General features: G+C 41.2%; 394 protein-coding genes, 14 tRNA genes and 2 pseudogenes (2 of these 410 running past the window's edge). 236 read left to right on the top strand and 174 right to left on the bottom strand.

The annotated features are described in order from the left end of the window. Positions 1 to 671, bottom strand: the 5' portion of a protein-coding gene (locus BI198_RS10695; protein ID WP_083256601.1) for a polysaccharide deacetylase family protein. 259 nt of this gene lie to the left of the window's left edge; 671 of the gene's 930 nt are visible here — the first part of the coding sequence; its start codon is at positions 669 to 671; its stop codon lies beyond the left edge, outside the window. 464 nt (positions 672 to 1,135) lie between these two features. On the opposite strand from BI198_RS10695, the gene BI198_RS10690 reads away from it, so the two are divergent. From BI198_RS10690 to BI198_RS10680, 3 genes are all read left to right on the top strand, one after another. Beyond that, positions 1,136 to 1,636 (top strand): tetratricopeptide repeat protein, encoded by a 501-nt coding sequence (locus BI198_RS10690; protein ID WP_070049551.1) that lies wholly within the window; start codon positions 1,136 to 1,138, stop codon positions 1,634 to 1,636. A gap of 254 nt (positions 1,637 to 1,890) precedes the next feature. Then, complete coding sequence (locus BI198_RS10685; RefSeq protein WP_235605308.1) at positions 1,891 to 2,919, top strand: 3-deoxy-D-manno-octulosonic acid transferase; 1,029 nt, start codon at positions 1,891 to 1,893, stop codon at positions 2,917 to 2,919. A gap of 64 nt (positions 2,920 to 2,983) precedes the next feature. After that, positions 2,984 to 4,000 carry a polysaccharide pyruvyl transferase family protein gene (locus BI198_RS10680; protein ID WP_070049549.1) on the top strand — a complete coding sequence of 339 codons (1,017 nt, stop codon included), beginning with the start codon at positions 2,984 to 2,986 and terminating at the stop codon, positions 3,998 to 4,000. Between the two features lie 191 nt (positions 4,001 to 4,191). On the opposite strand, the gene BI198_RS10675 is transcribed toward BI198_RS10680, so the two are convergent. From BI198_RS10675 to BI198_RS10600, 17 genes are all read right to left on the bottom strand, one after another. Next, entirely contained in the window at positions 4,192 to 5,949 is a 1,758-nt protein-coding gene (locus tag BI198_RS10675; protein ID WP_070049548.1) for an asparagine synthetase B family protein, read from the bottom strand. Beyond that, on the bottom strand, positions 5,937 to 6,956 hold the full coding sequence (locus BI198_RS10670; RefSeq protein WP_070049547.1) for a glycosyltransferase family 2 protein: 1,020 nt from the start codon (positions 6,954 to 6,956) through the stop codon (positions 5,937 to 5,939). Before BI198_RS10670 ends, BI198_RS10675 begins: the two co-directional genes overlap by 13 nt. After that, positions 6,937 to 7,845, bottom strand: a complete 909-nt coding sequence (locus tag BI198_RS10665; RefSeq protein ID WP_070049546.1) for a polysaccharide pyruvyl transferase family protein — start codon at positions 7,843 to 7,845, stop codon at positions 6,937 to 6,939. The genes BI198_RS10670 and BI198_RS10665 overlap by 20 nt, the downstream gene beginning before the upstream one ends. 13 nt (positions 7,846 to 7,858) lie before the next feature. Beyond that, on the bottom strand, positions 7,859 to 8,449 hold the full coding sequence (locus BI198_RS16095) for an MATE family efflux transporter (protein ID WP_070049545.1): 591 nt from the start codon (positions 8,447 to 8,449) through the stop codon (positions 7,859 to 7,861). Continuing rightward, complete coding sequence (locus BI198_RS16485) at positions 8,406 to 8,525, bottom strand: hypothetical protein (protein WP_394331519.1); 120 nt, start codon at positions 8,523 to 8,525, stop codon at positions 8,406 to 8,408. The genes BI198_RS16095 and BI198_RS16485 overlap by 44 nt, the downstream gene beginning before the upstream one ends. Before the next feature lie 53 nt (positions 8,526 to 8,578). Beyond that, positions 8,579 to 9,289, bottom strand: coding sequence for an oligosaccharide flippase family protein (locus BI198_RS16085; protein WP_070049544.1), 711 nt, complete (start codon positions 9,287 to 9,289; stop codon positions 8,579 to 8,581). Between the two features lies 1 nt (position 9,290). After that, on the bottom strand, positions 9,291 to 10,631 hold the full coding sequence (locus BI198_RS10650) for a putative O-glycosylation ligase, exosortase A system-associated (protein WP_070049543.1): 1,341 nt from the start codon (positions 10,629 to 10,631) through the stop codon (positions 9,291 to 9,293). Positions 10,632 to 10,710: 79 nt separating this feature from the next. Then, on the bottom strand, positions 10,711 to 12,066 hold the full coding sequence (locus tag BI198_RS10645) for a phenylacetate--CoA ligase family protein (protein WP_070049542.1): 1,356 nt from the start codon (positions 12,064 to 12,066) through the stop codon (positions 10,711 to 10,713). Beyond that, positions 12,063 to 13,166 (bottom strand): glycosyltransferase family 4 protein, encoded by a 1,104-nt coding sequence (locus tag BI198_RS10640; RefSeq protein WP_070049541.1) that lies wholly within the window; start codon positions 13,164 to 13,166, stop codon positions 12,063 to 12,065. The genes BI198_RS10645 and BI198_RS10640 overlap by 4 nt, the downstream gene beginning before the upstream one ends. Next, positions 13,156 to 14,364 carry a TIGR04063 family PEP-CTERM/XrtA system glycosyltransferase gene (locus tag BI198_RS10635; protein ID WP_070049540.1) on the bottom strand — a complete coding sequence of 403 codons (1,209 nt, stop codon included), beginning with the start codon at positions 14,362 to 14,364 and terminating at the stop codon, positions 13,156 to 13,158. The genes BI198_RS10640 and BI198_RS10635 overlap by 11 nt, the downstream gene beginning before the upstream one ends. A gap of 3 nt (positions 14,365 to 14,367) precedes the next feature. Then, positions 14,368 to 16,260, bottom strand: a complete 1,893-nt coding sequence (locus tag BI198_RS10630) for an XrtA/PEP-CTERM system amidotransferase (protein ID WP_070049539.1) — start codon at positions 16,258 to 16,260, stop codon at positions 14,368 to 14,370. Between the two features lie 3 nt (positions 16,261 to 16,263). Beyond that, positions 16,264 to 17,436 (bottom strand): TIGR03088 family PEP-CTERM/XrtA system glycosyltransferase, encoded by a 1,173-nt coding sequence (locus BI198_RS10625; protein ID WP_070049538.1) that lies wholly within the window; start codon positions 17,434 to 17,436, stop codon positions 16,264 to 16,266. Beyond that, positions 17,433 to 18,890, bottom strand: a complete 1,458-nt coding sequence (gene xrtA, locus BI198_RS10620; protein ID WP_070049537.1) for an exosortase A — start codon at positions 18,888 to 18,890, stop codon at positions 17,433 to 17,435. Before xrtA ends, BI198_RS10625 begins: the two co-directional genes overlap by 4 nt. After that, entirely contained in the window at positions 18,887 to 20,098 is a 1,212-nt protein-coding gene (locus BI198_RS10615; RefSeq protein ID WP_070049536.1) for a TIGR03087 family PEP-CTERM/XrtA system glycosyltransferase, read from the bottom strand. Before BI198_RS10615 ends, xrtA begins: the two co-directional genes overlap by 4 nt. A 2-nt stretch (positions 20,099 to 20,100) precedes the next feature. After that, positions 20,101 to 21,129 carry a FemAB family XrtA/PEP-CTERM system-associated protein gene (locus BI198_RS10610; RefSeq protein WP_070049535.1) on the bottom strand — a complete coding sequence of 343 codons (1,029 nt, stop codon included), beginning with the start codon at positions 21,127 to 21,129 and terminating at the stop codon, positions 20,101 to 20,103. Positions 21,130 to 21,152: 23 nt separating this feature from the next. Beyond that, positions 21,153 to 21,992, bottom strand: a complete 840-nt coding sequence (locus tag BI198_RS10605; RefSeq protein WP_070049534.1) for an XrtA system polysaccharide deacetylase — start codon at positions 21,990 to 21,992, stop codon at positions 21,153 to 21,155. Between the two features lie 5 nt (positions 21,993 to 21,997). Next, positions 21,998 to 23,416, bottom strand: a complete 1,419-nt coding sequence (locus BI198_RS10600) for a TIGR03013 family XrtA/PEP-CTERM system glycosyltransferase (protein ID WP_070049533.1) — start codon at positions 23,414 to 23,416, stop codon at positions 21,998 to 22,000. Between the two features lie 190 nt (positions 23,417 to 23,606). Between BI198_RS10600 and BI198_RS10595 the strand changes: the two genes are divergently transcribed. From BI198_RS10595 to BI198_RS10580, 4 genes are read left to right on the top strand one after another with little or no spacing between them, the layout of a single operon-like run. After that, positions 23,607 to 24,242 (top strand): XrtA/PEP-CTERM system exopolysaccharide export protein, encoded by a 636-nt coding sequence (locus BI198_RS10595; RefSeq protein ID WP_070049532.1) that lies wholly within the window; start codon positions 23,607 to 23,609, stop codon positions 24,240 to 24,242. Positions 24,243 to 24,281: 39 nt separating this feature from the next. Further along, entirely contained in the window at positions 24,282 to 25,877 is a 1,596-nt protein-coding gene (locus BI198_RS10590; RefSeq protein WP_070049531.1) for an XrtA system polysaccharide chain length determinant, read from the top strand. Further along, positions 25,874 to 26,797, top strand: a complete 924-nt coding sequence (locus BI198_RS10585; RefSeq protein WP_070049530.1) for an XrtA-associated tyrosine autokinase — start codon at positions 25,874 to 25,876, stop codon at positions 26,795 to 26,797. The genes BI198_RS10590 and BI198_RS10585 overlap by 4 nt, the downstream gene beginning before the upstream one ends. Next, entirely contained in the window at positions 26,766 to 28,415 is a 1,650-nt protein-coding gene (locus BI198_RS10580) for an outer membrane beta-barrel protein (protein ID WP_070049529.1), read from the top strand. The genes BI198_RS10585 and BI198_RS10580 overlap by 32 nt, the downstream gene beginning before the upstream one ends. A gap of 41 nt (positions 28,416 to 28,456) precedes the next feature. Here BI198_RS10580 and BI198_RS10575 read toward each other — a convergent pair whose 3' ends face one another. Then, positions 28,457 to 29,473: an ExeA family protein gene (locus tag BI198_RS10575; RefSeq protein ID WP_070049528.1), complete on the bottom strand. Its 1,017-nt coding sequence runs from the start codon at positions 29,471 to 29,473 to the stop codon at positions 28,457 to 28,459. Between the two features lie 356 nt (positions 29,474 to 29,829). On the opposite strand from BI198_RS10575, the gene BI198_RS10570 reads away from it, so the two are divergent. The 4 genes from BI198_RS10570 (at position 29,830) to BI198_RS10555 (ending at position 30,237) form a co-directional block, all read left to right on the top strand. Continuing rightward, positions 29,830 to 29,905, top strand: a tRNA-Ala gene (locus tag BI198_RS10570). A 15-nt stretch (positions 29,906 to 29,920) separates the two neighbouring features. Next, positions 29,921 to 29,996 (top strand) — tRNA-Glu (locus BI198_RS10565). 39 nt (positions 29,997 to 30,035) lie between these two features. Further along, positions 30,036 to 30,111, top strand: a tRNA-Glu gene (locus tag BI198_RS10560). 50 nt (positions 30,112 to 30,161) lie between these two features. After that, positions 30,162 to 30,237: transfer RNA gene (locus BI198_RS10555), tRNA-Glu, on the top strand. A 109-nt stretch (positions 30,238 to 30,346) separates the two neighbouring features. Here BI198_RS10555 and BI198_RS10550 read toward each other — a convergent pair. Further along, on the bottom strand, positions 30,347 to 30,925 hold the full coding sequence (locus BI198_RS10550) for an arylesterase (protein WP_070049527.1): 579 nt from the start codon (positions 30,923 to 30,925) through the stop codon (positions 30,347 to 30,349). Between BI198_RS10550 and BI198_RS10545 the strand changes: the two genes are divergently transcribed. Both BI198_RS10545 and BI198_RS10540 read left to right on the top strand, forming a co-directional pair. Beyond that, positions 30,918 to 31,631 (top strand): ABC transporter ATP-binding protein, encoded by a 714-nt coding sequence (locus BI198_RS10545; protein ID WP_070049526.1) that lies wholly within the window; start codon positions 30,918 to 30,920, stop codon positions 31,629 to 31,631. The genes BI198_RS10550 and BI198_RS10545 overlap by 8 nt on opposite strands. Next, positions 31,621 to 34,110 carry an ABC transporter permease gene (locus tag BI198_RS10540; protein WP_070049525.1) on the top strand — a complete coding sequence of 830 codons (2,490 nt, stop codon included), beginning with the start codon at positions 31,621 to 31,623 and terminating at the stop codon, positions 34,108 to 34,110. Before BI198_RS10545 ends, BI198_RS10540 begins: the two co-directional genes overlap by 11 nt. Here BI198_RS10540 and BI198_RS10535 read toward each other — a convergent pair. From BI198_RS10535 to BI198_RS10515, 5 genes are all read right to left on the bottom strand, one after another. Continuing rightward, positions 34,099 to 34,995: a TIGR01777 family oxidoreductase gene (locus BI198_RS10535; RefSeq protein ID WP_070049524.1), complete on the bottom strand. Its 897-nt coding sequence runs from the start codon at positions 34,993 to 34,995 to the stop codon at positions 34,099 to 34,101. The genes BI198_RS10540 and BI198_RS10535 overlap by 12 nt on opposite strands. A 117-nt stretch (positions 34,996 to 35,112) precedes the next feature. Then, entirely contained in the window at positions 35,113 to 35,478 is a 366-nt protein-coding gene (gene folX / locus BI198_RS10530) for a dihydroneopterin triphosphate 2'-epimerase (RefSeq protein WP_070049523.1), read from the bottom strand. Positions 35,479 to 35,539: 61 nt separating this feature from the next. Next, entirely contained in the window at positions 35,540 to 36,850 is a 1,311-nt protein-coding gene (locus tag BI198_RS10525) for an ATP-binding protein (protein ID WP_070049522.1), read from the bottom strand. Position 36,851: 1 nt separating this feature from the next. After that, positions 36,852 to 37,529 (bottom strand): response regulator transcription factor, encoded by a 678-nt coding sequence (locus BI198_RS10520; RefSeq protein WP_070049521.1) that lies wholly within the window; start codon positions 37,527 to 37,529, stop codon positions 36,852 to 36,854. After that, the gene (locus BI198_RS10515; protein WP_070049520.1) at positions 37,529 to 37,786 is read right to left on the bottom strand and encodes a PepSY domain-containing protein; all 258 of its coding nucleotides are present in this window, start codon (positions 37,784 to 37,786) and stop codon (positions 37,529 to 37,531) included. Before BI198_RS10515 ends, BI198_RS10520 begins: the two co-directional genes overlap by 1 nt. Before the next feature lie 342 nt (positions 37,787 to 38,128). Between BI198_RS10515 and BI198_RS10510 the strand changes: the two genes are divergently transcribed. Beyond that, complete coding sequence (locus tag BI198_RS10510) at positions 38,129 to 38,443, top strand: ComEA family DNA-binding protein (RefSeq protein WP_070049519.1); 315 nt, start codon at positions 38,129 to 38,131, stop codon at positions 38,441 to 38,443. Between the two features lie 14 nt (positions 38,444 to 38,457). Here the strand turns inward: BI198_RS10510 and BI198_RS10505 are convergent, their stop codons facing one another. The 8 genes from BI198_RS10505 to BI198_RS10470 all read right to left on the bottom strand — a co-directional run bounded on the left by BI198_RS10505 (position 38,458) and on the right by BI198_RS10470 (position 48,578). Next, complete coding sequence (locus BI198_RS10505; RefSeq protein ID WP_070049518.1) at positions 38,458 to 39,678, bottom strand: EAL and HDOD domain-containing protein; 1,221 nt, start codon at positions 39,676 to 39,678, stop codon at positions 38,458 to 38,460. 101 nt (positions 39,679 to 39,779) lie between these two features. Further along, entirely contained in the window at positions 39,780 to 41,246 is a 1,467-nt protein-coding gene (putP, locus tag BI198_RS10500; RefSeq protein ID WP_394331525.1) for a sodium/proline symporter PutP, read from the bottom strand. A 221-nt stretch (positions 41,247 to 41,467) separates the two neighbouring features. After that, positions 41,468 to 43,222: a BatD family protein gene (locus BI198_RS10495; RefSeq protein WP_070049516.1), complete on the bottom strand. Its 1,755-nt coding sequence runs from the start codon at positions 43,220 to 43,222 to the stop codon at positions 41,468 to 41,470. Continuing rightward, positions 43,216 to 45,081, bottom strand: coding sequence for a VWA domain-containing protein (locus tag BI198_RS10490; RefSeq protein WP_070049515.1), 1,866 nt, complete (start codon positions 45,079 to 45,081; stop codon positions 43,216 to 43,218). Before BI198_RS10490 ends, BI198_RS10495 begins: the two co-directional genes overlap by 7 nt. After that, entirely contained in the window at positions 45,071 to 46,063 is a 993-nt protein-coding gene (locus BI198_RS10485; RefSeq protein WP_070049514.1) for a vWA domain-containing protein, read from the bottom strand. Before BI198_RS10485 ends, BI198_RS10490 begins: the two co-directional genes overlap by 11 nt. Beyond that, the gene (locus BI198_RS10480) at positions 46,056 to 46,613 is read right to left on the bottom strand and encodes a DUF4381 domain-containing protein (protein WP_070049513.1); all 558 of its coding nucleotides are present in this window, start codon (positions 46,611 to 46,613) and stop codon (positions 46,056 to 46,058) included. The genes BI198_RS10485 and BI198_RS10480 overlap by 8 nt, the downstream gene beginning before the upstream one ends. Beyond that, positions 46,600 to 47,625 carry a DUF58 domain-containing protein gene (locus BI198_RS10475; RefSeq protein WP_070049512.1) on the bottom strand — a complete coding sequence of 342 codons (1,026 nt, stop codon included), beginning with the start codon at positions 47,623 to 47,625 and terminating at the stop codon, positions 46,600 to 46,602. Before BI198_RS10475 ends, BI198_RS10480 begins: the two co-directional genes overlap by 14 nt. After that, positions 47,625 to 48,578 (bottom strand): AAA family ATPase, encoded by a 954-nt coding sequence (locus BI198_RS10470; RefSeq protein WP_070049511.1) that lies wholly within the window; start codon positions 48,576 to 48,578, stop codon positions 47,625 to 47,627. Before BI198_RS10470 ends, BI198_RS10475 begins: the two co-directional genes overlap by 1 nt. 208 nt (positions 48,579 to 48,786) lie before the next feature. Between BI198_RS10470 and fadI the strand changes: the two genes are divergently transcribed. The 3 genes from fadI (at position 48,787) to BI198_RS10455 (ending at position 52,566) form a co-directional block, all read left to right on the top strand. Beyond that, positions 48,787 to 50,097, top strand: a complete 1,311-nt coding sequence (fadI, locus tag BI198_RS10465) for an acetyl-CoA C-acyltransferase FadI (protein WP_070049510.1) — start codon at positions 48,787 to 48,789, stop codon at positions 50,095 to 50,097. Next, entirely contained in the window at positions 50,097 to 52,229 is a 2,133-nt protein-coding gene (gene fadJ, locus BI198_RS10460) for a fatty acid oxidation complex subunit alpha FadJ (protein WP_070049509.1), read from the top strand. Before fadI ends, fadJ begins: the two co-directional genes overlap by 1 nt. Positions 52,230 to 52,368: 139 nt before the next feature. Then, entirely contained in the window at positions 52,369 to 52,566 is a 198-nt protein-coding gene (locus BI198_RS10455; RefSeq protein WP_070049508.1) for a hypothetical protein, read from the top strand. 9 nt (positions 52,567 to 52,575) lie between these two features. Here BI198_RS10455 and hdfR read toward each other — a convergent pair whose 3' ends face one another. Then, a complete protein-coding gene (hdfR, locus tag BI198_RS10450; protein ID WP_070049507.1) occupies positions 52,576 to 53,424 on the bottom strand; it encodes an HTH-type transcriptional regulator HdfR in 849 nt (282 codons plus the stop codon). Between the two features lie 130 nt (positions 53,425 to 53,554). Here hdfR and maoP point away from each other — a divergent pair, with 130 nt between their 5' ends. Then, positions 53,555 to 53,902, top strand: coding sequence for a DUF413 domain-containing protein (gene maoP, locus BI198_RS10445; RefSeq protein ID WP_070049506.1), 348 nt, complete (start codon positions 53,555 to 53,557; stop codon positions 53,900 to 53,902). 55 nt (positions 53,903 to 53,957) lie between these two features. Here the strand turns inward: maoP and BI198_RS10440 are convergent, their stop codons facing one another. Further along, positions 53,958 to 56,117 carry a putative bifunctional diguanylate cyclase/phosphodiesterase gene (locus BI198_RS10440; protein WP_070049505.1) on the bottom strand — a complete coding sequence of 720 codons (2,160 nt, stop codon included), beginning with the start codon at positions 56,115 to 56,117 and terminating at the stop codon, positions 53,958 to 53,960. A 118-nt stretch (positions 56,118 to 56,235) separates the two neighbouring features. Beyond that, on the bottom strand, positions 56,236 to 59,031 hold the full coding sequence (locus BI198_RS10435) for an insulinase family protein (RefSeq protein ID WP_070049504.1): 2,796 nt from the start codon (positions 59,029 to 59,031) through the stop codon (positions 56,236 to 56,238). A gap of 243 nt (positions 59,032 to 59,274) precedes the next feature. Here BI198_RS10435 and sixA point away from each other — a divergent pair, with 243 nt between their 5' ends. Then, positions 59,275 to 59,769: a phosphohistidine phosphatase SixA gene (gene sixA / locus BI198_RS10430; RefSeq protein ID WP_235605307.1), complete on the top strand. Its 495-nt coding sequence runs from the start codon at positions 59,275 to 59,277 to the stop codon at positions 59,767 to 59,769. A gap of 91 nt (positions 59,770 to 59,860) precedes the next feature. Here the strand turns inward: sixA and smrB are convergent, their stop codons facing one another. Next, positions 59,861 to 60,490: an endonuclease SmrB gene (smrB, locus tag BI198_RS10425; protein WP_083256600.1), complete on the bottom strand. Its 630-nt coding sequence runs from the start codon at positions 60,488 to 60,490 to the stop codon at positions 59,861 to 59,863. A gap of 68 nt (positions 60,491 to 60,558) precedes the next feature. Here smrB and prmB point away from each other — a divergent pair, with 68 nt between their 5' ends. The 3 genes from prmB to BI198_RS10410 all read left to right on the top strand — a co-directional run bounded on the left by prmB (position 60,559) and on the right by BI198_RS10410 (position 63,948). Then, positions 60,559 to 61,509, top strand: coding sequence for a 50S ribosomal protein L3 N(5)-glutamine methyltransferase (prmB, locus tag BI198_RS10420; RefSeq protein ID WP_070049503.1), 951 nt, complete (start codon positions 60,559 to 60,561; stop codon positions 61,507 to 61,509). 34 nt (positions 61,510 to 61,543) lie between these two features. Further along, entirely contained in the window at positions 61,544 to 62,638 is a 1,095-nt protein-coding gene (gene aroC, locus BI198_RS10415) for a chorismate synthase (protein WP_070049502.1), read from the top strand. 143 nt (positions 62,639 to 62,781) lie between these two features. Continuing rightward, positions 62,782 to 63,948 carry an MFS transporter gene (locus BI198_RS10410; protein WP_070049501.1) on the top strand — a complete coding sequence of 389 codons (1,167 nt, stop codon included), beginning with the start codon at positions 62,782 to 62,784 and terminating at the stop codon, positions 63,946 to 63,948. Here the strand turns inward: BI198_RS10410 and BI198_RS10405 are convergent. After that, positions 63,929 to 65,317, bottom strand: a complete 1,389-nt coding sequence (locus tag BI198_RS10405; protein WP_070049500.1) for a coniferyl aldehyde dehydrogenase — start codon at positions 65,315 to 65,317, stop codon at positions 63,929 to 63,931. The genes BI198_RS10410 and BI198_RS10405 overlap by 20 nt on opposite strands. A 199-nt stretch (positions 65,318 to 65,516) precedes the next feature. Here BI198_RS10405 and BI198_RS10400 point away from each other — a divergent pair, with 199 nt between their 5' ends. The 3 genes from BI198_RS10400 (at position 65,517) to BI198_RS10390 (ending at position 67,677) form a co-directional block, all read left to right on the top strand. Then, positions 65,517 to 66,647 (top strand): ATP-NAD kinase family protein, encoded by a 1,131-nt coding sequence (locus tag BI198_RS10400; protein ID WP_070049499.1) that lies wholly within the window; start codon positions 65,517 to 65,519, stop codon positions 66,645 to 66,647. Between the two features lies 1 nt (position 66,648). Next, positions 66,649 to 66,957: a YfcL family protein gene (locus BI198_RS10395; RefSeq protein WP_235605306.1), complete on the top strand. Its 309-nt coding sequence runs from the start codon at positions 66,649 to 66,651 to the stop codon at positions 66,955 to 66,957. A gap of 96 nt (positions 66,958 to 67,053) precedes the next feature. Continuing rightward, positions 67,054 to 67,677 carry an FKBP-type peptidyl-prolyl cis-trans isomerase gene (locus BI198_RS10390; protein WP_070049498.1) on the top strand — a complete coding sequence of 208 codons (624 nt, stop codon included), beginning with the start codon at positions 67,054 to 67,056 and terminating at the stop codon, positions 67,675 to 67,677. A gap of 132 nt (positions 67,678 to 67,809) precedes the next feature. Here BI198_RS10390 and dsbB read toward each other — a convergent pair whose 3' ends face one another. After that, positions 67,810 to 68,346: a disulfide bond formation protein DsbB gene (gene dsbB / locus BI198_RS10385; RefSeq protein ID WP_070049497.1), complete on the bottom strand. Its 537-nt coding sequence runs from the start codon at positions 68,344 to 68,346 to the stop codon at positions 67,810 to 67,812. A 171-nt stretch (positions 68,347 to 68,517) separates the two neighbouring features. On the opposite strand from dsbB, the gene fadR reads away from it, so the two are divergent. Together fadR and BI198_RS10375 are read left to right on the top strand one after the other, a co-directional pair. Then, a complete protein-coding gene (fadR, locus tag BI198_RS10380; protein ID WP_070049496.1) occupies positions 68,518 to 69,234 on the top strand; it encodes a fatty acid metabolism transcriptional regulator FadR in 717 nt (238 codons plus the stop codon). A gap of 184 nt (positions 69,235 to 69,418) precedes the next feature. Next, entirely contained in the window at positions 69,419 to 71,671 is a 2,253-nt protein-coding gene (locus BI198_RS10375; protein WP_070049495.1) for an aminotransferase class V-fold PLP-dependent enzyme, read from the top strand. A 113-nt stretch (positions 71,672 to 71,784) separates the two neighbouring features. Here BI198_RS10375 and BI198_RS10370 read toward each other — a convergent pair whose 3' ends face one another. Together BI198_RS10370 and BI198_RS10365 are read right to left on the bottom strand one after the other, a co-directional pair. Beyond that, positions 71,785 to 72,474 carry a ChrR family anti-sigma-E factor gene (locus BI198_RS10370; RefSeq protein ID WP_070049494.1) on the bottom strand — a complete coding sequence of 230 codons (690 nt, stop codon included), beginning with the start codon at positions 72,472 to 72,474 and terminating at the stop codon, positions 71,785 to 71,787. Continuing rightward, the gene (locus tag BI198_RS10365; RefSeq protein WP_083256599.1) at positions 72,458 to 73,099 is read right to left on the bottom strand and encodes a sigma-70 family RNA polymerase sigma factor; all 642 of its coding nucleotides are present in this window, start codon (positions 73,097 to 73,099) and stop codon (positions 72,458 to 72,460) included. The genes BI198_RS10370 and BI198_RS10365 overlap by 17 nt, the downstream gene beginning before the upstream one ends. 236 nt (positions 73,100 to 73,335) lie before the next feature. On the opposite strand from BI198_RS10365, the gene BI198_RS10360 reads away from it, so the two are divergent. Then, entirely contained in the window at positions 73,336 to 75,828 is a 2,493-nt protein-coding gene (locus BI198_RS10360; protein WP_070049493.1) for a S9 family peptidase, read from the top strand. A 231-nt stretch (positions 75,829 to 76,059) separates the two neighbouring features. Here the strand turns inward: BI198_RS10360 and mscL are convergent, their stop codons facing one another. Together mscL and BI198_RS10350 are read right to left on the bottom strand one after the other, a co-directional pair. After that, the gene (gene mscL, locus BI198_RS10355) at positions 76,060 to 76,458 is read right to left on the bottom strand and encodes a large-conductance mechanosensitive channel protein MscL (RefSeq protein ID WP_070049492.1); all 399 of its coding nucleotides are present in this window, start codon (positions 76,456 to 76,458) and stop codon (positions 76,060 to 76,062) included. A gap of 144 nt (positions 76,459 to 76,602) precedes the next feature. Next, positions 76,603 to 77,301, bottom strand: a complete 699-nt coding sequence (locus tag BI198_RS10350) for an RluA family pseudouridine synthase (protein ID WP_070049491.1) — start codon at positions 77,299 to 77,301, stop codon at positions 76,603 to 76,605. A 179-nt stretch (positions 77,302 to 77,480) separates the two neighbouring features. Here BI198_RS10350 and BI198_RS10345 point away from each other — a divergent pair, with 179 nt between their 5' ends. Next, the gene (locus tag BI198_RS10345; protein WP_070050823.1) at positions 77,481 to 78,155 is read left to right on the top strand and encodes an RluA family pseudouridine synthase; all 675 of its coding nucleotides are present in this window, start codon (positions 77,481 to 77,483) and stop codon (positions 78,153 to 78,155) included. Here BI198_RS10345 and rrtA read toward each other — a convergent pair. After that, positions 78,133 to 78,774 carry a rhombosortase gene (gene rrtA / locus BI198_RS10340; protein ID WP_070049490.1) on the bottom strand — a complete coding sequence of 214 codons (642 nt, stop codon included), beginning with the start codon at positions 78,772 to 78,774 and terminating at the stop codon, positions 78,133 to 78,135. The genes BI198_RS10345 and rrtA overlap by 23 nt on opposite strands. A 195-nt stretch (positions 78,775 to 78,969) precedes the next feature. On the opposite strand from rrtA, the gene ggt reads away from it, so the two are divergent. After that, on the top strand, positions 78,970 to 80,724 hold the full coding sequence (gene ggt / locus BI198_RS10335; RefSeq protein ID WP_070049489.1) for a gamma-glutamyltransferase: 1,755 nt from the start codon (positions 78,970 to 78,972) through the stop codon (positions 80,722 to 80,724). A 32-nt stretch (positions 80,725 to 80,756) separates the two neighbouring features. Further along, positions 80,757 to 81,497, top strand: a complete 741-nt coding sequence (locus BI198_RS10330) for an enoyl-CoA hydratase-related protein (RefSeq protein ID WP_070049488.1) — start codon at positions 80,757 to 80,759, stop codon at positions 81,495 to 81,497. 83 nt (positions 81,498 to 81,580) lie between these two features. On the opposite strand, the gene BI198_RS10325 is transcribed toward BI198_RS10330, so the two are convergent. Both BI198_RS10325 and cysK read right to left on the bottom strand, forming a co-directional pair. Further along, the gene (locus BI198_RS10325) at positions 81,581 to 82,039 is read right to left on the bottom strand and encodes a hypothetical protein (RefSeq protein ID WP_070049487.1); all 459 of its coding nucleotides are present in this window, start codon (positions 82,037 to 82,039) and stop codon (positions 81,581 to 81,583) included. Positions 82,040 to 82,161: 122 nt separating this feature from the next. Then, entirely contained in the window at positions 82,162 to 83,148 is a 987-nt protein-coding gene (cysK, locus tag BI198_RS10320) for a cysteine synthase A (protein WP_070049486.1), read from the bottom strand. Between the two features lie 121 nt (positions 83,149 to 83,269). Here cysK and BI198_RS10315 point away from each other — a divergent pair, with 121 nt between their 5' ends. Both BI198_RS10315 and BI198_RS10310 read left to right on the top strand, forming a co-directional pair. Next, complete coding sequence (locus BI198_RS10315; protein WP_070049485.1) at positions 83,270 to 84,115, top strand: AAA family ATPase; 846 nt, start codon at positions 83,270 to 83,272, stop codon at positions 84,113 to 84,115. A gap of 4 nt (positions 84,116 to 84,119) precedes the next feature. Then, a complete protein-coding gene (locus BI198_RS10310) occupies positions 84,120 to 85,292 on the top strand; it encodes a vWA domain-containing protein (protein WP_070049484.1) in 1,173 nt (390 codons plus the stop codon). A gap of 107 nt (positions 85,293 to 85,399) precedes the next feature. On the opposite strand, the gene BI198_RS10305 is transcribed toward BI198_RS10310, so the two are convergent. Next, complete coding sequence (locus tag BI198_RS10305) at positions 85,400 to 86,812, bottom strand: sensor histidine kinase (protein ID WP_070049483.1); 1,413 nt, start codon at positions 86,810 to 86,812, stop codon at positions 85,400 to 85,402. Positions 86,813 to 86,817: 5 nt separating this feature from the next. Further along, a complete protein-coding gene (locus BI198_RS10300) occupies positions 86,818 to 87,495 on the bottom strand; it encodes a response regulator transcription factor (RefSeq protein ID WP_070049482.1) in 678 nt (225 codons plus the stop codon). A gap of 171 nt (positions 87,496 to 87,666) precedes the next feature. Between BI198_RS10300 and BI198_RS10295 the strand changes: the two genes are divergently transcribed. The 3 genes from BI198_RS10295 to BI198_RS10285 all read left to right on the top strand — a co-directional run bounded on the left by BI198_RS10295 (position 87,667) and on the right by BI198_RS10285 (position 92,042). After that, positions 87,667 to 89,790, top strand: a complete 2,124-nt coding sequence (locus BI198_RS10295; RefSeq protein WP_070049481.1) for an LTA synthase family protein — start codon at positions 87,667 to 87,669, stop codon at positions 89,788 to 89,790. Between the two features lie 100 nt (positions 89,791 to 89,890). Further along, positions 89,891 to 91,591 (top strand): phosphoethanolamine transferase, encoded by a 1,701-nt coding sequence (locus BI198_RS10290; protein WP_201243474.1) that lies wholly within the window; start codon positions 89,891 to 89,893, stop codon positions 91,589 to 91,591. A gap of 73 nt (positions 91,592 to 91,664) precedes the next feature. Next, a complete protein-coding gene (locus tag BI198_RS10285) occupies positions 91,665 to 92,042 on the top strand; it encodes a diacylglycerol kinase (RefSeq protein WP_070049479.1) in 378 nt (125 codons plus the stop codon). Between the two features lie 84 nt (positions 92,043 to 92,126). Here BI198_RS10285 and BI198_RS10280 read toward each other — a convergent pair whose 3' ends face one another. Next, the gene (locus tag BI198_RS10280) at positions 92,127 to 95,375 is read right to left on the bottom strand and encodes a S41 family peptidase (protein WP_070049478.1); all 3,249 of its coding nucleotides are present in this window, start codon (positions 95,373 to 95,375) and stop codon (positions 92,127 to 92,129) included. A gap of 217 nt (positions 95,376 to 95,592) precedes the next feature. Here BI198_RS10280 and BI198_RS10275 point away from each other — a divergent pair, with 217 nt between their 5' ends. Then, on the top strand, positions 95,593 to 96,852 hold the full coding sequence (locus BI198_RS10275; protein ID WP_070049477.1) for an Nramp family divalent metal transporter: 1,260 nt from the start codon (positions 95,593 to 95,595) through the stop codon (positions 96,850 to 96,852). Positions 96,853 to 96,981: 129 nt separating this feature from the next. Further along, positions 96,982 to 98,295, top strand: coding sequence for a hemolysin family protein (locus BI198_RS10270; RefSeq protein ID WP_070049476.1), 1,314 nt, complete (start codon positions 96,982 to 96,984; stop codon positions 98,293 to 98,295). Positions 98,296 to 98,381: 86 nt separating this feature from the next. On the opposite strand, the gene dinF is transcribed toward BI198_RS10270, so the two are convergent. Beyond that, a complete protein-coding gene (gene dinF / locus BI198_RS10265) occupies positions 98,382 to 99,737 on the bottom strand; it encodes an MATE family efflux transporter DinF (protein WP_070049475.1) in 1,356 nt (451 codons plus the stop codon). A 134-nt stretch (positions 99,738 to 99,871) separates the two neighbouring features. Then, entirely contained in the window at positions 99,872 to 100,603 is a 732-nt protein-coding gene (locus tag BI198_RS10260; protein ID WP_235605305.1) for a pseudouridine synthase, read from the bottom strand. Positions 100,604 to 101,085: 482 nt separating this feature from the next. Here BI198_RS10260 and BI198_RS10255 point away from each other — a divergent pair, with 482 nt between their 5' ends. Beyond that, positions 101,086 to 101,499, top strand: coding sequence for a GNAT family N-acetyltransferase (locus tag BI198_RS10255; protein WP_083256681.1), 414 nt, complete (start codon positions 101,086 to 101,088; stop codon positions 101,497 to 101,499). Here BI198_RS10255 and BI198_RS10250 read toward each other — a convergent pair. Continuing rightward, a complete protein-coding gene (locus BI198_RS10250) occupies positions 101,496 to 102,716 on the bottom strand; it encodes an alkaline phosphatase family protein (protein WP_070049472.1) in 1,221 nt (406 codons plus the stop codon). The two genes, BI198_RS10255 and BI198_RS10250, sit on opposite strands and share 4 nt — an antisense overlap. Before the next feature lie 250 nt (positions 102,717 to 102,966). Here BI198_RS10250 and BI198_RS10245 point away from each other — a divergent pair, with 250 nt between their 5' ends. Beyond that, positions 102,967 to 104,292: a DUF4397 domain-containing protein gene (locus BI198_RS10245; RefSeq protein ID WP_235605304.1), complete on the top strand. Its 1,326-nt coding sequence runs from the start codon at positions 102,967 to 102,969 to the stop codon at positions 104,290 to 104,292. Between the two features lie 112 nt (positions 104,293 to 104,404). Here the strand turns inward: BI198_RS10245 and BI198_RS10240 are convergent, their stop codons facing one another. Further along, positions 104,405 to 105,874 (bottom strand): OmpP1/FadL family transporter, encoded by a 1,470-nt coding sequence (locus BI198_RS10240; RefSeq protein ID WP_070049471.1) that lies wholly within the window; start codon positions 105,872 to 105,874, stop codon positions 104,405 to 104,407. A gap of 294 nt (positions 105,875 to 106,168) precedes the next feature. Between BI198_RS10240 and BI198_RS10235 the strand changes: the two genes are divergently transcribed. From BI198_RS10235 to BI198_RS10220, 4 genes are all read left to right on the top strand, one after another. Further along, positions 106,169 to 107,224, top strand: coding sequence for an efflux RND transporter periplasmic adaptor subunit (locus tag BI198_RS10235; protein ID WP_070049470.1), 1,056 nt, complete (start codon positions 106,169 to 106,171; stop codon positions 107,222 to 107,224). 28 nt (positions 107,225 to 107,252) lie between these two features. Then, positions 107,253 to 110,561, top strand: coding sequence for an efflux RND transporter permease subunit (locus BI198_RS10230; protein WP_070049469.1), 3,309 nt, complete (start codon positions 107,253 to 107,255; stop codon positions 110,559 to 110,561). Beyond that, positions 110,558 to 113,611, top strand: a complete 3,054-nt coding sequence (locus BI198_RS10225) for an efflux RND transporter permease subunit (RefSeq protein WP_070049468.1) — start codon at positions 110,558 to 110,560, stop codon at positions 113,609 to 113,611. The genes BI198_RS10230 and BI198_RS10225 overlap by 4 nt, the downstream gene beginning before the upstream one ends. A 168-nt stretch (positions 113,612 to 113,779) precedes the next feature. After that, positions 113,780 to 115,492, top strand: coding sequence for a dipeptidyl-peptidase 3 family protein (locus BI198_RS10220; RefSeq protein ID WP_070049467.1), 1,713 nt, complete (start codon positions 113,780 to 113,782; stop codon positions 115,490 to 115,492). A gap of 48 nt (positions 115,493 to 115,540) precedes the next feature. On the opposite strand, the gene BI198_RS10215 is transcribed toward BI198_RS10220, so the two are convergent. Next, complete coding sequence (locus BI198_RS10215) at positions 115,541 to 116,188, bottom strand: energy-coupling factor ABC transporter permease (RefSeq protein ID WP_070049466.1); 648 nt, start codon at positions 116,186 to 116,188, stop codon at positions 115,541 to 115,543. A 213-nt stretch (positions 116,189 to 116,401) separates the two neighbouring features. On the opposite strand from BI198_RS10215, the gene BI198_RS10210 reads away from it, so the two are divergent. The 4 genes from BI198_RS10210 (at position 116,402) to BI198_RS10195 (ending at position 126,099) form a co-directional block, all read left to right on the top strand. Further along, complete coding sequence (locus BI198_RS10210; RefSeq protein WP_070049465.1) at positions 116,402 to 116,863, top strand: methyltransferase family protein; 462 nt, start codon at positions 116,402 to 116,404, stop codon at positions 116,861 to 116,863. Positions 116,864 to 116,955: 92 nt separating this feature from the next. Next, entirely contained in the window at positions 116,956 to 122,883 is a 5,928-nt protein-coding gene (locus BI198_RS10205; RefSeq protein ID WP_070049464.1) for an alpha-2-macroglobulin, read from the top strand. Continuing rightward, complete coding sequence (pbpC, locus tag BI198_RS10200) at positions 122,883 to 125,387, top strand: penicillin-binding protein 1C (RefSeq protein WP_070049463.1); 2,505 nt, start codon at positions 122,883 to 122,885, stop codon at positions 125,385 to 125,387. The genes BI198_RS10205 and pbpC overlap by 1 nt, the downstream gene beginning before the upstream one ends. A 166-nt stretch (positions 125,388 to 125,553) precedes the next feature. Continuing rightward, positions 125,554 to 126,099 (top strand): hydrolase, encoded by a 546-nt coding sequence (locus BI198_RS10195; protein ID WP_070049462.1) that lies wholly within the window; start codon positions 125,554 to 125,556, stop codon positions 126,097 to 126,099. A gap of 25 nt (positions 126,100 to 126,124) precedes the next feature. Here the strand turns inward: BI198_RS10195 and BI198_RS10190 are convergent, their stop codons facing one another. Both BI198_RS10190 and BI198_RS10185 read right to left on the bottom strand, forming a co-directional pair. Then, positions 126,125 to 126,904: a S1/P1 nuclease gene (locus tag BI198_RS10190; RefSeq protein ID WP_070049461.1), complete on the bottom strand. Its 780-nt coding sequence runs from the start codon at positions 126,902 to 126,904 to the stop codon at positions 126,125 to 126,127. Positions 126,905 to 126,973: 69 nt separating this feature from the next. Then, positions 126,974 to 127,810, bottom strand: coding sequence for a 23S rRNA (adenine(2030)-N(6))-methyltransferase RlmJ (locus BI198_RS10185; RefSeq protein ID WP_070049460.1), 837 nt, complete (start codon positions 127,808 to 127,810; stop codon positions 126,974 to 126,976). Between the two features lie 146 nt (positions 127,811 to 127,956). Here BI198_RS10185 and BI198_RS10180 point away from each other — a divergent pair, with 146 nt between their 5' ends. Continuing rightward, on the top strand, positions 127,957 to 128,856 hold the full coding sequence (locus BI198_RS10180) for a tRNA/rRNA methyltransferase (RefSeq protein ID WP_070049459.1): 900 nt from the start codon (positions 127,957 to 127,959) through the stop codon (positions 128,854 to 128,856). Between the two features lie 335 nt (positions 128,857 to 129,191). Here the strand turns inward: BI198_RS10180 and BI198_RS10175 are convergent, their stop codons facing one another. From BI198_RS10175 to metK, 7 genes are all read right to left on the bottom strand, one after another. Further along, a complete protein-coding gene (locus BI198_RS10175) occupies positions 129,192 to 129,428 on the bottom strand; it encodes a DUF1653 domain-containing protein (RefSeq protein WP_070049458.1) in 237 nt (78 codons plus the stop codon). After that, complete coding sequence (gene ruvX, locus BI198_RS10170; protein ID WP_070049457.1) at positions 129,406 to 129,831, bottom strand: Holliday junction resolvase RuvX; 426 nt, start codon at positions 129,829 to 129,831, stop codon at positions 129,406 to 129,408. Before ruvX ends, BI198_RS10175 begins: the two co-directional genes overlap by 23 nt. Next, positions 129,831 to 130,388, bottom strand: a complete 558-nt coding sequence (locus BI198_RS10165) for a YqgE/AlgH family protein (RefSeq protein WP_070049456.1) — start codon at positions 130,386 to 130,388, stop codon at positions 129,831 to 129,833. The genes ruvX and BI198_RS10165 overlap by 1 nt, the downstream gene beginning before the upstream one ends. A gap of 68 nt (positions 130,389 to 130,456) precedes the next feature. Continuing rightward, complete coding sequence (gene gshB, locus BI198_RS10160) at positions 130,457 to 131,410, bottom strand: glutathione synthase (RefSeq protein ID WP_070049455.1); 954 nt, start codon at positions 131,408 to 131,410, stop codon at positions 130,457 to 130,459. A gap of 11 nt (positions 131,411 to 131,421) precedes the next feature. After that, positions 131,422 to 132,150 carry a 16S rRNA (uracil(1498)-N(3))-methyltransferase gene (rsmE, locus tag BI198_RS10155; RefSeq protein WP_070050820.1) on the bottom strand — a complete coding sequence of 243 codons (729 nt, stop codon included), beginning with the start codon at positions 132,148 to 132,150 and terminating at the stop codon, positions 131,422 to 131,424. 141 nt (positions 132,151 to 132,291) lie between these two features. Then, the gene (locus tag BI198_RS10150; protein ID WP_070049454.1) at positions 132,292 to 133,866 is read right to left on the bottom strand and encodes an AbgT family transporter; all 1,575 of its coding nucleotides are present in this window, start codon (positions 133,864 to 133,866) and stop codon (positions 132,292 to 132,294) included. Positions 133,867 to 134,095: 229 nt separating this feature from the next. Next, positions 134,096 to 135,244 (bottom strand): methionine adenosyltransferase, encoded by a 1,149-nt coding sequence (gene metK, locus BI198_RS10145; RefSeq protein ID WP_070049453.1) that lies wholly within the window; start codon positions 135,242 to 135,244, stop codon positions 134,096 to 134,098. A 342-nt stretch (positions 135,245 to 135,586) separates the two neighbouring features. Between metK and tkt the strand changes: the two genes are divergently transcribed. The 10 genes from tkt (at position 135,587) to BI198_RS10090 (ending at position 146,250) form a co-directional block, all read left to right on the top strand. After that, entirely contained in the window at positions 135,587 to 137,584 is a 1,998-nt protein-coding gene (gene tkt / locus BI198_RS10135) for a transketolase (protein ID WP_070049451.1), read from the top strand. A 110-nt stretch (positions 137,585 to 137,694) separates the two neighbouring features. Further along, positions 137,695 to 138,708, top strand: a complete 1,014-nt coding sequence (epd, locus tag BI198_RS10130; RefSeq protein ID WP_070049450.1) for an erythrose-4-phosphate dehydrogenase — start codon at positions 137,695 to 137,697, stop codon at positions 138,706 to 138,708. A gap of 15 nt (positions 138,709 to 138,723) precedes the next feature. Beyond that, positions 138,724 to 139,908: a phosphoglycerate kinase gene (locus tag BI198_RS10125; RefSeq protein ID WP_070049449.1), complete on the top strand. Its 1,185-nt coding sequence runs from the start codon at positions 138,724 to 138,726 to the stop codon at positions 139,906 to 139,908. Between the two features lie 61 nt (positions 139,909 to 139,969). Beyond that, on the top strand, positions 139,970 to 141,034 hold the full coding sequence (gene fba / locus BI198_RS10120) for a class II fructose-bisphosphate aldolase (protein ID WP_070049448.1): 1,065 nt from the start codon (positions 139,970 to 139,972) through the stop codon (positions 141,032 to 141,034). Positions 141,035 to 141,280: 246 nt separating this feature from the next. Beyond that, complete coding sequence (locus BI198_RS10115; RefSeq protein WP_070049447.1) at positions 141,281 to 142,051, top strand: DUF3450 domain-containing protein; 771 nt, start codon at positions 141,281 to 141,283, stop codon at positions 142,049 to 142,051. A gap of 6 nt (positions 142,052 to 142,057) precedes the next feature. Further along, on the top strand, positions 142,058 to 143,425 hold the full coding sequence (locus BI198_RS10110; protein WP_070049446.1) for a MotA/TolQ/ExbB proton channel family protein: 1,368 nt from the start codon (positions 142,058 to 142,060) through the stop codon (positions 143,423 to 143,425). Next, entirely contained in the window at positions 143,425 to 143,952 is a 528-nt protein-coding gene (locus tag BI198_RS10105; RefSeq protein WP_235605303.1) for a MotA/TolQ/ExbB proton channel family protein, read from the top strand. Before BI198_RS10110 ends, BI198_RS10105 begins: the two co-directional genes overlap by 1 nt. A gap of 12 nt (positions 143,953 to 143,964) precedes the next feature. After that, complete coding sequence (locus BI198_RS10100) at positions 143,965 to 144,369, top strand: ExbD/TolR family protein (protein WP_070049445.1); 405 nt, start codon at positions 143,965 to 143,967, stop codon at positions 144,367 to 144,369. Positions 144,370 to 144,371: 2 nt separating this feature from the next. Continuing rightward, positions 144,372 to 144,989 (top strand): energy transducer TonB, encoded by a 618-nt coding sequence (locus tag BI198_RS10095; RefSeq protein WP_070049444.1) that lies wholly within the window; start codon positions 144,372 to 144,374, stop codon positions 144,987 to 144,989. Position 144,990: 1 nt separating this feature from the next. Continuing rightward, on the top strand, positions 144,991 to 146,250 hold the full coding sequence (locus BI198_RS10090) for a tetratricopeptide repeat protein (RefSeq protein ID WP_070049443.1): 1,260 nt from the start codon (positions 144,991 to 144,993) through the stop codon (positions 146,248 to 146,250). An 83-nt stretch (positions 146,251 to 146,333) separates the two neighbouring features. On the opposite strand, the gene queC is transcribed toward BI198_RS10090, so the two are convergent. After that, a complete protein-coding gene (gene queC, locus BI198_RS10085) occupies positions 146,334 to 146,993 on the bottom strand; it encodes a 7-cyano-7-deazaguanine synthase QueC (protein ID WP_070049442.1) in 660 nt (219 codons plus the stop codon). 113 nt (positions 146,994 to 147,106) lie between these two features. Here queC and queE point away from each other — a divergent pair, with 113 nt between their 5' ends. After that, the gene (gene queE, locus BI198_RS10080) at positions 147,107 to 147,772 is read left to right on the top strand and encodes a 7-carboxy-7-deazaguanine synthase QueE (RefSeq protein WP_070049441.1); all 666 of its coding nucleotides are present in this window, start codon (positions 147,107 to 147,109) and stop codon (positions 147,770 to 147,772) included. 76 nt (positions 147,773 to 147,848) lie between these two features. On the opposite strand, the gene BI198_RS10075 is transcribed toward queE, so the two are convergent. The 4 genes from BI198_RS10075 to bepA form a co-directional block, all read right to left on the bottom strand. After that, positions 147,849 to 148,268 (bottom strand): DUF2069 domain-containing protein, encoded by a 420-nt coding sequence (locus BI198_RS10075; protein ID WP_070049440.1) that lies wholly within the window; start codon positions 148,266 to 148,268, stop codon positions 147,849 to 147,851. 27 nt (positions 148,269 to 148,295) lie between these two features. Further along, positions 148,296 to 148,868, bottom strand: coding sequence for an NAD(P)H:quinone oxidoreductase (gene wrbA / locus BI198_RS10070; RefSeq protein WP_070049439.1), 573 nt, complete (start codon positions 148,866 to 148,868; stop codon positions 148,296 to 148,298). Continuing rightward, positions 148,865 to 149,212: an arsenate reductase (glutaredoxin) gene (arsC, locus tag BI198_RS10065; RefSeq protein WP_070049438.1), complete on the bottom strand. Its 348-nt coding sequence runs from the start codon at positions 149,210 to 149,212 to the stop codon at positions 148,865 to 148,867. Before arsC ends, wrbA begins: the two co-directional genes overlap by 4 nt. 71 nt (positions 149,213 to 149,283) lie before the next feature. Then, complete coding sequence (gene bepA / locus BI198_RS10060; protein WP_070049437.1) at positions 149,284 to 150,732, bottom strand: beta-barrel assembly-enhancing protease; 1,449 nt, start codon at positions 150,730 to 150,732, stop codon at positions 149,284 to 149,286. Between the two features lie 213 nt (positions 150,733 to 150,945). Here bepA and BI198_RS10055 point away from each other — a divergent pair, with 213 nt between their 5' ends. Continuing rightward, entirely contained in the window at positions 150,946 to 152,025 is a 1,080-nt protein-coding gene (locus BI198_RS10055) for an AI-2E family transporter (protein WP_070049436.1), read from the top strand. A gap of 67 nt (positions 152,026 to 152,092) precedes the next feature. Here BI198_RS10055 and bcp read toward each other — a convergent pair whose 3' ends face one another. Both bcp and BI198_RS10045 read right to left on the bottom strand, forming a co-directional pair. After that, positions 152,093 to 152,560, bottom strand: a complete 468-nt coding sequence (gene bcp / locus BI198_RS10050; protein ID WP_070049435.1) for a thioredoxin-dependent thiol peroxidase — start codon at positions 152,558 to 152,560, stop codon at positions 152,093 to 152,095. 11 nt (positions 152,561 to 152,571) lie between these two features. Next, positions 152,572 to 153,099 carry a glycine cleavage system protein R gene (locus BI198_RS10045; RefSeq protein WP_070049434.1) on the bottom strand — a complete coding sequence of 176 codons (528 nt, stop codon included), beginning with the start codon at positions 153,097 to 153,099 and terminating at the stop codon, positions 152,572 to 152,574. Positions 153,100 to 153,282: 183 nt separating this feature from the next. Between BI198_RS10045 and dapA the strand changes: the two genes are divergently transcribed. The 15 genes from dapA (at position 153,283) to BI198_RS09970 (ending at position 168,791) form a co-directional block, all read left to right on the top strand. After that, positions 153,283 to 154,164 (top strand): 4-hydroxy-tetrahydrodipicolinate synthase, encoded by an 882-nt coding sequence (gene dapA, locus BI198_RS10040; RefSeq protein ID WP_070049433.1) that lies wholly within the window; start codon positions 153,283 to 153,285, stop codon positions 154,162 to 154,164. 28 nt (positions 154,165 to 154,192) lie between these two features. Continuing rightward, positions 154,193 to 155,248: an outer membrane protein assembly factor BamC gene (bamC, locus tag BI198_RS10035; RefSeq protein WP_083256598.1), complete on the top strand. Its 1,056-nt coding sequence runs from the start codon at positions 154,193 to 154,195 to the stop codon at positions 155,246 to 155,248. A 90-nt stretch (positions 155,249 to 155,338) separates the two neighbouring features. Next, positions 155,339 to 156,055: a phosphoribosylaminoimidazolesuccinocarboxamide synthase gene (purC, locus tag BI198_RS10030; protein ID WP_070049432.1), complete on the top strand. Its 717-nt coding sequence runs from the start codon at positions 155,339 to 155,341 to the stop codon at positions 156,053 to 156,055. Between the two features lie 125 nt (positions 156,056 to 156,180). Next, a complete protein-coding gene (locus BI198_RS10025) occupies positions 156,181 to 156,813 on the top strand; it encodes a YchE family NAAT transporter (protein ID WP_070049431.1) in 633 nt (210 codons plus the stop codon). 24 nt (positions 156,814 to 156,837) lie between these two features. Next, positions 156,838 to 157,911: a DUF2066 domain-containing protein gene (locus BI198_RS10020; RefSeq protein WP_070049430.1), complete on the top strand. Its 1,074-nt coding sequence runs from the start codon at positions 156,838 to 156,840 to the stop codon at positions 157,909 to 157,911. Continuing rightward, the gene (gene hda, locus BI198_RS10015) at positions 157,911 to 158,606 is read left to right on the top strand and encodes a DnaA regulatory inactivator Hda (RefSeq protein ID WP_070049429.1); all 696 of its coding nucleotides are present in this window, start codon (positions 157,911 to 157,913) and stop codon (positions 158,604 to 158,606) included. Before BI198_RS10020 ends, hda begins: the two co-directional genes overlap by 1 nt. A gap of 110 nt (positions 158,607 to 158,716) precedes the next feature. Beyond that, positions 158,717 to 159,697, top strand: coding sequence for a phenylalanine--tRNA ligase subunit alpha (gene pheS, locus BI198_RS10010; RefSeq protein ID WP_070049428.1), 981 nt, complete (start codon positions 158,717 to 158,719; stop codon positions 159,695 to 159,697). Positions 159,698 to 159,712: 15 nt separating this feature from the next. Next, a complete protein-coding gene (gene pheT / locus BI198_RS10005) occupies positions 159,713 to 162,100 on the top strand; it encodes a phenylalanine--tRNA ligase subunit beta (protein WP_070049427.1) in 2,388 nt (795 codons plus the stop codon). A 2-nt stretch (positions 162,101 to 162,102) separates the two neighbouring features. After that, entirely contained in the window at positions 162,103 to 162,399 is a 297-nt protein-coding gene (gene ihfA / locus BI198_RS10000) for an integration host factor subunit alpha (protein WP_070049426.1), read from the top strand. 221 nt (positions 162,400 to 162,620) lie between these two features. Next, positions 162,621 to 163,562: a YbgA family protein gene (locus BI198_RS09995; RefSeq protein WP_070049425.1), complete on the top strand. Its 942-nt coding sequence runs from the start codon at positions 162,621 to 162,623 to the stop codon at positions 163,560 to 163,562. Between the two features lies 1 nt (position 163,563). Continuing rightward, positions 163,564 to 165,048, top strand: a complete 1,485-nt coding sequence (gene phrB, locus BI198_RS09990) for a deoxyribodipyrimidine photo-lyase (RefSeq protein WP_083256597.1) — start codon at positions 163,564 to 163,566, stop codon at positions 165,046 to 165,048. Beyond that, positions 165,026 to 165,463, top strand: coding sequence for a nuclear transport factor 2 family protein (locus BI198_RS09985; RefSeq protein WP_070049424.1), 438 nt, complete (start codon positions 165,026 to 165,028; stop codon positions 165,461 to 165,463). Before phrB ends, BI198_RS09985 begins: the two co-directional genes overlap by 23 nt. 36 nt (positions 165,464 to 165,499) lie before the next feature. After that, on the top strand, positions 165,500 to 166,756 hold the full coding sequence (locus tag BI198_RS09980; protein WP_070049423.1) for an NAD(P)/FAD-dependent oxidoreductase: 1,257 nt from the start codon (positions 165,500 to 165,502) through the stop codon (positions 166,754 to 166,756). Further along, positions 166,756 to 167,553: a DUF1365 domain-containing protein gene (locus BI198_RS09975; protein ID WP_070049422.1), complete on the top strand. Its 798-nt coding sequence runs from the start codon at positions 166,756 to 166,758 to the stop codon at positions 167,551 to 167,553. Before BI198_RS09980 ends, BI198_RS09975 begins: the two co-directional genes overlap by 1 nt. Further along, positions 167,550 to 168,791 (top strand): SAM-dependent methyltransferase, encoded by a 1,242-nt coding sequence (locus BI198_RS09970; RefSeq protein ID WP_070049421.1) that lies wholly within the window; start codon positions 167,550 to 167,552, stop codon positions 168,789 to 168,791. Before BI198_RS09975 ends, BI198_RS09970 begins: the two co-directional genes overlap by 4 nt. A gap of 55 nt (positions 168,792 to 168,846) precedes the next feature. On the opposite strand, the gene BI198_RS09965 is transcribed toward BI198_RS09970, so the two are convergent. From BI198_RS09965 to BI198_RS09955, 3 genes are all read right to left on the bottom strand, one after another. Then, complete coding sequence (locus BI198_RS09965; protein ID WP_070049420.1) at positions 168,847 to 169,695, bottom strand: CvfB family protein; 849 nt, start codon at positions 169,693 to 169,695, stop codon at positions 168,847 to 168,849. Positions 169,696 to 169,769: 74 nt separating this feature from the next. Then, positions 169,770 to 171,287: a DUF3413 domain-containing protein gene (locus BI198_RS09960; protein ID WP_070049419.1), complete on the bottom strand. Its 1,518-nt coding sequence runs from the start codon at positions 171,285 to 171,287 to the stop codon at positions 169,770 to 169,772. Positions 171,288 to 171,293: 6 nt separating this feature from the next. Continuing rightward, positions 171,294 to 171,518, bottom strand: a complete 225-nt coding sequence (locus tag BI198_RS09955) for a YejL family protein (RefSeq protein ID WP_070049418.1) — start codon at positions 171,516 to 171,518, stop codon at positions 171,294 to 171,296. A gap of 69 nt (positions 171,519 to 171,587) precedes the next feature. Here BI198_RS09955 and yejK point away from each other — a divergent pair, with 69 nt between their 5' ends. Next, positions 171,588 to 172,631, top strand: a complete 1,044-nt coding sequence (yejK, locus tag BI198_RS09950) for a nucleoid-associated protein YejK (RefSeq protein WP_070049417.1) — start codon at positions 171,588 to 171,590, stop codon at positions 172,629 to 172,631. Between the two features lie 3 nt (positions 172,632 to 172,634). Here yejK and BI198_RS09945 read toward each other — a convergent pair whose 3' ends face one another. Genes BI198_RS09945 through BI198_RS09935 form a run of 3 tightly spaced genes read right to left on the bottom strand, consistent with a single transcriptional unit; the run spans position 172,635 to position 174,188 of the window. Continuing rightward, positions 172,635 to 173,327, bottom strand: coding sequence for a M15 family metallopeptidase (locus tag BI198_RS09945; RefSeq protein WP_070049416.1), 693 nt, complete (start codon positions 173,325 to 173,327; stop codon positions 172,635 to 172,637). A gap of 1 nt (position 173,328) precedes the next feature. Further along, positions 173,329 to 173,676: an ArsC family reductase gene (locus BI198_RS09940; protein WP_070049415.1), complete on the bottom strand. Its 348-nt coding sequence runs from the start codon at positions 173,674 to 173,676 to the stop codon at positions 173,329 to 173,331. Positions 173,677 to 173,687: 11 nt separating this feature from the next. Further along, positions 173,688 to 174,188 (bottom strand): PTS glucose transporter subunit IIA, encoded by a 501-nt coding sequence (locus tag BI198_RS09935; RefSeq protein WP_070049414.1) that lies wholly within the window; start codon positions 174,186 to 174,188, stop codon positions 173,688 to 173,690. Positions 174,189 to 174,774: 586 nt separating this feature from the next. On the opposite strand from BI198_RS09935, the gene yfbV reads away from it, so the two are divergent. Then, positions 174,775 to 175,221, top strand: coding sequence for a terminus macrodomain insulation protein YfbV (yfbV, locus tag BI198_RS09930; RefSeq protein WP_070049413.1), 447 nt, complete (start codon positions 174,775 to 174,777; stop codon positions 175,219 to 175,221). Positions 175,222 to 175,271: 50 nt separating this feature from the next. Here yfbV and xthA read toward each other — a convergent pair whose 3' ends face one another. Then, a complete protein-coding gene (xthA, locus tag BI198_RS09925) occupies positions 175,272 to 176,078 on the bottom strand; it encodes an exodeoxyribonuclease III (RefSeq protein WP_070049412.1) in 807 nt (268 codons plus the stop codon). A gap of 120 nt (positions 176,079 to 176,198) precedes the next feature. Here xthA and BI198_RS09920 point away from each other — a divergent pair, with 120 nt between their 5' ends. Then, complete coding sequence (locus tag BI198_RS09920) at positions 176,199 to 176,900, top strand: M48 family metallopeptidase (RefSeq protein WP_070049411.1); 702 nt, start codon at positions 176,199 to 176,201, stop codon at positions 176,898 to 176,900. Between the two features lie 263 nt (positions 176,901 to 177,163). Next, entirely contained in the window at positions 177,164 to 177,892 is a 729-nt protein-coding gene (deoC, locus tag BI198_RS09915; protein ID WP_070049410.1) for a deoxyribose-phosphate aldolase, read from the top strand. Between the two features lie 265 nt (positions 177,893 to 178,157). On the opposite strand, the gene BI198_RS09910 is transcribed toward deoC, so the two are convergent. Beyond that, positions 178,158 to 178,242: transfer RNA gene (locus BI198_RS09910), tRNA-Tyr, on the bottom strand. A gap of 107 nt (positions 178,243 to 178,349) precedes the next feature. On the opposite strand from BI198_RS09910, the gene BI198_RS09905 reads away from it, so the two are divergent. Next, the gene (locus BI198_RS09905) at positions 178,350 to 178,832 is read left to right on the top strand and encodes a VC2046/SO_2500 family protein (protein WP_070049409.1); all 483 of its coding nucleotides are present in this window, start codon (positions 178,350 to 178,352) and stop codon (positions 178,830 to 178,832) included. A 53-nt stretch (positions 178,833 to 178,885) separates the two neighbouring features. On the opposite strand, the gene BI198_RS09900 is transcribed toward BI198_RS09905, so the two are convergent. After that, the gene (locus tag BI198_RS09900; protein ID WP_070049408.1) at positions 178,886 to 179,365 is read right to left on the bottom strand and encodes a YchJ family protein; all 480 of its coding nucleotides are present in this window, start codon (positions 179,363 to 179,365) and stop codon (positions 178,886 to 178,888) included. Between the two features lie 72 nt (positions 179,366 to 179,437). Then, complete coding sequence (locus BI198_RS09895; protein WP_070049407.1) at positions 179,438 to 179,884, bottom strand: SulA-like leucine-rich domain-containing protein; 447 nt, start codon at positions 179,882 to 179,884, stop codon at positions 179,438 to 179,440. Between the two features lie 254 nt (positions 179,885 to 180,138). Between BI198_RS09895 and BI198_RS09890 the strand changes: the two genes are divergently transcribed. Further along, positions 180,139 to 180,837: a DUF3581 family protein gene (locus BI198_RS09890; protein ID WP_070049406.1), complete on the top strand. Its 699-nt coding sequence runs from the start codon at positions 180,139 to 180,141 to the stop codon at positions 180,835 to 180,837. A gap of 452 nt (positions 180,838 to 181,289) precedes the next feature. Here the strand turns inward: BI198_RS09890 and sbcB are convergent, their stop codons facing one another. Beyond that, positions 181,290 to 182,723 (bottom strand): exodeoxyribonuclease I, encoded by a 1,434-nt coding sequence (gene sbcB, locus BI198_RS09885; RefSeq protein WP_070049405.1) that lies wholly within the window; start codon positions 182,721 to 182,723, stop codon positions 181,290 to 181,292. A gap of 92 nt (positions 182,724 to 182,815) precedes the next feature. After that, a complete protein-coding gene (locus tag BI198_RS09880) occupies positions 182,816 to 183,694 on the bottom strand; it encodes a LysR family transcriptional regulator (RefSeq protein WP_070049404.1) in 879 nt (292 codons plus the stop codon). Positions 183,695 to 183,803: 109 nt separating this feature from the next. On the opposite strand from BI198_RS09880, the gene BI198_RS09875 reads away from it, so the two are divergent. The 3 genes from BI198_RS09875 (at position 183,804) to BI198_RS09865 (ending at position 188,344) form a co-directional block, all read left to right on the top strand. Then, positions 183,804 to 184,982 carry an acyl-CoA dehydrogenase gene (locus tag BI198_RS09875; RefSeq protein WP_070049403.1) on the top strand — a complete coding sequence of 393 codons (1,179 nt, stop codon included), beginning with the start codon at positions 183,804 to 183,806 and terminating at the stop codon, positions 184,980 to 184,982. Between the two features lie 75 nt (positions 184,983 to 185,057). Further along, positions 185,058 to 187,322 (top strand): thiamine pyrophosphate-dependent enzyme, encoded by a 2,265-nt coding sequence (locus BI198_RS09870; RefSeq protein ID WP_083256596.1) that lies wholly within the window; start codon positions 185,058 to 185,060, stop codon positions 187,320 to 187,322. Beyond that, the gene (locus tag BI198_RS09865; RefSeq protein ID WP_070049402.1) at positions 187,319 to 188,344 is read left to right on the top strand and encodes a malonyl CoA-ACP transacylase; all 1,026 of its coding nucleotides are present in this window, start codon (positions 187,319 to 187,321) and stop codon (positions 188,342 to 188,344) included. Before BI198_RS09870 ends, BI198_RS09865 begins: the two co-directional genes overlap by 4 nt. A 92-nt stretch (positions 188,345 to 188,436) precedes the next feature. Here BI198_RS09865 and BI198_RS09860 read toward each other — a convergent pair whose 3' ends face one another. Both BI198_RS09860 and BI198_RS09855 read right to left on the bottom strand, forming a co-directional pair. Further along, positions 188,437 to 189,642 carry a tetratricopeptide repeat protein gene (locus tag BI198_RS09860; RefSeq protein WP_141728867.1) on the bottom strand — a complete coding sequence of 402 codons (1,206 nt, stop codon included), beginning with the start codon at positions 189,640 to 189,642 and terminating at the stop codon, positions 188,437 to 188,439. A 280-nt stretch (positions 189,643 to 189,922) separates the two neighbouring features. Beyond that, positions 189,923 to 191,128, bottom strand: a complete 1,206-nt coding sequence (locus BI198_RS09855; protein WP_070049400.1) for a tetratricopeptide repeat protein — start codon at positions 191,126 to 191,128, stop codon at positions 189,923 to 189,925. Between the two features lie 184 nt (positions 191,129 to 191,312). Here BI198_RS09855 and BI198_RS09850 point away from each other — a divergent pair, with 184 nt between their 5' ends. The 3 genes from BI198_RS09850 to hrpA all read left to right on the top strand — a co-directional run bounded on the left by BI198_RS09850 (position 191,313) and on the right by hrpA (position 196,938). Beyond that, positions 191,313 to 192,350 carry an isoaspartyl peptidase/L-asparaginase family protein gene (locus BI198_RS09850; protein ID WP_201243472.1) on the top strand — a complete coding sequence of 346 codons (1,038 nt, stop codon included), beginning with the start codon at positions 191,313 to 191,315 and terminating at the stop codon, positions 192,348 to 192,350. A gap of 133 nt (positions 192,351 to 192,483) precedes the next feature. After that, a complete protein-coding gene (locus BI198_RS09845) occupies positions 192,484 to 192,903 on the top strand; it encodes a CBS domain-containing protein (RefSeq protein ID WP_070049398.1) in 420 nt (139 codons plus the stop codon). A gap of 69 nt (positions 192,904 to 192,972) precedes the next feature. Next, positions 192,973 to 196,938 carry an ATP-dependent RNA helicase HrpA gene (gene hrpA / locus BI198_RS09840; protein WP_235605301.1) on the top strand — a complete coding sequence of 1,322 codons (3,966 nt, stop codon included), beginning with the start codon at positions 192,973 to 192,975 and terminating at the stop codon, positions 196,936 to 196,938. 143 nt (positions 196,939 to 197,081) lie between these two features. Here hrpA and BI198_RS09835 read toward each other — a convergent pair whose 3' ends face one another. After that, positions 197,082 to 197,876, bottom strand: coding sequence for a putative porin (locus tag BI198_RS09835; RefSeq protein WP_070049397.1), 795 nt, complete (start codon positions 197,874 to 197,876; stop codon positions 197,082 to 197,084). Between the two features lie 338 nt (positions 197,877 to 198,214). Here BI198_RS09835 and BI198_RS09830 point away from each other — a divergent pair, with 338 nt between their 5' ends. The 3 genes from BI198_RS09830 to BI198_RS09820 all read left to right on the top strand — a co-directional run bounded on the left by BI198_RS09830 (position 198,215) and on the right by BI198_RS09820 (position 200,004). Beyond that, on the top strand, positions 198,215 to 198,754 hold the full coding sequence (locus BI198_RS09830) for a manganese efflux pump MntP (protein ID WP_070049396.1): 540 nt from the start codon (positions 198,215 to 198,217) through the stop codon (positions 198,752 to 198,754). A gap of 69 nt (positions 198,755 to 198,823) precedes the next feature. Beyond that, a complete protein-coding gene (locus BI198_RS09825) occupies positions 198,824 to 199,363 on the top strand; it encodes a GNAT family N-acetyltransferase (protein ID WP_070049395.1) in 540 nt (179 codons plus the stop codon). A gap of 95 nt (positions 199,364 to 199,458) precedes the next feature. Beyond that, positions 199,459 to 200,004, top strand: coding sequence for a DUF7010 family protein (locus tag BI198_RS09820; protein ID WP_070049394.1), 546 nt, complete (start codon positions 199,459 to 199,461; stop codon positions 200,002 to 200,004). Positions 200,005 to 200,058: 54 nt separating this feature from the next. On the opposite strand, the gene BI198_RS09815 is transcribed toward BI198_RS09820, so the two are convergent. Further along, complete coding sequence (locus BI198_RS09815) at positions 200,059 to 202,263, bottom strand: exonuclease domain-containing protein (RefSeq protein WP_070049393.1); 2,205 nt, start codon at positions 202,261 to 202,263, stop codon at positions 200,059 to 200,061. A 251-nt stretch (positions 202,264 to 202,514) separates the two neighbouring features. Between BI198_RS09815 and BI198_RS09810 the strand changes: the two genes are divergently transcribed. Beyond that, entirely contained in the window at positions 202,515 to 204,011 is a 1,497-nt protein-coding gene (locus tag BI198_RS09810; protein WP_070050811.1) for a BCCT family transporter, read from the top strand. 159 nt (positions 204,012 to 204,170) lie between these two features. Here BI198_RS09810 and BI198_RS09805 read toward each other — a convergent pair. Continuing rightward, positions 204,171 to 204,247: transfer RNA gene (locus tag BI198_RS09805), tRNA-Pro, on the bottom strand. A 153-nt stretch (positions 204,248 to 204,400) separates the two neighbouring features. Between BI198_RS09805 and BI198_RS09800 the strand changes: the two genes are divergently transcribed. The 5 genes from BI198_RS09800 to BI198_RS09780 all read left to right on the top strand — a co-directional run bounded on the left by BI198_RS09800 (position 204,401) and on the right by BI198_RS09780 (position 208,652). Beyond that, positions 204,401 to 205,366: a DUF4382 domain-containing protein gene (locus tag BI198_RS09800; RefSeq protein WP_070049392.1), complete on the top strand. Its 966-nt coding sequence runs from the start codon at positions 204,401 to 204,403 to the stop codon at positions 205,364 to 205,366. A gap of 103 nt (positions 205,367 to 205,469) precedes the next feature. Continuing rightward, a complete protein-coding gene (locus BI198_RS09795) occupies positions 205,470 to 206,342 on the top strand; it encodes a DMT family transporter (RefSeq protein WP_070049391.1) in 873 nt (290 codons plus the stop codon). A gap of 75 nt (positions 206,343 to 206,417) precedes the next feature. Further along, a complete protein-coding gene (locus tag BI198_RS09790; protein WP_235605300.1) occupies positions 206,418 to 207,539 on the top strand; it encodes a 1-acyl-sn-glycerol-3-phosphate acyltransferase in 1,122 nt (373 codons plus the stop codon). Positions 207,540 to 207,550: 11 nt separating this feature from the next. Continuing rightward, positions 207,551 to 208,420, top strand: coding sequence for an EamA family transporter (locus BI198_RS09785; protein WP_070049389.1), 870 nt, complete (start codon positions 207,551 to 207,553; stop codon positions 208,418 to 208,420). Next, the gene (locus BI198_RS09780) at positions 208,404 to 208,652 is read left to right on the top strand and encodes a DUF2960 domain-containing protein (RefSeq protein ID WP_070049388.1); all 249 of its coding nucleotides are present in this window, start codon (positions 208,404 to 208,406) and stop codon (positions 208,650 to 208,652) included. The genes BI198_RS09785 and BI198_RS09780 overlap by 17 nt, the downstream gene beginning before the upstream one ends. 213 nt (positions 208,653 to 208,865) lie before the next feature. Here the strand turns inward: BI198_RS09780 and cspE are convergent, their stop codons facing one another. After that, on the bottom strand, positions 208,866 to 209,075 hold the full coding sequence (cspE, locus tag BI198_RS09775) for a transcription antiterminator/RNA stability regulator CspE (RefSeq protein ID WP_027670166.1): 210 nt from the start codon (positions 209,073 to 209,075) through the stop codon (positions 208,866 to 208,868). Between the two features lie 305 nt (positions 209,076 to 209,380). Then, positions 209,381 to 210,499 (bottom strand): alanine dehydrogenase, encoded by a 1,119-nt coding sequence (ald, locus tag BI198_RS09770; RefSeq protein WP_070049387.1) that lies wholly within the window; start codon positions 210,497 to 210,499, stop codon positions 209,381 to 209,383. 308 nt (positions 210,500 to 210,807) lie between these two features. Here ald and BI198_RS09765 point away from each other — a divergent pair, with 308 nt between their 5' ends. The 5 genes from BI198_RS09765 to serS are packed head-to-tail and all read left to right on the top strand — an operon-like array spanning position 210,808 to position 216,994. Then, on the top strand, positions 210,808 to 213,288 hold the full coding sequence (locus tag BI198_RS09765) for a DNA translocase FtsK (RefSeq protein WP_070049386.1): 2,481 nt from the start codon (positions 210,808 to 210,810) through the stop codon (positions 213,286 to 213,288). Then, positions 213,289 to 213,945, top strand: coding sequence for an outer membrane lipoprotein chaperone LolA (lolA, locus tag BI198_RS09760; protein ID WP_083256594.1), 657 nt, complete (start codon positions 213,289 to 213,291; stop codon positions 213,943 to 213,945). It begins immediately after the preceding gene. Next, on the top strand, positions 213,946 to 215,310 hold the full coding sequence (locus BI198_RS09755; protein WP_070049385.1) for a replication-associated recombination protein A: 1,365 nt from the start codon (positions 213,946 to 213,948) through the stop codon (positions 215,308 to 215,310). Positions 215,311 to 215,323: 13 nt separating this feature from the next. Beyond that, positions 215,324 to 215,698 (top strand): fluoride efflux transporter CrcB, encoded by a 375-nt coding sequence (gene crcB / locus BI198_RS09750; protein ID WP_070049384.1) that lies wholly within the window; start codon positions 215,324 to 215,326, stop codon positions 215,696 to 215,698. A gap of 6 nt (positions 215,699 to 215,704) precedes the next feature. Continuing rightward, a complete protein-coding gene (gene serS, locus BI198_RS09745) occupies positions 215,705 to 216,994 on the top strand; it encodes a serine--tRNA ligase (RefSeq protein ID WP_070049383.1) in 1,290 nt (429 codons plus the stop codon). Positions 216,995 to 217,036: 42 nt separating this feature from the next. Here the strand turns inward: serS and BI198_RS09740 are convergent, their stop codons facing one another. The 5 genes from BI198_RS09740 to BI198_RS09720 form a co-directional block, all read right to left on the bottom strand. After that, positions 217,037 to 217,372: a TusE/DsrC/DsvC family sulfur relay protein gene (locus BI198_RS09740; protein WP_070049382.1), complete on the bottom strand. Its 336-nt coding sequence runs from the start codon at positions 217,370 to 217,372 to the stop codon at positions 217,037 to 217,039. 45 nt (positions 217,373 to 217,417) lie between these two features. Beyond that, positions 217,418 to 217,708 (bottom strand): DsrH/TusB family sulfur metabolism protein, encoded by a 291-nt coding sequence (locus tag BI198_RS09735; protein WP_070049381.1) that lies wholly within the window; start codon positions 217,706 to 217,708, stop codon positions 217,418 to 217,420. Further along, positions 217,708 to 218,064: a sulfurtransferase complex subunit TusC gene (gene tusC / locus BI198_RS09730; protein WP_070049380.1), complete on the bottom strand. Its 357-nt coding sequence runs from the start codon at positions 218,062 to 218,064 to the stop codon at positions 217,708 to 217,710. Before tusC ends, BI198_RS09735 begins: the two co-directional genes overlap by 1 nt. A 24-nt stretch (positions 218,065 to 218,088) precedes the next feature. Next, a complete protein-coding gene (gene tusD / locus BI198_RS09725) occupies positions 218,089 to 218,451 on the bottom strand; it encodes a sulfurtransferase complex subunit TusD (RefSeq protein ID WP_070049379.1) in 363 nt (120 codons plus the stop codon). Positions 218,452 to 218,610: 159 nt separating this feature from the next. After that, positions 218,611 to 219,279: a Bax inhibitor-1/YccA family protein gene (locus tag BI198_RS09720; protein WP_070049378.1), complete on the bottom strand. Its 669-nt coding sequence runs from the start codon at positions 219,277 to 219,279 to the stop codon at positions 218,611 to 218,613. 193 nt (positions 219,280 to 219,472) lie between these two features. On the opposite strand from BI198_RS09720, the gene BI198_RS09715 reads away from it, so the two are divergent. The 10 genes from BI198_RS09715 (at position 219,473) to BI198_RS09670 (ending at position 224,323) form a co-directional block, all read left to right on the top strand. Beyond that, a tRNA-Ser gene (locus tag BI198_RS09715) sits at positions 219,473 to 219,563 on the top strand. Between the two features lie 260 nt (positions 219,564 to 219,823). Continuing rightward, positions 219,824 to 219,914 (top strand) — tRNA-Ser (locus BI198_RS09710). Positions 219,915 to 220,141: 227 nt separating this feature from the next. Further along, positions 220,142 to 220,777, top strand: coding sequence for a UvrY/SirA/GacA family response regulator transcription factor (gene uvrY / locus BI198_RS09705; protein ID WP_449421114.1), 636 nt, complete (start codon positions 220,142 to 220,144; stop codon positions 220,775 to 220,777). Next, complete coding sequence (gene uvrC, locus BI198_RS09700) at positions 220,777 to 222,594, top strand: excinuclease ABC subunit UvrC (RefSeq protein WP_070049376.1); 1,818 nt, start codon at positions 220,777 to 220,779, stop codon at positions 222,592 to 222,594. Before uvrY ends, uvrC begins: the two co-directional genes overlap by 1 nt. A gap of 33 nt (positions 222,595 to 222,627) precedes the next feature. Continuing rightward, on the top strand, positions 222,628 to 223,182 hold the full coding sequence (gene pgsA, locus BI198_RS09695) for a CDP-diacylglycerol--glycerol-3-phosphate 3-phosphatidyltransferase (protein WP_070049375.1): 555 nt from the start codon (positions 222,628 to 222,630) through the stop codon (positions 223,180 to 223,182). Between the two features lie 135 nt (positions 223,183 to 223,317). Then, a tRNA-Gly gene (locus BI198_RS09690) sits at positions 223,318 to 223,393 on the top strand. 30 nt (positions 223,394 to 223,423) lie between these two features. Continuing rightward, positions 223,424 to 223,497: transfer RNA gene (locus BI198_RS09685), tRNA-Cys, on the top strand. A gap of 115 nt (positions 223,498 to 223,612) precedes the next feature. Further along, positions 223,613 to 223,699, top strand: a tRNA-Leu gene (locus tag BI198_RS09680). 27 nt (positions 223,700 to 223,726) lie between these two features. Continuing rightward, positions 223,727 to 223,802, top strand: a tRNA-Gly gene (locus BI198_RS09675). 248 nt (positions 223,803 to 224,050) lie between these two features. Continuing rightward, positions 224,051 to 224,323, top strand: a complete 273-nt coding sequence (locus tag BI198_RS09670) for a CBU_0592 family membrane protein (protein WP_070049374.1) — start codon at positions 224,051 to 224,053, stop codon at positions 224,321 to 224,323. 149 nt (positions 224,324 to 224,472) lie between these two features. Here the strand turns inward: BI198_RS09670 and rluF are convergent, their stop codons facing one another. Beyond that, positions 224,473 to 225,231, bottom strand: a complete 759-nt coding sequence (gene rluF, locus BI198_RS09665) for a 23S rRNA pseudouridine(2604) synthase RluF (protein WP_070049373.1) — start codon at positions 225,229 to 225,231, stop codon at positions 224,473 to 224,475. 162 nt (positions 225,232 to 225,393) lie between these two features. After that, positions 225,394 to 227,031 (bottom strand): electron transfer flavoprotein-ubiquinone oxidoreductase, encoded by a 1,638-nt coding sequence (locus BI198_RS09660; RefSeq protein WP_201243620.1) that lies wholly within the window; start codon positions 227,029 to 227,031, stop codon positions 225,394 to 225,396. Positions 227,032 to 227,239: 208 nt separating this feature from the next. Here BI198_RS09660 and BI198_RS09655 point away from each other — a divergent pair, with 208 nt between their 5' ends. Together BI198_RS09655 and BI198_RS09650 are read left to right on the top strand one after the other, a co-directional pair. Continuing rightward, on the top strand, positions 227,240 to 227,989 hold the full coding sequence (locus BI198_RS09655; RefSeq protein WP_070049371.1) for an electron transfer flavoprotein subunit beta/FixA family protein: 750 nt from the start codon (positions 227,240 to 227,242) through the stop codon (positions 227,987 to 227,989). Continuing rightward, a complete protein-coding gene (locus BI198_RS09650) occupies positions 227,989 to 228,915 on the top strand; it encodes an electron transfer flavoprotein subunit alpha/FixB family protein (protein WP_070049370.1) in 927 nt (308 codons plus the stop codon). Before BI198_RS09655 ends, BI198_RS09650 begins: the two co-directional genes overlap by 1 nt. Before the next feature lie 136 nt (positions 228,916 to 229,051). Here BI198_RS09650 and fur read toward each other — a convergent pair whose 3' ends face one another. Then, positions 229,052 to 229,498, bottom strand: coding sequence for a ferric iron uptake transcriptional regulator (fur, locus tag BI198_RS09645; protein WP_070049369.1), 447 nt, complete (start codon positions 229,496 to 229,498; stop codon positions 229,052 to 229,054). 151 nt (positions 229,499 to 229,649) lie between these two features. Between fur and BI198_RS09640 the strand changes: the two genes are divergently transcribed. Next, positions 229,650 to 230,120, top strand: coding sequence for a DUF4442 domain-containing protein (locus BI198_RS09640; RefSeq protein WP_070049368.1), 471 nt, complete (start codon positions 229,650 to 229,652; stop codon positions 230,118 to 230,120). A gap of 78 nt (positions 230,121 to 230,198) precedes the next feature. On the opposite strand, the gene fldA is transcribed toward BI198_RS09640, so the two are convergent. The 4 genes from fldA to BI198_RS09620 all read right to left on the bottom strand — a co-directional run bounded on the left by fldA (position 230,199) and on the right by BI198_RS09620 (position 232,052). Then, positions 230,199 to 230,729, bottom strand: a complete 531-nt coding sequence (gene fldA, locus BI198_RS09635) for a flavodoxin FldA (RefSeq protein ID WP_070049367.1) — start codon at positions 230,727 to 230,729, stop codon at positions 230,199 to 230,201. Between the two features lie 12 nt (positions 230,730 to 230,741). Then, entirely contained in the window at positions 230,742 to 231,014 is a 273-nt protein-coding gene (gene ybfE / locus BI198_RS09630; RefSeq protein WP_070049366.1) for a LexA regulated protein, read from the bottom strand. A gap of 14 nt (positions 231,015 to 231,028) precedes the next feature. After that, positions 231,029 to 231,226, bottom strand: a complete 198-nt coding sequence (locus tag BI198_RS09625; RefSeq protein WP_070049365.1) for a DUF2788 domain-containing protein — start codon at positions 231,224 to 231,226, stop codon at positions 231,029 to 231,031. 64 nt (positions 231,227 to 231,290) lie between these two features. Then, on the bottom strand, positions 231,291 to 232,052 hold the full coding sequence (locus BI198_RS09620) for an alpha/beta fold hydrolase (RefSeq protein WP_070049364.1): 762 nt from the start codon (positions 232,050 to 232,052) through the stop codon (positions 231,291 to 231,293). A gap of 108 nt (positions 232,053 to 232,160) precedes the next feature. Between BI198_RS09620 and seqA the strand changes: the two genes are divergently transcribed. The 28 genes from seqA to BI198_RS09485 all read left to right on the top strand — a co-directional run bounded on the left by seqA (position 232,161) and on the right by BI198_RS09485 (position 270,000). Continuing rightward, positions 232,161 to 232,700 (top strand): replication initiation negative regulator SeqA, encoded by a 540-nt coding sequence (seqA, locus tag BI198_RS09615; protein WP_070049363.1) that lies wholly within the window; start codon positions 232,161 to 232,163, stop codon positions 232,698 to 232,700. Between the two features lie 9 nt (positions 232,701 to 232,709). Continuing rightward, positions 232,710 to 234,362: a phosphoglucomutase (alpha-D-glucose-1,6-bisphosphate-dependent) gene (pgm, locus tag BI198_RS09610; protein WP_070049362.1), complete on the top strand. Its 1,653-nt coding sequence runs from the start codon at positions 232,710 to 232,712 to the stop codon at positions 234,360 to 234,362. 100 nt (positions 234,363 to 234,462) lie between these two features. Next, a complete protein-coding gene (locus BI198_RS09605) occupies positions 234,463 to 235,278 on the top strand; it encodes an SAM-dependent methyltransferase (RefSeq protein WP_235605299.1) in 816 nt (271 codons plus the stop codon). Next, positions 235,259 to 235,807, top strand: a complete 549-nt coding sequence (locus tag BI198_RS09600) for a GNAT family N-acetyltransferase (RefSeq protein ID WP_070049361.1) — start codon at positions 235,259 to 235,261, stop codon at positions 235,805 to 235,807. Before BI198_RS09605 ends, BI198_RS09600 begins: the two co-directional genes overlap by 20 nt. Positions 235,808 to 235,810: 3 nt before the next feature. Then, on the top strand, positions 235,811 to 236,125 hold the full coding sequence (locus BI198_RS09595; RefSeq protein ID WP_070049360.1) for a hypothetical protein: 315 nt from the start codon (positions 235,811 to 235,813) through the stop codon (positions 236,123 to 236,125). A gap of 65 nt (positions 236,126 to 236,190) precedes the next feature. Next, positions 236,191 to 237,906 (top strand): GGDEF domain-containing protein, encoded by a 1,716-nt coding sequence (locus BI198_RS09590; RefSeq protein WP_141728865.1) that lies wholly within the window; start codon positions 236,191 to 236,193, stop codon positions 237,904 to 237,906. Positions 237,907 to 237,986: 80 nt separating this feature from the next. Next, on the top strand, positions 237,987 to 239,033 hold the full coding sequence (gene astE / locus BI198_RS09585) for a succinylglutamate desuccinylase (RefSeq protein ID WP_070049358.1): 1,047 nt from the start codon (positions 237,987 to 237,989) through the stop codon (positions 239,031 to 239,033). Between the two features lie 273 nt (positions 239,034 to 239,306). After that, positions 239,307 to 240,491: a thiamine pyrophosphate-dependent dehydrogenase E1 component subunit alpha gene (locus BI198_RS09580; protein ID WP_070049357.1), complete on the top strand. Its 1,185-nt coding sequence runs from the start codon at positions 239,307 to 239,309 to the stop codon at positions 240,489 to 240,491. Then, positions 240,491 to 241,468, top strand: a complete 978-nt coding sequence (locus BI198_RS09575) for an alpha-ketoacid dehydrogenase subunit beta (protein WP_070049356.1) — start codon at positions 240,491 to 240,493, stop codon at positions 241,466 to 241,468. The genes BI198_RS09580 and BI198_RS09575 overlap by 1 nt, the downstream gene beginning before the upstream one ends. 10 nt (positions 241,469 to 241,478) lie before the next feature. Continuing rightward, the gene (locus BI198_RS09570; RefSeq protein ID WP_070049355.1) at positions 241,479 to 243,101 is read left to right on the top strand and encodes a dihydrolipoyllysine-residue acetyltransferase; all 1,623 of its coding nucleotides are present in this window, start codon (positions 241,479 to 241,481) and stop codon (positions 243,099 to 243,101) included. Positions 243,102 to 243,210: 109 nt separating this feature from the next. Further along, positions 243,211 to 245,073, top strand: a complete 1,863-nt coding sequence (locus tag BI198_RS09565; protein ID WP_235605298.1) for a protein kinase domain-containing protein — start codon at positions 243,211 to 243,213, stop codon at positions 245,071 to 245,073. Between the two features lie 153 nt (positions 245,074 to 245,226). Beyond that, positions 245,227 to 245,700, top strand: a complete 474-nt coding sequence (locus BI198_RS09560) for a GAF domain-containing protein (protein WP_070049354.1) — start codon at positions 245,227 to 245,229, stop codon at positions 245,698 to 245,700. Next, on the top strand, positions 245,697 to 246,005 hold the full coding sequence (locus BI198_RS09555; RefSeq protein ID WP_070049353.1) for a hypothetical protein: 309 nt from the start codon (positions 245,697 to 245,699) through the stop codon (positions 246,003 to 246,005). Before BI198_RS09560 ends, BI198_RS09555 begins: the two co-directional genes overlap by 4 nt. Positions 246,006 to 246,012: 7 nt before the next feature. Beyond that, positions 246,013 to 246,711, top strand: coding sequence for an RNA chaperone ProQ (gene proQ, locus BI198_RS09550; protein ID WP_070049352.1), 699 nt, complete (start codon positions 246,013 to 246,015; stop codon positions 246,709 to 246,711). Between the two features lie 17 nt (positions 246,712 to 246,728). Next, positions 246,729 to 248,753, top strand: a complete 2,025-nt coding sequence (gene prc / locus BI198_RS09545; protein WP_070049351.1) for a carboxy terminal-processing peptidase — start codon at positions 246,729 to 246,731, stop codon at positions 248,751 to 248,753. An 86-nt stretch (positions 248,754 to 248,839) separates the two neighbouring features. Beyond that, entirely contained in the window at positions 248,840 to 250,258 is a 1,419-nt protein-coding gene (locus BI198_RS09540) for a sodium-dependent transporter (protein WP_070050806.1), read from the top strand. Further along, a complete protein-coding gene (locus BI198_RS16350) occupies positions 250,255 to 251,112 on the top strand; it encodes a Na+/H+ antiporter NhaC family protein (protein WP_268793901.1) in 858 nt (285 codons plus the stop codon). The genes BI198_RS09540 and BI198_RS16350 overlap by 4 nt, the downstream gene beginning before the upstream one ends. A gap of 52 nt (positions 251,113 to 251,164) precedes the next feature. Next, positions 251,165 to 251,731, top strand: a complete 567-nt coding sequence (locus tag BI198_RS16345) for a Na+/H+ antiporter NhaC family protein (protein WP_268793900.1) — start codon at positions 251,165 to 251,167, stop codon at positions 251,729 to 251,731. Between the two features lie 71 nt (positions 251,732 to 251,802). Next, positions 251,803 to 254,391 (top strand): aminopeptidase N, encoded by a 2,589-nt coding sequence (gene pepN / locus BI198_RS09530; RefSeq protein WP_070049350.1) that lies wholly within the window; start codon positions 251,803 to 251,805, stop codon positions 254,389 to 254,391. Beyond that, a complete protein-coding gene (locus BI198_RS09525) occupies positions 254,391 to 254,612 on the top strand; it encodes a DUF2835 family protein (protein WP_141728864.1) in 222 nt (73 codons plus the stop codon). The genes pepN and BI198_RS09525 overlap by 1 nt, the downstream gene beginning before the upstream one ends. Positions 254,613 to 254,934: 322 nt before the next feature. Then, positions 254,935 to 257,088 carry a DUF1302 domain-containing protein gene (locus BI198_RS09520; RefSeq protein WP_070049348.1) on the top strand — a complete coding sequence of 718 codons (2,154 nt, stop codon included), beginning with the start codon at positions 254,935 to 254,937 and terminating at the stop codon, positions 257,086 to 257,088. Between the two features lie 13 nt (positions 257,089 to 257,101). Further along, a complete protein-coding gene (locus BI198_RS09515; RefSeq protein ID WP_070049347.1) occupies positions 257,102 to 258,466 on the top strand; it encodes a DUF1329 domain-containing protein in 1,365 nt (454 codons plus the stop codon). A 121-nt stretch (positions 258,467 to 258,587) separates the two neighbouring features. Next, the gene (locus BI198_RS09510) at positions 258,588 to 259,580 is read left to right on the top strand and encodes a WD40/YVTN/BNR-like repeat-containing protein (protein WP_235605297.1); all 993 of its coding nucleotides are present in this window, start codon (positions 258,588 to 258,590) and stop codon (positions 259,578 to 259,580) included. Between the two features lies 1 nt (position 259,581). Further along, positions 259,582 to 261,897: an efflux RND transporter permease subunit gene (locus BI198_RS09505; RefSeq protein ID WP_070049346.1), complete on the top strand. Its 2,316-nt coding sequence runs from the start codon at positions 259,582 to 259,584 to the stop codon at positions 261,895 to 261,897. Between the two features lie 237 nt (positions 261,898 to 262,134). Further along, the gene (locus BI198_RS09500; protein ID WP_070049345.1) at positions 262,135 to 266,973 is read left to right on the top strand and encodes an NAD-glutamate dehydrogenase; all 4,839 of its coding nucleotides are present in this window, start codon (positions 262,135 to 262,137) and stop codon (positions 266,971 to 266,973) included. A 69-nt stretch (positions 266,974 to 267,042) separates the two neighbouring features. Continuing rightward, the gene (gene pyrD / locus BI198_RS09495; protein WP_070049344.1) at positions 267,043 to 268,053 is read left to right on the top strand and encodes a quinone-dependent dihydroorotate dehydrogenase; all 1,011 of its coding nucleotides are present in this window, start codon (positions 267,043 to 267,045) and stop codon (positions 268,051 to 268,053) included. A 105-nt stretch (positions 268,054 to 268,158) separates the two neighbouring features. Then, positions 268,159 to 268,674 carry a cell division protein ZapC domain-containing protein gene (locus BI198_RS09490; RefSeq protein WP_070049343.1) on the top strand — a complete coding sequence of 172 codons (516 nt, stop codon included), beginning with the start codon at positions 268,159 to 268,161 and terminating at the stop codon, positions 268,672 to 268,674. A 72-nt stretch (positions 268,675 to 268,746) separates the two neighbouring features. After that, the gene (locus BI198_RS09485) at positions 268,747 to 270,000 is read left to right on the top strand and encodes a class I SAM-dependent methyltransferase (RefSeq protein ID WP_070049342.1); all 1,254 of its coding nucleotides are present in this window, start codon (positions 268,747 to 268,749) and stop codon (positions 269,998 to 270,000) included. 2 nt (positions 270,001 to 270,002) lie between these two features. Here the strand turns inward: BI198_RS09485 and BI198_RS09480 are convergent, their stop codons facing one another. Then, positions 270,003 to 271,295, bottom strand: coding sequence for an anti-phage deoxyguanosine triphosphatase (locus tag BI198_RS09480; protein WP_070049341.1), 1,293 nt, complete (start codon positions 271,293 to 271,295; stop codon positions 270,003 to 270,005). 135 nt (positions 271,296 to 271,430) lie between these two features. Between BI198_RS09480 and BI198_RS09475 the strand changes: the two genes are divergently transcribed. Beyond that, positions 271,431 to 271,778 carry a YebG family protein gene (locus tag BI198_RS09475; RefSeq protein WP_070049340.1) on the top strand — a complete coding sequence of 116 codons (348 nt, stop codon included), beginning with the start codon at positions 271,431 to 271,433 and terminating at the stop codon, positions 271,776 to 271,778. 308 nt (positions 271,779 to 272,086) lie between these two features. Here the strand turns inward: BI198_RS09475 and BI198_RS09470 are convergent, their stop codons facing one another. Together BI198_RS09470 and BI198_RS09465 are read right to left on the bottom strand one after the other, a co-directional pair. Beyond that, a complete protein-coding gene (locus tag BI198_RS09470) occupies positions 272,087 to 273,493 on the bottom strand; it encodes an alanine/glycine:cation symporter family protein (RefSeq protein WP_070049339.1) in 1,407 nt (468 codons plus the stop codon). Positions 273,494 to 273,532: 39 nt separating this feature from the next. Beyond that, positions 273,533 to 274,747, bottom strand: a complete 1,215-nt coding sequence (locus tag BI198_RS09465) for a pyridoxal phosphate-dependent aminotransferase (protein WP_070049338.1) — start codon at positions 274,745 to 274,747, stop codon at positions 273,533 to 273,535. A gap of 249 nt (positions 274,748 to 274,996) precedes the next feature. On the opposite strand from BI198_RS09465, the gene BI198_RS09460 reads away from it, so the two are divergent. Both BI198_RS09460 and BI198_RS09455 read left to right on the top strand, forming a co-directional pair. After that, positions 274,997 to 275,860, top strand: coding sequence for a glucosaminidase domain-containing protein (locus tag BI198_RS09460; protein WP_070049337.1), 864 nt, complete (start codon positions 274,997 to 274,999; stop codon positions 275,858 to 275,860). A 1-nt stretch (position 275,861) separates the two neighbouring features. Next, complete coding sequence (locus BI198_RS09455; RefSeq protein WP_070049336.1) at positions 275,862 to 276,515, top strand: DUF2987 domain-containing protein; 654 nt, start codon at positions 275,862 to 275,864, stop codon at positions 276,513 to 276,515. A 118-nt stretch (positions 276,516 to 276,633) separates the two neighbouring features. Here BI198_RS09455 and ttcA read toward each other — a convergent pair whose 3' ends face one another. The 11 genes from ttcA to ccoN all read right to left on the bottom strand — a co-directional run bounded on the left by ttcA (position 276,634) and on the right by ccoN (position 286,466). Further along, positions 276,634 to 277,551 (bottom strand): tRNA 2-thiocytidine(32) synthetase TtcA, encoded by a 918-nt coding sequence (gene ttcA, locus BI198_RS09450; RefSeq protein ID WP_070049335.1) that lies wholly within the window; start codon positions 277,549 to 277,551, stop codon positions 276,634 to 276,636. Positions 277,552 to 277,628: 77 nt separating this feature from the next. Next, complete coding sequence (gene uspE, locus BI198_RS09445) at positions 277,629 to 278,561, bottom strand: universal stress protein UspE (protein ID WP_070049334.1); 933 nt, start codon at positions 278,559 to 278,561, stop codon at positions 277,629 to 277,631. A gap of 112 nt (positions 278,562 to 278,673) precedes the next feature. Then, positions 278,674 to 279,387: a fumarate/nitrate reduction transcriptional regulator Fnr gene (fnr, locus tag BI198_RS09440; RefSeq protein ID WP_070049333.1), complete on the bottom strand. Its 714-nt coding sequence runs from the start codon at positions 279,385 to 279,387 to the stop codon at positions 278,674 to 278,676. A 36-nt stretch (positions 279,388 to 279,423) separates the two neighbouring features. After that, complete coding sequence (locus tag BI198_RS09435; RefSeq protein WP_070049332.1) at positions 279,424 to 280,098, bottom strand: sulfite exporter TauE/SafE family protein; 675 nt, start codon at positions 280,096 to 280,098, stop codon at positions 279,424 to 279,426. After that, positions 280,095 to 280,301 carry a cbb3-type cytochrome oxidase assembly protein CcoS gene (ccoS, locus tag BI198_RS09430; RefSeq protein WP_070049331.1) on the bottom strand — a complete coding sequence of 69 codons (207 nt, stop codon included), beginning with the start codon at positions 280,299 to 280,301 and terminating at the stop codon, positions 280,095 to 280,097. The genes BI198_RS09435 and ccoS overlap by 4 nt, the downstream gene beginning before the upstream one ends. Beyond that, the gene (locus tag BI198_RS09425; protein ID WP_070049330.1) at positions 280,298 to 282,679 is read right to left on the bottom strand and encodes a heavy metal translocating P-type ATPase; all 2,382 of its coding nucleotides are present in this window, start codon (positions 282,677 to 282,679) and stop codon (positions 280,298 to 280,300) included. Before BI198_RS09425 ends, ccoS begins: the two co-directional genes overlap by 4 nt. Before the next feature lie 12 nt (positions 282,680 to 282,691). Further along, positions 282,692 to 283,195, bottom strand: a complete 504-nt coding sequence (locus tag BI198_RS09420) for a FixH family protein (RefSeq protein ID WP_235605296.1) — start codon at positions 283,193 to 283,195, stop codon at positions 282,692 to 282,694. Positions 283,196 to 283,252: 57 nt separating this feature from the next. Further along, a complete protein-coding gene (ccoP, locus tag BI198_RS09415) occupies positions 283,253 to 284,233 on the bottom strand; it encodes a cytochrome-c oxidase, cbb3-type subunit III (protein WP_070049329.1) in 981 nt (326 codons plus the stop codon). Further along, a complete protein-coding gene (locus BI198_RS09410; protein ID WP_070049328.1) occupies positions 284,226 to 284,408 on the bottom strand; it encodes a cbb3-type cytochrome oxidase subunit 3 in 183 nt (60 codons plus the stop codon). Before BI198_RS09410 ends, ccoP begins: the two co-directional genes overlap by 8 nt. 5 nt (positions 284,409 to 284,413) lie before the next feature. Next, the gene (gene ccoO / locus BI198_RS09405) at positions 284,414 to 285,025 is read right to left on the bottom strand and encodes a cytochrome-c oxidase, cbb3-type subunit II (protein WP_070049327.1); all 612 of its coding nucleotides are present in this window, start codon (positions 285,023 to 285,025) and stop codon (positions 284,414 to 284,416) included. Between the two features lie 10 nt (positions 285,026 to 285,035). Next, positions 285,036 to 286,466: a cytochrome-c oxidase, cbb3-type subunit I gene (ccoN, locus tag BI198_RS09400; RefSeq protein WP_070049326.1), complete on the bottom strand. Its 1,431-nt coding sequence runs from the start codon at positions 286,464 to 286,466 to the stop codon at positions 285,036 to 285,038. Between the two features lie 272 nt (positions 286,467 to 286,738). Between ccoN and BI198_RS09395 the strand changes: the two genes are divergently transcribed. Further along, a complete protein-coding gene (locus BI198_RS09395; RefSeq protein ID WP_070049325.1) occupies positions 286,739 to 287,161 on the top strand; it encodes a hypothetical protein in 423 nt (140 codons plus the stop codon). 38 nt (positions 287,162 to 287,199) lie between these two features. Here BI198_RS09395 and BI198_RS09390 read toward each other — a convergent pair whose 3' ends face one another. Beyond that, positions 287,200 to 288,069, bottom strand: coding sequence for a D-hexose-6-phosphate mutarotase (locus BI198_RS09390; RefSeq protein WP_070049324.1), 870 nt, complete (start codon positions 288,067 to 288,069; stop codon positions 287,200 to 287,202). Between the two features lie 23 nt (positions 288,070 to 288,092). After that, on the bottom strand, positions 288,093 to 289,109 hold the full coding sequence (gene gap / locus BI198_RS09385) for a type I glyceraldehyde-3-phosphate dehydrogenase (protein WP_070049323.1): 1,017 nt from the start codon (positions 289,107 to 289,109) through the stop codon (positions 288,093 to 288,095). A 324-nt stretch (positions 289,110 to 289,433) separates the two neighbouring features. Between gap and gndA the strand changes: the two genes are divergently transcribed. The 6 genes and pseudogenes from gndA (at position 289,434) to BI198_RS09355 (ending at position 295,501) form a co-directional block, all read left to right on the top strand. Next, positions 289,434 to 290,957 carry an NADP-dependent phosphogluconate dehydrogenase gene (gndA, locus tag BI198_RS09380; protein WP_070049322.1) on the top strand — a complete coding sequence of 508 codons (1,524 nt, stop codon included), beginning with the start codon at positions 289,434 to 289,436 and terminating at the stop codon, positions 290,955 to 290,957. Continuing rightward, positions 290,954 to 292,177, top strand: a complete 1,224-nt coding sequence (purT, locus tag BI198_RS09375) for a formate-dependent phosphoribosylglycinamide formyltransferase (protein WP_201243470.1) — start codon at positions 290,954 to 290,956, stop codon at positions 292,175 to 292,177. Before gndA ends, purT begins: the two co-directional genes overlap by 4 nt. Positions 292,178 to 292,225: 48 nt before the next feature. Continuing rightward, positions 292,226 to 292,754: pseudogene (locus BI198_RS09370) on the top strand (ABC transporter ATP-binding protein); the annotation flags it as partial. Positions 292,755 to 293,031: 277 nt separating this feature from the next. Further along, the gene (locus tag BI198_RS09365) at positions 293,032 to 294,024 is read left to right on the top strand and encodes a FecCD family ABC transporter permease (protein WP_070049320.1); all 993 of its coding nucleotides are present in this window, start codon (positions 293,032 to 293,034) and stop codon (positions 294,022 to 294,024) included. A 14-nt stretch (positions 294,025 to 294,038) separates the two neighbouring features. After that, positions 294,039 to 294,644 (top strand): cob(I)yrinic acid a,c-diamide adenosyltransferase, encoded by a 606-nt coding sequence (gene cobO, locus BI198_RS09360; protein WP_070049319.1) that lies wholly within the window; start codon positions 294,039 to 294,041, stop codon positions 294,642 to 294,644. Then, entirely contained in the window at positions 294,641 to 295,501 is an 861-nt protein-coding gene (locus tag BI198_RS09355; RefSeq protein WP_235605295.1) for a cobalamin-binding protein, read from the top strand. Before cobO ends, BI198_RS09355 begins: the two co-directional genes overlap by 4 nt. 46 nt (positions 295,502 to 295,547) lie before the next feature. On the opposite strand, the gene BI198_RS09350 is transcribed toward BI198_RS09355, so the two are convergent. Further along, on the bottom strand, positions 295,548 to 297,563 hold the full coding sequence (locus BI198_RS09350) for a serine/threonine-protein kinase (protein ID WP_070049318.1): 2,016 nt from the start codon (positions 297,561 to 297,563) through the stop codon (positions 295,548 to 295,550). Positions 297,564 to 297,781: 218 nt separating this feature from the next. Between BI198_RS09350 and tagH the strand changes: the two genes are divergently transcribed. The 23 genes from tagH (at position 297,782) to BI198_RS09235 (ending at position 328,720) form a co-directional block, all read left to right on the top strand. After that, the gene (gene tagH / locus BI198_RS09345) at positions 297,782 to 299,116 is read left to right on the top strand and encodes a type VI secretion system-associated FHA domain protein TagH (protein ID WP_070049317.1); all 1,335 of its coding nucleotides are present in this window, start codon (positions 297,782 to 297,784) and stop codon (positions 299,114 to 299,116) included. Positions 299,117 to 299,146: 30 nt separating this feature from the next. Further along, positions 299,147 to 299,629, top strand: coding sequence for a type VI secretion system lipoprotein TssJ (gene tssJ / locus BI198_RS09340; protein WP_070049316.1), 483 nt, complete (start codon positions 299,147 to 299,149; stop codon positions 299,627 to 299,629). A gap of 30 nt (positions 299,630 to 299,659) precedes the next feature. Next, complete coding sequence (tssK, locus tag BI198_RS09335; RefSeq protein WP_070049315.1) at positions 299,660 to 300,988, top strand: type VI secretion system baseplate subunit TssK; 1,329 nt, start codon at positions 299,660 to 299,662, stop codon at positions 300,986 to 300,988. Between the two features lie 71 nt (positions 300,989 to 301,059). After that, on the top strand, positions 301,060 to 302,364 hold the full coding sequence (gene tssL / locus BI198_RS09330; protein WP_070049314.1) for a type VI secretion system protein TssL, long form: 1,305 nt from the start codon (positions 301,060 to 301,062) through the stop codon (positions 302,362 to 302,364). Positions 302,365 to 302,386: 22 nt separating this feature from the next. After that, positions 302,387 to 305,929, top strand: coding sequence for a type VI secretion system membrane subunit TssM (tssM, locus tag BI198_RS09325; RefSeq protein WP_070049313.1), 3,543 nt, complete (start codon positions 302,387 to 302,389; stop codon positions 305,927 to 305,929). Continuing rightward, a complete protein-coding gene (gene tagF, locus BI198_RS09320) occupies positions 305,911 to 306,648 on the top strand; it encodes a type VI secretion system-associated protein TagF (RefSeq protein WP_070049312.1) in 738 nt (245 codons plus the stop codon). Before tssM ends, tagF begins: the two co-directional genes overlap by 19 nt. A gap of 2 nt (positions 306,649 to 306,650) precedes the next feature. Further along, on the top strand, positions 306,651 to 307,418 hold the full coding sequence (locus tag BI198_RS09315) for a PP2C family protein-serine/threonine phosphatase (RefSeq protein ID WP_070049311.1): 768 nt from the start codon (positions 306,651 to 306,653) through the stop codon (positions 307,416 to 307,418). Positions 307,419 to 307,496: 78 nt separating this feature from the next. After that, positions 307,497 to 308,606 (top strand): type VI secretion system protein TssA, encoded by a 1,110-nt coding sequence (gene tssA / locus BI198_RS09310; RefSeq protein ID WP_070049310.1) that lies wholly within the window; start codon positions 307,497 to 307,499, stop codon positions 308,604 to 308,606. A gap of 64 nt (positions 308,607 to 308,670) precedes the next feature. Beyond that, on the top strand, positions 308,671 to 309,171 hold the full coding sequence (tssB, locus tag BI198_RS09305; protein WP_070049309.1) for a type VI secretion system contractile sheath small subunit: 501 nt from the start codon (positions 308,671 to 308,673) through the stop codon (positions 309,169 to 309,171). A gap of 1 nt (position 309,172) precedes the next feature. Beyond that, entirely contained in the window at positions 309,173 to 310,666 is a 1,494-nt protein-coding gene (gene tssC / locus BI198_RS09300; protein ID WP_070049308.1) for a type VI secretion system contractile sheath large subunit, read from the top strand. 67 nt (positions 310,667 to 310,733) lie between these two features. Beyond that, positions 310,734 to 312,317: a type VI secretion system contractile sheath large subunit gene (gene tssC / locus BI198_RS09295; RefSeq protein WP_070049307.1), complete on the top strand. Its 1,584-nt coding sequence runs from the start codon at positions 310,734 to 310,736 to the stop codon at positions 312,315 to 312,317. 10 nt (positions 312,318 to 312,327) lie between these two features. Then, the gene (locus tag BI198_RS09290; protein ID WP_070049306.1) at positions 312,328 to 313,206 is read left to right on the top strand and encodes a type VI secretion system accessory protein TagJ; all 879 of its coding nucleotides are present in this window, start codon (positions 312,328 to 312,330) and stop codon (positions 313,204 to 313,206) included. A 13-nt stretch (positions 313,207 to 313,219) separates the two neighbouring features. Beyond that, entirely contained in the window at positions 313,220 to 313,717 is a 498-nt protein-coding gene (tssE, locus tag BI198_RS09285; RefSeq protein ID WP_070049305.1) for a type VI secretion system baseplate subunit TssE, read from the top strand. After that, on the top strand, positions 313,714 to 315,546 hold the full coding sequence (tssF, locus tag BI198_RS09280; protein ID WP_070049304.1) for a type VI secretion system baseplate subunit TssF: 1,833 nt from the start codon (positions 313,714 to 313,716) through the stop codon (positions 315,544 to 315,546). The genes tssE and tssF overlap by 4 nt, the downstream gene beginning before the upstream one ends. Further along, on the top strand, positions 315,543 to 316,541 hold the full coding sequence (gene tssG / locus BI198_RS09275) for a type VI secretion system baseplate subunit TssG (protein WP_070049303.1): 999 nt from the start codon (positions 315,543 to 315,545) through the stop codon (positions 316,539 to 316,541). The genes tssF and tssG overlap by 4 nt, the downstream gene beginning before the upstream one ends. A 19-nt stretch (positions 316,542 to 316,560) precedes the next feature. Further along, complete coding sequence (gene tssH, locus BI198_RS09270) at positions 316,561 to 319,218, top strand: type VI secretion system ATPase TssH (protein ID WP_070049302.1); 2,658 nt, start codon at positions 316,561 to 316,563, stop codon at positions 319,216 to 319,218. A gap of 244 nt (positions 319,219 to 319,462) precedes the next feature. Beyond that, positions 319,463 to 319,942: an Hcp family type VI secretion system effector gene (locus tag BI198_RS09265; RefSeq protein WP_070049301.1), complete on the top strand. Its 480-nt coding sequence runs from the start codon at positions 319,463 to 319,465 to the stop codon at positions 319,940 to 319,942. A 92-nt stretch (positions 319,943 to 320,034) separates the two neighbouring features. Next, a complete protein-coding gene (gene tssI / locus BI198_RS09260; protein ID WP_070049300.1) occupies positions 320,035 to 321,852 on the top strand; it encodes a type VI secretion system tip protein TssI/VgrG in 1,818 nt (605 codons plus the stop codon). Positions 321,853 to 321,881: 29 nt separating this feature from the next. Further along, entirely contained in the window at positions 321,882 to 322,175 is a 294-nt protein-coding gene (locus BI198_RS09255) for a PAAR domain-containing protein (protein ID WP_070049299.1), read from the top strand. 5 nt (positions 322,176 to 322,180) lie between these two features. Then, entirely contained in the window at positions 322,181 to 323,272 is a 1,092-nt protein-coding gene (locus BI198_RS09250) for a hypothetical protein (RefSeq protein WP_070049298.1), read from the top strand. Then, on the top strand, positions 323,257 to 324,261 hold the full coding sequence (locus BI198_RS09245; RefSeq protein ID WP_070049297.1) for a hypothetical protein: 1,005 nt from the start codon (positions 323,257 to 323,259) through the stop codon (positions 324,259 to 324,261). Before BI198_RS09250 ends, BI198_RS09245 begins: the two co-directional genes overlap by 16 nt. A gap of 18 nt (positions 324,262 to 324,279) precedes the next feature. Further along, entirely contained in the window at positions 324,280 to 328,362 is a 4,083-nt protein-coding gene (locus BI198_RS09240) for an RHS repeat-associated core domain-containing protein (protein WP_070049296.1), read from the top strand. 1 nt (position 328,363) lies between these two features. After that, positions 328,364 to 328,720: a hypothetical protein gene (locus BI198_RS09235; RefSeq protein ID WP_070049295.1), complete on the top strand. Its 357-nt coding sequence runs from the start codon at positions 328,364 to 328,366 to the stop codon at positions 328,718 to 328,720. 143 nt (positions 328,721 to 328,863) lie between these two features. Here BI198_RS09235 and BI198_RS09230 read toward each other — a convergent pair whose 3' ends face one another. The 5 genes from BI198_RS09230 to BI198_RS15990 form a co-directional block, all read right to left on the bottom strand. Beyond that, positions 328,864 to 329,598, bottom strand: a complete 735-nt coding sequence (locus BI198_RS09230; protein ID WP_070049294.1) for a glucose 1-dehydrogenase — start codon at positions 329,596 to 329,598, stop codon at positions 328,864 to 328,866. A gap of 95 nt (positions 329,599 to 329,693) precedes the next feature. Then, positions 329,694 to 330,089, bottom strand: a complete 396-nt coding sequence (locus BI198_RS09225; RefSeq protein ID WP_070049293.1) for an MAPEG family protein — start codon at positions 330,087 to 330,089, stop codon at positions 329,694 to 329,696. Between the two features lie 34 nt (positions 330,090 to 330,123). Next, complete coding sequence (locus BI198_RS09220; protein WP_070049292.1) at positions 330,124 to 331,617, bottom strand: protein adenylyltransferase SelO; 1,494 nt, start codon at positions 331,615 to 331,617, stop codon at positions 330,124 to 330,126. Positions 331,618 to 331,946: 329 nt separating this feature from the next. Continuing rightward, positions 331,947 to 333,314, bottom strand: a complete 1,368-nt coding sequence (locus tag BI198_RS09215; RefSeq protein ID WP_070049291.1) for an NAD(P)-binding domain-containing protein — start codon at positions 333,312 to 333,314, stop codon at positions 331,947 to 331,949. A gap of 275 nt (positions 333,315 to 333,589) precedes the next feature. After that, positions 333,590 to 333,739, bottom strand: coding sequence for a hypothetical protein (locus BI198_RS15990; protein ID WP_158007091.1), 150 nt, complete (start codon positions 333,737 to 333,739; stop codon positions 333,590 to 333,592). 444 nt (positions 333,740 to 334,183) lie between these two features. On the opposite strand from BI198_RS15990, the gene BI198_RS09210 reads away from it, so the two are divergent. Continuing rightward, positions 334,184 to 334,957 carry a PEP-CTERM sorting domain-containing protein gene (locus BI198_RS09210; protein ID WP_070049290.1) on the top strand — a complete coding sequence of 258 codons (774 nt, stop codon included), beginning with the start codon at positions 334,184 to 334,186 and terminating at the stop codon, positions 334,955 to 334,957. Positions 334,958 to 335,070: 113 nt separating this feature from the next. Here the strand turns inward: BI198_RS09210 and BI198_RS09205 are convergent, their stop codons facing one another. Continuing rightward, positions 335,071 to 335,577, bottom strand: coding sequence for an alpha/beta hydrolase (locus BI198_RS09205; RefSeq protein WP_070049289.1), 507 nt, complete (start codon positions 335,575 to 335,577; stop codon positions 335,071 to 335,073). Between the two features lie 247 nt (positions 335,578 to 335,824). Here BI198_RS09205 and BI198_RS09200 point away from each other — a divergent pair, with 247 nt between their 5' ends. Further along, positions 335,825 to 337,372 (top strand): leucyl aminopeptidase family protein, encoded by a 1,548-nt coding sequence (locus BI198_RS09200; RefSeq protein WP_074467416.1) that lies wholly within the window; start codon positions 335,825 to 335,827, stop codon positions 337,370 to 337,372. Positions 337,373 to 338,086: 714 nt separating this feature from the next. Here the strand turns inward: BI198_RS09200 and BI198_RS09190 are convergent. Continuing rightward, the gene (locus tag BI198_RS09190) at positions 338,087 to 338,992 is read right to left on the bottom strand and encodes a hypothetical protein (RefSeq protein WP_070049286.1); all 906 of its coding nucleotides are present in this window, start codon (positions 338,990 to 338,992) and stop codon (positions 338,087 to 338,089) included. 278 nt (positions 338,993 to 339,270) lie between these two features. On the opposite strand from BI198_RS09190, the gene BI198_RS09185 reads away from it, so the two are divergent. The 3 genes from BI198_RS09185 (at position 339,271) to BI198_RS09175 (ending at position 343,614) form a co-directional block, all read left to right on the top strand. Then, complete coding sequence (locus tag BI198_RS09185; protein WP_070049285.1) at positions 339,271 to 340,548, top strand: MFS transporter; 1,278 nt, start codon at positions 339,271 to 339,273, stop codon at positions 340,546 to 340,548. A 252-nt stretch (positions 340,549 to 340,800) separates the two neighbouring features. Beyond that, positions 340,801 to 343,005, top strand: coding sequence for a TonB-dependent receptor (locus tag BI198_RS09180; protein ID WP_070049284.1), 2,205 nt, complete (start codon positions 340,801 to 340,803; stop codon positions 343,003 to 343,005). A gap of 156 nt (positions 343,006 to 343,161) precedes the next feature. Then, positions 343,162 to 343,614, top strand: coding sequence for a hypothetical protein (locus tag BI198_RS09175; RefSeq protein ID WP_070049283.1), 453 nt, complete (start codon positions 343,162 to 343,164; stop codon positions 343,612 to 343,614). Between the two features lie 169 nt (positions 343,615 to 343,783). Here BI198_RS09175 and BI198_RS09170 read toward each other — a convergent pair whose 3' ends face one another. The 9 genes from BI198_RS09170 to BI198_RS09130 form a co-directional block, all read right to left on the bottom strand. Next, positions 343,784 to 345,565, bottom strand: a complete 1,782-nt coding sequence (locus BI198_RS09170) for an FAD-dependent oxidoreductase (protein WP_070049282.1) — start codon at positions 345,563 to 345,565, stop codon at positions 343,784 to 343,786. A 254-nt stretch (positions 345,566 to 345,819) separates the two neighbouring features. Then, the gene (locus BI198_RS09165; RefSeq protein ID WP_070049281.1) at positions 345,820 to 347,433 is read right to left on the bottom strand and encodes an alpha/beta fold hydrolase; all 1,614 of its coding nucleotides are present in this window, start codon (positions 347,431 to 347,433) and stop codon (positions 345,820 to 345,822) included. 27 nt (positions 347,434 to 347,460) lie between these two features. After that, entirely contained in the window at positions 347,461 to 349,044 is a 1,584-nt protein-coding gene (locus BI198_RS09160; protein ID WP_070049280.1) for an FAD-binding oxidoreductase, read from the bottom strand. 19 nt (positions 349,045 to 349,063) lie between these two features. Further along, entirely contained in the window at positions 349,064 to 349,723 is a 660-nt protein-coding gene (locus BI198_RS09155; protein ID WP_070049279.1) for a hypothetical protein, read from the bottom strand. Beyond that, on the bottom strand, positions 349,720 to 350,472 hold the full coding sequence (locus tag BI198_RS09150) for a DUF3108 domain-containing protein (protein WP_070049278.1): 753 nt from the start codon (positions 350,470 to 350,472) through the stop codon (positions 349,720 to 349,722). Before BI198_RS09150 ends, BI198_RS09155 begins: the two co-directional genes overlap by 4 nt. Positions 350,473 to 350,506: 34 nt before the next feature. Continuing rightward, on the bottom strand, positions 350,507 to 350,980 hold the full coding sequence (locus BI198_RS09145) for a VOC family protein (RefSeq protein WP_070049277.1): 474 nt from the start codon (positions 350,978 to 350,980) through the stop codon (positions 350,507 to 350,509). Positions 350,981 to 350,998: 18 nt separating this feature from the next. Next, complete coding sequence (locus BI198_RS09140; RefSeq protein ID WP_070049276.1) at positions 350,999 to 351,664, bottom strand: hypothetical protein; 666 nt, start codon at positions 351,662 to 351,664, stop codon at positions 350,999 to 351,001. Then, positions 351,661 to 352,569: a VOC family protein gene (locus tag BI198_RS09135; protein WP_070049275.1), complete on the bottom strand. Its 909-nt coding sequence runs from the start codon at positions 352,567 to 352,569 to the stop codon at positions 351,661 to 351,663. Before BI198_RS09135 ends, BI198_RS09140 begins: the two co-directional genes overlap by 4 nt. Positions 352,570 to 353,018: 449 nt before the next feature. Next, on the bottom strand, positions 353,019 to 353,786 hold the full coding sequence (locus BI198_RS09130) for a GntR family transcriptional regulator (protein WP_070049274.1): 768 nt from the start codon (positions 353,784 to 353,786) through the stop codon (positions 353,019 to 353,021). Between the two features lie 264 nt (positions 353,787 to 354,050). On the opposite strand from BI198_RS09130, the gene BI198_RS09125 reads away from it, so the two are divergent. The 3 genes from BI198_RS09125 (at position 354,051) to leuD (ending at position 357,789) form a co-directional block, all read left to right on the top strand. Then, entirely contained in the window at positions 354,051 to 355,640 is a 1,590-nt protein-coding gene (locus tag BI198_RS09125; RefSeq protein WP_070049273.1) for an FAD-binding oxidoreductase, read from the top strand. A 128-nt stretch (positions 355,641 to 355,768) separates the two neighbouring features. Next, on the top strand, positions 355,769 to 357,172 hold the full coding sequence (leuC, locus tag BI198_RS09120; protein WP_070049272.1) for a 3-isopropylmalate dehydratase large subunit: 1,404 nt from the start codon (positions 355,769 to 355,771) through the stop codon (positions 357,170 to 357,172). Continuing rightward, positions 357,172 to 357,789: a 3-isopropylmalate dehydratase small subunit gene (gene leuD, locus BI198_RS09115; RefSeq protein ID WP_070049271.1), complete on the top strand. Its 618-nt coding sequence runs from the start codon at positions 357,172 to 357,174 to the stop codon at positions 357,787 to 357,789. Before leuC ends, leuD begins: the two co-directional genes overlap by 1 nt. Before the next feature lie 173 nt (positions 357,790 to 357,962). Here the strand turns inward: leuD and BI198_RS09110 are convergent, their stop codons facing one another. Beyond that, positions 357,963 to 359,147 carry a CaiB/BaiF CoA transferase family protein gene (locus tag BI198_RS09110; RefSeq protein ID WP_070049270.1) on the bottom strand — a complete coding sequence of 395 codons (1,185 nt, stop codon included), beginning with the start codon at positions 359,145 to 359,147 and terminating at the stop codon, positions 357,963 to 357,965. A gap of 234 nt (positions 359,148 to 359,381) precedes the next feature. On the opposite strand from BI198_RS09110, the gene BI198_RS09105 reads away from it, so the two are divergent. The 3 genes from BI198_RS09105 to BI198_RS09095 are packed head-to-tail and all read left to right on the top strand — an operon-like array spanning position 359,382 to position 361,984. Beyond that, the gene (locus BI198_RS09105) at positions 359,382 to 360,311 is read left to right on the top strand and encodes a hydroxymethylglutaryl-CoA lyase (protein WP_070049269.1); all 930 of its coding nucleotides are present in this window, start codon (positions 359,382 to 359,384) and stop codon (positions 360,309 to 360,311) included. Continuing rightward, positions 360,250 to 360,993, top strand: coding sequence for a glutathione S-transferase family protein (locus BI198_RS09100; RefSeq protein WP_083256593.1), 744 nt, complete (start codon positions 360,250 to 360,252; stop codon positions 360,991 to 360,993). Before BI198_RS09105 ends, BI198_RS09100 begins: the two co-directional genes overlap by 62 nt. Positions 360,994 to 361,009: 16 nt before the next feature. Next, complete coding sequence (locus BI198_RS09095; RefSeq protein WP_070049267.1) at positions 361,010 to 361,984, top strand: NADP-dependent oxidoreductase; 975 nt, start codon at positions 361,010 to 361,012, stop codon at positions 361,982 to 361,984. A 24-nt stretch (positions 361,985 to 362,008) separates the two neighbouring features. On the opposite strand, the gene BI198_RS09090 is transcribed toward BI198_RS09095, so the two are convergent. The 3 genes from BI198_RS09090 to BI198_RS09080 all read right to left on the bottom strand — a co-directional run bounded on the left by BI198_RS09090 (position 362,009) and on the right by BI198_RS09080 (position 363,589). Then, a complete protein-coding gene (locus tag BI198_RS09090) occupies positions 362,009 to 362,899 on the bottom strand; it encodes a hypothetical protein (RefSeq protein ID WP_070049266.1) in 891 nt (296 codons plus the stop codon). 482 nt (positions 362,900 to 363,381) lie between these two features. Next, positions 363,382 to 363,458, bottom strand: a tRNA-Met gene (locus BI198_RS09085). 54 nt (positions 363,459 to 363,512) lie between these two features. Next, positions 363,513 to 363,589: transfer RNA gene (locus BI198_RS09080), tRNA-Met, on the bottom strand. A gap of 207 nt (positions 363,590 to 363,796) precedes the next feature. Between BI198_RS09080 and rlmKL the strand changes: the two genes are divergently transcribed. The 5 genes from rlmKL (at position 363,797) to rmf (ending at position 370,559) form a co-directional block, all read left to right on the top strand. Continuing rightward, positions 363,797 to 365,911: a bifunctional 23S rRNA (guanine(2069)-N(7))-methyltransferase RlmK/23S rRNA (guanine(2445)-N(2))-methyltransferase RlmL gene (gene rlmKL / locus BI198_RS09075; RefSeq protein ID WP_070049265.1), complete on the top strand. Its 2,115-nt coding sequence runs from the start codon at positions 363,797 to 363,799 to the stop codon at positions 365,909 to 365,911. A gap of 60 nt (positions 365,912 to 365,971) precedes the next feature. After that, positions 365,972 to 366,205, top strand: coding sequence for a glutaredoxin family protein (locus tag BI198_RS09070; protein ID WP_070049264.1), 234 nt, complete (start codon positions 365,972 to 365,974; stop codon positions 366,203 to 366,205). Continuing rightward, positions 366,205 to 368,124, top strand: coding sequence for an ATP-binding cassette ATPase Uup (uup, locus tag BI198_RS09065; RefSeq protein ID WP_070049263.1), 1,920 nt, complete (start codon positions 366,205 to 366,207; stop codon positions 368,122 to 368,124). The genes BI198_RS09070 and uup overlap by 1 nt, the downstream gene beginning before the upstream one ends. A gap of 26 nt (positions 368,125 to 368,150) precedes the next feature. Next, on the top strand, positions 368,151 to 369,983 hold the full coding sequence (locus BI198_RS09060) for a DUF3466 family protein (RefSeq protein ID WP_070049262.1): 1,833 nt from the start codon (positions 368,151 to 368,153) through the stop codon (positions 369,981 to 369,983). A gap of 393 nt (positions 369,984 to 370,376) precedes the next feature. Then, positions 370,377 to 370,559, top strand: coding sequence for a ribosome modulation factor (rmf, locus tag BI198_RS09055; protein ID WP_070049261.1), 183 nt, complete (start codon positions 370,377 to 370,379; stop codon positions 370,557 to 370,559). 182 nt (positions 370,560 to 370,741) lie between these two features. Here the strand turns inward: rmf and fabA are convergent, their stop codons facing one another. Next, complete coding sequence (gene fabA, locus BI198_RS09050) at positions 370,742 to 371,254, bottom strand: bifunctional 3-hydroxydecanoyl-ACP dehydratase/trans-2-decenoyl-ACP isomerase (protein ID WP_070049260.1); 513 nt, start codon at positions 371,252 to 371,254, stop codon at positions 370,742 to 370,744. 161 nt (positions 371,255 to 371,415) lie between these two features. On the opposite strand from fabA, the gene BI198_RS09045 reads away from it, so the two are divergent. The 6 genes from BI198_RS09045 (at position 371,416) to BI198_RS09020 (ending at position 375,866) form a co-directional block, all read left to right on the top strand. After that, positions 371,416 to 371,673: a hypothetical protein gene (locus BI198_RS09045; protein ID WP_070049259.1), complete on the top strand. Its 258-nt coding sequence runs from the start codon at positions 371,416 to 371,418 to the stop codon at positions 371,671 to 371,673. A 103-nt stretch (positions 371,674 to 371,776) separates the two neighbouring features. Further along, positions 371,777 to 372,640, top strand: coding sequence for a 6-pyruvoyl trahydropterin synthase family protein (locus tag BI198_RS09040; protein ID WP_070049258.1), 864 nt, complete (start codon positions 371,777 to 371,779; stop codon positions 372,638 to 372,640). Between the two features lie 167 nt (positions 372,641 to 372,807). After that, complete coding sequence (locus tag BI198_RS09035) at positions 372,808 to 373,206, top strand: acyl-CoA thioesterase (protein WP_070049257.1); 399 nt, start codon at positions 372,808 to 372,810, stop codon at positions 373,204 to 373,206. Positions 373,207 to 373,377: 171 nt separating this feature from the next. Beyond that, entirely contained in the window at positions 373,378 to 373,845 is a 468-nt protein-coding gene (locus BI198_RS09030; RefSeq protein WP_070049256.1) for an Mpo1 family 2-hydroxy fatty acid dioxygenase, read from the top strand. 109 nt (positions 373,846 to 373,954) lie between these two features. After that, positions 373,955 to 375,055, top strand: a complete 1,101-nt coding sequence (locus BI198_RS09025) for a sensor histidine kinase (protein WP_070049255.1) — start codon at positions 373,955 to 373,957, stop codon at positions 375,053 to 375,055. After that, entirely contained in the window at positions 375,048 to 375,866 is an 819-nt protein-coding gene (locus BI198_RS09020; RefSeq protein WP_070049254.1) for a LytR/AlgR family response regulator transcription factor, read from the top strand. The genes BI198_RS09025 and BI198_RS09020 overlap by 8 nt, the downstream gene beginning before the upstream one ends. 31 nt (positions 375,867 to 375,897) lie before the next feature. On the opposite strand, the gene BI198_RS09015 is transcribed toward BI198_RS09020, so the two are convergent. Next, positions 375,898 to 376,887, bottom strand: a complete 990-nt coding sequence (locus BI198_RS09015) for an ATP-dependent 6-phosphofructokinase (RefSeq protein ID WP_070049253.1) — start codon at positions 376,885 to 376,887, stop codon at positions 375,898 to 375,900. A 216-nt stretch (positions 376,888 to 377,103) separates the two neighbouring features. On the opposite strand from BI198_RS09015, the gene BI198_RS09010 reads away from it, so the two are divergent. Continuing rightward, on the top strand, positions 377,104 to 378,075 hold the full coding sequence (locus BI198_RS09010; RefSeq protein ID WP_070049252.1) for a DMT family transporter: 972 nt from the start codon (positions 377,104 to 377,106) through the stop codon (positions 378,073 to 378,075). A gap of 88 nt (positions 378,076 to 378,163) precedes the next feature. On the opposite strand, the gene pyk is transcribed toward BI198_RS09010, so the two are convergent. Together pyk and BI198_RS09000 are read right to left on the bottom strand one after the other, a co-directional pair. Then, on the bottom strand, positions 378,164 to 379,600 hold the full coding sequence (gene pyk / locus BI198_RS09005; RefSeq protein WP_070049251.1) for a pyruvate kinase: 1,437 nt from the start codon (positions 379,598 to 379,600) through the stop codon (positions 378,164 to 378,166). Positions 379,601 to 379,779: 179 nt separating this feature from the next. Then, on the bottom strand, positions 379,780 to 380,631 hold the full coding sequence (locus BI198_RS09000) for a MurR/RpiR family transcriptional regulator (RefSeq protein WP_070049250.1): 852 nt from the start codon (positions 380,629 to 380,631) through the stop codon (positions 379,780 to 379,782). Between the two features lie 187 nt (positions 380,632 to 380,818). Between BI198_RS09000 and zwf the strand changes: the two genes are divergently transcribed. The 10 genes from zwf (at position 380,819) to BI198_RS08950 (ending at position 394,390) form a co-directional block, all read left to right on the top strand. After that, complete coding sequence (gene zwf / locus BI198_RS08995; protein ID WP_070049249.1) at positions 380,819 to 382,291, top strand: glucose-6-phosphate dehydrogenase; 1,473 nt, start codon at positions 380,819 to 380,821, stop codon at positions 382,289 to 382,291. Between the two features lie 2 nt (positions 382,292 to 382,293). Beyond that, positions 382,294 to 382,986: a 6-phosphogluconolactonase gene (gene pgl / locus BI198_RS08990; RefSeq protein ID WP_235605294.1), complete on the top strand. Its 693-nt coding sequence runs from the start codon at positions 382,294 to 382,296 to the stop codon at positions 382,984 to 382,986. 53 nt (positions 382,987 to 383,039) lie between these two features. Continuing rightward, the gene (gene edd, locus BI198_RS08985; protein ID WP_070049248.1) at positions 383,040 to 384,893 is read left to right on the top strand and encodes a phosphogluconate dehydratase; all 1,854 of its coding nucleotides are present in this window, start codon (positions 383,040 to 383,042) and stop codon (positions 384,891 to 384,893) included. 4 nt (positions 384,894 to 384,897) lie between these two features. Continuing rightward, a complete protein-coding gene (locus BI198_RS08980; protein WP_070049247.1) occupies positions 384,898 to 385,548 on the top strand; it encodes a bifunctional 4-hydroxy-2-oxoglutarate aldolase/2-dehydro-3-deoxy-phosphogluconate aldolase in 651 nt (216 codons plus the stop codon). A gap of 197 nt (positions 385,549 to 385,745) precedes the next feature. Further along, a complete protein-coding gene (locus BI198_RS08975) occupies positions 385,746 to 387,332 on the top strand; it encodes an ABC-F family ATPase (protein WP_070049246.1) in 1,587 nt (528 codons plus the stop codon). A gap of 329 nt (positions 387,333 to 387,661) precedes the next feature. Then, the gene (locus BI198_RS08970; RefSeq protein WP_070049245.1) at positions 387,662 to 388,129 is read left to right on the top strand and encodes a Dps family protein; all 468 of its coding nucleotides are present in this window, start codon (positions 387,662 to 387,664) and stop codon (positions 388,127 to 388,129) included. A 312-nt stretch (positions 388,130 to 388,441) separates the two neighbouring features. Further along, the gene (locus BI198_RS08965) at positions 388,442 to 389,287 is read left to right on the top strand and encodes an HDOD domain-containing protein (RefSeq protein ID WP_070049244.1); all 846 of its coding nucleotides are present in this window, start codon (positions 388,442 to 388,444) and stop codon (positions 389,285 to 389,287) included. A gap of 54 nt (positions 389,288 to 389,341) precedes the next feature. Beyond that, on the top strand, positions 389,342 to 391,036 hold the full coding sequence (locus BI198_RS08960; protein WP_070049243.1) for an NAD-dependent malic enzyme: 1,695 nt from the start codon (positions 389,342 to 389,344) through the stop codon (positions 391,034 to 391,036). A gap of 159 nt (positions 391,037 to 391,195) precedes the next feature. Further along, entirely contained in the window at positions 391,196 to 393,094 is a 1,899-nt protein-coding gene (locus BI198_RS08955) for a DUF885 domain-containing protein (RefSeq protein ID WP_070049242.1), read from the top strand. 81 nt (positions 393,095 to 393,175) lie between these two features. Then, positions 393,176 to 394,390: a GNAT family N-acetyltransferase gene (locus BI198_RS08950; RefSeq protein ID WP_070049241.1), complete on the top strand. Its 1,215-nt coding sequence runs from the start codon at positions 393,176 to 393,178 to the stop codon at positions 394,388 to 394,390. Here BI198_RS08950 and BI198_RS08945 read toward each other — a convergent pair. The 3 genes from BI198_RS08945 to yghU all read right to left on the bottom strand — a co-directional run bounded on the left by BI198_RS08945 (position 394,370) and on the right by yghU (position 396,319). Further along, complete coding sequence (locus tag BI198_RS08945) at positions 394,370 to 394,966, bottom strand: DUF938 domain-containing protein (protein WP_070049240.1); 597 nt, start codon at positions 394,964 to 394,966, stop codon at positions 394,370 to 394,372. The two genes, BI198_RS08950 and BI198_RS08945, sit on opposite strands and share 21 nt — an antisense overlap. 21 nt (positions 394,967 to 394,987) lie before the next feature. Further along, the gene (locus BI198_RS08940) at positions 394,988 to 395,368 is read right to left on the bottom strand and encodes a glutathione S-transferase N-terminal domain-containing protein (protein WP_070049239.1); all 381 of its coding nucleotides are present in this window, start codon (positions 395,366 to 395,368) and stop codon (positions 394,988 to 394,990) included. A gap of 84 nt (positions 395,369 to 395,452) precedes the next feature. Next, positions 395,453 to 396,319: a glutathione-dependent disulfide-bond oxidoreductase gene (gene yghU, locus BI198_RS08935; RefSeq protein WP_070049238.1), complete on the bottom strand. Its 867-nt coding sequence runs from the start codon at positions 396,317 to 396,319 to the stop codon at positions 395,453 to 395,455. 333 nt (positions 396,320 to 396,652) lie between these two features. On the opposite strand from yghU, the gene BI198_RS08930 reads away from it, so the two are divergent. Next, a complete protein-coding gene (locus tag BI198_RS08930) occupies positions 396,653 to 397,705 on the top strand; it encodes an efflux RND transporter periplasmic adaptor subunit (RefSeq protein WP_070049237.1) in 1,053 nt (350 codons plus the stop codon). Then, positions 397,702 to 400,794: an efflux RND transporter permease subunit gene (locus BI198_RS08925; RefSeq protein ID WP_070049236.1), complete on the top strand. Its 3,093-nt coding sequence runs from the start codon at positions 397,702 to 397,704 to the stop codon at positions 400,792 to 400,794. The genes BI198_RS08930 and BI198_RS08925 overlap by 4 nt, the downstream gene beginning before the upstream one ends. A gap of 85 nt (positions 400,795 to 400,879) precedes the next feature. Here the strand turns inward: BI198_RS08925 and BI198_RS08920 are convergent, their stop codons facing one another. Continuing rightward, entirely contained in the window at positions 400,880 to 401,629 is a 750-nt protein-coding gene (locus BI198_RS08920) for an SGNH/GDSL hydrolase family protein (protein ID WP_070049235.1), read from the bottom strand. Between the two features lie 238 nt (positions 401,630 to 401,867). Continuing rightward, the gene (locus BI198_RS08915) at positions 401,868 to 402,479 is read right to left on the bottom strand and encodes an outer membrane beta-barrel protein (protein WP_070049234.1); all 612 of its coding nucleotides are present in this window, start codon (positions 402,477 to 402,479) and stop codon (positions 401,868 to 401,870) included. Between the two features lie 243 nt (positions 402,480 to 402,722). Between BI198_RS08915 and BI198_RS08910 the strand changes: the two genes are divergently transcribed. Continuing rightward, the gene (locus BI198_RS08910; protein ID WP_070049233.1) at positions 402,723 to 403,094 is read left to right on the top strand and encodes a VOC family protein; all 372 of its coding nucleotides are present in this window, start codon (positions 402,723 to 402,725) and stop codon (positions 403,092 to 403,094) included. Between the two features lie 157 nt (positions 403,095 to 403,251). Here BI198_RS08910 and BI198_RS08905 read toward each other — a convergent pair whose 3' ends face one another. Continuing rightward, on the bottom strand, positions 403,252 to 403,743 hold the full coding sequence (locus tag BI198_RS08905) for a CarD family transcriptional regulator (protein ID WP_268793917.1): 492 nt from the start codon (positions 403,741 to 403,743) through the stop codon (positions 403,252 to 403,254). Positions 403,744 to 403,915: 172 nt separating this feature from the next. Next, positions 403,916 to 404,455 carry a hypothetical protein gene (locus BI198_RS08900; protein ID WP_070049231.1) on the bottom strand — a complete coding sequence of 180 codons (540 nt, stop codon included), beginning with the start codon at positions 404,453 to 404,455 and terminating at the stop codon, positions 403,916 to 403,918. Positions 404,456 to 404,689: 234 nt separating this feature from the next. On the opposite strand from BI198_RS08900, the gene BI198_RS08895 reads away from it, so the two are divergent. After that, positions 404,690 to 405,382, top strand: a complete 693-nt coding sequence (locus BI198_RS08895) for an aspartate/glutamate racemase family protein (protein WP_070049230.1) — start codon at positions 404,690 to 404,692, stop codon at positions 405,380 to 405,382. Between the two features lie 366 nt (positions 405,383 to 405,748). Here the strand turns inward: BI198_RS08895 and BI198_RS08885 are convergent, their stop codons facing one another. After that, positions 405,749 to 406,855: a serine hydrolase domain-containing protein gene (locus BI198_RS08885; protein ID WP_201243466.1), complete on the bottom strand. Its 1,107-nt coding sequence runs from the start codon at positions 406,853 to 406,855 to the stop codon at positions 405,749 to 405,751. Between the two features lie 351 nt (positions 406,856 to 407,206). Between BI198_RS08885 and BI198_RS08880 the strand changes: the two genes are divergently transcribed. The 6 genes from BI198_RS08880 (at position 407,207) to BI198_RS08855 (ending at position 414,803) form a co-directional block, all read left to right on the top strand. Next, a complete protein-coding gene (locus tag BI198_RS08880; protein WP_070049228.1) occupies positions 407,207 to 408,163 on the top strand; it encodes a response regulator in 957 nt (318 codons plus the stop codon). Continuing rightward, positions 408,144 to 408,554 carry an Hpt domain-containing protein gene (locus BI198_RS08875; RefSeq protein WP_083256590.1) on the top strand — a complete coding sequence of 137 codons (411 nt, stop codon included), beginning with the start codon at positions 408,144 to 408,146 and terminating at the stop codon, positions 408,552 to 408,554. The genes BI198_RS08880 and BI198_RS08875 overlap by 20 nt, the downstream gene beginning before the upstream one ends. Continuing rightward, entirely contained in the window at positions 408,532 to 408,894 is a 363-nt protein-coding gene (locus tag BI198_RS08870) for a response regulator (RefSeq protein ID WP_070049227.1), read from the top strand. Before BI198_RS08875 ends, BI198_RS08870 begins: the two co-directional genes overlap by 23 nt. Positions 408,895 to 409,154: 260 nt before the next feature. After that, positions 409,155 to 413,660, top strand: coding sequence for an EAL domain-containing protein (locus BI198_RS08865; protein ID WP_201243464.1), 4,506 nt, complete (start codon positions 409,155 to 409,157; stop codon positions 413,658 to 413,660). Positions 413,661 to 413,673: 13 nt separating this feature from the next. Continuing rightward, on the top strand, positions 413,674 to 414,495 hold the full coding sequence (locus tag BI198_RS08860; RefSeq protein ID WP_070050797.1) for a sensor histidine kinase: 822 nt from the start codon (positions 413,674 to 413,676) through the stop codon (positions 414,493 to 414,495). A gap of 59 nt (positions 414,496 to 414,554) precedes the next feature. Continuing rightward, positions 414,555 to 414,803 (top strand): hypothetical protein, encoded by a 249-nt coding sequence (locus BI198_RS08855; RefSeq protein ID WP_070049225.1) that lies wholly within the window; start codon positions 414,555 to 414,557, stop codon positions 414,801 to 414,803. A gap of 179 nt (positions 414,804 to 414,982) precedes the next feature. Here BI198_RS08855 and BI198_RS08850 read toward each other — a convergent pair whose 3' ends face one another. Both BI198_RS08850 and BI198_RS08845 read right to left on the bottom strand, forming a co-directional pair. Next, positions 414,983 to 415,789, bottom strand: coding sequence for a CmcJ/NvfI family oxidoreductase (locus tag BI198_RS08850; protein ID WP_070049224.1), 807 nt, complete (start codon positions 415,787 to 415,789; stop codon positions 414,983 to 414,985). A 254-nt stretch (positions 415,790 to 416,043) separates the two neighbouring features. After that, on the bottom strand, positions 416,044 to 416,958 hold the full coding sequence (locus BI198_RS08845) for a LysR substrate-binding domain-containing protein (protein ID WP_070049223.1): 915 nt from the start codon (positions 416,956 to 416,958) through the stop codon (positions 416,044 to 416,046). A gap of 480 nt (positions 416,959 to 417,438) precedes the next feature. On the opposite strand from BI198_RS08845, the gene BI198_RS08840 reads away from it, so the two are divergent. The 5 genes from BI198_RS08840 (at position 417,439) to BI198_RS08820 (ending at position 420,317) form a co-directional block, all read left to right on the top strand. After that, positions 417,439 to 417,789: a hypothetical protein gene (locus BI198_RS08840; RefSeq protein ID WP_141728863.1), complete on the top strand. Its 351-nt coding sequence runs from the start codon at positions 417,439 to 417,441 to the stop codon at positions 417,787 to 417,789. 76 nt (positions 417,790 to 417,865) lie between these two features. Next, entirely contained in the window at positions 417,866 to 418,837 is a 972-nt protein-coding gene (locus BI198_RS08835) for a hypothetical protein (RefSeq protein ID WP_070049221.1), read from the top strand. 315 nt (positions 418,838 to 419,152) lie between these two features. Further along, the gene (locus BI198_RS08830) at positions 419,153 to 419,611 is read left to right on the top strand and encodes a hypothetical protein (RefSeq protein ID WP_070049220.1); all 459 of its coding nucleotides are present in this window, start codon (positions 419,153 to 419,155) and stop codon (positions 419,609 to 419,611) included. Positions 419,612 to 419,687: 76 nt separating this feature from the next. Beyond that, entirely contained in the window at positions 419,688 to 419,936 is a 249-nt protein-coding gene (locus BI198_RS16410) for a CIA30 family protein (RefSeq protein WP_070049219.1), read from the top strand. Positions 419,937 to 419,942: 6 nt separating this feature from the next. Continuing rightward, on the top strand, positions 419,943 to 420,317 hold the full coding sequence (locus tag BI198_RS08820) for a CIA30 family protein (protein ID WP_070049218.1): 375 nt from the start codon (positions 419,943 to 419,945) through the stop codon (positions 420,315 to 420,317). Here BI198_RS08820 and BI198_RS08815 read toward each other — a convergent pair. The 10 genes and pseudogenes from BI198_RS08815 to gyrA form a co-directional block, all read right to left on the bottom strand. After that, on the bottom strand, positions 420,314 to 422,050 hold the full coding sequence (locus tag BI198_RS08815; RefSeq protein WP_070049217.1) for a potassium/proton antiporter: 1,737 nt from the start codon (positions 422,048 to 422,050) through the stop codon (positions 420,314 to 420,316). The two genes, BI198_RS08820 and BI198_RS08815, sit on opposite strands and share 4 nt — an antisense overlap. A 116-nt stretch (positions 422,051 to 422,166) precedes the next feature. Then, positions 422,167 to 422,868, bottom strand: coding sequence for an orotidine-5'-phosphate decarboxylase (pyrF, locus tag BI198_RS08810; RefSeq protein WP_070049216.1), 702 nt, complete (start codon positions 422,866 to 422,868; stop codon positions 422,167 to 422,169). A 19-nt stretch (positions 422,869 to 422,887) separates the two neighbouring features. Next, a complete protein-coding gene (locus tag BI198_RS08805) occupies positions 422,888 to 423,970 on the bottom strand; it encodes an N-acetylglucosaminyl transferase (RefSeq protein WP_235605293.1) in 1,083 nt (360 codons plus the stop codon). A gap of 58 nt (positions 423,971 to 424,028) precedes the next feature. Continuing rightward, complete coding sequence (locus BI198_RS08800) at positions 424,029 to 424,271, bottom strand: LapA family protein (RefSeq protein WP_070050792.1); 243 nt, start codon at positions 424,269 to 424,271, stop codon at positions 424,029 to 424,031. A 42-nt stretch (positions 424,272 to 424,313) separates the two neighbouring features. After that, positions 424,314 to 424,625 (bottom strand): annotated as a pseudogene (ihfB, locus tag BI198_RS08795) (integration host factor subunit beta); the annotation flags it as partial. Positions 424,626 to 424,662: 37 nt separating this feature from the next. Continuing rightward, a complete protein-coding gene (gene rpsA, locus BI198_RS08790) occupies positions 424,663 to 426,342 on the bottom strand; it encodes a 30S ribosomal protein S1 (RefSeq protein WP_141728862.1) in 1,680 nt (559 codons plus the stop codon). A gap of 110 nt (positions 426,343 to 426,452) precedes the next feature. Beyond that, a complete protein-coding gene (gene cmk / locus BI198_RS08785) occupies positions 426,453 to 427,142 on the bottom strand; it encodes a (d)CMP kinase (protein WP_070049212.1) in 690 nt (229 codons plus the stop codon). A gap of 254 nt (positions 427,143 to 427,396) precedes the next feature. Next, the gene (aroA, locus tag BI198_RS08780; protein ID WP_070049211.1) at positions 427,397 to 428,692 is read right to left on the bottom strand and encodes a 3-phosphoshikimate 1-carboxyvinyltransferase; all 1,296 of its coding nucleotides are present in this window, start codon (positions 428,690 to 428,692) and stop codon (positions 427,397 to 427,399) included. Continuing rightward, positions 428,689 to 429,771 carry a 3-phosphoserine/phosphohydroxythreonine transaminase gene (gene serC / locus BI198_RS08775; protein WP_070049210.1) on the bottom strand — a complete coding sequence of 361 codons (1,083 nt, stop codon included), beginning with the start codon at positions 429,769 to 429,771 and terminating at the stop codon, positions 428,689 to 428,691. Before serC ends, aroA begins: the two co-directional genes overlap by 4 nt. A gap of 116 nt (positions 429,772 to 429,887) precedes the next feature. Further along, positions 429,888 to 432,629 carry a DNA gyrase subunit A gene (gene gyrA / locus BI198_RS08770; RefSeq protein ID WP_070049209.1) on the bottom strand — a complete coding sequence of 914 codons (2,742 nt, stop codon included), beginning with the start codon at positions 432,627 to 432,629 and terminating at the stop codon, positions 429,888 to 429,890. A 200-nt stretch (positions 432,630 to 432,829) separates the two neighbouring features. On the opposite strand from gyrA, the gene ubiG reads away from it, so the two are divergent. The 6 genes from ubiG (at position 432,830) to BI198_RS08745 (ending at position 438,767) form a co-directional block, all read left to right on the top strand. Then, positions 432,830 to 433,540, top strand: a complete 711-nt coding sequence (gene ubiG / locus BI198_RS08765) for a bifunctional 2-polyprenyl-6-hydroxyphenol methylase/3-demethylubiquinol 3-O-methyltransferase UbiG (RefSeq protein ID WP_070049208.1) — start codon at positions 432,830 to 432,832, stop codon at positions 433,538 to 433,540. A gap of 370 nt (positions 433,541 to 433,910) precedes the next feature. Continuing rightward, positions 433,911 to 436,193: a class 1a ribonucleoside-diphosphate reductase subunit alpha gene (nrdA, locus tag BI198_RS08760; protein ID WP_070049207.1), complete on the top strand. Its 2,283-nt coding sequence runs from the start codon at positions 433,911 to 433,913 to the stop codon at positions 436,191 to 436,193. 61 nt (positions 436,194 to 436,254) lie between these two features. Then, entirely contained in the window at positions 436,255 to 436,422 is a 168-nt protein-coding gene (locus BI198_RS16525) for a hypothetical protein (RefSeq protein WP_449421102.1), read from the top strand. Further along, on the top strand, positions 436,377 to 437,390 hold the full coding sequence (nrdB, locus tag BI198_RS08755) for a class Ia ribonucleoside-diphosphate reductase subunit beta (RefSeq protein ID WP_449421113.1): 1,014 nt from the start codon (positions 436,377 to 436,379) through the stop codon (positions 437,388 to 437,390). The genes BI198_RS16525 and nrdB overlap by 46 nt, the downstream gene beginning before the upstream one ends. Positions 437,391 to 437,395: 5 nt before the next feature. Further along, positions 437,396 to 437,668: a class I ribonucleotide reductase maintenance protein YfaE gene (gene yfaE, locus BI198_RS08750; protein WP_141728861.1), complete on the top strand. Its 273-nt coding sequence runs from the start codon at positions 437,396 to 437,398 to the stop codon at positions 437,666 to 437,668. A gap of 70 nt (positions 437,669 to 437,738) precedes the next feature. Continuing rightward, the gene (locus tag BI198_RS08745) at positions 437,739 to 438,767 is read left to right on the top strand and encodes a tetratricopeptide repeat protein (protein WP_070049206.1); all 1,029 of its coding nucleotides are present in this window, start codon (positions 437,739 to 437,741) and stop codon (positions 438,765 to 438,767) included. Positions 438,768 to 438,803: 36 nt separating this feature from the next. Here BI198_RS08745 and trhO read toward each other — a convergent pair whose 3' ends face one another. The 3 genes from trhO to BI198_RS08730 form a co-directional block, all read right to left on the bottom strand. After that, positions 438,804 to 439,718, bottom strand: coding sequence for an oxygen-dependent tRNA uridine(34) hydroxylase TrhO (gene trhO / locus BI198_RS08740; protein ID WP_070049205.1), 915 nt, complete (start codon positions 439,716 to 439,718; stop codon positions 438,804 to 438,806). Between the two features lie 99 nt (positions 439,719 to 439,817). Next, complete coding sequence (locus BI198_RS08735; RefSeq protein WP_070049204.1) at positions 439,818 to 440,471, bottom strand: LysE family translocator; 654 nt, start codon at positions 440,469 to 440,471, stop codon at positions 439,818 to 439,820. A gap of 28 nt (positions 440,472 to 440,499) precedes the next feature. After that, complete coding sequence (locus BI198_RS08730; RefSeq protein ID WP_070050789.1) at positions 440,500 to 441,057, bottom strand: GNAT family N-acetyltransferase; 558 nt, start codon at positions 441,055 to 441,057, stop codon at positions 440,500 to 440,502. A 209-nt stretch (positions 441,058 to 441,266) separates the two neighbouring features. Here BI198_RS08730 and BI198_RS08725 point away from each other — a divergent pair, with 209 nt between their 5' ends. After that, positions 441,267 to 443,828, top strand: a complete 2,562-nt coding sequence (locus tag BI198_RS08725; RefSeq protein WP_070049203.1) for a TonB-dependent receptor plug domain-containing protein — start codon at positions 441,267 to 441,269, stop codon at positions 443,826 to 443,828. 133 nt (positions 443,829 to 443,961) lie between these two features. On the opposite strand, the gene ydiJ is transcribed toward BI198_RS08725, so the two are convergent. The 4 genes from ydiJ to BI198_RS08705 all read right to left on the bottom strand — a co-directional run bounded on the left by ydiJ (position 443,962) and on the right by BI198_RS08705 (position 450,326). Then, a complete protein-coding gene (gene ydiJ / locus BI198_RS08720) occupies positions 443,962 to 447,000 on the bottom strand; it encodes a D-2-hydroxyglutarate dehydrogenase YdiJ (RefSeq protein ID WP_070049202.1) in 3,039 nt (1,012 codons plus the stop codon). Positions 447,001 to 447,067: 67 nt separating this feature from the next. Further along, positions 447,068 to 447,535, bottom strand: a complete 468-nt coding sequence (locus BI198_RS08715) for a YehS family protein (protein ID WP_070049201.1) — start codon at positions 447,533 to 447,535, stop codon at positions 447,068 to 447,070. 103 nt (positions 447,536 to 447,638) lie between these two features. Next, on the bottom strand, positions 447,639 to 448,220 hold the full coding sequence (ribA, locus tag BI198_RS08710; protein ID WP_070049200.1) for a GTP cyclohydrolase II: 582 nt from the start codon (positions 448,218 to 448,220) through the stop codon (positions 447,639 to 447,641). Between the two features lie 240 nt (positions 448,221 to 448,460). Then, positions 448,461 to 450,326, bottom strand: a complete 1,866-nt coding sequence (locus BI198_RS08705; RefSeq protein ID WP_070049199.1) for a cation:proton antiporter — start codon at positions 450,324 to 450,326, stop codon at positions 448,461 to 448,463. Between the two features lie 260 nt (positions 450,327 to 450,586). Between BI198_RS08705 and BI198_RS08700 the strand changes: the two genes are divergently transcribed. After that, positions 450,587 to 452,485, top strand: coding sequence for an ABC transporter ATP-binding protein (locus BI198_RS08700; RefSeq protein WP_070049198.1), 1,899 nt, complete (start codon positions 450,587 to 450,589; stop codon positions 452,483 to 452,485). Between the two features lie 184 nt (positions 452,486 to 452,669). On the opposite strand, the gene BI198_RS08695 is transcribed toward BI198_RS08700, so the two are convergent. Continuing rightward, on the bottom strand, positions 452,670 to 453,020 hold the full coding sequence (locus BI198_RS08695; RefSeq protein WP_070049197.1) for a BON domain-containing protein: 351 nt from the start codon (positions 453,018 to 453,020) through the stop codon (positions 452,670 to 452,672). Between the two features lie 233 nt (positions 453,021 to 453,253). Next, positions 453,254 to 454,687: an alanine/glycine:cation symporter family protein gene (locus BI198_RS08690; protein ID WP_235605292.1), complete on the bottom strand. Its 1,434-nt coding sequence runs from the start codon at positions 454,685 to 454,687 to the stop codon at positions 453,254 to 453,256. Positions 454,688 to 454,895: 208 nt separating this feature from the next. Here BI198_RS08690 and BI198_RS08685 point away from each other — a divergent pair, with 208 nt between their 5' ends. Beyond that, complete coding sequence (locus BI198_RS08685; RefSeq protein ID WP_070050787.1) at positions 454,896 to 455,108, top strand: hypothetical protein; 213 nt, start codon at positions 454,896 to 454,898, stop codon at positions 455,106 to 455,108. Next, complete coding sequence (locus BI198_RS08680) at positions 455,098 to 455,391, top strand: cell division protein ZapA (RefSeq protein WP_070049196.1); 294 nt, start codon at positions 455,098 to 455,100, stop codon at positions 455,389 to 455,391. The genes BI198_RS08685 and BI198_RS08680 overlap by 11 nt, the downstream gene beginning before the upstream one ends. A gap of 39 nt (positions 455,392 to 455,430) precedes the next feature. Here the strand turns inward: BI198_RS08680 and ppsA are convergent, their stop codons facing one another. After that, positions 455,431 to 457,815, bottom strand: coding sequence for a phosphoenolpyruvate synthase (ppsA, locus tag BI198_RS08675; RefSeq protein ID WP_070049195.1), 2,385 nt, complete (start codon positions 457,813 to 457,815; stop codon positions 455,431 to 455,433). A gap of 139 nt (positions 457,816 to 457,954) precedes the next feature. On the opposite strand from ppsA, the gene ppsR reads away from it, so the two are divergent. Continuing rightward, the gene (gene ppsR / locus BI198_RS08670; RefSeq protein ID WP_070049194.1) at positions 457,955 to 458,764 is read left to right on the top strand and encodes a posphoenolpyruvate synthetase regulatory kinase/phosphorylase PpsR; all 810 of its coding nucleotides are present in this window, start codon (positions 457,955 to 457,957) and stop codon (positions 458,762 to 458,764) included. Between the two features lie 95 nt (positions 458,765 to 458,859). Here ppsR and BI198_RS08665 read toward each other — a convergent pair whose 3' ends face one another. Beyond that, on the bottom strand, positions 458,860 to 460,212 hold the full coding sequence (locus BI198_RS08665) for a class II 3-deoxy-7-phosphoheptulonate synthase (RefSeq protein ID WP_070049193.1): 1,353 nt from the start codon (positions 460,210 to 460,212) through the stop codon (positions 458,860 to 458,862). A gap of 149 nt (positions 460,213 to 460,361) precedes the next feature. Next, positions 460,362 to 460,835 (bottom strand): low molecular weight protein-tyrosine-phosphatase, encoded by a 474-nt coding sequence (locus BI198_RS08660; RefSeq protein WP_070049192.1) that lies wholly within the window; start codon positions 460,833 to 460,835, stop codon positions 460,362 to 460,364. 143 nt (positions 460,836 to 460,978) lie between these two features. Between BI198_RS08660 and BI198_RS08655 the strand changes: the two genes are divergently transcribed. Continuing rightward, positions 460,979 to 461,373: the 5' portion of a response regulator transcription factor gene (locus BI198_RS08655; RefSeq protein ID WP_070049191.1), read on the top strand. The gene runs 280 nt beyond the window's last position; only the first 395 of its 675 coding nucleotides appear in the window; the start codon lies at positions 460,979 to 460,981; its stop codon lies off the right edge, out of view.

Here is a 461,373-nt window from a genome sequence, read left to right as displayed (position 1 = left end):
TCATGTTGCTGTTGCTCTTTTGGTATCACTTTTAAAATAGGGTGGTTAACCGTATGGGCGCCAATAGTTATATCTTTTTCTGCGAGTTGTTTAATTTGTTCAGGTGACATCATTAGCGGTTGCTGCTCAATGGCATTATTTTGTAGATAAAACTGGCTAATCTTCTCCAACCGTTCAGTTATGGGTAAATATTTTAATTTTTTCAACCAAATCTCTGCTTTACTTCGCCTGTCCTGCCAGTCACCAAGTGATACTCTTTCGTCGTCTAACTGCAAATGTTGCCGTGTAACGTCGGCAAATAAATGGATTAGTCGGTCATTCCACATATTAGTACCATGACTAAAGCCCGTTGCAACATAAACGGTGGCAGGAATGCCGTACTTAGACAGTATGGGTTGGGCGACAGTCAGGTTATTTACATAACCATCATCAAACGTAACGCAAATGGCGTTAGCCGGTAGAGATTTGTTCTGTAGATGATGCAATGCATCCTGCAATGATAGAGGCGTAAAATAGTCACGTAGTAAGCGCATTTGCCAGTTAAATACTTCTGCTGTCGGCTCAGTTGGACGCATAGGGTCAGATTCAGTGAGTACTTGATGGTAAATCAGTATGCTGAGTTTGTTCTTATTTAGCAGTGATGCTGCCATTTTTAGCAGTCGATGATACATAGTATTTCCTTATACTTATTACTGCATTGCTAAATGGCTGCAAATGCGCCGACTCAAATAGCTTTAGCATAACAAGGTGTAGTTGACTTAACTATAGCATTGTCAATCTATAGTTTTACGCAACTATAGATAAGGTAATATACACGTTATTGTAGATAAAGCCGTATTAGATATAACGTATCTTCGTTAATAAAAAGTTAGTATGATATTTGGCTGGAAAATAACCAGTCTAATGCATACACTAAGTATATGTGTCGACATGGAGAGTCTATTATGGTTAGACAAACGTTAATTACTATCTGTCTATTCTTGCTTCCAATAAGTGCCTTCGCTATGGAGGATGCTAGTTGTGAAATATTAGCATTAAAAAAAATGGCCCACCATATAATTACAACGACAGATCTGCAGCGGCCCAAGAACGGCTAAGGCTTGCTGAAGGTGCGCATTTTACTAAAAGTGTGCGCATGGGGGTTGCTGGTAATGCGGGCTCTTTAATTGGAGATCTGGATTTTGTATTAAAGGTATTTCCCAATCACCCTTACGCTTTATCTGTCATGGCCGACCTACAACACAGACCTGGTTTTTCACGTCAACATTCATTACGCCGAGATCGGTATTATCCGACATTAAATTGCTATTTTCTTCGAGCAATGCATGTAGCGCCAAATGACCCAAACGTATTATTAATTCAGGCAATTACTCAACATAAGCAAAAAGATTATCAGGGGGCGAAAGTAAGCTATTTAAAGGCACTTGCTATTAAGCCAGATGCTGCCGAAGTACACTATAATTTAGGTTTGCTTTTAATAAAGTTGGGTGAAACTAGAGAAGCACTTAACCATGCCCATTCTGCTTATGCCCTGGGCTACCCATTGTCAGGTTTGCGTGACAAGTTACAAAGCCAAGGAGCCTGGAAAGAGCCTGAAGCTAGTAGTACAGACCCTGTATTAGATCCAAGGTCTTAATAGTGAAGAAAATTGTGCGTTTTATAGTTCCAGAACCACTAAGATGGTGCTTATATTCAGTATTACACCGCTTTATAAATGGTCGTTTAAAACAAAAAATATCTACTAAATTAAATATTAACAAGCACTATACATGGATTTTTTGCTCCACAATCGGTGAGTTAAATGCTTGTAAATTGCTGGTTCAACATTACTGTAATCTGGGTAATGTTTTGCTTCTAACCGACAGAGAGATCTATTTAGAAAGTTTTAATTTGCAGTTTCCGAATGCTGAGGTTGCTGTATTAAATATAGATTTCCGTGATACTGCCCAGTTAATGTTTGATTACCCCTCCCAATTAGCCATAGTGTGTGAAATACCGGCATTGCTGCACGATGCGCCATGCCGTTTATCTTATGGTGTTCTAAGGACCTTAAAAAAGTATCAAGTACCAATTTGTTTGGTTAATGGTTGGCTTTATGGCTATAAGCCAGCCTGTAAACAGGACAGTATAGAAAAATTGTTGTTTGAGCAGGATTATCTAAACTGTTTTGATCTGTTGTCTGTACAAACTGAACAGGTAAAGCAAACCCTGCTAGCTAACGGTGCTGAAACAAAAAAAGTAGTTGTTACCGGTAATATGAAATATGACAATCTGGACGTGAGTTTGATACTTACAGAGCAAACCCAAGGACTGTTGCATGTGTTGCAGCAGCAACATTCGCCTTTATTTGTCGCGGGTTGCGTAACTAACGTCTGGGAGTATCAGTTAGTGGTATCAGCCTATGTTAAAGCGAAGCAAACATTATCTACGCTTAAACTGATTATTGCGCCACGGCATCCAGAAAAGCCGGAGCAGTTAACCGCACTGGAAGGAATATTGCAGCAGTATGATTTACAGTATGATTTTAAAAGCAAGCTTACAACCACATTTACGCAATTAAAAGATGTGTTGATTGTAGATACTTTTGGTCAGCTAAAAGCATTATATTCAGTTGCAGATACTTGTTACGTTGGAATGAATCACAATATTCTCGAACCGTTAAGCCTAAATAAACCGGTAATGGTGCTCGATAATTGGGAAAAGACCTATCCTAGCTATCCGGTATTTGAAATCGCGGTTCAAGCCAAAATGATCACAGTATTATCCGATGAGTCGGCGTTAGCTGAATGTATTATAAACCAGCACCAGTCAACTGATACTGAAATCATTCAAGTGATACGAAATAAACTTAAGCAATTATCTGGGGCTTGTTCTAAAAATATTGAGCTAATAAAAAGTATTTTTACCTTGGAAACTTAATATTAAAGCTAGGCTGAGTCTTTTATTAACTATGTTAAATGAAGGAGCCTGATGAGGAGGTTTAGTGGTTAAACTAAATGTTTTAGTGCTTGGTTACTATGGTAAATTGAATGCAGGTGATGATCTTTTAATGCAGTCAATATGCTACCTGTTTAAAGATCATAACTTAATGTTCAGTAGCTTTTTCCCTGGACTGGCAATGCTAAATAACAGTGATCTTATTTTAGTGGGTGGGGGAAGTATTTGGCCTGGTAATACCTTTTTTGAGCTCGGTGATAACCTAATTAAAAAATTAAAAACACCTTATATGATCATTGGAGTGTCTACTAAACAAGCAAATAAAACAGTTTTAACAAATAACCAATTATTAATAGAGCGAGCCAAACTGTTTCTGGTTAGAGATGAGGTTAGTAAGGTAGTACTTGGTAAATCTAGCTCAATCGTCACTGGAGTTGATTTGTTTTGGACTATGCCATTTGAAGTTGTAAGAGCCTTATCGGAGGATAGATTTGAAATAGGTTTCAATATTCGATTGTGGAATAATACCCCTGCAGATTATACTCAATTGGTAGAAACTGTTCAAAATTATGGCGAAGTTATTCCTTTTCCAATGTATTTTGGTTCTCAAATCCATGAATCCTCAGCTTCAATGTCTGATTGTGAACTACTTCAAGCGCTAAAGATAAAAAATATACCTTTATCATTCTCTCTAAAGGCTGTTGAAAGAAGCAATATCATGGTCGCAATGAGATTTCATTCGGTATTAATGTCTGTAAGGGCGGGTATTCCCACCATAAGTTTTAATTACCATCCAAAAATAAAATCATTTTTCGAAGAAAATGGTCTATCGCGTTATTGTATCGCACTTGATGATAATTCAGCCTTAAACGATCTGATTAGTGATATTAAAATGAACTATGCGCAAATTTCTAAAGAGTTTGAAGACGTTGCGGAAAAATTAATTAAAAGTGGAAGCGTCACTAAAGCTATTATTTTAGACAGCTTATCTAATGTAAAGAAAAGAGAACTAACTTTTATAAACAAATTAAAACGAAAAATTATTAATATTATAGAGTTTTAACGTTATCGATTTTAAAAGTGAATTTCATTCTAAAGTGTTTAGCATTATTTGACTAACTTTAAAATACTAATAAATTTTACAGTCTATAAAATTACGAGATAATAAGATAAAACTATACATATCAAAATACAAAATCTGTTAAGTAATGGCCGTAGCACTTATGCAGTCTGTAAAATGTAACTTTTAATTATTTATTCATTTTTTTCTAACCAAAGCTCGAGCACGGCAATTATCCATACTAACTCTCCATAGTAACTAGAATGACCTTTTTCAAATGTACTGATTGCATGATCGATAAAAAGCGGTTGTAAAATATTGCGTTGTTTAAAGTTGTGAAGTGCACTAAGAGCAATCTTTTTCAGTTCAGGATGTTGCTTCATCCAGACACCAAATGGTAGACCGAAGCCGTGTTTGCTTTTACTTAATGTTTCATCGGGTAAAAAACCTTTAAAACTCTGTTTATAAAAATCACGTAACTTTTGTCCAGGCGCTTTAAGTGAAGCCGGGACGGTACAGCTAAAGTCGACAAGTTCTTTTTCAAACAATGGGAACCGTACTTCAACTCCCGCAAGCTGGCACATTTGACTTACTTTAACAAAATCATTATCGGCTGCGGTAACTTTCCAGTCTAAATACATCATTTTATCAATATCATCGTTGGATAAACAGGCGTTATAGCGATCTTGTTTTTGTTTCGCTGGTAGGTTGGTATCAACCTGCTGCAGTAATTCTGGATTGAACATTTGTGTTAAGTTAAATCGGTTTAAAAAGTTGTAGCTATCTAAACGGTCTGGCAACTGAACTTTTGCTTGTTTAATATAACTATGTGCCTTTTGCAAACCAGGCAGTTGGGCTGCTAGTGTATTGTAAAAACATAGATCTAGCCCAGAACGTATTAAGCTGGGAAGAGAGTGGTAATGCTCAAAAACTTTTTGTTTTACGTAGCGCTCGTTACCCGCAAAAATTTCATCGCCACCATCACCTGCTAGTAATACAGTTATGCCATCCTCTGCCGCTACTTTGGCACAGATATAAGCTGCCATAGCTGATGAGTTGCCAAAAGGCTCGTTAAAAAACGTAGCGACCTGGCTAAAGTGCTGACTGATTTGTTCCGGTTGCAAATAATGCACTTTATGTTCGGTAGCAAAGTGTTTGGCCGTAAGGAGTGCATATTCTGTTTCGTCATATCCCTTAGCATCAAAACCGATAGAGTATGTTTTAGCCGCTGATTTGGTACTGTGTAGTGCTAACATGCCAGCTACGGTAGAGCTATCGAGCCCACCACTTAAAAACGCCGCGCAATTATCGCTGATATTACGTAGTACCGCTTCAGAGATAAGTTGTTTACATTGGGCCATCAGCTGTTCAGCTGTTAAGGATGAGACAGTAAATTTGGGTCGATAATAGCATGGTTGTTGCAGGGTATTATTGCCAGTAATTGTCGCGATAACACCAGGCTCTAATTTACTAACACCTTGATAAATGCTGAGTGGCGATGGAATACAGTGAAAAAATAAATAGTTAAAAATTGCTTGCGGATTAAGCTTGGCAATAGTGGCGTCAGAATGCAGCGCCGACATGTTGTCACTGATGCGTAACTTTTCGCTGTTGCGTTGATCAATATAACAGGGAATGCTCCCCACATGATCGTTAATAACCTGAAAGTTGCCGCTGCTTTTATCCAGAACTAAGAGTAAAAAAAAGCCTGCTATTTGCGACACGAACTGTTGCGTGTCTACCTGATATTGCGATAACAGCCAGCTGGCATTATCTGTAGTTAAATAATCAGCATTGTAGGGCCTTACTCTGCCAATTACACCGATAATAAGATGCTCATTTTCTGCCACGCTAAGGGTGTTACTGGCTGTCGTCAGCTCAATTGATAACGCTTGTTTAGTATGAGCTAGTTGCAGTTTCTGTGTTGAGTTAACCGTTATCATCCAAGACATGTAACACCTCCTAGTATGTTGTTATAAAAAGACCTTATGATTTGTAACTGCCTTTTTTTTAACAACAATTTAAATGTGATGCTGTTACTGCAAGCCAACATCAAAAAAAATGTACGAGCAAATTTATAGCGATACTTTAATCCGAATTTAAAGGATTTAAAGGCGATATGCCGCTGTTTACTTAACATGGCTTGGTAGCCATATACAAAGTGTCGTTCACCAAGATACTTCTCTACTTGGCTTAATTCAATTTTAGCCCCAGAGGGGCAGTTTAGACCGAACCGTCTTATGTTATCCTCGAGTACTAATAAGCTAAAGTTATGCGGATGGAGTGTTTTAGTAATACTAATGGGCTCATCTCGATAAACTGAGTAAGCACGCTTAAGTTTGGTTACCTGACAATATTGGGATATTCTTAACCAATAGTCGTGATCTTCACCGACACGATAGGCTTCATTAAAATAACCGACATTGTCGATAATATCTTTACGCATCACGGCAGTAGTAGTATGAATATAGCTTACCTTAAGCAGTTTGAGATAAATCCAGCCAGAGAATTCAGGAACCAACTGTTGAGCAGAAATATTCGGTTGCTTATTTAAACGTTGTTGCAGGGGTTGTTGCTGGTCCCATACTATCCAACTGGTATAACACAAGCCGATTTCGGGTGTAGCCAGTAAGTAGTTTATCTGGGTGGAGAGTTTGCCGGGTAACCAAATATCATCGCTATCATTAAAGGCAATAAAGTCGCCTGTAGCCGCCCGCATAGCGGTATTTCTGGCTGCAGCAGGTCCGCCGTTTTTCTGAACAATAACCTTTATTTTATCACCGTATTGCTGCAGAATTTGCAGGCTGTTATCTGTCGAACCATCATCAACGACGATCAATTCTATGTTGGGATAATCTTGTTCTAATACGCTGTCTATCGCTTGATTTAAGTGCTGCGCGCTATTAAAACAGGGCATGACAACACTGACCAGTGGCCTATTATTTTTGTTTGTAATCATATTTAAACCTGTCAGCGACTTCCAACAACTTTGTCTGGTTAATTTTCAGCACCTGTTCCTTACTCATATTGGGCTTAGCATTTTTGGCAATATTTAATAGCTCAGTTGCTGCGAGGACTAAGGTGTTAGCGTGTGATTTTTTGGGCGGCGCTTTGCTCCAACTATTACGCCAAAGCGGTGTTTTGACTAAAGTTCTTTTGGATTGGTTTTTCATCTTCTCTAGCAAGTTGCAATTAATATCACCCCGCCAAACAGGGGTTAAACGTTGAAAAGGGGTATCTACTTCAACTGATAGCAACCAATCTTGCCATTTGTATTCTGAAATATGACTATAAGCTTTGACAGGGATCCAGGGTGTCCTAAAAGAATCGGCTAAAATAGCACCATGCATGGCTTCCGTAAGCAGTAGGGCAGAGCGCTGAATTTCAGCAAATACCTCAAGATAAGGTTGTCTGGGATCAATAAAGTGCATGCCAGCTAATTTGCACACAGCAGCCCAATCACCGAGTCGGGCACTGTCACAGTGCGGCATAAAGCTTACTTTATATTGAATGCTATGTTGCGGTTGATAAAATAAAGGGACTAAGCATGCTGGATCAGTAATAGCTAAAGTTGGGGCGAGTCCTAGTGCTTTTGCTGTCAGTGGGCCTCGTACACAGTAAAACTGCCATGATGATGTTATATTGGGTAACTGGCCATAACCATGACCTGAACCAAACACTGTGGTGCGCTGGGCAACTGGGATCCGATGATTAAGTAAGGTACCAACACCAACAAACAAATGATCATCGACATCATTCAGTAAGCCGGGTAACAGCGAATCCCATAACCATGGATTCAGATCATCACCAAAGTTCCCTTGCTCGTCTTTAAAATAATAGAGCTTCATTTATCATCCTTGATTATATTCTGAACTGTATCGCTTCCTTAAAGCGGTTACGAAACCCTAACCACATTATCATGATATAGATCAGCGCCCCCATAATAACGGTAATAATAAGATTTAGCCAGTGAGGTAAGGCGTCATCAAAGTAGCCGTTAAATGCAGTAATAGCCGCTAGCATTATGAAAGAGGCTAATAAGGGAGGGCTTAGGGCAACAACTAATTTTTTAAAGGGAATCTTCGAGCGTTTAGTGCAAAGCATTAACGCGAACAAGAAAAAAAACGGGGTACTGATAAGCCATGACGCTGCGATAGCATTAATACCATAAGGCGCACTAAGATAGATAATAATCACCGTTACGATAATTGAGAAACAAACGTGTATTAAGCCAGTTGAAGGGTAACCCAAGGCTTTCATTAAAGGCGTAAATAAATTAGTGACTAATCTTAAAGGTATTGTTAAAAGAATAAGCTGCAAGGGCAGCACTGCAGCTAACCATTTATCTCCTAAAATCAGCATGACGGCGTCTTCTGCTACAGCGGCAATGCCATAAAATAACGGAAAACTATATATAGTGGTAATACGGAATATATAACAAAATCCTGACATATTCCTTCTCGTCTTTTCTGATAGCGGCATACATGGGATAGGCGACTTCATTAATAAGAGGCATGGCTTTTGCCATAGGCAATAATGCGATATGCAGCGCAACAGCATAAATACCTAATTGATTTTGTTCTAAAATTGGCCAGCTATGAGAATATCTACTTTCATAAATACGGTGAAGAGTATTCCTGTCGCCGCTAGGGTTGCGCCAAACTTAATTGCATCCGAGGTGCCAGAGAAATTGATAGATGGCCAGTAAATTTTTTTTAATTCAATGTTGTAGCCAATGAAGCGAAAGAAAAGTACGGCTAAGTTTGCCAATATTAATGACCAATACCCCATCCCTAAGTAGGCCATGGCTAATGCCGATATACTGCCACAGACGCTAGCTATAAAATCGATTTTAGATCGGCTTTTAAAATTCATTTCTTTAGCGAGAAGGTTGGAAGCAACAATCACCCAAGGACTCAGTAAAAAACCTACGGTCATAACTTTTAATACAATTTCTAATTCTGGTTGGGCATAAAAAAGGGCGATTTGTTGTGCTAAAGCAAATTGTAATGTCGCTAGGGTCAAGTTGAAAACGATAAGCAAGCCGAGAATTTTACGAATAAAAGTTGTGCTTAAATTATCTTGTCTGATTAACGCATTACCCAGTCCAGCGCTGGCAAGTTGCAAGGTCAGCATAGAGACCGTTTCAACAATTGCAATAATGCCATAGTCGGCGGGAGTTAACAGACGGATCACGAACAGTGAAGCAAACCAAGTAAATATTTGCGACATAACCCGAAAAGTCAGCGTCCATCTAAATGCTGTTCGAGAACGCGCTATAATATTATCCATGTTAGGCTTTGCTCATGCTTTTTACATTGAAAGCACTGTTAGCGGAGGGAGGCGCAAGCTTACTTTGTGGCAGATACAGCTTATAAATAGAAATAACTGCCACTATACCGCCCATAACATAGAGTAAATCGAAATATGCCAGACTGACGTTGTTGCCAGTAACACAGTAACCCACCATAGATAGGGCAATAGCGTCACTAAGATTTTTGCACCAAGGCTGGTTATGTTTAATTGCTAGTTTACCATTGCGTCGATTAATCCAAAAAATGCTAGTAAACATCATTAAATATATAAAGAGACCGACATAACCATGATCACCCAGCACCTGAAAATAAATGTTATGAGCGGCTTTAGGTCGCATATTTGGCGGGGGAAGGGGCGTTTTAATAGGTCCAAAGTCTGGAGTGTATGGCGCATAACTATACCAAACAATGGGCTGGGAAACAGAACCAAAGCCTCCCCCTAGCATCGGATTATCACGCGCTAGCATTACAGAGATTTTCCAAGCCCATAATCTACCGATAAAAGATGCATCTTCTGTACTAGCGGTTTGAATAGTATTTTGCCGCTCTCGCCACTCCTCTGGGGTAAACTGGTAAGCCGAAGGTAATATTAAAAGTGTTAGTATTAGCCACAATAACTTGCGTTTTGATTTCCACCAGATCGCAATAGCAAGTATGCTTAGGCCTATAAACCCCCCACGAGAACCAGTACCAACAATAGCAATTATATTGCCAAAGAATAAACCCCACAAACCGAGCTTGAGATAATGATGTTTGGTGGCGAAAATTAAATATAAAATTAGCGGTAGACACATATTAACCGCAACAGCAAAGTCATTTCGATCGAGTAAAGCACCTGACCGGCCTCTTACCATATGGCTACCGCCAGAAAGCACAACTTTTACTGCTTCCATGGCAGCGTACGACGAAATTGCCAAAACGATGGCCCAAATTAATGTGTCTAGATGAAGCTTTTTAGTCACTATTAAAGTAATAAACAAATAAAACAATAAGACCTTAATAAATTGATACCAGTAATCCACAGCGTAAGGACTATTAACGGCATTAAGAGAAGATAATAAAGTCCAAAAAGCAAAAAGCAGGATCCAAAAGCTTAAGCCATTAAATGCCAGTTTTTTATTTTTATGCATAAATAAATATGACAACACCGTTACTACGACGATAGTTAAATTAAGTCGGAAGTCATTGGAAAAGCCAAATGCCCAATTGGCGGGAGCAATAAGTGCTATCCATGCCCAAGCAGCAATGCCGATAAAGGGCCGTTTGAAGCTGTAGAAGATAGCTACAAATAAAAACAATACTAGTAGTAGATCACGCATTAAGATTTATCCTGCTTATCAGCCCAATAAAATAAATAACACACAGCTCCAACAGACATTAATAAATAAAAACTGTCTATCATGAGATAACCTTACTTATTACATAACGAAATTTACCCGACTTTTCAGCAGCAATGTACTGAACTTGCTGCACATTAATCTGCACATCTTGGCCTAAGCGCGCTTGAAATCCAGCATTGACCGCATTGATTACGCTGTCAGGTAACTGACCTTGCGGCCATACAATTTTAACGTCGGTTAACGCAACGCTTTGCTGCTCAATTTTAAAGGCTTCAATACCGGGTATATCGCGTAAAATATAAATTAACGATAGTCCATGCATTAAGGTGCCATCACTGGCGACAACAAAGTCAGTGCTGCGTCCTTCAATGGCTTCTAATATGGGTAGACCGCGGCCACAAGGGCAGGACTTTGTTGAAAGGGTGCCAATATCGCCGGTGCGATAACGTATAAAGGGAAACTCTGACGTTGCTAAATGGGTGATGACTATTTCACCTGACTCACCATTAGCTAACACCTGACCATCGCTATCAATAATTTCGACGATAATATCTTCATAGGATAAATGCATGCTGCCTTGTGGGCATTCATGGGCAATAAAGCCGGCATCTCTGCCGCCGTAGCCATTAGCAACAGGGGCGGCGAATACTTCTGAAATTAATTCTCTCTGATACGGATATAACCGCTCTGAAGTAACAAAAATAACCTTGATACCTAAATCTGACATATCAATATTATGCTGCTGAGCGGTTTTGGCTAGTAAGTGATATACCGAAGGGTAACCAAACAGCATTTTAGGTTTAATTTGCCGAATAGTGGCTAAAAAACCTAGCAGCTTTTGTTCAGTCATATCAAAAGCAGGTATTAAGGTAGAACGAAATAGCTTATCACGCCAAATGCGTACTTTATCTTGAGCATTTAACTCTATGGGTGAACCCCAAGCGACAATTTCCTTATCGCCAATATCGACACCCCACCAACGTGTGGCACGCCATTTTTCGGCAACATCGTGCGACACGCGTTCATTACCTAATAAAAAAATCAGCGGTTGACCACTAGAGCCACCGGTATTAAACCGCTTTAAGTCTTTGGCATTCGTCGCCGTAAGCTCAGAAAAATGTGCAGAGATAAGCTGCTTAGTTAAAAACGGTAATTTGCTTAGATCGTTGGCTTGAGAAAAGTTGGCTGCGGTTAATGATTGCTGCTGCATAAGCTGACGATAATAAGGCACATTTTGGTATACAGAGTGCATAAAGCTTTGCAGTTTAGCGGCTTGTTGTTGCTGTAACGTAGCAGTATCTAGCCACTGGCTTTGTTCAAGTTGTTTAAACACTTCGACGGTACGATGTTTTTTAAACTTCTCTTGCAGTGGAAAAACTAAGTTTGCAATAAAATAGGTATACCATGACGTCATATGCCAATCCCTTTTTTTGCCATCGCTTGTTGGTATTGCGTTAACAGTATTAGACTGACGCTAGACCAATGAAAACGCTTGCTACTCTCTAATCCGTTAGCTATTAATCGCTGTTTTAAAGCCGGTTCGCTGTGTAAGCGACATAATTGTTGATAAATAAGCTCTGGTTGTGCAGGTGGTACCAGTAGCGAATCAAATTCATGCTTAACCAACAACGGGATACCGCCGACATTACTGCTAATAATGGGCACACCAGATGCTAACGCTTCTATTAATGAGTTTGGACTATTGTCCACTAAACTGCTATTTAACATCACATCAGCGCTGCGGTATAAGCTTGCCATCTCGCTACTAGTTAAGCGGCCGACAAACTTAACGGTACCTGTTAGCGCCAGTTGCGCCACTAAAGCCTCTAAAGCAGGGCGCTCAGGTCCAGAGCCGGCAATGGTTAATATTGCATTTGGATAATGTGGTAAAAAACGGTCAAAAGCGCGAATAGCCGTTGCAACATCGTAAATAGCTTCTAGATTTCGGCTGACAATAAGGTGGAATGGCTTAGCAGTTTTATCATTAATTGAAGGATAAAATAACTTTGGATCTAAGATGTTAGGCACTATCGTGCTGGTTTGTTTAAATTGATTAAATACTTGCTGTAAGTAAATAGAGGGCACAATCACCCCAGCACTTTGCCGGATAGAGCTAGCTACAAGTCGCCATGAACGCTGAAAAAACACCTCAGCATGGCCACCGCGATAATTTACTAAGACAGGCTTATTACGCAATTTTGCTAGCCAAATAGCGGGAGCGGCGAATAAATGCCAAGACCAACCTGAATTGGCCATTAAGTGAATCACATCAGCTTTAGCATAGCTGCAATATAGGGCGCAACAATATTGTGGCAACCGAAATAGCGCCCTTATAACAGGTAATTTAGCAATAAAGGCAGGTTTATAATCGGCGTTAACCGCAACAAAGCTAACCTTAGCGCCACTATTTTCTAGTAATTGCTTTAGTTGCGCGGTTTGATTGGCCATGCCACCGGCTGGCGGTGCCTTAGGGCCAACTAATGTCACTGTTATTGCACTAAAATCAGCGCTCATTGCATAACGCTCCATATATTGGTTGATAGCGAGCAACCGACAACTGCCAAGTGCGTTGTTCATTAACATAAGCTAAACCGTTTTGTTTTATTTCATGCTGTGACGAGCGATGCTGTAAAAGCCGAATGGTTTGTTCGGCAAGATCTTGAATATTATCTTTTTGGAACAGCCAGCCGGTTTTACCATGTTCAATAAGCTCATTATGACCACCGACATCAGATGCAAGTAATGTCATGCCTTGCGCCATTGCTTCTAGCGGCTTAAGAGGCGTCACCAACTCAGTTAAACGCATTGATTTACGAGGATAAACCAACAAGTCGACCAGACTATAATACTTATTTACTTCTGAATGCGGCACTCTTCCGGGCATGATGACACTGTTAGTTAACCCCAGCTGTTTTATTAAAGTTTCTAACGCTGCTTGTTGTGGTCCACCACCAACTAATAACAGACAAGTGTTTGGCAGTTTTTCCTGAATAATAGGTAAGGCTTGAATTAATAAATCTAATCCTTCATAGCCATAAAAAGAACCTAGAAAACCTAAAACCTGTTTATGTTGTAACTGATACTTGGCTAATAAAGCAGGATGTTTTTTATCAATAACTTGAAATTGCGCGGGGTTTACCGCGTTTGGGATCACGGTAACTTTACTGGCGTCTATGCCCCGACTCAGTAAGTCTTGGCGTAAGCCTTGGCAAATAGTTGTTACCGCATTAACTCGCTTTACCACATAGGTTTCGAGCTTTTTAGTTAAGGTATAACGTAAATCATATTCTTCACAACTGCCATGATCAACCGCAGCATCTTCCCAAAACGCTCTAATTTCATACACTACTGGTAGCTTACATTTTTTTGCAGCTAATAACGCTGCTAAACCATTTAGTGCCGGTGAATGGGCATGAATGATATCCGGATTTTCTTTAGCCACAACTTGCAAAATGCGTTTTTTCAATGCCAATACCGTAGCAATTTCTTTAAGAATAGGTAATTGCCAAAACTTAGTTTGCCAAGGTTTAGTGCGATAGAATAAAAAGCTTTCTGCTACTTCAGTGGCGGCTTTGTTATCGGGATGTTTTGGACTGGAGACATGACAAGTGCTGTAACCTAACAAATGCTGATGCTGCAATATAGCGCGAGAGCGGAAGGTATAGCCGCTATGCAAGGGAAGCGTATGATCGAAAACATGCAGTATTTTCATCTATTACTGACCTCGCTGTAAAAAGGCCGCAAACATCATTAAGGTCCATAAGGCCGCACTATTATCTTTTAAGCTTTTGCTATGGTCATCCAATAAACGCTTTAATTCATTGGCATCAAAATAGCCACTATTTAACATTTCGTCACAAAGTAGCTTATCAAAAACGCGTTGTTTTAATGGACCACGAAACCATTCTGCTAAAGGCACTGCAAAGCCCATTTTATTGCGATATAACACGTCGTGCGGTAAGTAAGGCTCTAAGGCTTTCTTTAAACTGAACTTGCCAATACCTTGCTGTAAGTTTGCACCAGACTCGACCTGAAATGACCACTCAACGAATTTATGATCTAAAAAGGGTACTCGTACTTCTAATGAGTGAGCCATTGAGGCGCGATCAACTTTAGTTAAAATATCGCCTACTAAATAGGTTTTCATATCCAGATACTGCACTTTTTTAAGGGGATCTAAATGCTCAATTTTATCGCGGTAGCGGTTAAAAACTGCAACTGAATTATAGCCATTTAAACGTTGTTGAAAGGCTTTTGAAAATAAGCTTTTACGCTGGTCCGTTCGCAAAATTGAAATAGAGTTATGATAGGCCGAGATGTCGTCTAAGGCTAAAGATTGTAAGGTGGTTTTTGCCCTAAACAGCCTTGGCGCCCAATCTAATTTAGGATAAAGCGCGCCTAAGGGGCCAAATAGGGGTTTACGAATGGCGAGCGGTAACATGTTACGCAAGCGCTGTTCATTTAAGTGCAGCTTGTAGCGTCGATAACCTGCAAATAACTCATCAGCACCGTCACCACTTAATGCAACGGTAACTTGTTTGCGGGCCATTTCACAAACGCGATAGGTGGGTATGGCAGAGCTATCAGCATAAGGTTCGTCATACAAATCTGCGAGTTTATCCAATAACTCAAAATCATTTTGACTGACGATATTAACTTGATGATTAGTTTTATAACGATCGGCAACTTGTTGGGCAAATTCTGTTTCATTAAAAGCTTTACTGTCAAAGCCAATAGAGCAGGTATTAACCGGATCTTTTTGTAAGCCGGCCATTAATGCTACGACTGCGCTTGAATCAACCCCGCCAGATAGAAATGCGCCAAGCGGCACTTCAGCAACAAGACGAATATCCACCGCTTCGCGTAAATGTTCAATTAAGTGTTGTTGCAGCTCTGAAGTAGCTAGTGGTTGTTGCCATTGGGTGGGGATGTCCCAATATTGCTTCGGTACGGGTAAGGTATTATTTCCATATTGCAATAATAAACTATAGCCAGGGGCTAGCTTATAACTATGTTGATAAATTGTATAAGGCTCAGGGATGTAGCCAAAACTAAAGTAATCCTCAACGCTACTATCACGTAACGAAAAATCAAAATCAGGATGGTTACGGATGACTTTTAACTCTGAGCCAAAGATAAACTGACCATCAGGTAACAAAGAGTAAAATAATGGCTTAATACCTAAACGGTCTCGAGCGACAAAAAGACATTGTTTTTTGCTGTCCCAGATGGCGAAGGCAAACATACCGCGTAAATGATGAACACAATCCTCACCCCATTCAAGCCACGCATTTAAAATAGTTTCAGTATCGCCTTGAGTGGTAAATTGATAACCTTTTTCGATTAAGCTCTGGCGTAATTGTTTAAAGTTGTATATTTCGCCATTAAAGACAATCCAAGCTTGCTTATTGGCACTAACCATCGGTTGTGGGCTGCCAGCAATATCTATAATAGATAAGCGGCGGTGGGCTAAACCGATAGTATCGGCAAAAAAGTAATCACCTGCATCAGGCCCGCGATGCAACTGGCTATTATTCATTGTTGCCAATATTTGTTGATCTGGCTGTTCTGTTTTAGCGAGTTGGTAAATCCCTGCAATACCGCACATATATTATCCTTCTTTCCCTGAAACTTCGTATAGTGCCTGATAGCGTTGAACCATAGTGGTTAAACTAAAATGTTGCTGACAGTACCTCTGACAGATTAAACCATCGGTATTAATGCGTTGATTGCTGTTTAAATACACTAACATAGCCTGTACTAGTTGCTGTATATTATTTACTTCAACTAAATTGGTGGCTTGCAGTTCTGGCGGCATTAAATCGGCATTACCCCCAACTGCAGTAGCGATGACCGGAGTTGCACTGGCCATTGCTTCAAGAATTGTGTTGGAAATGCCTTCAGCTAAAGAGGGCAGCACAAAGACATCAAAGCGCTGCATAATTTCGGCAATATCTGACCTATTCCCTAAAAACACTAGGTTATCTTGGATGTTGAGTGTTTGACTTAATTGCAGTAATTGTTGCTTATTTGGACCATCACCAACAATAATGAGCCCTGCTTTAGCCTTAAAGCTAGGTTGATGTTGCAATAAACTAGCAAACGCTTGCAGTAAAAATGCTTGATTTTTAATCGTGGCCAACCGGCCGACGGTACCAAATAGCACGGGTGAGGGGCTGGTTGTAATATTAACGGGTAAAGCAAGGCAGGCTGCTGTCGATTGCTTAAATTTAGCCACATCGACTCCATTACAAATACGCTGAACTTTACTGGTATGCAGCGCAACTTTATCCAGCAGATAGTGTTCTGATTCAGATGATAAACATACAAACTGATGAATAAACGGCTTTAGTAGCCGACGTAACAATTGATACTTTTTATTTGTACCACCAATATCAAATGTATCCCAACCATGCTCACCATGCACTCGCATAGGAATATTGCGCCACCAACCAACCAGTTGCAGCTCAATCGAGGTTAAATTTCGGCTATGTAATACGTCGGGTTTTAATTGTTTAAGTAGTTTATTTAGCGCTGAAAATATTTTCCAATCTTGGCCATCACGTTTATGTAAATGATAAAAGTTTACATTAGGCTGGGTAATTCTGTTGGCAAAGGCTTGGTCATAACCAGTAAGGGTAATAATGCTATGTTGATAACGCTGGGCAGGCAGGTTATTAATTAAATTCACTAGTCCATTTTCCAGTCCGCCAGTACTAAAGTGCCAAACTAAATGCGCAATATGCTTTACGGGTGCCGAGTTCGTGGTGTTTTGGCTATTCATTGCTGAATACCCAAAGTGGCAGACGCTGTATTCGGTAACATCGGGCCAATATTATCAGCAGCCGAAATAAGTAAAGCTAATGCTTCTGTAGGGGCTAAGCCACTAACGGAAAGGGCATTAGTAGCAGTAATAGCATCACTATCAAAATAGTAAGCTAAAGTTTGCTGAATTTTAGTGGGCAATTGCTCGCTAAAACGATGCTCACCAACTTGATGCCAATACAATATGCTGCGATTACCGCCACTAAGCGCATTAAGGTGTAATACGGTATATTTAGGCAGCGCTTGTCGCTGTTGGATCACCCAAACTTTTTTATCGAATAACTGGTTTTCCCAACTAAACAATTCACCCGAGGTTTGTTTTAAAGCATAAACCGCTCTAACATATTCGATATTTTGCTCATCTTGAAAATGGCTAAAAGCTAAACTGTCAAAAAACGCTATGCCCCAATCCGAGTCGGTTACTTCGGCATAGGATGTACTTATTAATGCTGGTGCAGGTGAAGCCGGCGGTATTACGATAGGTAAGTTTAAGCTGAAAATTGCAGTGATAAGCACTATGCTGACTAAGCTTAATTGAGGTAACCCCAGCGGTAATATTGACAATTGTAGTGGGGTTTTTTTAAAGTTAATATCATCATCGGCAAAGCGGGCTCCTAACCAAAAACCAGCAAATAACACTAAGCCAAAAAATACCCAGCCATATAAATAATGATCAGCGCCAAAACCCAGTTGCATATTAGATTTTTCACCAATATATACCAACATAAAAGCTCTAACGCCATTTGCTAAAACCGATAATACGGTCATAAATAAAATGAAACTAATCTGCTTAGGTAAACGTTTATAGTTTAAATAGGCAAATAATACTGAAATAGCTAAAGAGGCAATTAAAAACCGCAAACCAGAGCAAGCCTCAGCAACTTCAAACATACCTACTGGCGTGGATAAAAATAAACCCTGACGAAACACTGGTACTGCAGCGATATGGAGCATAAACACAGTAATATCTGCGGTAATATTTTGTAGCTGTAACGATAATTCTTCACCAAATGGGATTAGAAATATTAAATAACCTAAAGCAAACCGATGTTTTTTTGCTGCGGCAGTACCAAATATTAACCAAAACATGGCTGGCAAACTTAATACTGCAGCAATATGCATAAATAAAGCAATATCAGCAGCATAAGACAGTAGCCAAACTAATAGCATGGCACATGCAAAACCCGCAGGAAGCCAAAGTAAATGTGGTGAGTAATTGTTAGTATTTATCGCATCGTTACGTTTACGCAGCATAAACCAAATTGAAATCGGTATAATTAAATAACAATGATTGTAGGTAGCTGAGGATCGCCAAACTAACTCAATATCCTGCCAAGTTGCGCCATAAATTACAATGTAAGCACTGCTAAGTAATAGTAAAAACAGTACTCTGCTATAGCTTAAGTTGCTCATTTGCTATGCTCCTGGGCAAATAAATCAAGTAGTTTTTTTAACGTGTTAGGCCAAGTAAAGTGGTTTAAAATCCATTGCCGACTGTGTTGCAGCTTTGGTTGTTGCAATTGGCTTAGACAGGCGAGTTTAAAGTCCTCGGCACTATCTGCTATTACAACACCGGTACTGTCTGGTGCATTAATACCTTCCATCGCCATAGCGGTACAAATAACAGCTTTATTCATGGCCATCGCTTCAAGAACTTTATTTTGAATACCACGCGCAATGAGCATAGGGGCGATAGCATATACGGCGTGTTGAATATAAGGCCTTACATCAACCACACGGCCAGTGACGCTAACACCGCTGATTCGAGCTAGGCTTTTAACTTCGTTGCTGGGGTTGCCGCCGACAATGACAAAATGTAGTTGTGGCTGTTCAGCTATAATACTGGGCCAAACATGCTGGCAAAACCAAATAACGGCATCAATATTGGCCCAATAATCCATGGCGCCCGTAAACACAATAAATTGCTGTGGCAAATTACCTTCTGCAGCCGTTAGGTTAGGATCAGGCTTGAAATACTCCGTATCAACACCGTTAAGCAAGCTGTGAATTTTACTAGCGAGTGCTGGCGGCATTAATTGACGAAAGGCTTGGGCTTCATCGTTAGACACAAATAAGCTTTTGCTAAAGTTCGTACAGATATACTGCTCATACTGTTGTAATAATCTTGCTTCACGCTGATAAAACCAACGTTTGATACCGTGCTTTTTGCTGGCATATTGCCGCCATTTATCGGAATCAATATCGACGAAGTCTATAATACGATTTAACGAGGATAAGTGGGCTTGTTCTACATATTGCGCCATAGATGAAGAGTAGATAAATACATCGCTAATATTATACTGGCGCAATGTTTCATTCACCCAACGCTGCATATTCAGACTAAAGTAATAGGGTAAGGTAATGGGTTTATTAGTCAAAAAACCGCTTAAACCTACAAGTTTAGCCTGCCATTTATTTTGGTTTATAACTTGAGTTGACTGACACCACTGGCTAAGTTTATCAATGTATTGTAAATCAAAATTATCATCGACAAAGCAACCCAAATGAATTGCGTAATCTTGGCTTAATTGCTTCATTAAATTAAATGAGCGAATTTTATCGCCTTTATTCGGCGGATAAGGGATGCGATGTACTAGCATTAATAGCGGTGGTTTAGTCATCTTTATCCTAAATACTTAGCGAGTTTAGGCCCAAGCCACTGACTAAAGTCCAATGGCAGCTTTTTCCATAAACGAATAAAAAATTGGTATTTGGGATTGTTAGGGCTTAAATTTGGTAGCGCTTTAGCTGTGACTAAATAATATTGGTAAGGCAGTTCAGTAGCGGTCATGCCCCAATGTTTTTTATAGTGATAAGCGCCAGAGTCAATTTTACTTCGACCAAAATCAAATTGCTGGCACTGTTTATTTTGCTGGGCGTGGCACATTAGTTGGTAGTACATAAAGTCATTACTTTTTAGCAGCCTAGCTTGCTCAGTGCCACCGCCATAGTAAGGCAGTACTTGGCCTTTAAAATAAAAACTGAGAACCGATGAGATTGCGTTGTTATCTTTGCGTACCGTTAATACTTCGGTCTCATTGGGGAAGGTTGCGAGAATTTTGGCAAAAAAAGCTTTGCTAAATACAGGAGTACCTAAATTAAGTACGCTTTGCGAGTAAGTATGGTAAAAATCATCAATTGCAGGATCTAAAGTGTATTCTAAAGATTCATTTAAGGCATGACGTATTACTGCACGCTGTTTCTTTTTAATAGCGGCTAGTATTAGTTCAGGGGTGTCGGCTAGTGGGCTAGCAAAATTAGCATGTTGAACCCGGGTGTATAATTGATTAGGTTCTAATCGTTGATTGCGCAGCTCTAGATGCTGTACTTGCAGTTGTGTCGCTAATTGCTGTGCGGCTGATTCTAAAAAACGTTTAACATCGGCGCTGCCTATGGCGCCGCCATAAACACAAAAAGGAGTTGAAACTAAAGCATCGCCAAATAAGAAGCTTTTCACTCTAGCTAAGGGTAACACACCAACAATGGAGTGGTTTTGTGTGGCATATAGATAATAACAAGTATGGCCAACACTACTGATAATATCCTGCCAGCCCGAGAGATGAAAAAAACTGGCTTCATCACAAGCATAAACAAAATTGTCCCAGTCTTGGCGCTGCTTATCCTTAAGCGTTAATGTATTCAGTTGATACATTATATTCCCTTTATTAAATACAATTACAGCTTGTATACATCTCTTACGCTACGCCATTGATAGTCGTTTAGCAAACGTAATAGCTTAGCTTCCATCCGACCTAAATTAGTATAATGTCGAAACTTTGATTTAACCGAGGCGTTAGCAATACGGGGTTGTTCGGGGTCTATTTCCCATGGATGAAAATAGAACATATAGGGCGTATCACTCTGGGCTAAAAAGCCATCGATACCTTTTTTACTTAACCAATAGGGCAGTAATCTAAAATAGCCTCCGCCAGCTATAGGTAGTTGTTTGCCTAACTTATTCCACACCGGCATTGGGTATTCCCAAATCCCTTCTGGTCGTTGATACGGTTTTTGTGGCCAATCAGGTGTGCCATATAAATCATGAATAACAGGGTAGGTACTAGAGCTATAAACATAGCCAGCTTGCTGTAAAGCAGCAAAAGCCCATTGATTTGTTTTACCAATGGAAAAGCTTGGCGCTCGATAACCAATCACTTCAGTGCCGATGATCGACTGCAACAACTGCTTTGCGCTGCTAATATCTTGTAGAAATTGCTCTGGTGTTTGTGATGTTGCTTTAGCATGAGAAAAACCATGACTGGCAACTTCATGGCCGGCATTATGAATGCGCTGTACCAAACTAGGATAACGCTTGGCCACCCAACCTAGAATAAAAAAAGTGGCGGTCGCATTATGATCAGAAAAATGCTGTAGTAAAATATCGGTATTGCGCTCAACTCGTTGCGGTAGCGCATCCCAATCGGCAGCATTAATCGTTTTGTCAAAAGCGGCAACGTGAAAATAATCTTCTACATCAACCGTTAATGCATTTATAGCTGGGTTGTAAACTGTCATTATAATTAACGACCCTTACCAAATAGCACTATCTCTACGGTGCGGACTAAAATCATTAAGTCGAGTAGTAAACTACGATGCTTAATATAGTATAAATCAAACTTTAACTTTTCTTGAGCATCTTCAGCCGTGGCGCCGTATGGATATTTTAATTGGGCCCAGCCAGTCAGACCAGGTTTAACATTGTGCCTTTGGCTGTAATAAGGGATACTTTTCTCCAATTCATCAACAAATTCAGGCCGCTCCGGTCTTGGGCCAACAAAACCCATTTCACCGTATAAAACATTTAATAATTGTGGCAACTCATCGATACGGTATTTGCGTAAATATCGGCCGATTTTAGTTACTCTTTCATCGTCTGGAGTAGCCCAACGGGCGCCATCTGCTTCTGCATCAGGCTTCATACTTCTAAACTTCAAAATGAAAAAAGGCTTGCCATCATAGCCAACTCTAAGTTGCCGATAAAATATTGATGCGCCTGTTTTACGGCCATCTTCTAAATAGATAACGAGTGCGGTAATTAATATTATCGGCCAGGTTACTGCTAGCAATAATACGGCAAGTATGACATTTAGTTTATAATCTAAATTAGTTTTAAATCGTTGATTTAAATCTAAACCGTTAGCGTAAATAACCCAACTAGGATAGATAAGGTTAACCGCAATTTGGCCGGTTTCTTGCTCTATAAAATCAAGGATTTCAATAACATCTATGCCGCGAGTTTTACATTTAAATAAATGCTCTACCGGCAGCATATTTCTGCGTTCATCACAGGCAATCACTAACTGATGAATATTATGCTCAATTACGAATTGATATAAATCGGTTTCATAATTAAAAGGCATAAGCTTTTCATCGTCTATACCCGCATCTTTATCGCCAGCAACGGGAGTAAAACCGACAATGTCAAAACTGCGTTTGTCTACGTTACGACGCATGCGGCGCTCAATAATAGAGGCACGCTCGCCAGCACCTAACACTAATACACGTCGCCGTCTAATCAGAGTGATATCGCTATAATGAAATATCGAGCGAAAACCACTAAGCAATAGCGTTGAAATAATGGATGCAATAAGCAAATAGCTAAAGCCGATATGTAGGAAGCTAAAAATTTGTAATACAATGAGTTCTAATAAAATCGCGTTAAACACTAAAGTAATGACAACGCGCTTTAATATACCTTTTTGCCCCTCACGCAATTTTTGATCGTATAAGCCAACGGATAACGCACACAGCATGACCGACGCGGCAAATAGAATGGCGTTAATTAATCGATTTTCAAAACTAATAGGTTTTATGGGAGCAAAGTAGAGGTTGCAAATATAACTTGCTAGCAGACTCGCTAGAATTAATAGAGCTAACTCCGCGACTAAAAAAAACTTATCTGCAATCGTATTCTGTCCGTAACGAATTGCTTTTCTCATAGTAACATCCTTGTGCGTTTTGTTTACGCTTTACCTACTTTTGCGGGGCTAAAATAAGCACACTATAAAATATAGCTTGTTTAATATACTATCTTTAAAGTATAGAACAAAAATTTAATTTTACTTTTTTACATCACAAATTTAAATTTTTCAGTTATATTAAAGTAGCATCAAGAAAAGGAAGACAATTATGCTCGTGACATCTGCTAAAGGGAAAAGCGGTTTAACACTATTAGTTTGCTTGTTTTTGTTCGGCTGCTCGACTGGGTTTTACTTACCTAAAGCGACAGTACATAACTCATTAACGACCTCCGTTGATGACTACCACTACCTAGTGGGCCCTAATGATTCGCTATCGATATTTGTGTGGCGAAATCCGGAATTATCTGGCAGCTTTATCGTTAGACCCGATGGGAAGATTTCCACTTCATTAGTAGAAGATGTTCCTGTTAGCGGAAAAACCCCCACCCAAGTTGCCAGAGATATGGAATCAATTTTAGGCAAATATATTCGTGACCCTGTCGTTACCGTTTCTGTTACTAGTTTTTTTGGCCCCTATAGTGAACAAGTTCGGGTGATAGGCGCAGCGCTTAATCCCCAAGCTATTACCTATAGAGAATATATGACGGTACTGGATTTAATGATTGCAGTTGGCGGTTTAACTGATTTCGCTAACGGTAATGGCGCCAAACTAGTCCGAGCAAAAGATGGTATGCAAGTGACTTACGACTTAAGACTAGATGACCTAATACGCGATGGTGAAATAAACGCCAACGTGGATATGCTGCCTGGTGATATTGTTATCATTCCTGAAGCGTGGTTTTAACGTGTAGTCACCATGAAAATCGAATCTATGGAGTGATCGATGAAAGAAATACAGCAGGCAATAGAGTTACTTTATACCTATTTACAGGGAGTCTGGGTTAGGCGACGTTATATTGTAATAACGGCTTGGCTATTTTGTCCCATTGGTTGGATTTACGTTTACAACATGCCACCTACCTTTGAGGCCAGTGCAAAGTTGTATGTTGAAACCAGCTCAGTTTTAGAGCCACTGTTGCGTGGTTTAACTATTAGAAAAAGTTCTGATGATGAAATAAGGTTAATAGCTCGTACCTTATTGAGTCGGCCTAATTTGGAAAAAATTGCCCGCGCGACTGATTTAGATATCGCAGCAAAAGATGATAAAGCCTTTGAAACCTTAATTGATGACTTACAAAAGCAAATTGAAATAAGCAGCGCAGGTCGAGAAAACTTGTATGTAATCGCTTATACCAATCCTAAGCCTCAGTTGGCACTTAAAGTGGTGCAAGAAATCTTAAATACGTTTATGGAAAGCCAATTAGGTTCAAGTCGGTCGGACTCGCAAGCTGCAGAGCGATTTTTAGCCAATGAAATTGCTGACTACGAACGTCGATTGGTTGCTGCTGAAATACGATTGTCTGATTTTAAAAAGAATCGAATGGGCATGCTGCCAAGTTCTGAAAGTGATTATTATGGTCAAATTAGCTCAGATAAACTGAAGCTAGAAGAAGCAAAATTAGTGCTGCGTGAGCTAGAGACGCGTTTAGCCTCAGCACAAAGCCAACTTACCGGTGAAGAGCCAGTATTTGGTGTTATGCCGTACTCAGGTGGTAGTAATGCACCAATGACGCAATTTGATGAACGGATTAATATGCTACAAACACAGCTTGATAATTTGTTAATCCGCTTTACTGAGCAACATCCTGATGTGTTGGAAGTAAAACGGCGTATTGAACAATTAGACAGCCAGCGGCAGGATGAATTAACGCAGATGGCGCAACGCTCGGCAGAAAATCCTAGCCAAAGTGCCAGCCTGAATCAAAATACTTTCTATCAAGAGCTACGCATTAGTGTATCTAGGCTATCTTCTGAAGTCGCTTCAGCAAGGGTCAGAGTGCAAGCTTATACCGACAAATTAAATGAACTAGAAAGTAAGCTTAATTTAATCCCTGAAATTGAAGCTGAATTTACCGGTTTAAACCGTGACTACGATGTTACAAAATCAAAATATGAAGCCTTATTAGCTAGACGTGAATCTGCAGAGTTATCACGCCGTGCTAGTGCTTCAGATCAAGATGTTCAGTTTAATGTTATCGAGCCGCCCCGCGTACCTTTAACCCCATCAGGGCCAAATCGTGGTCTGTTCTATACTTTAGTATTGGTTATTGGCATTTTGTTAGGTACCTTTATGGCATTTGTGCGCAGTTTAATTTCGCCAGTATTATCAAGAGCTTCACAATTAAGGAGCATCAGTGACTTCCCCGTTTTTGGCGTGGTGTCACATACCGATAAAAGAAAAATACTGAAACAAGTACGGCTACACTTTTTCTATTTTGCGTTATTAAGTGGAGGTCTACTTTTATGTTATATAGCGTTATTAAGCAATGAAGTATTATTTGGCCGCTCTGCTGAGCTATTGTTAAGGAGTATCAGATGAGCACAATAGAAAAAGCCATTGATAAAATAAAGCAACAGCAAGCAACTGCTGAGACAACAATAGAGCGAGTTCAAAGTACTGAACAAACACCGCTTGATGCAACGAGTGACACTATTGATACACCGCTAGATACAACGAGTGACACTATCGGCATCCCAGACGTTGCTAACAAAACTACTCGCATCTCGCGGACGACGATAAATATTGATTTAGCCGAATTAGAGCGGAAAAATTTTGTTTCTTTATCTAGTGAACGCCGGCTTATAAATGAAGAGTATCGTGTTATTAAGCGTAAGCTGATTAATAATGCTTTTGGTGGTTTAAGTTCAACCTTAAAGCATGCTAATTTAATTTTAGTAACCAGTTCTCGGCCAGGTGAGGGCAAAACATTTTCAGCAATAAATTTAGCCTTAAGCATTGCCTTAGAGCAAGACAAAACTGTGCTATTAGTGGACAGTGATGTGTTACGGCCAAATGTATCTAAAACGTTAGAAATTCAGCATGAAGTCGGGTTGACTGACTACTTACAATCAGATCAAGTTAAAGTCACCGATATTATTCTTAATACTAATATAGAGCGACTTAAAATTGTTACTGCTGGCTCGCCACACCATCTTTCAACAGAATTATTAGCTAGTGAGAGAATGTTGCTGTTGGTGAAAGAGTTTGCCTCACGCTATCCAGATCGATTAGTTATTTTTGATGCGCCACCTTTACTAGGAGTGAATGAAACCTCGGTAATGGCCTCTATGTGTGGTCAGGCAGTTATCGTCGTTGAAGAAAATCGATCTAAATTGGCAGAAATTGAGCAAGCGGTGAGCTTATTACCAAAAGATATTGCAATAGGATTTTTAATCAATAAAGCTCATCGTAACCAAGGAAAAGGTTATGGGTATGGTTATTACTATGGTGCTGATTAACAAGCTGGAAACAAAGCAAATAATAAAAAAAGTGTTTTGTAGCACCATTTTATTACTGCTTATGGGGCAATACGCTAATGCAGAAACTAAAGTAAAACCTAAAGTTTCCGCCAATACTTATGCCTATTGGTATCAAAATGAACAAGTGAGTCCGGGCACAGATCGCGGCCTAGCTTTATTGGTAACGCCTGAAATAACTATTACTAGGAATAGACCAAACGTAAAAAGCTCATTATTTTGGCAAGAAGAAGTGGTTTGGTATCGCGATGCGCAACGCTCACAACACAGTGCTCAAACCTACAGAGCAGAAAACGTCGTTACTGCATTTAATCAACGCGTAAGTTGGGGAGTAAATGCAGCTGGTGGCTATCGCGTTCGGGATTCAAGGCAGGGGGTTTATGCGGATATTATTACCAGTACTGGCAACCTTACTAAAACCTCAAGTTATGGTACTAATTTAAATTTTAGAACCTTAAGCGGCTCAACTACCCAAGCTAATTTATCATTAGGTTATGATGTTGATACAGCCGATGGCTCTTTTAGTGGTGAAGATGAAGGCTATACCAATAATTCATATCGAGGGGCTTTAAATTTAGGCCGTGCCCGTCGTAGCGACAGTTTTTTTTGGAACCTGACGGGTAATTATAATCAGGTTGACAGAGAGCTTTTTAATGATTTTGAATCCAGTCGAGCAAATGCGATTCTTGGTATCCCGATCTGGAGTGGTTTATCTTTTATATTGCGAAGTAGTTATGAGCAAAATCAAGGTTCAGCTAATTTTGATAATGAATTCTTCTCTTATGGGGCAGGTTTAGAATTAAAGTTAGGTCGCGTCTCGTGGGTTAACGTTACGTGGAATAAGTCTCGAATTACTAGAGAAACTGAGGATACGCTAGATTCCTCTACCCGTGATGATGACTATTTAGCCGCATCATTATATTTAGCGCCCAGTAGACGTACATCATTATCTTTTAGCTTGGACAAGCGCTACTTTGGTCGCACTATGTCTTTGCAAGGCAATTATAACTTACGCTTTATAAGTGTTCGTTTAGCTGCGACTGATTCTGTTCGAACAGAATCGCAATTAACTCAGGAATTTGAGAGCTTTGGTATATTTGTTTGTCCAGATGGCAGTTCGAGTTTGATTGACTGCTTCCGGCCGCCGTCAAGCACTTATATCCCAGGGGTAGGAGAGTCCTTTCAACTATTGGGGATCTTTAATCCCCAGTTAAGTGAACGCATAGTGTTAAGCCGTAATGTATTGCTCGGTGTAGGATACAGTAAGAATAAACTGTCATTGAATATTACCGCCAGTACCGGTGAAGATGAATACGTTGAAATAGACAGGTTAACTCGGCGTCACTCTTTGACTATACAAGCCTTATGGCAGCTTTATGCTAATCTTTCTGCCAATGTAGATATGAGTTTTTATCGCTTTAATTATACTGAGAGCAACCGCGATGATAACAATATGTCTGCTACATTTGGTTTGACTTATTTATACACCCAAAAACTTGAATTCACGGCAGATGTTCGTCATATTCGTCGTGATTCAAGCCTCGCTAATGCCGATATCAGTGAAACTCGGCTAGGTCTGGGTGTAAGTTATGCATTTTAAACTTAACTTTTAACTGCAATAGAAACTACAAAGATATTGATTTACTTATCGTTATCTTTGTAGCCATTTAGCTGCATTTGCTGGCGCTTAATTAATAAATCTAGTTCTTTTGCCATCTCTAGTTTTTGCTGTAATGCGCTATCTAAGGCCGCGCTAAGTTCATTTAAACGATCTTGATTGATTGACTCTGGCGTTGCAGCTTGCTTAGTAGATGTTAATGCAGTTTGTGTTTGGCTGGGTTGTTGGTTAGCAATTTCTTGATTTATCTCATTTAATACCGTTTGAACATTACTAACATTAATGGTTGGACATTCTTCTAAATAACCAAAGAGTAATACTCTATCCATTACGGCATTTATTTTTCGTGGGATCCCCCTGCTGTGTTGTTGAATAAGCGCGTAGCAATCAGTATCGATAATATCCTCGGTACCGCCGGCATGTATAAGCCGATATTGTATATAAGCAATAGTATCTTCCAGTGCAAAGGCTGACAAATTGGAAGAGGCGATAATACGTTGTCTAAACTGCTCCATATTCGGGTTTTGAATGATCGCATTCATTTCATTCTGACCGAGTAAAAAGCTTTGAATTAGCGGTTTACCTTCGATCTGGAAATTTGACAACATGCGTAGTTCTTCAATTGAATCTAAGGGTAAGTTTTGCGCTTCATCCACTAATAGTAAAGCGCGACGATGCTGAGCATGTAAGCGTTTTAAATAAGCATAAATAGCGTCTATATAACTGGCTTTAGTTTGTTCCGTTACCACAAGATTAAAGCTAGATGCGATCATCCGAATAAGATCGTCTGGTTCTAGTTTTGAGGTGACTATTTGTTTGGCGACAATTTCATCTTGATTTAATTGGCTAAGCAACTGATTGGCAATAGTTGTTTTGCCAGTACCTACATCACCGGTAATCACTATAAAGCCTTCGCCTTGGCTTAAACCGTATTGTAAATAGGCGAGGGCGCGTTTGTGTAACTTGCTGGCATAAAACCAATGCTGATTAGGTGTAAGCTGAAATGGGCGTTCCTTTAGCCCGTAGTACTTTTCGTACATAATTTTCTTCCTTAATTATCCAGCGGTCATACACTAATAACAATACTTAAAAAACAGTATTAGCGTCTAAATAGAGTTTAGAAGACTACAAAGTATAGCACTACGATAAAGAGCTAACTTTAATCACCTATAAAGTTTAACACTTAGCCAAGCGTAAACCAGATTAAATAGGGTCTAAATGGCAAAGTTGTCTATTGTTTTTGCTGATAATTTGCACTTTGCGTTTAAAAAACATCCGAACGATAGTAACTACAGAAAAAACTATTGACACATTCTGAGTGGCACCCTAGAATGCGCACCGTGTTCTGCAGTAACAGCGTTTGTTTAAACGTTGCTCTATAGGATGCTAAAAGTGCGGGGCTATAGCTCAGCTGGGAGAGCGCTTGCATGGCATGCAAGAGGTCAGCGGTTCGATCCCGCTTAGCTCCACCAAGATTTTTACAGTGCGTCCCCTTCGTCTAGAGGCCTAGGACACCGCCCTTTCACGGCGGTAACAGGGGTTCGAATCCCCTAGGGGACGCCAAAAATCTTAACACTTTTATGTAACAATGAATAATTATGCGTCCCCTTCGTCTAGAGGCCTAGGACACCGCCCTTTCACGGCGGTAACAGGGGTTCGAATCCCCTAGGGGACGCCAGTTATTCAACAATGCTAGTTTTAAATATTTGTAATATTTACTGTTACTATGTCCCCTTCGTCTAGAGGCCTAGGACACCGCCCTTTCACGGCGGTAACAGGGGTTCGAATCCCCTAGGGGACGCCATTTGGTGTCAATAATATCTGGTGTCAATGCCATCCGGTATCAAAAAAGTATTTAACAGTCCATCGTTGCATATCATCATTATCTATATCATCATTCACCTTAAATAATTTTATAACTCATCAATTAATTTTTTCATTATTAAACTAATTTCTGGCTGTGCCTTAGCATTAGGATGAATTCCATCTGCCAGCATTAAGCTGCTATCAGTCGCAATTTGCTCCATAAAAAATGGCCACAGCATTATTTTATTCTGCTGAGCTAACTCCGTATAAATATTCGCAAATTCTTTGCCATAACGTGGTCCATAATTGGGTGGAATCCGTATTTGCATTAATATGGGCTGCGCTTTATGCTGCTGTATTAGGCTAATGATCTGATTTAAGTTGTTTTTAATCGGTGGCAAAGGAAAACCTCTTAAACCGTCATTACCACCCAGTTCTATTAATACGACATCGGGTTGGTGTTGTTGCAATAATGCGGGTAAACGTGCGGCGGCGCCTGCAGTTGTTTCACCACTGATACTGGCATTGATTAATTGCCACTTTGAATTTTGTTGTAATAGGTGCGGCCAGCCTTGTTCATAGTTCATGCCATAAGCGGCACTAAGGCTATCACCTAAAATAAGTAGCTTTTGGGCTAAGACTATCTGGCTAAAAACAATAAGGAATAATAAAAACACTATGCGCATAACTTTATCACCTGATGAGCAAATTAAAGCGGTTAACTTAACGAAAACGGTGACCACTAATAGCGGTAACTTGACTATCCTGCACGATATTAGCTTAACGATCAATGAAGGAGAGACCATTGCAATTGTTGGAGCGTCCGGATCGGGCAAGTCAACGTTACTTAGTTTATTAGCCGGATTAGACAGTGCTACCTCTGGTGAAATCTATTTAGCGGGCCACGCATTACATCAACTGTCAGATGATAAACGGGCTGCTCTTCGGGCAAAAAGTGTCGGTTTTGTGTTTCAGTCTTTTTTGCTTCTGCCTAGTTTAACTGCTTTAGAGAATGTTACTTTACCTGCAGAGCTAGCTGGGGATAAACAAGCTAAGCAACGTGGCTTAGCTTTATTAGAGCAAGTAGGCTTATCCGATCGAGCTGATTTTTTTCCTGCCCAGTTATCGGGTGGTGAGCAACAACGCGTAGCTATTGCTCGGGCATTTATTACTCAGCCAGCGGTATTGTTCGCCGATGAGCCCTCGGCAAATTTAGATGCAGTAACGGGAGGCAAAGTTGAGCAGTTATTGTTCGATCTAAATGCTAAACACGGCACGACCTTAGTTTTAGTTACTCATGATGCCGCTATCGCTGCACGTTGTCAGCGTCAATATCAGCTGCAAGCTGGGCGTATAGCCCAAACTGAAGTGAGACAACTACATGTGGGCTAGTATTGCATGGCGTTTATTTTGGCGAGAGCTAAAACAAGGTGAGCTTTGGGTTATTGCATTTTCATTGTTTTTAGCGGTGTTTTCGGTTGTCAGTCTAAGCGGAATTACCCAAGGTGTTAAAACGGCTTTAGAACAACGCAGCGCTCAATTTATTGCGGCGGATAAAGTCTTACGTTCAAGTTTACCTTTTAATACCGACATTATTAATCATGCCAAGTCGGCTGGTTTAGCAACGGCCAAGCAAATGCAGTTTGATTCTATGGTTTTTGCTGGCGATGCTATGCAATTAGTGACGGTTAAAGCAGTAAGTGATGCTTACCCCCTAAGAGGAGAGTTGCTGCTTAACCGCGATATCAGTGCTGTATTACCTCCTGAACAGGCAAGACCTTTACAACAGGTATGGCTTGAACCCCGCTTATTTGAGCTATTAAATATCAAATTAGGCGATCAAATAGAATTAGGTGCAGCAGAATTTCTCGTCGCAGGTATTATTCAAAGTGAACCAGATGCACCATTAAGTGTCTTTAGCGCGGCCCCTCGATTATTAATGAATATAGCAGATATACCGGCAACACAAATTGTCCAACCGGGAAGTCGAATTACTTATCGCTACTTATTTTCCGGCAAAAATAATGATTTAAACAATTTTGAACGCGACATTACGGCTAATTTATCAGTCCATGATAAATGGCAAGATATGGATCAAGAGTCTGCACTGGGTAGTGCGTTAACACGAGCAGAACGCTTCTTATTGTTAGCGGGCTTATTAGGTATCGTATTAGCGGCCTGTGCGTCAGCTGTAGCAGCCAATCGTTATAGCCAGCGCCATATTCAATCAGTTGCGGTGTTTAAAGCTCTAGGCGCCAGTACACGCCAAGTTAGATTGATCTATGGAAGCCATTTAGCCTTAGTTACTCTTTTTAGTTTAGTTATAGGTTTAATGGCAGGGCAAATTGCGATAACGATTGCTCAATGGGGGATCCAGTTTTATTTTGCTGATTTCGCGGCTGAGCTAAGTATTAGACCGTTAGCCTTAGGGGCTGTGACCTGTATTATTTGTGCGTTATTATTTGCTGGCCGGCCATTATGGTTACTATCAAATACAGCTGCCATGGTGGTATTAAAGCGGCCATCGGGTCTAGGATTTCGCATTGACCTGCTGCAGTTCCTCAGTGGTGGCTTAGCCATATTTTTATTAATGTGGTTATTTAGTGCCGAGCTAGTGTTAAGTGTGGGCTTATTTGTACTTTGTTTATTGTTTGCGGTGGTATTATTAGCTTGTGCAGCGGCAATTGTCCGCTTAGCAAAGCCTATGGCAGCAGGGCAGAATAGTGCACGGCGTTTAGCATTAGCTAACTTACGCCGCCGGTTGTGGGCCAATAGCTTTCAATTAATTACCTTTAGTTTAGCCATCTTTTTATTTTTACTATTATACTTTTTACGCACTGAGCTGATGGACCAATGGCAAAAACAAGTTCCTGACGGTGCACCTAATCATTTTTTAGTCAATATAACCCCGTCACAACAGACCGAACTAGTGACGTTTGCTCAAGAGCATGATTTAACTTTAGATGCTTTTTATCCAGTAGTACGCGGGCGATTAACTGCGGTGAATGAGCAAGTTGTTACCGCACCTGCTAGTAAAGAAGCAACCACAGAACAACGCGTAGGCGTTGGCCGTGAACTTAACCTTACTTGGTTGACTGAATTGCCAAGCAATAACGACTTAATGGCAGGGCAGTGGTTTAGTGCCGCCAGTATTGCTGAAGTTTCGATTGAATCCCAACTTGCCGAGCGATTATCGCTGCAATTAGACGATAAATTAACTTTCTCGATTGGCGGTCAGCAGGTTAATGCTGTGGTAACGAGTATTCGTAGTGTAGATTGGAATAGTTTACAGCCTAATTTCTATATGATTTTAAGCCCAGATCTATTAGCTGACTTTCCCTCTACTGCCATTACTGCGTTTTATTTAGCGCCGGATAAGCAATTGTTGTTAAATCAATTAGCCCGATTAATGCCAACGGTTACCGTTATAAGTGTCGATAATATTATTAAGCAAGTACAAGCTATTATCAGCCAAGTTAGCTTAGCGTTAAGCTTTATTTTAGTCATAATTGCCCTTGCTGCGGCATTAGTTTTAATTGCTCAAATACAAGCCACATTAGAGCAACGAGAGCAAGAGTTAGCAATTTTACGCACTTTGGGTGCGCAGTATGCTTTTTTACGCAATGCACTGTTATTAGAATTCGCGTTATTAGGTGGATTAGCCGGTGGTTTTGCAACGGTATTAGCAGAGCTAATGTTGTTTATATTACAAAAAAGAGTATTTGATTTACCGTTCCAGCCGCACTGGCAGTTATGGTGGCTAGGGCCAACAGTTGGTGTGATAGTTGTAACTGTTTTAGGCTGGTGGCAGCTTAAACGCTTATTGCATATACCTAGTGCCCAGTTAGTGCGTAGAGTACTAACTGGCTAAGGTTGCAGTTAAAGCATCAGCTAATTGGGGATAAGTAAAATTAAAATTAGCTGCAGTTAGCCGAACTGGCACCACACGCTGACTGTTTAATAATAAGTCTGCCATTTCGCCCAAAAGTAAACGTAATAAAGAGCTAGGTAAGGGCAGTAAAGCAGGACGATGTAGGGTTGCTGCTAACTGCTTGGTAAACTCAGTATTAGTGACAGGGTGTGGTGCAGTAGCGTTAAAAGCCCCTTGTAAAGTAGGATGCAGTAGTAAAAAGTCTATTATCCGAACCATATCATTTAAATGGATCCAGGCCATATATTGCCGACCATTGCCTAACTTACCGCCTAAACCGAGTTTAAAGGGCAATAACATGCGTTGCAAAGCCCCGCCATGCTTAGCGAGTACTATACCAGTGCGCAGCAAGCAAACACGCGTGTAAGTTGAAGAGGCTTGCAGCGCAATTTGTTCCCAGCGTTGGCAAAGTGTATGGCTAAAATCAGCATGTAGGTGTGAGTAATCTTCGTCAATAATCTGCTGTTGTTGCGCACCGTAATAGCCAATTGCTGAGCCACTTATCAACACTTTAGGTGCAGTTTCAGCCGAAGCTATGGCTTGATAAAGTTGTTCGGTAAGTTGCCAGCGGCTTTGGCATAACAGCTGTTTTTGTTTATCCGACCAACGCCGACCAAAAATGGGCTCGCCAGCGAGATTAACCACAGCATCAACAGTATTGAAATCAACTTGGTTTAAATCGGTAACCGCAGTTATACCCTGTGCGGTAAGTTGTTTAGCTTTAGCCTCACTACGGGTTAGGGCAATAAGTTGATGTTGTGACTGCCAAAACTGGATTAATGCCGTGCCAATTAAGCCAGTGGCACCAGTAATAAGTATTTTCATCTAAGGCTCGATAATGTTTTAGTAACTAATAATAAGACTTTTAAAAAAGTAGCTATTAATTCCGCTATTAAAAGTCGCTATTCAAAAAGACTATGTAAGTTACTAACAGTATAGAGGCTATTTTGCTAACGAGAGGGTTAACGACACTGAATCAGCAAAACGTAAAGCATAAGGTTTATCTACTTCAACTTGTGCAAAACTAACGCTAGCATGCTCTGAGACGATACCAAGTACATCTGCGGTAAGCTTTTCCAGTAATGAAAAGCGTTGCTGTTCAACTAAGGTAATGATTTTTTTAGTAATAGTGCGATAATTCACAGCATTGTTCATATCATCTGTAGAAACGGCATCTTGGGCGCAATAATGAATTTGCGCATTAATTATAATATCTTGTTTATTATTAACTTCGTCTTCATTGATGCCGATATATGTGCGTAAGCGCAGGTTTTTTATTTTTATTATGGCTTTGTTATCTAGTTGCATTCTTCACACTTCCTTAATGTTACAACGGCTGTTAACGTTTTAAAGTTTAATTAGCTTTAGCTTAGTCTGGAAATACAATCGAAAATCGAGCGCCACCATAGGGGCTAGTGTCTAAAGATAGTTTTCCAGAATAGGATTCAACTAACTCAGCTACTATGGCTAAACCTACTCCGTGCCCTTCACTATAGGTATCTAAGCGTGAACCTCTTTGAAATAGCTGATGATGCTTATCACTAGGGATACCTGGGCCATCGTCTTCAACTGAAATGGTTAAAGGGTGCATAATAATGCTTACTGAGACTAAACTTTTGCAAGCTTTACTGGCGTTATCGAGTAAGTTGCCTAAAATCTCCATTAAATCTGTTTCATCGCCTTTAAAAACATCATTGTCCTGACACTCAATGTTTATTATTAGATCTTTATCTCGATAGATTTTTTCTAGCGCAGAAACTAACTTTTGCAGTAACGGTTTAATTAATATCTGTTTTTTCCAAACATCTTGGCCAGAGCTACTAGCACGTTTAAGTTGATGTTCAATCATACTGGTAATACGATCTAATTGATCTTGCAATTCAGGTTGTTGGCTTAATACTGATGTTTGTAAAACGGCTACAGGGGTTTTAAGCGAGTGAGCCAAATCGCTTAAGTGATGCCGGTAACGTTGTTTTTGTCTATTTTGATTGGCTAATAATAAATTAAGATCTTCTTTGATAACTTCTAACTCGGCTGGATAGCGGCCATTTAATTGATCTTGGCTACCACTTTCAACCCGACGTATTTCATTATCCAAACGGGATAGGGGTTTAGTAGTCCAATAATAGGCCAGTAACATCAGTAATAGCAGAACAATGGCTATACCAATAAACCAACGGGCGAGCGTAGTTCTAAAGCTGATGTGTGGCGCGCTAAGGCGCTGATCTGTTTGCACAACATGCACAGTTAAGGGATGAGTGCTTTCTTCAGAATCGAATAGTAACGCGATAGATAAAACCCAAAACTCTTCATTATGTTGCTCAACTTCAGCAAATAAATGCTCTCCAGGCGGAAGCGAATTGTTAGGCGGGATAAAGTGTTGATTTAATGAAGAGTCAGACTGCCAAACTAATTGGCTTTCATCGGTAATATAAGCACTTAAACCGGAATCAGGTCTATAGAAGTCAGGTGCTAACGAGCTGCCTGCAACTTCTATTTTACCATCAATGATATTAATTTCTGATAAAATAGCATACATGTTAACTTCTAACTTTTGCTCAGCATTGGTTAGAAGTTGGGTATAAAAAGCTTGGTCAATAGCCAAAAATGAACTCGGCAGTAGCAACAGCATCAGTAAGATGCTGATAAATAACTGCCGAAACTTTAACGATAGTGGCATATTAAGCTACGGCTAATGTAAAGCGATAACCGCGACCACGCAAGGTTTCAATCGGTTTTATATCGCCTTCAGGATCAAGCTTTTTACGTAAACGTAATACAAATACTTCAATCACATTACTATCTAAATCAAAGTCTTGATCATAAATATGCTCGGTTAATTCGGTTTTAGAAATAACCTTATTCGGATTAAGCATAAAGTATTCAAGCACTTTATACTCATAGGCGGTTAAACTGACTTCATCGTCATGTAACCATACTTGTTGGGTCCGGCTATTAAGTGCTATAGCACCTGCAGATAACGTTGGCTCAGGTTGACCTGCTGCTCGTCTAATTAATGCATTACAACGGGCCATCAACTCTTCAGTATGAAATGGCTTAGTCAGGTAGTCATCAGCACCGGCATCTAGGCCTTCAACTTTTTCTTGCCAACTGCCACGAGCAGTAAGAATGATAATGGGCGTTTTTAATGATTCTTGCCTTGCTTTGCGTATTAAGGCTAAACCATCTAATTTTGGTAAACCAATATCAATGACAGCAAGATCATAAGGATATTCTGATAATTTAAACCAACCTTCCTCGCCATCTGCAGCAATGTCGACACTAAATTGTTGCTGTTGTAATTGTTGTTTTATTTGCTGGGCTAATAAATTTTCATCTTCCACAACCAATACACGCATTAATTTCCATCCTTATGCACTTGACCGGTTTGGTTATCTACCAATACCGTAATGACTCGTCCGTCACGTTGTAAAACTCTGATCCGATAATAGCGCTTATCAGTTCTTAGCTTCATTATTTTGCCTTGATATTGCTGCTGAACTAAAGCAACAGCTTGTTCTTTACTAACCAAAACTTTATTAACAGGAGTCGTAGCTCCTACTAAAGGTGTGAGTAGTAGGGTGATCGACAACAGCATTATTCTTATACCAATCATTACACTCTCCTAAGTCTAACCGTACTTTACCGAACAATTATAACGACAGCAATCATCAACACAGCGATAAAGAAGATGAAGGCACTGTAAAATACTGTTTTTAAAATATTTAAAGCTAGCATAGTGATATCAGCATTAATTAAGGCTGAATATTTTAATATATTTAGTCGTTAAAAGGTTGCAAAATATTTGCATAAGTTAAAAAGTTGTCTATTTTATAAGTGGTGGCGTTAACAGTGAGCAGTTAATATAAAGCTTAATAGCGTATTTAGTCGCCTACAGCAGTTGTTGGCTGTAACAATAAAAAACCTAATTAATATTTAAACGTTAAAGGATTAAACAATGAAAAACTTCATAATTGCAATTACATTAACGCTACTGACACTCATGGCATCAACCAGTTTCGCCAATACTAAAGCGGCTAATGAGCTAACTAAAGCCAGTAGCACTGAACATAGCATGCAAAAATTAAATATTAACAATGCAAATTTACAACAACTTGAAGCTTTACCTGGTTTAGGTAAAAGCAAAGCTCAAGCTATTTTAGATTATATTGCCAAAAATGGTGCGATAAAAAATAGTAATGATCTGACTAATGTTAAAGGCATAGGGACTAAACTAGCCGCTAAAATAAGCCCGTACTTGAGCTATAATTAAAACGAAAGCTCTGGTTAGTCAGCCAGAGCTTTCATTTGTTCATTAGCCCATTGCACGGCGGTATGATAGGCATCAGGCACTTTATCTTTTGCTAACTTTAACTTATCAATTATTGCATTAGCATCTTGCCACTGTGCTGTTTCATATAATTCAATAAGTGTAATGAAATCGGCTAAAACACCGGTTTTGTCTATTAAGGCTTGTTTAATATCTGTGGCTAACGGTAGCTTCGCCATTACCGACTCAATTGGCTCATTTAAAATAGCATCCATCAATGACATAAGGCCGGTTAAGAAGGCTTTAGAAGTGTCAGTTCTGCCTTGAATAGTGGCTAACTCTTCAGCAAAACGGGCTCGAGTCATAGACATGCGCATAAGTTCAGCCGGTTTATCGCTACTTATTTGAGAAGTGAATAATAACGAGAGAAACTTTTTAAGCTCAGCTTGACCTAGGGCCACTAAGGCATGTTTGATGGTTTCTACTTCAGCGCGACGTTTAAAAATTGCTGAGTTACTATAACGTAATAGTTTATAAGACAGATTAACATCACGTTCAAACACTTGAGTTATTTTACGCAGATCAATATCTGGCCTAGAGGTTTCATATAAAAGCTCAACTAAAGTAATTTGTGCTGGTGATAAGGCTTTAGCTTGTAGCATTTCTGGTTTGGCAAAAAAGTAGCCTTGAAAGTAACTAAAGCCCATTTCCATAGCCATAGTATACTCTTCGTTGGTTTCTACTTTTTCTGCCAACAACTTAATATTAGGGAAATCTTTAATCGCTTGCTGCACTTCATTAATTGTCTCTATGGACGTTGTACGTAAGTCGATTTTTATAATGTCGATATAAGGATAAAAGTGCCGCCAAACCGGTTTATGAATATAATCATCTAATGCAATAGTAAAACCTTTCTCTTTTAACTCGACGCACTCTGCTAATAAACGCTTACTTGGTTGTACGGTTTCAAGTATTTCGATTACAACCTGTTCTTTAGGCAACATACTGGGAAACTTTTTCAGCAAGGTCGGTAGGGTAAAGTTAATAAAGCCTAATTTATCGTCAAGAAAATCGTCTAAACCAAAGCTAAATTGACTACCTTCAATAATGCGAGATGTTGCTTCAGTACCATCTATATTAGGAAAAGCATTAGTTACGCCATCACGAAATAACAACTCATAAGCAAAAAGTTGCTTATCTCGGTTCAGAATAGGTTGGCGTGCGGCATAAAAATACATAGGCAATTGTTCTCTAAATAAAGCAGCAAAGCAGAATATAACTAAAATTGATATAGTTAGGTAGTTTTAAAACATACCTAACTATAATTGTTTAAGTCTTATTAAGCTTGCTTAACTTCTTGGCGCATTTTTTCAAATAACTGCTGCACACTTGGGGCAGGTGATTTAGTCAGTTTACTGACAATAATAATAGTGAGTGTACTAATAATAACGCCAGGTAAGATTTCATACACTATGCTGCTTAGTGTCGCGCCGTTCTCTAACACCGGTGCATAAATCCAGAACAGTACAGTAACAGCTCCACTCACCATACCCGCTAAAGCACCCGCAAAGGTCATACGTTTCCAATACAAGCTTAGAATAACTAACGGACCAAATGCAGCGCCAAACCCAGCCCAAGCATTACTGACTAACGTTAAAATAGAACTTTCTCTATCGTATGCTAAATATACGGCAACTAGCGCCACAATCAGCACCGAAATACGACCTATAAAGACCAATTCTTTTTGGCTAGCATTGCGGTTAATAAAGATTTTATAGAAGTCTTCTGTCAATGAGCTAGACGTCACTAAAAGTTGTGAAGAAATAGTACTCATAATTGCCGCCAAAATAGCAGCTAATAAAAAGCCTGAAATAAGCGGGTGGAATAAGAACTGCGAGAACACGATAAAAATCGTTTCTGGATCAGATAATGTCATTTGGGTTTTAGCCACATAAGCAATACCCACTAGGCCAGTCACCATGGCGCCAATAATGGTGATTAGCATCCAGCTCATACCGATACGGCGAGCTGCTTTAATATCTTTAATCGAGCGTATGGCCATAAACCTGACTATAATGTGCGGTTGACCAAAGTAGCCAAATCCCCAAGATAGCAAGGAGATTATACTTAGTGCCGACAAAGCAAGCCCGGTTTTAGCGTCAACAAAGGGCGCTAGATAGCTAGTATCAATAGCATTAACGCTTTGTACCACAGTGCTTACGCCACCTAAGTGATCAATGGCAACTACCGGCACTAATATCAATGAGATAAACATGATACAACCTTGCACAAAGTCGGTCATGCTAACGGCTAAAAAACCACCAAATAAAGTATAAGCAACCACGACGCCTGCGGTCACATAAAGCCCAAGTTCATAGCTTAAATTAAACGAGCTTTCGAACAATTTACCACCACCAACAACGCCTGATGATGTATATAAGGTGAAGAAAACTACAATAACAATTGAGGAAACAATACGAAGAATTCGAGTTTTATCTTCAAATCTGTTTTCGAAATAATCCGGTATAGTAATAGAATCATTAGCAATTTCGGTATATACCCGCAATCTAGGGGCGACGACAATATAATTTAAATAAGCGCCTATTAATAAACCCACAGCGATCCAACCACTGCTAACGCCAGAAATATACATTGCGCCAGGTATACCCATTAACATCCAACCACTCATGTCAGATGCACCAGCGGATAATGCGGTGACTGCAGGCCCTAATTTTCTGCCGCCTAACATGTAACCGGATACATCATCTGTCGAAGTTTTATATGCGTAAAGTCCGATGCCTAGCATCACGATAAAATATAACGCTAATGATATAATGGTGCCTATTTCCAAACCAATATCTCCTTGCGCTGAAAGAAGTTCAGCAAATCAAAACAATTCATAAAGGCCTAATTTTAGCTTTAGGTCTATATATTCTGTTTTTATGCTAACAAGTTGCTGGTTTATATACTAGTACCAAGCGTTAAACTGGCATGATAAAAGCCGCTGTTTAACGCATTAGTTACCTGTTATACATCTTTTGGATAGAGCGGTGCTAAATCAGAATCTGCCATTTTTTCCGCTACAGGTGGTTTATATTGTTGCCACTGTTGCCATAATGGTTGACCCTGCCAATGCTCATTTTTGTTATCGCTGCTAACGTCGTTGTCATCAGAAGTCGCTTTGCTGCTATTAGCGTAAAGAGCGGCATTTAATTGTTCAATTTGAGCACTCAACGCGGCTGAATTTAAATAGGGCGTTAATTGGCTTAAGGAAATAAATTGCTGATTAAAATGGCGATGACCCCAACGTAATAACGCTTGCTTGGTGGCTTCTGGATCATTGTTTTTACAAGCCATCTTTAACGCATGGCTATTAAACTTAGCTGTAGCAGTACTCGTTTCAGCTTTTAACCCAGGGTTGCGCCATTGCCACAATAGATAAAATATCAGTAAAGATGCGATCCATAGAGCCAATAAGGCACTGGTACTGTATGTCCAAGCCCAGTTGTTTATAGGCTGATTTAGCGTAACTGATGCAGATGGCGCTTTATTATTTACGTCTTTAGAATCAATTGTTGCCGGTGGCATGCCTTGTGTAGAAGTTGTCATCGAATTATCGCTAGCATTTACGGCAGGAGCTACTTGAAATGTCTTAGCCGGCAATACCGCTGTCGCCATTTGATTGGTTTTACTGTTCCACCAAGGTAGTTTTACTTCCGGTAAAGTCACTTCGCCAGGAGCCGTGGCGATAACAGCGGTAGTAAATATTTTTTGGGCAATAATATGGCCATTTCGCTCGGCACTTTTAGCTTGGGGTTGCTCTTGATATAAGCGCAAAGTGCGTGGAAAGTTTAGGTTTAATTCTGGCAGTTGATTTTCGGCTACATCGACAGCTGATAAAGTAATAGTGCGGGTTATTGGCTCACCTATTGTTAATTGTGTTACATCGGGCGTCCATTCTTCACTTAGGGTGACTAATCCGGCTATTAGCCAATCAGCAGGAAAACTATCTGGAATGGGCTTGACCGCAATCTCAATGGCTTGAGCTTGTTGTACCACTTTTTTTGTCCGTGAATAATAACCATATTGTTGGCTGTCACGATCCAACATTTCGCCACTAAAGGTTGGCGGGCTAATGGTAAAGTTGCCACTTTGTTGCGGCGTAATAGCATAACGACGGCTAATAGTGCGATAGCGAATACCATTAACCAGCTCAGAGCCTTCAACATCTTGCCCCACTTGTTGGATAATTGCCCCCTCTAAACTAGGCTCAGATAAGGCGCCACGCTGTAACTCAGTATTAAAGAAAATCTGTACCTTATAATAACTAAGTTGTTGTACATACAGTTGGTCTTGTTCAATTGAACTTTGTAAAAACAGATCTTTTGTCGTCGTATTAGTGGCAGCGCTGGCGGCTGTTTCAGCGCCAAGAATAGTCAGCGCAATCGGCTCGGTTGTCAGGCCTTGGTAACTAAATCTAGGGATAGTAAAATTACCGGCTTTTTTGGCCAATAAAACCACTTTCCATTGAGTACTTTGACTCGTTTTACCATTTATTATTCGGGTACTTTGGCTTACTGAAGGCATCATCACGGTAAAATCTGATTTTAAACCACTAAAGTCTATCGCTGCTGCATCTACTCTGGCATCTAAGATGACATCTAAAGTAATTGATTCGCTAAGTAACGCTGGGTTTTTATCAACAGCTGCACTTATCTGCGTTGCTGCCGGCACAGATATAGAAAAAAGTAAGGCCATAAGCAATAAGGTGCGGATTACCATTGTTGTTCGACTCCTTTTGGTAAACGTTGATGTTGCCGCTTTTGATATTCAAGATACATTTTATTGCGTAACAATAGCGCAGGATCATCTTGTACTTTGCGTAATAAGTTATTCAGTTGTTGCTGCTGTTCAGGGCTGGCATCTGGCCAAGCTTCTGTTATTGCAGCTTGTTGTTGCTTTTGTTCATCATTACTTGATTCTGTGTCATCAGCTTCGGCCAGCTTTTGCTGCTCTAGTGCTTGTTGTTCGGCATCTTGCTGTTGTTCACTAGCCTCTTTTTGTTGGCTTGCATTCGCTTCAGCGTTTTCTTGGCTAGAGTTATTATTTTGCTCTGTTGATTGTTGATTGTCTTGGTTTTGCTCTGAATTATTATCAGTGTTTTCATTAGAGCCTTGCTCGGAGTCTTGTTCTGAGCTCTGCTGTTGCTCTGAGTCTTGCTGTTTATCCTGCTCTGAGTCGCTATTGTTATCTGCTGCTTGCTGCTGTAATAACTGTTGCATCAGTTTGGCATTATCAGCGGCCTCGGCCATATCAGGTTGCAATGCTAATGCTTGCTCATAAGCGGTAGCCGCATCAGCATAACGCTGTTGTTGGGCTAAACTATTGCCAAGGTTATGCCAAGATTGCGGCGTGTTTCTTTCTGTTGCGGCGTGGCGATAAGCTTGTTCAGCAGTTTGATAATCGCCAGCACGATAAGCAGCATTACCTTGCCACAGTGGGTCAGCAAATTTTTCTTTTGCAGCTGTAAAGTCACCGGCATTGTAATCTTGCTCGGCTTGCTGCTGCTGGGTTTGCCACAAGTCGCGCCATTGTAAAGTATTAGCCTGTACCTGTGGCATGGGTAACATAAACAGTGCCAGCGTTAACATAGCGCCAAACCGGCGTTGCCATAATAAAATAGGGATTAATAACCAGACTAGATAAATCGCGCCGTCTTGCCATTGGTCGCCTTTGATTTGTTGCAGTTGTTCTGCTGTATCTAAAGCGCTTAGTGGTGACTGGGCTAAAATGTCTGCTAAGCCTTGGCCATCAATACTGGCGTTAGCATAAATACCGCCATGCCGTTTTGCTAAGCTAGCCAGTTGCTGTTGTGGCAACTTGGGTAAGACCACCGCGCCTTGACCATTTTTTAATAACTCACCATTAGCCAGCTTAATAGGTGCGCCATCAGTCGTGCCAAAGCCAAGGATTGATAAGCGGTGCGGCCAGTTGTTAAGTAATTTTTGGATAGCTAAGTAGCTGTTATCATCAAAACCGTCAGTAAACACCACGACATCACCGCGGGGATAACCGGCTTGGGTTAATAGCTTATCGGCTTGTTGTAAAGCGGCTAATAAATTTGATCCTTGCACCGGCATAATTTCCGGTTGTAAGTCAGGAATAAGTAAACTGATATTATTATGATCTGGAGTTAAAGGGGCAATAATAAACGCATCACCGGCGAAACTTAATAAGCCTAATTCCCCTTCTTTTAGTTGTTGAGCTAAATCTAAGGCTTTAAACCGTTGCTGGGTTAGTCTATCTGGCAGCATATCAGTAGCCCGCATCGACATGGACATATCTAGCACTAATACCGTAGCTTTTTTAAGCGCAAACGCTGGCTGCGGTAATTTGTGCCAACTAGGTCCGGCTAAGGCCACAACACTTATTAACCAACAAAGTAGTAAAGTCGGCAACAGCATTGGTTGCTTTTGTAATGCTTGTTTGGTGCTTAATAACACAGGCTGTAAATGCGCTGCAATTAAGCTATGCCAAGGACTTTGCTCACGGCGAAACCAATATAATAATAGGCCTATCACCAACGCAGGGAATAAAGCTAATAACCAGATAGGTCGTAAAAAATGAAACTCAGCGAACATGTTGCATTATTCTCCACCAATTAATATGCCGACCGGCTAGCATAAATGAACACAACAAAGCCAAAGCCAGCGGCCAATGCAATAAACTTTTTTGCGGCCGGTAGGTTAAACTATCGCGGGTTATCGGCTCTAACTGATCTAATAATTTATATATTTGCTGTAGCTCGTTAAGATCTCGAGCCCGGAAATATCGGCCCCCAGTTTCCTCAGCAAGACGGGTTAATAACGTTTCATCTAAATCTTGAGAGGGGTTAATTAAGCGTTGGCCAAATAATCCCTGCTGTAACATTTGCTCAGCACCGACGCCCACAGTATGAATTTTAACCCCAGCTGCTTTGGCTAAGGTTAATGCTTCTAAAGGTTGAATATTACCCGCAGTATTCGCACCATCACTGAGTAATATCAGCACTTTATTTGAGCTTTCATAAGTATTTAAGCGCTTGACCGCCAAACCAATGGCTTCGCCAATAGCGGTGCGAGTGCCCACTAGACCCAGTACACTATCATTGAGCATTTTTTCGACAGTAATAAGGTCAAAAGTAAGTGGTGTTTGTTGATAAGCAGCATCTGCAAATAAAATTAAACCAATACGATCGCCTTGGCGTTGTTGTATAAAGTCTCGTACTACCGACTTAACGGCATCTAGCCGATTAATGGTATTACCTTGGGTCACCATATCGGCTATTTCCATTGAGCCGGATAAGTCTAGCGCTAACATTAAATCGCGGCCTTGTTGTGGAATAGTTTGGCTATCACCTAACCAGCGGGGCTGCATACAAGCAATGACTAAAGCTAACCAGATTACAGCCAATAATAATGAATTAACACTATACCAGCGGCTAGTGTGAGTCTGGTTTGTATTAGCCAACTTGGCTAATGGCGGTAGATACAAGGTGGTATTGCTAGATTCTCGGCGTTTGGGTCGCAGAATAAAAGGCACAATAATTAACAGTGCTAACCAAGGATAAGCAAAATCAAGCATGCTGTTGCTCCTTATCCTGCTGTATTGCTTGCAGCGTATTAGTTGTTGTAGCGCTATTAACCTGCTCAGTATCTGCGTTGGCTTTATAGTCGGTTAGCCATTGCCGGGCAAAAATATAAAACTGTTCTACCTCAGCTGCTGAACTGTCTGCTTGATACAGTAACTGGCTTAAATTAGGCAAAGTTAATGTGCTTTGCTTTGCTAACCATTGTTGCCATTGCTCGCTTGAAGCCGACAATGCAGGATGAGCCGGTTGATAATGCTGCAGCACACGCTTAAGCAATTGGTTAATTTGTTTGGCGGCAGCAGGATGCTGCTCTAACTGAGCTAAAAGCTTTATTGCTTGGCGTTTAGCAAACCAGTAACGATGGCGTTGTGTTATTTTCCATCCGGCATACCCAATAACGGCTACTATAGCGGCAATTAGCAGCCAATATATGGGAGCTAATGCAAACTGGCTGGTAAAGTCGGGTTCTATTATATCGGCTAAGCTGGCCAATGCGGGATTAGCGTTAGCAATATTAGTTGTGGCCATATCAGGAAGCGCCATGCCTGTTTCTCTCTAATTGACTTAATATTGGCTCGGCTGCCGTTATTGGCAACCATTTACAACCTAGTAATGATAACTGTTGTTGTAATTGCAATTGACTGCTCTGTTGCTGTTCGGCGTAGCGTTGTTGCAAGCCTTTATTACCTAACTCAACTACACCGCTGTTAATGCCATCAGTAACAGCGGCAATACCCGAGCTTGTCGAAGGCAAATGTAATTCCAACGGATCGCTAATGGCACAACAGGTTACTTCATTGTGTTGGCGGATGGCTTGGATATGACGCAAGGCATCAGCATTAAACTGGCTAAAATCTGACAAAATATACACTAAGCTACCGGGGTGAACTAATCTGCGGAGCTGAGCTAATGCCGCGTTAAAATGTATCGCACTGCTATTAACACTGTTATTAACAGTACTATTGACACTATTTTTGTTATTAACAGCGGCATTAGTATCCATTTTTAAGTCGGCGCTGTTGCGATGAATTTCAGTTAAGGCATGAAAATATCTCAAAACTCCTTGGCTGCGACTCTGCGGCTTTAATTCACGGTGTTGCTGCTGACTAAACACAATGCCACCCAATTTATCGCCGCGTTTTTTTACATGCCACGCTATTAATGCGGCTAAATGTGCAGCTTGCACTGATTTAAACAGTAAGGTAGAGCCAAAGTGCATATGGGTGCTTAATTCAGTCAAAATAAACACCGGACGTTCTTTTTCTTCACGGAATAACTTGGTATGAACCTTACCAGTACGAGCGGTAACGCGCCAATCAATAGTGCGCACATCATCGCCATTTTGGTAATGCCGCACTTCGTCAAACTCCATGCCACGACCTTTACTTTTTGCTAAATAAGTACCGGCTAATTTATTTTGGATAGCTATTTTCGGGCTTAAATCTAGCACCTTAGTGTAGCGCTGATACCACAACAACTCAGCTAAGCCGAGCGAGCTGCCGCTGGTTTCGGTTTGGCTAAGCCATTGCTGGACAGAGAAGGTTGAATTTAACATTAGGCAGATGGCACCAAGCGTAAAATCTCACTAAGCACATCATCAGTAGTAATCCCTTCGGCTTCAGCGGTGTAGGTTAAAATTAATCGATGGCGTAAGGCATTATGAAACACCGCTTGAATATCATCTGGCGTAACATAATCTCGATCGTTAAGCCACGCTTTGGCTCTGGCACAACGTTCAATGGCAATGGTTGCCCGCGGGCTGGCACCATAAGCAATCCAACTAGCTAATTTTTCGCTGTAAGCACTAGCGTTTCGTGTCGCCATAATTAATTGCACAATATATTGCTCTAAGCCATCAGCCATATGTAGTTGTAAAATGGCTTTACGGGCAGCAAAAATATCGGCCTGAGTAATACTGGTGACAACGGGCGCATTTGTGGATAAGGCTTCGTTGCGAGTTAATTGTAAAATAGCTAACTCGGTTGCGGCGTCAGGATAGTCTACTTTTAAATGCAGTAAAAACCGATCCAGCTGAGCTTCGGGTAACGGATAGGTACCTTCTTGCTCTAATGGATTCTGGGTCGCCATAACTAAAAACAACTCTGGCAATGGATAGGTATTACGACCCACGGTAACTTGTTTTTCTGCCATTGCTTCTAATAAAGCAGATTGTACTTTTGCCGGCGCCCGATTAATTTCATCGGCTAAAATTATATGATGAAATAACGGCCCTGATTGAAATTCAAATTGGCCAGTTTCAGGGCGATAAATATCAGTACCGGTTAAATCTGCTGGCAATAGGTCGGGCGTAAATTGAATACGATGAAATTGGCCTTCAACGCCATGTGCTAAGGCATTTACAGCACGGGTTTTAGCTAAGCCCGGCGGGCCTTCTACTAATAAGTGACCATTGGCCAATAAGGCTAATAAAATGCCTTCAGTCAGTTCAGGTTGACCCAGCACTTGGCTGTCAAGATAGGTTTTTAAACCGGAGAATGCGTTTACCATAATGCGTTTACCCTAAAATAGAGTCTTAATTAATTAGATTTAATGAGTATTTATTACCCAAAACATGAAATTTCAAGCTAGGCTATGACGTTATAGCGGATATATGGTTCAATTTGTATTAAAACAAGTGTTTTAATTATCGACAACTGTCGTTACAATCGAAAACAACAATACAGGTCTGACCTGTAAATTCAGATTGAGGAACAGGATGAAAACGCCAATACAATTAACAACTCGCGGTGGTGATAGAATTGCTATCGTTTCTGGTTTACGTACGCCATTTGCTAAGCAAGCTACAGAATTACACGGAGTCTCGGCATTAGACTTAGGTAAAATGGTGGTTAACGAATTACTTATCCGCAGTGAAATTGATCCGCAACTTATCCAGCAGGTTGTATATGGTCAAGTGGTGCAAATGCCCGAGGCGCCCAATATTGCTCGGGAAATTGTATTAGGCACTAACATGCATGTCCATACCGATGCCTATAGTGTCACCCGTGCTTGTGCCACTAGTTTTCAATCAGTTGCCAGTGTAGCAGAAACTATGATGGCCGGCATGAGTGAAATTGCTATTGCCGGTGGTGCAGATTCAAGTTCAGTCGTGCCTATTGGTGTTAGCAAAGCTTTAGCTCGTGCTTTAGTTGATTTAAGTAAGGCCCGTACCTTAAGTCAACGTATTGCCATTTTCCGCCGTTTAAGCTTTAAAGATTTATTACCCGTTCCGCCTGCGATTGCGGAATACAGTACAGGCTTATCAATGGGTGATACAGCTGAGCAAATGGCAAAGTCACATAACATTAGCCGTTTAGAGCAAGATGCGTTGGCGCATCGCTCGCATACCTTAGCCACTGCTGCATGGCAAAGTGGCATTATGCAACAAGAAGTCATGGCGGCACAGGTTGCCCCTTATTCACGCTTTCTGGAAATGGACAACAATATTCGTCAAGATTCTAAATTAGAGTCTTACGCGCGCTTAAAACCTGCGTTTGATCGGGCGCACGGCACCGTGACAGCAGCCAATAGTACGCCTTTAACCGATGGCGCTTCAGCGGTATTAATGATGACAGAAAGCCGGGCTAAAGCCTTAGGCTATAAGCCACTGGGTTATATCCGCAGCTATGCTTTCTCTGCTATCGGCGTGCATGAAGACATGTTAATGGGGCCGTCGTATGCCACGCCAATCGCGCTTGATCGCGCCGGTATGACGTTAGCGGACTTAACCTTAATTGAAATGCATGAAGCCTTTGCTGCACAAACACTTGCCAACGTAAAAATGTTTGCCAGTAAAAAATTCGCAGCTGAAAAACTAGGCCGTAGTGCAGCTATTGGTGAAATTGATATGGATAAATTTAACGTTAATGGCGGTTCGTTAGCTTATGGTCACCCCTTTGCAGCTACCGGTACCCGTTTAATCGTGCAAACACTTAATGAATTAAATCGTCGTGGTGGTGGTGTAGGCTTAACCACAGCGTGTGCTGCGGGTGGATTAGGCGTAGCGATGATAGTGGAGACAGAATAATGACTGCGAGTAATAGTTTTAGTTTAACCGTACGCGACGATCATATTGGTATTATCAGTATGGATATTGTTGGCGAGTCGATGAACGTGTTAAAAGCGGCCTTCGCGGATGAAATTGCCGCCTTATTAACCGAGATTAAAGCTAATAAAGAATTAAAGGGCCTAGTGTTTACCAGTGGTAAAGCAAATTCATTTATTGCCGGAGCTGATATTTCAATGCTAAATGACTGCCAGACGGCAGCTCAAGCACAAAGTATTGCTACTATGGGCCAAGACATATTTAATCAACTAGAGCAGTTAAGCATCCCTTTAGTGGCGGCTATTCATGGTCCGTGTTTAGGCGGCGGTTTAGAGTTAGCCATGGCCTGTCATGCCCGAGTTGCCAGTAATAGCGATAAAACCGTTTTAGGCTTACCTGAAGTCCAGCTAGGCTTATTGCCAGGCAGTGGTGGCACCCAGCGTTTACCTAAATTAGTCGGTTTACAAAAAGCCTTAGATATGATGTTGACCGGCAAGCAATTACGCCCAGCTCAAGCCAAAAAATTTGGCTTAGTCGATGATGTTGTACCAGTCAGTATCTTATTAGAAACCGCAATAAAGTTAGCGTTAAAAGGTAAACCTCAGCGAGATAATCGTAAAGTGGGTTTAGTGGATAAGTTTTTAGAGCAAACCAGTCTTGGTCGAAATATTGTATTTAGCCAAGCGCGTAAACAAACAATAAGCAAAACCCATGGCAATTACCCCGCGCTAATTAAAATATTAGATGTTATTCAAACGGGTATAGATAAAGGTAAAACAGCAGGTTTATTAGCTGAAGCTGAAGCCTTTGGCCAATTATGTATGACCAAAGAGTCTGCAGCATTGCGCAGTCTGTTTTTTGCCACCACCGAAATGAAAAAGGAAACAGGTGCAGGCGATGTAACACCAAGAACAGTGCATAAAGCGGCTATTTTAGGTGGTGGCTTAATGGGCGGCGGTATTGCTAACGTAACAGCAACAAAAGCTGGCATTCCGGTTCGGTTAAAAGATATTAACCAGCAAGGTATTGCTCATGCCCTTAAATACAGTTATTCACTACTGAAGAAAAAACTCAACCGACGGTTTATTAGCCAAGCTGAGCTGCAAAAGCAAATGCTGTTAATTACGGGTACGACTGATTACAGTGGTTTTCACGATGTTGATATTGTGGTTGAAGCGGTATTTGAAGACTTAGATTTAAAGCAGCAAATGGTGGCTGATATTGAATTGCATGGTAATGAAGCCACTATTTTTGCTAGTAACACTAGCTCATTACCCATCGGCCAAATAGCGGCTAATGCTAAACGGCCAGAAAATGTTATTGGCTTACATTACTTTTCACCGGTAGATAAAATGCCCTTAGTGGAAGTTATTGCCCATGAAACAACATCAGCTGAAACTATCGCAACTACGGTAGCTTTTGCCCGTAAACAAGGTAAAACGCCAATAGTGGTCAAAGACGGTGCTGGATTTTATGTTAACCGTATCTTAGCGCTATATATGAATGAAGCGGCTAATATTTTGTTAGAAGGTGAGTCAGTCGAGCATATAGACAAGTCGTTAGTTAAGTTTGGTTTCCCAGTCGGGCCAATAGCATTATTAGATGAAGTAGGTATTGATGTTGGCGCCAAGATCTCACCTATTTTAAGTCAAGCTTTGGGTGAGCGCTTTACGGCCCCCGCGGCGTTTGAAAAATTGTTGGCTGATGGTCGTAAGGGTAAGAAAAACGCTAAAGGCTTTTATTTATATGATGGCAAAAGTAAAAAAGCCAAAAAGCAGGTTGATAGCAGTGTTTATACCTTACTATCTATCACACCAGCATCACGTTTAAGTACAAGCGACATTAGCGATCGTTGTGTGGCGCAGATGTTAAATGAGGCGGTACGTTGTTTAGACGAGGGTGTAATAGCTTCAGCGCGGGATGGAGATATTGGTGCCATCTTCGGCATTGGTTTCCCTCCCTTCTTAGGTGGACCATTCCGTTATATCGATACTATGGGCGTGACAAACTTGGTCACGCAGTTGCGTAGCTTAGAAAGCCGCTTTGGGGCTCGATTTACTCCAGCGCCATTATTATTAGAAATGGCCGAGCAACAGCAAAAGTTTTACTCTTAAATTAGCATAAACACTTAAAAGGCATGTCTAGTACATGCCTTTTTCATTTGCAAATAACCAAGAATAAACTACAAATAATTAACAGCAAGCGTCAGTTACGACGGGTATAATTAATGCTCGACGTTATTGGAGTGTTTTGGTGTTATTTTTACCTGTTATATGGCTATGTACAGCTGCTGGCATTTATATCGCGGCATTACGCAGTGGCATGGCGGCTATTCGTTGGGCCCTCGCTGCGCTCTGCTTAGGGCCTTTATTAATCCCATTGTTTAATAGTCATAAACGGCTTAACCTACTTCGAGTTCGCGGTGATAAAGAAGCTCGCTATAATGCCTAATGTGTCATCTTAGTTCTTAAGTAGCTGCGATAATTGAATATTTATTGCAGAAATGTGTTTTAAATTAGCGGCATTAGGTAAAAATGCGGCGTAAACATCTTTAGAAATGATGGGGGCGCCAGCCACTAAATGTAAACGTTGCTCATTAAGATACTGTTGTACCATGGCATTAGGTAAATATGCACTACCTCCGGTGTATTGCATCATCTCTAAGGCAATTCTCGCGCTACCGGTACGATGTTTTGCTGCCGACGACTCCGGAAACAGCCGGTTATGTTGCACACTAAAACTGCTACCCCAGTTAATATAAATATAATCTTGCTGCCAGTTATCAATACTAGCCGTATTGTGGCTACTTAAGGGCAATAAGTTTATAGTGCCAAGCTTTTCGACTTGCATATCGTCTACTTTTGGCGGGTCGAATAAAATAGCCAAATCTAAGTTTCGCTCTTGTAATTGTCGAACTATTTGCTCACGGCCTAAAGAGTCAGCGCGCCAGCACAAAGTAGGAAACAGATGTTGGCTACGCACAAAACCTTGCAGCAAAAAAGCATCCCAAATGTTAGCTGTAGCGGCCATAGAGAAGGGCTGGGCTTGTTCTGCGCTAGTGGCAACATCTTGCTTAGCACGCTGCAGGGCGGCGAGCATGGCTTCTGCATGGGGCAATAAACGCTCACCAGCAGCGGTTAATTGAATATTATTTCGATGGCGGCTAAATAAGTTAACACCTAGGTATTGCTCTAATTGACGGATCCTAAAGCTGACCGCAGATTGAGTTAAATACAAGTTTTCTGCTGCTTGGCCAAAATGCCGAGTACGCTGAACTTCGATAAAGGTTTTAAGCAGTTCGGTATCCAAATTATATCCTAGGAATTATTTATGGTGTCGATAAAAAATTTTTGTTTTACGATACGATTATTGTTAACCATACTCCGCACAGATTCAACTGGTTGGGTTAAATTCCAACAAAATTAGAGGAAAAAAAGTGATGCAGCCAAGTTTTGTTAGTCAACGTCGCTTTTTCGATGACCGAAATTTCCCTAAAGGGTTTACCCGGTCTGGGCGTTTTACCCTTAATGAAGGTAATGTGCTCGAGAAGCATGGTTTAGCAATGTTTGAGTTGGAGGAAGGTAAGAGAACTCCAACAAATGATGAAGAACAGCGTTTTATTTCTGTATGCAAAGGTGAAGAACCGGCAACAACTTTATACGAAAAAACCTGGATGAAATATAAACATCGTTTGGCCGAAAAACGTAAGTTTCATACTGTATTTGGTACCAAAAAACTAGCCGATGGTAATGAAGATTTTTCTTACGTTGATACCGATTCAGATTAAAAAAAACAGCGCCAATTAAGGCGCTGTTTTCATTCCTCAAACCGTTTTAAAATTCCTAAACATCAGTTGCGATAGCAAATGACTGCCAACGCTTTTGTTTTATTTCCTGTAAAAACGTACTAAAGTCATTGGCACTGATCGGTTTACTGTAATAGTAACCTTGAATGATTTGGCAACGTAATTTATGTAACATCTCTACTTGCTCTAACTGCTCTACGCCCTCAGCGACTACGGTTAAATTAAGGTTATGGGCAATAGTGACTATGGTGTCCACCATATTTCTGCCACGAGCGGTATTTAAATCGTCTATAAAAATTTTGTCTATTTTTAACGTATTCAGCGGAAATTGTTTTAAATACGCTAATGAAGAATAACCGGTACCAAAATCATCCATAGCTAAATGCATGCCGCGAGCACGTAACTTCTTCATGGTTTCAATGGCCAGTTTAGGCGACTGCATTACCGTACCTTCGGTGATTTCTAATTCAAGATGATATGAAGGTAATTCGGTTTCTTGCAAAATCTGGTCAATTTGTTCACATAAAAACGGCAACGCAAATTGTCGAGAGGACAAGTTAACGGCGACTCTACCATCAAATAATCCCTGATCAATCCAACGTTTAACGTCTTGACAGGCTTTACGTAATACCACTTCACCAATTTCAATGATTTGGCCAGTTTCTTCTGCAATAGGAATAAAGCTCGCTGGACTAATTAACCCACCTTTAGGGGTGTTAAAGCGCACTAAAGCTTCCATACCGACTAACTGGCCAGTAATAATGTCTAACTTAGGTTGATAATAGACACAAAAGAAATCTTCTTTTAAACCATAACGAATTAAGTTTTCTATTTGTAAGCGTTTTACCGCTAATTGATTCATGGCATCATTAAAAAATAAAAAACGATTAGCACCTTGGCTTTTAGCGTTATACATAGCTGTGTCGGCATTGCGCAATAACACCTGAGCATTATTGCCATGGGTTGGATAGGTAACGATACCGATACTACAACTGATGACGAGTTCATGCTTATTAACAAAAAATGGCTGGTTAATATGGCCTAACAATTCTTTAGCAAACACTTCGATAAAATTTTTATCACTAGGTTGTTTAATTAATATCGCAAACTCATCACCGCCTAAACGATATAAAGCATTTTTATATTGAGCAAACTGATTTAATCTTGCCGATATTTTACATAATAGGCTGTCACCTAAATCATGGCCTAAAGAGTCATTAATTTTTTTAAAGTTATCTAAGTCAAATACTAATACTGCATATTCAGTATTTTGGGTAACTATAGCGGACAACTGTTGGATAAATACCGCGCGATTAGGTAAGCCGGTTAAGGTATCTTTATTCACTAAGTCACTGAGCTTTGCTTCACGCTGTTTACGTTCGGTAATATCTGAAAATACGGCTACGTATTGGCTGGTTTGTTGCTGAGTATCGTTTATGACATCAAAGGTCAAGTCAGCATAATAAATATCACCATTAGGCCGTTGTTCACGTACCTCGCCACTCCAATGCTCATCTGCATTTAGTTTAGCGCGTATATCAGCCATAAATTTACTTGGGTATAAACTAAGCTCAAAGCGTTTGTTTAAAACGGCTTTCCTAGATAAACCGGTAATACTGCTAAAAGCAGGATTAACTTCTAAAATCGAAAATTGATGATCGCAGATCACAACCGCATCAGAAATGTTTTCTAAGCAGCGAGCAAACAATTGCAATTGTTCTTCGGTTTGTTTTAAGTGATGAATGTTTTTTAGGGTGCCAGTAACACGCGTCACACTGCCATCGGCGGCAAAGGCTACTGCTTTACCGCGATCTAATACCCAAGTCCAATGATTGTCATTGTCTTTCATCCGATAGTTTGCTTCAAACATTGTCGTCTCGCCAGCTAAATGCTGTTGCAATAAAAGTTGCACTCGAGACAAGTCATCTGGATGAATCAATTGCTTATAAGGCGGAAATTCAGTGCTGTTAGTCGATTGCTCAACAGAGGATAACCATGAACTAGAACGGTAAAATTGTGCTTGGTTAACTTTCCAGTCCCATAACTCATCTCCACTAGCCCATAAAGACAATCGTAGCTGTTCTTCGCTTTGTGCTAATTTAGATTGAGAACGACGTACCTTTATAATGCTATAAATAGCCAAGCACGAGGTGGCGGTCGCTATTACTAACGCTATAGTGAATAAATATGATTGCACACCGTCTCCATTAACAGCAAATAAACGACACGGCCAAAAATTAGCACTAAGCTAGTGAAAGAGATCCACAACTTTATTAAATTACGCAGATGCTAAGTGGCGAAAACAACAGGCCACGTTAACCAAGTTTAGCAAAACTGTCAAAAGCAATTTCTGTTTGTTGCAGGCGCTGCTTTAATTCAGCGGCAGTGCTAGCTTGAATATGGTCTATTGCAGGTTTAGGATCTGTGGCTAAGAAAATGGCATCATATTCGGGTAACAGCAGTTGGTGCAAAAATTGAATAAATTCGTTTAACGATAACTCGTCTAATGCCTGAACAATACAGTGGGTAAGATTAAAATTATAATCATGTTGGCCTAACGCCAGCCAAAAGCGTTTTGCTCTAGCGCCTAAACTGCTATCACCTTGCGTTAACTGTGCCTGTAAACCTTGTTTCATTTCAGCAAAATCTGCTGCAGTTAACTGTTCGGTTTCAGTTAAAAATGAGCGGAAAAATACCACGGTAGCTTGATAAAGCAGGGCACAATCAGCGTTAGGTGATTGCACATAAAAAGCGATACCGGGTAAGGTGTTAATTGGGGCATAGCCGGTACCGACTAAGTAGCCTAGTTGTTGCTCTGTGCGTAGTTGGTGAAAGTACTCAGCCGATAACACATGATTGGCCAGCATAAATAAGGCCATCGAGTCAGCGGTTGTTTCTTGTGCCGGCAAGTAAATGACTAATGCATGATCATTATGCTCAGTCTCTACTTGTAACCATACCGGACCTTGACCTTGCACTTTATAGGTAGGGTTAGGCAGGGCTGGCGCTGCGTTATGCAAATTGAGTTGCCACTGTTTTAGCTCAGATGTCAGTTCATTGGCTTGATCAAGTGACCAATTACCTATCATTAAACTTTCAATATGTACTTGATTGAATAATTGCTGATGAAACTGGATAAAGTCGGTAAAGGTTAACGTCTCTAAAGCGTCGGCAAGCTGAATTATTTCTGGATTTAACGGTTGTAAAATAGCCGACAACTGGGAAAATAGTTGTGGTACAGGTTTGTTTTTGCTGCTATTTCGCCAATGCCGAGTTAAATGCCGTTTTATTTCCAAAAAGCGTTGCTCGCTAAACTGCAACTCTGACATTTTGTCTAATATATTGGTTAATAACAACAGCTGATTTGCAGCTAAACCACTGGTGTGAATACTAATGCCTTGGCGGTGGACGTGGACATTATAAATTAAGTCTATGGCCGTGGCAGGGTATAATTGTTGGTTAATATTATCTTGAAATAATTCAACCCATAACCGAATTGCCGCAAGCTGAGCACAGCCATTTTGGCTATTGGCTAGGCTTAACTGAACAAAAATATGGCCTTTGGGGCTATTAAATTCAGTATCGGCTTTATACCAAACCGATATCGCCTCTGAGTGATGTAGCCGTTTTGGTATCGGCATATGTGCATTTTTCGGTAATAAGATAAGATTATCGCTAAGATACGGATTGGCGCCGGGTAAATATAATTCAGGTATTAAAGCGGCATTATCAAATTGCTGTAATAGTGCTGAGTCTATGGATTCGACACTATAAGGCGTGTGATACCAGCGCGCTTGTTTATTTACTGCTACCTGTGGCGTAATGAGCATTAAACGCATATTGCTGCTACAAAAAAACTGTAAAATATGCTGGTAAAGCGCATCACTGGGGGCTTCCATACGGTAGTCACCATAAATAATATCCGCCACCGGATAATGCTGCATATTAATCGATAAATGATTGGCGGTATCTAACTCGTCAGAGGGCTCTTGATACAGATAAGCCCATTCCAGCAACTTTTGTTTTTCATTAAATAAAGTTACAGGGAAAGGCTTAACTTTAAGCAGCGCTAAATAACTAAATAAACTGCTAACGATAGCATCGCGCTGGGTTAAACCTTGCTCGGTTAATTCAAAGGCTATGGTAAAGTCTTTATAGTTACTGCCATCAATTCCGCCACCCGCACTAAGTTGATTAACCCAAGAGCGCTGCTTTAAATAACTTAATAATGAGCCCTCTGCTTCATCACCAATTAGATGCGCCAAAAAGCTAATCACTTTATGTTTATACCAAGACTGAATGTCGGGTAGGGCAAAACTGACCACCAATTTTTGGCTGTTTTTATGTGGCCTTATGTTTAACTGAATGCCTTGCTGCTCAGGCAAGTAAAGCGTTGTCGTAAGTGCTGGCTTTGCCTGCGGTTGATTGGCGATAGCAGAGAAATATTGTTCTACATAATGCCGTTGCTCGTCTAGTGGTAATGGCGACACTAAAGCTAATGTCATACGCTTTGCACTATATTGCTGCTGGAAAAAGCGCATTAAAGCTTGGCGCAAGCTGTCGTTAGGTAAGTCAGCTAACGTAGTTAAACTACCGACTGAAAACTTGGAAAAAGGGTGTTCTGGATTGACGGTTTCTTTATGCACTTGATAAATACGACGGCCGTCATCTTTAAGCTTTAAACTAAACTCGGCTTCAATGGCATGGCGTTCTTTTTCAATATATTCTGAGCTAAATAAGGGCTGGCTAAACATATCAGCAAATCGGGCTAAGGTTTGCTCAAAAAAGTCATTATTTATATCAAAAAAGAAACTACTGTGCTCAGTACCCGTCCAAGCGTTATGGCTACCGCCGTGACGACTGATAAATTGCTGATATTCACCGGCTTCTGGATAGTTTTTTGAGCCCAAAAACAACATGTGCTCCAGAAAATGAGCTAAACCTTGGCGCTCACTTGGATCATCAAAGTGGCCTACATTAACCGTTAACGCTGCCGCACTTTTATGAGCATCTGCTTGTTGCACTAAAAGCACAGCAAGGCCGTTCTCAAGCACAAAGTGCTGATAACTTCGGTGATCATTTATACTTTGCAATAGCTGCTTATTTTCCAAACTAGATCCTTTTTTCTCAACCCAGAGGTTAAAGGTTGATACTTAACTGGTTAGAAATTGGCATAGTAAAATGTAGTCATAGCAATAAGTAATAACTACCCTAGTTTTTATGCATTATTAACAGTTACACTAAGCCATATCTTTCTTTATGATAGCGCACAATTTTGACTCGAGTAATGTATAGCGTGCATATTGTTTGCGGCCTATACCTCAACAACAGGACTTATTAAGTAGCATGGTATTATGTCAATGGTAAATCTTGTTATTATGCGTCATGGTGAAGCAGAGCCTATGGCTGCTTCCGATAAATTAAGACCATTAACACCAAAGGGTGTTGATGAAGTTACTCAGATGGCTAACTGGTTATATCAGCAGCATGGTAACTTTGATTGGGTTTGGTCTAGTCCGTATTTACGTACCCAACAAACTGCAGAGTTAATGTTAGCCAAGCAACCTTCTTTTAGCCAGTTAGACTTGGTTACTGATCTAGTGCCAGATGCTAACGCGGCAAGCTTTCAATCGTACTTAGATGTCTGTTTAGCGACTAAGCCAGATGCTCGGATTTTACTGGTATCGCATATGCCGTTAGTCAGCTTTTTAGTGGCTCAGTTCACTGATGCGGGTCAAGCACCGGTGTTTAGTCCTGCTCAGCTAGCCTGTATTGCTTATCAACCAAAGCAGCAGGGACAATTAATTGAGTCGATATCTACTGAAGATTTAGCCCTGTTAAGCTTATAAAAATTAGTCAGTATGGCAATTTTCCTGCTTGTACCGGCTATCGCGATTGCTAGCTAATACTCTTTAAATGCCTTGTTATACGGTTAAGTGGTTAAGCTTTTATTTTTAGTAATAATAACAAGGCGCCATTTTTACCCCAGCTTTTTGGGGCGGTATGAAATGCGCGGACATTGGGGTGTTGAATAAGCCAGTTGGGCACTTTACGGGCTAAAATACCTAAGCCCTTGCCATGCACAACACAGGCACAGTTTAGGTGTTTTTGTTCACAATAAGCCAATAAACCCGCCAACTCTATTTTAGCTTCAGCAGACGTCATGCCGTGCAGGTCTAATATCACTTGCGGTTGAAACTCGCCACGCTTTAATCGGCCACTTAAATGAACGTCATCACCGGTTTGCACATAGTTGTGACTACCGCCTTGATCAATATAGCCTTCATATTGATCAGAAAAGTAAAATAAATCGTTAGCTAGCGTGTTTGCAGAGACGTCTGCACGTCTTTTTTGCTTGCTCAGGGCGGCAACAGGCGGTATCTTATCTTGGGTAATAGGCCTAGCGCCTGCTATCGACTGGCGAAACAGTTGGCTATCTTCGTCTGTAACGTCTGGCGATACGGCTGATGATGCTTTTAGCACTTTTTTTGACACTGCTTTTGTAGACAGTGTTTTTGCTGATACAGCTGTTAATAGCGTTTTTAACAGCTGAGAGTTTTTATTCTGCATCGTCCAAGTCTACTTAATCTGACCGTTTATTACAAAAATCGTTTTTACAAAAAGAGCTTACCTAAAACATGGCTGAATCTAGCGAATTATTTTTAAGTGCTGAGTGTATAGCAGATGCTATCGCTGAGCTAGTTACCGTGCATGATTGGTTACGGTTTGCCGTTAGCCAGTTAAATCAGGCTGAAGTTTATTTGGGCCACGGCACAGATAATCCTTGGGACGAGGCGGCAGCATTATTATGTTACGTGTTGCATTTGCCCCCCTTAACCGACGACAAGCTATTAAATGTGCGTTTAATAAAACAAGAGCGTGAAGCCTTTGTTTACTTATTACAGCAGCGCATTAGCCAGCGCTTACCAGCGGCTTATTTAACTAATCAAGCTTATTTTGCCGGATTAGCCTTTTATGTTGATGAGCGGGTGTTAATTCCGCGCTCACCGATTGCAGAATTAATTGCCGACAAGTTTGCTCAGCAACTTAACGGCCATGCTGTGCATAATATTTTAGATTTATGTACTGGCTCAGGTTGCATTGCTATTGCGTGTGCTTATGCTTTTCCTGAAGCAGAAGTTGATGCGGTTGATATTAGCCCCGATGCATTAGAAATTGCCCAATTTAATATTGAACAACATCATGTTGAGCACCGCGTCTATCCCATACTGTCTGATGGTTATGATGCCTTAATCGGTGCTAAGTATGATTTAATCGTAACTAATCCGCCTTATGTTGATGCTGAAGATATGGCGGACTTACCCGAAGAGTATCATCATGAGCCAGAACTGGGCTTAGCCTCGGGTGAAGATGGTTTAGCCTTAACACGACGCATTTTAGCCCAAGCAGCCAGCCATCTTAATGAGGGTGGCGTATTAATCTGTGAAGTGGGTAATAGCATGGTGCAATTGCAGCAGCAATTGCCTGAAGTTAAGTTTGACTGGTTAGAATTTAAACATGGCGGTATCGGCGTGTTTGCTATTACTAAAGCTGAATTACAGCGCTGCCTGCACTTTTTTGAACTATAAACATATTGATAGCTAATCAGGTTGAGGAGTAGCAATGGCCGGTAACAGCATTGGACAACTATTTAAAGTCACCACCTTTGGTGAAAGTCATGGCCCTGCGATAGGGGGCGTTATTGATGGTTGTCCGCCAGGGATGACATTAACAGCAGAAGACTTACAACTAGATTTAGACCGGCGTAAGCCAGGTACATCGCGTTACACTACAGCTAGACGAGAGGATGATATTGTTAAAATATTATCCGGCGTATTTGAAGATACCACTACAGGTACCAGTATTGGTTTACTCATTGAAAATACTGACCAACGCTCGCAAGACTATTCGGCTATTAAAGATGTGTTTCGCCCCGGTCATGCTGACTATACCTATTGGCACAAGTATGGTATTCGCGATTATCGCGGCGGTGGCCGATCATCTGCTCGCGAAACCGCCGTACGCGTCGCAGCAGGGGCTATTGCTAAAAAATATCTATTCGAACAATGTGGTATTCAAGTGCGGGGTTATTTGGCGCAACTTGGCCCAGTTAAAATGGCTAAACTAGATTGGGCAGAGGTCAATAATAATCCGTTTTTTGCCCCTGATGCTGATAAAATCGAAGACTTAGATCAGTACATGCGCGAGTTAAAGAAAGCCGGCGACTCGGTAGGTGCACGGATAAATGTCGTTGTATCTAATGTACCTGTAGGTTGGGGCGAGCCAGTGTTTGATCGCTTAGATGCCGATATTGCTCATGCCATTATGAGTATTAACGCGGTTAAAGCGGTAGAAATAGGTGACGGTTTTGCGGTGGTTGAACAACGTGGTTCAACCCATCGTGATGAGCTAAGTAATCAAGGCTTTAGCGCTAATCATTCTGGTGGCGTATTAGGCGGTATTTCTTCTGGTCAAGATATAACGGTCAGTATGGCGCTTAAACCCACTTCAAGCATTAGCGTGCCAGGCAAAAGCATTAATAGCCAAGGCGATGAAATTGATATGATCACTAAAGGTCGTCATGATCCATGTGTGGGTATAAGAGCTGTGCCAATAGCTGAAGCCATGTTAGCGATTGTGTTAATGGATCATTATATGCGCCATAGAGCGCAAAATGCGCACGTTCATGTAACCACACCAGATATTGCGCGCAATTAAAGCGTCTTTGCCTATCATTGCAACTAGGTGTTTTAATTAAATATAAGCTAAGCCATTATAAACAATTTAATTTGGCAAATTAAAAACATTCATCATCCAAAAGCTATAATCAATTAGCTTTTATTAAGTAATTTAGGTAATTCATGTCTGCTGCTTCAGCTCGGCCAGCGCTTATGCTGGCCTACTTTACGTATTTTGGTGTACTTGGTGTATTTGTGCCTTATTTTGGCCTGTTTTTAGACGGCAGAGGGTTAGACTCAGCCGAAATAGGCCTATTGTTGGCTATCGTAACGGCAAGTCGAATTGTCGGGCCTAATATTTGGGCCGCACTAGCCGAGCGCACCGGTAAGCCGATGTTAATTATGCGTAGCGGGGCAGTATTAGCCATCCTAGGCTGGTGTAGTAGCTTTGCTGATATTGGCTTCTGGCCGTTACTTATTGGCTTTACTTTATTTAGTTTTTTTTGGACCGCTATTTTACCGCAACTTGAAGTATCGGCGTTTCATTTTTTAAATGATGATACTCAAGCTTATAGTCGGATACGCAGCTTTGGTAGTGTGGGCTATATTGTTTTAGTTATGTTGGGCGGTTGGTTATTTGAAATTTTTGGCAGTGAATTTATACCTGCTTCGGCGTTATTATTTTTAATATTGTTATTGTCCAGTTTGTTTTTATTACCGCCTATTAGTTTGAGTCTTAGTACCTCAGCGGTCAGTCAACGTTTTATCGATGTGTTAAAAAACCCTTTATTATTGCGTTTTATGGCTGCGGCTTTATTGCTGCAAATGAGCTTTGCTCCTTATTATGGCTTTTTCACCCTCTATAGTCGGGATATTGGTTACAGTGGTACCCAAACCGGCTTATTTATAGGTATTGCTGTTGCTGCTGAAATTATAGCTTTTTATTATGCCGGTAAAATATTACGTAATCGTAGCTATAAATTTTTACTCAGTATTTGCTATAGCTTAACAGTGTTACGTTGGGCTTTAGTGGCTATGTTCGCTGATAACGCTTGGGTATTAGCGTTTAGTATGATGTTACATGCTGGCAGTTTTGCTATAGCTCACTGTTGCGCCATGCAGTTTATTCAACAGTTTTTCCCTAAACACTTTCGCAGTAAGGGCCAAGCATTTTATGCCGGTGTTATTTATGGTGGCGGTGGTGCAATTGGCGCTTATGTCTCAGGTTTATTATGGCAAGATGGCGCAGGAGCAAGTTTTACCTTTCTTGCTGCTGCGGGCTTAGCCTTAGTCGCCACTATGTTAGCAATTTCGCTGCCTAAGGTGATCCCTAACGCAGCAACCAATTAAGAATTAACCGAAAAAATGTCCGATTAAAGGGTGGGTAAATAAAACGGCCACTGCTAAATCGGCCTTTTTTATGAATGGCTTTTTGATGAGAAAAGGTTAAAAATCCAGCTTCACCATGGTAAGCGCCCATTCCTGATGGGCCAATGCCACCAAAGGGTAGATCATCCTGTGCCACATGCATTAGGCTATCATTAATACAGACGCCGCCCGCGTGGGTGCGCTGCATAACCTGTTGCTGCAGTTCTGTTGATGGGCTAAACAAATACAGCGCTAACGGCCTAGGTTGTTGATTAATAAAGCTAATGGCTTGTTCAATATCATCGTACAACATAATGGGTAATATCGGCCCAAAGATTTCTTGCTGCCATATTGCTGCATCTAAAGGCGCATTAATCACTAATTGCGGCGCCAATTTACGTTGGCTGCTTTGTTGCCAATGCTGTTCGTCAAGCGAAATAATTTGGGCTTGAGCTTGTTCTGCTTCCGCTAAATATGACTGTAATCGCGAAAATTGCTGTTGATTTATGATGGCAGAATAATCGGTACTCTGTACGCCTGCGGGATAAAATCGTTTAAAGCGTTGCTTAGCTGTTTTAATAAACAAATCTAATTGTTCGCGCGGTAATAAAACATAATCCGGAGCCACACAAGTTTGGCCCGCGTTAGCGGTTTTACCAAATAACAATCGTGGCATAACCGAAGCTAAGTTGGCATCTTTAGCAATTAATACCGGTGATTTGCCACCTAACTCTAATGTCACTGGGGTTAAGTTTGCCGCCGCGGCCTGCATCACTTTACGACCTATATTGCTAGATCCGGTAAACAGCAAATGATCAAAAGCTAAGCTAGAAAACTCTGCAGCAACTTCGGCATCACCTTCTATAACAATCACTTGTTCGGGTAAGAATTCGCTTAACATGGCGTTAATTACGCTATTGGTGGCGGGCGTATACTCCGATAGTTTCAGCATTACCTTATTGCCTGCGGCTAACGCTGCCATCAAAGGCCCAGTGGCTAAATAAATGGGATAGTTCCATGGCACTATAATGCCCACTACGCCTAAAGGCTGCGGCATTAGCTGATTGCTGGCAGGCCAATAACTATAATGAACCTGGCGATTTTTGACTTTCATCCAGCGTTTAACATGCTTAATCTGATAATCAATGCCACTTAAGGTTGGCATAATTTCTAGGAGTCGAGTTTCATCAATACTGCGGTGGCCAAAATCGATACTTAAGGCTTGGCATAATTTATCACTATAGTGCCGTACGCCTTTTTCCAGCGCTTGTAGCCATTGGGTGCGCTGCGCGAGGCTGGGGTAGGGGGATTGAGTAAATTGCTGTTTTAAACTGTCGAATTGCTGTTTCATTATATTATTATCCCGCGCCTATGCTTAACACTATTACTGTAACGTGTACTTTAACTAAGCACTTTAAAGTAGTCGGATCTGTTATACAAGCAACACTGTAATGGCTAATCACTTCTGCTTAGCTGGGCAATTGCGTAATATTTATATACAATAACGGCCATTTTTAGGCTTGTTTTTTGCTGGTTCTCGAGGTCATGACATGGCAACAGGGTTTCGTTTAGGTTTAATCATTAATCCGTTAGCGGGATTAGGCGGCAGTGTCGGTTTAAAAGGCTCTGATGGTCAAGCAGAGCAAGCCATAGCATTGGGCGCAAAACCACAAGCGATGCACAGAGCTCAAACCGCCCTGGCCGAATTAGAGTCGTTAAAATCGCAATTTACAGTTTACACCGTGGCAGGTGACATGGGCGAAAAGAGTTGCCAGCAATTAGCACTCAATTACCACGTGGTGTATACGCCAAACGCGAATGTCACTAGCGCAACAGATACCGAGCAAGCTGCACAAGCTTTAGTGGCCGCCAAAGTTGATCTGCTGTTATTTGCCGGTGGTGATGGTACTGCCAGAAACATTTGTAACGTGGTGGCCGAAGAAACCACGGTTTTAGGCATTCCTGCTGGGGTAAAAATCCACTCCGGTGTTTATGCCATATCACCCACTGCCGCAGGCAAGTTAGTGGCCAAATTGATAGCCGGTGAATTGGTCTCGCTAGATAGCGCGGATGTAATGGATATTGATGAACAAGCGTTTCGTCAAGGTGTAGTCAAAGCACGGCGCTTTGGTGAAATGCGCATACCGGCACAATTGCGTTATGTGCAAAGTGTAAAAGCGGGTGGGCAAGAGTCCGATGAACTGGTGTTAGCTGATTTAGCGGCTTATATCACTGAACAAATGCAAGATGATGTGCGCTATATAATGGGCTCAGGCTCTACTGTAGCGGCCGTGATGCAAGAGTTAGGCGTAGAGAATACCTTACTCGGCGTAGATGTAGTGGAAAACGGCCAATTAATCGCTAAGGATGTTACTGCAGAGCAGTTGTTTAGCTTAATTGATGGTTATCCAAGTCAGCTTATTATCACCCTAATTGGTGGTCAAGGTCATGTGTTTGGTCGAGGAAATCAGCAGTTAGCACCGAAAATTATCCGTAGTTTAGGTCGTAGTAATATTCAAGTAATTGCCAGCAAAGATAAATTAGAACAGCTACAAGGTCGGCCATTACTTGCTGATACGGGTGACGCCAAGTTGGATCAAGAATTAGCAGGATTAATTAATGTACTCACCGGTTATAACGACTACGTTATGTATCGATTAGGTTGGGAGGAAGAGGAATAGCATGAACAGCAATTTACACAGCGAGATGACAATTAATATCGATGCTTTTATCGATAACGCAGCTAATTTTTTTGATCAATTAGTCCCGGTAGCCACAGATGATGAATTGTTTGCGTCAGGTTATTTGCGCGGCCATTTTGATTTAGCTGTCGGTACTCTACAAGTCGCTGCAGAGCCATTCCAAGTGGACGAGTTGATTCAGCAAGTAAGCAGTAGCTTGCAACACGCTATCGGCCAAGGCGAGCTTAGCGAAACAGATCAAGCAACCGTACAAAATATCTGGCAACAAGTGCAGCAATTAGCCGCTTGATTTTGTGCATTACAAGACATTACTCGCTGTTTGCGCTAAACTGCGTGGCGATATTAACCTTGGCTTTAAGTAGCCAGAATAAATAAAGTGGGATTCATGGCAGATAAATATACAACTTTAGAGCAACACGCTAGTTACGGTATTGGTTTACAAATGGGTCAGCAATTAGCTGATAATCCATTTGACGGTTTAGATATTGAAGCGGTTGCAGCCGGTGTAAAAGCTGCTTTCACCGAGCAAGAACCAGAAGTAACTGATGAGCAAATTCGCGCTGCATTTGGCGTTATTAGCGAGCGTATGCAAGCAGAACAAGCTGAAAAAGCCCAATTATTAGCGGGTGCCGGTGAAGAATTTTTAGCTGAAAACGCTAAACGTGCTGAAGTCACGGTAACTGAGTCAGGTTTACAGTATGAAGTATTAGCAGCTGGCGCAGCAGATGGCGAAAAACCAACAGCTGAATCAACGGTACGTACTCATTATCACGGTACCCTAATCGACGGTACGGTTTTTGATAGCTCTTATCAGCGTGGCGAACCGGCAGAATTCCCAGTTTCAGGTGTTATTGCTGGCTGGACTGAAGCATTACAATTAATGACGCCAGGTACTAAATTACGCTTATATGTTCCACATGAGTTAGCTTATGGTGAGCGTGGCGCGGGTAATGCTATTGCTCCATTTAGCACCTTAGTATTTGATGTTGAGTTAATCGCTATTATCTAGTTACTATTCTAGGTATGAGTATTTAGTCAGTAAGCACTGGCTAAATACTGAAAAAAACGCCCTGTTTGTATACTCTATAAACAGGGCGTTTTTGTATTTGTTTGTTATGTGCTTTGTAGACACCTATAAAGGTTAACCTTTATAGGGATTTGAATTTACTTTAACCACTTGGCAAAGCAAAAACAGCGTTAGCACAATAATGTAGCTGTATAATATAATGCTGGTCCAAAACGCCATGCTGCGATCAAGTAAGCTCCAGCTATCATCGCCACAACTGGCTGTGGGTTCAAATACTGCAGGTAACCATTGCTCTAACGGCAGCCAGCTTGGGTATTCGGCAAAGAAAGCACAAGTCGAAAAACCACCTGCGGCAATAACTCGCTCTATTTCTAATAATTCATTCGCTTGGTTTAAGCCAAATACTGCGGCTGCAATCACGCCAATTAGCGCGAGACTGCGTAAAATAGTTATTTTCGCCGTTATAAAGCCGATTAAAGCGGCAAATAACATGGCACTAAAGGCGGCGCGAATATAAACACATTTGATACAGGGTTGAATATTCATCACATGTTGGAAATATAATGCTGTTGCTAAAAAAGCAGTAATGGTAATTATTAATAGTAGCCAAACAGAGCGTTTACTTGATAACGACTTGATTTTTTGCAACATTAAATAGCCTTATTTATATTGTTATATGATTTATGCAGGCTAATTTACGATATTTTGCTTAGTTCTACAATTAGCGTCTGTACAGGCTATTTTTAATCAGTGTCTTGTTAACTGATTGAGCTCTGGTACAATCAGTATAATATAACTTAATAAGTAGACGGATAGATCCGCATGACCAACTTGATAAAAGCGCAAAGCCCAGCCGGTTTCGCAGAAGAATACATTGTCGATTCTATTTGGAATGGCAAATTTGCACCTGGCTCCATTTTACCCGCAGAGCGCGAACTGTCGGAGTTGATTGGCGTAACTAGAACTACTTTACGTGAAGTGTTACAACGTTTAGCTCGCGATGGTTGGCTTACTATCAAGCATGGTAAACCAACTAAAGTAAATAACTTCTGGGAAACGTCAGGTTTAAATATTCTAGAAACCTTAGCCCGTTTAGATGAAGAGCATATGCCTGATTTAGTGGACGAGCTGCTTTCGGCGCGGACTAATATCAGTGCTATTTATATCCGTGGTGCGATTAAAAATAATGCCGAACGAGTGATTGAAGTTTTTGCTGGCGCCGAATTGCTAGAAGACACCGCTGAAGCTTATGCTGAGTTTGATTATAATTTAAATCATGAATTGGCGTTACATTCTGCTAATCGGATTTATGTACTAATTTTAAACGGCTTTCGTGGCTTATATAATAAAATTGCCCGCTTTTATTTTTCGCATCCAAAAGCGCGCGAAGTGGCACGTAACTACTATCACCAAATTAAAGTTCATGCTGAAAATGGTAAATTTGATGAAGTGGTATTTGCCGTGCGTAAGTATGGACGTGAAAGTGGCTTAATCTGGGCCGAGTTGCGACCAGAAATCCCAAAAGATTTAATAGAATAATTACTAGTAATTATCAAACAACAAACCGCCGAAAGGCGGTTTGTTGTTTGAGGCAGTGTGTATTTTCACTATCTAAAACTAAACACTAAACAAGGTGTATCCTGCCTTGAGCTGTTAGCCTAAGCCAGTTATGATAATACGATATATATTATGCTAATTAGTTATAAGGCTTAGGGTACCCATCATGTCATCAATTAAACCGTTGTCGTCACTTAGCGAAGTTTATTTAGATAATAATGCGACTACGCCGGTATTAGCGGTTGCAGCAGAAGCGGCCATGCATACGATGCAAAGTAGTTTCGGTAATCCAAGTAGTAGCCATACTACTGGCATTAAGGCCAAAGCCGAGTTAGAAAAAACCCGAGCACTAGCGCGTAAACTAATCGGCGCCACCAGTGGCGATATTGTTTTTACCTCTGGTGCTACTGAAGGCATTCAAACCTCTATTGTATCGGCCTTACTCGCTGCTAGAGCAAAGGGGCAGGTGGGTGCTGACACGCTATTGTTATATTGCTCAACCGAGCATAAAGCCGTGCCAGAAAGCTTGAAGCATTGGAATCACGTGCTGCAAGTTAATGCGACGGTACAAGCCATACCTGTTGATCAAAACGGTATTATTGATTATGAATTTTTACGTACGGCTTTGCCAAAAGCGGTTATGGTTTGCACCATGGCTGCCAATAATGAAACGGGCGTAATACAAGATTTAGCCAAGTTAGAAAAACTGATCCGAGATACTAACCCAGACGTATTTTGGATGGTCGATTGCGTGCAAGCATTGGGTAAAATGGCCTTGAATATTGCTAAAACTAGTATCGATTATGCGCCCTTTAGCGGTCATAAATTATATGCGCCTAAGGGGATTGGCTTTTTATATGTGCGTGATGGCTCACCTTATCAGCCTTTTATCGCCGGTGGTGGTCAAGAAAGTGGCTTACGCTCGGGTACGGAAAACTTGCCGGGTATCGCAGCCTTACAAGCTATATTTACCGAGTTAACCAAAACAACTGATTCTGCTTTTCAAACCGAAGCAACTTTATGGCGCTATCGTGACAATCTATTAAAAGCTTTACGCACTGTGTTTCCAGCTTTAGTCTTAAACAGTGATCAGCCTTTTATCGTACCAACCACACTGAATTTCTCGGTGCCGGGCTTTTATAGTAAAGACATAATGGATTTATTTGATGCCGCTGGCATACGGGTAAGTTCGGGTTCAGCCTGTAGCTCTAAAGTGCCCAGTAGTTTTGTGTTAGACGCCATGGGTTTAGAAGCTTGGCGCAGCCAAGGTGCTATTCGGCTATCCTTTGGCCCAGCAATGACAGAACAAGAATGTCAGCAAGCTTGTCAACGCATTGCCCAGCTCGCCGATGTGGTGTGTAAACACTGTTTAGTGCTTACCGATGCAACACCGACGTTAGAATTGCATGCTCATGGTTTAATTCAGTTAAAACATGAAGCTTTATGTAGTTACATTATTATTTGTCAAGATACTCGCCAAGCTGTAGTGATTGATCCGGTGTTACCTTTAGCCAGCCGGATAGCCAATATTGTTATGGGGCAAGATTTAGACCTCGTTGCGGTATTAGATACACACTTGCATCAGGATCATCAATCTGCGCGCTGCGCGTTACTGATGCTAGCGGGGTTAGTTGATGAAAAACAAAACGTCGATAATTTAGGTTGGCCGTTACAGCAAAACACCATTGTGGCCGGCCAATATCGACTTGAGAAGCTAAATACTCCAGGTCATACACCCGAAGCAATTAGTATTTTAATGTTTAAACAAGATCAGCTGCAAGCCGCTTTTGTTGGTGATGTATTATTACCCGGAGGCATTGGTCGCACCGATCTAGCCGGTGGCAGCATGACTGAATTAGCCAGCAGTATACGTTTATTGGCGCAGAAATTGGGCCAAGACTGTTTAATCCTGTCTAGCCATGATTATGCCCAGCGCTTCTTTACCACTTTTGCTCAAGCCTGTGCCCAACAACCTTTATTAGCCCAGCTATTACAACAGTTACCGGCAGAGCAATGGCAATCCGAGTTACGCGCCCAAGCGATTAAGCTACAACAAGTCAGTACCTATTTTTGTGGTTTAGTTGAAGTGAGCTATGCCGATGCCACCGATGTGATTGCGCCAGAAAATATGGCTGCATTTTTACAAAGTAAGCCCAATGCTAAAGTAATCGATGTTCGCGAGCCGCACGAGCAAAGTGCGGGCGCACTAAGCTTATATCTGCCAAGTAATGTGCTGGTGAATGAAATTCCATTGTCTAAATTGGCGGATGCATTAATAAATGCCGAACTTAAACCTGAGCAACCATTATTATTAGTCTGCCGTTCAGGTAATAGAAGCTTAGTGGCATGTAAAATTCTATCAACTATGGGTTTTGCCGAAGTGTATAACTTAAAAGGCGGTACCGCCTTACTTAGCTAACACTTAGCTAGTGCTAAGTAAGCACTGAGAAATGATTAGTTATTAAGTTTATCAACGCCGCTGGATTATTTATCAACCCGCGGCGTTTTTATTTAGCGCTAAAAATGGATTATTTAATAAAAAAATTGTTGGAACGGATTTAATAACCGAGTTAAGCCTTTTTTAAATTGTAAAGGCGCACTTAACACCGATAAACACAAACAGTCTTCATCAGCTAGTGTGCGCGGTGTATGGGTGACATCGGGTGAGTTTACTAATAAATCACCGACGCCATATTCGCCATCCTCATCGACTATTTTACCAGCCAATATTAATGTTATCTCTAAGCCTAAATGGGTGTGTTGAGGTACAGCGGTATTTTTATCAATATGCAGTAGTGACACATGATGACCCGGACCTGCTGGTACTTTAGCACTGGCAATGCCGCCAAGCTGCAACCATTTATTATGGTTTGTGGCTAAGCGTTGTAGGGCCCTTGGCAATATAAACTCACGTTGATTAACTTTTACTGTAACGGCTGCTATAGGTTTTGGCTCAGCCGTATTCAGAGTAACAACAGGTTGTTGCATAATAGCTTCTAACATGGCTGACCAGTTATTTTGCTCATTGCCAGTGGGGGCATCAATAACAGTTTGCTCAATATCAGTACCAATATCGTTAGCCATATCTAAACTTAATTGCTGGCATTGTGGGCACATATCAACATGGGCAGCGATGGCTAAAGCAATATCGGCCACTAAGGTGCCAGTAGTGAACTGTTGCAGCAACTCAGTGCTTGGATGATGTTTAATTATGTGAGCCATCAAAAGCCTCTTTTAGTCTGTCTAATGCAAGCCGTAACCGTGACTTAACGGTACCAAGTGGGATCGATAATTCATCTGATACTTCTTGATGGGTTTTTTCTTCTAAATACACTTTAGTGATTACCTCACTTTGCGCGGGGGGCAATTGGGCAAAATGTGGGGCTAACTTATCCAGTAATAAGGTTATATCCCAATGATAATCACTTTGTTCCAGCTCTACCTCAGGATACTCGCCATCAAACCATAAATCATCCGCGCTAATATCATCTTTACGCCGTTGTTTTTTGCGTAACATATCAAAACGAACATTACGGGCGATAGTAAATATCCACGTTGAAGCGGCCCCTCTTGAGGCATCAAATAAGGCGGCTTTTTGCCAAACATTCAGCATGGTATCTTGCACCATTTCTAGCGCTTGTTGCTCGTTACCAAACAGTTTGATACCAAAGGCTTTTAATCTTGGGGCAAAATGGGCAAATAATAATGCATAGGCCGCTTTGTTTCGCTGTAAGCCAATTGACGCTAATGTTTGTTCCCAACTAACCTGTTCTGTCATTCCGGCGGGTGAGCTCCACTGTGAATAGTGAGCTTCATCATGCCTTGGCATGCTAGCTAGGTTCAACATGTTTTCTCTTCCTTTGGCATAAAAAGACCAATTTAAGCCTTATTTAGCTTTTTACGCTGTGGGTTTGATTTTGGATTAGTGGTTTGGCAAATTAAAAAGTACTGAGTAGCAGCAGACAAAACAGACCAAATTGTCGTATTTGGCTAACCAATAGCCGCATCTGCTGTGCTTACGGTTGCGTTAATTGCCTAAGCTTTGTATAACAAGGCGTCATTTATTAGCATAAGCGCATCATTATGAAACTTGTATTTAAATCTACACTGAGTATTGCGCTCTGTAGTTTATTGCTGGCTGCACCAACACAAGCAAAAAAAGCAGAGCCACAAACTTACAATATTGAACCGGTAAGTGTTGCCACCGTATTTAAAGCGGACCCTAGTATTAAATTAACTTTAGAACAAATAATGGCTGATCCAGATTGGTTAGGGCGTCAGCCTGAGCGAGCATTTTGGTCGGCAGATAGCAAAACGGTTTATTATCAACGTAAACAGCAAGGTAATGAAAACCGAGACTGGTTTGTGCGACCTTTGGCGGGCACAGATAATGGCCAATTACTACCATTACAGCAAGCTCATACTATGGGTGCGGCCAATGCGGTTTATAACCAAGACCGCAGCTTACAAGCGTATATTTTTGCTGATAATTTATTTATCCGTGATATGAATAAGGGTACGTTACAGCAATTAACCCAAGACAGCGCCAAACAAAGTTCGCCGCAGTTTTTACTTGATGGTCGGTTGGCCTATCGTCAAGGTTGGCAATTTTTCGCCGTTAATTTAGCCACAGGTTTACGTAGTGAATTAGCTAATTTAAAAACTGAAAAAGCGCCAGAAGCACCTGAAGTAGCTAAAGGCTACTTAGCGCAAGAACAGCATAAACTTATTACGTATGTCGCGTTAAGTCATAAAAATAAACTTGATCGCCATCAAGCCGACATTCAGCTACAACAACACAATAGTACGCTTAGCCCGCAGCCCATTTATTTAGGTAAAGATCTACAAATTGTTGAAGCAAGTTTATCGCCAGCTGCCGACTATATTCTGTTATCTGCGCGTAAAAAAACCAAGCGCAACGATAAAGACATTATGCCTAACTATATAACGGCGAATGGTGATGTTGCTGCTCAGCAAGTTAGAGCCCGGGTTAATGATGTTAGCCCTGAGCCACAGCGCTTATGGTTAATCGATTTAAGCAGCGGTGAGCGCACCGAGCTTAGCTATACTACTTTACCGGGTTACAATGAAGATGTTTTAGCCAGTGTTAAAGCAGAAAACGCAAAAGCTAAAGGCGAAAAATATAAAAGCGAAAAAGTCATTCGTGATATTGGTTTAATGAACGACTGGTATTGGAGCCAAGGCGCTATTCGCTGGCATGCGTCAGGTGAGCAGGTCGCCGTGATGTTAAAGGCGTTTGATAATAAAGACCGTTGGTTAGCCACAGTTGATCTGAAAAAACAGCGTTTAATTCCGCAACATCGCTTACATGATACTGCTTGGGTAAATTATGCGTTTAATGACTTTGGTTGGCTGAATAATAGCCAAGCCTTGTATTATTTATCTGAAGAGTCAGGTTATGCCCATTTATATCTGAAAAGCTTAACCGGTAAAGCGAAAAAACTTACCAAAGGTACCTTTGAAGTTAGTGATCCGACATTAACCCAAGATGATAACTATATTTACTTTAAAGCCAATATGGCGCACCCAGGTCAATATGAAGTTTATCGGGCTAACTTAACTAATAATGCCATTGAGCAAGTTACCCATTTAGTTGGTAGCACTGACTTTAGCTTGTCGCCGGATGAAACCAAGTTATTATTGCGCCACTCAACTAACTTATTGCCAGAAGAACTGTATGTTGCAGATGCAACTCCAGCCAAACAAGTTACTCGGTTAACCGACACCGTGTCTGAGCAATTTAAAGCATTGCCGTTAGTGGCACCGACAATAGTAGCAGTTAAATCCTCCCATCAAGCGCAGCCAATCTTTAGCAAGGTGTACCAAGCGGCCGAAAATACCGCGGCGAAAAATAATGTAAATACTAACGAGAAACGGCGTGCGGTTATTTTTAATCATGGTGCCGGCTATTTACAAAATAGTGATTTAGGTTGGTCTGGCTATTTCCGTGAGTTTTTATTCCATAACTTATTAGTGCAACATGGCTATGTGGTAATGGATATGGACTACCGTGCCTCTAAGGGCTATGGTCGCGACTGGCGTGCGGCTATTTATCGGCATATGGGTAAGCCAGAAATAGATGACTTAGCCGATGGCGTAGATTGGTTAGTACAAAATGCTAATGTTGATCGGCAGCGTATTGGTACTTATGGCGGTTCATACGGTGGCTTTATGACATTTATGGCGTTATTTACCCAACCCGATTTATTCCAAGCGGGTGCTGCACTGCGGCCTGTAACAGACTGGGCTTATTATAATCAGCCGTATACTTCTAATATCTTAAATACGCCAAGTATTGATCCTATTGCGTTTGAACGCAGTTCGCCCATTTACTTTAGCCAAGGTTTAACCAAGCCATTATTAATTAATGCGCCTATGGTGGATGATAATGTGTTTTTTCAAGACAGCGTGCGTTTAGTACAGCGCTTAATTGAACAAGAAAACCCTAACTTTGAAATTGCGCTTTATCCCGTTGAAGCTCATGGCTTTAGACAGCCTAGCAGCTGGTTAGACGAATATCGCCGGATCTTTAAGTTATTTGAACAAAACTTATAAGTATAAAAAAGCCGCTACATTAAGTTGTAGCGGCTTTTTATTATGTAGTTATTTTTCTTTAAAACTAAAACTAAAACTAAATGTAAATACGGATAGGTTTACCCACACTAACACGCCGTAAACCCATCCCTGGGGGCTCATTTACGCCCGTCCAGGGCTTCAATGGTAGTTTAGGGTAAAACCGATCCTCCATAATTTATCTTAATCAGCCCACACTAAACACTTAAAACTTTACTTCTTAACCGCGTCTCTAATTTCTCTTAATAACACCACCTCTTCAGGCACAGGCGCGGGAGTGTCTGGTTTAGCTTCCTCTTTCTTTTTCATTGAGTTCATGGCAGTAATGCCGGCAAATACTGCTAAAGCTATAATTAAAAAGTCTATAATAGTTTGAATAAATGCACCGTATCTTATTAATACTTCCGCTTGGGTTGCAGTCTCTTGCTGGATCACAACGGCTAAATTCGTAAAGTTAACCCCCCCTAACATTACGCCAATCGGCGGCATAATGACATCATTAACAAATGACGACACAATTTTACCAAAAGCTACACCGATAATAATACCCACAGCCATATCTATTACGTTGCCGCGTAAGGCAAAGGTTTTAAAGTCTTGTAACATGCTCATAATTATTCCCTTAATATGCGTTAAGCCCCTGTTATTATCGCAACTACAACTATTAAAACCATAATAGTTAAGCCAGTGAGCTTTCTTAATATAAGCAGTAAAATGGGTTTTTAACAATAAATGACTAGTATTCAATAATTTTTGTTACTCGTTAAAGTCAGCCATTAATTTGCCTGATGCGCTAACAAAATCGCTATTGGCAGAGAAAGTTAGCTGCTCGCCACTATAAGGCTGTTGCAGTTGCAGGTGGGCAGCATGTAATAATAGTCGTGGTGCGGCGGCAATAGCTGGCTCGGAAGCATAAAAATGGTCACCCACTATAGGCCAACCTAAACTTTGCATATGCACCCGTAATTGATGCGAACGTCCGGTGATAGGGGTTAACTCTATTAATGCTCGGTCGCTAAGTTGTTGCAGTAGTCGATAATGGGTTAGGGCTGCCTTACCGTGGGTAAAGCAAACGTGATTATGCGGCGGATCATTACCAGCAGCGGCTAAAGGAAGATCGACCGTACCCAAGGCATGACTGACTTGTCCCCACACTACCGCTAAATAACGTTTTAGTACCTTACGCTCGGCAAATTGTTGCTTTAAATGTCGCTCTGCTTTGCGCCTAAGTGCTATTACTACTAAGCCCGATGTTGCTAAATCTAAGCGATTAATTATCTGGGCAAAACCATATTGTTGTTGTGCCCGACTAAGTAAGCTGTCGGCTAAATGCGCGCCGCGGCCAGATACACTCAGTAAACCGCTAGGTTTATTTAGCACCAACAAGTCTTTATCTGCAAATACAATATCCAGCCAAGGCTGTTGCGGTGGCTGATAATTAAATAATGACGGCATAATATTCAAGGTATTCTGGCATGATATTCATCAAGCTTAAGTGGCCCACAAGGGTTAGGCAATAAAAAATGCAGCTTAGCGGAATTACTTAGCAGCAACTAGTCCTTTTCGGTCATAACCTGTTGTAAGCGGTGTTTTTACGGCATAATAGGCCAGTGTTATTTTTTATCGAGACCCGCATGGCTGATGCAATAGATTCGCTAACCAAACTGCAAGCAAGCAGTGAAGATTATGACGTTTTATACCAAGACGATATAGTATTAGTGGTTAATAAACCGGCTAAATTATTAACGGTACCGGGACGGCACCCAGATAATCATGATTGTCTTATTAGTCGTGTGCAACGTGAATTTTTAACCGCCAGTATTGTGCATCGGTTGGATTATGATACTTCAGGTATCGTGATAATCCCGTTAACTAAACGGGCCTTATCTGATATCAGCAAGCAATTTCAAGCTAGAACGGTACAAAAGCATTACATTGCGCTGGTGGCGGGTCTAGTTAAAGCCAACAGTCAACAGATTGATTTAGCCTTAGCGGCGGATATGGCTAATCGGCCTTGCTATAAAGTTTGTCAGCTGGAAGGAAAACCATCAACCACTGACGTCAAAGTGTTGTCACGAGATAGCACAAAACAGCAAACTCGCCTGCAATTAAGCCCCATTACTGGCCGATCGCATCAGTTACGAGTGCATATGCAAGCTATTGGTCATCCTATTGTTGGCGATACCCTATACGCACCAGATGCAGTGGCGGCGGCCAGCTCGCGGTTATTACTGCATGCAGAGCAAATTCAGTTTCTACATCCATTAACGGCGCAAGTATTAACCATTACCGCCCCGGCGGCCTTTTAAATTTGCGGCCATAAGCGCGATGAAAATAAGCGACCAAGCTAAGTAGTAATGCCAGCAGCAGCCCAATAACAATGCCAAATAAATGGGCATCAATAGCCACATTAGCATTAATTAATTGGGCCAAGTCGGCATCAGGCCCTTGCCATTGTTCATAGCCAACTTTGGCCATTAAACCCAGAAATAGGATTTTGCCGGTTGGTTCATGCTGCTGCATATCTTTGATGGCGCCGATACACAGTAGTGCATGTAATACGCCGGATAGCCCAACGTAAACTTGAATGTCGGGTGCCAACCACAGCAGCAGATAACTAATACCTAAAGCAGTACAACCAACATATAAAATAATAGTACTTGAGCTGTAATAACGGCCATGCAATAGCATCACTAAGCTTAAACCGGCTAAATTCATCACTAAATGCCAAGTATTAGAGTGCAATAAATGCCCAGTGACTAAGCGCCAATATTCAGCATCGATAATCGCACTGTGCTGATAGACCAGTGCCTGTTGTATCTGTTGTGGCAGTATTGCCGCGATAACGATAATAATACTTAACCAAGCAAAGCCAGGCCAACTTTGTGCTAGCCAAGTTGGCTGATGCCATGTTGTTTTTTTAAACAAAGGGTGATCCTAAATAAGGGTTGAAAATAGCTCGACAGTTAATGAATAGATTAACCATGCCGGCCTGTTGCTTTAGCTTACTATAAATAACGCGCCAGCTTGAACTATAACCGCGATTATTGGTATTTAACCTAGTTGATCTTCAGTAATTAACTGGGTAGGGTAAAGCTATCATTCATAGCGAGTCTCAAGCACATGCCGTCTAGATTTAAACACTCCTTTTTAGCCTTATCTTTCTGTTTTACGGCCAGCTTAACCAGCTTTATCGCTATTGCAGAGCAAGAAACCCGAGAGCCCGAAGCCGGCACCGGTATTTATCAACAACATTTAGTCACTGCACAAAAATATATGGTGTCTGCTGCCCACCCCTTAGCTGTGATGGCAGGGCAAAATATTTTAGCTAAAGGTGGCAGTGCGGTAGATGCAGCCATTGCTACTCAATTAATGTTAGGCCTAGTTGAACCACAAAGCTCAGGCTTAGGTGGCGGTGCCTTTATGCTGTATTGGCAATCAAGTAACCAACAATTAACCAGCTTTGATGGTCGAGAAAAAGCGCCCGCTGCAGCAACAGATAAGCTGTTCTTTGATCATGATAAAGTAATGGATTGGCGTGAAGCCTATGTTGGCGGTAAATCGGTCGGCGTGCCAGGTGTTGTTGCTATGATGGAAAAAGCCCATCAACAATTTGGCAAGTTAGCGTGGGCAGACCTATTTACCGATACCATTAATACCGCAATAAATGGTTTTGCTGTGTCATCACGTACCGCATCGCAACTTGAAAAAGGCTGGAATAAGGGGATTGCGCAATTTGCTCAGTCAAGACAGTACTTTTATCCGCATGGCCAGGTTGTAAAGCAAGGTGATACCTTAACAAACCCGGCTTATGCCAAAACCTTAGAAGTTATAGCCAGTAAAGGCGCTGCCGGCTTTTATAGTGGTGAAATAGCCCAGGAAATTGCCAACACCGTTCAAAATGCTAAGATAAATCCAGGCCAACTACAGTTAAGTGATTTAGCTAACTATCAAACTGTACAACGAGAACCAGTGTGTATGCTTTATCGCTTGTATAAAGTCTGTGGTATGGCGCCGCCAAGCTCAGGGGGTATAGCCGTAATGCAAATACTCGGCATGCTAGAGCAATATGATTTAGCTAAAGTAGCACCTGATAGCGTTCAAGCGACCCATTTAATTAGCCAAGCTGCTAAATTAGCTTTTGCTGATCGTGAACTTTATATGGCCGATCCAGATTTTGTGGCAGTACCTGTTAATGGCATGATTGATCGTCAATATTTAGCTCAGCGCGGTAAATTAATTCCATCACATAAAGCGGGTGTTAAAGCGCAAGCCGGTAGCCCGGCATTAGCGCCGGCTGTAGCCGCGAGTGAGGCCATTGAGTTTCCAAATACCAGTCACTTATCTATTGTTGATGCCCAGGGTAATGCCGTGAGTATGACGACAAGCATTGAAAATGTGTTTGGCTCTGGATTAATGGTTGCCGGTTTTTTATTAAATAACCAATTAACTGACTTTAGTTTACAGCCAACGGTTAATGGCCAAATGGTGGCAAATAAAGTTCAAGGCAATAAAAGGCCACGCTCATCAATGGCACCGATGATGGTGTTTGATCAACATAATAACTTAGTGTTAGTTATTGGCTCGCCGGGTGGCAGCCGGATCATTAATTATGTGGCGCAAACGATTATTGCGGTACTAGATTGGCGGATGAATATGCTAGAAGCAATAGCACTGCCTAAGTTTACCCATCGTAACGATTACCTTGCCTTAGAAAAAGATACCGCGTTGCAACAGCAGCAAGCCGCCTTAGAAAAAATGGGTTACAAAGTGCAGTTACAAGATTTAAACAGCGGTTTGCATGGCATTATGATTACAGAGCAGGGATTACAAGGTGCAGCTGATCCACGGCGTGAAGGTCGGGCAGCGGGCAAGTAAATTAGCAATTAAAACAAAATAGGTTTATTAACATGGTTTTAACTGAGCTTAATCAAGGTGTTTTAGCAATTAGTTTACACCGGCCAGAAAAGAAAAATGCGCTGAGTCAGCAAATGTACCTAGACTTAGTTGCAGCGTTACAACGCGCTGAAGCCGATGATGATATAAAAGTGGTTTTATTAGGCAGCAGCAGTGACTGCTTTTCAGCCGGTAACGACTTGCAAGACTTTCTGGGCGCGGGGGCATTAAATTCGAGCCATCCTACGGTAATATTTCTATATCAACTCGCCCGTTTTACTAAGCCTATTATTGCTGCTGTCGATGGCCTAGCCATTGGAATTGGTACGACGGCTTTACTGCATTGTGATTTGGTTTATGTTACGGACAGAGTGAAGTTTCAATTGCCCTTTACGGCTTTAGGTTTATGCCCAGAAGCAGGGTCAAGCGTACTATTACCCCAAGTAGCGGGTTATCAACGTGCAGCGCAGTATTTATTATTAGGTGAAGCTTTTGGTGCGAATGAAGCTGTACAAATGGGCTTAGTTAATCAAGTGGTTAGCGCTGATAAATTAACGCAATTAGCCACAGAAAAAGCCCAAACCTTAGCGAAATTGCCTGCTGCTGCGGTATTAGCGACTAAAAAATTAATGCGTAAGCAACAGCAACAATTAACCTTAGATACCATAGCAACCGAGCTAGAGCATTTTCAGCAACTACTGGTTAGTGATGATTGTCAGCAACGAATTAAAGGTTTTTTTCGACCAAAAAGTTAAAGCGAGGGAATACCAAACTAGCGCGCTGCTAACACAGAATGCGCTCAGAGCTTTTGCCGCACTGATGCAGCACTATTGCAGTGTCATCGTACAGCGCGGCTAAATTTATCCGCTTTTACAGCATTAACTAACCAGCGACCACTTTGCTTTACTAACACTACTGAACGCATATCGGCAATTTTTTTGCCTTGATGGGTGCCTGTTAATACCACGGAAATATGCGCTTCATCATCATACTGCTGACGCACATTACTACTGCTCGGGTTAAGGGTAATAATCACTTCATCAAATGAGACGTTCATTAATATCCGGCTAACTTGCCGAGTTGTGCCATAACTTTCTAGTAAATTGGCATAATTGTTAGTGCTGAAATTTTTGGCTTTATCTAAATCGTTAGCATTATATAAGGCATCAAAAAACTCTGTCGCTATGGCTTCAGGCGTCCCCCATTGGGTAGTGATGGCAGGTGCGGGATCACTGCAAGCAGTCAAAAACAATAAAAGCCCAAACCAGAGACCAGAAGATTGCCAACTAAAAACCATTAATATAAACACCTATAAAACACTAGCTGTTAAGTCTGACTTTTGTTGCAGTAGATGTAAAGAGAAAGGGCAGTTAATACTGCCCTAAGTGCGGTTATATCCAGACCAGTATTAACGTTAAGTTAAACGCTTAATTCTTGCTCGGTAAATACATCGGCAAATAGCGCGCTAGATAAATAACGCTCAGCGGCACTAGGTAAGATAATAACAATGTTTTTACCGGCATATTCTGGCTTTTCGGCTAAGCGTTGTGCGGCGACTAAAGCGGCACCTGAAGAAATACCGGCTAGAATGCCTTCTTCACGCATTAGACGATGGGTGGCAGCAAAAGCTTCTTCACTGCTGACCTTTTCTACTTGATCAATGACACTAAGATCTAAGTTACCCGGAATAAAACCAGCACCAATACCTTGAATTTTATGTGGCCCAGGCGTTAAGTCTTCACCGTTTTTAGCTTGGCTAATAACCGGTGATTCGGTCGGCTCTACCGCGACTGTTAATACATTAAGCTTTTTTTCATGTTTTAAGTAACGGCTTACGCCGGTAATAGTACCGCCAGTACCCACACCGGCAATAAACACATCTACCTTGCCATCTAAATCAGTATAAATTTCAGGGCCGGTGGTATCAAAGTGAATTTGTGGGTTGGCAGGGTTATCAAACTGACCTAACAAAATATACTTTTTAGGATCAGACTGGGCAATTTCTTTGGCTTTAGCAATAGCGCCATTCATACCTTTAGCTGCTTCGGTTAACACCAAATTAGCCCCTAAAGCTTTTAATAATTTGCGCCGCTCTAAGCTCATGCTTTCTGGCATAGTTAAGGTGAGTTTATAACCTCGGCTAGCAGCAACAAAAGCTAAGGCAATTCCGGTATTACCAGAGGTCGGTTCGACAATTTCATGCTCAGCTGTTAGCGTACCTTTTTTCTCGGCATCCCAAATTAAGGCCGCACCCAAGCGACATTTAACACTAAAGCTAGGGTTACGGGCTTCAATTTTAGCGTAGACATTAGCGCTGCCTTTGCTACTGCTAGGAATGGTTCGGTTTAGTTTGACCAAAGGGGTGTGCCCGATAGACAATGAATTATCAGCATAAACGTTTGCCATATAACAGCTCCAAAATAAAATAATTAAATTAAGAAATTGGTACCAGAATACTCTACATAAAGAAAATTACCCAAGCATTTGGCTATATCTTATTCCATTTTACTACAAGAAAGAGGATGCAATGGCATTTGAAAGTACAGAACACTATATCGTATCGGATGAATTAGCATTAGCAGTAAACGCTGCCGTGACATTAGAAAAGCCGTTATTGATTAAAGGTGAACCGGGCACCGGTAAAACCAGGTTGGCAGAAGAATTAGCCGCAAGCTTAGGCACTGAGCTTATTCAGTGGCATGTAAAATCAACCACTAAAGCCCAACATGGTTTGTATGAATATGATGCCGTATCCCGCTTGCGCGACAGCCAATTAGGCAGCGACAAAGTACAGGATATTGCTAATTACATTAAACCCGGCAAATTATGGCAAGCTTTTACTGCCACTCAGCGGCCGGTGCTATTAATAGATGAAATCGATAAAGCGGATATCGAGTTTCCCAACGACTTACTGCATGAGCTGGACCAAATGGCGTTTCATGTTTATGAAACCGGTGAGCAAATTAAAGCCATTCAACGGCCTATCGTTATTATCACTTCAAATAACGATAAAGAATTGCCTGATGCGTTTCTGCGCCGTTGTTTCTTTCACTATATACGCTTTCCTGATGCCGATACCTTAAGAGCCATTGTTGATGTTCATTATCCGCATATTCAACCGCAGTTATTAAATGTGGCCCTAGAAACATTTTTTGATTTACGTGAAATGCCCGGGTTAAAGAAAAAGCCTTCTACGTCTGAACTGCTCGATTGGTTAAAGCTGCTATTAGCAGAAGATATATCGGCACAAGCATTACATGATAAGCAGCATAAAGGCGGATTAATGCCAATGTTTGGCGCCTTATTAAAAAATGAGCAAGATGTCGCCTTAGTGGAGAAGTTGGCATTTATGGCCAACAGGTCGGGCAGGTAGGCCGATGCTAATTGCGTTTTTTTTCAGCCTACGAAAGCAAGGCTTAAAGGTCAGTATTACCGAGCTGCTCGATTTACTCAATGCGCTTAAGCAACAAGTGGTATTTGCCGATATTGATGGCTTTTATCAGCTTTCTCGCTTGTGCTTAGTTAAAGATGAAACCCAATACGATAAGTTTGACCGCGCTTTTGCTGAATATTTTTCCGGTGTGGCTCAAGTGGATATTGCTGCTAGCATTCCACCAGAATGGCTAGTGCCCAGTATCCTTAAACAGCTCACGGACGAAGATAAAGCTAAGCTCCAAGCGCTAGGTGGCTTAGATAAACTACTAGAGCAGTTTAAGCAACGCTTAGCCGAGCAGCAAAAAAAGCATACTGGCGGTAACAAATGGATAGGCACAGGCGGTACCTCTGCTTTTGGCGCTTATGGCTATAACCCAGAAGGCATTCGCATTGGCCAGCAAGGTAGTGGTGCCAGGCGGGCGGTTAAAGTATGGGACAAGCGCGAGTTTAAAGATTTAGATACCGATTCCGAGCTTAATAATCGCAGTATAAAATTAGCCTTAAAGCAATTACGCAAGTTTGCCCGAACCGGGGCTGAAAATGAGTTAGATTTAGCCACGACCATTCAAGCAACTTCGGCTCAAGGCGGGTGGTTAGATCTTCATTTTATGCGTGAGCGGCACAATGCCATTAAGTTATTGGTATTATTTGATGTCGGTGGCTCAATGGATGATCATATCCAGCAGTGCCAGCAATTATTTTCGGCAGTAAAATCGGAGTTTAAACATTTAGCGTTTTTCTATTTTCATAACTGCGTGTATGAAGCGGTATGGCATGATAATAAGCGTCGTCATAGCGAACAGATGAATATCAACGATATTATTCATACCTTTGGCAGTGACTATAAATTAATTATTGTTGGCGATGCCACCATGGGACCTTATGAGATTGAATATCCAGGCGGCAGTGTCGAGCATTGGAACGCAGAGCCGGGCAAAGTCTGGATGCAGCGGTTATTAAGTCATTACCCCAAGGCGGTATGGCTTAACCCGCAACCAGAGCCTTATTGGCCGCATTATCACTCAATCGGCATTATGCATAATCTTATGCAGCAAAGAATGTATCCCTTAACCTTAAGTGGTATTAATCAGGCGATTAAAACCTTGTTAACCTAGCTCAAGTTAGCTTGGTTTAAGTCTAGGCTGATTAGCGTAACGGTATGCTAGTCAGCCAAATTTAATCAGCAATACTTTATTAGTAATAACTAATATGCAGCAAGGACTTAAACACTTGCTTTGATAGGTATGCTCAGTACAAACGTTATTTTATCCTGTTGTAAATGAGCTTCTAGTTTGGCGTCTATAGCTTTAGCAAAGGTAGCGGCAATACTTAAACCTAAACCATAATTACCGCTGGCACTGCGGGCGGGATCTTTTTGCCATAAAGGCTCGAATAATTGGCTTAAATCGGCTTGGTTTAGCGCATTTGCACAGGTATTGCTTATTTGCACTTGTAGTGTCGTGGGCTCGATTACTTGCAAGGTTAATACTATAGGGCTGTTGGCACGGCTATGGGTTAGCGCATTACTGATTAAATTAGTTAAAATTGATTCTACTGCCGCTAAATTTGAGATGACTGCGGGCAACGAATCTTGCGGTGTAAACTGGATAGTACTAGTAGGCGTTTGACTAATAATTTTTTGTATTATCTGGTTAAGATCAAATACATTATTTTTTGCCAGCTTAGTGTGTTGATACTTATGCAAGAGTAAAATATTCGCGACTATCTCGTTCAGCCGTTTACTTATTTTCAGTACTTCAGGTACATAGTCAGGCATTAATTCATTATCTGGAAATTTTTGCACCACTTCAGATAAGTTAATTAGTTCTGCTATAGGGGTTCTTAATTCGTGGGCAATATCTGAGGCTAAGCGTTTTTCCCGTAAATATAAACTTCTATTTTCACTAATAAAACTATTTAAGCTAGCCTTAATAGCCATTAATTCTTGCACCGGTTCATCAAGCATAATCGGCTGACTTTCGTTGGTTAAACTCAGAGCATTTATTTGCTCATTTAGTTTTTCTAACGGCGAAAGACCATGCTCTACGGCTTTGCGTACAAATAAGCGAATAAAAATAATGACACTGATAGTGGTAACAATAAATACAATATCAATAAGCCATAACACAAAGTTAATGCTTTCTGCTGAGGTAGCATAAGCTAATAATATAGACGGCGGCGGGTATAAGCTGTTTTCTGCGGTTTGCTCTTGAATAGAAACCTGAGGGATAAACCGGGTATAAATAATTCGACCGGCTCTGCCATCAGGTAAGGTTGCTTCTATTATGGTCGATTTGCCAACGGCGATATCTGTAAAGGGTAGGGTTACCGTAGCAAATAGATCTAAACTAGCTGAGCGTTTAAATATATTATCATTTAGCCAAAGTTGAAAATATTCAGGCTCTGCATTGCCATTAAACTCGGGCAAAAATTGGCTAGAAAAGTTGAAATTAACTTGTTGATCCTCAACAGTTGCTAAGGTCATTAACATGCCAGCTTTGGCATGTAGTGCTCGGTTAAATTGATTGTCTATCCAGCTGTCCACTGCAAGGTCAATGGCAATTAAAATAATCAGTACTACGCCCGTTATGGTTAACGACAACGTACGCACTAACTTACGGCGAATAGATATCATAGTGTTTAGAGCGCCGATTTAACAAAGTAACCAAAACCACGTTTGGTCTGGATCGGTAATTCATAACCCGCAGCCCGCACTTTTTTACGCGCTGAAGATAAATGGGCTTCTATGGCGTTTTTTGATACTGCATCATACTGACCATTTAGATAAGTACTTAGCTTTTCCGCTGTAATCACTTTATTTTGATTGCTAAATAAACATTCAATAATTTTGAATTCATTTGGGGTTAAATCAATGCTGATAGCACCGGCCGTTAAGGTTTTTAATTGTAAATTAAGCGCTAAGGCATCTAAAGCGATAATGTCATCACTGGCGGTTAGTGTGCCTCTTCGCATTAAACACAGCAACCTGGCATGCAATTCATCAAATGAAAATGGTTTAGTTAAGTAATCATCCGCGCCAGATAATAAGCCCAGCACCCGGTCATCTGGTTGTACTTTGGCCGAGAGCAATAACACCCTAATATCTTTGTTCTGCTGACGTAAAGTTTTTAACAAACTTAAGCCATCTAAGCTTGGCAGCATAATATCTAATATCATTAAGTCATACTCGCCCATAAGCGCCATGCTTAACCCTTCTGAGCCATCACCGGTTTCATCAACGGTAAAACCTAGATTCTCTAGGCCCACTTTAAGACTGCGCCGTAATGAAACTGAGTCTTCAATGAGCAGCAAATTCATCCATTAATACCTTGTTTTACCCTGTTAGCAGCCAGTTTAGATTAATAAGCTTAAGATTAGCTTTAGCATAGCTGAATTTATGACGATAAGGGCAAGAATTCAGTTAACCCTAAGCCTATCTTAAGTTTGCATGTTTACGTTAGAAGCATATTTGTTCAGTTGGATTTACTTATGCGCGCGTTAAGCGGTTACTTTAGCCAGTTTAAGCTAGTAATAGTGTTTTTTTTCACCTTATTAGCTATTTTTTTAGTCAGCCGTCTTGGTTTAGCTATGTGGCAATTTGAACGCATTCCTTCAGAGCAGCTTAGTCTGTTATTTCTGGGCGGCTTAAGAGTAGATTTAAGCACAGCAGCCTATTTAAGCTTACCTCTGAGTTTATTGGTTTATATCGCTGACTGGGTATATTTACCGTTTAAGCCTTATTTACAGAAGTTTAATCGAGGCTATGCCATTGTTGCTATAACCCTTATCGTGTTGGTTGAGGCGGCAACGCCAGCTTTTATTAACCAATATGATGTTAGACCTAATCGGTTATTTATTGAATATATTGCATACCCGCAAGAAGTGTTTTCTATGTTGTTAAATGGTCATATTGCCACCTTAGTCATAGCGTTATTATGCTGTGCAATAACGGTTTTTTTGCTGCTGCGCTTTTTTCCTAAACCCGAATTTAAAACTGCAATTAAAGCGGAACCTAAATATAATGTTAACAAAGCACCACGCCTGTTTTTCGTCAGTAATATCAGTCTATTGCTTGTTATTTTTGTATTGTTTTTAGCTGCCCGCGGCACCGTTGGCCATCGGCCATTAAATCCAGCGTTAGTGTATTTCTCGCAAGATACCTTAGTAAATTCATTAGTGCTAAATTCGACCTATAGTGTTGCCTTCGCGGTTAAAAATATGGCCGATGAAAAGAGTGCGGTCAGTTTGTATGGCGAAATGCCCAAGCAGCAGATTATCGATTTAGTCCGCCAAGCCAGTTATCGCAGCCAGTTTGACGATGAAGCGTTGCCTACATTGGCAATTAATCCGCCCTACAATACACAAAAACGTAAAAACTTAGTGATCATACTGGAAGAAAGTTTGGGCGCGCGTTTTGTCGGTAAATTACAAGGTACGGCGATAACACCCGAGTTAGATAAGTTATATGAACAAGGCTGGGGCTTTACTAATTTATATGCTACAGGTACGCGATCAGTGCGCGGTATTGAAGCGGTGATTACTGGCTTTTTACCATCACCTTCGCGCTCGGTGGTTAAGTTGGCTAAATCACAGCAGCAGTTTTTTACCTTAGCTGATGTGCTGGCGTCAGAGGGCTATCAAACCCAATTTATTTATGGTGGTGAAAGTCACTTTGATAATATGAAAAGCTTTTTTCTCGGTAATGGTTTTAGCGATATTGTTGATTTTAAAGATATCAAACAACCAAAATTTGTTGCATCTTGGGGGGCTAGTGATGAGGATTTATTTAATCAGGCCGATCAAGAGCTACTACAATTACAACAAAAACAACAACCGTTTTTTAGTTTGATTTTCAGTTCAAGCAATCATGATCCTTTTGAAATTCCGCTGTATACATCGAGCCTGCCGCAGAATCATGTATCAGATAATATTAAGCGGGATAGGGCAATTAACTATGCAGATTATGCATTAGGTCAATTTATTGCCAAAGCCAAAACCCAACCTTATTGGCAAGACACTATCTTTTTAATTGTTGCCGATCATGATGTGCGGGTTTATGGCTCTGAACCCGTACCGGTTAAATCATTTCATATCCCTGCGGTTATTCTTAATTCAGACTTTGATCATACCTTTGACTCAAGGCTAGCTAGTCAAATTGACTTGCCAGTCACGTTATTATCCTTAATTGGTAGCCAAGCTGCGACACCCATGACGGGGCTAGATTTAACTAAGAAATACCCACAACAGCGCGCCATGATGCAGTATTACGATAACTTTGCCTATATTGAAAACGATCAAGTGGTTATTTTAATGCCCGGTGGCAAAGTCAGTTATGGCCAATATGATGTCAACAGTAAAGCGCAAACCGCGCTACCTGCCAGTACCGAGCCGTCCTTGTTAAAAGATAAAGCCTTAGCCCATGTTTTATTTAGTTCTATGGCGTATCAACAACAGTTATATAGACGGCAAGTCGAGCCGAAAATACAGTCAACAGTACCATCAACTGAACCGTCAACAGTATCATCAACAGTGCAACTAGCTAAACAATCAGTTGCGCTATTAACAGAGCCAGTTACTGTGCAAGGAGCAGTGCAACCGATAGTGCAAGAATAAAGCTAAGGGTCAGTTTGACTTCAGCACACCTAAAGTTTCAGCGAGTAAATTTAATATCTAACATTTTGAATTGAAAACTATAGGTAGTTGGAGAATTATTTTGCTTAATCAGATGATTAAAATACTGGATAAACTGACGCCAAAATCCTACGCTGGCATAGTGTTGGTAACTGCCGCCTATATCACCTTAGTATTTAACAGTCTTTTTTTATATAAAACCTATGTAGCGGCAGTGTCTACCGGACACTGGGATGGCTTGTTTTTACTATCAGTACCGCTGTTATTATTTATGCTTAGCTGTATATTTTTAACTTGGTTTTCATTAATTAGTTTTATCAAGCCACTTGCTATTCTCAGTGTACTTATTTCAGCTGTGGTGTTTTATGCCGTGGTCAATTACGGAGTTATCTTTGATAAAGATATGCTGCGTAATATGGTTGAAACCGATACTGGAGAAGCATTCAGTTATCTTAACCTTTCGTTGTTACTTTATGTGGTGCTATTAGGGCTACTGCCGGCGCTAATATTGCTGCGAACTAAATTTACTCAGTCCTTTGGCGCTAGATTAAAAAGCTTTTTAGTCATTAACCTAGTCTGCATTACGGCCAGCGCCGCTATTATGGGCGCTTTTTATGAAGATTATGTGTCTATCGGCCGCAATAATCGTCAACTTACCAGTTATATCACGCCATTTGCTTTTTATACGGCCAGCTATAAATTTGTACGCGATAAATACTTTTTACCGCCGTTACCGTTTCAACTGTTGGATAATGCACCAAGTTTATTAACACCGGAACAAGGATCGCTAACGGTATTAATTGTCGGTGAAACCGCTCGGGCTAAAAACTTTTCTCTAGGCAGTTATACTAAACCAACCAATCTGTATACCCCTGAATTGGGTGTTAAGTTTTTCTCAGACGTGAGCGCTTGTGGCACAGCAACGGCGATATCGGTGCCTTGTATGTTTTCGCGCTTAAACCGGCAGCAATTTAAGCAACGCTTGGCGCAAAGCCAAGAGAACGCCTTAGATATTATTCATCGTGCGGGAGTTGATGTACTTTGGCTGGACAATAATAGTAGCTGTAAAGGCGTCTGTGCCCGGGTAGAAAATGTTAATATTGCCACCAGCAGTAGTCAGCCATTATGCGATGGTCAGTTTTGTTATGATGAAATTTTAGTCCAGCAATTAGTGGAGCGGCTAGCCCAACAGCCAGACCAGCAGCAAACTCAGCATGAAAATAAGCAGAAAAATAAGCCCGCTAGCAATCGTTTAATTGTTTTGCATATGATTGGCTCACATGGCCCCACTTATTATCGGCGTTATCCGCCAAGCCAACGCCGTTTTACTCCAGATTGTGCCCGCAGTGATATCCAAAACTGTACCGAGGCCGAATTAGCCAATAGTTACGACAATACCATTAGCTACACTGATTATATTTTAAGTCGGGTGATTAAGGTATTACAACAGCAAACCGCAGAGAACCTAACCCTGTTATATGTTTCTGATCATGGTGAATCCTTGGGTGAAAATGGCTTATATTTACATGGCTTTCCTTATAGCCTAGCGCCAAAAGAACAAACTCAAGTGCCGTTGATATATTGGAGTAATCAACTGGCTAATCAAAATTATAATGATTGTGTTAATCAACAATTAGCTAAGCCATTATCACATGACAATATTTTTGATACCTTGTTGGGCATAACTCATGTTGCCACTAAGTTATATCAGCCTGAGTTGGATATATTTACCCCTTGTAAACAGTTGCAAAAAGTAGGGCAGGTAATAGCGCAATCCAACTAAGCTAAGCCTTTAGAGTAAACATAAAAGTGATCACAGTATTCATCATAGTATTAATAATAATTAAGGGTATTTAATGCATTTTCAACCCAGTAATAAACCCGTTGGTGTCAGCCGAATTTACTTAGCGTTTAAAAATTCATCACGGGCTTTTCATTGGCTAATAAAAAATGAAGCGGCTTTTAGACAAGAATTAATTTTATTGCTGTTTAACGTAGTGTTAATTAGCGTTTGGCAGATTACTGTTTATGAAAAGTTGCTACTGCTGTGTGCAGTGCTGTTTTTACTTTTTGCCGAAGTGGTTAATACCGCCATTGAGGTGACGATAGATAGAATTGGCTACGAAATAAACCCGCTATCCGGACTGGCGAAAGATCTTGGCTCTGCCGCGGTATTCATCGCCACGCTTATTTATGGTTGTGTGCTGGCCGCAATATTGTATATGAATGTCTAAGCATCAATAAAAAAGGCTGCACTAATGTGTATTAGGCAGCCTTTTGCAATGGGCGTTAAGCTAATTATTTATTAGCAACATCAGCTATAACCCCAGTTTCGTTGGCATCGCTGGTGCTTGGCTATGATCTGCTGGCGGATTAGCTTTTAATTGTTGCAAAGTATGCTCAATGGCTCGCTCTAACTGCACATCTATACCTTTATTCACCGCTATTGGGTCTAGTTCGACTTCAATATCCGGTGCGACACCTTCATTTTCTACGCGCCATTCGCCATCTGGGGTATAAAAGCGGAAGAAGGGCACGACATGGAAACCGCCATCAATCATGCTTGGGTTAGCTGAAATACCTATTAAACCACCCCAAGTACGGGTACCAATGGTTTTTCCTAACTGTAAGCGTTTAAAAGCCCAGGGTAAAAAGTCGCCGCCTGAGCCGGCGTCTTGGTCGATAAGCATGGTTTTAGGGCCATAAATACCACCACCTGGAGTAGTGAAACCCAAACCATCCCGATCCTTCCAGCCGGATAAAAACGGTCGACTTAGAATGTCAGTAATATAGTTAGCAGCTTGGCCACCGCCGTTTTTGCGCTCATCAATTATTAATGCAGGTTTATCAACTTGGGCAAAAAACATGCGGTTAAAGTAATAAAAACCACCATCAGCAGTATTAGGCAAGTAGACATAAGCTAACTGTCCGTTAGATTTTTTAGCTACAAGCTGTCTATTTTGCTCTACCCAATGCCAAAGTCGTAACTGGCTTTCGTTGGCTACTGGCTCAACCGTGATATTGCGACTGTTTTTACCTTTACTGTTATCGGCAAGGGTTAACACTACTTGTTTACCTACGGTATTTTCTAGCAACTGATAGATATTCTGCTCAGCAAATAAGTCTTTGCCGTTTATGGCCAATAAGTATTCACCGGCTTTAGCCGCGGCACCGGGTACGGCTAAGGGCGCTTGTAAAAACGGTGCCCAACGATCGCCTTGATAGACAGTACTGAACTGATAGCGGTTATTGTTTATTACAAAGTCAGCACCCAACAAACCAACTTGGCTAGCGCTTTCTTTATGCACGTCACCACCACCAATCCGGTTATGGCCAACTTGTAATTCGGCAATCATCGCCACAAGCACATCATTTAAATCTTCTCGACGTTGCACATGGGCTAACATCGGTTGATATTTATCGTAAATAGCTTGCCAGTTAATACCGTGCATGTTCGCATCGTAAAAATAATCTTGCTGCATGCGCCAAGCATCATTAAAAATTTGCTGCCATTCTTTAGCAGGGTTAATAAAGCTTTTTACATCGGCCAAGCTAATCGCTTCAGGCTTGAGCTTTTCCACCGCATCAGCAATTTTTAGCGTATTGCTACCTGAAAGTAGTAATAACTTTTTACCATCAGCACTTAAACTAAATGACGATAATTTGTCTTGAACTTTTTTACTGGCTTTTTCTTTAAAATCAAAGCGATATAAGCTGGCGTTATTGTTATCTCTGGCTTGCGGTAACTCATTACTGCTACCTGGCTGGCTGTGTTGTAAGTAAAATAATGCGCCGTCATCGGCAACCGCTAAGCTGTCGTAGTTACGTTCAGCAATAGGTAGAGCAATAATACGATCGGCTAAGCCGTCCATATCTATAATAACGGCTTTAACCACCTTGCTTTTGTCAGTTTTAGCTTTATCCGTATCAGAAGTGCTCACTTTAGGCTCATCACCGGCTTTGGGTAATAGCGGCGATTTTCCTTCTGCGGCTAACACTGCAACATAAATACCTTGCCGAATAGGCCGTTCACGAGTAGATAAATCTAAGCCAACTTGCGATGGTCCGGTATTAACTGAACCGGTAAAATATAAATAATCTTGAGTAAACACAGGATCATCAACATGGCTCATACCATCTGTTATCAGCGTACTTTTATTATTGCTAAAGTCGAATAGTTTAATTTGGCTAAAGTAATTTTCGCTGGCGACGGTATAAGCTAAGTAACGGCTATCGGGCGAAAAGCTCACTTTAAAATTAGCTCTACGCATTGAGGTATCAAGTTTTTGCACTTTTTTTAGTTTTAAATCAAAAGCAAATAGATTTAAATGATTGTCTTGATAAATAATGCGATTGGCATCGGGTGACCAACTAATTAAGTTTAAATAACCGCTATTTTTCAAATCATAACGATTGCCATCTTGCAGACCATCTTGGCTGCGAATGACTAATTGGTGTTTATTGTCTTGGTCAGAAATATACGCAACTTGGCTGCCATCTGGGCTCCAAATGCCGGAGAATTCACGCACACCAGAAGTTTGGGTTAGGTTGCGAGTAGAACCTGCATCAACAGGTACGGTAAAAATATCGCCCCGAGCACTAACAATAACCCGCTGCCCGGTACTGGATAATTGGGCAGAAGTTAGGGTTTGGCTTGCGTCTTTCCATTGTGGCCGACGCTGTACAGATTGGCTGTTTATGGTGATAGGGATTTGCTGGCTTTGGCCATTACTCAGGTTTAGCTGATACAAATAACCGCCAGCGGCATAGACAATATCGCTGCCATAACCGGCTGCTGCTTCAATATCCCAATCTGTAAGTTGAGTCAGTTGGCTAACATTTTTGGCTGAATAACTAAATAAGTTTACGGCTTTATTATCCCGATCAGATAAAAAATATACCGTGTCATCTAGCCAAAATGGATTAAATTCATTGGCATTTGGATGCGGGATTTTTTCCAGCTGTTGCTTTTCTAAGTCAATAATCCAAACCGGCGGCGTACTACCGCCACGATGTAAACGCCAACCACTGGTGCCGCTATACGCCATATTGTTGGGGCGATAAGCCAGCTTTTTGCCATCTTTAGACCATTTACCTTCAAAGGCTACGGCAGGCATCACTTTTTGTTCATAGCCGCCCGTTAGGGCAACTTCAAATAATTGATTGCTGCGGCTATTAGCAATTTCGCGGTTAGAAGCAAACAATACTTTTTTACCATCAGGGCTCCAGCCGTTTACTGTATCGGCAGATGGGTGCCAAGTTAAGCGCGTTGCTGCGCCGCCGCTAGTAGGCATAACATAGACATCGGTATTGTTGTCATAGCTGGCAGAAAAAGCGATCCATTTGCCGTCTGGTGAAAAGTGCGGCGCAAACTCGCTAGCAGGATGAGTGGTTAATTGGCGTGGGTTGTGACCATTACGGTCGGCTAGCCAAATATCACCACCATAAACAAAGGTCAGTTTGTCGGCGGAAATATCGGGTTGGCGTAATAGGCGGCTGCCTTCAGCGGCCGTTATGCCAGTGGATGCGAGCAAAGCAACCAAACATAAATATCGAGGTGAAAACATGTTAAGTCCTTGTGTTAATAGTACTTACTAATGGTAAAAAAAGCATAAATTGAGCGGAGGTTTTAGTAATGGTAGTAATCATAGCATTTAATACTGTAAAAAAGTGATTGTGATTTTAGCCTAAAACAAGCCGCTTAAAACCGTAAAACCTGTGCTAAAGTAGCGCGATAATAACTTTCTTTGTATAAGCTTAGGCATTAAAACGTCGGTAAACATTATGGCAAATAATAACAAAAAAACTTTTTTAGGCCCTGCGGTGCTGGTTACAGCCGCTTTTATAGGCCCTGGCACAGTAGTTACGGCTTCTTTAGCCGGTGCGGATTTTGGTTATGCCTTGGTATGGGCGTTGGTCTTTTCAGTGTGTGCCACTATGATTTTACAAGAAATGGCCGCTAGGTTAGGTATTGTCACGGGTAAAGGCTTAGGTGAAAACTTACGCAGCCTAGTACAGCATCCATTATTACGTTGGCCATTACTGCTATTAGTAACAGCCGCAATTGTTATCGGTAACAGCGCCTATCAAGGCGGCAATATTACTGGTGCTTCTATGGGGGCAGAAACAATTTGGGGTCAAAGTGCTTGGCTGCAAAGCTGGTCGAATTTCACTACGCTTAATCCGTGGGCACTTATATTAGGCTTTATAGCCGCGTCGGTTCTATGGTTTGGTAAATATAAGGTGATTGAGCGTTGCTTGATAGTCTTAGTGTTATTAATGAGCTTAGCGTTTATTAGCACGATGATTTTAACTAAACCGGATATTTTAGGCTTATTACAAGGCGCATTTATACCGAGCATACCTACTGGTGCAACCTTAACCGTAGCGGCTTTAATTGGTACTAGCGTGGTGCCTTACTCATTGTTTTTACATGCAGCGAGTTCAGCCCAAAAATGGCCAAAAGGGCAGGTTGATGTCGCGGAGTCTTTAACCGATGCCCGTCGCGATATCGTAGTAGCCATTCCTCTAGGAGGGCTTATTTCTATTGCTATAGTGTCTACTGCTGCTGCAGCGTTTTTTGGCCAAACGCAACAATTAGAAAATGTTAGTCAACTGGCCGTGGCCCTAGAGCCATTATTTGGCAAAGCAGCAACATGGGGCTTATCGTTAGGGTTATTAGCGTCTGGGTTGTCTTCAGCTATCACAGCACCATTAGCGGCAGCTTATGCCATGGCAGGTATATTAGGTAAACCATTAGATTTAAAGCAGCCAGTATTTCGTGCCACTTGGTTACTGATTATTATTAGTGGTGTTATTTTTGCGTCGTTAGGCATTAAACCAGTATCTGTTATTTGGTTTGCTCAAGTCGCCAATGGCATTTTATTACCGCTAATTTGTTTATGTTTATTACTAGCAATGAATCACACTATTTTAGGTCAATATAAAAATAATCGTTGGCAAAATATATTGGGCTCAATCGTGTTGCTGATCAGTGTTATCTTAAGCGTTCGTAGTTTGGGTTTAGCGTTTAATTTGATTTAAGCCTAAAACCCAGCTGGATATAATAACAAAATTGAATAAATTGCAGATAGTTAGCACGTTTTAGCTGTAACTACCGCTATAATAACCACGAAGAGTAGCATGACATTGGTTATGCTGGTGGGAGTATAAATGACGACCTTTGAATATGTTTTATTAATGTTATTGCTGGTAGCTTGCAGTGCATTTTTTTCTATCTCAGAAATTGCTTTAGCAGCCGCGCGTAAAATCCGGCTTCGCTTTATGGCCAGTGACGGCAATGTGAATGCCGAAAAAGTATTAGCCTTACAAGAACAGCCCGGCAACTTTTTTACTATCGTGCAAATTGGTTTAAATGCGGTGGCTATTTTAGGCGGTATCTTAGGTGAAGCTGCTTTTACTCCGTATTTCACCCACTTATTAGCTATATTCTTTACCGGCACCTGGATCCCATCCGCGGCTTTTATTTTGTCGGTATTTTTTATTACTTCGTTATTTATCTTATTTGCCGATTTAATGCCAAAACGGTTGGCCATGATTGCCCCTGAGTATATCGCGGTGCGAGTGGTTAAACCGATGCTGTTTTTAATTATGCTGTTAAAGCCTTTAGTGTGGTTTTTTAACGGTTTAGCCAATGTGATTTTCAGCTTGTTTAACGTGCCTACTATGCGCAAAGATGATATTACACCCGATGATATTATCGCCATGATGGAAGCAGGCGCTCAAGCCGGTGTGCTGCAACAACATGAACATCAGCTGTTAGAAAATGTATTTGATATGGAGTCGCGCACTGTCACCTCGGCCATGACCGCTCGCGAAAGTTTAGTGTTTTTTATGAAAAATGAATCACTAGAAGACATTAAAGACAAAATTGCCCAACATCCACATGCCAAGTTTTTAGTTTGCGACCAAGTGCTGGACCATGTAGTAGGTTATGTCGATGCCCGTGACATTTTAATGCAAGTGTTACATCAACAACCTATTTCGTTAAGTAAAGAAGGCATAGTCCGCACAGCGCTTATTATTCCCGATACCTTGTCGTTATATGAAGTGCTAGAGCACTTTAAATCTGCTGGTGTCGACTTCGCCGTTATTATGAATGAATACGCCTTAGTGGTGGGTATTATCACCCTTAAGGATGTGATGAGCATTGTCATGGGCGAGTTAGTAAACTCAGAAGAAGATCAAATTGTCGCCCGCGATAGCAGTTCATGGTTAGTAGAGGGCTTAACGCCGCTGGAAGATGTTATGCGCGTTCTATCGATTGACCGCTTTCCAAATCAAGAAAACTACGAAACTATCGCCGGTTTTATGATGTATACCTTGCGCAAAATACCTAAGCGCACCGACTTTGTTATCCATGAAGGTTATAAGTTTGAAGTGGTGGATATAGATAGCTATAAAATTGACCAGCTGTTAGTAACTAAAATTGGCTCAGAGCCATTAGATATCAGCGCTTCAGTCTAAAATTTTCAAGGGGTCAGAGTCGTTGAAATCGATTTTAGGTTTCAAGTACTCTGACCCCTTGAAAAGCTGGGTGTGGAAGTTCAAGGTTAGTGCTTAGGTATCAGTTGGTTATGTCGTAATTGCTTAAACAACACTAATGCTAGGCCTAGGCTGCGCAGGGCCATAAAGCCGCATAAGGCTAACCATAAAGCGTGGTTTTGCCAGTCTTGAAATAGTAAAAACAGCGCGGCAAAACCAATTAAGGCGATTAGCATAGTGTTACGCAGGGTTTTGCCTTGAGTGGCGCCAATAAACACGCCATCTAGCAAGTAAGCCCAACTAGCCACTAAGGGCAGTAAAATCATCCAGCCAACATAGTTTTCGGCTTCGGCTTGCACTTCGGGTATTGAGGTTAGTAAGTTTACAAAAGCCTGACCCGCTACCGCATAGCCAACACTAAATAATAGCGATAACATTAAACACCAGCAGCTTAAGACGATTAAACTATCGGTAAATTGGTGGCTATTGCGCTGGGCTTTAGCTTGGCCAATGGCTTGGCCGGTAATGCTTTCTGCGGCATAGGCTAGGCCATCTAAGGCATATGACACTAACATTAAAAAACTCAGTAATACTGCATTGGCCGCGACGGTATTATCGCCATAAGCGGCACCTTGAAAGGCAATAAAGATGAACACCGCTTGTAAGCATAAGCTGCGTAAAAAGATGTCTCTATTTAGTGCGAAAAGTTGTTTAAATTTGGCGTATTGTAATGAGCTAAGCCAATGCTGCTGAAAATAACTGACGATACTGGCGCGCAGTGGGCTGCGATAGATAAAGCTTAGCGCTAACGCTAAGCCAGCATAATCGGCAATAACTGATGCGGCGGCAATACCGGGCACATTCCAATGCAAATACACCACAAACACAATATCTAAAATAATATTTATGCTGTTGCTAAAAATCAGCATCCACATGGGATAACGGGCATTTTGTTGGCCTAAAAACCAACCCATTAATACCAAGTTGGTTAATAATGCTGGCGCACTCCAAATCCGCACCTGAAAGTAGCTAACAGCTTGTTCTGTTATGGCTTGGCTGGCATCGCTAAGGTAAAACAGCATGCTTAACGGGTATTGCAGTAACAATAAAACGGCTGCGATGCATAAAGCGACAGTAATGCCTTGGCTAAGGCAGTTAAGTTGGCCCTCGGTATTATTAGCGCCATAAGCTTGGGCGGTTAAGCCGGTGGTACTCATGCGTAAAAAGCTAAGCAAAAAGAATAATAAGCTAATAACACTACTACCTAGGGCAATGCCGCCTAAGTACTTAGCATCATCAAGATGCCCGGCTACAGCAGTATCCACTAAGCCCAGAAGCGGCACACATAAATTAGACAACACCATAGGCAAAGCAATGGCACCAATCTTTTTTTGTTGTGATAAATTAAAAAAACGTGAAAACATTAATAATTTTAGCCTTATTTAATAAAAGCTTATTGCGGCAATTAACCATAATTGGCTTAGCTCGTTTTTACTAGGATCAAATTAGATAACTCACATTTAGCTAATAGGAGTTAGCTAGGCTTAATATAAATAGGCTAAATTGAATTAGAAATAGTTAGCTGCAATAAAGTATCTAAACAGGAACCGGCAATAGGTTCTGTTGCCCCTAGGGTTAAATCGTCGAGCACGATATTGTGCAAACTAATACGGCACAGTTCGATAACGTTCACCCCTTGGCTTTTACACATATAGCGTATTTGTCGATGTAAGCCTTGGGTGAGGGTAATAATAAATTCGTCATCCGTCAGTTGTCGCAGTTGGCACGGTCGAGAAGTGTAACGATTGTTACCTAGCTGCCAACTAACGCCTTGCTGTAGGTTACAGATAAATTGTGTAGTAATAGTGCTGTCTACTTTAACTCGATAAGATTTCTGATGATAAAAGTCAGGATGAATTAAGCGTTGGCATAATAAGCCATCATTGGTTAATAGTAATAAGCCGCTGGAATCTTTATCTAAGCGACCGACCGCAAATACTCGTTGCGGCAAAGGCTGTAAAATATGATACAAACTAGCCGCATCGTCGGCTTTGATATTACAGTCAACGCCAACCGGTTTGTGATATTTATAATACACTCGGGCGGGAGTAATTTGCAGCGGTTGCTGATTAATCATTATCTGATCAGTAGCAGTCACTAAATCGGTATGCTTAGCGGGCAGACCATTAACGCTAACATTACCGGTAGTAATTAAGCGCTCTGCGTTACGGCGCGAACAATAACCATTAGCGGCAATCCATTTTGCTAAGCGTTGTGGGTGTTGGTTCAAAATAGATTCTCGTTTAACAAACTGGGCATTCTCTTATTATTATGGATAACATCGCTACAAAATGAGTAAATGGGCTTATTAGCAGATAGTGAGTATATAACAGCTATAGGGTGTTTTCATTTTCGCCCGTCCAGGGTTGCGATGGTTAGTTTAGGGTAAAACCGCTCCTCAATAATTCATCTTAGTCAGTTCACAGTCCAAACTAATTAATCGTAACTAATAACGATTAACTCATTAATCGGCATTGTTATCGTTTTTGTCATAAATACTTCATCATTATCCGGCATACTGAGCCCAGTTTCATCTCTTCCTGATTTTATTTAAATGGATTTACTTCAACACAACTTGTGTGACGGGAGCTTGGCTCCCGTTTTTTTTTCTGTCAACACCAAGCTGGCCATATCAACTTAGCTATACTGCCTCATTATGCTAGCCTAATATGCTTTATTGCCGTTAAAAACCAGCTTGAGATAATGAGTATCATGTCAGACTTTATAACCGATAATAGTGAAGATTTAGCCCAGCAGGCTAAACAAAAAATTGCTGAGTTTAATGCCTTATACTGGGATGCAACATTACGCCAACCTATAGGTTTAAAACGACTTAACCCAGAAGGCGAATTAACTGCTGTGTTAACCGGTCGTACTTTTGGTAATTGGTTTTATCTAGAATCTTTTTGGTTAGCTGAGCATTGTCGAGGCCAGGGCACGGGTAAAGCCATGCTATTAAAGGCAGAGCAAATAGCCCGAGAACGCGGCTGTCGCTATGTATTACTGGATACGCTTAATTTTCAAGCCAAGCCATTTTATCAACGGCTTGGCTATCAGGTTTGCTGGACCCAAGCAGATTATCCGTTTGCTGGTGGAGCAAAATACTTTATGCAAAAAACACTTTAGTTTAAGTCTAAAACGCTGTCTGCCCAAGCCGGATCGCCATCATTTGCAGCAGGGTTAATATTTAAAATCTTACACATTAAATTATACAATTGAATATTGATAAAGCTGGGTATGGTGCTGCCAGCTTTAAAGGCGGGGCCGTGGCCAATAAAGATTGCCTGCATATCAGCTGCAGCATTGTCATAACCGTGGTTACCGGTCACTTCACCCTTACGTGTTTGCCATCTTGCTTGGTGCTGTTGTTTTATTAAGCGCCAGCCTGAGTCTGGGATCACTAATAAGGGGGCGATACGCTGACTATCTTTATACTGCCAGCGCGCAGGTAGCTCAGACTTTTTATATACGGTTGCTTGTGCAGGTAACTGTTGTTTTAATTGCTGATATAAGCTTTCGGTTTTGCCCGGTTTTGGAAAGATAGAGACAATTTCTGAAGTTAATAAGGCTTGTTCTATATCGGCAAAATTAATAAAATTATCGATTACAATCGAGTTTTCTGCCGGCACTTCAGCCATACCGTGATCAGAGGTGATCATCAAGTTAACTTGATCATATAAACCACGTTGTTTTAAACCGCTAATTAAATGCGCTATGGCATTATCAACATCGAGAATGGCGCTGGCCACTTCGGCTGAATTGGGACCGTATCTATGGCCAGCATCATCCACACTGCTAAAATATAAAGTAATAAAATTAGGTCGTTGTTGTAGCGGTAAATCTAACCATTGCAGAACGCTATCTACCCGTTCAATATTTTCTATTTTACCATCATACACTTGCCAATAACTTGGCCGAGTCTGCTTTATTGCGGCTTCTGAACCAGGATAAAAATAGGTGGCGGCTTTAACACCTTGTAATTCAGCAGTCACCCAAATAGGTTCACCTAACCACCAACGCGGATTAGTTACCTCTTCTGGCTTATTCATTTTAAATACGCTTTGAAACTCAGGATCATAAACTGAGTTTTCGACAATGCCATGCTTGGCAGGGTAAAGACCGGTAGCAATGCTGTAATGATTAGGAAAGGTTTTGCTGGGAAATACCGGTTGCATGCTATCGGCGATTAAACCACTTTCAGCTAATGCTTTTAAGGTTGGCGCTGGGTACTGATCTAAATATTTAGCGGCAAAACCATCTAAAGAAATCAGAATAATACTGTTTTGCTCCGCTTTTAGCGGTGAAACCAGTAAAAGTAGGCATAAAAGAAGCAGGTTTTTCATTGTGGCTAACACCTAATTGCAGTCATCTATTAATGGTATGAGCCTATTGTACCTGTTAATTCTGAAGGAAAAATGACAAACACGATAAATGGTGGCTAGGGTGCCATCATTGTTATTTTGTTTGATGACGATAACAGACTGCACCTTTGTAATAAGTTGTAACTATCTGTTTCCATTAGTAATTGGCTATGTTCTTTCTGCAGCTAAATTCATACCCTGTATTGATTTTATTTCAATTAGGATAAGTTGTATGAAAATAGTACCTTATATGAAAGTCGCAAATTATTTACGTTTAATCGCCGTGACGGCAATGTTTACCTTAGTCGGTTGTGGTGGCAGTAGCAGTAGTGACAAAGTGAGTGACAGTTATGTCCAGTTTTATCATGCCGCCCCCAATGCGGCCAATACCAGCCTAAAAGTAGGTGATACCTTAATCGGTAATGCGACCTTTGCTGATGTCAGTAGCCTTACTGCAGTAGCCGCAGATAGCTATACTATTAGCTTTGATGAAACTTTAGGTGAGCAACAACTATTAACCGAACAGGCCCGTTTTGTTGCCGGTGAAAAAACCTTATTTATCATGACAGAAACTGAACAGCAGTATGATTACTTGAGCTTAAGCTTTAAACGAGATGATAGTTTAGATAAAGCGTTTAATGTGTATTTTGTTAATTTATCGCAACAGCCAGAATTAGATATTTATATGTCTGCTGAAAATGAAACCTTTGCTGAAGCAGAATTAATAGAAGCGCTCAGTGCTAAAGCAATTAGTAGTATGGTGTCTAAAGCGACCGGTAAATATAATTTATACTTAACGGCTGCTGGCCATACTACACCGCTATTTGTAAGCAAAGGTTTAAATATGGCTTATACCAGTAGTTATGTCATTATATTACGAGACCAACACGGGCCTATTGCTAATCAATTAGTGGCCGATGTTATTTTAAACTCTTCAACTGTTGCTAGCTTTAAACACCTAGATGCGAATGCTCAATTTCGCTTATATAACAGCTTAGAACAGGCGGTACAGTTAGCCGTTGATAACCAGCCAGTGCTTAGCTTACAGCCAGGCGAAAATAGTGGTTATCAAATGACTCATAAAGGCGATTACAGCTTAAATATTAGTACTGCTGATAATCAATCCTTGCTAACGGGTGGGTTATTAAGTTTAGCGGCAGGTGATAGTAAAGCGGTATTGCTGTATAGCAATGCTAATCAGCAAGCCCAAATTATGGCGCTAGCAGAAGCGACGAAACCCCAGTTACAAAGCCATGATATAAATGTAGTGAATTTAGTGACTGATATAGAACGGTTGCAGTTCTACTTTGTACGCCAAGATGAAACTATTGCCGATGCCCGATATGCAGTTAAAAACTTAGCTTTTGAAAAACAACAAAGTTTAGTGTTACCTAAAGATAGTTACGATATCGCTTTGGTACATATTGCTGAAAATGGTAGTGCTATTTTATTAGATAGACTATTCAGCCAGCAGTTAATGCCAAGTAAGCACTATATGCTATTAGCAGAACAAGATGCTGCTGCGCCATCAGGTTATAAACTGACGTTAGTTAAGTAGAATTCAGGTTAAGCTGATAAATCTAGTCAGCTAAAAATTAAATGTTATAGATAGAATAAAACCGTGCTTAGCACGGTTTTATTATTTGAAGCATTGAATTAAAAATGCTTAGTTAAAAGTGATAGTTGGCTTGCACCGCAAATACTTGGGCTTTGTTGCTATAGTCGCCGGTGACATTGCTGTTATACAACTTTTCATCTTGAACGTTATATTCACCTTCGTTAATACTCACATCGCCGGTAAATAAGTAACCATAAGCAAAATCTAGGCTAACTTTTTTCGTTACCGCCCAATTAGCACCAACGGTTAACCAGGTTCTGTCGCTGGTTGGGATCCGCGCTGTTTTATGTGATTGTGGTATCGGGTTTTCATCAGAAGCAATACCAGCTTTTAACGTCAGATCAGGTTGCATAACGTAGGTTGCGCCTAATGCATATGACCACGAATTCTGCCATTGTTCTGGAATATAACCAATATAACCTGGTGCATTTAAGTTTGGTGGTAATTGGGTATTAGTAGAGATGCTAGGATTAGCATCATTACTGACAATATCAATACTTTCAAACTTACTCCACTCGGTCCAAGCCGCGGTAAACTGCAAAGAGAAAGCATCGGTAAATTGCTGATCAATACTAAAAGCGGCTGAAGCAGGCGTGGTTAAGGCTAATTTACTTTTTTCGGTTAGCTGGCTATTTGCGGCTAATTTACCGGTAGATTTATCAATAGCCGGTAAATGCGGGGCAACCACAATAAAATTTGGGCTACCCGCTACATTAGCACCGGTTATTGGCGTATTAGTAATAGTAGAGTCACCTTTTAAGGTGTAACGCACTTCTGAATGATAGCTAAGCGCAATACGCGTGCCTGCAATCGGCTCACCATGAATACCTAAAGAATAACCAAAGGCAACATCATCGCCTGATACTTCGTAGTGGCTATTACAATAGGCGTCGTTATACACCGGAGCACCAAACATCGCATTGGTGGTGGCTTCGCCAAGTTCACATAAACCGGCATGATCTTTATATTTAGATAAAGTGCCCGCTACTCGGTTAACAGAAATTGCACCGCCAATAGACCATTGCTCATTTAATTTATAACCAATAGCAGGTTGTAAACTGAGTACTTGAATATCAGTTTCATCGGCAAAATAACGGCCTACAAAATCATTATCGTAATCTGACGACAAACCAAATGGCACATAAAATCCGATACCCCAGCTTAACTGCTCAGAATATTGGTCGGCATAAAATAAGAAAGGTACTGCTTCCGTTAAGGTATTGTGACCTTCAGCGCGACCAGCAACGGCTTGGCCGTTGGCACTTTGCGCTTGCATGTTGCGATAGTTAGTCTGGGCGTTGATTATACTGACACCACCAGAAAATTGAGCACCGTCTAATTCGGTTAATGCGGCTGGGTTAGAGTAAACTAAAGTAGCATCAGTGATCTGTGCACCACGACCAGCATAGCCGTTACCCATACTACTGACCGATTGTTCAAATAATTTATAGCCTTCTGCTTGCACATTAAGACTGGAAATGGCTGCGAATACAGCAATGGAAACTGTGGTTTTTCTAAGCATTATAATGACCCTGTTAAATAAAACACTTCAGTATATTCAGGTCTGACCTGAGAGTACATACTCTAATTCGTAATTAAGTGTACATTGGTCGTAATTTTTTACTTATTTGACTAAAGATTAGTTTATTTGACGAAATTAGGTATACATAAAAATAATATCTTTATCGGGTTTTTATTTAAGTTATTGATTTAAATGTTTTTATTTTGAGTGTAAAATGCTGGCATAGTGTCTGCAATAGCTAAATTAGAAACCCAGAGCAGTATAATAATTTAAATTCAAATCAAGGAAGTTTGTATGAATATCGCCACCTTAGTTATGGCATTCATAGTTAGCAGTGTTTTACTAGGCTGTCATCCCGCAGAAAGTGCCGCATCAGCAACCAAAGCTGAAGATATTATGGCTATTCCAATTGAAACCAGTTTAAGTCGCAAGGGTGAAATTAGCAGTAGTTATCAAACCACCGCGACATTGGAAACCCGCACCGAAACTCAAGTAATTAGTAAAGCTACTGGCATTGTTACCACTATTTTAGTTGAAGAAGGCCAACAAGTTGAAGCCGGCCAATTATTAGCGACCTTAGATAATGAGCGTCAGCGTTTTAGTTTACAAAAAGAGCAGGCGGAATTAAGCCGGCTAAGCAGTGAGTTAAAGCGGATGGACGAAATGTATCAACGTCAGCTTATCAGTACTGATAATTTTGAAAAATTAAAATGGCAATATGATGCTGCTTTAGCTTCGGTAAATTTAGCCCAATTAGCGCTAACAGAAACAGAAATTCGCACGCCTATTAGCGGCGTAGTGGCGAGGCGTTATGCCAAAATTGGCCAGTTAATTAGTCAGTATCAAACCGAATCGTTGTTTCATATTGTGGCAAATCAGCAATTAGAGGCCATTGTCTATTTACCTGAACAACACCTAAAACAAGCGCAAATTGGCCAGAACGCAATATTACGTTTTGTTGGTTCAGCGCCGATGAACGCGGAATTAGTTCGAATTTCACCGATAGTCGACGCCGCCTCTGGTACGGTTCGCGTGGTGCTAAAAGTAGATAATAGTCAGTTACAGTTAAAGCCAGGTATGTTTGCTCAAGTACAGTTGCAGTTTGATATTAAACCGGCAGCACTGTTAATCCCGAAACGGGCATTAATGATAACCGATAATGTTGCGACAGTTTTTGTGGTCTCAGCTGAGAACACCGTTAGTCGGCAAAATGTCGAGCTAGGGTATCAATCAGATGAAACGGTTGAAATAGTTTCAGGGCTAACTGTTGAGCAGGCCGTGGTTGTTGCTGGTCAAGCAGCATTAAAACCTGATGCGTTAGTTAATGTGGTCGCGGTACGCCAGTTTTAAAGAATAATAACAAAAAGGATTTGATGCTATGAAACTGGTAGATATTGCAGTAACAAGACCGGTGACTATTTGGATGTTTACGCTGGGTATTTTACTGTTTGGCTTAGTCGCCGCTGGGCGGTTAGCGGTAAATTTATTACCGGACTTATCGTATCCTTCACTGACTATTCGTACTGAATTTATTGGTGCAGCACCGGCCGAGGTAGAGCAATTAGTTAGTAAACCGATTGAAGAAGCTATTGGTATTGTAAAAGGGGTACGCAAAGTACAATCGGTGTCGCGCTCAAGCCGCTCAGATGTCGTGATGGAGTTTGATTGGGGCACGGATATGGATATTGCCGCGCTTGAGGTGCGTGAAAAGCTAGACGTGTTGTTTTTACCGTTAGAAATTGAAAAGCCATTATTGCTGCGCTTTAATCCCAATCTTGATCCTATTGTTCGTTTAGCCTTAAGCCGCAAAGATACCGATCAAGCGTTAACCTCTAGCCAATTGGTTAGCTTGCGTACCTATGCCGATGAAGATTTACGCCGAGCGTTAGAGTCGTTATCTGGTGTGGCGGCCGTGCGCCCTGATGGCGGCTTAGAGCAAGAAATTCAAATCTTAGTTGACCCACAAAAATTGAGTCAATTACAGCTAGATATTAGTCAGATAAGTCAGCGCTTACGCCAAGAAAATTTAAATCAATCGGGTGGTCGGCTGGAAACCACCAGCTTTGATTATTTAGTTCGCACTATTAATCAGTTTTCAGATCTGGGCCAAATTAATGACTTATATGTCGCTGAAGTGGCCAATAGTCCTATTCGTTTATCGGATGTGGCAGAAATTCGCGATGGCTTTACCGATCGAAAAAGTATTACTTATGTTAATGGCAGAGAAGCAATTGAAGTGGCGGTATATAAAGAAGGTGATGCCAATACCGTACAAGTCGCCGAGACCATTTTAGGCCAATTAACCAAGTTACAGCAGGCGTTGCCCACCGATTATCAATTGGATGTGGTGTACGACCAGTCTGAGTTTATTAAGCAAGCAATAGATGAAGTAAAGTCGTCGGCCATCATTGGTGGCTTACTGGCGATGCTAGTACTGTATTTATTTTTAGGCAATGCATGGGCCACGTTAATCATTTCTATCTCAATTCCGTTATCAGTCATTGCCACTTTTAATTTGATGTACGGTCAAGGTATCTCATTAAATATGATGAGCCTGGGGGGGATCGCCTTAGCCGTTGGCCTATTAGTTGATAACGCTATTGTGGTGTTAGAAAATATCGACCGGCATAAAAAGTTAGGTAAAAGCGCCTTTGAAGCGGCCAAGCTGGGCACAAAAGAAGTATCAATGGCCATCACCGCATCGACCTTAACCACCGTCGCAGTGTTTTTTCCGCTAGTGTTTGTTGAAGGTATCGCCGGCCAGTTATTTCGCGATCAAGCCTTAACCGTCACTTTTGCCTTATTAGCCTCATTAGTGGTGGCCTTAACGTTGATCCCAACTATGGCTGCGCGTGAACAACAACGCCAAGGCAATAAACAGGATAAGGCTACTGACAGTGTAGGGGATAGCTCACAGCTTAGTACTAGCAAAGCGGCTAATCAAACGATTAGTACAACGACTAAAAAGGCTTGGTACTACTGGCCCACCTGGCCGCTACGCTTGGTTGCTAGGGCGTTTAAAGCCAGCATTATTGCTATTATTACGGTAATCACCTTGTTAAGTCGTCTTGTTAGCCGCTTTTTGGCTTTATTATTTAAACCGTTAATTGCGGCGGTAAGCTGGCTGTTAGTTAAGCTTGAACTGCGTTATCAATGGCTATTACAGCGAGCGTTAGCAGCAAAAACACTTAGTATTGGTTTAACCCTTATTATCGCTGCAGTGTGTTATAGCCTATTACCACGCTTAGGCGCAGATGTGATACCCAACATGAATCAAGGTGAATTTTATGTTGAAGTGCAGTTGCCGGTAGGCAGTGCCATAGAACAAACCGACAAGCTGATGACGCGTTTAGCCTTGTTAGCCAAACAACAAACTGTTGTGGTAAAAACCTATGCCCAAGCTGGTACAGGGGCGCAAATGACAGTAGATCCTAGCATAGGGGGCAGTCATTGGGGCCGGCTGAATATTGTGTTGCAACCCGATACCTCAGCCGAGCAGCAGCAACAGTTAATTTCGCTACTGCGGCAAGAATTAGCCTTATGGCCTGATGTCAGCGTGAAAATAGATCAGCCGCAATTACTGAGCTTTAGTACGCCGTTACAAATTGAATTATCCGGTTATGAGCTAAGCCAATTAAAGCAGGCCGCCGATGCGTTAGTGACTCGGTTTGCAGCTGAAGAGCAGTTTACAGATGTTAAATCCAGTTTGCGTCCAGGTCAGCCAGAGATCAGTTTGTATTTTAATCATGATCTACTATCGCAACTGGGCTTAAATTCGCATGATATTGCCAAGCGAGTGGCGGCTTATGTCGGTGGCGAAATTGCCGGCCAATACTCGATTGATGATCGTAAAGTAGATATTCGGGTGCGGTTAGCCGAAGAATATCGCCAATCACAACAGCAATTAGCCCAGTTGATCATTAATCCCAACAGTAGCAAGCCATTACCTTTATCTGCAGTAGCCGAGATTAAACGCGAAATTGGCCCAAGTGAAATTACCCGTATTGGTCAACAACGGGTGGCGTTAGTTACGGCTAATTTAGCTTATGGCGATATCGAGCAAGCCAGCCAGCGCGCTCAAGCCATATTAGCGCAGCAGCCGTTATCTTATGGTGTTACTGCAACTGTTGCCGGGCAAAGCGAAGAAATGCAGCGTGCATATCAGTCGCTAGTAATGGCGTTGTTGCTGGCAATCTTTTTAGTTTATTTAGTGATGGCCTCGCAATTTGAAAACTTGCTGCAGCCGTTACTAATTTTATTTACCGTACCCTTAGCGGGCGCTGGCGCGATTTTAGGTTTGTGGTTAACTGATACCCGATTATCGGTAATTGTATTTATCGGTTTAATTATGCTGGCCGGTATAGTGGTGAATAATGCCATTGTATTAATTGACAGGATTAATCAGTTACGGGCTGAAGGTGTCGCTTTACAACAAGCCATTGTCGAAGCCGGAACCAGTCGCTTACGTCCGGTATTAATGACCACTTTAACTACTATCTTGGGCTTATTACCGATGGCATTAGGCGGTGAGGGCAGTGAAATACGGGCGCCTATGGCAATAACCGTGATCTTTGGTTTAGCCTTAGCCACTTTACTGACCTTATTATTTATTCCGGTGCTGTATCATTTAGTCAGTAAAGACACTGTTTTGGTAGAGCAGACTCATGCACAGGAGTCTGGACTATGAACCAGCAACCGCTCGCATTAACCCGCATGGCACTAACCCGGCCGGTGACTATTTGTATGCTGTTTATATCCATGTTGGTGTTTGGCATCTTAGCTAGCCGAATGCTGCCTTTGGAGAAGTTTCCGGGTATTGATATTCCGCAGATATTTATTAATGTGCCTTATGCCAATGCTACCCCCGCTGAGATTGAACGCTTAATTACTCGGCCCTTAGAAGAAGCGTTGGCAACCGTCACCGGTATTAAACAGTTACGCTCTAGTTCCAATGAAAATAGTGCTGAGGTCTCGCTAGAGTTTAACTGGGAGCAGGATATTAATAGTAAAAGCATCGAGGTACGTGAGCGCTTAGATAGCATAAGGCACTTATTACCTAAAGATGTTGAGCGGGTGTTGGTATTTCAATTTAATACTAATGATATGCCTATTTTTCAGTTACGTATTTCAAGCCAACGTGATTTAGCTATGGCCTATGACTTATTAGAGCGGCAAATTAAACGGCCGTTAGAGCGGGTGCATGGCGTGTCTAAAGTCGAGTTATATGGCGTACAAAAACGTCAAGTGGTAATCCGGCTTAACCCTGACAAAATGCGTGCATTAAATATTGATGCAGCAAGTATTGTCAGGGTATTGCAGCAAAATAACTTTGCGATAACCGCCGGCGAATTACGTAATCCAGAGCATAGTATTTTAGTAAAGCCGGTCGGTGAATATTCAGAGCTTAGCCAAATTGCCGCTTTACCGTTGCGACCGGGTTTAACCTTGCGTGAAGTGGCTACGGTAGCGTTAGAGTTGCCAAAAGCTGAGGAAGGACGGCACTTAGATCAAACCTATGCAGTAGGCATGAACGTGTACAAAGAGTCGGGTGCTAACTTAGTTGAAGTGGCTAAGGCTGCTTTAGCGGTGGTTGCGGCGGTGGATAAAGATCCGGCCTTTAATGGTATTAGTTTATATATCATGGATGATATGGCCGATGGCGTAACAACGTCCTTAACCGACTTATTAACCGCTGGCGCTATTGGTGCGGTGTTATCGTTTATTGTGTTGTATATTTTTCTGCGCCATTTAGGTAGCACTATGGTGGTGGTGTTGGCAGTGCCGGTGTCAATTTGTATCGCCTTAGGCATTATGTACTTTCTGGACTACAGCTTAAATATCTTAAGCATGATGGGATTAATGCTGGCGATAGGGATGCTGGTGGATAATGCGGTGGTGGTGACCGAAAGCATTTTTCGCGAACGCTCATTAGGTGGCGATATTAAAACCGCCACGGCCAGAGGCGTGCGTCGGGTCAGTTTAGCGGTTGTTGCCGGTACTGCGACAACGGCCATCGTATTTTTGCCCAATATTATTGGCCAAAAAATGCAATTAACCATATTTCTTGAGCATGTAGCTATAGCAATTTGTTTATGTTTAGCCGTAAGTTTACTGATGGCGTTAACGTTAATTCCGTTGCTGACCACTAAACTGAATATGCAGTTAAACACCAGCAATACTCCAACTAAGTTAGAGCGAGTTTATCGGCGGATCTTAAGTAAGGTTATGGCCTATCCGCGCTGGTCGAGTGTTGCCGCACTGCTAATTTTAGCCAGCATCGTCATACCGATAGGGGTGGTGTCAGGCGGTGACGACGACGAGCAGGATAATAGTCGCATTTTTGTTAAGTATAATATTCAAGGAAACTATGCGCTGGCTGAAGTAGAAGCCGAAGTAGTTAGAATGGAAAACTACTTATATGCTAATCAAGATAAATTTGAAATTGAGTCGGTATACAGCTATTACCGCTCTGGTGAAGCTTCATCAACCATTATTTTTCGCCAACCGTTAAGCCAACCTATTGCTGAATTAAAACAAGCCATACGCGATAATTGGCCAAGCTTAGTTCGGGCGAAACCGACCTTTGGCTGGGGCAGTAATGATGGCTTACAAGTGCATTTATTAGGCCGCTCGACTGAGGTATTAATGCGTTTAGCTAAAGACGTTGAGCCGATATTAGCTAATGTTTCTGGGTTAGAGGATGTCAGCTCGGCGATAAGTAATGGCCAACAAGAACTGCAAATTAGTTTGCAACTAGCACAATTACAACGCCATGGCTTAACCGCGCAGCAAGTAGCCGATGCAGTATCATTGGCATTACGCGGTACAAACTTACGCACCTTTCGTAGTAGCGAACAAGGCGAGCTGTTAATGCGGGTGTTATATGACGAGCGGGTAAGCACCTCTATGTCAGAACTGGCAGCCCTGCCTATTTTAACCAAAGACGGTGTGGTGATAAGTCTTAGTCAATTAGCCACGTTAACCGTTGCACCAAGGTTAGATAAGATTAGCCGTTTTAATCGTCAAACCGGCATTGCTATTCGGATGAACTTAAGCAAAGACGCTACGATGGATAAAGTACGCGAAGACATTAGCCAAATTATGGATCACATCGCCTTACCAGCGGGTTACAGCTGGTCGTTTCAAGGCAGCTTTCAACGCCAAGATGAATCTCAGCAAGTGATGATGGTGAATATGTTATTGGCTGTGGCAATGATCTATCTGGTGATGGCGGCATTATTTGAATCCATTTTATTGCCTACCGCCGTTATTGGCTCGTTACTGTTTTCATTAGTAGGCGTGTTTTGGACCTTTTTATTTACCGGTACCAGCATGGGGATTATGGGCATGATTGGTATGCTGGTGTTAATGGGTATAGTGGTCAATAACGGTATTGTATTAGTAGATCGCATTAATCAAGACCGAGAAACCTATCCAGAGTTGCCATTGTTAGAGGTGATAATTACCGCCAGCGAGTCACGGTTACGGCCGATATTAATGACCGTTTCAACAACCGTTTTAGGCTTATTACCCTTGGCTTTTGGCGGTACCCAAATTGGCGGTGATGGCCCAAGCTATGCCCCAATGGCGGTGGCGATTGTCGGTGGCTTATTGTTTTCCACCTTAACCAGTTTAGTGTTAGTGCCGTTAACCTATTGGGGTTTAATTCAACTTAATACCAAATGGTTAAATTGGCGCAGTACCGCACGGCGCTGGGCCAATAAAGTATGGCTATAAGCCATACTTAAATGTGTTTTATCGCCTTATTTGTTGGCTATTTTACCCTGTTACTAAACCGGAAAATAGCCAAGCTGAGCGACATTTTAGCGCAAACAGTTGCACAGTCGCTGCGCTTTACCTACTCTGTAATCGAGTTTACTTCTATTTTTTAAACAGGTTCCTATTATGCGTATTAATCCAATTCTAACTGCCTTACTGGTGGCCGGTGCATTAACTGTTACTGCTTGTTCTGATAAAGCGACACCTACTAACACTGGCCAAGCGAGTGTTAACTCTGAACTAGCAAGCGCTTCGCCTGCAGCTGAAACGACCGTTAGCCTAATACCTGAATTTGCATCACGATTAGATATTTATTATCCAGTAGATTTAACGGCTGATCTATCTGCTTTAAGTGCTAACCAACATAAAATGCTGGCGCTATTAATCGATGCCGCAAAAGTGATGGATGACTTATTTTGGCAGCAAGCCTTTGGCGGATCTAAACAAGATTTTTTAGCCAAGTTACCGCAAGGTAAAGTGCGTCAATTTGCGGATATTAACTATGGTCCTTGGGATCGTCTTAAAGGTGATGCCCCTTTTTTAACCGGCTTTGCTGAAAAAGCATTAGGTGCTGAGTTTTATCCTCAAGATATGACTAAAGCAGAATTTACGGCAGCGGATTTTGCCGATAAAACCGGTTTGTATTCGATGGTGCAGCGCGATAGTCAGGGTGAGTTAGTTAGCGTTCCTTATTCAAAAATGTATCAAACACAACTAGCAACCGCGGCAAAACTATTAACCCAAGCTGCAGCGTTAGCAGAAGATAGCGAGTTTGCGCATTACTTAACCCTAAGAGCGCAAGCGTTATTAACCGATAGTTATCAAGCGTCTGATTTAGCTTGGATGGCGATGAAGAATAATAAGATAGATATCGTCATAGGCCCTATCGAAAATTATGAAGATCAGTTATACGGATATCGCACGGCGTTTGAAGCTTATGTGTTAGTAAAAGATCAAAGCTGGAGCGACAAATTGGCTAAATATGCTGCCACCTTGCCAGCTTTACAGCGAGGTTTACCAGTCGATGAAAAATACAAAGCAGAAGTGCCCGGTAGTGATGCAGATTTAAATGCCTATGATGTTATTTATTATGCTGGTCATGCCAATGCCGGTTCAAAAACGATTGCCATTAACCTACCCAATGATGAGCAAGTGCAATTAGAGTACGGCACTAGGCGGTTACAGTTAAAAAACGCCATGCAAGCTAAGTTTGAGCATATTATGTTGCCAATTACTGACTTGCTAATCACACCTGAGCAACGTCAGCATGTCACCTTTAATGCCTTTTTTAATAATACTATGTTTCATGAAGTGGCTCATGGTTTAGGCATTAAAAACACTATTAATGGCAATGGCACTGTTCGTCAATCATTAAAAGAACACGCTTCAGCGTTAGAGGAAGGCAAAGCCGATATTTTAGGCTTGTATATGATCACGCAACTGCATAAACAAGGCATGCTGGAAGAGGGTGAGATTGAAGATTTCTATACCACCTTTATGGCCGGCATTTTCCGCTCAGTGAGGTTTGGTGCCTCAAGTGCCCATGGTAAAGCGAATATGATCCGCTTTAATTACTTTGCTGAACAAGAGGCTTTTGTTCGTAATAACGATGGTACTTATCAAGTGGATTATGAAAAAATGCAGTTGGCAATGGCGTCATTATCCGAGCTTATCTTGACATTGCAAGGCGATGGCAATTATGACGGCGTGGCATCGTTAGTGGCTGACAAAGGCGTAATTAAGCCGCAATTAGCCGCTGATTTAGCCCGTTTGTCATCGGCTAATATTCCGGTTGATATTGACTTTAATCAAGGTAAGCAAGTGCTTGGCTTAGAATAAACAAGTTTGGGGTAAAATAAAAAAGGCGTGCTCAGCACGCCTTTTTGTTTATCGGTCTGGTGACAGATATTCACGATCATAAAAGGTACGTAACCAGTGCGGTTGATAGATGGCCATTAAGGTAATTGCCCCACCATTGAGTAAGGCTTCAGGAAACCAAGTTAATATCGACATCTTAAGATAATTATCATAGATAATATCCCATTCGTAACGTCCTTCAGTATAAAACCACAGTGAAACTAATAGCATATGCAAAGCGATAGTGAAGGCTGAGGTTAAAAAGCCGGCCACAAAAATATAGACAAATAAATGCCGAGAAAGGTAACGGTAACTGGCTAAAAACATTAGGTAGCTAAATAAACCAGGAATAATAAAGGTTGTTAACGCGTATAAACCGGCATCGGCCAGTGGGATGATCTGAAAAGTAATTAATATCAGGCTAATAAATGCACATAACAACATAGCGATACGCCAGCCATGACACAGCACCAAAGTGGTTAACATTAAAAAATGCAGGTTTAAACCATTAATAATACCGGCTTGAATACTCCATAACACACTTAAGCCTAATACTGACCCAAACACAAAATGCTGATAACCGGGTTCTGTTTTTAACTTGGGCCAAAACTCACGCGGAAAGTAGCGTACTGTTATCAGTAGCCATAAAATCCAGCCGGTTATTTGCCACATTGTCATTGCTTGTCTCCACTTCAATAAGATGCTGCAGCGCAAATTGTTCTGCCTATTTTACCAACTGACTCGACAAAGCTGATGCCACAGGACATTATTTTAATACTAGGTTCGAGTTAAGCTCAGGTTTGATTTCAGTTAATTACATGCTATTAAGCTTAAGTCTAAGTTTTAAATCGAATTTTTTCTAATAACAGCTTTAACGACTAAGGAAGGATAATGAACAGGTTAGAAAAAAAGCTACCACCGGTATTGGTTGTACTTATCGTTGCATTAATGATGTGGTTAATTTCTTTGACCCTGCCGCTTTTTACTATCAGTTTTACGCTTAGGCTAGTTATGGTAACGCTATTATTCTTACTAGCGTTAGTAATAATTTTAGCCGGTGTATTTGCTTTTAAGCGAGCTAAAACTACGGTTGATCCGCGGGTGCCTGAAGCGGCGTCAGAGCTAGTGACTAGCGGTATTTATACCTTAACTCGCAACCCTATGTACCTTGGCTTTGCTATGTCGTTATTGGCGTGGGCGATTTATTTATCCTCAGCTTGGTCGGTGTTAATGATAGCGCTGTTTATACTGTATTTAAATCAGTTTCAAATTAAAGCCGAAGAGCGAGCATTAACTAAAGTTTTTGGCCAACAATTTATCCAATATCAAGCTAAAGTGAGACGCTGGCTGTAATTTAATGTGTAAACTCAAGCTGCTAGAATTCATTTAGTATTAACTTTCATCCGCTAGTATTGTTTAGCTTTGCGGTAAACTAAGGATAGGTTATGTCTGGGTCATCATCATTTTTCAGTAAATTGTTTGGTTCCGTTAATTGGACAGCGCCGCCTTGGTGTCAACAATTAAAGCATTCAGCTCAACATCAACCCGGCCGTTTTTGGTCTATTACTGTTTTTATACTGTTAATGCTTACTGTGGCTATTGTTGGTGGGTATTATTACGCCCAGTTACCTAAGCCAATTCAAGTAATCGCTAACATTAGTGCACCAGAGATTGGTTACTATCAAGATGATGTTGAGCAACCCAGTAGCTTAATCTTGCATTTTGAGTATGAAAGCCAGCCTGTACCTGATGCGGAAGAACCACCACAGGCCGAGCCAATAACGCCAAGATCAGTAGATAACTTATCTCGACTATCAAGAATAGCACCGCCAATTTCACCGCCAATAGTACCGCTATCTACTCTTTCAGCGGCAAAATTAGATTTAATTGGTGAGGTATTAAGCCAAGGAGTAACGCTTAGCCCAAATATAGCCGGTAAATGGTTATGGCAAGATGATAACACCTTAAGCTTTACGCCAGAGCAGGCGTGGCCCGCGGGTCAACAATATAAAGTGAGTTTAGATAAAGCTATTTTCGCCCCTGACATTAATTTAAAAACCACGAGTTATCACTTTTCATCGCCTGAATTAAGCGTTGAGTTGGATAAATTACGTTTTTATCAACATCCAGATCAGCTTAAACAACGGCATATTGTTGGCATCTTATATTTTAGTCATCCGGTGCAGTTATCGAGTATTTACCCATTATTAAGTTTACAGATGCGTGCCGATGGCGCCGATAAATCAGCTAGCACAAAGGCCTTAGAATACACTCTGACCAGCGATAAAACTGGCCGTGAAGTGTATATTCAATCTGCTGCGCTAACCTTACCCGAGCATGAGCAATATTTAACCTTAACATTAGCTAAAGGTGTGAAGGTGCAACGAGGTAACACAGAAACAGCTTTAGAAATTAGCCAGCAAATATTAGTGCCGGATCAAAATAGTTTTTTAAAAGTGCTGCAACCGACAGTTGAAATCGTGACTAATCCCGAGCAGCAGCCAGAGCAGATGTTGCTACTCGGATTTACTGATCGCATTGCCAGAGCTGAACTAACCAACAAACTTAAATTATATGCCTTACCAAAGCATCCAAAACGGCGCTCGGGTAACTGGATGACGAGCGAAGTTAATAGCAAAGTGTTAGCGGATGCTAAAGCTATAGAGTGGCAACTTATGCCAACCCCTGAAAGTCATGCCGCGCAGTTTAGTATTAAGTTAGATTTACCGGTGCAGCAGAATATTTTTATTCAACTGCCTGCGGGAGTAGAGTCGGTTGCTGAGTTTCGCTTAGCCAATGAGTTTCGCTCGGTGCAACAAGCGCCAGCGTATCCCAAGCAAGCGAAGATTATTGGCGAAGGGGCGGTACTGTCGTTAAGTGGTCAGCAAACCCTGCAATTGCTTAGCCGTGGCTTACCCGGAGTAAAAGTAAAACTGCATAAGCTGCTACCGCAGCAACTAAATCATTATATTAGCCAAACTAATGGTGATATTAGCCAGCCGTATTTTGATAGTTATCGTTTTGATCAAGAAAACATAACCGCGGTATATGAAAAAACGTTTAGCTTGACCACGCCTGATGCCAAAGCTGATCTGAAACAAGCCAATTATTTAGCTCTGCCTTTAAAACCGTATTTAGATAAAAGCGGTATGGGGCTGTTTATTATCGAGTTAATGGCCTACGACGCTACTCAACCGAATAACTATCAAGAAACGCTTGATAAACGCATGGTGCTAGTAACCGATCTGGGCTTATTGGTTAAACACAATGCCGACTCAAGTCAGCAAGTATTTGTGATGTCTGTTGCCACAGGCAAACCAGTAGCTAATGCCAAAGTGCAGTTATTGGGTAAAAACGGCGTAGCCTTATATAGCCAACAAACCGATAGCCAAGGACAGGTAAGTTTTGCTAAAACCAATCACTTTATGCGAGAACGGCAACCGGTGGTGTATTTAGTCACTCAGCAGCGTGAGGGCATTACGGACAGTAGCTTTATTCCTTATCAACGCTATAGCCGCCAGTTAGATTATTCAAAGTTTAATACTGCTGGAGATTACTATGATCCTGTGGATAGCACAGCGTTAAATGCTTATATCTTTAGTGATCGTGGTATTTATCGACCGGGTGAGCAAGTTAAATTGGCGACAATTATTCGTCAAGCTGATCTGTCGGTTGCCCAAGCGAGTAATCTACCACTTAAAATTCAAATTGAAGGACCACGCGGCAATACATTCTGGCAGGAAAAATTTTCATTATCAGGTCGCGGCTTACATAGCTTTAGCATTGATAGTGACAGTAGCAGTGATACTGGTCGTTACAATGTATCGGTAAGTTTATTAGATAAAAAAGGCGCACAACAGCGATATTTAGGCTCGGCTAGCTTTCAAATTGAAGAGTTTATGCCCGATCGGTTAAAAATAACCAACCGTTTTAATCAACACGCGTCAGGCTGGTTATCACCCGCTGATTTAAGTGCACAAATCCAATTAGATAATTTATTTGGCACTCCAGCCCAGCAACGCCGCGTCAGTGCTCGGTTTGAATTAATCCCCACTAGTTTTGATTTTACTGAGTATAAAGATTATAAATTTGTAGCATTAAATCAGGAAGATAAAGCTAGAGAGCGCATAAAAGAAAACTTGGCTGATCAGCAAACAGATGCCAATGGTCAAGCCAATTTCACTTTGCCACTAGAGCAATACAGTGGCGGGACTTACCGCTTATTGTTTCATGCTGAAGGCTTTGATGGCGGTGGGGGTCGCAGTGTGCAATTAATGCAAACCGCGTTGGTATCACCATTGCCACAATTAGTCGGTTTTAAAACCGACGGTGACTTAAGTTATTTGAAAAAGCAGCAAGCACGCATTATTAATTTTATTGCCATCAATAATCAGCTAGAACAGATAGCATTATCAGGACTTAAATTAAAATTAATTGCTAAACGTCCGGTATCTAGTTTAGTTCAGCAACGTGATGGTACTTATCAATATCAGAGTATTGAGCAGCGCGAGCAGGTTAGCGAAACCGACTTTGCAATTGCTAAAACGGGTAGCCAGTATGCCTTAGCTACCGATACACCGGGTGATTATGAGCTGCAATTAGTGGATGGCCAGCAGCAATTATTAACTAAATTAAGCTTTAGTGTTATTGGCGCGGGTAATAGCCAAGCCATGCTGGAAAAAAATGCTAGCTTAACGGTCAAGCTAGATAAAAGCGATTACAAAGCAGGTGATTGGATAGAGTTAAATATTACCGCACCTTATACCGGTACCGGTTTAATTAGTATTGAGTCGGATAAAGTGCACGCTTTTAGCTGGTTTAGTGCTAGCACCACAAGCTCTATTCAACGCATACAATTACCTAAGCATTTAGAAGGTAATGCCTATATTAATGTCAGCTACGTTCGAGCACTTGATTCTGAAGAGCTATTTATTAGCCCGCTTAGTTATGCCGTAGTGCCGTTTAATATTGATCGCAGTAGTCGTGAGCTACAAATTACCCTGCAAGCACCCGAAGAAGTGCGGCCCGGTAAACCGTTTAATTTAAGCTATAAAACCTCGACAGCGGCCGATATATTAATTTTTGGTGTTGATGAAGGCATATTGCAAGTAGCTGATTATCAATTACCTGATCCGCTGGCTTATTATCTAAAAAAGCGGGCGCTGCAAGTGCGCAGTATGCAAATACTCGATTTACTGCTGCCAGAGTTTAACTTATTAAGTCGTCAGCTGGCCGGTATTGGTGGTGACAGTGAAAGTATGAAAATGATGGCAGGTCGCGCCATGATGGATAAAAATCTTAACCCCTTTGCACGCCGCCAAGAACAACCGGGTGTGTTTTGGTTAGGTATTTTAGCGGCTGATACTAAGCTTAAACAGGCAGAAATTACTATACCACAAAGCTTTAGCGGCAATATCAAGCTAATGGCAGTAGCGGTAGGAGATAAGACGTTAGGCTCTAACAGCCAAGATTTACTAGTACGAGGTCCATTTGTGCTAACGCCAGATGTATTAACCACCGCAGCACCAGGTGATGAGTTTGATGTTAGCGTGACCGTGGCTAATGGTATTAAGCAGTCCGGCCAGCAAGCAAAAGTAGAGGTAGTATTAACGCTACCAGACTCGTTGCAATTAGTCGGGTCGGCTAAGCAGCAATTAACCATTGCCGAAGGCAGTGAAGCCAGCGCCCGATTTAGAGTAAAAGCCTTAGCCCAATTAGGCGAAGCAAGCGTGCGCTTTAGTGCTCGTTATGAAAAAGACAGTATAGTAGAGCAAACGGATCGGGATCTCAGTATCAGTATTAGGCCAGCGACAGATTATCAACAGCATATTACGGCCGGCTTTGCTAAAAAAGGTCAGGTTAGCTTAAGCCCAAGTACTAAATGGTATCCCGAGTTAGCGCAGTTGTCGGTAACTGCTTCCAGTAATCCACTGGTATTGGCTGAAAGCTTTAGTGACTATTTAGCCCAGTACCCGCATGGTTGTACCGAGCAAATAGTGTCGCAAGTCTTTCCTTGGATTGGCTTAGTGCAACAACCGGCTTATCAAAATCAATTGCCAGCGTTACAGCAAAAATTTGCTAGCTTGATAACTAAATTGGCCGAGCGCCAACAGCATGACGGTGGCTTTAACTTTTGGCCAGGACAGCAAAACAGTGCCGATGCGCCGAGTGTGTATACCATGCACTTTTTATTAGCAGCACGAGAGCAAGGGCTAGCGGTACCTAACTATATGCTTGAACAAGGACTGGAATATTTAACCAGTTTAGCGCGGTTAAATGGCGCTAATGTCTATCAGGCTCGGCTACGTGCGAATGCTATATATTTACTAACCCGTAATGGTCAGGTAACCAGTAATTATTTAGTGGCATTACATGAGCGGTTAGAGAAACAACATAAGCAAGCGTGGCAATCAGACATTACCGCAGTGTATATGGCGGCAAGTTATCAGCTACTGCAAAAACAAGATGTGGCGAATAGTTTAATTAGCCAATATCGACTGAACAAACCGTCAGCGTTTCAGCAGCAGGCTGAATTGGATAACCGCATAGCGCCATCACCTTTTGCCAATGCTGCCTTTCAATCGCAACTAAGCTTAGATGCCCAATATATTTATCTATTAGCTGAGCATTTTACCGATAAAGCCCAGCAGCTAGATGCAGATACAGTGTTAAATTTAGTGCAGCCGATGTTTGACGGTCACTATAATACCATTAGCTCGGCCTATGCCGTGTTAGCCTTGTCAGCTTATGGCCAAATGCAAGGCGGTACTTATAATGACTCACTGCAGTTTTATCAGCTTATTGCCGATACAAAACAACCGGTAAATCTTGCGGATAACAGCAGTGCAATGCCGCAGGCGAACCTAGCTGTTAACGCCGACAAGGTATTAATAGAATCGGCGCAACCGGTTTTCTATGCCTTAAGCGAAGCGGGTTTTGCCGCTACATTGCCTAGCAGCGCAACCAGTAATGATTTAGAAGTGGTGCGTGACTATTTAGATGCTGCAGGCAACAAAGTCGCAACAGCGCAGCAGGGTGATGAATTGACGGTTAGGTTGCGTATTCGTAGCACCACTAAACAATGGCACACTAATATTGCAGTTATAGATTTATTACCTGCCGGTTTTAGCGTTATTCGTAGCTCGTTACCCAGAGAGCAAACACACTGGCGAGCGGATTACATTGATGTGCGCGAAGACCGAATTGTCTATTACGCCAGCTTTGGCCCGCAAAGTACTGAGCTTAAGTATCAAGTTAAAGTGACGGCTGCCGGTGATTTTGTGGTCCCCGCGGTTTATGCCGAATCGATGTACGATCGCAGCGTAAATGCCCATTCTGTGGCATCTCGCTTTAAGGTCAACGCAGAGCAGTAATGGCTAGCAGCAAACTATTACCCGCTAGGGGCAAAGCTAGGCTAGTAAAGACTAAGCTTATAGCGCTATTAAGGTTGTTCGGGTTAATAGCGCTATTACTAGCGCTCACTGCAGCGATAAGTTTGTGGTTATCACCTAAACCCGATCTTTATCGAAATTATCAACAAGCCAGCGCTTATTTTGCAGCTGAGGGTGAGTTGCTAAGTTTGCGCTTAGCGAACGATCAGCGTTATCGATTACGCATTACGTTAAATGATATTGCCCCGTCGTTACAGCAAGCCACTTTGTTGTATGAAGATCGGAACTTTTATCAGCATTATGGCGTTGATGGCTCGGCGATATTACGTGCTTTTTGGCAAAGTGTGATTAAAGATGGCCGGCGGCAAGGTGCGTCGACTATTAGTATGCAATTAGCCCGATTACGCTTTAATCTGCGCAGTAATACTTGGGCCGGCAAGTTACAACAGCTGGCGTACGCGCTGTATTTAGAGCGTCACTTTTCTAAAACCGAAATATTAGAAGGCTATTTTAATTACGCCCCTTATGCCGCAAATATTGAAGGCGTCGCCGCCGCAAGTTTAGTTTACTTTAGCAAAGAGGCGAAATACTTAACCTTACCCGAGTCATTAGCGTTAGCGGTAATGCCACAAAACCCCAGCCAACGAAACCCTGAAACCACAACGGGCCAACAGCAATTAGAGCTGGCACGGCAGCGTTTAGCTCAGCTGTGGCTGCAGCAACAAGCTAAACCAGCAAACCCTGCTAACCTAAGTACGCCAAGTAAGCCAATACCCTTATCTACAGCACAAATCAGCCGATTAGAAATGCCGTTGCATTACCAAAAGCGCAGCAACTTACCTTATGCTGCACCACACTTTATTAATTATTTAGCGGCTAGCACCGGCCAGCAAGGGCGGTTTTATACCAGTTTACAGCTAGGGGTGCAGCAGCAAGTAGAGCGTTTAGTTCAAGCTTATTTATTACGCCAACAAAGCAAAGGCTTAGAAAATGCTAGTGTGCTGTTGATAAAGCGCAGTAACTTACAGGTAGTATCTTGGTTGGGCTCAGCAGATTTTAATAATGCCGCCATACATGGTCAAGTCGACGGTGTTACTGCTTTGCGCTCTCCGGGTTCTGCGTTAAAACCATTTATTTATGCCTTGGCCATGCAGCAGGGTATTATTCATCCCCAATCGTTATTAATCGATTTACCCCGTCGTTATGGTGGCTTTAACCCGGAAAATTTTGACCGCCAATTTGTTGGGCCTATTCATGCTACCGCGGCCTTAATTAATAGTCGTAATTTACCTGCGGTACATTTGCAATCGCAATTACAGCAGCCGGACTTTTATCAATGGTTACTTCAAGCGGGTGTTAATCTGCCGCAACCTGCTGAGTATTATGGTTTAGCATTAGCCCTAGGCGGAATGGAAATTACCATGCAGCAATTAGTGCAGCTCTATGCCAGCTTGGGTAATCAAGGCCAATGGGGCAAGGTAAATTGGCAAGCTGAAGCTTCTGATGAAAATGTAGAAAGTATTGGAAGTATTGAAGGTGTTGAAAATATTAAAAAAACTGAAAATATGGATAATGTGGCCAATAACAAAACCCACTCAGTATTATCTAAAGAAGCGGCATTTCTGACGTTAGATATGTTACGCCAGCATGCTAAACCGCAAGCGGCGTTATTAACAAAGTTAACCTCCAGCACCCCAGTGGCATGGAAGACAGGGACCTCATATGCATTTCGCGATGCCTGGGCGGTTGGATTAAGTGGTGACTATGTATTGGCGGTATGGTTAGGCAATTTTAATGGCGATAGTAATCCAAACTTAGTGGGCCGCTCAGCTGCAGGGCCGCTGTTTTTTCAAATACTCGATTTGCTCGATATCTCACCAACCACTAATAAGGCCTTATTCACGGCTACGGCCGACTTAAATCTGCGCCAAGTCCCCTTATGCCAGCGCAGTGGCGATTTACCCAATAAGTACTGCCCACAAACCGAACTAGGCTGGTTTATTCCTGGCGTATCGCCGATAAAACTGTCCAAGGTACATCGAGCGGTACCGGTGGATATTATTAGCGGCAAACGGGCTTGTTTTCATCAGCCGGGCAAAACCAAATTAGATGTCTATGAATTTTGGCCCTCGGATGTTAATCGCAGCTTTATTAATGCCGGTATTATTTTACGTCAGCCCCCTGATTTTGGCCAAGCTTGTACTGGTTTGTCGCCAGTAGTGAGTACTATGCCCGCAATCCGTTCGCCACAAGCAGATTTAGTCTATCAATTAGGTGCAAGTGCTGAGCAGCGTAAAATTGCCTTACAAGCCAGTTTTGACGGTGATGTTAGTCAAGCGCATTGGTTTGCCAATAATCGTTATTTAGCCACGGTAAAACCAGGCGAAACCTTTTTTTGGACGGCACAAGCAGGGCGCTACCAATTGCGGGTAGTTGATGATTTAGGGGGTGTTGATAGCCGTTTGATTCAATTAGTTGACCAATAGTGCAGGCAACCGCTAGCGATAATAATCTGCTGGCTTGTCATATCTTAACTGCTTATAGTGGTTATGATAGTGTTGAGTGTGGGCAAACCGAGCCGTATATACACTTAAATTTAAAGTAAGTGCTAGCCCAGAGAGTGGGTTTAATTAGTCAAAAATAGGTGAGTGTATGCTATTGCAACAAGAACACAGCTTAGTGTTGTTAATTGATATTCAACAAAAGTTAGCGCCAGCGATTGATCAAACTAAAGAAGTAGAGCAAGCCGCTGCTTGGGTGTTACAAGTGGCATTACAGCTTGATGTGCCAGTCTGGGGCACCGAGCAGTATCCAAAAGGTTTAGGCCCAACCTTGCCGTCAATTGCAGAGTTAATTCCAGAGCAACAGATGCTGCAAAAAATGCATTTTAGCGCACTGCGTGAGCCGCATATTGCTAAGGCAATTGCCGCCACTAAACGCAAACAAATTGTGGTAATAGGCACCGAAGCCCATGTATGTGTATTACAAACCGTGCTGGATTTATTAGCGGCAGACTATCAAGTATTTGTAGTTAGCGAAGCCGTAGGCTCGCGTACGGCCGAAAATAAGCAGTTAGCGCTAAACCGGATGCAACAGCAGGGTGCGCAGATTATTAGCAAAGAAATGCTAGCATTTGAATGGTTAAATTGCAGCGGCACCGATAGCTTTAGGCAAATTAGTAAAGGCTGGATAGTTTAACCTTAGTGTAAATATAACTACCACTTTAAGGGCGGTAGTTAAAAGCTTGATCTAATATAAACGCCAAACGCACGGCGGCTTGTTGGATACGCATTTCAATTTTGGCTTGGTTTTGTTGGACATAAGTATCCGCAAGCTGCATATTTGGCTGGTACTGAGCATAAATATGGGTCGTTATTGCCGCTGATTCATTTGCCCATGCTAACGCATCAGTTTGTTGCCATTGGTAAGCTTGCCTACTGTCAATAGCGTGTAATAGCTGCTGTTGTTTAATGCGGTTATCGTTATAGCCTAATTTGGCTAATATTCGGGAATCCCACACTGAGTGTAAATTAGTTGGCTGTAAGTAAAAACTGACTTCAGTTTTATTGCCGCCTAAGTCATCAGCAAAGCTAACATGCAGCGGTTGGTGTAAGTCAGCAATAAAATGCGCTAAAAACATTAGGGCTTGCCAGTCATAAGCATCGTGGCTTAAGCGACGCTGCATATCATCAATAGCCGATAAAACACAGCCTTGCTGAGCACAATCACTATGACTTATCGTGCTTTTATGTCGTGGAAAATTAACGTAATGCAGTGGCGAGGACCATTTGAAACCGTCATCATTGCGAATGGTATCTGGCCAAACACACCCTTCGGCAAAGCTGTCTAAACCCGAGGTTTGTACTAGGTTATCAATATGCGCTTGGGTTTGTGGCTGACTTAGTTGATAGGCCATATCACAAATCATTTTATGGCCAGTTTGACCAAAAGCGAAAACCTGCTGTGAGCTTACTGCTAATAGTAACAAAAATATAATACGCATAATGACTCCAAAGCTTTATCTACAACTATCCAAACACTAACTAAAGACAATTCAAATACTTGACAAAGTCTATTCTAAAACAAGTTGATGTACTTGCCAGTCGCCATTAGGCGCCACTAGCGGTTGAATTTCAGCTAACGCTTGACGCATGGTGTCGGCAAGGGTGTAAGGTGGGTTAATCACCAACATACCACTGCCGGTCATACCGTAGCTGTCAGTGTCGCTAAGCGGACACAATTCAATGCGTAATTGGTTTTTAATCCCAGTACTCACCAGTTCACGAATAAAGGCTTCTATGGCGGCACGTTCAATCACGGGGTACCAAATCGCATAAGTAGCTTGGGGGAAACGCTGATAGGCTAGTTTAAGTCCAGCAACCACATCTTGATATTCATGCTTTAATTCATACGGTGGGTCTATTAAGACTAAGCCGCGTTTATGTAATGGCGGTAGCATAGCTTTAAAACCCGCCCAAGCATCTTGGTTTTCTATCCGGCTATAACGGCGGCGAATAAATTGACTGGCCAATATGGGGTAATCGCTAGGATGCAATTCAGTGGCCTGAATACTGTCGGTTGGCCGCAACATAAGTTCAGCAATTTTTGGCGAGCCTGGATAAAAGCTTAACTCTTCATCTGTGTTTAAGCTTTTGATAACCTCTAAGTAGCTTTGTAATGCTGGGCTTTGCGCTTGATGCAGCCACAATTTACCTATGCCAGTTTCATACTCAGCAGTTTTAAGGGCTTGCTCTGACGCTAAGCTATATAACCCAGCACCGGCATGGCTATCATGATAACAAAACGGTTTATCTTTTTTTAATAGATAGTCAATAATAGCAACTTGCACCAGATGTTTAACCACATCTGCATGATTACCTGCATGGTAACTATGGCGATAACTAAGCATAATTTAAGTCTACAATAGTAAGAGAAAGCAAAATCAAGGCCGACAGCTTACTGCGCAGCGGGAAAAATACAAGTATTGTTGCTTCGCAGCTGGTAAAATTAGCAGTATCATAAAATAGTCGCCTATTGGCTGTTAGTAGGAATGAAATGTCTGAGCATAGTAATAAGCCGAGGAAACCTCGCAGCCCCGCAAAAAGTACAGCACAAAACTCGTCAGCAAAGCCTTCACATAAGCCTGCAAAAAATCCTTTACAAAAGCCATGGCTAAAGAGTGGTGGCCAACGGCCTACGTCGAGTGGTACAAGACCGGCAAAGCCAAAAACAGATGAAAGTAAAGTGTATGGTGACAATGCCTGTCGGGTATTATTTCAGCAACGCCCAGAGAGTATTATTCGTTTATATTTGAATGCCGATATGGCGGCCAAGTTTTCGGATGTGATGAAATATCTGGCGCAGCAGAAAAAGGCTTACCATATTGTTGAAGATCAAGAGTTAGAAAAAATTGCTGCGAGTGCGCACCACGGTGGTGTTGTGCTGTTAGTAAAACGTAAGCCGATACAAAGCTTAGCCAGTTATTTGCAACAACAAAAAGGCAAAACTGACTGTTTATTAGCCTTAGACGGTGTGGGTAACCCGCATAATTTAGGTGCAATTAGTCGCAGCTGTGCTCATTTTGGTGTTAGTGGCGTGATTATGCAGCAACCCGAGCTACTGCAATCTGGTGCCGCGCTACGGACGGCTGAAGGCGGCGGGGAGTTTGTAGCGGGCTTATCTAGCGATAGCTTGGCACTTAGCCTACAGCTGTGTAAGCAAGCCGGTTATACCCTATTGACCACGTCTAGTCATAATGGTGCTTCGTTGTATCAAACCAAATTACCGGCCAAAGTGGTGGTAGTATTTGGTGAGGAAATGTTTGGCGTCTCGAAAAACGTGGCTAAAACTGCTGATATCGCATTGCAAATACCCGGCAGTGGCAAAGTAGAATCGTTAAATGTTAGTGTCGCAGCCAGTTTAATTATTGGTGAGTGGTATCGACAGCAACAGTAGTTAGCTCTGTCCCGCTAGCTACAATGCCTGTAATGCCTGCAATAATGTTCGTAAAGTAAAAAAAGAGCAACTTCAGTTGCTCTTTTTTGTGTCAAGTAGTTACGAATATAACGACTGGTTTAGTGGCTTACATAGNGTCGCAGCCAGTTTAATTATTGGTGAGTGGTATCGACAGCAACAGTAGTTAGCTCTGTCCCGCTAGCTACAATGCCTGTAATGCCTGCAATAATGTTCGTAAAGTAAAAAAGAGCAACTTCAGTTGCTCTTTTTTGTGTCAAGTAGTTACGAATATAACGACTGGTTTAGTGGCTTACATAGCGCAGGTTTAGTCTGGCTTAGTTTGGCTTAGTTTGGCCAATGTATTGAAACCTTGGGATAAGCTCGTCGACAATAGTCACGTTTTCAGTAAACATAGTTAATGGCCTAGCCCATAAGCCTTGCTCACCATACAGTGGGCGATAGATCACTAACCACTCTTCCGTTTCGCTGTGCAAAGCACAATCGATTACTTGATAATAGCCACCTTTGTAATGCTGGTAGTAGCCAGGTTTAATTGGTGTTGTGCTGTTCATACCAACTCTCAAATATTATTTTTGCTGACAAACTGTCGACTTTATCTTTACTTAATTTGCGATAACCGCCTTCTGCAAATAGCTGACTGCGCGCTTCCGTGGTTGTTAGGCGCTCATCATGTAAGCTAACAGGTAGACCAAAGCGACCATGTAACCGATTAGCAAATTTACGACAGCGCGCCGTAAATGGCTGCTCAGTACCATCCATATTTAACGGTAAACCGATTAATAATAAATCCGGTTGCCACTCTTTAATTAATAGCTCTAACTTAGACCAATCTGGTGTGCCGTCTTGGGCTTTTAATGCGCTAAGTAAAGATGCCGTGCCGGTGAACTCTTGACCGACAGCGACCCCAATACTTTTGGTGCCATAATCAAAACTTAAAATGGTACGTTTTGCCATTAAGCATGACCTGCTTCATTAGTTAATTGCCAAGTTTGAATGCCAATTTTAGCTGTGGCAGATTGCCATTTTTCGGCATGGCTTAGATCAAAAATAATTCCGTTATCAGCCGGGATCATTAACCAAGCATTATCTGCCATTTCTTGCTCTAACTGGCCTTGTTCCCATCCAGCAAAACCTAACGCTAAGATAAACTTTTCCGGTGCCTTATCGGTAGTTAAATCAATTAAAATATCTTTCGAAGTTGTGACCATCAGATCATCGGTTAAGTGCATACTACTGCTGTAGCCATCTTTAGCTGTATGTAACACAAAACCGCGATCATGCTGTACTGGCCCGCCAGAACAGACATAGGCATGTGCGGCAGGGCTGTCGGTGTTAAATTCAATATCTAATTGTTTTAATAAGTCCGCAACTTTAACATCCAGCGGATGGTTAATAACAATACCCATCGCGCCATGTTCATTGTGCTCACAAATATAGGTTACGCTACGTTTAAAACGCGGATCGTCCATTGATGGCATGGCGACCAGAAAATGGTTCTGATAATTCTGCATACGCACCTCTTGTTTATGCTCTTTGAAAGCGAAATCACCTTTAAAATAGTCTTACTAAAAAGTTTTAGTTAAGCCAATAGCTGTTCAATTTCATCAAATAACATACCGGTAACACTAATTGGAAAAGCAGCTTCAATTTCTCTAATACAGGTTGGGCTAGTGACATTTATTTCCGTTAATTTATCACCAATAACATCTAAACCGACAAAAATTAAGCCTTTAGCTTTTAGGGTGGGGGCAATGGCATTAGCAATGGCCCAGTCTGATTCTGATAAGGCTCTGGCTTCACCTCGACCACCCGCTGCTAGGTTACCGCGAGTTTCGCCTTTGGCCGGTATGCGCGCTAAACAGTATGGCACGGGTTTACCGTTTACCACTAATATCCGCTTATCTCCTGCAGTTATATCGGGTATAAACTTTTGCGCCATGGTATATCGCTGACCATGCTCGGTTAGGGTTTCTATAATCACACTAACGTTAGCATCGCCTGGTTTTAAGCGAAATATTGACGCACCACCCATACCATCTAACGGTTTTAATATGACATCTTGCTCTGCTTCGTAAAATGCTTTAAGTCGTTTAGCATCGCTAGTTACTAAAGTTTTTGGCGAAAATTGGCTAAACCAACTGGTGTACAGCTTTTCGTTAGCATCGCGTAAGCTTTGTGGTTTATTGACGATTAAGCAACCGGCATCTTCGGCGCGCTCTAAAATATAGGTGCTATATAAAAACTCGCTATCAAACGGCGGATCTTTACGCATTAAAATAACGTCTAAGTCGCCAAGGGCGATATCTTGGCTGGCGCCAAATTGATACCAGTTTGCTGGGTTTTGTTCGATGCTGAGTAATTTTGTACTGGCTCGGGCTTCACCTTGCAGTAAATACAAGTCTGCCATTTCCATATAATGCAACTCATAGCCACGCTGTTGTGCTTGCAATAGCATGGCAAAACTAGAATCTTTTTCAATATTGATGCTGCTTATTGGGTCCATAACGATACCCAGTTTAATGGTTTTGCTCATGTGATTTATCCTTATGCTAAGTCACCAAATTGTAGCTGCAAAGCGGTAATGGTGCTTAAAGCTGCGGTTTCTGTACGCAGAATACGCGGGCCTAATAAAATACTAATAAAGCCGGCTTGGGTAGTTTGGTTCATTTCGTCATCGCTAAAGCCACCTTCTGGGCCGATAACCAAACGAATATCTTGTACTGCTGGTAAGGTCTTAATGGTGTCTTTTGCCCGCGGATGCAAGGTTAGTTTCAATTCTTTTGTGTCTTGAGCTAACCATTCTTGCAGGGATATCGCCGGATGCACCTTTGGCACTATACTGCGACCACTTTGCTCGCAAGCAGCGATAACTATTTTTTGCCATTGCTGGGTGCGTTTGATTAAGCGTTCACCGTCTAATTTTACCCCGCAGCGTTCAGTAAATAAGGGCGTTATTGCTGTTACGCCTAATTCAACTGCTTTTTGGATAGCAAAATCCATTCTGTCGCCACGGGAAATACCTTGGCCTAAATGAATATTTAATGGCGACTCCACAAGATTGTTTGCTTGCTCTGTTGCCGTAACCATGACTCGCTTTTTATCCAGCTCAGTTATTTGAGCAGGATAATTAAAGCCATCTCCATTAAATAATACTAACTCACTATTGATGGGCATGCGTAGCACGCGACCGACATGATTAGCGGCTTCTTCGTCTAAAGTAAAAGCCTGATGTAGCGTTATGCTACTGCTGTGGTAAATCCGTGGAATGCGCATAGTCATACTTCACTAAAAATATTTACTTAAATGGTAACAGCCAATTTGGCTCTGTGACAGATAAAATAAACCCCGCACTCTTTAACAAATACAGGGTTTATTTAGATAGCTGGTTTTAGCTTAAGCTAAGCCATCTTTTTATTATTGACTAGCAGGGTAGGTGTAGCTTGAACCAATACCTAGCGGAATGTCTAGTGCCCAGAAGCCAAGTAAAAACGCTGTCCATAACACTAACATCGCAATAGAAAACGGTAGCATTAAGGCGATTAAGGTACCAATACCACTGGCTTTAACGTACTTCTGACAAAACACCACTATTAACGGAAAGTACGGTAATAATGGGGTAATGATATTAGTAGATGAATCACCTACGCGATATGCAGCCTGAGTTAAGTCTGGAGATACCCCTAGTTCCATCAGCATAGGCACCATGATAGCGCCGATTAAGGCCCACTTAGCGGAGGCAGACCCAACAAGCAAGTTAATAAAGCCTGATAAAAACACGATGCCGACTAAAGTAAAGCCCATAGGTAAGGCCATTTGTTGCAGGGCATGAGCGCCTTTAATCGCGACTAAAGCACCTAAATTAGATTGGCCAAAGGCATAAATAAATTGGGCACAAAAGAAGGCCATAACGATATAGTAACCCATACCACTCATGGCTTTACTCATACCTTGAATAATATCGCGGTGATTTTTTGCTGTGCCAGCAACATAACCGTACACCACACCTGGGATTAAAAAGAACACAAAGATAATGCCGACAATAGACTGCATTAATGGCGCAGATGAATCGGTAAGTAGACCGTTAACAGGTGAGCGCCAAGCTGATGTTTCTGGCATGGCGGAGACCATTAATAATACCCCACTTAATACCATGGCAAAGGTAGCCCAACGTAACCCTTTACGTTCGTAATCTTGTAGCGGCTCCATCGTAGGTAATTCAGCTGGGTCACCATCCACTTTAGTTGCTTTTAATCTTGGTTCAATAAATTTATCGGTAAGTACCCAACCAATAATAATTATTAATACGGTTGAAGCTGTGGTGAAAAAGTAGTTGTTTAGTGGGTTAATCACTAATTCTGCGGCCGCGGGATCAGCTGATAAATGGGCAGATGCTTGAGTTAAACCTGCAAGAAGAGGATCTAAACTTGACGGTAAGAAAAAGGTAGCCGAAAAACCACCAGATACACCGGCAAAAGCCGCTGCGATACCTGCTAAAGGGTGACGACCGGCAGCATAGAAAATAACCGCGCCTAAAGGAATAACCAACACGTAACCGGCATCAACCGCGATATGACTAAGAATACCCACAGCCACTAACACAGGCGTTAGCAACATTTTAGGCGTTACCGATAATATTGAACGTAAGCCGGCATTAATGTAACCGGTATATTCAGCAACACCTAAACCTAACATCGCCACTAACACTACGCCTAAAGGTGGAAAGCTAACAAAGGTTTGCACCATGCTGGCCATAAAGGCGGTAAAGGAGGTAGGTGCTAATAAATTGTTAATAACAATGGCTTCGCCAGTGCGGGGATTAACTTCTGTAAAGCTTACGCCTGATAATGCCCATGATGCTATCCAAACTGCTAGCATTAGTAACGCAAATAACATGGCCGGATCGGGTAGCTTGTTACCAATGACTTCAATGCTATTGAGGGCTCGGTTAAGCCACCCGGTTTTTTCGACAGCTGTGTCTTGTTGCGACATAACTCTTCCTTTTGTTTTTAGTTATCATTTTTAACTGGCGCTGTGCTGTATTTACACATTTACATTTAAAATAATGCTATGCCATTGTCAGCGTTAATTTGGCCAATATCATACACAAAAATGGCCAAAGGTTAATACCTTGTTTTGTAGCAACTTAATTGAATAGTTTTTTAATAAAAAAAAGAGAGCTTAGCTCTCCTTTTATTTTGCTATAAATCAAATGATTTGTTTACTTTGCGTACTGGCGCAGTAATTCAGCTCTGTCTGTTTGTTCCCAAGGGAACTCAGCACGACCGAAGTGACCGTAAGCGGCAGTAGGTAAGTATATAGGCCGCTCTAACTGCAACATTTCAATTAAACCATAAGGACGCAAATCAAAGTGCTGACGGATGATGGTAATTAATTCATCTTCAGTTAGCTTACTGGTACCAAAGGTTTCAATGCTGATAGAGGTGGGCTCGGCTACGCCAATAGCGTAAGACACCTGTAGTTCACAACGCTTAGCCAGTCCAGCAGCAACAATATTTTTAGCTACATAACGGGCAGCATAAGCAGCTGAACGGTCAACTTTTGACGGATCTTTACCCGAGAAAGCACCGCCACCGTGACGCGCCATACCACCGTAGGTATCAACGATAATTTTACGACCGGTTAAACCACAGTCACCCATAGGGCCACCGATAACAAAGCGACCGGTTGGATTGATAAAGTATTTAGTTTTATCCGTTAACCATTCAGCTGGTAATACCGGCTTAATAATCAGCTCCATTACTGCTTCACGTAAATCTGCCGTGCTAACGCTTTCGCAATGTTGAGTTGATAAAACTACCGCATCGATACCGATTGGTTTGCCATCTTCATAGATAAAACTTAATTGTGATTTAGCATCAGGGCGCAACCAAGGTAAGGTGCCATCTTTACGTAATTGTGCTTGGCGCTGCATTAAACGATGCGAATAAGTAACCGGAGCTGGCATTAACACATCGGTTTCATCACTGGCATAACCAAACATTAAACCTTGGTCACCGGCACCTTGCTCTGCTGGCGTAGCGCGGTCGACACCTTGATTAATATCGGGTGATTGCTTACCAATGGCATTTAATACTGCACAAGAGTCAGCATCAAAGCCCATATCGGAATGGGTATAACCAATGTTACGCACGGTTTTACGAGTAAGTTCTTCAATATCTACCCAAGCCGATGTGGTCACTTCGCCACCCACTAAAACCATACCCGTTTTAACGAAGGTTTCGCAGGCAACGCGTGCCTTAGGATCCTGTTCGAGAATTGCATCCAGAACGGCGTCAGAAATCTGGTCAGCAATTTTATCCGGGTGACCTTCAGATACCGACTCAGAAGTAAAAATATGTTGTGCCATCTGTTTTGTTCCAATATTAATACAGTTTAAATTCAGCGCTGCGTTGTTGCATGCATGAACCGAAAAAAATAGGCGGGTATTTTAATAAAAACTGCGCGCTATTGCTACAATAATCTGCCGCCCAGACGTCTTTAATGCTATTTTAACAGGAACTGCAGTTTTTGTGAGCCTACTTAAGCGAGTTTTTACTGAATTAAGCAACAGGTGAGATTTAAAGTTGCCATCTGCGGGTGGCTCTGGGAAAATGCCGTCAGTTTTACGCATTAATCATATAGCTAATTATAATTAACGGCTTCAATTAACAGCTTCAGTGTCTGAAGCTGAGCAATGTCAGGAGTGAAGATGCTACCTCGTAAACAACTCGCCAATGCAATCCGTGCCCTAAGTATGGATGCTGTACAAAAAGCTAAGTCTGGTCACCCGGGAGCCCCTATGGGGATGGCTGATATCGCTGAAGTACTGTGGCGTGACTTTTTACAGCATAATCCTGCCGATCCAACCTGGCCAAACCGTGACCGCTTTATTCTGTCAAATGGTCATGGCTCGATGCTGTTATATTCACTGTTACATTTATCTGGCTATGAATTAAGCATTGAAGACTTAAAGCAGTTCCGTCAATTAGATTCTAAAACACCTGGTCATCCAGAATACGGTTATGCGCCAGGAGTTGAAACAACTACAGGTCCACTCGGTCAAGGCTTAACCAATGCGGTGGGTATGGCCATTGCTGAAAAAGCGTTAGCGGCACAATTTAACCAGCCTGACTTTGATATTGTTGATCATCATACCTATGTGTTTTTAGGCGATGGCTGTTTAATGGAAGGCATATCGCACGAAGCATGTTCGTTAGCGGGCACTTTAGCTTTAAATAAACTGGTTGCTTTTTGGGATGATAATGGTATTTCCATTGACGGCCAAGTTGAAGGTTGGTTTACCGATAATACGCCTGCACGTTTTGAAGCCTATGGTTGGCATGTTATTGCTAATGTAGATGGTCATGACCCACTAGCGGTGCAAAACGCCATTGAACAAGCGCATAAAGTGACCGATAAGCCGACCTTAATATGCTGTCGTACGGTTATCGGTTATGGTTCGCCTAATAAAGGTGGCAGCCATGATTGTCACGGTGCGCCATTAGGTGATGCCGAAATTGCTGCAACACGTGAATATTTACAGTGGCCACATGCTGCTTTTGATATACCCACCGATATTTATGCCGCTTGGGATGCCAAACAGCAAGGTGCGGCGCGTCAGCAACAATGGCAGCAATTATTTGCCAGCTACAGTGCGGCGTATCCAGAGTTAGCGGCTGAATTTAGCCGTCGTATCAGCGGTGAATTACCGGCGAATTGGGCCGAGTTTTCTCAAGCTTACATCGACAAGTTGCAAGCTAATCCTGAGCATATTGCTAGTCGCAAAGCCTCACAAAATGCGTTAAATGCATTTGGTCCTATTTTACCTGAATTTATGGGCGGCTCTGCTGACTTAGCGGGTTCTAACTTAACCATATGGTCTGGCTCTAAAGGGTTAACGCCTACTGATGCTAGCGGCAACTATATTTATTATGGCGTACGTGAATTCGGTATGTCAGCAATAATGAATGGTATTGCATTGCACGGTGGCTTTATCCCGTATGGCGCAACCTTTTTAATGTTTATGGAATATGCCCGTAATGCGGTGCGTATGGCGGCATTAATGCAGCAACGGGTAATTTTTGTTTATACCCATGATTCGATTGGTTTGGGTGAAGATGGTCCGACTCATCAACCGGTAGAGCAATTAGCCGCATTGCGTGCAACACCTAACTTAATTAACTGGCGTCCTTGTGACCAAGTTGAGTCGGCCGTAGCGTGGCAAGCTGCCATTGAACGTACACAGGGACCCAGCACATTAATTTTTAGTCGGCAAAATTTGCAACAGCAGCCTCGTGACGCTGCACAAGTAGCCAATATCAAGCGTGGCGGTTATATTTTACTCGATAGCACCTCTGCGCCAGAGCTAATTATTATTGGTACTGGCTCTGAAGTTGAGCTTGCTATGCAAGCCGCCGCACAATTAAGCGAGCAGGGCGTAGCCGTGCGTGTGGTATCAATGCCATCGACTGATGCTTTTGAGCAACAAAGTGCTGAGTATCGTCAAAGCGTATTGCCAGCTAATGTCACTAAGCGTATTGCAGTTGAAGCGGCAAGCATTGACTGTTGGTATAAGTACGTTGGCTTAGATGGCAAAATCATTGGTATGAATAGCTTTGGTGAGTCTGCGCCTGCAGAGCAGTTATTTAAACACTTTGGTATTACCACTAACAATATTGTTGCAGCTGCAAAGCAGTTATTGGCTTAAATAATATGCCTTAAATGGGATCAGCGATGGTCCCATTTTTGTATGTGCTTTTGTTTTAAGCACTAAGTTTTAAGTACTATGTTCTAAGTACTATTTAAAAATGTGATGGTATGGCAATTAGACTAGCAATAAACGGCTTTGGCCGTATTGGTCGCAATCTTGTGCGAGCAATATATGAAAATGGCTTGCAGCAACAGTTGCAAGTGGTTGCAATAAATGAGCTTGCCGCTGTCGAAGGTGTCATTCATTTGCTTAAGTATGATACTTCACACGGTCGTTTTGGTTTTGAAGTGAGTGCTGCACAAGGTGGTATTAAGGTTGCCCAGGATACTATCCGCTTATTTTCAGAGGCGGATCCTGCAGAGTTAGCTTGGTCAGAATTGGATATTGATATTGTATTAGAGTGTACAGGCGTATTTCATAGCCGGGAGCATGCCCAATGGCATCTAGATGCTGGGGCCAAAAAAGTTTTATTCTCTCATCCTGGCGATGCGGATATCGATGCCACTATTATCTATGGTATTAATCAGCAATTACTAACGGCTGACATGCGAATAGTCTCTGCCGGTTCTTGTACAACTAATTGTATCGTACCCGTACTACAAGTGCTGGATCAGCAATTTGGCGTTGAAAGCGGCACTATTACCACTATCCATGCGTCGATGAATGATCAGCAAGTTATTGATGCCTACCATACCGATTTACGCCGAACTCGTGCGGCAAGTCAGTCTATTATTCCGGTTGATACTAAATTAGCTCGGGGAATCGAGCGGATTATGCCACATTTAACTGGCCGATTTGAAGCGATAGCTGTGCGCGTGCCAACGGTAAACGTTACCGCGATGGATTTAAGTGTCACCCTGCATCAAGACGTTAGTATCAGCAGTATAAATCAAGCTTTAGCTCAAGCCAGATATGGCGAATTAGCCGGTATTTTAGATTACACCGAAGAGCCTTTAGTCTCAGTAGATTTTAATCATAATCCGCATTCTTGTATTGTCGATGGGTCACAAACCCGAGTCAGCCATAAGCGTTTAGTTAAATGTTTAGTCTGGTGCGATAACGAATGGGGCTTTGCTAACCGCATGCTTGATACAGCACAAGCAATGATGGATACAATTTAATATAAGGAGCAGTTCATGTCTGTTATTCGCATGAGTGATTTGGATTTACACGATAAACGGGTGTTGATCCGCGAAGATTTAAACGTGCCAATTAAAGCTGGCAAAATTAGTTCAGATGCGCGTATAAAGGCGGCATTACCCACCATAGAGTTAGCCTTAAGAAAAGGCGGCAAAGTGATGTTGATGTCGCACTTAGGCCGACCAGAAGAGGGCGTTTTCTCAGTTGATGCGTCATTACAACCGATAGTGGACTACCTTAATCAAGCGTTAAATGTTCCGGTACGGTTAGTGACAGATTATTTAGACGGCGTGACGATTAATGCCGGCGAAGTTGTTGTATTTGAAAACGTGCGCTTTAATAAAGGTGAAGCGGCCAACGATGATCAACTAGCAAAAAAGCTTGCAGCTTTATGTGATGTGTTTGTTATGGATGCCTTTGGCACGGCACACCGCGCGCAAGCGTCAACCCATGGTGTAGCGAAATATGCCACTGTTGCTTGTGCTGGCCCACTGTTAGTCGCAGAGCTTGATGCTTTATCTGCTGCGTTAAAAGCACCAAAACGGCCGTTAGTGGCCATAGTAGGCGGTTCAAAGGTATCGACTAAACTGACAGTGCTAGAGTCGTTATCAGGAATTGTTGATCAACTAATAGTTGGCGGTGGCATTGCCAACACTTTTATTGCGGCTAAAGGCAATAATGTCGGTAAGTCGTTATATGAAGCCGATTTAGTGGCAGAAGCGCAACGTTTAATGACCCAGGCGAGTGAACGTGGAGCAACGATACCTGTACCGAAAGACGTTATTGTCGGCACTGAGTTTAGTGAAACTAGCTCTGCAACGTTAAAAACGGTTAACAATGTTGCTGCAGACGATATGATATTCGACATTGGCCCTGATACCGTACAGCAATTGATTGAAATAATTAATAATGCTGGCACTATCGTTTGGAATGGTCCAGTAGGTGTTTTTGAAATTGAACAGTTTTCGGCTGGAACTAAAGCGTTAGCCGAAGCAATCGCAAATAGTAATGCCTTCTCTATTGCTGGTGGTGGCGATACCCTAGCGGCAATAGATAAATACCAAATTGCTGACAAAGTGTCTTATATTTCAACAGGTGGCGGTGCATTTTTAGAATTTTTAGAAGGTAAAAAATTGCCAGCAGTCGAGATATTAGAACAGCGTGCGATAAAACAAGCATAAATATAACTAATAGATAATAGTCATTTTATGACTATACTTTAAACAATACAGAGAGGATTCTATGGCCCTTATTTCGTTACGTCAGATGCTAGATCATGCTGCAGAGCAAAGCTACGGTATACCGGCATTTAACGTTAACAATTTAGAGCAAATGCGAGCCATCATGTTGGCTGCAGATAAAACCAATAGCCCAGTGATTGTGCAAGCATCTGCTGGTGCTCGGAAATATGCTGGCGCACCATTTTTACGTCATTTAATATTAGCTGCAGTAGAAGAGTTTCCACATATTCCAGTGGTAATGCATCAAGATCACGGTACCTCTTTAGGTGTTTGTCAGCGCTCTATTCAATTAGGTTTTTCATCTGTCATGATGGACGGTTCCTTGGGTGAAGACGGCAAAACACCTATGGATTACGACTACAACATGAATGTAACGCGCAAAGTTGTTGAAATAGCGCATGCTTGTGGTGTGTCAGTCGAAGGCGAGTTAGGTTGTTTGGGTTCATTAGAAACGGGAACAGCGGGCGAAGAAGACGGTATTGGTGCTGAAGGTATTTTAACTAAAGAACAAATGCTTACAGATCCAGAAGAAGCGGCACAGTTTGTTCGCGATACCCAAGTTGATGCGTTAGCGATTGCTTGTGGTACTTCGCATGGTGCTTATAAGTTTAGTCGTCCGCCAACAGGCGATATTTTAGCGATTGATCGGATTAAAGCTATTCACCAACGTATTCCAGATACCCATTTGGTAATGCATGGTTCATCGTCAGTGCCACAAGATTGGTTGGCAATAATTAATGAGTTTGGTGGCAAAATTCCAGAGACCTACGGTGTGCCAGTAGAGCAGATTCAACAAGGCATTAAGTATGGTGTGCGTAAAATCAATATTGATACCGATTTACGCTTAGCTTCAACTGGCGCAATTCGTCGATATTTGGCGCATCACCCAGCGGAATTTGATCCACGTAAATATTTTCAGGCTTCAGTAGAAGCTATGATGGAAGTATGTATTAACCGTTATGAAGCTTTTGGTTCAGCGGGCAATGCAAGTAAAATCAAACCAGTTTCACTGGATGATATGGTTACTTTATACACAACAGGTAAATTAACACCGAATATAAAGTAAGCAAAAAAATTAATATGCTTTTGCAAATTAATTAATAAGTTTTAATAGTGTAAAAATTAGGTGCTAAACCTTATACAAACTGCGTTATTACAGGCTATAGTCAGGTAGAAGTTGTATTGACAATGACTTTTTTACCTGTAATGATGCGGACGGTTTACCCTCTAACCGAGGGACTTATTATCAGAAATAATAATGAGACCCTTACAACTTCAGGTTACGTTAATCAGCAATAATTGGTTGGGAACTATGTCTAACAATAAAATTCGCAAGAGTCTTGTTGCATCAGCGCTAGTAGGCACCTTCGCCTTAACTAGCAGTGCTTTTGCTACAGATTTAAAAGATTTGCATCAAGAAGGTCGTCAGATCCAACGCGCCGCGGTGCAATCACAAGAAAAAATTAATACAATTTATGAGCAAACTCAGGAATTGCTTGGTGAGTATCGCCAAGTTGTTGACCAAACTGAGAACCTGAAAGTTTATAATGACTTTCTTGCTACTTTAGTTGCCGACCAGCAGCGTCAAGTAAATGGCTTACAGCGTCAAATCGATGGTTTAGAAGATACGCGTAAAGGTACTGTGCCATTAATGTTCCGGATGATAGATGCGTTAGAAGAGTTCGTGAAAGCGGATATGCCTCTACGCACTGAACGTCGTTTAGATCGCGTAGAAAAACTACGTGAAGTAATGAGTCGTTCAGATGTTCAGTTATCTGAGCAATATCGTCAAATCTTGGAAGCTTATAGCATTGAAATGGGCTACGGTTCAGAATTAGCGTCTTTCCAAGGTACGTTACAGTTTGAAGGTCAAGATATTACTGTTGACTACGTGCATGTCGGTCGTTTAGCTCTAATGGCTTCATCTTTAGATGGTAAAGCAGCATGGGTATGGAATAAGCAAACATCAAGCTGGGAAAGTTTACCAGCAGAATATTTGAATTCTGTAACTCAGTTCATCAAGATGGCTCGTCGTGAAGCTACGCTTGAAATGGACCGTGTACCACTTTTTGCTGCGGAGTAATATTAAATGAATAAAGCAATGAAGACTATGTTAGCTGCTGCAGCACTGACGCTTTCTGCTGGTATTGCATTCAATGCTACCGCAGATACCGCTAAGCTGGATCAGTTATTACAACAAATTAAAAAAGAACGGACTGTTGAAGGCCGTGTAAACCAAGAGCGTGAGCGCGAATTTTTATCTGAGCGTTCAGATAAACAATCGTTACTAAATACAGCTAAAAAACAACAAGCTGCTGAAGAAACTCGCGGAACAAACTTGCAGAAAAAGTTCCAAGAAAACGATCAGTTAATTGCTCAGAAACAGCAAGAACTTGAAAGTGCCCTAGGTACTATGGGTGAGTTATTTGGTGTCGTAAGACAAAGTGCTAACCAATCAATTGGTACTATCACGTCTTCAATCGTCAGTGCTGAATATCCAGACCGCGATGTGCCTTTACGTACTATTGCAGCAGCAACCGAATTACCTAATTTAGGTGAGATGGAAGATTTATGGATGGCGTTACTGACTGAAATGAACGAGTCAGGCAAAATCTCTAAATTTGACGCTGAAGTAGTTAAGTTAGACGGCGGTAGCGAAACGAAACGTGTTACTCGTTTTGGTACATTCCACCTAACAACGGGTAGTGAATACTTAGTATTAAACAAAGATACTGACCAAATTCAACCTTTAGGCCGTAATCCTCAATCAAAAATTCACAACTCTGTTGCGAATTTTGATAAAGCCTCTGCTGGTGAATTAGCTGGTTTGTATGTTGACCCAACTAAAGGCAACAGCTTATTACGCTTAAACCAACAACGTTCTACACTGTTTGAATATTATCAAGCTGGTGAAGAAGTTGGTTATATCATCACTTTCGTATTTTTCTTAGGTATCTTATTAGGCCTAGAGCGCTTTGTTACTTTAAGTATGATTGGTGGCAAAATCCGTTCACAGCTGAAAAATTTAGCTAAACCGTCATCTGCTAACCCATTAGGTCGTATCCTGAAGGTTTACCATGACAATAAAAACGTTGATGCTGAAAACTTAGAATTAAAATTAGACGAAGCTATATTACGTGAAATACCAAAAGTTGAACGCGGTATTGGTTTAATCAAACTGTTTGCAGCCGTAGCACCGTTATTAGGTCTATTAGGTACTGTTATCGGTATGATTCAGACGTTCCAACAAATTACGTTATACGGAACAGGTGATCCAAAACTAATGGCCGGTTCAATCTCTTTAGCTCTTGTAACAACAGCGCTAGGTTTGATTGCAGCAATCCCATTATTATTTGTACACTCAATAATCTCTGGTAAAGCTAAATCAATCTTACACGTGTTAGATGAGCAAGCTGCAGGTATTGTTGCTGCTCACGCGGAGAAGGAGAAAGCCTAATGATGCTCCAGCTAATAGGGCTGTGGGAATCTGTACAGGATTTTATTCATACAGGTGGCGACGTTTTATATTTAGTCGCCCTAGTACTCTTCGTCATGTGGGTATTGATGATAGAGCGCTACTGGTACCTAAAAGCAATTTTTCCTAAAGTTAAACAGGAAATTATTGCGAAATGGGAAGCCAGACAGGACACTACGTCTTGGTATGCTCATAAAATCCGTGATGCGTGGATTTCTGAAGCTTCAGACAAATTGGAACAACGTATGTTGTTGATAAAGATGTTAGTGGCATTGCTTCCTCTGGTTGGTCTATTAGGTACTGTTACCGGTATGATTGCTGTTTTTGATATTATGGCAACTCAAGGTACAGGTAACCCAAGAACATTAGCCACAGGTATATCAATGGCAACTATCCCAACCATGGCTGGTTTGGTGTCAGCAATATCTGGCGTATTTTTCAGCGCGCGGTTAGATACAAAAGTTAAGCGGGAAAAAGCCGCACTAACTGATAGCTTACCGCATCACTAAAGAGAACTTTTTATGGCACGTAAACGTATTCGTGAGGACGACGAGGCATCAATCGACATTACGCCGATGATGGACGTTGTATTCATAATGTTGATCTTCTTTATCGTAACGACTTCGTTTGTTAAAGAAGCAGGTATTGATGTGAATAAACCTGATTCTGCTCAGGCGCAGAAAAAGCCAAGTGCGACTATCTTTATCGCAATACGCCCTAACGGCGAGATTTGGATGGACAAGCGTGCGGTAGATGTAGAGCGGGTTTCTGCAAACATTGAGCGCTTAAGAGCTGAATCACCAACTGATACCATCATTATTCAAGCCGATAAAGAAGCAAAACACGGTTTAGTAATGGAAGTTATGGATCAGATAAAAGCAGCTGATGACCGTTTAATCATCAGTATAGCTGGGGAGACTAAGTAACTATGGCACGTTTCCTAACATCGTTAATAATCGGTGCAGTGGTAACGTTCCTGTTGTTTCTGATTATGGCGCTCCTAATTAAAGGTTCCGGTGAGCGTAAGGCGAATCAACAAGAGCGTATTGTTATTGAAATTAACACTACGCCGCCTGATTCAGATACACAGGTGCGGCGGCCACCACCGCCACCACCGCCACCACCTCCGGCTCAGCCGCCAAAAGCGCCTCAGCCAGAGCCTGATACCACAAGTGCAGCTGGTGCTATTGGTTTCAATATGCCAGGCCTATCATTAGGTAATGCTAATGCTGGTTTAGGTGACCCATCGAGTATGATGCGCGACGGTGAAGCAACACCCATCGTACGTATCGAGCCTCGTTATCCAGTACAAGCTGCTCGTGATGGCTTGCAAGGGTGGGTTAAATTACGCTTTAGCATCATGGAAGACGGTAGCGTCGATGATGTAGAAGTAATGGATGCTGAACCACGTCGCGTTTTCGATCGCGAAGCTATCCGTGCGTTGCGTCGTTGGAAGTACAGCCCTAAAGTGGTTGACGGTAAACCAATGAAGCAACCTGGTATGCAAGTTCAGCTCGACTTCACTTTAGATATGGCAGGAGGTTAGTATGAATCATTTTAAAAAGCTTACCTCTGCACTTGTTGTGTTAACAGTTATGGGCAGTGTTGCCTTACCTGCTCACTCAGCAGTACAGCCTGATTTAGCTAAAATAGAAGAGCGTAAAGCGCGTAAAACTCAAATCGTCGGTGAACGTACTGGACGGCAATTAGTTAAAGCTTTTGATTTATATAATGAAGAAAAAGTTGAAGAAGCGATTGCTGTTCTATTAGATACCAAATCGAGCAATGAGTTTGATAGCGCCACCTTGAATCGTTTTTTAGGTAATCTTTATGCAACTAAAGATGAAAAGAAAGCGATCCAGTATTTAACCTTAGCCGTGAAGCCTGACGCATTAGTGTTTAATGATCAGGCATCATCTTTGCGTTTATTAGCCGATATGTTATTGCAAGATAAGCAATATCAAAAAGCTATTAATGCTTATGAAGCATGGTTAATGTTTACCGGTGAGCAAAATGCTGAAGCCTATATGCGCATAGCTAACGCTTATTATTTGATGGACCAACACGCTAAAGTGATCGGTCCAGCAGATGATGCAATACGTTTTGCTGATAAACCTATTGCAGGCCCTTATCAGTTAAAAATGGCCGCGTTATATGAAACTAAGCGTTATAAAGAGCTTGTTGCTGTAGTTGAAACTATGGTTGAGTTATTCCCTGAGAATAAGCAGTTTTGGGTTTACTTAGGCAACTTCTATACGTTGACAGAAGAATATAGCAAATCATTATCGACGTTACATTTAGCCCATACTCAAGGTTACCTTGAGAAAGATTCTGAAGTTAGAATGTTGGCGCAAATGTATGCAAACAATAATATTCCTTTTAAAGCCGCTAAGGTGATGGAAGCGAATGTTAAGAGTGGCTTAGTTAAAGCTGATAAAACTAATTTAAATTTTATCGCCAATAACTATCAAGCGTCTCGTGAGTTTGCAAAAGCGGCTGAGTATTATGGTGAAGTTGCAAAACTTACTAATGATGCTGAAGCATACCGTCGTCAAGGTTCAGCTTACTTATCTGTACAACGTTACAATGAAGCTATTGCTGCATTTGATAAAGCGTTATCGATGAATGTAGATAAGCCAAGCAATGTTTATATGAGTTTAGTAGATGCTTATTTCTACCAAAAGAAATATAAAGAAGCTTACGCTGCATTGATGAATGCGAAAAAAGATCCGAATATGTCACGCCAAGTGCGAGGCTGGGAATCTTATATCAAAGATAAAGCCAAACAAAAAGGCATTAGTCTTTAATAAAAAACCCCACGTAAGTGGGGTTTTTTTTAAGTTTTCAGTGGCTTACTAACAAAATATGTTTATTGTCAGCTATAACTAAATTAGACCTCGTACGCGATAGGATCGGTCACATTATTTAAGCTAAACGCTTCTAAGCGCTCTTGGCATGAACCACACTTACCACAAGCTTTTTCTCTGCCGTTATAGCAAGTCCACGTTTTATTGTAATCTAAACCCATTTTAATACCATCGGCTAAAATTTCTATTTTAGTTTGGGTTAAATAGGGGCTAACAATGGCAATGGGCTCATAGTTAGCGATTTGGCAGACATCATGCATTTTTTGTACAAATTCTGGCCGGCAATCAGGATAAATAAAATGATCTCCAGAATGGGCGCCATAGTAAACTTGATCTGCGCCTATAGACACGGCATAACCGGCAGCTAACGATAGTAAAATCATATTGCGATTAGGTACTATTGTTGATTTCATATTGTCAGCGGCATAATGGCCTTCAGGGATATCAATATCATCAGTAAGAGATGAACCAGCAAGTAGTTGATTAATAGCAGAAATATCAACAATTTTATGATTAATATTTAATTCTTGGCAGACAGAGCTGGCAAATTCAAGCTCTTTAACGTGCCGCTGGCCATAATTGAACGAAAGTGCGTAAACTTCATGGCCTGCTTGTAACGCCTTGTGTAAAACAGTGAATGAATCCATTCCACCGGAATAAATAACCACAACTTTGTTCGGCATAGCAGACTCTCTCTTGTATAATAGCTTTTAGATTAGGTGATAACGTCCAGCACAATAGCTCGGACCGCGCATTGTACTGTAATTAAAGTAGTGGCTAAAGGGCTATTGATAAAGTGTATAAAGTTAACGAGATTTTTCAGACCATTCAGGGTGAAGGTAGTTTTACCGGTATTGCCGCTATTTTTATACGCTTACAAGGTTGTCCTGTTGGTTGTAGCTGGTGTGACACCAAACAAACTTGGCACATAGATCCGCAGTTATCGCAGTCGATTACACAAGTAGTTGCTAAAACGGCTGAGACGGCGCACTGGGCATCGCAAACGGCCGAACAAATTCTTGATTTATTTAAAAACCAAGAGTATCAAGCGAAACATGTGGTGATTACGGGTGGTGAACCCTGCATGTACGATTTAATACCATTATGTCAGTTGTTACATGATAATGGTTACAGCACGCAAATTGAAACTAGTGGTACCTTTGAGATTAAAGCGCCGGCTAAAACCTGGGTTACCGTATCGCCTAAAGTAAATATGGCGGGTGGTTATAAAGTGTTACAAAGCGCTTTGGATCGCGCTGATGAAATTAAACACCCAGTGGCCATGGAAAAGCATGTAGATGAATTAATTGCTTTACTTGTAGACACCAATATTAGTGATAAATTAATTTACTTACAGCCAATTAGTCAACAACGGCGAGCGACAGAGTTGGCCATTGCCATGTGTACTAAACACAATTGGCGTTTGAGTGTGCAGGTACATAAATACCTTGGTATTAGCTAAGTACTAAAATAAACACCATCTAATCAAAGCCAGCCCAGTATGGTTTAACATTTACCTAGGCTAGCTTTGCTAAGGATTACTGGCGTGGGTCGTCTTTTAATCTTGGAATTCTAAGGCCTAACTCTTTACCTCTATTTCTAGCGTAATAAGTACAACCAATAAACATTAAGCTGGCTAATAGCAATTCAATTACCGATAAAATAAATTTAGTCCCGTCTGTAACCCATAGATTTGTAAGGCTATGGAGAAAATAAATCATCACGATAAAATTAGCCCAAGCCATGGTATAAGCATGGGCTTTAAGAATTCCCCAAAGCGGCAACCATAATGGTAGCCACATCAATACGAGCAAGACATATTGATTGCCTAATACCGGCGGAGCTATCCATAGGATCCACAGTGGTTGCAATAACCACAGACCGAAAAAACCGATACGACCTAACAAAAGATATAATGCCGTGCGAGGCGCCATTGCAACCTTGGCAGATACAGTCATATTAAATTACTTACCTATTTATTAAGCTTAATTATGTTTAAGAGCAGTGCTGAGCTGAGCTAAGCGTTTACCAAAAGAAATGGCCAGTCGTTGTTCTTCAATACTGAGATTTGCATCAGCATGGTGACCACTAACATGGCTAGGGCCATAAGGTGTGCCGCCAGACTGAGTCTGGTGCAATTCTGGTTCACTATAAGGAATGCCGGTTAACAACATACCTTGATGCAGTAATGGCAAGCTCATACTGAGTAAGGTAGCTTCATTACCTCCGTGCAGACTCCCCGAAGACGTAAAGACACCAGCGGGTTTATCGATTAAATCACCTTTAATCCACAGCGTTGTTGTGCTGTCCCAAAATGCTTTAGCGTCAGCAACCATATTGCCAAAACGAACCGGGCTACCAAAAGCTAAGCCATCACATTGTGCTAGTTCAGTCATGGTGACAATAGGGTGCTTACACTCATGCTGCTGATCGAGTGGTGGTATACATCTAATCAAAGCTTCAGCATGGCCTTTATGCACACCGATAGCTATTTTTTCCGCCAAGGCTGTCACCGATCCATGACGGGAATAATATAAAATTAAAACTTTCGTGGTCATGCGATTAAGTTCAAAACATTTGTCGCGGGACGGCCTATTACCGCTTTATCACCATCAATAACAATAGGGCGTTCAATCAATCTTGGATGAGCAACCATGGCGGCAATAATTTTGGCTTCAGGCAATGTGGTATCCGCTAAGCCTAATTCAGCATACTCAGGCTCTTTAGTGCGTAACAACTGTCGGGCACTGATACCTAACTTACTAAGAATAATCGTTAGCTGATCCACGGTAGGCGGCGTGTTTAAATATTCAATAACTTCAACTTCTAATTTACTATCATTAATTAGGGCTAACGTTTCACGGCTTTTTGAACAGCGAGGATTATGATAAATAGTGAGCATTAAATTATTCCTATATAGGTACTTTTAATCAATGATTAATTAATGAGTAATCAACGAGTAATTAATTAGCCTTACATACGTTGTAAACGGCTAAACTCTGCTTGTAATTGTTTCTTTTTAGCTTCTAAACGTCGCGCTTCCAGCTTTTCTTCCGGCTGTAAATAGTTTAATGCCTCGTCAATATTATCAATTGCTTTGGGATAATTGGCTAATTGATAACTTAAATCAGCTCGCGCTTCATAGAAGCGGGGCAAGTCTTCCATTTCTTTATAAGCGTCGGCTAACATGCTATACGCTAGTATATTATCATCTTTGTAAAACAATAGGCTCTTTAACAAATGTATCGCTAAACGATAGGCTTTGGCGCTTAATGCGGCATTGGCATAGTTTAACGTCACGACTTGATTGTTAGGCCTTAATAAATACTGCTGCTCTAGCATATCTAAGCTTTGTTGATATTCGCCTTGCGCTATTAAAATATCCGTATATACATCGATATAATAAAGGTTATGTTTATCATCTTGCAGCAATTTTTCGATTAATTTTTTAGCTTCATCTAGCTTGTTATTATCAAAAAGGGCAATTGCAAGGCCATATTGGTTAGCTTTAGTATTGCCACCAGGTTGGCCTAATTTTTTTAGAAATACGGTTTCACTATGTTGTTTGTCATATTGATACCGTGCTAATACCCGAGCTTTTATTAAGCTGAAATCTTGACTGTCAGGGATAAAACGTTTGCTAAATTGCTCCGCCCGTAATCGAGTATCACTGACCCGACTTTGTGATAACGGGTGAGTTTGTAAAAAGGCTAATTGTTGATTAACAAAGCGGCTTTGCTCGGCAAGTTTACGAAAAAAATCAGGGACTGCATAAGGATCAAAGCCAGCATCAGCCATGACTTGCATACCTATACGGTCTGCTTCTTGCTCATTACTACGAGTAAAGTTAATAGCGCTTTGCTGCGCGGCACCTTGGGTAGCAGCCATAGCAGCCATACCTGCTTCTGGATTCACTGTTGCAATAACAATAGCGGCTAATAAGCCCGCTAAGGTAAGTGGGGCATTTTGACTTTGTGCTTCAACAAAGCGTGCTATATGGCGTTGAGTAACGTGGGCAATTTCATGGCTAATAACAGAAGCAAATTCACTTTCGCTATCGGCAATGGCTAAAGTGCCGGTATGTGAGGCTATATTGCCGCCAAGTGTGGCAAAAGCATTAATGTTTTTATCTTGGATCCAATAAAATTTAAAGGGAAACTTAACATCATTGGCGCGCGCTACCATGCGGTTGCCTAAAGCATTAATATATTCGTCCATTAATGGATCGTATACCATAGGCAAGCTGCCTCGGGTTTGTCGCATCATGACATCGCCAAGCTGTTTTTCTTTCTCTGGTGTTAGAACACTAAAGCCATTACCGCCCAGATCAGGTAAGCCACCATAGGCATGCACTGTAGAGGTATAACAACTTGCTGCCAACAAACAAAGGATCAAAGGTTTGAATACTGCCGTTAATTTCATGAGTGATGCCTAAGCCGTTCCAGTATGATGTGTAGAATGTTAGTTGCAGACTATGGCAAGTGTTTTTGCTATTAGTTCCATAGCCTATGTCATGCTAATCTAGCATAAATTTTTATCACACAGACACTTAAGCGCCAATATTTATCTTATCTTCAGTATACTTGGCGACTTAGTAAGCATTTATGTAAAAATCTATCGGCGTGGAGCTAAAATATGCTGGATTGGTTAAAAAAGTGGTATGCAAATAAATTTTCTGACCCACAAGTGGTCACCTTATTTCTATTACTACTGATTGTATTTTTATCTATTTATTGGCTAAGTGGCATTCTAGCGCCGGTATTAGTCGCTATTGCTTTTGCTTATTTACTGGAATGGCCGGTAGTTAAATTACAACGGTTGGGCCTATCGCGCGCGATTAGCACTATTTCTGTGGTCGCCACTTTTGTTGGTGTTGCTTGCCTAATTTTAATGTGGATTATTCCATTAGTCTGGTATCAGGGGCGAAACTTACTGCGAGACTTTCCGCAAATGTTGGCTCAAAGTAAAGCCTATTTATTAGAATTACCGGCTAGCTTTCCAGATATGGTTAGTACCGAACAAATTAATGTGTTAATGCACTCGGTTGATGAGCATTTAATGGCTTTCGGCCAAAATATGTTATCGCTATCTTTAGCTTCTATTGTGGATTTAGTTGCACTGCTTATTTATTTAGTATTAGTGCCGTTAATGGTGTTTTTTATGTTAAAAGATAAAGCCACCTTAACCGCCAGTTTTCTGCAGTTATTGCCCAGTGAACGTAAATTAATTAGCCAAGTTTGGCATGAAATGAATTTACAAATTATGAATTATATTCGCGGTAAAATGCTTGAATTATTGATTGTCGGTGCCGCAAGTTATGCGGTTTTTGCTTTCTTTGGTTTAAATTACCCGTTATTACTCGGCGTGTTAGTTGGGGTATCGGTCTTAATTCCCTATGTTGGTGCTGCAGTGGTTACCTTGCCCGTCGCAATAGTGGCCTTATTCCAGTGGGGGTTAACTCCTGAATTTGGTTATTTAATGTTAGCTTACGGTATAGTACAAGCACTAGATGGCAACATACTCGTACCATTACTATTTTCTGAAGCGGTTGATTTAAATCCGGTGTTTATTATTATTGCGGTATTATTTTTCGGCGGTCTATTTGGCTTCTGGGGTATTTTCTTCGCCATCCCGTTAGCATCATTAGTAAAAGCCACGATAAAAGCTTGGTCAACACGGGTGCACATTGTTGAAGATATGTCGTCTATAAAGTAATTAATTAGCCCCGCCATTGCTACCAAGTTCATGGTGGGGCTAGTGTTTGTTTTAGTTATCAGCAGTTTTAGCCGGCTAAATAATCTAATATCACTTGATGATGTTCTTTGGTTTTAAACTTATTAAACACTTTTTCTACTGTGCCGTCTTGAGCAATTAAAAAGCTGATGCGATGAATGCCATCGTAGATTTTGCCCATAAATTTCTTTTCACCCCAGACACCAAAAGCCTCCGCAACTGCATGATCAGGATCTGATAACAGGGTAAAGTTTAATTGATCCCGGGTGGCAAATTTAGCTAAACGCTCTGCAGAGTCGGGGCTAATACCAACGGGGACAACATTATGCTGTTGTAAGTCTGATAAATGATCTCGTAACGCACCTGCTTGTACGGTACACCCTGGTGTCATCGCTTTAGGATAGAAATAAACTAACACCCGTTTGTTGGCTAAAAGTTCTGATAACTTTACTGGTTGTTGTTGCTGATCGGTTAAGCAAAAATCAAAGGCTTTGCTACCTGTCGTTATCGGGGACATAATCACTCCTGCTAAGTTTGGGCTTGCACAGTGCCTATTAAGCTCATCTGTTCAAGTAGTGTCATTAAATCGGCAATAATATTTTCAGGTGCCTCGGTTGTAGGTAGTTCTAACGTCATTACGGTATGGGTTTTTTCAGTTGCAGTGTGCTTATCAACACGCACAGCGGATTGTAATGAACCAATATAAACTTCTCGGTTTTCTAAAAAACCCGTAATAGTACCTAAAGTACCCACTTTGTTTGGACCGCTGTAATCTAATACGTAGTAAGCTGCTACAGGTTTGTTTAGATGAGCACTGGTACGTTTGGTCATAGTGGTTAAATTCAGCTCTAGACCAAGGTTAGGTAATAAATGTTCAACCCGATAAATACCGCTTGGTTCGCCAGAGATAAGGACAATAAAGGTAAACTCTGCACCAAAAATGGCCATGCGACTATCTAAAATGTTACATTGACAATCTGTAACTAAACGGGCAATTTTACTGACAATACCGGTACGATCGGCACCAATTGCGGTAACAACTAATTGTTGAGGCATGATAATTAAAACCTTCGCTACAAACTTCAAACAGAGGAAAAACGCTGCGGCAGAGTGTACCATAGGTCAATAAAAAATCATCTGTTTCTGCCAAGTTGCAATATCCGACTTTGTATTCTTGTGTTTACTGCAGTGTCTCTTTAACATAGGCAACTTGTTATAATACTTAGGTCAACAAAGCATATGTTTAAGGGCAGTTGGGTTGCACTGATCACACCTATGGATCAGCAAGGAAATATAGACTATGTCAGTTTACAGCATTTGGTGGATTTTCATTTAGATAATGACACTGATGGCTTAGTGATTATGGGTACTACTGGTGAATCTTCCACCATTGCCTTTGCTGAGCAGCTCAAGGTTATCGCTAAGGTATGTGAACAAGTTAATGGTAAAATTCCTGTCATTGCTGGAAATGGTGCTAATGCAACTTCTGATGCCATTGAGCGCACTATAGCACTTGATAAATTAGCTATTGATGGTTTTTTATGTGTTACGCCATTTTATAATAAGCCAATGCAACATGGCATGGTTTTACATTTTAACGCTATTGCAAAAGCTACAAATAAACCTGTTTTGCTTTATAATGTGCCAAGTAGAACGGGCATTGATTTATTAGCTCAAACAGTGGCGACTTTAGCTAAAACAGCCAATATTGTTGGTATTAAAGAATCAACCGGTGCGATGAATCGTTTAGCCGAACTTAAAGCATTATGCCCAGAAAACTTTGCTTTGTTGTCAGGCGATGATGCTACTGCGGCAGAGTTTATGCTTAATGGTGGGCATGGCGTTATTTCAGTAACGGCAAATATTGTACCAAAACAAATGGCCGCGTTATGTCGTATTGCTACTAATGGTGATAGCCAAGCCACACAAGTTTTAGATCAAAAATTACAAGGTTTGCATCGACAACTATTTATTGAGGCCAATCCAATTCCGACTAAGTGGGCATTGCAGAAAATGGGACTCATTCAATTTGATACGATGCGGTTACCGTTAACACCACTTGAACCAATTCACGGTGCTGTTATCGAACAAGCATTAAATCTCGCTGGTATTCAGCTGTAGCACCTTATTAACACGCAGGAGTAGTTAAGTGCATTATTTGGCAAAAAGTAGTTTAGTGTTAGCGTTATTTTTAAATGGCTGTTCGATGTTCGCATCAGAGTCTTCACCGGACAGTAATGTCACTGCTGTGGCAGAGTTAAAAGTACCAACCGGTTTGCAACAACCCGCAAAGCCAGGACAATATGATATTCCGGCTAGCAAACAGACGGATACGGTTATTAGTGAACGCTCTCCTGCTTTAATTCTCGCCACAGCTGCCAGTAGTCGGGTAGAAGAAGGTGAAAAACAAGCCCAAGTTCGCTTTGACCGTACCGACGTTACCGGTGATTTAGTGGCATTTTTACAACAAATGTTACAAAAACAATTTGCTGAGCAAAACGTAGCGCTAACCGCGGTAGATGACAATAATTTAGTTTTTACTACCGATTGGATAAGTGCTTATCAAGAACAAGGCTTTTGGTTTTGGTCTAGTACTAGCGTAGTGGATAGAGCACGCTATACCGTTGTTTTAGATCCTAAACCGCATGGACGCTCTGCTACTTTAGCGGTAAAAATGCTGGAACATGAATACTTTAAGCCAAGTGCAAAATTATCGGCTAACGATACTCATCGCCAAGAAATCAGCTTGTTAAACAGTATTATCGATCGTATTGGCAAAGAAGAAATTATCATCACCCAGTTAAATCGTAGTAAAGTGCCAGATGTAAATTTAGAGCCTGGCTTAGATAAAGCTGGAAATGCAGTGTTAATAACGCCGCAAACGATAGATGTAACTTGGTCACAATTAGAAATCTTATTTGAAGCGTTAAATTTAACGGTTACGGATAAAGATCGTTCTAAACATACCTACTTTTTGCGCTATGAAAAAGCGAACCCAAGCTTTTGGTCATCGTTATGGAATAGTAAAAAAGCACCGATATTGCCAATAACCGAAGGTGAATACCAATTGGTATTAGCTAAACATAATACGGGCACTGCGATGACATTGCGGGATAAAGATGGCGAAGCGCTAAGCCCTGAAACGATGTTGAGTTTACATCAGCCTTTTGTTGAAGCAATTCAGATGACAAAAATTGAATTATAAATAGCTTTTGACTGTAATTGTCAGTTGAATAACCCGTAAAGTTCTTTATACTTTGCGGCTTAAATTTTGCTACCCGGCTGGAGTGTTAGAATGGTTCAGAAGACAACCGAGTTATACCGTGGTAAGGCTAAAACAGTGTATAACACCACTGCTGAAAACTTATTAATTTTACACTTTCGTAATGACACCTCTGCTTTTGATGGTGAACGCATTGAACAGTTAGATCGCAAAGGCATGATAAATAATAAATTTAACTATTTTATTATGCAAAAACTTGAAGCTGCAGGAATTCCAACTCAAGTTGAGCAATTACTGAGTGACGATGAAGTTGTGGTTAAGAAACTGGATATGATCCCAGTTGAATGTGTAGTGCGAAATTATGCAGCCGGCTCTTTAGTACGTCGTTTAGGCGTAACCGAAGGCGAGCACTTAACGCCAGCTACCTTTGAATTGTTTTTAAAAAATGATGCTTTACATGATCCTATGGTCAATGAGTCATTAGCGGTTTCGTTTGGTTGGGCAACGGAAGAACAGTTAGCTACCATGAAACAATTAACCTTAAAAGCTAATCAAGTATTATTAGCATTATTTGATGCAGCAGGTATGTTGTTAGTTGATTTTAAACTTGAATTTGGCATATTTAATGGTGCAGTAGTGTTAGGTGACGAGTTCTCTCCAGATGGTTGTCGGTTATGGGATAAAGAGACCCGGAAAAAATTAGATAAAGACCGTTTTCGACAAGGTTTAGGTGGCGTAGTCGAAGCTTATGAAGAAGTCGCTCAACGTTTGGGTGTTAATTTAGATTAAGTAAATTCGATTATACAGAGCCACCGTTAGGTGGCTTTGTTTTTAGTACTAATGTTTATGGGTTAATAAAAAGTGTTCTGTCTGCTAACCGCTAACAGGGATCGATAGGGTGTTAAGGAGTAACTATGCTTGAGTTACAAGATTATTTGAAAATATTTATCGGTATTTTTGCCGTAATGAACCCATTGGGGGCTTTGCCTCTTTATTTATCATTAACCCAAAATGATACTAAACATGACCGCAAAGTTACGGCGGCTAGTGCTGCTAAAGCCGCGACCATTATATTACTAATTACTTTGTTTTTTGGTGAGGTGATTTTAAGTTTCTTTGGCATATCGGTTAACTCTTTCCGGGTAGGCGGTGGTATTTTAATTCTATTAATGGCTATCTCAATGCTTTATGGCCAAAGTAGTGATGCTAAAAATACTAATGAAGAGCGAGTAGAAGCAACGCAACGGAAATCAATAGCGACAGTTCCCTTAGCTATGCCAATGCTGGCCGGGCCTGGTGCTATTAGTACCACTATTTTATATGCCAACCGTAGTGAAGGCATTATTCACTATGCCATTATGTCTGCTCAGTTATGTCTAATTGGCTTAATTCTATGGCTGTTAATGCGCTTGGCTGCTAAAATTGCGGTTCGATTAGGCCAAACCGGTATGAATGTTATTACTCGCGTGATGGGGCTGATATTAGCTGCGATCGCCATTGAGTTTATCAGTGTCGGTCTTAAGGGGATTTTCCCAGTATTAGCATAAACTGGCTAGCGAAGGGTAAAAACAATGAAAAAGAGCATGCAGTGGCGACTGTTAATTTTATTACTCTGTGGTTTTAATGTTGCTGTAAATGCTGCTGAAGTAAAAAACCTATATCAGGCAGAGGTCGCTTCAGCTGCAGATAATTGGCAACAATTGGCGCTTGAACAAGTGTTAATCCGGGTTAGTGGCCAAGCCGATATTGCTCAGCAGCCGGCCATTAAAGCAGAATTAGGTCAAGTCTCAGCGTATATTAAACAGTTTACTGCGGTGCGCCAAAATGGCGAAAATATCACCCGGGTATTATTAGACCCTGCTCGTGTCAATAAGTTATTACAGCAAAATAATATTGCGGTTTGGGGTGAGTTACGTCCAGATACGTTAATTTGGTTAGTCCAGCAAGATGGGGCTGAGCGGGAATTTATTCGTGATGCGAATCATGATCTTGTGAGTAATTTAAAGCAGGCTTTTAACCAAGCGGCTCTACCATTAATGTTACCTCTTTATGATATGGATGATTTAGTCACAATTTCGGAATCTGATGTTTGGGCTGGATTCTGGCAACAAATAAATCAAGCCAGTAACCGCTATAATGCAGATGTGATCATTGCCGCCACCATAGATAAAGCTAGTGCTAATCGTGACTCAAACAATAATAAGCAACAATGGCGCTTAACTTGGCAACGTCAAGATAACGGTCGAGTTATTCGTGAACAGGTTATAGCAGATGATGAAGCTGCATTAATGCATGGCTTTGCGATTAAGCTCGCGCAACAACTGGCGGCTCAATATGCTAGCGTACTATCCCAGCAGTCGGTTAATACCGTGCTTATTGATGTTGAAGCGGTCTCGTCGTTGACTGATTTAGTTATCGTGCAACAATTATTACAACAACTGGTAGGCGTATCGCAAGTGACAGTCGCAAGTTATAGCCAAGATAAGGCAAGCTATAGCCTACAAACTGCTATTGCAGGTGACGGATTATTAAAAGCACTACAGTTTAATAAGCAATTTAAATTGCAGCCAAATCAATTTGTACCATCGGCTCTTGATAGCGGGACAATGCCTGCGTTAGCAACCTTTAGATACTTACGCCATTGATGCCGCCGTTACAATACACGTTGGCAGTCACTTTGCCAGACGATGAAACCTTAGACAGCTTTTATGCCGCGGAACAAACTGCGGCAGTGGTGTTTTTAAAACGTTATTTACAACAGGCAACAGCACAGCCACCCGTTTACTTGTTTGGCGCCAGTGGCAGTGGTAAGTCGCATTTATTGTATGCCGCTTGTGTTCAGGCACAAGAGCAGGGCTTAACTAGTCAATTACTGGCATTAGAAGATTACCGGTCGTTAAGCCCGCGCTTATTAGATGATTTAGAGCAATTAGATCTAGTTTGTTTAGATAATATTCAGGCTATTGCCGGTGATATGAACTGGCAAACTGCGATTTTTGACTTATATAATCGCTTAGTTGAGCAAAGCAAAGCTTTGATTATTGTCGGTAATGTTCCGCCGCAGCAATTGGGTATTAATTTAGCCGATTTAGTCTCTAGATTACAGGCCTGTACTAGTTTTCAATTAAGATTGCTGACTGATGATGATAAACAAAAACTATTACAACAAAAAGCGCGTTTACGTGGCATCGAGTTACCGGCTGAGGTATCGCGCTATTTACTAAACCATCAAAGTCGAGATATCCGAGGGTTAGTCTCGATTCTCGATAAGCTAGATAAAGCAACCTTGGTGCATCAGCGCAAGCTCACCATCCCCTTTATTAAAGAAATTTTAAGCTAATCGGCCAATTAGGCTAGAATATGCTGCTAAAACCTGCGCTTAGCGACTATTCTGGTGTATAATTGGCGGTTTTATACTAATTACACACTCTCGCTGCTCTGAGGATATAAATGAACCTAACAGCAATTTTGGAAAACGCCTTACAGGCCGTTGCCGGCGCTAAAGATATCGCACAGTTGGATCAAATCCGAGTCGATTCTTTAGGAAAAAAAGGTAGTATTACTGAGTTATTAAAATCCCTTGGTGCCATGGACCCAGACCAGCGTAAGCAAGCTGGAGCGGAAATTAATGACGTAAAGCAACAAGTGCAAGCGGCTTTAAATCAGCAGCGTGATGCTTTACAAAATGTATTATTAGCGCAAAAGTTGGCAGAAGAACAAATTGATGTCACGTTACCAGGACGGATGATGCAAGCGGGTGGTTTGCATCCAGTAACCCGCACTATTGAGCGGATTTCGGCATTTTTCTCTGAGTTAGGCTTTGATATTAAGCATGGTCCAGAAATTGAAGATGATTTTCATAACTTCGATGCCTTAAATATTCCAGAGCATCACCCAGCACGGGCTGATCACGATACGTTTTATTTTAATCCAAAGTTAATGCTACGTACTCAAACCTCTGGCGTGCAAATACGCACTATGGAACAGCAGCAACCGCCATTACGTATTATTTCACCCGGTCGAGTTTATCGTAATGACTACGATCAAACCCATACACCGATGTTTCATCAGGTTGAAGGTTTAATGGTTGATAAAAATGTTAACTTCGCCGAGTTAAAAGGCATTTTACATGACTTTTTACACAATTTTTTCGAAGAAGACTTACAAGTGCGTTTTCGACCTTCATTTTTCCCCTTTACTGAGCCTTCAGCTGAAGTAGATGTTATGGGCAAAAATGGCAAGTGGTTAGAGGTTTTAGGTTGCGGTATGGTGCATCCTAACGTATTACGCTCAGTGGGTATTGATCCTGACGTATACAGTGGCTTTGCTTTTGGCATGGGTGTGGAACGTTTAACTATGTTGCGTTACGGCGTAACAGATTTACGCGCCTTTTTTGAAAACGATTTACGCTTTTTAAAACAGTTTAGATAAGTGGAGCGAGTATAAATGAAATTCAGTGAAGCCTGGTTACGCGAATGGGTTAATCCAGCTATTGATACCGATACCTTATCTGAACAGTTATCTATGGCTGGCTTAGAAGTGGATGGCATAGAACCAGTAGCTGGAAATTTTAGTGGTGTTGTGGTGGGTGAAGTAGTGGCTTGCGGCCCACATCCTGATGCAGACAAGTTACAAGTTACCCAAGTTAATATTGGTACTGATGAACTGCTAGATATTGTTTGTGGCGCAAAAAATTGCCGTTTAGGGTTAAAGGTGGCTGTTGCTACCATGGGTGCGGTATTGCCAGGTGACTTTGTAATTAAAAAAGCTAAGCTTCGTGGTCAGCCATCACATGGTATGTTGTGTTCTTTTTCTGAGCTAGGTATTAATGATGATTTTGACGGTATTTTAGAACTGCCGCAAGATGCACCGCTTGGTCAGGATATTCGTGATTATTTGCAGCTAAACGATAAAACTATTGAAGTCGATTTAACACCCAATCGCGCAGATTGTTTGGGTATTAGAGGCTTAGCCCGAGAAGTATCTGTACTGAATAAAATGGCGGTTACAGAACCTAGATGGGCAACGATAGCAGCAACGATTGATGACACTAAAGCGATCCAGCTCACTGCAGCTGAAGCTTGCCCACGTTATTTAGGTCGTGTAGTTCGTAATGTAAATGTCAACGTTGCCAGCCCGCTGTGGTTGGTAGAAAAATTACGCCGTTGTGGCATTCGTAGTATTGATGCGGTAGTGGATATTACTAACTATGTATTATTAGAATTAGGCCAGCCAATGCATGCCTTTGACCTTGATAATATTGAGGGTGATATTAATGTTCGCATGGCTAATGCCAACGAAAAGATTGTGTTATTGGATGAGTCAGAAGTTGAACTGCAAACCAATACTTTAGTTATTGCCGATAGCCAAAAAGCATTAGCTATGGCCGGTATTTTTGGTGGTTTACACAGTGGTGTCACCGGCCAAACTAAACATATCTTTTTAGAAAGTGCATTTTTTGCGCCGTTAGCCATTGCTGGTAAAGCGAGACAATATGGTTTGCATACCGACGCTTCGCATCGTTATGAACGCGGTGTTGATCCAGAGTTACAGCACATTGCTATTGAGCGTGCCACAGAATTATTGCTACAAATTTGTGGTGGTGAAGCTGGGCCAGTAACAGAAGCAGTTGCACAAGCTCAATTGCCAAACCGTAAACCAATAGATCTTACTGAAGCTAAACTGCGGCGTATTTTAGGTATTAGCCTTGACAGAACTGACGTTACAGCTATTTTTAATCGATTAGGTTTAGGGGTTGCTGAAACCGAGCAGGGCTGGCAAGTACAAGTACCTGGTTATCGCTTTGACCTTAAAATTGCCGAAGACTTAATTGAAGAAGTTGCTCGAGTATATGGTTATAACAACATTCCTAATGTAGCGCCACAAGCGGCATTAAAAATGCGTCGCTTTAATGAAGCTGAATTAAGTATTAGTCGCTTACGCAGTTTATTGGTAGATCGCGGTTATCAAGAAGCCATTACTTATAGTTTTGTTGATCCAAAAATACAGCAACGTTTGTTTCCTGAGCAAGCCGCTTTAGTGCTACCGAATCCAATTTCAGCTGATATGTCGGCAATGCGCTTAAATTTATGGCCAGGTTTATTACAAACCGTGTTGTATAACCAAAACCGTCAGCAAAGCCGGATCCGCTTGTTCGAGTACGGGCTTAAGTTTGTTCCAGACGCTGCTGCAGAAGGTGGTGTACAGCAAACTGAAGTATTAGGTGGCGTTATTGTTGGTTCATTAAATGATGAGCATTGGTCTATTGAGCAACGTGCTGCAGATTTTTATGACGTTAAAGCTGATGTTGAAGCTTTACTAGCTATGACCTCAGCCGCAGGTGAATTCCGTTTTGTCAGTGGTGAGCATAGCGCTTTACATCCTGGCCAAACTGCCTCGATTTATCGTGGTGATACGCTAGTAGGGCAATTAGGTGCTTTGCATCCTGAACTAGAGCGTAAACTAGGTGTTAAAGGAAAAGCCTATTTATTTGAACTAGATATGGTCGCTTTAGGTTCACGTAAAATCGTGCAAGCCCAAGAGTTATCAAAATACCCTGCGAATCGTCGAGATTTAGCGATAGTGGTTAAATCTGAAGTGCGTTTTGCTGATATTGCTGCTACTATAAAAAAAGTTGGCGGAAATCAATTAGTTGACCTAAAATTATTTGACGTATACACGGGTAGTGGTGTGGCTGAAGGTGAGAAGTCACTAGCTATCGCTATTACGTTACAAGATTTAGCGCGCACCCTGGAGGATAAAGATATCCAACAGTTGGTTAATCAAGTAGTTAGTGCGCTTGGTGAAGAGTTCAACGCAACGTTGAGGGACTAAGAATGGCGCTTACCAAAGCCGATTTATCAGAACGATTATTCACAAAGTTTGGTGTTAGTAAACGTGACGCTAAGCTTATAGTAGAAGCTTTTTTTGAAGAGATCCGTCTGGCTCTAGAGTCTGGCGATCAGGTTAAGTTATCGGGCTTTGGTAACTTTGACCTTCGAGTCAAAAATGAGCGACCGGGACGTAATCCTAAAACAGGCGAAGATATACCTATCTCTGCTCGTTGTGTGGTGACTTTCCGACCAGGACAAAAATTAAAATCTCGTGTTGAGCTCGGTACGAGTAAAAAGTAACACTTTTTTATTAAAAACATTATAAAACGGCAGCTTGGTTAACCATGCTGCCGTTTTTTTTGCTGAAAATACAGCACTGATATTGGTATGAAAAGTTTAACCGCAAATTTTTAGCCTATCATTAGCAGTAACATAGGAGTTATAAGAATGATTTGTATAAAAAACTGATCCAAAATTTACCTATAGAGATATATAGTTAAGGTGTAAGTAAAGGGAATGATATGACAATTAAAGTAGGTATAAGTGCTTGTGTATTAGGCGATAAAGTCCGTTTTGATGGTGGACATAAAGCCTCGGGTTTTTGTACTAGTGTGTTATCCGATCATGTTGACTATATTCCTGTATGTCCAGAAGTGGCTATTGGTATGCCGATCCCACGTCCGGCTATTAGATTGCAATTAGATCAGCAAGAACAAGTACACTTAGTGCGTAGTAAAGACCCCAGTATTGATCACACCGAACAGATGCAAACGTTTATTGATAAAAAGTTACCACAACTGAGTAATCTAAGTGGTTACATTGTTTGCGCTAAATCACCCAGTTGTGGCATGGAGCGGGTTCGTTTGTTTGACGCTAATGGACACCAGCTTGGTAAGATTGGAGTGGGAATTTATACCCGAGCACTTATGCAGCGTTACCCTTGGTTACCAGTTGAAGAGGATGGTCGGCTGTTTGATGACGCGCTAAGAGAAAACTTTATTTGTCGGCTGTTTGCTTGTCATGATTATCAGCAAAGCATGCGAGAGGGTTTTACTATTGGCAAGTTAGTTAAATTTCATAGTCGGTATAAGTTTTTAGTTTTAGCTCATCATCCAGTCGCCTATCGTGAATTAGGCCGATTAGTGGCTCAAGCCAAACTGTTTTCAGCTGAAAAACTGCAACTACGTTATTTAACAGACTTTATGAACGCGTTAAAAGTTATTGCCACACGGAAAAATCATACCAATGTATTACAGCATTTACAGGGTTTTTTAAAAAATTCACTTAACGCGCAAGCTAAACAGGAATTATCCGAAACCATAAATAAATATCGTTTAGGTTATTTGCCGCTGGTGGCGCCGCTAACATTATTTAAACACCATTTAAGTTTACACCCAAACCAATACTTATCAGAACAATGCTATTTTGATCCTTATCCAGAAAGCTTAGGCTTAAGAGCTTAAGATGAAAGCGATAAATAACCTGAATATTATTTGGTTTAGAAATGATTTGCGGCTATATGATAATAAAGTGTTGTGTAGCGCTATTGCTGATGCCCAGCAGCGTAATGCTGCTGTCGTTGGTTTGTTTATTGCTACCCCCGACACGTGGCAGCAGCATAATATGGCGGCGATAAAGCAAGACTTTATTCGGCGTCGTGTGGTGTGTTTAAAACAGGAATTAGCCCAGCTTAATATTGTACTGCATACACTTGAAGGTACTGATTATGCTGCCACTTGTGATGTGTTTGCGCAGGTACAGCAACACTACAAAATAAAAGTGTTTGTGCAAACAGATTATGAATTAGATGAACGATTACGCGATCATAAAGTAACTGCATGCCTAGAAAGTGCTGGCAATGAACTTATTAGCTTTGATAGCCAATGTATTATGCCTCCGGGCAGTATTTGTACCCAGCAACAGACTATGTACAAGGTATTTACGCCCTTTAAGCGCAACTGGTTAAGTCGATTAGCAGAGCAAGGAGTGCAGTGTTTACCTAAGCCTAAAACTCTAAATGTCGCCAATGGCCAATTAGTAGATTTGCATTTAACGGCTTATAGTACCATGCAAAATGGCGATAATAGCTCTATAAAATGGCCGGTTGAACAAAATGAAATTATTGACCAGTTACGCGATTTTTGTCAGCATAAAGTAGCTGACTATGAAAAAAAGCGCGACTTCCCCGCGATTTCGGCAACATCGAAATTAGCGGCTTATTTAGCTATTGGTGCTATTTCTGCCGGTCAATGTGTTGCTAGATTACAATTAGAAGCTAATGACACATGGTCGTTAGCCAAAACGGGTGCCGAAGTCTGGCTGTCAGAGCTAATTTGGCGAGAGTTTTATAAACATATCTTAGTTGCCTACCCTGATTTAATTAAACACCACGCATTTCAAACCGAGACTGATAATATTCGCTGGTCACAAGACCAAACATTATTTAATGCTTGGTGTAGCGGCAATACTGGTTATCCGCTAGTAGATGCTGCCATGCGGCAGTTAAATCAAACCGGCTGGATGCACAACCGGTTGCGCATGATAACGGCCAGTTTTTTAGTAAAAGATTTACAGCTAGATTGGCGCTTAGGTGAGCGCTATTTTATGTCGAAGCTGATAGATGGCGATTTCTCAGCTAATAATGGAGGGTGGCAATGGGCGGCTTCAACCGGAACCGACGCTGTGCCTTATTTTAGGATCTTTAATCCTATTACCCAAAGTGAAAGATTTGATCCAAAAGGTGATTTCATCCGTTTATATGTACCTGAACTAGCCAGTCTTGATGCAAAAGCGATCCATTGGCCGCATAAAAACACTCAATTAAGCACAGCAATTAGCGATATTAAAAGCTATGCAGCGCCAATAGTTGATCATGCGCAAGCCCGTAAAATCACACTGGCACTTTTTGCAGAGGTAAAAAAAACTGATGAATCAACTAGCAAGGATTGAGCAACTGCTGTCTTTTTACAATCAATTATCCAGTAGTAATATTTCCGGCTTAGCACAAATATATCATGCCGATATCCAGTTTATTGACCCCGTTAAAGCGGTGAATGGCTTAGCTGAGCTACAACAGCATTTCACTCATAGTTATAGCAATATTGATTATTGTAAATTTGAAAAATTACAAGCATTTGAGCAAATAAATCAAGGCGTTTTAACTTGGAAGATGCATTTTAGTCACCCGTCAATTGGTAATAGCAAAGCGATAGTAGTCGACGGTTGTAGCATGTTGCGTTGGCAGAATGGCTTAATTATCTATCATCGTGATTATTATGATTTACAACAGATGGTACTGACCCATCTACCGGTAATTGGTTGGTTAACCGGTAAAGTTAAACAGCGTATGGCATCCAGTAACTAGAGTAGTTAGTCAGATTTGAATTTATAGGGAATGTAAATGCGTATAGCTGTAATTGGTGGCGGTATCTCGGGCATGCTGTCTTGGTATTTATTGCAAAGACAGCATGAAGTAATTATTTTTGAGGCCAATGATTATTTAGGAGGACATACCGCTACTGTTGATGTCAGCGTACAAGGCAAGCAATATGCTATAGATACCGGATTCATTGTGTTTAACGATTGGACTTATCCGATATTTAACCGTTTTATATCTGAACTCAATGTTGATTATCAGCATACTGAAATGAGTTTTTCGGTAAAAAATAACGCTGAAAATTTAGAATATAATGGCAATACCTTGTCTAGCTTGTTTGCCCAACGCCGTAACTTATTTAGACCCTCTTTTTGGCGCATGCTGTTAGAAATTAACCGATTTAATAAGCTTGGTAAAAAACTATTAGGGCAAGATCATACAGATTTAGCTTTATCTTTAGGTGAATTTTTAACTAAACATAATTTTAGTCAAAAAATTAGCCATAATTATTTACTGCCTATGGGGGCCGCTATTTGGTCATCTGGCCTAACGGCTATGCCAGACTTTCCCGTTCGATTTTTCTTGAGATTTTTTAATAATCACGGTTTGCTCAATATTACCGACCGGCCCCAATGGGCAGTTATTAAAGGCGGATCGCGCAATTATGTGCAAGCGTTACAAGCTAAACTGGGTACCGATTCAATAAGGCTAAAACAGACAATTACTAAGGTACTGCGTGATCAGGATAGTGTTACTTTGCAGTTTACACAGGGCCATAGCGAAACCTTTGATAAGGTAGTGTTTGCTTGCCACAGTGATCAAGCTTTAGCATTGCTCGGTGAAAATGCCAGCGAAAACGAACGGCAAATATTGGCTAATATTGCTTATAAAGATAACGAAGTAATATTGCACACAGACACTGCTTTACTGCCTAAACGCAAAAAAGCGTGGGCGGCATGGAATTATAATTTATCCAGTGTGGCTAACGAGCAAGCCACGCTAACCTATAATATGAATATATTGCAGGGGATTGAGGCGCCAGTGACATTTTGTGTAACCTTAAATAATACAGCTGAAATTGATAACAGTAAAATTTTAGGCCGATTTATGTATCAGCATCCGGTTTATAACCAGCAAACCTTAGTTGCACAAGCTAGACGACAAGAGATTAATGGCCAGCAACATAGCTATTTCTGTGGCGCTTATTGGTATAACGGTTTTCATGAGGACGGTGCGAAAAGTGCAGTAGATGTTGCTGCCTTATTTGGCATTGAATACTAATGCAAGCCGGACACGCAGTCTATCAAGGCGTCATTGGCCACAAGCGCTTTGTTCCAAGCGAACATGGCTTTAGTTATCGCTTAAGCCAATTTTGGCTTGATAGCGCTTTATTAAATAAAGCTGATCTCGCAACGGTGGGGATAAGTCTGAATCGTTTTGCTGCGTTAAGTTATCGTCGGCGCGACTATTTAGCCGGCGCTGAAAATATATTTCAAGCAGTATGCGATAAAGTTATGCTGCTTAGTTGCCAAGCTACACCTGAAATTACTCCTCAAACTACGCCTAAAAGCACAACTGAAACGACAATCGTAAAAGTGTTTATACTGACACCATTGGCTAATTATGGCGTATTTTTTAGTCCGCTTACCTTATATTATTGCTACGACATACAGCACAGATTGCGCTATTTATTAGCAGAAGTGAGTAATACGCCTTGGAATGAGCGGCATTATTATTTGCAAACAATACAACAAAAACAGCGTCATTATAAACATGATAAAGCGTTCCATGTTTCGCCATTTAATCCAATAGATATGCAATATCATTGGCAAATAACCCCACCAAATAACACTTTATTATGCCAAATTACTAATTTTAGCCAACAGCAAAAAGTATTTAGTGCTTGGTTAAAACTGTATAGATATGATTTAACTAAGACTTGGCGGCGGCAATGGCTGATCCGTACGCCATGGCAAAACGTACAAAATCTTATGCGTATTTATTGGCATGCTTTAAGGCTACTTATTAAGCGGGTACCAATACATCATCACCCCGGGACCAAGGATAACAATGCATGAGTATGAGCCTAACTGAAGCATCTCTTTTCAATAATTTAAGTGTTTTTGACAAACTATGTCGTAAATTCACTTTAAATTTTTTAACCCAATTACAATATGGCGATATTACTATTGTGGAAGCAAATCAACGCCAGCGTTTTGGTGATGAACACGCCGTATTAAAAGCTGTTATAACTGTTGTTGATCCGCAGTTTTATCAACGCTTAGCCATGTCAGGTTCGGTTGGTGCTGGTGAAGCCTACATTAATGGTTGGTGGCGCTGCGATAATCTAACTGCTTTAGTACGTATTTTCGCTTTAAATTTATCCAGCTTAGATAAGCTGGATTCGGCATTAACTCGAATGGGCCGGCCTTTACTTAAATTAATAAACTGGCGTAACCGCAATTCTAAGCAGCAAGCTAAGAAAAACATTGCAGCGCATTATGACTTAGGTAACGACATGTATCGGTTATTTTTAGACTCGAGCATGATGTACTCCAGCGCGGTATACCCTTCGGCTGAAGCGAATTTAGCGCAGGCTCAGCAACATAAGCTGCAATTGATTTGCCAACGCTTACAGTTAAGTCCCAGTGATCATTTATTAGAGATTGGCACGGGTTGGGGCAGTATGGCTATTTATGCTGCTCAGCATTATGGTTGTAAGGTCACCACAACCACAATTTCCCAGCAGCAATATGATTACACTGCAACACGGGTTAAAGAGCTTGGTTTAGAGCAGCAAATTACCTTACTACTTAGTGACTATCGTGATTTGGCGGGCAACTACGACAAACTGGTTTCTATTGAGATGGTAGAAGCCGTTGGTGATGAATTTCTTGATACCTATTTTGCACAGTGTAGTAGTTTATTAAAACCAGATGGCTTAATGCTCATTCAAGCGATTACTATTGTTGATCAGCGTTATAAGCAGTATGTGCAAGAAGTAGACTTTATAAAGCGCTATGTGTTTCCAGGGGGGAGTTTGCCATCCATAACACGTATGACGCATGCAGTGACGCATCATACGGATATGATGGTACGACAGTTACATGATATTGGTTTTGATTATGCCCGTACCGTTAAAGACTGGCGTGACAACTTTATGCTTGCTCGTGATCAAGTACATCAATTAGGCTTTGATGATCATTTTGTTCGACTATGGCATTTTTATTTATGTTACTGCGAGGGAGGATTTTTAGAGCGCGCAACTAGTGTGGTGCATTTGGTGTTATCAAAACCAGCAAATCGCAGCGCCTAAAATATTATTATAGGTCGCTGCGTATATACTGCTTGTAGGCTTGTTATCTTTAGTATTAGTTATCTTTAGTATCTGTTGGCGTTAAAATAATGCCATGTTCAAAAATAACAATTTTCTTCGCTTTATACAGTAAGCCTAAAGCTTGTTTATAGGCTTTTTTACTGACGCCAAAGGCTTCATAAATTAACTCAGGCGAGCTTTTATCAGTTAAGGCTAACTTGCCATTATTCTGATGTAAGCGGTGAATAATCTTATCCGTTAATTGCTTGGCTTGATTAAAAGTGGCCGATGTTAAACGCAAGTCTATTTTGTCATCTTCGCGTACTTTAACGATATAGGCTGACATTTTGTCGCCTTGCTGCAACGGTTTAAATACTTCGTTTTGATATAAGACACCCCAATGGGTTAGGTTTACTACAGCCTTATAACCTAAGTCAGTTTTCTCACTGATAATAATGTCGACACGATCACCAATATTATATTTTGCCGGGGTTTTATGCAGGTGGCGATCAAGCTTAGTTGAAGCAACAATACGATTACTGACATCGACATAGCAATACAGTAAGTATTTTTGACCTTCTTTTAAAGGAATTTGTTGTTCACTAAATGGAACCAATAAGTCTTTTTTTAAGCCCCAATCAACAAAGGCACCGACTTTAGTAACGGCAACTACAGGTAAATAAGCGACTTCACCAACTCTAATTTTTGGCCGTTCAGTGGTGGCGATTAGTTGATCTTCTGAATCTAAATACAAAAAAACGTCCAGTTCCTGACCAACTTCTAAGCCAGCTGGCACGACGTTATTTGGCAGTAAAATTTCACCCCAGCTTAAGCCGTCTAAGTAATAGCCAAACTTAACTTGTTTTTTGACACTAAGGCGATTGATTTTTCCAAGAGCTAACATGTTGTATCCAATATTAAGCCTAACATTAGGCGTTATTAATGCTTGTTATTATAACGGTTTTTTTACTGGCTTGCTTAATTTTCATGTTCGATACGCTTTAGTGCATCGGTTAACATCGGTAAATCAAGTTTTTCATTTAGCGGTAATAAAGTACCTGCAGACCAGACACCATAACTGCCATCTTCGCGTAAAATTACCATTTTATCTTTTTTAAAGCTGATAATTTTTTGGCCACTAATTAATAGTTTTGGCAATTTGTTTGGTTTAAGTAGGTTATCACCTAGCCAGCTATGTTGGCTGCTACAGCCTGCTTGTGCTAACAAAGTAGGTAGCCAATCTAAATGCTGTGACACCTCATAATGCTGTAGCTTAAGTAGCTGTTTCCAGTTAGTCCAAACCACTGTTGGCGCCGGACTAAACCTTTCATGCTCACCTACTAATTGCAGCATAATAATGTTGTCAAATTGGGCATAATAAGCCCAGTGTTGTTCAGCATGGTCATCAAATACCACGGCATAGTTATTTAGGTTTGCTGTTGCCGTTAGCCAAGGTAACGCTGTCACGTTAGTGTCAGCATGCCGAGCAATAGTAAGCTTTTGCTCAGATAACTGGCTTAACCAAGCGGGTGCAGCATTTAATACTGCGGTGTTAGCAGTATTATAATAAAACTGGCCATAAAGTAGGTTAATTAAGGCTTCTGATGTTTGCACAGGGGCAAAATGCTGCTCAACGGCTTTAAATTGTTTTGTTTGCAAAAACCGAACTTGATCCGCGCTAATTTTTTGGCTAACTAATAACAAGGTACTGCCGCCCGCTGAGGCATTATTACATTGCAATGTTTTATCGGCTTGCATGGTATTAGGAACGCTTATTTTATCAAGTTGGCGTTGAGCACGCTTGGTTAAGTCTACTAATTGATAACGCGCTAGAAAGGTTTTAGCTGTAGCAGGGTAAGATAAAGGCAACACGTTATCTTGTTTGGTTACATCCCATTTTAAATTAGCGTCTGCATACACATGCACAATATGACTTAACATAAAGCTACCAACAAACAGCAATAGTAAAGGCTGGGCTAAGCCAGACTGCTTTAAGCGTTCAATTTTTTTCCAGCAAAAATTACTCAGAGTTAATTGCACAGCAAACAGTATCGCGGCTACTGCCAGCACTATAATAATAAAGTTGCGCAAGTTAGTAACAATTTGCTGCCGCAACAAATCGACAGTTTGATCAAAAGAAGCTCCGCCAATATGATAGCCAAGACTACTATATACATAGGCATCAAATATCAGTACCACAAAGGCGACTGTAGCAATAGCGGCAGCTATGCCTCGAACATGGCGCTGATAAGGAAAGACCAATGAGACTGGAAATATGGTCAAGATAAAAAACATAAAACAGAGAAAGGCGGTGTGGCCAATCCAATTTAATAATAAATAGGCCCAGCCAAGCACAGATGTTGGAGCGGGTTCTGCTAGCCAATACGCTGAGGTTATAATTAACGCCAGCAGAATATTAAAAAAACTAAACCAATGGCCCCAATTAAGCAGACGATTTACTTTTTTTACTAATGATACGTTTTGCTCTAACACCATAGTGCTTTACTTAACTTTGCTGGTAATAGAATCAACCAGTGCCTGGTTGAAATGTTTTACTACGGTTTCACGTTGCGCTACAGGTACACTACTATTAACCACATGGCTAATGGCATTACCTAAGCACATTAAGCTTAATTCCGTTGTTGCGTTGTCAGCATGTAATACGTCTAACAGCTGATTTACTAAAGTTTCAATTTTAGCGGTGGAATACTTTGATACAATTGCCATGAATTACCTGAAGTTAGAATGGTTAAACAGATAGAATAGTAACAGAATTCAATTTAAACAGGAAAAGTTATGTCAGTAGATGTAAAACAGTTAGCCATAAACCACATAGAACTAGATAATCAGGGGCAAAGTAAGGCTCATTATCGGCCATCTTTAGTTGAGGCTACGGTTGCAGTTGCGCACTTAGTGGAGCAATTACACTTAGCGTATAATGGCAAACCGGCCAAAGGGTACGCTGTATTTAATGCTGATAAACCGCAACAAGTGGTGACTGCTCTAAAAGATTGGCAACAACAAACCAGTGATTTTACGGTATTAGCGAATACAGCAACTGCTGAGCTGGAACAACAATTAACCGCCCACCAACTGCCAGAGCACGGTTATTTTTTAGTCTGTCATTATCGTTATTTGGCTAGTGAATATATATTGTTTTGTTTATTGGGTAGTAAGGACCATTTTGCACTAAGTGACGAGTTAGAGCTGGCGACATCACGTCATCTTGATATTGCTCGGATGCAATTAGCCGCCAGAATAGATTTAACTGCCTATCAAACTTCAGAACAACAAGGTAATTATCTAAGTTTTATACGGGGTCGAGCAGGGCGAAAAGTGGCCGACTTCTTTTTAGATTTTTTAGGTTGTGAAGAAGGTGCGGATGCTAAAGCTAACAGTAAAATGGTTTTAGCCTCAGTAGAAGAGTACTTTACGGCAGCCGAATTTGATAATAACGAAAAGAATGATACTAGAAAGCAAGTTTATCAATATTGTGAAGAGCGGGCTAAGTCGGGTCAAGAGGTCGTATTAGCTGAATTATCTGCTGTGGTAGACGAACAAGAGCAGCAAGGTTTTATGCGTTATTGCCAAGAGCAGCAACTTGCCGTTTCCGATCAATTTCCGGTAGAAGTAAAAGAATTAAAAAACTTAGTTAAATTTGCCGGACAAGGCGGAGGTTTATCGTTAAGTTTTGAACAAACGCTACTGGGCGATAGAGTGCAATATGATGCCCATAGCGATACGTTACTAATTAAAGGCACTCCGCCTAATTTACGGGATCAACTGCAACGATTTGTGCAAGGTTATTCTTCATTTGAGCATAAAGCTAAAGGTGAATAATATTTACCGACAAATATTTTGCACATACTGCTGATATAGTTCGGGTAAATAAGTTAATACTAATTTTTGTTCTGCAATGGGATGTTGCTCAATACAGTTAGCGAGTAACTGACAGCTTAACTGTTGCTGATAATTATCGGCAACAGGCGCATAACTAATGTGCCATGGCTCAGCTGCTACACCTTGTTGGTAACGCTGATAAGGCATAAAAAAGCCAAATGCTGTGCCATGTTGCTTTAACCATTGCACCATTGGATAGAATGGGCCCCCCATTTGATACTCAGTCGGTGCTAATTGTGGCTGATAATCATCTGCTACCGCATTAGCATCATACAAATCGATATCTGTGCCCCAGTGGTGTCGGCTGGCACCAGGCAGGGCAGAATATAATAACACTGCATCTAAACGTGCTTTAGCCTGTAATGTTTGCAAATCAACTACGTTGTTGTGTAAGTCATACACCGCACGCTTTCCGCTTAACTTAGCTTGCCAAATTTGTGCTTGGCGCTGATAAGAGCGAAAGGCTGAAACAATAGCCAGCGAAATGCCATCAGCGCTAGCTGCCGCAGCCATAGCATCAAAGTTTTCCGATGCTTGGGGCTGCAGCTTAAAACCATCCAATCGTAGTAGCAAATGCTGCTCGCTTAAGCCAGTAAGACAAGCGACTAGTGATAATGGCTCTGATGCTTCTTCCATACTAGGTATTAAAAATCTGCTGATATTGCTCAGCTTTAAAGCCAAGATAGTATTGGCCATTATGTACTAGTAAAGGCCGTTTAATCATTGCCGGTTGCGCTAACATTAATGCTAGAGCTTTAGCTTCATCTAAGTTTTCTTTATCTTCAGCAGCAAGTTGGCGATAGGTTGTGCCACGAGTATTAAGCAGATTTTGCCAACCACAAGCGGCAGAGAATTCCGCTAATTGCTCTGCCGTTAATCCATCTTTACGATAATCAATAAAAGTATAGTCATGTTGTTGCTCAGTCAACCAAGCTCGGGCTTTTTTAATAGTGTCACAATTTTTGATGCCATACATTTTTGTCATAATAATTACTTTTAATGAGTTTGAATAATAATTGCTGCGTTGTGAGCGGCAATCACTTTGCGCTGGCTGCTAAATAGCGCTTTAATCATAGGGTGCGGCAGCAGCATCAATACGCAAAATATGGGTTGATGCGAATGCAACCAATGCTGTTCAATTTGCAGGATATCTTGACCTGCTTCAATATCTATTGCCGTAATCGTTAACCGTCTTATTGCTTTAGTATGTTGTTCAAACAACGCAAATGGCAAATCGAGTTGTAAGATTACCCCGGATTTATGGGTAAAGCGAAGCCTACGATTACCGTCTAAGCAAGCGGTAAATTTGCCAGTAAAAGGTGCTTTAATAGTACCTTGGTGCAACTTAATACACAAAGCCTGATCTAACAGCATAGAGTGGTATAACGGATCGGCGTGTTCGGTTAGAGGAAATATATCCCCGCTGATTGGACTTTTTATGCCAATACCACGTATATCCCTTAACTGGGGTAACCATTGTAATGCTGTATTAACCATAAATTAGTATTATCCTTCTTTACTAACACTTACTGTACAATACTGTTGATAAATTGTCTGCTAACGGCGTTATTTGTCATTAATATTACGAGTAATGCGAGAGGATTTTATTGATAAAGTGTTTTTATATCGCTTTGGCGGTCAAAAAGGCTTTAAATGTATTTTTTTATATGACAAATAAACTAAAAAAATCATATTTACCCATAGACTCTAGCGTGATGTTGTCCACAATTTCTGTGGATAAGCTTGTTAGTAACAGTGTTTAACTTGCTTAGTTGCCTGATTTGTATGAGTTATTTTGATTGGCACATTATTTGATAGTTTCAGTTGGCTGTAAATAAGCTATTAAAGCAGTGCTTAGCCGTTTTTACGAATGTTAATGTTTTAAATAGATTGTCAAAATTAGCGATTTTCTCTTAAAACCGTTTTAATATTTATTTGATAAGTTTTTTAACAGCTAAGAGTGGGCTTTGAAACTGTTTGAAAAGTGCTAAGAACGAACTTTTTATTTTATGGCACTGTTATGGTGCTGTTATTCAGTTTTCGGATTGTTGACTGTTTAGATGCTTATTAGTTGGAGGTTATCATGTTGTTTTCGCTTTATTCGGTATTAAAAAAAGGCCACCATTATAGTAAAAAATGGCCTGTTAAACCTGAGTTAAATAGTATATTTCCAGAAAATAAGATTATCTTGCTGACCAGCTTATCGAGCCGCTATTTACCGCTCTTAGCCATTGCAGTAGCCTATATTCAATATAGTTTATTAGGAAGTGGTTTTTTGCCGCAGATTATTGCCATGATGCTATTTATTGCAACGTTACCTTTACAGGGTTTTTATTGGTTAGGGGTAAGATCAAAAACAACATTAACGCCAGCGCATGCCGCTTGGTTTCGGCATATTTGCGATAAAATGCAACAACATGGAATAGAACTACCACGTTATAATCAACCTGGTAGGTATATTGACTTAGCTCAAGTGCTGCAACAAGCCTATCGTCAATTAGATAAAGCCTTTATTCGCGACTGGATATAGTCATAAAGGCTTTGTAGTTTACGTTGTGTTTTTAGTCACGATTCGAGAGTTTATTTAAATACTGACCATATAGGTGCATGATCCGAAGGCTTTTCAATACCTCTTAACTCATAATCAATATCACTTTCAATACAACGCTTAGCTAATGCTTCTGTTGCTAATACTACGTCAATTCTTAAACCACGATTATCAAGAAAACCTTTAGAACGATAATCAAACCAGCTATACATATCAGCTGCATCTGGATGCAAATTTCTGAAGGTATCGCTTAATCCCCAATCTTTTAATCGCTTAAGCCATTCACGCTCTTCAGGCAAAAATGAGGTTTTGCCTTCACGTAACCAACGTTTAGCATTCGCTTCACCAATACCAATATCTAAATCAATAGAAGAAATATTAATATCACCAATAACGGCTAATAATTCATCCGGGGTGTGATGTGTCTCCAGATAATTTTGTAAATCATCATAGAATTTTTCTTTAGCCGGAAACTTAGTGGGATGAGAGCGGTTTTCACCTTGCGGAAAATAGCCATTTAAAATAGTCACAGGTTGGCCATCAGGCATCGCAAAACGGCCAATCAACATCCGGCGTTGAGCATCTTCTTCATCTGTTGGAAAACCATACTGCATAGATAAAGCGGGTTCTTTACTTAAAATCGCAACACCATAATGGCCTTTTTGACCAAAGTGATAGACATGATACCCCATCGCTTCTACATCAGATAACGGGAATACATCACTATGCACTTTAATTTCTTGCAGACCGATTATATCGGGTTGATGCTTAGTGATAAGAGCTTGCAACTGATGTAAACGAGCGCGTAGTCCGTTGATGTTAAACGAAATTACTTTCATATTTACGTTTTTCCTACTTATTAGAGTGAACCAAAATCTTGTGGATAATAACACTTTATGTTGCGGTATGGCACAATGGACTTGCTTTGTTAGCTAAAGGTTACAGGTTCGAGGAATAAGATGTCAGGATTGCAGGTTAAGGCACAGCCGTTTAATTACATTTTGTACTATAGCAAACGGCGTAGCTTGGCGATCCAGATTAAAGCTGGTGAAGTCGTCGTTAGAGCTCCGCTGGCATATGCTATGGCAAAAATTGAAGCTTTTTTACAGCATAAGCAGCACTGGATCTTAGAAAAAATACAAACAACACAATTACTCGCGGCTCCTAAGTGGCTGGAAGAGTGCCGACTACCGTTATTTGAGCAGGTTTTACCGTTTGAAGTACAGCGTGCTAAGCGTAGTTATATACTTCAGCAGCAAGATAAATTGGTGCTGAATATTTCATCTCGAGTGCAAATGGCGCGTGTCGATATTATCAAACAACAATTAATTACCGATTGGTATAAACAACAAGCCCAAATTTGGTTTAATTCGCGGGTAGCGTATTGGCAGCGACAGTTACAGGTAAAGTCGACAGAAATAGTTATTGGTGGTTGGTTAAGTAAATGGGGGTATTGTCGTGCTGATGGTCGCCTTGGCTTTAATTGGCGTCTAATGATGGCACCGGCATGGGTTGCAGATTATGTGGTCGTGCATGAAGTCTGTCACTTAAAGCATCTAAACCATTCTGCTGCATTCTGGCAGTTAGTTGCAAAGCACTGTGCTGACGTGTCTGCTGCTAAGCAATGGCTGAAACAATATCAACACCATTTAAGCTTATAAAAGAGTTCTGAAATTTCAATAAAAAAAAGTCGCCAACAAAGGGTTGGCGACTAAACAAGGACATCAGTAGGGAGATTGTGAATTACTACTAACTAATAGACTGCGCATAGAATAAAAGATTCAATTTATTTTAAATTATTTTGGTTTATTTTTAATTTGGCTATTTTGCTTTTACCAACAGTTTATTTTAAGCTGCTCAGCGCTTGAAATAATGAGCTTACATAAGACAGCCAGCAGTGCTGCATAATAATTGGACACCCTAAATGAAAAATTCACTGCGGTTACAACAACTGGTTAAGTTGATTGATATAACAAGATTAGACGATGCCGACAATATTTCGGCTTTTAATGATTGGCTTACAACCTTACCGACATTAGCTTATGCCGCTTATTGTGTTTATCCAGAATATTTACCTGCATTGTTGCAGCACAATACACTACTAGGCTCAGCCCAGATAGCAACTGTGGTCAATTTTCCTACAGGTGACCTAGCAACGGATACGGTTTGTGAACAAATCGAGCATGCTATCCAAGCGGGAGCAACTGAAATAGATTGTGTATTACCATATAAAGCATTAATGCGCGGTGAGCATGGTGCGGTAACAAGCTTTTTATATGATATTCGCCAAGCCTGTGGTGAACTGTGCTTAAAAATTATTATTGAATCAGGTGAGTTAATTACGGCGCAACAAGTTGCAAAGGCAACAGAGCTAGCGATTCAATGTGGCGCAGACTTCGTTAAAAGCTCAACAGGAAAAGTAACCTTTGGTGTCAGTGAGGAAGCGGCAAGAATAATGCTGACGGTGATAGCTGCCGCCGATAGAACGGTAGGCTTTAAAGCATCTGGTGGTGTGCGTACAGTTGAACAAGCTATTAATTTAATTCAACTATACGAACAAATTACGGGCAAAATCGCGACTAGTGCAACTATGCGCATTGGGGCCAGTAGTTTAGCTACTGAACTAGACCAACAATTACAGCACACGAATTAAAGAAACAGTAAAAACAATCCGTAAATTGTATCTAAGGATGAAAGTTTTTAAGGAATTAATGGCTAATAAGCTAAGAGCAAGGAAGCTCTGCTTTTGAATTCTGTTATACAGAGTATACAAAATCTAAAGAATGTTTATGTTTTTAGCTAAGAGCTTATTGCAAGAAGAGTATTTCAGATGGCGTAAGGTATATAAAAAATGTAGTTGAAGAGTGTATTAACTGCAGTTAATAACTGCTATTAGCAACTATTAACTTAAGAAAGAATGGTGGAGGGGGAAGGATTCGAACCTTCGAAGGCAGTGCCAGCAGATTTACAGTCTGATCCCTTTGGCCACTCGGGAACCCCTCCACGAGTGCGCAGCATCTTATCAAATTTAATTTTGATGTAAAGTATTTTACTAAACTTTTTTGTCTGACTGCCGATAAAAGCGACAACAGCCATAAAAAAAGCCCAATATGAACCCAATAATTAATGAGTGGCAGCTCGACTCGTGCTTAAATGTCGCATTACAAAATAAGCATCAAGCTGACTTTTCTTTATTTCTCGCTTTGCTGTCAACAGCCGTGGAAGAGAATGCTGAGTTTTTTACCCCAGACAGTCCGGTACAACTAGAACCGAGTAGTAAACTGCAACAGCAACTCAATATACGTTCACAACGTTCATTTGCCTGGCAAGATGATGACGAAAACTTAATTGCTGAGTATGCACAAGCGGTACAGCAATCTGGATTAACCCAAGTAAAGCTGTTTGGTTATTTAAAACCAGAGCCTATAGTGTATAAAGATGACAAGAACAAACTGCCAATAGAGTTATGGCAAAGTTTAGATGTGCATAGCAAGCGTCGTTTAACGGCATCGCAGCCATTACAAAAACCAAAAGCTGATGCTACAGCGTTATACGAAGTATTAGAAAAATTGCATCAAGCAGAAGCTGCCTAACTATTTATATATACTCTTATGTATAAGTTTATGAATAACCTATCGTATAAGTATTAATTAAGGCTACCGGAAAGTAAATGGAACAGACATTGTTTAAACTTCTTTTTACTACCACAAGGACATAAATCATTACGACCAATTTTTACGGTTGGTTGCTCAATTAATTGACCGGCGGTATATAACCAATTCTGCTCAAAAACAAAACGAGAAGTTTCAGTAAACGTCACTAACACATTTCCTTGTAAATAGCTGACCATAAACTGCACGCTGCCCACTGTGTTATCTTGTTTGCTGCAAAATACCTGTAAATTAATAAAATGACTCGTATTAGCAAAATCAGTAATTTGCTGCAAAGAGTTATCTGCTTGCATACTAGGATGATTGGTAGCATAAATATAAGCGGCATCTTTAAGACAATAGGCACTATAGCGCGAACGCATTAACTGCTCACAGTTTTCTACCGGTTTAACGTGTTTAATAAAAGGTTGGCAACACTGTGAGAATGTTTGTTTAGATCCGCAATAACACTGCACAAAAAGCTCCTGAAACTTAAAACTGGTTATTTTACGCTAAGTAAAATGTCAGCAATAGTCTATTGCCCTTATTTAATGCGGATTAAGTCGTTGGCACAGGTTATCCAATTGGTAAAACCAGGCATGATGTTGTGCTGCTAACTTTTGACATTCATGATCAATATTGTCTGTTAAAGGCTGACCGCAATTAATCACCACTTTACAATTTCCTGACGTTAACGCGGTATCGATAACTGTAGTTAAGTTTGCCAACTGCTTTTTATGTATGACTAACACTTTATGTAGAGGTAATTGCTCAACGTTAGCAAGCAGTTTAATTACTTGCGGGCTAGGTGCCAGTAGAACTATCCAACCAGCCTGTGCTTGATGTTGTTGGATTAATTGCATCAACATTCGTTGCTGTTGTGAAATATTACGATTAGCTACTGGATTAAATGGCGTCAGAGGCGTTAGTAGAGGGCTGTCACATTTAGCGACATCATCAGTGGCGACCTGGGGCAAATCTAATAAGTAATTCATTTTATTTCCTGCATGGTTATTTGTACAGTGTATGAATATACAGTAGTGTTGGGTTGAATAAAAAGCAAGCACTTTTATTCATAATATATTCCATAAATAGCCGAAAAATCGTAGGTACTGCAGATAAACGCTGGCTTAGAGCCGTTAAGTTCAGTTAGGAATAGTTTGAAACAAACTAATTACCACTTGTTAGACCATTAAATAGGTAAAAACAGGTATTATGTGGCGATGTTAATAGATTAAGTTGGTAGTAGATGTTAATTGATCAGTATGTAACTCAAACAGAGTCTGGTTTTAGCTTTAGCCGTAAGCAATCTAGTGAGTTTGCGAAGAAAGTTGCCACGGACTTTAATCCTTTGCATGACGAAGATGCAAAACGCTTTTGTGTGCCAGGGGATTTGATGTTCTCTTACTTACTTACTAAGTATGGAATAAGCGAGCAGATGACATGTCATTTTTCGGGAATGGTCGCAGCAGACACCTTGTTATGCACCAAGCAAGAAAACAATGTACGCACTGTTATCGATCAACAAGGTAAACCTTACTTATCTATAACAAGAAATGGTGCCGTATTTGATGACCCCGCTATTATAGATCCGCTAATCAAAGATTATGTTCGTTTCTCTGGCCAAAACTTCCCTTATATATTGCAGCCATTAATGCAGAAGCATCAAGTCATGATCAATCCAGCGCGACCATTAGTCATATATGAGAGTATGTCATTACAATTTAGCCAGCTGCCACAACAGAAAGTGGAATTGCAATTATCAAACTCAACCCTGACAGTGGAAGGTAAGCGCGGTAATGTAATTTTAGAGTTTTGCTTAGTCTCGGCGGGTGTAGTTATAGGTAAAGGTGAAAAGCGGATGATATTAAGTAATCTGACGCCATATAATGACGAACAAATGCAATTAATGGTTAAAGAATATAATAATCGTAAAGCGGCAGCCTAAAAAGGATGATATTTAAGCGCATTGATTAAACTTTGCGCGAACGATCCAACTATCGTAATATTTCTGCCATAAGCGCTTGCGCATGGTTTAAAACGCTCTATAATGCGCGCCATGCCAACGGGGATACGCAGTAACGGTTCTCCAAGCGGCTTATGCAGCGAGTCAAAAATCTTTTAAAAAGACGCTTGACAGNTAGGCCTTTTTTGTATTGGCAATACGGGTTGGTCAACCCCTCGAGCAGGGCGATCCCATGCGAAAAAAATGTCAGGAACATTTTTGAACGCCGTACGCGGCGGCCCGAAGTGTGCAGGGCACCGCTACTCAATAGAATTGTAGGGGCTTTTTTGCATTAGTTCATCGGCTGGTGAACTCCTCGAGCAGGCTGAACTCATACGTTTACCCATAAAAAAAGCCCCTAGTAAGGGGCCTTATCTATATTTCTAAATCCTAGTTTACATACTCTGCACGTATAAATATAACGCCTTTAAAATTTTCATTTTAGCTTCATCATCACTGTGTTCATGGGCTAAATTCTCTAATACCAGGCTGAACTCTTCCATAGTTAAGTTGGGCTGATCAATACCATGCATAATTTTATCAGTACGGTATTGCTGCCACTTTTGCTGCTCGCTGTCGTTTAAACTATTAGGGTAATTACGCGCTCGGTAAGCAAATATCAGCTTATTTAGGCGATCATCACTGAATACTGGCGCAGAAACGGCGAGTTGTTCAGCAGACAGCTCATGTAATTGCTGCATTTTAGTTTTGTCACTATTGCTAATAAAGCCGCTGTATAATTGATAGTCTGGATTGCTTTCAACAGGGTAATCTTCGAGTTGCTGATACACTTGAACAGCTTTATCCTGTACCTCACGATGTTGGCGTAACCAGTCTAAATGCTGTAAACACTGCGCGCGATCAATACCTAATTCTGTGGCTCTGGCCTCGCTAAGAGTTTTAGCAGGGGATAATACTGGGCATTTATTGATATGAATCAGCTTTAAGCCTAAACGTTGCTCGTTCTCTGCTAAATCGATCGTTTTGGTATACAGTTTCTTCTGTAGAGTGGCAATATCATCAGCTAATAAGGGGGTTGGATCTGACTGTAAATTATAGCAAATTACCGCATTTTTATTGGTGGGATGAAATGCCAATGGCACTATCCAACTAACACAGCCTTGTTGAGCAGGAAACTTTGACGATACATGAACTAAAGGTGTCATACCGGCAACATCAATTAAGGCTGCGGCTGCTGATTTTTTACGTAGATTAAACAAGTAATCATACAACTTAGGCTGTTGTTGTTTAATCAACTTAGCCAAGCCAATAGTGGCATAAACATCCGATAACGCATCATGCGCTTGTTCATGCGCTAAACCATTTGCTTTACTTATTAATTCTAATTTAAAGCTAGGGGTACCATCTTCGCGTAACGGCCAGTTTATCCCTTCGGGTCTAAGGGCATAGCAAGCTCGCACCATATCAATAATATCCCACCGGCTATTGCCGTTTTGCCATTCACGACCGTACGGCTCGTAAAAGTTGCGAAATAAACTATGTCGTGTCACTTCATCGTCGAAACGTAAGCTGTTATAGCCTAATACGCAGGTATTTTCTTGGCTAAAACGTTGCAGAATTTTTGCCATAAACTCAGTTTCAGCATAGCCTTTTTTATTACATAGTTGCGGGGTTAAACCGGTAATAAGTGCCGCTTGCGGGTGAGGGAGGTAATCATTAGCTAACTGACAATACCAATTATCAGGCTCAGCAATAATATTTAAGTCTAAATCAGTCCTAATGCCAGCAAATTGTGCTGGACGGTCACGTTTAGGATCGGCACCCCAAGTTTCATAGTCATAAAAGTATAAGCTTGCTTCAGTTGTCATAGCGATAACAGACCAATTAGTATATTTAAAACAATAAATTATACTCGCTATTGTAGCAGCAACTTGGCTATATACGTAAGGTTGTGGCCAAATTAGTCTGTATCACCAGGCGTAAACTGCAGTGATGTTGGTGCTATGTTGACCGTATGTAGACATAACTGGATTAATATTTTTAAAGGCTGAGTGTCGTTGGTGCGTCGGTACGCTAAGCCAATGGTGCGCTGTAAAGCCAATTCATCAATATTCTTTAAGAGCACATCGCTGCGTTGATTCAAGTTATAAAAATCGGGTACTAGGGCACAGCCTATACCTGCTGACACTAAGCCCAATGCATATTCAATGGTTTGAATATCCGCTCGAATATCAGGTTTAATATTTCGACGACCTAACTCAGGGTACAAGCTATTCCAAGCATCACAAGGTGTACGCTTAATTAGTGCTAAGTTTTCAAAGTCAGCAAGGGCAATTGACGATTTTAACATTAGGGGTGAAGCTGGAGGGATCGCCAGCATATAGCTGTCATGCCAAATAGGCTCGAACACTTCTCCAGCATTTAACTGAGCTGCAGTAATAATTCTGGCGTCACATTGTTCAGTCGGTTCAACTAAATGTAACTCTAAACCATCAACTAATAAGCTAAATTCGCGCAGTAATTGGCTCATTCGCTCTACGCCTAATGCCCTTATTAAGCCTAACTTGAACTGCACCTTTTTCACCGGCTGTACAAAGCTGGCCTTGATTGAGTTCACCTGACTAATTAAACGCCCTGCATGACCATATAGCTTATCTGCATCGTCAGTAGGAGATACTCCCTTAGGTAGACGAGTAAATAAAATTACGCCAAGCTCTTGTTCTAATTGACGGATTGCGGTTGATAGTGAAGGTTGAGTAATACAGCATTGCCGCGCTGCTGCGCTAATACTACCTTGTTCATATACCGCGACAAAATAACTAAGTTGTCTTACATCCATAGTTTAAAGCTATACCTGATACAGTATTATTATAGTTTAACTGTACATCAAAGCAGGCTATTGTGGCTACAGAGTTTAATATTTGTTTAGTTTGATTAAGGAATTAGCTATGACCCGTGCCCATTTTGATTGGCAAGACCCATTTCAATTTTCAGCTATGTTAAGCGAAGAAGAACGCATGATCCGTGATACTGCGCATCAATATTGCCAGCAGAAACTTATGCCACGGGTGCTACAAGCAAACCGTAATGAGCACTTTCATCGTGAGATAATGACCGAACTGGGTGAGCTTGGTTTATTGGGCGCCACTTTACCTGAAAAATATGGTGGCTCTGATGTGAACTATGTTTGTTACGGTTTAGTTGCCCGTGAAGTTGAGCGCGTAGATAGTGGCTATCGTAGTGCTATGAGTGTGCAATCGTCTTTAGTGATGCATCCTATTTATGAATATGGCAGTGAAGCACAGCGGATGAAATACTTACCTAAGCTTGCTTCAGGTGAGTGGGTAGGCTGTTTTGGTTTAACTGAGCCAGATTCTGGTTCTGATCCTGCCAGTATGCGTACCACAGCGAAAAAGAATGCTGGCGGTTACATTATTAATGGCAGCAAGATGTGGATCACTAACTCACCTATCGCTGATGTATTTGTGGTCTGGGCTAAGCTTGAAGGTGTTATTAGAGGCTTCATTTTAGATAAAGGTATGCCAGGACTGAGTGCACCAAAAATTGAAGGTAAGTTTTCACTGCGGGCGTCTATTACCGGTGAAATTGTGATGGAAAATGTGCAAGTTGCTGACGATGCACTGCTACCTAATGTCAGTGGCTTAAAAGGTCCTTTTGGTTGTTTAAACAAGGCGCGTTATGGCATTGCTTGGGGCTCATTAGGTGCGGCAGAATTCTGTTGGCATGCTGCGCGGCAATATACGCTAGATCGGCATCAGTTTGGCCGGCCATTAGCGGCAAACCAGCTTATTCAGAAAAAACTAGCCGATATGCAAACCGACATTAGCATTGGTTTATTAAGTTGCTTACAAGCCGGTCGTTTGATGGACCAAAATCTATTACCACCGGAAACTATTTCTTTAATTAAACGTAATTCCTGCGGTAAAGCGTTGGATATAGCCCGAGTTGCCCGTGATATGCATGGCGGTAATGGTATCGCTGATGAGTTCCATGTTATTCGTCACGTGATGAATTTAGAGGCGGTTAACACTTACGAAGGTACGCATGATGTGCACGCACTGATATTAGGTCGCGCACAAACAGGTATCGCTGCCTTCGCCGGTTAGCAATTTAAGCTGCCATTACCGGCTATTGATATTTTTACCTTAGCCGGTGATTAAAATATGCTGCGGGAGAATAGAATGACCGAACCAGTTCATCCATGGGTGGCGCAATTTCGCCAACGTATTACCGATCACGCGTTACCAGATAGTAGCTGGCAGCGCCAAACCGATACATCCGATGCGGTGTTGCATCAACTATGGCATAGTCAACTTTGTAGTCGCTTGTTAGATTTACAATCACGTTTATTACAAGCTAAAGGCCAAAGCTTTTATACTATAGGTAGCGCGGGGCACGAGGGAAATGCGGCTATTGCTGCTGCATTACGATTAACTGATCCGGCATTTTTACATTACCGCAGCGGTGCATTTTTTATTGAACGTAGCAAACAATTACCCGGTAGCACGCCGATTTACGATTTACTGTTGTCATTCTGTGCCAGTAGTGATGATCCTATATCTGGCGGCAGACACAAAGTATTGGGCAGCTTAGCACTAAATATCCCCCCACAAACGAGCACCATAGCATCACACTTACCCAAAGCCATGGGCGCGGCACTGGCCATCGATTTAAGTCGACGCTTACAACTCGAAGGTAGCTGGCCCAGCGATGCTATTGCGGTGTGTAGTTTTGGCGATGCATCGGCTAATCATTCTACTGCACAAGGCGCCATTAATGCCGCCAGTTGGACTGCTTACCAACAAGTACCAATGCCGGCTTTGTTTGTTTGTGAAGATAATGGTTTAGGGATTTCTACGCCGACACCAAATGGTTGGATTGAGCAAGCATTGGCTGATCGGCCGGCGCTAAAATATTTTGCCGCAGACAGCAGAGATTTAGCCCACACCTACAGCGTAGCTTGCCGTGCCGCACACTATGTTCGTACTACACGTAAACCGGCACTGCTACATATATCAACGGTACGCTTGTTCGGCCATGCCGGTGCAGACACCGAAGCGGCTTATCGCAGCAAGCATAAAATTGCTGACGAATTAGAATTAGATCCCTTATTAGCTAGTACCGCGTTACTGTTAGATAAAGGCATTATCAGTCGTGAACAACTGCTTAAACAGCTGGATACTTTGCAACAGCAAATTGTACGAGTGGCAGCCGTTGCCGTGACTAAACCTAAACTAACCACTGCGGCGCAAGTAATGGCCTCTATCGCGCCACATAAGCCTGCCGTTGCGCTACCGGCTATTGCCGACAGCCAAACACGTCAGCAACTGTTTGCTTATGATCAGCATAACCAAACTAAGCCACAACACTTAGCTAAATTACTAAATTGGACCCTGCATGACTTATTAGCGCAATTTAAAAATGCGGTGGTATTTGGTGAGGACGTTGGTAAAAAGGGCGGTGTATACGGTGTTACTCAGCATTTGATCCAAGCCTTTGGTAGTAACAGAGTTATTAATACGTTACTGGATGAGCAAAGCATTTTAGGCATGGCGATAGGCTTAGCGCAGCAGGGTTTTATTGCAATTCCTGAGATCCAGTTTTTAGCTTATGTCCATAACGCTGAAGATCAAATTCGCGGTGAAGCGGCAACCTTACCGTTTTTTTCTAATGGTCAGTACTCTAATGCCATGGTGATCCGCATTGCCGGTTTAGCTTACCAGCGTGGCTTTGGCGGCCACTTTCATAACGATAATTCGTTTGCAGTATTTCGAGATATACCTGGCGTTATCGTGTTTTGTCCCTCTAACGGTCAAGATGCGGTGTTGTTATTACGCCAAGCGGTACAGTTAGCCCATGAGCAAAAGCGCTTAGTGATCTTTCTTGAACCTATAGCGTTGTATATGACTCGTGATCTTAGCTCTGCGGGTGATGGCTTATGGTTACATAATTATCCGGCACCCGATACTATCTTGCCTGAGTTTGGTGCTCCTGCTGTTTATGGTCGGGGTAAGGAGTTGGCTATTATTAGTTATGGCAATGGCTATTATTTAAGTCGCCAAGCTGAGCAAGAGCTAACCGCACAAGGATATCAGATCCGCATCCTCGATTTACGCGTGTTAGTGCCGTTGCAAACAGAAAAAATTATAGCAGCCTTAGCCGATTGTCAGCAGATACTGATTGTGGATGAATGTCGTAAGCGGGGCTCGCTAAGCGAAGAATTGTTTACGACATTACATGAAGCTAAACCCAATCATTTTACTATTCGCCGGTTGTGTGCTGAAGATAGCTTTATCCCACTAGGCAGTGCCGCTTATGCCGTATTACCTTCTAAACAACAAATTATTGACCACGCATTAAGCTTATTAGTGACTTCTACTCAGCCACCAGCTCCAGCGGAATCAAAAGATGGTAAACAGTTAGTGCAGCAGGAGGATTTATCATGAAAAAGACTGCATTAGTGGTATGTCCCGGTCGTGGTACTTACAACAGAGCCGAGCTTGGATATTTAGCCAAGTATGCAGCAAAACAAGCAGCATTAATTAGCCAGCTTGATCACACTCGAGCAGATTTAAATCTAAGCACGGTCACTGAATTGGATAGTGAAGCGAATTTTAGCAGCCGAATACATTTAAAAGCCGATAATGCGGCGGCACTGATATTTGCTGCCGGTATAACCGATTTTAAAGCCATAAATCGCGATAAGTTTGAGCTAGTTGCCTTAACGGGCAATTCAATGGGCTGGTATACCGCGTTAGGTTGTGCTGATGTATGGTCCGCCAATACGGCGATGAGAATTGTTAGCAGTATGGCGCAGTTAACTGCCAATGAACCTGGTGCCCAGTTTATTTATCCATTAGTGGATGAAAACTGGCAATTTTGTACCGAGCGTCAGCAATTAGTTAATGCGCAAATAGCTCAACATCAAGATGAGTTATTTATGTCCATTTATTACGGCGGCTATGCAGTGCTAGCGGGAACCAAATCTGCTGTATCTGCCGCTATCGCTGCGTTACCACCATGCGATGACAGATTTCCAATGTTATTAAATGGTCATGCCGGATTTCACACCTCACTAATGCAAACTGCATCTGCTAGTGCGCTGCAGCAATGGCCTGCGCAGCATTTTAGTGCCCCTAGTTTACCGCTTATCGATGGTCGAGGTCATATTTGGCCAGCCGATGTTAAAAACCCAGAGCAATTACAGCAATACACTTTGCAGCATCAAGTTTGCCAAAGTTATAACTTCTCTTTAGCGCTTCAAGTGGCGGTAAAAGAATTTGCACCCGAGCATATTATCTTGTTAGGCCCAGGGGGAAGTTTAGGTGGGGCAGTGGCACAAAGTTTAATTGATATAAATTGGCAAGGTTTAAGTTCGAAACAAGACTTTGTTGCAGCGCAAGCTGAAGCCATGCCGTACATATTAAGCATGGGCATTGATGAGCAACGCCAGGCAGTTATTATTTAGTATCAGTTAGGTATGTTATTCCTTAAAGGGGCTTAGCACTAGGCAGTAACCTGCTTAGTGCTAATGATTAAACTTAGTATAAATAGTTATATTTAATCAACTCTCGCTATCTGATTTAAAATCGACAGCTTTCTTTGATACTGAATCTTATCTTGCACGGTAGAAGTGTGGCTTTTAGCTTTTATCAAATAACGTTCTGCCTGCGCCAATTGGTTTAATGAAACATAGCTTTTAGCCAGGCCAAAATAGGCCTCATGGTTATCTGGATCAAGCTCTAAAGTCTTCTCAAAGAATGTAATACCTTTGCTAAAATTTTGCTGTGCAAAGGCTTCAGTGCCTAACATTAAGTAGTAATAAGGGTTGTTTACACGGCGCTTCAGCACTTTTTGCTCTAGTGCTTTGGCTAATTCCTCTTTACCCGTGCGCTGATATAAGTAAGCTAAGTTTGATAAAGTATTAATTGAATCAGGATTTAACATTAAGCTGTGTTGATAAACCTGCTCGGCTAAATCCATTAAATGATGTTGGCGATATAAAATACCAAGATTAGACCAGGTTACAGCAAAGGTGGCATCAGCATTAATAGCCGCCTTGTAGTAGGCATAAGCTTGTGCGTAGTTATTTTCGGCAACCGCTATCGCAGCTTTATTATTATAAAACATAGCAACAATACGCTGTTGGTTGATAGCAGTCGTTTTAAAATTATTTTTTAAACTATAGGGATCAAAGTCGACTATAAAGCTATTAATTAATACCGATATTCCTGTTCCGTCATCAATTTTACGGTGTTTCTTTAATCGTAAATTTACATGGCCATTTAACCAAGTTTGATTAAGCTCACTGGTCCAATATTCTGGGATGTGCACATCTTGAAAGTTAGCTTCCATACCCACTTCTTGCGCTAAACTATAAGCAAGAATAGATAAACTTAAACAGTTAGCTTTACTATATTGTAAGGTTTCACTTGCGGTACGCGTGACACTGTTATCATAAATCAGGCCGTCGTCAGCATAAGAGACAATAAAGTCGAGTACGGCTTTAGTTTGCTCACGTACCGATACATGCGTATTCATTAATGCATGCAGTTTTACTTTAGCCTCTTCTGGCAATATAAAAATTTGCTCTGGTGATTCAATACTATGCAGTGGTGTATTGGCACTGTTTTGAAATTGCTCATTCGCCACTAACAAATTATTTTTAACGCTATTTATTGCTGAAATATCGCTAGTTTGACAACCGGCGATTAGAGCCATAGTTGTCATAGCCAACAAGCAGTAACGAATTTTTTTAATTCTCACAAATACCCCCAAACTATACTCTGTACTCACTTATCTGCTAAGACACTTTTAAATTTAGGCCGGTAATAATTCAAAGCCATGCCGATATATTGCATCTTAGGCTAAAAATTACCTGACATTGATAACACTATTATCATTAAACAACAACAAGCAGTTAACGAAGAGGTATGGTTAAGTTGTTAGTATTGATTGGCTTAGTTGTAGTGTTGATTATAGGTAAGCATCTGCGAGGTGCAAACACAATTAATTTATAAAGGTTTGCACCGGATGAAAGAGATTACTAATTGGCTTTAGCTATTTGATTTAGCACGTTTAGTTTTTGTTGATAGCGGCGTTTATCTTGTTTAGTAAATGTATGACGTTTAGCTTTAGTTAAATAGCGCTCTGCCATGCCTAATTGGTTTAATGAAAAATAGCTTCTAGCTAATCCAAAATAGGCTTCATGATTATCACGCTCTAGCCTTAAAGCGGTTTCAAAGTGCTTAATACCTTGTCTAAACTCTTGTTGTTTATACGCCTCAGTGCCTAACATTAAGTAGTAATAGGGATTGTTTTCACGCTGTTTTACCACCTGTTGTAATAACTGATCCGCCAACACTTCTTTACCGGTGCGTTGATATAAATAGGCTAGGTTTGATAAGGTGTTAATCGAGTCTGGATCTAGCGCTAAGCTGTGATGATAAGCTTTTTCGGCCACATCCATTAAGTTATGCACTCGATATAAAATGCCTAAATTTGACCAAGTTACCGCGAACTGTGAGTCTGCTTTTATAGCCGCTTTATAGTAGGCATAGGCCTGAGCATAATTACTTTGAGCAAAAGCTATCGCGGCTTTATTGTTATAAAACATGGCTACGACACGCTGTTCAGAGATTGGATTGCTGTTAAAGCGTTTTTTTAAACTATAAGGGTCAAAGTCGACCACAAAGTCACTACCTAATAGCACAATCCCAATGCCATCATCCACTTGTCTGTGATGTTTTAACCTTAAATTTATATGGCCATTTAACCAGGTTTGGTTGAGCTGGCTGGTCCAATATTCAGGTATTTGCACATCTTGAAAACTAGCATCCATACCCACTTCTTTAGATAAACTATAGGCCAGTATAGATAAGCTTAAACAGTTCGCTTTGCTGTAGTATAAGGTTTCGCTTGCTGTGCGGGTGGCACTGTTATCATAAATCAGGCCATCGTCGGCATATGAGACAATAAACTCAAGCACTGCTTTGGTGCGTTCTGGCATGGAGCGATATGTGGCGATTAATCGATGCAGTTTAGCTTTTGCCTCTTCTGGCAGTAAAAATATGTCAGTCGGTGACTCTATGGCATGTAAGGGGGTATTAGCGATATTTTGAAATTGTTCATCAGCAACCAATAAGTTGGTGGCCGGTAACACATTGGCTTTATAGTCGGTCGATTGGCAACTTGTAAGCACTGTAATAGACGTGATAACGAGCAACCAGTAGCGAATTAGCTTAATGCACATAAAAACCTCGGCATAAATTTAATCTGGTTATAGATAAAGTGTAGACCAATACCACAAACTGCCGTTAGTTTTTGCTATTAGGACTGTTTATGCTTGGCAAAATAGCCTATTTAGCAGTATTGTCATTTATCTCCACAATATAAAACTAGACAACACGGCAGCAAATGCCGAAATGGAACCTCTTATGAAAAAGCTATTATTATCCTTAGGTTTGCTGGTATCAGTTAGTGCAGTTGCAGAGCAAGCTCAACAGGCAACGGGCAAAGTATCTAACGCTTTAGCACCTATAGGTATCGTTATTCACGGTGGTGCCGGCACGATTATGCGTAGCAGTATGACCTCAGAGCAAGAAAGTGCTTATCATGCCACGTTAAAACATGCTGTTAGCCAAGGTTATGCAGTATTAGAGCGCGGCGGCAGTAGCCTAGATGCAGTCAGTGCAGCGGTGATTATATTAGAAGACTCACCTTTGTTTAATGCGGGTAAAGGGGCTGTGTATACTTGGGATGAAACTCATGAGTTAGATGCCTCTATTATGGACGGCAGTAACCGTAACGCCGGTGCGGTGGCCAGTGTCACCACGGTTAAAAACCCTATTTTATTAGCACGCGCAGTAATGGAAAAGTCTGTGCACGTTATGTTATCAGGTAAAGGGGCAGAGCAGTTTGCTCAAGAGCAACACTTAGTGCAGGTTCAAAACAGCTATTTTGATACTGAATTTAGACTTGAAGCCTTAAAAAAAGCTAAGCAATCTATCGAGCCAGTACCCCATCAAGCTTATGTTCCTTATGATCCAGCATGGAAGATGGGTACTGTCGGCGCAGTTGCTATTGATAAGCAAGGTAACTTAGCGGCGGCAACGTCTACTGGCGGTATGACCGCTAAACGGTACGGCCGTATTGGTGATGCTCCTATTATTGGCGCCGGTAACTTTGCTGATAATGCCAGCTGTGCGGTATCAGCTACCGGTCATGGCGAGTACTTTATTCGCTATCAAGTGGCAGCAGATATTTGTGCTCGGGTGAAATATCAGAACAAAAATGCAGCAGAAGCGGCACATGAAGTGCTAACTGAATTAAAACAAATTGGCGGTGATGGTGGTGTTATCGTGGTTGATTATAAAGGCGAGTTAAGCTGGGTATTTAATACCGAAGGTATGTATCGTGCGATGCAAAGCCAAGGTAAAGCACCTATTAGTGAAATCTTTGGTTCAGGGCAGTAATTAACTCAGCGAAATAACCTAATTATCACACGCAATATAGATAATTTCGGCTACGCTTAATAAGAGTTTATGACTCATTCATCCAGTTTTTGCATTACGCATTTTTTGCTTAATAGGATACAGAGAGGGGCATATGGAGTTATTAAAAGTAGCCGATTATATGCATCGGCACCCAGTTACCTTTACCGCAGATATGCCAATAGAAATGGCAGTAGCGCGTTTAATCCAAGCTAAACAGTTGGGTGGGCCTGTTATTGATCTGCAGCACAAAATTATAGGCTTTATTTCCGAGCAAGATTGTTTAGCTCGAATGTTAATGTCTACCTACCATGATCAACAATCTAGCCGGGTCGCTGAAGCCATGAGAACAGAAGTGTTAACGGTTAGGCCCTATGACGACATTATTGATTTAGCTCAGCTTATGCTGCAATCAAAACCGAAGTTATATCCAGTAATTGATGATAACGGCTGCATTCTTGGCATTATCTCGCGCTCAGATGTCCTTGCTGCCATTGATAAAGAGCTGCATTCACATTACAGAAAAGTAAGTTAAGCCTATAACGCTGGATTTTTACCACCTGCTCTTGATAGCATGGCGCCCTCTATATTCGAGGGCACCGTTTTGACTGCAACTGATAAACCTACCGCTGAACAAAAAGCTAAAGTCACCACAGAAGTAAAGACTGAAGTAATGAATAAAGTAAAGACTGAAGTATCAGCATCAACATTATTTTCTCAACTTGAGCATTGTCTGTTAAAAGATCAGTTTCGGCTGCGTCGCCGCCTGCAAAACAGTAAAAAACAGCCCGACCAACATAAACAACAACAGCAACTAATCAGAATTTCTCACGACATCGCACGCTCGATGCAACAACGCCAAGCACGTGCGTTATCTGTGCCTAAAATTACTTATCCCGCCCAGTTACCAGTATCAGAAAAAAAAGCTGATATTAAAGCTGCAATAGCAGCGCACCAAGTGGTGATTATTGCCGGTGAAACTGGTTCGGGTAAAACCACACAAATTCCTAAAATGTGCATCGAGTTAGGTCGCGGTATTGCCGGTATGATAGGTCATACTCAGCCACGGCGGTTAGCGGCACGCAGTGTCTGCGATCGTATTGCCGAAGAGCTTAATTGCCAACCCGGCCAGCAAGTCGGTTATAAAATTCGCTTTGGTGATCATACCAACGAAAAAACCCATATTAAATTAATGACCGACGGTATTTTACTGGCTGAAATTCAGCAAGATCGGTTTTTAAACCAATACGACACCATTATTATTGATGAAGCGCATGAGCGTAGTTTAAATATCGACTTTCTACTGGGCTATTTAAAACAGTTGTTACCAAAGCGCCCAGACTTAAAACTTATTATTACCTCAGCCACTATTGATCCAGAGCGCTTTTCTAAGCATTTTTTTGATGCGCCTATTATTGAAGTGTCTGGCCGCAGTTTTCCAGTAGAAACCCGTTATCGGGCTATGGCCGATGAAGACGATAAAGATGTTGATCAACTGCAAGCCATTTTTGATGCGGTTGACGAGCTATATTTAGAGCCGGCGGGAGATATATTAATATTCTTAAATGGTGAGCGAGAAATTCGTGATACCGCCGATGCGCTAGAAAAACGTAACTTAGCGCATACCGAGATACTGCCGTTGTATTCACGCCTTAGTGCCTCTGAGCAAAATAGAATATTTCAAAGCCATGCCGGCCGGCGCATCGTGTTATCTACCAACGTCGCTGAAACCTCATTAACAGTACCCGGCATTCGATATGTTATAGATCCCGGCACCGTGCGTATTTCGCGCTATAGCTACCGCTCTAAGGTGCAGCAGCTGCCTATTGAAGCTATTAGCCAAGCGAGTGCTAATCAGCGGCAAGGTCGTTGTGGGCGGGTTGCTGCCGGTATTTGTATACGCTTATATAGCGAAGAAGACTTTCTGGGTAGACCTGCCTTCACCGATCCAGAAATACTAAGAACCAACTTAGCCTCGGTTATCATGCAAATGCTGGCGCTAGGCCTAGGCGATATTGAAGATTTTCCATTTTTGCAAAAACCGGATAGCCGGTTTATTAATGACGGTGTTAAATTACTGGAAGAATTGGGCGCAATACCGCTTAACCGAGCCAAAGCTAGCTTAAGTTTAACTGAGCTAGGTAAGCAGCTGGCGCGATTGCCGCTAGACCCACGTTTAGCCCGAATGGTATTAGCTGGCGCCGACAATCAAGCTTTAGCCGAATTGTTAGTGCTAGCTGCAGCGTTGTCTATTCAAGATCCGCGTGAGCGGCCGTTAGATAAAAAACAAAAAGCCGATCAGTTCCATGCTCGCTTTGCCAATGCCGACTCCGATTTCAGCAGCTGGTTATTGCTATGGCAATATTTACAGCAGCAACAAACCGAATTAAGTGGTAATCAATTTAGGCGTTTATGTAAGCAAGAATTTTTAAACTATTTACGCGTACGTGAATGGCAAGACTTAACCGCACAATTGCAGCAACTTATGCAAGAGCAGGGCTATAAGCTTAACCAACAAACGGCCGACTATGCCGCAATTCATCAATCGATATTAAGTGGCTTACTAGGCCAAGTGGGTTTTAAAGATAGCGATGCCGATTACATGGGGCCACGACAAACTCGGTTTTATGTTTTTCCCGGTAGCCAGTTATTTAAGCGCAAGCCAAAATGGGTGGTTGCCGCAGAATGGGTTGAAACCAGTCGGCTCTATGCCAGAACCTTGGCTAAAATAGAGCCAGAGTGGGTTGAGCCTTTAGCCCAACACTTGGTTAACCGCAGTTACAGTGAACCCCATTGGCAGAAAAAACGCGGCGCGGTTATTGCCTACGAGCAAGTCAGTTTATACGGCTTAATTATCGTGGCAAAGCGAGCCGTGCAGTTTAGTAAAATTGACGAGCACACTTGCCATAAAATCTTTATTCGCGAAGCCTTAGTTAATCAAGAGCTCGGTACGGATGACGCCTTTTTAAGCTTTAACCAACAATTAGTAGATAATGTTACGGCGCTTGAAGATAAATCACGCCGCCGCGATATTTTAGTTGATGAAGAAACCCTAGCGGAATTTTATAGCCAACGCGTGCCACTGTGGGCTAATAACCGTATCGATTTTGCTAAATGGTGGAAAGGCCAACGTAAAAAAGAACCTCACTATTTAAATTTCAGTTTAGACAATTTATTAAACCGCGATGCCAGTGACATTACCGCTGATAAATTTCCGGGAACTTGGCAGCAAGCTAACCTTATTTTGCCGCTTGAATATCACTTCTCACCCGGCGAAGCCGATGATGGTATTAGTGTCTTAATTCCGCTGGCGCTTTTAAACCAAGTTGAAGATACTGGATTTGATTGGCTTATTCCTGCCTTACGTCACGATTTATTAGTGGCGTTAATTAAGTCGTTGCCCAAGCAGTATCGGCGTAACTTTGTACCAGCACCAAACTTTGCTGATGCCTTAATGCAAACCATCAGCCCAGATCAAGGGCCATTGTTAGCCACGATGAGTCAGCGACTTAAGCGCATGTCGGGCATTACTATCCCCGATGAGGCTTGGGATTTCGCCAGTATCCCAACGCATTTAAAAATGAATTACAAAGTGGTCGATGAACATGGCCATATTGTGCAGCAAGGGCGTTCATTAGACTTATTAAAGCAAGGTTTACAAGGAGATGTACAACAAAGCTTAAGCCAAGTTGCCGAACAGGGAATAGAGCAACAGCAGTTAACACAGTGGAGCTTTGGTAAGCTACCAAGCGAGTACGTTAAGGTACAAGCTGGCTATGAAATAAAAGCCTTTCCTGCGTTAGTGGACGAGCGTAATTCTGTTGCCATTAAACTGCTTGATAACCCAATGTTGGCTAAGCAAACTACCCGTTTAGGTTTGCGCCGCTTATTACTGCTAAATATTCCATCACCGGTTAAATACCTACAAGAATCCTTGCCTAATCAAGCTAAGTTGGGGTTGTACTTTAATCCATTTGGTCGGGTATTAGAGCTAATAGACGATTGTATCTCTGCGGCGGTTGATGCGTTAATTAATCAAAGCAGTATGCCGACGGATGCTGAAGAGTTTGCCGTGCTGCGGGAGAAAGTAAGAGCTGAGCTAGGTGATACGGTGTTAGGCATCGCACTGCAAGTCGAGCAAATTTTAAGCTTAGCTCACGCCATTCAAAAGAAACTAAAGGGCCGGGTCGACTTAGCCCATGTGCAATCGCAAGGTGATATTAAACAACAGCTAAATGAGCTGATATTTAAAGGTTTTGTTAGTGCCCATGGTGCGGCAAAATTAACTGATATTATTCGCTATTTACTGGCAATGCAAAAGCGTTTAGAAAAACTGCCGGTTGACCCAAACCGTGATCGGTTATTAATGTATGAATATGAAAAAGCAGATCAGGCTTACCAAAGTTTAGTTGGCCAATATGCCGATAAACCTATTTTGCCCGAGCCAGTACAAGCCATTTATTGGATGTTACAAGAATTAAAGGTATCGCAGCATGCCCAGCAATTAGGCACGGCTTATCCTATTTCGGTTAAGCGGGTCACATTAGCCGTTCAAGAGCTTAAAGCTTAATAATGTATAAATAGTTGTGCATACTTAGTTGCAGTAATGGCTCTGGTATTGTTGCTAGTACAGGAGCAATTACCAGTATCGAGACAGCAAGATCAAAATAGGCAACAATTGTTGCCTATTTTATTAGTGTAAACTAGCTAAAGTTAGAACTGGCCAATTACAGATAAAGAATAAACTTTTACAGCAGAAGTATCTGCATTACTGCCATAACCGGCATTTAAAGCCCAGTTTGAGCTTAAGTAATGCTTAGCATTAACGCTAAAATCATCTTGTTTATTATAAGTAACACCAACCGATGTCATTTTAGTAAAGTAATAATCTAGTTCCGTATTCCAAGCTGTAGTGCCATCGTAATCTGCTAAACCCAAGCCGATCGCAAAATAGCTTGCTTGACCAAAGCTCGCAAAGTATTTACTGCTGATTTCAAAATAATCAAATTCATCATCTACTTTCGCAGTAAAACCAATATAGTCATTGTTTTGTAACTGAAGATCATAACTAGCTGAGAATAAAAACGCAGTGCTTTCGTCTTTGGGCTTAATGGCTTCTGCACGCACAATAAAGTTGTCTGCTAATAAATAGCCTAAACCAAAGGTACTAACATTAAAGTCACTGCCAAAGTACTGATGGCTTGCAGAAACAACTATATTATTTGCAAAGAAATACTCACCATCAACAGCCCAAACGTTATTGTCAAAAACACGATTGAAACTTGCGCCTATGTTGGAGACTTTATTAATATATTCAAACTGATCCAATGGACCTAAAGTCTGTTTTTTATCAAAAAAATAAGTGCCATCTAAAGCCCAATTTGTTTCATTTTCGCCACTAACACGCACGTGGTCAGCTTTAAGCTCAGTAAATAATTGATACTCTTCCGCAGCAATAGTTGCTGAAGCGGTTAACGCCATAATGGGTAAAATATACTTAAACGACATTATTAAACTTCCTTTAAAGTAAAAGTTGAATCGAGCGGCGCAGATCTTATCGAGTAAAAGCTCTAATGTAAACTAAAGGTGACTCAAGCGCTGATTTAATGCACCAAGTGTGTATTTAATGCACCAAAAACAAAATAAATACGTATAAATTTATTGGTTGTATGTACGCAGAAAAGCGACAGTACTAGTAATGTTAATTAAATGATGTTTCAAGTTTGGTTAATATTATCGGTTTTAACTACAGCGGTAATAACCCTAGAGTTACTGAACAAGTTATCTTTATTAATGCGGCTTGTAGTAACATAGCCACTAAACATTAGTAGTAAAAAGGTAAGTTGATGTTAGAGATAATTTTACTAGCCGTTGCTTTAAGTATGGATGCCTTTGCGGTTGCCATTGGTTTAGGCTCAAAGCATAAATTGAAACCAAAAAAATTAGCCATTATGGCGGCTATTTATTTTGGCCTTTTTCAAGGGGTAATGCCGTTAATTGGTTATCTCGCTGGTATGGGGGTGATAGGCTGGATAGAAGCTTATGCGAAATGGCTGGCGTTTATATTGTTATTTTTGGTTGGCGCTAAAATGATTTATGAGGCGTTTTCTGCAGGTATAGAAGATGACTTACAAAATATCAGCCATCGCATTATGCTGGTACTCGCCATCGCGACCAGTATTGATGCCATGGCTGCTGGCTTTGCGCTAACGGTACTTAACATTAATCCTTTTATTGCTTGCGCTATTATCGCGCTAATCACCGCGCTTTTTTCTTATATTGGGGTTTACGTCGGGGCAAAAAGTGGCGCCAAATTAGAAAGCAAAGCTGAGCTTCTTGGCGGCATAGTGCTGATATTAATAGGCTTGAAAATTGTATTTATGTAGTGTGACCAACTAGGGTGAAGACGTTTTTTAAAAGTGTAAGCTAGAGTGGTTATCAATATCGGAGCAGTAATGGAATTAGTAACACCTTCAATAAAATATCAACAAAGCTATTGTGACTATATTGCTGAATTAGCCAATGAAGAGCGTTATCCGTTTCCGCTAGATTTTGACTTCACAGATTTTGAAGCCTTATTAGCCAAGCTAGCCGATTATGCCGCGGGTAAAAATCTACCCGCCGGTTATGTCCCCAGCTCAACCTTATGGTTAGTTGACAATGATCAGCTACTCGGTGTGACCAATATTCGCCATTACTTAAATGAGCAGATTAAACATTGCGGCGGCCATATCGGCTTAGGCATTCGACCGTCATACCGTGGCAAAGGCTTAGGTAATTTATTAATGCGTTTATCAATAGCGCACTTAAAGCAGAAAGGTGTAACGCCAATCCATATCCACTGCTACCAAGACAATTACGCATCAGCTAACTGTATTATCAGCAACGGTGGCGTGTTGGAGTCTGAGTTAGTGTTGGATGAAGCTATGGCTAAACAGATAGGTCCTGTAAAAGTACAGCCTGTAAAAATAGTGCAAAGGTTTATAGTTAAGTAACGTACTCATAATATTTAAACTATTTAAACAAGCTATGGCTTTTAGTGCATTTAGCTTAAGAATATAAATTCGCTCTATATGGATAAGGAGTATCAATGAAATTTTCAGATGCACAAAAAGATATGAGGTTGGCGTATTTTGGTGGGGCAACAGGTGTTGTAGTGTCGGGTATTATTTGGTGTATTGCAGGTTTAATCGCCATTATGTCTTCACAGCAATTAAGTATGTTAACGCTTTTTTTTGCCGGAATGTTTATCCATCCGTTAGCCATATTGTTAGCAAAAACACTTAAACGTTCTGGAAAGCATGAATCTAAAAACCCGCTGGGTAAACTTGCCTTAGAAAGCACCATTATTTTATTTATTGGTTTATTTATAGCGTTCTATGTAGCTAAGCTGCAAGTTGATTGGTTTTATCCCATCATGCTAATGATAATTGGTGTGCGATACTTAGTGTTTAACACTTTATATGGCCTTAAAATCTATTGGCTTTTAGGCATAGTTCTGATGCTTTTCGGCATGTTATGTATAGTGTTAGGTGCTAATTTTGTGGTCGGTGCATTTATTGGCGGGATCACAGAAATAATATTTTCATTAGTGATTTTTAAGCAATCGAAACGGCAAGCTTTAAAACCCGCTTAATAACAATTCCTAATCGGAATAAGATAGTTTGCTTTTGTTACGCTTTATTTAGAGCTATGTGCTGCCCTCTAAATACTCATCATTAACAGGGCTGAATCTTTTTTCATTAATTAAATTAAGCAATTCGCTTGCGGCAATGGCATCAGACATAGCCCTATGATGGCATTGCATATCTATATTGAAATGCCGAGTAAGGTTGGCTAGCGAGTATGACGGCAAGCCTTTATAGTAGCGACGCATTTGCTGTACTGTGCATAATTTTGGCCGCCGCCAAAAGCGTTCAAGCTGGGCAAACTCTTGTTTAATAAAACCGTAATCAAAATTGACATTATGTGCCACAAAAATACAGTCGGCCGTAAACGCTGCAACTTGGTCGGCAACGTCGGCAAAGGTTGGCGCGTCGCGCACCATGTCATCATCAATGCCGGTTAGCGCGGTTATAGTGGCTGGTATGCGCCGCCCAGGGTTTAGCAAACTTTGCCAGCGGTCAACAATGTTGCCTGCCACCATTTTTACCATGCCAATTTCTGTGATTTTATGCTTGCCGGTTCGGCCGCCAGTGGTTTCAATATCAACTACTACATAAGGTTGATTGGGGTCGACAATAAAATCAACAGTAGTAATGCGAACGTCAAAACCAGTCTCTCGCAGAGACTTTATGCACATGAGTTGATTGCGTCGTAGCACATCACCCTGTGCTTTAATCTCTTCAAAACGCAGCTTACCTTGGTCTATTAGCATAATGTCGGGAAAGCCGTCATGACAGCCTAGCCAATCTTTACTGATACGGCGAAGTTGCGCGGTGATACCCGCAACAGGAGCATGCTTAATAAAGACCGACAACTGCTGCAATAAATCATTGCGCCACTGAAATATTCCTTGTTTAGTAGCGTAATACTGAGCTGCATTTTTATTAATTAATAGCAGTATTGCCTCAGCGTTATTAAGGCAGTTAAGCTTATGTTCTATTTGTTGGCTGGCAGCAGCATAAAAGTTGTTTTGCTTTAAGCAGCTGGGCATTAAATCAAACTGCGTGGCCAAGCCCAGCCCAGGGGTTTCAAAAAGCTCTTGCCAAAATATTAAGCCAAATAAGCTACGCCACAAGCAATTTTCAGTGCGATAAGCGGGCTTACCTAAATGTGCGTAATGCGCGACAACTCCGCGTTCAACATCGCCTTTATACACTTCATCTAAGCATAGGTGCTGATTGCCTTTGCGCAGCATATCCGTCAGCACACTGGTGCGTTTTTGTTGGTATTTACGGGCTAAAAAATCTTCGGCAAAGCTGAGCAAACGATCACTTATCGGGTTATCAATAATGTTTTCTAAGTGAGTTTTAACCAGTTGCGGCTCGGCAGTTTTATACGCTTCGCGGCACCATTTTTCTTGCGCTTGTTCGGATTCAATCTTTAACAGTAAATTTAGTGCACGATTGCTATCAAAAGGCAGTAAAGCCACTGCAAGCTGGTAAACAATGGCATTGTGCTTTTCTACTGCGTTATGGCCAATTGGCTGAGGAACCGCTGCCAGTGCTGCTTCAATTTCTTGCGCTGAATCAAAGCTAAGTTGGCCCGGCTTAGATAAATGCTTGGATAATACAAAGTTACTAAACGCCGCAACTTTACAGTCAAATCTAGACTGCATTTGGGCGTATTCTTCGCGTGTCTGCATAATGCCTAAATCACGCAGCGAAAACTGATTTAAGCGCGACGTAGTATTGCCAAAATAAAGAAATAAAAAATAGTCGATAATGGGGTCTACTTTACGCAGCACATAGCGGTTAAAAGCAGAGCAATCGGTAAAAGCCTGTTTAGGCAACTGTCGACAAGCGGCTAATAACTGCGGCTTAGACGCGCTTTTGCTGATTTTGCTCATACTATTGGCTTCGCTGATATTTATTGAGCCGTCATTACTTGCACATTCGCTGTACACGGTAAATAGCTCATCTTTGGTTAGTGCTAGCAACCATTGGTCAATATCATCGATAGTAGGGTGGGCCAGCCAGCCTAGCGCAATCAGTTGCACTAGCAAATCCTGAATATTGGGCAGCTCGCCAAAACTTAGCGAGCTAATTTTTATTGCCGAGGTTTTTCGATTAATACAGCGCACCAGGGCGCATTGCTGATCTTTGCTCGCGGCATGAAAATCCGCCAAAAAAGCCTGATGCTGCGGGTGCAATAAATCTGCACAGGGGCCCTGCACAAACTGTAAAAACTCGTGAAAATGGCTTAAATAATAATAAGTAGGCAGTTGTCGCATCGGTTAGATCTTGTACCGGCTAAAAAATCGCTGCTAATATATACGAGTGCTGTTTAAATGTACAGCTATTGATCGTTTGGTGACATAAAACCAAACCTGTCACATGCCTCATTAAAAATAGCATCTAGCCATTACATCTTGGCTTGAAATTATTAACCAGGTTCATAACGTATTATTTAATGGTTAATTTGCTCTATGCAGCAAAGCGCCTTATTCTTAGTGCAAATAAAAACTCTAAAAGTGTCAAACTCTTGCCATTAAATACCAGCAAACTTGAAGTAACGGCTTTACTACTTTGTATCAGCTTAGCCGTTATCGCCTTTATATTTCCTGAATTACTCACCGGTCATTTACAGCCGCTAATTAACCAATTATTGAGCTATTTAGGTGCGCCGTTTTTTTTATTAGTTAACTTATTACTGTTTGCGGTTATCGCGCTAGCCATTAGTCCGTTGGGTCAACGTAAAATAGGCGGTAAGCACGCCAAGGTTGAGTTTGGTTTATTTGGCTGGTTAGCCATGTTGTTTGCTGCCGGTATGGGCTCTGGACTTATATTTTGGGGCGTGGCAGAACCGGCACTGCATACGGTTAGCTCACCATTAAAACCAAGTTTATATGCTAATCCCCAAACCAGTGGCTTAGCATTAACCCTAGTGAATTGGGGCGCACATGCTTGGGCACTTTATGCCGTATTTGGCTTGGTGTTAGGTGGGCTTAGTAACAACAGCGGAAAAGTAGGTGATATTAGCGCACCGGTAATTAGTGCCTCAGCAGGGCTACTTAATCGCAGTTGGCAGCGTAAACTAGCTTTTAGCATTACCTTAATTGCCATATTATCGATATTTTTTGGCGTGGTAGGCACCATTGCCAACTCAACTTTATTACTACGTAAAGGACTGACAATAAAGCTTGGTGTAGAGTCTGCATGGCTATCCGGTTTTATTATCATTAGTTTAATAGTGCTGCTGTATACTATTTCCGCCAAGTTAGGCCTAAAAAAGGGCATTCAAACACTGAGTAAGTTTAATGTCTATTTAGCGTTTGCCTTAATAGCTTGGCTGCTTATTTTTGTGCCCCTTAAACCCATAATAGATATAGCGCTTGGCGGCACTTGGGATTACTTAAAGCTTATCACTTCAGGTACCTGGCAATTTGCCAGCATACTTAATAACCCAGAATGGGCCAACGGTTGGACCTACAACTACTATTTTTGGTGGCTAGCATGGGGGCCATTCGTGGGCGTGTTTTTAGCCAGAATTAGCCAAGGCAGGCCAGTGTGGCAATACATTGTTGGTGTCGTATTGGTGCCTACGCTGGTCACTATAGTTTGGTTTAGCGTATTTTCAGGCTCTGCTATTGCTTGGGATCAAACTTATCAAAGCGGTATTTTAGCAGCGATTAAAGCCGATTATACCCAAGGGCTATTTGTGTTCTTTCAGCAATTAGGCTGGCAAGGGGCAGTTCTGGTGTGGTCTAGCTTATTATTGCTGTTAATTTTTGTCGCCACTTCTGCCGACTCTGCTATTTTGGTTATTCGTCAATTAAGCGCTGCAGACAATAAGCAAACATGGAGCCTGTATGCTTGGTCAATTACCCTAGGCTTATGTGCTTTTATATTGTTATTGCAAAACAATGAACCCTTAAACAGAAGCGTTGCTATTATTGGTGCCTTACCATTTTTGCTAATATTTATTCTGCAACTTGTAGGGTTTATTAAAGAGTTTATAAAAGAGAAAAGGGCTGATTAACCATTCAGCATTTTTTGTTAGCGAATGTTAGATAAGACAAGACAAATTTTTAAAACTGAATAGGAAAGTACAGGGTGTTGAAGTGTAGATTTATTGTGGCGCGATAAAATCAGCAAATTTTAGGCACAAAAAAACCTGTTAAAAAAACAGGTTTAAAAGTGGTCGGTACGGCAGGATTCGAACCTGCGACCCCTTCACCCCCAGCGAAGTGCGCTACCAAGCTGCGCCACGTACCGAACTAGGGCGTATCATAAAGAATATCCGCCAGAAAGCAATGCTCAAGTAGCTGATTGCGTTAATTTTCAGCACTGACCCTTTAATTTAAGATTACTTAAGTTTGAGTTCAGCTGAGTCGGCTATAACTTGAAGCACTTTTATGGGGGACGCTAATGAAAAATAATATAATAAAACTCGCTGTTATTGCATCGGCTACAATGCTTGCTGCTTGTGGTGGTTCAAATGATAACTCGCCAAAGTTGGCTAACTTTAGTTTGGGTGTCAGTGATGCGCCGGTCAATGGTGCATTAAGCGTAATGGTATGTTTTAACAAAGTTGAACTCACAGGCAATGGTTTAGGCAAACAAAGCTTTACCATTGGCAGTGATACTGAGGCTGCGGCCGCGAATGATAAATGTCGGGATGCTAATGGCAATGTTATCGCCAATAGCCGAGGTATCGATTTATTGTTACTGGATGGCGCAAAATCAGAAGCCTTAATTAGTGGTGCTAAGTTTGCAGCCGGTAATTATGGTCAGCTGCGTTTGGCTATTGCAGAAGGCAGTTATGTTGTGCAAGAAGATGGTTTAAAAGTGCCGTTACGGGTGCCTTCTAATGAGTTAAAACTGGGCGGCGTAACCTTGTCGGCTGGGGGTACTTTTAATTACACTTTGGAGTTTGATTTACGTAAGGCCATGGTCAATCCAGTAGGGCAGCCAGGTTACTTGCTTAAACCAAGGGGGCTCCGCTTAGTTGATAACAGTGAAATTGGTCATCTTACGGGGCAAGTGGCTGAAGGCTTACTGATTAATAACAGCTGTACCGTTGCACCGGTTGATGTATTAAGACCAGTAGCGACAGTGTATTTGTATCAAGGAGCAGACCGGCCGTTAGCTGAGTTGTCAGATAATGGCGGTGTTAATGTCTATCAGTCTTATGCCAGTACCAATGTGTACTTTGATGGTGTCAGCGAATACCATTACAGTATTGGTTATATAGATGCTGATACTTATACCGCAGCAGTCAGTTGCGATATTATTGATGACCCTGAACAGGCAGATGACATAACCTTTTTGCAAGCCGAGAATGTTATTATCAATGCTAATGCAACGCCAGTACAACTAGATTTTACGCCGTAAATTTAGCGCTTAAGTTGGCCGCTGTATCGGCGGCCAACTATCTAAACCCCAATCCCTTTGTTACTATAGCCATCTTTGCGTCTGTCCTTTTCTGAGTATCACTATGCTGTGGATCCCGTTTACGTTGCTAGCTGCTTTTATGCAGGCTTGGCGCAATGCGTTTCAAAAGCAGTTAAGCCTTGATGTCGGTGTTATTGGCGTTACGCTGGCGCGTTTTATTTGGGCTTCGCCGCTGGCGGCGCTGTATTTATGGGGGCTGTATCAGTGGCAGCCGGTGGCTATGCCAAAGTTTACGGGCAGTGTTATTGGTTTTATTGTTGCGGCAGCGCTGGCGCAAATACTAGCCACAGCATTGATGGTAAGGCTATTTAAACTCAAAAATTATGCTATTGGTGCTGGCTTAGCTAAAAGTGAAGCGGTGTTGGCCGCCATACTGGGGGTGCTGTTTTTTAGCGAAGCATTAAATTTATTAGGCTGGTTGGGCGTGGCGCTAGGTGGCTGCGCGGTGTTTTTACTCAGTGGCTCTAGTTTGCGTAAGTTGTCTATGCCTGTGTTGCTGTTAGGCTTAGGCAGTGGGCTAGCGTTTGCATTAACCTCGTTGTGGGTGCGCCAAGCTAGTTTAGTATTAGATTTACCGTTTCCGCATGGTGCCGCTTGGGTGCTGCTAATGGTGATATTGCTACAAACCATTTTGTTGGTGCTGTATTTAGTGGTAAAAGATCGCATAACATTGCAGGCCTTATGGCAGCGGCCTAAATTAACCTTGTTAGTGAGTGTGTGTAGCTGTGTTGGCTCTATAGGTTGGTTTACCGCGATGAGCTTAGAATCTGTAGCACTGGTAAAAACCTTAGGTCAGGTAGAAGTATTGTTTATGCTGCTAATTTCGACCTTTATATTTAAAGAGAAATTGAAGCAAACTGATCATCTAGGCTTGGCATTAATTGTGTTAGCGGCGATAGCGGTAATGTGGGCTTAAATGCATCTGGGACTGGTGAATTTTTGTTAAGTCAGTAAAATAGCCAACAACTTGCTTAATGGAATGATTACCGCAGTGTCTGAACACGATCTTTTTGCCGATATTCGGCCATATAATGACAACGAAGTTGCGCCGGCTATTAATCGTTTAATTGCAGATGAAGAATTTATCCAGGCTATTTTACATTATCGCTTTCCCCATATGCCGGGCATTATTGGTAGTGTAGCTGCCCCTATACTGCGGTTTATTTTAAAGCGCAAATTAGCCAAGTTAAACTCGGTTAATGCTGTACAGCGCCAAGTTGCCACTTTTATGGATAAAATGATTGAGACCACCAGTAAAAAAATTACGGTCTCAGGCTTAGAGCAATTGGATCCTAAGCAAAGTTATTTATTTTTATCCAATCACCGTGATATCGCAATGGATCCAGCCTTGGTTAATTGGTGTTTGCACCAACATGGCTTTGAAACCGTACGCATTGCGATAGGTGATAATTTATTACGTAAACCTTGTGCAACTGAGCTGATGAAGCTGAATAAAAGCTTTATTGTTAAACGTGGTGCTAAAGGTCCACGTGAAATGTTGAAAAACTTTTCCCAATTATCAGCCTACATAAAACATTCGTTAGATGACAACCACTCCATTTGGATTGCGCAAAAAGAAGGCCGCGCTAAAGACGGTAATGATGTTACTGATCCGGCCATTTTAAAAATGTTTTACATCAACGGTAAAAAGCAGGGCGTCGATTTTGCGACTTATATGGCTGAGCTAAATATCGTGCCGGTGTGCTTATCTTATGAATATGACCCTTGTGATGCCGATAAAATTAAAGAGTTATGGCAAAAGAAAACCCAAGGCCATTATCAAAAATCTGAATTTGAAGACATTGATAGTATTATTAAGGGCATTGTCGGTTTTAAAGGACGTATTCACGTCGCTTTTACTGCGCCATTAACTACCATCCCTGCTGAAGCAGATGAAGTTGCCCAGTTAATTGATCAGCAAATTTGGCAAAATTATCAACTATTCCCGATTAATTATTTAGCCGCAGGCATAGAGCATGCGTCTATCGATGAAACGGCTGCGGATCAGTGGCAAAGGCGTTTATCTGCAGTGCCAGAGGGCGCCCATGATTTATTAACTCAATTATATGCTGCGCCTGTGGTTAAAAAAACACTAGGCTACAATAAGCAGTAGGAGCGTTAAACTTGCCATATTTGCTAGCCGTTACCGTATTATGGGCCTTTTCATTTAGTTTGATTGGGGTGTACTTAGCTGGCCAAGTTGATGCCTACTTTGCGGTGTTAATGCGAGTGGCTTTAGCGGCGTTAGTTTTTTTGCCTTTTTTAAAACCTCAGCCAATAGCCTTAGTAATTAAATTATTAGCCCTAGGTGCATTACAACTGGGTTGTATGTACTTATTTTATTACCAAGCGTTTTTATATTTATCGGTGCCTGAAGTGCTGATATTTACTATATTTACGCCGGTGTATATCACCTTGTTATATGACCTATTGCAAAAAAGGTTTCAGTATCGATTTTTGCTGGCGGCCGTTATTGCGGTAGCAGCGGCAGCCATTATGCGTTATCAAGCGTTAAGCGAAGATTATTGGTTAGGCTTTGTTGTCGTGCAAATGGCTAACCTGTGTTTTGCTATCGGCCAAGTCGGCTATAAGGTGTTGTTAGAAAAACTGCCAAAATCCATAAATCAATATCAGTTATTTGGTTGGTTTTATATTGGTGCAGTATTAGTGGTTTTGCCCGCTTGGTGGCTATTAGGCTCGGCGCAATACCCAACCACTAGCACGCAATGGTCAATTTTACTCTGGCTGGGTTTAGTGGCTTCTGGTGGTGGTTTCTTTTGGTGGAATAAAGGCGCAACCCAAGTTAGCAGTGGTCTGCTAGCGGTAATGAATAACGTGCTTATTCCGGCCGGATTATTAGTTAATATTTTACTCTGGGATCAGCAACAAAACTTAGTAACCTTAGGCTTAGGCTCGGCGTTATTATTGCTTTCTTGCTTGGTCTGTAAACGTTCAGGCTCAACTGTAGGAGTGGCCAATGGCCCGACAAATTAGTTATACCTTTAATAAACAAAAAAAAGTCATTAGCTTTAGCTATGATAAACATAGAGATATTTACGAAGCCGTAGCGGCAGCAGAAGGTATTAATTTAACTCAGTTTTTAGCTATGGAACAACAAATTGCTATGACAGCGAAGCACAGCTCTGCCACCAAAAACTTTCGCCAGCAAGAGTTTATTCGCATGGGTTTTAAAGATATAGCCTTTGTACGGCAAGAAGAAAGTTAGTTAGTATCCAGCTGCGAGTAGTTGTTATTACCCGGGCTAAGCTAAAACACAGCTAAGCTAGATAAAGCGTTAAGTTAATTATTGCGTTGGCTTGAAGCGAGCGGGCATAATAGTTTGAGTGTTGAGTTTTAAGGTGTTAGCTTTAATTATATCACTGAATAGCAGGCAATAAAAAAGGACACTTAAGTGTCCTTTTTCGGCAAGATGCTTAAATTACAGAACTGTAACGTTAGCAGCTTGTGGGCCTTTTTGGCCTTGTTCGATTTCGAAAGCAACGCGTTGGCCTTCGTTTAAGGTTTTGTAACCTTCAGTCTGGATAGCACGGAAGTGAACGAATGCGTCAGCGCCGCCGTTATCCTGAGTAATGAAACCGAAACCTTTATCAGCGTTAAACCACTTAACTACACCTGTTACTTTAGCCATGAATGACTCCTAAAAATTTAATATTAATTGACGCTAAATTGCGCTTTTAGCCTGACTGTTACTTTACTTATGCGGCCAAACGTGCGTGAATCTTCAGGACATGACTTACTATGAAGCTGTGTAGCGAAGTACTCATAAACATTTTGTTACATAGGTCTGCTTTACAGGCCGGTGAGTACTATAGCAGGTTTGTTTTGAATGTATAGTTTATTTTGCAAATAAACCGTTGTTAGGAAATAAAAAAGCGTATCAGATACAAAAGCTGCCTAAGCAGCTTTTTAATTACGCTACATTATTAATAAAACTTAAGCATTTAAGGCTGTTGTAGACTCAACATATGCAAAACCTAGTGCTTCAGCAACACTTTGGTTAGTTACTTGGCCATTTATGACATTTAAGCCATTCATTAAATGACTATCCGCTAATAGCGCTGCTTTATAGCCTTTATTAGCAATGCGCAGAATAAAAGGTAAAGTGGCATTATTTAAAGCAAAAGTAGAGGTGCGAGGCACAGCCCCTGGCATATTTGCTACGCAATAATGCACAACGTCATCAACAATAAAGGTAGGGTCAGCGTGGGTGGTCGGTTTTGAAGTGGCAATACAGCCACCTTGATCAATAGCGACATCAACAATAGCTGAACCGGGTTTCATGCGTTTAATTTGATCTGCAGACACTAGCTTTGGCGCGGCTGCCCCAGCGACTAATATGCTGCCAATTACTAAGTCGGCTGCCAGTACTTCTTGCTCTAGGGTATCAACAGTAGAGTAGATAACCTTAACGGCACCATTAAACTGGGCGTTAATACGACGTAACACATCAACACAGCGGTCCAGTACCGTGACGTCTGCACCTAATCCTATTGCCATTTGCGCGGCGTTTGTTCCCACCATACCACCGCCAATGATAACAACTTTAGCCGGTTTAACCCCAGGCACACCGCCTAATAACATGCCGCTGCCGCCTGAAGATTTTTCTAACGCTCGCGCACCAGCTTGGATCGCCATTCGGCCAGCAACTTCTGACATAGGTGCTAATAAGGGCAGGCCACCTTTACTATCGGTAACGGTTTCATAGGCAATACAAATGGCTTTAGATTTTATTAAATCTTCGGTTTGGGCTAGATCAGGGGCTAAATGTAAAAAAGTAAACAATATTTGACCTTGGCGAAGCATGGCACGTTCAGCAGCTAAAGGCTCTTTTACTTTGATAATCATCTCGGCTTGAGCAAAAACTTCAGCGGCAGTGTTAACAACACTAGCACCGGCTGTAATATAGTCTTCATCAGTTAAACCAATGCCGATACCAGCAGTGCTTTCAACGATAATAGTGTGTTTGTTGGTAACAAGTTCACGCACACTCGCAGGGGTTAAACCTACTCGGTATTCATGGTTTTTAATTTCTTTTGGTACACCTATTATCATGGTATTTGCCCTGTTACTTTTGTAATGGGTGGCTTCGATAAAATACAGCCACAGTGTAATGGCTAGGTAATCTGATTAAACCATTGTTTATTTAAACTAGCATATAGCAATCTTAAATTGCGGCCTTTAATAAGTGGCACAGCTTAAAATAGCTGAGTTTAGATAGTAAAATTAACTGAGATAGAAATAAAGTAGCTGTGATAGCAAATTCAGGTTAGCTTCACGGATGCACTTTTACTGTGTGTCTGGTATCTTAGTCGTTAATGCGCATGAATAAAAAACGATAATAATAACGTGGAGTTTTTCGTTTGCAAAATAGAGTTTATTTCCCTTTAAATGGTGTACAACGCTTATTAGAAGTGGGCTTGATCCTATTTTCTGGTTTAGCCTTATTTTTATTACTGGCTTTATTGTCGTTTGACCCTGCCGATCCCAGTTGGTCGCAAACCGGTTATCAAAGTACGGTACATAATTACACCGGGCCTATTGGTGCTTGGATAGCCGACTTGTTGCTATTTAGTTTTGGCTGGATAGCTTATTTAGTGCCCTTTATGGTAGCGGGTGCAGGCTTTTTATTGTTTAAGCGTTTTCATAATTTATTACAGTTAGATTATTTGATTTTAGGCCTGCGCTTAATCGGTATCGTACTGACCTTAGTTTCTGCCACTGCTATAAGTAGCTTGAATTTTAACGATATTTTTTACTTTTCTTCTGGTGGGGTAGTGGGTGATGTGGTCAGCAGTAGTTTGATGCCACATTTAAACTTTATTGGCACTAGTTTATTATTATTGTGTGGTTTTGCCACGGGCTTAACCTTTATGACAGGTATTTCTTGGCTAACCGTTGCTGATGCATTAGGCGCTATGTGCTTTGCTGCTTTTACCCTCGTTATGAGCCTACCGCAACGTTGGCGAGACGGGGGTGAAGACGATTATGATCCTTTTGCTGAAACAGAAGCTGATGCTGAGCCGCGTAAAGTGGCTGCCGCAAACAACCAACCGAGAGTGGCGGCGCAAGTTCCTAGAAAAATACCAGCCCGTATCAGCAAGCCAGTAGCAGAAGAATTACCTATTACACCATTAGATGTAAATAAAGACGCTAAAGCATTTTACAGTGTGGATACTTTGGCCGACGAACAGCTGTCATTTAGTGCTATTGATGATAATGGCAGTGAAGAAAACTGGAGTCAGACCTTAGATAAAATTAATTTACCTCATGACGATGATGCTGAGCTTTTATTTGGTTTAGATGAAGAAGACGAAGATGACGCTGAAGAAGTTGACCATTTAGTTGAAGAATTACCGTCAATATCGTTATTGGATAAAGCCGATAGAGCGATAAACCCTATTGATCCAGAAGATTTAGAGCGGGTTTCACGCTTAGTGGAAGCCAAACTATTAGATTTTAACGTTCAAGCTAATGTGGTGGGTGTGCATCCGGGGCCGGTAGTTACCCGCTTTGAATTAGATTTAGCACCGGGTATAAAAGTCAGTAAAATTACTGGGTTAGCAAAAGATTTAGCGCGTTCGTTATCGGCTATTAGTGTGCGGGTAGTGGAAGTTATCCCGGGTAAATCGTTTATTGGTATAGAGCTACCGAATAAACATAGAGAAATTGTCCGTTTATCCGAAGTTATTGGTGATGAGGTTTTTGAACAGTCTAAATCGTCGTTAACCATGGTGTTAGGTAAAGATATCGCCGGTAAATCGGTAGTAGCCGATTTAGCCAAAATGCCGCATTTATTAGTTGCGGGTACTACCGGCTCTGGTAAGTCGGTCGGCGTTAACGTGATGATTTGTAGTTTATTGTATAAATCGACCCCAGATGACGTTCGGTTTTTAATGATTGACCCTAAAATGCTGGAATTGTCTATTTACGAAGGCATACCGCACTTATTAACCGAAGTCGTCACCGACATGAAGGATGCAGCTAATGGCTTGCGCTGGTGTGTGGGTGAAATGGAGCGGCGTTATAAATTAATGTCAGCGTTAGGTGTGCGTAATTTAAAAGGCTATAACGCTAAAGTTAAAGAAGCTATTGCAGAGGGTACGCCGCTTAAAGATCCGTTATGGCGGCCGTCAGACGATATGCGTACTGAGCAGCCTGAGTTAGAAAAACTGCCGTCTATTGTTGTGGTTATCGACGAATTTGCCGACATGATGATGATCGTCGGTAAAAAAGTTGAAGAGTTAATTGCTCGGATCGCGCAAAAAGCTAGGGCTGCGGGTATTCATTTAATTTTAGCCACTCAGCGTCCGTCAGTAGACGTAATCACGGGCTTAATAAAAGCTAACATTCCCACCCGTATTGCGTTTCAAGTGTCATCGAAAATTGATTCGCGGACAATTCTTGATCAGCAAGGTGCTGAAAGCTTATTGGGTATGGGTGATATGTTGTATTTACCGCCCGGCTCGGGTGTACCAACACGGGTGCATGGTGCTTTTGTTGATGACCATGAAGTGCATGCTGTGGTTGCAGATTGGAAACGCCGTGGTAAGCCAAATTATATTGCGGAAATATTAAGTGGCGAAACCAATGAAGAAAATTTATTACCCGGCGAGTCGTTAGAAGGCGATGACGATGAGTCAGACGTGTTATACGATCAAGCTGTCGCTTTTGTTACAGAAACACGTAGAGCGTCGGTGTCAGGTGTACAGCGTAAGTTTAGAATTGGCTATAACCGTGCTGCACGCTTAGTAGAACAAATGGAGCGCAGTGGCATAGTGAGTGGTCCTGGCAACAATGGTAATCGTGAAGTAATGGCGCCACCCCCGCCAAGAGGACATTAAATGATACGTTTATTAATTTCTACCGTGCTGTTGTGCGGTATCAGCTTTTCATCGGTTGCAGCTCAAAGCGCGGCCAATAAGACTGTAAATGTTGCAACTAACAGCGCAGAGCAAACGTTACAACAAAAACTTAAGCAGATTAAAACCTTTTCTGCTCAATTTACCCAGCAGGTTTATGATCAGCAGCAACAAGTATTACAACAAGCAGAAGGTGAATTAAATTTAAAACAGCCTGAGCTATTTAGATTTGCCACCACAACGCCAGAAGAAAACTTATTTATCGGTGATGGCCAGTCGTTATGGTTTTACAGTGCACCATTAGAACAGTTAACCATTTATGATGCAGCAGCCGAAGTAAACCGGACACCTTTTGTGTTGTTAACCTCTAATGATCCGTCATTGTGGGCTAATTTTACGGTTAAGCAGCAACAACAACAATTTACTATTACGGCTAAAGATAGCAGCAGCCAAGTAACAGAATTAACCCTTCGCTTTGCCGGAGATGCCTTGTCTGAGATGCAAGTGATGGATATTAACCAACAGCTTAGTGTGTTTAAATTTATTGCCGTGCAACTTAATGTGCCGTTAGCCGATGGTTTGTTTCACTTTACGCCACCTGAGTTCACAGAAATTGATGATCAGCGCAGCCGAAATTAAATGAGACCTTTATCTTTAGATTTTGCCGATGATTTTCGTCCCTTAGCGGCGCGAATGCGGCCGACAAACTTAACGGAATATGCAGGGCAACAACATCTTGTAGGCGAGGGCACGGCTTTACGTAAAGCAATTATGGCCGGCAGAGTGTTTTCGGTTATTTTATGGGGGCCACCAGGCACCGGTAAAACCACCTTAGCTGAAGTAATCGCCGCGCACGCTGATGCCAGTATTATAAAACTTTCTGCCGTGACATCCGGTATTAAAGATATTCGTGACGCCATTACCGAAGCCCAACAACGACAACAGCAGCAACAGCAGCGCACCTTATTGTTTGTTGATGAAGTGCATCGTTTTAATAAAAGCCAACAAGATGCTTTTTTACCGTTTATTGAAGATGGCACCATTATTTTTATTGGCGCTACTACTGAGAACCCGTCATTTGCGCTAAATAACGCTATTTTATCCCGTGCCAGAGTCTGTGTACTTAAATCGCTAACTGAAGCAGATTTACGCCAAGTATTACAACAAGCCTTAACGGATAAAGAGCGCGGTTTAGGTCTTGAAAATATTCAACTGACGGCTGATGCCGAACAGCTATTGCTGCGACTGGCCGATGGTGATGCGCGTAAGTTGCTTAATTTATTAGAACAAGCAGCAGAATTAACGACCAATGAAAATGGTACTGATAGCAGTTCTGATACTAGTACTAAGACCATCGAGTTTGAAACCTTTAAAAATTTAATGCCGCGCCAGTTACCGGGATTTGATAACCAAGGTGACTTATTTTATGATCTTATTTCGGCTTACCATAAGTCGGTGCGCGGCTCAGATCCAGATGCAGCCTTATATTGGTATTGTCGTATTTTAGCTGGCGGCGGTGATCCGTTATATGTAGCCAGGCGCTTACTGGCTATTGCCAGCGAAGATATTGGCACTGCTGATCCAAGGGCGTTAACCTTAGCTATTAATGCTTGGGATACGTTTGAGCGGGTTGGGCCTTCTGAAGGTGAGCGGGCTATTGCTCAAGCCACGGTATATATGGCATTAGCACCAAAAAGCAATGCAGTATATATGGCATTTAATGAATTAAAACAGCTTGTTGCAGACACACCTGCTTACGAAGTGCCTTTGCATTTACGTAATGCACCCACTAAGTTAATGCGCGAGTTAGGCTTTGGTGAAGGTTATCGTTATGCCCATAACGAGCCCGGTGCGTATGCAGCCGGTGAACGTTATTTACCAGAGCAATTGGCCGATAACCAATTTTATCAGCCGAGCAATCGCGGTATGGAAAAACAACTGGCAGAAAAGCTAGCTTATTTACGCCAGCTGGATCAACAAAGCCCAAAGAAGAGAAATACCTGATGTTGGAGCTGAGATGTTAACCTATCTAGCCATTGCCTTAGGTGGCGCTTTAGGCGCATGTATGCGCTACGGCACTAACGAAATAATGGTGAATGTTTTTGGTAAAGCATTCCCTTTTGGTACATTGCTGGTTAATATTCTCGGCTCATTTGCAATGGGCGTGCTGTATAGCATGTTCAGTAGCGGCTTTTTGGCCGTATCACCTTGGCGGGCACTATTAAGTATTGGCTTGCTGGGGGCCTTCACAACGTTTTCGACGTTTTCGCTAGATACCGTGTTGTTATTACAGCAAGGAGACTGGCTGAAGGCTATCGCCAACGTATTACTTAATGTGTTGTTGTGTTTAACGCTCGCCTGGTTTGGCTTAAAACTAGGCTCAATGAAGTAAAAGACTATGCTTGATCCAAAATACTTACGTACAGATTTAGACCAAACCGCCGCGCGTTTAGCTCAACGTGGCTTTACCCTTGATGTTACTCGCTTAACCGAGCTAGAAGCATCACGTAAATTACTGCAAGTGGAAACACAAGATTTACAGAGCCTGCGTAACAGTAAATCTAAGGGTATTGGCCAAGCAAAAGCCCGCGGTGAAGATATTACTGCCTTACTGGCTGAAGTAGATGGCTTAGGTGAAAAGCTAGAAGCAGCAAAACAGCAACTAGATGTGGTGTTAGCTGAAGTAGAGCAAATAGCGTTAAGCGTACCTAATTTAGCCGATGAGTTAGTTCCTGTAGGCGCGGATGAAAACGACAATCAAGAAGTTAGCCGTGTTGGTACGCCGCGCGAATTTACTTTTGCCGTGCAAGATCATGTCGCTTTAGGTGAAGCTTTAGATAAAGGTTTAGATTTTGAAAGTGCCGTTAAATTAACCGGCTCTCGGTTTGTGGTTATGCGCGGTAAAGTGGCGCGTTTACATCGGGCTTTAAGCCAGTTTATGCTGGATTTGCATACTGAGCAGCATGGTTATACTGAGTTATATGTGCCGTATTTAGTAAACCACGATAGCCTATATGGCACCGGCCAATTGCCTAAATTTGGTGGTGATTTATTTCATACCCAACCAGCGACTGAAGAAGGCCAAGGTTTAGCGTTAATTCCAACCGCTGAAGTCCCGATGACCAACTTAGCGCGAGATCATATCTTTGATGCCGCTGAATTGCCGGTTAAATACACTGCACACACGCCGTGTTTTAGAAGTGAAGCGGGCTCTTATGGTCGTGATACGCGTGGTTTAATTCGTCAGCACCAGTTTGATAAAGTTGAATTAGTGCAAATGGTACAGCCTGAGCATTCAATGCAAGCGTTAGAGCAGTTAACTGGCCATGCCGAAACCGTTTTACAGCTATTAGAATTACCATATCGAAAAATGCTGTTATGTACCGGCGACATGGGCTTTGGCTCAGCAAAAACCTATGATTTAGAAGTGTGGTTACCAGCGCAACAAGCCTATCGTGAAATTTCATCATGTAGCAATATGACAGACTTTCAAGCACGGCGTATGCAAGCACGCTATCGCAGCACTGATATGAAAAAGCCTGAGCTTATTCATACCTTAAATGGCTCTGGCTTAGCGGTAGGCCGTACCTTAGTTGCTATTCTTGAGAACTATCAACAGCAAGATGGCTCTGTGCTTATTCCTGATGTATTAAAGCCTTATATGGGTGGTGTCGAGCGTATTGGTTAATACCCTCGTTATATAAGCGCAGTGTTTGATAAACGCAGCGCTTTATAAACATTTGGCTGGTTTAGGTAAACCAGCCAAGCGTGTTGCTTGTTTAGCTGGCCCTTGTGGAAACAGCATAAACAAATACTTACTGTTACCTTTATCTGCACCCAGTTTATCAGCCATGGCTTTTACTAACATCCGCATTGCCGGTGAGGTATGAAACTGCTGATAAAACTCACGAACAAACCAAACCACTTCCCAATGTGCCGATTGCATCTGAATATTTTCTTGCTCAGCAAAGGCTAGGGCAACATTTTCAGACCAATCTTGCATATTAGCTAAATAACCATGTTTATCTAAGGCTAATACTTTTCCGTCTATATTAAGTTGGTTCATAGTTCTAGTTTCTTCATTACTTAAGGCTTAGTTAACGATCAAGGTTTAGCCCTGTTGCCACAAAATATTCTGGCTGGCTTCAATAGTGAGCTCAACCCATTGTGCAGCGCTTATTATGGTCACGTTAGGGTTTGCAGTTGCCTGTATATTGCGGGCTTGTAAGTCGATATCAAGGGCGTATAGCTGGGTAGTGGGCCAGGTTAAATCTGGGCGTTTTAATAAGTACACCGCATCTTGGCGAAGTAAAATGGCATCTGTAGCTAAACATAACAGCTTAAGCTCGAGGCTATTTTTAATAGGACTTATACTGGCACAGGTAAGAGTGATAAGTTTCATTAGCTGGTAATAACCTGATGTTGGGCAGCGATACTTTGTTGAATAAGAGCCTGATCAGCCATCGTGGCATTGATAGCCAAGTCTGCTGCAGTTAACCCACGCTGTTGCAAAGATGCTTGGCAAACCAGCACGTGCTCAATTTCATATAAATCAAACAACTTAAAGCCATGTTGATAGGGTTTTATTTGTAAGGCGCTAGTGTCATTGATGCTTAATAACTGATAAACGGCATCTGCCATAAACAGTAGGGTCACATTATGTTCAACGGCAGCCAGCGCCATAGCGAGATCAAAACTTTCGCGACCATGGCTAGTATTAAACGGCGAGTGGCGTTGGATAAGCATTATGTTACGCATTAGGACTCACATTAGATATTTTCATTAAAACTGAACCAATTTATCTATGTCTTCTAATAAAATAGCAAACTCAGCTAAGCCGGTGGCAATATAACCCTGTTGCGACGCTAAACTGTCACTAACAACACCGCGCTTTTCAGCGGCAGTTATACAATAGTGTAGGGCGACATTATGTTGCTGACAAAATTGGCTTAACAACAGGCTATGATTAGACTCATCTGACGGCAAATCGATATGCTGCAATGCGGCATAAACTGCATCTTGATATAAAAATATCTGCTTTAGCTGATGACCGCCATCCAGTGCTGCTTGGGCAAATACCAGTGCACTAGCAACACTTTGGCTGCTAAAGCTGGGCGACGTGATAAGCAGAGCGAAACGAGTCATAGCTATACCTAATAATACTCTTTATTAATACTCTTTATAAAAGCCGTTACTTTTAAAAAGCACTTAAAATAAAAATGCCCCTAACAATAGGGGCATTTTAGCGACTTATGCTTAACAGGCAAGTCTGTACATAACAGAGAGTATGCCTATAAAGCTAATTTAGTCGTCACCACCAAAAATGCCTAACAGGCTAAGCAAGTTAACAAAAATGTTAAACACATTTAAGTATAAGCCTACTGTTGCTCGGATATAGTTGGTTTCGCCACCGTGAATAATACGGCTAGTATCAAACAGAATTAATCCTGACATTATTAAGATAACGGCTGCGCTGATGGCTAAACTTAAAGCGGGTATGGCTAAAAAGATATTAGCAATCATTGCTACTACAGCAACCACTAAGCCCACCATTAAAAAACCGCCCATAAAAGAGAAGTCTTTACGGGTAGTTAAAGCGTAAGCAGATAAGCTAAAGAAGATTAACGCTGTGCCACCTAATGCTTGCATGATCATTGTAGGACCATTTGCTAATCCAGCATACATACTCAGCATTGGACCAAGCGACGCGCCCATTACACCGGTAAAACCAAATACCCAAAAGATACCACTGGCTGTGTCGGCTTTTTTATTGACGATAAACAGCATGATAAAACCAGCAACAAAACACACTATTGCCATCATGGGCGGCATATTCATTGCCATGGCAATACCAGCAGTTACTGCACTAAACGCTAACGTCATTGCTAATAGGAAATACGTATTGCGTAGCACCTTATTAATCTCAATGCTGCGACTGGCAGTACCAAGTACAGGGCTTTCTCTATATGACATATTGTTTGTTCTCCTAGATACATAGTTACTAAATACAGTTACTAGATATAATGTAATTGGTTACTTTGAGTATTATCATACCGAGTTAGTTCCGCTTACACTAGCATTGTCGCGGACAAATTGATGAAACAATTAAAAAATTATCTTAAAAAGCTTTCTTTTCTGCTTTAACCTGATTAATATACGCGTCGCCGGAGGGATGGCAGAGCGGTTGAATGCACCGGTCTTGAAAACCGACGTGGGTTTATAGCCCACCAAGAGTTCGAATCTCTTTCCCTCCGCCATTATTTACGAATGCCCGCTGCTTTATATAAAGCAGCGGGCATTTTTGTTTTTATGTTCTTTAAGCCTTAACGTCTTTTATCACTTATATCACTTTTATTAAGCTAACTTGCCTTTGTTAGTGTCCTTACAACAATTAAATACCCCAGACTTTATTGTGCATTAAGTCGGCGAGTTGCTGAATATCTGTGCAAACAAACAAAGTTTTGCAAAAAGCGCTTTACAAAATGTGCTGCAGTTTCTACTATGCGTCCTGTGTTGCGGAGGGATGGCAGAGCGGTTGAATGCACCGGTCTTGAAAACCGGCGTGGGTTTATAGCCCACCAAGAGTTCGAATCTCTTTCCCTCCGCCACTTCTTTCCTTGTTAGCTCCCTTCTTGTTTAAATCCTTGATATTAAATACAAAAAATTAAAACATCGGCTGTTCTATCATAACGTTTTAATTTCTGGCAAACTAATCCTTGTAAATTGCTTGATGTGTTCATAATGTGTTCAGTGTTAGCAAGATTTACCTTGTTAAGTTATGCTATAGCTATTAATTATTATAAAAACCAGTATACGGAGAAGCCAATTGATCAACGTGTTGTTAGTTGATGACCACGAGCTTGTACGTACTGGGATCAGTCGCATACTAATGGATGAGCGCGGTATCAGGGTGATAGGTGAAGCTGGTTCTGGTGAGGACGCTCTAATATTTTGTCGTCAAAATGAGCCTGATGTTGTGCTGATGGATATGAATATGCCTGGTATGGGAGGCATGAGTGCGACTAAACGCATTTTACATTATTGCCCCGATATTAAAATTTTAGCGTTATCGGTTTCCTGTGAAGAGCCAGTACCGACTAAAGTAATGCAGTTGGGTGCTGCCGGCTTTATTTCCAAAAACTCCCCGCCAAAAGAAATGATTGCGGCCATTCGCAAAGTACATACCGGTGTGCGGCATATTTCTGATGAAGTTGCCCAGAAGATGGCACTTAGCCGAGTGAATAACTTAAATGGCAATCCATTTCATGAACTTTCCGATCGTGAATTGCAAATCATGATGATGATAACGCAAGGCCAAAAAGTGCCAGATATTGCTTTGCAGCTTAGTGTGAGTTCAAAAACTGTAAACTCGTATCGGTATCGGATGTTTGAAAAGTTGGCTATTAGTGGTGATGTTGAGCTAACACACCTCGCATTTCGTCATGGCATGATTGATATCGCAAAGGCCTAATGTTTAACGCCAAAGAGCTTTTAGCGACAGTTCCCAAGCAACCCGGTGTTTATCGAATGATAAATGCCGCGCAAAAAGTGATTTATGTCGGTAAAGCAAAAGATTTACGGGCCCGTTTAAGCATTTATTTTCGTAGCAAAGTCGATAGTGCCAAAACCCGTTCGTTAGTTAGCCAAATTGCTCAAGTGGAATATACGCTAACGCACAGCGAAACCGAAGCGCTGATCTTAGAAAACAACTTTATTAAAAAATATCTACCGCGCTATAATATTTTACTGCGGGATGATAAATCGTATCCGTATATTTTAATCTCTGATCATAAACATCCGCGTATCAGCTCTCATCGTGGACCACGAAAAAATAAAGGCCAATATTTTGGTCCTTATCCAAATGCAAGGGCAGTGTGGCACAGCCTGAAAACCTTGCAAAAAATATTTCCTATTCGGCAATGTGAAGATAGCTTTTATCGTGCCCGTACTCGGCCATGTTTACAGTATCAATTAAAATTATGCTCAGCACCTTGTGTGGGTAAAGTCTCCGATGAGGATTATCAGCACCAAGTTAAACTAGCCAGTTTATTTTTACAGGGTAAAAACCAGCAAGTTATTGAAGACTTAGTCGGTAAAATGACGCTAGCTAGCGAAGCGATGAATTTTGAACAAGCCGCTCAGTACAGAGATAGCATTACTGCTTTGCGTAAAGTGCAAGAACAGCAAACCGTGACGGGTGAGCATAAAGAGTTGGATATTATTGGTTTAGCTTATTCGCATGGGGTAGCTGCTATTCATGTGTTGTTTGTGCGTGAGCAAAAAGTACTGGGCAGTAAATCATATTTTCCCAAAGTGCCAGCCGAAACTGATAAAACTGAAATTTTAACCGCTTTTTTATTACAGTTTTATCTAGATGGTTATGGCAGTCAGCAGCTGCCTACAGAGATTGTGCTGCCTGAGCTATTAACGGATAGTAATAGCGTTGAACAAGCCATTAGTGAAGTAGCCGGGCGTAAAGTACGCTTAACATTTGCCCAACGCGGTGAAAAAGCTCAGTATCTCAGCTTGGCTCAAAAAAATGCTCAAGTAGCTTGCGACACTAAACAATCGCAATCGCAGAAGATGGCCTTACGCTATCAACAGTTACAAAGCTTATTAGCCATTGAAATGCCCCTGCAACGCATGGAGTGCTTTGATATAAGCCACACTATGGGCCAAGCAACAATTGCCTCTTGTGTGGTGTTTGATGGCCAAGGGCCATTAAAGTCAGAATATCGTCGATATAACGTGTTGGGCATTACAGGTGGCGATGATTATGCTGCAATGCAGTTTGCTTTAGATAAGCGTTATAGTAAGTTGCAAGATATTAGCAAAATACCGGATATAATATTTATTGATGGTGGCCTAGGGCAGTTAAATATTGCCATTGAACAGTTTAGGCTTTGGCCACATGCTAAAAAACCGTTATTAATAGGCGTAGCCAAAGGTACTAGCCGTAAACCGGGCTTAGAGACGCTTATTATTGCTCATAGTGGTCGTAGTATTAATTTAGCCGAAGATGCACCGGCATTACATTTAATACAGCAAATACGGGATGAAGCACACCGTTTTGCTATTACAGGGCATCGCAACAAACGGGGTAAGTCATTAGTGACCAGCCCATTAGAGCAAGTGCCTGGCATAGGAGAAAAACGGCGACAAGCTTTATTGCAGTACTTAGGTGGGCTGCAAGGTGTTATGCGTTCGTCCGTTGCAGAAATTAGCTCGGTACCGGGTATTTCAAAGCAACAGGCGGAAAAGATTTACCAAGCTTGCCATAACAAGTAGCATGGCAGCTATCTATCTATTGAGAAAAATAAGATGTGGACCATTCCCAATCTATTAACTTTGTTTCGGTTAATACTTATCCCTGTATTTTTATGGTGTTTTTATTCGGGTATTGAAAATGCCCGATTCTGGGCAGCTTTTGTGTTTACTTTTGCGGCTATTACAGATGCATTAGATGGCTATTTGGCCCGTAAGCTAGAGCAATCTACGCCTTTTGGTGCTTTTTTAGATCCGGTTGCTGACAAAGTGATGGTCGCAGTGGCCTTAGTACTTGTTGCGGTAGACAGTTCATCTTTATGGGTAACGATACCGGCGATTATTATGATTGGCCGGGAAATTATTATTTCAGCCCTGCGTGAATGGATGGCAGAGCTAGGTAAAAGGGCAAATGTTGCAGTATCAGATTTAGGCAAGTATAAAACCATCGCCCAAATGTTAGCCTTAATCGGTTTAATTTGGCGCCCAGAATGGTGGTTAGTTAGTTGGTTCTCCCCTGCGGGGATGATTTTATTGTACCTAGCAACCGTGTTAACGCTATGGTCAATGTATGAATATTTAAAAGCGGCTTGGCAAGATTTAGCCCAATAAGGCGTTAAGTTGCTGCTTATTGCAGCAACTGAGTTAAAATTTAATCAGTCAGACACAAAAGCAGGATTTTGTTATTGACTGCATGATTAAAAACAGTAGAATGCGTCTCGTGTTAAGGCACATGGCCATCACGATGCGAGTATAGCTCAGCTGGTAGAGCGCGACCTTGCCAAGGTCGAGGTCACGAGTTCGAATCTCGTTACTCGCTCCAACTCTTTCAAAGAGTGTACATTGTTTGAATGGCGGGTTGGCAGAATGGCCATGCAGCGGATTGCAAATCCGTCCATCTCGGTTCGACTCCGGGACCCGCCTCCATAACAAAGTGCGATACACTTTTTATAATTTTTTTATAAAGAGTGACGAAAAAGAGTTGTTGTAAAAATAAGTGTTAAAGTTGTAAAGTAATACCAGTTACATAGAAAGGTTGTCTGCCCGGGTGGTGAAATCGGTAGACACAAGGGATTTAAAATCCCTCGCTCGAAAGGGCATGCCGGTTCAAGTCCGGCCCCGGGCACCATTTACTTACCAGAGTAAATGCAGATTTGCGAGTATAGCTCAGCTGGTAGAGCGCGACCTTGCCAAGGTCGAGGTCACGAGTTCGAATCTCGTTACTCGCTCCAAATTAGTAAAAAACGCAGCTTAATAGCTGCGTTTTTTCGTTTAATGCGGTTAACTTTTATTCGCGTCTCAATGATTACCCTGTCATGTTTTTACTTAGTCGTTTTACACAGCACAAGCGTCGCTATGACAGCGTTAAGACTCACAGTAAGAAAATTGTACAGACAAGCTGTCTCTTGGATTGAGAGTCGTCCTACCCATGGAAAGGGCCAGCATATTTGGACGAGTTTAGCTTGGAGTAACAAAAAGTATGAATATGGATTTATTAGCCGATATTATTGGCATGATGGGTACAGGTTTAGTAGTGGGAGCGTTCTTTTTATTACAATTGAATAAAGTGAACCCCAATGGACTCAATTATAATCTGATGAATTTAACCGGCGCCTTGTTTTTATTATTTAGCTTATGCATTAACTTTAATCTGGCCAGTTTTGTGATTGAAATATTTTGGATCATAGCCTCACTCATTGGCTTAGTGCGCTATGTGAAAAGCAAAAAAATTGTAGCTGAAACAGGTTTTTAGCCTAAAGAGTCTAACGGGCAACTAAGCCTTTTGCTTATGTATGCTTAAATCATTTGCTCATATAACAAAAACGCAGCTTAAGGGCTGCGTTTTTGTTTGTGCGGCATTTACATACCGCCTAGCTTATTCATCCAGCTTATTCATCCAGCTTATTCATCATAGCTATCGGCTGAACTTACTGCGCTGGCGTCTTTACTTGAAACTATCAGCTGATTATCTAACATTTTAATCTCTTGTTCTGTTAGTAAGCGCCATTGGCCAGGTTTTAACCCCGCTAAACGAACGTGCATAATGCGTACGCGCTTTAAGGTCACTACGTCATAGCCTAAGTATTCGCACATCCGACGAATTTGTCGGTTTAAGCCTTGGGTTAAAATAATTGAAAAGCTTTGCTTAGAACGCTGGGTTACCACACAAGGTTGGGTGATAGTGTTGAGGATGGGCACACCGGCACTCATGTGCTTGATAAAACGCTCTGTAATAGGTTTGTTGACGGTTACGATATAATCCTTCTCATGGGCATTACCCGCGCGCAGGATCTTATTGACGATGTCACCATCGTTAGTTAAAAATATTAACCCTTCAGAGGGTTTATCTAAACGGCCAATAGGGAAGATCCGCTCTGGATATTTAACCGCGTCAATAATATTGCCATGAATATGTCGCTCAGTGGTACAGGTAATACCAACCGGTTTATGATAAGCCAAATATACAGATTTAGGCTTAGCGCGTAATGGTTGGCCGTTTATTAATACCTGATCTTGTTCAGTAACTTTTAATCCCACAGGCGCAAGATTACCGTTTACAGTAACTTGGCCGGACTCAATGTATTTATCGGCTTCACGCCGTGAACAAAATCCAGTATCACTAATAAATTTATTTAATCGATAAAGTCTAGGCTCAGACATAAAGGCAAGTGACTCCAAAAAGCGAATAGGCCGCTAGTTTAGTGCTTAGCAGTGATTTTCGCTACTCTAGCGCCAATATTAGTCGTAGTTTATTTAATTAAAGCAGGAGAGTTGCGCTCTTGGCGGTTAAACCTTGAGCGCGTGTTGATTTATATAAGCCAGCTACATATTAGGATAGTTTGGACCACCACCGCCTTCAGGAGTTACCCAGGTGATGTTTTGCGACGGATCTTTAATGTCGCAGGTTTTACAGTGAATACAGTTTTGGGCATTAATTTGAAATTGCGGCTGATCATTTTCATCTGTGATAACTTCATATACACCCGCTGGGCAATAACGCTGCGCTGGCTCGTTATACAGCGGTAAGTTAACCGAGATAGGGATACTGCTATCTTTTAACTTTAAATGGCAAGGCTGCACTTCTTCATGGTTGGTGTTAGATAAATACACCGAAGATAGGCGGTCAAAGCTAATCACATTATCCGGTTTTGGATATGTAATATCCGCTGACTCACTACAAGGCTTCATTTGGGCGTGATCAAGGCTATTATCTTTTAGCGTAAATGGAAGTTTACCGCCAAACCAGTTTTGCTCGATGGTATTAAAAGCGCCGCCCCAAAAAGTACCAAATTTATGCATGGCAGGGCCAAAGTTACGCGAGCTATATAACTCATCGTATAACCAACTATCTTTTATAGCATCGGCAAATTGTGTTAAGTCTTTACCGCCTAATTCGCCTTCAATTTGTAACTGTGCAAATAACGTTTCAGCGGCCAACATACCTGATTTCATTGCAGTATGGTTGCCTTTAATTTTGGCGAAGTTTAATGTGCCAGCGTCACAGCCGACTAACATGCCGCCATTAAAGGTCATTTTAGGCAGACTGTTTAAGCCGCCTTTAGCGATAGCACGCGCTCCATAACTAATACGTTTACCGCCGCTTAAGTATTGCTTAATTACTGGGTGTTGTTTATAACGCTGAAACTCTTCAAACAGATTAATATTAGGGTTGCTGTAATTTAGATCGATAATTAAGCCAACCACAATTTGCTGGTTTTCGGCATGGTAAAGATAGCCACCACCAGAGGTGTCTTTATTTAACGGCCAACCAGCAGAGTGCACCACTAAACCGGGATGGTGTTTATCGGCGGAGACATCCCAAATTTCTTTAAAACCAAGCGCATAGTGTTGCGGTGAGCGATCTTTATCTAATGAGAAATGCTGGATAAGTTGTTTACCTAAATGACCACGACAGCCCTCAGCAAACACAGTATATTTTGCTCTTAGTTCCATACCGGGTTCAAAGCTAGCTTTAGGTTGGCCTTGTTTATCTAAGCCCATATCACCGATTAAGATGCCTTTAACCACATCATCTTCAATGATTACTTCGCTGGCGGCGAAGCCTGGGAATATTTCTACACCTAATTGCTCAGCTTGTTCGGCTAACCAGCGGCAGATATTGCCCATTGATACGATATAATTACCACTATTATGCATGGTTTTTGGTACGGCAAAATGAGGCAGTTTGGTGGCATTAGCGTCAGATTTAAATAAATAAATATCATCATGCGTTACCGGGGTGGTCACCGGTGCACCCATGGTTTGCCAGTCTGGAAATAATTCTTGTAATGCTTTGGTTTCAAACACCGCACCGGATAAAATATGAGCACCTACTTCAGAGCCTTTTTCAACTACGCACACCATTAATTCTTGTGACGCAGCTTTAGCTTGTTGCATCAGTCGGATAGCAGTAGATAGGCCGGCAGGCCCCGCACCAACGATAACAACATCAAATTCCATTGATTCTCTTTCCACAACTCTGACCTCTTGGCTTATATTGTTTACATTATAAGGGGTATTTTGATATTTGTTAGGGTATTGCAGGTTGACGTTAACGTCAACAATAAGTAGATTGTGGCTAATGAATATAAACCGTTTAGATGACGTATACTCAGTGCAGTTAGATACAGTTGTATAATTATTGCTGGGTACAAACAATGAGGATTTTATGAAAATATTGGTACCGGTAAAGCGGGTGATAGATTACAACGTAAAAGTACGGGTTAAAGCGGATGAAACTGCAGTCGACCTGACTAACGTAAAAATGGCATTAAATCCGTTTTGTGAAATTGCTATTGAAGAAGCAGTACGCTTAAAAGAGGCCGGTGTCGCGACTGAAGTGGTTGTTGTATCAATTGGTGCAACGGCCGTACAAGAGCAACTTCGCACCGCGTTAGCCTTAGGCGCAGACCGAGCGTTACATATTGAGACCAGCCTTAACTTAGATTCACTACAAGTGGCAAAATTATTAGCCAAAGTGGTGGCTGAAGAACAACCAAAACTGGTTATCTTAGGTAAACAAGCTATAGACTCGGATAATAACCAAACGGGCCAAATGTTGGCGGCATTAACGGGAATGGGGCAGGGTACTTTTGCTTCTAAAGTTGAAGTTGTCGATGATAAAGTTAATGTAACCCGTGAAATTGACGGTGGTTTACAAACCGTAGCGTTAACTTTACCTGCAGTGGTATCCACTGACTTACGTTTAAACCAGCCGCGTTATGCTTCATTACCTAATATAATGAAAGCGAAACGTAAACCTTTAGATGTTAAAGCGGCCGACAGTTATGGTGTGTCGTTAGAATCTAAGGTAGCGACTTTAAAAGTTAAAGCACCAGCAACACGTCAGGGCGGTATTACCGTAGCGACGGTTGCAGAGTTAGTTGATAAATTAAAGCATGAAGCAAAGGTGATCTAATGGCTATTTTAATAATCGCAGAGCATAACGAGCAGGGTTTAAAAGCAGAGACATATAAAGTTGTGCAAGCTGCTAGTGCCATTGGTAGCGATATTACGCTGTTAGTCGCCGGTGAAAACTGTACTGAAGCAGCAAAAGAAGCGGCAACGATTCAAGGTGTAAGCAAAGTATTACAGGCCGATAATGCGGCCTATGCGCACCAATTAGCTGAAAACATTGCCGCGCTAGTGGTAGAGCTAGGTAAAGATTACCAACATATTTTAACGGCAGCGACGACGACAGGTAAAAACTTTTTACCTAGAGTTGCGGCTTTATTAGATGTGGCACAAATTTCAGACGTTATTGAAATTGAATCTGCTGATACCTTTGTTCGACCTATCTACGCTGGTAACGCTATCGCAACTGTACAGTCTAGTGACAGCATTAAAGTGCTAACTGTACGCCCAGCAGCGTTTGCAGCAGCTGAAACGGGCAACAGTGCACCCATTGAAATGGTATCCATTGCTACTGACGTTGGTGTATCAACTTTTATTAGCGAAGAGCTAACGAAGTCTGAACGGCCTGAACTCACTGCCGCTAGAATAGTGATATCGGGTGGTCGTGGTATGCAAAATGGTGAAAACTTTAGCTTACTAAATGGTATTGCCGATAAATTGGGTGCGGCTATTGGTGCATCGCGCGCGGCTGTAGATGCTGGCTTTGTACCCAATGATATGCAGGTTGGCCAGACTGGTAAAATTGTTGCTCCAGACTTATATATAGCAGTAGGTATTTCTGGTGCTATTCAGCATTTAGCCGGTATGAAAGATTCTAAAGTTATTGTTGCCATAAACAAAGATGCTGAAGCGCCAATTTTTCAAATTGCCGATTATGGCTTAGTTGCTGATTTATTTACCGTGCTGCCTGAGTTAGAACAGTTACTGTAATAGCAACATACCTATTCTAATCATTGATGTTGGTACAAAAAAGGCACCTTTAAAAGGTGCCTTTTTTTATGAATAAGCTAAAACGTTATAATGAATTTGCTACATATTCTGTAAAAGCTAAGACTGAAATATAATGCTAGAATTTTAGTAGCTGAATATTCTTCTTACATTGCTCAGTATCTTTACATTCACCATATAAGTACAAGCTATGGTGAGTTAATTTCATACCATTTTCTTCAGCTATTTCAAGTTGTTTAGCTTCAATCATATCATCGTGAAACTCAATAACATTACCGCATTTTAAACAGACTAAATGATCATGGTGGTCATTGCCGGCGAGCTCAAATACCGACTTTCCGCCTTCAAAGTGATGGCGAGTAACAATGCCAGCGTCATCAAACTGATTAAGTACGCGATATACTGTTGCTAGACCAATGTCTTCTCCCAGCTCTAATAACAATTTATAAACATCCTCTGCACTAATGTGCTGGTTTTTAGGATCTTGAAGGATTTCTAAAATTTTTACTCTTGGCAGAGTAACTTTTAAACCAGCTTTGCGCAGTTCGCTATTATGATCTGACATAAGACCTCTAACATTAACGTGAATTTGAATCGATTATAAAGGGATTAAACTATTAAGCAAATTGGCTATTTTCTAATTTGTTTAATTGACGACTTGTACTTGAGAATAGGCTTGTTAAACTAACTATAACAGGTCGTACCAGAGTATTTATATGAAATGGTTATTTAAATCCGCGGTTATGCGGCGATTGATTAATTGCTGGCCGCCATTTTTTTTCAGTGGTATCAAAATAGTAAAATTAGATCAGGATTATCGCTATTGTAAAGTTGAATTAAAATCTCGGCCATGGACAAAAAACATAAATCGCAGCCAATATGGTGGCTCAATGTTTTCGATGACCGATCCTATTTATCCGTTAATGTTGATGGGGGTATTGGGTAATAAATATTTTGTATGGGATAGACAAGCCGAAATTAATTTTTTACAGCCAGGCAAAGGTAAACTTTTTGCTGAGTTTTATTTAACGGAAGACAGACTGCAACAAATCAGTCAAGCCACAGCTGAGGGCGAAAAATACTTTCCGCAGTTTAGAATTGACATTAAAGACGACAAGGGCAATGTGGTTTGCGAAGTATTGCGCACCTTATATGTGCGGAAGAAAAGCCAATATCGGCCAAATTAAAGTAGTTATTAATTAAAGAAGTTATAAATTAAAGAAGCTATAAAAAAGCCAGTAAACTAATTTACTGGCTTGAAACGGTTAAAGACCTTCAAACTCTTTCAGGCTTAACTCTTCATAAATTTGTTTACACCAATCTTTAACGCGCTGCTCCGTTAGCTCGGGTTGACGGTCTTCATCGATACCTAAACCGACAAAATGGTCTTCATCTGCTAAGCCTTTAGACGCAACGAAATTATAACTAGCGGTAGGCCATTGACCGACAATAATGGCGCCCTTAGGCTCGATAATGTCACGTAAAGTGCCCATAGCATCGAGAAAGTATTCAGCGTAGTCTTCTTGATCACCACAGCCAAAAATCGCGACGAGTTTATTGGTAAAATCAACTTGCTCTAAATCTGGGAAAAAATCATCCCAATCGCACTGTGCTTCACCGTAGTACCAAGTTGGGATACCAAATAAAATTAAATCAAAAGCGGCAATATCTTCTTTGCTGCTTTTAGCAATATCACGCACATCAAATAAGTGCTTGCCTAACTCTTTCTGGATCATTTTAGCAATATGCTCAGTGTTACCAGTATCACTTCCAAAAAATATGCCTACAGTAGCCATTATCTAACCTTCTTACCTGGTCAACATTTGTGTCAAAATATGTTCAATATAGGCGCTGCGCGTCATATCGGCGTCGCTAGCGTGCTGACTTAGCTGTTCATACAATTTATCAGACACTTTGAACTCTATACGTTTTAAACCTTTACTGCGATCACGCTTGATTTGATTGCGTTTGTTCAGCTTAAGCTGTTCCGTTCGGGGCAACGGATTTGTTTTTGGTCGCCCCGGACGTTTATCTTGTGCAAACAAATCAATAGTGGTGCGATCAGTGGCAATCTTAGCCATTAATCTTAACCTTCTTACTCAAGAAAAAACGGTACTACGCTTTTGATAATAAATACCAGTGGCGACAAAAAGAGCACTAGCCATACAAAAAACCGGCCGAATTTCGGGGCATTGCTTTTTTTCAATACATCTAAAATCGCCATGACGATAAAAGCATACAGAATAAATAAACCCAACCATAATCCAAGGGTTTCAATTTGCTCAAAAGCCAACTTGGTTTCTCCTGGCTGTAAAAATTTGACGGCACTATAGCATAAATTGCTATTAATTAAGCCGTTAAGCCGATAAAAAATCTTGGACTAGTCGGCTGAAAATCGCTGGCTTCTCGGCATGTAACCAATGGCCAGTGCCTTGAATCGTTTTTACTTGCGCCTTTGGGAACTGGGCTAATATTTGTGACTTATGTTCAGCTAAAATATAGTCGGATAATTCACCCTTTATAAATAAACACTCACCGGTAAAGCTACCCTTTTGATCTAGTTCACCATTAATCTTGCTGTATTGCTCAGTTAATGCCGCTAAATTAAAGCGCCAGCTATAATGATCATCTTGTATGGCTAAGCTTTTTAATAAAAATTGGCGTACACCTAGCTCATTAATATAGTGAGCTAAATGTTTATCAGCATCAGAGCGACTTTGGATCTGGCTTAGCGGCACAGCACTTAAACCGGCTAAAATTTGCTGATGCCGAGCCGGGTAGGCTACCGGCGCTATATCGGCCAGAATTAGCTTATCAACGCGCTCTGGGTGAGCCAATGCAAATGCCATGGCAATCTTTCCCCCCATAGAATGGCCAAGAATAGACACTTTAGATAAGCCTAAATGATCTAGGGTTTCTGCTACATCTTCAGCCATTAACGCGTATGTCATTTGCTCGCTATGTGGAGATTGACCATGATTACGCACATCAATATTAATTACATGGTAGTGTTCTGCCAAACTTCGGGCAATAATACCTAAGTTTTCATAACTGCCAAATAGGCCGTGGATCAGCACGATAGGATCGCCTGAACCAGTACAATGGGTATGTAATAGCATATAAAACTCAATGATTTTAAATGATCGTCAGTTTAACAAAGGATGTTGCTGGCGTCAGTCGATAAGGCTTTATATAATGATGGAAATTTTTGTAGGTGGAATAAATATATGAAAACCATCGAAATTGATGAAGAGCTGTACCAGTATATTGCGGGACAAACCCAGCAAATTGGCGAAAGTGCTTCAGATATTTTGCGTCGATTGCTGTTAGGTGATGCGACTATTTCTGATGCAAATGTATCTACAGATACTAATGCAACAAGCCAAGCCGCCGATTCAACTGCAGAGCAAGCAGCGAAGGTTGCAGCGCATGTTTCGGTATTCGATTTAATTAATCGCCAAGAATTACAAACTGAATCTAGTGTTGTTGGCCGATTTTTATTTATATTATCTGTTTTGGCCCGAGCACATAAAAAGCAATTTTCTGCAGTATTAGAGATAAAAGGCCGTAATCGTTTGTATTTTGGCCGTTCGCACGATGAACTATCTGAAGCAGGAAGTAGTACTAATCCGAAACAAATTCCGAATACCGAATTTTGGGTGATGACCAACTCTAATACTACGCGAAAGAAGATGATGTTAACCGAAGCTGCGCTTAAATTAGGTTATACCGAGGCTGAAGCTGAACGTATTCGCGATTTATTATAAGGAATTATCATGGCATTACATCCGTTAGCGGGGCAGCCAATACCGGCTGAATTAGTACCTAATATTAGCCGCTTAATGACAGCCTATTATGTATTAGAGCCGGATGTACAGCAGTTTCCTGAGCATAAAGTAAGCTTTGGCACATCAGGACACAGGGGGAGTGCGTTAAAGCAGACCTTTAATGAACCGCATGTATTGGCAATTTGCCAAGCTATTGCCGATTATCGCAAACAGCAAGGTATTACCGGGCCATTATTTTTAGGTAAAGATACCCATGCTTTATCTGAAGCCGCTTTTGCCACTGCGCTTGAAGTATTAATTGCTAATAAAATCCAAGTCTGTATTCAACAAGATCTTGGCTATACGCCCACGCCAGTTATATCCCATGCTATTTTAGGCCAAAATAAGGGTAAGACTACGCAGCTGGCTGATGGCATTGTTATTACTCCATCGCATAATCCGCCTGAAGATGGTGGTATTAAATATAATCCGCCGCATGGTGGCCCAGCCGATACTGATGCCACAGACTGGATTGAGCAACGGGCTAATGCTTTATTAGACCAAGACTTAGATGGCGTTAAGATGATGCCATATCAATTAGCCTTAGCGTCAGGTTATTGTCAGCATATTGATTATATACAACATTATGTTGATGATTTAGAAAATGTTGTGGATATGGCAGCCATTGCTAAAGCCAATATTCGCATAGCCGTTGATCCAATGGGTGGCTCGGGTATTGCCTATTGGCCACGTATTGCTGAGCGTTATGGTTTAAATCTTACTGTGGTAAATGACAAGGTTGATGCTGCTTTTGCTTTTATGCCATTAGATAAAGACGGCAAAATCCGTATGGATTGCTCTTCAGCTTATGCCATGGCTAACTTAATTCAGCTAAAAAATCAGTATGATATTGCGATAGGCAATGATCCTGATTTTGACCGCCACGGTATCGTTACCGCAAGCGGTGGATTAATGAACCCTAACCACTATCTTGCAACTGCTATTAACTATTTATTGGCTAATAGACCAGGTTGGTCAACTGATTTAGCAATAGGTAAAACCTTGGTTTCAAGTGCCTTAATTGACAGAGTTGTTGCCAGCCGTGGCTGTCAGTTATATGAAGTTCCCGTGGGTTTTAAATGGTTTGTTGAGGGTTTGCATCAGGCTAAACTTGCTTTTGCAGGCGAAGAAAGTGCCGGCGCCAGCTTTTTACGCTTAGACGGTACTGTGTGGAGTACCGATAAAGATGGTTTTATTTTAGGTTTATTAGCAGCAGAAATGTTAGCGAAAACCGGGGTTGATCCTTATCAACAATATCAAGCATTAACCCGAGAATTAGGCGCGCCTTTATATCAACGTATAGATGTTGCTGCCAGTTTAGAACAAAAAACAGCGTTAAAAAAACTAGATGTAAATAGCGTTAGCCAAACCCATTTGGCTGGTGATGAAATTGTATCTGTGCAAACCAGCGCATCTGGAAATAAAGCTGATATTGGTGGCGTAAAGGTAGCTACTCGTAATGGTTGGTTTGCCGCGCGGCCATCAGGCACTGAAGCCAGTTATAAAATATACTTGGAAAGCTTTGTTGACCAAGCGCATTTGTTACAACTAGAGCAGGATGCTAAAAATTTTGTTAATAACGTATTTAGCGCAAATACTTAAATTGAGCCTATTGTAATAAACCTAAGGTAAAAAATAGTTCAACCTGAGTATAGGCAATGCTAGACTGCTGTTAAATTATACAAATAAGCAAACAGGGAATATGTTGCAAAAAGGAAGCTTAGTTTGTGTCGGCACGGGCATGACATTAGGGGCGCATATTAGTCCAATTTCACGAAGCCATATTGAGCAAGCCGATGTGGTATTCGTGTTAGTGTCAGACGGTGTTACTGAACAATGGATCAGCCAGATGAATCCTGACGTGCGTTCATTGCAGCCATTCTATTGTGAAGGTAAGTCACGGATGGAAACTTATCAGCAGATGGTTGACGTGATGCTGGCGCAAGTTAAACAGCAGCGCAACGTTGTTGGCGCATTTTATGGCCATCCCGGTGTATTTGCTTGGGTGCCGCATAATGCGATTAAACAAGCTAAAAAATTAGGGTTTAAGGCATATATGGAGCCTGGTATATCCGCTGAAGATTGTTTGATAGCCGATTTAGCCATCGATCCCGGTCAGTTTGGCTGTCAGCACTATGAAACCAGCCAGTTTATGTTTTATAAACGCACTATTGATAACGCGGCTTACTTAATATTATGGCAAGTGGGTGTAGCAGGTGACCGAAGTTTAGCTAAATTTAGTACCGGTGCTGAATATAAACAACTATTAGTACAATTACTGGCAGAATATTATCCGCTGCAACATCAGGTGATTTTATATGAAGCCATTACGCTACCGCTGCAACAGCCTCGGATTGAATATTTAGCCTTAGCTGACCTGCCATTAGCAACAATGGATTTTAAAACCACTTTAGTCATCCCTCCTAGTCAAAAAATGCAGCTGAATTCAGCATTACTCACACGGTTAGAAGCCTTAACAACGGCTGAGCAGGTCAGTAATGCTACTGAAAACAACTGACGACATCTTAAATTATTTTACATTTACAACACCAAGGCTGAGCCTGAAACCAGTAGACCACACCACGCTGCCGTTTTTAGCTAAATTGTATGGTTGCAGTAATACCATGCACTATATTGCAGCTCCATTTTCTTATGTACAAACTGCTGCGATGCTTAACACTATGCTACGAAAGCAAAAACAGCAGCAATGCGACAGTTTAATTTTACTGCTAAAGAATAAAAACAGTTTAATAGAATATGGCATTAGTGGTATGCCTTACATTGACTTTGTTAATAAAAAGGCTGAAATTGGGGTTATATTATTGTTGAAGTTTCAAAATATAGGTGTGGCATTAGAAGTTATGCGAGCTATTGTCGCCAAGTTAATAGCCCTAGAGATAAAAACTATTTATATGCAAATAAGCCCAACCAATAAAGCGGCGATACTGTTAGCGTCGAAGCTAGGATTTATTGCAAATACTGAAAAAACTCGTTACATATATCAATATGTAGTTAATACTAAAGATAATAAAATATTGAAAGGATAAGTAATGATTAATGTTATTAATATACTTGAACATCTAGCCAGTGATGCCGCATTTAAATACGCGACACCAGAGCAATTACAAGCCTTTTTACAATCTGAAATCAGTGATAATCGGGTTATTGCTGCATTGCAACACACTAATGTGGATGAATTAGAGCGTGCATTGCAGGTTAGAACCGGCTTAATTTGTGGCATTATGCCTGCAGAAGAACCTGAAGAGCAGCCTGAACAAGAACCTGCAGAAGACACAGAACAAAGCCCTGAAAAAAGCGCTTTACTGCAAAGAGTAACTCAGCAACCATTACAGTTGGTAGGGTAATACGATTGCTAAGCTTTAATTGGGCTATAAAAAACACTGCATTTTTTATACTGCTACTAATAAATGTGTCGTTTTCAGCAATGGCATTGCAAAGTAGTGACGTTCAGCCCGAACCGGTCCAAAACACTATTGCAGAAAAGTTAGCCTTTGCGGATGAAATTAAAAGCTCTCGTCCGGATAAGCTAGCTGAAATTTTAATTGAGTTAAGTGATAGTGAGCTTAACTTAACCGCCAAAGAACATGATTATTATCAATATTTATATGCCTATTCTCTTGCTTTTAATGCTAAATATCCAGACGCGATTACAGTATTAAAAAACCTTATTGATAACGAAGATAAAGAATTAGCCTATCGGGCTGTTGTTACTATTGCAAATGTCTATGTTTTAACAAAACAATATTTAAATGTGTTTTATTACTTAGATCAGTTAGATGAATTAGAAAAATTCGTTACCACATCGTCAGTACTTGAAATAGGCTTAGGTTTAAAAGCCATGGTATACAATAAGTTAGGTCTGTTCGGCTTAGCAAAATCATACTCTTTACAGTTAATCGAAAGTGCTCAGAATCCACGTTTTAAGTGCATAGGATATCAACACTATAGCGAATCGTTGTTTTTTATGGATAACAAAGCTGAATTTGACAGCATTTATAGTGATGCTATTGACAGCTGTAATGCAATTAATGAGCAGCTTTGGGCGAGTATTATTCATGGCCATAAAATCCACTTTTTGCTTGCCGAGCAAAATTATAGTGGGGCTATCTTAATGCTAGATAAGTATATGCCTGATGTTAAAGCTACACATTATCCCTCAATTATTAACATTTATTATAGTTTTTACGCTTATGCTTATGTTGGTCTAGGGTATTATGAGCGGGCATTAGAAAATGCCAAATTAGTTTTACGCTTAGATGAAACCACCACTGTTTATCAAGCGTATCTAATGGCGGCTGAGGCACAATATAAAGCCTATAAAGCACTAGGGGATACTAAAGCTGCTTTAAGTAGCTTAGAAAAATTTAGTAATGTTAAAAGCACTTTTGATGATGACCGACTTTCTCAACTAAAAGCCTATTACTTAGCCCGTGGCGAAATAGAAACTAAAAACCAGCGCATTGCGTTATTAGATAAAGATAATGAATTATTGTTTTTACAAAAGAACATCTATGCGCAGGAGGTCAAAAACCATCGCTTAGTGATGACACTATTAGTGGTAGTGCTGATTATAGCCACTGTGTTAGCTGTTAGAGGGGTATTTGGCCGGAAACGCTTTAAGTTGTTAGCTGAGTTTGATCATCTAACGGGTATCAGTAATCGCTACCATTTTAATAACCAAGCAAAAATATCCTTAGAATACTGCCAAAATCATAATAAACCGGCGTCATTGATTTTATTTGATTTAGACTTCTTTAAACGCATAAATGATGACTATGGCCATGCAGTAGGGGATTGGGCACTGATTCATGTGGTGAAAGCGTGTCGTAACTTTATGCGCAATAATGATGTGTTTGGCCGAATTGGCGGTGAAGAATTCGCGGTGTTACTACCCGGTTGTCAGCCAGACAAAGCCATGTTATTAGCTGAGATTTGTCGAGAAGCTATTAGTTCGATTGATACTACTGAGAGTGGCCATAGCTTTTTAATTAATGCCAGTTTTGGTGTCAGTAATTCAGGAAGTTCAGGATATCAATTAAAGCAATTACTGGCTGATGCTGATCATGCGATGTATCAAGCTAAAAAATTGGGTAAAGATCGGGTAGAGGCATTTGAAACCCTTTAATTTGTTAAGACGTTGCTTATTTTGCCTGTTGTCTAAACTAGGATAGAATTGTGGCTGTTTAGATAACAGGAGAAACATCGATGGTAGAGAATGTCATTCCCGGATATGATTTTTTAGCATTAAGCTTAGCCAATCCGACTACCTTAGCTGCGCAGAAATTTACGCTGGCCAACCAAACTGAAGTGGAAATTTGCGATACCGGTATTATCCGTTTTCAGCCAGCAGAAACCACCAGTGTTAAAGATATTGTCTTGTCATGTGGTATTCACGGCAATGAAACTGCGCCCATTGAAATTTGTGCCGAGTTAGTCAGTGATGTATTACAAGGTAAGCTGATATTAAAACATCGGCTTTTAGTTATTTTTGGTAACTTGCCTGCTATGTTGGTGGGTAAGCGGGAAATAGATGAAAATTTAAATCGGTTGTTTTCGGGGCATCATAGTTTAGGCGATGGTGTAATGAATGCTGAACGGCATAGGGCTAAAAAAATTGAGCACTATGTTAGCCAGTTTTATCATGCAACGGCCAACACCAACAGCCCACGGCAACGTATGTTATACGACTTACACACTGCTATACGTGGCTCTCGGTTCGAAAAGTTTGCTGTCTATCCTTTTTTACATGGTAAACCATGGCATAAAGCCCAATTTGAGTTTCTGCAAGCCTGCGATGTAACAACAGTACTGCTAATGCAAACACCTGCTTCAACTTTTAGTTATTATGCTTCTAATACCCATTCTGCCGACTCGTTCACTATTGAATTAGGTAAAGTGCAGCCATTTGGTCAAAATGATATGGAACGTTTTAGCAAAGTGCGTCAAACCCTGCGTGATTTAGTTAGCTTAGCCCAGCTTGATACTCAACCCTTTATCGAGTCAGACTTTGCCTTGTATCAAGTTTCACGAGCTATTAATAAGCAAACAGAGGCTTTTCAATTACACTTTGCCAGCGATGTTGAAAACTTTACGACTTATGCGCTAGGCACATTATTAGCGACAGACGGTGATATTGAGCATCGTGTAGAGCAAGAAGGTGAAGCCATTATATTCCCTAATGCTAACGTAGCGATAGGCCAGCGGGCCATGTTACTGGTAGAGCCGACAACGGTAAGTCAGCATTTAGTTTAAACTTAAACGACCACATAGAGTAAATTTATACTGACAGTTTAGTAGCAAGTGCTTGGGCTAATTGTTTGCGCTAGGTTGCAATGCAGTTTACGTAAAGGTAAAGTTGCGCCGATATTAATTAGAACAAACCGGTACCAGACTTTGTCTGACATAAACGGGGAAACGCCGATAAGTGGCGCAAAAGATCAGTGTTGAGTGTTAATGCGATACCGACACTTTGACCAACATGTCTTTCATGTATAACAAACATGTATAACAAATAAGAGACACCCTATGACTAATCCAAATAACGCTACCATTACGACGGTACACACTGCAGAGTTCACTGCTGGTGATGCGTTAAAAATACCTACGCTGCGAATTTTACGTGATGATGGCAGCATATATGATGGCGCAACCGAGCCAGAATTAGATAAAGATACCGCCATAAAAATGTATGACACTATGGTGTTTATCCGCGTATTAGACGAACGTATGTTAGCCGCGCAGCGTCAAGGCCGTATCAGTTTTTATATGCAATGTCTGGGCGAAGAGGCTACCACTGTGGGTAGTGCTGCGGCGTTAGATGATAAAGATATGATCATGGCGCAATACCGCGAGCAAGGCGCTTTGCGCTATCGTGGCTTTACCTTAGAGCAGTTTATGAATCAGCTGTTTTCTAATGAGAAAGATTTAGGTAAAGGCCGGCAAATGCCTGTGCATTATGGCAGTAAAGATATTCACTATATGACTATCTCATCACCATTAGGTACCCAAATTCCTCAAGCTAGTGGTTATGCTTATGCACAAAAAATGCGTGGCCTAAAAAATACCACTATTTGCTATTTTGGCGAAGGTGCTGCTTCTGAAGGTGACTTTCACGCTGGTTTAAATATGGCTGCAGTACATAAAGCTCCGGTCATCTTTTTCTGTCGCAATAATGGCTACGCCATTTCAACGCCAGCCAACGAGCAATTTGTCGGTGATGGTATTGCTTGTCGTGGTGTCGGTTATGGCATGAAAGCTATTCGGGTTGATGGTGCAGACATTCTTGCTGTGTATCAAGCTACCAAAATGGCTCGCGATTACGCATTAGAACATAACGAACCCATTTTAATTGAAGCCATGGCATATCGTTTAGGTGCGCACTCTTCATCAGATGATCCAAGTGGTTATCGTTCGAAAGAAGAAGAAGAGAAATGGCGCCAAAACGATCCCATCTCTCGTTACCGTTTATGGTTAATCGAAAAAGGTTGGCTTAACGAAGCCGATGATAAAACCACTATCGATGCCTTACGTGGCGAAATACTCGACGCCTTAAAAGTCGCAGAAAAAGTGGCTAAACCGGGTATCGAACATTTAATTTCAGATGTGTATAAAGAACCTATTCCTGCCCTACAGCAGCAACTAGAAGAATTAAAAGCGCATATCCGTAAGTATCCAGAAGCATATCCGATCACGGCGGGGAGATTAGACTAATGGCAAAGATGAATATGTTACAGGCCATTAATAATGCGCTTGATTTAGCCATGGCTAAAGACGACAGCGTAGTGTGTTTTGGTGAAGACGTTGGGCACTTTGGCGGAGTATTCCGTGCTACCAGCAAATTACAAGAAAAATACGGTAAAGCCCGTTGTTTCAATACCCCGTTAACTGAACAGGGTATTGCTGGCTTTGCTAACGGTATGGCAGCACAAGGTATGAAACCGGTGGCTGAAATCCAATTTGCCGATTATATTTTTCCAGCCTTTGATCAAATAGTTAATGAAACAGCTAAGTTTCGCTATCGTTCTGGCGATGAGTTTAACGTTGGTGGTTTAGTCTTTAGAAGTCCATACGGTGGCGGTATTGCCGGTGGTCATTATCACAGCCAATCGCCAGAAGCTTATTTTGCTCATACTCCAGGCTTAAAAGTGGTTATCCCACGCGATCCGTACCAAGCTAAAGGTTTGCTGTTGGCATCGATTGCCAGCCAAGATCCGGTAATATTTTTTGAACCGAAAAAGCTATATCGTGCTTCTATTGGCGAAGTGCCAGAAGAGTATTACGAAATAGAACTGGGTAAAGCTGAAGTGGTTCAACAAGGTACAGATATCACTGTGTTGGCGTGGGGCGCACAGATGGAAACCGTGCAAAAAGCCGTAGAAATGGCTGCAAAAGACGGTATTTCTTGTGAAGTTATCGATTTACGTAGCATATTACCTTGGGATGCCGATACGGTAGCGCAATCAGTGCTGAAAACTGGTCGGTTAGTGATAAACCATGAAGCGCCATTAACAGGTGGTTTTGCTGGTGAAATTGCAGCGACTATTCAAAAAATGTGTTTTTTACATTTAGAAAGCCCCATTGAACGTGTGTGTGGTTTAGATACCCCTTACCCACTATCACTAGAAAAAGAGTATGTAGCAGACCATCTAAAAACATACGAAGCCATTAAACGCGCGATTAACTTTTAAGGAGGCAGTGATGAAAAAAGACTTTATTCTGCCTGATATCGGCGAAGGAATAGTTGAGTGTGAAATCGTTGAATGGTTGGTTGCTGAAGGTGATAGCGTTAAAGAAGATCAACCGATTTGTGATGTGATGACAGACAAAGCGCTGGTGCAGATACCTGCAGTACATGACGGTGTTATTTCAAAGCTATATTACGCTAAAGGTGAAATTGCCAAAGTGCATGGCCCTTTATTTGAAATGCAGTTAGCTGGTGATGTTAGCAGTAACGGGCAACAACAAGCGATTGAGCAGCAAAAAGCTGTGGGTGTTGACAATGTTGCCGTTGACACTAATGCCTCTGTTAGCACTGCACAGTATAATAGCGAAGACTTTATATTACCCGATATTGGTGAAGGTATTGTCGAGTGCGAGATTGTTGATTGGTTGGTCGCAGAAGGCGATATGATCGAAGAAGATCAACCAGTTTGTGATGTGATGACCGATAAAGCCTTGGTGCAAATTCCAGCCAAGTATTCTGGCAAAGTGACTAAGTTATATTACGCCAAAGGTGAAATAGCTAAAGTCCATGGTCCACTCTTTGCGATGGAACATGCTGGTAGTATGCAAGCAGTTTCTGCTCAGACAACAACGGTACAGGCCGCACAGTTACCAACAGCGAGCGCAGCAAGTTCCTCCGCTACTAAAGCGAATGCAACGGTGACTAATGCGCCAACTAATGCCGCGGCTAGTGGTAAAGCGTTAGCTAGCCCTGCAGTTAGACGTTTAGCACGTGAATTAAATGTCGATATTAGCCAAGTTAGCGGTAGCGGTGATAAAGGCCGAGTGTTTAAAGACGATGTTAAGGCCTTTGTAGATGGTAATGCTGCCGGTGCAGCTGCGCCTATAGCCAACACTCAGCAAGCTAGTAGTCAGCAAGGTGCTGTAAATGCCGAAAATCGCGTTGAAGCGATTAAAGGTATTAAAGCCATTATGGCACGGCAGATGACCGATTCGGTATCGACTATTCCGCATTTTACTTATTGTGAAGAAATTGATTTAACCGAACTAATAGCGTTACGTGAAAGTTTAAAAGAGCAGTATAAGCAGCAGGGTATTAAGCTGACTATGATGCCATTCTTTATAAAAGCGTTATCGTTAGCGATTAAGCAGTTCCCAGTGATGAATAGTAAAGTGAATGCCGATTGTACTGAGTTAACTTATTTTGCTCAGCATAATATTGGTATTGCCGTGGATTCTAAAGTGGGCTTATTAGTGCCTAATATTAAAGATTGCCAAGCTAAGACGGTTATTGAAATTGCCCAACAGTTAACCCGTTTAACGGATTCAGCGCGAGAAGGTCGGGTAAGTCCTGCTGATTTAAAAGGCGGTACTATCAGTATTTCTAATATTGGCGCTTTAGGTGGCACGGTTGCGACCCCTATCATAAATAAACCTGAAGTCGCTATTGTCGCTTTAGGTAAGGTGCAAACTTTACCGCGATTTAATGCTAAAGGTGAAGTGGAAGCCAGACAGTTAATGCAAATTAGCTGGTCGGGTGATCATCGTGTGATTGATGGCGGTACCATTGCTCGCTTTACTAACTTATGGAAGCAGTATTTAGAGCAGCCAGTCTCTATGCTGGTAGCACTAAGTTAGTGGATAAATCGCTTAGCTGGGTAATAACTTGGCAGCTGCTGTAATTTTTGTTAAAACCCACTGTATGCAGTGGGTTTTTTTATGGCTAACTTTTTATGGTTAACTCCTAATGATTAATAATGCTATGCAAGATAAAGCGCGTAATACAGTGCAAGAAAAGGTCCCGTTAAGAAACTTTTACATCCCTGAAGAGCAGTCAATATATTTGCTGAACTCGACCGATGCTAAAAAGCTAAAAGATTGGGTAGCATTATGTATTACCGAGCTGCAAAAATTAGGCTATCGCAACATAGAGTTAATCGGTAAAGGAGCTTATGGTTTCGCGTTTGCTGGGCTAGATGCTAGCGATCAAAACTGTGTGTTTAAATTCTCACGTATAAACCTGCCGCAACATATTCAAGACCGTTTAGCAGACGAAGCTTATATGTTGTCTCAAGTTAAACACCCAAATGTACCGGCTTACATAACGTATCAAGTGATAAAAAAGCAAGGCATCTTAATGATGCAGCGGGCGAAAGGTATTGATCTTGAGCACTATAGTTTAAAACATGGTCGTTTGCCGGTACGGACAATTATTGATATTGCTTGCCAGTTAGCAGATTTATTAAAGGCGTTACGCCAACATAAAAAAGATGGCATTGACACGCCTATTGTCCATGGTGATGTTAAACCGTCAAACTTAGTTATTGATGAAGACACCGGGCAAGTGGCGTTAATAGACTGGGGCTCGTCTGTTTATGCTCAGTTAGATAGTCAAGGCCAATACATTTCTAGTAACGTTATGCAATTAATGTCTGCCGATTTGCAGACGTCTAATGCGCGTATGGGCGATGTGTACTTTATAGGCCAAGAGCAGCGAGTGGGAGCCTTATCAAGTCCGCGCTTTGATGAGCAAGGGGTAGCAGGGACTTTATACGCGTTAGCGTCAGGGCAGTCCTGTCGCTTTGGTTACAAAGCTATCCCTGCACGCAGTTTAGGTTTACCCGTTGAGTTTGCCACTATGCTGGACAGCTTGCTGGCAGAAGATGATTATTTACGTAATCAAGCAGGTGATTATTTTTTACAGCACATGCCAAGATTAAAAAACTTAGTGTTACCGAATATAAAGTTGTTTGATGATACTGCCGTATTGCCCGTTTGGGTTAGCCCTAAGCATTATGAATTAGACACTGTGGTGTATTCTTCACGTAAATCTTTTTTACGTGAAACCAGTGAAGAAGAAGGTATTGCTTATGTTGATGACGTGCAATTAGAGAAATATTATAAAAATTATTTACAAGGTATGGGTGAAACAGAAAAAGCTTTTATTGCTGCGGTTGGCCGGTTAGCTCGTTATCCTATCGTGGGTGGTTTAGTGGTACATTGGCAGGCTGGCGGTATTTATATTGATTCAAGTTTAAACTTATACGATGCCGAACTTAGTGATGCGTTTGCGTTAGCCGTAAATAACGTGGTGATGCTAGCCCAATCAATTACTCGGGTGGGTACTTTTAAAGCCTGTTTGTTTAATGCCCGAAATACCATTCATATTAGCCGTGACAATATAAAGCAGCCTTTTATTGCACCCGATGGCGTTAGTATTCCTTATCAAATGGCGCCGGTTTTAAGTGCAGAAGAAGCCAGTAAACAACACTCGTATTTTGAAGATGGCCGAGATCCTGATGAACAACTTACCTTACCAGATGCCATTATGGATGATATCGCGAGGCTAAACCTTATCCGCCATACTGGCTGTATTATTTTTGAAGTCTCCGAATTAAATATGAAAGTGCATAGCTATTATCGTTTACTCGACAGCAATGCGGCTCAAGAATTTAATAGTTTGTTGCAAGGTATTTTACATAAAGTGTCATTAATTACCGATGTAGGGGTAGGTGGCTATATGAAATTACCGTTTAAAGATACTCGGCACTTTAGCCATAAGCCACAAGAGCCAACATTTTATTACCCTGCAAAGCCCCAGCAAGCCTAAACCAAACAGTAAATGTGCTTAAATTATCAGCGATTAAGTGTAATTAAGTGCTGAATAGCCATAGCAGGGTAAATCTTTGCAGATAAGAGGTTTAAATTCGCGGGTAAACCGAGTAATGTAACGGGCTATTATTTTATTTAGAATACATAATTCATGTCGAGTGAAAAAGTTGCTTTATATCGTTTGCTTGCGCAGCAAACAACAGCTTTAATTGAAGACGAGTCGGACTTGATTGCGAATATGGCAAATCTTAGTGCGCTATTATTTAATCAACTTGCTGATTTAAATTGGGCTGGATTTTATATCTTGCGTCAAGACGAGTTGGTGTTAGGTCCGTTTCAAGGCCAAGTGGCTTGTGTTCGTATCCCGGTAGGTAAAGGGGTATGTGGTACTGCCGTTGCTACTGGTGAAGTGCAATTGGTTGCTGATGTGCATCAGTTCGCGGGCCATATAGCATGCGACAGTGCCAGTAACTCGGAAATTGTACTGCCGGTTCGGCATGCGGGTGAGATAATCGCGGTATTAGATATAGATAGCCCGTTATTAGATCGCTTTGACGTTGATGATCAAGCGGGTCTTGAGCGCATAGTCCAGTTATTCGAGCAACACTTGGCAAAAACACTATGAAAGATTTAGCCTCTATCCAAGATTATTTGTTTCAGATTTCTGATGTTGGAGATTGGGAAGGCGAAGAAGAACTGGTAGCAGATAAAATTAATACTATTTATCACGCTGTTTGGCAAAAACTACCAGAAGACATTGGCGTTGAGCAAGTCGAGCTGTTATTTCCAAAAATTTGGGATGAACTAAGAGGCGGCACGATTTTACTTGATGTTGATGAACATGAAATAATTGATTGGGCGTTGGCATTTATGCGCCAACAGCTACAAAACGGTATGCTGGCTTTGGATACTACTGATGAAGAAGAGTGAAGAGTAAATGACCACCCCAACTGAACAAAACCAAAAATTAACCACAACCAAAGACGTTATAGCTTATTTGGTTACAGAGTATCCGGCTTGCTTTAGTTTAACTGGCGAAGTAAAACCTTTAAAAGTAGGTATCTTTCAAGATTTAGCGCAAAAGCTAGAACCGGAAAGCCCAATTAGTAAAACCCAGCTTCGCCAAGCCCTAAGAGTATATACCTCTAGCTGGCGCTACTTAGCGGCAACCAAACAAGGTGTAGCGCGAGTTGATTTAACAGGCACAGCGGGTGATATAATTGACGAGCAACAAGCTGAGCATGCTGCTGTTACGTTAAAAGAAAGCAAAGCAAAAGCAGCCGAAAAGCGTAAATCACGCCAAGCAGCTGCTAAAGCAGAAACTACTGCAGCCGATAGCGAAAAAGCGACAGACAAACCTCGTTACAAAAAAGCAATGAACAAAGCTACACCTAGCCACTCTAAAGCAGCAGTAAAGCCGAAAAGTGACGCCGCCAGAACTCCAGCACCAGCAGCACCCGTTAAACTTGAAGCCGTAGCAGCAGATGCTGTGGTGGTAGGTGCAAATGTGTTGGTTAAATTAGGTCAAACACCCATGTTAGCCACTGTTTTAGAAGTGAATAAGGGTGATGTGACAGTGCAATTGGGTTCTGGTATGGTAATTAAAACCCGTCAGGACAGTTTGTATTTAGCCTGACTTTATTAGAGTAGCTTATGAATAAACTATCATTATTGGCAGCAGCCTTATTATCTGTTGTCAGCATTAATGCTTTAGCTGGCGCGACGGCAGAGCCTTTTTCGTTGCCGGTAGTCTCTCAAGATTCTCAACATGCCACAGCCAGTAAACGTATAACCGCTTTATTTACCCGCGGCCATTATAAGTCTGTACAGCTAGATGATGAATTATCGTCACAAATGTTTGATACTTATCTAAAAAACTTAGATTTTTACCGAAATGTTCTGACAAAAGCTGAGATTGATAGTTTTGAACAGTACCGTGATCAATTTGATGATGGCATTAATAAAGGTAATTTAAGTTTTGCTTTTGATATGTTCAACATCACGTTAGCTAAACGGGCTGAGCGCTTTGATTATGCCTTGTCATTGTTAGAGAAAGGTTTTGATTTTAATGTCGATGACTTTTATGTCTACGATAGAAAAGACGCCGAGTGGCCAAAAGACGTTGCCGAACTGAATGAAATTTGGCGTGAACGGGTAAAATTTGATGCGCTTAATTTAAAATTAGCCGGTAAAACAGATGAAGAAGCCGTCACTATTTTAACTAAGCGTTACAAAAACACTAAAAAACGTTTAGCTCAAACTGAAAGTGAAGACGTCTTTCAATTGGTCATGAACGCTTTTGCTCGTAGTATCGAAGCCCATACGTCCTATTTATCACCTCGTAACGCTGAACGTTTTCAACAAGAAATGAACCTCTCTCTTGAAGGGATTGGTGCTGTGTTGCGTGCAGATGAAGACTACACGGTGATCCAAAGCCTAGTGCCAGGCGGTCCTGCTGACTTAACGGCTAAATTAAAGCCGAAAGATAAAATTATTGGTGTTGCCCAAGATAAAGAAGACTTTGTTGATATTATCGGCTGGCGTCTGGATGATGTTGTCGATTTAATTAAAGGTCCAAAAGGCAGCACGGTAAGGCTGCAAGTGGTTAATGCCGCTGATATTGGCACTAGTAAAGCGCAAATAGTGACGATAGTGCGTGATAAAATTCGTTTAGAAGATCGTGCCGCTAAAGCAGAAGTGTTTACGCCACAACTTTCTGAGCTAGATAAAAAAATTGGTGTTATTAACATACCGGGTTTTTATAATAACTTAGCTGAAGACGTTAAAAAATTATTGGCAGAATTAAAGCAGCAAAATGTTGATGGCATTATTGTTGATTTACGTGGTAATGGTGGTGGTTCACTGCAAGAAGCGACCTTATTAACGGGTCTATTTATTGCTAAAGGTCCGGTAGTACAAATTCGTGAAGGTGACGGCAAAGTCACTGAGACTCGCGATAATGATGGCATCGTATATTACGATGGCGCCTTAACGGTTTTAGTGGATCGCTATAGTGCATCAGCCTCTGAGATATTTGCTGCTGCCATGCAAGATTATGGCCGCGCAGTGGTTATAGGTGAGCAAACCTTTGGTAAAGGTACTGTACAGCAACACCGTGGTCTAGGCCGTATTTATGATATGTTCTCAAACCCATTAGGCAGCGTACAATATACTATTGCTAAATTTTATCGCATTAATGGCGGTAGTACTCAGCACAAAGGTGTGATCCCAGATATTTTATTACCTAGCCCAATTGAACCAGCAGAATGGGGTGAAAGTACTGAGGAATATGCTTTACCTTGGGATTCCATTAATGCCGCACAATACAAGACCATTAATGATCTTAGCCCGTTAATTCCTCAACTTATTGCTAAGCATGAAGCAAGAATTCAACACGAGCCTGAATTTCAATACTTAATGCAAGATATTGCTGATTACAAGCTGGATAAAGATGAAAAACGTATCTCGCTTAACGAAAAGTCACGCATTACTGAACGCGATGAAAACAAAGCCAAGCAATTAGCCCGGGTGAATAGTCGATTGAAGCGTTTCGATTTACCAGCAATAACGTCTTTAGATGATATTCCTGAGCAAGTTGAAAAGTTAGATCCGTTTTTAGAAGAGGCAGCCTATATTACGGCTGATCTAACTCAGGCTAGCCAGTTAGCAAAACAATAATTTACATATAAAGTTAGCAAAAAGCGGTATTGATACCGCTTTTTGCTGATGAGTATAAAAAATATAATAATTATAAAGGTTACGTTATGTCATCACGACAATCCATGCATGGGCTATGGTCTAGCCGTCTAGCTTTTATATTGGCCGCCACTGGTGCAGCTGTGGGTTTAGGTAATATTTGGAAGTTTCCCTATATTATGGGCCAAAACGGCGGTGGCGCTTTCGTTTTAGTCTATTTACTGTGTATCTTGCTTATTGGTATCCCAGTAATGATGTCAGAAGTGATGATTGGTCGTCGTGGTCGTCAAAGCCCTGGATTATCAGTTAAAACCTTAGCTATTGAAGCAGGCGCCAGTACCCGTTGGCAAATTGCCGGTTGGAGTGGTTTAGTCGCAAGTTATTTTATTCTATCCTTTTATGCTGTTATTGCTGGTTGGGCCCTGTCTTATACTTTTAAAACGGCCAGTGGTTTATTTACCGGTGCTACAGCAGCTGAAACCGGTAGTGCATTTAGTCAATTCACAGCAGACCCAGTAGTGTTAATGTCTTGGTCGGCTGTAGTGTTAGCCGTTACCGTTTTTGTGGTCGGTAAAGGGGTGCATAAAGGCTTAGAAAGAGCCGTCAACTATTTAATGCCAACCTTATTTGTGCTGTTAATTGTGATGGCAATTTATGCTGGCGTTAATGGTGCTTTTTTACAAGCATTAGACTTTATCTTCACACCTGATTTCTCCAAACTATCTGTGAATGGCATCTTGTTGGCATTAGGTCATGCCTTTTTCAGCTTAAGTTTAGCCTCTGGTGCCATGATGATTTATGGCGCCTATTTGCCTGACAATATCTCTATTGGTAAAACAACGCTATGGATAGCCTTAGCCGATACCTCAGTCGCGCTATTGGCAGGTATGGCAATTTACCCACTGGTGTTTGAATATGGCTTACAGCCAACTGAAGGCCCTGGACTGATTTTTGTTACCTTACCTATAGCGTTTGGTGGCATGCCATTTGGCTCTTTCTTTGGCACCGTGTTTTTCGTTATGTTGGTATTTGCTGCGTTTACATCAACCATTGCCATGATCGAGTCTACGGTTGCTTGGCTAGTTGAGTCCAAAGGTTATAGCCGTTGGAAAGCCTCTATTGGTAGTGGCATATCATTATGGTTAATAGGTTTATTAACGGTATTTTCGTTTTCAGGTGCGCCATGGGCCAGTTTTGAACTGGATATTATGGGTAAAAAGATTTCTAACTACTTTGAAGCGGTAGATTATTTAACCTCTGCAATAATGTTACCGCTTGGTGGGCTTGTCATTGCACTGTTTGCCGGCTGGGTAGTTAAGCAGCAAGTGTCAAAACAAGAGCTGCAAACCACGGCACTTAGTTATTGGTTATGGCGTTTTGCTATTCGTTGGTTTACACCCATTGCTATTGTCGTAGTATTTTTTAACTTAATAGGGGTGCTGGATCCTGTACTAGCATTTTTGGGATTTAGCGGAGCTAGCAAATGACGACACCTAAATATAAAGAGCCAAGTTTTCTTGATGCTTCATTGCCTTTAATTGTTTTAATTATTCTATTATCAATGTCGGTATATTTATTTGGTGATTATTCATCAAGTGGTCCTAACCAAATGGCTTTATTTTTAGCGACAGCTGCAGCAGTGTTGGTAGGTTTGAAAAATGGTTATCACTGGTCAGTGATTGAGAAAGCCATGGTTAAAGGTATTTCCTTATCTTTAGGTGCAGTGCTTATATTATTGTCAGTAGGCGCATTAATAGGTACGTGGATGTTGTCGGGTACCGTGCCAACATTAATTTATTATGGTTTACAATTAATTAATCCCAGTTGGTTTTATGCGGCAAGTTGTTTGCTATGTGCAATTGTTGCATTAAGTATTGGCAGCTCGTGGACCACAGCGGCAACTATAGGGGTGGCCTTAATTGGGGTGGCTAATGGCTTAGGCTTATCGCCAGTGATAACCGCTGGGGCTATAGTCTCTGGTGCTTACTTTGGTGATAAAATTTCGCCTTTAAGCGAAACTACCAATTTAGCTCCAGCCGTTGCAGGCGCTGATTTATTTGACCATATTCGTCATATGCTTTGGACTACTGTGCCTAGTATAGTACTAGCGTTAATATTATACACTATGATTGGTTTTAATGCTGATCCGCAAACTAATATAGACCGAATTGAAGAAATTCGGTCTATATTAAATACTAACTTTGAGATAGGGGTAATGCAGTTAGTTCCTTTATTTATTTTACTTACTATGGCTATTAAAAAAGTACCGGCATTTCCTACCGTGTTTAGTGTGCCTTGCTGGGTGCTGTTTGGGCGTTACTTTTTCAACAACAACTATTAGTAAGTATGATTGATACTTCTATGCCGGCTGTTTTAGCCTCCATTAAGCTAATTTGGTATACTTTTTTGCTGGGTTTAGTATTGAAACTGATGATCTTGAGATAAATAAACTACTTAATGGCGGTGGAATGGCAGGCATGCTCAATACGGTATGGTTAGTGTTCAGTGCCATGATGTTTGGTGCAACTATTGAAAAAATAGGTTTACTGCGTAAATTTGTGTCTGCAATTTTGTACTTTGCAAAAAGTACCGGCTCATTAATTACTAGCACGATAGCGACCTGTTTTGTGACTAACGTGCTAACCGCCGATCAGTATATGTCGATAGTGATGCCGGGACGGATGTTTAAAGAAGAATATGAGCGGCGTAATTTAGCCCCGGTTAATCTATCTCGCACACTTGAAGATGGCGGTACTATCACCAGTCCCCTGATTCCTTGGAATACTTGTGGTGCTTATATGCATGGGGTGCTGCATGTGAGTCCTTTGGATTATGCTATGTATGCCTTCTTTAACTTAATTAATCCGGTATTAGCCATTATTTATGCCTATTTGGGGATTAAGATTTTACGCTTAACGCCACCCGAAAGTGTGCTGAAGCCAACTGAAGCCAATTCATAAATATTAAAGCCTGATTAGTCAGGCTTTTTTAGCTCTGTTAATACAGGGCAGTAACTGTTTAGGAAACGATTATGCCAACGAGTGTTGCTACACGAACGGTTAAACACCGTACCGACTATAAAACGCCTGCATTTACCATTAGCCATGTTGACTTATGTTTTGAGTTGGACGCTAAGGCAACAATTGTCACATCTGTAATGCAAGTGCTGCGTCAAACTGCGAACCAGCCGTTGCGGTTAGACGGCGTGATGTTAACGCTGCTATCTGTCGAGATTGATGGTAAAGAAGTTAGCGCGGATAAATGGCAACAAACAACCGATAGTTTAACGCTTAACCAAGTACCTGATCAGTTTGAACTACGTATTGTTACCCAGATTTCACCTCAGGATAATACAGCGTTAGAAGGGCTATATTTAGCCGAGAATACTTTTTGTACTCAGTGTGAAGCAGAAGGTTTTCGGCGTATTACCTATTTTCTAGATAGACCTGATGTATTAGCGGTGTATAGCAGTACCATAATTGCGGATAATAGCCGTTATCCTTACTTATTATCTAATGGTAATAAGGTAGCTGACTCGATTAATGATCAAGGAATTCGCACGGTAAAATGGCAAGATCCTTTTCCAAAACCCAGTTATTTATTTGCCTTAGTCGCCGGAGATTTTGATCTGGTTGCAGATAGTTTTATCACCCAATCTGGGCGCAATGTTAGTTTAGAACTGTATGTTGATAAAGGCGCGGCGGCACGGGGTGACTTTGCTATTCAAGCCCTAAAGCGCGCAATGCGCTGGGATGAACAACGTTTCAATTTAGAATATGATCTTGATGTTTATATGGTGGTGGCGGTCGACTTTTTTAATATGGGCGCCATGGAAAATAAAGGCTTAAACGTATTTAACAGCAAATATGTCTTGGCCGATGCAGCAACGGCTACCGATAAAGACTTTTTTAATATTGAATCAATTATTGGTCATGAATACTTTCATAACTGGACTGGCAACCGTGTCACGTGTCGCGATTGGTTTCAGTTAAGTTTAAAAGAAGGCTTAACCGTTTTTCGCGATCAGGAATTTAGTGCGGATATGGCATCAGATACCTTAACCCGTATAGAGGCGATTAAGGTAATGCGAACCGCCCAGTTTGCTGAAGATGCCAGCCCAATGGCTCATCCAATACGGCCAGAACATGTTGTAGAGATGAATAACTTTTATACCGTTACCGTGTACGATAAAGGTGCTGAAGTTATTCGTATGCTGCAGACTATTTTAGGTAAAGATGCTTTTGCTGCTGGCTTAGCGTTATATTTACAACGCCATGATGGCCAAGCCGTAACATGCGATGACTTTATTCAAGCGATGCAGGATGCAGCAGGCGTTGACTTAAGCCAATTTCGGCTATGGTATAGCCAATCAGGCACACCCGAGTTAACTGCTACTCAGCAATACGATGCCAGCACCAAAAAACTAACCCTAACCTTAACTCAGCATACCGCAGCCACGGCAGATCAAGCGATCAAACAAGATTTACATATTCCCGTAGCGATTGAGTTTTTGTTTGGCCAGCAGCACGCTAAACAACAACATTTATTAGATTTAACGGCTAATCAGCAGCAATTTATCTTTAACAATATTGCCCAGCCAGACGCTATAGTGTGGTTGGCTCACTTTTCAGCACCGGTAAAACTTAAGGTAGATTATACCGATACTCAATTACTGCAAATAGCCGCTAAAGCTTCAGATGGCGTTGCTCGCTGGGATGCCATGCAGCAATTTTGGGCTAAGTTGATAGCAGCTAGATTACAAGACAATAATGTTAAACAGGCACTTCCAACTGCTGTTATTCAGTTAATGCAGCAGTTATTAACCCAACCGCAAGCAGATGCCGCTTTAACTGCCGAGTTATTGGCTTTACCCGACTTTGATACTTTAGCTGAGCAATATCAGCAAATACCGGTGCAACAAATCTTAACACTGTTAAGGCAACTTAAAATTGACTTAGCTCACGCACTGGCCGAGCCATTATTACAGTGTTATAACCGACTAGCGGTCACGCCTTATCAATATACCGAGCAAGATGTTGCCACACGCAGCTTGCGTAATCGTTGTTTGCATTACTTAGCTGAACTAGCGGATTCAACGGCTTTAATAGCCCAGCAAATTAGCCAAGCCGATAATATGACAGATAGCTTAGCGGCTTTAATCGCCAGTCAGCAAGCTCAGCACGTAGATTTTGCAGCACTAATATCGAGTTTTGCGACAAAATGGCAAGACGATGCCCATGTTATGGATAAGTGTTTTTCATTAGTGGCCACTGATCCGACGGAGCAGGTGTTTGCGGGTATTGATAACATGCTGCAACATAAATTATTTAGTTGGAAAAATCCGAATCGGGTTAGGGCGTTATTTTCAGCATTTAGTATGCGTAACCCCGAGCAGTTTCATCGCTTGGATGGCAAAGGTTATCAGTTATTAGCGGACGTGGTTGCAAAAATGGACCCATTAAACCCACAAATTTCTGCACGATTAATTACGCCTTTGTTAAGTTGGCGCCGGTTTGATTCGGTGCGGCAACAAGCCATGCAGAATTGCTTAACCCGCTTGCTTGAACTACCAAAGCTAAGTAATGACTTATATGAAAAAGTTAGTAAAAGTATTGGCTGATGCAACAGTATTTTTTTAGCATGACAGTATCCGCGGAACAGTGTCAGCGCTTTTATCGTGCTGACACTAAATATTTGTTAGTGACAGCAGATGATGGCAAAAAAATTCAATTGCTGTTTAAACACTTTAGACCTTATATAGATAGTTTAGGTATTCGCGGTAGATTTAGATTAACCCTAACTAAAGAAGCCGCTTTTATTGGATTAGAAAAAATTAATTAGAGTATATACTTTAAACGTTGAGTGAAAACAATAACTTGCAGTTTTATGTTAGATGGCCTTTAATTTCATTAACTTAGCTAGCTTAATATTAAGAAATTAAGCTAGGCTTAAACTGCAGTAGCGTTAAACATGGCTATTTTAACAGCAGAGTTTACAAAAAATGACTATATATCAATACATTTAGCTCAGAGCAAGCCTTGCCTGAAGACGAAAATGATGTAATGATTTTAGTTAACAGGACTGAGATCCGATCAGTTGGTAGTGAAAATATAACTAAAATGACACTAAATATATCCTGCAGGGACAGGGGGGAGATTACAACATGAATATAAGGCCAAAAACCTTTGCTAAGAAACCCTTAGCGTTAGGTGTCGCTTCAGCGCTGCTTGCCTTGTCAATGGCACCAGCGCAAGCGGCAAGTTGGAACTTCGGAGACGTTAACGTAACGTTTGACTCTACATTCTCTTATGGTGGCAGTTGGCGCACAGAAGATCGTGATTTCAATACTATTAGTAAAGTGAACCATCCGGCTAATAATTTTAACTGGTCAGATTATGGTTACTATATTGATGGTAACGGTAAGCCAAATTTTAATTCTGTCTATGCCAGTTCACAATTATGGGATGCTCCAGGTAGTTACTCCAGTAATGGTGATGCCGGCAACTTAAACTATGACCGCGGTGATATGTTTAGTAGTTTGCTAAAAGGTTCACACGATTTGTCTATTACATCAGGCAATATCGGCCTCTTTAGCCGCTTTATGTATTTTTATGACTTTGCCACTATGGATCAAAAAGGCGCTTACACTAACCCATTATCGGGTAATAGTGTCGATCCATGTGCCGACAAAGAATCACGCGAACTTGCTTGTCGTGACATTCGTTTACTTGATGCTTATGTTTATGGCAATTTTAGCTTCAATGATGGCCAAAACCCAGTCACGGTTAAAGTGGGCCAACAAGTATTGAGTTGGGGTGAAAGTACGCTGATTCAACACGGTATTAATATTACACCAATTGATGTTGGTGTAGCTCGTGCTCCTGGCGCTGAATTAAAAGAAGCCTATATTCCAGTGGGTATGGCAACAATTAATATTGGTCTGACAGATAATTTATCGACTGAAATTTTTTATCAGTACCAGTGGGATAATAGTTATTTACCGGTTCCGGGTAGCTACTTTTCTACTAACGACTTTGCTGGTAAAGGCGGCTACAACCAAAACGTACAGTTAGGTTTTACCAGTAACCCAGATATAGACTTACCGTTCTTAGTAAGTGAAATGAATACACTGTCGTTAATGGCGCCAGATTTGTTAAATATTTTAACCAGTCCATCAGCAACTGCGGCGCAAAAAGCTAACGCCATGAGTTTAGCTATTGCGTACCCAACAAAGGTTACGTTAAGACCTAGAGGCGCAGACGGTGAAATTAAACCTAAAGACGGTGGCCAGTACGGTATTAAGTTTGAATATTTCTCACCAGACTTAAATGACACTGAATTTGCAGTTTACTATATGAACTATCACAGTCGGGTACCGGTAATCTCGGGTATTGCTGCTGATTTTGGTGCCGGCGTAATTCAATCATTACAATACTTATCGGCTAACCAAGGCAAAATTAATCAAGACAATATTGATGATTTAGCCATGTTCTCTAAAGCTAAGGTTGAATATCCAGAAGATATAAAACTGTATGGCTTTAGCTTTAACACCGCAGTAGGTGAAACATCAGTAGCGGGTGAAATTGCTTATCGTCAAGATGAACCGTTACAAATTGATGACGTAGAAATTTTATATGCTGGTATGCCAGAGCAGTTATCTAATGCCGGTTTACGCCCTGACTTTGATGGTATTTCGCAAATAGGCCGTTCAAGTTACAGCCCAAATAAAGTTATGCCAGGCCAAGCTGCTAAAGGTTTTATTTTATCTGACACTATTCAAGCGCAAATGACATTTACCCATTTATTTGGCCCTGCTTTAGGTGCTGATAATATGATAATGTTGGCTGAGATTGGCGGTATTCGGATCCAAGATATGCCAGGGTATGATGAGCTACGTTTAAATGGCCCAGGTACTGACCGTAGTGGTGGTCCTTTGTTAGGCTTAGACAACCAAGGCAATCTTATAAATAAAGATGGTTTACATACCGGTTTATCAGACGGTGCTGAAACAAACCCATTCCCAACGGCTTCTGCTTGGGGATATCGTATTTTAGCGAAAATGGATTACAACAACGTATTTTCCGGTATTAACTTATCGCAACGTATGGTGTTTTCTCATGACGTTAACGGTATAACACCAGATCCATTATTTATGTTTGTTGAAGATCGTAAATCATTAGCTTATGCGGTAAGTTTTGACTACTTAAGCAAATGGTCAGGTGAATTATCTTACAACGTATTTTGGGGCGGACAAGGCACTACAAATAACGTAGCCGATCGCGATTTTATCTCTTTTAACATTAAATACTCTATTTAAGGGACGAGCAGACATGATTAAAAAACTCACCCTATTATCTTCGGCAATTGCGCTGGTAATAAGTTGTGGCGCAGGCGCTAAGATTAGCCAAGAACAAGTGGCAAGATTAGGTAATGATTTAACGCCATTAGGCGCTGAAAAAGCGGCTAATGCTGACGGCTCTATTCCTGCTTGGAATGGTGGTATTTTACAAGCTCCAGCGGGTTATTCGCCAGGAGATCATCACCCAGATCCGTTTGCTGAAGATAAAGTGTTATTCACTATCGATAGTACTAACCTTAGCCAATATCAAAATTTGTTAAGCCCAGGTCAGATTAAGTTATTTGAAATCTATCCTGAAACGTACAAAATGCATGTTTATCAAACTCGGCGCTCAGCTTCTTTTCCACAATATGTTTATGATGCGACCAAAAAAATCGCCACAGAAGCAGAGTTAGTGCAAGGCGGCAATGGTATTGTTAACGCGGCTATTGGTATTCCTTTTCCTATTCCAGAAAATGGTTTAGAAGTGATTTGGAACCACTTATTGCGTTTTCGTGGTGTAGCCGCGTCGCGTAATGGTGGCCAAGCAGCTCCAACAGCGTCTGGTGCCTATACTATCATCGGTTTTGATGAGCAGATTATGTTTAAATATTCTGATCCTGCAGCCACAGCCGAAGCATTAACTGCAGAGAACATTCTGTTTCGATTTAAGCAAAGTGTTACGTCACCAGCTCGCTTAGCCGGTACTGCACTGCTAGTTCATGAAACCATGGACCAAGTTAAAACACCTCGCCAAGCTTGGACCTATAACACTGGACAGCGTCGGGTGCGTCGGGCGCCAAACGTAGCTTATGATGCACCAGGTACAGCATCTGATGGTTTAAGAACTACCGATGACTTTGATATGTTTAACGGCTCGCCAGATCGTTACAACTGGAAGCTAGTGGGCAAGCAAGAGTTATATATCCCTTATAATAGTTACAAGTTGCATAGCAATGATCTTAAATATGCCGATATTTTGATGCCAGGTCATATTAATCCAGAGCCGGTGCGTTGGGAAAAACACCGGGTATGGGTAGTAGAAGCCGAATTAAAAGATAATATGCGACATGTCTATGGCAAACGGGTGTTCTATATTGATGAAGATAGCTGGCAGATCCATGTTGCCGACTTATATGACAACCGTAATGAGATGTACCGCGTGGCATTTGCCCATGGTCTTAACTATTATGAAGTACCAACACAGTGGAGTACGTTAGAGGTTTATCATGATCTAAACTCGCGTCGTTATATTGCGATTGGCTTAGATAATGAAGACAGAATGTATAACTTCTCTGAGCAGTTAACCGATGCCGACTTTACGCCTGCTGCGTTACGTCGTGCTGGTACACGTTAACAGTTAAGTTGTTAATGACGGTTGGCCAAGTGCCAACCGTTTTTTTATGAAATCTTATAGAGTAACAACTAATAATATGTGTAATAAATACATCTGGTTAGCGGCGGTTAGCGCAATTTTTATGACTGCCAGCACCTCAAGCATAGCGTCTGAAACCATTAAGCCAGTGGCTGCCTATCAGGCACCCTTAGCGAGTAAAGTGCTGTTAACGGATTTAGCTAATTTTGATAATCAGTTTTTGACAGCTGTGGGCGAAAGAGGTCATATATTACGTAGTACAGATGGTAGCCATTGGCAGCAAGCTCAAGTGCCAGTGCAAGCGAATTTAAGTGCTGTGATGTTTATCGATAAACAGCATGGTTGGGCTGTTGGCCACGACGCGACAATATTGAGCACTAGCGACAGCGGCACAAGTTGGCAAATTCAACAGTTTTTACCCAATTTAGATAAACCCTTATTTGACGTCTATTTTAGAAACCAAAACCAAGGCATTGCCGTGGGTGCTTATGGCATGTTTTATCGCACCAACGATGGTGGCAGTACTTGGCAACCAGAGTTTCACGCTGAGTTATTGTCAGAAGATGATCAAGATTATTTGCTTGAATTACAAGAAACTGATGCCCAAGCCTATGCCATAGAGCAAGGTGTTATTTTGCCGCATTTTAATCGGGTTTTTGCTGATGGCAATCTGCTATATATGGTGGGTGAAGCCGGTTTTGCAGCAAAAAGCACAGACTTTGGGCAAACTTGGCAGCGCTTAGAAGCGTTTTATAACGGTTCGATGTTTGATATTGCCAGAACACCAGAAATGAACTTATTAGCTGTAGGTCTGCGTGGACATGCTTTTCGCAGTGTCGACCAAGGTAATAGTTGGCAAGAAATTGCCTTACCTAACCACGCTACGGTCAACAGTATCGTCACGGATGCGGCTGGTCATATTTATCTGTTAGGTAATGCCGGCAGTTTTTTAATTAGCCAAGATGATGGTGAAAGTTTTAGCGACCACAGCTTAGCAGATGGCAAAGCCATTGTGAGTGGCTTAGTGTGGCAAGATAAGCTGATCTTAGTCACTGAGATTGGTATAAAAACAATAAATTTAAGTGAATTGAATTAATATGACTGCGAATCGGATTGTTAATAAATTTGAATATGCGCTGTTTCGCCATCGCGCTTTGGTTATAGCTGCCTTTATTTTGGTAACCATTTTTCTGGTTATTAAAGCAGCTTCCATTAAATTAGATGCAGGATTTACCAAAAATATTCCATTAAAACATGAGTATATGCAAACTTATTTGCAGCATGCTGAAGATTTTGGTGGGGCGAACAATATCTTAGTCGCGCTATGTGATAACAGTGGTGATATTTTCAATCCAGAATTCTTTACTACGTTACGTTTAACTCATGACGAATTACTGTATACCTCGGGTGTGGATCGGGTGCAGGTTAAGTCGTTATTTAGCCCCAGTACGCGTTTTGTTGAAGTGGTTGAAGATGGTTTTGCTGGTGGTCCGGTTATACCTGCAGACTTTATTGCCGATGCAGCTGGTTTAGCTAAAGTAAAACAAAATGTGGAAAAAGCAGGTGTAGTAGGCCGCATGGTTGCCGATGACTTTAGCTGCGCGATGATTTCAGCCCAATTACTAGAGATAGACCCTGAAACAAATCAAAAAGTTGATACCATCAGTTTTGCCCAAACTCTAGAGCAAAATGTTCGCAATAAATATTCTAGCGATAGCACTAGTATTCATATTATAGGTTTTGCCAAAATGGTCGGTGATGTTGCCGATGGTGCTAAGGGTGTTTTATTGTTCTTTGCCATTGCCATAGTGGTAACGGCCATCATGGTTTATTTGTTTTGCGGCTCATTAATGTTGACCTTACTGCCGATTGGTTGCTCTTTAATAGCAGTGGTTTGGCAAATGGGGCTGTTATCTGCACTAGGCTTCGGTATTGACCCCATGTCTATTTTAGTGCCGTTTTTAGTCTTTGCTATTGGTGTTAGCCATGGTGTGCAGATGATTAACTCTACCGGTAAAAGGGTGGCATCTGGCATGAACGCCAAGACAGCTGCTCAAGCCAGCTTTCGCAAGCTATTAGTACCAGGTGGTGTGGCATTATTATCAGATACGGTTGGCTTTTTAACCTTACTTATCATTGAAATTGGCGTTATTCGCGAATTAGCCATCACAGCAAGCTTAGGTGTCGCAGTTATTATTTTAACCAATCTAATTTTGCTACCGGTATTAATGTCTTTTGTTAAGTTTAGTCAGAAATATCAGCAACGTGCAGCAGCAGGTTCTCCGAAAATGGATAAAGTGTGGTTTGCTTTGTCGGCCTTTGCTACCCGTAAATATGCGGCAGTTATTATTATTATTACTGCGTTGTTATTTGCTTTTGGCTATATGCAGACTCAGCAACTAAAAATTGGTGATTTGCATGCTGGAGCTCCGGCATTACATGAAGACTCAAGGTATAACCAAGATACATTTTTAATTACCGATCGTTTTGCTATCTCAGTCGATTACTTAAATGTGATGGTAGAAACCATCCCCAGTGCCTGTACTGAACATAGTATTATGCAGCGGATTGATAACTTTCAGTGGTTAATGTCTAACGTTGAAGGGGTTCAGTCGACAGTGTCATTAGCCTCGGTATCTAAGACTATTAATGCCGCGTTCAACGAAGGTAATGTAAAATGGCGGGTGTTACCTCGTAATACGCAAAGTTTAGTTCAAGCATCTTCGCGGGTTGAAACCAGCACCGGTTTATTAAACGCTGATTGCTCAGTGATGCCGGTAATGTTGTTTTTAGAAGATCATAAAGCTGAAACATTAGAGCGGGTGGTAACAGCGGCGAAAAAGTATTCTGCAGAATTTAGTGATGAGAAAACCCAATTTAAGTTAGCGTCAGGTCCAGCGGGTGTTATGGCGGCAACCAATGAAGCGGTTGCTGAAGCTCAGCAACCTATGATGTGGTATGTCTATGCGGCAGTGACTTTATTGTGTTTAATTAGCTTTAGATCGATACGCGCTACAATATCAGTAATAGTGCCATTATATGTGGTGTCGGTATTGGCTACCGCGTTGATGACTAATTTACAAATTGGTCTTACCGTGTCTACCTTGCCGGTTATCGCACTTGGGGTGGGTATTGGTGTCGATTATGGTATCTATATACTATCTAATATGATTCAGAGCTTACGTGAAGGTGCTCCGCTGCGCGAAGCCTATTATCAAGCGCTTAAAGAGCGTGGTAGTGCGGTATTGTTTACTGCTATTACCTTAGCTATAGGTGTCAGTACTTGGGTGTTTTCAGCTCTGAAATTCCAAGTTGATATGGGTATTTTATTAACCTTTATGTTTGTGGTTAATATGCTCGGCGCTATTGTGGTATTACCCGCTATAGCCGCATTTTTATGGCGTAAAAAATAATACTGCATTGATTGTTTTTTATGCAGCTAGATTACAGTAATGGCCTTCGGGCCATTTTTGTAATCAAAACAAATGAATATATTTACAATCAGCCTCAAAATAACTGGTTTAACCAGTAACAAAGCACCAAATAGATCTCGAAAAGCGTTACAATAGGCACTACACTGCGCTCCTGACACGTTCTGATATGTTCGATATAGCCCACCCTAAGAGGTGAAGGTAAAAAAGGATATAAAAATGGCACCGATTGACGGTCAACCCTCTGTACTTCTACAAAATGTAAACAAACTAATTAAGCATAGAGTAAAAGATCAACCAAGCCTGGTTGAGAAATTTGCTAACATGCTTTTTGGCAATATGTCTAATGACGATTTAACCGGCCGTAATGACAGCGACTTGTATGGCGCGGCGTTAAGTTTATGGCAGACATTTAATCAGCATGCAGCTGATGGCGAAAAAATCCGGGTGTTTAACCCTGAAATAGCAAAGCATGGCTGGGAATCTAAACACACTATTGTTGAGATAGTGGTGCAAGATATGCCGTTCTTAGTCGATTCTATACGGATGGCACTAACCAGACAAAGTATCACTGCCCATTTATTGTTGCATTACCCAATGCAGACTGAACGCAATAAAGAAGGCAACATTACTGACTTTTATAAGTTAGGTAGCAAGCAATCACAAAGTACTAAGCAAACAGTATTCCATATTGAAATTGACCGTTTAACCGATAAAGCCACAATAGCTGCGTTAACTGATGAACTTCATTCTGTAATGGAAGACGTTTCATTAGCGGTTAATGATTGGCTGCCTGCTCGTGACAAATTAAAGCAAGTTATAAAGTCATTAAGTAAAAATAGTGGTAAAGCCAGTAAAGAAACTGTGCAGCAGACGGCAGACTTTTTAACCTGGTTAGAGCAAGACAACTTTACCCTGTTAGGCTATCGCAGTTATACCATTTCACCGGTTAAAGGCGATTATAAAATTAGCGGCCTTGATGATACCTCTTTAGGGTTAATGCGTACTTCACCTGCGCGTGATCTAATGCTGTCTGAGTTGCCTGAAGCTGGTCGTAAAATGGCGCTAGATAATAACTTATTAGTCTTAACTAAAACTAATAGTAAGTCTCGCGTGCATCGTCCTGCTTATATCGATTACGTAGGGGTTAAAAAGTTTGATAATGACGGTAATGTTGTCGGAGAAGATCGCTTTATTGGTTTATATTCATCTTCGTTTTATAACAACAGTGCTGCAGATATTCCGTTATTAAAAAATAAACTCGCCCATGTTATGGACGAATCAGAATTTGCTGCAGGTACTCATGCCTATAAAGCGCTATTAAATATTCTAGAAACCTATCCACGTGATGAGCTTATTCAAGCGACTGCTGATGATTTGTTAACTGTTGCCATGGGCGTATTGCAAATGCAAGAACGCGACATGACACGGGTTTTCATGCGTAAAGATAGTTTTGGGCGTTTTGTTACCGCTATGGTGTATGTGCCAAGAGAGCGCTACAACACCCAGTTGCGTAGAGAAACCCAAGTTGTTTTACAGCAAGCGTTAGGTAGCACAGAACCTGTTGAGTTTACTACTTATTTTTCTGAATCAGTGTTGGCACGTACTCATTATTTAGTACGGATCAACGACAGCCATGTTGAGTATAAAGTGAAAGATATTGAACGTAATTTAGTTGAAGCCGCCCGTACTTGGGAAGATAAGTTAGAAACTGCATTAGTAGGTGTTTATGGTGAAGCTCGAGGCCGTGAATTAACCCGCAAATATGCGCCTGCTTTCCCGCGTGGCTATAAAGAAGAAATGTTACCTAACGATGCCTTAGTCGATATTGGTAAGTTAGAAGCATTAAACGATGATAACACTTTAGAAATGTTGTTTTATCGTCCACAAGAAGAAGGCGCTAACAGCAAGGCTGTGCGTTTAAACTTATTCCATAAAGATCATCCAATTCACTTGTCAGATGTACTACCAATGTTAGAAAACTTTGGTTTACGGGTTATCGGTGAAACGCCTTATGCTGTAAAAAGTACAGATGGGTCAGTAAGTTGGATTTTAAACTTCACCATGGAACTTACCTGTGACATGCCTGAAGACTTTGAAGCTGCACAGCAGTCTTTCCAAGAGTCTTTTGCTAAAGTATGGGCAGGGCAGTTAGAAGATGATGGTTTTAACCGCTTAATACTAAGTGCAGGTTTATCAGGGCGTGAAGCTTCTTTATTACGTGCTTTAGCTAAATATAAGCGTCAAATCGGCGGCACTTTTAGTCAGTCTTATGTTGAAAGCACCTTTAGCCGTTACGCTGAATTAGCTAATTTAACCGTCCAGTTGTTTAATAAACGTTTTTCGCCAAAATCACGTGCTACTGCTAAGTCGATTGAAAAACTTGAAGAGCAAATTACAGCGCAATTAGAACAAGTGGCTAACTTGGATGATGACCGTATCATCCGTCGCTTTGTCGATATGATTAATGCTGTGGTAAGAACTAACTATTTCCAACACGATTCTCAAGGTGCAGATAAGCCGTATATCTCATTTAAGATTAAATCTGATTTAATCCCAGATATGCCATTACCGGTGCCAATGTTTGAAATTTTTGTCTATTCACCTCGTGTAGAAGGTTCACACTTACGCTTTGGTAAAGTAGCTCGTGGTGGTTTACGTTGGTCAGATCGTCGCGAAGATTTCCGTACTGAAGTATTAGGCTTGGTAAAAGCACAAACGGTTAAAAATACCGTGATAGTGCCATCAGGCTCAAAGGGTGGTTTCGTTTGTAAAAAACTACCAGAAACTGGCGGCCGTGAAGCCTTTATTAATGAAGGTAAAGATTGCTACCGTACCTTTATTCGTGGTTTGTTAGATGTGACTGATAATATCAAAAAGGGCGTTATTATTCCGCCAACAGATGTTGTCCGTTTAGACGAAGACGACCCGTATTTAGTAGTTGCAGCCGATAAAGGCACCGCGACTTTCTCTGATATCTCAAATGGTATTTCTGAAGATTACGGATTCTGGATGGCGGATGCTTTTGCATCAGGCGGTTCGAACGGTTATGACCATAAAGGTATGGGGATTACAGCTCGTGGCGCGTGGGAATCGGTTAAACGTCATTTCCGCGAAATGGGCATTAACTGTCAAACCACAGACTTTACTTGTGTCGCCATAGGTGACATGGCAGGTGACGTGTTTGGTAATGGTATGTTGTTATCTAAACATAACCGGTTACAAGTTGCCTTTAACCACATGCATATCTTTATTGACCCGCAGCCAGATGCAGCTAAAACATGGCCTGAGCGTCAGCGCTTATTTAATTTACCGACCTCTACTTGGGATGACTTTGATAAGTCACTTATTTCAGAAGGCGGCGCTGTCTTCTCACGTAGTGCTAAGTCTATTAAGTTATCACCACAAATTAAAGAAATGCTGGGTACAACCAAAGCTACCATGACACCAAACGAATTAATCCGCGAATGCTTAATGATGCCTGTGGATTTAATTTGGAACGGTGGTATCGGTACTTACCTTAAAGCGACAGATGAAACGCATGCTGAAGTAGGCGATCGCGGTTCTGAAGCGTTACGGGTTAACGGTAAAGACATCCAAGCCAAGATTATTGGTGAAGGCGGTAACTTAGGCGCAACCCAACGTGGCCGTATTGAATACGCTATGAACGGTGGTCGCATTAATACTGACTTCGTAGATAACGTGGGTGGTGTTACTTGTTCTGATAACGAAGTAAATATTAAAATTTTACTTAATGCGTTATTAGCCAGTGGTGATTTAACCTTTAAGCAGCGCAATAAGTTGCTGTTCGATATGACTGATGACGTATCACGCTTAGTGATTACCGAATGTTATCGTCAAACCCAAAGTATTAGTATTTCTTCAATACTGGGCTCTGAACAGATTAAAGAATATACTCGCTTTATCCATATGCTGGAAAAAGAAGGTAAATTAAACCGTGAGTTAGAGTTCTTACCTTCAGATGAACAACTTGCTGATCGAATGGTTAAAGGCCAAGGTTTAACCCGTCCAGAACTTGCTATCTTAACTGCCTACGGCAAAATGGTATTAAAAGAGCAGTTAGTGTTGCCAGAAATTACTGATAATAATTACTTCAAACAGTTGTTATTTAGTTCTTTCCCAACGTTATTGCAGGAAAACTATGGCACTGAAATTGAAAACCATCCGTTAAAAGCAGAAATTATTGCGACTAAAGTTGCTAATATGCTGGTTAACGAAATGGGACCTAATTTCGCCCAGCGTATGCTGGAAGAAACCGGTGCTGGGGTTGGCGAAGTAACCCTTTGTTATTCTATTGCTCGTGACTTATTTGATATTCCAAGCATTTGGGCCAAGTTAGAACAGCTGGATAATGTTATCCCAGCGCACTTACAAAGCCAGTTCTTACATCAAATTCGTCGTACGATGCGCCGTGCTACTCGTTGGTTCTTACGTCATCGTAATAAAGCGTTAAATATTCAACAAACTGTCGATTTCTTCAAACCGACTTATCAGCAATTAAATGATAACTTAGCTACTTATCTGGTACCTGCAGAAGCTGAGCAATTAGCCAAGAAACAAGCGGTATATGAAGAACAAGCTGTACCTACTGATATTGCGCAATACTTAGCGCAGTTGAGTACTTTATTCTCAACCATGGATATTGGTCAGGTTGCCGATGCTGAAAAAGTGCCAGTTGCTATGGCAGCAGAAATTTACTTTAAACTAGGTGATAGCTTAGATCTGCACTGGTTCTTAGAGCAAATCACTAACCAGCCAGTAGCAAACCATTGGCAAGCTTTAGCGCGTGCATCTTACCGTGAAGAGCTAGATTGGCAACAACGCTCTTTAGCTGCAGTAGTGGTTAGAAGCTGTGGCACTAGCTGTGCTGCCGATGATGTTATTGGTACTTGGGTAACTGCACATGACGCTTTATTAGAGCGTTGGCGTTTAATGTTAGCTGAGTTTAAAACCACTAAAAACCATGAAATGGCTAAGTTCTCAGTAGCTTTACGTGAACTTATGTTATTAAGCCATAATTGTGACACTGTGAAATAGTCCAATTAATGGTTAAAATACCCCAGCTAGTCTGGGGTATTTTTTTGGTTTAAATTTAAAAGGCACAATATGTTCTATCCAATAGCGAAAAAAATCATGTTTGCATGTGATGCCGAATGGTCACATAACTTTGCGCTTGGCAGTTTAAAGCAATTAGCCCATAGCCCAGTTTCTGCATTATGGCGCCAAACTTTACCGGCTAAACCAGTGACGGTTGCTGGCATTCGCTTTGATAATCCGTTGGGTTTAGCCGCTGGTTTAGATAAAAATGCGGAATGTATTGATGCATTTGGTCAAATGGGCTTTGGTTTTATTGAAGTAGGTACCGTGACGCCAAAACCGCAAATTGGTAATGATAAACCACGTATCTTTCGCCTACCCAAGTCAGAAGCGATTATTAATCGGATGGGTTTTAATAATAAGGGTGTCGATTATCTAGTAGAAAACGTCAAAAACGCGCGTTATGACGGCGTGCTAGGTATCAATATTGGTAAAAATAAAGATACCCCAAACGAGCAGGGCAAAGATGATTATATTCACTGCATGCGTAAAGTATATTTGCATGCTACTTATATCACAGTAAATATTTCATCGCCTAATACCCCAGGTTTACGTGACCTACAATTTGGTGATGCGCTATTAGACTTATTAAATAGCATTAAAAACGAGCAACTCGATTTACAAGCTAAACATGATAAATATGTGCCTATTTTTATTAAAATTGCCCCAGATATGGATCTTATCGCGGTAAATCAAGTCGCCCAAACCTTATTACAGAGTAAAATGGACGGGGTAGTAGCCACCAATACGACACTTGAACGTGCTGCTGTGGCGGGTCAGTTACACGCTAATGAAGCCGGTGGCTTAAGTGGCTTACCGGTTAAAGCTAAAAGTACCGAGGTCATACGCCAGCTTAGAGCCGCTGTGGGTAAAGACTTACCTATAATCGGCGTTGGCGGTATTCATGATGCGAATTCGGCTGAAGAAAAATTAGCTGCGGGTGCTAATTTATTGCAAGTTTATACTGGTTTTATTTACCAAGGACCGGATTTAGTTAAACAGATCGTGACCAGCTTATAATGATCCAGCATAGATCTGTATTTTTTATAGCCAATTAATCTTTAATGTATTGAACAATATAGTGTTATTGTATAGTGTGTTGTTTTTAAACTGCAAGGACTTGCCATGTTAACGCCATCAGAAAGTTGGCAATGGAACTATTGCCCTAAGCGTGACCGTTTATTATTGGATCTCAATGATGAACTCCAGTTTTGCTCGCCTTTTTCAGCGGCACAACTGATGGCAAAGCCTATGCAGCAAGCATTATCGATTAATGAAGCTGAAGTGTTTTGGGCTATTGATAATAGCTTACAAGCTTTAGCGCTTCCTGAGGCGGTGCGATTAGAGCTATGTTTAACCGGGTTAAGTTGCGCCTATCTGCCGTTGTTAGCCCATAAGAGTTGGTATTTTCAACAAGCTAATAACCATAGCATTGAACTACATTCAGTCGTGGTTGTTCGTGGTATGAATACCCAACATGCTCTTGTCATCAGTACTGATCAAGAATCTAGTACTTGTTTATTTCTGGATAGTATTACCACCTTAGCCGGTAAAGTATTGCCACGTTTACATGTCGTAAGATTATTAAATAATAGAATGAGTCCGTTATCTAAAAAAAATAGTTTACGATATATCGCTTAATCTCAGTTAACACTTTCCCTGATCAGCTGTTCAGTCTAAAATAGACCTTTACCCGCTAAGCAGCCCCTTGTTATGTCCGATGTAATCCCAGCCGATAATGTACTCAACTTAGAAAAATCTAAGCAATTCTTCAGTCAACTGCAGCATGCGGTGGCTACTGAAACATTGCAAAAATTAGTGTTAAGTAAATATCAAGGTCAGCTAGCGTTAAAGCAAGTACAGATCCGTCCGCTGCTGTTAAAACAACAATGGCAACTGAGCTTTACTTATAAATATCAAACTAATGATATTACAAAAAACTATAAGCCTGATGCGGCTTTAGCTGAAATTGTTAAATTATTAGGTAATGATTTTTTTGCTGCTCATTTGTTTACTACAGCAGCTGAATCACAAATTACCATTAGCAAAAAAGGTAAGTGTTTATATCAGCATAAGCTGTTATCCCAAAGTAGTAGTCAGCCAAAATATTTACTGGAAGACCGCGAAAAACTAAATGCTGCTGATAAAGTAGTTAATACCGCCCATAATCGAGAGAAGCATCGTTATTTATCGCTACAACAACCCTTTTTGCAAGCTTTAGGCGTGACAGATAGCCAGCAAAAGTTGATCCCTGCGATGTCCAAAAAATGGAAGCAAATTAATAAGTTTATAGAAATTTTTTCAACCGCAGTACAAGACGCAGGTTTGGCTGAGCGTAAACAATTGCATATTGCTGACTTTGGTTCTGGAAAAGCCTATTTAACTTTTGCTATGCATGACTATGTCACTAATAACTTAATGGCAGATGTGCAAGTGACAGGTGTTGAATTACGCCAAGGATTAGTCGATTTATGTAACGATACTGCTAAACAATTACAGTTGGCGGGTATCCAGTTTGAACAAGGTGATGTTAAGCATTTTAAAGCTAAAGGCATCAATGTGATGATAGCTTTACATGCCTGTGATACTGCTACCGATTACGCTTTGCATATGGGTATTGCTACCGGTGCCGAGATGATTATGTGTTCGCCTTGCTGCCATAAGCAAATTAGACCGCAAATCCAATTACCGCCAGTGCTGGCTCCTATGCTGCAACATGGTATCCATTTAGGCCAAGAAGCTGAAATGGTCACCGATAGCTTACGCGCGCTATTGTTAGAAGCGCACGGCTATCAAACTAAAGTATTTGAGTTTATTTCCTTAGAGCACACCAGCAAAAATAAAATGATATTAGCCATTAAACGCAAACAGGCTAAAGATCCTAGTCAAGTATTGGTCCAAATAGCTGCCATTAAACAATTTTACGGTATCGAGCAACATTGTTTAGAGCAGCTATTAGCAGTGTGAAATTAGCGCCATTGGGCAGCAAATAGCCGCTGGTACATGTGCTCAGCATAGTCATCCGTCATTCCTGAAATATAATCACAAATAACTCTAAGTTTAAGTTGTGGTGCTGCTTTTTGCCAACGCACTTGGGTATTGGCGGGCAGTAAACGTTCAGGATCTGAAGCAAAAGCATCAAACAGAGACATCAACATATTTTGACTGCGAAATCGGGATTGTTGAATATCTGGCCGAGAAATTACACAGTTATACACTACCTGTTTTAAGCAATTTAACAGTGCTTGCTCAGGCTCAGGTAAAGCCGCATTAAAGCGAATTAATGGGCTTGAAGCTTGAGGCAAACTTGTGGTTAATTGTACAGAGCAAATTAATAAGTTAACTAAGTAACCTATAGCTTCTTTACGTAAGTGATGTAAGTCACTAAACAGATTCTGGGTGATGTTGTGCAATATAGTGTGAAACTCAGCGGGTAGCTTAGTAAACGTCTCTGTCGTATGTTGTAGCCACTGTGTGGGGCTGATATTACCCAGTACTATGGCATCTTCAAGATCATGAACGCCATAAGCTATATCATCAGCTAACTCCATAATAGAGGCATCTAAGGATTTAAAGCGAGACTTAAGGTAAGGGCTACAAGCAAACACATCGGTTTGTTGAAACATCTCACGATCACTGCTGGTTAACGGTGCTAAAATCCAATCTAAAATATCTGCATCATCGGCAAAAATAGCTTTGGCTGGTTTCCAAGCATTTAGACTTAACGGATTTATTTCAGCTACCGATATATGGGTTAAGTCTGGCTGCAGCACTGGATATTTTAATAAGCCAAGTAAAGTACGCCGGGATAAATCCATACCATGATTTAAGGTATAAGGTTCTAGTTTGGCTACAATGCGTAATGTTTGGCCATTACCTTCAAAGCCGCCGGCATGCAGCATTTTATAGTTTAATGCTGTTTCGCCACCATGGCCAAAAGGTGGGTGGCCAATATCATGGGCTAAACATAAAGCTTCAATCAGGCTATGGTCGGGCAATAATAACTGTTGTTCTGGGCTTAATTTACTTTTTAACTGATTAACTAAGCCGGTGCCAATTTGCGCCGCTTCTAGCGAGTGGGTGAGTCGTGTCCGGTAAAAATCATTTTGACCGATACCAAGGATTTGAGTTTTTGACTGTAAACGTCGAAATGCAGCCGAGTGCAATATACGCGCTCTATCACGCTGCCAAGGCGAGCGTAAATCTTTCGGTCGGTTTAACACTGTATTAGAACGACGTTCTGACCAAACGAAATCTGTCATAATTTTCCTTGTTTAATCACACAGCTAGATAAATTTATCTTACGTTAAACCTAGCTAAACTTCGAGCAAAAGCATTCGACATTTATAATTAATTACTGTATAAAAGAACAGTTAACTTAATAAGTGGGGAATAGCATGGCAGTTATTATTAAATATGTAGTCGAGCGTAACGGAGCCGAGAAGATGACCTTTACTTCTAAAGCAGAAGCAGATGCTTACGATAAAATGTTGGATACGGCTGATGAGCTAAGTGTGCTGTTAAGCGGCAGTCAGTTAATCACAGATGAGCAACACGTAGACGCCTTGGCATTATTTCTAGCGCAAAACAAAGATGAGGTATTAATAGCCTTGGGTGCCAAGAAAAAGCCCACTAGTGCCGCTAAAGCCAAAGCGGCTGCTAAGCCCGCTGCCGCAGACAAGTTAACCGAATCAAGCCCTAAACCTAAAACAGCAGCGAAAGAAGTAGCCACAGAAGTAGCCTAAGAAGTTGCCAAAGCAGTTGTAAAAATAGTGCTATTCATCATATGTTTGGGTTGCAACTAAATAAAGCCGCAACCCAAGCTGTCACTGGACTGGATCCAAAATAGTAGACATTCAGCATGAAAATTAAAACTATTTTAAATATATATACGGATCGGTTTACCAACACTAACACGCCGTAAACCCATCCCTGGGGGCTCATTTACGCCCGAACAGGGCTGCAATGGTTAGTTAAGGGTAAAACCGTTCCTCAATAATTCATTAGTCAGTCGACTCTTATCACTAATCACTAATCACTTATCGCTTATCGCTTATCGCTTATCACTTACCACCTGATTTCGTGTCGCCCAATATAGGGCTAAATCTCGTCTTACTTCAGGTAATAACATATACAGCGCTAAAATATTCGGTACAGCCATTAAAAAAATCATGGAATCTATAAAGTTAAAAACCGCCATAATATTAGGCACAGCACCAATAGAAACAATTAAACAAAACAATACTTTATAGATAGCCGTCGCTTGTTTGCCGGTTCCAAATATATAACGCCAACCGGTTAAGCCATAATAGGACCAGCTCACCACAGTAGAAAAACCAAACAACAATAATGCGACCATTAGCACCCAAGGAAACCACGTAAATACCGAAGCAAAGGCGCTTGAGGTAATTTGCACACCGTCTAAACCGGCGGTTTGATAAGCACCGGTTAAAATGATCACTAAGGCAGTAATTGTGCAAATGACAACAGTGTCAATAAACGGCTCGAGCAAGCCAACAAAGCCTTGGCTAATAGGATTTTTAGTTTGCGCTGCGGCGTGAGCAATAGGTGAGGAGCCAACACCGGCTTCATTAGAATAGGCAGCCCGACGAAAACCTTGGATTAGTACACCAATAAAACCGCCATAGCCGGCTTCAGGCGTAAAAGCACTGGAGATAATTAAAGCAAAAGCTGCGGGGATTTCAGTGAAATGAACTGTCATAACGGCAAAAGCAGCAAACAGATAGATTGCACACATTAGCGGCACGAGTTTACTGGTTACTTTAGCAATACTTTTTAAGCCACCAATAATCACTAAGCCCACTAGTAGGGCATAAATAGCACCAAACAGCCACGCGTTACTGAAACCTGTAACAGATTGCACTTGAACAAAGCCTTGATTAACATGAACAAAGCCAGCAGAACCAAAGATAACAAACACTGAAAACGCTATTGCGAGAATTGAGCCTATTAGCGGTAAGTTACACTTATCAAAAGCGGCTTTAATATAAAACATAGGTCCGCCAGACACGCTGCCATCGGCATTAATTTGGCGATACTTAACCGCTAAAGTACATTCAACAAATTTAGTCGACATGCCGAGCAAGCCAGCAATTATCATCCAAAAGGTTGCACCAGGCCCGCCTAAGCTAATCGCTAGCGCGACACCGGCAATATTGCCCGTGCCGACCGTGCCTGATAAAGCGGTGCTAAGTGCCTGAAAGGGCGTGATCTCACCTTTAACGCCACTGGTTTTATTGTTTTTAACTAAGCCGATGGCGTGGCTAAAACCACGAATATTAATAAAGCCTAATGCCACGGTGAAAAACAAGGCACCGCCAATTAACCACAGTAATACTAAAGGGATTTCAGTATCGTTTAGGTTAAAAGCAAAAAAAACCACACTGGCTAAAGCGTCAGTAAATCGTTCAAATACATGTTGAAAGCTAAAATCATTCATAAATTTTCATTATATTTTTTATTAGAGTTAGCTAAGATTTTATTGTTTATAGCCAGATAAAAACTTTTCTAACTTATTAATCGCTGTGATGAGCTGCTCTTTGTGTGGTAAGAACACTAAGCGGAAATGGTCTGGGGTTGGCCAATTAAAAGCCCGACCATGCACAAGTAACACTTTTTGCTGACGCAGAAAATCTAGTACAAACTGTTCATCATTATAGATCCCGAGCTTTTTTTGATCGAGTTTAGCAAATAAATACATGGCACCTTGAGGACGAAAACAACTAATACCGTCAATTTGACTGATTAAGTTATGTGCCAAGTCCATTTGTTGATACAAACGACCTTCAGGTTGTACTAATTGCTGAATGCTTTGATAGCCGCCTAATGCCGTTTGCACTGCATGTTGACAGGGTACATTGGCGCATAAGCGCATTGAGGCTAAGATAGATAAACCTTCAATATATTGCTGAGCAAATTGTTTAGCACCTGAAATTAACAACCAGCCAATTCTAAAGCCAGCGATACGATAATTTTTCGATAAGCCGCTAAAAGTTAATATAACTAAATCATCCGCTAGTGCTGCAGTACTAACATGCTCATTGCCGTCATAAAGCACTTTATCGTAAATTTCATCACTTAAAACAACCAGCTTATGTTCACGGGCTATTTGTAATAATTCGATTAAAAATGCTTTATGGTACACCGCACCCGTCGGGTTATTGGGGTTGATCAGCACGATAGCTTTAGTTTTGTTAGTGATTTTGGCTTTAATATCATCTAAAGCCGGTAACCAACCTTGCTGATCATCACAATGATAATGCACCGCTTTACCGCCGGCTAAATTAACGGCTGCGGTCCATAACGGATAATCAGGTGATGGAATTAAGACTTCATCATCGGTATTGAGCAAAGCCTGCAATGACATTAAAATAAGCTCAGATACACCATTGCCGATATATACATCGTCTGCATCCGCTTTTAAAATTCCCCGTTGCTGATAATACTGAGCCACGGCAACACGAGCGGGGTAGATGCCTTGGGCATCAGAATAACCTTGGGCAGAAGGTAAATTATGGATAACATGCTTGAGAATTTCATCGGGTGCTTCAAAGCCAAATAATGCCGGATTACCAATATTTAATTTAAGAATACGTTGGCCTTCATCCTCCATTCTCTTTGCTTCTTGGGCTATTGGGCCGCGAATGTCGTAACAAACACCGTTAAGTTTAGTTGAGCGTTTTATGGGTTGCATTATATGGGCCTTAAAGAGTAACTTCTAACCGTCCAGACAGCTATTATCCTAGAGTATTTTTCCCATACCTTAGACTATTTTGCAATTGTTATAATAAGTTATTTTAAACATAAAGTATTAAAAGCAGTGTATTGAGGTATTATGCGCAATTACCCAGCATTTCTTGATAAAATAGCCCGTTATCTTGATTTAGTTTAAATAAATAAATTTTGTGAATTTTTGGATGACTAATATCCAGCTAGGAGAAAGATGTTTATTCGTAATGTGTTATTAGGTTTATTTTGGTTTGGCTTTGTTATTGCGCTAATGAGCCCCTTTATACAGTTAGAGCCAATTCAGCAACTAGACTCGCTAGAAGAGTGGCAGCAACCTAGTCGTGCGGCAGTGCTAAATAAAGCAGATAAAAAAAAGCTATTGCAACGCTTAGCCTATACCCAACCGTTACCTGCTAAAAAAGCCTTACCAGATTTTACTACCTTTACCGATACGGTAGAAAAGAAACAAGCATTTTTTGCTTATTTACGCCCTTATGTAAAACGAGAGAATGCCCGTTTACTTAGCCTTAGAACGCAATTGCTAGATATTATTAAAAAACATGATAAAGGCTTAAAAATTACTATTGGCGAATATGCTTTTTTATATAGTTTATATGATGAGTTTCGAATGGACGTTGCCGTTTCAGACCATGAGTCAGCAACAGAATTATTGAGTCGGGTGGATATTATTCCCGAAAGTTTAGTCTTAATGCAGGCTGCTAATGAGTCAGCATGGGGCACCAGTAGATTTGCTCTTGAGGGCTTTAACTTTTTTGGACAATGGTGCTTTAGAGAAGGTTGCGGCATAGTGCCTTCGTCTCGACAAGAGGGGGAAAGCCATGAAGTCGCTAAATTTAGTAGCCCATCCGCCAGTATCAGTAGTTACTTTTATAATTTAAATACGTTTCATACCTATCAAGCACTTCGTGATATTAGGCTACGATTACGCCAAGCCAATAAGCCGTTACGCGGCGAAACACTGGCCGAAGGGTTAGGGGCGTATTCAGAGCGTGGTGATGACTATATCGCGGAGATTAGTAGTATGATCCGCTATAACCGTAAATTTTTGGAACAATAAAATGTTTAAGTTTTTTATGCTAGTGCTACTGTTTTCGGTTCCGGCACAAGCAACGTTAATGATCAGTTATGATAGTTTATATAAGAAAATGAAAACGCTACAAAAACCTGAGTATAGTGACTTAACGTTAGCTTTTTTACTGTCAAATACCCAACGTAACGCAGATTGTCATTACATCGATTTACGCTTAACCAGCGATATTCATAATATGCCATTGTATTTATCTGCCAATGGCGAAATAAGTTTACCGTTTGATGAAGCACTTAAAGACAGTAAAGCGAGGTTGATTTTACAGCAGGCCGATAACCAAGCTCGTTGTGAGTTAACACTACGCCTTCGCAGTAGAATGCCCCTTAATGCCACGGTTAAACAGCAACAGCTAGTGCACTATCAACAGCAATTTAGCTTAGTTTTAGCTGATTTAGCCGGTAGTGTTAGTAAGCGTTGGTTACCTGAAGTACAAGGCGTGATTATAGTATTTGCTAACAACGTTACTCGCTTAAACTCGTTGTCGACAGATCAACAAGCTGTGACAAAGTGCCAAGAACAACGCTGTGAAATACGCTTGGTAGATTATAACAGTGCACTAGATTTGCCGTGGTTATTGGGTGAGAAACCTTTATATCTATTGCCTCTGATGGCGCAAAAACACTAGTTCAATAAGGTTAATACTAGCCAGTAATTATTCTATTATCTTGAATTTACTGGCTATATGCTCTATCTCATGCGAAAAGTACATTTCAAAATGTAGAGTGCATTCTAAATGCTGAGTCTTAACTTAAAGCAATATATTGCAACTCTGCAACATCAGCATCTTCATCGGCAATAAAACCAGCAGGAATAGCCGAGATACTGGGTTTATCAAAAGCGGTATCACCTTCACTTACGCTAGTATCTTTACTTAACTCAGCAAAATTAAACAGGTTTTTATCAATCATATGTGAAGGCACAATATTCTGCATAGCTTGAAACATAGTTTCTATTCTACCGGGGAAACGTTTATCCCAATCTTGCAGCATTTCCTTAACCACTTGACGCTGAAGGCCGTCTTGTGAGCCGCATAAGTTACAAGGAATAATGGGGAAGCCTTTGGCAATTGAATACTGTTCAATGTCTTTTTCTTTGCAGTAAACTAATGGCCGAATAACAACATGCTCACCGTTATCACTGACCAACTTGGGCGGCATTGATTTCATTTTACCGCCAAAAAACATATTTAAAAACAGGGTTTCTAACATGTCATCTCGGTGATGGCCTAAGGCAATTTTTGTAGCGCCTAATTTTTTTGCTGTGTTATATAAAATACCACGGCGCAAGCGTGAGCATAACGAACATGTAGTTTTACCTTCTGGCACTTTTTCTTTTACAATTGAATAGGTATCTTCATTTACAATTAGATATTCAACGCCGAGTTCAGTTAAATAGCTCGGTAGTACTTCGGCAGGAAAGCCCGGTTGTTTTTGATCTAAATTGACAGCAATAATACTAAAATGTATTGGCGCCGACTTTTGTAAATTAAGCAAAATATCTAACATAGTGTAAGAATCTTTGCCGCCAGACAAACACACCATAATTTTATCGCCATCTTCAATCATATTAAAGTCTGCGATAGCTTGTCCTACATTGCGGCGTAAGCGTTTATGTAACTTATTTAAACTGTATTGTGCTTTGGCTTGCGCTGCGTGCGTCATAAAATTAAACCTAATGCTAAAATGGCGCACATTATAACGAAGGCAACGCCAATACCAAAGCAACCTAGTGCGAAAACTTAGCTTTTCTGTAATGGACTGACAAAATCTGCCGGTTTTACCGCGAGAACATCGCAGTCTAACTGGTCGATAACATGCTCAGCCGTATTACCAATAATGGCTGCAGAAAATCCGGTACGGCCTATAGTGCCGATCACGACCATAAGGGCATCATATTCATTGACAATATTAGGGATAATATCTTCAGGCATCCCCTCTATGACATGACATTGCGCGGCAGGAATATCATATTGATTAGCTAATTTAGCCACGGCATCAATGTGGTGTTGTTTCATACTTAAACTGTATTCTTGCGCATTAAATTCAGGTATTTCAATCGCAATATTTACCGGCGTGCCAGGAAAAGCATTAACCAAATGTACTTTAGCATCCAGTAACTTTGCCATTTGCAGTGCTTTTGCAATAATGCGTTGATCTAGGGCTGAGTGATGTTCTTGTTCGCTACCGGCATGTATAGCGGCAATAATATTGCGCCGCGTTGGCCATTCGTACTCTTTTATCAGTAGTACAGGGCAGGGGCATTTACGTAAAATATGCCAATCGGTTGGCGTAAAAATCATCGACTTTAGAACATCATGATCATGTGTCCCTTTAATAATAAAGTCGATATTTTGCTCTATAGCGGTATGGACAATGGCTTCAAAAGGCCGGTTATGCCATACCACCAAGATATGGGTGTCTAAATCAGTCGCGTTAGCTTCAGTTAGTAGCTGTTTAATCCACTGCTCTCGATCACTAATAACAGCTTGGCGCATTGATTCACGCTCTGTACCAGACAGCATAGTGGTCATTTCGTAAGAGAAGTCGTATACGGTTAAAAATACGGTTAAGCGACAAGGCTGCAGCCTAGCAAGTTGTAAAGCACGATTAAGCGCTTTTTGATATTCAGCTGCGGGGTCTAATACCACTAATACATTGCTATAAGCTGACATAACTGACTCCTAAAATCATAATGTTCGTTATAGTGTTTGGTTATAGTATTTAGTTTGAGTATAGCCACTAGGGTTATTTTTTGCTGTGAAAATAACCTAGTATTTGTTCAGCTTAACATCGAGCTGATAAGGATGCCAATTCTGATAACTGATTGAGATTAGTAATTTTAATTAACTTACCCTGTACTGCGATAAGCTGCTCTTTATGTAACTTGCTAAATAATCGACTCACCGTTTCTACTGTTAAGCCTAAATAATTACCGATATCACTGCGGGTCATGGTGAGTCTAAATTCGTTCGCTGCAAATCCACGATTAGCATAACGCTGAGATAATTGTTTAATAAAACTGGCTAATTTTTGTTCAGCCGTTTTATGGTTTAACAACAGCATCATTTGCTGATCAGCGTGAATGTCTTGACTCATTAAGCGCATCATTTGCTGGCGAAGGCGAGGTAACTGGCCCAGTAATATGTCAAGGTTAGACAAGGGGATTTCACACACCATAGAGGTTTCTAATGCTTCAGCGTTGCTTGGGTGGTGTTGGGTATTAAAAGCATCAAAACCGAGAACATCTCCGGGCAAATGAAAACCGGTTATCTGTTGTTCACCTTGCTCGGCGATGGTCAGGCTTTTAAACGTGCCTGAACGCACGGCAAATAAAGATTTTTGCGGTATGCCTGCTTCAAACAACCTATCGCCTTTATGAAAAGGTTTTTTCCGTTGAATAATAGCGTCGAGTTGACCCATTTCTAAATCATTTAATGAAAATGGCAAGCAAAGCTGACTAAATCCACAGTCTTGACATTTTATCGCAGATTTTTGCATCCTTTAACCCTAAGTAAGCAAGCTCTATACTTTAACCTAAATAAATATACGTTTAGCCGCAAGCCATATGGTATAAACACCATAACTAGCTAATAAAAAACTAGTTATGTATCTTACCATTAAATTATTTTTAATTTGGGTTAACTTTTGTGCTGCCAGACCAGAAAGTAATATGGCCGGCAATGTGCCTATACCAAAGGCAAACATCACTAATGCTCCAGAACTGGCACCTCCACTGACTAAGCTCCAGCTTAATGCGCTGTAGACTAAACCACAGGGTAGCCAGCCCCAGCATAAACCATACAAATAGGCTTTTTTAGCCGAGTCTAAGGGTAAACAGTGTTTGGTTAAAGGTTGAATATAACGCCAGATACCCTGGCCCAGTTGTTCTAACTTTAGTAGGCCAAACCAAAGCCGACTAATATAAAGAGCAATGGCAATAAGTAAACAACCAGCCAACAAACGTAGCCAAAGTAATGAGCCACCAGCAAGTTGCATGGCACTAGCGCCAAAGTAACCGACGACGGCACCAAAAAAACTATAGGTTGTCAGGCGACCTAAACTTAACAAAAGTTGTAGCCAAAGTTTACGTTTTACATTCGCACCGGGCATAGCCAATTGTAATGCGGCGACAATACCACCACACATTACTAAGCAGTGACTACTGCCAATAAAACCGATCGCGAGGGCAGCAATCAGGTCACTGTTCATTCTTTAGGAGGCTTATTGTTGCTGCTAGTATTCGCTTTGCTGTTAGCCTTAGTACTTTTTTGGCCGTTATCATCAAACAAGATACTAAAACCTTGCTTATCTAAATCTTCAAATTGGCCTTTACGCACCGCCCAAAAAAATACTGTTAAGCCAAACACAACAAATAACATGGCGATTGGAATTAAAATGTAAATAACATTCATTTTTTTAATAGCCTTAATGAGTTTGACACAACCAGCAATGAGCTAAATGACATGCCCAGTACCGCGATATAAGGCGAGACAAAACCTGCGACAGCAAGTGGGATAATAATAACATTATAGCCAATTGCCCATGCTAAGTTTTGTTTAACCCGCAGTTTGGCCATCTCGCTGCCGGTAATCAATGAGAGTAATAAACTAATATCAGGCTTTAATAATACCACATCGGCTTGGTTCTTGGATAAGTCAGTACCCGACTCTAAAGCAACTGAGACATGAGCAGCATGAAAAGCAGGACTGTCGTTAATGCCATCACCTAACATCATCACCTTATGCCCGGCTGATACCAAATTTTGCACTTGTTGCACTTTTTGCTCTGGTGAGCAGCCTTTAAACATAACATCAAAGCCCAGTTGCTGCTGTAATTGCTCTGCTTGGCTTGAGCTATCGCCGGTAAGCATTATCAGTTGATAATTTTTAACTTTAAGTTGGTTTATTAACTCAGGAATTTCAGGGCGCAGCGCGTCCTGTAAGCTAATGCTAGCAATGAGTTTATGATCAATGCATAAATAGACCATGGCATCGGCAACGGCAGTTACGTTACAAAACTTGGCACTACCGACTTTAATCAATTGGTGTTGATAATTAGCGCTAATACCACCACCGACAGTGATTTCAACCTCGGTTAAGGCTAGTGTTTGCTGATAATACTGAGCAAAAGCCTGGCCAATAGGGTGTTCAGAATTTAACTCTAAGTTTGCAATTAAATTTAACACTTGCTCTCGACTTAATGCACTATCAAACAGCTGGACCTGATTTAGTGAAAATTGACCTTGAGTTAAGGTACCGGTTTTATCAAACACGATATGGCTTATTTCAGGTGTGGCATCTAATGCTTCACTATTTTTAACTAAGATACCTTGTCGATTTAATTGCGCTAACACACAGGTGACAGCCGTAGGCGCGGCTAGGCTTAGTGCGCAAGGGCAGGTGGCAACTAGAACTGATAACGTGATCCAAAATGCCCGATCGGGATCGAGCCAAAAATACCAAAGTAAAAACGTTAATACGGCAATTAATAATAGTTGTTCAATAAAATTTTGAGCTAATTTATCTGTTTTTTGCAATAGGGCCGGTTTTTGGCTGAATGTACGATGTTGCAGCGCAATAATTTGGCCTAACCGCGAAGACATCAGTGCCGAACTGACCTGAACCTGAAGTAAACCATTATGGTTGATACTACCTGCTAGCACAGTGTCGTGAATATCTTTGTCTATAGCGCGATACTCACCCGTTAACATTGACTCATCAACGGTACTATTCCCACTAATAATGTAACCATCTGCGGCAATAGTTTCACCAGGCTTGACCAAAATTAGATCGTCAGCTTTTAAGCGACGAGCTGAGACAACCTTTTGTTCACCCTCAACTAATAAAGTAGCACTGACCGGCATGATTTTTAATAAGTTGCTGGTGGCATCGCGGGCTTTAGCTCGGGCTCTATATTCAAAGAACTTGCCTAACTGCAGTAGGAAAGTAAACATACAAACTGATTCAAAATACACTTCACCGGTATTAAACACCGTGGCATAGGCGGAAGCGCCAAAAGTATAATAAATAGCTAAACTAACCGGGACATCCATATTCAACTGCCGGCTTCTTACACTGCGCCAAGCACTGAGTAAAAAAGGTAATGCTGAATAAATAACGACGGGTAGGGTCAATAACATACTGATCCAGCGTAAATAGCCTTGATGCGATTGCTCAATACCGGTGTATTCGCCAAAGTATAAACCAAAGGCGATAGCCATAACTTGCATTGAAATAATGCCAGAAACAGCTAAACGTTTTAAATAACGATTTAGTTCCAACTTAAAACTTTGTTCTTCTTGATCGGCAATAAAGGGGCTAGCCTTATAACCAATATTTTGCAGCGCTGTGATAATGTGGCTTAAGGGCAAATTATCGGCTTGCCATTGTAAATAACAGCGCTGGGTAGTGGAGTTAACATTGACTTTGGCTATAGCTGAAAATTGGCGTAATTGCTTTTCAATTAACCAAGCACATGCTGCACAACTAATGCCATCAATGGATAATTCAATTTCATTATAATCACCCTGTAATTGGCTTATATCCGCAAGCACGTCTGCAGAATCATAATGATTTAGCTCATTTTGGATTGACTCTGGCAGAGGCGAAGCTTTAGCCGCGGGTTCGGTACGAAAGCGATAATAATCAGCTAAATTGCTATCAATAATGGTTTCGGCAACAGCTAAACAACCAGGACAGCAGAGATGCCTTGTTACATCATCAAATTGCAGCGTAAAGTCAGTGCCGGCTGGTACAGGCTCATGACAATGAAAACAGCGAGTTACACTCACAATACTGTCCTGTTAATAACCTAATTGAATTTCTTGGCTTGCAGGTAAAACTAAATTTGCCCGTAATTTCCATGCCTTAGAATTATCAGTAACAGCGATACGCCAATTACCTTGTAAAGAGTGGGGCAGCGTCGCGATATAAAGTAATTTACCACTACGTTCGGCTGTAAGATTAAAATCTTTATTGGCGATAGTTGGGTGGTAAAAATCCAGTAGCATATGCTCACCTAACGTATCATTTTGGGCAAAACGAATAATAATTTGATTACCGGCTATTAATACTTTGGCGTCTAAGTTACGCAATTCAGCCTCACGGTATAACGCTAAGCGCTGGTTAATAGCTTGACCTTCTTTATAGTAATCATCGACTACCATATCTGGGATATTACCTTGCATCAGCATAACAGTATGTGCAGCTTTTAGAGCCGTAAAAACAGGAACTGCAATTAAAAGCCATGGCCATAACTGCTTGTACCAAGGTTTAATATCTTGCTGCATAACAACCTCTAATATCATAAAAATAAGCCCCGTAATCGGGGCTTAATATAAGTGCGAATACGCTATAAGGTATTATTATTCAGCAGGTTTTTCTGGGTTTGCTAAACGATATACATAAGCAGTTAGAATATGCACTTTATCTGCCCCTAAGGTTTTTTCAAACGCAGGCATTTGACCAAAACGACCTAAAGTTATGGATTCGGTTACCGCTCTAGCTGAGCCACCATATAACCAAGTATTATCGGTTAAATTTGGCGCACCAAAAGGTAGGTTATGGGCTAAACTACCCTTACCGTCCATACCATGACATGCAGCACATAAAGCAAACTTGGCTTTACCTGCAGTTGCATCAACTTGATCAACTTGACGGCCTGATAAGCTAAGCACGTAAGCGGTCATTTCTTTAACGCCTTGATCGCCGCCTAGGGCATCATACCAAGATGGCATAGCGGCTTTTCGACCAAACATTAAGGTTTCTTTAATTTTGTCAGGCGACCCACCGTACAACCAATCATTGTCGGTCAGGTTAGGATAACCTGTTTGACCACGTGCATCTGAACCATGGCATAAAGAACAGTTTTGTAAAAATAAGCGCTGGCCAATTTTTATTGCTGCATCGTCATAAGCCAAATCAATAACATCACGCTGAGCAAACTGTTGAAATATTGGACCATATTTCTCAGATGCATGCTCAAGTTCACGATCAAATTGAACATGGCTGCCATCTGTTTTTGATAACTCAACCGCTGCACGAGATTCTGCCAACGATTTAATACCTTGGTTAGAACTAGTCCAGTTTAATAAGCCTTTATAATTACCTAAACCCGGGTAAAGCGCTAAGTAAAATACCGACCAAATGATGGTTAAATAGAACATATAAGTCCACCAGCGAGGCAGTGGATTATTTACTTCTTGAATACCGTCTACTATATGGTCGGTGACTTCGCCTTCTGGTACGTCAACATAGTTTTTAAGGCTGATGGTTAATAACCAAAAACAACCAATAATAACGGGTAAGGTAAATACAATGACCCAAGCACTCCAAAAGCTACTCATGATCTGACTCCTGTTTGGTTTTTGGTTGTTGTTTTTGCTGCTCGTCACCGAATACTAAGTTCGCAGCCTGATCAAAATCTTTTTTGCCTTTTATAATAAAAGTCCAAACGACAAAAGAGATAAAAGCAACAAACAAAATTACCGTGTAAATACTGTGAATATCTGCATATGTCATAGTGATTACTTCAAGTGTGTGCCAAGTGATTGCAGATAGGCAATCAGGGCTTCCATTTCTGTTTTCCCTTTAACCGCTTCTACCGCGCCAGAAATATCGTCATCTTCATAAGGCAAGCCAAGTGTACGTAAGACTTCCATTTTCTTTACAGTATGCTTGCCATCTAATAGATTAGTTTCTAACCAAGGAAAGCCAGGCATATTAGATTCAGGTACCACAGAGCGTGGATCAACTAAATGGGCATGGTGCCAATCGTCACTATAACGCTCGCCTACTCGTGCTAAATCTGGACCAGTACGCTTAGAGCCCCACAGGAAAGGGTGATCCCAAACACTTTCACCAGCAACAGAGTAGTGGCCATAACGCTCTACTTCAGCCCGGAAAGGTCTAATCATTTGGCTATGACAACCAACACAACCTTCACGGATATAAATATCCCGACCTTCTAATTGTAGCGGGGTATAAGGTTTCATACCTGTTACTGGCTCGGTCATTTCATCTATAAATAGCAGAGGTGTTAACTGAACTAAGGTACCAAATGAAATGGCAACACAGGTTAAAACAGTCAATAGACCAACGCTTTTTTCAATTTTTTCGTGATGATTTTTCTTTGACATGGTCTACCTCTTACGCAACGGCTGGCACAGGTTCGGCCAAGCTTTCTTTCGGTGCACGAATAGTTTTGAAAACGTTGTAAGCCATTAACAACATACCGGCAACAACAAATACACCACCTACAAAGCGCATAAAGTAGAATGGCTTAGAGGCTTCAAGACTTTGTACAAAACTATAGGTTAAGGTGCCGTCAGTGTTGACTGCGCTCCACATCATGCCTTGAGTAATACCTGAGATCCACATGGCAACGATATACAATACAACACCAATGGTGTGTAACCAGAAGTGAGAGTTAATTAAGGATGTACTGTACATACGGCCTTTATTATATAACACCGGTATTAAGTGGTAGATAGCGCCGATAGAAATCATCGCAACCCAACCTAAAGCACCAGAGTGAACGTGACCTACAGTCCAGTCAGTATAATGCGATAATGCGTTTACTGACTTAATGGCCATCATTGGGCCTTCAAAGGTAGACATACCGTAGAAAGACAATGAGACAATTAGGAAACGTAATATAGGGTCAGTCTTAAGCTTATGCCAAGCGCCTGATAAGGTCATAATACCGTTTATCATACCGCCCCAGCTTGGTACGAATAGGATAATCGACATCACCATACCTAAAGACTGAGTCCAGTCAGGTAAGGCGGTATAAATTAAGTGATGCGAACCTACCCAGATGTATAGCGCAATTAAGGCCCAAAAATGGACAATAGATAAACGATATGAATAAACCGGGCGACCAGCTTGTTTAGGTACAAAGTAATACATCATACCCAAGAAACCTGCAGTTAATAAGAAACCAACCGCATTATGGCCGTACCACCACTGAACCATGGCATCAACAGTACCGGCATAAATAGAATAGGATTTAAACGCGCTGACGGGAATAGCCATACTATTTACAATATGCAGGGCAGCAATCGTTAGGATAAAGCCACCGTAGAACCAGTTAGCAACATAAATGTGGCTGGTTTTACGTTTAACTAAGGTACCAAAGAATACAATAGCGTAAGAAATCCAAACGATGGTTAGTAGTATATCAATTGGCCACTCAAGCTCTGCATATTCTTTAGTAGAGGTTAAGCCCATTGGTAGGGTAATAACAGCAGCAACAATAATGGCTTGCCAACCCCAGAACGTAAACATTGCTAATTTTTCAGCAAATAAGCGAACCTGACAGGTACGCTGTACGACATAATAACTAGTGGCGAATAATGCACTAGTACCAAATGCGAAAATTACCGCGTTGGTATGCAATGGACGTAGGCGACTATAAGTCAGCCAAGGAATATCAAAGTTTAATGCTGGCCAGTATAACTGCGCCGCGATAAAAACGCCCAACCCCATGCCAACAATACCCCAAATTACGGTAGTGATAGCAAAAAGGCGGACAACGCTATAGTTGTAATCAACATTTAACGATTTGGTCTGGCTCATGTTGAGTTCCGCTGAAGTTTGTGCTGGTTACTGAAAAAAGCTGCCTAAGCAACCGTTGCTATTAACCATACTATTGTTTAATACAAGTATTATTTGTATGGTTATTCTGGCCATATATATTAAGGGGTTTAGGCTGGAAAAGATAGCTGAAACACATATTTTATGATGTAGAACAAATAAATGATTAGCAAATAGTCATTTGTAATGCGAATTTGTGGCTGGATGCTAAAACAGCTTACAATAGCGCTAACATTCTCTAACCCAGGCTTATTATGCCAATCGTATATTGGACGTTATTAATTCTACTGTTATTAACGGGCTGTGATAATGGCCAAGCACGCAGCGAAAAGCCGTTAATATTAACAGAAACTGCCTCTTGGCAATTAAGCTTGAGTAATGCAGATGCGCCCGTTGAAACCCCGTTACAACTAACTTTAACAACTGTGCTCAGCGACAATAAAGTGCCTGCCGCTATTGAGGCCGATATTGTGGGGATTTCGATGTATATGGGTAAAATACCATTACGATTTACTGCCGCAACCGGCACAGATGATACTGAACGGCTTTATAAAGCTGAGTTTTTATTAGGCGCTTGTAGCGAGCCCAATATGCAGTGGCAACTTAATATTAATATCCGTTATAACGATGGCACCGTTGACACCTTGAGCAGTAAGTTTACGTCTAGTTGGCACTAAATATTTAGCTATAGGCTACTTTATTATTTGCCATTGTATTACGGGCAACTAATGGTCTGGCTTAACGCTAACGGCTTGGCTACTAAAGCTAAGCGTGCAGTTTCAATACAAACAAAGTTTAAATAATCTCTGGGTTTAGCATCTTTAAGCAAGGCGCATTTTTCCTGCCAAGGATTCCACACTACAGTCGCGTCATGGTCTTCTTGACTAATTAAAATACTATGCCGATCTTTTTGCAGCTGAATATCCGGTTCGGTATGGTGATAAATGCGATCTACTTCTTGATCAATCTGCAGGGTGTTGGAACTCGTATTAACTAGCTGCTGACTTAGGCTATCTTGGTATTGGCTTGGTAGTGGGCTAATTTTACATTGCTCTAATTTTCTGATCTTAAAGTAACTATGTAATGCCGCTTGTTGTAAAATATCTTCATCGCAATTTAATCTTATTCTTAAAGTATCATTCAGGGTTATTGTTAAAAATAGCTTAATAGTCCCAGGATAATAGGGCAGATCATTAACGCTAATCGACAGCTGAATTTGCGCGCCACTTTGCTCACAATGCTGTTGCTCTAACTGCCAAAGCCGATTTCTAACTAAGCCATGATTAGTAAATTGCGGTTGTAGCTCTAGTTGCTGTGAATTTTGCGGCTGGGGCATTAACTGTGGTGCTATAGGCCCAAACCAAGGCCAACAGATGGGGATGCCGCCTCTGATGGGTTGCTGATTATGCCAAGTTGCCAGGTTTGAAAGCCAGAGTGTTTCTTGGTCGGGCTTTGGTTTATAAGATAAGACTTGGCCACCATACAACGATACAACGGCTGAAGCCCCGGCATATTTTAACTTAAAACAAGGTAAATCGGCCAAATGGCCAAAACCGTTTATCGCTAATATTGATACTGGAGTCACAGGCGCTCCTTTCTAATAGTTACTTATGGCTTAATGTATTGCATTAAATGTAAGGTACTATCTAGCATCCGATTACTAAAGCCCCATTCATTATCATACCAAGCCATCACTTTAACTAAGCGGCCTTTAACTCGGGTTTCGTTAGCATCGAAAATAGCTGACATAGGGTGATGATTAAAATCGATAGAGACCAATGGTATATCATTTACGGCGAGTACTTCATTTAACGGTGCCGTGCTGGCGGCTTGCCTAATAATGCTATTGACTTCTTCTACGCTAGTGTCTCTTTTGGCTAAAAAGCTTAAGTCGACTAATGATACATTTAGTATAGGCACTCTAACGGCTAATCCATCAAAAACACCATCTAGCTCAGGTATAACTAATCCAACAGCGGCGGCTGCACCGGTTTTAGTTGGGATCATCGACATGGCTGCGGCTCTGGCACGGCGCGGATCTTTATGATGCACATCGGTTAAGCGCTGATCATTAGTATAAGCATGGATAGTGGTCATTAAACCTGACTCTATACCTAATGCTTGATGTAAAGGCTGTACTACGGGTACTAAGCAGTTAGTGGTACAAGAAGCATTAGAAATAACCGCCATATCAGCAGTAATAGTGTGATGGTTAACGCCATAGACAATAGTGGCATCGGCACCTTTAGCTGGGGCAGAGATAAGTACTTTTTTTGCACCAGCGGTTAAGTGCGCTGCCGCTTTTGTACGGTCATTAAAAGCACCGCTGCATTCAAGTACCACATCGATTGCTAATTGCTGCCACGGTAACTTACTGGGATCCGCTTGATTTAAGACAACAATTTTATGCTTATTGACATAAATTGCATCGTCATCATGCTCGACGGTGGGGCTAAAAATGCCATGTGCGGTATCATACTTTAATAAATGAGCGCTAATAGCGGCATCTGCCAGATCATTGATAGCAACTATTTGAATATCAGCGTATTTTTGGCTTTCGTATAAAGCACGTACAATATTTCTACCAATACGGCCAAAGCCATTAATCGCAACTCGAATTGACATATAAACTCCAGTTATAGTTAATCGGACTAAAATATCTTGTAGTTAAATTACATTAAAATTAGCTGAAATCAAGATTAAACCGCAGATTATCGCTTTATATGTAGTAAAATTACATAACGTTAGAGCTAAGTACGCGCTATCGTCGCCTAAACAAGCTTTAAACAGGCAACTTCAGATCAATATAGTCGATTTGGTGCCGGTTTGACGCTACAGTGTAGGCTTATTTAGCGTCTTTTTGTATAATGCGGCCGGTACGATTTTAGCTGCAAAATTTCACTGCGATTTTTAACTGCAATGTTCAAGAATATTAATAAGGATTGTCAGATGACAGAGCCAAAATGTGATATCGGATTTATTGGTGCCGGTGTAATGGGCAAAAATCTTATTCTAAATTTGGCTGACAATGGATACCGCGTAGCGGCATTTGATTTAGATCATCATAAGTTAGAACAATTACTGCAACAAGACCAGCAAGAGCGTGGCGAGCAACCTCCTCGGATAATGGCTTGCAACTCGTATACTGAATTACTGTCATTTTTATCTCCACCGCATTTAATTATCTTATCGGTACCCGCAGGAAAAGCCGTGGATGATGTTTGTTATAAGCTAATTGATGCTGGCATTGGTGCCGACGATATTATTGTCGATACCGGCAATAGTTTATGGACAGATACTGTTGCGCGTGAAAAAGCTTTTGAAAGTAAATTTATATTCTTTTCTACCGCCGTATCTGGCGGAGAAGTGGGGGCTAGATTTGGTCCGTCGTTAATGCCAAGTGGTGATCCGTATGCATGGACTCGAATTAAACCAATATGGCAAGCCATAGCAGCAAAAGTTGATGCAAAAACCGGCGAGCCGATTGAGCGCTTTGAACCGGGCAATCCAGTGAAAGAGGGTGAGCCTTGTGCAGTATACATAGGGCCAAGTGGTTCGGGGCATTATGTAAAAATGGTTCATAACGGTATTGAATATGCCGATATGCAGCTTATATGTGAAGCCTATCAAGTAATGCGGGATATTTTACATATGCCCGCGGCAGAAATTGCGGCGGTATTTAAGCAATGGAACGATGGCCCATTACATAGTTATTTAATCGAAATAAGTGCCGAAGTATTAGCGACCAAAGATTCAGAGACCGGTTTGCCTTTAGTCGATGTCATTATGGATAGAGCGGCGCAAAAAGGCACTGGCTTATGGACGGCAGTAAGTAGCTTACAATTAGGTAGCCCAGCGCCGACCATTGCCGAAGCTGTTTATGCACGCGCAATATCGGCGTTAAAATCTGAGCGGGTTAAAGCCGCTACGGTATTGGCAGGTCCTGCTGAAAATGTTATATCAGCGGCCGAAAAACAAGATATTATCCAGTCATTACATGACGCCTTGTACTGCGCCAAGATATGCGTATATGCCCAAGGGTTTAACTTAATGAAAACTGCAGCTGTCGAATATGGCTGGAAATTGTGTTTTGCTGAAATTGCCAAAATATGGCGTGCAGGCTGTATTATTCGAGCCGTGTTTTTACAATCTATTAGTCAAGCTTATCAACGAGATGATGAGCTTGAAAACCTATTGCTCGATCCGTTCTTTGCCAAACAAATATCTAAATATCAGCAAAATTGGCGCAAAGCGGTGGCCAATGCCACCTTAGCCGGTATACCGGTGGCAGCGTTAAGCTCGGCTCTTAGTTATTACGACTCTTATCGTACCGCGGTGTTACCGGCAAATTTATTACAAGGCCAGCGTGACTTTTTTGGTGCTCATACTTTTGAACGTACTGATAAAGCTAAAGGCCGGCAGTATCATGTTGAATGGAACCAAACTAATAGACCTATGGTGAAAATTAAATGACCAAACCAGTCGTATCAAAAGCCGCAACACAAGCCGTAACAATGGGTACTCCAGGCACCATCAGCAGCACTAAAGTTTTATTATTAGGCGCTGGCGAATTAGGCAAAGAGCTGTGTATCGAACTAAAGCGCTATGGCTGTGAAGTCATTGCTGTCGATCGCTACGCCAATGCACCCGCAATGCAAGTAGCTGATAAAGCAGTTGTATTATCCATGTTAGATAATGCTGCGTTACGCCAACTGGTCATAACTGAAAAGCCTAATTTTATTGTGCCGGAGCTAGAAGCTATTGCCACCTCGGTATTATTAGAATTAGAGCAAAGCGGGTTTAACGTAGTGCCTAGTGCCAAAGCAGTCAGTTTAACCATGAACCGTGAAGGTATTCGCCAACTAGCTGCTGAGCAATTACAACTGCCCACATCCGCTTATCAATTTGCCAGTGATCAAGCCGGTTTTTATGCGGCCGTGCAGGCTATTAGCTATCCATGTGTTGTTAAACCCGTTATGTCCTCATCGGGTAAAGGCCAAACCATATTACGTGATGCCTCAGGCTTAGAACAAGCATGGCAATATGCCCAAGAAGGCGGTCGAGCGGGTAAAGGCCGGGTGATAGTTGAAAGCTTAGTTGAGTTTGATTATGAAATAACCTTACTTACTGTGAATAGTATCTCGGGAATTCAATTTTGCCAGCCAATAGGTCATCGTCAAGAGCGGGGTGACTATCGCGAAAGCTGGCAGCCGCAAGGTATGTCGGTTGCCGCACTTGAAAAAGCTGAGTACTATGCAAAAAAAGTTGTCCAAGCCCTAGGCGGATTCGGTCTTTTTGGTGTCGAATTTTTTGTGAAAGGTGATGAAGTTTGGTTTAGCGAAGTTTCACCTCGGCCTCACGATACCGGTATGGTCACGTTAATTTCTCAGCAGCTCAGCGAGTTTGCCCTGCATGCCAGAGCCATTTTAGGTTTACCAATCCCAACGATTAAGCAATATGGTCCAGCCGCTTCTGCAGTGTTATTAGTTAGCGGGCACAGTGCCAATATCCAATACCATGGTATGGCCGAAGCGTTAAAGTTAGCTGATACTGAGTTGCGTATTTTTGCTAAGCCAGAAGTGCAAGGCGAACGTAGAATGGGGGTGGCATTAGCGTTAGCAGACAACGTGCAATCTGCTACAGATAAAGCCGTACAAGTGATAAGTAAGCTTAGTGTAACCCTGCATGACTGACACCTATGTTAAAGGCAATGTTAAAGTCTGTGTTAAAGGCTATCGGTATTGGAGACCTGCTTGTTAACGCTAAGAAATGTCGGCTTACAACTAGGCGGTCAAACGGTATTAAATAATATCAATTTCAGCCTAAATAAGGCCGAGTTTATTGGTGTTATTGGCCCCAATGGTGCTGGTAAAAGCTCATTGTTGCGTGTGGTGCAACGAGCAGTACTGCCGCAGCAGGGGCAACTAATGCTTAAACAGCAGCCGTTAACCAGTTATAGCCAAAATAATTTAGCCAAATTAATTGCTGTTGTCGCGCAAACTGTTAGCCCCATGTTTGCGCTAACCACAGAAGAAGTGGCCACAATGGGCTTATTACCTTATAAAAACTGGTATCAAGCCAATACCGATAATGATCGAGTTCGGGTCAGTCAGGCCTTAACCACGGTGGGTCTTGCCACTAAAGCTAATCAGCAAGTAGAAACCTTGTCTGGCGGTGAGCAACAACGGTTATATATAGCTAAAGCCTTAGTTCAGCAGCCAGAATTACTATTGCTAGACGAACCGACAAACCACTTAGATGTATTATATCAACATCAAATCTTACAACTTATTAGCGCATTAAAAGTGAGTGTCTTGGCCTGTTTGCATGACCTTAATTTAGCCGCTTTATATTGCGATAAGCTGTTATTAATTAATCAAGGCCAGCAAATAGCCTTTGGTAGCCCAGCACAAGTATTACAGCCGGCTATTTTGCAGCAAGTGTTTGGATTACCTTGCGAAGTGTATCAGCATACTAAATTGGCCAAGCCGCAAGTCATGTTTTATCCAACAGCAGCATCTACGCCGTTTCAGCAGGTGCGATAACTATGCTAAAACAACACTCCTCAGCATTTTTTGGCTTTATTGCTCTATTACTGCTAGCCAGTGTGTTCGCTAGTTTGTTGCTAGGGACTGCTGACATCAGTTTTGCCGACATGCTGAAGGTTTTACTGTCCCAAGCACCCCAAAACACTATTGCCGATACGGTTATTTGGCAAATTCGCTTACCGCGTTTACTAAGTGCCTGCTTAGTCGGAGCCGGTTTAGCTATTTCTGGCGCAATCCTGCAAAACACCACACGTAACCCATTAGCAGATCCGTATTTATTTGGTTTAATGGCTGGCGCTGGCTTGGGTGCGACGGTAGTCAGCATCTTGTTGCCTGCACACTTTATCAGTATTGCCATAGGGGCTTTTATTGGTGCCATGCTAGCGGTGGTGTTAGTTTTTGCCGTCTGTATTGGCAGTAATTGGCGAAAGCCTGAACTAAGCTTATTAGCTGGGGTTGCGGTATCGTTTATGCTTAGTGCAATGACTAGCTTTATATTATATTTCGCCGAGCCTTTTGCTGCAAACCGAGTGATTTTTTGGTTATTAGGCAGTTTAAGCCCAACTGATTGGCATAGCGTTAAGTTGTTAGCGCCCGTATTTATATTTGTGCTGATACTCGCATTAGCATTAAGACGCCAACTTGATGCTTTATTATTAAGTGACGAAAGCGCCCAAACCTTGGGCGTAAACACGGTAAAACTGCGTTTGCTATTAATTATCGCCACCGCATTACTGACAGCAGCAATCGTATCCCAAAGTGGCGGCATTGCCTTTGTTGGTTTAATGGTACCGCATATTGCCAGGCAGTTATTTGGTGTTACCGCCATGAAGCTGCTGATTGGTAGCGCTTTAATCGGAGCGTTATTTATGATTTGGGTCGATAACTTGGCAAGAATAGTGTTACCCCAACAAGAAATACCCTTAGGTGTGGTAACGTCTTTTATTGGCAGTATTTTCTTTTTGTTTCTTATGCGACGTCAGTCAAGATAAGGGTAAGCACTAATATGACAACTGAAGATCAAAAACAGCAACGTCACCAAGAGCGGCAACAGCGCTTAAAACAAAAAGTGGATCAAGCGGTACAAGCTGCAGTTGAAGATAAAGGCTTGTTATTGGTGATCACCGGTAATGGCAAAGCCAAGTCAACCTCCGGTTTTGGTACAGTAGCAAGGGCCGTCGGCCATGGTTTAACCGCCGCCGTGGTGCAATTTATTAAAGGTAATTGGCCGTGTGGCGAGCGTAATTTACTGCAACAACACGGTGTAGAATTTGCCGTGATGGCCACCGGTTTTACCTGGGATACCCAAGATAAAGCGGCCGATATGGCAGCGGCTGAACTGGTGTGGCAACAAGCTGAAGCCTATTTAGCCGATGACAGTATCAATTTAGTTTTATTAGATGAATTAACCTATATGCTCAGTTATCACTATATAGAGCTGGCGCGTATCGAGCGTGCCTTAGTTAATCGGCCAAAACAGCAGCATGTGGTGATAACAGGCAGAGCGTGTCATCGACGCTTAATCGAATTAGCCGACACCGTTAGCGAAGTGCAAAATATTAAGCATGCCTTTGATCAGGGTATTAAAGCGCAACAAGGAATAGATTGGTGAAGCAAGCGACTAGCGTAATGCAAACGGTACTGCAATCTGGTCTGGTCATCTTAGCTTGCCTATTATTATTAATATTTCTAGCAGCACCTGCAGCAGCTAAACCACAACGAATTATTAGTTTGGCCCCGCATATTACCGAGTTGCTTTACGCTGTGGGGGCAGGTGAGCAGGTGGTAGCGGTAAGTGACTATAGCGATTACCCTAGCGCTGCATTAGCTTTACCGCGTGTCGCCAGTTATGCCAGTATTAATATTGAAGCCATTATTGCGCTGCAACCAGATTTAATTATTGCGTGGCAAAATGGCAATCCACCTGCTGATATAAAACGCTTACAAAAATTTGGTTTTAACGTGAAACTATCTAATCCAGTACACTTGGAGGATATTGCCACTGAGTTAAGCTATTTAGGTCAGTTAACGGGTCAGCAGCAGCAAGCTGAAGCACAAGCCGCAATATTTAACCAACAACTGACGGCGCTACGACAGCAGTATCAACATAAAAAACGTTTAAGGGTATTTTTTGCCATGAGTACTAAGCCATTAAGCACGGTTGCAAATAATGCCTGGCCCCAGCAAATGTTAACGATTTGTGCTGCAGATAATATATTCTCAACCAGTAAAGGTGATTATCCGCAAATTGGTATAGAGCAAGTCGTCGCCGCAAGACCAGAAGTAATTATTCAAGCCGCGACCGACACGCGTAGGGCGGATCAACAATATTGGCAACGCTACCGCGATATCCCTGCGGTAGCAAATCAGCAATTTTTAACCGTTAATGCCGATTATATGTTTAGAACTGCCCCACGAACCTTGCTAGGCATCAACCAGTTGTGCCAAGGCTTAGACACTTTCCGCTAACCCCATTAATATGGGGTCGGAGCACATTAATATAATGTTAAAACTTCTAGCTGTTTAAGCTATTCATTAGTTCGTTGGCTCTGCGCATTAAGCGCTCAGCGGTGCGCACATTATTGGTTTTTAATAACTCACTCGATTTAGTTAAATACTTATCTGCTAGCTGGCGTCGCATCGCGACATGTAGAGAAAAATCTTGCGGTAACTCGGCATCAAACGCTTTGAGTTGACTATAAATAGCATCAATATCGGAAATTTTGTCACTCTGGGCCAAAGCTAGTTCTAGTTTGTTAAAGCTATGCTGATAAAAAGTTTCAGCAGCGGCATAAGGAAAAACCATGGTATCGCCTTGAGCGGTTTTTTCGCGGTATGCGGCGACTTCAGCTACAGCAGTAGCCAATTGCTCACCCTGTAATACAAGATCTACAGTAGGGGGGAAATTGGCGAATATTAATTGCCCAACATTAATTAATTGATCCAATGCGACAGCATTGTTGCTATCAACGGCTTGCGCAAAGGCAACAGCATAAATTTCGGCTTCGGCTTCGCTAGGTATAACGCTGTAGTTACTATCTATACGCTGTAAACTGGCAACGACTTTAAAGGGGGTTAACGCATCATCATTTTGTGGCTGTTGTTGATACTGTTCAGTCATTAATAACTGATTAAGTTGATCACGTAATACGTCAATTGCGGTATTTTTACTTCGCTGCATATTTAAAGCTAAGGCAGTTAACTGCTCAGAATCAGGGTAAAGCTGCTTAGCTTGGCTCAAAATAGCTTCTATTTGCGGGTAATCAGGATAGGCATAACTACGATCGCTAATTATATTATCAATTTGATATTCAAATTGGCGCACGACAGCTGATTGCTGCAGGCGGATAACACCTGCGCGATCAACCGTACTAAGTTTGCTAGCATGTTGATTTAATTGTTCGATAAACTGGTTAGCTGGAATTTGGCTTAATTGCTCGGTAAATTGCTGTTGTTGCTCAATCGCCGAAGCTTGTTGCTGAAACGTACTAATTTGTTGCTGTTGTTGATGAGTATAGTGCCAGCCACCAGCCAGTATTATAATCACTGCAGCCGCGATAGCACTAGGTTGCCACAGCGAGCGTTGTAATTGCTGCATTAATACTGCTACAGATTTGGGTCTTTTAGTGGCATCAAAACTCAGTGCCTGCTTTAACGCCTGCCATTGCCAAAAGCTTAAATGGGCAGGCTTTTTTAATTGCTTATGTTGCTGCTGGGCTAGATTAGCGGGTACGCGGTCAAAAGGGTGCTTACTAGTAAGCAATTCATAGGTTAAACAAGCAAATGAAAACACATCGTCACTTACCGTTGGCGTGTTATCTGCTAATAGCTGTGGGCTTGCATAAGCGGGTGTGTAGCCACTTAATTGCGCGCCGGTATGCTGATTATCTGCAGCGTACTTATCGTAATTAAGTTGTAACTTTTGAGCTACACCAAAGTCGAGAGTTTTTACTAAACCATCTCGATTAACCATAATATTGGCGGGCTTTAAATCGGCATGGACAATGCCTGAATCATGAGCATAACTTAACGCAGCAGCAATGGGCTGCAATAGTTTTAAAGCTGCTGTAAAACTTAAGCCTTTAGGTTTATAGCGTTTGATAACTTGCTCTAAACTTTCACCATCAAGATATTCCATCACTATAAAGTAATGTTGTTGATCATTATCAACATCAAAAACTCGAACAATATTAGGGTGTGACAGTTGTTTGGTGCTATTGGCTTCATGTAAAAGTAACTGTCTAGCTTCAGGTTGCGACACAAATTGCGGCTGCAGGGCTTTAATCGCAACGGTATTATTGCTGATACCCGCACCCTGTAAAAATAAATCTGTGGCGCGATATATATCGCTCATACCACCAGAGCCAATTTTAGCTTCAAGTTTATAGCGTTGTTTAATAACAAAGTTTTCAATTAACGGTTGCACATTATGCTGTTGATTCGTTGCCGCTGTTTTTACCGCATAACGGGTTTTATCTGCGTCAGAATCCTGGTTTAAAGACGTATTACTATTCAGATCCTGTTCTGCCATCAGTATCAAACTCCTTTATTATTTTTATCAGTCTTAACGCCATAGCTATAATTGCCATTCATAAGACAATTATTTCACAATTAAACCTATGTGTCATCTTCAATAATTTATCATCATTAACATTTATGCAGTTGACGTAACAATTGATTTAAATTAACCTTTACTGCCAATTTGTGGTTAATAAATTGTTTACAGCTTGCTGGTAGGAGTGTTTCGTAGTGCATAGGGATAAGTTACTAGAGTTATCTGTGTTGAGTTATCACAGATTGTCACCGAAACAAGTTTCAATAAAGCGCTTTACAGCTAGCGGTGGCAGCTTGGGCCGTTCAGAACAAGCTGACTGGTATTTACCTGATCCAGAAAGAGTGGTGTCTGGCATTCATGCTGAAATTACATTTAACCAAGGCCATTATTATATTATTGATAAATCAACCAATGGATTATTTGTTAATCGAGCGGTAGATGCTTTAGGTGAAAATTCACATCAATTGCAATCGGCTGATATTTTATGTTTGGGTGATTATGAAATCCAGGTACAACTAATTGAACACGGCGCAGCAACAGCAGAAAAACCAAAGCCATCAACAGATAAAGCTCAGCATAAACAACAGTTGGCAACTCAAATTAGTAGCGTAGAGAGCGGCTTTAGTATTGATCACTTTACGGCACCAAGAGTAGCCGGCGCAATGAGCCAAATGGATACTAGCGCAATGGACCATAGTGCTAGTAGCTTTAATGCTCAGGGTCATTCTCAACATCAAGACCATAAAAACAATCCTAATTCTATTTATAACCAGAGTCAGAATCAGAACCATGATTTAGCTATGGATGATCATTATTTAGCCCCTGCAGCGTTGATCCCTGATGATTGGAACAATGCCTGGTCTTCTCATTCAGAACCGGTTTTAACCGAAAAAATGCCGGATAAACCAGCGACAACAAGCCGAAAAACAGCGGTAAACAATGGTGTTGATGAGCAAAGCCAACTAACGGCATTTTTAACAGGACTTGGAGTGGCTGACTTAGATGCAAATACCTTAACTGGCCAGCAATGGCAACAATTAGGCAGCGCATTACAGCAGTCAATATTAGGCTTAATCGACGTTATGCGAGCGCGATCTAAAGTAAAAAATAGTTTTAGAGTTAATCAAACTACGTTTCAGCAGCGAGAAAACAATCCCCTTAAATTTTCTGCCAGTATGGATGAAGCCTTTCATAATTTATTTAATCGTCCCAGTTCTAGCTTTATGCCCGCTAAACAAGCAATTGCAGAAGCCTTTAATGACATTGCCGAGCATGAAGCGGCAATGTTGGCGGGTGTGGCAGGGATCTCCAATGGGCTATTAGCGCAGTTAGCGCCCAGACAATTTGAACAAGCTGATTTTAGTCAGTCCTTTATCGATAAAATAAATCCAGCTCAACGCCAAGCACGCTTATGGCAGCATTATCGTTTAACCCACAGCAATTTAACAACCGAATTAAAAAGCACTAGTAACGGTGGTGTGAATGATGACTTCATCAGTGCTTACGAACAGTATTTAGCCAAAAGATAAGCTAACCACAGCTATTTAGGAGCAGAAAACATGCAACATGTTAAATATATTATTCTCATGGTATTCAGTCTTATATTACTCGGTGGGTGCCAAACGTTTTACGGAACCTTTCCTCCTTCTACGACGCTGCATTTTAATGTTGCCGACGATCTTAACCCAGATTTTGATGGCAGACCTTCACCCGTCATTATTAAAGTTTATGAGTTGGCATCTAAAACTATTATTGAAAACCAAGATTTTTTTGCCATTTATGATAATGCCGATCAAGTGTTACGCACTGATTTATTGAAAAAAGATGAGTTGGTGTTTCAACCAGGCCAGCGAATTAGTTACAAAATGTCGCTACAACCTGCAACAAAAGCTGTCGCTGTTATTGCTGCATATCGCGATATTGAAGGTGCCAGATGGCGTGCTGTTGTTGATGTAAAGCCCACCGGATATGACGATCTTTATGTTTATGTTGACAAATTAGCGGTGTATATCCGTGAGCATGATCTTGAACGCAAACGTTAAAATTACCACGCAAAAAAGGAACTAGAGTAGATGAGTGATTATAGTCGCGTTGCGTGGTCAGAAGGTTTATTTTTACGTCCGCAGCATTTTCAACAGCAAGAGCGGGCGTTAGATTATCGGATACGTGAGCAACATGCCTTAGTTAGTGCTTATGCATGGGGCGTACAAAATAGTGCTGTAGATGAACAAAGTTTGAAGTTTGGTCAATTTGCTTTGTCTGAACTCAATGCGTTAATGCCGGATGGCACTATCGTGCAAGCTCCTAGCGTTGAACCACTGCCCACTGCGTTACAAATTCCTAAATCTTGTCGTGATCAGCTGGTGTATTTATGTATTGCTATCGATAAACCACATAGCCAAAATATTACTGATGTGACAGCCAATGACATCACCCGTTTTTGCTATGCCGATCATAGTGTCAGTGATAATAGTCTATCTGAGGAAGCAATCGAGTTATTACAGTTAGCAAAGTTAAAATTGTTATTTAAACTTGAGTCGGAAGATCGCGGTGGCTTTATTGGTATGCCAATCGCGCGAATAAAAGAGATAACTGAGCAGGGGGAAGTTAAATTAGTTAAAAACTTTATACCGCCGCTGTTATCTGTGCAAAAAAATGCTGAGCTTAGCGCTTTAGTATCTGAAGCATTAGGCATGTTATGCCAGCGCGCAGATGCGTTATCAGAAAGGCTGGGCCAAGGCCAAGGTAGCGCTAATACCATAGCCGATTTTTTAATGCTGCAAATTTTAAACCGATATGAACCACTATTACGCCATATTAAAGTCAGTGCCCAAGAGCATCCACACAGCTTTTATCGATTAATGGTCTCTATGTTGGGTGAACTTGCTACTTTTACCAGCCGAACAAAGCGGGCACCGGCATTTCCACAATATGAACATGAAGAACTGACCAGTGTATTTGGTAATCTTGGTGTTATTTTAAACCAAACCTTAAGTGTTGTGTTAGAGCAAACCGCACAAGCCTTACCTTTAGAGCAAGCAAAGTTTGGTATTTTAGTTACCCCATTGACCGATAAGTCTATGTTGGAATATGCGCAATTTGTGCTAGCGGTTTCAGCAGACTTACCCACTGAAGATATTCGTAAATACTTACCGTCTAGATTAAAAATTGGCCCTGTTGAACATATACGTGAGTTGGTTAATAACCAGCTGCCGGGAATTTCGGTTACTGCCTTACCGGTCGCGCCTAGACAAGTACCTTATCATGCCGGCTATCAATATTTTCAGCTAGACAAAGGCAGTATTTATTGGGAGCGCCTAGCCAATAGTGGGGGCTTAGCATTGCATTTGTCCGGTAATTATCCGGGATTAAAAATTGAACTATGGGCCATCAAAATCTAGTGGCCTTTTAGTTAAAAAATTTAGCTACAGAAATTTAGTGATAGTAATAAAGACAACATGGATGAAATAGCATGTCAGACAAAACGGTAATGAAACCGCAGCCTGGCGGTCGAGGGCTGAAAAAACCTCAAGCCGCATCAGCACAAGCTGCAGTTGACGTCGATAAAACTCGGATATCAGCCAGTGCTCGCAATCACGACAATGTGCAAAAAATGCCCATGTTATCGATTAGTGACAATGTATTAATTGATGATGCTGCTGCGTTATTTTCATTAATTCCTGCTATGCGCAATACCAGACAGCATGCTGATGTCTCTGCATTAAAATCGCAATGTGTACAATTAATCAATCAATATGAGCAGCAATTACGGCAAAAGGATATTGATAGCGAGCTTATTCAAAATGCCCGGTATTGCATGTGTTCATTTATTGATGAGGTAGTGTTGAATACCAGCTGGGGTGAAAACAGTGATTGGGCCACAGAAAGTTTATTGGCCACATTTCATAATGAAACCTTTGGCGGTAGCTATTTTTTTACCTTATTAGATAACGCCATTGCGGAACCAAGAACACATTTACAGTTACTTGAACTGCAGTATTTATGTTTGTCGTTTGGCTTTGCCGGCAAAATGCGCATTGCAGATCGTGGCTTCGAGCAACTAGAGCAATATCGTGATAAAGCCTATAAAGCCATTCGCTCGCAGCGCGGCGAACCGGCACGAGAGTTATCATCCAGTTGGCGCAGTCAGGTGGTTGCCAGCAATACACTCAATGCCGCTTTGCCGCTTTGGGTTATTTGTTCGGTAATAGCGGCTGTGTTACTCGGTGTGTATATGTACTTAAATTATCAAATTAATAGTTACTCAAACGTTGTACATCGCGATCTAAATGCCTTAGTTACTTGGCAGCAAGATACTGCACAAGGCGGCAGTATTAAAGTTCAAGCCGATACCCTGCGTTTACAACAGTTACTGCAAACCGAAATGCGCCGAGGCTTGTTAGATATTATAGAGTTACCGGATCGGGTAAGAATACGCGTGGCGTTAGATCAACTGTTTAGCCCCGGAAGCACCGGTATTAATGAAAGCTTTCAGCCGGTAGCGGGAAAAATTGCCCGCGCTTTAGAAGGGACAGAAGGCCGAATTTTAGTCAGTGGCTATACCGATAACCAACCTATATTTACCAGTAAGTATCCATCTAATTGGCATTTATCGTTAGCGCGAGCGAACGCGATGTCTGATGCGTTAGCGCACGGCGCCGACTTACGCGGCCGATTATGGCCAGAAGGGCATGGCGATGCTAATCCGATAACAGACAATGATAGTGCTGAAAATAGAGCACTGAATCGTCGTGTCGAAATAGACCTGTTACCATAATATTTACAGCAAGGGATATGTTATGAAGTTTAAAACTGTGCTGCAATCTGTATTTCGCCTACTTAAATCACGTATTACGATTACAGTATTGGGCTTACTCGCGCTGGCATTATTAATTTGGTTTGGTGGGCCACTATTGGCTATTGCAGGATACGAACCTTTAGCAACGGTTAGCGCAAGGTTAGTAACTTTGCTAGTTATCGCGGTAATTTGGGGTGGGAGTCATTATATAAAGGGCTTAAAAGAATCGCGTTCTCATCAGCAAGCGGTTGATAATTTATTAAATGGCGATGAACAACAACCTCAAGATGAATTGGCTAAACGCGATATTGCTGTATTGCGTGAAAGGATGCAAAAAGCCTTAGATATTTTAAAACATGCTCGCTTTAGTAAATCACGCGATATTTATCAATTACCTTGGTACATGTTAATTGGGCCACCTGGCTCAGGTAAAACCACCGCCCTGAAAAACTCCGGTTTAGAGTTTCCATTAAAAGAACAATTGGGCACTGATGCTATTGAAGGTATTGGCGGTACGCGGCAATGTGATTGGTGGTTTACCAATCAAGCGGTATTAATTGATACGGCGGGTCGTTATACCACCCAAGACAGTCATGCGTCTCAAGACTCTACCGCATGGCAGGGGTTTTTAGGCCTATTACGTAAATACCGGCCTAAACGGCCAATTAATGGCGTAATTGTTTTTGTTAGTTTAGCTGATTTACTCAGCCAAACCCGCACTGAACGGCATTTACATGCACGTGCTATTAAGCAGCGGGTGCAAGAACTACAAAATCAATTAGGCATGACATTTCCAGTTTATGTCATGTTTACCAAAGCAGATTTAATTGCAGGTTTTACCGAGTTTTTTCATACCTTAAGTGAAGAAGAGCGTGAACAAGTTTGGGGCATGACCTTTGCCATTGATAATGACGAAAAAGGGCCAGTGTCATTATTTAATAAAGAATTCCACAACATGATTAATCGCTTAACTCAGCGCTTATTCAGTCGATTACAAAATGAACATGACCAAGATAATAGAGCGGCCATTTATGAATTTCCACGCCAGTTACGGTTGCTACAAAGTGCCGCCGATGATTTTTTAAAAGAAATCTTTGCACCTAATCCATTTGAAAAGTCTACTTTGTTACGCGGCGTTTATATTGCTAGTGCAACCCAAGAGGGGGTGCCGATTGATCGGGTTATGTCGCAATTGGGCAATAACTTTGGTTTAGCTGAACCGCCAATGCGCAGGCAAACAGGTGAAGGTGAAAGTTACTTTATTAAACGGTTTTTTGAAGAGATTGTGATCCCAGAGCGGGAATTAGCCTCGGTTAATTTGCATCATAAAAATAAGCATCGTTGGATCCGACATGGCGTATTAGCTAGTTCGGCTTTAGTGTCGGCATGGTTATTATTTGCTTGGGCGGGTAGCTACAGTTGGAATAAACAACTGGTTGATGAAGTTGCCAATTCAATGAACCAATATCAACAGTTAGCCGATAAAACACTGCTTGATGAAAACGTGGTCGATTTAAATCAGCAACTTAATTTATTACGGGATTTACCCGCGGGTTATGCAGGCATTATTCCCGCCGATGGGCCAAAAAATTATGGTTTGTATCAAGGCGATAAACTGGGTCAAGCCGGTAAAACAGCCTACAAAAATGGCTTATTTAATCAATTTGTACCGTTTTTGCTCAGTAGTTTAACTGCTGAAATGCAGCAAAATTCTGAACATCGTGATTACTTATACGAAACCTTAAAAACGTATTTAATGCTTTTTAACCCCGATCGGTTTGAACTTGAGCAGTTAACTAGTTGGTTTGAATTTTATTTAGCCCGACGCTTTGCCGGCGAGTTGAATCACGATTTACGTATTTCGTTACAAAGTCATTTAAACGCCTTACTAGAAGGCCATATTAAAGGGGCGGTTTATAATGAACCCGCTGTTATAGCGGCTAGAGAATTGTTATTAACCGTGCCTTTGGCCGAGCGGGCCTATCAACGCATTAAAACAGAGCTAAGTAAAAGCCATATCCCAGATTTTAGAATTGTTGATGTACTTGGCACAGATGGCATAAAAGTGGTTAAGCGTAAGAGTGGATTACCTTTGCAACAAGGTATCTCAGGGCTTTATACCTATAAGGGATTTCATGGTCTATTTAATATTGAAAAGCGGCGTATTATTCGCAGCTTAATGGAAGATAGTTGGGTATATGGTGATATCAATCAGCAAGGTACTGAGGGCAGTGATAGCACTTTGTCAGCTCAAGTTACGGCTAAATATTTTCGCGATTATGTTTACGTTTGGCAAGAATTGTTAGACGACCTTACGTTAGATCGCGTGGGCAATGTTGAGCAAGGGGTATTGGTGACTAAAGTACTTTCAGGCCCAGAGCAACCAATACAAAATATTATTAAAGCGGTACAGCAAAACGTTCGCTTAACCCATTTGCCACAATCTGAAGAAGCCGACATGGCATTAGATGTTGCTGGTAAAGTAGCAGATACCACGTTCTCCTCTCAGAAATCGCGGTTAACCCGAATTATGCCAGATAAAATGCCTAATATGGCGAAGTCGTTACCCGGTAAAGAAGTTGAGCACGCTTTTGCCGCTATTTTAAAGTTAGGTGAAGCAGAGTTCAGCCAAATAGAAGCTACAAGTCGACTGTATCATGATTATTTAGAGCGCTTATATATGCCAGGCGGTATGGCTAGACAAGCGTATAGTAATCAGCTTAGTGGCAAAGGCAGTAATGAATTAAGTGTCGCCTTACGCCGGCTGAAAAGTGATATTCCGCAACCTTTTTCAGATTGGTTAGGTGATATTTCTACTGAAACCACTCAGCTATTTGCTCAAGGTAGCCGCCAACATATTAATGAAGCTTGGCAAGGCACTGTCTTAGCGGAATATAAACGCGCCATTGCTGGTCGTTATCCACTGAATAGAGCCAGTTCTAATGATATTAAGTTGCGAGATTTTGAACGTTTCTTTGGTTATGGCGGTACGTTAGAGCAATTTTTTGCTGAATATTTAAAGCCATTTGTTAACACCAGTCGCGCCACTTGGACGTTTAAAAAGGATATTGGTTTAGATCACCAAGTATTAAAAACTTTTCAAAATGCTCAGCAAATACGCGCTGCCTTTTTTGCCGAAGGCAGTCAGAAGTTAAATGTAGGCTTTAGTTTAAGGCCAATTTATCTTGACCGGCATATAACCCATTTACTCTTAGAGTTAGACGGCCAAGAGCTATCCTATCGGCATGGCCCCTCAAGAATGCGGCAATTTTTTTGGCCAGGTGACAGAAATAAACTAGAAACCCGTTTAGTTTTCACTCCAGCGAATGCCGGTTTACCGGCAAATACTAGCCAAGCGGGTGAATGGTCTTGGTTTCGTTTCCTGGATAATATTAGTCAAAACAGACCAGAAACCAAGCAAGATAAAATCTTACACCTTGCTGTTCAGGGCAATAATGCTCGTGTTGAAATGGTTCCTGATACAGTAAACAATCCATTTTGGAACAAAGCATTGGAGGCATTCAGTTGTCCGGCAACCTTATAACAGAGCTTGGCTATTCAGGCAAAATACCTAGCCGAGGTGATTTTTTAAGCCAAGGCTTAACCATGGGTTTTGTAGATAGCTGGAATGAGTGGCTACAAGCCGTATTGGCAGTGAGTCGTGAGCAGTTAACCGACCAGTGGTTAGACACGTATCTCACCAGTCCAATTTGGCACTTTGCGCTATCGGCCGATGTCTGTGGTAATAGCCCTATGCTCGGCAGCTTAATTCCCAGTGTCGATCAAGTTGGCCGGCACTATCCATTTACCCTAGCTAAAGTGTTGCAGGCTCCGGTAGTGCAAGCAAGGTTACAGCAAAGCTGGACTGAACAGCATGAAAGCTTGATTTTGCAAGTATTAGAAGATGACTTTAATCTGACACATTGGCAGAAACTATTAACAAAACAAAGCTTAGAGTGGCCAGCTGAACAACAAATTCAGTTGGGACATACTACGCGCACCCAAGCCAAAGCGGCAATTGCTATTGAGGTTGCGGATGATATTGATCCGGCTTTATTGCTGCATCAAAGCTATCAGCAGCACTATGGCCGTTATTGTATCTGGTGGACTCAAGGCTCTGAGCTTATTCCGCCTTGCACCTTACTTAGCACAGGCTTGCCGCAAGTTAGTCAGTTTGCTGCCATGTTAGATGGTGATTGGCAACGATGGGGCTGGCAGCATAGCCAAATTAAACCTAGTCAAACTAAAGCAGCAGGAAAGTAGACATGAGTCATATTGTTTCTCATACACAAAGCCATACTGGATTGGTGCGAAAAATAAATGAAGATGCTTGTGTCGATTTATTTGAAGCTGGGGTTTGGGTCGTCGCTGATGGTATGGGTGGACATGCGGCGGGAGATGTGGCTAGTCAATTAGTCGTTGATACTATCCGCAGCATTGTTAATCGCTGCCGTGAAGTGTCAGTAAGAATATTAACCGATGCTTTACATCAAGCAAACTCAGAGTTGTGCCAATATAGTCAGCGTGAATTAAAGGGGCATACTGCAGGCTCCACGGTTGTTATCTTATTAATTGATAAGTTTCATTATCATTATTTATGGGTAGGAGATAGCCGAGGCTATATCTTACGTCAGGATAAACTACGTCAATTAACGCGCGATCATAGCCAAGTTAATGAAATGGTGGAGCAAGGTTTACTCGATAGTGCTGAGGCCGAACATCATGAGTTAGCGAACGTAATTACCCGAGCCGTGGGCGTAGACAGTCAAGTATCGGTCGATGTCGTAAGTGGTGTCTGGCAGCCTGGTGATCTATTTTTATTGTGTACCGATGGTCTAAATAAAGAACTATCTGATACAGAAATTCAACAATACCTTGATCATAATAATATTGCTGATGCTAATAAAGCTTTACTCCATTCTACGTTAGTTTCGGGTGCTCGCGATAATGTTAGTACTATATTAGTTAAATTAGCTAATCAGCAAAATGTTAATGGCAAGGATGTTACAATACCAAAATATTTAAAATTGTAAAATTTAAAGTTAATGGTTGTCATCATAAATACAATAAAGTAACATAAATTATATATTAAGTGCTTTTTGGGTTTAGTGATGCTGTTAAGTGATCAAATTAACTTTGAATTGTTAACTACAGGTGTATCAGATGATGCGCCTAGTGGAGTTGATCCTAGGTTTGATATTTCACCCACCTCTCAGTACTACCAATTAAAAGATATTCGTGGCCAAGCCCGCGCCCAAGAAAGAGCCATGTTAGCTGAAGATGACGACTTTCAATCATTAGCTTTAGAGTGGCGCCCCCTAAGTGAGCAACTGCCGGCAATTTTAAATCAACAGGTTAAAGATCTTGAATATTCTGCTTGGATGATAGAGGCCCTTTGTCGCACTGACGGCTTTTATGGTTTAGCCCAAAGCTTTAAAGCAACGCGGTTATTAATAGAGTACTTTTGGCAGCATCTTTATCCCTCCCCAGATGAAGACGGACTTGAATCCCGCATCGCACCTTTAATAGGTTTAAATGGTTATGAAGGTGATGGCGCGTTAATAACGCCTATTTTAAGCATTCCGTTAACAGAACAAACCGATGCCGGCGAATTTGCCTGTTGGCAATATCAACGTGCTGCCGATATTTCGCGTAAAGATGAAAAACGACAACAACTAAAAGCGGAAGCGGGCATTGCCAGCATCGAGCAAATTAAACAAGCCGTTGCCAGCAGCAGCAGTCATTTTTATCAAAATTTAATGCAACAAATTAATGCAGCAATTTCTGAATTTGAATTATTAGCCCAAGCCATGGATAGCGCTATGGCCGATCAGCCGCAGCCAACGAGTGCGATTAGTGCCACCTTAATTAAATGCCGTGATGCCGTAAATTATTTGGCCGCTGATAAATTACAAAGCCTGCACGTTATTGATGCTGATGAAACCATTGCTGGCTCTGATTATGACCATGATAAGTCGCAACTAGCAGTGAATTCGCTGCAGCAACAAATCCAGAGTAGAGAACAAGTACTACGCAGCCTTAAACAAGCCGCTGAATTTTTTCGCCAAACCGAGCCTCATTCCCCCATTTCCTATGCTTTAGAGCAAGTTTTGCATTGGAGCGGTTTATCACTGCCAGAGCTATTGCAAGAAATGATGGATGACAGTAGCAGCCGTAACCAATTTTTCCGGTTAGCGGGAATACCACAACAATCAACATAATATTATGTACGGACACCAATTAGATTGCTGACACCAACGACAGCTGAGTAACAGGAGAAACACCATGGAGAGTATTCATAGTAAATTATCACGAGTGCGTAAGCCTCGTGTGCATATTACTTACGATGTTGAAACAGAAGGAGCCTCAGTTAAGAAAGAGTTGCCCTTTGTTGTTGGCGTCATGGGTGATTTTGCTGGTCAAAATACTGAAGCATTAAAACCGTTAAAAGACCGTCGTTTTGTGCAGATTGATCGTGACAATTTTGATGAAGTATTAAAGCGGATGAATCCAAAGCTAAACTTTAGCGTGGAAAATAAACTCGCAAATGACGGCACTGAATTTAAAGTCGATTTAGAGTTTAAATCTATGCAGGATTTTGAGCCTGCCGCCATTGTTAAGCAAGTAGAGCCGCTAGAAAAACTGATGGCTACCCGCAATAAGTTGCGTGATTTAATGACTAAAATCGATCGTTCTGAAGAGTTAGAAAATATTTTAGAACGCGTACTTAATAATGGTGATGACTTGCAAAATTTGGCGCAAGATTTGAGCTTAGAGGAAAAATAATATGAGTAGCGAAGCGTTAGTCGAACAACATGAAAGCGGTGAAGTTGCTAGCCACTCATTATTAGAGCAAGCAATAGGCGCCACAAAACAAACAGATGCCTCACGCGCTGAAGAATTATTACGTACCTTAGCTGAAGAAGCATTAAATGGCACCGTAAGTTGGAATAAAAATTTAACGGTCACCTTTAATGAAGCGATCAACCGTATCGATACGCTTATTTCTGATCAACTGTCATGCATTATGCATAACGCGGCATTTCAAAAACTTGAAGGCAGCTGGCGCGGTTTACATCATTTAGTTTCAAACTCTGAAACCAGTGCATCACTTAAAATTCGTATGCTTAGCATGTCAAAAAAGGAACTGTACAAAGATCTGAGTAAAGCGGTTGAGTTTGATCAAAGCCAAACCTTCAAAAAAGTATATGAATCTGAATTTGGCACACCTGGTGGCGAACCTTATGGTGCCTTAATTGGTGATTATGAATTTACCAATCACCCAGAAGATATTGAAACATTAACCTATATGTCAAATGTATCGGCTGCTGGCTTTTGTCCATTCTTGTCTAGCGCATCACCGGCCTTATTTGGTTTTGATGAATGGACCGAGCTATCTAAGCCACGTGACTTAGAAAAGATTTTTGAGTCTTTAGAATACACCAAATGGCGTTCATTCCGTGAAAGTGATGACTCTCGGTTTGTGACATTAACCATGCCGCGGGTATTAGCGCGCTTACCTTATGGTGAGGCGACCAGCCCAATTGAAGAATTTGGTTATGAAGAGTTTGAACTAGATAGCAAACAGACCGTGGCTAAAACGACAGATCACGATAAATACTGTTGGATGAATGCGGCCTATGTCATGGGTGCTAAATTAACCAATGCCTTTGCTCAATACGGTTTTTGTACTGCGATCCGTGGGGCTGAAGGTGGTGGTAAAGTGGAGGGGTTACCCAGCCATATCTTTATGAGTGATGATGGCGATCCAGATTTAAAATGCCCAACAGAAATTGGCATTACTGACCGTCGTGAAGCGGAATTAGGCAAACTCGGTTTCTTACCACTTTGTCACTATAAAAACACTGACTATGCTGTGTTCTTTGGCGCCCAAACGGCACAAAAACCGAAAAAATATGACACCCCTGAAGCAACAGCAAATGCGGCTATTTCTGCGCGCCTGCCTTATTTAATGGCAACCTCACGTTTTGCTCATTACTTAAAAGTATTAGCTCGCGACAAAATTGGTAGCTTTATGGAAGCCGAAGACGTGGAAGTATGGTTAAACCGTTGGATTTTAACTTATGTCAACGCTTCAGAAGGCAGCGGTCAAGAGGTTCGTGCTCGTTATCCATTAGCCGATGCTAAGGTGCAAGTACGTGAAATACCAGGTCGTCCTGGTTCTTATAATGCTGTGGCTTGGTTACGGCCATGGTTACAACTAGAAGAGCTTTCTACATCGTTACGGTTAGTTGCCAAAATTCCTGAGATGGGCAACTAAATCGCTTCGCGTATCTGCAAACTTTGCAGGTACGCGAGCCATATTGACTGTTTGTAGTGAGATTAGCATGTCAGACGCCGTAAAATTTGTCAGTGAAGATCTATTTATGCAAGCAGATTGTGCTTCGACTGCAAATAGCAGCCGGGCTCAACCTACTTACACAAAATTAGAGCGTAGCGGTGTTCTGACACGATTTTTACGTGAAGAAATACCGCTAAATGCCATTATGTATTGGCTAGAACATGTTGCCGGACATCAGGTTAGCACTATACCGGCTTTGTCGGCGATGTTATGTCGAGCCATAGCGGATATCGATCGCTTAATAAATTTACAGCTAAATGAAATTATCCATCATGAAAAGTTTCAACAATTAGAATCTAGTTGGCGTGGTGTTTTGTACTTAACAGAGCAAACCGAGCAGCATGATCGCGAGCAAAAAGTAAAAGTTAAATTGATTAGTTTAGCCTGGCCAGAACTGGCTAAAGATATTAATCGGGCGATCGATTTTGACCAAAGTGATTTTTTTAAACTAATTTATGATAATGAATTTGATATGCCAGGCGGAGAGCCGTTTGGGGTATTAATTGGTGATTATCAAATTAGTCACAAAGCGCGTAGCAATACTTCATGTAGCGATAAAACACGCCCCGGCCATATCGGTAATGATTTAGATACCTTAAAAGATGTGGTTAGAACTGCTGCAGCAGCCTTTGCACCTTTTATCTGTGCGGCACATCCATCATTATTTGGCGTTGATCATTTTAGCCAACTTGGTTTAGTGTCTGATATTGGCAGCCAGTTTAAGCAACCAGAATATGTAAAATGGCGGGCATTACGCGCTATGGAAGATTCGCGGTTTTTAGGTATGGTGTTGCCCCAAGTCTTAATGCGCAGTCCGTATAAAGACGATGGCAGTCGCAGTGAAAGCTTTGTTTTTCGTGAATCATTAGCGTGCCCTGAGCAAGATTATTTATGGGGCAATAGTGCTTTTGCTTTCGCTGCGGTATTAGTGAGAGCGTATAGCGAGTCGGGCTGGTTTGCCCAAATTCGCGGCATGAAATCAGGACAGTATAATTTTGGCTTAGTCAGCCAATTACCGGTTAGCCAATATGAGACCGAAAAGTATCAGCCGTTAAATAAACCCTCCGTTAACTTATTAATTGGTCACCGTTTTGAAGCAGATTTATCTGATAACGGCTTTGTGGCTTTATCATCGGTGCCCTATAGCGACTTCTTCGCTTTTTATAATAATGCTTCTGTGCAGCAAGCTAAACAATATGACGATCACCTGACAGGCTTAAATGCGCGGCTTTCTGCCATGTTGCAATACATATTATGTGTGTCTCGCTTTGCTCATTACATCAAAGTGATTGGCCGCGATAAAGTCGGTGGTTATCACTCTGCAGCTGAGTGTCAGCAAGATTTACAGCGTTGGTTACATCAATATACCACCGCATCTAGCGATGCATCGTTAGATGTTCGTGCGCGACACCCACTGCGCGAAGCCCATATTGAAGTAAAAGAAATGCGCGGCGAGCCAGGGCGATACTTTTCAATTATTAAATTACAACCGCACTTTCAGCTGGATCAAATGCTTACCACGGTAAAATTGGTAGCAGAGTTATCGCCAAAACAACATGCAAAAGCGTAAGGGAATAACAATGAAAAAAATAGATGCATTAATTAAACAAGCACAGTTAAGCACAGCTACCACTATGGCTAGCCAAGCTTTACGGGATGACCCGTTAAATGCCGACATTCGTGCCCGTTATATTGAATTGTTGTGCGTGCAAGGTGAGTTTGATAAAGCCGATCAGCAACTGGATATTATGCTGCGACAGCATCCGGATTATGTTACCGGTGCAGTTAATTTACGCCATTTAATTCGCGCAGCATCTGCCCGTAAAGACTTTTACCAAGCGGGTATGACAGCACAGCTATTTGATGAGCCAGACGCTATGTTTAAAGCTCAATTATCATTACGAGTAGCGTTAAATGACTCAGATATCGCGACGGCAGTAACTGCTGCTGCCGAGTTAGAAAGCTTACGCCAACCCGTTGCTATGACTATTAATGGTCAACATTATCATACAGTACGTGATTTAGATGACAGCTTGTGCGGATATTTAGAGTTATTTGGTACCGACGGCCATTATTATTTAGTTCGATTTGAACAGATTGATAGTTTGCAGTTTAAAAAGCCGGAATCGTTACTCGACACCGTTTGGCGCCGAGCAGAAATCTTTATTAAAGACGGTCCACAAGGTGATGTGTTTGTTCCTATGACCTATATCCAGAGCAACAGCGTTGAAACCTCGCTAGGTCGTGGCAGTGATTGGCAGCAATACGCTGATGGTTTAGTGACCGGTATTGGCCAAAAAATGTTGTTAGTTGATGATGATGCCTTGGCCTTAACTGATATCCAAAGTTTAGGCGTTAGCGATGTTAAAGATGCTGCTAGTACGGTTTCTAATTCGCTTGGAAATACGGTTTCTAAATCTGTTACCGATACTGATTCAAATACAGTGGTTAATCAGTAAAAGGGCATTATTAATGACCGCAGTTAAACTGCCCCCTAAACAGCAATTACAAATGTCTATCTTAGATCGACTAATTGATGATGATCCAGGCCATAAAGACAGTGGCCGTCAACGTGGTTTTAATTTAAAAGCCTTGCGACAAAGTGTACGCCGTGACTTAGAGAATTTACTCAATAGTCGAGTGCAGTGGCATACCTGGCCTGAAAGTTATCAAGAACTTGAGTTGAGTTTATTAAATTATGGCCTACCTGACTTTTCGGTAATGGTGGTTGATTCTACAGAAGGTCGCGATCTGTTATGCCGTGCTGTAGAAAATGCCATCCGCCGTTTTGAACCACGATTTGTTGATGTTGAAGTATCCATACCTGATGCTAGCGATTCGTTAGAGCGGGTCTTGAGATTGCGCATTCAAGCCTTGTTGTATGCCGACCCAGAGCCTGAACATATCATGTTTGATTCTGAAGTAGAGCCGGTGCATTTAGGGCTAACAATCAAGGAGTTTCAGGCATGAATGACGAATTATTAAAGTACTATAATCGTGAATTGACCTACATGCGCCGTATGGGGGCCGAGTTTGCTGAGCAATATCCTAAAATAGCCGGTCGATTACGTATTAGCGAAGAGAATGTTGAAGATCCGCATGTGTCGCGATTACTGGAAGGGGTGGCTTTGCTCACCGCCCAAGTAAGACAAAAGTTGGATGATAGTTTTCCTGAATTAACTGATGCCTTATTAGGTCAATTGTATCCTGATTATCAAGCGCCTATACCTGCAACCACCATTTTAAAGCTGACCAGTCAAAACTTATCCACGTCAGGTATAACGATTAAGCAAGGGACAGAATTTGAAACTAAAGCTGATGGTCTTAAACCTTGTACCTTTCAAGCTTGTTACGATACAGAACTATTACCGATTGAAGTGGAACAGGCTGAATTTAAAAATGCGCCGTTTCATGCGCCTAAACCGCCCGGCAATACGGTGGCTAAATCCCTACTTAAACTGACCTTGGCCTGTGAGTTTGAAAACACCGCCATCCATGAGCTAGCCGTTAATACATTACGTTTTTATTTAAATGGTCAGCGCCATCATGTCTATCGTTTATATGAGTTGCTACTGAGTAAATTATTGCATATTGGTATTGCGCCAGCGGGGCAACCTGAATTAATACGTTTTATCTCAGCTGAACATATGCATCCCGTGGGCTTTGCCGATGAACATCAAGTAATCCCTTATAGTCAACGTAGTTTTTCGGGCTATCGTTTATTGATTGAGCAGTTTGTTTGTCCAGAAAAATTTTTATTTGTCGAGTTGCAAGACTTAGATCCAAGTTGGCCAAATATAGCGGATAAGTTTGAATTGTATTTTTATCTCGATCAATCAGCAGAAGAGTTAGAGCGTCATATTACTGCAGACAGTGTGTTACTAGGTTGCACTCCGGTGATTAATCTTTTTCAGCAAAAGCTAGAACCCGTCAATATGGATGCATCTCAATACGAGTATCGTTTGGTACCGCGTTACCTAGATGCCGATGTTTGTGAAGTAATACGTATCGATAAAGTGCAAGCGTTTGACCCTTTTGGCAATGAAGTTAAGCTCAACCCATACTATAGCCAAGGTCATCCTGATTATTTACAACAACAAGATATGTTTTGGCATAGTCGCCGTGAGTTTGCAGATTGGGCGGGTGGTTACTCGGAGTCAGGTACTGAAGTGTATCTGTCGGTAATTGACCGAAAATTCCAAGGCATTAATGCTGAACAAACCACCAGTAATTGGGTATTACAAGTTAGCGCCCAATGCAGCAATCGTAATTTACCCGCGTATTTGCCCTTTGGCGGTGGCGAGCCAACTTTTACTATTAGTCGCCACGCGGATGTAGTGAAGCAAATACGTTGTTTGCATGCTCCGGGGCAAAGTGTCAGACCGGCGCTGCATGATGCTAGCCGTTGGCAGTTAGTGAATCATTTAACCTTAAACCATTTTACCGCAGATAATGCATTACAACGGTTGCAAGAAACACTGCAATTATATGATTTTCGTTGTACGCCAGAATCGAAAGCCTTAATAGAAGGTATCTGCTCGATTAAGATTAAAGCCGGCTCAGCGCGAGTGGTGCAAAATGGCCGCGTAGCAGTATGTAGTGGCAGTGATATTTTAATTGAATTTAGCCAAGCATCCTATGCTGGCAGTAGCATTTATTTTTTTGCTAATGTGCTTAATGTATTCTTTGCCCAATATGCCAGTATCAATAGCTATACTCGGCTGGCGATTAAAATAAAAAGTCATGAACAAATTTATCACCAATGGCCAGCGCAATGCGGCAGTAAGGTGCTGTTATGAGCATAAAGCAATTGCAGCAATCACCTTCTGATTTCGATTTTTATCAAGCCGTTTATAGTGTTGAGCGCCAATACAGTAGTGAGCAAAAACGCTGGCAAGGTGTGGGTCGAGATGGTTTTCCGCGCCAGGAATTAATTCGGTTTAAATCGGTACAACATTTAGGTTTCCCAGGTCAGCCAATCAGTAAAGTAGAAACACGTCATGCCGAGCCAGAACAGGCAACAAGCATTAATATGCATGTCAGTTTTTTCGGTTTAACAGGGCCAAGTGGGGTATTGCCACAACATTATACCGAGCTGGTTATAGATCGGGTTAAGCAGCGTGATAATACCATGCGCGACTTCTTTGATGTCTTTAATCATCGCCTGATATCGTTATATTACCGCGCTTGGGAAAAGTATCGCTTTGCGTGTCAATACGAAATGATGCCTGCCCAGCAGGATAGTTTTAGTAAAGTATTGACCACTTTATCCGGAGCCCGTTCTGAGTTGGGCTTATATTTTGCAGGCGCTTTTAGTCAGCAAAACCGCAATGCTAAACAGCTCACCGCTATGCTATCGCAATTGTTAGCGGTCGATGTTGCTTTAGAACCCTTACAAGGTCGCTGGTTAAGGTTAGATACAGCCGATCAAACCGCACTTGCCTCAAGTATTAGACCAACCGGATTAAATGCCCGTTTAGGTGACAGTGCCATGCTCGGTTCACGAGTGTGGGATATCAGCTCTGGCGTAGAGTTGCTGCTTAGCGCTAAACAACAGCAAGCCGCTGAATTATTGCCCGGTAGCTATAAAAATCAGTTAATGCATAGCTTATTAGCTGAGTATCTCCCTAATGGCTATAACGTACGCGTTACTTTATCGGCCCCTAATAAAGCATTTACAGCCGTAAAGTTAGGCCAATCTGGGCTATCCCTAGGTAAAGGCAGTTGCCTGTCTGTTCGTGAAACTCAACTACAAAAAGTCACCCGATTCAGTTATCAGCTGACCGGTTCTTAGTTATGCATAGGAAGCAAATATGTCGACCACCACGTTAAAAAGTTTGGTAGAAAAACTGAATCAAACTAGCCGGGCTTCATTAGAAGCAGCTACCGCGCGTTGTCAATCACGTAGTCATTACAGTGTAGAAATAGAGCATTGGCTTGACGCTATTTTGGCCCAAGCTGATAACGATATAAGTTTAATTTTACGTAGTTTTGATATTAACCCAGACCTGGTTAAGCAGCAGATACAACAAGTATTAGAGCATTTAAAAACCGGTAATAGTAGTTTGCCCAGTATTTCAGTACAGCTTATTAATCTGTTACGTGCTTGCTGGCTAAATACCACAATCGACTTTTCCGATGAACAAATGCGCTCAGCTTATATTCTGTATAGCTTACTTAAAGATGATAGCTTATCGGCATTAATACTGCGCCGTATACCCGCGTTAGAGAAAGTCGATGCCGCTGAGTTATTAAGAGTGTGGCCTGAATTAGCGCGGCATTCCAGCGAGCAACAGCAAGCTATTAATTCCGCAGCCAGTCCGGCCATTAAGGCCGGTAAAACGCCAGCATTAGATCAATTCACTACTGACTTAACTGCTCAAGCTTATGCTGGAAAAATTGATCCTATTGTAGGTCGTGATGATGAAATACGGCAGATGATCGATATTTTAACCCGTCGCAGGCAAAATAATCCTATTTTAACCGGTGAAGCGGGTGTCGGTAAAACCGCGGTAGTTGAAGGTTTAGCCTTAAAAATTGCGGCTGGCGAAGTACCAGATAAATTAAAAAACGTTAGTTTACGGGTGCTTGATTTAGCTTTGTTACAAGCGGGTGCGGGGATGAAAGGTGAGTTTGAAAACCGTTTAAAAAATGTCATTAAAGAAGTTAACTCATCAGCAATACCCATTATTCTTTTTATTGATGAAGCCCACACTATGATTGGCAGTGGAGGCCAAGCAGGTCAAAATGACGCGGCAAACCTATTAAAACCTGCATTAGCACGGGGCGAATTAAGAACTATCGCCGCCACAACCTGGGCAGAATATAAGAAATACTTTGAAAAAGATGCGGCATTAACTCGTCGCTTTCAAGTGGTTAAAATTGAAGAACCCTCTGTTGAACTAGCCGTTATTATGATGCGCGGTTTATTACCAGTTATGGAGCAACACCATAAGGTAAATATTACCGATCAAGCCTTACAGGCCGCGGTAACTTTATCCCACCGTTATATCAATGGTCGTCAGCTGCCGGATAAAGCAGTTGGGTTGTTGGATACGGCTTGTGCCCGGGTTGCCATGAGCCAAGATACGGTGCCTGGTGCAGTAGAGGCCTTGCAACGTAAACTACAACAACTAGGCCAACAAATTGCAGTGCTACAGCGTGAGCAGCGCTTAGGCGTCGCCCATGATGAGCAATTACAACACTTGCAACAACAACAATCAGCTACAGAATCCAATCTTGAGCAAGTGACCGAGCAGTGGCAGCGAGAGCAGCAGCAAGTAGCGACTGCGCGGCAATTAGCGCAACAACTTACGACTGCCGAACAAGTCGACTGCGAACAAACTGCTGATGCAATAATCTTACAGCAGCAGCAGCAGCAGCAGCAACTACTACAGCAGTTACTTGATATTAAAGCTGAGCTTAATCAAATTGCCGAGCCGATGGTGCATTGGCAAGTTAATGAACAACTGATCGCCGAAGTTATTTCAGACTGGACCGGTATTCCACTTGGCAAAATGCAAGCAGATGAAATAAACACTGTTTTAGCTTTAAGCAGCCATTTGGCTGAGCGGGTAATTGGCCAAGACCATGCATTAGATTTAATGGCCCGGACAGTCCAAACTTCACGTGCTCAATTAGCAGATGAAAGTAAACCTAACGGCATATTTTTATTAACGGGTCCAAGTGGTGTGGGTAAAACTGAAACTGCATTAGCGTTAGCCGAGCAGGTATATGGCAGTGAGGCTCAATTAACTGTGATAAATATGTCAGAGTTTAAAGAAGAGCATAAAGTGTCTTTATTACTGGGATCGCCTCCTGGTTACGTAGGCTATGGTGAAGGGGGCGTGTTAACAGAAGCGGTTAGACGTAAACCTTATAGTGTTATTTTGCTTGATGAAATGGAAAAGGCTCATCCGGGCGTTCAAGATATTTTTTATCAAGTATTTGATAAAGGCACGATAAAAGATGGTGAAGGTCGAGATATCGACTTTAAAAATACCATTATTATTATGACCTCCAACGTGGGTACCGATACCACAATGCGTTTATTTGAAGATCCAGATACTGCGCCTTCAATAGATGGCTTAGCAAAAGCTTTAAAGCAAGATTTATTACAAGTGTTTAAACCAGCCTTCTTAGGCCGATTAAATCTTATCCCGTATATTCCGTTAGATGATACAAAATTAGCCCGGATCACCGTCTTACAACTGGCGCGGATAGAAAAGCGTTTACACCAACATTATCAAGCCAGCTTTAGTTATAGCGATGAAGTTATCAACTTTATTGTTAATCAATGCCAAGACGCAGGTACAGGGGCGCGAACAATTCATAACATTTTACAAAATCAGCTTCTTCCTGAATTGTCGATAGGTTTGTTACAAAAGGTAGCTCAAGATATTGATATTAAACATATTGATTTAGCAATCAATCAGGACGGCTTTCAATATGAAATCAAAGAATTAACATAAAAGATAAATGAATTATCATTTTAGTTAATTTATTGTTGTCAATAAATGTGTAAAGGGTATAATTTGTAAGCTTTTAAGGCTAAATAAATGAAAATATTTATAATTACATTTTAGTTTTGTTAATTAAGTGGTGGTATGTAACTTATAAATACTGGCTTTTTAATGCGTTGACGGGTAACACTTTGCCCAGATCCAATTGATGTCCATTGTTGGACACTGTTTAAATATGCAAAAGGAGCATAGCATGCAAGCAAATACCTATTTGAAATATGGTGCGATCAAGGGTGAGACTACTGCTGAAGAATTCAAAGACATGATCACTGTTTTGTCTATGGATTGGGGAACTCAGCGTGAATTATCTTCATTTACTGGTACCGCAATGGATCGTGAGGCAAGTGCAACTCGCTTAAATGATATTGTTGTTACTAAGTTGCAAGATAAGTCATCACCAGATTTATTTAAAGAAGCCACTATTGGTAAAGGTCAAAAAGCTGTTTTCCACATTACTAAGCAAGGCGATAAAGTAGAAGAGATCATGAAGATAGAACTGACTGATGCCATGATCAGCAGCTATCAAATGTCTGTTTCTGGCGACCGTCCAATTGAAACTATTGTTATTAGCTACACTGAGTTGATGATGACTGTTACTCCTACCGACGATAAAAACAACGTTACTGCACCATTGGTATATGGTTATAGCGGTGTTAAAGGTTCTAAGCTGTAACTTGCTAACTCTGATACTGGTGTGGTTTACACACCAGTATCTTATGTCGCTTATTTACCTATCAACTTAGTCTTTTATATTGAGGCGAATGGATGCAACAGGCAACCCAGGACGAAAATAGCATCAAGATAGACACCCCCTTGGGTAAAGATGCCGTCATACTTACTCGTTTTGTTTATAAAGAAGCGCTATCTAGTTTATTTAGTCTTAAAGCTGAAGTGTTTAGTAATGGCCGGACGGTAAAACCAAATGAGCTAATAGGTAAGGAAGTAACCATCACTTTAGAGTTAGGTGGGCATAAACAGCGCTATATCCATGGCATTATTGCTGATATCACCGCGTTAGGTCATCGTGTAGATAGCGAAGCCGCGGGTGCAGAGTATCGCGATTTTAGCCTTAATATTGTCGCTGGCGCATGGTACATGCAGCATAAAGTGAACAGTCGTATATTTCGATCACTTAATGTATTGAAAATTGTCGAAACCATCGCAGCAGAGCATGGTGTTAAAATTGATGCTGCCGCTAAGGTGCAAGCGGGGAACTACCCAAATTATGATTTTAAAGTTCAGTATGAAGAAAGTGATATGGACTTCGTGCAACGCTTACTTGAGCAAGAAGGTATCTTTTACTTCTTTGAGCATACCAAGTCAGCACATAAACTAATATTAGCCGACAGTGCTGCTGCTTATGCACCTAATTCAGAAGCAAAAGTCCCCGTTTTTACCGGCAGTTTATCTGAACCCCATGTCCATCATTGGCAACATGCGGTGGTTATGGCGCCGGGTAAGTTCACACAACGTGGCTATGATTTAAAAAAACCGATGTCGTTACCCACTGGTGATGTTACCAAAGGTGGTTTAGTCACTGGCCATAACAACTATGAAGTATTTCGTTATGAGGCAGAATCTGAGTTCCATAGTCGAAGCAAAAAAATAGCCGGTATAAGATTAGACGCATTACAGCGTGATATGCAGCGCCGACAAGGCGCCAGTAATTGTCGTTCTTTTAGCATAGGCAAAACTTTTACCATCACTAAGCACGACGATCCAGCCGAGATGGGTAAGCAGTATGTATTAACTGAATTAGTATTAACCGCCGCTATTGCCAGCCAGTCTGGCGCCAATAAATCAGGCCAACAAACTATTGGAAATCAATTTTATTGCGTACCAAAAGACGTCGCCTATCGGCCGCAATTACGTTGTGCAAAGCCCATTATTCATGGTGTGCAAACCGCGACAGTTACCTGTAAAGGTAACGAAGAAATTTCGATTGATGCCTTGGGTCGTATCACCGTGAAATTTCACTGGGATCGCAGTGAAATTAACGACCATCAAAGTTCTTGTCCTATCCGAGTTAGCCAAAACTGGGCAGGTAAAAACTGGGGCGCTTTTTTCTTCCCTCGGCGCGATCAAGAAGTCTTAGTCGAATTTTTAAATGGCGATCCGGATCAACCGATAGTCATTGGCGCAGTTTATAACTCTGATCATATGCCGCCTTATAATTTACCTGATGAAAAAACGCAATCAGGTATTAAAACCCGCTCTACAGAAAAAGGCGCCGCAGCAAACTTTAACGAAATTCGCTTTGAAGATAAAAAGGGCGAGGAGTTACTGTATTTACATGCAGAAAAAAACTTTGAGTTACAAGTCGAAAACAATCAAACCGATGTTATTGGTAATGACCGACTGACAACGATAACGGGTAATGATAACGAAAATGTTAAGAAGAACCGCCAAGTAGCGATTGATGGCGGCGACACATTAAATGTAGGTAAAAAGTTAATTATAGATGCTGGCGACTCAATAACCATTAAAACGGGTGCGGCGTCAATTTCGATGAAAAGCGATGGCTCTATTGATATTAAAGGCACCAATATCACGATTAAGGGCTCTAAGCTTAGCCTTAATTAAAATCGACATAGCATTAAAGGAACTAAACTATGGCTAAACCTGCTGCGGTTATTGGCATGATGCATGTCTGCCCCAAGGTTGACCCGGGGCCTAAACCCCATGTTGGTGGCCCTGTAGTATCAGGATCAGCCAATGTCACTATTTGTGGTATACCAGCGGCAACTAAAGGCGATAAATTGGTCTGTATTGGTCCTCCTGATACCATAAGTGCTGGCTCAGCCACGGTATTTATTAATGGCAAAAATGCCGCTAGGTTGGGTGATGCAACCGAGCATGGTGGAAAAATTGTTGCGGGCATGCCAACTGTACTTATTGGTGGTTAAGCGCAATGTTAGTAGATGAAACCCTAGTAGGTAACACCCGTTTGCTGTTACAACAAAGACTACAGTTAGTTCATAGTCGTTATGTTGGTTTACAGCAATTGCGCCAACATGACCTAAAGCTGATAGCTAATATAAAATTAATCCAACAACGGGGTATAACCCCAGAAATGCCATTATGGTTGCAATGGATAGCTAATACTAGCAACCAACAATTATCGTTAATAGAGCTAGAACAGTTTTTAATGGCTGAACCAGCTTGGTTACTACTACATGAAATAAAAGCATTATTGCAACCAGAATGGTTGATAAGATTTATCGCAAATATGCAGCGTAACTCGGATGCAAAAAACAGTGAGTTATTCTGGCCGTTGGCAATAAGATTACAACTTAAGCTTGATCCATTTCACTTTAGCCAGCCAATAAATGCCGCAGCTATCTGGTATGTTGCATGTTCAGCCCAGCCAGAGTTGCACTCGAAACTAGTTGGATATTCCGCTAAATTACCAGCTGATGATCTGCTATTGCCGCTAGTACACACGGCAATTTATAGCTATCAGAACAGTAATTGTAATAGTGAGTGGTCGGCTGAAAATAATTATTGTGAAGTCGATTTAGTGCAACAGTTAGTTAAAACTGAACAATTACAGGCTGCACAATTAATATTGTTATTAACCGCCGCCACAGAGACAAAACAAAACGATATTATTACGTTATTAATTAATAATATTAATACCCAGTCATTAGCTATTTTGGCCTTAGCTATCACCGGGAAAACTAAATTTATTACTTTATTATTGGAATTAGCCCAACAACCTCAGACCAGTGAAGCGGCTGCAGATAGTTTAGCCTGCATATTAGGCGTAATTGAAGCCGATACTTTATTGTGTGATGTTAGCCAATTAGCCAACCTAAATTTAGATGCAACGACTAAATATCTTTCTGGCAAAGCATTAAGTTCAGCAACACTAGGTAAAATTTGGCAACAAGGAAATCAGCAGCAACGGCGCATTGCCGCTTGTTATGCTCGATTAAGTAACAATAACATTAGCTGGCGTGAGCCTGATACCTTGTTAGGTGGTATATGGCACAACCAATAGCCATAGCGCAGTATGCGGTTGTTACCGGTAAAACCAAAGATACAGCACTGGCAATGGCATTAGCCAATAATCCCATACCCGCCGAATTTTTTAGTTGGCAGCATAATGATTTGCCGGCAAATTTTGTTACCGGCGCCAACCTTGCTACTAGCCTAACGGAACGGATTATATTATTGCTAACAGAGCTATGGCCCAGCATTGAGCAAGCTATTGCGGATAGCGAAGTATATTTACTATTACCGGAATTCTCTGGCGTTGATAGCGCCGAATTACACTATTTGTTGCAAGCTATAATGCGCCAGTTTCCGTCGTTATTACGCTCAGAGCATTGTAAGGTGTTTCCTTATGGTCGAGCGGCGGCCTTAATGGCGTTTGCTGCGGCTAACGCCAAGCTAAACAGCAATATAAGCAGCAATAAAAGTAAAAACATCTGGTTATTAGCCGTAGATAGTTTAGCGGTAGCAACCCGTCTGGATAAGCATACAGCACAGGCAGTTGCCTCAGAAGGCGCTGTCGCGGTGTGTTTAACCCTAAGTAATACTGGCCTTGTTAGCTTACTCCACGCAGCCGATGTCAATATTAGCAAACGTTTAGCTACTGCTAATACAAATGCAGCTTCGGCAGGTGCCATTAATGCTTCAGCCGACAATGATGAGTTGGCATTGGCCGATTTATTCTTAAAAGTTGTCAGTGAATATAACCAACCCCTAGGCTATATCATGCTGCCAGATACAGGCGAAACTAAGCTGACGTCGGCATGGTTACAGCAGTATCAACATCTACATGGGGTGGTGGATAGTAATACGCAGTTTGAATTCCCCAGTTATTTTACTGGTGAGTTGGGAACTGCCGGGGGCTTGTATCGATTGTTATATATGTATTTAAGCTTTGAGCAGCAACGATTAACAGCGCCGTTATTACAATGCGAAATAGCTGAGCAGTCGTATCGTGCGGTATCAGTATTCAGTTATCAATCGATGCCACAATAACAAGGACGTTTAATTAAAATGACGGCGCAACATGTTCAGTTAAAAACCCGTTATGGCAATATGATTTTGCTTAGCAGTACCGCGACGCCAAGCGCGGGACAAGTCCTTATCTTTAATTCTGCAGTTGATGCTGCCGCTTATTTGCAAACAAACTTTCAACAAGGATCACTTCTTAATAATAAAGCGGGATTAAATAGCATTCTGCATAACTTAGGTGCGGCAAGCATTAATAATGGTGCAACTATAAATGCGACTGACCAAGCTTATGCCGTGTTAGGCAAAGCGATAATGGCGCGGAAGTTATTTATATATGAATTAGCATCTAAAACGCCAGCAATTTCCACGCAGACCAGCAGTAGCGCACCGGCAGTAGGGAAGCAAAAACCGGCTAATCAAGGTGGTCGTACTGATGATACAAGTCTGCAGACAAACTCTAATAATACAGCAGTTACTTCAGACCAAGCTGGGAGTAACGCGGCGGGTACTGCGGTAACCGAAAATAAAAATTTAGTGACAGAGGGCGATCCAGTTGCTATGTCCACGGGTGAAGAAATTTTAGCCTTAACCGATTTTAGTTTGCCCGGGGCTATGCCATTAAACTTTGTGCGTACTTATCGTTCTAGCCAAAGCCATGAAAATATAGGAATGGGCTTTGGATGGCGTAGTAATTTTCATTTAAAGATTGTTGCCATTGAAGCAGAACAGCAGCCTGAACTAAATGGCTTTATATTACATAATGAAGAAGGTCGCCGTTTACACTTTTCTAAACCAGAAGTAGGCCAAACTAGCTATCAGATAGCAGAAGATTTGGCGCTACGCTGTGAGCAAAACGGTAGTCTGGTCTTATTAAAGCCTGACAATAGCCAATGGGTGTTTGTACCTTCTACTGAGGTTAAACAGCAATGGCAATTACATCAGATACTAGACAGCTTAGGCCACTACTTACAGTGTTATTATGATAAACATAACCGACTGAGTAGAATCGATTACACTCGAAAGCGTGGTATAGAGCTGCATTATAACCAACAAGGTACCTTGCAACGTATCGATGCAGTAGAGCAAACAAAAGTCGGTTTATCACCCGTACAGCAACAGTTGGCTGTTTATCAATATGACACTGATCTTAATCTTATTGTTGCTACCAACATGGCAGGGCAAACAGAGCATTATCAGTATCAACAACATTTAATTATTCAGCGCCAACGTGCGAGTGGTTTTAAGCATTACTTTACTTGGCAGGGTGAAGGGCCTACGGCAAAGTGTATTAGAAACTGGGGTGATGATGGCTATTACGATTATCACTTTGCATACCATGAGCAACAAGGCCTAGCCATTAGTACCGACAGCCGTGGTCAACGCTGGCAATACTTTCATGATGAACGCAACCAACTAATTAAAAAAATTGCCCCCGATGGCGCCACTTGGTTATATAGCTGGAATCAATTTGGTAAAAAAATCGCAGAAACTGCACCTAATAACTCTGTCACGCGTTACTATTTTAATGAGCTAGGCCAACTCAATACCGTGGAACAAGCCGATGGCGCCATTAGCCATTTTAACTATAACGAATTTGGTCAACGCTGCGGTTTTATTGATGCTGAAGGTTATCATTGGCGCCGAGAATATACTTCTGGCGGTTTATTAAAAGCAGAAATACTGCCTGACGGTAATAAAACCAGCTATCAATATGATACTGATGGCCAGCTAACAAAAAAGATAACAGCTGATGGTCAGCAAACCTTATTTCACCATAACGATGAAGGACAGTTACTAGCCGTAAAACAGCATAATGCCGTTGTTCGTTATAGCTATGATGCTTTAGGTCGGCTAAATGGCGTATCGGACGCCGCAGGGTTAGTTACTGATTATCAACGTAATAACGCAGGGAAAATTACCCAACAACGGCAATACAGTGCAGCTAATCCAGAGCAAATAACCAGTACAGATTATCATTATGATAATGCCGGTCGACTAATCAGTGAAGAAAAACCATTACAGCAACATAACCAATGGCAATATGAAGGCCTAAGCCAGCCAGTAAAACTATTACAAGCCGATGGCAGTGCCCTTAATTATGAATACGATAAAGAGCGCAACTTAACGGCCATAATGCGCAGTGATGGCGCTCGTTATGAACTCGATTACGACGGTCAAGAGCGGCCTATCGCGCTAAAAGGTTTTGATGGCAGGTTGCAGCAATATCAATATGATAGTAGTGGCAAAGTCAGTAATGTCACTGACGCTGGCCAGCGCCAAATTAAACTTAAACGTGATTTACGCGGTCGCGTTATCGAGCAAATTGCTCGGCATCAACAACAATTAGACAATAATCATTTTCACTACGATAAATTAGGTCGGTTACTGCGCGCCAGTAACGGTCAGCGTAAATTACGCTTTAACTATAACGGCAATGGTCAATTAACCGAGCAATGGCAAGATGACTGGCGCTGTCAGTATCGGTACGATAATAGCGGAAGGATAAGTAGGCTCGAATTAGCCGATGGCAATACACTGCATTACGGTTATAACAATCAAGGCCAGCTATCTGAGCTTAAACTAAATCAGCAAAGCCTATTTAAAAGCCAATACGATAATGTAGGCCGTGAAATCTCACGCCATTTCAATACCGGCTTAACCTTAAGCCAACAATTTGATCCCTTTAGCCGGCTTAGCCAACAGCATTGGCAAAATGCGACATCTGCCAGCGCAGAAAACAGCATTGAAAAAGCAACAGCAACTTTCGTCGACATCAATACACCACAACGGCAACGTCATTATCAATACAGCGCATTGCATCAGCTGATTAAAATTCAAGATAGCCAACACGGCAATACAGATTATCAATTTAACGAGCTAGACCAATTAACTGCTAAAACACATAACCAAGATATTAGCCAAAACGAGCAGCACCAATGGGACAGCTTTGGTAATCCGCAAGGCGCTAATATCGAGGTTAAGCAAGATAGGCTAGTTCGTTATCAAAACAATCATTATCAATATGATGAAAGTGGCAACCAAACAAGTACCAGTTCCAAAGGAAAACGCCAGCAACGCCAATTTAATGGATTTAACCAATTAACTAGCCTTTTTAATAACATAGAAGGTACTGGCTCGGTTACGCGTTACAAATATGATGCATTGGGCCGGCGCAGCGCCAAAATAACAGCCCAGGGACGCACCGATTATCTATGGCAAGGCAACACTTTACTGGGCGAGCACAGCAACGGCGAGTTTACTTGGTATATTTATCAGCCTAATAGCCATCAACCTTTAGCCTTAATAAAATACGGCAAGGTCTATTTTTATCAGCTAGACCAACTCGGCACCCCGTTAAGTCTGACAGATGAAAACAACACCATCGTCTGGCAAGCCCATTACAGTGTATTTGGCCAAGCTACCGTAACCGTAAAAGACATCGACAACCCAATCCGTTTTCAAAGCCAATACTTCGATAACGAAAGCGGGCTACACTACAACCACTTTAGATACTACGACCCAACAACAGGCCGTTTTATCAGCCAAGACCCAATAGGGTTAATCGGCGGAATAAACCATTACCAATACGCGCCAAATCATATTAACTGGGTAGACCCGTTGGGGTTGAAGTGTAAGGAAAACACATGGAATGAGTTTCAAAAAAACTCCAAAGGTGTTTTTAGTAACTCGGAACAAGCTTCAAAAGGATATCAACTTTGGAAAAATCAAAATTGGACAGGTTTACAAGCTCACTTAGGGCCTAACTCTTGGCCACCTAATAGAGGGTTTGTTTGTATATCAAAAGAAATTTTATTGCCAGGAGATAAAGTTGACAGATTCGGTGGTTTTACTAATAGCCAGAATGAATTCAAAGACTTTGGCGCTTTTGTTTCGCCAGAGGGGAACAGCTTTGAGAGTAGAGCGTTGCCAGAGAATACCAAAGAAAAAGCTTATAACGCCTATGAGGTGCTCGCGCCTATTGAGGTGAATTCAGGACCTGCAATACCTTGGTTCGGACAGTCTGGTATGGGAATACAATATGAATTACCTGAAAGCATAGAGTCATTGAAGTTTAATGATAAGATAGTTGCTACAACTCCTGCTTACAAAGTTGAGGATTTATAAGATGTCATATTTTCATAGTCAGCGTCGATTAATTTTACTCTGGGATGGAGCTGAAGATGGGATAACTGACAATTTTTATGAGTATCAATGTCCGATATGTTCTGAAGTATCTAGTTTTACGTTTGCAGATGCAGTTGAATTTATGACTTTGTCAGCAGATTTGCGGACTTATCTTGTAGCTAACAACTTAGTTTCTGAAGGACAATTTGGTTATGAAGTTAAAAAAGGAACATCTGCGTATTGCATTTCTTTAACTTGTAACAGTTGTAAAAATAATATCTGGCTTATTGTTGGTATTAAAGAGATCCAACCACAGCGATATAATTGTTATTTGAAATCAATCATAAGCAATAATTAAAATTTTAAGCCGTTATATTGCTGAAATTATGCAGTATGGATATGCCGACGCACCGCTTGAAGTTGATGCTAGAGCACATGAAATAGCCTGAAGTTTATAAACACCTAACAGCTAAATGCTTTAGCCGCTAGGTATTTATTGTTTTACTGCGCAGTTAAGCCGCCATCGACCACAAACTCTGAACCAGTGGAATAACTGGAATCATCTGACGCTAAATACAGCACGATATTAGACACTTCTTCAGACTTAGCTAAACGTTTTAATGGAATGGTTTTAGCAAAAGCCTCAACTGCAGCTTTAGTATCAGCTTGCATGATCATCGGTGTTTCAATCACGCCAGGGTGTACAGAGTTAACTCGAATACCAAAAGCTGCACATTCTAAAGCTGCGGCTTTAGTCATACCGGTAACGGCGAACTTGGAATCGGTATAACCAATCGCGCCACCAACTATGCCATTGATAGATGAAATATTAACAATAGAGCCGCCACCGGCTTTTTTCATCGACGCGATTACAGATTTCATGCCTAAAAATACGGACACTTGGTTAATATCCACAATACGCCGATAATCTTCTAACGAAGTCTCTAAAATAGATTTCGCCATAGTAATACCAGCATTATTAACTAACACATTGACCGGCCCGAATTTTTGCTCAGTGCCAGCAATAACATTTAACCAATCTTGTTCGTTAGTGACGTTTTGCTGAATAAAAAATGCCATTTCGCCAAGCTCGGCTGCGAGGGCCTGGCCTTTTTGTTGATTTAAATCCGTTAAAACCACCTTTGCGCCTTCGGCAATGAACAGACGGGCATGTGCTTCACCCATACCTTGTGCTGCACCGGTGATAATAACGACTTTACCTGCTAAACGAGTCATATCCTGTCCTTATTTAATATGGGGTCGGAGTATATTAATAAAATGTTAAAAAACAACATCGCTAGTTTCAAGTGTTCTGACCCCTTGAAAAAATATTAAAATATTAAGCTTATCATCGCCATGGCAAAACAGCACACCATGCCAAAGAACCATATCAGTGAACGTAAGGTTGCTAGGTTATACCAATAACAAAATAAATAACCAATACGACTTGCCACAAACATCCAGGCTAATGTCACGCTAATACTTCCGACGCTCGGCGAACTCATTGCGGTAATTAACACGGCTGCGGCAAAAATGGCTAAGGCTTCAAAGCTATTGTAATGGGCAGCGTTAGCGCGCTGACCAAAGCCTTTAAGTGCAGCTTGTTGTTGTCGTGGATTGTTATTATCGTAACGACCAGATTTTTGCATGGCATAAGCCAATGGAATTTTTGCTACATAGGGCAAAAACATAGTTACTAACAAACTTAACAGTAATGAAAATAGCATAATGTTCTCTCTTATTAGTTAGGTTTACGTTTTATTAAGTCCCACAAAATGTATTTTTTATTTGCTCTTTGTCACTGGGGGGGGCTGCTAAAAACGCGTCATCTGGTTTTAGTTCAAAAGGTGTGGCTAACGCTTGTTTTAACTGATTAAACAATCTTAGATCGCCATCGGTTGTCGCCTGTTGAATTACTTTGGCAATAATATGGTTACGTGGAATAATCGCCGGATTAGTCGCGTCCATATTTGCTTGTACTTGGCTTAAATCAAGCCCTTGTACAGCTAGGCGTTGTTGCCATGCACTAGCCCAATGTTGCCAAGCCGCTTTGTCGGTCATAAGTGTTATGGTGCCGCTATTACTATCAGTAACACTTTGACTAAGTAGCCTAAAGCCTTGGCTAAAGTCTACTGTATTACTGTGCAGCAATTGCAAAAACCCCGCAATTAATCCCTCATCATCAGCAGTTACTTGTTGTAGACCAATTTTTTTAGCCATTAGTTGTAAAAAGTAGGCTTCATTACGCTGGCCAAAACTTTGTACAGCTGCACTGGCTAGTTCAATGGCTTGCTCTCGTTGCTCGGCGATTAGTGGCAGCAGTGTTTCAGCAAAACGGGCTAAGTTCCAGCTCGCAATTTTGGGCTGATTTCCCCAAGCATAGCGGCCTTGGCTATCAATATAGCTATAAACTTGTGCTGGATTAAAGCTATCCATAAACGCACAAGGGCCATAATCTATGGTTTCACCACTTATAGTCATATTATCAGTATTCATTACACCATGAATAAAGCCAATGCTCATCCAATTAGCAATAAGTTTTGCTTGGTTATCTATTACCGCAGTTAAGAATGCTAAATAAGGATTCGCTTGGCTTAGGCACTCAGGGTAGTGGCGTTTAATAACATAATCAGCAAAAGTTTTTAGTTCAGTCTGTTCACCGTTTTGGGCTTGATGATTAGCCCCGCGATGCGCAATATATTGAAAACTACCCACCCGAATATGACTGCTGGCAATGCGGGTTAAAATAGCGCCAGGCTCGGCAGTATCACGTTGCACCCAATCCCCGGTAATTACAGCTGCTAAAGCGCGAGTGCTGGGAATACCAAGTGCATGCATAGCTTCACTAATTAAATATTCACGTAATACAGGGCCAAGTGGTGAGCGGCCATCTCCCCGACGGGAAAACGGCGTTGTACCAGCACCTTTAAGTTGCATATCAACACGTTTACCGTCACGGTCGATAACTTCAGCTAACAGCAAAGCACGACCATCACCTAATTGGGGCACAAAATGGCCAAACTGATGGCCTGCATAAGCATGGGCTGCTGGCGTTGCCCATTCAGGTAGGTTGTTACCACTAAATAAGTTTAAACCGGCATCAGTTTGCCAATACTGCTCAGGCAGCTGTAATTGTTGTGCCAAAGAGGAATTAAAGGCGATCCATTGCGGTGCGGGTACCACTGTCGGCATACTAGCTTCACTAAAGGGTTTGCCTAATCGGGCTAGACTGTTATCTACCTTAAAATCATTCATATGAAAAATGCCTATTTAAATGCAATGCTCTACAGTGTACAGAGCGGGAATAGTAGATACAAAGAGCATAGTGAATATACGCAATCGAATAGTGAACAGTTTATATCTAATTAGAATAGTTTACATGACAGGGTATTATTTTAACGGTGTATCATGCGCTAAATAAGCTGTTCGATATGGTAGTGAAATAGCAACGGCTAGTATGTAATGAAGTCGAAATTGGCGGTTTAGCTGACATGGTGTTAAAAATGAACTAGCAGGTAAGTATATAGCTATGTAGACAGGTAGGTCGCGATCACTTGGCATCTAACCAAGTGATCGGCAACGTGTTAATCTTTTACTTCAACAAAATCTAAAGCCATAAAGCTTTCTAACGAATCATCTTTAATATCTAACCAAGGTTTTGGTAGCTCGGTTGCCGTGGTATTTGTAATAGTTGAAGTATAGGTTTTCTCTCGAAAACGCATAATATCTTCTTGTTTATCTAGCAACCATTGTTTAAATAACTCACCTTGCTTTTCAACGGCAAAGTCAGGGTAATCAATAGATTGCAATAGGTCGCGAATGTAGGCGCCTTGAAAGTCTATCGATTGATTACAATCAGTCAATTTTTCGTGACGTTGCAACCACAGTTGCATGTCGGATAAGCGTTGCTCTGCATCAGGCAGCACTTTATCGCCTAATATGACATCACGGGCATACCAAGCTTGAACATCAAACATATTAAAAGTGTAATACTGATCCTGCATACCTAAATAAATTAACTTAGGGTTAGTTTGGAAAAATATTCCTTTATATAAGTTGTCTGGATATAAGCAGTTATGAGTTTGTAAGCGTAACTCATCTGGTAAAAACGGAAAATGGAATAAATAGCCCGTACACATAATAATGGCATCAAAAGCTTTACTGCTGCCGTCAATAAAATGCCCCACGTTATCTTCAAAATGGGTTAATAAAGGCCACTCTTGTAAGCCCTCTGGCCATTCAAAACCTAATGGCTTACTTCGATAGCTAATAGTGATAGATTTCGCGCCATATTTATAACATTGCGATGCGATATCTTCACCTGAATAGCTAGAACCAACAATTAATATATCTTTATCTGCAAACTCTAATGCGTCTCTAAAATCATGAGCGTGTAACACCCGGCCAGGAAAGGCTTCTACACCCTCAAAATAAGGCATGTTAGGTGTAGAGAAATGGCCTGTAGCTACCACAACATAATCAAATAGTTCTGTTTCTTGTTGTTCAGTTTTATGGTTCATCACTGTAACGCTAAACATTTCTGTTTCTTGGTTATAGTCTACCCAGCGCACCGGGCATTCAAAGCGAATATATTTTTTAATCGCTTCTTTATCAATGCGTCCCATAATGTAATCTTTTAATACCGCACGAGGGGGATAAGACGGGATAGCACAGCCAAAATGTTCATCAAAGCTATAATCAGCAAATTCTAAACACTCTTTGGGACCGTTTGACCAAAGATATCGGTACATACTACCGTGAACTGGCTCACCGTTTTTATCTAAACCTGTACGCCAGGTATAGTTCCACATGCCGCCAATATCGCTTTGTTTTTCATAACAGATAATTTCTGGTAGGTCGGTATTTCCTGCTTGACGAGCCGCTTCAAAGGCTCTGAGTTGAGCTAAGCCACTTGGGCCAGCGCCCAATATAGCTATACGTTTTTTAGACAAGATATTCTCCTCTGTTGCTAAAACTCGCGTATTCTACTCTTTTTTGAGCGAAATTGCTTAAAAACCTAGCAAAGCTAAATTTGGCCGTATTTTATATGGCATAAATAATAGAATAGCAGCAGAAAAGTACTGTAAATAGTCAAAGGGATCTTAGATAAGCTAACCTAATAAATTGTGTATAAAGTCAAGACTATAAGTTAAATTTTACAGGTGTTAATTACACGGACATCATTAATTAAAAAATGGGTTTTTAGCCAGTTGGATAAGTTTATGGCTTAAGTGGTAACTAGGCGCATTAATAGCAATAATTCAGGCTTTATTTTATCCACTAGGTATTTCTCTGCTTTAGGATCAGTGCTAAGCAGTAAACTTGCCGCCGATTCAACTTGCAAGGAACTGCCAACCACTAATATTTTACCGGCCACACTTAAATGCTCACTAACCAAAAAACTATATTGTTTGGGACGGCTGTAAGGCTAACTTTGTTATTAAATGCTAATTCCTTTTAAAACTACTGTTTTGCTGAATAAAAATAAAAAAGTTTTAAAAAAAGTATTATTAAAAATATATAAAATCTACTTCTAAAATTGGCTAATAGTTTAAATAAAATTATTGCTAATATTGGTGCGAATTTTAAATAATTTTATATGAAAAATAATTTATTTTATAGGAAATGTTCATGTTTAAATTATTTTATTCTGTCAAGATAACTTACATTATAAAATATTATTTTTTTAAATAAAAAATAAAGTATGTGTAAACATTGAATTGTAATCTTGGCATTGTTATTGCCTGAATGTCGTTCGAGATGTGTATTATTGTTTGTCGCTCGAGTCGTGTATCAATTTTTTTTAAAAGAGGATTGAAAAATGAAGAGTACAATTAACACTATAGCGGCTTTACTATTAGCAGGTACCACTTCGGCACATGCTTCGTTTATTAATGATGGTTTGGGTGGGTTATGGGAATATAATGTCAACACTAATATTTCAACACTAATCGGCAATACGGGGACTATGTATGATATTGCTTTAGATCCTACTTCTAACATTTTGTATGGTGTGTTGGGCGGGACTGCTTTGTACGCCATTGACCAAGACACAGCAGCCACTAGCTTTATTGGCAACACGAATGCAATCATTAACGGCTTAACCTTTGGTAGTAATGGTATTTTGTACGGTTCAGGTGGTAATAGCCTGTTTTCACTTAGTTTGAGCACGGGGTTAGCTGGTTTTATTGGTTCGGGAGCGTATAGTTCCTCAGGTGACATTGCTTTTGATGAGATGGGGAATCTTTATCTTTCATCTACTACATCTAATACAGGGCTTGGTGATAGCCTTTGGTTATTAAATGTCTCTAATGGAACTGGAACAATGCTGGGTGTAACAGGTTATGAAGCCGTCTATGGTCTAAGTTTTTTAGATAATACTTTATATGGCTTTACCAATGCTGGCACAACAATTTCATTGAATACCCTGACTGGCGCGGGCACTTTTGTGTCCACTAATGAGATTAGGGCGTTTGGCGCCGATGGTGTGGGCGGTGTCAAAGTACCAGAGCCGGCATCAATCGCTATATTGGCGCTTGGTTTAGCAGGCCTTGGCTTTGCCAGAAGGAAAAGTGCAGCTAAGCTTAAATCCTAAGAGTTGCTAAAAGCCTCGATTTATTCGGGGCTTTTTTTTGGGAGTTAACTAAGGCAATTAAGCATTGTGACTATAACTATAACTATAACTATAACTGGAGTATCGGAGCAGAGTTAGGCTTTATTACTACCTTTAGTTTTGATTAAAAATTGCTTAAACAAAGTCGCGACAGTGTCTATTGAGCTATTAAGCCGATGATCGCCAGCTATTAAATGTAAGCTGTGACAATGTTGCTGACAAAACCTAATAGAGTTTTCTACCGGTATAATATCATCTGACCAGCCATGAACCACTTCAGTTAATACGCTTGAAAAACTGTACTCTTGAATATTATAATTGGCCAAATACAGCGCTGGCGCTAACAAAAATACTGCTTTCACATTCTGGCTTGCAGAGGCTACTAACGACACATAGCCGCCCATACTTGAACCAACAAGCATAAGGTCAGTTTCATTTTCAATAACACTAAGTAACTTTTCTACTCGAAGATCGGGATCAGTGATACCTGAGTAATCAATGCTGTCGACTGCAAACCCTTGCTGTTTTGCAATATCAGCAAGACGTTTTATTTTAGAACCCCAAGGGCCGCTTTCTTTGCCGTGCGAAAATATAATTTTCATCTTGTTCCTTTAATATATCAAATAAATTTATTCGAACATCGCAATACATAGGGCATTAATTACGTAATTATTTTAAAAGGTAAAGCCTGAATGCAAACTTTGGGCTAACTATCGGCTAATTGTTGAGGTCTATCGATAAACGATACCCGGCCAAGTGCGAGTATGATATCAACGGGTTTAAAGCATAGGTTACGCCAGTGGCTAACCTTAAAATTGTTTAGCTAATAATATGAATTTAAGGAATAAAATGAAAAAGCCCTTGCTTTGGTGCGCGGTCGCGCTATTCAGTTTTAGTACAATGGCGGTAACGCCGCAACCCTTTTTAAAAACTCAGGTACAATTTAATCAAAGTCAGCAGCAAGCTGACATCCTAGTAATACTGGTGCCTGAAAACATTACCGAACTAAATATGGCAAAGTGGAGCAAGGTTACTCGTAGTCAAATAAACCGAGCCATACAGGTAGCAGAATTTACGGGTAAAAGCGGCACTAAGCTGGAGATAGTGGCCCCGGTAGGCCTAGATTTTGGCCGTGTGGTGCTCCTAGGTGTGGGCGAGCCAGCACAGTTAAGCCGAGCAAAAGCGGAAGAGTTGGGTGCAACTCTGAGTACACATGTCAACGCGACTAAAGCGAAACGGGTACATGTAAATAGTCAGCTTATTAGCGATATTGAGCTCAATACTACTATCAGTGCATCTTTAGCACATGGCATGGAGCTACGTAATTATCGCTTCGATCGGTTTAAATCTAAACCAGCAGCTCGGCCGGAGCAGAAGTATAGTTTGCAAGTAGCCGATGTTAAGGCAACCCAGGCCCGTTACCAGCAACTGCATGCGCTGGCGCAAGGCGTATTTACCGCGCGCGAGCTAACCAATTTGCCCGGTAGTTCTGGTTACCCAGAAGTATTTGCTAATTATAGCCGTGAGGTGCTAGAGCCATTGGGGGTAAAAGTCACCATTTTAACGCCAGAGCAAGTAAAAGCGTTAGGTATGGGCTCGTTATATGGCGTAAGCCAAGGCAGCGATAACAAATCGTATTTACTTATTGCCCATTGGCAAGGTGCCCCAGGCCAACCAATCGCTTTAGTCGGTAAAGGTAACACCTATGACACGGGCGGTTATAATTTAAAAACAACATCGTCTTCAATTATACGCATGCACACCGACAAAGCAGGTGCCGCAGCCGTAGTTGGTGCAGTGCAAGCCTTAGCGGGCCAAAAAGCCGCAGTGAATGTAGTGGCAGTAGCGCCTCTTTCTATTAACGTGATCTCACGTGATGCGCAGTTGCCAGGTGATGTGGTAACGGCAGGCGATGGCAGTACCATTGAAATTGGTAGCACAGATGCAGAAGGGCGGTTAATTTTAGCCGATGGTATTTGGTATGCCCGAGAGCATTTAAAAGCCCGAGCGATTGTTGATATTGCTACCTTAACAGGCTCTAAAGTACGCGCCTTAGGCACAGCGTATTCTGCCGTATTTACCCAAGATAGTGCTATTGAGCAAACGCTTCGTCAAGCGGGTGAGCAGGTGCAAGAGCGACTTTGGCCATTACCCTTAACCGGTTATGATGACATTACCAAAAGCCGCATTGCCGATAGAATGAACACGGGCTCGCCAGGTGCTCAGGCCGGAGCTATTTTCTTGCAACACTTCGCGGCAGATACACCTTGGGCCCATGTTGATATGGCCGGTGATGCTTTTAGCGCCACGGCTAAAGGTATTCACCCTGAAGGCAGTAATGGCTATGGTGTCCGGTTATTAACGGAATGGGTGCAGTTGTACCAACAAGCTAACTAATCGGCATTGGAGTACTTATTTTAATAATTATTATTTAAATTCTATTCATTTAATCATTTAAATAAACACCGCTATTCGTGATATGGCGGTGTTTTGTCTTTTTTGCCTTATAAACTATTTAGCCTTAAACAGCTCATTCTCAATTATTAGCCAATAATGACTAACTCACCCTACTTTGTTATTGACCAGGCTTTACATGTATTGGTACTAGCAGCCATTGCCTTTCACTTGGTAGAGGATGTAACGATTGATACAACTAACCTTTAGCCTTGTGGGCAGCTATACAGCGGTGGGTTTTGTATTGGCAGCTAAATCAATATTTAGATTTGGTGAATTGAATAAATCAGATGACCGAAGCATGACTGAGTATGTGCTTATTGGTTCATTGGTATCGGTGGTCATCACTACACTGGTAGGAACCTTAATATCACTTGGTTTGGATGTAACACTTAAGTGAGCATAAAGGCAGTTGGTGTATGTAAATTTTGTTAGTATTGCTGCATTTCTTCTTAATCTAGCTAAGCACAGCCAAATGAATGCGCCTTTTAAACTGCGTCATTACTAACAGGAAACCGTTAATGCCACTTTAAAAATATTTTTGCAACTCTGATGAGTTTGCAGTGATTGTGTTGCCGACTGGGCCGGTCAAAGTCAGGTTGTAGAGGAGTGGTATCTATCTGACTTTGCACAACACCTCCCGCAGGGTATTTCAGATTAGCAAGGTTGTAGTATATCAATAATGAACCCAGAAGGCGTAGACAGGGTTATTGCTAAAAACTTCTGGTCTAAATAGTCCATTTCCATGGGCGCCACGTCCGTAATATTTTCGATTGATAAATTATTAATACATTTTTTTAAATCGCTAACCACCACAGCACCACGGAAAAAGCCTATCGCGGGCGGTGCTGCTTTAGGGTACAAATTATTTCCCTCCACCTTTTCATATTTAATTAGCTCTGCTCTACCAAATCGATGACTTGCTTCGCCCAACAATTGCATGGTCAAACTTGCTCCTTTGGGCAGACCAATCATTTTCTCAATGTCCGGACCTTTTAGGCAATGACTGTCGAGCATGTCGAAGCCCAATGCAGTGTAAAACTCCGCCTCTTTATAAATATTTTCAACTATTGTGACAACCGAGGTAATACCACCAAACTGACGGGGCGTTAACGCCAGGGTCTCACCGACTATTTCGGTAAGCACTACATTGACATCATCACAACCCGCTACTTGCACTTCCCATACATCAAGCTTATCAATTGCGTAATGCACTGGTTCTGATCGAAGCGTATAGCCGGCTGCTTTGAGCTCAGCCACTCTATCATGGAAATTGACAACGTTAATATCAAGGTTTTTAGGGCAAAGATCGAAGGTTTGGGCACCGTGTCTAACGCTTTGTGAATGTTCAGTGAAATCTACTAACATAACTCGGCCACTCGGCGCAGATGGCGTTTCAAGGAGTACAAGTCCATTTATTGCATTAGGCTTGAGGGCCCAAAGTGTTTCTAATGCTCTACAGTCGCTCGCAGGTCTGTAGCTGAGTGAGAAGCCTAAGATATCGTGCCAAAGCTTCAATGAATCGTTAATGTTTCTAACGCCAACATATAAATGGTCATACATTACGTTTATTTACCTTTTTTTTAAATTGTTGAATTAGTCATGTAAAGCTCTGATTGTTAATGGTTTTTAAATCTGCACTGCGAATTCGCAAGGTCAAAATTCAACCCTTATTGATACATTAATATGACAATAACTCTAAAGCAACTATTGATTCTATTGACGTGATGAAATTTTGTCACTAGGGTGTTGTTTTATGATGCATTAAATAATACAGCATAATGCTTCCTTAACGCTTTAAGGGGCCAACCGCTCGGTTAAATACTACAAGGCTAATTGATATGAAAAGCAAATTTGAAGAATTCAGTACAGGTTGGAAAGTCCTATTTGCTGCATTTCTAGGCGTTGCTCTGGGCGCATCACCATTACCGTATAATATTATTGGATTTACCGTTGCGCCACTTTCACAAGAGTTCGGCTGGACCACTACCCAGATTGTTTTTCCAATTACCATTTTTGGTATAACTGCATCTTTCATGGCCCCGCTGCTTGGTTGGCTAGCAGATAAATATGGTGTAAGGCCTGTCGCTCTTTGGTCATTATTTGCGTTTGGCTTATCGTTCGCGGCCATTTCACTCACGCCGGCTTCTCTTCCGGTTTATTACGGCCTTTGGCTGATGGTAGGCTTGGTTGGAATTGGTTCAACTCCCGTCACATGGAGTAGAGCTATCAATATGTGGTTTTTTAAGAGTCGGGGATTAGCATTAGGTTTGCTACTAATGGGCACTAGCTTACCGCCGCTGTTTATTCCCCATATTGCAGTATGGGCCATAGAGAATGAAGGCTGGCGCAGTATGTTTTATATCGTTGCACTTTTCCCGCTGTTAATTGCTTTACCAGTTTGCCTATGGCTTTTCCGCGAGCCTACTGCTGATGAGTTACCTAAAGAAATTAAAAATGCCACAGGGAAGGTATCAGGCGTTACACTTTCTGTTGCGTTAAAAGACTACCGATTCTGGATTATTTGGGTGTCTATTATGCTTATTGCCATAGCATTTGGTGGTGCTTTCATTAACATGGTACCTATTTTGGCCGATCGTGGTTTTACACTTAGTCAAAGTGCGACGGTTATGTCTGCGTTAGGTATAGGCATTTTTTCCGGACGTATTATTACTGGTATGTTGCTAGATCGATTCTGGGCTAGTTTTGTAGCGTTTCCATTACTATGTTTACCGGCAATTACTGGCATCATTTTACTTGGCGATGACATTCTATTTCCTATGGTTATTATGGCCGGGCTTTTTTTAGGTTTTGCAGCCGGTGCCGAAAGCGACTTAATAGCCTATCTTTCAGGCAGATATTTTGGCATGGCAAACTACGGTAAAATTTATGGCATGTTATATATGGCATTTGGTATTGGCTCAGCTCTATCGCCGCTAATTTATGCCTATGTCCGTGACACAACAGGAAGCTACGATCAGATGATCTTTGCATCAATATTCTTGTTTATAGCCGGTGGTGCTTTACTTTTACTGTTAGGAAAATATCCAACTACATTTGGAGATGATCCAAGCAAAGAATTAGCTGCGACACAAATTCCTGAAGTGGCTAAAAGTTAGCCCAACATAAGCTAAGAGACTAAGCAATTTCAAACTGAGAAAGCCGGTGCAACAAACACCGGCTTTTTTGTCTTCATTATATTCAAAAAGCTGTTTTCAAAATACTGACTTGTTTCAAAAGTTGACTTATGCTTGACATTGCATAAAGATATATTAATGTGTCATTAGAGCTATGTGTTAAGTCTTACAAAAAAGCGTTCACAACAAGTGTTATTTAATAACAGCGAATCTACCAAGAATCAGGGAACCATTATGCAAACTCAGTTTAAATACCGTTACCTTCGCTACGCAATATTTGCCGCACTATGCGCTGGCACAACTACTTCCGTTTATGCACAAGAGCAAGAAAACCCTGCTGAAAATGTTGCAGAAAAAAAGGATGCTGGCATAGAAGTTATTAACGTAACCTCACAACGCCGCATACAATCAATTCAGGAAGTACCGCTTGCAGTTACCGGTTTAGGCGCTGACGCTTTAGAAATAAGACAGGTTAGCAACGTTCTGGACTTACAGAGTCAAGTCCCTAACATCAACATAGCCGCAAACACCGGTACGTCGAGTGGTGCGCGCATATTCTTGCGGGGTGTAGGTGAAGATGAATCACGAATTACTGCAGATCCAGCAGTAGGTATTTACGTTGATGGAATTTATATCGGACGTCAAGTTGGCGCATTGTTCGATTTAGTCGATTTAGAACGTATTGAAGTGCTGCGCGGTCCTCAAGGTACACTTTATGGTAGGAACTCAAACGGTGGCGCGGTAAAACTTATCTCTAAAGGTCCTGACTTGGGTGACAACTATGGTACGGCAAAAGTCACTATTGGTAGCCATGACAGACTTGATGCGCGCTTAACTGGAAATCTTGCAATTTCAGACTCAACCGGCATTAGAGCCACAGTACTAACTCGCAGCCGTGATGGTTTCCATACCCTTAATCCAAATGGTGACTTCGCCGAGTTTGCAGGTACAAATTTAGGCAAACAAAGTACTAAAGCGTTTAAAGCCAATTTGTTGCATGAGTTTAATCAAGACTGGTCTATGAATATTGGTATTGATCACACTGATGATGATTCTGATCCAAGTCCTGGCAGTACAATGGTCGGACGCGATGGCGACAATAATATATTCACTATTGAACCTATAAATGGAACAGTATGTAATGCTAATACACCTGTTGCTTTTTTACCGATGGGGTGTTTGACCAATCATTTTGCTGAGGTGAAAACTTCTGGCGTAACTTTGAACGTACTGGGCACTTTTGGCGACTATGATGTGGAGTTTTTAAGTGGTTATCGCACTATGGAAGACGACATGTTAAGCCGTGTCGGTTTTGTGTATAAACAACAAACTGACCAAGATCAATTCAGTCAAGAAATTACTGTATCTTCAAACTACACAGGTAACTTTAACTTTGTTACTGGTCTTTACTATTTCACCGAAGACGCGAAGATGGATACTGTATTTGTAGCGCCCTTTGAGCTAGGTCTTAAAACTGACGCACTCGCAATTTTTTTCCAAAGTGATTATAAGTTTTCTGACTACACCTTAACAACAGGCGTTCGTTATACAACAGAGACGAAAGATCTAGATGCGCTTGCAGTTTCGTCGGGCTTAAATAAAGTAGAGTCTCGTGACTTTAACAACACCAACTTTACTGTTGCTTTGAACCGTAAATTTACTGAAAATCTTATGGGTTATGTATCTTATGCGAATGGCTTTAAAAGCGGCGGTTGGTCACCAGACTGTTTTTCGTCAACTGCGTGTTTTTTACCGGTAGATGAAGAAACCATAGACACCCTTGAGTTTGGTCTTCGCAGCGACTGGATGGATAACCGTTTACGAGTAAACGCGACCTATTTCCTAAACGAATATAATGACTTGCAGATTGCTTCAACCGTACCTGGTGTAGGTTTTACCCGTTTTAACGTTGATGAAACCAAAACTTCTGGTTTAGAGCTGGAAGTTATCTATGCGGCCACCAAAAACTTGTCTTTTAACATAATTTTAGGAACCCTAGATGCAGAGTACTCTTCTGTCACGCTTGCTCAAGCGGGTGGTCTAACCAACTCGGGTTCATCACCTACGTGTAATGGTGTGGTGAGTATTGAATGTGCATTATCATTAGAGTTGAAAAATGCGCCAGATTACAAAGCTACATTAGGTGTAACCCATATAGCTGATTTAGATATCGGTACTATTGTGAGCCGTATTGACGCTACGGTAGAAGATGATTCATGGAATTTGGTGGCGAACGCCCCAGAAAGTGCGAAAACAAGCGTGGGTACCATGGTTAACGCTAGGGTATCTTTTGAACCGAATAGTTCGGCTTACAAAGTAGCTATTTGGGTACGTAACCTTGCTGATCATACCTATTCAGCGGCTTCAACAGCGAATAGTTATCAACAGTATGCAGCAGCGCCTTTGACATGGGGTGTTGATCTAGAATACCGTTTTTAAACCGGCATTAAACAGTATGAATACGCTTGATTGACCGTGAGTGAAAGGTTGGTAGGTTGGTCATCTTAGTAAAGGTAAGCAAATTTGCTTACCTTTACTCATTTGCCTCCAGCGCTTTTTTAACAATAAAGTTCTATTATCATTAAAGTAACCAATATGAAAAACCCTCTGCAACAGCTAATGCCCGAAATATTACAGCACAAAGGCGTATGGCGTGGCACCTACCGCCATATCGATATCGAAGGTAACATCATTGATGAGCATAATAGCCAGGTCGAATGTATATTCCCAGAGTCGGGCCCAGTGGTTTATACCCAGCGTAATAAATTTAGTTGGCCTTGTGGGCGAATATATGAGGTTGAATTTGATGGCGTTATTCGCGAACAAAAAATATTCTGGGATACGCCAACATTTTCAGGCTTCGGCTGGCAAGCAAGCCCGCATATTTTTTTGCTTGAACTAGAACGTAAAGACGAACCCGGTGCATGGTTTTACGAAAGCATAGTGATGGGTGACAGCGGCACGAATCGCGCTCGCACTTGGCATTGGTTTAAAAATGGTAAGTGCTTTAAACGCACTCTGTGTGATGAAAATTTAGTTGTCACTTAAGGTCTACATTTACATTTTTTTTAAGCCACTATAAACACTGAACTAAAACGCTTTAGTATTTGCTGGAAATGTACCAGTATAAAATATTAATTGTGTGACAATAAAAAGCCCTCGACGAGGGCTTTAATGTAGTGCTAAGCGTACAAGAACATGACTCCTTGGCCTCAGACTATGGATTAACCTTAGAGCTGGTCTGGGTAATTAAATAGTCAATCAATTGTTCAAGTTCTGGCTCTGTTAAACTTCCGCGGTAAATCATGCGCGTTCCCGGCACTACTTTTTCAGGTGTTTTTAACCATTCTCTTAAAATAGGTTTGTCCCATACAATGCTTGCACCTTTTAATGCTGGTGAGTAATTAAAACCTTCGCGGCTTGCAGCGGGTTGACCAAAAAAGCCATACAAATTAGGTCCTAACTTATGCGGTTCGCCTTCATTTAAAGAATGACAAGCCATACAGGTAACGAATAAGGATTTTGGGTCTATAGCAGCTGTGGCAACGGTATGTTTACTGTTATTGCGCAATATTTCACTCACAACTCGCTCTGATGATTCCATTGCGCCTTCCATGCCGGTGTTTGATAGTGCGGTGTGTTCACCAGCAAAATGCAAACGGCCATGGGGTGGGGCAATAGCATTGCCAAATTCAGTTATTTGTCCGGGTTTATATGCCGGCCAAGTACCAAGAATTAGTGGATCACTACTCCAGTCTACCACTTTTTGTAATGTTACTAAGCCTTCGGCTTTCGGGTAAATAGCGTAGAAAGTGTCTAACAAGGCCTTATCGCGAGCTTCGTTTTGCATGCCGCTAAAGTGTTCAGCGTTCGCACCAGTTAACCAAAAGGTTAAGTTAGTCACCTTGCCACTGTCGTCAAGCGAGGTAGCAAATATGCGCTCAATTTTTGTATCGGTCCACAGGCTTGGTGTTTGTTCGCCCCAGTAATCACCTGTTACAGTCAACTGCACGATTAAGGTTTTGCTGTAATCAATTTCATTTATGGCACGTTGCTGCAACGGCGGCAGAGCAGGTGTGATATTGATTTTACGCAGTGCTGTTAAGGGAATTGAGGATATAACATAGTCGGCCTCATATTTAGTGCCATCACTAGTTGTTACCACCACGCCTGCATCGCTTAATGCAATTGAGCTAACAAACTTCTCTAACAAGACCGGGCGTTTTAATTTTGCCGCCATTGCTTCTGGTAATCGTTGATTACCCCCTGCAATAGCACTTAGGCCGCCTTGAATATCACCAGCTTTAGCGTAGCTAGCGGCGGTTCTATAAAGCGCCAGTAAAGATGTAGAGTCTAAAGTATCACCGTAACTATTGGTCTGATTAACTAGCTGCTTACTGCGCTCGTCTAATCTCATACCGTCCAAAACGGTCGCAATGGCTACATCGTATTTTTGATATTCATCTTGAAGCCAATCACTTGGCTGTTGTAAAGGATTGCCACGCAGTGCAGCAAATATCATACTGCCGGGAGGGACGCGCTTAATAGGATCTGGAAAGGTGTTTCCAGAGAAAGTAGCCCAAGCTTGAGGATCTAAGAACTGGCCGTCAATATACAGCTGCATTGTTCGCATACCGCCAACTACGTCAGGTGCCGGTGTTAAGGTTAAGCCTAGTTTATTTGCTCGGTCTATGATGCGGGCATAATTCGCACTAATTGTATTACCGCCTGCTTCTGGCCGGCCTGGCACATCATCAAGGGTATAAATTCTGCCGCCTACTCGATTTTTGGCTTCTAAAACGGTTACTTTATAGCCTTGTTCTTCTAATAGCAGAGCACTGTTTAAGCCCGACAAACCGGCACCAATAACAATAACGGCTTCAGCGGCTGTAGGTGTTGCTTCTTGATTTTCAAGCTTTTTGTCGGAGCACCCACCTATAAACACTAGCGTGGCAGTTAAAGCGGCTAAACGCCAAGATGAAATTAAATTTATCAGCATAAGGTTATCCAGTTTTTTATAGTTGGTAACACCCAGTCAACATTAATCAAAGTTGAATGCTGAAAGTGTTTAGCCGACTTTTATATGTATTGATTACAATAAGCAAATCGAGTATTTCAGCATTGATAATTGTCAGTGTAATGAGTTTGAGTTGAGTCAAATTCATACTTGCTTGGTGAAATGTCTACTAACAAGGCGTTGCAGCTTTGGCAGTAGACAATAAAGTGAAATAGACAGTGTTTATGGACTCGTTGCTATAAAACAAATTGTTCATAAAGCGTTATAAACCAATCGTCTTTGGACGATGAAATTTTACGTAACTCAGTTGAAGCTGCGGCGCTTTGAAACGATGTTGAATACTGCCTAATATGGGGCGCGTTAATATCGGATATTTCCGTCTCAGACTCTAAGGTTAGTGATGTAAGCCATTCATCTTTTGCCATCAGTAACGTCTCTGCTCGTTTTTGAATGTCGTTAGGCTCTAACTGTGCCCCAATTATTTCGCGAGCATGCGCTCTGTCTCTTTTAAACCAAGGCGTAAAGAGTGTCTCCCAACGTGCAATTCTCCATGCTCTAACAAGATGAGACCCATCCCATTGCGGTGCTAACTCGCAATCGAATGACGCAAGATCTTGCCAGTCCTGCTTGCTAAGTTTTTGTTGAATATCTATACACATAGCTTGCTGGCAATACTTTTGCTTAAGCATTTCATTGGCAATTAATCCGCCAAGGCGCTCGCCAACTACTACATAATTACTCACACCTAGCGCCGCACAAGCTGCATGATAGCATTTTGCAAGCGAGCTAATTGTGTGTCCACTCAGGCTACTACAATCGTTAGAATAACCGTGGCCGGGTAGGTCAAAGCTTAGCGTGTTGGTGTACAGTTTCATTGCTTTTGACAGTCGGTTATAAATGTTGCTTGAATCACCCGAACCATGCAGAAAAACTAAGGTTGGTGAGTCAGACTTTTGCCAAGGATTACCTTGCCAGTATACTTGGCCTTTTTCAAATTCAACAAAACCGCAAGGGAGATCCGCTTGTGCTTTAAGCGTAACGTTATCGGTTTTGTTTTCATCAAATAACCGGCTAGCGGTCTCGTACATTTCTTCACGAGTTTGATAAATGTAGGGCGTTACGTGGTCAAGTCCTGGCCGACTAAGATGCTCTGTTAACACATCCTCAAAACTCGCTGCGCATATATAAGGGCTTTTGAGCAGGCCAATCCAGTTGCCGGGATTAAACTTTAGCGCCTCGGTATAAGGCTGAATGTAATTATTTTTTGATTTCAGCAAATCCATTACATTGGCATGACAGCCTTGTGCTGGAGAAACGTTATAATCCATTCTGTAGTGCGAACTGGCACGATGCCAAGGAAAAAACACAGTTTGCTCTTCCATCCGTGCCCACAGCCAAGTCATATGCGAGCCATCCCAAACAGGTTCAAAACTAGCTAGGTAGCCAATTAGACTTTCGCGCTCATCAGCTGACCAATTAGGCAAGCCATCAAAAAAGATACTGTTTGTTTGGTTGGGATATAGGGCAGCATAAGTACAGGCAATTGCTGCGCCTGTATGAAAACCGTAAATGCCGTGGCTTTTTATGCCGAGGGCGGCTACAAAACTATGTAGCGCAGATGCGTAGTCCACGATGGTGGTTTTTTCAGAGTTTGGTAAGGGATCAGACAAGCCGTTTCCGGGCGTGTCTGGGGCGATGACAATAAAGCCTTTTTCTGCGAGCACTTCGCATACGTGTGCCACGGCTCTAGCAGATTGCGGCGAACCGTGCAGTGCAAGAATGACAGGTCCCGTGTTACCCCATGCATGATAACTGACCGTTTTGCCATTAACGTTTACAAACTTTTTCATCACTCTGTATTCCTCGTTGTATGTGCTTTATAAACCCAGTACGCCAGGGTTAATCAAATTGTTGGGATCTAATGATTTTTTGATATCTTTGAGCAACGTGACTGATTCCGGATGAAGGGCGCTAATATAAGGATAGGTTTTACCTATTTGATTAGACGCAGCGCCCATATCATTAAATAAATTAATCAGCTCTGCGCGCACTTTTTCAACTAATTGGCGCGCTGCTAAATTTTCCTTTGGTTCGGGTATTTTGTTTTTTTTAATCGCGGGTGAGGTGTGATGCATGGGAAGCCAGGTATCTTTCCAACTAAACACCGGCTCATAGCTGAAACTAAAATTGGATAAAATTATCAGCAATCTTGATGCATCTACACCACAGCGTGCAAAGTCTGGCTTGTATTTATCGAGTATTGACTCAGCGCGGTTATACAGGGCAATGGCTTGAGAATGCGCAACCTTGGCATTTAGTGCAACCCAGCGTTCACCTTGCGGCCCTACAATTGAATCTAGCGGTGGAAACAAATTAGCTCTAGCGGCGCGGGGTATTGAATCGGGTAAATCGACACCTTGCAAGCCGTTGGCGATTTCTCTACAGCGCTGTAAGTCATGCTCTAGCGCGGCCGCACAATGTGCTGAACAGACTACATGTAGCGAGTGAATGCCATCACCGACAAAGCGTTTGCCGCTAATGGCTAAATTAATGCCTGCTTTTATCCCTTTAAAGGGATTGCGCTCTTGCTTGATGACCCTGAAAAAAGTGCTGACATCGGCAGTGAAGTTACTTGCAGACAACGATTCCTTGGTTTTTTGTGGGTCCATAACATAGGCTTCTTCAACCAATTCACAGCGGCCAATTTCTGAAAGTGCGGCAATCGCGTTTTCAACATCTTTAAAACCAAAAGAGGCGTAGCCATAATGCTGTGGAGCTTTTATAAGTTTTAAGGTCATGGCAGTTTTAATGGCAAAACTGCCAGAATCATGCACTAAAATACCCGTTAAATCAGGCCCAAAAGTACGATAGGCCGGTGATGTAGCATTAATTACAGAACGCTGACCGGTGCGCAATATGTCACCATTAGCTTTTACCGCGTCTATGTTGAGCACAATTTCTGCGGCGGTGCCATAGCGAGCACTGCCAAAAAACAGCGCGCCGTTTGAAAGCCCGCCACCCACGGTTGCACGCGCACCCGAAAAAGTGCCTAAAAAGGGCAGTCTAAGTCCAAGTGGTTGTAAAGCTACATAAATTTGTTTCCATGTTACGCCTGCTTGAACGCGTATATACATGTCTTGTGGGTTAATTTCTAAAATGTTATTTAGCTGGCTTAGATCAATCACCAGCGATTTTTCGACTGTGGGTGTGTAACCTTCTACATAGGTCAACCCAGCTCCCCTAGGAATAACATGAAATCCAAGCGAGGTTGCGCATGCCACAATTGCGCTCACTTGCGCTTCATTGTTTGGCACTGCAACTGCAGTGCATAATTTTCCTTTACGAAATAAGTCAGTAGAGTGCAATTCTCTAGAAGCTTGGTCTGTTAAAAACGTGGCGCCTTTCGCACTTTGTTTTAATGCTGCCAAATCTTCAGGTGTAGTTTCGTTACTCAGCGTCATAGAGCGTTGCACCTTCTGGTTAAACTGGCTTGAAAACACTTAGGTAGACAATGAGTGAAATAAATACCCAGAGTACGACTAATACCGAAGTTGCTTTTACATACGACGATTTAAGTGCTTTTTCATTGCTGGGCGTTGAACCTTCTTGTTCAATATTTTGCCAAATTGCAAAGTACTTAATAAGCGCGATACGAATACCAACGCCGCTAGATACCACACCTGCAAAGCAGATTAGCTTCCAAGAAAGCCAGCTTGGCATTGCGGTTGCGCTCACTAAATTATAAATTCCTGTACCAAGCAAGATCAGTATAAGAACATAGCGAGATACCCTGTCAATAAGTGCCAAAGTAGTGCCAACAGGGCTAAACCGCACATGATGTATTACTTCAACGAAAACCAGCCATGCGAGCATAAATGCTAAAAATGCCCAAGCGGTAGTTTCGCCGCCAGGAATAAAACCGTATAAAGCACCAAGCGCAAACCCCAAGCCTAATTGCAGCACAAGGGCATATCTAACATGCTGATCCACATTCATTAAGTGGACCATAAGTCGATTACGCTCGTTAAAAGGCATTCCTTGCGACCAAGACACATAGCGAAAGGTATTGTTTATTACAAGCTCAGAACCCAGCCAGTAGCCGAGCACCGCAATGTGGGCGACTAACAGCACACTAATCATGATGCGCTTCTTCCCACGGGTACAAACGACAACTCAGTAAGTTCATAATGGGTTTGCATGTAACCGCCCACCGTCGCTTTAAGTAAAATATAGTGTCCGTCTGCGGTACACCAAATATGATATTCAGGGTGTTCTAGGGGTAAGCCTGGTACATCCACTATTTTGAAATGTAAGGCCTCAAAGGTACCAGCGGTAACGCTGAGCGTTTCTTTGCCAACATATTCAATAGCCACATCTACTACAAACAGCATTGGGCCCGTGGCGCCTCTATGATCGGGTGACGAAAGGGGTAAGCCTTTAATCACTTGCGTGCCGGGCCCTTTGGATAGATCGTATTGACTCATTAGTAAGCCGTCGTTGACCATGGCGTGATTACCAAAAGCAGGTGCTTTTTTGGCTAGTTTTATCTTTTGGCTTAAACGGCCTTCTATCGAGGTTAAGGCCTCACACTCGCAACTATCATCGTCAAAGGTAAACCATGCCGAGCCTTTAAACTCATGACCCACTGAAATTCTAACAAAACAGTCTTGAGGCGTTAGGTCTGCATTCAAACCTGAAAAAACATCACGGGTTATGGCCGGCGCATCATCAATTTCGCCATGGGCAGATATTGTGCGTGACCCATTGCTTTGAATATCAATACGGAATGCTTCACGGCCTCGCTCTTGTTGCTCACGGCCCTCTTTTAAGCTGGTGTAATGAATTTTACCCACAATGGCAAAAGGTGCTTGTATATCTGAATTTTGCATAGCTATAGCTCCACAATGATTAAGTCGTTGATTATTAATTTGCAATAATTTGCAGCACACTAATAAGGTTGTTGTCAGGATCGAAAAAAATCATTTCTTTATAAAGTCCTGCTGGTGAGCCGGGTGAGGCAGTAGGCTTTGGATACTCAACTGGTGGGCATAAGAACGTTACGCCGTCGTTTTCTAACTGGCTGCGCAGTCGGTCAAAATGAGTGGTTTGAAAAACAGTCGCAGATTGTCCTAGCGCAATGCCGGTGGGCGGCTTTGGCATGGTTGGAATGTCAGTCTCACTAATAGCTATTAATGCAACAAGCGGTTGACCATTAGGCTCAGCAGCTAACAAAACAAATCGCAGTTTACAGCTACCAAGCCCCAGTAGGGCGCCTGCACCTGGGCCTGCAATTGTTTTATCATCGACGGTTATCAAACCAAGCCGGTCTTGATACAGCTTTAATGAAGCCGTTATATCCTTACAAAAAAAAGTCGCGCGGGAAAGACTAATGGGCATGACTATCTCCTTTCTTGATTAAAACATTGGCTTTGCAATGCCAACGCCAGCTTCAATTATCAGAACAAGCCAAATAGTCACCACCCAAGGGCGCATTCTATTTAGGCTGCTAATCATGGCTTGATTATCTTCATCGGTGTGGGTGTTGCTAAGTAGTTTTGTATAGGTATTGATAAAGCCACCCATATTAAGGCGGATCATTAGGCCGCAAAACACCATAAACGCAAAACCAAGCAGTTTAACGATTAGCCAAGGCGCTTGTGTTAGCTGTCCGTTGCTGTAGGCAAAAATGCAGGAGCCAATAATAATGGCAATAAGCGCCCAGCGAAAATATAAGTCGATACGGGTTAAGGTAGGGATGAACTTAGCATTGTGAGCAAAGTGTAAGGTAAGCACCATTGTAAGCCATAATGGACCTAGCAGAATAATGATGGCGAGTAACCACGGCTCATACTGTATGCCCATTTGATAGCTTAGGAGCCCAGCTACGGTAAGCGTTAAACTCATGCAAATACGCGGTAATAAATCACAATCAAGCATTATTTTAGCGGCCGTTAAACGGCCTGACTGACTACGGTTTGGGTCAACGACAAATTTACTAGAATAAAACACGCCTACGTCACCACCCAGCCAGTAACAAAACAAAATAATATGGATCAGTAACGTTATTTCATATGCACTCATTGTATTTTTCCTTGATGTTGGGTGTTTATCAGTTCAATTAATTCGCCGTTGGGTCCTTCAATGGTGGCGGTGATGCGACCATAATAAGGGGCTTCGGTTTTTGCGCTCGGTGGGTTAATAAACGCGTAATTTGCTGTCGCTAAATTGTCATATTCAAAGCTCACTAAAGCCACACCTGCGGGTAATCCTTGGTGGGGCTTGTTGATAGCGGCCGCTTCTAATGGATATTGATCAAGTTCTAGTAAGAACTGTGAAGGCATTTGAGCTAATGAAATATTATAAGTAGTCGCAACAGGCGCATTGTAGGCCTGTGACAATACGTCAATTTGATAAGGGTAGGGGCCTGCCACTTTATTCCCCAGCTGTTCTTGATAGAACGCTGAAGTTGCCGCTAAATCTCGGGTGCCAGCAACCATTATAAAAACGTTATCTACATAGCTTGTGGCCATGCCAAGGTCAAAGTTCGATTTAGCGGGGTCGAGTATGCGAGTAAAGTAAAGTAGTTCTTTATCAGGACCAAGCGCCTGAAACGCTTTAACATTTTTCTTTTCAGTGAGAAACGCGGGTTCGCCAATAATATTGAATTCAGTATTTCGTAGTTTTTCAGCCAACTCATCAGGGTTCTCGACTAATATTTCAGTCGCGCTCCAGCCTAATTGCCGCATTGGCATATAATTAGCTGCGTTAGGCTGTTCAATGAACCTTATAAATACAGGCTTTCCACTTTCGGGCTGCATAACGACATAGGGAGCGCCTGCAGCATTTTTTGCCCCCCAACTGGCGGCGAGGACTTCTGAAACAATACCTTTCTCTACCGTTTTATACGCTAGATGCTGCGTGTACACTGATTCAGAATGTTCAGCATTGGAAGATAAAATTGTCACCACCACAATAGTTTTAAGCATCTTTTAAACCTCATCTATATGATAAATAGGGTTAAATAATATATTTGGTAACCTAGACTTAATCACTTGCTACCAAGAACTATTAAATGCTGAGCCCTGACTTGCATTTATTAAAGTTATATCAATATAACTATAAAGCTATAAGTGTCAACTGCTTCGTTGAACTTATGTAGTAATGATTTGAATATTCTGCTTTAAGGTGTTTTTTGATGAAGAAAATGAGAAAGGTGGTAGTTTGTATCTATCTGTGGGTAATTTAGTGGCGCAGGTATACACACACAAGCTAAGAAGGGTATTGTTGAGTACAAGGGTTATGCCGTTAAACCAATTTAAATTCTCTAGTGTAATATTTACAAAAAAAAGCGCATTTAAGCGCTTATTTATTACTCTAACTTCGGTTGAAGTCTAGTTTATGAATAACTCGATTTATAAACACTTACCAACTGGCTTTAGGGTGTTAAATCCATATAATATTGGAAACGTTCGGGATGATATCGAGCATGTAAATAATCGACTAAATTTCCATTGTTATCAAAAGATCGCCTAATTAAAGTCAATAGCGGGAAACCCGGCTCAACGTCTAGCGCTTTTGCAATCTCAACACTTGCGGCTTCTGCGCTTAGCATTTGCTTCACGTGTTTTATATCTATACCGTTCATTTCAAAAATTTGTAGTCTTGTTGTGCTTTCCAACATATCTTTATCAATATGGTTATCTAAGCCTTTACTCCAACTTGAATAATAAGCGAATATTTCTTTGTCTTTGCCTCTGCTTCTTACTCTTTTCATTTGCAATAGCGTTTCTGTGTCCTTCAACTTAAATTCTGCCGCAATTTCTTTAGGAGGAAGGGTAAAAGCGGTGTCTAAAAGCTTAGCATGTGAGTGCTGACCAAGAAATTCAAGCTCTTGGAGCATGCCAATAAGTGGTGCTTTAATGGGTTTAGGTTCATATTTATGCGTAACGTGAGTGCCTTTAGCGCGTTTACGCGCGACTAATCCTTCGGCAGAAAGCTCGTCTAAAGCGCGTTTAGCCGTGATCCTAGAAATATCAAACTTTTTTGAAAGCTGAAGCTCAGTTGGCAACTGCATACCATCGTCAAGCGTACCGTTTAAAATATTCTGTTTCAGTAACTTGTAAAGTTGATAGTACAGCGGCGTAGGTGACGAGTCGCTAAGCGTAGTATCGGTCAGAAAAGAAAATTGAGAGTCTAGGGACATGGAAAGTAAACACTCCAAAAAGATGAATAATATTTAATAAATGGTTCAATGTAACAGAAGCCTTTAACAAAGAGCACTTTTTTATAGACAATTTGGAATGTTTAGTTCAAACCAGCATTAATTTGTTCTCAAAGACTTTGACATTTATCAAAATGCACAATTTGAAAGATGTTAAATGTTAGTTAAACCGTGACTTAAAGGTCTATTGATAATACATTATAGTTAATGATTTTAATTAATCTACTAAATGTATAGGAAGTTATTATGCCTGCTCACGCTCAAAATAAAATAAGTATCGTTTACGACGCTCTTAAAGACGTACTAGGTGCATCGAATTTACTGATTGACGAACACTCGCGTAGCTTATTTGCACAAGATGTTTTTACCAAAGATAAAATGGCCTTGGCGGTAGCAAGGCCCACGAGTAAAGACGAGTTGTCAGCAGTACTAAAAGTGGCTCAAGAATATGCATTAACCGTTGTGCCAAGGGGCGGCGGTATGTCTTACACCAGTGGTTACGTTCCGGCTAAAGACGATACCTTGATTATAGACATGGGCTTGATGAATAAAATCTTAGAAGTCAATAAACAAGACATGTATGTCACCGTAGAATGTGGATGTACTTGGAAAAAGTTACATGAAGCATTAAAAGGTAGTGGAGTACGCACACCATTTTGGGGCACGTTGTCAGGATCCTTTGCAACGGTTGGCGGCGGACTGTCTCAAAATTCGGTGTTTTGGGGAACTGGACAGCACGGCACTGCAGCCGATTCAGTTGTGGGCTTAGAAGTTGTGCTGGCCGACGGTAGTGTTCTGAAAACGGGTGCGGGCGCGCAAATTAATAGCAGTCCATTTTTTAGACACTATGGGCCTGACCTTACCGGTTTATTCACGTGCGATGCCGGTGCGTTAGGCTTTAAGGCTCATGCTACTTTAAGATTAATTCCCGAAATGCCAGCGAAAGGCTATTTAGCCTTCGATTTTAAAACCGCAGATGACGCAATTGACGCAATGAGTGAAATATCGCGCAAGGGCTTAGCAGCGGAGTGTTTCGGATTTGATCCCTATTTACAAGCGCAGCGCATGAAGCGAGAAAGTTTGAGCAAAGATATAAAAGCCTTAGCGGGCGTTATGAAATCATCAGGATCGGTTTTAGGTGCACTTAAAGACGGCGCTAAAGTTGCTCTAGCGGGCCGCGGTTATATGAAAAACGTGGTCTATTCAGTACAGATTATTGTTGAAGACAGGATACCTGCAGGTGTTGATGCCCGATTAGCCGAAATACGCCAAATAGGCAGCAATTTCAACGGTCGTGAAATAGAAAATAGCATTCCTAAAATTACGCGCGCCAATCCGTTTGGGCCGGTGAATAATATGCTTGGTCCTGAGGGTGAAAGGTGGGTTCCCATTCATGGCTTATTTCCTCACTCAAAAACAAAGCAAGCCTTTGTCGCCATAGGTCAAGTTTTTGAAAAGCATAAAGATTTGATTGACAAGTACAGTATAGGAACAGGGCATTTATTCGCAGTGGTTTCAACCAACTGTTTTATAATAGAGCCCGTGTTCTTTTGGCCCGATGCTATTACCGAAATTCATAAGGAGTATGTTGAGTCAGATCATATCGCTAAATTCAAGCGCTTTGATGAAAACTTAGATGCGCGCAACGCGGTGCAACTATTACGCTCGGAAATTGGCAAAGTATGTAAAGACATAGGTGGTGTGCACATGCAAATAGGCAAGTCTTATCAATATAAAGAAGGCATAGAGCCTAATTCGTATCAGCTAGTGCAGGCGCTTAAAAAAGTACTCGACCCACAAGGCCGTGTTAATCCGAATGCCTTAGGTTTGGAATAAAAATTTTGCGTATTCGAGGCTTTGTACCTCATATATTCTATTGGGGAGCGGGCTTACTCCATAGAACCTCGGTACAACCTTGTTGGGCGACACAGATAGAAAAGAATTCATAATCGTGGGTAAAAAATATGGCTAACACATTATTTGAAAAAATTTGGCAACAGCATGTGGTCAAAAATCTAGAAGGTGATACATCGCTGTTGTATATAGATAGAATTTTTTTACACGAACGCACCGGCTCCATTGCCCTTAAAAGCTTAAGTGCAGACGGCCGCAAAGTTGTTAATTCTGATCAAGTATTCTGCACTATGGATCATATAGTAGACACATTTGTAGGACGTAACGACAATACCTTAATGCCCAGCGGCAAAGATTTTATTGTTGCCACACGAGAAGCGTGTGCTGAGGCAAATATTAAATTATTTGATGTCAACGATCCACAACAAGGCATTGTGCATGTTATTTCGCCAGAGTTAGGCATTGTTCAACCTGGCTGTACCTTGGTTTGTCCCGACAGTCATACCTGTTCACAAGGTGCTTTAGGTGCCCTTGCATGGGGCATAGGCTCAAGTGAAGCCGAACACGCCTTAGCGACCAAAACCTTACGTGTTACTAAACCAAAAACCATGAAAGTCGAGTTTGTGGGAGAGTTAGCGGATGTCGTATCAGCTAAAGACATGATCCTACATTTAATTGGACAATATGGCGCTGCCGGTGGCGCAGGTTACGTGATTGAGTTTTGTGGTCCAGCCATTGATAATTTAGAGATAGAGGCAAGATTAACGCTGTGTAATATGGCGGTGGAGTTTTCCGCATTTTCGGGATTAATTGCGCCCGATGCAAAAGCCATAGCATATTTACACAATAGACCCTATGCACCTAAAGGTGAACAATGGGAGCGTGCAGTAGAGTATTGGAAAACACTATATTCCGACAGCCAAGCCACATTCGACAAAGTCATCACCATTGACTGTGCCGATATAGGCCCAACTATTACGTGGGGAACAAGCCCCGAGCATACCTGCTCTGTTAACGGTGTAGTGCCCGAAATTAGGCTAAACGATAATGGCTTACCAGACCAATCCTATATTCGTGCCATGGACTATATGCAGGTGAGTCCTAATATGCGACTAAGTGATTTAGCCATTGACGCTGCCTTTATTGGTTCGTGCACAAACAGCCGTATTAGTGATTTAAGAATAGCGGCAAAAATATTAAATGGGCGCAAAGTGGCATCAGGCGTTAAGGCCATTTGTGTACCAGGTTCAACCTTAGTGAAAAAGCAAGCTGAGCAAGAGGGCATTGATAAAATATTGATTGAAGCGGGTTTTGAATGGCGCGAGTCCGGTTGTTCTATGTGTTTTTACGCCGGTGGTGAAAACTTTGGTTATCAAAAAAGAGTGGTAACGAGCACTAATCGCAATTTTGAAAGCCGTCAAGGGCCTGAAACGCGATCACATTTAGCCAGCCCTGCAACGGTTGCCGCGTCTGCAATTGCCGGGCATTTAGCCGACCCAAGAGATTACCTATAATGGATAAATTTACCCAACATATAGGCGTAGCAGCCGCATTATTACAAGCTAATATCGATACTGATGTAATTATTCCTTCGCGCGAAATGAAACGTGTTTCCAAGCAGGGACTGGGTGATGGTTTATTTGCTAATCGGCGCTATACATTGCCGGGAAGTCGAGAAATAAACCCTAGCTTCGTGCTCAATAAGCCTGAATATGCTAACACCAGCATTTTACTATCAGGCGCTAATTTTGGCTGTGGCTCGTCTAGAGAGCATGCGGTATGGGCGCTTAAAGAATACGGTATAAGAGCGATTATTGCTGAAGGATTTGGTTCAATATTCTATAATAATTGCATACGCAACGGGCTGCTACCCTTAGTGCTGACAGAAAAAGAAATTGCAGCTTTAGCAGACTTTGTTTCGTCCGATCCACAGTCTAATCGTATTAACATCGATTTAGAAAATCAAAAAGTAACAGCAAGCCCTGGTAAAATTTTTAATTTTTCAATTAAACCCGAACAAAAAGAAATGCTGATACACGGGCTTGATGCAATCGCGTTGACGTTGAAATTGAGCGCCGAAATAAGTGCATTTCAACAGCAGTATATTAAAACTTATACTTGGTTGAATTAAGCCCTAGCTAAGGGCTACTGCTGTAAAATAGCAATTAGTACAAGCTCAGTCATCAGCTTTAGAACAGGCAGAGACTGAGTTTGTTAGATGGTATCTTCGGGCCTAGGGTGTCGCTTTAGCGGAATGCCTGCAACATTTGCAGGCTGAGTGAATTATGGTTTCTAATTGAAAATTTAGTCTCTCACTACACCTAGCTCAATCAGTTTATCTATTTGCGCTTGATCAAAACCTGCTTTTTGCAATGTAGCAATTGAATTACCGTGGTCACTTGGAATATCTTCTCGCAGAGTAAAGCGTTCATTATCCATTTCCAAGGGTAATCCAGGCAGTTTGGTTTTGGTACCGCACGGTAATGTAACGTTAACTAAGCCGCCAGCGTTTAGGTGTGGATCGTCAAACAAGTCTGACGGCTTATTTATAGGCGCAAACGGTAAGCCTGACTTTTCCAGTTTAGCCATAAGTTCGGACTTTTCCATAGTGGAGAATAAGCGAATAATTTCAGGCAATATTTTATCTCGCTGGGCAACTCTTCCATTGTTAGCATCTAAAGATTTATCAGCGGCAAATTCGGTAAATCCAAAGGCCTCACAAAACACCCGCCACTGGGTATCACTTACTACACCCAAAAACACTTGTTCGTTATTTGCACAATCAAAAATGTCATATATTGCCCATGCAGAACGGCGCACAGACATGGGCGGGGGAGCCTCACCCGTTACCATTTGCTGGGCCATGTGTTGACCTACCATAAAGGCGGTGGTTTCGTATAACGAACTGGTTACCATTTTGCCTCGTCCGGTTCTGTGGCGTTCTTCAAGTGCCGCCAATACGCCAATAGCGCCAAACATACCGCCGGTTATATCAATAACAGATGAGCCCGCGCGCATGGGTTTGCCGGGTAATCCGGTCATATAAGCTAAACCACCCATCATTTGGGTCACTTCATCTAACGCTGTGCGATGTGCATACGGGCCGCTTAAAAAGCCTTTTAATGAACAATAAATCAATTTTTGGTTTAATGCAGACAAGTCTTTGTAGCCTAAGCCTAATTTGTCCATGGCTCCAGGACGAAAATTTTCTAACACAACATCCGCGCCTTCAATAAGAGACAGCGCAAGCTCTAGGCCTTTATCAGACTTTATATCTAAACGCAGACTTTTTTTATTGCGGTTATACATTGAGAAATAACCAGCACCTGAGCCTTTTAAGCGTCTTGTGTTGTCGCCAGTTAAGGGCTCAATTTTAATAACATCAGCGCCTAAGTCAGCCAATATTAAACCCGCAGCAGGCCCCATAACCATATGGGTAAATTCGATAACTTTAAGGCCAGCTAAAGGCAACTGTTTTATTGTGCTCATAAGTGGATCATTCCTTGTTGTGTAAATCACGTATAAATAATGCTGATAGTAATTACGTCTATATTTAAGTTTGCATTATTTTATTTTAAGCATAACAATATAACAATATAGCAATGAGGTTTAATTTAACAAGTTTAAAATTGTTAAATGTCAATTTGTTAAATATCAATTTAAAACAAACACTCAAGTGATAATGTCCATTTAAATTAATGTTGCGTTAAAAGGAATGTAGTGATGGCAAAATTCGATATTGAAATTAGTGAAGTAGGTCCGCGCGATGGCTTGCAGAGTATTTCTGCGATTATGTCAACCGCAGACAAAATGGCCTGGATAGACGCTTTGGTCGCCGCCGGTATTCCTGAAATAGAAGTAGGTTCGTTTGTTCCTGCAACGGTGTTGCCTCAGTTGGCCGACACGCATCAATTAGTTGAACATGCTAAGCAGTATAAAGGCTTGTCGATTGCCGTTTTGGTGCCTAATCTACGCGGCGCTCAAAATGCCTTAAAAACCTCTCCAACTAAAATGAGCATACCGCTGTCGGTGAGTGAAACCCACAGTTTGCGCAACGTTAAACGCACGCATAAACAAATGCTAGAAGAGGTTGCCAATATAGCCCAGTTTATTAAATCTTTGCCAGTTGAAAACAGGCCTAAATTTGAAGGTGGCTTAGCAACCGCATTTGGTTGCACAATTGAAGGCAGCGTAAGTGAAGATAAGGTGGTTTCGTTGGCGGTTGCTCTAATGGAGGCAGGCTGTGACGAAATAGGTTTATCCGATACCACAGGCTCAGGAAATCCGGCCCAAGTGCAAAGGTTGATTAAAAAGGTGTGGGCTGAGGTGGGTAAAAAAAACCTAAGTGGTATTCACTTACATAATACACGGGGTCAAGGCTTAGCCAACGCCCTTGCTGCCATTGAAACCGGTATTACCACTGTGGACTCTTCAATGGGCGGCATAGGTGGGTGTCCGGCAGCACCAGGAGCAAGTGGCAATATAGTTACCGAAGACTTAGTGTTTATGTTAGAGGCTATGGGGCTACGAACGGGTATTAACTTCGATAAATTATTTGAAGCGCGTGAAATTTTGGCCAAAGCGTTACCGAATGAACCACTTTATGGCTTTACGCCAAATGCAGGTTTACCAAAAGGTTTTAAATACGCATAAGGAAAACATGATGCGCTTTATCAGCTTAGATCATTCACCGTTCGCGGCAAGGGTTAAAACACAAATTCTGCATAAACAGTTGCCGATAGAGATAATAGCGCCTGCACATGGCTTGCGCACGCCTGAGTTCTTAGCGGCTTTTCCGCTAGGTAAAATCCCTTTGTTGGAGCTAAACAACGGTGATTATTTGCCTGAGTCGACTGCAATTATGGAATATTTAGAGGATATATATCCTCAAACCTCATGTAGGCCAGAAGATCCGATTGATAAAGCAAAAATGCGTGTAAGTATGGCTTACGGTGATACGCATCTTATGCCAGCAATAATGCCTTATTTTAGATCTTTGCTAATGCCTGAATATGAATTTGATAAAACAGAGCAATTTGAATTGCTGAGCCAAACACTTGGCAAGTTTGAACGTTGGCTGGTTATAAACAACTGTAACGATAGAGGGTTTTATAAAGCCAATATCGATTTGGGCGACATGGCACTCTTCCCTATCATGTGGTTCGTAAAAACCATTATTCCCATGTTTCATACCCAAAACGTATTTGCGGATGTGCCTGCTATACAGCAATGGCAGATTTGGATAGATGAAAACGCAGCGGTGCTAAGCGTCACACAATCAATGGATACCGCATTTCATGCATTCTTAAAATCAAGGCAAGTAACAAAAAAATGAAAAAAATACCCAAGTTATACTCAAATCTACCCCTGAAGGCGAACCAGGCGTCAGCAACTTTGCCTTAACTGAATTAGCAATTCCTGTCTTGAGCGACAAACAAGTGTTATGTAAAACGCTCTATTTATCGCTCGACCCTTACATGCGCAGTCAAATTTCAGGGCGTCATATATCGGGATCCATAAAGCCCGGAGACGTACTTCATGGTGAAACCGTTAGTGAGGTCGTTGAGTCGCTTGATGAAAACTATAAAGTAGGCGACAAAGTAAGGTGTATGGGGGGATGGCAAGAATATTCAGTGCACAGCGCTAAGGAACTGACGAAGGTTAGTGAGAAAATTGCGCCATCATCGTACGCTCTTTCTGTACTAGGCATGCCAGGGCTTACTGCTTACGCCGGCCTTGTTTGGCAAGCCAAGCCAAAAGCTGGCGATGTTGTGGTGATCCCCGCAGCAACCGGCGCGGTTGGTTCAACTGCTGGGCAGTTGGCAAAAAGCTTAGGCTGTAAAGTGATTGGCATAGCCGGCAGTGATGAAAAGTGTGCCTATGCAAAAGAGCAACTTGGCTATGATGAATGTATTAATCGGCGCACCGAAGACTTAGCCAGTCGCTTAGACGAATTATGCCCCAAAGGCGTCGATATTTACTTCGATTTGGTTGGCGGTGAAATACTTAACACGGTATCGGCAAGACTTGCCGTAGGCGCACGCGTAATATTGTGTGGCCTAATGGCTGAATATAATCAAAAAGAAAGAATAGGTGGGCCGCCGCCCGGTTTTTGGATACGCTCGCGCGCCACGGTTTACGGCTTAGTGGTATATGACTATGAACATCGCAGACAAGAGTTTATTGATGCCTGCTTGCCATTAGTCAATAACGGTAGCTTAAAGACTCGCGAAGATATTGCAAAAGGCATAGCGGCTGCACCCGAAGCATTTTGCCGCTTAATGCAGGGTGCTAATATGGGGAAAGCGCTTGTTCAAGTGAGTTGAATTTGACGCAAAGGGCGCGTTAATTTATGCGCCCACTAACTCTATTAACTCGCCTGCTGCGCCTTTTAACATAATGATTTTACTGCCCGGATAATAAGCATTATTAGTTTGGGTAATCGTAACTTTAAACTGTGCCGCAATCTCGTCTATATTTTTAACAACACAGGTCACCATCGCAATTCCCGAAGGCAAAGAGCCCTCGTTATTAATAATAGGTTGCGCCTGAGGCACTTGATCAATTTCAAATAAACACTTGCCATCTAATTGCAGCGTAGCCACTTGGTATTGATGCTCAATGTCTTTGTTCCACGCGCTATTTAAAATGGTAATTTTTGTATCAAACTTTAGGCCTGCTTGAGCCTTATTAATAGATTGATAAAAAGCCAAACTATCGTCTCGGCTAGGCGTACACAATACAGGAATAAACAGGCCCGACGTTCTAGCGCTAGTCATGGGTAATTCAAAGGGCGGCACCGGGCGCTCAATATGGGTTAAATAAGTTACTTCATTGGCAGGGCCTACCACTTGCATTGCTTTAATGGCATCGCTTACTTGCAAATAAGCCGGTTCGCCAATAATGGTGAATGCCTTTGTATCAATTTCATTTCGTATAACATCCACATCGGCAACGTTGGTTTCAAGTGACATCCAGCCGTGTGTTTTGAGAGGTAAATGGCTATGACTGTTTGCATCTTCAACCAGTCGAAGCCAAGCTTGACCATCAGATGATGCCAATACGTGCGTTTTGTTTTGGCGCAGCTTAGGCGTATTCCAGCATTGTATTTGCGTCTCATCTAACACGCCTTCGCTTACCAAAGAGTAACCAAGGCCGTTTTGATAAGCCTGACTCACTTTATCAATGTTTTGGCATAATAATGTAGCCCCTACAACGGGTCCTAATTGTCTTTGTGTCATATATTTTTCTCATTGAATTGCGGCAGAATTGATAAATTGAAATTTAATCCGCCACTAATTAAGTGATAGCTAATCCTATACTATCCATTCATTTCTTTGGAAGCGTATGATAAATGTCAACTATTAGCCTTTCCTTTGAGGCTCTAATTGCTCTTGTTGATGAACAGACCAGAGTAATGCTATGCACTTACGCAAAGTTTATGACAAATAATTACTGAAAACTGCGACTGCAAAAGCTTTTAGCGCGGGCGTTTACATACAAGAATTACAAACGTTATAGACTATAAAGTCTTGGCGAAAATTTGGATGAAGCTTATTTGTTTAATCTCGGGGTTGGATATCAGTATGAATTGGTTGCGGGAGTTGAATTTGTGACCTTCGCTTCGCGGTTATAAAGAGGAGCCCGACGAGTTTTCTTTATTACTATACTCATCCTCAAATTTCAGACACAAAAAAACCGACATTATAGTCGGCTTTAAAGTTGGTTGCGGGAGCTGGATTTGAACCAACGACCTTCGGGTTATGAGCCCGACGAGCTACCAGACTGCTCCATCCCGCGTCCATGTATTACCCTTGAGCAGATAAGGTAATATGTTGTTTTGCAATGACGAATTGGTTGCGGGAGCTGGATTTGAACCAACGACCTTCGGGTTATGAGCCCGACGAGCTACCAGACTGCTCCATCCCGCGTCCGTCTTTGCGAAGCGCATACTATGGGTTTTAGAATAACCTTGCAAGCGTTTGTTGTAGTTTATTATCACTAATGCAATCGTTTGCTGGATTTATGCCCAACTTGGCTTTTGTTTGTACATTTTTGCACTGATCTTTAAAACTAGATCTGTGTTGGGGGCACATTCTGATATACTAAGCGCCAATTTTGATGAGGGTTTGGTTAGCATGCTGGAATTCTGGGCGTTGACGTCTAAAGGTGTTGAAGAGTTAGTTGCGGATGAGATCCGTCAGCACGGTGGCGAAGTTATTAAAATGACAATGGGTGTAGTGCGCTTTAAAGCAGAACTACGCACTGCGTATCAATTATGTTTATGGTCGCGTATGGCAACCCGTATTATGCGTCTGATCCAATCAGAAGCTATTACTGCCGACAGCGACTTATACCAAGTGGCTTGTAAAATAGATTGGCCACAGCAAATGGCGTTAAGAAATACCTTAGCGGTAGATTGCGTGGGCAAACATGCCAAGATTGATAATACTCAGTTTGGTGCTATTCGCTTAAAAGATGCCATTGTAGATCAGTTTCGTGAAGAAACTGGCCACAGACCTGATGTTGACCGCATGAATCCGGATGTGCGCTTTCAGGTACGTTTAGATAGAAATCACTTTCATTTCTTACAAGATTTCTCGGGGCCTTCATTACACCAGCGTGGTTATAGAAGCGGCCAAGGTGAAGCTCCGTTAAAAGAACATTTAGCCGCAGCGTTGATTAAACGCTCAGGTTGGCAGATTGATCAGCCATTTTTTGACCCGTTTTGCGGTAGCGGTACCTTAGTAATTGAAGCGGCTTTATTAGCGTTAAATAAAGCGCCAGGATTAAGCCGTGAGCGCTTTGCCTTTGAAAGCTGGCCTGGCCATCGTGATGTAATTTGGCAGCAGTTAAAAGCAGAAGCTAAAGCCGCTGAAAAACCATTAACGACCAGTATTCAGTTTTATGGCTCAGATAGTGATGAGCGCGCCTTAGCTAAAGCGAAGCAGAATGCGGCTAAAGCCGGTATAAGTTCTATCACTCAGTTTAACTATGCTGATGCCACTAAGCTTAATACGGCCGTATCTAGCTCGGCGGGTGTGATAGTTACGAATCCGCCTTATGGTGAGCGTTTAGGTGAGTTACCGACATTAATTCCATTATATAGTCAGTTTTCATTAGCTTTAAAGCAGCATTATCAGGGTTGGCGTTTAGCAATTATTACCTCGAATGCCGATTTACTGCGTGCATTACGTTTATCTCGCTCTAAAACCTATAAGTTTACTAATGGTCCGTTAGATTGTGAGTTTACGTTATTTGATTTAACCGAGAAGCAAGTTGCGGTGAGCTCTGATGCACCCTCGTTGTTTTTTCAAGAAAGCACAGCTTTTGGTAATCGCTTAGCGAAAAACTTTAAACAGTTACAAAAGTGGGCTAAAAAAGAGCAAATTAACTGTTACCGTATTTATGATGCCGATATTCCTGAATATAACGTGGCAGTCGATTGGTATGACGGTGAAGTTGTGGTGCACGAGTATGCTGCGCCAAGCACCGTTGATGAACAAATTGCCCAAAAACGTTTATTTGATGTTGTGAACCAAGTACCACCGGTATTAGGTATTAAATCAGAGCAGATGATATTAAAAGTACGTGAAAAGAAAAAAGGTACTACCCAATATCAAGCGTTAGCGAATGCAGATAAATATAAACAGGTTACTGAATATGGCGCTACGTTTTTAGTTAACTTGCGCGATTATTTAGATACCGGTTTATTTTTAGATCACCGTATTACCCGGCACATGATCCAGCAGCAAGCAAAAGGTAAGTCGGTATTAAACTTATTTGCTTATACCGGCACGGCGTCTGTGCATGCGGCTATTGGTGGTGCGAGCAGTGTTACTACTGTTGATATGTCTAATACCTATTTAGATTGGGCCAAAAAGAACTTCACCATTAATGGCTTGCAGGGTTCACAATATAAGTTTGAACAAGCAGATTGTTTGCAATGGCTAAGCCGTTGTCGTGAGCAGTTTGACTTAATATTTGTTGACCCGCCAACATTCTCTAACTCGAAGCGGATGCAAGACAGCTGGGATGTGCAGCGAGATCATGTTGGTTTATTAAATAAATTAATCCCGCGGGTAGCCGTTGGCGGTAAAGTTATTTTCTCTAATAATAAACGCAAATTTAAACTGGATACCGAGCAGCTTATTGAAGCCGGTTGGCAGGTGAAAGATAATTCAGCCGCTACATTGCCAGAAGACTTTAAGCGTAATCCGCATATTCATGTTTGTTATGAGTTGACTCGTTAACATGCGTAATGACAATGCCTAATGACTATGCGTGATAAATAAGCGTCATGAATAAACGTTATGAATAAAGAAAGCATAACTCTGTATAGCACTTGGGGCTGTCACTTATGTGATAGCGCCGAGGCATTATTACGCCAAAACGGCCAAGCGTATCAGGTAATAGATATTGTTGACGATGCAGCAGCATTAGCAAAATATCGGTTACTTATACCTGTGATTGCCGTAGCGGATAAAGAATTAAATTGGCCATTTGATGCCGAGCAATTAGCAACCTGGCTTAAGGAAGTAGAATAGTGGAATTATTACGTTTTCAACAAGCGTGTTTAGCTTTTGGTACTCACCCTATATTAGACCATGTCGATTTTAGTCTATTTAGTGGCGAGCGAGTGTGTTTAGTTGGTCGTAATGGTGCCGGTAAATCGTCATTCTTAAAATTACTGACCGGTCAGCAAAATTTAGATGATGGCCAAATAGTGGTTAATACCGGTGTGGTATTAAGCCGACTGGAGCAAGATCCACCAGCAAAAATGGATGTGAAAATTGCCGACTTTATTCGTGAAGGCGCCGGTGATTTAGCCGAAAAACTACAGCAGTTTTATACCCTAGCTGAAAACCTTGAAGGTGCAGGCGATGCTGAATACCGGTTATTTGAGCATTTGCAATCTGAAATGGATACGCGTGACGGTTGGAGCTTAGACTCGCGAGTCGTCGATATCTGTCAGCAGTTTAATATGGATGGCGACGCTAGCTTAAGCACCTTATCCGGTGGTTGGTTACGTAAGGCCGCCTTAGCGCGGGCATTAATTGCTAAGCCAGATGTGTTATTACTCGATGAGCCCACCAACCATTTAGATGTTGAAGCTATTCAATGGTTAGAGCAGTTTTTATTGAATTTTAATGGTGCCATTATTTTTATTACTCACGATAGGGCATTTGTTCGTGCTTTAGCTACGCGCATTATTGATCTTGATCGGGGAGAGTTAACCTCGCATCCGGGTAATTACCAGATGTACTTAGATCGCAAACAAAAAATGCTTGAAGACGAACAGCAGCATAATGCGTTGTTTGATAAGCGTTTAGCGGAAGAAGAAGTGTGGATCCGCCAAGGCATTAAAGCACGCCGTACCCGTAACGAAGGCCGTGTTCGTGCTTTAAAAGAATTACGTAAAGAGCGCGCAGCCCGTTTAGATAAGTTAGGTAAAGTCGATTTTAATATAGAGCAAGCCGATCGCTCAGGTAAGTTAGTGTTTGAAGCCAAAGGCGTTTCTCAGCAGTTTGGTGATCACGTAGTTATTAAAGAATTAGATTTACTAGTTATGCGTGGCGACCGTATTGCCTTAGTTGGCCCTAATGGTGTCGGTAAATCGACCTTAATCAAATTATTATTGGGCGATTATCAGCATTCAGCCGGTGAAGTAAAGCGCGGTACTAATATTGAAGTGGCGTATTTTGACCAACACCGGATGGCACTAGATTTAGAAGCTACTGTGCAAGATAACGTGGCTGATGGTAAACAAGAAATTAACCAAAATGGTAGAACGCGGCATGTATTAAGTTACTTACAAGACTTTTTATTCCCGCCAGCACGTGCCAGAACGCCCGTTAAAGCCCTATCGGGTGGTGAGAAAAACCGTTTGTTATTGGCCAAGTTATTCGCCAGACCTAGTAATTTACTAATTCTCGATGAGCCAACCAACGACTTAGATGTTGAAACATTAGAGCTTTTAGAAGATATTTTACAACAATATCAAGGTACTGTGTTATTAGTAAGCCATGACCGTGAGTTTGTTAATAATACCGTGACTAGCTCCTTACTATTTATTGGCGATGGTAAAGTAGTTGAAATTGCTGGGGGTTATGACGATGTGACTGCTTATCAGCAACGGCAACAAGCGATAGCTGCAGCTAAGCCGATTACTAAGTCTAAAGCACCGGTAACAAATGCTAACCAAAAACCAGAGGTTGCTACTGCCGTAGCGACTACTGAAAAGGCCAAAAAAAAGTTATCATACAAAGAACAACGTGAATTAGAGTCTTTACCTTTACAAATTGAACAGCTAGAACAAGCATTAGCTAAGTTACAAGTAGAGGTAAACCAGCCTGAGTTTTTTAAAGCTAATGCTGAGCAGACCCAGACAACGTTGAACCAATTAGCCGAAACCGAGTCGAAGCTGGCGCAAGCGTTTGCACGCTGGGAAAAATTAGACGCATAATTAGAAGTGAATTTTAGGGGCACCGAATGAAGTTATCAGCTATTAGCATCGCGCTAATACCCATGTTAAGCCTAAGTGCTGCACAAGCCGCAGTGTACGATATTGTAGAAATTGGCGATGTGCCTGAAGTAAGATTTACGGCTGCGGCTGCATTGAATGATGCCGGTGAAGTTGTTTTTAATGGTGGTATTAGTAGCGCTAACTTAGCTAGCTCATCAGAACCTAGCTTTAGCGGTTTTTTTAATGGTGATGGCAGAAGTTATTATGATTTTCCGTTAGATTTAGATGCGATTGATTTCACTTCAGAAGCAGCAGTAGCAGCATTAACAGAAGAGCAAATAGCTGATGCCATGAATGGCATAACAGATGCGGTATCATTATCGATTTTAATGTCGCAAAACTTCGCAAGACAGCCAAAAGGGTTAGCACTACCGTATTTTAAAGCCACCAATGCCGATGCTCAAAATATTATTCTGCGTGATTTTACTGCAGCACCAGCTCGTGGTAATAGTGAATACTTATATGACATAAACAATCAGTCTGTGGCGGTAGGTATTGCTTCTACTCCTTTTACTAAGCAAAGCTTTACGCCTGCACCGACTGAAGAAACCCCAGAGCCGAAGGCTCAAGTAGTCTGGAGTCCAGAGGGCGCCATGGTATTAGGTACTGTGGTCAAAAATGGCGTTGTAACTACCATACCTGCACCTTATCAGGAAATGGGCGGCGGCTACTCGCTAGCACAAGCTATTAGCAATACGGGTTATATAGCCGGTGTTGCCAGTATAGGCATGACAGAAGAGTTTAAAACGAAAGTATTAGAAAAGTGCGATGGTACAACGCAACCTATCGCTGTTTGTCAGCATAATGAAATTGCGGCTAGCCCAGCCTTTATGGATGTATTAAATCCGCTGGTGTTTAATAACGCCATTACGAGTACATTTAACTATTACCAACGTGCAGGTATGTTGTGGCAATTATCGGGTGACACTCTGAGTGAACCTGAAATTTTAGGCTATTTAGGCGATAAAAATACCGGTTTGCCCTATGTAGGTGAAAATGCCATCGATAACATTAATTATGTTAGTCGGCCTAATGATGTTAATGATAATGGCATAGCGGTTGGTTGGTCTGTTTATAGTGATTCTAGCCGGGAAGTTAATTTTAACATAGGCGTTGGTCAGGCTATCAAGACAATAGAACGCAGTTATCAAGCCAGCTTATTTGCTGATGGCCAAGTGTTACCGTTAGTTGATCCAGTTGAATGGAGTCGTAGTGGTGCTGTTGCCATTAATAACAATAATATAGTTGTTGGTGGTGCGATTAAGATAATTAATAGCAACCAACGTACAAAAATGTTTATCCATGATTATAACCTTGGCACAACTGATTTTGTTGAAGGTTTTTTTCTAAGCTCAACAACTATTCCGCGCGCTATTAACGACAACAACATTATTGTTGGTAAAGCTGAAGCTATATTAGCTAATACAACCACGCGTCGTGATCGGGCTTTTATCATGGATTTAGCCGATAACAGCTTTAAAGATCTTAATACCTATCTTGACTGTAATTCTCCTTATACTCTAGTTGACGCAGTGTCGATTAATAACCAAGGTGAAATATTAGCCACAGCTTTAGTTGAAAAAGAGCAACGCGACATTAAAGGTAATTTAGTGCTAGATGCTGCTGGCAATCCGATTAAAGCTAATTTAACCACTACGGTTATATTAAATCCTATTGCGAATGGTGAACCAGAAAACTGTGGTGCCATTGAAGACACATATAGCCGCAAAAGTGGCAGTTTCTCTTTTGCTTGGTTACTGGGTTTAGCGCTACTAGGTTGGCGCAGAATAGCCCGTTAATTACCGCACGGTAAATTAACAATCTGCTTGTTAAGTTGTTGGTACCGTTTAGTCAATTGTTAGCTAATTAAGCGCTAATGATTGGCTAAGCGACTGGCAACTTTCTTTATTTTCTGTTTTAAATTTAAATATTTATACGCTTATTAACCATTTCAATTAATTGTTATAATAATCGGTTTCATTATGCCAAATAATTATAAACAATTTTGCAATAAAATATCACGTCACTTCATGCTGTTAGCAGTTGTCAAGCAATAAAGTTTAATAATCTGATTGAACCTTTGTTAGGTCTGAGCTATCAATATAGAGGTAGCCGATAGCAATATTCACAGGGTAGTGAGTTACCCGTAATTTTCGGTTATTTTATTAAACAAAGTTGAGGAAGACTGCCGTATGAAAAGACAAAAACGTGATCGTCTAGAACGTGCTCATGCTCAAGGTTATCGTGCTGGTGTAACCGGACGATCTAAAGAACTTTGCCCTTATCAGAATTTAGATACGCGCTCGCAATGGTTAGGAGGGTGGCGCGATGCGATTGAAGACCGAAATGTTGGCTTGTTTAATAGAGGACAGTAACTTTTATATTATTAACCTAAAAAGTAATTATTAACCTAAAAATCACTTAAACTAAGTGTTAATTAATAGAGAACTTAACAGTTAAATAAAAAAAGTAATTTCAAACGTAATAAAAATAAAGCCCCGTGATATCTCAGCGGGGCTTTTGTTATTTAGGGTGTAGCTAAATATTATTAACGGAGTTAAAAGTTAGAAGTATCTTGAAATAAACCCACTTTTAAATCTTGGGCAAAATAGATTTCGCGGCCATCTACGCTCACCACACCATCAGCAATACCCATAAATAATTTGCGTTTAATAACGCGCTTCATATTAAGCGTATAAGTTACTTTTTTGGCTGTTGGTACGATTTGGCCGGTAAATTTAACTTCACCTACACCTAAAGCGCGACCTTTACCCGGACCACCAGACCAGCCCAGAAAGAAACCTACCAGCTGCCACATGGCATCTAAGCCTAAGCAACCAGGCATAACCGGATCACCTTTAAAGTGACAGGCAAAAAACCATAAATCTGGAGTAATATCTAATTCAGCGACAATTTGACCTTTGCCATATAAACCACCTTCTTCCGAAATATGTACGATGCGATCCATCATTAACATATTGTCAGAAGGTAACTGACTATTACCTTCGCCGAATAATTCGCCATTACCGCAGGCTATTAAATCTTCTTTTGTAAAGCTATTCTTAGTCATGTATGTTTAATCCAATAAAAATGCTGGCTCACTTTAGCGAACACTTGTACGCTAAACAAGTCCGATTTGTGCTTCTACACCCATTGTGACTGTTATTATTAGCCAAAGTTGCCCATTTTCTTTGTTTTACTAACTTTAGCTTACTGAGAAAGAGTAGCCTGATGACAAATTCAACTGGAAAAGCCTTTAGTAACGCCGAAAAGCAACGGCGTTATCGTTCAAAACAAAAACAATCAGGAAAAAAAGAGTTACGCGGTTATTTAACCCCTGAAGCTTTAGCCTGTTATAACGAAATTCAAGACAAAACGGATTGGAATGACAGTTTACTTATCAGTAATGCCATTCGATTAATGTATGCCGCGCATAAATGTGGTCAAGTCGGCTTATTATACAGTTGGCTTACTGAACATAAACGATAAGCGTTTAAACGATAAGAGTATTAATGCTGGCTTTAGGCTGTAGTTAAGGGCCATTGCTGGGTATAATAGCTATCTATTTATTTGATAATTTTGAGAGCTGTAGATGATACTGTTTGTGCGCGACTTAACCGTAATTGATTTTTCATACCTGTGTACTGAACGCGGTATGCTTGGTGAAAGCTATATTGTTGACGTTGAGTTACATGGCAAACTAGATGATGTATCTATGGTGTTGGACTTTTCAATAGTTAAAAAGCGCATTAAAACCGCCATAGATAAATTAGTTGATCATAAATTAGCGCTACCAACGTTAGCGGCTGGTTTAACAGTAACTAGCGAACAAACACAGCAGTTAGTTAAGTTTGATTCTGCTAGGGGTCAAATTAATATGGCGGCACCGGCAGAAGCTATCGCGAGTATTGCGACCGACCAGATAACACCAGCAAGTGTTACCGAATTTTTGCAGCAACATATTATGCCGTTAATGCCTAGCAATGTTGAAAAGCTGGTGTTTACATTACGTCCAGAGCCTATAAGTGGTTTTTACTACCACTACAGCCATGGTTTAAAAAAGCATGATGGTAATTGTCAGCGTATAGCCCATGGTCATCGCTCAATGATTCAAATATATACCGATGGTATGTTATCGCCACGACTGAACAAGTACTGGTCTGAACGTTGGCAGGATATTTACTTAGGTAGCGTAGAAGATGTCTGCGAGCCTAAGCAGTTAGCATCGATAAAACCGGCAACTGAAACTGATATGTGTTTTCGCTATCAAGCACAGCAAGGCTGGTTTGAATTAACCATGCCAGCTGCTCATTGTGAGATTATCTCAACTGATACCACGGTTGAATGTTTAGCCCAGTACATTGTTAGTGAACTTGAGCAGCTTGATGCCAGTAAGGCTTATAAAGTTGTGGCTTACGAAGGCGTAGGCAAGGGCGCTATTGCTCAGTCCGTTTAAGCGTTACTTTCAGCTATGGCTATAGCCATTACTATAGCCATACTCCCATCCAGCTACACAACATGCTAACTGCCGTTAAGCCGATATCTTAGTACGAATAATGGTATAATCAGCCACTCGCTTAACTAGCGATTACAGTATAATTTACCCCCCTAATGGAGATGCCAATGAGAAATGAAGCGCTAATTGCCAAACGTATGGAACATGCTATTACCCGAGTCACTCGGACCGTGTTTCCTGGACGTACTAATCACCATAATACCTTGTTTGGTGGTGAGGCATTAGCATGGATGGATGAGGCGGCCTTTATAGCTGCAACCCGTTTTTGTCGCAAACCTTTAGTTACCATTAACTCTGATCGGGTTGATTTTAAAGAAGCCATTCCTGCTGGTTCCATTGTAGAAATAGTGGCTAAAGTTGTTCATGTAGGCCGCACAAGTATAAAAGTACAAGTCGATATTTTTGTCGAACACATGTATGACGATAATCAGCATCTTGCTATATCAGGTAATTTCACTCTGGTTGCGTTAGGTCCAGATCGTAAACCGACCCCCGTGCTTTCATAACTAAATAATAACTGCTTTTATAAAGGCTTATTACAGCTAAGAATGTAAGCAATGTTTGTACAATCATTAGCTTAACGCTACAGTGGCAATAGCGTTGCTAGAAACATAGCAGTTTAAGATATCGCAGTTTAAGATATAGTAGTTTTAGACAGGGTAGTTAGGGACTTTAATATGAAAACTGCGCAACAATGGTTTGATGAATATGGCCAAAGCCATAATAATGGTGTTAATAAAGCTATCCATTGGTTAGCGGTACCCATAATATATTTAACGGTATTAGGCTTGTTGTGGCAAATACCTATGCCCTTTACCTTGTTTGCCGAGCAACAAATTACCTGGTCATTAGTTGTTGCGATACCTATTCTCATGTTTTATTTCAATTTATCTTTTAGCATTGGTTTAGGCATGACCTTGTTTACTGCTTTAGGCGTGATGCTAATCCGCTGGTATCAATTAACCTTTACTACTGATGTTTGGCTAATATCAATACTGCTATTTATTGTGATGTGGATACTCCAGTTTATTGGCCATAAAGTGGAGGGCAAAAAACCGTCCTTTTTTCAAGATCTGCAGTTTTTGCTAATTGGTCCAGCTTGGTTATTGGGATTTATTTATCGCCGTTTTAATATTAAGTATTAAAGCAATGCGATTAACACAAGTTGAAATAGGCTCAGTCACTAGGTTGTTTGCGTTGGCTTTAGTTATAATCCAGCTATTGTTGTAATCTGTTTGTCTGCGGATAATTGTTTTGTATAAATTTTTTGAAGATCGCTCCCGTCAATTTTGGCTGCTGCACACCTTAGGCTGGCTCGGTTTTGCTATTGTTAACTACCTCGGATCTTTGGTTCAAGAAACCCGCGATGCTTACTTAATCGTTATCGGGTTAGATGCCTATATCGGTTGGTTAATTACTATTCCTCTGCGTTATGCTTTTCAACGAGTGTGGTTTTGGCCACCATGGAAAATGGTCATAACCGTATTACTGTTAGCTTTTGTCATTGCCGCAATATGGACTGCTGTTCGTAATTTTAATTATTGGGAAATTTATCGCCATGGTTCCAGACCGGGTGATTGGGTAAAATATATCCGCGATACGCCCGTGGCTTTTTATGTCATTCTAAGCTGGTGTGGTTTATATTTTGGTATTAAGTATTATCAAACGCTGCAGTTAGAAAAACAAAAATCTTTAACAGCAACCAATAAGGCGCACGAAGCGCAATTAAAAATGCTTCGTTATCAATTAAATCCGCACTTTTTGTTTAATACTTTAAATGCTATTTCTACCTTAGTATTAATTAATGAGTCAGACACCGCAAATAAAATGCTGTCGAGACTTAGTGACTTTTTACGCTATTCGTTGTACAAAGATCCGATAAATAAAGTTGCGCTGGAACAAGAGCTCTATGCGGCACGTTTATATTTAGAAATTGAAAAGGTTCGGTTTACCGAGCGCTTAACTATAGTGTTTGATATAGAGCCAGGTACAGAGCAAGCAAGAGTACCAAGTTTAATTTTGCAGCCATTAATTGAAAACGCTATTAAATACGCGGTGGCTAGCCAAATTAATGGTGGACAAATAACCATTACGGCTAAAAAGTTTGGCCATGATTTATTATTAGAAGTAGCAGATAATGGCCCCGGCATGACCATTACCAATGGCTTGCCCAAAACCAGTAATACCTCAGCAACAGCAGAAAGTGGCGTAGGGCTGGTGAATACCAAAGAACGTTTAGCAGCATTGTACGATAATGATTTTGCGTTAGTGTTAACCCACAATCAGCCAACAGGTTTAAAAGTAAATATTAGAATTCCATTACAACTAGAAAAAACGGAACGTGAACATGCTTAAGGTAATAGTAGTCGACGATGAACCTTTAGCTCGAAAGGGCATGCTGATTAGGTTGGCTGAGTTTTCTCAGTTAGAAGTCATTGCTGAGTGCAGCAATGGTGAACAGGCAATTAGTTGTATTAAAGAATTAGAACCAGATTTAGTGTTTCTGGATGTGGAAATGCCAGGCTTAGATGGCTTTGCGGTATTAAAACAATTACAAACAGCCAATATAAGCTTGCCTTACATTGTGTTTGTTACCGCTTACGATCACTACGCTTATAATGCTTTTGAAGTTAATGCGCTAGATTATGTGTTAAAACCAGTAGAGCCAGAGCGCTTAAGGCAAACGGTTGAAAAGGTTATTAAACTACATCAAGCTCAAGACACCCAAAAGCATAAAGGCCAGTTAGCCGAAGCGGTAGCCAAATTAACCGGTGATGAGACAGATAATATTTTACACCGCTTAGATAATGCCCAGCCAGTGGTAAATGATCGCTTCCCAGATGCAATTAGTATTAAAGACAGTGGTGAAATTACTCGGGTACCGGTTACGGCCATTGAATGGGTAGATGCGGCAGGCGACTATATGTGTATCCATACTAAAGATGGTCAAACTCATATTTTACGCCGCACCATGAAAGAATTAGAGCAAGAGTTAGATCCGCGTTTATTTGTCCGAGTGCATCGCTCTGCTATTGTTAATGTCCAGACTATAGCCAAATTACAAATGCTGGCTAATGGTGAACATCAATTAATGCTAACCAATGGTCAAGCGGTTAAAGTTAGCCGTAGTTATAAAGACCGGGTTAAACAGGTATTTAATCAATAATACTTGTCGATAATTCTAGTCGTGCTATAGCTTAGTCGCTGGCGATCTGTTGTTGCCAGCGGACTAAATATGGATCTATTTGTTTTTTCTTATCGCTGGTTTGCGCCAGTGGAAACAACACTGCTTGTTGATTTATCTCGCCAGCCATCATTAAATGAGCGCCATGTGTCAATTGCTCAACCGCATAAGCACCTAGCTTAGTCGCTAAAATACGGTCTGCACCGACAGGTTTACCTCCGCGCTGAATATGGCCAAGAATACACGCACGACACTCTGTCCCTAACTCTATAGATATATCTTCAGCAAGTGCGATAGTGCCACCTGGATAACTGTTTTCTGCTACCACAATAATATAACTCGTTTTGCCACGCAGTAATTGAGCATGCTGAATAGGGCCAATGACACTGGATAACTGGTTTTTGTAAACAGGACCAAATTCAGGACAGATTATTTGCTCAGCGCCCGCGGCAATCCCTGCCGACAATGTTATATAGCCAGAGTGCCGACCCATTAGTTCAACCAAAAATATCCGCTCGAATGCATCTGCAGTATCACGAATTTTATCTATCGCATCTAGAGCCGTATCAATTGCCGTGGCAAAACCGATGCTGAAATCGGTACCATCAACATCGTTATCAATTGTGCCCGGGACACCTATAAGTTGTCCGCGGTAATGGGGCGCAATGGCTAAAGCACCGCGAAAGCTACCATCACCACCAATTATCAACAATGCATCCAATTGCAGTTTATGTAGTACTGCTGCGGCTTGGATAACGCCTTGCTCGGTATGCAACGCCTTGCAGCGAGCACTTTTTAAAATAGTGCCACCATGCTGAATAATATGTTGTACATGTTGAGGTAACAATGTTTGATAGTCTTCTTCCAGCAAGCCATTAAAACCATGGTCAAAGCCAACTACATCAAGATTATAAGCTGAAGCCGTTAATACGACAGCTCTAATGCAGGCATTCATACCCGGTGCATCGCCACCTGAAGTTAAAACGCCAATACGTTTGATCATTTACACACCATTGCTGCCAATTTAGCTATTTGTTTGTACAAGTATAGGTGCTAATAACTGTGACTGAGTTGATATGGCGCAAGGCGTGGGAACTTAATCGTAAATTAGTCGTATATAGCGAAATTACGGCAGACAAACTAGAGCCAATTAAGCGATAATAGACACTCACTTCTACTGTATTCTGCACTGTTGCAGACTGCCATTTTGGATATCATCATGCATCAAATTACCGGCAAAGGCCTGGTTGGCTTATTGTTAGCGCTAACAACCGCTATCTTATGGGGCATTTTGCCAATCGCATTAAAGGTATTACTGGATGTGTTAACGGCTAATACTATTACTTTTATTCGTTTTCTGGCTGCGGCTGTTATTGTTGGCTTGTGGTTAGCGGCTCGAGGTAAATTACCGTCACTGGCACTGTTTAAGCAAACAAAAATTACGCTATTACTGCTTATTGCCATAGCCGGTTTATTATCGAACTATATTATGTATTTAACTGGGCTAGAGTATTTAAGTGCTGAAACAGGGCAAACGCTGATCCAACTTGCACCATTTTTAATGATGATAGGTGGCGTGTATATTTTTAAAGAAAGTTTATTACTGTGGCAAAAAGTGGGTGCGCTAGTATTAGTGTTAGGCTTGTTGTTGTTCTTTAATCAGCGCTTAGTTGGCATGGTTAGTCAGGTAAGTGGTGAAACAATAGGGGTATTATTAATCGTGGCTGCTGCTATTACGTGGGCGGCTTACGCCTTAGCACAAAAACAATTATTAATGCACTTCAGCTCAAAGCAAATTATGTATATGTTATATTTTGCCGGCAGTCTCTGTTTCTTTCCGGTGTCTGAGTTTAGTCCATTACAAACCATGAGCGTACTGCATTGGTCGCTATTAATATTTTGCTGTTTAAATACCGTGGTGGCTTATGGTGCCTTTGCAGAAGCCTTACACCACTGGGAAGCGTCAAAAGTGAGCGCTGTATTAGCCCTAACACCTTTAGTGACCATTTTAGCAGCGAATATTATTGCCACAATTTGGCCCGACTTTATTCAAGCTCAGCATTTAAACGTCTGGTCTTGGTTAGGCGCGTTATTAGTAGTTACAGGTTCAACATTAACCGCTTTAGCACCGCAATTTGTTGAGTACCGCGCAGCTCGGCGCGTACGTAAATTACAGCGTGATGTATTTTAGTAAACCGAGTAATACAAATAAAAACAGCGGCTTAAGCCGCTGTTTTTATATATTAAATAGCATTAATTATTCAGGTGAATTCATGCTGCTATTTAACTTGAACAATTCTACAAGTATTGGACGCACCCACGGTTTCCATTACATCACCATGGGTGATCATAACTAAGTCACCACTTTGTAAATTGGCTTTGTCTTTAATGGTTGCAATAGCGGCATCGGCTAAGGCTTCAACACCTACCGTTGTGCTATCAAAATAAGCAGGATAAACACCACGGTATAACGCCATTTGATTTAAGGTTTTATCATGACGTGATAACGCATAAATAGGTTGTGGCGAGGTAATACGCGACATTAGTTTCGCAGTGTGGCCAGACTCGGTTAAGGTAATAATGGCTTTAATTGCACTTAAGTGATTAGCTGCATACATTGCAGAAAGCGCTATTGTTTCACTGATTTCAGTAAACTCTGAATCCATGCGGTGCTTAGAAATTTGCACACTAGGGTGCTTTTCTGCGCCTTCACATACTCTGGCCATAGCGCGCACGGTTTCAGTAGGGTATTTACCGGCAGCTGTTTCAGCTGATAACATTACCGCGTCGGTACCGTCTAATACCGCGTTAGCAACGTCCATTACTTCAGCGCGGGTTGGCATTGGGCTTTCAATCATGCTTTCCATCATTTGCGTTGCCGTAACCACAACACGATTTAACTGCCGTGAGCGAGAAATAATCCGCTTTTGTTGACCTACTAATTCAGCATCACCAATTTCAACGCCTAAATCACCCCGTGCCACCATCACTGCATCTGAAGCACGAATGATGTCATCTAAGGTTTCATCGTCCGCTACGGCTTCTGCACGCTCAATTTTGGCCATTAACCGGGCATTTGAGCCAGCTTTAATAGCTAAATCACGTGCTAAGCGCATATCATCGCCACTGCGCGGAAAAGATACCGCTAAAAAGTCGACTTTAATTTCAGCCGCGGTAACAATATCTTGCATATCTTTTTCAGTTAAAGCCGGCGCTGTTAAGCCACCACCTTGACGGTTAATGCCTTTATTGTTACTTAAAACACCAGCAACAGTAACCGTAGTAATAACTTTATCGCCATCAACGCTATCTACTTGCAATTGGATCCGGCCATCATCTAATAATAATAAATCACCTGCAGACACATCTTGAGGTAAATTTTTATAATCAATCCCCACTTGATGTTGGTCACCTTCACCTTTGCCTAATTTAGCGTCTAGGGTAAAAGCTTGGCCTTCTTCTAAGGTTATCTTGCCATCTTTAAAAGTAGACACTCGAATTTTAGGGCCTTGCAAATCACCTAAAATAGCAACATGCACTTTTAAGTTGTCGGCAGCTTGACGCACCATAGCCGCACGTTCTTTATGATCGTTAGCATTGCCATGAGAAAAATTCAGTCTAAATACTGATGCGCCAGCCTTAATCAGCTTTTCAATAGAAGAAAGGGTGTTAGTAGCGGGACCGAGCGTGGCAACAATTTTGGTTCTTCTGTGCATTAGTGACTCCTGAGTATGGCGAAAAAACACAGTATCTAGATTAGATCTAAACTGTTGTAATTTTATTACATTATATCGTGAAGCAGTGCTAAAAAGCTACTGCTTGTACTTGCTAAACAAATGATGCAAAAGTGCAGAGTGTATAAGCAAGGCAAAAGTGTCTGCTTAAACGAGGTAGGCTAGAGGTCTTTCTTTTCAAAGCGTGACCCACGTAAACTGTCTTTAACTTTTTTTAGGTTTTCACGAAATTTACTGCCGCGCCTTAACGTAAAGCCGGTGGCTAAAATATCAATTAATACTAATTGCGCAACCCTAGAGGCCATCGGCATATACATGTCGGTATCTTCTGGCACATCCAGTGATAACACTAAGGTGCACTCTTTAGCTAATGGGCTATCGGCAGCAGTAATGCCTATCACGGTGGCATCATTCTCTCTTGCTATGGTAGCTATATCGCATAAGTTTTTGGTTCTGCCGGTATGGCTGATGCACACTACAACGTCACCTTCACAACTATTAATAGCGCTCATTCGTTGCATAACAATATCGTCAAAACATACCACAGGTACATTAAAGCGGAAAAACTTGTTTTGGGCGTCGTGCGCTACTGACGCTGAAGCGCCCAAGCCAAAAAACGAGATTTTTTTAGCTTGAGTTAACACATCAACCGCGCGATTAATGCTGTTTATATCAATGCTTTGCCTGGCTTTATCTAATGCAGCCATGGTTGACTCAAATATTTTTGCGGTATAGGCCTCTGGGCCATCAGTTTCTTCTACATGACGATTAACATAAGGCGTACCATTAGCCAAGCTTTGGGCTAAATGTAGCTTAAAGTCAGGGAAACCTTTAGTATCAAGTCGGCGACAAAATCGATTAACTGTCGGTTCACTAACATCCGCTACCTTCGCTAAGGTGGCTATACTACTATGAATAGCAGTTTGCGGATTGGCTAAAATGACATCAGCAACTTTACGTTCTGACTTACTGAACTTATTGCTATTTGATATAATTTTTTCTAACACGTTCATTTGGTCATTCCTGAGTCATAGTCAAGCAGGGTTAAGCTCATTATGCTTACTAACCTGCCTTTTTCAAAATAAATTGTCAAAAAACAACAAAAGTTGTAATTTAATTACATTTAGTCTGGTTTACAACACTAATTAGCTCAGTTAGTATGGATTGACTGTTGTAAAGTTACATAAATAAGGGGCAGTAATGGCAGCAGTAACAGCACAGAATTCAGCATCCGATCTTATCTTATTTGGCACTAAAGGCGATTTAGCTCGCCGTAAGCTATTACCTGCGTTATACCAATTAGAAAAAGCCAATTTATTATGCCAACAAACACGAGTTATTGGTGTGGCAAGAGATGATATTACTCTTGAGTCATATCAGGAATTAGTGTTAGAAAATTTAAATCGCTTTTTAAAACAGCCTTTAGAACAAGATGTATGGCTACGTTTACAAGCTAAATTATTGTATGTGAATATTGATTTAACCAATATTGAAGACTTTAACCAACTAGCAACGCTGGTCGATAAAACCAAGCGGGTGCCGGTTTGTTATTTTGCAACGCCACCGTCTTTATTTGGTGATATATCAAAAGGCTTAGCCGCAGCAGGTTTAGCCACGCTACCCACTCGAGTGGTACTGGAAAAGCCAATAGGTCATGACTTAGCCTCGTCTAATATTATTAATGATCAAGTTGCAGAGTTTTTTACTGAAGCGCAAATTTATCGCATTGACCATTATTTAGGTAAAGAAACCGTTCTCAATTTATTGGCACTACGTTTTGCCAATGCCATTTTTGCCGGCAATTGGGATCATAATTCCATTGATCATGTGCAAATTACCGTGGCAGAAGAAGTTGGCGTAGAAGGTCGCTGGAGTTATTACGACGACGCCGGCCAAATGCGCGACATGGTACAAAATCATTTACTGCAGGTTTTAACCCTAATTGCTATGGAACCGCCGGCCAGATTAGACGCCGATAGCATCCGAGATGAAAAACTTAAAGTATTAAAAGCCTTACGTACCATCGACATCAGTAATATTCAAGAAAAAACTGTTCGTGGTCAATACGCTGGTGGGTTTGTTACGGGTAAATCGGTACCGGGCTATTTACAGGAAGAAGGGGCTAAATCAAATAGCCGTACTGAAACCTTTGTCGCTTTAAAAGTAGATATTGATAACTGGCGTTGGGCAGGGGTGCCGTTTTATTTGCGCACGGGTAAACGTATGGCCAGTAAGTTAAGTGAAGTGGTCATTTGTTTTAAGCCACAACCGCATAATATTTTTCATGCAACCTATCGTAACTTGCCGTCAAATAAATTGATTATTCGTTTACAGCCTGACGAAGGTGTTGAAATACAAGTATTAAATAAAATTCCAGGTTTGGGCGAGAGTATGCGCTTGCAAGAAACTAAGCTGGATTTAAGCTTTGATGAAACTTTTAAATCGCAACGTATCGCCGATGCTTATGAGCGCTTGTTACTAGAAGCGATGCTGGGTAATCAATATTTGTTTGTTCGTCGCGACGAAGTAGAACATGCCTGGAAGTGGGTAGATGGCATTATCAATGCGTGGCATGTCAGTAACGAGCCACCAAAAAGTTATCCAGCAGGTAGTTGGGGGCCAGTCGCGGCAATATCGATGATGGCACGTGATAATAGAAATTGGGAGGAGTAACCATGATGCACCTTAATCATTTTGCTGATAGCGCGGCATTAAATAAGCAGTTTGCTGCTCAGCTGGTGGAAATTTTGCAACAAGCTATTTCTCAGCGCGGAGAAGCTATTTTAGTAGTATCTGGTGGTCGTACACCGCAAGCTTTATTTCAGCAGTTAAGCCAAGCTGATTTAGCTTGGGACAAAGTCACTATTACCTTAGCAGATGATCGCTGGTTGGCTGACGATCAAGCCGACAGTAATGAGCGCTTAGTTAAAGCGTCGTTGTTACAAAATAGGGCAGCGAATGCCAAATTTATCAGCCTATACGCCAAAGCTGATTCAGCCTTTACTGGGGTAACGGCAGTATTACCACGCATTGCTGTGTTGCCAACCTTTGATGCCGTTATTTTAGGCATGGGTGAAGATGGCCATACTGCATCATTATTTCCTTGTAGCGAACAAATTAATGAAGGCTTAGCGGAAGATGCGCCTGCAGTATTAGCGGTAAAGCCAAGTACGGCGCCCTACGAGCGTATAAGTTTGTCTAAATCGCGGCTAGAAAATACTCGGCATCTATTTTTGCATTTAGTGGGTGCTGGTAAAAAAACCGTTTTAGACCAAGCCATGGCCGATAACGACGTTAAGTCGATGCCGATACGGGCTTTTTTACAGCATCCGCAACTGACTGTAGAAGTTATGTACGCCGAGCATTAGCTTAAAGCATGTTATTACTCAGCATTAAATTAGACACAGAATAAGGGTAAGCTATGCAGCCGGAAATCCAACGCGTAACCGACAATATTATTCAACGCAGCCTTGCTAGCCGAGCAGATTATCTACAGCGCATGGCGCATGCGCGCGAGCAAGGACCACACCGAGGTGTATTAAGTTGCGGCAATTTAGCTCATGGTTTTGCTGCGTGTAACCCGCAAGATAAATCAGATTTACGTAGTTTAACCAAAGCTAATATTGCTATTGTTTCGGCCTACAACGATATGTTGTCGGCGCACCAACCCTATGAGAATTATCCACAGTTAATTAAAACGGCAGTAAACGAAGTGGGTAGTGTGGCGCAATTTGCTTCTGGCGTGCCCGCTATGTGTGACGGTGTCACCCAAGGTCAACCTGGCATGGAGTTAAGCTTATTAAGTCGCGACATTATCGCCATGTCTGCTGCCATTGGCTTATCGCATAATATGTTCGATGGCGGTGTCATGCTGGGCATCTGCGATAAAATTGTCCCGGGCTTATTATTAGCCGCTTTAAGCTTTGGTCATTTACCTTTTGTATTTATTCCTGCAGGGCCTATGCCCTCAGGCATTCCTAATAAAGAAAAAGCCCGAGTTCGCCAGCAATTTGCTGAAGGCAAAGTGACAAAAGAGCAACTACTAGAAGCCGAAGCAGCGTCTTATCATGCTGCGGGTACCTGTACTTTTTATGGCACGGCGAACTCTAATCAATTAGTAGTTGAGATCATGGGCTTGCACTTACCGGGCTCATCTTTTGTTAACCCAGGTACAGAACTACGTGACGAACTAACGAAAGCCGCAGCGCGACAAGCAACCCGCTTAACCGATCTGGGTGATAACTATTTACCTATTAGCCAAATAATAGATGCAAAAGCTATTGTTAACGGTATTGTCGGCTTATTAGCCACGGGCGGTTCAACTAATCATACAATGCATTTAATTGCCGTCGCGCGCGCCGCAGGCTATATCGTTAATTGGGATGACTTTGCCCAGCTATCTGCCGCTACGCCATTGCTAACTCGCATTTATCCTAATGGCCAAGCTGATATTAATCACTTTCAATATGCCGGTGGCATGGCAGTGTTAATAAGAGAGTTGCTTGATGCTGGTTTATTGCATGAAGATGTGCAAACTATTGCCGGTCCAGGTTTACGCCGTTATACCCAACAACCGGTAATGCAAGATGGCAAACTAGAGTGGCAAGATGCTCCTGCCATATCACAAGACTTAACCGTTTTAAGCACAGTTGCAGCACCCTTTACCAGTCATGGCGGCTTAGAAGTATTATCTGGCAATATGGGCCGGGCTGTTATTAAAACCTCGGCTTTGCGCGAAGGGACGGCTGTGATTAAAGCCCCTGCAGTGGTGTTTTCTAGTCAGCATCAATTAGATGCTGCATTCCAAGCCGGTGAATTAAATAAAGACTGTATTGTCGTGGTGCGGTTTCAAGGGCCTAAAGCCTGTGGCATGCCTGAGTTACATAAACTGACGCCGCCGTTAGGCGTATTACAAGATCGTGGTTATAAAGTAGCCTTAGTTACAGATGGCCGTATGTCAGGCGCATCGGGCAAAGTACCCGCTGCTATTCATGTTACGCCCGAAGCCATCGATGGCGGTAATCTGGCCAAAATACAAACCGGCGATATGTTATTGGTTGATGCTGAGAATGGCTTATTAGAGTTATTAGTTAGTGCAGCTGAATTAGGCCAAAGACCGGCGGCTACACCGGATCTGACTGATAGTCTGAATTCTTCAAGCTATGGCATGGGACGTGAATTGTTTGGCGCGCTACGAAGCCAATTAACAGGTGCCGAGCAGGGTGCTTGTAGTTTGTTTTTTGCACAGCCTGCCTTTACTGGGGATAAGGAATAACACTATGTCATTTCAACATTGGGCTTTGCAGCCAGAAACGTTATTTAAACAAAGTGTCGTGATCCCCGTTATCGTGGTGAATGACTTAGCCGATGTTGTGCCTATGGCTAAAGCGATAGTCGCTGGCGGCATTAATGTTTTAGAAGTGACGCTACGCACGCCCTTAGCCCTAGAAGCTATTGGTTTATTATGCCAACAGGTACCAGAAGCTATTGTTGGCGCTGGCACCGTTACCACAGCTGAGCAATTACAACAATGTATTGCCGCTGGTGCCAAGTTTGCTATCAGCCCGGGCTTTACTGCTGAGTTATTACAAGCGGGTAAAGCAGCCAGTATTCCGTTAATACCCGGTATTGCTAGCATTTCAGAATTAATGCAGGGCATAGCTGTGGGTTATAGTCATTTTAAATTTTTTCCTGCTGAAGCCGCAGGAGGTGTTAAAACCTTAAAATCGATTTATGGTCCTTTTGCCGATATTCGGTTTTGTCCAACCGGCGGCATTAACCCAAATAATGTTAAAGATTATTTGGCATTACCGAATGTCGATTGTGTAGGTGGCTCGTGGATTATCCCAGATGATGCTGTGCAAAATAAAGATTGGCCGCAGATCACGGCATTATGTTTAGCCGCTACTGCATTAAACACTAATACGTGAATGCAATTAAAAGCGTATTTTTTATAATCAAATCAGCAAACAATTTTTATTTACATGTTAATTAGATGCGAAACCGTTTCAGAGTGGTTAAGTTAAGCAGATAAAGCAGGGTATGCTTTGAAATTAGTCAGCAAAGCGCGTACAATGCGGCACTTTTTGTATTTGGCTGTCTAGCTTAACCTGTTCTGGAACACACTGTGATCTCAACCTCAAACATTACCATGCAATTTGGCGCTAAGCCATTATTTGAAAATATTTCGATTAAATTTGGTGACGGTAACCGTTACGGGTTAATCGGCGCTAACGGTTGCGGTAAATCAACCTTCATGAAAATCCTTAGCCGTGAGCTTGAGCAAAGTTCAGGTAATGTCTTTGTTGAACCGAATCATCGGGTCGCTAAACTACATCAAGATCAGTTTGCGTTTGAACAATATTCTGTTATCGATACCGTTATTATGGGCCACGCAGAATTGTGGGCGGTAAAAGAAGAGCGGGATCGCATATACAGCAGCTTAGAAATGACTGAAGAAGACGGCATGAAAGTAGCCGATCTTGAAGTTGCTTTTGGCGAAATGGACGGTTACACCGCTGAATCGCGTGCCGGTGAATTATTAATAGGCGTGGGTATTCCGGTTGAGCAACATTTTGGTTTAATGTCGGCTATCGCTCCGGGTTTTAAGTTACGCGTTTTGTTAGCCCAAGTATTATTTGCTGAACCAGAAGTGATGCTGCTAGACGAACCAACCAACAACTTGGATATTAATACTATCCGTTGGTTAGAAACCGTCTTAACTGAACGTAACAGTACTATGGTTATCATTTCGCACGATAGACACTTTTTAAACAGTGTTTGTACGCATATGGCCGATTTAGATTTTGGCGAGTTGCGTTTATACCCAGGTAATTATGATGAATATATGTTCGCAGCTACCCAAGCTCGCGAGCGTTTATTGTCTGATAATGCCAAGAAAAAGACCCAAATAGCGGATTTACAAAGTTTCGTTAGTCGTTTCTCGGCCAACGCCTCTAAAGCAAAACAAGCCACATCGCGTGCTAAACAAATCGATAAAATTCAATTAGAAGAAGTTAAAGCCTCTAGCCGAGTTAATCCATTTATACGTTTTGAACAACAAAAGCAGTTATATCGTTTAGCCCTAGAAGTTGATGGCTTACATAAAGGCTTTGATCAGCTACAACTATTTAAAAATCTTAACCTGACCATTGAAGTCGGTGAGAAAGTAGCCATTTTAGGTGCCAACGGTATTGGTAAAACCACTTTACTTAAATGTTTAGTGGGTGACTTAAAACCAGAGTCTGGCACAATTAAATGGTCTGAAAACTGTAAAATTGGTTATTATGCTCAAGATCATGAATACGAGTTTAAAGAAAATCTAAGCGTATTTGATTGGATGACTCAGTGGAAAAGTCCAACAGATGATGAACAGGCAATACGCGGAATTTTAGGCCGGTTACTGTTTTCTCAAGACGATATTAAAAAGTCTGTAAAAGTATTGTCAGGTGGTGAAAAAGGCCGGATGTTATTTGGTAAGTTAATGCTACAAAAGCCAAATATCTTAGTAATGGATGAACCGACTAACCACTTGGATATGGAATCTATCGAGTCATTAAACTTAGCGTTAGAGCACTATAAAGGCACGCTATTGTTTGTCAGCCATGACCGTGAATTTGTTTCATCTTTAGCCAGTCGTATTATCGAAATTACTGACCAAGACATTCGTAACTTTGTTGGTACTTACGAAGAGTATCTTGCTGCTCAAGTCTAGTCGTTAACAATTTGCTGGCAGTGTTAGTACTGTCAGCAATAGTACTGTCAGCAAATTTAGATTTTACCAAATACCCTCATTAATTCCCTATTAAATATTGCTTCTTAATCGGTACTTATCTGCTATTGTTTTTGATAAAGGGTTGTTTTTATTTAGAACAACACCATATCTTTAACAGGTAGGATAGAACTATTCTTGAACAATACTACTACTAAGCGTTTGCCATATTTCGACATAACTTCGGTAAAATACGCTTTATAAGCTATTTTTATAGCAGTATTACAAGCTAGTTTATTTTAATAATTACGATTAATTCAGCGAGGCAATCTATGCAAGTGAATATTGGTATCAATGAAGAACAACGTAAAGCCATTTCTGAAGGCTTAGCAGTATTATTAGCTGACACCTACACGCTATATTTAAAAACACATAATTATCATTGGAACGTTACCGGTCCAATGTTTCAATCTTTACACACTTTATTTGAACAGCAGTATCAAGAATTAGCTGTTGCTGTTGATGATATTGCAGAACGAATTCGTGCTTTAGGTGAGTTTGCGCCAGGTTCTTATAAAGAATTTGCAAAACTAACCACTATTAAAGAAGCAGACGGTATTCCAAAAGCGGAAGACATGATTAGAGATTTAGTAAAAGGTCACGAGGCTATTGCTAAAACCTGCCGTAATATTGTGCCTGAGTGTGATAAAGCATCTGATGAAGTAACCTTAGATATATTAACCCAACGTATGACTGTGCATGAAAAAACCGCATGGATGTTACGTAGCCTTGTTGCATAGAGAAGTTGCATAGGCAAGTTACACAGAACAGTGACAGAGTTTAAAGCAAATTTAGTTGTATATTTAGCGACTTAAGATAAGTTATTAGAATCTTACTAACCTAAATAAGCGCCTAGCTAATTATAAAAATCTGTGTAAAGTATAAAGACAAAGTCGGTTTTATAGTCGGCTTTGTCTTTAATAGGTTTAAAGTATTAAAAAAAGTTAATTAACACTAATAAAAGCCTACCAAAACAAGTAAAATCAATTCATGTAGTAAAACTTGACGTTAGCAATAGCATTGCAATAGCTAACTAGGGGAGATGTCGTTTAATGAAAGCCTTGCAATATGCTCAGAAAGTAGCAGATTTATTTGCATTGCCAGAAGGCTATTTGAGAGTTAAACAGCTAATGGACTCTGAAACAGCTAGTTTAGATGATATAGCAGAAGTAATTGCACTAGATCCCGTTTTAACCGCAAAGTTGCTTAAGCTTGCGAACAGTGCTTTATTCAATTTGTCATTTCAAGTTGAATCTATCAATAAAGCGCTATTAGTGCTGGGAAATAAACAAGTTTATAACTTAGTGCTAAGTATAGGCATCTCTTCGGCTTGCAGTAAATTAGATACCTCTGTCATTGATTTAGAACGGTTTTGGGAGCAAAGTATTAATGCTGCGCTTATCGCTAAATATTTAGCCGAATGCTGCGATGTTAAACCGACTGATCGCTTTTATGTTGCGGGCTTATTGCATAATATTGGTGAGTTAGTGGTGTTGCAAAATGATCCAGAGCTAGCATTTCGCTGCCAAGCTTATGATGCTATAACGCTGCCTTGGAAGCTACAACTCGACGAGCTTGGCTTTACATACGCCGAATGCGGTGCAGAGCTACTGAATCTTTGGCAATTACCCGATACTATAGTTGAACCAATAGCGCTGCAAAATAGTGTTAAGTTCGATCATAAAAAAATACCTCAGTTAATTATTCATTTAGCCGTAAAATTGGCTTTAGCCAATCAACATCCTGAGTTGTATCAAACTAAGCATTTAATAGATCCTTTTGTGTTGGAACTACTAAATTTAAGCCAATCAGATGTGCTAAAGGCTATTGATTTTTGTAACACCGAAGGCTTATTTATGCTGTCGGTACTTAATCCAAGGATCAGCACAATCTACTAATTTTTTACCAGCTAGTTGTTAGCTAAGACTAGCTGTCTACTGTGGGAAACATTCATGAGCAGTTCAACCCCTAAACCTAGTTTATATACCGCTTATTCTGGTTCAGCCCTTCTTGAAACACCGCTGTTAAATAAAGGCAATGCCTTTATTGCTGAAGAAAGACAAGCTTTTAACTTAACGGGCTTATTACCACCACGGTATGAAACCATCGAAGAGCAAGTTGAACGCGCCTATATGCAATATAAAAGCTTTGACGAAGCTATTAATAAGCATATCTATTTACGCGCCATCCAAGACAATAACGAAACCCTATTTTATCGCTTATTACAACAACATTTAGAAGAAATGATCCCGATCATATATACGCCAACAGTCGGCGATGCTTGTGAGCAATTTTCTGATATTTATCGCAGTGCACGAGGCTTATTTGTTAGTTATCAAGATCGGCATCAATTAGATGACGTACTACGCAATGCCACTAAACGTAAAGTTAAAGTCATCGTTGTTACCGATGGCGAGCGTGTTTTAGGTTTAGGCGACCAAGGCATTGGCGGTATGGGTATTTCTATTGGTAAGTTATCGTTATATACCGCTTGTGGTGGTATAAGCCCAGCCTATACCTTACCGGTGATGTTGGATGTCGGGACTAATAACCAAGAGTTGCTTAATGATCCTATGTATATGGGCTTGCGCCATAAGCGTATTGAAGGCGAGGAATATGATGAATTTGTCGATTTGTTCCTGCAAGCCGTAAAACGGCGTTGGCCTGAGGCGATTATTCAATTTGAAGATTTTGCACAGCCTAATGCCATGCCGTTGTTAAACCGCTATCGCGAGAAGTACTGCTGTTTTAATGATGATATTCAAGGCACAGCAGCTGTCAGTGTCGGTACCTTATTGGCCGCCTGTCGCAGTAAAGATGTTAAATTATCAGCGCAGAAAATTGCTTTTGTCGGTGCTGGCTCGGCCGGTTGTGGTATTGCAGAGCAAGTAATAAGCCAAATGGTGGCCGAAGGCATCAGTGAAAGCCAAGCCAGAAAACAAGTCTTTATGATTGACCGCTTTGGTCTCTTAACTGATACCACTCCGGGGTTACGAGACTTTCAGCAAGTACTGGTGCAACGTAGTGATGATATTGCCAACTGGAGCTTTAGTGGTGAATTCCCTAATTTACTTGACGTTATGCACTGCGCAAAACCCGGCATTTTAATTGGCGTGTCTGGTCAAGCCGGATTGTTTACCGAACAAGTTATAAGAGCAATGAAGAAAGGCTGCGATACGCCAATCGTCTTTCCATTAAGTAACCCGTCTAAGCAAGTTGAAGCAACACCAGAACAAGTAATAGAGTGGACTGACGGCGATGTGATTATTGCCACCGGCAGCCCATTTGCGCCGGTGACCTATAACAACAAGCAATACCCAATAGCCCAATGTAATAACAGCTATATTTTTCCCGGTATTGGTTTAGGCGTGCTGGCTGTTAAAGCGCGTTTAATTAGTGATGAAATGCTGCGGGCGGCCAGTAAAACCTTAGCAGGAGCTTCACCTCTGGCAAACACCGGTAAAGGCGGTTTATTGCCCCCCTTTACTGAGCTAGCCGAGCTAAGTAAAACTATCGCGTTTAACGTGGCTAAAGTGGCTCAACAACAAGGTTTAGCGTTAGATGTTGACGATGAGGTATTAAAGCAACGCATTGAAGCAAATTTCTGGCGTCCTGAATATCGCCAATATAAACGCATAAGTGCATAACGAGTAGAATTACTCTTAAAGTTTGTTATATCAGTTACGGATGTAAGTTACTTATCAAAGTGACTGATAAAAGTTGCTTACAATTATTTTTAGACTACAAGCAAAACTCAGCGTAGGCTGGGTTTTGCAATATAACGAAAATAATAAGGTAATTTTATTATGCGTAAAACACTTATAGCAATAGCAATAGCGGGTTTACTTAGCGCGTGCCAGCCAACAACACCGCTTGATTCAACCGCAACAGCCAGCGCCAATGCCACTCAAAGCCAATCGGCTGCAACCGTAGCAGCAGAAACCGCACGGCTTAATCAGTGGTTTGAAGCTAAATACGAACAACAACTGCAACAAAGCCCACTACAAATGACGTTTTTAGGCCGTAAAGATAAATACGACCAAATTGATGATGTCACCCAAGCTGCTGAAGATAAGCAACTGGCTTGGTTAGCGGCTACCGCTAAAGAGTTAACCACAGAATTTGATTACCAACAGCTTTCATTAGAAGCGCAAACATCCTATGACGTTTGGCTCTATCAATATGAGTTAGCTAAAGAAGCTGCAGAATTTAGGCAAAACCGCTACGTTTTCACTCAAATGCAAGGCATTCATGCCATGCTGCCGCAAATTATGATTAATTTTCATAAAGTCGATACCTTGCAAGATATGCAAGCCTATAACACTCGGCTAGTCGGTATTAGCCAAGCTATTACTGAGCTACTAAAGCGAGCAAAACAAAGTGCTGAGCAGGGTGTTAGGCCGCCACAATTTGCTTATCAAGGCGTTGTGGATCAAATAGGTAATTTGCTTGCGGGTGCTCCGTTTACTGATGCAACTAATGCTACTGACTCAAATACCCAGCAAGACTCGCCATTATGGGCCGATGCACAAGCAAAAATAGCAAGCTTAGTTAGCGCAGATAAAATTACTGAACAACAAGCCAAGCAGCTAATGGCTGATGCTAAAGCCAATTTACAGCAGCATTTTTTACCGGCTTACACCGAATTAAAGCAATGGCTAACCGCCGATATGGAAAATAGCACTGTTGTTGCTACCGGAGTGGGTAAACAGCCCAATGGCGTTGCTTACTATAATCATCAACTTAAAGCGTCAACTACGACAGCGTTAACGGCAGACGAAGTCCATCAAATTGGCTTAGACGAAGTAGCGCGTATTACTGAAGAAATGATTGCGATTAAAGAACAGGTGGGCTTTAAAGGCAGTTTAGAAGAATTTTTTACCTTTATTAAAACCGATAAACAGTTTACTTACCCTGATACCGATGCCGGGCGTCAGGCTTATATTACTGACTCGGAGCAATACTTAGCATTTATAAACAAACAATTACCTAAATATTTTGGCTTATTACCTAAAGCCGATTTAATTGTAAAACGGGTAGAAGCCTTTCGTGAACAGCCAGGCGCAGCGCAGCATTATTTCCCTGGTACGCCAGATGGGTCAAGGCCGGGTATTTATTATGCTCACTTGTCTGATATGAAATCGATGCCGAAAAATGAGATGGAAGCTATTGCCTATCATGAGGGTAATCCTGGTCATCATATGCAAATATCAATCGCGCAAGAGCTTACCACTGTACCCACCTTTCGTACTCAAGCCGGTTTTACCGCTTATAGCGAAGGTTGGGGTTTATATGCTGAATTACTAGCAAAAGAAATGGGTGGATATGAAAACCCGTACTCTGATTTTGGCCGTTTAGTGACTGAAATGTGGCGGGCTGTGCGCTTAGTGGTGGATACAGGTTTACACAGTAAGGGCTGGAACGAGCAACAAGCAATTGATTATTTTATAGCAAAAACACCTATCGCAGAAGGTGCGGTACAATCTGAAGTTCGCCGTTATATAGTTTGGCCAGGCCAAGCAACGGCTTATAAAATTGGCATGTTAGCAATTTTAAAAATGCGAACTAAAGCGCAAACCGAACTAGGTGATGCTTTTGATATTCGTGCGTTTCATGACACTGTATTAGGGGGTGGTGCATTACCACTTAAGGTGTTAGAAAAACGGGTTGATAATTGGGTTGCGAGTGTAAAAGCCGCGGCATAATTTAAGACCAGCCCATATTTTATTTATAAACCAACCTCAGCGCAGTTAATGTTTAACTGCGCTATTTATTTGAGACCTTAAATGCAATTTGAAGTAGTCCCTGCCATTGCGCAAATCGACGCGGCAGAGTGGGATAACCTATTTAATTCCGATTATCCATTTTGCCAACATGCTTTTTTACACGCATTAGAGTTGGGTGGCAGTGTAGGAAACGCTTTAGACAATACTGTAGAAGATGATGTAGAGGATACTGTAGGTGATACAGTCGAAAGTAATGTAGAAAGCACTGCTAACAATGGCTGGATAGTACAGCATTTAACTCTGCGCGATAACAACACGCTTATCGCCATTATGCCGGCCTATATTAAGCTGCATTCTTATGGTGAATATTTATTTGATTGGCAATTTGCCAAAGCGTATCAGCAATATGGTTTAGAGTTTTACCCTAAACTCATAAATGCTATTCCGTTCACGCCAGCTGAGGGGCCTCGCTTTGCCGTTGCTGCAGGTTACGATAAAGCAGCCATTTTAGCTCTGTTTCACCAAGGTATTCAGCAGCTTGTAGAGCAATTTTCGTTAAGCCAATTTCAGGTGTTATATCCCAATATTGCTGAGCAAAAACTGTATCGGCAATTAGGCTTTCAAGAACGCTATGATGTGCAATTTCAATGGTTTAATCGAGATTACACCAGTTTTGATCACTTTTTGCAGCAGTTAACTTCGCGTAAGCGTAAACAAATTCGCCAAGAGCGTAACAAAGTGGCTGCTCAAGGTGTGCTAATAAAAACCTTAACTACCGATCAACTAACGCCGCTGTTTTGGCAGCAGTTTTATCAATTTTATGTCGCAACTTATCAAAAACGCTCGGGGCATCAAGGCTATATCAGCCAAGCAACTTTTATGCATTGGGGTGCGACGATGGCCGAGCAGATAGTTGTGTTCGCAGCAGAATATCAAGGCGAAATGGTGGCAGCTGCGTTATGTTTTCGCGATAACCAACATTTATATGGTCGATATTGGGGCTGTAAAGCCGAGTTTGACCGTTTACATTTCGACTGTTGTTATTATGCCGGTATTGATTATTGTATTGAGCATAAATTAAAAATGTTTGATGCCGGCGCTCAAGGTGAACATAAAGTTCAGCGCGGCTTTGAACCGATTATACGCTCAGGCTTTTATCGCTTTGTGCCTAACGCTTTAACTAGCGCCATAGAAAATTACATTGTTCAAGAGCAAGCAGCAGTAACCGACTATTATCAGCAAGTGCAGCAACAGCTACCGTTTAAAATGCAGTAGCCGATTATTGGCTGGCATGGCGTAATCATGCTGCAAACTAAAGCCTGCTTCAGTGGCTAAACGAATAACATCTTCAATATTACGAATTCCCATCAGCGGATCGCGCTGTTTTAAATGCTGATCAAACCCAGCATTACTGGCACTGGTAAATTGGCCCTGATAATTAAAAGGGCCATAAATACACATATCTGCTTGTGGTAGGCAAAATTCATCTAAGCGTTGAAACATCTGCTCAACAACATGCCACGGCATTATATGCAGTGTGTTAGCGGTAAAAATAGCATCAACTTTTATTGCCGTATAAGGTGAGCTAGTAATATCTAACGGTACTGGGGTCGGTAAGTTAGGTAAATTAGCTTGTTGAATGCGTGCGCTTAAATCAGGCAAATAAATAGGTTGGTCACTACTTTGCCATATTAGCTGTGGTAAGTTGGCAGCAAAGTGCACGGCATGTTGACCTGTACCACCGCCAATTTCTAATACACGCTGACTACGCTGAAAAGCATTAGCTAGCACCTGTACAATTGGCGCTTTATTGTTTTCACAGGCTTGAGAAAAAGCTAATAGTTCTGACATAAGCTACTCATCAATTATTGACTATACTGCAGCAAAACGTTGCTGTAAATAAGTGATAATATCTTTAGATTCATACATCCACTGGATGTCGCCATTATCTTGGGTAATACGTAAACAAGGTACTTTAATGCGGCCACCACCGGCTTGTAATGCTTGGCGATGAGTTTGATTATTTTGGGCATCGTACTTAATAATACTAAGGTTCAATCGCGCCATTTCTTTACGTACTTTGATACAAAATGGACAGGCCTTAAACTCATACAACGCCAATTTACTGCAGTCGGCATTAACCTGCGTTTGAGCTTCCATACTGCGACTTATCCCTTTAGGCGTAGTGAGCTTTTCTGCTAATAACATAAAAGGGGTTAATATCATTCGAATAAGTTTAAACACAAAACGCATATTTTTTTACTACCTAAGAAATACTGATAAACAGGCGCACATTTTAACATAAGTGCGCCAAAATACCTGTTGGCTAACCTGTTACTATAGATTAAACGGCAAAAAATCGTCGGCACTGTGGCGTTCGCGCAACTGCGGACCATCACCAAAACTGCGATTAACAATATAACCGCGTTTTACCGCAGGGCGCGCATCAAGTTGTTTGGCCCAATGTAATACATGTTTATAGCTGCTGACATCTAAAAACTCTGCGGCATCATATAAGCGGCCTAATACTAAACCGCCATACCAAGGCCAAATAGCCATATCGGCGATGCTGTATTCGCTACCGGCAATAAACTCGTGTTCAGCTAATTGTTTATCTAACACATCGAGTTGACGTTTGGTTTCCATGGCATAACGATCAATCGGATATTCAAATTTCTCTGGGGCATAGGCATAAAAATGGCCAAAGCCGCCACCAAGAAAGGGTGCACTACCCATTTGCCAAAATAACCAATTCATAACTTCAGTACGGGCAGGGCCTGATGCGGGTAAAAAGGTCTGAAATTTTTCAGCTAAATAAACTAGTATCGAACCCGACTCAAACACACGAGTCGGTTGCTTAGTACTGGACTCAGTACTGGAATTAGTACTGTGATCCATCAAGGCTGGAATTTTGCTATTCGGATTGATATCAACAAAACCACTACCAAATTGATCTCCTTCTGAGATATCAATTAACCAAGCATCATAGTCTGCTTTATGCCCTGCATGTAGCAGTTCTTCAAGCATAATATTAACTTTAACACCGTTAGGCGTAGCCAAAGAATACAACTGCAAAGGGTGTTTACCCACCGGCAAGACCACGTCTTTAGTGGCACCCGACACTGGCCGATTAGTGCTAGCAAACTTACCGCCATTTTGCTTATCCCAAGTCCAAACTTTAGGTGGCGTATAGGGTGGTGTCATAATAACTCCTTAGCTTTTTGTTCCAGATAAGTAATGAATATGAGGGCGCATAGAGCTATATGCAAGCTTAGACACATTTCAGCGGCTCTTAACCGATTTCAGCTATCGTAATTTTATTGGGCTTTACCGTAAATTTACACTCCTTAGTGATCAACCACGATAAAATTTCCGTATAGTTAGCGGTAATAGCTCTGGTATCAACTCTGGTATAAACATTCGGTGTAAATAGTGATGTTTAAATTTTATAAATATTTATATCAGCGTTTTACTAGTTTAATTAAGACATTATCAATATCCATAAAATAAAAAAAAACACCATTTAAAGGACATAAGATGTTATTGAAACGCCACGTAACTTGGCTTTTTGCACTGTTTGTTGTTGGGACGGTTTTAACGGTAGGCTCAGCACAAGCCCAAATAGCGGGTGCAGGACGCGCAGCGCAGGTTATAACCGCACCAATCAGTTTTGAACAAAAAACTAGTAGAGTAGAAGCTGTTGGTACAGCTGAAGCAATACGATCTGTAGTGGTGTATCCAGCCGTAGCCGATAAAGTAACAGCCGTAAATTTTGTACCCGGTCAGCAAGTTCAGGCCAACGAAGTATTGTTAGAGTTAGACTCTCGTCGGCAAAAAGTAGCGCTAGAGCGGGTAACCATTCAACTGGCCGATGCTAATCGTACGGTTACCCGATTAGAAGAAAGCCGCAAACGCGGTGCGATTGCTCAAAGTGTGTTGGATGATGCACTTACTGCGCGTGATTTATTAAACGTGCAATTAACGGAAGCGCAAACCGAACTGCAAGATAGAACCGTACGCGCACCGTTCTCTGGTGTAGTTGGTTTAACTGACGTTGAGCAGGGCGATCGTATCGGCATAGATACCGCCATTACTACGATTGACCATCGTGAACAATTACTGATTAATTTTAATGCTCCTGAAGCGGCACTGCCTATATTACAAGGCAATGCAAGTGTTGAAGTTGAACCTTGGCAAGCTCAAGGTAAGCGTATTAACGCTGAAATTGCTCAAGTTGACTCGCGTATAGATATAACCAACCGTAGTATTCGGGTTAGAGCCCTATTAGATAATAAAGCCGATTTATATCGTCCGGGGATGAGCTTTCGGGTCATTCTGCAATTAGCGGGTGAGCAATATGCGGTTGTGCCAGAAGCGGCGTTAATGTGGGGCGCGACCAGTGCCTACGTTTGGTTAGTGCAAGAAGGTAAGGCACACAAAGTTGACGTGCAAATTATGCAGCGTTTAAGTGGCCGCTTATTAGTGTCGGGTGCATTGCAAAAAAACGATCAATTAATTGTCGAAGGCGTACAAAGTTTACGCCAAGGCCAGAGCGTAAATGTGGTAACTGCACAAGGTAATCAGTTATGAGCAAGCCGTTGCTACAACATGATTTACCCTCATTAGCTATTCGCCGACCGGTACTTATTGTTGTATTTAATCTACTGATTATTATTGCTGGTTTTGCGGCACTTAATGCTATTGAAGTGCGTGAATTACCTGATGTCGACCGGCCGATAGTGTCGGTAACAGCGGCTTTTCCTGGCGGGTCACCAGAAACCGTTGACACTGAAGTCACCAGTAAACTAGAAGGTGCTGTCGCGCGCGTTAGCGGGGTTAAATCAATCAATGCCTCAAGTGAAGAAGGCAGCTCGCGGATTAGAGTTGAATTTCGCCCAGGCATTAATTTAGACGATGCCGCCAACGAAGTGCGGGAAGCGGTAAGCCGAGTACAGCGCGAACTACCTAATACCGTAGAGCGTTTAGCTATTATTAAAGCCGATAACGATGCTCAATCGGTAGTGAGTCTTGCTGTTTCCAGTGAAACATTAGATTTAGAAAGCCTAACCGAGCGAGTAGAAACGGATTTAGCACCTCTATTTTTAAGTATTCCTGGTGTTGCAGATGTGCGCTTAAACGGCGATCGCGAGCGAGTATTGCGGGTGCTGTTAGATCCTCTTCGCTTAACCAGCTTTAACTTGTCGGTTACCGATGTAGCCGCTGCCCTACGTTTGGCACCGTTTGATGTGCCTGCGGGTAGTATGAAATCCACCGATCAGCAACTTATCGTCCGCGCCGATGCCACTTCAATTAGTGCCGAGCAGGTTGCCGATATTATTGTTAGTGGTAACACCCGTATTGGTGATGTAGCAACCGTATATTTTGGCCCTGCTGATGCCCAAAGTTTAGTGCGATTAGATGGTAAACCCGTTATTGGCTTAGGCGTTATTCGCCAAGCGCGCTCTAATACTATCGAAATTTCTGACGAAGTACTGGCGTTAGTCGCACAAGCGCAAAGTCGCTTTCCAGATCTACAAATGCAAGTTACCTCGGATGACGCTGAGTTTATACGCAGCTCGGTAAAAGAGGTGATTACATCGTTATTGTTAACGATTGTACTGGTGGTGGCAACATTATGGCTGTTTATTGGTTCTGGCCGCGCCACTATAGTGCCGGCACTATCGATACCCGTATCGCTAATAGGTGCTTTGGCCGCGATTTGGCTAATGGGTTTTTCCATCAATATACTGACCTTATTAGCGCTGGTGTTAGCCACCGGCCTAATAGTAGATGATGCTATTGTGGTCACTGAAAATATTCAACGTCGGCGCAGCATGGGCTTAGGTGCTCGGGCGGCGGCGGTTATTGGTACGCGTGAAGTGTTTTTCGCCGTTGTTGCCACAACCGCTGTATTAGTAGCCGTGTTTGTACCTATCGCTTTTTTACCCTCAACGGCAGGTCGTTTATTCCGTGAGTTTGGTGGCGTATTAGCGATAGCGGTAATTATATCTTCGTTTGTAGCATTATCATTAGTACCTGCATTGACGGCGCGTTTACCTATTAAAGCGAAAAAAACCAGCCGGTTAGCAAACTTTGGTAATTGGCTGCTTGGCTGGTATCAACGCAGCTTACATATCGCCTTAGATAAAGCTTGGCTGGTATTTATCGCCAGTATGGTTGCGGCGTTAGTTGCCATTAGTTTGTACACTCAGTTAGATAACGAACTAATGCCTTCAGAAGATCGCGGTACTATTCGCGTGTTTGCCCGAGGACCAGACGGTGTGGGTTTAAACTTTATGGATCGCCAAGCAGATAAAATGGAAGAAATTTTGCTGCCTTATGTTAATGGCGGTGATATTGATTCTATTTATACGGTTGTGGGGCAGTGGGACCCTAATTTAGCGTTTATCACGGTACCGCTAAAGCATTGGGATCAACGTTCGCGCTCGCAACAAGAAATTATAGATGAAATTAAAGGCCCATTATCTGAAATACCCGGCGCTCCTGCCCGTGCTTTTGGCTCTAACAGTTTAAATTTGCGCGGCCAAGGCGGTGGGTTGGAATTAGCCTTAACCGGCCAAAGTTATGCTGAAATTTTTGCCGCCGCGCAGCAGTTCAGTAAAATTATTCAGCAGCAATTGCCAGAACTTGGCGTACCTCGTATATCGTATCAACCAACTCAGCCGCAATTAAGGGTGAATATCGACCGCCGCCGTGCAGAAGAGCTTGGTGTGCCTTTATCTGATATTGCTACCACGTTACGCGTTGCTATAAATGGCGATGACTTAGCCGATTTAAACGTTGGCGATCAAGCTATTCCCATTATTTTACAAGCGCAAAGCCAGCAGATAAAAGATCCTACCGACTTGGCTAACTTATATGTGGGTTCAAGTAGTGGTGCCTTAGTGCCGTTGTCTAGTCTCGCCCATATTACAGAAGAAGGCGTAGCAGCAGAATTAGAACGCCAAGCGCAACGTCGCGCCATTGAGATGGAGATGCAATTACCCGATGATATGCCGCTGCAACAAGTGGTAGAACAGCTGCGCAGTTTGGGTGAACAGCATTTACCTAGCAGCATTGGCTTACTGTTCTTAGGCGAGGCTTTAACCTTTGAAGAAACCGCACGCGAAATTACCTTAACCTATGTATTAGCCTTTGTTATTGTATTGTTGGTATTAGCGGCACAGTTTGAAAGCGTTAATAGTGCAGTAGTGGTAATGGCGACGGTGCCTTTTGGTATAGCAGCCGCCTTATTTGCATTATTTTTAACCGGCACTTCTATTAATATTTACTCGCAAATTGGTTTGGTAATGTTAATTGGCTTATTGGCTAAAAATGCCATTTTATTGGTGGAGTTTGCCGATCAGCTACGCGACCAAGGTTATGAAGTGCGTAAAGCGGTGGAGCAGGCTGCGAGTATTCGATTACGGCCAATTACCATGACGTTGTTATCAACTTTATTTGGCGCATTACCGCTTATTTTATCAACCGGTGCCGGTGCAGAAGCCCGTAACGCCATTGGTTGGGTAGTGTTTGGTGGCTTAGGGATTGCAGTGGTATTTACGCTCTATCTCACGCCAGTGTTATACCTAGCACTAGCACGCTTTACTAAACCACGTGCTGATGAAACGAAGCGACTGCAAACAGAACTTGATCACGCCGAGCAGTTAGAGGGCTAAGTTAAGCAAATGAAAAAAGCAGCGCTATTGTCGCTGCTTTTTTTTGCTTATAAGCGCAAGTAAGGGCTTCTAATTTTGTCTATGCTTACAAAGTCCCTGATATACAAAGACTTTTGTTTAGCTGAAATGCCTCGCTTAACTTCTGCGCCCAAATGGCACAACCTAAAGCTGAAGGATGGAAACCATCGGCAGCAAACATATCTTCGGTTAATGGCATCTCAGCGTTAACAATTATGGCTTTAGGCCAGTTAACCAATTCACTGTGCAATACTTGGTTTAACTCCGCCGCCTTTATGCCCAGCCAGTGATTAAGCGGTGACGGCAGAGCTATAAATTGCTGCATATCCGGAATCGCACTAAACAAGACTATTGGTTCAGCAAAAGGATCAGCAAACTTGCTATGAATACAGGACATTAATTGCTGAATTTGGATGCGATATGCTTGAGCTGAACGCAATGCAGTAACATCATTAACGCCAATAGAAACAACTACAACATCAAATTTTTGCGCCGGTAGCGCCTGCAACATATTAACTAATTCTTTGCTTGAAAAGCCGGTTTTGGCGTGTAACTGCCATTGTAATTGATGTGCACCTGATAACTGATTGATTAAATGGCCACTTAGGGCATCTTGCTGATCGGCAATTCCCACGCCCGCAGCGGCTGAGTCGCCGCAAATCAATAATCGTAACGGCTTACCCATACCGTGTTCACCATAACGCTTTCCATTGGCCTCTGGCAAACGAAGTGCTAATTTACGCACCCGTTTACCTTGCCAAAGTAGTACAGGCCAACATAATAACGTTAATAAATACCAGCGTAAGCTGTAGCGCATTAGAACCTTATTTTACTAGAATTTAATTGCCACACTTGTCATTAGTATAGAAGCTAAATTGCTTAAAGTGCCACTAACACTATCAATATTATAGGTTTTGTTATTGTTAAGTTCTGTTACAAAAACAGTTGTTCGGGACTCGCTATCTTTTCGGTATTAATATGAGAGAATATTTAGGACGGGTCACCAATAAAAAAGCAGCGCTAATGTCGCTGCTTTTTTTTGTTATAAGCGGTAGTTAGAAATTCAACACCACACCGGTTGAAAGTAGTTTAGTATCACTTTCAAACATATAATTGGCGTACAGATCAAACATATCTGTTAACTTAACACGCGCAGATAAGTCAGCGAAAGTCGTACTTGATGAATCCGCATTGTAATATCTTATGGCTGCACCTAGTTCTACTCTGGGTGCAACACGGTATCTAAAACCGGCACCGGCTTGAAAGCCATCAGAATTTTCATCTCTAAAACCACTTACACCAGCTGTTGAGCGAATATAACCACCCTCAAAAAAAGCATCAATGTTTTCTGTTGCTGCTTGGCGCATACCGATACGAGCAGAAAACTCTGATAAATCTAGTGACATGCCTAAGATATCATCAAAGGGTATGCTGCCCGATAATTCAGTATACGAAGCTGCTAAATAGATTGATTCGGAAAATAAAAAACTGCCGTTAACTTGATAACCATCAGGTTTAAAGTCTTTACTCACCATGTTGCTAATGTTTGCTTTAGCATAACCAGCACTAACATAACTCCAACTGATATCAGGCTTTGACGCTGCTAAAGTAGTAAAACTAGTACAACTTAAAATAGCCAATGTAAGACTAACAATAAGTACTTTCATAATTCCTCTGTAATATTTTAGTAATTTAATCGTTGGTTTATAACGTCTATACATATACTTGTAAACAATAATGTTAACACCAAAAGAAATAAAGTCATGTTTTATATTAACAAAATATCTTTTTAACCTTAAAGTTACTTAATTTGACAATCGCAGGCTACTACACAGGACAAATCGACAGGACAAATCGCACTTTTTGGATTATTGTTTGAGTAATGGCATTAATAGGACAAGGAATTATTTATGCAAGTGGGGTGTTTTTCAATAAGTTTATCGGTTAAAAATCTAGCTGTGTCGCAAGCTTTTTATGAAAGGCTTGGTTTTATCGTCTTCGCAGGCGAACTGGCGCATAATTTTTTAATTATGAAGAATGGCGATACTAATATAGGTCTGTTTCAAGATATGTTTGCAGGTAACATTTTGACTTTTAATCCGGGCTGGGATCAACGGGCAAACAAACTTGATAAATTCACTGATGTGCGAGAAATTCATAAGTATTTAAAAGCAAACGGAGTAGAGATAAAGCAAAATGCAATTAAAGAATCAAGTGGTCCTGCTAGCTTTGTTATTTCCGATCCTGATGGCAACACTATTATGTTTGATCAACATGTATAAAAAGGCTAGTGAATAGCAGGTTTAGTTCTAAATATACATAAACTGTAAGCAGGTAAGGGTAGATGGAATGTAGGTGGAGATATAAGGGGAATAGAGCACTACAAAAAAACTAAAACCACGAAATACGCAAAGTCTGCGCATTCGTGGCTTTAATGTATTACGCCACTGTAGGTTGTGGAGATATGGCGTCTGTAATCAACTCATTAACTCTTTCTTGAGTTTTGCCTAAGGCTTCGGCCATTTCTTCACAAAGAAACTCTAGGCCTAAACTTAGATGTTTACGGTCAGTTGCACTTAACGTGGTGTGTTCTTGCATTGCAGTTAAACCTTTTACCACTTCAGCGTAACGATAGGGGTCGCCTTTATCAATAGCGGCTTGGTTAGCTGTCGCACGAACTTTCCACTGCTCGCTTAACTTACCTTTCCAGTTTTGCAAATGGCTAATAATTTTTCTAGCTTCCTTGGCACTGATAATACTGCGAATAGTGCTCGGCATATTATTAGCGGGCACCTGCCAAGTGAGGCCATTACGGGCGAAGTAAAGCTTAACAAACTTAGCTTTGCTTTCACCAGCAAGACTTTTTTTACTTATCATTTTTACGATACCGATACCATAACCGGCATGATAGATACGATCGCCTTGATTAATATTGATAATAATCTCCTTAATCTTAGAAAAACCCTTGAAGCAAAAAATATTTTATAATCAGTATCTTACGCTATTTTGGTATAAAAATCAAGTTGGGTCTTATATCAGCTAACAACCTGATATACAACCTAATAATTATAATTTTTTATACTAGCTATTGGATAATTAATAACTAATCACTAGATATAACTTGAACTGGTGATGTTTCTAATTCGGGTTCATCTTGAATGCCAAAATAAGCTAAAGAAGATACTAATGCCATTATTATTAATCCAATTATAAGCTTACGGCTAAAAGGCCAATTAGGCTTAACTAAATCTACAGCAACTACCGTCAAAACCCCCATATGGGCACCAAGTAGTAAAGCGCTACTGCCTTTACTTTGTGCAAAATCTAATAAACGTTTAGCTTGGTTTTCTGCATGACTTGAGGTTTCAACGAAATGATAATCCTGCAATAGTTTACTGACTTGATTTACATTAGCGTTTCTAATGCCATCAATGACATAACTACCCGCTTTATAGGTAAGGCCCAGTGAGGTGCCCTTAGTTAATAAGGGGGCAATATCACCTTCTTTTTTATTGGTTTTTATCTGGCTTGGTTTTGCATCAACGAGGTTAAGCTGTACTGAAACATTAGTAGAATCTTTAGTTTGCACAGTAACAGTGTGTTTACTCAAAGGTTTCGCTGGAGCTGTAGATTGAATATGCATAACAGTTTACTCCGCACAGTTTTTGAATAATTTCAGCCTAAATTAATACTGTAATTTTAGCTCAAAATTTGTGCATCTGCTTGGAGGCACTTAGCTAACTATTATCGGCTAGTGTTTTAAACATACGTTGATGAATAATGGCGTATATTTTTGTAATTAATTCTGTAAAGCTTAGGGAGCACAATCAAATCTTGCCATCAGTTGTTACTATGCACATTTGAGTGAACCTATAATATGAAAACCATCGGCATGCTCGGCGGAATGAGTTGGGAGTCCACATCCAACTATTATAAAGCCATTAATGAAGGTGTTAAAATAGCGCTGGGTGGTCTGCACTCGGCTAAAATTTGTATGTACAGCGTAGACTTCGATGAAATCGAAAAGTTACAACATCAAGCAAACTGGAGAAGAACGGCTGAAATTTTATCTAAAGCAGCAATGTCAGTTGAGGCCGGCGGAGCCGACTTTCTTATAATTTGCACCAACACAATGCATAAAGTAGCTGCAGAAATTTCCTCAAAAATATCTATACCAATTCTGCATATTGCAGACGCAACGGCAGACCAGCTGCAACAAGACAATGTAAAATGCGTAGGTCTACTAGGTACAAAGTTCACAATGGAACAAGACTTCTACAAGGGACGTCTAACAGAAAATTACAATATTCAAGTGCTAATTCCTGAGCCCGACGAACGAGAAATTGTTCATCAAGTCATATATTCTGAGTTATGCTTGGGTAAAATTGTTGAATCATCAAGATCTAAATTTCTAAAGATAATTGAAAATTTACATGCAAATGGTGCCGAAGCAATAGTGTTGGGTTGCACTGAAATAGCACTGCTTATTCAGCAACAACATACATCTGTTCCTTTGTATGACACTACCGATATTCATGCGTCAGCAGCAGTGAAACTTGCACTTTTGTAGTTTAATTTATAGTTGCAATCTAACGTTATATTTAAGGAGTTAGTCGGCATGAGTTTTGTAATAGAAATCTTTGCTTGGTTATTCATTGAAACTATATTTGGTTTTATTTTTTATTCAACAGGCTGCTTAATTCTAAAGTTAATTACCTTTGGCCAGTTTAAAATGGAGTTTAAGGATTTCGGCGCTTATAAGGTGAGTAAATCTAGAAAGGTCAATTTAATTTGTTTGTTGGGAATAACTTTTTACATATTATTAATTGTGTTGATAGCCTATTTAAATAATTAAAATAGAACAAAATTTAATTTTCGAGGGTAGGGCTACACTCTAAATCGTATCAATTAAACAAAAGGGGTGTAATCACCCCGGTTAGCGAACAACGAAGGTTGCAAGAAACGCCTGAACAAATTTAGAACGTTCGATCTCTGCCTTATCTAGTGGATTATCCCACCAGATACCTTCACTATTTGCCAAGATGATAAAACTGAGGTTCAGGGCTGGTACCTTCAAATACAGCGCAGAATAAGCGTTCTCCCACCACCCCGAGTGCCACACGATAGTATGGCCTTTGTAATCCTGTACAAACCAACCCAAGCCGTAAGGAAATTCCTTTCCGTTAATTGACTGCATTGCTGCCATCATTTCGGCACGCGACTTCGCTGAGATTAGTACACTCTGATCGAGCGCGACGTCGAACTTTGCTAAGTCAAGAACCGTGGTAACAACACCACCGGCAGCACCGTCTCCCTGTGCCGGCAGCGCTGGTGCCCGTACGATCATTCCTGCATTGTCAAGGGTATAGGGCGGGGCGAGTCGTTGGGCTAAGTCTTTACGTAACGGTAAATTCCGATGTTGTCGGGCCGAGTTTTTCATGCCAGCTGGCACGAAAACGTATTGCTCAACGAGGGACGAGAATGAATTGTTAGCCACGGCCATCATTGGCCGCGATGCCCAAGAGTATAAAACGGGGTTATACGAAAACCTAGTGCCTGGCGTTCCCGTAGCCGTATGAGACAGCAAGTGTCGAAGGGTGTGACTCGGGGGCTGGCAGCTTAGGTCTTGGGCGAAAATGGAAGGTTGTCGGCTGAAGGCGCTGCAAAAATCTATCCATTCGCTGTATTGCGCCATCGGTCTGTCCAAATCAAGCAATCCCGCCTCAACAAGCCGAAGCGCAACAACAGCAGAGAGGGGTTTCGAAACCGAAGCGATGTTGTAGGGAGTATCGGCGGTAGCGGGAATGCCGTTTTCAACATCGGCATAGCCTAAGCCTAATGCCAGAACCACTGCATGATCCTTCACAACAACGATGGACAATCCTGGAATGTTAGCTTCTTTACGCAGAGCGTCTATACCTTGGATGAATGCTGAAACATCATAAGATTCAACGCTGGTTTGCACGTCATTCATTTCGGCCGCTAAGCTTGCCGTAGCCAGAAAAAACTGGAGGATGAAGAGTAACTTTATTGGGCTATCCACTTATTCACCTGCCAAAAATAATTGCAGTTCAATTATACTGAGTAAGGTTTTCATATGAATTTCTATTACCTTTTGAAGGGGATCTTTGCCCAACGTCAGCCATGTACTATTTCTAGTATAGGATAGATTTTTCAGTTCCTGTTTTGTAGTGATGAAAAAGGGGAGGCGCCGTTGCATGCCTAAATTTGAAACATTAAGTCATCGCTGAGTAATGGGTAACTTATTAAAATTTATTATTAGTCTAGTTCATTGTGATTATTTTGGTAGAATCATATATTTAGCGCTTAGCTTGGTATTTTAAACTAAAATTAATTAGCAATTTTCAATTTGTTATTAGGGAACCATTGATTCATGCTGCTTAAAAATTTTAATGTTCTAGTAGTGGATGATGTTCCCTTAATGTGTAACTTTCTATACGGAGTTGCCAATAAAATACATGGCTGTAAAGCCTATAAAGCGTTTGACTATAAAACCGCAACTGACATTTTAGAAAACGAGCCTATTGATTTATTAATAACTGATATTGAGTTAAAGGATGAAAGTGGCCTTAATCTCATGATTAAAGTTAGAACTGGCTCATTCAGCGAAACTGCCCACGATATACCCATTATTGTTTTTTCCGTCAATGCATACAGAGAATTATTACAACAATGTATGTTACTTGATGTTAATGACTTCCTTGTTAAGCCAGTCACTTATGCTTTTTTAACCCAGAAAATATGTGATCATTTAAAGCAAGAAAAACTTATACAGCCATCCAACTATTATATTGAATTAATGCAAAAGCTCTCGGAACCAAAACTTTTGAATGAAGCCGTTAAACGCAAATTGAGTGTGGCAATTGTATTACAATCAGAGCAAAAAACTGAAGATCCTGAAAAAACACTTGAAGGCCTCGATAATAAAGAAAATAAACGCGATTTCTTGTATTGGCCAGAAAACATTACGTCAGGGTACTATCAGTTAGATCGTCGATTAAAGAATCTTGCATTTACTCTAAGTTGTTTTTATAACGTTTACATTAATAATCGTAAGCCTGTTGCTATAGATACTGAACGCAAACGGGCATGTGTCGCTGCAGATTATTTATTACACATCGCTAAAAACATGCGCCAACGTGACCCTAGGCCTGAATTTTGGAGTGTTTTTCAGATGCGCTTAGACAAACTTCAACCTCTAATGGATGAATTAGCTACGATCAATTTAAAACATAATACTCAAGTATCTGCTTTGCTAAAAAAAATAGCTTACTGGTGGATGCAAACCTGTAACTGGCCTTTAGTGCAAATTGAGGACGCAGAAGATTAAAACCCAAATCTGTGATCCAACAATTCTTAATCTGCAAATTCTAGCTGATATTTACGGTGATGAAAGTTCTGAAACTATCGTTGCTGCACTATCGGGATTTTATCAAGCAGCAAAACCTTATATAACGGCTTTACAGCAATCGTTTTTAGAACAAGACCTGTCAGCTTTATCAACAGTTGCACATAGTCTAAACGGGATATGTGGCCTTACTGGTGTAATACGTCTTGCTACATTATGTCGCCAGTTAGAGCAGGCCGCTAAAGCTAAGCAAAAATCAGTAGTTTCAAACTTGATGGCAGAACTTACTGTTCACTGGCCTGTACTAGAAAAACAGCTTAACTTTGTATTAAAACAATACGGAGGGGCTGATGCTGAAGGTATTATTTGTTGATGATGAACCATTTATTTTAGATGCTTATCTGCGAATGTTAAGAAACACAAGTTTTCAATGTTTTACTTTGTCAGATAGTCGTCAACTGTTCCAGCATCCCGCAATTAGCGAGTTAGATATCATAGTTGTTGATCAACAAATGCCTCATGTTACGGGTATAGAAATCGTGCAGAAGCTTGAACAACATTTTCCTCATATCAAGCGGGTATTAATTAGTGGTGACCTTGACTATGCGCTACGCGAACTTTCTACAACAGCCACAACAGCCACAATAGACGCAGCATTACAGAAACCTTTCACTAAAGCAGTTTTATTAGATTGCTTGTTAACTTTAATTTGAACCTGATAAGAGTATTTATGAGAACAATAGCTAGAAAAAATCTCGTGAGTTTTGTCAATTATAGCCTTTTTTACAGTAGCTTAGGTTTTTTGATATTAGGTTGCCTGTTTGTTGGGTTAAGCAAGTTGCTTACTCTTGGTGACGATATTTACAATGTTATTTTGCCTCTCAACGTCATGCTGTTATTGGCGTGCACAGCTTTGTCGTTAATTGCGATAACTCGCCAATTTACTGTTCTTTTTGTATCAGGCCTCAGCGCTATGCTGTGCATATTATTATTAAGTTCGCCTTTATTAGCCAATATTCCAATTGAAAATTTCACAATGCCTTGGTTGCAACTAGTCAGTTGGATACTGCTAACCTTTGGCTTGATCGGTAAGTTTAAAAGAGATCATTCTGGTTGGAGAATCTTGAGTTGGGTTAGTTTTATTATTTTAGCCGGGTTAATGCTGGCTTTGCTGGTGGCTAATACCGGTAATTTAGGCAGCATCCAGTTTTCAGACCGGCCTTCAGTGGCCCTTAATACGGTAATTTTTATTCTTTTTTCTGTAATAGCAGGTTTAACAGCGCCATCCACTTTACGTTTTAGTTGTAGCTTAGGTACATGCCTAGCTTTGTTGCTGACTATTGCTACGATAGCGCTCTGGTTGAGCTTTATGCATCAATTAGAAATAAGTAATCAAAAGCTAATGCAGAAAACAGTTATAAATTTTCAGCAAGAAACTAAAGATGCCTTACAAGAACAAAAAGATTTAATTCAGCGCATGGTGGAGCGGCTGTCAGCAACAAACGCGAGTTATTTACCAAATCAAATAGAGTTAGATTTAAACTCTTATTTACGTGACTTTAGTTCACTTGATTATATTGCGGTTCTAAATAGTAGCGGTAATGTGCAGTATTCCGCGGCTCAAGCTTTAGACATTAAGCAAGGTTTTGATGCTCATTTTAATAATGATTATGTTTTGTTACCCACAGTGTTGAATAATAACTTTAACTTTTACTATAACCAGCAATTAGATGAATTTTTTATTAGAGTGACATTAGCTCAGCCTAATACCTTGGGCTTATCTGAGGTTCTTGCTGCCATAAATGTTAAAAAGCTTATGCAATCAGTCGTTTCTATAATTGTTCCAACTGGCTATGCAATGACATTGGTTTATGACGACAAATCAGATTTTTTGCTAAGTCAGCTTGACCCGCAACGTCAATATTTCCAACTAGGCAGCTATACCATTAACTCACTAAGTGAACTAAATTGGCGATTACAGCTTTATCGGGATTATGATGTTGAAATTAGTTATGTAAGACAAGTATCTGAAGTGGTTTTAATAGTGGGTTGGCTAGCCTGCTTTTTGGCACTGCTATCGCAACAATGTTTAAAGCGCATGCAATGGCAGCAACAGCGATTAATTATTGCCATTAAAAAATTAAAAAGTAGCCTTAAGTTACAAAAGGAACTTCAAACTAATCATCTTGAGTTTAAAGATAACTCAACCTCGCTTCTATGCATTATTGATAATAACGGTATATTTGAGGAAGTCAGTAAAGCAAGCAACTGGGTATTAGGTTATTCAGAACAAGAACTTGAAGGGCGTAATCTTTTAGATTTTGTGCATCCTGATGACCGCCAACATACCGAACATGAATTTGCAGAATTACTTAACAGCCATGACAGCCTAAACTTTCGCAGCCGATATATCCATAAAGATGGCAATGTTGTGCATTTGATGTGGTCGGGTCAATATGCAGAAGCTACCCAGAAAATATATGCTGTAGCCAAGGATGTCAGTAATATTGTTAAAGCGGAACGCTATCAAGCGGCTCAGCAACGCATTTTGCAGCTTATTGCCGTAGAAGCACCAATTGATGAGATATTAAAGCAAATTTGTTTAATGGTTGAAGAGCAAAACTCATCTGTTAAAGCTTGTGTCATGCTAAAAGTAAATCAACATTTGAAAATTGTCTCAGCTCCTTCGTTAAGTCAAGCTTACCATTCGGCTTTAGCTGTAGTGCCTATTGCTAATAATATGGGCTCATGTGGTACATCCGCTTTTCAAAAAAATCTCGTTATTGTTGCAGATATTGCTAGCGATCATAAATGGAACCAATTCGCAGATATTGCTTTAGCAGAAAATTTAGCGGCGTGCTGGTCTATGCCTCTGCTATTACAGGATCAAACTGTTTTAGGGACCTTCGCATTATATTGCGACAATGCGCGCGAGCCTAATAAAGAGGAATTAGCATTACTAGAGTCAGGTTGCAGCTTTGCAACCAATGCGATAGAACAATCACAGCAAAAACGTTTACTTTCAGAAAGTGAACAACGCTTTAGATCGTTTTACCAATTCAACCCAGATATCGTTTATATCATTAATAAAAAAGGTTACTTTGTCGATACAAACCAGGCTGGTTCTGACTTGCTAGGATGGTCAGTAAACGAGCTAAAACAAATGCATAGTAGTCGAATTATCTTCGATGAAAAATTAATCGAAGCGTCAAAATACTTTACCAACGCGCTAACAGGTGAGGCTCAAAGTTTTGAAACTAGCGTTGTTAGCCGCACAGGCAAGCAACATGAACTACAAATTACCATAATGCCCAGCTGGATAAACGGTAAAGTTGCCGGGGTCATTGGTATAGCTAAAGATATTACCCTACGCCTAAAAACAGAAAAAAAGCTTAGGTTATTTAAAAGAGTTGTTGATGCCAGCTCAAATGGGATAATTATCATTGATATTACCAAATCAGACTTACCAATTAGCTATGTGAATGCGGGTTTTGAAAAGCTAACCGGATACAGTTATGCGGACTCTGTCGGAAAAAATGGCAGCTTTTTGCAAGGTAAAGATCCTGATGTAGTAGTCCAAGAACAGATGCGCACTGCCATCGAAACTATGCAAGAAATTCGTGTTGTGATGAAGCAGTATCGTAAAGATGAGAGTGTATTTTGGTGTAACTTACTTTTATCACCGGTTCCTAATGAAGTTAATGTCATTACCCATTATATCGGCATTCTCACTAATATAACTGAGTTAAAAAAATACGAGCAGGAGTTAGCGTACAATTCTTCGCATGATCTACTCACCGGCTTGCCTAATCGTAATCTTTTACGAGATCGACTATCACAAAGTTTAACCATGAGTACGCGACATCAGATGAATGTGGCGATAATTATGATCAATATAGATGGTTTTAAATTAATAAATGAAAGCCTAGGCCACTTAATTGGTGATGAAGTTCTTCGCCAATTAAGTGTTCGAATTCAAAAGCAAATTCAACCAGGCGACACCTTAGCCAGAATGGGCGGGGATGAGTTTGTTATATTACTACCTGATTTTAATGAGTCTACGCAATTAAATACTTTGGTTTCAGCGCTTCGCACTGCTATCGCGATCCCATTTGACATTAACGGTAAAGAATTTCAAATATCGGCCAGCATCGGTGTCAGCATTTCTGAGGGGGGGGTAGATGAGCCCATGGAGCTTGTTAAGCAGGCTGGTATGGCGATGTATCAGGCTGAATTACTAGGTCGAAATAATGCCCAGTGGTACAACCCAGAAATGGAAAAAATACTTAATAAACAATTAAGTTTAAGAGCTATGCTCAAGCAAGCATTAGCCAATCAGCAATTTGAACTTTATTACCAACCACAAGTAGAAGCGGGCAGCGGGCGTTTAGTTGGCTTAGAAGCTTTGTTGCGCTGGAAGCATCCTGAAATAGGCTTTATTGGCCCCGATGAATTTATTCCGATAGCCGAGGAAATGGGCTTAATAGTTGAGATTGGTCAGTGGGTAATAGAACAAGCTGCAACTTATAACCGCTCATTACAAGAGCGGGGGATTATTGACCTGATTATTGCAGTGAATGTGTCAGCGCTACAATTTAATGAGGAAAATTTTGTTGAGCAACTTGAACAAACTTTACATAAAGTACAACTAGAACCTAAATGGTTCGAATTAGAATTAACAGAATCACTACTATTAGACAATATTGAACAAGTAGTACATAAGTTGCACCATCTTAAACAACTTGGCATTAATATTTCTATTGACGATTTTGGAACTGGTTATTCTAGTTTGAGTTATTTGAAGCGCTTACCTATAGACAACCTAAAAATTGATCGATCTTTTATTCGCGAAATAGTAACCGATCAAAAAGATGCAGCTATCACACGTGGTATTATTGCTATGGCTCATCAACTAGGTGTAAAAGTTATTGCTGAAGGTGTGGAAACAATAGCGCAATCAACTTTATTATATAAGTATTCGTGTGATGATTTACAAGGATACTATTTTTCAAAACCACTTCCCGTAGCAAAGCTAGAGATATTTTTGCAGCAGTACTTGCCCACCGAAAACGCAGAAGTTGATGCTGAACAACAAACCTTATTATTGGTTGATGATGAAGAGAATATCTTGCACTCGCTGAAGCGAATGTTACGCAAACAACCCTATAATGTGCTTACTTGCAATTCGGCGGAACAAGCGTTTGAGTTACTGGCTTTGCACAACATACAGGTTATTGTTTCCGATCAAAGAATGCCCAAAATGAGTGGAACAGAATTCTTTAGCCGAGTGAAAGACATGTATCCCAATACCATCCGAATAGTATTATCCGGATATACCGATCTTCGTTCAGTTACGGACGCAATTAACCACGGTTCGATTTATAAATTTATTACCAAGCCTTGGCAGGATAATGAGCTTATGGAAGAGATAACGAATGCATTTCGTCTATACAAGCAAAACCAGCGCAATAATAAATAAGGATAGCCTATATATGTCTACAGAGCAGTTAGAAATCGAAGGGCTTAAGCAGCAAGTCAAAATATTAACAGAACAGTTAATGCATTCTGAAAAACTCGCTTCTTTAGGACAACTCGCCGCTGGTGTTGCCCATGAGATTAATAACCCCATTGGTTATGTTGCATCTAATCTGGGATGCTTAAAAGAATATACCGATAGTCTTATTTTACTGATACGGCGGATGAGTGAGATCTTGCCAATAGACCAAAGCCATGAGCTGAAGGAAAAGTATGAGTTTGATTATATTATCGAAGATTTACCCACACTTATTGCCCAGTCTGAAGCTGGATTACAGCGTGTTATTGAAATAATACGTGATCTGAAAGATTTCTCGCACCTTGAAGATGCAGAATTTGTTGAAGCTGACTTACATTCAGGCATTCAGAGCACGCTTAACATTATTGCTAATGAACTGAAATATAAAGCAGATCTGAAGCTAAACTTAGCTGATATTCCATTGATTTCATGTATTCCCTCGCAGATAAATCAAGTCCTGCTCAATTTTTTGTTAAATGCAGCCCAAGCTATCGATAAACGCGGCGTTATAACAATAAATACCGGTTTTGATGACAATTGGGTTTGGTTTAGTGTTGAGGATAATGGCTCTGGTATAGAAAAAGATCAACTGGAAAAGATCTTTCAGCCTTTTTTTACCACCAAAGACAAAGGACAAGGGACGGGCCTTGGCTTGGCATTATCTCGCAGTATAGTAGATAAGCATCAGGGGATTCTTGAGGTCAAAAGTGAATTAGGCATTGGAAGCTGTTTTACAGTCAAACTGCCTAGAATAAGGTGATCGAATAATTTAAGAGTATGCTTTAGTAGCTGTTTAGCTAGCAAACAGGGGAGACGGCTTTGTCTTTTTCGGTTATCACCTTGCCGCCACATCCCAAGCTTAGCAACATTCACACTAAAGCCTCGCCACTATTACTACCGCCCGAACCAGAGCTAATTAATGCCTGGCTAGATGACAATGTCACAGATCCAGTGATATTCGATGACTTACTAAAGCCTCGTATACCAGTAGATTTAATCGCACAACAGATTGATAAGCCGAGTAGTTACAATTCAATAGCTGAAGCCTTTGAAATTAGATCTGATTAATGCTCGTAGGGTTGATTTTGATATCCAGTAACAACGACGTTACTCCAGCAGTGTTTATGTACATTATTGAGTGCTTTCCCACGAAGTCACGAAACAACTTGAGTTAACACTAAAGCTAAATAGGCGGCTTTCAATAAGTCACCTATTTTTAGCTGATGGTGTTACTACTTTTGCTTGTTTTAATAAAAAGCAAATGTACGTACTTCGATACTCGCTCTTGCGCCAATATTTGGATCTTGATCTGGGTATTCAAAAGCCGTGTGCGGTGTGAACCGAGCGACACCATCTTTCTCGGAGTCGAAGCCTTTAATAAGAACAACTTCATCGTGATTCATTTCTGAAAAATAGACCCACTTCTGCTCAGCCGCTTTACGCAATGCATATATTTCACCAACATGATCTGTATCTGGAAAGTGAATTTTGGATACCAGTAAATCTTTTTGATCTACACTGGCTGCATTACAAAATGCTAAGGGTGAGCGCTTTACAACATCCACCAAGGGACGCCAAACATTAATCTGGATCATTCGACGATCGTTAAGTTTAGCAAACTGCTCCACTCCAATGCGCTCTTGTGCACGAGACTGTGCCGTCTGCTCAGTATAATCATTATGAACATGATGCGCTGGTTTACGGCTGCTATCTGCAGAGCCACGCCTTACAGTATGATCAAAAACAAACACATCTTTCACACCGGTTGTTTCTTTAATAATCGCAATCACTTCGTCATAATAACTAGCTTCAATAGCTTTTTCGTCTGTAAAATCTTTATGTTTTGTCGGGGCTGTAACTAATTGAAAACCTTGTTTGTGAACTGAAAATGCCTCTGGTGAACTACGCGCATCATCAATAGTAGCTGGCATAAAAGCATAAGCATCATTGTATTTTTGTGGTGCCGCACCACCAGAGTAAAAAACTTCAGGAGCGAGAGTACTGTCTGGCTTAATATAATTAAGTTCAGATTCGATTTGGCCAGATGTTTTCATTGTTTAGGTTTTTGTTGAGGCTTTTGTTGAAATTGTTGTCGTCATCTTAAAGAGTTGTCCTTTTATGCTGTAACTGGTTATGTGTCACCTTAATATGTTGATCCTACCTATTTATATAAACTTCAACAAAGCATGATAACTTCTGTGCAACAGAAGAAAATGTTTGTATGAAAGCAAAGGCTAACCGGAAAAGACTATCTTTGATGGGGCAAGTAGTGAATACAAAAAATGCTTGCGGTTAATTGCACAGCCTTTTACAACAATAACTTCAATTCTTTTTCAAGCCAGTTAGCAAAAATTTGCACTTGGGATCTAGGATTTAGCGGGGTAATAATGTAATAACCCCAATTTGTTGATAGGGGGTTATTAGGGTAAAGGTTTATTAAAGTTCCTGCAGCTATTTCGCTGTGCACAAGGTGTTCACGCACAAGTGCAACCCCTTGACTAAGCTTTGTCATCTCTATTGCAGCTAAGGATGCGTTTACCTCTAAAAAGTGAGTATTCTCAAAATTGGTAACCCCGGCTTTATTTAACCATTCTCGCCAGTTAGGATAACTTGAATTTTCCATGGTGATATCGCGAATTAAAGTTTGCTTAAGTAAGCCTGAAATTTCGGCGATTTCTGGATGTGCTTTTAATAATTTAGGGCAACAAACTGCTAGAAGCTTTTCGTCTTCAGCTAATAAAATAACATTTAAATTTGACCAATCCTCTGCCTTTTTAGCGTATCGAATGACAATATCAATTTCACCTGTAGTTAAATCGAGCAGGCGGCTTGTTATATCTAATCTAACGTCTATATCAGACTCGTCATTCAAAAACTTAGGTAAAAGCGGTACTAACCACTTAGAAGTAATAGAAGGGGAAGTGCTAATAGTTAAAGTTCCCGATTTTGACAAACCTTTTAATCTATCAGTAACACTTGATAAACTCCTAAAGGCTTCACTCAAGCTTGGCAGCACATTGAGTGCTTCTTGGGTTGCTGTAAGCCTTTTTCCACCTTTATTACGGATGAAAAGCTGTATGCCAAAGTAAGATTCCAATGTGCGAACTAATTGCCCAATAGCTTCAGGGGTGACACCTATTTCATCAGCTGCGGCTTTAAAACTACCTAATCGGGCTGTCGCTTCAAAGGCTCTTAGTGCATTAAGGTGCCTAGGTGTTTTCATACAAATATTTTCTTTGCTGTGGGCTAAGTTAAGTCATTGTCATTTGATTGTTGGTGTTTAGCAAGACGTTATTATTGTAACACTACAATTTAACTAGAGGCTTAGGTAAATTAGTTATCAACTTTGACAATAAACAGTAATAGTCTACTCTTAAATTCAACCTAACAGTCGTAAGCATTGTGATTTGCTTTTCTGAAAGGGAAGTCAACTGTCTATCCTTCCTTGCTGTGTGATCACACATACCTATATTTTTTCTTCTGAACTTTGATATTGCTTTTTATTAACTATTTATCGCAATGCTATTTTAACCGTCGCGACTCCAATTTTTAAACGGATAATCAGTAACGAACCTCATGTACGGTACTTCATCTGCTCTTGATACGTCGCATGGTCATCAGGGAACGGACTGCGCCAATAAGAGCATGAGTATATATTCGCATGCGCATAATTAAGAAGTTTATAAGTAAATGGAGATTCAATATGTCTTGTGCAGAACGTGTAGAAACACAAAAAAGGGTATGGACCTGGTGTAAAAAATGGGGCATTCCATATCCTTGTCGTAGAGTAAGAACTCAAACTTCGTATCAATATGAATTTCATCAAACACGTTATGTTCCATCATGGTTTCCATTTTGGGAAAAGCAGGAAGGGTGTTGCGAGCGTGTTGTCTACGAATGGAAGAGGGCTGTTTGGTGGAACACTCCAAAACCCTATGACTGGGTTTACCATGATCCATCTGTAATTAAGAACTTTCAAAATCAACTTGATACAAATGGAGTTTGTCCACCTAGAGAAGGGGCAGGAGCAGGAGGCGGGGTAAATATTGAATAGATATTGCCTGTTTTTACGTCAAATGATGCGGGTGTTAGATTCAGCCCACCTTTAACAGAGCATTAGGAGATGAAAGATGAAACGAAGTGAAAATAAAACTCTTTATAAATCGCTTAGTACGACTCAAAAGTATGAAAATATCGTACAAGTTGTTGAACCTATTGCTCAAGAAGCAATGGCAAAAAAGCTTGTATCATTTACTGTTACTGTAGATAGCGTCGTTGCAACCGCAACTTTGATTGTAGATGACAGTCATAAACATTTATCCCTGCATTGGGGCGATGATCTAGTTGAAGTAATAAACCTTGCAAAATTACGACATTCATCTCCGCAGGCTGGAGGCCAGCAAGAACCAAACACATTGAAGTTCCAGCATGTTTATAGGCCACCTCTTGATTACGGAAGAAAAATTATAATTGCCGTTACGACAGATTCAGAGGGAAAAAAATCTTACGATACTGTCGTAGTTGAAGTGGTGCAACGCTATAAATTATCATTTTATTCAATTATTTTAGAGTTTCCAGACCACCTTGATAGCTCATTTGAATCATTTTCAGAAGTCGAAGCCAGAATGATTGCTTCACAAGGCGGGACAATATTCTTCAGTAACAACTGGAAAGATGATGTGCTAACCGCTCCCCAGATTATAACTGGAAAACCTATACAGTGGCGTCTTAACCAGAGTAATTTTGCCCGCGAAATGTCATATTCAGATGAACCTATATGTATTGGATTAACACTGGAGGAGCATGATGGTCTTGGAGAAGATGGAGGGGTGTTAAATACCATCTGGGAAATAGTATCTGCGCCTTTTCGTCTTCTGCAATATATCCCGCTTCCTCCTATAGAGTTTGATACATCTACTGTTGTAAACAAAACCGGAATTCCATTAAAGATACATCCTAAAACTTCATTAAGTTCTAGTTCTGCGACGGCCGTATTCAAAATCCCTAACAATGAAGGGAAAATATACGCTACGTTCTACTATGATTTAAATTTGATTGTTCCGCTCGACAGCAAGCTTGAGAGAGTAATGTCACTTACCTAATTTCTAGATCAATAATGAAATAGATATATAGGTGGAAATATACTTATTTTAATGTTGCCGATTTGAGTGGGGTTTTGCCTTAGTGAATAGGAATCCCGTCGTGTGTTATCGAAATGGGGAAAAATCTCAAGATTATATCAATAATAATATTCAATTTAACATAATATACATTATGGGCTATTAGGTAATATGTGAATTATACCTTATTGCTGCCAATGCTTATAGTTGCTTTGCTATAAATTTAAATAATTTGCGACCTGATTAACTAACCCGTAAAGCTTTGATATAGTTAATTCTTTTTTAAAGGATATAAAAATGGCTTTAGATAATTTAACGGCTTACGATCCTGAACGGCATAAACAACTGCCAGTTGAAAAAGATTACATAAATTACTTTAAACTGTATTTAGTCATTGTTGCCGCTATTCTTAGTTCTGCTTTTATTATTTTTTTGTTGTCATCTACTCTAACTTACTTTGCATTTAAAGATTTTGAGCTGTACATGTCTAAAGTCTTTAATACACCAGCTCAAACTCAATATAAAGCTCAGCACTCCTCAGGTTTACAGAGTGATTTGAATAAACTTAATCAAGCAGCCACATCATTTGTATCAAAACCTATAAAGACTGTTTCGGCCGCTGAAAAGCAGAAATTAGCAGCCAGAAAAAATGATTTAGAAATTTGTAAGTTTTGGACTACTCAGTATAAAAAAGACAAGTCAGCTAGCTCTAGTATGCATCGTGATACGTCGTGCAAAAGAGCTAATCAATATTAATCCCTATATTTGTCTGGTCTAGCATTAATGTTTTGCCGTATACAGTTTATTCAGATTTAGATTTAAGGCTACATTGATGCGAACAGTTAATTACCTACTAGTATTAATTGCACTGTTTACCAATAATACTGCTGTACATGCTGAGGCTATTAAACCCATGACCGATAAACTTACACTTACTACTAACGGTAAAAATGAAGCTAAGGCAATACAACTTAACTTTGCTAACCCGCAGCACTTTAAAGATATTGCTACAGTCAATGATACTGTTATGGGTGGCCGTTCGTCTGCCAAGGTTAAGAAAGTTAAGCTAACGGATGATTAAACTGCGGTGGAATTTTTTGGCGATTTGTCTTTAGATAATAACGGTGGTTTTAGCTCGGTTGAATTTAGTTTAGTTAATGCTTTACCTGAACATACATTTCAACAACTTCGCTTAACGGTTGCTGGTGATGGTCGTCGCTATCAACTTAAATTAAAACCGGCCAATCTTCCTAACGGTGTGGCTTTTGCTGCTGGGTTTGATACTACTGATAATCAGACATTTCAATTTACGCTGAGCGATTTTAGTCCCCGTTATCGTGGACGCCAAGTGACTGGCTTGGCGCCATTACGATTTGCAGACATTAATCAGATTAGTATTATGTTAGCGGATAAAACCGCTGCAGCTTTTAATATTAAATTATTTAGCATCCAAATTGATTAAGGCACTACTTGATCAGCTACTGGCTTTATACCCACTTGGGTTGCTTCGCCTAAGTTATTTACTTCACGTACGGTAAGCAGTAATTGATCTAGTGTTACCTGATCGCCAATAACTACTCGGCGGTGAAAACGTTCGTCTATGTAAGCAGCTAAGCTTTGCAACCTGTCTAAATTAGCAAATTGAATGGTAAAGAATGCATCTAAATCGCCTAAGCTAATGTCGCCATTTAAAATAAAGTCACCAAAGAAATCACTGTGTTTAGTGACCGATATATCGGCATCTTTGGCTAATACATCACTAACTTTATCGACATACTGAGACTGGGTTATCACCATTATGGTGTCAAGAGCTGTGAATTTAGGCTGTTTTTCTGCCAATATCCAATCACCTTTACGGATAACACCTATAAATTGAACTGGATGCTTAAATTGTAAATCATGCCATTGGGTATTTAATAACGGTGAATCTTGGTTCACGTTATAAGCCAGTACTTCCATAACTTCATTGGTTAGAACTGCGTCAAGCGGCATAATTTGATCGGGTACCAATTTAGGAGGCACTTCTAATTTCAGCCATTTAGCTACCGGTACTATGCTCCAACCCTGAAGCACTAATGACACGATAACCACTACAAAGGCGACATTAAAATACAAATCTTCATTGGGTACGCCAGCTAACCATGGGAATAATGCCAATATAATAGGTACGGCACCTCGTAGCCCTACCCAACTGATAAACAATTGATCCTTAGGTGGAAAACGAAAAGGTAATAAACTAACCACTACCGCAATGGGCCGCGCAACCAATATTAATACTAAAGAAAGTAACAATGCAGGAATTAAGTACTGCATTAAATTACTGGGTGTCACTAATAGGCCTAGCATTAAAAACATACTAATTTGGCTGATCCACGCTAATCCATCATGAATTCGTAATATGTTAATGATTTGCGGTAGCCTAGCATTACCTACGATATAACCCATTAAATACACAGCTAAAAAGCCACTACCGCCCAGTAAGTTTGTTGCGGCATACATTAAGATGCAACTTGCCACAGCCAGCAAGGGTATAAAGGCGAAGCTTAACGGCAGTTTACGACACAAAATAACAAAAATGCGGCCAGCTAAAAAACCCATAGCCATACCGACTAATGCTTGAATAAGAAAAACCGTTAACAGTGACCAGTCTAGATTAGTTTGCTCTGCCAATACGCCTACTAAAGTTAAGGTAAGCATAACGGCCATAGGGTCGTTACTGCCCGACTCTATTTCTAGCGTTGAAGCAACGCGATCTTTTATCTTCACCCCTTGGGATTGAAAAATTGAGAATACCGCTGCGGCATCGGTTGAACTTAAGATAGCACCCAACAATAAGCCTTGTAGTAAGGTTAAGTTAAATAGCCAAGATGCAGCAAAACCGACAATACCACAGGTAATAACCACACCAACAGTTGCCAGCATAGATGCCGGCGCTAAAGCGACGCGAAATCTTTCAGGATGAGTGCGCATACCGCCATCGAACAGGATGATGACTAATGCAATAGAACCAATTAGGAAAGCAACTTGAGGATTGCCGAACTTTACTCCGCCTAGGCCTTGTTCACCTGCGAGCATGCCAACAATTAAAAAAATTAATAACAGAGGCGTCCCTAAGCGCGCCGAGATAAGCGTAGCGATGATGCTGATGACAAAAAGAATTCCACCAATTAATATTGCGAGGTTTATTCCATCCAACTGAACCTCCTTATTAATTTTATAGGGCTAGTAGTTAACTCCTTTACTAAGCCCTTTTACCTTGTGCTGATATCGTTATAAAGCTTTGTACTGAGCCATTCCGCAAGTATTAACTGCTAAGAGTTTATTTCTTCAACAATGGCATTAAGCGCCGCTAAAGGATTAGCCGCTTGAGTTATCGGACGACCGATTACCATATAATCAACACCTGCTGTTAATGCTTGATGCGGTGTCATAATTCTTTTTTGATCATCAACACTACTACTGGCTGGACGAATACCTGGCGTAACTAAACAAAACTTTTGACCAAGCAATTGCTTTAACTGTACGGCTTCATGAGCAGAACAAACCACACCGTCTAAACCTGATTGTTGAGTAAGTTGAGCTAAGCGCATAACTTGATCGGCAATAGTATGGTTAATGCCTAACTCGGCTAAATCGCTTTGTTCCATGCTGGTAAGTATAGTTACGGCAATTAATAATGGCTTATCATGACCAAATTTAGCTAATGCTTCTGCTGCAGCCGACATCATTTTACTGCCGCCACTAGCATGAACATTGACCATCCACACTCCTAAGTCCGCTGCCGCCGTAACGGCTTTAGCAACGGTATTTGGAATGTCATGAAATTTCAAATCTAAAAACACATCAAACTTATACGACTGCAATTGTGTAACAAACTGTGGCCCAAAATGGGTGAACATTTCTTTGCCCACTTTTAAGCGACATAAGCTGGGATCTAATTGACTAACTAAGTTGAGTGCGTCGGCTTTTTGTTGGAAGTCTAAGGCGACTACGATAGGTGTCTGACAAGACATGATAATGCTGCTTCCTTATTTAACGGCCATCAATACCGCTGATGGGTTCTACGGTTTCCCATTGTTGACAAGATGGGCATATCCAATATTGATTTCGGGTTTTAAAACCACAATTACGACAACTAAATAATACTTTTTTATCTAAATAAGCCTGTACTAAGCCTTCTATAGACGATAAAGATTCGGCGGCTAGCGCTGACTGTTGTTGGCGTACTTGTAATAACTTTTGAAATAACCTGATGCTGGGCTGTTGTTGTACTTGGTCAAGTAGCAATTGTTCAGCCGCGAATGTTGAGCCTTGCTCTACTAGCCAATCGCTTAACATGGCGATTGCAGTAATATTTCGTTTTTTATTGGCTAAACCACTGAGTAGTTGGTACCACTCATCTTTTTCAAACTGACATTGCAATAACAACGGTAATAATTCAGCGCTCCATTGCGGTTTTAATTGCACAATATGCAGTAGCGCCGCTTTAGCTGTTGTTAAATCATTATTAGCTAAAGCTAATAAGCCTAATTCATACTTAGGCCTAATGGCTTGCGGATAGTGATCGGCAATACTTATTATGCTGGCGGAAGTGGCTATTTTCTTTACTTTATCAGCTTCAATTAACATATTTGCCATGGCGATATGTAAAGCATTAGAACGGGTTGCCATTACAGCTTGGCTATAGAGTTCTGCCTTATGCCATTCTTGAGTAGAAATAAAAATACTAAACAATTGTTTTAATGCAGGCTCGGCTAATTTGGTTGATTTAACTAATGAAACTAATAAGTTTTCAGCGCGATCATACAAACCAGCAGAGTAATAATCTTTGGCTAATTCAAATTGGATTTGTTGAGCTTGTGGTTTAGGTAATTTTAAATGATGCAGTTTTTCATGAATACGAATGGCTTTATCCCAATCGCCTTTACGCCTAAATAAAGTGGCTAAAGCTAAGTAGGTTTCAATGGTGGCCGCTTCGATATCCAGCAATTCTAATAATTGCTCTATGGCTTTATCTTCTTGATCAGTTAATAGGAAATTAAGACCAGAAGATAAATTGCGGGTAATACTGGCTCTACCCTTTAATTCTTTATGTTTGGTGCTGTTTCTGCCCATGAACCAGCCATAAGCTGCCGCAACCGGTAATAACAAAAACAGCAGTTCTAACATAAATTCAGGCGTTATCCGACGGTTTTGCTCGCCAGTTTTTAGCTTTACGTTGCAAACTAAACAACATAGCAGCGATTAACCCAAGCACAGTGCCTAATAATAAGAAAATAAGCGCAATATCAACAACTCTAAGAGGTAAGCTGACGATAAGTAAATTAAGATCAGTAAGCTGCTGATTTATAGAACCAAACATTATCCCAAGGATAATAATGGCTAAAATAAATATAATAAAAAGTATTCTGCGCAAGTTAAGCTCCATTTACGCCCGATATCCAATGACTATTGGTGATCAGGTATTATCTTTTACTCTGTCGCGTAACTCTTTGCCTGGCTTAAAGTGCGGTACATACTTACCGTCTAATTCTACTTTATCACCGGTTTTAGGATTTCGACCAACGCGTGGTGCACGATAGTGTAAAGAGAAACTACCAAAGCCACGAATTTCAATACGCTCGTTACTGGATAACGATTGTGCCATTTGTTCTAGAATTTCTTTAACTGAAGCCTCAACATCCTTAACCTGAATATTAGGGAAATCAGTAGCTAATTTTTCAATTAATTCAGACTTGGTCATAGACCCTCCGGCAAACCTGCGAGTGGATAAAGCAGGAGGCTTACGCCCCCTGCCTTGCTAGCAATTAATCCTGCTTCTGAGCAGCTTTAAATGCATCAGCCATTGCGTTGCTACCAAAATCAGCATCATCTTGCTTCTTATTGACAGTTTCCATAGCTTCTTTTTCTTCAACTTCGAACTTAGCTTTGATTGACAGGCTGATTACGCGGTTTTTGCGATCAACACCCATTAAACGAGCTTCAACTTCTTCGCCTACTTTCAGTACAGTAGATGCATCTTCAGTACGCTCGCGCGCGATATCAGATACACGGATATAACCTTCTACAGCACCTTCCAACATTACAGTAGCGCCTTTAGCGTCAACGGCAGTTACTGCCCCTTTAACGATAGCACCTTTTTTGTTGTCGGCAAGGTAATCATTGAACGGATCTTCATCCAGTTGTTTGATACCTAAAGAAATACGCTCGCGCTCTGGGTCAACTTGTAATACAACAGCGTGTACTTCGTCGCCTTTCTTGAAGTCACGTACGGCTTCTTCGCCAGTTGCGTTCCAAGAAATATCAGATAAGTGTACTAAACCATCGATGCCGCCGTCTAAGCCGATAAAGATACCAAAGTCAGTGATTGACTTGATCTTACCGCTAACGCGATCGTTTTTGTTGAAGCCCTTAGCAAATTCTTCCCAAGGGTTAGCTTTACACTGTTTAAGACCTAAAGAAATACGACGACGTTCTTCGTCAATTTCTAAGACCATAACTTCCACAGAGTCACCTAAGTTTACAACTTTAGATGGGTGGATGTTTTTGTTAGTCCAGTCCATTTCTGAAACGTGTACTAAGCCTTCAACGCCTTCTTCGATTTCAACGAAACAACCATAGTCTGTCAGGTTAGTTACGCGACCAGTGATGCGAGCACCCTCTGGGTAACGAGAAGCGATAGCTGCCCATGGATCTTCACCCATTTGCTTCAGACCTAAAGAAACACGTTGCTTCTCACGGTCGAATTTTAATACTTTAACTGGGATTTCATCGCCCACGTTAACGATTTCGCTTGGGTGCTTAACGCGCTTCCATGCCATATCTGTGATATGCAGTAAGCCGTCTACGCCACCTAAGTCTACGAAAGCACCGTAGTCAGTTAAGTTTTTAACAATACCCTTAACTTCCATGCCTTCTTCCAGAGTTTCTAACAACTGGTCACGTTCATGGCTGCTTTCTGATTCGATAACAGCACGGCGTGAAACAACTACGTTGTTACGCTTCTGGTCTAACTTAATGACTTTGAACTCAAGATCTTTGTTCTCTAGGTGCAAAGTATCGCGTACTGGGCGTACGTCAACTAATGAACCAGGTAAGAATGCACGAATACCGTCAACTTCAACTGTGAAACCACCTTTAACTTTACCAGTGATAACACCGATTACAGTTTCTTTTTCTTCACAGGCTTTTTCTAAACGTACCCAAGCTTCATGACGTTTAGCTTTTTCGCGAGATAATAAGGTTTCACCGAAACCATCTTCAATCGCGTCAAGTGCTACATCAATGATGTCGCCTACGCTTACTTCGATTTCACCGTTAGCCGCTTTAAACTGCTCTACAGGAATAGCCGCTTCAGACTTAAGGCCAGCATCGACCATTACAACGTCTTTTAATATAGCAACGACAGTACCTTTAACGATAGAGCCAGGACGGGTTTCGATTGTGTTGAGGCTTTCCTCAAACATTTGTGCAAAATTTTCAGTCATATTCACTTTTTCAGTTAAGTGCACCACAGATCATCATGTTCGTGTGGGGTTACTAAATTTACCTGTTAAATCCTTTTAGCAGGCTGCCCAAAATGCGGTTTTAGTCTGGTTTATACTAACGCCGGTACTTTCATACCCGCATAATCCAACACCTCTGCCAACACTTGTTCAATAGATTTATCAGTGGAATCCAGTATGTAAGCATCTGCAGCAGGCTTTAACGGTGCTGCAGCGCGATTAGTATCGCGGTCGTCTCTTGCCTGAATTTCACTCAAAAGGTCGCTGATATTAACATCATGACCTTTAGCTTTCAACTCTAAATATCTGCGATTGGCGCGCTCTTCAGGGGTAGCGGTTAAAAATATTTTAACTATGGCGTTTGGAAATACTACCGTTCCCATATCGCGGCCATCTGCGACTAATCCTGGTGCTTCGGCAAACGCGCGTTGGCGACGTAATAAAGCTTCTCTTACTCTTGGTAATGAAGCTATTGTAGACGCTACCATGCCAACTTGCTCGGTACGGATAGTATTAGTTACGTTTTCACCTTCAAGTGTAATACGAATATTACCCTGTTCGTCACTGCCAAACTGAACATCTAAATGTGCTGCTAAGGGCTGTAAGGCTTCTTCGTCATCGTACGCGATGTGGTGATGCATTGCTGCAAGTGCTAAGACGCGATAAATCGCACCACTATCCAGTAATTGCCAGCCTAAACGTTGAGCTAATAAACGGCATATAGTGCCTTTGCCCGACCCGCCAGGTCCATCGATGGTAATCACAGCTGCGTTATGTGGCATCCTACCCCCTTACTTATGTATTTTGTTGTGTCGCTTAAATTTTAAATCGCGACATTGTACAGCTTTTTTAGCTTAAGTTCTTGGTTTTTAATCTTGTGCTAACATTTGTGTCAAGCCGCGGAACATAACGGTGTATACGTTTTTAAATAGCTTGGATAACATGTTCAAAAGCAGGCTGTTATTACTGCGCGCTAAAACAGTTATTAGCGGCAGTAATAAGCCAAACTCGCCTTACATTGAGCGTATTAGTGGTATTAACGCGATAATTGTTTAAACACGTTAAAATAATCAGGAAAGGTTTTAGCGGTGCAATCGGGATCTTCAATCGTGACAGCAGTATCACTCAGTGCCACTAAAGAAAAACACATGGCCATACGATGGTCATTATAAGTAGCAATGCTGGCATGTTTAAGTTTAGCCGGTGGGCTTATTTTTAAGTAATCATGGCCTTCTTCTACCGTGGCACCCACTTTTCTTAACTCAGTTGCCATGGCCGCTAACCGGTCAGTTTCTTTTACCCGCCAGTTATACACATTGCGAATAACAGTATCGCCCGTTGCAAACAAAGCGGTGGTGGCAATGGTCATGGCGGCATCGGGTATGGCATTATAATCACGGTCAATACCGGTTAAAGTGTTACGCGTAACCTGAATATAATCATCACCCCACTCTACATCTGCGCCCATGGCGGCTAAGGCATCAGCAAAATAAATATCACCTTGTACAGCGTGTTTACCAATACCGGTAACTTTAATGCTGCCGCCCTTAATAGCTGCTGCGGCCAAAAAGTAAGAAGCCGAAGACGCATCGCCTTCCACTAAACAGGCACCGGGTGATTGATATGTTTGCTGGCCTGTAATACTAAAGTTTTGGTAATTATTATGCTTAACGGTGACGCCAAAACGTTGCATTAAAGCTAAAGTAATATCGATATAAGGCTTAGAAACTAAGTCACCAATAATACTGATTTCGCTATCACCTTGTAATAATGGCGCTACCATTAAAACGGCCGTTAAAAATTGGCTGGAGATACTACCATCAATGGCTATTTTGCCACCCTGTAATGCCTTACCTTTAATATGTAACGGCGGAAATCCACTATTTTGCATATAATCGATATCAGCTTGCCAACCAGCTAAAGCATCGACTAAATGACCAATGGGTCGCTCATACATGCGAGGCTCACCCACTAAGGTGACATTAACGTCTGATGCTGCTAATGCTGCCGTTAGTGGACGCATGGCTGTGCCGGCATTACCTAGAAATAATTCTAAGGGTTTTAAATCAGTTAAATGATCAGATTTAAATAAACCCGCTAAACCTTGCACGGTACAACGCGTGCGGCAAGTTGAAAGTTGATAATCGACCCCTAAAGCGGTTAAAGCATTTAGCATATACCGTACATCGTCGCTATCTAGCAGATTAGTAATTTCAGTTTGGCCTTCAGCTAAAGCAGCGAGTAATAACACCCGATTAGAAATACTTTTAGAGCCGGGTAAATGTACTTCACCTGATACGGCTGAGATTGGTGCTAAGGTTAAAGTCTTCATCCATTTACTCGCTCGAATTCTTGCATAAAGCTAACTAACATTTGCACGCCTTCAATGGGCATCGCGTTATATAAACTGGCGCGCATACCGCCGACCATACGGTGGCCTTTTAAGGCTAACAAGCCATGATGCTCAGCTTGATCTAAAAAGGCGTCGTTTAATCTATCATCCGCTAAGAAAAATGGCACATTCATCCACGAGCGATAGGCAAGATCGACATCATTATGGTAAAAGTCACTTTTATCAATAAAATCATAAAGTAAAGAAGACTTAGCTTGGTTACGCGTTGCCATTTCGGTTACGCCACCTTGCTGTTTTAGCCATTTAAAAACTAAACCTGCTAGATACCAAGCAAAAGTTGGCGGCGTGTTATACATGCTGTCGTTTTCTGCCGCGAGGCGATAATCTAAAACCGATGGAATAGTGTTATTGGCTGCAGGTAATAAATCTTCGCGAACTATCGCCAGTGTTAGTCCTGATGGTCCAATATTTTTTTGCGCACCGGCATAGATAACACCGTAGCGATTAATATCAATTGGCCGCGATAATATGGTTGAAGATAGATCGGCAACAATGGTCTTATCTGTTGTAGGTAACGAGGTAAATTCTAGACCATCGACGGTTTCATTTGGGCAGCAATGTACATAACTAGCATCACTTGATAACGTCCAATCTTCTGGAGCCACTAAACTACGTAAGCCTAGATCAGATTGACAACGAATATCTAGGGCGTTGATGTTGCCATATTTTTTAGCTTCAGCCACGGCTGATTTTGACCAAGCACCTGAGATTAAATAATCAGCACTTTGGCCTGGCTGTAACAAGTTTAAAGGCACCGCTGAAAATTGACCACGACCACCTCCATGCATAAAAAGCACTTTATAATTATCGGGTATGGTTAATAAGTCGCGAAAATCTTGTTCCGCTTGCGCTGCCATGGCAATAAAACTATCACTGCGGTGACTTATTTCCATCACCGAGCAACCTTGCTGCTGCCAATTTAAAAGTTCTTGTTGTGCTTGTTGCATTACTGCTACCGGCAACATGGCCGGACCGGCGCAAAAATTAAAGCTGGTCATCTTGTATTACTCGCTCCTAGGGATAACATTTAATTTAACAGGCCAAGCTTGTTGTTGTAAGTGCTTAAAACTAAAAACGAGCGCTAATTGCGCTCGTTTTTATTCAGTCACTGTTATTATGCAGGGTCTTCTGTTTCATCATCAACATCATCGACATCTATTTCATCATCGATATCTGATTCATCTTCATCTTCATCTTCATTAATATCAGTATCATCTAAGTCAGTTTCGTCTAGAACTGCCTCAGCTACAGGTGCTGCAATGGCAGTCGCGTTAACGTCGCCCTCTGCAAGCTCTGCACCAGCTTCAAGCAAGTCAGCTTCTGTTAGCTGAATTTCATCAATTCGAGCTAAACCTACTACTTTTTCTAGTTCGGCAGTGCGAATTAAGATTACGCCCTGAGTATTACGGCCGACTTCTGACACTTCTAACACACGAGTACGAACTAAGGTACCGCGGTTAGAAATCATCATGATTTCGTCCAGTTCACTGACTTGAGTAGCACCTATCACTAAACCATTACGCTCAGAGACTTTAATAGAAACTACACCTTGGGTGGCACGGTTTTTAGCTGGATATTCAGCTAACGCCGTACGTTTACCGTAACCATTTTCTGTTACTGTTAAAATTGGGCAGTCGCCGTTAGGAATAATTAACGATACGACCGATCCGCCTTCACGTAAACGAATACCGCGTACGCCGGTTGCAGTACGACCCATGCTGCGTACTTTGTCTTCAGTAAAGCGTACTACTTTACCGTCGTCAGAGAACAACATAATTTCATTACTACCGTCTGTTAAGCCAACATCAATTAAGTGGTCACCTTCATTTAGGTTAACCGCAATAATACCGTTAGAGCGCGGACGAGAATATTCTGTTAATGCAGTCTTTTTAACTGTGCCGTTTGCGGTTGCCATAAACACATACTTACCTTCTTCGTATTCACGAACCGGTAAAATAGCGTTGATGCGTTCGCCGTCTTCAAGTGGCAAGATATTAATAATTGGCTTACCACGTGCGGTACGACTAGCTAACGGTAATTGATACACTTTTAACCAATACATACGACCACGGTTTGAGAAACATAAAATCGTGTCATGCGTACTAGCGATAAGTAACTTATCAACAAAGTCTTCATCTTTTACTGTGGTAGCGGCTTTACCTTTACCGCCGCGACGTTGCGCTTCGTAATCAGATAAAGCTTGGTATTTGGCATAACCTAGGTGCGATAAGGTTACTACTACATCTTCTTCAGCAATTAAATCTTCCATATTGATATCAAGCATATTGTCTTGAATATCAGTACGACGCTCATCACCGTATTGCAGTTTAGCGGCTTCTAATTCTTCGCAAATTACTTCCATTAAACGCGATGGCGTATTAAGGATAAATAGTAGCTCTGCAATAAGTTCTAATAGCTGCTTATACTCGTCTAGAATTTTTTCATGTTCTAAACCGGTTAATCGGTGTAAGCGCAAATCAAGAATGGCTTGGGCTTGTTGTTCGGTTAAGAAATATTGATTGTCACGAATACCAAAATGTTCTTCTAACCATTCTGGGCGTGCCGCATCTTGGCCAGCGCGCTCTAACATGGCGCTAACATCACCTAACAACCAACCGCGCTCAACTAAACTTACTTTAGCTTCAGCTGGGCTGTTTGATTTTTTGATTAGCTCAATAATTTCATCGATATTAGCCAACGCAATGGCTAAACCTTCTAATATATGGGCTCTATCACGGGCTTTACGTAAGTCGAAAACGGTACGACGAGTCACCACTTCACGACGGTGTAAAATAAAGCACTCTAGCATTTGCTTTAAGCCAAGCAGTTTTGGTTGGCCTCTATCGAGTGATACCATGTTTATGCCAAACACCGCTTGCATCTGGGTATTACGATACAGCTGGTTTAGCATTACTTCAGATGACTCACCGCGTTTCAGTTCTATAACAATACGCATACCGTCTTTATCAGACTCGTCGCGTAAAGCTGAGATGCCTTCTATACGCTTCTCTTTAACTAACTCGGCAATTTTTTCAATTAAGCGTGCTTTATTAACTTGATATGGGATCTCGTTAACAATAATGGTTTCGCGGCCGGTTTTTTCATCGGTTTCGATTAGGGTTTTAGCGCGAATGTATACTTTACCCCGACCCGTCGCATAGGCTTCTTCAATCCCTTTACGGCCGTTAATAATACCGGCAGTTGGGAAGTCTGGGCCTGGGATATGCTGCATTAACTCATGCAGTTCAATATCAGGATTGGCGATAATGGCTAAACAGCCATTAATTACTTCAGTGATATTGTGTGGCGGAATGTTAGTCGCCATACCTACCGCAATACCTGAAGAGCCGTTAATTAGTAAGTTAGGGATCTTGGTCGGCATAACCGCAGGGATCATTTCTGTACCATCATAGTTAGGTACAAAGTCTACGGTTTCTTTATCAAGATCGGCTAGTAGCTCATGCGCTATGCGTGACATCCTAACTTCGGTATAACGCATTGCCGCTGCCGAGTCGCCGTCAACAGAACCAAAGTTACCTTGGCCATCAACTAGCATGTAGCGTAACGAAAAGGGCTGTGCCATACGCACTATCGTGTCGTATACAGCGCTATCACCGTGCGGGTGGTATTTACCAATAACATCACCCACAACGCGGGCAGATTTTTTATAGGCTTTATTCCAGTCATTACCCAGTTCTTTCATCGCAAATAACACGCGACGGTGAACCGGTTTTAACCCGTCCCTTACGTCTGGTAAGGCGCGGCCAACAATGACACTCATTGCATAGTCGAGGTAGGAGTTTTTTAGCTCATCTTCGATATTAATAGGAACTATTTCTTTGGCCAGATCTGTCATAAAACGCTAATTTCCCTTAAATCAGATAGATAACTCGCTTTTATCTGTATTATCTAGTGCGAGGCAACACGTGATTCTACCACATAAAATTAAGCTTGCCATGTTTCAGTGTTAGCTTTAGTTAACGCTTGAGTTAATGCTATAGTTTGCTGAAATAGATCAAGGCTTTATAATAGGCAAAATTCCTTAGGTAGCCATATATGACCATTCATACCAATGTAGATCCAGCAGAAATTGCTAAATTTAATGATATTGCGTCGCGCTGGTGGGATCCAGCAGGTGAATTTAAGCCATTACATTTATTAAACCCAGTGCGTTTAAGCTATATAAGCGATCAAGTGCAAGGTGTGTTTGGTAAAACCATCGTAGATGTGGGCTGTGGTGGCGGTATTTTGGCAGAAAGCATGGCCAGAGCTGGTGCTAAGGTTAGTGCAATTGATATGGCAGCCGAGTCTTTAAGCGTGGCAAAGCTACACGCACTAGAAGCCGGTGTTGCAGTAAATTATCAGCAAAGCACAGCAGAAGGTTTTGCAGCTGAACATGCCGGTCAATTTGATATTGTTACCTGTATGGAAATGCTTGAGCATGTGCCAGAGCCTTTATCGGTGATCCAAGCTTGTGCCGATTTAGTTAAACCCGGCGGTTGGTTATTTTTCTCTACTTTAAATAAAAGCTGGAAAGCCTGGGCATTAGCCATTGTTGCCGCTGAGCGTGTGTTAAAGCTAGTACCACAAGGTACGCATGAGTTTGATAAATTTATCCGCCCTTCCACTTTAATGCGTTATATCGAGCAAGCTGGCTTAGAAGTGTGTGAGGCCACGGGTTTGCATTACAATCCGTTGACTGAAAGTTTTAAAGTTGGCCCCGGGGTGGATGTTAATTACATCGTGGTGGCAAAAAAGCCAGAATAAAATATTATTTATTTTCATAAATCCCTCTTGCTTAGTGTTCGCTTTTAGCCGCACCAAGCTAAGGGGGTTAGTAGCTACTAACCATTCAAAATTAAGCTAAGTAGCAAGGCTTTTTTGCAGTTGCAAAAGCATCCATTGCTTATTAGTCTATTAAAAATACTCCTTTCCAACTTGACAAAAATAACTATTCTAATAAAAGGTTGAACGCCTTGATTTAAGTCTCAGAACACACTATCTTGTGATCACTCTTTAGAATTCACCTATATGTTGTGTAAAACAACAACAGTTGCTGCTGCTTTACTAGCCTTACAGCGCTGTTGTAGCCTAGGTTGAAACTAAACCACTAAATTAAAAATGGAACTCTGTAGCGATGACTCAATCTCTTTACGTGTCAAAACGTGACGGCCGCCGTGAACTCTTAGACCTTGATAAAATCCATCGGGTTATTGACTGGGCCGCGGAAGGTTTATCTAATGTATCGGTATCTCAAGTTGAACTGAAATCACATATTCAGTTTTATGACGGTATTAAAACAGAGGATATTCACGAGACGATTATTAAATCAGCTGCAGATTTAATCTCTAAAGAAAGCCCTGATTATCAATATTTAGCTGCCCGTTTAGCCGTATTTCATTTACGTAAAAAAGCCTATGGCCAATTTGAACCGCCTGCACTGTATGCCCATGTAGTGAAAATGGTTAACAGCAAGCGCTACGATAGCCATATTTTAGAAGATTACAGTGAAGCAGAGTTAGCCCAATTAGATAGTTTTATTGATCACAGCCGTGATTTAAACTTTAGCTATGCTGCGGTTAAACAGTTAGAAGGTAAATATTTAGTACAAAACCGGGTTAGCGGTGAAATATATGAAAGTGCTCAATTTTTATATATGTTAGTTGCCGCCTGTTTATTTGCTAATTATCCTAAAGCGACCCGTTTAGACTATGTGCGCCGCTATTATGATGCCAGCTCAATGTTTAAATTATCGTTACCTACGCCAATTATGGCGGGTGTGCGTACTCCTACTCGTCAATTTAGCTCTTGTGTCTTAATTGAATGTGACGACAGCCTAGATTCTATTAATGCCGCTTCAAGTGCCATTGTAAAATATGTAAGCCAGCGCGCGGGTATTGGTATTAATGCCGGTCGTATCCGTGCTTTAGGCAGTCCTATCCGTAATGGCGAAGCGTTTCATACTGGCTGTATTCCTTTTTATAAGCATTTTCAAACGGCAGTTAAAAGCTGTTCACAAGGTGGTGTGCGCGGTGGTGCAGCAACCTTATTTTATCCGTTATGGCATTTAGAAGTTGAATCGCTGCTGGTATTAAAAAATAACCGTGGCGTAGAAGAGAACCGAGTTAGACACTTAGATTATGGCGTGCAATTTAACCGCTTAATGTATAGCCGTTTAATTAAAGATGACTTTATTACCTTATTTAGCCCATCTGACGTACCCGGTTTATACGATGCCTTTTTTGAAGACCAAGAAAAGTTTGAGCAGTTATATGTGCAATACGAAGCCGATAGCAGTATTCGTAAAAAGCGTATAAAAGCCATTGAGCTCTTCACGCTATTTATGCAAGAACGTGCCAGTACTGGCCGGATATATTTGCAAAACGTGGATCATTGTAATACCCATAGTCCATTTAACCCTAAAGTGGCGCCGGTAAGACAAAGTAATTTATGTCTTGAAATTGCCCTGCCTACTAAGCCGTTAAATAACGTTAACGACCCTGATGGCGAAATTGCACTGTGTACCTTATCAGCCTTTAACTTAGGTGCGATTGAAGATTTATCTGAGCTTGAAGAATTAGCCGAATTAGCGGTACGTTCGTTAGATAGCTTATTAGACTACCAAGACTACCCTATTCCTGCGGCCTATCATGCCACTATGAATCGGCGTACTTTAGGCGTTGGTGTTATTAACTATGCCTACTACTTAGCTAAAAATGGGGTTAAATACTCTGACGGTTCAGCTAATGGCTTAACCCACCGCACGTTTGAAGCTATTCAGTATTATTTACTTAAAGCATCAACTAAATTAGCTCAAGAGTTTGGTCCTTGTCTGAAGTTTTCTGAAACGACTTATGCCGATGGTATTTTGCCCATTGATAGCTATAAGAAAGATTTAGATAAAGTCTGTGCCGAACCTTTATTACTTGACTGGGAACAGTTAAGAACTGAAATTACCACCCATGGTTTACGTAATTCAACGTTAACGGCATTAATGCCATCAGAAACGTCGTCACAAATTTCTAATGCCACTAATGGTATTGAGCCACCGCGTGGTCATATCAGCGTTAAAGCCAGTAAAGATGGTATTTTAAAACAAGTGGTTCCAGAATATGAACGCTTAAAAAATCAGTATGAATTGCTTTGGGATATCCCGAATAATGATGGTTATTTAGCCTTAGTCGCTATTATGCAGAAGTTTGTTGATCAGGCTATTTCAGCCAATACCAGTTATGATCCAAACAAATTTACCGCCGGTAAAGTACCAATGAAAGTATTATTAAAAGATTTACTTACCGCGTATAAGTTGGGTGTGAAAACCTTGTATTATCACAATACACGTGATGGTGCCTCAGATATCCAAGATGATATGCAAGCTGAAGCCGAGGATGATTGTGCCGGTGGTGCGTGTAAAATTTAATCGATAACGGCGGTTGTATTATTCAGCCGCCGTTGGATTTTATGGAGAATCAGGAATAGACATGCCAAAGCCGTATACTACTTTTAATCGAAACATTAATAATCAGCTTAAAGAGCCGATGTTTTTTGGTAACGCCATTAACGTATCGCGTTATGATCAACAAAAGTTTGGTATTTTTGAAAAATTGATCGAAAAGCAGTTAAGCTTTTTTGGCGTCCAGAAGAAATAGATGTCAGTAAAGATCGTATCGATTTTCAAAATTTACCTGAGCATGAAAAACATATTTTTATCAGTAATCTACAATATCAAACATTGCTAGATTCTGTGCAAGGTCGTTCGCCTAATATGGCCTTTTTGCCTATTGTATCGTTGCCAGAATTAGAAACTTGGATAGAAACCTGGGCCTTTAGTGAGACTATTCACAGCCGCAGCTATACCCATATTGTGCGTAATATTACTTCTGAACCGCATAAAGTTTTTGATGACATTATGCTGAATGAAAAAATCCTAGAACGCGCAGAAGATGTCACGCGTTACTATGATTCTTTGATAGATGGTATTAACTTATATCAGCGTTGTGGTGTAGGTACACATACTATTAATGGTGTGTCTCATAGCATTAGTCTACGTGAATTAAAACGTCGATTATATTTATGTATGGTGTCTGTTAACGTACTTGAAGCCATTCGTTTTTATGTGAGTTTTGCTTGTAGTTTTGCTTTTGCCGAACGCGAATTGATGGAAGGTAATGCCAAAATTATCCGTTTAATTGCCCGTGATGAAGCGCTGCATTTAACCGGTACTCAACATATTATAAATATTATGGCCTCAGGTGAAGATGATCCTGAAATGGCAATAGTGGCTAAAGAATGTGAAGAAGAAGCGTATGCTATTTTCCGCATTGCTGCCGAGCAAGAAAAAGATTGGGCTAGCTATTTATTTCAAGACGGCTCTATGATTGGTTTAAATAAAGATATTTTATGCCAATACGTAGAATATATTACCAATACACGAATGAAGGCATTGGGATTCAAACCCATGTTTAGTACCACGCAGAACCCGATACCTTGGATTAATACTTGGTTAGTGTCGGATAATGTGCAAGTTGCCCCGCAGGAAACTGAAATTAGTTCTTATTTAGTGGGCCAAATTGATAACGAAGTAGATAGCGCAGAGTTTGGTGATTTTGATCTATAACGCTGATGCAGAAAGCTACGGAAATTAAAAAAATAAGTATTAAAGGGGCGGCTAGCGTTGAGTTTGACGATAGCCGTCGCACAATACTTGAAGCAATAGAACAGCAACAATCCGATATTAATTATCAATGTCGGGAAGGATATTGTGGTGCCTGCCGCTGTAAATTACTTAACGGTAAGATACAATACCTCAATGAACCATTAGCCTTTGTTCGGCAAGGTGAATTTTTACCCTGTTGCAGTGTCCCAGTAACAGACATTGACATCGACATCCCCTAATTGCGTGTAATAGCCCACAGCTTGGCGTAAACTCGTTATTAGCAACATTGATCTTGAAGGCGTTAGTTAAATGCAAATGTTAATGTTATTTTTAGCGGCAAGCCTCGCCCCAGAAACCTTAGGTAATTATCAGCAACTGTTGGTTAAAGCCCAGTATTCTGAGTTAGAGCATCAAATATTGCAGCAAGATGATTACAAGGAGCATGGCGATGTGCTAGCCATTTATGCTCGGTCTTTATTTAATCAACAACGTTTAGAAGATGCTAATACCCTACTTAACTTTGCCACTGAACAATTTCCGCAACATAGTAATTTGCATTATTTAGCTGGGCTAAGCAAAATTCGTTTAGCCTCAAATGGTAATATTTTTTCTGCTAAAGATCGTGCTTTGCGTGGTGTTGGTCATTTAAACAAAGCCCTAGAGCTTGATCCTGACAATTTTGCCGCACGCCAAGCCTTAATCGATTTTTATAATGTAGCTCCAGCCGCCGCTGGGGGTGATAAAGAGCTCGCTAGATTTCATGCCGATTATTTACAGCAACATAATCCTATTCAAGCTGCGTTGGCGAACAGCAGATTACTATTAAATGATAAGAAACCGGATGAAGCATTAGCACTTATTGAGCAATATTTAACTGAACCCTATAATGCCCAGTTATTACTTAGAAAAGCCCAAATCTTAAACGAGCAAAAAAACTATGCTGAAGCGTTTAAAAACTTTCAGTTAACCGTCAAGTATGCTGAAGATTTAAACAATAAATACAGTGCTTTATACCATATAGGCCGCTTAGCCGTTATTGCCGATCAAGATGTTGATATAGGTATTACTGCGTTAGAACAATATTTAAGTTTTTATCAAGATAGCCAAAATGTCACACTCTATTGGGCAACCTTGCGTTTAGGCCAATTAATGTATCGCACTAATCAGTTAGAACGTGCCTCCGAATTAGCCGCCAGCTTAACAAACGTTGATAATATGAGTGAAGAATTTAATTTAATCTTGTTAAGTTTATTAAGTGCGTTAAAACCGAAAGAGTTTAGCGAAGAAGTAAAAGAAGAAATAATACAAGAAGTTAAACCAGCAGATATCGATAGTTAGCTCTAAATATCGATATCTGCTGTTAATGTCGTTAATTTAATCTAACTTACCATCACGGATATGTTTTTCACCGCGTTGTTTAGCAAATTCTACTTGGCGCTGCCGTTCTGCAAAAGATGCTTTTTGCTCATCAGTGGTTTTGTCAAAGCAGTGTGGACAACTTAAGCCTTTAACATAATGCTCTGATGCCATTTCCGCGACAGACAGTGGCATACGACAAGCATAACATTGGTCATAACTGCCCTGCTCTAAACCATGTTTTACAGCCACGCGCTGATCAAAAACAAAACACTCACCTTGCCATAGACTTTGCTCTTGAGGCATTTCTTCTAAATATTTAAGAATGCCACCCTCTAAATGATAAACGTCATCAAATCCCTGCTCTTTTAAAAAGGCAGTCGATTTTTCACAGCGAATACCACCGGTGCAAAACATGGCTACTTTTTTATGTTTAGTTTTATCTAGGTTTTGTGCGGCCCACTGTGGAAACTCACGAAAGGTAGTGGTATTGGGGTTAACCGCATTTTTAAAGGTGCCAATACTGACTTCATAGTCATTACGGGTATCAATAAGAATAGTATCGGGATCGGTGATTAGTTGATTCCAATCATCGCCTTTGACATAAGTGCCCACAATATGTGCTGGGTTAATGCCCTCAACGCCCATAGTGACAATTTCTTGTTTAAGCTTCACTTTGGTACGATAAAAAGCCGGTTCTTCGGCAAATGATTCTTTATAACTTAAATCAGCAAAACGCTGTTGGCTATCAAACCAAGCTTTTAAGGCATCGATATCCGCGCGTTTGGCGCATATAGTGCCGTTGATACCCTCTTCAGCTAATAATAACGTGCCTTTGACGTTGTGTTGTACCATCAGTTGATAAATGGTGTCGCGTAATTCGACATAATCAGGAAGACGAACAAATTTATACAGTGCAGCTACAATATACATACTTAACCTCTTGCAAAGCTGGATCGTAAATCCAGGGCAATTAAAATCGCGGCTATTATAACTTGCAGCCAGCTGATGGCAAGTCTAGCGTTAGTAGGCTTAGGCGTTTACAAAACTACTAAAAATTAAATGCAATGCTAAAGCCAATAACAACAAGCCCATCGCGCGGTCAAACCAATACCCTTTTGCCAATAAAAATCTGCGCACTTTTTGCCGAGTTAATATTAATGATAAAAAGCTAAACCATAGCGCAGTAGCCACGGCCATATAGAGGCCGTAAATTAACTTATATTCTAGCGGTGTGGTTGGCGCGATAATAACGGCAAATAACGACAGAAAAAACAAGGTTGCTTTAGGATTTAAACCGTTAGTAATAAAGCCGGCAATAAAAGCTTTGCGAACAGAAGGTGCTGCGTGTAATGAAGCTGCAGCAGGATCGGTGCTCGCAGCGCTTGTTTCAACGCTAGGCTTTGAGCGTAGTGCTTGGATGCCGATATAAGCCAAATACAGCGCGGCTACGACACTAAGTAGTTGAAATAACCAAGGCGTGGTTTGAATTAACACCCCGATGCCAATCAATGAATAAGTCACATGTAATAAAATAGCACTGCCAATACCTATACTGGCGGCTATCGCGGCTTTTACGCCATAACGTACCGCATAACGCAGCACTATCGCAAAATCAGGGCCAGGGCTGGCCACTGCCATTAAATGTACCGTTGCAATAACGAAAAATTCTGGCCAAAAGCTCATGAGTACTCACTAATTAGAATAGTAGAAATTAAAACTGCAGCAGCATTTCGGCTGCGCTACACAGGCATACATTTTCGCATATTGGACAGTCATAACCGACTGTTTCTGATAAATGACGCCAACGTTGTGGGTGAATGGCTAGTACGTTGCCGCCGGCTTGACTAAAATAACGCTCTGCGGCATTACCCGGACACTCCCGCCAAATATGGGCTAGTCCTGCTTTAGCACCTTGCTGTTTAAGAACAGCTACAGATTTTGCCAGTAGTGTACTGGCAATACGCTTGCCCCGCTGCTTTTCACACACAGCAACAGATTTAAAATAAGCCATATCTGCGATAGCAACCGGCCATAAATTTTGGCTACACCATTTATCAGCTTGCCATTGGCCTGCGGCAAAGCTTATTCGATAGCCCAATACATTTTGCTGCTCATCTAATGCTACAAAACTGGCATTCATGCCCTGCTTTATGCCTTGTTGATACATCTGCAATAATGACGCAGGATTAAGGTAATTATCACCGTGAACAGCGTTGGCTAGGCGAATAAGATCGGTAAAGTAAGGTGGTTCAAGTTCAACTATCTGCACAACGGTATCCAAAATGAAATAATAAGACTGTTATAAAACAGCCTAGCAAGTAGATGCAATGATTTTTTCTGTTTCTATAATTTAGAATTTTACATTTAGAGATGAATTAACATTAATATGAGATAGACAGCAGAAGATTTCTCTTTTACTGTTAAGAGGACGATAACAGCTATAAAGACTGTTAAACATTACAATCCAGGGACCACGGTATGAAAAAATCTAATAAATACCATAAAATAGCTTGGGCGGTTAAAGTAAGCTTTGCCGCTTCTCTATCAATAAGTGCCAGTTCGCTAGCTGTCGCACAAGAACAAGCCACCGAAATCAAAGCTAAAGAAAAACAAATAGAAAAAATAGCCATAGTTGGTAGCCGCTCTGCCCCGCGTTCGGTAAGTGACTCGCCGGTACCTATTGATATAATAGGCGGTGATGAGCTAAGCAAAGGCGGTAATAGCGACATGCTTAACCTGCTGAGTACAACAGTGCCCTCGTTAAACGTACACGCCCAACCTATTAGTGATGCCGCTTCGTTAATTCGGCCAATCAATTTACGTGGCTTATCATCAGACAGTACCTTAGTGTTGTTAAATAATAAGCGCCGTCATCGTGCTTCGGTTATTTCCTTTTTAGGCGGCGGGATTAACGATGGTGCACAAGGGCCAGATATATCGGTTATCCCGAGCATTGCCATTAAACAAGTTGAAGTACTGCGCGACGGTGCAGCTGCTCAGTATGGCTCTGATGCCATAGCAGGTGTAATTAACTTTGTATTAAAGGATGCCGCAGAAGGCGGTAGCATTGAAGTTAAGCGTGGTGAATATTACGCTGGTGATGGTACCTCTACCGAAATTGCGGCTAACATTGGCATGGCATTAACAAAAGAGGGTTTTGTTAATTTAAGTATGCAATATAAAAACTCTGATGCCACTAGTCGCAGTGTCCAGCGTGGTGATGCTCAGGCAATAGCTGATGCGGGTAACCCTTTTATCCTAAACCCTGTGCAAGTGTGGGGCGCACCAGAAATTAACGATGACATAACAGTATTTCTTAATGCCGGTATCGATTTAGATAATGGTGGCCAAGCTTATATGTTTGGTAACTACTCTGAACGCGATGTGCGTGGCGGGTTTTATTACCGTAACCCACACAATCGTGGCCAAGTATTTTCCAACGATGAAGGTGAAACTTTACAAGTGGTCGATACCACAGGTGCCGGTGGTTGTAATAACGTAGGTATTGTTGGTTTAAATCACGACCAAATTACCGCTAGCGTAAATGCGTTACCGGAAAACTGTTTCACATTTTTCTCAATGTTTCCTGGTGGTTTCACGCCCAATTTTGGTGGCAACATTACTGACACTTCTTTAGCCATGGGTATGAAAGGCGAATTTAAAAAAGGCTTTGTTGAAGGTATTAGTTATGATTTTAGCGGGGTTGTAGGACGAAGCGAATCATCATTTCAGTTATTCAACTCACTTAATGCTTCATTAGGCCCTGAAACCCCTACCGATTTTGAAGCTGGTAAATATATTCAACTTGAAAAAACCTTTACTGCCGATTTTGTAAAATTTGTTCCTGTAGGTTTATACCAAGACTTAACCGTCGCTTTTGGTACTCAATGGACAGAAGAAAGCTTTGAAATTGTGGCCGGTGAAGAAAGCTCTTGGAAAATTGGTCCTTATGTTAGTCAAGGTTTAAGCAACGGCTCTAACGGTTTCCCAGGTTTTCAACCGCAAACAGCTGGCACTTCTGACCGTCGCAACTATGCCGCTTATGTTGATGTAAATGCAGAGTTTACAGAGCGCTTTATGGCTGCTGCGGCATTACGTTTTGAAGATTATGATAGCTTTGGCACAACAACCAACTATAAATTAACCACCCAATTTAGATTAACCGATGATTTAGCATTACGTGCTTCTACTAGCAGTGGTTTTCGTGCCCCTACTGTTGGTCAAGCTAACGTCAGTAATGTTAGAACTGAGGCCGATCAAGGAAAGTTAATTGATATTGGTGTTATCCCTGCCACTAACCCTGTAGCTATTTTAAAAGGTGCAACGGTTCTGACTCCGGAAGAGTCAACCAGTTATGCATTTGGTATGGTTTATACCGGATATGGCTTCTTTGTAACGGCTGATTATTATTTAATTGACGTTGATGACCGTATTAGTCAGTCAACAAACTTTGATGTCACTCCAGAAGATATAGCGGCATTAAAAGCTGCTGGTGTTACTGGTATAGATTCATTAACCAGTATTACCTACTTAACCAATGATTTTGATACTAGAACCCAAGGTATCGATATTGTTGCTAACTATTCAACCGAGTTATTTAATGGTCAGAGTAATTTTGCCATAGCCTATAACTGGAATGATACCGAAGTGGTTCGCTTTAGTGAGATTACTGGAGACTTCCGTGTATCACGGTTAGAAAATGACTTACCAAACCACCGTGCAACCTTAACCTGGGCGCAAAGTTGGGATGATTGGTCAATGCTACTGCGTGGTAATTATTATGGCGAGTATCAAGGCGTGCATGCCGATGACTCTGGCTTGACGATTAACGCCTCAGCAAAAATGACTTTAGATGCTGAAGTAAGTTATTTCTTCAATGATAACTTTATTGTCTCAGTTGGCGCGCAAAACTTACTGGATAACGATCCAGAGAAGCTGAATGCTGCAGGCAGTGCAATCTTGGGTGCAAAATATTATGAAACCTCACCAATGGGCATTAATGGTGGTTATTGGTACTTGAAAGGCACTTATAAATTTTAATATTGCTGTAAAAAGCGCTTAATTTATTAAAAATCCAAAGAGTTAAGCCACAATCTGTAAACTATATAGATTGTGGCTTTTTTAGTTTTAATACCTGGTAACTTACAACAGTCTTAATGTATAACCGTATTACTTATAAAGCAGCTAACAATATCTGTAACGGGTGTTTAGGTTTATCCCCTACCAGCCTTTTAACTTGGCTACGACAAGAAAATCCAGTAACAGCCAGTTTATCAACACCAAATTTCTCAACCGGGTTGCGCCAACTTAAATCAAATAAGGCTTGGCTATTTTCTAGGTTCTGCGCTTCATGACCATAAGTTCCTGCCATACCACAGCAACCAACACTAACCGACTGTAAGCTTAAACCGCTACGGCTAAAGATATCTTGCCAGGCTTTTTCTGTTGCTGGCAAAGCCGTTTTTTCGGTGCAATGGGCAAGTAATGCAAACTCTTGGCTTACCGCGGCACTAGGCAAAGACTGCTGTACTAACCATTCATGCAGTAACTGCACCTTAAAATCGCCACGTTTTTTTTCTAAGGTTTTATTATATTCATCACGATACACCAACACTAACGACGCATCCAAGCCAAGCATAGGCAGTTGCAACTGATGTAATTGATTTAAAAATTGCGCTGCCGTTGCCGCAGTTTTAGCAAAATCACGTAAAAAACCTTTAACATGTTGCGGTTTACCATTCGGTAAAAATGGCAGTAATACCGGTTGAAAGCCGAGTTTCTCTAGTAAACGTAGCGCATCAGCAACCAGTTCAGCTTCATAAAAGCTAGTAAAAGGATCTTGAACTAATAACACTGTTTTTTGCCGTTGCTGCTCAGTCAATTGCTGTAACTGGGTTAAATCAAACCCATAACGTTTTTTAACCTGCTGAGCCAAAGTGGGCACTGATAACAACGGCGTATCAACGTAACCGACACTGCGTTTTAATATTGAAGCGGTTAGGTCTCGTTTTAACACAAAATTGATTAATCGAGGTGCCTTGGCTAATAACGGCGCAGTGCGTTCTATATTACCCACAATATAATCTTTGGCCGGTCGTAAATAGCGGCTGTGATATAGCTGCAAAAATCTTGAACGAAACGACGGTACATCCACTTTAATCGGACATTGTCCGGCACAGGCTTTACAGGCTAAACAGCCTTCCATCGCTTCCATTACTTGATGAGAAAAATCTTGTTCACCATTGCGTTTGGCTAAAGTGTTTTTAATGCGTGACCATAAGTCTTTAATGCTAGTGCTATTATTTTGTAGTTGTTGTTCTGTGGCCAGTACATCGACACCCTGTAATTCGGTTAAGCGTAACCATTCGCGCATTAACCCTGCCCGACCTTTAGGGCTATGCCGCCGATCTTTAGTGATTTTGCTTGACGGACACATAGGTGAACTAGCTTCGTAGTTAAAACATAAACCATTACCGTTACAATCTAAACTGCTATTAAAGCTATCTTTGACGGCTATGGGAATTTGCCGATCATAAAACGCACGCTTAGTGCCATCAACACTGACCAATTGCTCGTTGCTATGATAAGGCGTACAAATTTTACCGGGATTTAATCGATTGTTAGCATCAAAAGCGGCTTTAATTTTTCGCAGTTCAGTAAACAGCGCTTCACCAAAAAAAGCTGGACCATATTCACTACGATAGCCTTTACCGTGCTCGCCCCACATTAAACCGCCATATTTAGCGGTTAATGCAACAACTTGATCAGAGATAGTACGCATTAATTGCTCTTGCGCCGGATCGCATAAATCCAGTGCAGGCCTAACGTGTAGTACACCAGCATCGACATGACCAAACATGCCATATTGCAAACCATGTTGATCTAATAAACTGCGAAACTCTTGAATATAATCGGCTAAATTCTCTGGTGGTACTGCGGTGTCTTCAGCAAAGGCTATCGGTTTTTGCCGGCCTTGAATATTGCCTAGTAACCCTACGGCTTTTTTGCGCATAGCATAAATATGATTAATCGCTTGGTTATCATAGGTAATTTGATAGCCAATAATGCCATCTAGTTTATGTTCAACGGCATGGTCTAAACGCGCACTAAGCACGGCAATTTTCTGTTCAATATCTTGCTGCTGTTCGCTATTAAACTCAACCATGTTCAGGCCAAGCATATCGCTACCAGCAACATCAGTAATATAATCTTTAACTTGATGCCAAATAATATCGGCACGGGCTAAATTAAGCACTTTGCTATCAACGGTTTCAACCGAGGTAGCTTGAGCTTGGACTAAAAATGGCGCATTGCGTAAAGCGCTATCAAAACTGTCGTACTTTACATTAACCAAGCATTTGTATTTAGCAATGGGGGTAATATTAAGCTTTGCTTCAACCACAAAGCCTAGCGAACCTTCAGAGCCTGTGATAATCCGTGATAGGTCGAATTGGCTTAAGTCAGTATTAAAGACGTTCTCTAAGTCGTAGCCGGTTAAAAACCGGTTTAAACGCGGGAATGTGCTTAAAATCTGCTGGCGATGGTCGCGGCAACTACGAATAACCTGACGGTATAAACGTCCAATAGTATTATCTTGCTCGGCGAGTTTTTCAGCTTCAGAAATCGGCATTTTGGCGCTATTCAGCACTTGGCCATCAATTAAAACCGTTTTAAGACCCAGTACGTGATTACTGGTTTTGCCATAGACTAACGAGCCTTGACCAGATGCGTCAGTATTTACCATACCACCGATAGTGGCGCGGTTAGAGGTAGATAAGTCTGGAGCAAAGAAAAAGCCATAGGGCTTTAAGAACGCATTTAGCTGATCTTTAATCACACCAGCTTGCACTCTCACCCAGCGCTGCTCTAAGTTTATTTCCAAGATAGTCCGCATGTGCCGCGAGATATCGACTACAACATGCTCAGTCAATGACTGACCATTAGTACCGGTACCGCCACCACGTGGGCTAAATTTAATATGAGCAAAGGTCGAGGTTTGAGCCAACGAAGTTAAAATGACTAGATCTTCGGTGGTTTTAGGCAACAAAACGGCTTGCGGTAAAACTTGATAGACACTGTTATCAGTTGCAACCGCTAAACGACTGGCATAATTTGTTTCAATATCACCGGTAAAACCTGCGGCAATAAGCGCATGGCTATAGGCAACAATACTGGCATCTAGTGCCTGTTCAGGTACAAGCTTAGGGATCATAGACTACTGACACTCGACTAAAAGTGACAGTAGTATAACATTAACTTTGCTGAAGGTTTAACAGGATTTAGGTGTTATCTGGACGGTGAGTAAGTTGTATACCACGTAAAAAATAACGTAAAACTTGGTCATGACATTCGCGGTAATGTTTATGGTCAGCGCGACGGAAAAAAGCACTTAACTCATGTTTGCCTAATTTGAACTCAGATTTTGCTAATAAGGCTAAAATATCATCATCTTTTAAATCAAAGGCTATTTTTAATTTACGAAAAATAATATTGTGATTTAAAGTAGTTTCAGGCTGTGGAATGGCACCGTCTTTTTTACCACGGCGTAAAATAATTAAGCCATTTAAAAAGCTGGCCATCATTACATCAGAAATAGCCTGATAGCCTGGCTCTTCTTCTTTAACTAACCAGTCAATCACTTGCTGTTTAGTGACTAAAATATCGGTTAAAGCAAAAATCTCAATCATGGATTGATTATTGATATTTAAACTATAACGCAGGCTGCGTAACACATCATTATTGGTCAAAAGTAAGATCCTGTAACTAAACAATTAATTTCAAAATAGCCGAGTGGCTTATTTTAAGTACGTTTTTTTTAAATATATTTACTATAAACAGTATAGCGATAGATTAGGGTAAATGGCCTAACTTATCGGCTTTTGTGGCTAAATAACGCTGATTATAACTAGACGTTTTTACTCGATGTTGCACGCGTTCAACCACATTAATTCCAGCATCGGTCAATTTAGTGACCTTTCTTGGATTATTAGTCAGTAAACGAATTTGTTGCACGCCTAACTGTTTAAACATCTCTGCCGCGACATCATATTCACGTAGATCGGGTAAAAAGCCTAAAATCTCATTAGCTTCCACGGTATCTAAGCCTTTATCTTGCTCGGCGTAGGCCCGAATTTTATTAATTAACCCTATGCCTCGGCCTTCTTGGCGTAAATATAAAATAATGCCCCGACCTTCCGCCGCTATTTTTTGCATCGCCGCTTCTAACTGTGGACCACAATCGCAACGTAAGCTAAATAAGGCATCGCCGGTTAAACATTCGGAATGAACGCGAGCGAGTACTGGAGAATCTGTGCTGACATCACCTAAGGTTAAAGCAACATGCTCTTTACCATTATCTGCTAAGAAACCATGCAAACGAAATTCAGCAAATGGCGTTGGCAACACCGTTGCCGTAACAAGTTTAATAGTCATTAATTCTGTCTCGGTGTAGCAAATTAACTGCCGTTGTTGCCTGAGCAGTGTTTTAAGTTACAGTATTTAAAGTTAAGTGTTTAAATTAAGTGCTTAAGTAAAACTATTTTAATTTCGATATTATATCAGAAACTACGACGGCTTAATAAAAAGTTCGTTGCGTATGAGTTCGAAATTAGTAATGCACTATACAGAAGCGTAAAAGGCATTGAAATTAGCCAATGCCTTTTAGTTTCGTGATTAACCCTCAGCCGTTGGCTCTTTGCTAATAGGTTGTGCATGCTGCTGTGATTGTTCCAGCGCATCAACACCTTTAGCTTCAAGCAAGGCATGAGCAGAGATTAAACTAATTAACTCTACATCGTGAGGGATGGTGTTTTTGGTGTTACCGGTTATAACATGCAGCTTTTTATCTTTAATGTATAACAGGGGTAAAGCGCCATCACCATAACGCTTAACAAAATGTTCAAAGGTAAAGCTTTCTGTAATATTAGTGGTTTTTATTACCGCCCCACGCGCCACCATGCTAGACAGCTTGGCGTACGACATGTGCTCGCCAAATAAGCTTAAACGTTTAACATAGGTCTCTGACATTTGATGTCTAGCACTCACCGCTTCGGCGCTATTTAAGCCAAACACTTTGTCGACACCATAAATATCTTGGAAGTGAAAACTGACTAAGGGGTTCATTTGTCGATAAGGTGAAATAATAAACACCCGCCCTACGCCCGTTAAATCAAGGTAGTTTTCAGCATGCTCTGATGCCGGGTTGCCAAAGTAAACAGGGATACTGTCCATGCGAGCTAAACGGATATTATCCCAGTTGCTGTCTGCTAGAACGACTCGATACTCTCGCGCTAAAAGCACTTTGGCTAATTCGCGGGCAAACTTAGAGGCGCCAAAAATTAAAATTCCTTGATTAGAGCCCGCTGCGACACCTAGTTTTCTGGCCCAGGTACCCGCGGTTAAGCTTTGAATAACCACAGTACCTATAATAACCAAAAACACTAATGGTACAATTTGCGATGCACCTTCATAGCCAAGCGCTTCAAGTTTTATGGCAAATAATGATGATACGGCTGCGGCAACGATACCGCGCGGCGCTACCCAACTTAAAAACCATTTTTCATTGGTTTTTAACGAGGTGCCAATGGCTGAAAACCAAATACTTATGGGCCGTGCTACTAGCATCACCACTAACAATAATACTAGTCCGCCCCAGCCTAAACTTAACATAGCGTCAGAGTCTAAACGTGCCGCAAGTAAAATAAATAACGCTGAAATAAGCAGAACAGTTAAGGTTTCTTTGAACTCTAAAATTTCACCAATATCAACACCACGCATATTGGTTAACCAGATACCCATCACGGTTACTGTTAGTAAACCACTTTCTTCTTGTAATAAATTAGAGCCAACAAAAACACCCAGCATAATGGTCAGTACAGCGGTATTTTGCAAATAATGCGGTAAGAGATTTCGGCGCAGAATAATACCCATTAAATAGCCGCTGATAGCACCAATGCCTAAGCCAATGGATAACATTAAGCCTAAGGCCGTCAGCATATGCGTGGTTGAGTCTGATGCAACAGCAATGTATTCAAATACTAATACTGCAAACAATGCGCCTAGAGGGTCAATAACAATGCCTTCCCAACGCAAGATACTGGCTAGCTTTGCGGTGGGTCGCACCGTTCTAAGCATGGGTACTATAACAGTTGGGCCGGTAACACAAATTAAGGCACCAAATAACAGGGCAATTTCCCAGCTAAAACCGACAATATAGTGTGAAGCTAAAGCACAAATGCCCATAGTAATTAACGCGCCGATTGAGACGAGATTAGTTACCATGCGACCATGATCTTTAATTTCTTTAAAGTTTAGGGTTAATGCCCCTTCAAATAGAATTACCGCGACACCTAAGGAAATTATTGGAAATAATAAATCGCCAAATAAAGCATCAGGATCTAATACACTAAAACCAGGTCCTAATAATAATCCTGCTATTAGCAAAGGTAAAATAGCGGGTAACCGTAACTTCCAGCCTAACCATTGGCAAAAAAGAGACAAAATACCTAACAGCGCCAAAGTGGCAGAAATCTTTTCCATGAAATTCCTTTACGAATAATCGAGATGAAAACTGAAGTTAATTAGTAGAATAAAGAACATTTATGATACACAGCAATCGGCTTTATCACAGCTATTATATGCACAAACACTGCAAGACTGTTATGACAATCATGCAATTTAGCGACATTACGGTACAATATTAGCTAATAAACTTTATCTATTTATATTTTCACCCTTAATTATTAGATCATAATTTTTAGCTCCTTAATTTTCAACCCAAATAGTTATCAGGAATTTAGATGCTCAGCTTTTTTGAACGTATTATCAAACCCTTCCCTTCGACTGAGCCTGGTCAACCCCCGCAAAGCTTGTATGCATTTTGCCGGCATTACAGTAAAGGCATGGAATGGCCATTACTGTTAATGTCTATCAGCACGGCTTTATTAGCCATACTAGAAGTATCACTTTTTAGTTTTATGGGCCAATTAGTTGATTGGTTAAGCCAAAGTGAGCGTGAAAATTTATTTTCCACCCAAAGTGCAACGTTAATTAAAATGGGTTTAGTGACGGTGGTGTTTTTGCCGGCGTTAAGTTTTTTTCATGCTGCGATATTACACCAAACGTTGCTGGGCAATTTTCCTATGTCTATTCGTTGGTTAACGCACCGTTATTTATTACGGCAAAGTCTGAGTTTTTATCAAAACGATTTTGCCGGGCGCATTGCCACTAAAGTGTTGCAAACCTCGCTAGCCGTACGCGAAACCGTGATGAAACTACTCGATGTATTAGTCTATATTTTGGTTTATTTTGGCTCTATGTTGTATTTTGTTGCTGATGCTGATGTGCGGTTGATTATTCCCATGTTGGTCTGGCTAGCCATTTATATTGGTTTGCAGTTTTATTTTGTACCGCGATTAAAACAAGCTGCGACTTTGCAAGCTGACGCCCGCTCTGAAATGACCGGCCGAATTGTTGATAGTTATACTAATATCAGCACTATTAAGTTGTTCTCGCATACTCACCGTGAAGAAGCCTATAGCCGCGACAGTATGGAATTATTCTTACGTCCTGTGTATCGACAAATGCGCTTAGCAACCGGATTAAGCGTCTCTATTCAATCTTTAAACTATGTTTTAGTCTTTGCAGTAGCCGCCTTATCTATTTGGTTATGGTCTGCTAGTGCCATTAGCGTGGGGGCGATCGCTATAGCAGTAAGTTTATCGCTGCGCCTAAACGGTATGGCACAATGGATAATGTGGGAAATAAGTGGTTTATTTGAGAATTTAGGCACGGTAACTGATGGCATAACGACCTTGTCACAACCGATTGAAATTAGTGATGTTAAGAATGCTAAACCGCTAACTGTTAACCAAGGCCAAATTGAATTTAAGCAAGTTAACTTTAACTATGGTAAAACCGCCCCGACAGCAGATACTCATGTCGCAGGTACTAATACTGTTACTGAAGTTAATAATACTGAGGCTAATAGCGGCGTATTACAGCAATTAAATTTAAGCATAAAACCCGGTGAGAAAATTGGTTTAGTCGGTCGTTCTGGCGCTGGCAAATCAACTTTAGTCAATCTGTTATTACGTTTTTATGATATTGAAAGCGGTCAAATATTAATTGATGGGCAGGATATTAGCCAAGTAAGCCAAGATAGCTTACGCCAACATATTGCGATGGTGACCCAAGATACTTCATTACTGCATCGCTCAGTTAGAGAAAATATTTTATATGGTAAGCCGGACGCGACTGAACAGCAGCTACTACAAGCAGCAGCACAGGCTGAAGCGTTAGATTTTATTACTAAGTTAAGCGATGCTAAAGGTAATACCGGCTTTGATGCACAAGTTGGCGAACGGGGTGTTAAGCTTTCCGGCGGGCAGAGGCAGCGCATTGCTATTGCGCGGGTACTGTTAAAAAATGCACCGATACTGATTTTAGATGAAGCCACTTCAGCGTTAGATTCTGAAGTTGAAGCTGCTATTCAAGCCAGTTTAAATAGCTTAATGCAAGGTAAAACTGTTATTGCGATTGCCCATCGGTTATCGACTATTGCCCAAATGGATCGGCTTATCGTGTTAGATCAAGGCCGAATTATTGAACAAGGCAGTCATGCAGAGTTAATCGAATCTGGTGGGATTTATGCCCAATTATGGGCCCATCAAACCGGCGGTTTTATTGGTGTTGAATAAGTTCTTAACGTCACTGTAACGGGCTATATAAACAGTTTTAGCACTCTATAACCGATAATACCAGCGCATTTACATTGACCGTCTGAGCATCAGTATCAGTTAAAAGCAATAGCCTCTTAAGCATGCATGATGCAATAATATGCATGTTTAAGAGTAAGCTAATCCCTACTTTGATAAAACGTATCTATTGTCTAACTCGGATTTCATTATTTACCGTATGAGCTCCAGCGGTACTTAAAGTCACCTGCTCTGCTAGCTTACGTTGCTCTTCGGTATCGACATCACCTCGAAGCGTTACATCGCCTTTACGCGTTTCTACATTGATCATAAACTGGCTCAGCTTACTCTCGTCGTGTAGCGCTTTAATCACTGCATTCGATACTTCAACATCATCAGCCACGCCGTCTTCTAATACGACCCGCTTGTCTAGCATCTTGGTTTCATCATCCATATAATTTTTATCACAACTGGTTAAGCCTAAACTTAATACTGCGAGTACTGCCGCGATAACAATTGTTTTTGGAAAAATAAACATAACTTGCTCCTTGGTGGCATTGATTTTATTTACAGTAAAATACTTGCTATTAATCGTTACATCTCATAACTAATAGAACAAGAAGGTATTTAAGTATAGTTGGTTTACGCAAAAAAAAGCCCCTTAACAAGGGGCTTTAGTTCTAATTACATCCGATCCTAATTAGCGTTATTTATTTTTAGTTTGATCCGCTAAACGCTTTTCCCAAAAAGTCGCGTTTTTAATCCCTAACTTCACAGGATCAAAGGTAATAGGTCCGCCATTTTTTTCTGTTCTTCATAATCCTTCAAGCAGCGCATAGTCGGTTTATACATGAAGAAAATAGCCAGAATACCCAAAATGTTAATCCAAGCCATTAAACCCACGCCAATATCACCTAAATTCCAAACATAACCTGCGCTATTCACCGTGCCATAAGCCACCATAAACATTAATAGTAATTTAAATACTAATGAGGGCAGTTTGTTATTTAACATCCGGTTTAAATACACTACGTTAGTTTCAGTGATGTAGTAGTAAGCTAAAATAGTGGTGAAGGCGAAGAAGAATAATGCAATACCTACAAATACTTGACCAAACTGACCAAACACACTGAATAAAGCCATTTGGGTAAAGGCTGCAGAGCCAATCTCAGTTGAAGCAGCAATATTTTGCACAATGAAAGTACCATCTGTTAGCTCACCCACCACGTTGTACTGTTGGGTAATTAAAATCATTAGCGCTGTGGCGGTACAAACAAACAAGGTATCGACATAGACTGAAAACGCTTGCACTAAGCCTTGCTGTGATGGATGGTCAACTTCAGCCGCGGCGGCCGCATGTGGGCCAGTACCTTGGCCAGCTTCGTTGGAGTAAATACCCCGTTTAACTCCCCAGCCAATGGCCGCGCCAAATCCGGCTTGTGCTGTAAATGCATCACTAAATATAAGCGAGAAAATACCCGGCACTTTATCCATATTCAAAAACACCACGATTAACGCCATGATGATGTAGCCTAACGCCATAAAGGGAACAACGATTTGGGTAAATGACGCTATGCGCTTAATACCACCAAAAATAATAAAACCTAATACTAGTAGAATAACCGCTAAGGAAATCAGCTTATATGTACCTACTTCGCCAAACGAAGTGATAACCATATCGCCATCGCCAAATATCTGGGTGACTGCATTACCAACCGCATTAGCTTGAACACCGGGTAAGAAAATACCGCAAGCGATAATCGATGAGATGGCAAAAGCTATACCTAACCAACGCCAACCTAAACAACGTTCAAAATAGTAAGCAGGCCCACCACGGTATTCGCCTTGTTCTTCAACTTTATATAACTGGCCTAAAGTAGACTCAACATAGGCTGTACTGGCGCCCAGAAAAGCCACTACCCACATCCAAAAAATAGCACCTGGCCCACCAAAACCAATTGCAGCGGCTACCCCAGCGATATTACCAACACCAACTCGACCTGATAATGAGACGGCTAAAGCTTGAAAAGAAGAAATACCTTTGTCTGAATCATTGCCACTGAGTAGCAATTTACACATTTCTTTAAAGTGACGCACTTGACCAAAGCGGGTTAAAATCGAATAAAACAGCCCAGCTCCAAGGCACAAGTAGATAAGTGCATCACTCCAAATTAGGTCATTTAAGACCCCAATAAACTCTTCCATCACTCTTCCTTTTAATATTTTTTTTATTGAGTATTTTGTTATTACCAATCACTTTGACATCTCAATTCATTGGCTGCAAGTTGCTTTAATAATAAATCGCACTTATCTGCTGAAACATTAGTCAATCAGAGCCGTTTTAGTGGGTTTCTCTGGCGTTTTTGGCTGGTTTTGGCTATCTTCTGCGGCCCCAACCGTAGAAGGTAACATCATGAACACTTCATTATTGACCGAATTAGAATCTGCCATTCAACACTTGATCCAGCATAATACTGAACTTAAAACTGAGCTAGCTAAGTTGCAAGAGCAGCATGAGAACTTACAGTTAGATGTGATGGAAAAAGATGAGCAACAACAAACTATCACCAGTCGTTTAGAAACATTATTAAAGCTAACTAGCGATAATACTGCGAATGTCGGCTAAACAGTCAGTTCAAGTAAATATCCTTAATCGCCCATACAACATTAAGGTACCGCAAGGTGCAACGACTTTACTGAGTAGTTTAGCAGAAACATTAAATGAGCAGTTAAATCAACTGGCGGTGCAAGTTCCGCAATTTTCTCGTGATGAGTTGCTAGTGTTAACGGCATTAAATGCACTGCAACGTGAAGATCAACTGTTAGAACAGCAAAAGTCTGAACAGCAGCAATTAAAGCAGTTAGTCGCTATATTAAAACAGCAAAGCCCTAGCCGCCGAGACAAATAAAAAAGCCCCGCATCGCAGGGCTTTTTAGCTAGTTATGTCTTAGCTTGGTTGTTTGCCATATTTTTCAGCCAAATATAACCAAGTTTCTAATACCGTATCAGGATTTAACGACACGCTATCAATACCTTGCTCCATTAACCAAGCCGCAAAGTCTTCATGGTCAGATGGGCCTTGACCACAAATACCAATATATTTACCTTTTTCTTTACAGGTTTTAATGGCCATTTCTAGCAACTTGTAAATGGCAGGATTACGCTCATCAAATAAATGGGCAATTAAACCACTGTCACGATCTAAGCCTAAGGTTAACTGAGTTAAGTCGTTAGAGCCGATAGAGAAACCATCAAAGTATTCTAAAAACTCTTCGGCTAATAAGGCGTTGGAAGGTAATTCACACATCATAATGACGCGTAAACCATTATCACCACGCTTTAAGCCATGCTCTGCCAGTAAATCTATTACTGAGCTAGCTTCTTCTAATGTACGCACAAATGGGATCATCACTTCGACATTAGTAAAACCCATTACATTGCGCACCCGTTTCAGTGCTTCAACTTCTAGGGCAAAACAATCGCGGAATGATTCCGACACATAACGCGCGGCACCACGAAAACCTATCATTGGGTTTTCTTCGTGCGGTTCGTACTGACGACCACCAACTAAGTTAGCATATTCATTTGATTTAAAATCAGACATGCGCACGATGACTTTTTCTGGTGCAAAAGCACAGGCTAAGGTAGCAATACCCTCTGTTAGCTTAGCTATGTAATATTCAACCGGATTAGCATAACCGGCAATCATCTGGGTAATCGTCGCTTTAACTTCGTCCGTTTGGCTATCAAAGTTAATCAGCGCTTTAGGGTGCACCCCTATCATGCGGTTAATAATAAATTCTAACCGGGCTAAACCAACACCAGCATGCGGTAACTTAGCAAAAGAGAATGCACGCTCTGGGTTACCCACGTTCATCATTATTTTTAAATCAAGCGCTGGCATTTCATCAATACGGCTGCTGACCACTTTATGTTCTAACTTACCATCGTATATAAAACCAGTATCACCTTCTGCACAGGATACCGTTATGGCTTGCCCAGTTACTATTTTATCGGTTGCATCGCCACAACCGACAACCGCAGGGATACCCAGTTCACGGGCAATTATTGCCGCATGACAAGTACGGCCGCCACGATTAGTCACGATGGCAGACGCCCGTTTCATAATCGGCTCCCAATCTGGATCAGTCATATCGGTAACTAAAACATCACCTGGCTGGATTTGATCCATTTGCTCAATGCCTTTAAGCACTTTAGCCACACCACTGCCAATTCGCTGACCAATAGCACGACCTTCCACAATAATAGGTGCGGTACCTTGTAATTGGAATCGCTCCATCGTATTGCTGTCTTCACGGCTTTTTACTGTTTCAGGTCTAGCTTGAACAATATATAACTTGCCATCATTTCCGTCTTTGGCCCATTCAATATCCATAGCACGGCCATAATGCTCGGCAATAATTACGGCTTGCTTAGCCAACTCTTCAACTTCGGCATCGGTAAGTGAAAACACATTACTGCGCTCAGGTGCAATATCAATAATTTGTACTTGCTTGCCGTGATCTTGTTGTTTTGAATAAACCATTTCAATTTTTTTACTACCAATACTGCGTTTCACAACAGCAGGACGACCAGCAGCTAAAGTTGGTTTATGCACATAAAATTCGTCTGGATTGACGGCACCTTGTACCACCATTTCACCTAAACCATAAGATGAGGTAATAAATACCACATCTTCAAAACCTGACTCGGTGTCTATGGAGAACATGACGCCTGATGACGCTAAGTCTGATCGAACCATTTTTTGAATACCTGCCGATAACGCCACACCACGGTGGTCGTAACCTTGGTGTACTCGGTAAGAAATAGCACGGTCATTAAATAAAGAGGCGAATACGTGTTTAATGGCAACGATAACGGCATCATAGCCACGTACGTTTAAAAAGGTTTCTTGCTGCCCGGCAAAAGAGGCATCTGGCATATCTTCAGCAGTCGCTGATGAACGAACAGCGAATGAGACATCTTGATTTAAATCAGGATGCAATTTTTGATAGGCTTCGCGAATGCTTTGTTCTAATTCTGGTTGAAATGGCGTTTCAATAACCCATTGCCGTATTTGAGCACCCGCTTTAGCTAATGCATTAACATCATCAACATCTAAACCATCTAGTACTTGATAAATACGCTCGTTAACACCACTTTGTTCAAGAAATTGATTAAAAGCTAATGAGGTAGTAGCAAAACCACCTGGGACTTGTACCCCTGCATTGGCAAGATTACTGATCATTTCACCCAGTGACGCATTTTTTCCACCTACTCGGTCTACATCATGCATGCCGAGGTTTTCATACCAAATCACAAATTCTTGCACAGTTAGTCTCCAATTTTTGTCGTATGGCGTGTAAGCTTACCGTTAGCATTACATGGCACAATAGATTTTACACTGCGCTAGGCATTAATTAAAACCATAATTTATAATGTAATTTAATAACTACAATTAGGAGTAATTCGTGCGCACAGCTTTTTATATTTCAGATGGTACCGCTATCACTGCAGAAGTGTTTGGTCACGCCTTACTCACTCTATTCCCTGCAGAATTTGAACATGTAACCATTCCTTTTGTTGAGTCTATTGATATGGCCCAGCAAGTAAAGCAAAGGATAAACGATCGTTATAAAACTACAGGTGCTAAGCCTTTAATCTTTCAAACCTTTGTTGACGATAATTTACGCCATATAATTAATAGTAGTGAGGGTATTTGTTACGACTTTTTAAATTCTTTTGTTGAGCCTATTCAACGCGAATTAGGCATTGCACCCGTACCAAAAACACATAGAACCCATAGCATACATGAAAAAACCTACGACTTTAGAATTGATGCCGTAAACTTTGCATTGGCTAATGATGATGGCGCTAACGTTAAAGATTATGATAAAGCGGATGTAATATTAGTGGGTGTCAGTCGCTCGGGTAAAACGCCGACTAGTTTATATTTAGCGCTTCAATTTGGTATTAAAGCAGCAAACTACCCTTTTGTAGAAGAGGATATGGACCAATTAAAATTACCAGCCGCTTTGCAGCGCAATAAATCAAAACTATTTGGTTTAACTATTACCGCTGAGCGCTTAAGCCAAATTCGTGAGCAACGAAAATCAAATAGTCGCTATGCCTCTTTGCGCCAGTGCCAGATAGAATTAAATGAAGTCGAAAATTTATATCGCCAACAACAGATCCCATTTTTAAATTCTACCCATTTATCTATTGAAGAAATCTCGGCAAAAATTATGGCGATAACCGGTTTAAAACGACGTAAAATTTAATAAGCATTAACACTTATATAGAACTCATAGCCGCAAGTTTTAGGCTGCTTGCGGCTAAGTTTACTATTATATATTAACTACTTGCTTCTTAAAGATTAACATTTACGCGCGGTACGTAAAGTATCAGCAATTAAAAATGCCAGTTCTAATACTTGGTCAGCGTTTAGCCGTGGATCACACTGAGTAAAATAGCGTTGGCTTAAATCACTTTCACTTAAGCCATAAGCGCCACCCGTACACTCCGTAACATGCTCACCGGTCATTTCAAGGTGAATACCACCCGCATGAGTACCTTCGGCTTTATGTACCGCAAAAAAGTTGCGAATTTCACGTAAAATAGCTTCAAAGTCTCGAGTTTTATAGTCGTTGCTAGCTTTAACCGTATTGCCATGCATGGGATCTGAACTCCATACCACTTTACGGCCTTCTTGTTTCACTCTACGCACTAATTCCGGTAGCTTATCAGCGAGCTTATCCGCCCCCATCCGCGTAATTAAGGTTAAACGACCTGCGCTATTGGTTGGGTTTAAGTTATCAATTAAGCGAATTAAGTCGTCTGGTTGCATACCAGGGCCCACTTTTACCCCTACCGGGTTGTGAATGCCACGGAAGAACTCAATATGGGCATGATCAAGTTGACGGGTACGTTCGCCAATCCAAACCATATGTGCAGAGCAATCATACCAATCACCCGTTAACGAATCACGGCGGGTTAATGCTTCTTCATAATTAAGCAATAACGCTTCATGTGAGGTATATAACTGCGTTTCCCGAATTGATGGCGAATTTTGCGCGCTTATGCCGCACACTTCCATAAACCGTAATGACTCTTGTACGCGTTGTGCCACATCTTGATAGCGATCTTTAAGTGGGTTTGATTCAACAAAGCCCATATTCCATTTACTAACTTGATGTAAGTCTGCTAAGCCGCCCTGCGCAAAAGCCCGTAATAAATTTAACGTTGCCGCAGAATGATGATACGCCGTAGTTAAACGATTAGGATCGGGCTGTCGAGCGCTATCGGTAAACTCAAAGCTGTTGACGATATCACCACGATAACTGGGTAACGAAATACCGTTAATGGTTTCTAAATCGCTGGAGCGAGGTTTAGCATATTGGCCGGCCATACGAGCAACTTTTACTACCGGCAAACTGCCTGCAAAGGTTAATACCACGGCCATTTGTAGTAAAACTTTAAAAGTATCGCGAATTTTGGGTGCATTAAAATTATTAAAACTTTCTGCACAATCGCCGCCTTGCAATAAAAAGCCTTGGCCGTCGGCAACTTGACCAAGTTGTTTATACAGCTCTCGGGTTTCTTGAGCAAAAACCAATGGCGGATAGGTGTGTAGTTGCTTTTCTACTTTTTTTAGCAGTTCCTGATCCTGGTAACTAGGCTGTTGCTGGATCGGGAAACTACGCCAGCTTTGCGGCGTCCAAGTACTCACGATGAAATTCCTTACAGTTAATTTACTCAGAACGTTATAGACTTCTGGACGTAAATTCAATCCTAATCAAGTCAAAACTGGTCTATTTTAGTTAAAAGATTACATATTTAAGTTGATTCACCGTTTTATAAAGCGTAACAACTGCTAAGCTAAGTCTTTTGTCGTTGTAAGTGCAGGCAAAGGCCATCGCAGCCAGCTTCGATTAACTGCAACACTAAGCTAAAACCGCGGGCGCCACCATAATACGGATCGGGCACCTCTTGTTGAGTCGGATAAGCGGGATGATACTGCATAAAAAGTTGTAATTTATGTTGGTGTTGTTCTGGGCAACGCTGTTGCAGTACTTGCAAATTATTTTGATCCATTGCCAAAATCATATCGTAATGGCTAAAGTCTTGTTCTGTGATGGGTCGAGCATGAAGGTGCGAAAAGTCGTATCCGAACTTGGTACCTTCACGGATGCTTCTGACATCAGGTGCTTCTGCACGATGAGATGCATGGGTACCCGCTGAGTCTATGTCAATATTAAGCTCTGCTAATTTTGCCTTATCTCGCATAACAGCATGTGCTGTGGGAGAACGGCAAATATTACCTAAACAGACAAATAGCAGTTTCTTAGTCATAGTGATTCCATTTGTTTAGATTTGTTATGCTAATGAAAACACACAAAATGTTAAATGGTTGCAATTCAATAATCTAGAGTACAGTATAAGAAGTAAATAGCCATCAAGCACGTAATTAATTGTAGTATGCCGGAGTAAAACTTATGGATAAGTTTAATAAACTTATAATTATCTCTGAACTAGATACTGTTCATAATATTACTTTATTAGCCCAATCAATCAATATAAATGTCCAGCAATGCAGTAAGGCTGTGGCATTAAACAGCGGTATGCTTAAGCCTGGGGTGCTACTTGCTTATCCTTATGCCAATAAGGATATTAATAAAAATGGTGTCTCAGCTGAATTACAGGATTTATTAAATAAAGTTCCGCTGTTTTTATTTCAAGCCGAGCGGACAATATTAGAGCCATCGCAAGCAATCATAGCGGGTATTAGAGGAGTGATATATCGGGATGAGCAATTAGACCGAGTTATGACAGCAATCAATACTATGATGACCGGCCAGCTTTATTATGCACGAAAAGTCATGTCAGAATT

It is taken from the genome of Rheinheimera salexigens, assembly GCF_001752395.1.
In the GTDB taxonomy this organism is placed as follows: domain Bacteria; phylum Pseudomonadota; class Gammaproteobacteria; order Enterobacterales; family Alteromonadaceae; genus Alishewanella; species Alishewanella salexigens.
Note: the sequence above shows the minus strand (reverse complement) of the source record. Positions and strands in the feature narration are given on the sequence as shown.

What these genes read in the sequence shown, in the direction of transcription:
- BI198_RS10690 (WP_070049551.1), top strand. Translation starts at nt 1,136, where the DNA reads ATGGGGGTTGCTGGTAATGCGGGCTCTTTAATTGGAGATCTGGATTTT.
- BI198_RS10675 (WP_070049548.1), bottom strand. Translation starts at nt 5,949, where the DNA reads ATGTCTTGGATGATAACGGTTAACTCAACACAGAAACTGCAACTAGCT.
- BI198_RS10670 (WP_070049547.1), bottom strand. Translation starts at nt 6,956, where the DNA reads ATGATTACAAACAAAAATAATAGGCCACTGGTCAGTGTTGTCATGCCC.
- BI198_RS10665 (WP_070049546.1), bottom strand. Translation starts at nt 7,845, where the DNA reads ATGAAGCTCTATTATTTTAAAGACGAGCAAGGGAACTTTGGTGATGAT.
- BI198_RS16095 (WP_070049545.1), bottom strand. Translation starts at nt 8,449, where the DNA reads ATGTCAGGATTTTGTTATATATTCCGTATTACCACTATATATAGTTTT.
- BI198_RS16485 (WP_394331519.1), bottom strand. Translation starts at nt 8,525, where the DNA reads ATGGCAAAAGCCATGCCTCTTATTAATGAAGTCGCCTATCCCATGTAT.
- BI198_RS16085 (WP_070049544.1), bottom strand. Translation starts at nt 9,289, where the DNA reads ATGGATAATATTATAGCGCGTTCTCGAACAGCATTTAGATGGACGCTG.
- BI198_RS10650 (WP_070049543.1), bottom strand. Translation starts at nt 10,631, where the DNA reads ATGCGTGATCTACTACTAGTATTGTTTTTATTTGTAGCTATCTTCTAC.
- BI198_RS10645 (WP_070049542.1), bottom strand. Translation starts at nt 12,066, where the DNA reads ATGACGTCATGGTATACCTATTTTATTGCAAACTTAGTTTTTCCACTG.
- BI198_RS10640 (WP_070049541.1), bottom strand. Translation starts at nt 13,166, where the DNA reads ATGAGCGCTGATTTTAGTGCAATAACAGTGACATTAGTTGGCCCTAAG.
- BI198_RS10635 (WP_070049540.1), bottom strand. Translation starts at nt 14,364, where the DNA reads ATGAAAATACTGCATGTTTTCGATCATACGCTTCCCTTGCATAGCGGC.
- BI198_RS10630 (WP_070049539.1), bottom strand. Translation starts at nt 16,260, where the DNA reads ATGTGCGGTATTGCAGGGATTTACCAACTCGCTAAAACAGAACAGCCA.
- BI198_RS10625 (WP_070049538.1), bottom strand. Translation starts at nt 17,436, where the DNA reads ATGAATAGCCAAAACACCACGAACTCGGCACCCGTAAAGCATATTGCG.
- xrtA (WP_070049537.1), bottom strand. Translation starts at nt 18,890, where the DNA reads ATGAGCAACTTAAGCTATAGCAGAGTACTGTTTTTACTATTACTTAGC.
- BI198_RS10615 (WP_070049536.1), bottom strand. Translation starts at nt 20,098, where the DNA reads ATGACTAAACCACCGCTATTAATGCTAGTACATCGCATCCCTTATCCG.
- BI198_RS10610 (WP_070049535.1), bottom strand. Translation starts at nt 21,129, where the DNA reads ATGTATCAACTGAATACATTAACGCTTAAGGATAAGCAGCGCCAAGAC.
- BI198_RS10605 (WP_070049534.1), bottom strand. Translation starts at nt 21,992, where the DNA reads ATGACAGTTTACAACCCAGCTATAAATGCATTAACGGTTGATGTAGAA.
- BI198_RS10600 (WP_070049533.1), bottom strand. Translation starts at nt 23,416, where the DNA reads ATGAGAAAAGCAATTCGTTACGGACAGAATACGATTGCAGATAAGTTT.
- BI198_RS10595 (WP_070049532.1), top strand. Translation starts at nt 23,607, where the DNA reads ATGCTCGTGACATCTGCTAAAGGGAAAAGCGGTTTAACACTATTAGTT.
- BI198_RS10590 (WP_070049531.1), top strand. Translation starts at nt 24,282, where the DNA reads ATGAAAGAAATACAGCAGGCAATAGAGTTACTTTATACCTATTTACAG.
- BI198_RS10585 (WP_070049530.1), top strand. Translation starts at nt 25,874, where the DNA reads ATGAGCACAATAGAAAAAGCCATTGATAAAATAAAGCAACAGCAAGCA.
- BI198_RS10580 (WP_070049529.1), top strand. Translation starts at nt 26,766, where the DNA reads ATGGGTATGGTTATTACTATGGTGCTGATTAACAAGCTGGAAACAAAG.
- BI198_RS10575 (WP_070049528.1), bottom strand. Translation starts at nt 29,473, where the DNA reads ATGTACGAAAAGTACTACGGGCTAAAGGAACGCCCATTTCAGCTTACA.
- BI198_RS10545 (WP_070049526.1), top strand. Translation starts at nt 30,918, where the DNA reads ATGCGCATAACTTTATCACCTGATGAGCAAATTAAAGCGGTTAACTTA.
- BI198_RS10550 (WP_070049527.1), bottom strand. Translation starts at nt 30,925, where the DNA reads ATGCGCATAGTGTTTTTATTATTCCTTATTGTTTTTAGCCAGATAGTC.
- BI198_RS10540 (WP_070049525.1), top strand. Translation starts at nt 31,621, where the DNA reads ATGTGGGCTAGTATTGCATGGCGTTTATTTTGGCGAGAGCTAAAACAA.
- BI198_RS10535 (WP_070049524.1), bottom strand. Translation starts at nt 34,995, where the DNA reads ATGAAAATACTTATTACTGGTGCCACTGGCTTAATTGGCACGGCATTA.
- folX (WP_070049523.1), bottom strand. Translation starts at nt 35,478, where the DNA reads ATGCAACTAGATAACAAAGCCATAATAAAAATAAAAAACCTGCGCTTA.
- BI198_RS10525 (WP_070049522.1), bottom strand. Translation starts at nt 36,850, where the DNA reads ATGCCACTATCGTTAAAGTTTCGGCAGTTATTTATCAGCATCTTACTG.
- BI198_RS10520 (WP_070049521.1), bottom strand. Translation starts at nt 37,529, where the DNA reads ATGCGTGTATTGGTTGTGGAAGATGAAAATTTATTAGCCCAGCAAATA.
- BI198_RS10515 (WP_070049520.1), bottom strand. Translation starts at nt 37,786, where the DNA reads ATGATTGGTATAAGAATAATGCTGTTGTCGATCACCCTACTACTCACA.
- BI198_RS10510 (WP_070049519.1), top strand. Translation starts at nt 38,129, where the DNA reads ATGAAAAACTTCATAATTGCAATTACATTAACGCTACTGACACTCATG.
- BI198_RS10505 (WP_070049518.1), bottom strand. Translation starts at nt 39,678, where the DNA reads ATGTATTTTTATGCCGCACGCCAACCTATTCTGAACCGAGATAAGCAA.
- putP (WP_394331525.1), bottom strand. Translation starts at nt 41,246, where the DNA reads ATGCTAGGCATCGGACTTTACGCATATAAAACTTCGACAGATGATGTA.
- BI198_RS10495 (WP_070049516.1), bottom strand. Translation starts at nt 43,222, where the DNA reads ATGGTAATCCGCACCTTATTGCTTATGGCCTTACTTTTTTCTATATCT.
- BI198_RS10490 (WP_070049515.1), bottom strand. Translation starts at nt 45,081, where the DNA reads ATGTTCGCTGAGTTTCATTTTTTACGACCTATCTGGTTATTAGCTTTA.
- BI198_RS10485 (WP_070049514.1), bottom strand. Translation starts at nt 46,063, where the DNA reads ATGCTTGATTTTGCTTATCCTTGGTTAGCACTGTTAATTATTGTGCCT.
- BI198_RS10480 (WP_070049513.1), bottom strand. Translation starts at nt 46,613, where the DNA reads ATGGCGCTTCCTGATATGGCCACAACTAATATTGCTAACGCTAATCCC.
- BI198_RS10475 (WP_070049512.1), bottom strand. Translation starts at nt 47,625, where the DNA reads ATGTTAAATTCAACCTTCTCTGTCCAGCAATGGCTTAGCCAAACCGAA.
- BI198_RS10470 (WP_070049511.1), bottom strand. Translation starts at nt 48,578, where the DNA reads ATGGTAAACGCATTCTCCGGTTTAAAAACCTATCTTGACAGCCAAGTG.
- fadI (WP_070049510.1), top strand. Translation starts at nt 48,787, where the DNA reads ATGAAAACGCCAATACAATTAACAACTCGCGGTGGTGATAGAATTGCT.
- fadJ (WP_070049509.1), top strand. Translation starts at nt 50,097, where the DNA reads ATGACTGCGAGTAATAGTTTTAGTTTAACCGTACGCGACGATCATATT.
- maoP (WP_070049506.1), top strand. Translation starts at nt 53,555, where the DNA reads ATGCAGCCAAGTTTTGTTAGTCAACGTCGCTTTTTCGATGACCGAAAT.
- sixA (WP_235605307.1), top strand. Translation starts at nt 59,275, where the DNA reads ATGTCAATGGTAAATCTTGTTATTATGCGTCATGGTGAAGCAGAGCCT.
- smrB (WP_083256600.1), bottom strand. Translation starts at nt 60,490, where the DNA reads ATGCAGAATAAAAACTCTCAGCTGTTAAAAACGCTATTAACAGCTGTA.
- prmB (WP_070049503.1), top strand. Translation starts at nt 60,559, where the DNA reads ATGGCTGAATCTAGCGAATTATTTTTAAGTGCTGAGTGTATAGCAGAT.
- aroC (WP_070049502.1), top strand. Translation starts at nt 61,544, where the DNA reads ATGGCCGGTAACAGCATTGGACAACTATTTAAAGTCACCACCTTTGGT.
- BI198_RS10410 (WP_070049501.1), top strand. Translation starts at nt 62,782, where the DNA reads ATGTCTGCTGCTTCAGCTCGGCCAGCGCTTATGCTGGCCTACTTTACG.
- BI198_RS10405 (WP_070049500.1), bottom strand. Translation starts at nt 65,317, where the DNA reads ATGAAACAGCAATTCGACAGTTTAAAACAGCAATTTACTCAATCCCCC.
- BI198_RS10400 (WP_070049499.1), top strand. Translation starts at nt 65,517, where the DNA reads ATGGCAACAGGGTTTCGTTTAGGTTTAATCATTAATCCGTTAGCGGGA.
- BI198_RS10395 (WP_235605306.1), top strand. Translation starts at nt 66,649, where the DNA reads ATGAACAGCAATTTACACAGCGAGATGACAATTAATATCGATGCTTTT.
- BI198_RS10390 (WP_070049498.1), top strand. Translation starts at nt 67,054, where the DNA reads ATGGCAGATAAATATACAACTTTAGAGCAACACGCTAGTTACGGTATT.
- dsbB (WP_070049497.1), bottom strand. Translation starts at nt 68,346, where the DNA reads ATGTTGCAAAAAATCAAGTCGTTATCAAGTAAACGCTCTGTTTGGCTA.
- fadR (WP_070049496.1), top strand. Translation starts at nt 68,518, where the DNA reads ATGACCAACTTGATAAAAGCGCAAAGCCCAGCCGGTTTCGCAGAAGAA.
- BI198_RS10375 (WP_070049495.1), top strand. Translation starts at nt 69,419, where the DNA reads ATGTCATCAATTAAACCGTTGTCGTCACTTAGCGAAGTTTATTTAGAT.
- BI198_RS10370 (WP_070049494.1), bottom strand. Translation starts at nt 72,474, where the DNA reads ATGGCTCACATAATTAAACATCATCCAAGCACTGAGTTGCTGCAACAG.
- BI198_RS10365 (WP_083256599.1), bottom strand. Translation starts at nt 73,099, where the DNA reads ATGTTGAACCTAGCTAGCATGCCAAGGCATGATGAAGCTCACTATTCA.
- BI198_RS10360 (WP_070049493.1), top strand. Translation starts at nt 73,336, where the DNA reads ATGAAACTTGTATTTAAATCTACACTGAGTATTGCGCTCTGTAGTTTA.
- mscL (WP_070049492.1), bottom strand. Translation starts at nt 76,458, where the DNA reads ATGAGCATGTTACAAGACTTTAAAACCTTTGCCTTACGCGGCAACGTA.
- BI198_RS10350 (WP_070049491.1), bottom strand. Translation starts at nt 77,301, where the DNA reads ATGCCGTCATTATTTAATTATCAGCCACCGCAACAGCCTTGGCTGGAT.
- BI198_RS10345 (WP_070050823.1), top strand. Translation starts at nt 77,481, where the DNA reads ATGGCTGATGCAATAGATTCGCTAACCAAACTGCAAGCAAGCAGTGAA.
- ggt (WP_070049489.1), top strand. Translation starts at nt 78,970, where the DNA reads ATGCCGTCTAGATTTAAACACTCCTTTTTAGCCTTATCTTTCTGTTTT.
- BI198_RS10330 (WP_070049488.1), top strand. Translation starts at nt 80,757, where the DNA reads ATGGTTTTAACTGAGCTTAATCAAGGTGTTTTAGCAATTAGTTTACAC.
- BI198_RS10325 (WP_070049487.1), bottom strand. Translation starts at nt 82,039, where the DNA reads ATGGTTTTTAGTTGGCAATCTTCTGGTCTCTGGTTTGGGCTTTTATTG.
- cysK (WP_070049486.1), bottom strand. Translation starts at nt 83,148, where the DNA reads ATGGCAAACGTTTATGCTGATAATTCATTGTCTATCGGGCACACCCCT.
- BI198_RS10315 (WP_070049485.1), top strand. Translation starts at nt 83,270, where the DNA reads ATGGCATTTGAAAGTACAGAACACTATATCGTATCGGATGAATTAGCA.
- BI198_RS10310 (WP_070049484.1), top strand. Translation starts at nt 84,120, where the DNA reads ATGCTAATTGCGTTTTTTTTCAGCCTACGAAAGCAAGGCTTAAAGGTC.
- BI198_RS10305 (WP_070049483.1), bottom strand. Translation starts at nt 86,812, where the DNA reads ATGATATCTATTCGCCGTAAGTTAGTGCGTACGTTGTCGTTAACCATA.
- BI198_RS10300 (WP_070049482.1), bottom strand. Translation starts at nt 87,495, where the DNA reads ATGAATTTGCTGCTCATTGAAGACTCAGTTTCATTACGGCGCAGTCTT.
- BI198_RS10295 (WP_070049481.1), top strand. Translation starts at nt 87,667, where the DNA reads ATGCGCGCGTTAAGCGGTTACTTTAGCCAGTTTAAGCTAGTAATAGTG.
- BI198_RS10285 (WP_070049479.1), top strand. Translation starts at nt 91,665, where the DNA reads ATGCATTTTCAACCCAGTAATAAACCCGTTGGTGTCAGCCGAATTTAC.
- BI198_RS10280 (WP_070049478.1), bottom strand. Translation starts at nt 95,375, where the DNA reads ATGTTTTCACCTCGATATTTATGTTTGGTTGCTTTGCTCGCATCCACT.
- BI198_RS10275 (WP_070049477.1), top strand. Translation starts at nt 95,593, where the DNA reads ATGGCAAATAATAACAAAAAAACTTTTTTAGGCCCTGCGGTGCTGGTT.
- BI198_RS10270 (WP_070049476.1), top strand. Translation starts at nt 96,982, where the DNA reads ATGACGACCTTTGAATATGTTTTATTAATGTTATTGCTGGTAGCTTGC.
- dinF (WP_070049475.1), bottom strand. Translation starts at nt 99,737, where the DNA reads ATGTTTTCACGTTTTTTTAATTTATCACAACAAAAAAAGATTGGTGCC.
- BI198_RS10255 (WP_083256681.1), top strand. Translation starts at nt 101,086, where the DNA reads ATGTCAGACTTTATAACCGATAATAGTGAAGATTTAGCCCAGCAGGCT.
- BI198_RS10250 (WP_070049472.1), bottom strand. Translation starts at nt 102,716, where the DNA reads ATGAAAAACCTGCTTCTTTTATGCCTACTTTTACTGGTTTCACCGCTA.
- BI198_RS10245 (WP_235605304.1), top strand. Translation starts at nt 102,967, where the DNA reads ATGAAAATAGTACCTTATATGAAAGTCGCAAATTATTTACGTTTAATC.
- BI198_RS10240 (WP_070049471.1), bottom strand. Translation starts at nt 105,874, where the DNA reads ATGCTTAGAAAAACCACAGTTTCCATTGCTGTATTCGCAGCCATTTCC.
- BI198_RS10235 (WP_070049470.1), top strand. Translation starts at nt 106,169, where the DNA reads ATGAATATCGCCACCTTAGTTATGGCATTCATAGTTAGCAGTGTTTTA.
- BI198_RS10230 (WP_070049469.1), top strand. Translation starts at nt 107,253, where the DNA reads ATGAAACTGGTAGATATTGCAGTAACAAGACCGGTGACTATTTGGATG.
- BI198_RS10225 (WP_070049468.1), top strand. Translation starts at nt 110,558, where the DNA reads ATGAACCAGCAACCGCTCGCATTAACCCGCATGGCACTAACCCGGCCG.
- BI198_RS10220 (WP_070049467.1), top strand. Translation starts at nt 113,780, where the DNA reads ATGCGTATTAATCCAATTCTAACTGCCTTACTGGTGGCCGGTGCATTA.
- BI198_RS10215 (WP_070049466.1), bottom strand. Translation starts at nt 116,188, where the DNA reads ATGACAATGTGGCAAATAACCGGCTGGATTTTATGGCTACTGATAACA.
- BI198_RS10210 (WP_070049465.1), top strand. Translation starts at nt 116,402, where the DNA reads ATGAACAGGTTAGAAAAAAAGCTACCACCGGTATTGGTTGTACTTATC.
- BI198_RS10205 (WP_070049464.1), top strand. Translation starts at nt 116,956, where the DNA reads ATGTCTGGGTCATCATCATTTTTCAGTAAATTGTTTGGTTCCGTTAAT.
- pbpC (WP_070049463.1), top strand. Translation starts at nt 122,883, where the DNA reads ATGGCTAGCAGCAAACTATTACCCGCTAGGGGCAAAGCTAGGCTAGTA.
- BI198_RS10195 (WP_070049462.1), top strand. Translation starts at nt 125,554, where the DNA reads ATGCTATTGCAACAAGAACACAGCTTAGTGTTGTTAATTGATATTCAA.
- BI198_RS10190 (WP_070049461.1), bottom strand. Translation starts at nt 126,904, where the DNA reads ATGCGTATTATATTTTTGTTACTATTAGCAGTAAGCTCACAGCAGGTT.
- BI198_RS10185 (WP_070049460.1), bottom strand. Translation starts at nt 127,810, where the DNA reads ATGCTTAGTTATCGCCATAGTTACCATGCAGGTAATCATGCAGATGTG.
- BI198_RS10180 (WP_070049459.1), top strand. Translation starts at nt 127,957, where the DNA reads ATGTCTGAGCATAGTAATAAGCCGAGGAAACCTCGCAGCCCCGCAAAA.
- BI198_RS10175 (WP_070049458.1), bottom strand. Translation starts at nt 129,428, where the DNA reads ATGAACAGCACAACACCAATTAAACCTGGCTACTACCAGCATTACAAA.
- ruvX (WP_070049457.1), bottom strand. Translation starts at nt 129,831, where the DNA reads ATGGCAAAACGTACCATTTTAAGTTTTGATTATGGCACCAAAAGTATT.
- BI198_RS10165 (WP_070049456.1), bottom strand. Translation starts at nt 130,388, where the DNA reads ATGCAGAATTATCAGAACCATTTTCTGGTCGCCATGCCATCAATGGAC.
- gshB (WP_070049455.1), bottom strand. Translation starts at nt 131,410, where the DNA reads ATGAGCAAAACCATTAAACTGGGTATCGTTATGGACCCAATAAGCAGC.
- rsmE (WP_070050820.1), bottom strand. Translation starts at nt 132,150, where the DNA reads ATGCGCATTCCACGGATTTACCACAGCAGTAGCATAACGCTACATCAG.
- BI198_RS10150 (WP_070049454.1), bottom strand. Translation starts at nt 133,866, where the DNA reads ATGTCGCAACAAGACACAGCTGTCGAAAAAACCGGGTGGCTTAACCGA.
- metK (WP_070049453.1), bottom strand. Translation starts at nt 135,244, where the DNA reads ATGGCACAACATATTTTTACTTCTGAGTCGGTATCTGAAGGTCACCCG.
- tkt (WP_070049451.1), top strand. Translation starts at nt 135,587, where the DNA reads ATGCTACCTCGTAAACAACTCGCCAATGCAATCCGTGCCCTAAGTATG.
- epd (WP_070049450.1), top strand. Translation starts at nt 137,695, where the DNA reads ATGGCAATTAGACTAGCAATAAACGGCTTTGGCCGTATTGGTCGCAAT.
- BI198_RS10125 (WP_070049449.1), top strand. Translation starts at nt 138,724, where the DNA reads ATGTCTGTTATTCGCATGAGTGATTTGGATTTACACGATAAACGGGTG.
- fba (WP_070049448.1), top strand. Translation starts at nt 139,970, where the DNA reads ATGGCCCTTATTTCGTTACGTCAGATGCTAGATCATGCTGCAGAGCAA.
- BI198_RS10115 (WP_070049447.1), top strand. Translation starts at nt 141,281, where the DNA reads ATGTCTAACAATAAAATTCGCAAGAGTCTTGTTGCATCAGCGCTAGTA.
- BI198_RS10110 (WP_070049446.1), top strand. Translation starts at nt 142,058, where the DNA reads ATGAATAAAGCAATGAAGACTATGTTAGCTGCTGCAGCACTGACGCTT.
- BI198_RS10105 (WP_235605303.1), top strand. Translation starts at nt 143,425, where the DNA reads ATGATGCTCCAGCTAATAGGGCTGTGGGAATCTGTACAGGATTTTATT.
- BI198_RS10100 (WP_070049445.1), top strand. Translation starts at nt 143,965, where the DNA reads ATGGCACGTAAACGTATTCGTGAGGACGACGAGGCATCAATCGACATT.
- BI198_RS10095 (WP_070049444.1), top strand. Translation starts at nt 144,372, where the DNA reads ATGGCACGTTTCCTAACATCGTTAATAATCGGTGCAGTGGTAACGTTC.
- BI198_RS10090 (WP_070049443.1), top strand. Translation starts at nt 144,991, where the DNA reads ATGAATCATTTTAAAAAGCTTACCTCTGCACTTGTTGTGTTAACAGTT.
- queC (WP_070049442.1), bottom strand. Translation starts at nt 146,993, where the DNA reads ATGCCGAACAAAGTTGTGGTTATTTATTCCGGTGGAATGGATTCATTC.
- BI198_RS10075 (WP_070049440.1), bottom strand. Translation starts at nt 148,268, where the DNA reads ATGACTGTATCTGCCAAGGTTGCAATGGCGCCTCGCACGGCATTATAT.
- wrbA (WP_070049439.1), bottom strand. Translation starts at nt 148,868, where the DNA reads ATGACCACGAAAGTTTTAATTTTATATTATTCCCGTCATGGATCGGTG.
- arsC (WP_070049438.1), bottom strand. Translation starts at nt 149,212, where the DNA reads ATGCTCACTATTTATCATAATCCTCGCTGTTCAAAAAGCCGTGAAACG.
- bepA (WP_070049437.1), bottom strand. Translation starts at nt 150,732, where the DNA reads ATGAAATTAACGGCAGTATTCAAACCTTTGATCCTTTGTTTGTTGGCA.
- BI198_RS10055 (WP_070049436.1), top strand. Translation starts at nt 150,946, where the DNA reads ATGCTGGATTGGTTAAAAAAGTGGTATGCAAATAAATTTTCTGACCCA.
- bcp (WP_070049435.1), bottom strand. Translation starts at nt 152,560, where the DNA reads ATGTCCCCGATAACGACAGGTAGCAAAGCCTTTGATTTTTGCTTAACC.
- BI198_RS10045 (WP_070049434.1), bottom strand. Translation starts at nt 153,099, where the DNA reads ATGCCTCAACAATTAGTTGTTACCGCAATTGGTGCCGATCGTACCGGT.
- dapA (WP_070049433.1), top strand. Translation starts at nt 153,283, where the DNA reads ATGTTTAAGGGCAGTTGGGTTGCACTGATCACACCTATGGATCAGCAA.
- purC (WP_070049432.1), top strand. Translation starts at nt 155,339, where the DNA reads ATGGTTCAGAAGACAACCGAGTTATACCGTGGTAAGGCTAAAACAGTG.
- BI198_RS10025 (WP_070049431.1), top strand. Translation starts at nt 156,181, where the DNA reads ATGCTTGAGTTACAAGATTATTTGAAAATATTTATCGGTATTTTTGCC.
- BI198_RS10020 (WP_070049430.1), top strand. Translation starts at nt 156,838, where the DNA reads ATGAAAAAGAGCATGCAGTGGCGACTGTTAATTTTATTACTCTGTGGT.
- hda (WP_070049429.1), top strand. Translation starts at nt 157,911, where the DNA reads ATGCCGCCGTTACAATACACGTTGGCAGTCACTTTGCCAGACGATGAA.
- pheS (WP_070049428.1), top strand. Translation starts at nt 158,717, where the DNA reads ATGAACCTAACAGCAATTTTGGAAAACGCCTTACAGGCCGTTGCCGGC.
- pheT (WP_070049427.1), top strand. Translation starts at nt 159,713, where the DNA reads ATGAAATTCAGTGAAGCCTGGTTACGCGAATGGGTTAATCCAGCTATT.
- ihfA (WP_070049426.1), top strand. Translation starts at nt 162,103, where the DNA reads ATGGCGCTTACCAAAGCCGATTTATCAGAACGATTATTCACAAAGTTT.
- BI198_RS09995 (WP_070049425.1), top strand. Translation starts at nt 162,621, where the DNA reads ATGACAATTAAAGTAGGTATAAGTGCTTGTGTATTAGGCGATAAAGTC.
- phrB (WP_083256597.1), top strand. Translation starts at nt 163,564, where the DNA reads ATGAAAGCGATAAATAACCTGAATATTATTTGGTTTAGAAATGATTTG.
- BI198_RS09985 (WP_070049424.1), top strand. Translation starts at nt 165,026, where the DNA reads ATGAATCAACTAGCAAGGATTGAGCAACTGCTGTCTTTTTACAATCAA.
- BI198_RS09980 (WP_070049423.1), top strand. Translation starts at nt 165,500, where the DNA reads ATGCGTATAGCTGTAATTGGTGGCGGTATCTCGGGCATGCTGTCTTGG.
- BI198_RS09975 (WP_070049422.1), top strand. Translation starts at nt 166,756, where the DNA reads ATGCAAGCCGGACACGCAGTCTATCAAGGCGTCATTGGCCACAAGCGC.
- BI198_RS09970 (WP_070049421.1), top strand. Translation starts at nt 167,550, where the DNA reads ATGAGTATGAGCCTAACTGAAGCATCTCTTTTCAATAATTTAAGTGTT.
- BI198_RS09965 (WP_070049420.1), bottom strand. Translation starts at nt 169,695, where the DNA reads ATGTTAGCTCTTGGAAAAATCAATCGCCTTAGTGTCAAAAAACAAGTT.
- BI198_RS09960 (WP_070049419.1), bottom strand. Translation starts at nt 171,287, where the DNA reads ATGGTGTTAGAGCAAAACGTATCATTAGTAAAAAAAGTAAATCGTCTG.
- BI198_RS09955 (WP_070049418.1), bottom strand. Translation starts at nt 171,518, where the DNA reads ATGGCAATTGTATCAAAGTATTCCACCGCTAAAATTGAAACTTTAGTA.
- yejK (WP_070049417.1), top strand. Translation starts at nt 171,588, where the DNA reads ATGTCAGTAGATGTAAAACAGTTAGCCATAAACCACATAGAACTAGAT.
- BI198_RS09945 (WP_070049416.1), bottom strand. Translation starts at nt 173,327, where the DNA reads ATGGAAGAAGCATCAGAGCCATTATCACTAGTCGCTTGTCTTACTGGC.
- BI198_RS09940 (WP_070049415.1), bottom strand. Translation starts at nt 173,676, where the DNA reads ATGACAAAAATGTATGGCATCAAAAATTGTGACACTATTAAAAAAGCC.
- BI198_RS09935 (WP_070049414.1), bottom strand. Translation starts at nt 174,188, where the DNA reads ATGGTTAATACAGCATTACAATGGTTACCCCAGTTAAGGGATATACGT.
- yfbV (WP_070049413.1), top strand. Translation starts at nt 174,775, where the DNA reads ATGTTGTTTTCGCTTTATTCGGTATTAAAAAAAGGCCACCATTATAGT.
- xthA (WP_070049412.1), bottom strand. Translation starts at nt 176,078, where the DNA reads ATGAAAGTAATTTCGTTTAACATCAACGGACTACGCGCTCGTTTACAT.
- BI198_RS09920 (WP_070049411.1), top strand. Translation starts at nt 176,199, where the DNA reads ATGTCAGGATTGCAGGTTAAGGCACAGCCGTTTAATTACATTTTGTAC.
- deoC (WP_070049410.1), top strand. Translation starts at nt 177,164, where the DNA reads ATGAAAAATTCACTGCGGTTACAACAACTGGTTAAGTTGATTGATATA.
- BI198_RS09905 (WP_070049409.1), top strand. Translation starts at nt 178,350, where the DNA reads ATGAACCCAATAATTAATGAGTGGCAGCTCGACTCGTGCTTAAATGTC.
- BI198_RS09895 (WP_070049407.1), bottom strand. Translation starts at nt 179,884, where the DNA reads ATGAATTACTTATTAGATTTGCCCCAGGTCGCCACTGATGATGTCGCT.
- BI198_RS09890 (WP_070049406.1), top strand. Translation starts at nt 180,139, where the DNA reads ATGTTAATTGATCAGTATGTAACTCAAACAGAGTCTGGTTTTAGCTTT.
- sbcB (WP_070049405.1), bottom strand. Translation starts at nt 182,723, where the DNA reads ATGACAACTGAAGCAAGCTTATACTTTTATGACTATGAAACTTGGGGT.
- BI198_RS09880 (WP_070049404.1), bottom strand. Translation starts at nt 183,694, where the DNA reads ATGGATGTAAGACAACTTAGTTATTTTGTCGCGGTATATGAACAAGGT.
- BI198_RS09875 (WP_070049403.1), top strand. Translation starts at nt 183,804, where the DNA reads ATGACCCGTGCCCATTTTGATTGGCAAGACCCATTTCAATTTTCAGCT.
- BI198_RS09870 (WP_083256596.1), top strand. Translation starts at nt 185,058, where the DNA reads ATGACCGAACCAGTTCATCCATGGGTGGCGCAATTTCGCCAACGTATT.
- BI198_RS09865 (WP_070049402.1), top strand. Translation starts at nt 187,319, where the DNA reads ATGAAAAAGACTGCATTAGTGGTATGTCCCGGTCGTGGTACTTACAAC.
- BI198_RS09855 (WP_070049400.1), bottom strand. Translation starts at nt 191,128, where the DNA reads ATGTGCATTAAGCTAATTCGCTACTGGTTGCTCGTTATCACGTCTATT.
- BI198_RS09850 (WP_201243472.1), top strand. Translation starts at nt 191,313, where the DNA reads ATGAAAAAGCTATTATTATCCTTAGGTTTGCTGGTATCAGTTAGTGCA.
- BI198_RS09845 (WP_070049398.1), top strand. Translation starts at nt 192,484, where the DNA reads ATGGAGTTATTAAAAGTAGCCGATTATATGCATCGGCACCCAGTTACC.
- BI198_RS09835 (WP_070049397.1), bottom strand. Translation starts at nt 197,876, where the DNA reads ATGTCGTTTAAGTATATTTTACCCATTATGGCGTTAACCGCTTCAGCA.
- BI198_RS09830 (WP_070049396.1), top strand. Translation starts at nt 198,215, where the DNA reads ATGTTAGAGATAATTTTACTAGCCGTTGCTTTAAGTATGGATGCCTTT.
- BI198_RS09825 (WP_070049395.1), top strand. Translation starts at nt 198,824, where the DNA reads ATGGAATTAGTAACACCTTCAATAAAATATCAACAAAGCTATTGTGAC.
- BI198_RS09820 (WP_070049394.1), top strand. Translation starts at nt 199,459, where the DNA reads ATGAAATTTTCAGATGCACAAAAAGATATGAGGTTGGCGTATTTTGGT.
- BI198_RS09815 (WP_070049393.1), bottom strand. Translation starts at nt 202,263, where the DNA reads ATGCGACAACTGCCTACTTATTATTATTTAAGCCATTTTCACGAGTTT.
- BI198_RS09800 (WP_070049392.1), top strand. Translation starts at nt 204,401, where the DNA reads ATGAAAAATAATATAATAAAACTCGCTGTTATTGCATCGGCTACAATG.
- BI198_RS09795 (WP_070049391.1), top strand. Translation starts at nt 205,470, where the DNA reads ATGCTGTGGATCCCGTTTACGTTGCTAGCTGCTTTTATGCAGGCTTGG.
- BI198_RS09780 (WP_070049388.1), top strand. Translation starts at nt 208,404, where the DNA reads ATGGCCCGACAAATTAGTTATACCTTTAATAAACAAAAAAAAGTCATT.
- cspE (WP_027670166.1), bottom strand. Translation starts at nt 209,075, where the DNA reads ATGGCTAAAGTAACAGGTGTAGTTAAGTGGTTTAACGCTGATAAAGGT.
- ald (WP_070049387.1), bottom strand. Translation starts at nt 210,499, where the DNA reads ATGATAATAGGTGTACCAAAAGAAATTAAAAACCATGAATACCGAGTA.
- lolA (WP_083256594.1), top strand. Translation starts at nt 213,289, where the DNA reads ATGATACGTTTATTAATTTCTACCGTGCTGTTGTGCGGTATCAGCTTT.
- BI198_RS09755 (WP_070049385.1), top strand. Translation starts at nt 213,946, where the DNA reads ATGAGACCTTTATCTTTAGATTTTGCCGATGATTTTCGTCCCTTAGCG.
- crcB (WP_070049384.1), top strand. Translation starts at nt 215,324, where the DNA reads ATGTTAACCTATCTAGCCATTGCCTTAGGTGGCGCTTTAGGCGCATGT.
- serS (WP_070049383.1), top strand. Translation starts at nt 215,705, where the DNA reads ATGCTTGATCCAAAATACTTACGTACAGATTTAGACCAAACCGCCGCG.
- BI198_RS09740 (WP_070049382.1), bottom strand. Translation starts at nt 217,372, where the DNA reads ATGAACCAACTTAATATAGACGGAAAAGTATTAGCCTTAGATAAACAT.
- BI198_RS09735 (WP_070049381.1), bottom strand. Translation starts at nt 217,708, where the DNA reads ATGAAACTTATCACTCTTACCTGTGCCAGTATAAGTCCTATTAAAAAT.
- tusC (WP_070049380.1), bottom strand. Translation starts at nt 218,064, where the DNA reads ATGCGTAACATAATGCTTATCCAACGCCACTCGCCGTTTAATACTAGC.
- tusD (WP_070049379.1), bottom strand. Translation starts at nt 218,451, where the DNA reads ATGACTCGTTTCGCTCTGCTTATCACGTCGCCCAGCTTTAGCAGCCAA.
- BI198_RS09720 (WP_070049378.1), bottom strand. Translation starts at nt 219,279, where the DNA reads ATGTCATATAGAGAAAGCCCTGTACTTGGTACTGCCAGTCGCAGCATT.
- uvrC (WP_070049376.1), top strand. Translation starts at nt 220,777, where the DNA reads ATGTTTAACGCCAAAGAGCTTTTAGCGACAGTTCCCAAGCAACCCGGT.
- pgsA (WP_070049375.1), top strand. Translation starts at nt 222,628, where the DNA reads ATGTGGACCATTCCCAATCTATTAACTTTGTTTCGGTTAATACTTATC.
- BI198_RS09670 (WP_070049374.1), top strand. Translation starts at nt 224,051, where the DNA reads ATGAATATGGATTTATTAGCCGATATTATTGGCATGATGGGTACAGGT.
- rluF (WP_070049373.1), bottom strand. Translation starts at nt 225,231, where the DNA reads ATGTCTGAGCCTAGACTTTATCGATTAAATAAATTTATTAGTGATACT.
- BI198_RS09660 (WP_201243620.1), bottom strand. Translation starts at nt 227,031, where the DNA reads ATGGAATTTGATGTTGTTATCGTTGGTGCGGGGCCTGCCGGCCTATCT.
- BI198_RS09655 (WP_070049371.1), top strand. Translation starts at nt 227,240, where the DNA reads ATGAAAATATTGGTACCGGTAAAGCGGGTGATAGATTACAACGTAAAA.
- BI198_RS09650 (WP_070049370.1), top strand. Translation starts at nt 227,989, where the DNA reads ATGGCTATTTTAATAATCGCAGAGCATAACGAGCAGGGTTTAAAAGCA.
- fur (WP_070049369.1), bottom strand. Translation starts at nt 229,498, where the DNA reads ATGTCAGATCATAATAGCGAACTGCGCAAAGCTGGTTTAAAAGTTACT.
- BI198_RS09640 (WP_070049368.1), top strand. Translation starts at nt 229,650, where the DNA reads ATGAAATGGTTATTTAAATCCGCGGTTATGCGGCGATTGATTAATTGC.
- fldA (WP_070049367.1), bottom strand. Translation starts at nt 230,729, where the DNA reads ATGGCTACTGTAGGCATATTTTTTGGAAGTGATACTGGTAACACTGAG.
- ybfE (WP_070049366.1), bottom strand. Translation starts at nt 231,014, where the DNA reads ATGGCTAAGATTGCCACTGATCGCACCACTATTGATTTGTTTGCACAA.
- BI198_RS09620 (WP_070049364.1), bottom strand. Translation starts at nt 232,052, where the DNA reads ATGCTATTACATACCCATTGTACTGGTTCAGGCGATCCTATCGTGCTG.
- seqA (WP_070049363.1), top strand. Translation starts at nt 232,161, where the DNA reads ATGAAAACCATCGAAATTGATGAAGAGCTGTACCAGTATATTGCGGGA.
- pgm (WP_070049362.1), top strand. Translation starts at nt 232,710, where the DNA reads ATGGCATTACATCCGTTAGCGGGGCAGCCAATACCGGCTGAATTAGTA.
- BI198_RS09605 (WP_235605299.1), top strand. Translation starts at nt 234,463, where the DNA reads ATGTTGCAAAAAGGAAGCTTAGTTTGTGTCGGCACGGGCATGACATTA.
- BI198_RS09600 (WP_070049361.1), top strand. Translation starts at nt 235,259, where the DNA reads ATGCTACTGAAAACAACTGACGACATCTTAAATTATTTTACATTTACA.
- BI198_RS09595 (WP_070049360.1), top strand. Translation starts at nt 235,811, where the DNA reads ATGATTAATGTTATTAATATACTTGAACATCTAGCCAGTGATGCCGCA.
- astE (WP_070049358.1), top strand. Translation starts at nt 237,987, where the DNA reads ATGGTAGAGAATGTCATTCCCGGATATGATTTTTTAGCATTAAGCTTA.
- BI198_RS09580 (WP_070049357.1), top strand. Translation starts at nt 239,307, where the DNA reads ATGACTAATCCAAATAACGCTACCATTACGACGGTACACACTGCAGAG.
- BI198_RS09575 (WP_070049356.1), top strand. Translation starts at nt 240,491, where the DNA reads ATGGCAAAGATGAATATGTTACAGGCCATTAATAATGCGCTTGATTTA.
- BI198_RS09570 (WP_070049355.1), top strand. Translation starts at nt 241,479, where the DNA reads ATGAAAAAAGACTTTATTCTGCCTGATATCGGCGAAGGAATAGTTGAG.
- BI198_RS09565 (WP_235605298.1), top strand. Translation starts at nt 243,211, where the DNA reads ATGATTAATAATGCTATGCAAGATAAAGCGCGTAATACAGTGCAAGAA.
- BI198_RS09560 (WP_070049354.1), top strand. Translation starts at nt 245,227, where the DNA reads ATGTCGAGTGAAAAAGTTGCTTTATATCGTTTGCTTGCGCAGCAAACA.
- BI198_RS09555 (WP_070049353.1), top strand. Translation starts at nt 245,697, where the DNA reads ATGAAAGATTTAGCCTCTATCCAAGATTATTTGTTTCAGATTTCTGAT.
- proQ (WP_070049352.1), top strand. Translation starts at nt 246,013, where the DNA reads ATGACCACCCCAACTGAACAAAACCAAAAATTAACCACAACCAAAGAC.
- prc (WP_070049351.1), top strand. Translation starts at nt 246,729, where the DNA reads ATGAATAAACTATCATTATTGGCAGCAGCCTTATTATCTGTTGTCAGC.
- BI198_RS09540 (WP_070050806.1), top strand. Translation starts at nt 248,840, where the DNA reads ATGTCATCACGACAATCCATGCATGGGCTATGGTCTAGCCGTCTAGCT.
- BI198_RS16350 (WP_268793901.1), top strand. Translation starts at nt 250,255, where the DNA reads ATGACGACACCTAAATATAAAGAGCCAAGTTTTCTTGATGCTTCATTG.
- pepN (WP_070049350.1), top strand. Translation starts at nt 251,803, where the DNA reads ATGCCAACGAGTGTTGCTACACGAACGGTTAAACACCGTACCGACTAT.
- BI198_RS09525 (WP_141728864.1), top strand. Translation starts at nt 254,391, where the DNA reads ATGCAACAGTATTTTTTTAGCATGACAGTATCCGCGGAACAGTGTCAG.
- BI198_RS09520 (WP_070049348.1), top strand. Translation starts at nt 254,935, where the DNA reads ATGAATATAAGGCCAAAAACCTTTGCTAAGAAACCCTTAGCGTTAGGT.
- BI198_RS09515 (WP_070049347.1), top strand. Translation starts at nt 257,102, where the DNA reads ATGATTAAAAAACTCACCCTATTATCTTCGGCAATTGCGCTGGTAATA.
- BI198_RS09510 (WP_235605297.1), top strand. Translation starts at nt 258,588, where the DNA reads ATGACTGCCAGCACCTCAAGCATAGCGTCTGAAACCATTAAGCCAGTG.
- BI198_RS09505 (WP_070049346.1), top strand. Translation starts at nt 259,582, where the DNA reads ATGACTGCGAATCGGATTGTTAATAAATTTGAATATGCGCTGTTTCGC.
- BI198_RS09500 (WP_070049345.1), top strand. Translation starts at nt 262,135, where the DNA reads ATGGCACCGATTGACGGTCAACCCTCTGTACTTCTACAAAATGTAAAC.
- pyrD (WP_070049344.1), top strand. Translation starts at nt 267,043, where the DNA reads ATGTTCTATCCAATAGCGAAAAAAATCATGTTTGCATGTGATGCCGAA.
- BI198_RS09490 (WP_070049343.1), top strand. Translation starts at nt 268,159, where the DNA reads ATGTTAACGCCATCAGAAAGTTGGCAATGGAACTATTGCCCTAAGCGT.
- BI198_RS09485 (WP_070049342.1), top strand. Translation starts at nt 268,747, where the DNA reads ATGTCCGATGTAATCCCAGCCGATAATGTACTCAACTTAGAAAAATCT.
- BI198_RS09480 (WP_070049341.1), bottom strand. Translation starts at nt 271,295, where the DNA reads ATGACAGATTTCGTTTGGTCAGAACGTCGTTCTAATACAGTGTTAAAC.
- BI198_RS09475 (WP_070049340.1), top strand. Translation starts at nt 271,431, where the DNA reads ATGGCAGTTATTATTAAATATGTAGTCGAGCGTAACGGAGCCGAGAAG.
- BI198_RS09470 (WP_070049339.1), bottom strand. Translation starts at nt 273,493, where the DNA reads ATGAATGATTTTAGCTTTCAACATGTATTTGAACGATTTACTGACGCT.
- BI198_RS09465 (WP_070049338.1), bottom strand. Translation starts at nt 274,747, where the DNA reads ATGCAACCCATAAAACGCTCAACTAAACTTAACGGTGTTTGTTACGAC.
- BI198_RS09460 (WP_070049337.1), top strand. Translation starts at nt 274,997, where the DNA reads ATGTTTATTCGTAATGTGTTATTAGGTTTATTTTGGTTTGGCTTTGTT.
- BI198_RS09455 (WP_070049336.1), top strand. Translation starts at nt 275,862, where the DNA reads ATGTTTAAGTTTTTTATGCTAGTGCTACTGTTTTCGGTTCCGGCACAA.
- ttcA (WP_070049335.1), bottom strand. Translation starts at nt 277,551, where the DNA reads ATGACGCACGCAGCGCAAGCCAAAGCACAATACAGTTTAAATAAGTTA.
- uspE (WP_070049334.1), bottom strand. Translation starts at nt 278,561, where the DNA reads ATGTCAGCTTATAGCAATGTATTAGTGGTATTAGACCCCGCAGCTGAA.
- fnr (WP_070049333.1), bottom strand. Translation starts at nt 279,387, where the DNA reads ATGCAAAAATCTGCGATAAAATGTCAAGACTGTGGATTTAGTCAGCTT.
- BI198_RS09435 (WP_070049332.1), bottom strand. Translation starts at nt 280,098, where the DNA reads ATGAACAGTGACCTGATTGCTGCCCTCGCGATCGGTTTTATTGGCAGT.
- ccoS (WP_070049331.1), bottom strand. Translation starts at nt 280,301, where the DNA reads ATGAATGTTATTTACATTTTAATTCCAATCGCCATGTTATTTGTTGTG.
- BI198_RS09420 (WP_235605296.1), bottom strand. Translation starts at nt 283,195, where the DNA reads ATGATATTAGAGGTTGTTATGCAGCAAGATATTAAACCTTGGTACAAG.
- ccoP (WP_070049329.1), bottom strand. Translation starts at nt 284,233, where the DNA reads ATGAGTAGCTTTTGGAGTGCTTGGGTCATTGTATTTACCTTACCCGTT.
- BI198_RS09410 (WP_070049328.1), bottom strand. Translation starts at nt 284,408, where the DNA reads ATGACATATGCAGATATTCACAGTATTTACACGGTAATTTTGTTTGTT.
- ccoO (WP_070049327.1), bottom strand. Translation starts at nt 285,025, where the DNA reads ATGTCAAAGAAAAATCATCACGAAAAAATTGAAAAAAGCGTTGGTCTA.
- ccoN (WP_070049326.1), bottom strand. Translation starts at nt 286,466, where the DNA reads ATGAGCCAGACCAAATCGTTAAATGTTGATTACAACTATAGCGTTGTC.
- BI198_RS09395 (WP_070049325.1), top strand. Translation starts at nt 286,739, where the DNA reads ATGCCAATCGTATATTGGACGTTATTAATTCTACTGTTATTAACGGGC.
- gap (WP_070049323.1), bottom strand. Translation starts at nt 289,109, where the DNA reads ATGTCAATTCGAGTTGCGATTAATGGCTTTGGCCGTATTGGTAGAAAT.
- gndA (WP_070049322.1), top strand. Translation starts at nt 289,434, where the DNA reads ATGACAGAGCCAAAATGTGATATCGGATTTATTGGTGCCGGTGTAATG.
- purT (WP_201243470.1), top strand. Translation starts at nt 290,954, where the DNA reads ATGACCAAACCAGTCGTATCAAAAGCCGCAACACAAGCCGTAACAATG.
- BI198_RS09365 (WP_070049320.1), top strand. Translation starts at nt 293,032, where the DNA reads ATGCTAAAACAACACTCCTCAGCATTTTTTGGCTTTATTGCTCTATTA.
- cobO (WP_070049319.1), top strand. Translation starts at nt 294,039, where the DNA reads ATGACAACTGAAGATCAAAAACAGCAACGTCACCAAGAGCGGCAACAG.
- BI198_RS09350 (WP_070049318.1), bottom strand. Translation starts at nt 297,563, where the DNA reads ATGGCAGAACAGGATCTGAATAGTAATACGTCTTTAAACCAGGATTCT.
- tssJ (WP_070049316.1), top strand. Translation starts at nt 299,147, where the DNA reads ATGCAACATGTTAAATATATTATTCTCATGGTATTCAGTCTTATATTA.
- tssK (WP_070049315.1), top strand. Translation starts at nt 299,660, where the DNA reads ATGAGTGATTATAGTCGCGTTGCGTGGTCAGAAGGTTTATTTTTACGT.
- tssL (WP_070049314.1), top strand. Translation starts at nt 301,060, where the DNA reads ATGTCAGACAAAACGGTAATGAAACCGCAGCCTGGCGGTCGAGGGCTG.
- tssM (WP_070049313.1), top strand. Translation starts at nt 302,387, where the DNA reads ATGAAGTTTAAAACTGTGCTGCAATCTGTATTTCGCCTACTTAAATCA.
- BI198_RS09315 (WP_070049311.1), top strand. Translation starts at nt 306,651, where the DNA reads ATGAGTCATATTGTTTCTCATACACAAAGCCATACTGGATTGGTGCGA.
- tssA (WP_070049310.1), top strand. Translation starts at nt 307,497, where the DNA reads ATGCTGTTAAGTGATCAAATTAACTTTGAATTGTTAACTACAGGTGTA.
- tssB (WP_070049309.1), top strand. Translation starts at nt 308,671, where the DNA reads ATGGAGAGTATTCATAGTAAATTATCACGAGTGCGTAAGCCTCGTGTG.
- tssC (WP_070049308.1), top strand. Translation starts at nt 309,173, where the DNA reads ATGAGTAGCGAAGCGTTAGTCGAACAACATGAAAGCGGTGAAGTTGCT.
- tssC (WP_070049307.1), top strand. Translation starts at nt 310,734, where the DNA reads ATGTCAGACGCCGTAAAATTTGTCAGTGAAGATCTATTTATGCAAGCA.
- BI198_RS09290 (WP_070049306.1), top strand. Translation starts at nt 312,328, where the DNA reads ATGAAAAAAATAGATGCATTAATTAAACAAGCACAGTTAAGCACAGCT.
- tssE (WP_070049305.1), top strand. Translation starts at nt 313,220, where the DNA reads ATGACCGCAGTTAAACTGCCCCCTAAACAGCAATTACAAATGTCTATC.
- tssF (WP_070049304.1), top strand. Translation starts at nt 313,714, where the DNA reads ATGAATGACGAATTATTAAAGTACTATAATCGTGAATTGACCTACATG.
- tssG (WP_070049303.1), top strand. Translation starts at nt 315,543, where the DNA reads ATGAGCATAAAGCAATTGCAGCAATCACCTTCTGATTTCGATTTTTAT.
- tssH (WP_070049302.1), top strand. Translation starts at nt 316,561, where the DNA reads ATGTCGACCACCACGTTAAAAAGTTTGGTAGAAAAACTGAATCAAACT.
- BI198_RS09265 (WP_070049301.1), top strand. Translation starts at nt 319,463, where the DNA reads ATGCAAGCAAATACCTATTTGAAATATGGTGCGATCAAGGGTGAGACT.
- tssI (WP_070049300.1), top strand. Translation starts at nt 320,035, where the DNA reads ATGCAACAGGCAACCCAGGACGAAAATAGCATCAAGATAGACACCCCC.
- BI198_RS09255 (WP_070049299.1), top strand. Translation starts at nt 321,882, where the DNA reads ATGGCTAAACCTGCTGCGGTTATTGGCATGATGCATGTCTGCCCCAAG.
- BI198_RS09250 (WP_070049298.1), top strand. Translation starts at nt 322,181, where the DNA reads ATGTTAGTAGATGAAACCCTAGTAGGTAACACCCGTTTGCTGTTACAA.
- BI198_RS09245 (WP_070049297.1), top strand. Translation starts at nt 323,257, where the DNA reads ATGGCACAACCAATAGCCATAGCGCAGTATGCGGTTGTTACCGGTAAA.
- BI198_RS09240 (WP_070049296.1), top strand. Translation starts at nt 324,280, where the DNA reads ATGACGGCGCAACATGTTCAGTTAAAAACCCGTTATGGCAATATGATT.
- BI198_RS09235 (WP_070049295.1), top strand. Translation starts at nt 328,364, where the DNA reads ATGTCATATTTTCATAGTCAGCGTCGATTAATTTTACTCTGGGATGGA.
- BI198_RS09230 (WP_070049294.1), bottom strand. Translation starts at nt 329,598, where the DNA reads ATGACTCGTTTAGCAGGTAAAGTCGTTATTATCACCGGTGCAGCACAA.
- BI198_RS09225 (WP_070049293.1), bottom strand. Translation starts at nt 330,089, where the DNA reads ATGCTATTTTCATTACTGTTAAGTTTGTTAGTAACTATGTTTTTGCCC.
- BI198_RS09220 (WP_070049292.1), bottom strand. Translation starts at nt 331,617, where the DNA reads ATGAATGATTTTAAGGTAGATAACAGTCTAGCCCGATTAGGCAAACCC.
- BI198_RS09210 (WP_070049290.1), top strand. Translation starts at nt 334,184, where the DNA reads ATGAAGAGTACAATTAACACTATAGCGGCTTTACTATTAGCAGGTACC.
- BI198_RS09205 (WP_070049289.1), bottom strand. Translation starts at nt 335,577, where the DNA reads ATGAAAATTATATTTTCGCACGGCAAAGAAAGCGGCCCTTGGGGTTCT.
- BI198_RS09200 (WP_074467416.1), top strand. Translation starts at nt 335,825, where the DNA reads ATGAAAAAGCCCTTGCTTTGGTGCGCGGTCGCGCTATTCAGTTTTAGT.
- BI198_RS09190 (WP_070049286.1), bottom strand. Translation starts at nt 338,992, where the DNA reads ATGTATGACCATTTATATGTTGGCGTTAGAAACATTAACGATTCATTG.
- BI198_RS09185 (WP_070049285.1), top strand. Translation starts at nt 339,271, where the DNA reads ATGAAAAGCAAATTTGAAGAATTCAGTACAGGTTGGAAAGTCCTATTT.
- BI198_RS09180 (WP_070049284.1), top strand. Translation starts at nt 340,801, where the DNA reads ATGCAAACTCAGTTTAAATACCGTTACCTTCGCTACGCAATATTTGCC.
- BI198_RS09175 (WP_070049283.1), top strand. Translation starts at nt 343,162, where the DNA reads ATGAAAAACCCTCTGCAACAGCTAATGCCCGAAATATTACAGCACAAA.
- BI198_RS09170 (WP_070049282.1), bottom strand. Translation starts at nt 345,565, where the DNA reads ATGCTGATAAATTTAATTTCATCTTGGCGTTTAGCCGCTTTAACTGCC.
- BI198_RS09165 (WP_070049281.1), bottom strand. Translation starts at nt 347,433, where the DNA reads ATGAAAAAGTTTGTAAACGTTAATGGCAAAACGGTCAGTTATCATGCA.
- BI198_RS09160 (WP_070049280.1), bottom strand. Translation starts at nt 349,044, where the DNA reads ATGACGCTGAGTAACGAAACTACACCTGAAGATTTGGCAGCATTAAAA.
- BI198_RS09155 (WP_070049279.1), bottom strand. Translation starts at nt 349,723, where the DNA reads ATGATTAGTGTGCTGTTAGTCGCCCACATTGCGGTGCTCGGCTACTGG.
- BI198_RS09150 (WP_070049278.1), bottom strand. Translation starts at nt 350,472, where the DNA reads ATGCAAAATTCAGATATACAAGCACCTTTTGCCATTGTGGGTAAAATT.
- BI198_RS09145 (WP_070049277.1), bottom strand. Translation starts at nt 350,980, where the DNA reads ATGCCCATTAGTCTTTCCCGCGCGACTTTTTTTTGTAAGGATATAACG.
- BI198_RS09140 (WP_070049276.1), bottom strand. Translation starts at nt 351,664, where the DNA reads ATGAGTGCATATGAAATAACGTTACTGATCCATATTATTTTGTTTTGT.
- BI198_RS09135 (WP_070049275.1), bottom strand. Translation starts at nt 352,569, where the DNA reads ATGCTTAAAACTATTGTGGTGGTGACAATTTTATCTTCCAATGCTGAA.
- BI198_RS09130 (WP_070049274.1), bottom strand. Translation starts at nt 353,786, where the DNA reads ATGTCCCTAGACTCTCAATTTTCTTTTCTGACCGATACTACGCTTAGC.
- BI198_RS09125 (WP_070049273.1), top strand. Translation starts at nt 354,051, where the DNA reads ATGCCTGCTCACGCTCAAAATAAAATAAGTATCGTTTACGACGCTCTT.
- leuC (WP_070049272.1), top strand. Translation starts at nt 355,769, where the DNA reads ATGGCTAACACATTATTTGAAAAAATTTGGCAACAGCATGTGGTCAAA.
- leuD (WP_070049271.1), top strand. Translation starts at nt 357,172, where the DNA reads ATGGATAAATTTACCCAACATATAGGCGTAGCAGCCGCATTATTACAA.
- BI198_RS09110 (WP_070049270.1), bottom strand. Translation starts at nt 359,147, where the DNA reads ATGAGCACAATAAAACAGTTGCCTTTAGCTGGCCTTAAAGTTATCGAA.
- BI198_RS09105 (WP_070049269.1), top strand. Translation starts at nt 359,382, where the DNA reads ATGGCAAAATTCGATATTGAAATTAGTGAAGTAGGTCCGCGCGATGGC.
- BI198_RS09100 (WP_083256593.1), top strand. Translation starts at nt 360,250, where the DNA reads ATGAACCACTTTATGGCTTTACGCCAAATGCAGGTTTACCAAAAGGTT.
- BI198_RS09090 (WP_070049266.1), bottom strand. Translation starts at nt 362,899, where the DNA reads ATGACACAAAGACAATTAGGACCCGTTGTAGGGGCTACATTATTATGC.
- rlmKL (WP_070049265.1), top strand. Translation starts at nt 363,797, where the DNA reads ATGCTGGAATTCTGGGCGTTGACGTCTAAAGGTGTTGAAGAGTTAGTT.
- BI198_RS09070 (WP_070049264.1), top strand. Translation starts at nt 365,972, where the DNA reads ATGAATAAAGAAAGCATAACTCTGTATAGCACTTGGGGCTGTCACTTA.
- BI198_RS09060 (WP_070049262.1), top strand. Translation starts at nt 368,151, where the DNA reads ATGAAGTTATCAGCTATTAGCATCGCGCTAATACCCATGTTAAGCCTA.
- rmf (WP_070049261.1), top strand. Translation starts at nt 370,377, where the DNA reads ATGAAAAGACAAAAACGTGATCGTCTAGAACGTGCTCATGCTCAAGGT.
- fabA (WP_070049260.1), bottom strand. Translation starts at nt 371,254, where the DNA reads ATGACTAAGAATAGCTTTACAAAAGAAGATTTAATAGCCTGCGGTAAT.
- BI198_RS09045 (WP_070049259.1), top strand. Translation starts at nt 371,416, where the DNA reads ATGACAAATTCAACTGGAAAAGCCTTTAGTAACGCCGAAAAGCAACGG.
- BI198_RS09040 (WP_070049258.1), top strand. Translation starts at nt 371,777, where the DNA reads ATGATACTGTTTGTGCGCGACTTAACCGTAATTGATTTTTCATACCTG.
- BI198_RS09035 (WP_070049257.1), top strand. Translation starts at nt 372,808, where the DNA reads ATGAGAAATGAAGCGCTAATTGCCAAACGTATGGAACATGCTATTACC.
- BI198_RS09030 (WP_070049256.1), top strand. Translation starts at nt 373,378, where the DNA reads ATGAAAACTGCGCAACAATGGTTTGATGAATATGGCCAAAGCCATAAT.
- BI198_RS09020 (WP_070049254.1), top strand. Translation starts at nt 375,048, where the DNA reads ATGCTTAAGGTAATAGTAGTCGACGATGAACCTTTAGCTCGAAAGGGC.
- BI198_RS09015 (WP_070049253.1), bottom strand. Translation starts at nt 376,887, where the DNA reads ATGATCAAACGTATTGGCGTTTTAACTTCAGGTGGCGATGCACCGGGT.
- BI198_RS09010 (WP_070049252.1), top strand. Translation starts at nt 377,104, where the DNA reads ATGCATCAAATTACCGGCAAAGGCCTGGTTGGCTTATTGTTAGCGCTA.
- pyk (WP_070049251.1), bottom strand. Translation starts at nt 379,600, where the DNA reads ATGCACAGAAGAACCAAAATTGTTGCCACGCTCGGTCCCGCTACTAAC.
- BI198_RS09000 (WP_070049250.1), bottom strand. Translation starts at nt 380,631, where the DNA reads ATGAACGTGTTAGAAAAAATTATATCAAATAGCAATAAGTTCAGTAAG.
- zwf (WP_070049249.1), top strand. Translation starts at nt 380,819, where the DNA reads ATGGCAGCAGTAACAGCACAGAATTCAGCATCCGATCTTATCTTATTT.
- pgl (WP_235605294.1), top strand. Translation starts at nt 382,294, where the DNA reads ATGATGCACCTTAATCATTTTGCTGATAGCGCGGCATTAAATAAGCAG.
- edd (WP_070049248.1), top strand. Translation starts at nt 383,040, where the DNA reads ATGCAGCCGGAAATCCAACGCGTAACCGACAATATTATTCAACGCAGC.
- BI198_RS08980 (WP_070049247.1), top strand. Translation starts at nt 384,898, where the DNA reads ATGTCATTTCAACATTGGGCTTTGCAGCCAGAAACGTTATTTAAACAA.
- BI198_RS08970 (WP_070049245.1), top strand. Translation starts at nt 387,662, where the DNA reads ATGCAAGTGAATATTGGTATCAATGAAGAACAACGTAAAGCCATTTCT.
- BI198_RS08965 (WP_070049244.1), top strand. Translation starts at nt 388,442, where the DNA reads ATGAAAGCCTTGCAATATGCTCAGAAAGTAGCAGATTTATTTGCATTG.
- BI198_RS08960 (WP_070049243.1), top strand. Translation starts at nt 389,342, where the DNA reads ATGAGCAGTTCAACCCCTAAACCTAGTTTATATACCGCTTATTCTGGT.
- BI198_RS08955 (WP_070049242.1), top strand. Translation starts at nt 391,196, where the DNA reads ATGCGTAAAACACTTATAGCAATAGCAATAGCGGGTTTACTTAGCGCG.
- BI198_RS08950 (WP_070049241.1), top strand. Translation starts at nt 393,176, where the DNA reads ATGCAATTTGAAGTAGTCCCTGCCATTGCGCAAATCGACGCGGCAGAG.
- BI198_RS08945 (WP_070049240.1), bottom strand. Translation starts at nt 394,966, where the DNA reads ATGTCAGAACTATTAGCTTTTTCTCAAGCCTGTGAAAACAATAAAGCG.
- BI198_RS08940 (WP_070049239.1), bottom strand. Translation starts at nt 395,368, where the DNA reads ATGCGTTTTGTGTTTAAACTTATTCGAATGATATTAACCCCTTTTATG.
- yghU (WP_070049238.1), bottom strand. Translation starts at nt 396,319, where the DNA reads ATGACACCACCCTATACGCCACCTAAAGTTTGGACTTGGGATAAGCAA.
- BI198_RS08930 (WP_070049237.1), top strand. Translation starts at nt 396,653, where the DNA reads ATGTTATTGAAACGCCACGTAACTTGGCTTTTTGCACTGTTTGTTGTT.
- BI198_RS08925 (WP_070049236.1), top strand. Translation starts at nt 397,702, where the DNA reads ATGAGCAAGCCGTTGCTACAACATGATTTACCCTCATTAGCTATTCGC.
- BI198_RS08920 (WP_070049235.1), bottom strand. Translation starts at nt 401,629, where the DNA reads ATGCGCTACAGCTTACGCTGGTATTTATTAACGTTATTATGTTGGCCT.
- BI198_RS08915 (WP_070049234.1), bottom strand. Translation starts at nt 402,479, where the DNA reads ATGAAAGTACTTATTGTTAGTCTTACATTGGCTATTTTAAGTTGTACT.
- BI198_RS08910 (WP_070049233.1), top strand. Translation starts at nt 402,723, where the DNA reads ATGCAAGTGGGGTGTTTTTCAATAAGTTTATCGGTTAAAAATCTAGCT.
- BI198_RS08900 (WP_070049231.1), bottom strand. Translation starts at nt 404,455, where the DNA reads ATGCATATTCAATCTACAGCTCCAGCGAAACCTTTGAGTAAACACACT.
- BI198_RS08895 (WP_070049230.1), top strand. Translation starts at nt 404,690, where the DNA reads ATGAAAACCATCGGCATGCTCGGCGGAATGAGTTGGGAGTCCACATCC.
- BI198_RS08880 (WP_070049228.1), top strand. Translation starts at nt 407,207, where the DNA reads ATGCTGCTTAAAAATTTTAATGTTCTAGTAGTGGATGATGTTCCCTTA.
- BI198_RS08870 (WP_070049227.1), top strand. Translation starts at nt 408,532, where the DNA reads ATGCTGAAGGTATTATTTGTTGATGATGAACCATTTATTTTAGATGCT.
- BI198_RS08865 (WP_201243464.1), top strand. Translation starts at nt 409,155, where the DNA reads ATGCTGTGCATATTATTATTAAGTTCGCCTTTATTAGCCAATATTCCA.
- BI198_RS08860 (WP_070050797.1), top strand. Translation starts at nt 413,674, where the DNA reads ATGTCTACAGAGCAGTTAGAAATCGAAGGGCTTAAGCAGCAAGTCAAA.
- BI198_RS08850 (WP_070049224.1), bottom strand. Translation starts at nt 415,789, where the DNA reads ATGAAAACATCTGGCCAAATCGAATCTGAACTTAATTATATTAAGCCA.
- BI198_RS08845 (WP_070049223.1), bottom strand. Translation starts at nt 416,958, where the DNA reads ATGAAAACACCTAGGCACCTTAATGCACTAAGAGCCTTTGAAGCGACA.
- BI198_RS08840 (WP_141728863.1), top strand. Translation starts at nt 417,439, where the DNA reads ATGTCTTGTGCAGAACGTGTAGAAACACAAAAAAGGGTATGGACCTGG.
- BI198_RS08835 (WP_070049221.1), top strand. Translation starts at nt 417,866, where the DNA reads ATGAAACGAAGTGAAAATAAAACTCTTTATAAATCGCTTAGTACGACT.
- BI198_RS08830 (WP_070049220.1), top strand. Translation starts at nt 419,153, where the DNA reads ATGGCTTTAGATAATTTAACGGCTTACGATCCTGAACGGCATAAACAA.
- BI198_RS16410 (WP_070049219.1), top strand. Translation starts at nt 419,688, where the DNA reads ATGCGAACAGTTAATTACCTACTAGTATTAATTGCACTGTTTACCAAT.
- pyrF (WP_070049216.1), bottom strand. Translation starts at nt 422,868, where the DNA reads ATGTCTTGTCAGACACCTATCGTAGTCGCCTTAGACTTCCAACAAAAA.
- BI198_RS08805 (WP_235605293.1), bottom strand. Translation starts at nt 423,970, where the DNA reads ATGGGCAGAAACAGCACCAAACATAAAGAATTAAAGGGTAGAGCCAGT.
- rpsA (WP_141728862.1), bottom strand. Translation starts at nt 426,342, where the DNA reads ATGACTGAAAATTTTGCACAAATGTTTGAGGAAAGCCTCAACACAATC.
- cmk (WP_070049212.1), bottom strand. Translation starts at nt 427,142, where the DNA reads ATGCCACATAACGCAGCTGTGATTACCATCGATGGACCTGGCGGGTCG.
- aroA (WP_070049211.1), bottom strand. Translation starts at nt 428,692, where the DNA reads ATGAAGACTTTAACCTTAGCACCAATCTCAGCCGTATCAGGTGAAGTA.
- serC (WP_070049210.1), bottom strand. Translation starts at nt 429,771, where the DNA reads ATGACCAGCTTTAATTTTTGCGCCGGTCCGGCCATGTTGCCGGTAGCA.
- gyrA (WP_070049209.1), bottom strand. Translation starts at nt 432,629, where the DNA reads ATGACAGATCTGGCCAAAGAAATAGTTCCTATTAATATCGAAGATGAG.
- ubiG (WP_070049208.1), top strand. Translation starts at nt 432,830, where the DNA reads ATGACCATTCATACCAATGTAGATCCAGCAGAAATTGCTAAATTTAAT.
- nrdA (WP_070049207.1), top strand. Translation starts at nt 433,911, where the DNA reads ATGACTCAATCTCTTTACGTGTCAAAACGTGACGGCCGCCGTGAACTC.
- BI198_RS16525 (WP_449421102.1), top strand. Translation starts at nt 436,255, where the DNA reads ATGCCAAAGCCGTATACTACTTTTAATCGAAACATTAATAATCAGCTT.
- yfaE (WP_141728861.1), top strand. Translation starts at nt 437,396, where the DNA reads ATGCAGAAAGCTACGGAAATTAAAAAAATAAGTATTAAAGGGGCGGCT.
- BI198_RS08745 (WP_070049206.1), top strand. Translation starts at nt 437,739, where the DNA reads ATGCAAATGTTAATGTTATTTTTAGCGGCAAGCCTCGCCCCAGAAACC.
- trhO (WP_070049205.1), bottom strand. Translation starts at nt 439,718, where the DNA reads ATGTATATTGTAGCTGCACTGTATAAATTTGTTCGTCTTCCTGATTAT.
- BI198_RS08735 (WP_070049204.1), bottom strand. Translation starts at nt 440,471, where the DNA reads ATGAGCTTTTGGCCAGAATTTTTCGTTATTGCAACGGTACATTTAATG.
- BI198_RS08725 (WP_070049203.1), top strand. Translation starts at nt 441,267, where the DNA reads ATGAAAAAATCTAATAAATACCATAAAATAGCTTGGGCGGTTAAAGTA.
- ydiJ (WP_070049202.1), bottom strand. Translation starts at nt 447,000, where the DNA reads ATGATCCCTAAGCTTGTACCTGAACAGGCACTAGATGCCAGTATTGTT.
- ribA (WP_070049200.1), bottom strand. Translation starts at nt 448,220, where the DNA reads ATGACTATTAAACTTGTTACGGCAACGGTGTTGCCAACGCCATTTGCT.
- BI198_RS08705 (WP_070049199.1), bottom strand. Translation starts at nt 450,326, where the DNA reads ATGGAAAAGATTTCTGCCACTTTGGCGCTGTTAGGTATTTTGTCTCTT.
- BI198_RS08700 (WP_070049198.1), top strand. Translation starts at nt 450,587, where the DNA reads ATGCTCAGCTTTTTTGAACGTATTATCAAACCCTTCCCTTCGACTGAG.
- BI198_RS08695 (WP_070049197.1), bottom strand. Translation starts at nt 453,020, where the DNA reads ATGTTTATTTTTCCAAAAACAATTGTTATCGCGGCAGTACTCGCAGTA.
- BI198_RS08690 (WP_235605292.1), bottom strand. Translation starts at nt 454,687, where the DNA reads ATGGAAGAGTTTATTGGGGTCTTAAATGACCTAATTTGGAGTGATGCA.
- BI198_RS08685 (WP_070050787.1), top strand. Translation starts at nt 454,896, where the DNA reads ATGAACACTTCATTATTGACCGAATTAGAATCTGCCATTCAACACTTG.
- BI198_RS08680 (WP_070049196.1), top strand. Translation starts at nt 455,098, where the DNA reads ATGTCGGCTAAACAGTCAGTTCAAGTAAATATCCTTAATCGCCCATAC.
- BI198_RS08660 (WP_070049192.1), bottom strand. Translation starts at nt 460,835, where the DNA reads ATGACTAAGAAACTGCTATTTGTCTGTTTAGGTAATATTTGCCGTTCT.